Annotated in this window: 407 protein-coding genes, 7 tRNA genes, 1 other RNA gene and 16 pseudogenes (1 of these 431 running past the window's edge); 192 read left to right on the top strand and 239 right to left on the bottom strand. The window is 67.5% G+C overall.

Annotated features, from left to right (window positions below; translation table 11 throughout):
* Positions 1-180 precede the first annotated feature (180 nt).
* The gene (locus GKZ92_RS02615; RefSeq protein WP_006356919.1) at positions 181-960 is read left to right on the top strand and encodes a GntR family transcriptional regulator; all 780 of its coding nucleotides are present in this window, start codon (positions 181-183) and stop codon (positions 958-960) included.
* A 39-nt stretch (positions 961-999) separates the two neighbouring features.
* On the opposite strand, the gene GKZ92_RS02610 is transcribed toward GKZ92_RS02615, so the two are convergent.
* Positions 1,000-1,626, bottom strand: a complete 627-nt coding sequence (locus GKZ92_RS02610) for a dTDP-4-dehydrorhamnose 3,5-epimerase family protein (RefSeq protein ID WP_035755269.1) — start codon at positions 1,624-1,626, stop codon at positions 1,000-1,002.
* A 28-nt stretch (positions 1,627-1,654) separates the two neighbouring features.
* On the bottom strand, positions 1,655-2,530 hold the full coding sequence (gene rfbA / locus GKZ92_RS02605; RefSeq protein ID WP_035755271.1) for a glucose-1-phosphate thymidylyltransferase RfbA: 876 nt from the start codon (positions 2,528-2,530) through the stop codon (positions 1,655-1,657).
* Positions 2,531-2,627: 97 nt separating this feature from the next.
* Between rfbA and rfbB the strand changes: the two genes are divergently transcribed.
* Together rfbB and galE are read left to right on the top strand one after the other, a co-directional pair.
* Positions 2,628-3,632 carry a dTDP-glucose 4,6-dehydratase gene (rfbB, locus tag GKZ92_RS02600; RefSeq protein WP_035755273.1) on the top strand — a complete coding sequence of 335 codons (1,005 nt, stop codon included), beginning with the start codon at positions 2,628-2,630 and terminating at the stop codon, positions 3,630-3,632.
* Positions 3,633-3,683: 51 nt separating this feature from the next.
* Positions 3,684-4,703: a UDP-glucose 4-epimerase GalE gene (gene galE, locus GKZ92_RS02595; protein ID WP_035755276.1), complete on the top strand. Its 1,020-nt coding sequence runs from the start codon at positions 3,684-3,686 to the stop codon at positions 4,701-4,703.
* A gap of 4 nt (positions 4,704-4,707) precedes the next feature.
* Here galE and GKZ92_RS02590 read toward each other — a convergent pair whose 3' ends face one another.
* Positions 4,708-5,544 (bottom strand): hydrolase, encoded by an 837-nt coding sequence (locus GKZ92_RS02590; protein WP_035755278.1) that lies wholly within the window; start codon positions 5,542-5,544, stop codon positions 4,708-4,710.
* A 178-nt stretch (positions 5,545-5,722) separates the two neighbouring features.
* On the opposite strand from GKZ92_RS02590, the gene GKZ92_RS02585 reads away from it, so the two are divergent.
* Complete coding sequence (locus GKZ92_RS02585; RefSeq protein ID WP_006356926.1) at positions 5,723-7,327, top strand: DUF222 domain-containing protein; 1,605 nt, start codon at positions 5,723-5,725, stop codon at positions 7,325-7,327.
* A 16-nt stretch (positions 7,328-7,343) separates the two neighbouring features.
* On the opposite strand, the gene GKZ92_RS02580 is transcribed toward GKZ92_RS02585, so the two are convergent.
* The 3 genes from GKZ92_RS02580 to GKZ92_RS02570 form a co-directional block, all read right to left on the bottom strand.
* Entirely contained in the window at positions 7,344-9,476 is a 2,133-nt protein-coding gene (locus GKZ92_RS02580; RefSeq protein ID WP_035755281.1) for a DUF6541 family protein, read from the bottom strand.
* Between the two features lie 104 nt (positions 9,477-9,580).
* The gene (locus GKZ92_RS02575) at positions 9,581-10,846 is read right to left on the bottom strand and encodes an MFS transporter (protein ID WP_035755283.1); all 1,266 of its coding nucleotides are present in this window, start codon (positions 10,844-10,846) and stop codon (positions 9,581-9,583) included.
* The gene (locus GKZ92_RS02570; RefSeq protein WP_035755285.1) at positions 10,843-11,493 is read right to left on the bottom strand and encodes a GntR family transcriptional regulator; all 651 of its coding nucleotides are present in this window, start codon (positions 11,491-11,493) and stop codon (positions 10,843-10,845) included. Before GKZ92_RS02570 ends, GKZ92_RS02575 begins: the two co-directional genes overlap by 4 nt.
* A 267-nt stretch (positions 11,494-11,760) precedes the next feature.
* Between GKZ92_RS02570 and GKZ92_RS02565 the strand changes: the two genes are divergently transcribed.
* Positions 11,761-12,957 (top strand): NAD(P)-dependent malic enzyme, encoded by a 1,197-nt coding sequence (locus GKZ92_RS02565; protein WP_006356930.1) that lies wholly within the window; start codon positions 11,761-11,763, stop codon positions 12,955-12,957.
* A gap of 67 nt (positions 12,958-13,024) precedes the next feature.
* Here GKZ92_RS02565 and GKZ92_RS02560 read toward each other — a convergent pair whose 3' ends face one another.
* From GKZ92_RS02560 to GKZ92_RS02535, 6 genes are all read right to left on the bottom strand, one after another.
* A complete protein-coding gene (locus GKZ92_RS02560) occupies positions 13,025-13,693 on the bottom strand; it encodes a VOC family protein (protein WP_035755287.1) in 669 nt (222 codons plus the stop codon).
* 106 nt (positions 13,694-13,799) lie between these two features.
* Positions 13,800-14,504 carry a hypothetical protein gene (locus GKZ92_RS02555; protein ID WP_035755290.1) on the bottom strand — a complete coding sequence of 235 codons (705 nt, stop codon included), beginning with the start codon at positions 14,502-14,504 and terminating at the stop codon, positions 13,800-13,802.
* A gap of 108 nt (positions 14,505-14,612) precedes the next feature.
* Positions 14,613-15,092 (bottom strand): enoyl-CoA hydratase, encoded by a 480-nt coding sequence (locus GKZ92_RS02550; RefSeq protein ID WP_081724865.1) that lies wholly within the window; start codon positions 15,090-15,092, stop codon positions 14,613-14,615.
* A gap of 123 nt (positions 15,093-15,215) precedes the next feature.
* Positions 15,216-16,331: a hypothetical protein gene (locus GKZ92_RS02545; RefSeq protein WP_155225679.1), complete on the bottom strand. Its 1,116-nt coding sequence runs from the start codon at positions 16,329-16,331 to the stop codon at positions 15,216-15,218.
* 697 nt (positions 16,332-17,028) lie between these two features.
* Positions 17,029-18,144 carry a hypothetical protein gene (locus tag GKZ92_RS02540; protein ID WP_155225678.1) on the bottom strand — a complete coding sequence of 372 codons (1,116 nt, stop codon included), beginning with the start codon at positions 18,142-18,144 and terminating at the stop codon, positions 17,029-17,031.
* Positions 18,145-18,265: 121 nt separating this feature from the next.
* Positions 18,266-19,147: a hypothetical protein gene (locus tag GKZ92_RS02535; RefSeq protein WP_035754760.1), complete on the bottom strand. Its 882-nt coding sequence runs from the start codon at positions 19,145-19,147 to the stop codon at positions 18,266-18,268.
* 215 nt (positions 19,148-19,362) lie between these two features.
* Between GKZ92_RS02535 and GKZ92_RS02530 the strand changes: the two genes are divergently transcribed.
* The 6 genes and pseudogenes from GKZ92_RS02530 to GKZ92_RS02505 all read left to right on the top strand — a co-directional run bounded on the left by GKZ92_RS02530 (position 19,363) and on the right by GKZ92_RS02505 (position 23,212).
* Complete coding sequence (locus tag GKZ92_RS02530) at positions 19,363-19,944, top strand: hypothetical protein (RefSeq protein WP_035754758.1); 582 nt, start codon at positions 19,363-19,365, stop codon at positions 19,942-19,944.
* 36 nt (positions 19,945-19,980) lie between these two features.
* A pseudogene (locus GKZ92_RS02525) lies at positions 19,981-20,226 on the top strand (AraC family transcriptional regulator); the annotation flags it as partial.
* Between the two features lie 32 nt (positions 20,227-20,258).
* A pseudogene (locus GKZ92_RS23650) lies at positions 20,259-20,342 on the top strand (VOC family protein); the annotation flags it as partial.
* Between the two features lie 49 nt (positions 20,343-20,391).
* Complete coding sequence (locus tag GKZ92_RS02515; protein WP_075863599.1) at positions 20,392-21,243, top strand: esterase/lipase family protein; 852 nt, start codon at positions 20,392-20,394, stop codon at positions 21,241-21,243.
* Between the two features lie 173 nt (positions 21,244-21,416).
* A tRNA-Thr gene (locus GKZ92_RS02510) sits at positions 21,417-21,492 on the top strand.
* A 307-nt stretch (positions 21,493-21,799) separates the two neighbouring features.
* Complete coding sequence (locus tag GKZ92_RS02505; RefSeq protein WP_035754756.1) at positions 21,800-23,212, top strand: hypothetical protein; 1,413 nt, start codon at positions 21,800-21,802, stop codon at positions 23,210-23,212.
* Between the two features lie 19 nt (positions 23,213-23,231).
* On the opposite strand, the gene GKZ92_RS02495 is transcribed toward GKZ92_RS02505, so the two are convergent.
* The 3 genes from GKZ92_RS02495 to GKZ92_RS02485 all read right to left on the bottom strand — a co-directional run bounded on the left by GKZ92_RS02495 (position 23,232) and on the right by GKZ92_RS02485 (position 25,486).
* Positions 23,232-23,900 carry a hypothetical protein gene (locus GKZ92_RS02495; protein WP_035754754.1) on the bottom strand — a complete coding sequence of 223 codons (669 nt, stop codon included), beginning with the start codon at positions 23,898-23,900 and terminating at the stop codon, positions 23,232-23,234.
* Between the two features lie 207 nt (positions 23,901-24,107).
* On the bottom strand, positions 24,108-24,668 hold the full coding sequence (locus tag GKZ92_RS02490) for a hypothetical protein (RefSeq protein WP_035754752.1): 561 nt from the start codon (positions 24,666-24,668) through the stop codon (positions 24,108-24,110).
* A 245-nt stretch (positions 24,669-24,913) separates the two neighbouring features.
* Positions 24,914-25,486, bottom strand: coding sequence for a TetR/AcrR family transcriptional regulator (locus GKZ92_RS02485; protein WP_035754750.1), 573 nt, complete (start codon positions 25,484-25,486; stop codon positions 24,914-24,916).
* A gap of 146 nt (positions 25,487-25,632) precedes the next feature.
* Between GKZ92_RS02485 and GKZ92_RS02480 the strand changes: the two genes are divergently transcribed.
* On the top strand, positions 25,633-26,475 hold the full coding sequence (locus tag GKZ92_RS02480) for an alpha/beta fold hydrolase (RefSeq protein WP_035754784.1): 843 nt from the start codon (positions 25,633-25,635) through the stop codon (positions 26,473-26,475).
* A 72-nt stretch (positions 26,476-26,547) separates the two neighbouring features.
* Here the strand turns inward: GKZ92_RS02480 and GKZ92_RS02475 are convergent, their stop codons facing one another.
* The 9 genes from GKZ92_RS02475 to GKZ92_RS02435 all read right to left on the bottom strand — a co-directional run bounded on the left by GKZ92_RS02475 (position 26,548) and on the right by GKZ92_RS02435 (position 34,142).
* The gene (locus tag GKZ92_RS02475) at positions 26,548-26,736 is read right to left on the bottom strand and encodes a hypothetical protein (RefSeq protein ID WP_006359057.1); all 189 of its coding nucleotides are present in this window, start codon (positions 26,734-26,736) and stop codon (positions 26,548-26,550) included.
* Between the two features lie 60 nt (positions 26,737-26,796).
* Positions 26,797-27,858 (bottom strand): ABC transporter substrate-binding protein, encoded by a 1,062-nt coding sequence (locus tag GKZ92_RS02470; RefSeq protein WP_006359056.1) that lies wholly within the window; start codon positions 27,856-27,858, stop codon positions 26,797-26,799.
* Between the two features lie 51 nt (positions 27,859-27,909).
* Positions 27,910-28,743 carry an ABC transporter permease gene (locus GKZ92_RS02465; RefSeq protein ID WP_006359055.1) on the bottom strand — a complete coding sequence of 278 codons (834 nt, stop codon included), beginning with the start codon at positions 28,741-28,743 and terminating at the stop codon, positions 27,910-27,912.
* Positions 28,740-29,513, bottom strand: coding sequence for an ABC transporter permease (locus GKZ92_RS02460; RefSeq protein ID WP_035754748.1), 774 nt, complete (start codon positions 29,511-29,513; stop codon positions 28,740-28,742). The genes GKZ92_RS02465 and GKZ92_RS02460 overlap by 4 nt, the downstream gene beginning before the upstream one ends.
* Entirely contained in the window at positions 29,506-30,351 is an 846-nt protein-coding gene (locus GKZ92_RS02455) for an ABC transporter ATP-binding protein (protein WP_155224966.1), read from the bottom strand. The genes GKZ92_RS02460 and GKZ92_RS02455 overlap by 8 nt, the downstream gene beginning before the upstream one ends.
* A gap of 30 nt (positions 30,352-30,381) precedes the next feature.
* A complete protein-coding gene (locus GKZ92_RS02450; RefSeq protein WP_006358292.1) occupies positions 30,382-31,689 on the bottom strand; it encodes an ISL3 family transposase in 1,308 nt (435 codons plus the stop codon).
* A 206-nt stretch (positions 31,690-31,895) separates the two neighbouring features.
* Positions 31,896-32,423 (bottom strand): SRPBCC family protein, encoded by a 528-nt coding sequence (locus GKZ92_RS02445; RefSeq protein ID WP_127961829.1) that lies wholly within the window; start codon positions 32,421-32,423, stop codon positions 31,896-31,898.
* Positions 32,420-32,788, bottom strand: coding sequence for an ArsR/SmtB family transcription factor (locus tag GKZ92_RS02440; protein ID WP_155224965.1), 369 nt, complete (start codon positions 32,786-32,788; stop codon positions 32,420-32,422). Before GKZ92_RS02440 ends, GKZ92_RS02445 begins: the two co-directional genes overlap by 4 nt.
* A gap of 67 nt (positions 32,789-32,855) precedes the next feature.
* A complete protein-coding gene (locus tag GKZ92_RS02435; protein WP_075863593.1) occupies positions 32,856-34,142 on the bottom strand; it encodes a DNA polymerase III subunit delta' in 1,287 nt (428 codons plus the stop codon).
* Between the two features lie 172 nt (positions 34,143-34,314).
* Here GKZ92_RS02435 and GKZ92_RS02430 point away from each other — a divergent pair, with 172 nt between their 5' ends.
* Positions 34,315-35,775, top strand: coding sequence for an adenylate/guanylate cyclase domain-containing protein (locus GKZ92_RS02430; protein WP_075863648.1), 1,461 nt, complete (start codon positions 34,315-34,317; stop codon positions 35,773-35,775).
* Between the two features lie 82 nt (positions 35,776-35,857).
* Here the strand turns inward: GKZ92_RS02430 and topA are convergent, their stop codons facing one another.
* The 3 genes from topA to GKZ92_RS02415 all read right to left on the bottom strand — a co-directional run bounded on the left by topA (position 35,858) and on the right by GKZ92_RS02415 (position 40,051).
* Positions 35,858-38,920 (bottom strand): type I DNA topoisomerase, encoded by a 3,063-nt coding sequence (gene topA, locus GKZ92_RS02425; protein WP_006359050.1) that lies wholly within the window; start codon positions 38,918-38,920, stop codon positions 35,858-35,860.
* 184 nt (positions 38,921-39,104) lie between these two features.
* Positions 39,105-39,689, bottom strand: coding sequence for a hypothetical protein (locus GKZ92_RS02420; RefSeq protein ID WP_006359049.1), 585 nt, complete (start codon positions 39,687-39,689; stop codon positions 39,105-39,107).
* A 158-nt stretch (positions 39,690-39,847) separates the two neighbouring features.
* Positions 39,848-40,051: a cold-shock protein gene (locus GKZ92_RS02415; protein ID WP_006359048.1), complete on the bottom strand. Its 204-nt coding sequence runs from the start codon at positions 40,049-40,051 to the stop codon at positions 39,848-39,850.
* Between the two features lie 335 nt (positions 40,052-40,386).
* On the opposite strand from GKZ92_RS02415, the gene GKZ92_RS02410 reads away from it, so the two are divergent.
* On the top strand, positions 40,387-42,714 hold the full coding sequence (locus GKZ92_RS02410) for a DEAD/DEAH box helicase (RefSeq protein ID WP_035754739.1): 2,328 nt from the start codon (positions 40,387-40,389) through the stop codon (positions 42,712-42,714).
* Entirely contained in the window at positions 42,707-43,258 is a 552-nt protein-coding gene (locus GKZ92_RS02405; protein WP_006359046.1) for a hypothetical protein, read from the top strand. The genes GKZ92_RS02410 and GKZ92_RS02405 overlap by 8 nt, the downstream gene beginning before the upstream one ends.
* Positions 43,259-43,268: 10 nt before the next feature.
* Here the strand turns inward: GKZ92_RS02405 and GKZ92_RS02400 are convergent, their stop codons facing one another.
* From GKZ92_RS02400 to GKZ92_RS02360, 9 genes are all read right to left on the bottom strand, one after another.
* Positions 43,269-43,640, bottom strand: coding sequence for an Rv3654c family TadE-like protein (locus GKZ92_RS02400; RefSeq protein ID WP_035754737.1), 372 nt, complete (start codon positions 43,638-43,640; stop codon positions 43,269-43,271).
* A complete protein-coding gene (locus tag GKZ92_RS02395) occupies positions 43,637-44,038 on the bottom strand; it encodes a TadE family type IV pilus minor pilin (protein WP_006359043.1) in 402 nt (133 codons plus the stop codon). Before GKZ92_RS02395 ends, GKZ92_RS02400 begins: the two co-directional genes overlap by 4 nt.
* Positions 44,038-44,253, bottom strand: a complete 216-nt coding sequence (locus tag GKZ92_RS02390) for a DUF4244 domain-containing protein (protein ID WP_006359042.1) — start codon at positions 44,251-44,253, stop codon at positions 44,038-44,040. Before GKZ92_RS02390 ends, GKZ92_RS02395 begins: the two co-directional genes overlap by 1 nt.
* 124 nt (positions 44,254-44,377) lie before the next feature.
* Positions 44,378-44,752, bottom strand: a complete 375-nt coding sequence (locus GKZ92_RS02385) for a VOC family protein (RefSeq protein ID WP_035754735.1) — start codon at positions 44,750-44,752, stop codon at positions 44,378-44,380.
* Between the two features lie 54 nt (positions 44,753-44,806).
* Positions 44,807-45,421, bottom strand: a complete 615-nt coding sequence (locus tag GKZ92_RS02380) for a type II secretion system F family protein (protein ID WP_006359040.1) — start codon at positions 45,419-45,421, stop codon at positions 44,807-44,809.
* Positions 45,418-46,284: a type II secretion system F family protein gene (locus tag GKZ92_RS02375; protein WP_035754733.1), complete on the bottom strand. Its 867-nt coding sequence runs from the start codon at positions 46,282-46,284 to the stop codon at positions 45,418-45,420. The genes GKZ92_RS02380 and GKZ92_RS02375 overlap by 4 nt, the downstream gene beginning before the upstream one ends.
* Entirely contained in the window at positions 46,281-47,519 is a 1,239-nt protein-coding gene (locus GKZ92_RS02370; protein ID WP_006359038.1) for a TadA family conjugal transfer-associated ATPase, read from the bottom strand. Before GKZ92_RS02370 ends, GKZ92_RS02375 begins: the two co-directional genes overlap by 4 nt.
* A complete protein-coding gene (gene ssd / locus GKZ92_RS02365) occupies positions 47,516-48,574 on the bottom strand; it encodes a septum site-determining protein Ssd (RefSeq protein WP_035754779.1) in 1,059 nt (352 codons plus the stop codon). The genes GKZ92_RS02370 and ssd overlap by 4 nt, the downstream gene beginning before the upstream one ends.
* Positions 48,575-49,611: 1,037 nt before the next feature.
* A complete protein-coding gene (locus GKZ92_RS02360) occupies positions 49,612-50,367 on the bottom strand; it encodes a hypothetical protein (protein WP_035754777.1) in 756 nt (251 codons plus the stop codon).
* Between the two features lie 409 nt (positions 50,368-50,776).
* On the opposite strand from GKZ92_RS02360, the gene acs reads away from it, so the two are divergent.
* From acs to GKZ92_RS02345, 3 genes are all read left to right on the top strand, one after another.
* Positions 50,777-52,720: an acetate--CoA ligase gene (gene acs, locus GKZ92_RS02355; RefSeq protein WP_035754730.1), complete on the top strand. Its 1,944-nt coding sequence runs from the start codon at positions 50,777-50,779 to the stop codon at positions 52,718-52,720.
* A gap of 181 nt (positions 52,721-52,901) precedes the next feature.
* Positions 52,902-53,414, top strand: coding sequence for a phage holin family protein (locus tag GKZ92_RS02350; protein WP_006359034.1), 513 nt, complete (start codon positions 52,902-52,904; stop codon positions 53,412-53,414).
* A 3-nt stretch (positions 53,415-53,417) separates the two neighbouring features.
* Positions 53,418-54,482 (top strand): alpha/beta fold hydrolase, encoded by a 1,065-nt coding sequence (locus GKZ92_RS02345; RefSeq protein WP_006359033.1) that lies wholly within the window; start codon positions 53,418-53,420, stop codon positions 54,480-54,482.
* On the opposite strand, the gene GKZ92_RS02340 is transcribed toward GKZ92_RS02345, so the two are convergent.
* From GKZ92_RS02340 to nth, 4 genes are read right to left on the bottom strand one after another with little or no spacing between them, the layout of a single operon-like run.
* Positions 54,397-55,590 carry a MarP family serine protease gene (locus GKZ92_RS02340; RefSeq protein WP_035754728.1) on the bottom strand — a complete coding sequence of 398 codons (1,194 nt, stop codon included), beginning with the start codon at positions 55,588-55,590 and terminating at the stop codon, positions 54,397-54,399. The two genes, GKZ92_RS02345 and GKZ92_RS02340, sit on opposite strands and share 86 nt — an antisense overlap.
* Complete coding sequence (locus tag GKZ92_RS02335; protein ID WP_035754726.1) at positions 55,590-56,417, bottom strand: NUDIX hydrolase; 828 nt, start codon at positions 56,415-56,417, stop codon at positions 55,590-55,592. The genes GKZ92_RS02340 and GKZ92_RS02335 overlap by 1 nt, the downstream gene beginning before the upstream one ends.
* Positions 56,414-57,154 carry a TlpA family protein disulfide reductase gene (locus GKZ92_RS02330; protein ID WP_006359030.1) on the bottom strand — a complete coding sequence of 247 codons (741 nt, stop codon included), beginning with the start codon at positions 57,152-57,154 and terminating at the stop codon, positions 56,414-56,416. Before GKZ92_RS02330 ends, GKZ92_RS02335 begins: the two co-directional genes overlap by 4 nt.
* Positions 57,151-57,954: an endonuclease III gene (gene nth / locus GKZ92_RS02325; RefSeq protein WP_006359029.1), complete on the bottom strand. Its 804-nt coding sequence runs from the start codon at positions 57,952-57,954 to the stop codon at positions 57,151-57,153. Before nth ends, GKZ92_RS02330 begins: the two co-directional genes overlap by 4 nt.
* A 209-nt stretch (positions 57,955-58,163) precedes the next feature.
* Here nth and GKZ92_RS02320 point away from each other — a divergent pair, with 209 nt between their 5' ends.
* Complete coding sequence (locus GKZ92_RS02320) at positions 58,164-58,424, top strand: hypothetical protein (RefSeq protein ID WP_006359028.1); 261 nt, start codon at positions 58,164-58,166, stop codon at positions 58,422-58,424.
* A gap of 221 nt (positions 58,425-58,645) precedes the next feature.
* Positions 58,646-59,320 (top strand): Crp/Fnr family transcriptional regulator, encoded by a 675-nt coding sequence (locus GKZ92_RS02315; RefSeq protein ID WP_005194565.1) that lies wholly within the window; start codon positions 58,646-58,648, stop codon positions 59,318-59,320.
* Positions 59,321-59,459: 139 nt separating this feature from the next.
* Here GKZ92_RS02315 and GKZ92_RS02310 read toward each other — a convergent pair whose 3' ends face one another.
* The 7 genes from GKZ92_RS02310 to GKZ92_RS02280 all read right to left on the bottom strand — a co-directional run bounded on the left by GKZ92_RS02310 (position 59,460) and on the right by GKZ92_RS02280 (position 65,264).
* Complete coding sequence (locus GKZ92_RS02310; RefSeq protein ID WP_035754723.1) at positions 59,460-60,281, bottom strand: MBL fold metallo-hydrolase; 822 nt, start codon at positions 60,279-60,281, stop codon at positions 59,460-59,462.
* 76 nt (positions 60,282-60,357) lie between these two features.
* Complete coding sequence (locus GKZ92_RS02305; RefSeq protein WP_006359026.1) at positions 60,358-60,774, bottom strand: DUF2628 domain-containing protein; 417 nt, start codon at positions 60,772-60,774, stop codon at positions 60,358-60,360.
* 97 nt (positions 60,775-60,871) lie between these two features.
* Entirely contained in the window at positions 60,872-62,101 is a 1,230-nt protein-coding gene (locus GKZ92_RS02300) for an MFS transporter (RefSeq protein WP_230461942.1), read from the bottom strand.
* 75 nt (positions 62,102-62,176) lie between these two features.
* Positions 62,177-63,736, bottom strand: a complete 1,560-nt coding sequence (locus GKZ92_RS02295; RefSeq protein WP_006359024.1) for an MFS transporter — start codon at positions 63,734-63,736, stop codon at positions 62,177-62,179.
* A 118-nt stretch (positions 63,737-63,854) separates the two neighbouring features.
* Entirely contained in the window at positions 63,855-64,616 is a 762-nt protein-coding gene (locus tag GKZ92_RS02290; protein ID WP_035754720.1) for a TSUP family transporter, read from the bottom strand.
* A gap of 7 nt (positions 64,617-64,623) precedes the next feature.
* Entirely contained in the window at positions 64,624-65,097 is a 474-nt protein-coding gene (locus tag GKZ92_RS02285) for a RidA family protein (RefSeq protein ID WP_006359022.1), read from the bottom strand.
* Positions 65,098-65,099: 2 nt separating this feature from the next.
* Positions 65,100-65,264, bottom strand: coding sequence for a DUF4177 domain-containing protein (locus GKZ92_RS02280; protein ID WP_004022081.1), 165 nt, complete (start codon positions 65,262-65,264; stop codon positions 65,100-65,102).
* A 43-nt stretch (positions 65,265-65,307) separates the two neighbouring features.
* Here GKZ92_RS02280 and GKZ92_RS02275 point away from each other — a divergent pair, with 43 nt between their 5' ends.
* Positions 65,308-66,378, top strand: a complete 1,071-nt coding sequence (locus tag GKZ92_RS02275; RefSeq protein ID WP_006359021.1) for an ArsA family ATPase — start codon at positions 65,308-65,310, stop codon at positions 66,376-66,378.
* Positions 66,378-67,472: an ArsA family ATPase gene (locus GKZ92_RS02270; protein WP_006359020.1), complete on the top strand. Its 1,095-nt coding sequence runs from the start codon at positions 66,378-66,380 to the stop codon at positions 67,470-67,472. Before GKZ92_RS02275 ends, GKZ92_RS02270 begins: the two co-directional genes overlap by 1 nt.
* An 87-nt stretch (positions 67,473-67,559) precedes the next feature.
* Here GKZ92_RS02270 and GKZ92_RS02265 read toward each other — a convergent pair whose 3' ends face one another.
* Positions 67,560-67,871, bottom strand: coding sequence for a WhiB family transcriptional regulator (locus GKZ92_RS02265; protein ID WP_035754718.1), 312 nt, complete (start codon positions 67,869-67,871; stop codon positions 67,560-67,562).
* Between the two features lie 339 nt (positions 67,872-68,210).
* Here GKZ92_RS02265 and GKZ92_RS02260 point away from each other — a divergent pair, with 339 nt between their 5' ends.
* The 4 genes from GKZ92_RS02260 to GKZ92_RS02245 all read left to right on the top strand — a co-directional run bounded on the left by GKZ92_RS02260 (position 68,211) and on the right by GKZ92_RS02245 (position 72,672).
* The gene (locus GKZ92_RS02260) at positions 68,211-70,661 is read left to right on the top strand and encodes a penicillin-binding protein (protein ID WP_006359017.1); all 2,451 of its coding nucleotides are present in this window, start codon (positions 68,211-68,213) and stop codon (positions 70,659-70,661) included.
* An 82-nt stretch (positions 70,662-70,743) separates the two neighbouring features.
* Positions 70,744-71,739 carry a metallophosphoesterase gene (locus GKZ92_RS02255; protein WP_006359016.1) on the top strand — a complete coding sequence of 332 codons (996 nt, stop codon included), beginning with the start codon at positions 70,744-70,746 and terminating at the stop codon, positions 71,737-71,739.
* A gap of 34 nt (positions 71,740-71,773) precedes the next feature.
* Complete coding sequence (locus GKZ92_RS02250) at positions 71,774-72,469, top strand: haloacid dehalogenase type II (RefSeq protein WP_035754716.1); 696 nt, start codon at positions 71,774-71,776, stop codon at positions 72,467-72,469.
* A gap of 11 nt (positions 72,470-72,480) precedes the next feature.
* Positions 72,481-72,672 carry a hypothetical protein gene (locus GKZ92_RS02245; protein ID WP_035754773.1) on the top strand — a complete coding sequence of 64 codons (192 nt, stop codon included), beginning with the start codon at positions 72,481-72,483 and terminating at the stop codon, positions 72,670-72,672.
* A 104-nt stretch (positions 72,673-72,776) separates the two neighbouring features.
* On the opposite strand, the gene GKZ92_RS02240 is transcribed toward GKZ92_RS02245, so the two are convergent.
* Positions 72,777-72,850: transfer RNA gene (locus tag GKZ92_RS02240), tRNA-Pro, on the bottom strand.
* A 200-nt stretch (positions 72,851-73,050) separates the two neighbouring features.
* Here GKZ92_RS02240 and GKZ92_RS02235 point away from each other — a divergent pair.
* A complete protein-coding gene (locus tag GKZ92_RS02235; protein WP_035754714.1) occupies positions 73,051-73,476 on the top strand; it encodes a DUF7144 family membrane protein in 426 nt (141 codons plus the stop codon).
* A gap of 142 nt (positions 73,477-73,618) precedes the next feature.
* Positions 73,619-74,233: a lipocalin family protein gene (locus GKZ92_RS02230; protein ID WP_035754712.1), complete on the top strand. Its 615-nt coding sequence runs from the start codon at positions 73,619-73,621 to the stop codon at positions 74,231-74,233.
* Between the two features lie 31 nt (positions 74,234-74,264).
* Here the strand turns inward: GKZ92_RS02230 and GKZ92_RS02225 are convergent, their stop codons facing one another.
* On the bottom strand, positions 74,265-75,518 hold the full coding sequence (locus tag GKZ92_RS02225; protein WP_051405984.1) for a serine hydrolase domain-containing protein: 1,254 nt from the start codon (positions 75,516-75,518) through the stop codon (positions 74,265-74,267).
* Between the two features lie 187 nt (positions 75,519-75,705).
* Complete coding sequence (locus GKZ92_RS02220; protein ID WP_035754710.1) at positions 75,706-76,161, bottom strand: helix-turn-helix domain-containing protein; 456 nt, start codon at positions 76,159-76,161, stop codon at positions 75,706-75,708.
* Positions 76,162-76,356: 195 nt separating this feature from the next.
* On the opposite strand from GKZ92_RS02220, the gene GKZ92_RS02215 reads away from it, so the two are divergent.
* Positions 76,357-77,418 (top strand): acyl-CoA dehydrogenase family protein, encoded by a 1,062-nt coding sequence (locus tag GKZ92_RS02215; RefSeq protein WP_372512889.1) that lies wholly within the window; start codon positions 76,357-76,359, stop codon positions 77,416-77,418.
* Here the strand turns inward: GKZ92_RS02215 and GKZ92_RS02210 are convergent.
* The 3 genes from GKZ92_RS02210 to GKZ92_RS02200 all read right to left on the bottom strand — a co-directional run bounded on the left by GKZ92_RS02210 (position 77,415) and on the right by GKZ92_RS02200 (position 81,748).
* Complete coding sequence (locus GKZ92_RS02210; RefSeq protein ID WP_035754705.1) at positions 77,415-78,803, bottom strand: dipeptidase; 1,389 nt, start codon at positions 78,801-78,803, stop codon at positions 77,415-77,417. The two genes, GKZ92_RS02215 and GKZ92_RS02210, sit on opposite strands and share 4 nt — an antisense overlap.
* Positions 78,804-78,872: 69 nt before the next feature.
* The gene (locus GKZ92_RS02205) at positions 78,873-80,231 is read right to left on the bottom strand and encodes a DUF2252 domain-containing protein (protein WP_006359007.1); all 1,359 of its coding nucleotides are present in this window, start codon (positions 80,229-80,231) and stop codon (positions 78,873-78,875) included.
* Between the two features lie 65 nt (positions 80,232-80,296).
* Entirely contained in the window at positions 80,297-81,748 is a 1,452-nt protein-coding gene (locus GKZ92_RS02200) for a hypothetical protein (RefSeq protein ID WP_035754703.1), read from the bottom strand.
* 208 nt (positions 81,749-81,956) lie between these two features.
* Here GKZ92_RS02200 and GKZ92_RS02195 point away from each other — a divergent pair, with 208 nt between their 5' ends.
* Positions 81,957-82,484 (top strand): hypothetical protein, encoded by a 528-nt coding sequence (locus GKZ92_RS02195; RefSeq protein WP_035754768.1) that lies wholly within the window; start codon positions 81,957-81,959, stop codon positions 82,482-82,484.
* A gap of 102 nt (positions 82,485-82,586) precedes the next feature.
* Here GKZ92_RS02195 and GKZ92_RS02190 read toward each other — a convergent pair whose 3' ends face one another.
* The 4 genes from GKZ92_RS02190 to GKZ92_RS02175 form a co-directional block, all read right to left on the bottom strand.
* On the bottom strand, positions 82,587-83,060 hold the full coding sequence (locus GKZ92_RS02190; protein ID WP_006359004.1) for a Dps family protein: 474 nt from the start codon (positions 83,058-83,060) through the stop codon (positions 82,587-82,589).
* 111 nt (positions 83,061-83,171) lie between these two features.
* Positions 83,172-83,603 carry an organic hydroperoxide resistance protein gene (locus tag GKZ92_RS02185; RefSeq protein WP_035754701.1) on the bottom strand — a complete coding sequence of 144 codons (432 nt, stop codon included), beginning with the start codon at positions 83,601-83,603 and terminating at the stop codon, positions 83,172-83,174.
* 159 nt (positions 83,604-83,762) lie between these two features.
* Positions 83,763-84,437, bottom strand: a complete 675-nt coding sequence (locus GKZ92_RS02180) for a hypothetical protein (RefSeq protein ID WP_006359002.1) — start codon at positions 84,435-84,437, stop codon at positions 83,763-83,765.
* Positions 84,438-84,563: 126 nt separating this feature from the next.
* Positions 84,564-85,853 carry a lipase family protein gene (locus tag GKZ92_RS02175; protein WP_155224964.1) on the bottom strand — a complete coding sequence of 430 codons (1,290 nt, stop codon included), beginning with the start codon at positions 85,851-85,853 and terminating at the stop codon, positions 84,564-84,566.
* A 366-nt stretch (positions 85,854-86,219) separates the two neighbouring features.
* Between GKZ92_RS02175 and GKZ92_RS02170 the strand changes: the two genes are divergently transcribed.
* From GKZ92_RS02170 to GKZ92_RS02150, 5 genes are all read left to right on the top strand, one after another.
* Positions 86,220-86,762 carry an alternate-type signal peptide domain-containing protein gene (locus GKZ92_RS02170; protein ID WP_155224963.1) on the top strand — a complete coding sequence of 181 codons (543 nt, stop codon included), beginning with the start codon at positions 86,220-86,222 and terminating at the stop codon, positions 86,760-86,762.
* Positions 86,763-86,844: 82 nt separating this feature from the next.
* On the top strand, positions 86,845-87,354 hold the full coding sequence (locus GKZ92_RS02165) for a hypothetical protein (protein ID WP_155224962.1): 510 nt from the start codon (positions 86,845-86,847) through the stop codon (positions 87,352-87,354).
* 17 nt (positions 87,355-87,371) lie between these two features.
* Positions 87,372-87,956, top strand: coding sequence for a signal peptidase I (locus tag GKZ92_RS02160; protein ID WP_196222024.1), 585 nt, complete (start codon positions 87,372-87,374; stop codon positions 87,954-87,956).
* Positions 87,953-88,540, top strand: a complete 588-nt coding sequence (locus GKZ92_RS02155) for a SipW-dependent-type signal peptide-containing protein (RefSeq protein ID WP_155224960.1) — start codon at positions 87,953-87,955, stop codon at positions 88,538-88,540. The genes GKZ92_RS02160 and GKZ92_RS02155 overlap by 4 nt, the downstream gene beginning before the upstream one ends.
* A complete protein-coding gene (locus tag GKZ92_RS02150) occupies positions 88,533-89,915 on the top strand; it encodes a signal peptidase I (protein WP_155224959.1) in 1,383 nt (460 codons plus the stop codon). The genes GKZ92_RS02155 and GKZ92_RS02150 overlap by 8 nt, the downstream gene beginning before the upstream one ends.
* Positions 89,916-89,918: 3 nt before the next feature.
* On the opposite strand, the gene GKZ92_RS02145 is transcribed toward GKZ92_RS02150, so the two are convergent.
* From GKZ92_RS02145 to GKZ92_RS02135, 3 genes are all read right to left on the bottom strand, one after another.
* Positions 89,919-91,334, bottom strand: a complete 1,416-nt coding sequence (locus GKZ92_RS02145) for a hypothetical protein (RefSeq protein WP_230461886.1) — start codon at positions 91,332-91,334, stop codon at positions 89,919-89,921.
* A gap of 114 nt (positions 91,335-91,448) precedes the next feature.
* Positions 91,449-92,843, bottom strand: coding sequence for a GntP family permease (locus GKZ92_RS02140; protein ID WP_035754699.1), 1,395 nt, complete (start codon positions 92,841-92,843; stop codon positions 91,449-91,451).
* Between the two features lie 2 nt (positions 92,844-92,845).
* A complete protein-coding gene (locus GKZ92_RS02135) occupies positions 92,846-93,349 on the bottom strand; it encodes a gluconokinase (RefSeq protein ID WP_035754697.1) in 504 nt (167 codons plus the stop codon).
* A gap of 125 nt (positions 93,350-93,474) precedes the next feature.
* Here GKZ92_RS02135 and GKZ92_RS02130 point away from each other — a divergent pair, with 125 nt between their 5' ends.
* Complete coding sequence (locus tag GKZ92_RS02130; RefSeq protein WP_035754695.1) at positions 93,475-94,209, top strand: FadR/GntR family transcriptional regulator; 735 nt, start codon at positions 93,475-93,477, stop codon at positions 94,207-94,209.
* Here GKZ92_RS02130 and GKZ92_RS02125 read toward each other — a convergent pair.
* On the bottom strand, positions 94,206-95,231 hold the full coding sequence (locus GKZ92_RS02125; RefSeq protein ID WP_006358996.1) for an aspartate-semialdehyde dehydrogenase: 1,026 nt from the start codon (positions 95,229-95,231) through the stop codon (positions 94,206-94,208). The genes GKZ92_RS02130 and GKZ92_RS02125 overlap by 4 nt on opposite strands.
* A gap of 2 nt (positions 95,232-95,233) precedes the next feature.
* Positions 95,234-96,499, bottom strand: coding sequence for an aspartate kinase (locus GKZ92_RS02120; protein ID WP_006358995.1), 1,266 nt, complete (start codon positions 96,497-96,499; stop codon positions 95,234-95,236).
* A 168-nt stretch (positions 96,500-96,667) separates the two neighbouring features.
* On the opposite strand from GKZ92_RS02120, the gene GKZ92_RS02115 reads away from it, so the two are divergent.
* Positions 96,668-97,996, top strand: coding sequence for a hypothetical protein (locus GKZ92_RS02115; protein WP_006358994.1), 1,329 nt, complete (start codon positions 96,668-96,670; stop codon positions 97,994-97,996).
* Positions 97,997-98,012: 16 nt separating this feature from the next.
* Here the strand turns inward: GKZ92_RS02115 and GKZ92_RS02110 are convergent, their stop codons facing one another.
* A complete protein-coding gene (locus tag GKZ92_RS02110) occupies positions 98,013-98,687 on the bottom strand; it encodes a TetR/AcrR family transcriptional regulator (RefSeq protein ID WP_006358993.1) in 675 nt (224 codons plus the stop codon).
* 170 nt (positions 98,688-98,857) lie between these two features.
* On the opposite strand from GKZ92_RS02110, the gene GKZ92_RS02105 reads away from it, so the two are divergent.
* The gene (locus GKZ92_RS02105; RefSeq protein ID WP_006358992.1) at positions 98,858-100,435 is read left to right on the top strand and encodes an MFS transporter; all 1,578 of its coding nucleotides are present in this window, start codon (positions 98,858-98,860) and stop codon (positions 100,433-100,435) included.
* Positions 100,423-101,001: a nitroreductase family protein gene (locus GKZ92_RS02100; protein ID WP_006358991.1), complete on the top strand. Its 579-nt coding sequence runs from the start codon at positions 100,423-100,425 to the stop codon at positions 100,999-101,001. The genes GKZ92_RS02105 and GKZ92_RS02100 overlap by 13 nt, the downstream gene beginning before the upstream one ends.
* An 81-nt stretch (positions 101,002-101,082) precedes the next feature.
* Here GKZ92_RS02100 and GKZ92_RS02095 read toward each other — a convergent pair whose 3' ends face one another.
* Both GKZ92_RS02095 and GKZ92_RS02090 read right to left on the bottom strand, forming a co-directional pair.
* Entirely contained in the window at positions 101,083-102,513 is a 1,431-nt protein-coding gene (locus tag GKZ92_RS02095; RefSeq protein ID WP_155224958.1) for an MFS transporter, read from the bottom strand.
* A gap of 190 nt (positions 102,514-102,703) precedes the next feature.
* Positions 102,704-103,111: a RidA family protein gene (locus GKZ92_RS02090; RefSeq protein WP_155224957.1), complete on the bottom strand. Its 408-nt coding sequence runs from the start codon at positions 103,109-103,111 to the stop codon at positions 102,704-102,706.
* A gap of 74 nt (positions 103,112-103,185) precedes the next feature.
* Here GKZ92_RS02090 and GKZ92_RS02085 point away from each other — a divergent pair, with 74 nt between their 5' ends.
* From GKZ92_RS02085 to GKZ92_RS02070, 4 genes and pseudogenes are all read left to right on the top strand, one after another.
* Positions 103,186-103,599, top strand: a complete 414-nt coding sequence (locus GKZ92_RS02085; protein WP_006358988.1) for a winged helix-turn-helix transcriptional regulator — start codon at positions 103,186-103,188, stop codon at positions 103,597-103,599.
* Positions 103,600-103,807: 208 nt separating this feature from the next.
* A complete protein-coding gene (gene leuA / locus GKZ92_RS02080) occupies positions 103,808-105,658 on the top strand; it encodes a 2-isopropylmalate synthase (protein WP_155224956.1) in 1,851 nt (616 codons plus the stop codon).
* Between the two features lie 167 nt (positions 105,659-105,825).
* Positions 105,826-106,437, top strand: a complete 612-nt coding sequence (locus GKZ92_RS02075; RefSeq protein ID WP_035754691.1) for a TetR/AcrR family transcriptional regulator — start codon at positions 105,826-105,828, stop codon at positions 106,435-106,437.
* Between the two features lie 68 nt (positions 106,438-106,505).
* Positions 106,506-106,754: pseudogene (locus GKZ92_RS02070) on the top strand (LLM class flavin-dependent oxidoreductase); the annotation flags it as partial.
* Positions 106,755-106,799: 45 nt separating this feature from the next.
* Here the strand turns inward: GKZ92_RS02070 and GKZ92_RS02065 are convergent.
* Positions 106,800-107,189, bottom strand: a complete 390-nt coding sequence (locus GKZ92_RS02065; RefSeq protein WP_005464729.1) for a heavy metal-responsive transcriptional regulator — start codon at positions 107,187-107,189, stop codon at positions 106,800-106,802.
* A 107-nt stretch (positions 107,190-107,296) separates the two neighbouring features.
* Between GKZ92_RS02065 and merA the strand changes: the two genes are divergently transcribed.
* Together merA and GKZ92_RS02055 are read left to right on the top strand one after the other, a co-directional pair.
* Entirely contained in the window at positions 107,297-108,721 is a 1,425-nt protein-coding gene (merA, locus tag GKZ92_RS02060; protein WP_005464728.1) for a mercury(II) reductase, read from the top strand.
* A 51-nt stretch (positions 108,722-108,772) separates the two neighbouring features.
* Positions 108,773-109,075 (top strand): hypothetical protein, encoded by a 303-nt coding sequence (locus GKZ92_RS02055; RefSeq protein WP_077138298.1) that lies wholly within the window; start codon positions 108,773-108,775, stop codon positions 109,073-109,075.
* Between the two features lie 15 nt (positions 109,076-109,090).
* Here GKZ92_RS02055 and GKZ92_RS02050 read toward each other — a convergent pair whose 3' ends face one another.
* From GKZ92_RS02050 to GKZ92_RS02020, 7 genes are all read right to left on the bottom strand, one after another.
* A complete protein-coding gene (locus GKZ92_RS02050; protein WP_230198271.1) occupies positions 109,091-109,603 on the bottom strand; it encodes a hypothetical protein in 513 nt (170 codons plus the stop codon).
* Entirely contained in the window at positions 109,581-110,867 is a 1,287-nt protein-coding gene (locus GKZ92_RS02045; protein WP_083852950.1) for a relaxase/mobilization nuclease domain-containing protein, read from the bottom strand. Before GKZ92_RS02045 ends, GKZ92_RS02050 begins: the two co-directional genes overlap by 23 nt.
* Positions 110,864-111,454 carry a hypothetical protein gene (locus GKZ92_RS02040; protein WP_155224955.1) on the bottom strand — a complete coding sequence of 197 codons (591 nt, stop codon included), beginning with the start codon at positions 111,452-111,454 and terminating at the stop codon, positions 110,864-110,866. Before GKZ92_RS02040 ends, GKZ92_RS02045 begins: the two co-directional genes overlap by 4 nt.
* Positions 111,451-112,863: a Rep family protein gene (locus tag GKZ92_RS02035; protein WP_230461885.1), complete on the bottom strand. Its 1,413-nt coding sequence runs from the start codon at positions 112,861-112,863 to the stop codon at positions 111,451-111,453. The genes GKZ92_RS02040 and GKZ92_RS02035 overlap by 4 nt, the downstream gene beginning before the upstream one ends.
* A gap of 351 nt (positions 112,864-113,214) precedes the next feature.
* Positions 113,215-113,463 carry a hypothetical protein gene (locus tag GKZ92_RS02030; protein ID WP_007321353.1) on the bottom strand — a complete coding sequence of 83 codons (249 nt, stop codon included), beginning with the start codon at positions 113,461-113,463 and terminating at the stop codon, positions 113,215-113,217.
* Complete coding sequence (locus GKZ92_RS02025; protein ID WP_082264954.1) at positions 113,463-113,675, bottom strand: hypothetical protein; 213 nt, start codon at positions 113,673-113,675, stop codon at positions 113,463-113,465. The genes GKZ92_RS02030 and GKZ92_RS02025 overlap by 1 nt, the downstream gene beginning before the upstream one ends.
* 181 nt (positions 113,676-113,856) lie before the next feature.
* Entirely contained in the window at positions 113,857-115,293 is a 1,437-nt protein-coding gene (locus tag GKZ92_RS02020) for a recombinase family protein (protein ID WP_155224953.1), read from the bottom strand.
* Between the two features lie 35 nt (positions 115,294-115,328).
* On the opposite strand from GKZ92_RS02020, the pseudogene GKZ92_RS02015 reads away from it, so the two are divergent.
* The 4 genes and pseudogenes from GKZ92_RS02015 to GKZ92_RS02000 form a co-directional block, all read left to right on the top strand.
* Positions 115,329-116,108 (top strand): annotated as a pseudogene (locus GKZ92_RS02015) (LLM class flavin-dependent oxidoreductase); the annotation flags it as partial.
* Positions 116,109-116,197: 89 nt separating this feature from the next.
* The gene (locus GKZ92_RS02010) at positions 116,198-116,518 is read left to right on the top strand and encodes a putative quinol monooxygenase (RefSeq protein ID WP_006358977.1); all 321 of its coding nucleotides are present in this window, start codon (positions 116,198-116,200) and stop codon (positions 116,516-116,518) included.
* A gap of 211 nt (positions 116,519-116,729) precedes the next feature.
* On the top strand, positions 116,730-117,398 hold the full coding sequence (locus tag GKZ92_RS02005) for a TetR family transcriptional regulator (RefSeq protein WP_127961865.1): 669 nt from the start codon (positions 116,730-116,732) through the stop codon (positions 117,396-117,398).
* A gap of 36 nt (positions 117,399-117,434) precedes the next feature.
* On the top strand, positions 117,435-118,586 hold the full coding sequence (locus tag GKZ92_RS02000; RefSeq protein WP_042378292.1) for an acyl-CoA dehydrogenase family protein: 1,152 nt from the start codon (positions 117,435-117,437) through the stop codon (positions 118,584-118,586).
* A 64-nt stretch (positions 118,587-118,650) separates the two neighbouring features.
* Here the strand turns inward: GKZ92_RS02000 and GKZ92_RS01995 are convergent, their stop codons facing one another.
* Positions 118,651-119,535 carry a LysR family transcriptional regulator gene (locus tag GKZ92_RS01995; protein ID WP_042378290.1) on the bottom strand — a complete coding sequence of 295 codons (885 nt, stop codon included), beginning with the start codon at positions 119,533-119,535 and terminating at the stop codon, positions 118,651-118,653.
* Between the two features lie 101 nt (positions 119,536-119,636).
* Here GKZ92_RS01995 and trxA point away from each other — a divergent pair, with 101 nt between their 5' ends.
* Together trxA and GKZ92_RS01985 are read left to right on the top strand one after the other, a co-directional pair.
* Complete coding sequence (trxA, locus tag GKZ92_RS01990; protein ID WP_006358973.1) at positions 119,637-119,999, top strand: thioredoxin; 363 nt, start codon at positions 119,637-119,639, stop codon at positions 119,997-119,999.
* 98 nt (positions 120,000-120,097) lie between these two features.
* A complete protein-coding gene (locus tag GKZ92_RS01985) occupies positions 120,098-121,129 on the top strand; it encodes an EamA family transporter (RefSeq protein WP_035754491.1) in 1,032 nt (343 codons plus the stop codon).
* Here GKZ92_RS01985 and GKZ92_RS01980 read toward each other — a convergent pair.
* The gene (locus tag GKZ92_RS01980; RefSeq protein WP_006358971.1) at positions 121,126-122,220 is read right to left on the bottom strand and encodes an alpha/beta hydrolase; all 1,095 of its coding nucleotides are present in this window, start codon (positions 122,218-122,220) and stop codon (positions 121,126-121,128) included. The two genes, GKZ92_RS01985 and GKZ92_RS01980, sit on opposite strands and share 4 nt — an antisense overlap.
* Before the next feature lie 75 nt (positions 122,221-122,295).
* Here GKZ92_RS01980 and GKZ92_RS01975 point away from each other — a divergent pair, with 75 nt between their 5' ends.
* Positions 122,296-123,597, top strand: a complete 1,302-nt coding sequence (locus GKZ92_RS01975) for a MurT ligase domain-containing protein (RefSeq protein ID WP_155224951.1) — start codon at positions 122,296-122,298, stop codon at positions 123,595-123,597.
* Positions 123,594-124,316 carry a type 1 glutamine amidotransferase gene (locus GKZ92_RS01970; protein ID WP_042378288.1) on the top strand — a complete coding sequence of 241 codons (723 nt, stop codon included), beginning with the start codon at positions 123,594-123,596 and terminating at the stop codon, positions 124,314-124,316. Before GKZ92_RS01975 ends, GKZ92_RS01970 begins: the two co-directional genes overlap by 4 nt.
* Before the next feature lie 4 nt (positions 124,317-124,320).
* Here the strand turns inward: GKZ92_RS01970 and GKZ92_RS01965 are convergent, their stop codons facing one another.
* The 8 genes from GKZ92_RS01965 to GKZ92_RS01930 all read right to left on the bottom strand — a co-directional run bounded on the left by GKZ92_RS01965 (position 124,321) and on the right by GKZ92_RS01930 (position 130,148).
* Positions 124,321-125,061, bottom strand: coding sequence for a uracil-DNA glycosylase (locus tag GKZ92_RS01965; RefSeq protein ID WP_035754425.1), 741 nt, complete (start codon positions 125,059-125,061; stop codon positions 124,321-124,323).
* A 33-nt stretch (positions 125,062-125,094) separates the two neighbouring features.
* On the bottom strand, positions 125,095-125,655 hold the full coding sequence (locus tag GKZ92_RS01960; RefSeq protein WP_006358967.1) for a uridine kinase family protein: 561 nt from the start codon (positions 125,653-125,655) through the stop codon (positions 125,095-125,097).
* A complete protein-coding gene (locus GKZ92_RS01955; RefSeq protein WP_051405980.1) occupies positions 125,652-127,226 on the bottom strand; it encodes an alpha/beta fold hydrolase in 1,575 nt (524 codons plus the stop codon). The genes GKZ92_RS01960 and GKZ92_RS01955 overlap by 4 nt, the downstream gene beginning before the upstream one ends.
* A 97-nt stretch (positions 127,227-127,323) precedes the next feature.
* Complete coding sequence (gene recR / locus GKZ92_RS01950; RefSeq protein WP_006358965.1) at positions 127,324-127,935, bottom strand: recombination mediator RecR; 612 nt, start codon at positions 127,933-127,935, stop codon at positions 127,324-127,326.
* Between the two features lie 51 nt (positions 127,936-127,986).
* Positions 127,987-128,403, bottom strand: a complete 417-nt coding sequence (locus tag GKZ92_RS01945; RefSeq protein WP_005199059.1) for a YbaB/EbfC family nucleoid-associated protein — start codon at positions 128,401-128,403, stop codon at positions 127,987-127,989.
* Positions 128,381-128,710, bottom strand: coding sequence for a hypothetical protein (locus GKZ92_RS01940; protein WP_006358963.1), 330 nt, complete (start codon positions 128,708-128,710; stop codon positions 128,381-128,383). The genes GKZ92_RS01945 and GKZ92_RS01940 overlap by 23 nt, the downstream gene beginning before the upstream one ends.
* 65 nt (positions 128,711-128,775) lie before the next feature.
* Positions 128,776-129,642, bottom strand: coding sequence for a pseudouridine synthase (locus GKZ92_RS01935; protein WP_035754418.1), 867 nt, complete (start codon positions 129,640-129,642; stop codon positions 128,776-128,778).
* Between the two features lie 68 nt (positions 129,643-129,710).
* The gene (locus GKZ92_RS01930; protein ID WP_006358961.1) at positions 129,711-130,148 is read right to left on the bottom strand and encodes an SRPBCC family protein; all 438 of its coding nucleotides are present in this window, start codon (positions 130,146-130,148) and stop codon (positions 129,711-129,713) included.
* Between the two features lie 81 nt (positions 130,149-130,229).
* On the opposite strand from GKZ92_RS01930, the gene GKZ92_RS01925 reads away from it, so the two are divergent.
* Together GKZ92_RS01925 and GKZ92_RS01920 are read left to right on the top strand one after the other, a co-directional pair.
* On the top strand, positions 130,230-131,612 hold the full coding sequence (locus GKZ92_RS01925; protein ID WP_006358960.1) for an FAD-binding oxidoreductase: 1,383 nt from the start codon (positions 130,230-130,232) through the stop codon (positions 131,610-131,612).
* Positions 131,609-132,928, top strand: a complete 1,320-nt coding sequence (locus tag GKZ92_RS01920; RefSeq protein ID WP_006358959.1) for a class I SAM-dependent methyltransferase — start codon at positions 131,609-131,611, stop codon at positions 132,926-132,928. Before GKZ92_RS01925 ends, GKZ92_RS01920 begins: the two co-directional genes overlap by 4 nt.
* Positions 132,929-133,010: 82 nt before the next feature.
* Here GKZ92_RS01920 and GKZ92_RS01915 read toward each other — a convergent pair whose 3' ends face one another.
* From GKZ92_RS01915 to GKZ92_RS01890, 6 genes are all read right to left on the bottom strand, one after another.
* Positions 133,011-133,739: a M15 family metallopeptidase gene (locus GKZ92_RS01915; protein ID WP_035754416.1), complete on the bottom strand. Its 729-nt coding sequence runs from the start codon at positions 133,737-133,739 to the stop codon at positions 133,011-133,013.
* A gap of 32 nt (positions 133,740-133,771) precedes the next feature.
* Complete coding sequence (locus GKZ92_RS01910; protein ID WP_035754414.1) at positions 133,772-136,351, bottom strand: DNA polymerase III subunit gamma and tau; 2,580 nt, start codon at positions 136,349-136,351, stop codon at positions 133,772-133,774.
* 43 nt (positions 136,352-136,394) lie between these two features.
* The gene (locus GKZ92_RS01905) at positions 136,395-137,855 is read right to left on the bottom strand and encodes a glycosyltransferase 87 family protein (RefSeq protein ID WP_035754412.1); all 1,461 of its coding nucleotides are present in this window, start codon (positions 137,853-137,855) and stop codon (positions 136,395-136,397) included.
* Positions 137,856-137,966: 111 nt separating this feature from the next.
* On the bottom strand, positions 137,967-139,241 hold the full coding sequence (locus GKZ92_RS01900; protein ID WP_035754406.1) for an aminotransferase class I/II-fold pyridoxal phosphate-dependent enzyme: 1,275 nt from the start codon (positions 139,239-139,241) through the stop codon (positions 137,967-137,969).
* A 70-nt stretch (positions 139,242-139,311) separates the two neighbouring features.
* An RNA gene (gene ffs, locus GKZ92_RS01895) (signal recognition particle sRNA small type) lies at positions 139,312-139,406 on the bottom strand.
* Positions 139,407-139,561: 155 nt separating this feature from the next.
* Positions 139,562-139,650, bottom strand: a tRNA-Ser gene (locus GKZ92_RS01890).
* Between the two features lie 79 nt (positions 139,651-139,729).
* Between GKZ92_RS01890 and GKZ92_RS01885 the strand changes: the two genes are divergently transcribed.
* On the top strand, positions 139,730-140,578 hold the full coding sequence (locus GKZ92_RS01885; RefSeq protein ID WP_155224950.1) for an NmrA/HSCARG family protein: 849 nt from the start codon (positions 139,730-139,732) through the stop codon (positions 140,576-140,578).
* A gap of 73 nt (positions 140,579-140,651) precedes the next feature.
* Here GKZ92_RS01885 and GKZ92_RS01880 read toward each other — a convergent pair whose 3' ends face one another.
* Positions 140,652-141,734 carry a DNA polymerase domain-containing protein gene (locus GKZ92_RS01880; protein WP_155224949.1) on the bottom strand — a complete coding sequence of 361 codons (1,083 nt, stop codon included), beginning with the start codon at positions 141,732-141,734 and terminating at the stop codon, positions 140,652-140,654.
* 2 nt (positions 141,735-141,736) lie between these two features.
* Positions 141,737-142,789: an ATP-dependent DNA ligase gene (locus GKZ92_RS01875; RefSeq protein WP_155224948.1), complete on the bottom strand. Its 1,053-nt coding sequence runs from the start codon at positions 142,787-142,789 to the stop codon at positions 141,737-141,739.
* A 145-nt stretch (positions 142,790-142,934) separates the two neighbouring features.
* On the opposite strand from GKZ92_RS01875, the gene gluQRS reads away from it, so the two are divergent.
* Positions 142,935-143,852 carry a tRNA glutamyl-Q(34) synthetase GluQRS gene (gluQRS, locus tag GKZ92_RS01870; protein WP_155224947.1) on the top strand — a complete coding sequence of 306 codons (918 nt, stop codon included), beginning with the start codon at positions 142,935-142,937 and terminating at the stop codon, positions 143,850-143,852.
* Positions 143,853-143,855: 3 nt separating this feature from the next.
* Here gluQRS and GKZ92_RS01865 read toward each other — a convergent pair whose 3' ends face one another.
* From GKZ92_RS01865 to tgt, 3 genes are all read right to left on the bottom strand, one after another.
* A complete protein-coding gene (locus GKZ92_RS01865) occupies positions 143,856-144,866 on the bottom strand; it encodes a hemolysin family protein (protein ID WP_155224946.1) in 1,011 nt (336 codons plus the stop codon).
* Positions 144,859-146,280: a hemolysin family protein gene (locus GKZ92_RS01860; protein WP_155224945.1), complete on the bottom strand. Its 1,422-nt coding sequence runs from the start codon at positions 146,278-146,280 to the stop codon at positions 144,859-144,861. Before GKZ92_RS01860 ends, GKZ92_RS01865 begins: the two co-directional genes overlap by 8 nt.
* 286 nt (positions 146,281-146,566) lie before the next feature.
* Positions 146,567-147,823 (bottom strand): tRNA guanosine(34) transglycosylase Tgt, encoded by a 1,257-nt coding sequence (tgt, locus tag GKZ92_RS01855; protein WP_155224944.1) that lies wholly within the window; start codon positions 147,821-147,823, stop codon positions 146,567-146,569.
* Between the two features lie 117 nt (positions 147,824-147,940).
* Here tgt and GKZ92_RS01850 point away from each other — a divergent pair, with 117 nt between their 5' ends.
* Together GKZ92_RS01850 and GKZ92_RS01845 are read left to right on the top strand one after the other, a co-directional pair.
* On the top strand, positions 147,941-148,450 hold the full coding sequence (locus GKZ92_RS01850; protein WP_006358947.1) for a hypothetical protein: 510 nt from the start codon (positions 147,941-147,943) through the stop codon (positions 148,448-148,450).
* Between the two features lie 49 nt (positions 148,451-148,499).
* Entirely contained in the window at positions 148,500-149,297 is a 798-nt protein-coding gene (locus tag GKZ92_RS01845; protein WP_155224943.1) for a MerR family transcriptional regulator, read from the top strand.
* Positions 149,298-149,318: 21 nt separating this feature from the next.
* On the opposite strand, the gene GKZ92_RS01840 is transcribed toward GKZ92_RS01845, so the two are convergent.
* Positions 149,319-150,134, bottom strand: a complete 816-nt coding sequence (locus GKZ92_RS01840; RefSeq protein ID WP_155224942.1) for a tyrosine-protein phosphatase — start codon at positions 150,132-150,134, stop codon at positions 149,319-149,321.
* Positions 150,135-150,804: 670 nt separating this feature from the next.
* Between GKZ92_RS01840 and GKZ92_RS01835 the strand changes: the two genes are divergently transcribed.
* The 5 genes from GKZ92_RS01835 (at position 150,805) to GKZ92_RS01815 (ending at position 156,817) form a co-directional block, all read left to right on the top strand.
* Positions 150,805-151,536, top strand: a complete 732-nt coding sequence (locus GKZ92_RS01835) for an ATP-binding cassette domain-containing protein (protein ID WP_005200505.1) — start codon at positions 150,805-150,807, stop codon at positions 151,534-151,536.
* A gap of 4 nt (positions 151,537-151,540) precedes the next feature.
* Positions 151,541-153,418, top strand: coding sequence for a YhgE/Pip domain-containing protein (locus GKZ92_RS01830; protein ID WP_075863641.1), 1,878 nt, complete (start codon positions 151,541-151,543; stop codon positions 153,416-153,418).
* A 111-nt stretch (positions 153,419-153,529) separates the two neighbouring features.
* The gene (locus GKZ92_RS01825; protein ID WP_006358942.1) at positions 153,530-154,939 is read left to right on the top strand and encodes a glutamate decarboxylase; all 1,410 of its coding nucleotides are present in this window, start codon (positions 153,530-153,532) and stop codon (positions 154,937-154,939) included.
* A 92-nt stretch (positions 154,940-155,031) separates the two neighbouring features.
* The gene (locus GKZ92_RS01820; RefSeq protein ID WP_075863550.1) at positions 155,032-155,706 is read left to right on the top strand and encodes a hypothetical protein; all 675 of its coding nucleotides are present in this window, start codon (positions 155,032-155,034) and stop codon (positions 155,704-155,706) included.
* A 58-nt stretch (positions 155,707-155,764) separates the two neighbouring features.
* Positions 155,765-156,817, top strand: coding sequence for a helix-turn-helix domain-containing protein (locus tag GKZ92_RS01815; protein ID WP_075863549.1), 1,053 nt, complete (start codon positions 155,765-155,767; stop codon positions 156,815-156,817).
* 19 nt (positions 156,818-156,836) lie between these two features.
* On the opposite strand, the gene GKZ92_RS01810 is transcribed toward GKZ92_RS01815, so the two are convergent.
* Positions 156,837-158,150 carry a UDP-N-acetylmuramoyl-tripeptide--D-alanyl-D-alanine ligase gene (locus GKZ92_RS01810; RefSeq protein ID WP_075863548.1) on the bottom strand — a complete coding sequence of 438 codons (1,314 nt, stop codon included), beginning with the start codon at positions 158,148-158,150 and terminating at the stop codon, positions 156,837-156,839.
* Positions 158,151-158,281: 131 nt separating this feature from the next.
* Here GKZ92_RS01810 and GKZ92_RS01805 point away from each other — a divergent pair, with 131 nt between their 5' ends.
* The 19 genes from GKZ92_RS01805 (at position 158,282) to GKZ92_RS01715 (ending at position 179,895) form a co-directional block, all read left to right on the top strand.
* Entirely contained in the window at positions 158,282-159,358 is a 1,077-nt protein-coding gene (locus tag GKZ92_RS01805) for a D-alanine--D-alanine ligase family protein (RefSeq protein ID WP_035754385.1), read from the top strand.
* A gap of 69 nt (positions 159,359-159,427) precedes the next feature.
* Positions 159,428-159,838, top strand: coding sequence for a hypothetical protein (locus tag GKZ92_RS01800; RefSeq protein WP_035754383.1), 411 nt, complete (start codon positions 159,428-159,430; stop codon positions 159,836-159,838).
* 158 nt (positions 159,839-159,996) lie between these two features.
* On the top strand, positions 159,997-160,404 hold the full coding sequence (locus GKZ92_RS01795) for an NADH-quinone oxidoreductase subunit A (protein WP_006358936.1): 408 nt from the start codon (positions 159,997-159,999) through the stop codon (positions 160,402-160,404).
* 39 nt (positions 160,405-160,443) lie between these two features.
* Entirely contained in the window at positions 160,444-160,998 is a 555-nt protein-coding gene (locus GKZ92_RS01790; protein ID WP_035754381.1) for a NuoB/complex I 20 kDa subunit family protein, read from the top strand.
* Positions 160,995-161,684 carry an NADH-quinone oxidoreductase subunit C gene (locus GKZ92_RS01785; protein WP_006358934.1) on the top strand — a complete coding sequence of 230 codons (690 nt, stop codon included), beginning with the start codon at positions 160,995-160,997 and terminating at the stop codon, positions 161,682-161,684. Before GKZ92_RS01790 ends, GKZ92_RS01785 begins: the two co-directional genes overlap by 4 nt.
* Positions 161,684-163,045 carry an NADH dehydrogenase (quinone) subunit D gene (gene nuoD, locus GKZ92_RS01780; RefSeq protein WP_155224941.1) on the top strand — a complete coding sequence of 454 codons (1,362 nt, stop codon included), beginning with the start codon at positions 161,684-161,686 and terminating at the stop codon, positions 163,043-163,045. Before GKZ92_RS01785 ends, nuoD begins: the two co-directional genes overlap by 1 nt.
* On the top strand, positions 163,042-165,093 hold the full coding sequence (nuoF, locus tag GKZ92_RS01775; protein ID WP_155224940.1) for an NADH-quinone oxidoreductase subunit NuoF: 2,052 nt from the start codon (positions 163,042-163,044) through the stop codon (positions 165,091-165,093). The genes nuoD and nuoF overlap by 4 nt, the downstream gene beginning before the upstream one ends.
* Positions 165,090-167,501 carry an NADH-quinone oxidoreductase subunit G gene (locus tag GKZ92_RS01770; RefSeq protein WP_075863545.1) on the top strand — a complete coding sequence of 804 codons (2,412 nt, stop codon included), beginning with the start codon at positions 165,090-165,092 and terminating at the stop codon, positions 167,499-167,501. The genes nuoF and GKZ92_RS01770 overlap by 4 nt, the downstream gene beginning before the upstream one ends.
* Positions 167,498-168,829, top strand: coding sequence for an NADH-quinone oxidoreductase subunit NuoH (nuoH, locus tag GKZ92_RS01765; protein ID WP_006358930.1), 1,332 nt, complete (start codon positions 167,498-167,500; stop codon positions 168,827-168,829). Before GKZ92_RS01770 ends, nuoH begins: the two co-directional genes overlap by 4 nt.
* A complete protein-coding gene (nuoI, locus tag GKZ92_RS01760; RefSeq protein ID WP_006358929.1) occupies positions 168,822-169,391 on the top strand; it encodes an NADH-quinone oxidoreductase subunit NuoI in 570 nt (189 codons plus the stop codon). The genes nuoH and nuoI overlap by 8 nt, the downstream gene beginning before the upstream one ends.
* On the top strand, positions 169,388-170,191 hold the full coding sequence (locus GKZ92_RS01755; protein ID WP_006358928.1) for an NADH-quinone oxidoreductase subunit J: 804 nt from the start codon (positions 169,388-169,390) through the stop codon (positions 170,189-170,191). Before nuoI ends, GKZ92_RS01755 begins: the two co-directional genes overlap by 4 nt.
* Entirely contained in the window at positions 170,188-170,487 is a 300-nt protein-coding gene (gene nuoK / locus GKZ92_RS01750) for an NADH-quinone oxidoreductase subunit NuoK (protein WP_006358927.1), read from the top strand. Before GKZ92_RS01755 ends, nuoK begins: the two co-directional genes overlap by 4 nt.
* Before the next feature lie 10 nt (positions 170,488-170,497).
* Positions 170,498-172,411, top strand: a complete 1,914-nt coding sequence (gene nuoL / locus GKZ92_RS01745; RefSeq protein ID WP_006358926.1) for an NADH-quinone oxidoreductase subunit L — start codon at positions 170,498-170,500, stop codon at positions 172,409-172,411.
* Positions 172,408-174,045, top strand: a complete 1,638-nt coding sequence (locus GKZ92_RS01740; RefSeq protein ID WP_042377081.1) for an NADH-quinone oxidoreductase subunit M — start codon at positions 172,408-172,410, stop codon at positions 174,043-174,045. The genes nuoL and GKZ92_RS01740 overlap by 4 nt, the downstream gene beginning before the upstream one ends.
* Positions 174,042-175,829 carry an NADH-quinone oxidoreductase subunit NuoN gene (gene nuoN / locus GKZ92_RS01735; RefSeq protein ID WP_035754372.1) on the top strand — a complete coding sequence of 596 codons (1,788 nt, stop codon included), beginning with the start codon at positions 174,042-174,044 and terminating at the stop codon, positions 175,827-175,829. The genes GKZ92_RS01740 and nuoN overlap by 4 nt, the downstream gene beginning before the upstream one ends.
* 112 nt (positions 175,830-175,941) lie before the next feature.
* On the top strand, positions 175,942-176,823 hold the full coding sequence (locus GKZ92_RS01730) for a LysR family transcriptional regulator (protein ID WP_155224939.1): 882 nt from the start codon (positions 175,942-175,944) through the stop codon (positions 176,821-176,823).
* The gene (locus GKZ92_RS01725; RefSeq protein ID WP_155224938.1) at positions 176,820-177,749 is read left to right on the top strand and encodes a serine hydrolase; all 930 of its coding nucleotides are present in this window, start codon (positions 176,820-176,822) and stop codon (positions 177,747-177,749) included. Before GKZ92_RS01730 ends, GKZ92_RS01725 begins: the two co-directional genes overlap by 4 nt.
* Positions 177,750-177,849: 100 nt before the next feature.
* Complete coding sequence (locus tag GKZ92_RS01720; RefSeq protein ID WP_155224937.1) at positions 177,850-179,622, top strand: penicillin-binding transpeptidase domain-containing protein; 1,773 nt, start codon at positions 177,850-177,852, stop codon at positions 179,620-179,622.
* A 48-nt stretch (positions 179,623-179,670) separates the two neighbouring features.
* Positions 179,671-179,895: an amphi-Trp domain-containing protein gene (locus tag GKZ92_RS01715; RefSeq protein ID WP_143933680.1), complete on the top strand. Its 225-nt coding sequence runs from the start codon at positions 179,671-179,673 to the stop codon at positions 179,893-179,895.
* Positions 179,896-179,954: 59 nt separating this feature from the next.
* Here GKZ92_RS01715 and GKZ92_RS01710 read toward each other — a convergent pair whose 3' ends face one another.
* Both GKZ92_RS01710 and GKZ92_RS01705 read right to left on the bottom strand, forming a co-directional pair.
* The gene (locus tag GKZ92_RS01710; RefSeq protein WP_230461980.1) at positions 179,955-180,545 is read right to left on the bottom strand and encodes a DUF5995 family protein; all 591 of its coding nucleotides are present in this window, start codon (positions 180,543-180,545) and stop codon (positions 179,955-179,957) included.
* Positions 180,546-181,045: 500 nt separating this feature from the next.
* Positions 181,046-182,701, bottom strand: coding sequence for a nuclease-related domain-containing DEAD/DEAH box helicase (locus GKZ92_RS01705; protein ID WP_035754366.1), 1,656 nt, complete (start codon positions 182,699-182,701; stop codon positions 181,046-181,048).
* Between the two features lie 396 nt (positions 182,702-183,097).
* Here GKZ92_RS01705 and GKZ92_RS01700 point away from each other — a divergent pair, with 396 nt between their 5' ends.
* Together GKZ92_RS01700 and GKZ92_RS01695 are read left to right on the top strand one after the other, a co-directional pair.
* Entirely contained in the window at positions 183,098-183,616 is a 519-nt protein-coding gene (locus GKZ92_RS01700) for an OsmC family protein (RefSeq protein WP_035754364.1), read from the top strand.
* 233 nt (positions 183,617-183,849) lie between these two features.
* Positions 183,850-184,917, top strand: a complete 1,068-nt coding sequence (locus tag GKZ92_RS01695; protein ID WP_035754362.1) for an HNH endonuclease domain-containing protein — start codon at positions 183,850-183,852, stop codon at positions 184,915-184,917.
* Here the strand turns inward: GKZ92_RS01695 and GKZ92_RS01690 are convergent.
* On the bottom strand, positions 184,901-185,617 hold the full coding sequence (locus GKZ92_RS01690) for a YoaK family protein (protein ID WP_081724856.1): 717 nt from the start codon (positions 185,615-185,617) through the stop codon (positions 184,901-184,903). The two genes, GKZ92_RS01695 and GKZ92_RS01690, sit on opposite strands and share 17 nt — an antisense overlap.
* A 170-nt stretch (positions 185,618-185,787) precedes the next feature.
* Here GKZ92_RS01690 and GKZ92_RS01685 point away from each other — a divergent pair, with 170 nt between their 5' ends.
* A complete protein-coding gene (locus GKZ92_RS01685; RefSeq protein ID WP_035754358.1) occupies positions 185,788-186,510 on the top strand; it encodes a GNAT family N-acetyltransferase in 723 nt (240 codons plus the stop codon).
* A gap of 6 nt (positions 186,511-186,516) precedes the next feature.
* Here GKZ92_RS01685 and GKZ92_RS01680 read toward each other — a convergent pair whose 3' ends face one another.
* Positions 186,517-187,392, bottom strand: a complete 876-nt coding sequence (locus GKZ92_RS01680; RefSeq protein WP_006358912.1) for a hypothetical protein — start codon at positions 187,390-187,392, stop codon at positions 186,517-186,519.
* Between the two features lie 125 nt (positions 187,393-187,517).
* Between GKZ92_RS01680 and GKZ92_RS01675 the strand changes: the two genes are divergently transcribed.
* Positions 187,518-188,489: a hypothetical protein gene (locus GKZ92_RS01675; protein ID WP_042377078.1), complete on the top strand. Its 972-nt coding sequence runs from the start codon at positions 187,518-187,520 to the stop codon at positions 188,487-188,489.
* Here the strand turns inward: GKZ92_RS01675 and GKZ92_RS23645 are convergent.
* Both GKZ92_RS23645 and GKZ92_RS23640 read right to left on the bottom strand, forming a co-directional pair.
* A complete protein-coding gene (locus GKZ92_RS23645; protein ID WP_230461884.1) occupies positions 188,479-189,033 on the bottom strand; it encodes a hypothetical protein in 555 nt (184 codons plus the stop codon). The two genes, GKZ92_RS01675 and GKZ92_RS23645, sit on opposite strands and share 11 nt — an antisense overlap.
* Positions 188,916-189,398: an alcohol dehydrogenase catalytic domain-containing protein gene (locus tag GKZ92_RS23640; RefSeq protein ID WP_230461883.1), complete on the bottom strand. Its 483-nt coding sequence runs from the start codon at positions 189,396-189,398 to the stop codon at positions 188,916-188,918. Before GKZ92_RS23640 ends, GKZ92_RS23645 begins: the two co-directional genes overlap by 118 nt.
* A gap of 112 nt (positions 189,399-189,510) precedes the next feature.
* On the opposite strand from GKZ92_RS23640, the gene GKZ92_RS01665 reads away from it, so the two are divergent.
* Both GKZ92_RS01665 and GKZ92_RS01660 read left to right on the top strand, forming a co-directional pair.
* Positions 189,511-189,951, top strand: coding sequence for a winged helix-turn-helix transcriptional regulator (locus tag GKZ92_RS01665; RefSeq protein WP_006358909.1), 441 nt, complete (start codon positions 189,511-189,513; stop codon positions 189,949-189,951).
* A 79-nt stretch (positions 189,952-190,030) separates the two neighbouring features.
* Entirely contained in the window at positions 190,031-191,779 is a 1,749-nt protein-coding gene (locus GKZ92_RS01660; protein ID WP_042377077.1) for a DUF3556 domain-containing protein, read from the top strand.
* Here GKZ92_RS01660 and GKZ92_RS01655 read toward each other — a convergent pair.
* A pseudogene (locus tag GKZ92_RS01655) lies at positions 191,776-191,922 on the bottom strand (pyridine nucleotide-disulfide oxidoreductase); the annotation flags it as partial. The gene GKZ92_RS01660 and the pseudogene GKZ92_RS01655 sit on opposite strands and share 4 nt — an antisense overlap.
* A 329-nt stretch (positions 191,923-192,251) precedes the next feature.
* On the opposite strand from GKZ92_RS01655, the gene GKZ92_RS01650 reads away from it, so the two are divergent.
* Positions 192,252-192,722 carry a hypothetical protein gene (locus GKZ92_RS01650; RefSeq protein WP_155224936.1) on the top strand — a complete coding sequence of 157 codons (471 nt, stop codon included), beginning with the start codon at positions 192,252-192,254 and terminating at the stop codon, positions 192,720-192,722.
* A 97-nt stretch (positions 192,723-192,819) separates the two neighbouring features.
* Here GKZ92_RS01650 and GKZ92_RS01645 read toward each other — a convergent pair whose 3' ends face one another.
* The 5 genes from GKZ92_RS01645 to GKZ92_RS01625 form a co-directional block, all read right to left on the bottom strand.
* The gene (locus GKZ92_RS01645; RefSeq protein ID WP_035754475.1) at positions 192,820-194,106 is read right to left on the bottom strand and encodes a PucR family transcriptional regulator; all 1,287 of its coding nucleotides are present in this window, start codon (positions 194,104-194,106) and stop codon (positions 192,820-192,822) included.
* A gap of 23 nt (positions 194,107-194,129) precedes the next feature.
* Positions 194,130-195,557: a phytoene desaturase family protein gene (locus tag GKZ92_RS01640; RefSeq protein ID WP_035754348.1), complete on the bottom strand. Its 1,428-nt coding sequence runs from the start codon at positions 195,555-195,557 to the stop codon at positions 194,130-194,132.
* The gene (locus GKZ92_RS01635) at positions 195,554-197,416 is read right to left on the bottom strand and encodes a DUF3556 domain-containing protein (RefSeq protein ID WP_035754345.1); all 1,863 of its coding nucleotides are present in this window, start codon (positions 197,414-197,416) and stop codon (positions 195,554-195,556) included. The genes GKZ92_RS01640 and GKZ92_RS01635 overlap by 4 nt, the downstream gene beginning before the upstream one ends.
* Before the next feature lie 120 nt (positions 197,417-197,536).
* The gene (locus tag GKZ92_RS01630; RefSeq protein ID WP_035754343.1) at positions 197,537-199,003 is read right to left on the bottom strand and encodes a class I adenylate-forming enzyme family protein; all 1,467 of its coding nucleotides are present in this window, start codon (positions 199,001-199,003) and stop codon (positions 197,537-197,539) included.
* Between the two features lie 176 nt (positions 199,004-199,179).
* Positions 199,180-200,070 carry an alpha/beta fold hydrolase gene (locus GKZ92_RS01625; RefSeq protein ID WP_035754341.1) on the bottom strand — a complete coding sequence of 297 codons (891 nt, stop codon included), beginning with the start codon at positions 200,068-200,070 and terminating at the stop codon, positions 199,180-199,182.
* A 96-nt stretch (positions 200,071-200,166) separates the two neighbouring features.
* Between GKZ92_RS01625 and GKZ92_RS01620 the strand changes: the two genes are divergently transcribed.
* Positions 200,167-200,604, top strand: coding sequence for a MarR family winged helix-turn-helix transcriptional regulator (locus GKZ92_RS01620; RefSeq protein WP_035754339.1), 438 nt, complete (start codon positions 200,167-200,169; stop codon positions 200,602-200,604).
* Positions 200,605-200,659: 55 nt separating this feature from the next.
* Here the strand turns inward: GKZ92_RS01620 and GKZ92_RS01615 are convergent.
* The 5 genes from GKZ92_RS01615 to GKZ92_RS01595 form a co-directional block, all read right to left on the bottom strand.
* Positions 200,660-200,750: transfer RNA gene (locus GKZ92_RS01615), tRNA-Ser, on the bottom strand.
* A 77-nt stretch (positions 200,751-200,827) separates the two neighbouring features.
* Complete coding sequence (locus GKZ92_RS01610) at positions 200,828-201,037, bottom strand: CsbD family protein (protein ID WP_006358717.1); 210 nt, start codon at positions 201,035-201,037, stop codon at positions 200,828-200,830.
* Positions 201,038-201,207: 170 nt separating this feature from the next.
* Positions 201,208-201,477, bottom strand: coding sequence for a hypothetical protein (locus tag GKZ92_RS01605; RefSeq protein ID WP_006358718.1), 270 nt, complete (start codon positions 201,475-201,477; stop codon positions 201,208-201,210).
* Between the two features lie 121 nt (positions 201,478-201,598).
* A complete protein-coding gene (locus GKZ92_RS01600; protein WP_006358719.1) occupies positions 201,599-202,063 on the bottom strand; it encodes a nucleoside deaminase in 465 nt (154 codons plus the stop codon).
* A 10-nt stretch (positions 202,064-202,073) separates the two neighbouring features.
* Positions 202,074-202,616, bottom strand: a complete 543-nt coding sequence (locus GKZ92_RS01595; RefSeq protein WP_006358720.1) for a tRNA adenosine deaminase-associated protein — start codon at positions 202,614-202,616, stop codon at positions 202,074-202,076.
* Positions 202,617-202,695: 79 nt separating this feature from the next.
* On the opposite strand from GKZ92_RS01595, the gene GKZ92_RS01590 reads away from it, so the two are divergent.
* On the top strand, positions 202,696-203,670 hold the full coding sequence (locus GKZ92_RS01590; protein WP_155224935.1) for a prephenate dehydrogenase: 975 nt from the start codon (positions 202,696-202,698) through the stop codon (positions 203,668-203,670).
* Position 203,671: 1 nt separating this feature from the next.
* Here the strand turns inward: GKZ92_RS01590 and GKZ92_RS01585 are convergent, their stop codons facing one another.
* Both GKZ92_RS01585 and GKZ92_RS01580 read right to left on the bottom strand, forming a co-directional pair.
* Positions 203,672-204,322: a putative glycolipid-binding domain-containing protein gene (locus tag GKZ92_RS01585; RefSeq protein ID WP_035754335.1), complete on the bottom strand. Its 651-nt coding sequence runs from the start codon at positions 204,320-204,322 to the stop codon at positions 203,672-203,674.
* 51 nt (positions 204,323-204,373) lie between these two features.
* Positions 204,374-205,120: a hypothetical protein gene (locus tag GKZ92_RS01580; protein ID WP_035754333.1), complete on the bottom strand. Its 747-nt coding sequence runs from the start codon at positions 205,118-205,120 to the stop codon at positions 204,374-204,376.
* Positions 205,121-205,607: 487 nt separating this feature from the next.
* Between GKZ92_RS01580 and helR the strand changes: the two genes are divergently transcribed.
* On the top strand, positions 205,608-207,788 hold the full coding sequence (gene helR, locus GKZ92_RS01575) for an RNA polymerase recycling motor ATPase HelR (protein ID WP_155225676.1): 2,181 nt from the start codon (positions 205,608-205,610) through the stop codon (positions 207,786-207,788).
* Between the two features lie 61 nt (positions 207,789-207,849).
* Here helR and GKZ92_RS01570 read toward each other — a convergent pair.
* Together GKZ92_RS01570 and GKZ92_RS01565 are read right to left on the bottom strand one after the other, a co-directional pair.
* Positions 207,850-207,922 (bottom strand) — tRNA-Arg (locus GKZ92_RS01570).
* Positions 207,923-207,958: 36 nt separating this feature from the next.
* Positions 207,959-208,050: transfer RNA gene (locus GKZ92_RS01565), tRNA-Ser, on the bottom strand.
* A gap of 117 nt (positions 208,051-208,167) precedes the next feature.
* Between GKZ92_RS01565 and hisC the strand changes: the two genes are divergently transcribed.
* The gene (gene hisC, locus GKZ92_RS01560) at positions 208,168-209,235 is read left to right on the top strand and encodes a histidinol-phosphate transaminase (RefSeq protein ID WP_035754329.1); all 1,068 of its coding nucleotides are present in this window, start codon (positions 208,168-208,170) and stop codon (positions 209,233-209,235) included.
* A gap of 13 nt (positions 209,236-209,248) precedes the next feature.
* On the opposite strand, the gene GKZ92_RS01555 is transcribed toward hisC, so the two are convergent.
* Positions 209,249-210,202, bottom strand: coding sequence for an alpha/beta hydrolase (locus tag GKZ92_RS01555; RefSeq protein ID WP_230461881.1), 954 nt, complete (start codon positions 210,200-210,202; stop codon positions 209,249-209,251).
* Positions 210,203-210,443: 241 nt separating this feature from the next.
* Here GKZ92_RS01555 and GKZ92_RS01550 point away from each other — a divergent pair, with 241 nt between their 5' ends.
* The gene (locus GKZ92_RS01550; RefSeq protein WP_035754324.1) at positions 210,444-210,923 is read left to right on the top strand and encodes an acyl-CoA thioesterase; all 480 of its coding nucleotides are present in this window, start codon (positions 210,444-210,446) and stop codon (positions 210,921-210,923) included.
* Here the strand turns inward: GKZ92_RS01550 and GKZ92_RS01545 are convergent.
* A complete protein-coding gene (locus tag GKZ92_RS01545) occupies positions 210,897-212,147 on the bottom strand; it encodes a hypothetical protein (protein ID WP_006358729.1) in 1,251 nt (416 codons plus the stop codon). The genes GKZ92_RS01550 and GKZ92_RS01545 overlap by 27 nt on opposite strands.
* A gap of 149 nt (positions 212,148-212,296) precedes the next feature.
* On the opposite strand from GKZ92_RS01545, the gene GKZ92_RS01540 reads away from it, so the two are divergent.
* The 4 genes from GKZ92_RS01540 (at position 212,297) to GKZ92_RS01525 (ending at position 216,218) form a co-directional block, all read left to right on the top strand.
* Complete coding sequence (locus GKZ92_RS01540; RefSeq protein WP_035754322.1) at positions 212,297-213,394, top strand: magnesium transporter CorA family protein; 1,098 nt, start codon at positions 212,297-212,299, stop codon at positions 213,392-213,394.
* 7 nt (positions 213,395-213,401) lie between these two features.
* A complete protein-coding gene (locus GKZ92_RS01535; protein WP_035754320.1) occupies positions 213,402-214,316 on the top strand; it encodes an ABC transporter ATP-binding protein in 915 nt (304 codons plus the stop codon).
* Positions 214,313-215,113, top strand: a complete 801-nt coding sequence (locus tag GKZ92_RS01530; protein WP_035754319.1) for an ABC transporter permease subunit — start codon at positions 214,313-214,315, stop codon at positions 215,111-215,113. The genes GKZ92_RS01535 and GKZ92_RS01530 overlap by 4 nt, the downstream gene beginning before the upstream one ends.
* A gap of 121 nt (positions 215,114-215,234) precedes the next feature.
* Positions 215,235-216,218 carry an alpha/beta hydrolase gene (locus GKZ92_RS01525; RefSeq protein ID WP_035754318.1) on the top strand — a complete coding sequence of 328 codons (984 nt, stop codon included), beginning with the start codon at positions 215,235-215,237 and terminating at the stop codon, positions 216,216-216,218.
* A gap of 1 nt (position 216,219) precedes the next feature.
* On the opposite strand, the gene GKZ92_RS01520 is transcribed toward GKZ92_RS01525, so the two are convergent.
* A complete protein-coding gene (locus tag GKZ92_RS01520) occupies positions 216,220-216,894 on the bottom strand; it encodes a winged helix-turn-helix transcriptional regulator (RefSeq protein WP_006358734.1) in 675 nt (224 codons plus the stop codon).
* Positions 216,895-217,070: 176 nt separating this feature from the next.
* Between GKZ92_RS01520 and GKZ92_RS01515 the strand changes: the two genes are divergently transcribed.
* The gene (locus tag GKZ92_RS01515) at positions 217,071-217,886 is read left to right on the top strand and encodes a class I SAM-dependent methyltransferase (protein ID WP_075863537.1); all 816 of its coding nucleotides are present in this window, start codon (positions 217,071-217,073) and stop codon (positions 217,884-217,886) included.
* Between the two features lie 100 nt (positions 217,887-217,986).
* On the opposite strand, the gene GKZ92_RS01510 is transcribed toward GKZ92_RS01515, so the two are convergent.
* From GKZ92_RS01510 to GKZ92_RS01490, 5 genes are all read right to left on the bottom strand, one after another.
* Positions 217,987-219,216 carry a multidrug effflux MFS transporter gene (locus GKZ92_RS01510; protein WP_155224934.1) on the bottom strand — a complete coding sequence of 410 codons (1,230 nt, stop codon included), beginning with the start codon at positions 219,214-219,216 and terminating at the stop codon, positions 217,987-217,989.
* 13 nt (positions 219,217-219,229) lie between these two features.
* Positions 219,230-220,168 carry an exodeoxyribonuclease III gene (locus GKZ92_RS01505; RefSeq protein ID WP_155224933.1) on the bottom strand — a complete coding sequence of 313 codons (939 nt, stop codon included), beginning with the start codon at positions 220,166-220,168 and terminating at the stop codon, positions 219,230-219,232.
* Positions 220,161-220,934 (bottom strand): SGNH/GDSL hydrolase family protein, encoded by a 774-nt coding sequence (locus GKZ92_RS01500; RefSeq protein WP_035754312.1) that lies wholly within the window; start codon positions 220,932-220,934, stop codon positions 220,161-220,163. Before GKZ92_RS01500 ends, GKZ92_RS01505 begins: the two co-directional genes overlap by 8 nt.
* A gap of 74 nt (positions 220,935-221,008) precedes the next feature.
* Positions 221,009-221,096: transfer RNA gene (locus tag GKZ92_RS01495), tRNA-Ser, on the bottom strand.
* An 85-nt stretch (positions 221,097-221,181) separates the two neighbouring features.
* Positions 221,182-221,331, bottom strand: a complete 150-nt coding sequence (locus GKZ92_RS01490; RefSeq protein WP_006358739.1) for a hypothetical protein — start codon at positions 221,329-221,331, stop codon at positions 221,182-221,184.
* A 100-nt stretch (positions 221,332-221,431) separates the two neighbouring features.
* On the opposite strand from GKZ92_RS01490, the gene GKZ92_RS01485 reads away from it, so the two are divergent.
* On the top strand, positions 221,432-222,400 hold the full coding sequence (locus GKZ92_RS01485; protein ID WP_035754307.1) for an NAD(P)H-quinone oxidoreductase: 969 nt from the start codon (positions 221,432-221,434) through the stop codon (positions 222,398-222,400).
* 1 nt (position 222,401) lies between these two features.
* Here GKZ92_RS01485 and GKZ92_RS01480 read toward each other — a convergent pair whose 3' ends face one another.
* Both GKZ92_RS01480 and GKZ92_RS01475 read right to left on the bottom strand, forming a co-directional pair.
* On the bottom strand, positions 222,402-222,902 hold the full coding sequence (locus tag GKZ92_RS01480) for a MarR family winged helix-turn-helix transcriptional regulator (protein ID WP_006358741.1): 501 nt from the start codon (positions 222,900-222,902) through the stop codon (positions 222,402-222,404).
* 75 nt (positions 222,903-222,977) lie between these two features.
* Positions 222,978-224,174, bottom strand: a complete 1,197-nt coding sequence (locus GKZ92_RS01475) for a cysteine desulfurase-like protein (RefSeq protein WP_035754467.1) — start codon at positions 224,172-224,174, stop codon at positions 222,978-222,980.
* Positions 224,175-224,289: 115 nt separating this feature from the next.
* Here GKZ92_RS01475 and GKZ92_RS01470 point away from each other — a divergent pair, with 115 nt between their 5' ends.
* Genes GKZ92_RS01470 through glfT1 form a run of 4 tightly spaced genes read left to right on the top strand, consistent with a single transcriptional unit; the run spans position 224,290 to position 227,500 of the window.
* Complete coding sequence (locus tag GKZ92_RS01470; RefSeq protein ID WP_006358743.1) at positions 224,290-224,847, top strand: bacterial proteasome activator family protein; 558 nt, start codon at positions 224,290-224,292, stop codon at positions 224,845-224,847.
* A gap of 27 nt (positions 224,848-224,874) precedes the next feature.
* Positions 224,875-225,738 carry a galactan export ABC transporter permease subunit Wzm/RfbD gene (wzm, locus tag GKZ92_RS01465; protein ID WP_006358744.1) on the top strand — a complete coding sequence of 288 codons (864 nt, stop codon included), beginning with the start codon at positions 224,875-224,877 and terminating at the stop codon, positions 225,736-225,738.
* A gap of 11 nt (positions 225,739-225,749) precedes the next feature.
* Complete coding sequence (wzt, locus tag GKZ92_RS01460; protein ID WP_006358745.1) at positions 225,750-226,586, top strand: galactan export ABC transporter ATP-binding subunit Wzt/RfbE; 837 nt, start codon at positions 225,750-225,752, stop codon at positions 226,584-226,586.
* Positions 226,583-227,500 carry a galactofuranosyltransferase GlfT1 gene (gene glfT1, locus GKZ92_RS01455; RefSeq protein ID WP_075863534.1) on the top strand — a complete coding sequence of 306 codons (918 nt, stop codon included), beginning with the start codon at positions 226,583-226,585 and terminating at the stop codon, positions 227,498-227,500. Before wzt ends, glfT1 begins: the two co-directional genes overlap by 4 nt.
* Before the next feature lie 61 nt (positions 227,501-227,561).
* Here glfT1 and GKZ92_RS01450 read toward each other — a convergent pair whose 3' ends face one another.
* Both GKZ92_RS01450 and GKZ92_RS01445 read right to left on the bottom strand, forming a co-directional pair.
* The gene (locus GKZ92_RS01450; RefSeq protein WP_035754465.1) at positions 227,562-228,971 is read right to left on the bottom strand and encodes a DHA2 family efflux MFS transporter permease subunit; all 1,410 of its coding nucleotides are present in this window, start codon (positions 228,969-228,971) and stop codon (positions 227,562-227,564) included.
* On the bottom strand, positions 228,968-229,795 hold the full coding sequence (locus GKZ92_RS01445) for an acyl-CoA thioesterase (protein ID WP_155225675.1): 828 nt from the start codon (positions 229,793-229,795) through the stop codon (positions 228,968-228,970). Before GKZ92_RS01445 ends, GKZ92_RS01450 begins: the two co-directional genes overlap by 4 nt.
* Positions 229,796-229,849: 54 nt before the next feature.
* Between GKZ92_RS01445 and GKZ92_RS01440 the strand changes: the two genes are divergently transcribed.
* Together GKZ92_RS01440 and GKZ92_RS01435 are read left to right on the top strand one after the other, a co-directional pair.
* Complete coding sequence (locus GKZ92_RS01440; RefSeq protein ID WP_006358750.1) at positions 229,850-230,326, top strand: winged helix-turn-helix transcriptional regulator; 477 nt, start codon at positions 229,850-229,852, stop codon at positions 230,324-230,326.
* A gap of 93 nt (positions 230,327-230,419) precedes the next feature.
* Complete coding sequence (locus tag GKZ92_RS01435) at positions 230,420-231,298, top strand: TIGR03619 family F420-dependent LLM class oxidoreductase (protein ID WP_035754460.1); 879 nt, start codon at positions 230,420-230,422, stop codon at positions 231,296-231,298.
* 61 nt (positions 231,299-231,359) lie between these two features.
* On the opposite strand, the gene GKZ92_RS01430 is transcribed toward GKZ92_RS01435, so the two are convergent.
* The gene (locus tag GKZ92_RS01430; RefSeq protein WP_006358752.1) at positions 231,360-231,713 is read right to left on the bottom strand and encodes a nuclear transport factor 2 family protein; all 354 of its coding nucleotides are present in this window, start codon (positions 231,711-231,713) and stop codon (positions 231,360-231,362) included.
* Positions 231,714-231,831: 118 nt separating this feature from the next.
* Here GKZ92_RS01430 and GKZ92_RS01425 point away from each other — a divergent pair, with 118 nt between their 5' ends.
* The 4 genes from GKZ92_RS01425 (at position 231,832) to GKZ92_RS01410 (ending at position 238,089) form a co-directional block, all read left to right on the top strand.
* On the top strand, positions 231,832-232,614 hold the full coding sequence (locus GKZ92_RS01425; RefSeq protein ID WP_035754458.1) for a helix-turn-helix domain-containing protein: 783 nt from the start codon (positions 231,832-231,834) through the stop codon (positions 232,612-232,614).
* Positions 232,615-232,935: 321 nt separating this feature from the next.
* Positions 232,936-234,543, top strand: coding sequence for an ABC transporter substrate-binding protein (locus GKZ92_RS01420; protein ID WP_230461880.1), 1,608 nt, complete (start codon positions 232,936-232,938; stop codon positions 234,541-234,543).
* Between the two features lies 1 nt (position 234,544).
* Entirely contained in the window at positions 234,545-235,510 is a 966-nt protein-coding gene (locus tag GKZ92_RS01415; protein ID WP_035754296.1) for an ABC transporter permease, read from the top strand.
* Complete coding sequence (locus tag GKZ92_RS01410) at positions 235,507-238,089, top strand: ABC transporter ATP-binding protein/permease (protein ID WP_035754294.1); 2,583 nt, start codon at positions 235,507-235,509, stop codon at positions 238,087-238,089. The genes GKZ92_RS01415 and GKZ92_RS01410 overlap by 4 nt, the downstream gene beginning before the upstream one ends.
* Position 238,090: 1 nt before the next feature.
* Here the strand turns inward: GKZ92_RS01410 and GKZ92_RS01405 are convergent, their stop codons facing one another.
* The 3 genes from GKZ92_RS01405 to GKZ92_RS01395 are packed head-to-tail and all read right to left on the bottom strand — an operon-like array spanning position 238,091 to position 240,884.
* The gene (locus tag GKZ92_RS01405) at positions 238,091-239,494 is read right to left on the bottom strand and encodes a phytoene desaturase family protein (protein ID WP_035754291.1); all 1,404 of its coding nucleotides are present in this window, start codon (positions 239,492-239,494) and stop codon (positions 238,091-238,093) included.
* Positions 239,495-239,513: 19 nt separating this feature from the next.
* A complete protein-coding gene (locus GKZ92_RS01400) occupies positions 239,514-240,032 on the bottom strand; it encodes a GtrA family protein (RefSeq protein WP_081474330.1) in 519 nt (172 codons plus the stop codon).
* Between the two features lie 21 nt (positions 240,033-240,053).
* Complete coding sequence (locus GKZ92_RS01395; RefSeq protein WP_035754289.1) at positions 240,054-240,884, bottom strand: aldo/keto reductase; 831 nt, start codon at positions 240,882-240,884, stop codon at positions 240,054-240,056.
* 148 nt (positions 240,885-241,032) lie between these two features.
* Between GKZ92_RS01395 and GKZ92_RS01390 the strand changes: the two genes are divergently transcribed.
* The 6 genes from GKZ92_RS01390 to GKZ92_RS01365 all read left to right on the top strand — a co-directional run bounded on the left by GKZ92_RS01390 (position 241,033) and on the right by GKZ92_RS01365 (position 249,105).
* The gene (locus tag GKZ92_RS01390) at positions 241,033-242,271 is read left to right on the top strand and encodes an alpha/beta hydrolase family protein (RefSeq protein ID WP_230461879.1); all 1,239 of its coding nucleotides are present in this window, start codon (positions 241,033-241,035) and stop codon (positions 242,269-242,271) included.
* Positions 242,272-242,333: 62 nt separating this feature from the next.
* Positions 242,334-243,953: a phytoene desaturase family protein gene (locus GKZ92_RS01385; protein ID WP_035754286.1), complete on the top strand. Its 1,620-nt coding sequence runs from the start codon at positions 242,334-242,336 to the stop codon at positions 243,951-243,953.
* An 88-nt stretch (positions 243,954-244,041) separates the two neighbouring features.
* Positions 244,042-245,466, top strand: coding sequence for an FAD-binding oxidoreductase (locus GKZ92_RS01380; protein WP_035754284.1), 1,425 nt, complete (start codon positions 244,042-244,044; stop codon positions 245,464-245,466).
* 77 nt (positions 245,467-245,543) lie between these two features.
* On the top strand, positions 245,544-246,305 hold the full coding sequence (locus GKZ92_RS01375) for a decaprenylphospho-beta-D-erythro-pentofuranosid-2-ulose 2-reductase (RefSeq protein WP_035754282.1): 762 nt from the start codon (positions 245,544-245,546) through the stop codon (positions 246,303-246,305).
* A gap of 25 nt (positions 246,306-246,330) precedes the next feature.
* Entirely contained in the window at positions 246,331-248,334 is a 2,004-nt protein-coding gene (locus tag GKZ92_RS01370) for a galactan 5-O-arabinofuranosyltransferase (protein WP_442903325.1), read from the top strand.
* Between the two features lie 3 nt (positions 248,335-248,337).
* On the top strand, positions 248,338-249,105 hold the full coding sequence (locus tag GKZ92_RS01365; RefSeq protein WP_035754277.1) for an MBL fold metallo-hydrolase: 768 nt from the start codon (positions 248,338-248,340) through the stop codon (positions 249,103-249,105).
* Between the two features lies 1 nt (position 249,106).
* Here the strand turns inward: GKZ92_RS01365 and GKZ92_RS01360 are convergent, their stop codons facing one another.
* On the bottom strand, positions 249,107-249,787 hold the full coding sequence (locus GKZ92_RS01360) for a nitroreductase (RefSeq protein WP_035754275.1): 681 nt from the start codon (positions 249,785-249,787) through the stop codon (positions 249,107-249,109).
* A gap of 235 nt (positions 249,788-250,022) precedes the next feature.
* On the opposite strand from GKZ92_RS01360, the pseudogene GKZ92_RS01355 reads away from it, so the two are divergent.
* Positions 250,023-252,601: pseudogene (locus GKZ92_RS01355) on the top strand (alpha/beta fold hydrolase).
* Between the two features lie 161 nt (positions 252,602-252,762).
* The gene (locus GKZ92_RS01350) at positions 252,763-254,322 is read left to right on the top strand and encodes an HNH endonuclease signature motif containing protein (RefSeq protein ID WP_155224930.1); all 1,560 of its coding nucleotides are present in this window, start codon (positions 252,763-252,765) and stop codon (positions 254,320-254,322) included.
* Positions 254,323-254,352: 30 nt separating this feature from the next.
* On the opposite strand, the gene GKZ92_RS01345 is transcribed toward GKZ92_RS01350, so the two are convergent.
* From GKZ92_RS01345 to aroQ, 3 genes are all read right to left on the bottom strand, one after another.
* Positions 254,353-254,670: an ArsR/SmtB family transcription factor gene (locus GKZ92_RS01345; RefSeq protein ID WP_035754271.1), complete on the bottom strand. Its 318-nt coding sequence runs from the start codon at positions 254,668-254,670 to the stop codon at positions 254,353-254,355.
* On the bottom strand, positions 254,663-255,145 hold the full coding sequence (locus GKZ92_RS01340) for an ATPase (protein ID WP_042377975.1): 483 nt from the start codon (positions 255,143-255,145) through the stop codon (positions 254,663-254,665). Before GKZ92_RS01340 ends, GKZ92_RS01345 begins: the two co-directional genes overlap by 8 nt.
* Positions 255,146-255,232: 87 nt before the next feature.
* Positions 255,233-255,703 carry a type II 3-dehydroquinate dehydratase gene (gene aroQ / locus GKZ92_RS01335; RefSeq protein ID WP_006358789.1) on the bottom strand — a complete coding sequence of 157 codons (471 nt, stop codon included), beginning with the start codon at positions 255,701-255,703 and terminating at the stop codon, positions 255,233-255,235.
* Between the two features lie 68 nt (positions 255,704-255,771).
* Here aroQ and GKZ92_RS01330 point away from each other — a divergent pair, with 68 nt between their 5' ends.
* The 7 genes from GKZ92_RS01330 (at position 255,772) to GKZ92_RS01300 (ending at position 274,773) form a co-directional block, all read left to right on the top strand.
* Positions 255,772-259,119, top strand: a complete 3,348-nt coding sequence (locus GKZ92_RS01330; RefSeq protein ID WP_155224929.1) for an arabinosyltransferase domain-containing protein — start codon at positions 255,772-255,774, stop codon at positions 259,117-259,119.
* Between the two features lie 63 nt (positions 259,120-259,182).
* Entirely contained in the window at positions 259,183-262,506 is a 3,324-nt protein-coding gene (locus tag GKZ92_RS01325) for an arabinosyltransferase domain-containing protein (protein WP_373278713.1), read from the top strand.
* Complete coding sequence (locus GKZ92_RS01320; RefSeq protein WP_155224928.1) at positions 262,499-265,825, top strand: arabinosyltransferase domain-containing protein; 3,327 nt, start codon at positions 262,499-262,501, stop codon at positions 265,823-265,825. The genes GKZ92_RS01325 and GKZ92_RS01320 overlap by 8 nt, the downstream gene beginning before the upstream one ends.
* A gap of 163 nt (positions 265,826-265,988) precedes the next feature.
* The gene (locus GKZ92_RS01315; RefSeq protein WP_006358793.1) at positions 265,989-266,528 is read left to right on the top strand and encodes a Dps family protein; all 540 of its coding nucleotides are present in this window, start codon (positions 265,989-265,991) and stop codon (positions 266,526-266,528) included.
* A gap of 269 nt (positions 266,529-266,797) precedes the next feature.
* Positions 266,798-268,006, top strand: coding sequence for a DICT sensory domain-containing protein (locus GKZ92_RS01310; RefSeq protein ID WP_127961935.1), 1,209 nt, complete (start codon positions 266,798-266,800; stop codon positions 268,004-268,006).
* A 151-nt stretch (positions 268,007-268,157) separates the two neighbouring features.
* Complete coding sequence (locus GKZ92_RS01305; RefSeq protein ID WP_155225674.1) at positions 268,158-271,415, top strand: arabinosyltransferase domain-containing protein; 3,258 nt, start codon at positions 268,158-268,160, stop codon at positions 271,413-271,415.
* Positions 271,408-274,773, top strand: a complete 3,366-nt coding sequence (locus tag GKZ92_RS01300; RefSeq protein WP_155224927.1) for an arabinosyltransferase domain-containing protein — start codon at positions 271,408-271,410, stop codon at positions 274,771-274,773. Before GKZ92_RS01305 ends, GKZ92_RS01300 begins: the two co-directional genes overlap by 8 nt.
* An 81-nt stretch (positions 274,774-274,854) precedes the next feature.
* Here the strand turns inward: GKZ92_RS01300 and GKZ92_RS01295 are convergent, their stop codons facing one another.
* The 13 genes from GKZ92_RS01295 to glf all read right to left on the bottom strand — a co-directional run bounded on the left by GKZ92_RS01295 (position 274,855) and on the right by glf (position 296,980).
* On the bottom strand, positions 274,855-276,405 hold the full coding sequence (locus tag GKZ92_RS01295; RefSeq protein WP_005199222.1) for an acyl-CoA carboxylase subunit beta: 1,551 nt from the start codon (positions 276,403-276,405) through the stop codon (positions 274,855-274,857).
* A gap of 39 nt (positions 276,406-276,444) precedes the next feature.
* A complete protein-coding gene (gene pks13 / locus GKZ92_RS01290; protein ID WP_155224926.1) occupies positions 276,445-281,790 on the bottom strand; it encodes a polyketide synthase Pks13 in 5,346 nt (1,781 codons plus the stop codon).
* Positions 281,791-281,854: 64 nt separating this feature from the next.
* Complete coding sequence (gene fadD32, locus GKZ92_RS01285) at positions 281,855-283,759, bottom strand: long-chain-fatty-acid--AMP ligase FadD32 (protein ID WP_155224925.1); 1,905 nt, start codon at positions 283,757-283,759, stop codon at positions 281,855-281,857.
* Between the two features lie 258 nt (positions 283,760-284,017).
* Positions 284,018-285,028 (bottom strand): LLM class F420-dependent oxidoreductase, encoded by a 1,011-nt coding sequence (locus GKZ92_RS01280; protein ID WP_006358800.1) that lies wholly within the window; start codon positions 285,026-285,028, stop codon positions 284,018-284,020.
* A 177-nt stretch (positions 285,029-285,205) separates the two neighbouring features.
* Positions 285,206-286,213, bottom strand: coding sequence for a cutinase family protein (locus GKZ92_RS01275; protein ID WP_155224924.1), 1,008 nt, complete (start codon positions 286,211-286,213; stop codon positions 285,206-285,208).
* Between the two features lies 1 nt (position 286,214).
* Positions 286,215-286,763, bottom strand: a complete 549-nt coding sequence (locus tag GKZ92_RS01270) for a DUF732 domain-containing protein (protein ID WP_006867064.1) — start codon at positions 286,761-286,763, stop codon at positions 286,215-286,217.
* 183 nt (positions 286,764-286,946) lie between these two features.
* Positions 286,947-288,422, bottom strand: a complete 1,476-nt coding sequence (locus tag GKZ92_RS01265) for an alpha/beta hydrolase-fold protein (protein ID WP_155224923.1) — start codon at positions 288,420-288,422, stop codon at positions 286,947-286,949.
* 278 nt (positions 288,423-288,700) lie between these two features.
* Entirely contained in the window at positions 288,701-289,690 is a 990-nt protein-coding gene (locus GKZ92_RS01260) for an alpha/beta hydrolase (protein ID WP_035754246.1), read from the bottom strand.
* Between the two features lie 401 nt (positions 289,691-290,091).
* The gene (zomB, locus tag GKZ92_RS01255; protein WP_155224922.1) at positions 290,092-292,188 is read right to left on the bottom strand and encodes a flagellar motor control protein ZomB; all 2,097 of its coding nucleotides are present in this window, start codon (positions 292,186-292,188) and stop codon (positions 290,092-290,094) included.
* Positions 292,175-293,095, bottom strand: coding sequence for a decaprenyl-phosphate phosphoribosyltransferase (locus GKZ92_RS01250; RefSeq protein ID WP_006358807.1), 921 nt, complete (start codon positions 293,093-293,095; stop codon positions 292,175-292,177). Before GKZ92_RS01250 ends, zomB begins: the two co-directional genes overlap by 14 nt.
* A complete protein-coding gene (locus GKZ92_RS01245; protein WP_127961944.1) occupies positions 293,092-293,847 on the bottom strand; it encodes a phosphatase PAP2 family protein in 756 nt (251 codons plus the stop codon). The genes GKZ92_RS01250 and GKZ92_RS01245 overlap by 4 nt, the downstream gene beginning before the upstream one ends.
* Complete coding sequence (locus GKZ92_RS01240) at positions 293,828-295,771, bottom strand: glycosyltransferase (RefSeq protein WP_155224921.1); 1,944 nt, start codon at positions 295,769-295,771, stop codon at positions 293,828-293,830. Before GKZ92_RS01240 ends, GKZ92_RS01245 begins: the two co-directional genes overlap by 20 nt.
* The gene (gene glf, locus GKZ92_RS01235) at positions 295,772-296,980 is read right to left on the bottom strand and encodes a UDP-galactopyranose mutase (RefSeq protein ID WP_006358810.1); all 1,209 of its coding nucleotides are present in this window, start codon (positions 296,978-296,980) and stop codon (positions 295,772-295,774) included. It lies immediately after the preceding gene.
* Positions 296,981-297,144: 164 nt separating this feature from the next.
* Here glf and GKZ92_RS01230 point away from each other — a divergent pair, with 164 nt between their 5' ends.
* The 5 genes from GKZ92_RS01230 to GKZ92_RS01210 all read left to right on the top strand — a co-directional run bounded on the left by GKZ92_RS01230 (position 297,145) and on the right by GKZ92_RS01210 (position 300,990).
* Entirely contained in the window at positions 297,145-297,852 is a 708-nt protein-coding gene (locus GKZ92_RS01230) for a glycosyltransferase (protein WP_155224920.1), read from the top strand.
* Positions 297,849-298,811, top strand: a complete 963-nt coding sequence (locus GKZ92_RS01225; protein ID WP_155224919.1) for an acyl-CoA dehydrogenase family protein — start codon at positions 297,849-297,851, stop codon at positions 298,809-298,811. The genes GKZ92_RS01230 and GKZ92_RS01225 overlap by 4 nt, the downstream gene beginning before the upstream one ends.
* Entirely contained in the window at positions 298,808-299,590 is a 783-nt protein-coding gene (locus GKZ92_RS01220) for a PIG-L deacetylase family protein (RefSeq protein WP_155224918.1), read from the top strand. Before GKZ92_RS01225 ends, GKZ92_RS01220 begins: the two co-directional genes overlap by 4 nt.
* Positions 299,587-300,192, top strand: coding sequence for a class I SAM-dependent DNA methyltransferase (locus GKZ92_RS01215; RefSeq protein WP_155224917.1), 606 nt, complete (start codon positions 299,587-299,589; stop codon positions 300,190-300,192). The genes GKZ92_RS01220 and GKZ92_RS01215 overlap by 4 nt, the downstream gene beginning before the upstream one ends.
* A 111-nt stretch (positions 300,193-300,303) precedes the next feature.
* Positions 300,304-300,990 (top strand): GAF and ANTAR domain-containing protein, encoded by a 687-nt coding sequence (locus tag GKZ92_RS01210; protein WP_006358815.1) that lies wholly within the window; start codon positions 300,304-300,306, stop codon positions 300,988-300,990.
* On the opposite strand, the gene GKZ92_RS01205 is transcribed toward GKZ92_RS01210, so the two are convergent.
* Positions 300,987-302,474 carry a SpoIID/LytB domain-containing protein gene (locus tag GKZ92_RS01205; protein ID WP_196222042.1) on the bottom strand — a complete coding sequence of 496 codons (1,488 nt, stop codon included), beginning with the start codon at positions 302,472-302,474 and terminating at the stop codon, positions 300,987-300,989. The two genes, GKZ92_RS01210 and GKZ92_RS01205, sit on opposite strands and share 4 nt — an antisense overlap.
* Before the next feature lie 460 nt (positions 302,475-302,934).
* Between GKZ92_RS01205 and GKZ92_RS01200 the strand changes: the two genes are divergently transcribed.
* Complete coding sequence (locus GKZ92_RS01200; RefSeq protein WP_155224916.1) at positions 302,935-304,527, top strand: peptidoglycan recognition protein family protein; 1,593 nt, start codon at positions 302,935-302,937, stop codon at positions 304,525-304,527.
* Between the two features lie 7 nt (positions 304,528-304,534).
* On the opposite strand, the gene GKZ92_RS01195 is transcribed toward GKZ92_RS01200, so the two are convergent.
* The 4 genes and pseudogenes from GKZ92_RS01195 to GKZ92_RS01180 all read right to left on the bottom strand — a co-directional run bounded on the left by GKZ92_RS01195 (position 304,535) and on the right by GKZ92_RS01180 (position 307,188).
* Positions 304,535-305,368 carry a Cof-type HAD-IIB family hydrolase gene (locus tag GKZ92_RS01195; RefSeq protein WP_006358820.1) on the bottom strand — a complete coding sequence of 278 codons (834 nt, stop codon included), beginning with the start codon at positions 305,366-305,368 and terminating at the stop codon, positions 304,535-304,537.
* Positions 305,365-305,762: pseudogene (locus GKZ92_RS01190) on the bottom strand (hypothetical protein). The gene GKZ92_RS01195 and the pseudogene GKZ92_RS01190 overlap by 4 nt, the downstream one beginning before the upstream one ends.
* A gap of 17 nt (positions 305,763-305,779) precedes the next feature.
* Positions 305,780-306,538: a lysophospholipid acyltransferase family protein gene (locus tag GKZ92_RS01185; protein ID WP_006358822.1), complete on the bottom strand. Its 759-nt coding sequence runs from the start codon at positions 306,536-306,538 to the stop codon at positions 305,780-305,782.
* Between the two features lie 35 nt (positions 306,539-306,573).
* The gene (locus GKZ92_RS01180) at positions 306,574-307,188 is read right to left on the bottom strand and encodes a TetR/AcrR family transcriptional regulator (RefSeq protein ID WP_155224915.1); all 615 of its coding nucleotides are present in this window, start codon (positions 307,186-307,188) and stop codon (positions 306,574-306,576) included.
* Between the two features lie 127 nt (positions 307,189-307,315).
* On the opposite strand from GKZ92_RS01180, the gene GKZ92_RS01175 reads away from it, so the two are divergent.
* The 3 genes from GKZ92_RS01175 (at position 307,316) to GKZ92_RS01165 (ending at position 309,802) form a co-directional block, all read left to right on the top strand.
* On the top strand, positions 307,316-308,917 hold the full coding sequence (locus GKZ92_RS01175) for a Rieske 2Fe-2S domain-containing protein (RefSeq protein WP_155224914.1): 1,602 nt from the start codon (positions 307,316-307,318) through the stop codon (positions 308,915-308,917).
* A 99-nt stretch (positions 308,918-309,016) separates the two neighbouring features.
* Entirely contained in the window at positions 309,017-309,421 is a 405-nt protein-coding gene (locus GKZ92_RS01170; protein ID WP_155224913.1) for a four-helix bundle copper-binding protein, read from the top strand.
* Positions 309,422-309,589: 168 nt separating this feature from the next.
* A complete protein-coding gene (locus GKZ92_RS01165; protein WP_006358826.1) occupies positions 309,590-309,802 on the top strand; it encodes a hypothetical protein in 213 nt (70 codons plus the stop codon).
* A 25-nt stretch (positions 309,803-309,827) separates the two neighbouring features.
* Here GKZ92_RS01165 and GKZ92_RS01160 read toward each other — a convergent pair whose 3' ends face one another.
* The 8 genes and pseudogenes from GKZ92_RS01160 to GKZ92_RS01125 form a co-directional block, all read right to left on the bottom strand.
* Positions 309,828-311,075 carry a lipase family protein gene (locus GKZ92_RS01160; RefSeq protein WP_155224912.1) on the bottom strand — a complete coding sequence of 416 codons (1,248 nt, stop codon included), beginning with the start codon at positions 311,073-311,075 and terminating at the stop codon, positions 309,828-309,830.
* Between the two features lie 62 nt (positions 311,076-311,137).
* Positions 311,138-312,016, bottom strand: coding sequence for a hypothetical protein (locus tag GKZ92_RS01155; protein ID WP_155224911.1), 879 nt, complete (start codon positions 312,014-312,016; stop codon positions 311,138-311,140).
* A 34-nt stretch (positions 312,017-312,050) separates the two neighbouring features.
* Positions 312,051-312,602, bottom strand: a pseudogene (locus GKZ92_RS01150) (hypothetical protein).
* A pseudogene (locus GKZ92_RS01145) lies at positions 312,599-313,243 on the bottom strand (aldo/keto reductase). The pseudogenes GKZ92_RS01150 and GKZ92_RS01145 overlap by 4 nt, the downstream one beginning before the upstream one ends.
* Before the next feature lie 183 nt (positions 313,244-313,426).
* Positions 313,427-314,986: an HNH endonuclease signature motif containing protein gene (locus tag GKZ92_RS01140; RefSeq protein ID WP_155224910.1), complete on the bottom strand. Its 1,560-nt coding sequence runs from the start codon at positions 314,984-314,986 to the stop codon at positions 313,427-313,429.
* Positions 314,987-315,378: 392 nt separating this feature from the next.
* Positions 315,379-316,317 (bottom strand): EamA/RhaT family transporter, encoded by a 939-nt coding sequence (locus tag GKZ92_RS01135; RefSeq protein ID WP_127961953.1) that lies wholly within the window; start codon positions 316,315-316,317, stop codon positions 315,379-315,381.
* Positions 316,318-316,331: 14 nt separating this feature from the next.
* Positions 316,332-317,591, bottom strand: a complete 1,260-nt coding sequence (serS, locus tag GKZ92_RS01130) for a serine--tRNA ligase (protein WP_035754227.1) — start codon at positions 317,589-317,591, stop codon at positions 316,332-316,334.
* Positions 317,592-317,666: 75 nt separating this feature from the next.
* A complete protein-coding gene (locus GKZ92_RS01125; protein ID WP_035754226.1) occupies positions 317,667-318,083 on the bottom strand; it encodes an ankyrin repeat domain-containing protein in 417 nt (138 codons plus the stop codon).
* A gap of 96 nt (positions 318,084-318,179) precedes the next feature.
* Here GKZ92_RS01125 and GKZ92_RS01120 point away from each other — a divergent pair, with 96 nt between their 5' ends.
* From GKZ92_RS01120 to GKZ92_RS01110, 3 genes are all read left to right on the top strand, one after another.
* Positions 318,180-319,370 (top strand): septum formation family protein, encoded by a 1,191-nt coding sequence (locus GKZ92_RS01120; RefSeq protein ID WP_155224909.1) that lies wholly within the window; start codon positions 318,180-318,182, stop codon positions 319,368-319,370.
* 4 nt (positions 319,371-319,374) lie between these two features.
* A complete protein-coding gene (locus GKZ92_RS01115; protein ID WP_005199266.1) occupies positions 319,375-319,725 on the top strand; it encodes a metallopeptidase family protein in 351 nt (116 codons plus the stop codon).
* A 99-nt stretch (positions 319,726-319,824) separates the two neighbouring features.
* A complete protein-coding gene (locus tag GKZ92_RS01110; protein ID WP_127961955.1) occupies positions 319,825-320,325 on the top strand; it encodes a hemerythrin domain-containing protein in 501 nt (166 codons plus the stop codon).
* A gap of 1 nt (position 320,326) precedes the next feature.
* On the opposite strand, the gene GKZ92_RS01105 is transcribed toward GKZ92_RS01110, so the two are convergent.
* Together GKZ92_RS01105 and pheA are read right to left on the bottom strand one after the other, a co-directional pair.
* Positions 320,327-320,986, bottom strand: a complete 660-nt coding sequence (locus tag GKZ92_RS01105; RefSeq protein ID WP_006358838.1) for a histidine phosphatase family protein — start codon at positions 320,984-320,986, stop codon at positions 320,327-320,329.
* Positions 320,986-321,957, bottom strand: coding sequence for a prephenate dehydratase (gene pheA, locus GKZ92_RS01100; protein WP_040004122.1), 972 nt, complete (start codon positions 321,955-321,957; stop codon positions 320,986-320,988). The genes GKZ92_RS01105 and pheA overlap by 1 nt, the downstream gene beginning before the upstream one ends.
* A gap of 161 nt (positions 321,958-322,118) precedes the next feature.
* Here pheA and GKZ92_RS01095 point away from each other — a divergent pair, with 161 nt between their 5' ends.
* Both GKZ92_RS01095 and GKZ92_RS01090 read left to right on the top strand, forming a co-directional pair.
* A complete protein-coding gene (locus tag GKZ92_RS01095) occupies positions 322,119-322,871 on the top strand; it encodes a DUF2470 domain-containing protein (protein WP_035754214.1) in 753 nt (250 codons plus the stop codon).
* 39 nt (positions 322,872-322,910) lie between these two features.
* Positions 322,911-323,708: a CPBP family intramembrane glutamic endopeptidase gene (locus tag GKZ92_RS01090; RefSeq protein WP_006358841.1), complete on the top strand. Its 798-nt coding sequence runs from the start codon at positions 322,911-322,913 to the stop codon at positions 323,706-323,708.
* 12 nt (positions 323,709-323,720) lie between these two features.
* Here GKZ92_RS01090 and GKZ92_RS01085 read toward each other — a convergent pair whose 3' ends face one another.
* On the bottom strand, positions 323,721-325,073 hold the full coding sequence (locus GKZ92_RS01085) for an APC family permease (protein WP_006358842.1): 1,353 nt from the start codon (positions 325,071-325,073) through the stop codon (positions 323,721-323,723).
* A gap of 253 nt (positions 325,074-325,326) precedes the next feature.
* On the opposite strand from GKZ92_RS01085, the gene GKZ92_RS01080 reads away from it, so the two are divergent.
* Both GKZ92_RS01080 and GKZ92_RS01075 read left to right on the top strand, forming a co-directional pair.
* Positions 325,327-326,508, top strand: a complete 1,182-nt coding sequence (locus tag GKZ92_RS01080) for an LCP family protein (protein ID WP_230461878.1) — start codon at positions 325,327-325,329, stop codon at positions 326,506-326,508.
* 95 nt (positions 326,509-326,603) lie between these two features.
* Positions 326,604-327,140 carry a ferritin gene (locus GKZ92_RS01075; protein ID WP_006358844.1) on the top strand — a complete coding sequence of 179 codons (537 nt, stop codon included), beginning with the start codon at positions 326,604-326,606 and terminating at the stop codon, positions 327,138-327,140.
* Between the two features lie 79 nt (positions 327,141-327,219).
* Here GKZ92_RS01075 and GKZ92_RS01070 read toward each other — a convergent pair whose 3' ends face one another.
* The 5 genes from GKZ92_RS01070 to GKZ92_RS01050 form a co-directional block, all read right to left on the bottom strand.
* Complete coding sequence (locus GKZ92_RS01070) at positions 327,220-328,143, bottom strand: DUF5926 family protein (RefSeq protein WP_006358845.1); 924 nt, start codon at positions 328,141-328,143, stop codon at positions 327,220-327,222.
* 59 nt (positions 328,144-328,202) lie between these two features.
* Complete coding sequence (locus tag GKZ92_RS01065; RefSeq protein ID WP_006358846.1) at positions 328,203-329,012, bottom strand: glycerophosphodiester phosphodiesterase; 810 nt, start codon at positions 329,010-329,012, stop codon at positions 328,203-328,205.
* Positions 329,009-329,893, bottom strand: a complete 885-nt coding sequence (locus GKZ92_RS01060) for a DUF4328 domain-containing protein (protein WP_006358847.1) — start codon at positions 329,891-329,893, stop codon at positions 329,009-329,011. Before GKZ92_RS01060 ends, GKZ92_RS01065 begins: the two co-directional genes overlap by 4 nt.
* Positions 329,894-330,003: 110 nt before the next feature.
* Positions 330,004-330,366, bottom strand: coding sequence for a rhodanese-like domain-containing protein (locus GKZ92_RS01055; protein ID WP_006358848.1), 363 nt, complete (start codon positions 330,364-330,366; stop codon positions 330,004-330,006).
* Between the two features lie 390 nt (positions 330,367-330,756).
* Positions 330,757-331,620, bottom strand: coding sequence for a S49 family peptidase (locus GKZ92_RS01050; protein WP_075862649.1), 864 nt, complete (start codon positions 331,618-331,620; stop codon positions 330,757-330,759).
* Between the two features lie 100 nt (positions 331,621-331,720).
* Between GKZ92_RS01050 and GKZ92_RS01045 the strand changes: the two genes are divergently transcribed.
* Entirely contained in the window at positions 331,721-332,488 is a 768-nt protein-coding gene (locus GKZ92_RS01045; protein ID WP_035754207.1) for a VOC family protein, read from the top strand.
* 2 nt (positions 332,489-332,490) lie between these two features.
* Here GKZ92_RS01045 and GKZ92_RS01040 read toward each other — a convergent pair whose 3' ends face one another.
* Both GKZ92_RS01040 and msrA read right to left on the bottom strand, forming a co-directional pair.
* On the bottom strand, positions 332,491-333,564 hold the full coding sequence (locus GKZ92_RS01040) for a winged helix DNA-binding domain-containing protein (protein WP_006358851.1): 1,074 nt from the start codon (positions 333,562-333,564) through the stop codon (positions 332,491-332,493).
* 1 nt (position 333,565) lies between these two features.
* The gene (gene msrA, locus GKZ92_RS01035) at positions 333,566-334,279 is read right to left on the bottom strand and encodes a peptide-methionine (S)-S-oxide reductase MsrA (RefSeq protein WP_006358852.1); all 714 of its coding nucleotides are present in this window, start codon (positions 334,277-334,279) and stop codon (positions 333,566-333,568) included.
* A gap of 174 nt (positions 334,280-334,453) precedes the next feature.
* Here msrA and GKZ92_RS23535 point away from each other — a divergent pair, with 174 nt between their 5' ends.
* Together GKZ92_RS23535 and GKZ92_RS01030 are read left to right on the top strand one after the other, a co-directional pair.
* Positions 334,454-334,606: a hypothetical protein gene (locus GKZ92_RS23535; protein WP_006358853.1), complete on the top strand. Its 153-nt coding sequence runs from the start codon at positions 334,454-334,456 to the stop codon at positions 334,604-334,606.
* A 198-nt stretch (positions 334,607-334,804) separates the two neighbouring features.
* On the top strand, positions 334,805-335,434 hold the full coding sequence (locus tag GKZ92_RS01030) for a superoxide dismutase (protein ID WP_006358854.1): 630 nt from the start codon (positions 334,805-334,807) through the stop codon (positions 335,432-335,434).
* A 78-nt stretch (positions 335,435-335,512) separates the two neighbouring features.
* Here GKZ92_RS01030 and GKZ92_RS01025 read toward each other — a convergent pair whose 3' ends face one another.
* Positions 335,513-336,265 (bottom strand): energy-coupling factor transporter transmembrane component T family protein, encoded by a 753-nt coding sequence (locus tag GKZ92_RS01025; RefSeq protein ID WP_035754204.1) that lies wholly within the window; start codon positions 336,263-336,265, stop codon positions 335,513-335,515.
* Positions 336,262-338,355: an ABC transporter ATP-binding protein gene (locus GKZ92_RS01020; RefSeq protein WP_035754445.1), complete on the bottom strand. Its 2,094-nt coding sequence runs from the start codon at positions 338,353-338,355 to the stop codon at positions 336,262-336,264. The genes GKZ92_RS01025 and GKZ92_RS01020 overlap by 4 nt, the downstream gene beginning before the upstream one ends.
* 205 nt (positions 338,356-338,560) lie before the next feature.
* Here GKZ92_RS01020 and GKZ92_RS01015 point away from each other — a divergent pair.
* The 3 genes and pseudogenes from GKZ92_RS01015 to GKZ92_RS01005 all read left to right on the top strand — a co-directional run bounded on the left by GKZ92_RS01015 (position 338,561) and on the right by GKZ92_RS01005 (position 340,836).
* Positions 338,561-339,083 (top strand): annotated as a pseudogene (locus GKZ92_RS01015) (peptidase).
* 148 nt (positions 339,084-339,231) lie between these two features.
* Positions 339,232-339,954 (top strand): TMEM165/GDT1 family protein, encoded by a 723-nt coding sequence (locus GKZ92_RS01010; protein ID WP_035754202.1) that lies wholly within the window; start codon positions 339,232-339,234, stop codon positions 339,952-339,954.
* A gap of 120 nt (positions 339,955-340,074) precedes the next feature.
* Entirely contained in the window at positions 340,075-340,836 is a 762-nt protein-coding gene (locus GKZ92_RS01005; protein WP_075862650.1) for an SDR family NAD(P)-dependent oxidoreductase, read from the top strand.
* On the opposite strand, the gene GKZ92_RS01000 is transcribed toward GKZ92_RS01005, so the two are convergent.
* From GKZ92_RS01000 to GKZ92_RS00990, 3 genes are all read right to left on the bottom strand, one after another.
* Positions 340,833-342,053 (bottom strand): MAB_1171c family putative transporter, encoded by a 1,221-nt coding sequence (locus GKZ92_RS01000; RefSeq protein ID WP_075862651.1) that lies wholly within the window; start codon positions 342,051-342,053, stop codon positions 340,833-340,835. The genes GKZ92_RS01005 and GKZ92_RS01000 overlap by 4 nt on opposite strands.
* Entirely contained in the window at positions 342,044-342,556 is a 513-nt protein-coding gene (locus GKZ92_RS00995; protein WP_075862652.1) for a hypothetical protein, read from the bottom strand. The genes GKZ92_RS01000 and GKZ92_RS00995 overlap by 10 nt, the downstream gene beginning before the upstream one ends.
* Positions 342,557-342,740: 184 nt before the next feature.
* A complete protein-coding gene (locus tag GKZ92_RS00990) occupies positions 342,741-343,319 on the bottom strand; it encodes a helix-turn-helix transcriptional regulator (RefSeq protein WP_035754443.1) in 579 nt (192 codons plus the stop codon).
* Positions 343,320-343,614: 295 nt separating this feature from the next.
* Here GKZ92_RS00990 and GKZ92_RS23635 point away from each other — a divergent pair, with 295 nt between their 5' ends.
* Complete coding sequence (locus GKZ92_RS23635; protein WP_230461877.1) at positions 343,615-344,547, top strand: hypothetical protein; 933 nt, start codon at positions 343,615-343,617, stop codon at positions 344,545-344,547.
* Positions 344,548-344,582: 35 nt separating this feature from the next.
* Here GKZ92_RS23635 and GKZ92_RS00980 read toward each other — a convergent pair whose 3' ends face one another.
* Positions 344,583-346,229 (bottom strand): TM0106 family RecB-like putative nuclease, encoded by a 1,647-nt coding sequence (locus GKZ92_RS00980; protein WP_075862653.1) that lies wholly within the window; start codon positions 346,227-346,229, stop codon positions 344,583-344,585.
* A gap of 116 nt (positions 346,230-346,345) precedes the next feature.
* Between GKZ92_RS00980 and GKZ92_RS00975 the strand changes: the two genes are divergently transcribed.
* Positions 346,346-347,038, top strand: coding sequence for a DUF6474 family protein (locus GKZ92_RS00975; protein ID WP_035754198.1), 693 nt, complete (start codon positions 346,346-346,348; stop codon positions 347,036-347,038).
* Positions 347,039-347,136: 98 nt separating this feature from the next.
* Entirely contained in the window at positions 347,137-347,718 is a 582-nt protein-coding gene (locus GKZ92_RS00970; protein WP_075862655.1) for a hypothetical protein, read from the top strand.
* Between the two features lie 4 nt (positions 347,719-347,722).
* On the opposite strand, the gene GKZ92_RS00965 is transcribed toward GKZ92_RS00970, so the two are convergent.
* From GKZ92_RS00965 to lysX, 8 genes are all read right to left on the bottom strand, one after another.
* Positions 347,723-349,123, bottom strand: a complete 1,401-nt coding sequence (locus tag GKZ92_RS00965; protein WP_155224908.1) for a fatty acid desaturase family protein — start codon at positions 349,121-349,123, stop codon at positions 347,723-347,725.
* A gap of 84 nt (positions 349,124-349,207) precedes the next feature.
* Complete coding sequence (locus GKZ92_RS00960) at positions 349,208-350,305, bottom strand: ferredoxin reductase (RefSeq protein WP_155224907.1); 1,098 nt, start codon at positions 350,303-350,305, stop codon at positions 349,208-349,210.
* Positions 350,306-350,552: 247 nt separating this feature from the next.
* On the bottom strand, positions 350,553-351,401 hold the full coding sequence (locus GKZ92_RS00955) for an alpha/beta fold hydrolase (RefSeq protein ID WP_155224906.1): 849 nt from the start codon (positions 351,399-351,401) through the stop codon (positions 350,553-350,555).
* 38 nt (positions 351,402-351,439) lie between these two features.
* A complete protein-coding gene (locus GKZ92_RS00950) occupies positions 351,440-352,660 on the bottom strand; it encodes a PQQ-dependent sugar dehydrogenase (RefSeq protein WP_155224905.1) in 1,221 nt (406 codons plus the stop codon).
* Positions 352,661-352,718: 58 nt separating this feature from the next.
* A complete protein-coding gene (locus GKZ92_RS00945) occupies positions 352,719-354,272 on the bottom strand; it encodes a succinic semialdehyde dehydrogenase (RefSeq protein WP_006358871.1) in 1,554 nt (517 codons plus the stop codon).
* A gap of 50 nt (positions 354,273-354,322) precedes the next feature.
* Positions 354,323-354,811, bottom strand: a complete 489-nt coding sequence (rraA, locus tag GKZ92_RS00940) for a ribonuclease E activity regulator RraA (protein WP_127961971.1) — start codon at positions 354,809-354,811, stop codon at positions 354,323-354,325.
* A gap of 34 nt (positions 354,812-354,845) precedes the next feature.
* Positions 354,846-355,763, bottom strand: coding sequence for an alpha/beta fold hydrolase (locus GKZ92_RS00935; RefSeq protein ID WP_155224904.1), 918 nt, complete (start codon positions 355,761-355,763; stop codon positions 354,846-354,848).
* A 28-nt stretch (positions 355,764-355,791) separates the two neighbouring features.
* A complete protein-coding gene (gene lysX, locus GKZ92_RS00930; RefSeq protein ID WP_196222023.1) occupies positions 355,792-359,205 on the bottom strand; it encodes a bifunctional lysylphosphatidylglycerol synthetase/lysine--tRNA ligase LysX in 3,414 nt (1,137 codons plus the stop codon).
* Between the two features lie 142 nt (positions 359,206-359,347).
* Here lysX and GKZ92_RS00925 point away from each other — a divergent pair, with 142 nt between their 5' ends.
* The gene (locus GKZ92_RS00925; protein ID WP_127961974.1) at positions 359,348-359,566 is read left to right on the top strand and encodes an RNA-binding S4 domain-containing protein; all 219 of its coding nucleotides are present in this window, start codon (positions 359,348-359,350) and stop codon (positions 359,564-359,566) included.
* 568 nt (positions 359,567-360,134) lie between these two features.
* On the opposite strand, the gene GKZ92_RS00920 is transcribed toward GKZ92_RS00925, so the two are convergent.
* From GKZ92_RS00920 to gltB, 3 genes are all read right to left on the bottom strand, one after another.
* Positions 360,135-361,022, bottom strand: a complete 888-nt coding sequence (locus tag GKZ92_RS00920) for a cutinase family protein (protein ID WP_155224902.1) — start codon at positions 361,020-361,022, stop codon at positions 360,135-360,137.
* A 133-nt stretch (positions 361,023-361,155) separates the two neighbouring features.
* Positions 361,156-362,610 (bottom strand): glutamate synthase subunit beta, encoded by a 1,455-nt coding sequence (locus tag GKZ92_RS00915; protein ID WP_006358876.1) that lies wholly within the window; start codon positions 362,608-362,610, stop codon positions 361,156-361,158.
* A complete protein-coding gene (gltB, locus tag GKZ92_RS00910) occupies positions 362,603-367,186 on the bottom strand; it encodes a glutamate synthase large subunit (RefSeq protein ID WP_006358877.1) in 4,584 nt (1,527 codons plus the stop codon). Before gltB ends, GKZ92_RS00915 begins: the two co-directional genes overlap by 8 nt.
* 585 nt (positions 367,187-367,771) lie before the next feature.
* Between gltB and GKZ92_RS00905 the strand changes: the two genes are divergently transcribed.
* The gene (locus GKZ92_RS00905) at positions 367,772-368,833 is read left to right on the top strand and encodes an alpha/beta hydrolase fold domain-containing protein (RefSeq protein WP_155224901.1); all 1,062 of its coding nucleotides are present in this window, start codon (positions 367,772-367,774) and stop codon (positions 368,831-368,833) included.
* Positions 368,834-369,063: 230 nt separating this feature from the next.
* Here GKZ92_RS00905 and GKZ92_RS00900 read toward each other — a convergent pair whose 3' ends face one another.
* The 5 genes from GKZ92_RS00900 to GKZ92_RS00880 are packed head-to-tail and all read right to left on the bottom strand — an operon-like array spanning position 369,064 to position 374,302.
* Positions 369,064-369,726 (bottom strand): isochorismatase family protein, encoded by a 663-nt coding sequence (locus tag GKZ92_RS00900; protein WP_155224900.1) that lies wholly within the window; start codon positions 369,724-369,726, stop codon positions 369,064-369,066.
* Positions 369,723-371,297 carry a sugar ABC transporter ATP-binding protein gene (locus GKZ92_RS00895; RefSeq protein ID WP_035754188.1) on the bottom strand — a complete coding sequence of 525 codons (1,575 nt, stop codon included), beginning with the start codon at positions 371,295-371,297 and terminating at the stop codon, positions 369,723-369,725. Before GKZ92_RS00895 ends, GKZ92_RS00900 begins: the two co-directional genes overlap by 4 nt.
* Positions 371,297-372,334 (bottom strand): ABC transporter permease, encoded by a 1,038-nt coding sequence (locus tag GKZ92_RS00890; protein WP_035754187.1) that lies wholly within the window; start codon positions 372,332-372,334, stop codon positions 371,297-371,299. Before GKZ92_RS00890 ends, GKZ92_RS00895 begins: the two co-directional genes overlap by 1 nt.
* Positions 372,335-372,380: 46 nt before the next feature.
* Positions 372,381-373,508 carry a substrate-binding domain-containing protein gene (locus GKZ92_RS00885; protein WP_035754186.1) on the bottom strand — a complete coding sequence of 376 codons (1,128 nt, stop codon included), beginning with the start codon at positions 373,506-373,508 and terminating at the stop codon, positions 372,381-372,383.
* Positions 373,509-373,558: 50 nt separating this feature from the next.
* On the bottom strand, positions 373,559-374,302 hold the full coding sequence (locus tag GKZ92_RS00880; RefSeq protein ID WP_005200786.1) for a maleate cis-trans isomerase family protein: 744 nt from the start codon (positions 374,300-374,302) through the stop codon (positions 373,559-373,561).
* A gap of 580 nt (positions 374,303-374,882) precedes the next feature.
* Between GKZ92_RS00880 and GKZ92_RS00875 the strand changes: the two genes are divergently transcribed.
* Positions 374,883-375,974, top strand: coding sequence for an IS110 family transposase (locus GKZ92_RS00875; RefSeq protein WP_044505579.1), 1,092 nt, complete (start codon positions 374,883-374,885; stop codon positions 375,972-375,974).
* Positions 375,975-376,273: 299 nt separating this feature from the next.
* On the opposite strand, the pseudogene GKZ92_RS00870 reads toward GKZ92_RS00875, so the two are convergent.
* A pseudogene (locus GKZ92_RS00870) lies at positions 376,274-376,459 on the bottom strand (IS3 family transposase); the annotation flags it as partial.
* Between the two features lie 166 nt (positions 376,460-376,625).
* On the opposite strand from GKZ92_RS00870, the gene istA reads away from it, so the two are divergent.
* Positions 376,626-378,137, top strand: a complete 1,512-nt coding sequence (istA, locus tag GKZ92_RS00865) for an IS21 family transposase (protein WP_075863973.1) — start codon at positions 376,626-376,628, stop codon at positions 378,135-378,137.
* On the top strand, positions 378,134-378,919 hold the full coding sequence (gene istB, locus GKZ92_RS00860) for an IS21-like element helper ATPase IstB (protein ID WP_006361228.1): 786 nt from the start codon (positions 378,134-378,136) through the stop codon (positions 378,917-378,919). The genes istA and istB overlap by 4 nt, the downstream gene beginning before the upstream one ends.
* Before the next feature lie 66 nt (positions 378,920-378,985).
* Here the strand turns inward: istB and GKZ92_RS00855 are convergent.
* The 4 genes and pseudogenes from GKZ92_RS00855 to GKZ92_RS00840 all read right to left on the bottom strand — a co-directional run.
* Positions 378,986-379,968: pseudogene (locus GKZ92_RS00855) on the bottom strand (IS3 family transposase); the annotation flags it as partial.
* A 91-nt stretch (positions 379,969-380,059) separates the two neighbouring features.
* Positions 380,060-380,617: pseudogene (locus GKZ92_RS00850) on the bottom strand (integrase core domain-containing protein); the annotation flags it as partial.
* Between the two features lie 201 nt (positions 380,618-380,818).
* A complete protein-coding gene (locus tag GKZ92_RS00845; protein ID WP_035755735.1) occupies positions 380,819-382,051 on the bottom strand; it encodes a CaiB/BaiF CoA transferase family protein in 1,233 nt (410 codons plus the stop codon).
* A 204-nt stretch (positions 382,052-382,255) separates the two neighbouring features.
* Complete coding sequence (locus tag GKZ92_RS00840) at positions 382,256-382,951, bottom strand: GntR family transcriptional regulator (RefSeq protein WP_035755737.1); 696 nt, start codon at positions 382,949-382,951, stop codon at positions 382,256-382,258.
* Between the two features lie 183 nt (positions 382,952-383,134).
* Here GKZ92_RS00840 and GKZ92_RS00835 point away from each other — a divergent pair, with 183 nt between their 5' ends.
* The 5 genes from GKZ92_RS00835 (at position 383,135) to GKZ92_RS00815 (ending at position 386,958) form a co-directional block, all read left to right on the top strand.
* The gene (locus GKZ92_RS00835; RefSeq protein WP_051406026.1) at positions 383,135-384,085 is read left to right on the top strand and encodes a hydroxymethylglutaryl-CoA lyase; all 951 of its coding nucleotides are present in this window, start codon (positions 383,135-383,137) and stop codon (positions 384,083-384,085) included.
* 30 nt (positions 384,086-384,115) lie between these two features.
* Complete coding sequence (locus GKZ92_RS00830) at positions 384,116-384,436, top strand: DUF4286 family protein (protein ID WP_005200770.1); 321 nt, start codon at positions 384,116-384,118, stop codon at positions 384,434-384,436.
* A 57-nt stretch (positions 384,437-384,493) separates the two neighbouring features.
* Positions 384,494-385,132, top strand: a complete 639-nt coding sequence (locus tag GKZ92_RS00825) for a response regulator (RefSeq protein ID WP_005200768.1) — start codon at positions 384,494-384,496, stop codon at positions 385,130-385,132.
* Positions 385,133-385,142: 10 nt separating this feature from the next.
* Positions 385,143-386,432: a sensor histidine kinase gene (locus tag GKZ92_RS00820; protein ID WP_035755778.1), complete on the top strand. Its 1,290-nt coding sequence runs from the start codon at positions 385,143-385,145 to the stop codon at positions 386,430-386,432.
* Between the two features lie 157 nt (positions 386,433-386,589).
* The gene (locus GKZ92_RS00815; RefSeq protein WP_081724876.1) at positions 386,590-386,958 is read left to right on the top strand and encodes a hypothetical protein; all 369 of its coding nucleotides are present in this window, start codon (positions 386,590-386,592) and stop codon (positions 386,956-386,958) included.
* Between the two features lie 127 nt (positions 386,959-387,085).
* On the opposite strand, the gene GKZ92_RS00810 is transcribed toward GKZ92_RS00815, so the two are convergent.
* The 3 genes from GKZ92_RS00810 to GKZ92_RS00800 form a co-directional block, all read right to left on the bottom strand.
* Entirely contained in the window at positions 387,086-387,775 is a 690-nt protein-coding gene (locus GKZ92_RS00810; RefSeq protein WP_035755740.1) for a hypothetical protein, read from the bottom strand.
* Between the two features lie 226 nt (positions 387,776-388,001).
* Entirely contained in the window at positions 388,002-390,512 is a 2,511-nt protein-coding gene (locus GKZ92_RS00805; RefSeq protein ID WP_230461875.1) for a helix-turn-helix domain-containing protein, read from the bottom strand.
* On the bottom strand, positions 390,499-392,205 hold the full coding sequence (locus tag GKZ92_RS00800) for an Hsp70 family protein (RefSeq protein ID WP_035755746.1): 1,707 nt from the start codon (positions 392,203-392,205) through the stop codon (positions 390,499-390,501). The genes GKZ92_RS00805 and GKZ92_RS00800 overlap by 14 nt, the downstream gene beginning before the upstream one ends.
* 338 nt (positions 392,206-392,543) lie before the next feature.
* Between GKZ92_RS00800 and GKZ92_RS00795 the strand changes: the two genes are divergently transcribed.
* The 3 genes from GKZ92_RS00795 (at position 392,544) to GKZ92_RS00785 (ending at position 399,260) form a co-directional block, all read left to right on the top strand.
* Positions 392,544-395,621, top strand: a complete 3,078-nt coding sequence (locus GKZ92_RS00795) for an IniB N-terminal domain-containing protein (RefSeq protein ID WP_035755747.1) — start codon at positions 392,544-392,546, stop codon at positions 395,619-395,621.
* A 154-nt stretch (positions 395,622-395,775) separates the two neighbouring features.
* A complete protein-coding gene (locus tag GKZ92_RS00790) occupies positions 395,776-397,728 on the top strand; it encodes a dynamin family protein (RefSeq protein ID WP_035755749.1) in 1,953 nt (650 codons plus the stop codon).
* Positions 397,728-399,260 carry a dynamin family protein gene (locus tag GKZ92_RS00785; RefSeq protein ID WP_035755751.1) on the top strand — a complete coding sequence of 511 codons (1,533 nt, stop codon included), beginning with the start codon at positions 397,728-397,730 and terminating at the stop codon, positions 399,258-399,260. Before GKZ92_RS00790 ends, GKZ92_RS00785 begins: the two co-directional genes overlap by 1 nt.
* Here GKZ92_RS00785 and GKZ92_RS00780 read toward each other — a convergent pair.
* From GKZ92_RS00780 to GKZ92_RS00760, 5 genes are all read right to left on the bottom strand, one after another.
* Positions 399,229-399,771: a hypothetical protein gene (locus GKZ92_RS00780; protein ID WP_035755753.1), complete on the bottom strand. Its 543-nt coding sequence runs from the start codon at positions 399,769-399,771 to the stop codon at positions 399,229-399,231. The two genes, GKZ92_RS00785 and GKZ92_RS00780, sit on opposite strands and share 32 nt — an antisense overlap.
* 100 nt (positions 399,772-399,871) lie before the next feature.
* Positions 399,872-400,297: a DUF779 domain-containing protein gene (locus GKZ92_RS00775; protein WP_006360773.1), complete on the bottom strand. Its 426-nt coding sequence runs from the start codon at positions 400,295-400,297 to the stop codon at positions 399,872-399,874.
* 32 nt (positions 400,298-400,329) lie between these two features.
* Positions 400,330-401,853, bottom strand: a complete 1,524-nt coding sequence (exaC, locus tag GKZ92_RS00770; protein ID WP_006360774.1) for an acetaldehyde dehydrogenase ExaC — start codon at positions 401,851-401,853, stop codon at positions 400,330-400,332.
* Positions 401,854-402,046: 193 nt separating this feature from the next.
* Complete coding sequence (locus tag GKZ92_RS00765) at positions 402,047-403,354, bottom strand: GAF domain-containing protein (RefSeq protein WP_006360775.1); 1,308 nt, start codon at positions 403,352-403,354, stop codon at positions 402,047-402,049.
* A 100-nt stretch (positions 403,355-403,454) separates the two neighbouring features.
* Positions 403,455-404,288, bottom strand: coding sequence for a helix-turn-helix domain-containing protein (locus GKZ92_RS00760; RefSeq protein ID WP_035755755.1), 834 nt, complete (start codon positions 404,286-404,288; stop codon positions 403,455-403,457).
* A gap of 37 nt (positions 404,289-404,325) precedes the next feature.
* On the opposite strand from GKZ92_RS00760, the gene GKZ92_RS00755 reads away from it, so the two are divergent.
* Positions 404,326-404,889: a maleylpyruvate isomerase family mycothiol-dependent enzyme gene (locus tag GKZ92_RS00755; RefSeq protein ID WP_035755756.1), complete on the top strand. Its 564-nt coding sequence runs from the start codon at positions 404,326-404,328 to the stop codon at positions 404,887-404,889.
* Here the strand turns inward: GKZ92_RS00755 and GKZ92_RS00750 are convergent.
* The gene (locus GKZ92_RS00750; RefSeq protein WP_035755758.1) at positions 404,886-405,140 is read right to left on the bottom strand and encodes a hypothetical protein; all 255 of its coding nucleotides are present in this window, start codon (positions 405,138-405,140) and stop codon (positions 404,886-404,888) included. The genes GKZ92_RS00755 and GKZ92_RS00750 overlap by 4 nt on opposite strands.
* Positions 405,141-405,234: 94 nt before the next feature.
* Between GKZ92_RS00750 and GKZ92_RS00745 the strand changes: the two genes are divergently transcribed.
* Positions 405,235-405,642 carry a YccF domain-containing protein gene (locus GKZ92_RS00745; RefSeq protein WP_035755760.1) on the top strand — a complete coding sequence of 136 codons (408 nt, stop codon included), beginning with the start codon at positions 405,235-405,237 and terminating at the stop codon, positions 405,640-405,642.
* A gap of 177 nt (positions 405,643-405,819) precedes the next feature.
* The gene (locus GKZ92_RS00740) at positions 405,820-406,686 is read left to right on the top strand and encodes an anti-sigma factor (RefSeq protein ID WP_035755762.1); all 867 of its coding nucleotides are present in this window, start codon (positions 405,820-405,822) and stop codon (positions 406,684-406,686) included.
* A gap of 12 nt (positions 406,687-406,698) precedes the next feature.
* On the opposite strand, the gene GKZ92_RS00735 is transcribed toward GKZ92_RS00740, so the two are convergent.
* Together GKZ92_RS00735 and GKZ92_RS00730 are read right to left on the bottom strand one after the other, a co-directional pair.
* On the bottom strand, positions 406,699-408,216 hold the full coding sequence (locus GKZ92_RS00735) for an ATP-dependent DNA ligase (protein WP_035755782.1): 1,518 nt from the start codon (positions 408,214-408,216) through the stop codon (positions 406,699-406,701).
* 63 nt (positions 408,217-408,279) lie between these two features.
* Positions 408,280-409,647 carry an MFS transporter gene (locus GKZ92_RS00730; RefSeq protein WP_035755764.1) on the bottom strand — a complete coding sequence of 456 codons (1,368 nt, stop codon included), beginning with the start codon at positions 409,645-409,647 and terminating at the stop codon, positions 408,280-408,282.
* A gap of 133 nt (positions 409,648-409,780) precedes the next feature.
* Here GKZ92_RS00730 and GKZ92_RS00725 point away from each other — a divergent pair, with 133 nt between their 5' ends.
* Positions 409,781-410,383: a hypothetical protein gene (locus GKZ92_RS00725; RefSeq protein ID WP_035755766.1), complete on the top strand. Its 603-nt coding sequence runs from the start codon at positions 409,781-409,783 to the stop codon at positions 410,381-410,383.
* Between the two features lie 67 nt (positions 410,384-410,450).
* Here the strand turns inward: GKZ92_RS00725 and GKZ92_RS00720 are convergent, their stop codons facing one another.
* Entirely contained in the window at positions 410,451-411,080 is a 630-nt protein-coding gene (locus tag GKZ92_RS00720; RefSeq protein ID WP_006360786.1) for an MBL fold metallo-hydrolase, read from the bottom strand.
* The gene (locus GKZ92_RS00715; protein ID WP_155224899.1) at positions 411,080-412,168 is read right to left on the bottom strand and encodes an S-(hydroxymethyl)mycothiol dehydrogenase; all 1,089 of its coding nucleotides are present in this window, start codon (positions 412,166-412,168) and stop codon (positions 411,080-411,082) included. The genes GKZ92_RS00720 and GKZ92_RS00715 overlap by 1 nt, the downstream gene beginning before the upstream one ends.
* A 256-nt stretch (positions 412,169-412,424) precedes the next feature.
* On the opposite strand from GKZ92_RS00715, the gene GKZ92_RS00710 reads away from it, so the two are divergent.
* Complete coding sequence (locus GKZ92_RS00710; protein ID WP_035755770.1) at positions 412,425-412,700, top strand: DUF7218 family protein; 276 nt, start codon at positions 412,425-412,427, stop codon at positions 412,698-412,700.
* Between the two features lie 271 nt (positions 412,701-412,971).
* Here GKZ92_RS00710 and GKZ92_RS00705 read toward each other — a convergent pair whose 3' ends face one another.
* A complete protein-coding gene (locus GKZ92_RS00705; RefSeq protein WP_035755772.1) occupies positions 412,972-413,775 on the bottom strand; it encodes a helix-turn-helix transcriptional regulator in 804 nt (267 codons plus the stop codon).
* 95 nt (positions 413,776-413,870) lie between these two features.
* On the opposite strand from GKZ92_RS00705, the gene GKZ92_RS00700 reads away from it, so the two are divergent.
* The gene (locus GKZ92_RS00700) at positions 413,871-415,445 is read left to right on the top strand and encodes an AMP-binding protein (RefSeq protein WP_006360789.1); all 1,575 of its coding nucleotides are present in this window, start codon (positions 413,871-413,873) and stop codon (positions 415,443-415,445) included.
* 228 nt (positions 415,446-415,673) lie between these two features.
* Here the strand turns inward: GKZ92_RS00700 and GKZ92_RS00695 are convergent, their stop codons facing one another.
* Positions 415,674-416,291, bottom strand: a complete 618-nt coding sequence (locus GKZ92_RS00695) for a pyridoxamine 5'-phosphate oxidase family protein (protein WP_035755784.1) — start codon at positions 416,289-416,291, stop codon at positions 415,674-415,676.
* A 116-nt stretch (positions 416,292-416,407) separates the two neighbouring features.
* Here GKZ92_RS00695 and GKZ92_RS00690 point away from each other — a divergent pair, with 116 nt between their 5' ends.
* The gene (locus GKZ92_RS00690) at positions 416,408-417,007 is read left to right on the top strand and encodes a mycothiol transferase (protein WP_081724877.1); all 600 of its coding nucleotides are present in this window, start codon (positions 416,408-416,410) and stop codon (positions 417,005-417,007) included.
* Between the two features lies 1 nt (position 417,008).
* Here GKZ92_RS00690 and GKZ92_RS00685 read toward each other — a convergent pair whose 3' ends face one another.
* Positions 417,009-418,553, bottom strand: coding sequence for a molybdopterin-dependent oxidoreductase (locus tag GKZ92_RS00685; RefSeq protein ID WP_006360792.1), 1,545 nt, complete (start codon positions 418,551-418,553; stop codon positions 417,009-417,011).
* A 153-nt stretch (positions 418,554-418,706) separates the two neighbouring features.
* On the opposite strand from GKZ92_RS00685, the gene GKZ92_RS00680 reads away from it, so the two are divergent.
* From GKZ92_RS00680 to GKZ92_RS00650, 6 genes are all read left to right on the top strand, one after another.
* Positions 418,707-419,366 (top strand): fasciclin domain-containing protein, encoded by a 660-nt coding sequence (locus GKZ92_RS00680; protein ID WP_006360793.1) that lies wholly within the window; start codon positions 418,707-418,709, stop codon positions 419,364-419,366.
* A gap of 314 nt (positions 419,367-419,680) precedes the next feature.
* On the top strand, positions 419,681-420,343 hold the full coding sequence (locus tag GKZ92_RS00675; RefSeq protein WP_187346512.1) for a fasciclin domain-containing protein: 663 nt from the start codon (positions 419,681-419,683) through the stop codon (positions 420,341-420,343).
* Positions 420,344-420,623: 280 nt separating this feature from the next.
* On the top strand, positions 420,624-420,986 hold the full coding sequence (locus GKZ92_RS00670; RefSeq protein WP_006360795.1) for an ArsR/SmtB family transcription factor: 363 nt from the start codon (positions 420,624-420,626) through the stop codon (positions 420,984-420,986).
* On the top strand, positions 420,983-422,059 hold the full coding sequence (gene arsB / locus GKZ92_RS00665; protein ID WP_006360796.1) for an ACR3 family arsenite efflux transporter: 1,077 nt from the start codon (positions 420,983-420,985) through the stop codon (positions 422,057-422,059). Before GKZ92_RS00670 ends, arsB (GKZ92_RS00665) begins: the two co-directional genes overlap by 4 nt.
* A gap of 138 nt (positions 422,060-422,197) precedes the next feature.
* Positions 422,198-422,623 (top strand): arsenate reductase ArsC, encoded by a 426-nt coding sequence (locus tag GKZ92_RS00655; RefSeq protein WP_155224898.1) that lies wholly within the window; start codon positions 422,198-422,200, stop codon positions 422,621-422,623.
* Positions 422,620-423,030 carry an arsenate-mycothiol transferase ArsC gene (locus tag GKZ92_RS00650; protein ID WP_035755959.1) on the top strand — a complete coding sequence of 137 codons (411 nt, stop codon included), beginning with the start codon at positions 422,620-422,622 and terminating at the stop codon, positions 423,028-423,030. Before GKZ92_RS00655 ends, GKZ92_RS00650 begins: the two co-directional genes overlap by 4 nt.
* Before the next feature lie 22 nt (positions 423,031-423,052).
* Here GKZ92_RS00650 and GKZ92_RS00645 read toward each other — a convergent pair whose 3' ends face one another.
* Positions 423,053-423,538 carry an ArsI/CadI family heavy metal resistance metalloenzyme gene (locus tag GKZ92_RS00645; RefSeq protein WP_185982029.1) on the bottom strand — a complete coding sequence of 162 codons (486 nt, stop codon included), beginning with the start codon at positions 423,536-423,538 and terminating at the stop codon, positions 423,053-423,055.
* A 97-nt stretch (positions 423,539-423,635) separates the two neighbouring features.
* On the opposite strand from GKZ92_RS00645, the pseudogene GKZ92_RS00640 reads away from it, so the two are divergent.
* Positions 423,636-423,998, top strand: a pseudogene (locus GKZ92_RS00640) (Rv2640c family ArsR-like transcriptional regulator).
* Between the two features lie 131 nt (positions 423,999-424,129).
* On the opposite strand, the gene GKZ92_RS00635 reads toward GKZ92_RS00640, so the two are convergent.
* Together GKZ92_RS00635 and GKZ92_RS00630 are read right to left on the bottom strand one after the other, a co-directional pair.
* Complete coding sequence (locus tag GKZ92_RS00635) at positions 424,130-424,540, bottom strand: MerR family transcriptional regulator (protein ID WP_035755927.1); 411 nt, start codon at positions 424,538-424,540, stop codon at positions 424,130-424,132.
* A gap of 17 nt (positions 424,541-424,557) precedes the next feature.
* The gene (locus GKZ92_RS00630) at positions 424,558-426,057 is read right to left on the bottom strand and encodes a SulP family inorganic anion transporter (RefSeq protein WP_081724884.1); all 1,500 of its coding nucleotides are present in this window, start codon (positions 426,055-426,057) and stop codon (positions 424,558-424,560) included.
* Positions 426,058-426,498: 441 nt separating this feature from the next.
* On the opposite strand from GKZ92_RS00630, the gene GKZ92_RS00625 reads away from it, so the two are divergent.
* The 5 genes from GKZ92_RS00625 to GKZ92_RS00605 all read left to right on the top strand — a co-directional run bounded on the left by GKZ92_RS00625 (position 426,499) and on the right by GKZ92_RS00605 (position 433,716).
* Positions 426,499-428,028, top strand: coding sequence for a flavin-containing monooxygenase (locus GKZ92_RS00625; RefSeq protein ID WP_081724883.1), 1,530 nt, complete (start codon positions 426,499-426,501; stop codon positions 428,026-428,028).
* Positions 428,029-428,245: 217 nt separating this feature from the next.
* Positions 428,246-429,916 (top strand): DUF6777 domain-containing protein, encoded by a 1,671-nt coding sequence (locus GKZ92_RS00620; protein ID WP_155224897.1) that lies wholly within the window; start codon positions 428,246-428,248, stop codon positions 429,914-429,916.
* Positions 429,917-430,218: 302 nt separating this feature from the next.
* On the top strand, positions 430,219-431,394 hold the full coding sequence (locus GKZ92_RS00615; protein WP_035755937.1) for a TY-Chap domain-containing protein: 1,176 nt from the start codon (positions 430,219-430,221) through the stop codon (positions 431,392-431,394).
* Between the two features lie 154 nt (positions 431,395-431,548).
* Complete coding sequence (locus GKZ92_RS00610) at positions 431,549-432,343, top strand: hypothetical protein (RefSeq protein ID WP_035755941.1); 795 nt, start codon at positions 431,549-431,551, stop codon at positions 432,341-432,343.
* A 95-nt stretch (positions 432,344-432,438) separates the two neighbouring features.
* Positions 432,439-433,716, top strand: a complete 1,278-nt coding sequence (locus tag GKZ92_RS00605; protein ID WP_155224896.1) for a TY-Chap domain-containing protein — start codon at positions 432,439-432,441, stop codon at positions 433,714-433,716.
* A 3-nt stretch (positions 433,717-433,719) separates the two neighbouring features.
* Here the strand turns inward: GKZ92_RS00605 and GKZ92_RS00600 are convergent, their stop codons facing one another.
* Positions 433,720-434,262: a dihydrofolate reductase family protein gene (locus GKZ92_RS00600; RefSeq protein WP_035755947.1), complete on the bottom strand. Its 543-nt coding sequence runs from the start codon at positions 434,260-434,262 to the stop codon at positions 433,720-433,722.
* Positions 434,263-434,438: 176 nt separating this feature from the next.
* Between GKZ92_RS00600 and GKZ92_RS00595 the strand changes: the two genes are divergently transcribed.
* Entirely contained in the window at positions 434,439-435,398 is a 960-nt protein-coding gene (locus GKZ92_RS00595) for a phosphotriesterase family protein (protein WP_042378773.1), read from the top strand.
* Positions 435,399-435,402: 4 nt separating this feature from the next.
* On the opposite strand, the gene GKZ92_RS00590 is transcribed toward GKZ92_RS00595, so the two are convergent.
* Together GKZ92_RS00590 and GKZ92_RS00585 are read right to left on the bottom strand one after the other, a co-directional pair.
* Positions 435,403-436,200, bottom strand: a complete 798-nt coding sequence (locus tag GKZ92_RS00590) for an SDR family oxidoreductase (RefSeq protein WP_006357763.1) — start codon at positions 436,198-436,200, stop codon at positions 435,403-435,405.
* A 342-nt stretch (positions 436,201-436,542) separates the two neighbouring features.
* Complete coding sequence (locus GKZ92_RS00585; RefSeq protein ID WP_155224895.1) at positions 436,543-436,905, bottom strand: Rv2640c family ArsR-like transcriptional regulator; 363 nt, start codon at positions 436,903-436,905, stop codon at positions 436,543-436,545.
* 97 nt (positions 436,906-437,002) lie between these two features.
* Between GKZ92_RS00585 and GKZ92_RS00580 the strand changes: the two genes are divergently transcribed.
* Positions 437,003-437,488 carry an ArsI/CadI family heavy metal resistance metalloenzyme gene (locus tag GKZ92_RS00580; protein WP_185982029.1) on the top strand — a complete coding sequence of 162 codons (486 nt, stop codon included), beginning with the start codon at positions 437,003-437,005 and terminating at the stop codon, positions 437,486-437,488.
* 22 nt (positions 437,489-437,510) lie between these two features.
* Here the strand turns inward: GKZ92_RS00580 and GKZ92_RS00575 are convergent, their stop codons facing one another.
* The 5 genes from GKZ92_RS00575 to GKZ92_RS00555 are packed head-to-tail and all read right to left on the bottom strand — an operon-like array spanning position 437,511 to position 440,521.
* Entirely contained in the window at positions 437,511-437,921 is a 411-nt protein-coding gene (locus GKZ92_RS00575; RefSeq protein ID WP_035755959.1) for an arsenate-mycothiol transferase ArsC, read from the bottom strand.
* Positions 437,918-438,343, bottom strand: coding sequence for an arsenate reductase ArsC (locus GKZ92_RS00570; protein WP_155224894.1), 426 nt, complete (start codon positions 438,341-438,343; stop codon positions 437,918-437,920). The genes GKZ92_RS00575 and GKZ92_RS00570 overlap by 4 nt, the downstream gene beginning before the upstream one ends.
* A gap of 39 nt (positions 438,344-438,382) precedes the next feature.
* Positions 438,383-439,066: an arsenate reductase ArsC gene (locus GKZ92_RS00565; RefSeq protein WP_075864041.1), complete on the bottom strand. Its 684-nt coding sequence runs from the start codon at positions 439,064-439,066 to the stop codon at positions 438,383-438,385.
* A complete protein-coding gene (gene arsB / locus GKZ92_RS00560; RefSeq protein WP_155224893.1) occupies positions 439,059-440,162 on the bottom strand; it encodes an ACR3 family arsenite efflux transporter in 1,104 nt (367 codons plus the stop codon). The genes GKZ92_RS00565 and arsB (GKZ92_RS00560) overlap by 8 nt, the downstream gene beginning before the upstream one ends.
* A complete protein-coding gene (locus tag GKZ92_RS00555) occupies positions 440,159-440,521 on the bottom strand; it encodes an ArsR/SmtB family transcription factor (RefSeq protein WP_006360795.1) in 363 nt (120 codons plus the stop codon). The genes arsB (GKZ92_RS00560) and GKZ92_RS00555 overlap by 4 nt, the downstream gene beginning before the upstream one ends.
* Positions 440,522-440,656: 135 nt before the next feature.
* Here GKZ92_RS00555 and GKZ92_RS00550 point away from each other — a divergent pair.
* Together GKZ92_RS00550 and GKZ92_RS00545 are read left to right on the top strand one after the other, a co-directional pair.
* Positions 440,657-441,936: pseudogene (locus tag GKZ92_RS00550) on the top strand (integrase core domain-containing protein).
* A gap of 196 nt (positions 441,937-442,132) precedes the next feature.
* Positions 442,133-443,758, top strand: coding sequence for an HNH endonuclease signature motif containing protein (locus tag GKZ92_RS00545; protein ID WP_006360553.1), 1,626 nt, complete (start codon positions 442,133-442,135; stop codon positions 443,756-443,758).
* 169 nt (positions 443,759-443,927) lie between these two features.
* On the opposite strand, the gene GKZ92_RS00540 is transcribed toward GKZ92_RS00545, so the two are convergent.
* Positions 443,928-444,842 carry an alpha/beta hydrolase family protein gene (locus tag GKZ92_RS00540; RefSeq protein ID WP_155225669.1) on the bottom strand — a complete coding sequence of 305 codons (915 nt, stop codon included), beginning with the start codon at positions 444,840-444,842 and terminating at the stop codon, positions 443,928-443,930.
* Positions 444,843-445,045: 203 nt separating this feature from the next.
* On the opposite strand from GKZ92_RS00540, the gene GKZ92_RS00535 reads away from it, so the two are divergent.
* On the top strand, positions 445,046-446,194 hold the full coding sequence (locus GKZ92_RS00535) for a polysaccharide deacetylase (RefSeq protein WP_425270386.1): 1,149 nt from the start codon (positions 445,046-445,048) through the stop codon (positions 446,192-446,194).
* On the opposite strand, the pseudogene GKZ92_RS00530 reads toward GKZ92_RS00535, so the two are convergent.
* The 7 genes and pseudogenes from GKZ92_RS00530 to GKZ92_RS00500 all read right to left on the bottom strand — a co-directional run.
* Positions 446,191-446,409 (bottom strand): annotated as a pseudogene (locus tag GKZ92_RS00530) (integrase core domain-containing protein); the annotation flags it as partial. The gene GKZ92_RS00535 and the pseudogene GKZ92_RS00530 overlap by 4 nt on opposite strands.
* A 198-nt stretch (positions 446,410-446,607) precedes the next feature.
* The gene (locus tag GKZ92_RS00525) at positions 446,608-448,179 is read right to left on the bottom strand and encodes a hypothetical protein (RefSeq protein WP_155224891.1); all 1,572 of its coding nucleotides are present in this window, start codon (positions 448,177-448,179) and stop codon (positions 446,608-446,610) included.
* 98 nt (positions 448,180-448,277) lie between these two features.
* Complete coding sequence (locus GKZ92_RS00520; protein ID WP_006360558.1) at positions 448,278-449,114, bottom strand: HpcH/HpaI aldolase/citrate lyase family protein; 837 nt, start codon at positions 449,112-449,114, stop codon at positions 448,278-448,280.
* Entirely contained in the window at positions 449,111-450,274 is a 1,164-nt protein-coding gene (locus GKZ92_RS00515) for an acyl-CoA dehydrogenase family protein (RefSeq protein WP_006360559.1), read from the bottom strand. The genes GKZ92_RS00520 and GKZ92_RS00515 overlap by 4 nt, the downstream gene beginning before the upstream one ends.
* A 76-nt stretch (positions 450,275-450,350) precedes the next feature.
* Positions 450,351-451,736, bottom strand: a complete 1,386-nt coding sequence (locus GKZ92_RS00510; protein ID WP_042377886.1) for an MmgE/PrpD family protein — start codon at positions 451,734-451,736, stop codon at positions 450,351-450,353.
* Entirely contained in the window at positions 451,733-452,944 is a 1,212-nt protein-coding gene (locus GKZ92_RS00505) for a CaiB/BaiF CoA transferase family protein (RefSeq protein WP_006360561.1), read from the bottom strand. The genes GKZ92_RS00510 and GKZ92_RS00505 overlap by 4 nt, the downstream gene beginning before the upstream one ends.
* Complete coding sequence (locus tag GKZ92_RS00500; RefSeq protein ID WP_035755426.1) at positions 452,941-453,495, bottom strand: MaoC family dehydratase; 555 nt, start codon at positions 453,493-453,495, stop codon at positions 452,941-452,943. The genes GKZ92_RS00505 and GKZ92_RS00500 overlap by 4 nt, the downstream gene beginning before the upstream one ends.
* A 259-nt stretch (positions 453,496-453,754) precedes the next feature.
* Between GKZ92_RS00500 and GKZ92_RS00495 the strand changes: the two genes are divergently transcribed.
* The 4 genes from GKZ92_RS00495 (at position 453,755) to GKZ92_RS00485 (ending at position 458,963) form a co-directional block, all read left to right on the top strand.
* Positions 453,755-455,833, top strand: a complete 2,079-nt coding sequence (locus GKZ92_RS00495; RefSeq protein ID WP_035755428.1) for a hydantoinase/oxoprolinase family protein — start codon at positions 453,755-453,757, stop codon at positions 455,831-455,833.
* A 1-nt stretch (position 455,834) separates the two neighbouring features.
* Positions 455,835-457,214 (top strand): hydantoinase B/oxoprolinase family protein, encoded by a 1,380-nt coding sequence (locus GKZ92_RS00490; RefSeq protein ID WP_268902889.1) that lies wholly within the window; start codon positions 455,835-455,837, stop codon positions 457,212-457,214.
* Between the two features lies 1 nt (position 457,215).
* Positions 457,216-457,656 carry a hydantoinase B/oxoprolinase family protein gene (locus GKZ92_RS23855; RefSeq protein WP_268902898.1) on the top strand — a complete coding sequence of 147 codons (441 nt, stop codon included), beginning with the start codon at positions 457,216-457,218 and terminating at the stop codon, positions 457,654-457,656.
* 92 nt (positions 457,657-457,748) lie between these two features.
* Positions 457,749-458,963 carry an amidase gene (locus tag GKZ92_RS00485; RefSeq protein ID WP_081790155.1) on the top strand — a complete coding sequence of 405 codons (1,215 nt, stop codon included), beginning with the start codon at positions 457,749-457,751 and terminating at the stop codon, positions 458,961-458,963.
* On the opposite strand, the gene GKZ92_RS00480 is transcribed toward GKZ92_RS00485, so the two are convergent.
* The 3 genes in view from GKZ92_RS00480 to GKZ92_RS00470 are tightly spaced (at most 58 nt apart) and all read right to left on the bottom strand, a layout consistent with a single transcriptional unit that may run on beyond the window.
* Positions 458,947-459,687 (bottom strand): FadR/GntR family transcriptional regulator, encoded by a 741-nt coding sequence (locus tag GKZ92_RS00480; protein WP_006360566.1) that lies wholly within the window; start codon positions 459,685-459,687, stop codon positions 458,947-458,949. The genes GKZ92_RS00485 and GKZ92_RS00480 overlap by 17 nt on opposite strands.
* A gap of 58 nt (positions 459,688-459,745) precedes the next feature.
* Positions 459,746-460,609, bottom strand: coding sequence for a glycosyltransferase family 2 protein (locus tag GKZ92_RS00475; RefSeq protein ID WP_155224890.1), 864 nt, complete (start codon positions 460,607-460,609; stop codon positions 459,746-459,748).
* Positions 460,606-461,373, bottom strand: the final stretch of a protein-coding gene (locus tag GKZ92_RS00470) for a non-ribosomal peptide synthetase (protein ID WP_230461873.1). Its footprint extends 16,653 nt past the window's final position; the window shows 768 of its 17,421 coding nt (coding positions 16,654-17,421); the start codon falls outside the window, past its right edge; the stop codon is at positions 460,606-460,608. Before GKZ92_RS00470 ends, GKZ92_RS00475 begins: the two co-directional genes overlap by 4 nt.

The raw sequence follows: 461,373 nt of genomic DNA, 5'->3' as shown, positions 1-461,373 counted from the left end.
CGACCCATTTGGCGTGCGTGCACGAGAACGCTCAACCCGTCCACTGCGGCGCCGCTGGTCCTCATCCAAGTCCGGACATTGCGGGAGACGCACGTCCGAAACCAGCGCCACACACCCCAACGGGGACGACTTCTGATAGGACGGTACGCAGTCGACCGACGCTCTACATCAAGGAACTCCGTGACCGAATCCGAGAACTCAGACAGCGAGCCGAACAGTCCACGCGACAGGCGCGGCGGCCCGCTCCATCGCGAGCTCTCGCGAACGCTTCGGGCAGAGATCGCGGCAGGCGAATACGACATCGGCAGCAAGTTCCCGACCGAGATGGAACTGTGCGCCCGATTCGGCGTCTCGCGCCACACGGTCCGTGCCGCGATGGCAGATCTGCGACAGAGCGGACTGATCTCCCGCCAGCGGGGCGTCGGAACCACGGTGCTGTCGTACGTCTCGCAGGCACGCTACATCCTGCGGGCATCGGACGAGGACAATGCTGTGCGGCAGTACACCGAGAGCACCCGGTTCGAATTGATCGATGAGCCGGGACCGGCCGCGGTGTTCGACAGTCGTCGTCTCCTCCTCGGCGACGCGCGCGACTGGCTCAAGTGGACGGGGCTGAGACGAACCGTCGACAATCCCCTGCCCATGGGTTTCAACACCTACTACATTCCCACCAAATACGCCGTCGCGGTCCGAGACCGTGTTGCAGATGCGCAAACTGCCGTGTTCCCTCGCATCACCCGCCAGTTCGGCTTGACCCTGCAGAGTCTGGAACAGTCCATCGCGGTCACCCTGTTGGACGACCATGAAGCCGAGCATCTTCGGGCGGCAGCCGGCAGCCCGGCACTCGCGATAACGCGGCGATTCATCACCGAGGACGGGCTCATCGGGGTCTTCGAGGGAATTCACCCCGCCGACCGTTACGCCACGACCATGCGTTTCGATGTCGAGATCAGTGAGTGACCGAGCGGCATACGGCGGCTGACGACACGCGTCAGGTCACTACAGCTGATCGCCGGCGAGCCCCCGCAGGAATGCGGTTACGTCGTCGCGATCCGGAAGCAGCCCCGACTCGCGTGCCTCGGTGAGACCCGGTGCGGCAGTGTCCTTCTCGGACAGTTCGTACTCCAGCGGCGACCCGTCGCGGGCGTGCGTCGGCCACTCGATGCCGAGTTCGGGGTCGAGCGGATTGATGCCGTGTTCACCGGACGGGTTGTACCCGGTGGAGCAGAGGTAGGTGACGGTCGAGTTGTCGGCCAGCGCGCAGAACGCATGTCCGAGCCCCTCCGACAGATAAACAGCACGGCGGTCGACGTCGTCGAGCAGGACGGTGTCGTAGGTGCCGAAGGTCGGGGACCCCACGCGGATGTCGACGATGACGTCGAGGATGGCGCCCGACGCACAGGTGACGTACTTCGCCTGTCCGGGAGGCACATCGGCGAAGTGCACACCGCGCAGCACACCCGCCGCCGACACCGACAGGTTGACCTGGGCAAGGTCGAAGCGATGGCCGATCACCTCGGCGAGCAGGTCCCCTTTGAAGGCCTCGGCGAACAGGCCGCGTGCGTCACCGTGCTGGACCGGCGTGAGTTCCCACGCGCCGTCGATCGTGAGCGGTCGCACCTTCATGGATAAGCCTTTCGCGTCGGATGTGTACTCAAAACCCCTTGCCTCGCTGGAGGATTTCGAGCAGGTAGTCACCGTAGCCGGACTTGCGCAGCTTCTCCGCGCGGGACCGGAGCCCGTCGTCGTCGAGAAAGCCCCGACGCCACGCGATCTCTTCCGGCACAGCGATCTTGAGACCCTGGCGTTGTTCGACGGTACGCACGAAGTTACCGGCGTCGAGAAGGCTGTCGAAGGTTCCGGTGTCGAGCCAGGCGGTGCCACGCGGCAGGACCGTCACCGACAGTTTGCCGCGTTCGAGATAGTGGGCGTTGATGTCGGTGATCTCGTACTCACCGCGGGCGCTGGGCTCGAGACCTCGGGCGATCTCGACCACGTCGTTGTCGTAGAAGTACAGACCGGGCACGGCGAAGCTCGACTTCGGTTGTGCCGGCTTCTCTTCCAGCGAGATCGCGGTACCGTTCGCGTCGAAGTCGACCACCCCATAGGCCTCTGGATTGGACACCCAGTAGGCGAAGACCGCACCGCCGTCGACGTTCTCGAAGCCCTGCAACTGACTGCCGAGACCGGGACCGTAGAAAATGTTGTCGCCCAGCACGAGTGCCACCGACTCGTCGCCGATGTGGTCGGCGCCGAGCGTGAAGGCCTGCGCGAGTCCGTCGGGTGAGGGTTGGGTCTTGTAGGTGAGGTTGATGCCGAACTGGTCACCGTTGCCGAGCAACCCCTGGAAGGCCGGCGCGTCGTGCGGAGTGGTGATGATGAGGATGTCGCGGATACCGGCGAGCATCAGCGTCGAGAGCGGGTAATAGATCATCGGCTTGTCGTAGACCGGGACGAGCTGCTTGCTCACACCCTGCGTGATCGGGTGCAGGCGCGTGCCCGTACCACCGGCCAGAATGATCCCTCGCATGCGCTTCAGCCTAGTGCCCGACGATCCGGCTCACCGAGTGCACACCCGGCGCCTCGGTAGAGTGACGTCCACGAATACCTCTGGCGGAAGGAACGACGTGCGTGTTCTCGTGACCGGTGGTGCCGGTTTCATCGGCGCCAACTTCGTGCTGCGCACCCTGGCCACCCGCCCCGACGTCTCAATTCGGGTCCTGGACAAACTCACCTACGCCGCCAACCCCGAAACCCTCGCCCCGGTCGCCGACCGCGTCGAACTGATCGAAGGCGACATCGCCGACGCCGCCCTGGTCCACAGGTTGGTGAGCGAGGCCGATCTGGTGGTGCACTTCGCCGCCGAATCCCACAACGACAACTCCCTGGCCGACCCCTCGGCCTTCGTACACACCAACCTGGTGGGCACCTACACGCTGCTCGAAGCCGTGCGCGCCCATCAGGTGCGCTACCACCACATCAGCACCGACGAGGTCTACGGCGACCTCGACCTCGACGACCCGGCCCGCTTCACCGAGCACACGGCCTACAACCCGTCGAGCCCGTATTCCTCGACCAAAGCCGGTTCCGACCTTCTCGTTCGGGCGTGGGTGCGGTCCTTCGGCGTCGCCGCGACCATCTCCAACTGCTCGAACAACTACGGCCCGTATCAGCACATCGAGAAGTTCATCCCCCGCCAGATCACCAACGTCCTCTCCGGTGAGCGCCCCAAGCTCTACGGCGACGGCCGCAACGTCCGCGACTGGATCCACGTCGACGACCACAACGACGCGGTGTGGACCATCATCGACCAGGGCCGGATCGGCGAGACCTACTTGATCGGCGCCGACGGCGAGGTCGACAACCGCACCGTCGTCGAAACCATCCTCGAACTCCTCGACCAACCCACCGACGCGTTCGACTTCGTCACCGACCGCCCCGGCCACGACCGCCGCTACGCCATCGACTCCACCCGCCTACGCACCGAACTCGGCTGGCAACCCAACTACAACGACTTCCGCGCCGGCCTGGCCGCCACCATCGACTGGTACCGCGACAACACCGACTGGTGGCAGCCCGCCAAGGACGCCGTCGAACAGAAATACGCCGCCACCGAGCGGGTGACGGGCTGACCGCTGCCGGTCGTTTGGCGTTCTCCCAGGTCCGCCGCCTACGGTGGTTTCATGCGCGTACTCGTCAGCGGCGGCGCGGGCTACATCGGCTCGCACACCGTGATCCAGCTGGTCTCCGCCGGTCATGACGTCGTCATCGTCGACGACTTCAGCAACGCCAAGCCCACCGTGGTCGGTCGGCTCGAGGCGTTGAGCGGTCGTTCCATCCCGGTGCACGCCTTCGACCTCGCGGACGTGGACAAGACCGAACACTTCTTCGCTCACGAGGACGTCGACGCGGTCATCCATTTCGCCGGGTACAAGGCGGTCGGCGAATCGGTGGCCAAGCCGCTGGACTACTACCAGAACAACCTCGGCACCACGTTCTCGCTGTTGCGGGCGATGGAACGCCACGACGTCCACACGCTGGTGTTCTCGTCGTCGGCGACCGTCTACGGTGCGGACCCCGAGCTACCGATGACCGAGGACCTCCCGACGTCGGCCACCAATCCGTACGGCTGGACGAAGGTGATGATCGAGCAAGTGCTGCGCGACGTCGCCGCCAGTTCCGACGCCTGGCGGATCGCCGCGCTGCGCTACTTCAACCCGGTGGGCGCGCACCCGAGCGGTCAGATCGGCGAAGACCCGTCGGGCATCCCGAACAATCTGATGCCGTTCGTCGCGCAGGTCGCGGTGGGCCGGCGCGAGAAGCTGTCGGTCTTCGGCGACGACTACGACACCCCTGACGGCACCGGCGTCCGCGACTACATCCACGTCGACGACCTCGCCGCCGGACACGTCGCCGCTCTGGACCGGATCAGCACCGGCGACACCGGCATGTCGACGTGGAACCTCGGTACCGGGCAGGGTGTCTCGGTCCTCGAGGTCGTCCACGCCTTCGAGAAGGCCAGCGGCAAGCCGATCCCGTACGAGATCGCACCCCGCCGACCCGGTGACATCGCCGCGTCGTATGCCGATCCCACCCGGGCGAACGCCGATCTGAACTGGCACGCCACCAAGACAATCGACGACATGTGCGTCGACACGTGGCGATGGCAGTCCGAGAACCCGACGGGCTACCCCGACGCCTGAACCGTCACCGAGCCGCGTACGAATCGTCGGGATCGATGATCTCGTCGGTGGCCCACCCGATGTAGCGCCGGGCCGACGTCTCGACGACCTCGCGTGCGTCCTTGTCCACGACGACGCCGAATGCGTCGTACAGCCGGTCGAACGGCAGGGCCGTGACCCGGTCGACGATCTGACGAACGAGCCTGGGCGACAACGGGATCATGTTCGGATAGCTGCGCATGAACGTCACCATTCCCGGCTGCATGACACCTTTGACGGTGTCGCCGGTCAGCAGCGCTCCCCGACCGTCGGCGGCGTCCGGTAGGTGCAGCACAGCGCTGCCGGGAAAATGTCCGCCGCACTGGATGAGTCGCACTCCGCCGAGAACCTCGGCTTCGCCGGACCAGAACTCGACCACGGGGTCCGGCCGGGTCAGCCATCGACGATCGAGATCGTTGTAGAAGACCGGGACCCCGCCGAACCGATGACTGAGCGAGACACTCGCGCCGTAGAGGTGCGGGTGGCTGGCGGCGATGGCCTCGACACCGCCGTGCTCTTCCAGCCAGCCGACGAGGGACGGACCGATGAACCCCGGCGGCTCCCAGAGGATATTGCCGTTCAGGGTGGCCACCAGGAATCCTCGTTGCCCGATGCCGACCGCCGGTCGCAGCGACAGCCGGATGAGACCCGGCTCCTCTTCGGCAACATCGAGCGCGTTGTCGGCGTTCTCGTCAAGCCGGGTCCACTGCTGCCCGCTCGTCGGGATCCATTGCCGGTCGTCGTCACAGATCGGGCAGACCTCGGGTAGGTCGGCGTCGGGAGCGAACTCGTTTGCGCAGAAAACGCACATCCACGGCTGCATGGTTCGACGCTAACGCGGGCCCGGTCAACAGGTCAGTGGTTCCGCACAGATTCGGACGGCGAACCGACGAGATGTGGACAATACCAGGCGACACCGACAAAACCCTTGCGACGTATTTCTGGCGACAATCGTTGCAGCACTGGCTAATCGGGTGTACTGTCGAACATATATTCGCACGATGTTTCCGGGGGGGGTGACCGTCTTGACCGAGATCTCTCAGGCTGATGGTCCCACTTCGCGCGCAGAAGAACTTCTGAGTGAACTGCACCGGATCACCACCGAGCTGCAGACTGTTGATCTGACACAGTGTTCGGATGCCGAGCTCGTCGACGTCGCTGCCGAGACCGAACGGGCAATCGCCCGAATGACTTTCGCCGGCGACCGGCAAATCGTCGAGATCGCCGACCGCGACCTGCCCCACAAGACCGGCCACCGCAGCATCACCCAGTTCATGACCCACCGCCTGCGCGTGGCCGACCCCATGCGCCGCACCAGACAACGCCACGCGACCGCCACCCACCTCAGCCCGACCGGTGAACCACTCGAACCCGAACGCCCTGCTCTGGCAGAGGCATTGGCCGACGGCAAGGTCAGCACCTCCCACGTCCGGGCAGTACTCGATGTACTCGACCAGATCCCGCACGCCACCGACCACGACGTCAAAGTCGCCGCCGAACGACAGATGGCCGAGATCGCCGTTGACCACACCCCCGCCGACATCACCGCCCTCGGCTCGCGGCTACTGGCCCACCTCGACCCCGACGGCACACTCACCGACGACACCGACCGCAAACGTCGCCGGAATCTGTACGTGAACCGGCAACGCGCCGACGGCACCGCCAAACTCACCGCCACCCTCACCCCTGAACTCCTTGCCCGGGTCACCATGCTGCTCGCCGTCTGGGCGAAACCCGGCATGAACAACCCCGACGACCCCGACTCCCCGCGGGGGTCGATCGAGGACGCCGACCCCGACGCCGTTGCCGCTGCTGCCGAACGTGATGACCGCACCCCGGCCCAGCTCAACCACGACGCCTTCAACGCCCTCCTGAAAGCGGTGTTGGAGGACGGCATGCTCGGCAAAAGCCACCGCGGGTTGCCGATGCAGATGATCTTCAAAGCCGACCTCAACGATCTACTCCGCGAAGCCGGGTTCGCCACCACCGCCACCGGCACCCTCATCCCGATCGACGATGTCATCCGCATGGCCGCCGACGCCCAACCCTGGCTGGCCGTGTTCAAAGACGCCACCGCCGTCCCGCTCTACTTCGGCCGCGGCAAACGCCTCGCCACCCGCGAACAACGCCTCGTCTCCTTCGCCCGACCCGACGGCGAAAACTGCTCCACACCCGACTGCGACCAATCCGCCGCACACGTGGAAATGCATCACGCCCAACTCGATTGGGGACTCGGCGGACTCACCGACATCACCGACCTCACCCCCGCCTGCCCGAAACACAACCGAATGGTCGGCGACCAACCCGGCCAATACACCACCCGCATGGTCCGCGAAGGACCCGACGAAGGCCGCTGCGCCTGGCGACTCAACACCCAACCCGGCGCCCCACCCAACCCCGAACGCATCAACCGGCGACCCGACATACCCCGCCGATTCGCCGAACACCTACAACACGTGCGCACCGAAATCCACGGACCTGACAAGGCGTCCGGCGATACCCCACGCCTCCACCTGCGTGAAGTCATCGACCTCCGTCACGCCACACCCGTCGAACTCGTAGTCGCCTCAGCACTTCTCAACCACGCGTACGGGCACTCAGGATAGGAGCACTCCTCACAGCTCAGGGAGCGGGGACCGGAACCGGCGGAGCCTCCACTGGCGGCACGCCTTCAGCCGGTGCACCCTCGACAGGCGGTGGCGGCGGGTAGACCAGGTCGTTGACGCGGTAGACGACGGCCTCGCCCTGGCGGAACACCTCTGTCAGTCCAGGAGCGCCGTTCTCGCGCAGCTCCAGGAACGGGTCGCCCTGGTGGCCGTTCGCCGGATCGGGTCGGCCGCGCTGGAACTCCCAGTAACTCGTCGGGGAGTCGATCACATAGTGCACGTTCATGTCCCGGACGATCTGGTCGATCGCGGGGTCGGCGCCGATCTTCGCGACACCCCAGAAAAGGTCGCGTTGCCGCTCGGAGAACTCGTTGGCCCGATAGAACGGGAACATCGGGGTGACGCCGGTGACCGGGTACAGCCAGCCGGTGCCCTGGTCGAGGTTGTTGAGGACGAGCACGTCTCGGGCGTCGGGCTGCGAGGCGAGCCACGCGTAGGCGGCGAGGTCGTCGGGGCCGACGTACTTGCCGCCGCGTTCCTTCGAGGCGATCTGCGCATTCGGCGGGTAGCGGACCACCGCGGCACCGGCGATCAATGCGAGTAGCACCACGTATGTCGACGCGACCAGCCAACCCGCGCGAGCGTTGCCCTTGACGGACGTCTCGTCGGATTGCCCGAATCGCCGTCCGATGACGCCGATGAGCGCGATCACCGCGACGCCGATCGCGACACCCGCGGCCGCGGCCGAGAAGATGGCGACGACGAAGGTGAGGCGGTGCGGCGAGTTGTAGAAGTAGCCGCCGATGGCGCCGAGCGGGTACGACAGCAGACCGAGCGAGACCACCGAGTTGGTCGTCACGAGCGCGAAGACCAGCCAGACGGCGAGTCCCGCCCAGCATCGCAGCCAGGCCAGCACCCCGAGGCCGAGGACGGTCACGATGATCAGCGGCCAGATCGGGAAGTGGTTGAGCTCCAGCGGGATCGTGCCGTTGAACGCGCCCTGCGCCAGGCCGCGCAGCACTCCGATCCCTTCTTCCCGGAAGTCGAAGAACGGGAGTTCGTTGGTGTCGGCGACGCGGATCGTGCCGATCACCACGGGGGAGATCAAGATCATCGTGAGGACGGCGGTGACAGCCAGGGTCGCGAGATCTGCCAAACGACTCGTCGCCGGACGCCACAGACCCTCACACAGCCACCACAGGCCGACGATGACGCCGACGAGAATCAGACCGGACGGATGCGTTGCGGTCACGCCGGCCACGGCCAGGGCCGCAGGTGCCACTCGCGACCGGTCTCGGACGACGCTCAGAACCAGGACCGCTGCTACCGGAGCCAGACTCACGCCGACGGCATTGGGCACCGAGGTCAGCTGCACCTCGACGTACGGCAGCGACGGGAACAGCGCGGCGACGGCGGCGGCCGTGCCGGCGATCAACGCAGAGTTGTCGACGCCGTAGCGGTGCCGGGCGAACCAGTAGGCCAACGACGCCACACCCAGCGGGACCGTGACGGCCAGCACCGCAGGCGAATACGTGTTGTACAGCTCGACCGGGTTCGCGCCGGTCAGCGGGAACAGCAAGGCACCCAGCGCATGCCACGTGTTCGGGTAGTAGTTGAACCCCTGGGTGTCGTAGTTCATCAGCTCGCCCATGCGCATGGCCGAACCGATCCCGGTCTCGTCGATCCATCGCAGAGAACTGGCGTGCCACAACGAGTCCCACACCTGCGAGATGTTGTTCAGTCCCGCGAAGGCGGTCTTGGCCACCGGTCGGATGCAGGTGATCGCGATGATGAGTCCACCGAGCCCGAGGCCTGCAGCCGCACGCAGGATCGCGGTGCGGCCGACGCGAGGTTCGCCGGTGTCAGTGGGTACCGGCGCGAGACGACGTCCGATCCCCGTGCCGAGCAGCCGTGAGTACAGCCAGGCGCCGGCAAGGGCCAGGACCAAGCCGACAAGCGCCGAGACCGCGTTCCATTCGAAGCCGACCGCCGAGTACAGGACGGTGAGGATGGAGACCAGGGCGAACGTGATGGCCGGTCCGGCCGCGAACGCCACCGGCCAGGGCAGGTTCATCCGCCGACCCACGAAGGCGCCCGGCAGGATCAGCACCAGCGCGGACACGATCACGACCCACGCAGCCAGCACCATCACCCCGCGCCTTTCCACACTCGCTTGTCACACCCACGGTGAGACCCGGTTTCCACTCCCTTCCGGGCCCCGACCAAACACTCAGCAGGGTACCCGGCGTCGTCTCAGTGCGACTGTCCGGTGACGACGCTCTCGTCGCGCATCGGCCGCTCGCCGGACACCGGCCGGACTTCCGGGCGATGCCTGGTGTGCCCCGACGCGGCGACGGCGAGGCAGGCCAGCGCCGCGACCGCACCGAACGTGAACATCTCGGTGTAGGTGATCGACGTCCACTTCTCGGTGATCCATGCCAGGAGCGCCGGGACGGCGAAGCCCAGGTAGGTCACGCTGTAGAAGACGGCGGTCAGGCCGGCGAGGTCGTCGGGCCCGGCGATGCGCTGCACCTCCAGGAGCCCGGCGATCAGCGCCATGCCGTAGCCGCAACCCAGCAGGGTCGCGGCGATCAGGGACAGCCAGACCGTCAGCACGTGTGCCGCCAGTGCGGCGACGAGCATGCCCGCAACGAGGGTCGTGAGGGCGACAACCACGCCACGCGAGCTCCCCGGAACGTCGATGCGTCGACCCACCGATTGAATGCCGAACCCGGCGCCGAGTCCCAGGACACAGCACAGGGCGGCAAAGGCGATCGGCGCTCCGGAAGTCCGTGCCGACATCAACGCCGGGATGATCGCGTACGCCGACGCCGCGGCGCCGAAGACCCAGGGCGCGACCGGCAGGACGACGAACATGAACCGTCGATGACCGGCGGCCGGGATGCGCAGGTCGTCGATCAGACGGCCCGGCGTCGAACTGCGGAATCGCGTCTCCGGCACGACCGTCAGGAGGGCTCCCGCGCAGACCGCGATCGCGATGTTCACCAGATACGGCAGCACATGCGGCCAGGGGCCCCACTGGGCGAGCACACCGGCGACGCCTGCGCCGACACCGAAGCCGGCAGTGAGGCTCATCGCCGCGCGCCCGGCGCCGACTCCGGCCCGTGCACCGTCGCGGTCGGACAGCTCCTTGATCCAGCTTCCGCCGACCGCCATCGACAGACCGAGTGCGATGCCGCTGCAGATGCGTCCCACGGTCAGCAGGGCCGCCGACTGAGACCCTGCGGCCAACAACACCGAGCCCAGCGCCGCGAACACCGGTGCCGGCAGCATGAGCGGCCGCCGACCGAACCGGTCCGACAGCGGCCCGCCGATCAGGAGGGCGGGCACGATGCCGAGCACGTAGGCGAACAGCAGGGCGTCGACGACGACCGGCGACAGGTCGGTGATCTGCCGGTACATGACCAGCAGCGGGGTGAACTCGTTGCCGCCCCACGCGGCCGCGAAGACGGCCAGCGAGACGGCGGGCCATCCGAAGCGGTTGCGGTTGTCGGTCATGCGGGTTCCCCCGGGAGGTCGTGAACACCGGCGAGGTGCCCCGCCAGGAGGTGGTCGAAACGGTCGGCGTCGGCGGCTTCGATGGCGCCGAGGAGATCGAGGTGATCGGCGAGGATGCGCGCCGCAACCCCGGCGTCACGATGCACCGAGGCGATCGTCATGCGTCGATGCCGCTCGCCCAGCGTCGTGTAGAAGTCGGCGAGGAGCGGATTGTCGCCGGCTGCGGCGATGAGCTGGTGGAACGCGGCGTCGAGCCGGGAGAACTCGGCGACGTCGGTCGCGTCGGCGCGTCGATGGGCGGCGAGGTTGTCGCGGAGTCGCTCGGCCAGCTCGGCGACGGCGGCGGGCCGGGACGTGACCGACCGGACGGCGTGTCCCTCGAGGAGGCGGCGCGCGTCGACGACGTCACGCTTCTCGCGGTCGCCGATCGGCACCACGAGCGCTCCCCGCTTCGGGTAGAGCCGCATCCACCCTTCGGTCTCGAGACGCAGAAAAGCCTCCCGCACGGGAGTGCGGCTCACCGAGCACTTCGAGGCGATCTCGCCCTCGCTGATCAGCTCACCGCCGGCGATCTCGTTTGTGAGAATTCGCTCTTTGACCTCGGCATATACCCGCTCAGCAGCGGATTCAGCAGAGGTATGCAACATAGACACAAGTTGTACCTTACCAATAGGCGATGAGGCTGCGACCTGGGCCGACCCGCCTTCCATGACGATCCCAAGCAGTGAGACACTTAATGTGGCCGTAACGAGCGTCACCTCGCTCGCGGGCCCTGATCGCGTCCGCTGAGCCATCCGCTCTCGCGTCGATGCGGATCTCTACAGCTCGCGGGCAGCGTGGCCGGCGAGACGATGCAACCCGCGTTTCGCGGCATTCAGGAGGACCCGACCGTGACAAGCACGGAGGACACACGTATGGGCGATACCCCGATCACCGAACCGACCATTGCCGATCTGCCGATCACCGACGACGAGATCTTCTTGGCGCATGCCGGCGGCAAGCTGTCCGTCGAACTTCGCGCGCCCATCGACACCCAGCGCGACCTGTCGATCGCCTACACCCCGGGCGTCGCCCAGGTGTCACGCGCGATCGACACCGACGCCACCCTGGTGAACAAGTACACCTGGACCGACCGTCTGGTGGCCGTGGTGAGCGACGGATCGGCTGTGCTCGGCCTCGGTGACATCGGCCCGCGTGCGTCGCTGCCGGTCATGGAGGGCAAGTCCGCACTGTTCCGCAGCTTCGCCGGACTCAACTCGATCCCGATCGTTCTCGACACCAAGGATCCCGACGAGATCGTCGAGACCCTGATCCGTCTGCGTCCGAGCTTCGGCGCGGTCAACCTCGAGGACATCTCGGCACCGCGATGCTTCGAGATCGAGCGCCGCGTCATCGAGGCGCTCGACTGCCCGGTCATGCACGACGACCAGCACGGCACCGCCATCGTGGTCCTCGCCGCCCTGAAGGGCGCCGTGACCCACCTCGGCCGGGACATCACCACCCTGCGGGTCGTCATCTCCGGTGCCGGCGCCGCGGGTGTCGCCTGCGCCAACATCCTGCTCGCGGTCGGCATCACCGACGTCATCGTGCTCGACTCGAAGGGCATCGTCTCCGCCGGCCGCGACGGCCTGAACGAGTCGAAGGCCGAGCTCGCGAGCCGCACCAACCCGCGCGGCCTGACCGGCGGAGCGGTGGAGGCCCTCGACGGCGCCGACGTCTTCATCGGCGTATCGGCCGGCCTGATCCCCGAGGAGATCATCGCGTCGATGAGCGACGACTCGATCGTGTTCGCGCTGTCGAACCCCGATCCGGAGATCCACCCCGAGGCCGCCGCCAAGTACGCGGCCGTCGTCGCGACCGGTCGCAGCGACTTCCCGAATCAGATCAACAACGTGCTCGCCTTCCCGGGCGTGTTCAAGGGCGCACTCGACGCGGGTGCACGCCGGATCAGCGAGGGCATGAAGATCGCTGCAGCAGAGGCGATCTTCTCGGTGGCCGCCGACGACCTGCGGGCCGATCGCATCGTGCCCAGCCCGCTCGACGACCGGGTCGCACCGGCCGTTGCGGCGGCGGTCGCCAAGGCGGCGCAGGACGAGGGCCTCTGCTCGTAAAATTTTGTGTCACAAGCCGGTTCGATCATCTCGATCGAACCGGCTTGTTTCTTTTTCCGCAGGTGTTTCAGTCCCGTTCCTGCCAGGTGCACAAGCAGATCTCGTTGCCCTCGGGGTCGGCGAGAATCCACCACGCCGGTGCGAACTCGTCCGAGAGCAGTTGCCCACCGGCGGTGATCGCCGCTTGCAGTCGTTCGTGCACCTCGTCGTGCGGTAGGCAAAGGTCGAAGTGAATCCGGTTACGTTGCGGGCGAGCTTCATCCATCTGCTGGAACCACACCGACGGCAGCCGCCCGGTCGGGTCGGCGAGTTCGGCGAGTTCCCTGTCATTCCCGTCGGAGTAACCCAGGACTGCCTGCCAGAACGGACGGATCGCACCGATGTCCAGGGCGTCGATCGCGAGTTCGATCGCCGTCACCGGGCCCACGAGTTTCTCGAGCGCCATCTCGGCGGCGATCCCGGTGATCCGGTTGGCCAGCGCCACATCGGCTTCGGTCAGCTGATGCGCGCTGTGTGTCGTGAGAGCGAGATGCACTGACCCGTAACGCAGGTCGATGTCGGGATGATGGTTGGCTTCCTCTGCCGCGTCGACGATCCTGGTCACGAACTCGAGACCCCGCACCATCGAACCGGTGCGGTAGCCGGCCACGAGTTTGTCGGCGACGACGCGCCACGGGTCGGCGACGACCTCGGTGGCCTGCTTGGCGTTGAGCGGTGTGCGCGTGGACCCGGTCATACTGCCCCATGCTGCACCTTCGAGAACTGTTTCGAAAGGGCCCGGTTTCCCAGAGTGCGGCCTGGGTGCCGTTTTCCGGCACTCAGGCCGCACTCTGGAATCGCTGTCAGTGCCGGTTCGACGTAGCTGCCGCGAGTTTCGCGATGGACTCGACCGTTGCAGGCAGGAACCCGCGTCGAGCGCCCTGGTCGAGTGAGGTCCCGGCGCCGAGGACCGGATCGTAATCGAGGCCGATCACCGGGCCGACCGCCCCGGACACCACACCGACGAGCATGTCCGCGAGGCCCGTCTGCTGCTGTACCGGCAGCTGGGAGTCGATCACCACGACGGTGTTCTCGAGTACGCCGGCGCGGTCCCACTCCGTGAAGATCACGCGTGCCCGGTTGAGCAGGTCGGGGCGTGGGCTGATCACGAGGACGGGCGTGAGGTTCGGGACGTCGTCCTCGGCGAGTTCGGGCAGCAGCGTCAGCGGATGCGCCCCGGCGTCGATCACCGGCACTGCTCCCTGCCGCCACACCTCGACGACGGCGTCGGTGACGGCCGCCTCGTCGGGCGGCAGCCACAGGCCCGTGCCCGACGCGGTGCGCAGCAACTCTTCGTTGCCGGTCCCGCGGAGGCGGAGTTCGATGTCGCAGTCGTTGCCGGAGGCATCGACCCACCACGAGAGCAGGCCGAGACCCGACGCGGCGCGATGTTCGGCGAGAAGGGCCGACACGACAGACGTGCCGACCCCGCCGGCAGTTCCACAAACGACGACGGCCCGCTCATCCCAGATCTGCGGGTCGCCGTCGCGAGGTGTTGGAGCAGTCATCGGTCCTTATGGAACCAGAAGGTAGGCGCCGTACCCAATCGACTGAGGCGCGCCCGCCGGGCCATTCGGCGCGCGTCCACGAACAGTGAACGGCACCACGGGAAGAAGTCAGGGAACCAGCATGTAGATCGTCGCCCCATAACCGGCGGGCACCCGAACCTGACTATTAGGCGAGAAACCGCCGAACCCAAGACTGACGGGACCGGATCCCGTGGCAATCTCCCAGACCTTTTTCTCCCCTGGCCTCGGCCCAAACGTTCCGCTTACCCACTTTTCAAGGTTGTACCCGCGCACGCTGGTAAAGAAATTCCCGAAGAGTACCCGACACTTGGGATTTCGTTTCCATCCGGCACCGTCTCCGGTAAAGCCGTGCGATCGCGCCGTCACCCGCACAACTCCACGCTTCTTCGCTGGTGCATCCACCGTCACATTGATCGCACCGCGACACGAGGCATGGTCACCGAACGTTCCGAAGTCGTACCCGGTCGGCGAGACTTGTGGAACCGGTGCGGCCGAGGCCGTCCCAACACCAACCAGACCCATCGCCGCCGCAATAACCCCGGCAAGCGCCACAAGTAACTTCTTCATCGATCTCCCTTCGACTGCCCTTCACGGGCGCGTTGAACGTGTCTTCCTCGCTTGCAATTTCGTTCAGTGCGGACAACACGGTTGCGACCTGGTCGAGTAGCTTTACGCGAAACGGAGCAACTATTACCTGGACAGTTCCCCGGGCCAGAGAACTTCACTCCCCGGAATGGTCTTCTTCAGGTTGTCCGACTGCGCCCTAGTCCAGTCCCGAACGGACTTCTCAGCATGCGGACCGAACACGGCATACGGCGAGCGAGCCTGCTGACCGGACCACTTGTGGACCGAAGACCCGACCTTAACGTCCACATCTCCACGGTTGTTCACGACGTAATCGACTGCCGGAAGACCTGAACGACGAGCGTCCTCCGCCGATAGGTGGAATTCGAACTGGTTCGAGCCGTCGTTCTTCGGCAACGCGTGTCGGGGGCCGTCGTTCTTCCACGGTTCATCCGGATTAGCCCCGGGGTCGCCTGCACCGAGTGAGTACGCAAGCAGACCGCCTGCGGTGCCACCAATTGCGAATCCAAGTGCAGCTCCGGCCACGCCAACACCGACGCCTCCGATCGCAGCACCGGCTCCGGCCCCAATCGCCGCGCCCGGACCACCCAAGATGTAGTAGGGAGGCAAGGACCCGACGATCGCACCGGCGACGGCACCGACCCCGGCCCCACCAACAGCACCAACCACCGCCGACGGAATACCCAGCGCAACAGCACCAGCCGTCCCACCGGCCATCACACCGATGATCGTGGCAGCCGCACGACGACTCGCCTCGTCCTCCGGCACACCCACCGAGATCAAACCCTGAGCGATCTTCGCCTCGCCATACGCCGACCACGCATTGATCGAGTTCACATCCCTGTCGGACAGGCCCTTCGGGATGTCGGTGACGAAGTTACCCACACGGATCTTGTCCGGCGGCGGCGCAATCGGACGCACCGGCGGAGCAACCCGCGGCGCAACAGGATTGGTGATCGCCGGCGAATACGGCTGCTGGTAACTCTGCGACAACGACTGGTCATACGACTGATACGGAGCCTCGACCGGCGGACCCGGAATCGAACCCGGACCCGGAACAACAACCGGCTGCACCACCGCATCACCCGGAGCCGGAACACCCGGCGCCACATCCGACGGACTCGTACCACCCTGACCCGGCGCCGAATCCGACGGATCGGTGCCACCCTGCTCCGGAACAGCGAACGCCGCACCCGCACCAGCAGTGATCGACACCGCCACAACAGCAGACGTCACCGACAACAACGGACCACTCGGCGCCCGACGCCTACGATGCCGACCTCGACTCTGGGTCACCGCTGCGCTCCCTCTCCCAGCGAACTTCACTAGTCAACCCGGATTACGGCGCGCCCTACGGAACGAGCACGTAGGCGCCACCGTTGTATCCCTGCCGCACGCGGACGGGACTGTTTACCGAATAGGTCGTCAAACCGATAGACGCGGGACCTGATCCCGTGGCGACTTCCCAAACCTTCTTCGCGCCGCTACGAGGACCGAACGAAGCGGTGACCCACTTCTCCCGACCAAGCCCCGCGGAACCGTTGTAGAGCGTGCTAATTCGCATGCGACAGTTTGGGTTTCGCTTCCACGTTGCCCCATTGCCTGTGAACCCAAGAGAGGTAACGGTCACCCGCACGACACCGCGCTTTTGCGGCGGCGCGTCGACATCGACCCTCAAGACACCATGACAAAAGGAGTGGTCGCCGAACGTCCCGAAGGAAGTCGACGCAGGAAAGTGAGGTATAGGAGAGGCGGACGCCTGCCCCGCCCCGACCAAACTTGCAGTCGCAGCAACTGCAGACGCCGCCGCGGCCACTGCCAATCTTTTCATATCTTCTCTCCGCCTGTCTCTATGCGCTGATTCGTCTCAGGAAGCGTCCGTCAGGCTTCGTGAGGGCCGAACCAATGGCCACCCGAACTACCGTGTGCTTTCCGCCGGCCACAGAACCTCGCTACCCGGAATCGCCTTCTTCACGCTGTCTGATTGCGCCCTGGTCCAGTCTCGAACAGACTTTTCAGCCCCCGGACCTAGAACCGCGTACGGTGCTCGCGCCTCTTCACCTGACCACTTATGGGTTGAAGTCCCGAGCTTGAGATTCACGTTCCCGCGGTGGTTGACCACATAATCGACAGCAGGAAGACCAGAGCGGCGTGCTTCCTCAGGTGAAAGGTGGAACTCGAACTGGCTCGGCCCATCAGCCTCGGGCGCCGCACGCCGAGGCCCGTTCTGTTGCCAGGGTTCATCCGGATCCGCCCCCGGATCACCGGCACCGAGCGAGTACGCGAGGAGACCGCCTGCAGTGCCGCCGAGTGCGAAACCGAGAGCAGCGCCTGCCGCAGCACCGCCAACGCCACCAACTCCCGCGCCGATCAAAGCGCCAACACCAGCCCCGTACGGTGCCTCGACACCGAAAGTAGGGATACCGAGTATGAGTGCCCCTGCGACCGCGCCGACACCTGCACCACCCACGGCTCCGACAACCGCTGCCGGAATACCCAGCGCGACAGCACCAGCCGTGCCACCGGCCATCACACCGATGATCGTGGCAGCAGCACGACGACTCGCCTCGTCCTCCGGCACACCCACCGAGATCAAACCCTGAGCGATCTTCGCCTCGCCATACGCCGACCACGCATTGATCGAGTTCACATCCCTGTCGGACAGGCCCTTCGGGATGTCGGTGACGAAGTTACCCACACGGATCTTGTCCGGCGGCGGCGCAATCGGACGCACCGGCGGAGCAACCCGCGGCGCAACAGGATTGGTGATCGCCGGCGAATACGGCTGCTGGTAACTCTGCGACAACGACTGGTCATACGACTGATACGGAGCCTCGACCGGCGGACCCGGAATCGAACCCGGACCCGGAACAACAACCGGCTGCACCACCGCATCACCCGGAACCGGAGCACCCGGCGCCACATCCGACGGACTCGTACCACCCTGACCCGGCGCCGAATCCGACGGATCGGTGCCACCCTGCTCCGGAACAGCGAACGCCGCACCCGCACCCGCAGTGATCGACACCGCCACAACAGCAGACGTCACCGACAACAACGGACCACTCGGGGTCCGACGCCTACGATGCCGACCTCGGCTCTGGGTCATCTCAGGACTACCTTTCTGCGCCATCTGAATGGCTTTCTGTCTGAACTCATTCGACGGACTTGATGGACTGGATGAAGGTCTGGCCGCCTGTCGTGGACGTGCGGATGACCTGGCGATAGGTGATGGGCGCCGCGTCGGGCTGCAATTCGGTGAGCACCACCGAGTACTCGCCGGGCGCCCGTTCGGTGATCTTCAGACAGTGCCGCGTGCCGATGGGGCGCTGATCGATGTACTGCTGCATCACGTACTCGGAGGCGACTGCACCCGGGGCGGCAACGGCGCGTGCGGCTTTCGCCGAGCGCAGGACGTAGTAGGCGTGGTTGAACGCGCGGATCGCGCCCGGACCGGACTCCTGATCGCCCGTCTCGTCGTCGTTCGACACGGTGGTCCCCGAGCCGATAGGACGCTGCGCGCAGGCCGGGTGACCGACGACGCCCGACGTCGACGGCACCTCAGTCGGTGCCGTGGACGCCGTGGCGTCCGCGGTGACCCCGGGGCGGTCCGAACCGCCACCGGCGAGAGAGATCGAGACAACCACCGTGACCACGATCACAAGGATCGCGGCTGCCGCACCTGCGATTCGCGGTCTCGAACCCAAGAACCGACGCCAGCCGGGAGCCCTGCCGGACATGGTCTTTCGCTTCGCGCGGACCGACTTCTCGGCCTCGGCGAGAAAGGAATCGAGATCGGACGACGGCTTCCCCGGAATCTCGGCAACCGGGGTCTCGAACCTCGGCGCCGAGGGCTCGACGGGCAATGCTGGAGCGTCGAGAACGGCCACTGCGGTGCCGCCGACATCGCCCTGAGCTGCGTCAACGGAACGGAATCGGGCGAGGTGAGCGGCCAGATCGGCCGCCGGCGTGGTACCGGAGGACGGCCACGCGGGCACGTCGGGGAACCACAGGGACTGCGGACGCGGCAGCACCATGAGACCCCCTCCCCCGGCTGGTGATCGTCGTCGTCAGTTGTGCACGCGACGACACGACACCAAAAGGAAGACCCCCCGGGCGCCGGCACTGCCGTCGCTGATCTCGGGTCACCCTACAACAGCTCTCAGCAACATCTCAGACATCCTCCACAGGCATCACCTGCACCGGTTCTGACTGGCTGCGCAGCCGCGGCGCCCTCGCTACCGTCGAAGATGTGCTTCTCACAGCTGCAGTGGCGCGCGGGATCGCCGACGGTTCCGTCGACCTCGCCTTCCGACGTTGGGGACATCCCCGCATCCGACCCGGGTCGAGCTTCATCGCACTGACACACGTCATCGAGGTGACGTCGATGGAGCGCGTCGATCCCGCAAAGATCACCGCGAAACAGGCGCGACGGGCCGGTTACGAGACTGTCGACGACCTGCGGGCGACCCTGTGCGTCAACACCCACAACCCGACCTATCGACTCGGACTCCGATGCATCGGCGAGGACCCGCGCATCGCACTCCGCGCCGATGACGATCTCTCCGACGACGACGTCGCGGACATCCGCTCGCGGCTCGACCGGATGGACACTCGATCCCAGAACGGGCCCTGGACGCATGACATCCTCGCGCTCATCGGCCGGCGGCCCGGCGTCGTGTCCACCGACCTCGCCGCCGAACTCGGCAGGGACCGAGCCGGTTTCAAGAACGACGTCACGAAGCTGAAGAAACTGGGACTGACCGAAAGCCTCGAGGTCGGTTACGCACTCTCACCACGCGGCGTCGAGTTCCTCCGTCGCGACAACACCTAGCCACCGCCGGACATGGCGCGCGCCGGTCGCGAGGTCGTGGCGGTGGGACTGTCGAGTGTCGGATCGTTCACCACGAGCTTCACCCGCGCCTTCGGCAAGACGCCGACCGCGTACCGGGATTCGTTCCCGCCTGCCGCCACGTACGCGCACGTTCCCGCATGCGTGCTCCGCGTCTGTTCACGGCCGGGGCCGGCCAGTCGTGTCGAACGGCCGAAACCGCCGGCCGAAGAGCTCCCGAAGACAGCACCCGGGAAGAAGACCGTCACACCCGTCCGCGCGTAGCTTGATTTCCACCGGAGGGAAACGCAGCCCCGAGGACGTACGGGATCGATGCCGGCTTCCGCGACCCGTCGGGCAACAGCATCCGTCTGACGCAGATGGCGGAAATCCTGGCGTAGGGCGCGAGACCGCCTGTCGCCCTGACGGTCATGGGCGACAATGTCCCCTATGAACCGTCTCCGATCAGGCCTCGCCGCCGCGGCCGCGTTCGCCGCGGCCTGCGTGCTGCTTGCCCCGGGCACCGCGCAGGCCGCGCCCTTCGCCGTCACCACAGATGTGAACAAGGCGATCGCCGAGCACTACCTCAGTCCGGCCACCGAGTCACCCGCCGGCAGCAACCGGTTCGACTGCCGGGATCGGGAAGGACGAGACCCGATCGTTCTGCTGCACGCGACCGCGATGAACCAGAGCGCCAACTGGGCCTACCTCGCTCCGACCCTCGCCAACGCCGGGTACTGCGTCTTCAGCCTCACCTACGGCCAGGCGTCGTGGAGCGGCAACACCGGCGGTCTCGGCAACAAGGAACGGTCTGCGGCGCAGCAGGTCGCGCCGTTCATCGACAAGGTCCTCGCCGCGACCGGCGCCGCCAAGGTCGACCTCATCGGCCATAGCCAAGGCGGAGCGATCGCCCAGCTGGTGACACAGCTTCCCGGCCGCGCCACGCAGGTGGACACCATCATCGCGTTGTCGGCATCGCACCAGGGAACCTCGCGGGTCGGCTCGATCACCGACCGACTCCCGGCCCGGGCTCCCGGCCAGAGCTACTGGGGCCCCCGGCACCCGGCGATCGACTACGTCAACTTCGCGACCCGCTTCGACGAGATCTCCACCCCGTACACGAACACCCTGATGACGCCCGGCCCGAACGTCGTCAACACGCTGATCCAGGACGTGTGCCCGGCGTCGAAGATCGGTCACGTCGGCATGGCCTACTCCCCGACCGTCGCCGCGCTCGTCCGCAACGCCCTCGACCCCGCTCATCGGGTGCCGCTGGTGTGCGGCTCCGACTACCCGCTCTGAGCCCCGAGCGCTCGCCGGAATCGCCAGGTCAGATCAGGTTCGCGAGCCGCAGACAGCGCGCCTGGGCGAAGGTGGCGATTCTGGGCGGGGTCACGTCGAGGCACTCGAATGGAGCCGGTTTTTGTTGCGGGCGATGGACTCGCTAGACTCGTCTGCGCTGCCTCGCGTAGCACGCCGCCCTAGCTCAGTCGGTAGAGCAATTCACTCGTAATGAATAGGTCAGGGGTTCGATTCCCCTGGGCGGCTCCACCAGGATCGTGCGATCTCCGACCCGTACGACGTCCCTCGATCCCCCGGATTCACACCGAGCTTTCATCCGACGGCGAACCGCCTACACCAGCCTCTTAGCGACGCAAAGATAAATGCGTGTCAGGATGTCGGTGTTAATCCATTCGGATGACACATCCCGAGCCCCCCGCTCCTTAGACTCCATCCGACTGTAGGAGGTCAATTGGGGGCACGTCGGGGAGGAAAGCACCGGTCTCAACCGGCGCGAACCGCCACATCTTCTCGTAGACCATCGCGCGCGACAACCACTTCGCTGACGCTCAGCGCGTTGTCTCTCGGCACCGTCGTGCCGATCGCCGTCGCGTCGACGAACGTCACCGCCGTCGTCGAATCCCTCATCGATCGCGAGATCGTGCGGGAGGCCACGCAGCACGACAACACCAGCGACATCTTCACCGACCTGCCCGACAGCACGATCATGGTCGTCACCCCCGGGACCAATGACACCACGCTGATCCCGCGCAACCTTCCGTACGTCGGCCACCGGCAGACCCTGATCGTGAACTACCCCGAGTCCTTCGGACCCGTCATCGCCGGCCGCTCGAACACGCTCGCACCGTTCGCTCCGGGCTACGACGAGTCCAAAGAGCATGCGATGAACCAGAACCTGGCCGTGATGGCCGCGTTCGTCGACATGGGTGAGGACCGCCCGTTCGTCGTCTACACCGGTTTTTCGCAGGGCGCCGACGCGCTCGGCGACGCCGCCGAGGATCCTCGGGCCTACGACAACGACTTCCTCGTTCCGGGCAAGGACATGGTCGTCCTGGTCGCCGACCCGCGGAGCCCATGGGGCATCAAGGCCTGGCTCGACACGATGCCGTGGCTGAAACCGTTCGTGGCGGTCGCCGGGATCGACGCCAACGGCGCCCGCGACCCGGAAGCCACCGGCAAGATCAAGATCGTGTCGGTGATCGTCGTCGGCGACCCGGTCAGCAACTTCCAGTGGGTGGCGTACCGCCCCGTCACGTCGCTCGTCGTCAACGCGGCCGGGTTCCTCACCATCCACTCGGGCAACGGACCGCACACCTACGGCGACGTCGAGCGTCTGGGCGACCCGACCGAATACACCAGCGGCAACACAACATACCTCGTGTACGACGCGGCACATCCCCTGGCACTACTGGCGGCAACCGTCTACGACACACTCGGAATCGCCTACGACAAGGACGATCTCGCCCGCTGGGATGAACTCGCCGAGGCCTACTACCCGACCCAGGCACCCAATCCCGACACCGCGGCGGTGCCGGTCACGGCCGCGGATTCGGTGAAGCAGGACCAGCACGGCGACGGATATACCGTCACCGTGCCGTCCGAGGTGGCGACCGGCGCGGAGAAGCCGGAAGGTCCGCCGGACACCCGGGGAATCGTCCCGGTCGGCGCCGTACCGCCTGTTGTAGACGAGACTCCCACGGATGATCGTGCGTCCGTTGATGATCGCGACGAGCGCGAGTCTGGTACCGAAACTCCCGGCGATCGACCCGACGACTCGGACAAGCCAGATTCCCAGGAATCGGATTCGGATGCGGGTCCGGACTCCGGCGACGGCGGAGCTGGCGATTCCAACTCGTCGACCGGTGGTGACGACTCACCGAGCAGCAGTTCCAGCAACGATCGGGAAAAGTCCGACTCCGCCGAAACAAGTTCGGCCGGTGGGGATTCGGCGGACCACGAGGCCGCCTGATCCCCCACCGACCGTGGGACTAGCTGGAGCCGAACAGATTTCCCAGGCTTCCGTTGCCCGAGTCGCCGCCGCCGTTGTCACCACCGCCGTTATCGCCACCGCCGTTGTCACCGCCGCCGTTGTCGCCACCGCCGTTGTCACCACCGCCGTTGTCACCACCGCCGTTGTCACCACCGCCGTTGTCGGCCGGCTTGCCGGTGCCGGTGACCTTGTACACCTGCGCGAGGCCGTTGATCGTCAGGCCGGTGATCGGATCAGGCGTCGTGCATTCCTGGTAGATCGCGTACGACGTGTCGGACCGGTTCGAGACCCAGGTGCCGGTCGCCGACGAGTCCTTGGCGACGGACTGGCCGGACCACACGATCCTCAGCGCCCCGGCGGCCGCGTCGGCCCGGGCATTGTCGAGCACCGTGGACTCGATACCTGAGGCGATGATCGCGTTGACGGCGGCGACGCGCAGACCGAGCTGAGTCTCCTTGCTCGCGTCGTGGATGGACAGCCAGCAGGTGGCCGTCTTCGACGTCTCATTGCCCACGTTCACTGTCAGCGTGCCGTTGGTGAGCGACTGGGTGTGCGGGTACGACGACGGCAACAGCAGTGCCGCCGACGCCTCTCCGCTTCCGGTGAATGCCACCGCGGCGCCGGCCGCCATTCCGATTCCCGTCAGTGCCAAGCGTGAAAACCGCATCTGATCCCTTTCCTACGCATGATTCATTGCCCCACAACATGTGTCGTCGGGTGAGCCCGACGAATCGACGACGTCGGGGAACTGTTTGTTCTGGTTCAAGCGGGCACGACGATGTGCCCAGAGCCGCAACATGACCGGCGCGCGAGTCACCACGCCGAATCGACGGTGAGCCGACGAGCCCCGCCCGCCTCCCCAACGACCGCTGAACTATCCGAGCAGACCGCCGAACAGGCCGCCGAGGCTGCCATTGCCCGCGTCCGGCGAGTCAGGGGACTTGCCGGTTCCGGTCACCTTGTAGACCTGCGCGAGGCCGCTGAACGTCAGACCCAAAAGCGAATCGGAAGAGCAATCCTGATAGATCACGTAGGACGTGTCGGCACGCCCGGATTTCCACGTGGCCGTGGCCGAACCGTTCGACGAGATCGACTTCTTGGTCCACACCACCTTCAGCGCGTCGGCCTCGACTTCCTGGCGCGCCGCGGCGAGAAGCGTATCGCTGACCCCGCCGGCGAGGTGGGTGTTCACCTTGGCGACTGCCAGGTTGACCTGCGTCTCCTTGCTCGCCTCGTGGACGGACAAATTGCACTTCACCGACGACGACGTGTTGTTGTTCACCTTCACCGTCAGCGTTCCATCACTGAGCGACTGGGTGTGGGTGAACGAGGCCGGAATCAACAGCAGCGCGGACGCGCCTCCCGATCCGGAGAATGTCATCGCGGCTGCCGCTGCCAGCCCGAATCCCGCCGTCGCCACCTTGGTGAATCGCATTGTGCACCTTTCCCAGCCCGAGATCCGCTGTGTTCCAATGCCCCCCCGAAGCACTTCACAACGAATTGATTACGCCGGGACATTAGCAGACCAAATCGAAGATTCGGAACGATTCTGTTTCCCCAGGTCAAGATGATGGCTCAATTTTGTTCTCGCGAGATTTATTGCGAATAATGTCTCACGAATTGGTTCAGATGACCCACTAACAATGCGGTTGGTGACATTCCTTCAATCGAACGAACAATTCAGCCGAGAGCCTGGTCGATCAGGGTTTCCGCAGCACTCCGCGCGTCACCGGCCGCCTGCGCAGTGCCGGCGATCGCCGCCGTCGTCTGGGCCCCCTCCGCCAGGATCGCCAGCTGAGCAGCCAGCTGCGACGGCCCGCCGAGCTCCTCGACCAGGCCGGCCACGTAGTCCTGGAATGCGCACTTCTGCTTGCGCACCGCCTCGACCACCGACGGCAACTCCCCGCCCAGCTCCCCATAGGCATTGATGAACGCGCACCCCCGGAACTCGTCGGTACCGAACCATTCGAGCAGGAAGTCGAAGATGGCCAGCAGCTTCTCCCGCGGCGTCGACAAACCTTCCGTGCGGGCGGCGACACCCGCATTCCATTGCCGGGTTCGATCGTCGAGGACCGCGAGGATCAGGGCCTCCTTGGAGGGGAACAGCGAGTAGATCTTCTTGAGCGAGACACCTGCGGCGTCACGGACCTTGTCCATCCCGACCGCATGCACCCCATAGGCGTTGAACAGTTCATCCGCGGCCCGAATGACCCGCTCTCGCGGGTCGACCGCGGTGTTCTCCGAAGCTGCCACGACGCACCATCCTCACCCGATTTCCTGGTTACCCCTTGCGTGGGGAACGATCGTTCTCTAGTGTAGCAACCAGCTCAGAGAACCTCCGTTCTCCGCAGCTCCGATCAGACCCCCTCGGGTCGCTGCAGAAGAGAGAAGTGATTGCCATGGGTTACATCAACGTCGGCACCGAGAACACCACCGACATAGAGCTGTACTACGAGGATCACGGGACCGGTCAGCCGGTCGTGCTGATCCACGGCTACCCGCTCGACGGCGCCAGCTGGGAGTTGCAGGCTCGCGAGCTGCTCGACGCCGGCCACCGGGTCATCACCTACGACCGTCGAGGTTTCGGCAAGTCGAGCAAGGTCGGCACCGGCTACCACTACGACACCCTCGCCGCGGACCTGAACACCGTGCTCGAGACCCTCGACCTGCGCGACGTGATCCTCGTCGGATTCTCGATGGGCACCGGCGAACTCGCACGCTACGCCGGAAAGTACGGGACCGAGCGGATCGCCAAGTTCGCATTCCTCGCAGCGCTCGAGCCGTTCCTGGTGAAGACCGACGACAACCCCGACGGCGTCGACGCCGCGGTCTTCGACGGCATCGCACAGGCCGCCAAGGAAAACCGGTACGCCTGGTTCACCCAGTTCTACAAGGACTTCTACAACCTCGACGACACCCTCGGGACGCGCATCACCCAGGAGGTCGTCGACGCCAACTGGATCACCGCTGTCGGCAGCGCACCGGTCGCGGCCTACGCCGTCGTCCCGACATGGATCGAGGACTTCCGCTCCGACGTTGCCGCAGTTCGTGATTCGGGGAAGCCGACGCTGATCCTGCACGGCACCGCCGACAACATCCTGCCGATCGACGCCACCGGCCGCCGCTTCCACGAGGCCGTTCCGGAGGCCGAGTACGTCGAGATCGAGGACGCTCCTCACGGCCTCCTGTGGACGCATGCCGCCGAGGTCAACGAAGCGCTGCTGCGGTTCGTGAGGAAATGAGCGCAACGCCCGACGGCCGTCGGGCGGGACCACCCGCCCGACGGCCGCTGCGTCGTGTCTGCCGCGTCGTCTCTACTTGGTCGTCTCGTCCCCTGATTCGACGGACGCAGGTTCGACGGACGCCGACTCGTCGGACGACTCGTCGGTGTCATCCGCGAGCGGGTCGTACCCGGGGACTCCTTCGAGGACGGTCAGTTCCTGGTCGATGGCAGCCGAGACGGCCCTGGCCTCTTCCTTGATCTTGCGGATGAAGTCCGACATCGCCTGCTCCCTTGCTCATCGGCTGCACGGCCATCGACCGTGCACCAATGATAGGGCGGGTCACTTCTTCAGGTCGGGGTTCTCCTCGTAGACCTCCTTGACGAGCGACATGTCGAAGATCTGCTCGGCCTTGATGGCGAAGCCGCCCTTGCCCAGGGCTTCGATGTTCTGCGCGATCAGTTCGTCGGTCATCGTGAGCAGGCCATTGGCCTTGGTGTCCGCGGAGACGACGAGGGTGTTCTGGGCAATGGCCTCCTTGGTCTGTTCGGCTTCGTCCAGACCGAGGTCCTTGCCGTACTTGGTGACCGCGAGCCGCGCCGACCCCGCCGGGTCGGCGACCGCGTCGTACCAACCCTTGATGTCCGCCTTGAGGAACGCCTTCACCTTGTCGCGCTCGTTGTCGATGGTGTCCTGCCGGACGACCAGGGTCTCGGCGACGAGCGGCAGGTTGAAGTCGGCGAACAGGAAGTTGGCATTCGGGAAGCCGCTTTCCTCCAAGGTGATCGGCTCGTTCGTCACATAGCTGACCCAGCCGTCGACCTCACCGTTCTTCAGCGGCGTCGGGTCGTACTGGACAGTGATCTTCTGGATGTCGGCCTCGGTCATGTTGTTGGCGGTGAGCAGCGCCTGGAAGACGTTCTCGTTGGTCGCCTGGACGCCGATCTTGCGGCCTTTCATGTCCTCGGGACCGAGGATGGGCTTGTCGGCCGACGACACGATGCAGAACGGGTTGCGCTGGAACGTCGCGGCGACGGTCATCAGCTTTGCGCCCTGCAGGATCACCGGCGCGGTCAGCTGCGGCGAGGACATTCCGATCCACACCTTGTTCGACGTCAGACCGTTCTCGACGCCCGTACCCGCACCACCGCCGGTGATCAGCTCGGGCGTGCCGAGACCTTCCTCCTCGAAGTAGCCGTTCTCGATGGCGAAGTACTCACCCGCGAACTCGATGTTCTTCTGCCACGACAGCTGCACCTTCGGGTTGGTCGAGCTCGTGCCCCCGCTCGCGGTACCGCCGGAACTGCACGCCGACAACGCGCCGGTCAGACCGAGGGCACCGGCGGCTGCGCCGCCCATCATCGAATAGCGGAGAAACGACCGACGGTCGAAGGAGTTGGCCATGTGAGAATTACCTTTCGCCAGAAGCAGATGCGGTCGAGCGTGCGCCCGACCTCAGTTGTGCTGCATTCCCATCTGTGACAGGACGACAGTCTCGATGACACCCACCACGGCGTAGATGACGATCGAAGCCACGGTGATGACGAGGACCGAGGCCCACAGCTCGTCGTAGGCCGCCGCGGGCAGGGCCCGCTGGAGTGACGCACCGAGGCCTTTGTTGGTCCCCAACCACTCGGCGACGGTTGCGCCGATGAGCGCGCCCGGCACCGAAACCTTGGCCGCGCCGAACAGCGACGGCACCGCCGACGGAATCGCAGAGCGGCGCAATGCCGTCCAGCGCCCGCCGCCGTACACACTGATCACATCGGTGATCTGACGCGGCGCATTCGACAGCCCGGTCATGATCATCACGAGCGCGGGGAAGAACACGACGATCCCGCCCATCACCGCGACCACCGCGACTCCCCGACCGACGATGACGGTGATCAGCGGTGTCATCGCGACCAGCGGCACCGACCGGAGGAGCATCGCGATCGGCATGAACGTCTGTGCCGCGGAACGGGACACGACAAAGATCGCCGCCGTGGCGATCGCCGCGAGCATACCGGCGACGAACCCGATTGCCGCGTCCTGCAGGGTGATCCAGAGGTTGCCGAAGATCTCGGCGCGGGCCGCCGGCGCGTCGGCGTCGACGAACAGGTAATCGAACACGTCGACAGGCGTGCGCCCGATGATCGGCCCGATGTCGGGGAAGGCCAGGAGGAACAACCACCAGATCACCAGGATCAGCGCGAACGACAGCAGCAGGGATCCGAGGAAACGTCCTGCCGCCCACAGACCACCGGTTCCGAAGCCCCCCGCCCTGAGAGTTCTCACCTCAGTGCTCATCGTCCCGCCGCCGTTCCGTTCGACCAGGCCGTCGCATACTTGGCGATCACCGCGACCACGGCGTAGCCGAGGCCGGCAATCGCCCCGCTGATCAGGGCGATGGCCCACACCTGCGGGATGTCGCCGCTCTGCTGGGCGATGATCATCGCCGGTCCGGCACCGGTTTCGGGCATCGCGAGGAACTCGCCGAGCACGGCACCCAGAACTGCGGCCGGAGCGGCGATCTTGATGGCGGCCAGGGTGTTCGGCAGTGCGGCGACGGATCTCACCCGCCACAGTTGCGCGAAGCGGCCGCCGCCGTAGACCTTGATGAGGTCGAGACTTCCCGAGTGCGGTGCGCGCAGACCCGACAACGTCCCGATCATCGTCGTGAAGAACACCGAGATGGCGGCGAGGAAGACGATCATCGTCGTCACCTCGGCGAAGGCCACCTGGATGATCGGCGCGACAGCGATGATCGGCGTGCAGTACGACAGGATCGCGAGCTGGGTGGCCAGTCCTTCCACCGGCGGAAACAGGATCACGGTGACGGCCAGGGCGATCGCAAGCCCGTTGCCCCAGAGGAATCCGCGGAATGCGAGTTCGACTGTCAGCGAGAAGTTGTCGACGTAATAGGTGGACCCGGTCTCGCCGATCTCGGCGAGCACCGACCACGGCGTCGGGATCGTTCCGCCGAACAGGTCCAACGCACCGGCGATCCACCACACCACGATGAGTCCGACGATCCCCCCGAGACCGGCCACCCATCGGACCGATCCGAATCTAGCCACTCACGCCCTCCGAAACAGGTTCGGGCGCTACGACTTCGGCCGGTTGCGCGGTCGCCCGCTTACCGAACAGGAGGCCGGAGAGGTGGTCGTGTATCGCGTGGAACTCGGGCGTGCGCATCATCTCCGGGATGCGGGGCCGCGGCAGATCGACGGGGACCACCTCCGCCACCGTGCCCGGCCGCGGACTCATGACCGCGACCACGTCGGACAAGAAGACCGCCTCGGCGATACCGTGCGTGACCATCAGCGTGGTCGCCGGCTTCTCGGTCCAGATGCGCAGCAGTTCGACGTTGAGCCGCTGCCGGGTCATGTCGTCGAGCGCGCCGAACGGTTCGTCGAGCAGCAGTGCGGTCGGTTTAACCACCAGAGCACGGGCGATCGAAACACGTTGGCGCATACCGCCGGAGAGCATCGCGGGCTTGGACTTCTCGAAGCCCTTGAGCCCGACCAGTTCGATCAGGTCGGCGACGAGGTCGTCGTCGGCCGGCATTCCCCCGACCTGCAGCGGCAGCTTGATGTTGGATTCGACCGAGCGCCACGGCAGCAACGCCGAATCCTGGAAGGCGATGCCCAGCTCATGATTTCGCTGGAGGTCCTGGGGCGATTGCCCGTTCATCAGCGCGGTCCCCGAGGTGGCGTCCTCGAGGCCGGCGAGGATACGCAGCACCGTCGACTTGCCGCAGCCCGACGGGCCGAGCAACGACAGGAAGGAACCCTCCGACGTGCTCAACGAGACGTCGGACAACGCGGTCACCGTCGAACTCCCGCGCAACGAACGAGAGGTGAACGTCTTGGTCAGTCCAGAGATGTTGATCCCCGTACCCAGGGGTCGTGTCATGACCGGAGACGTTAAAGGGCTCTTCCTGATTCAGAGTGCGTCGAGGTGTTGTGCGAGGCCGCCGGAGTGGATGAGTGACCGCAAGATGTAGTGGTTGAGGTTGCGGAAGCCCAACGCGATCCCGCGGAGGTGTTCCAGGCGGCCGTTGATCGCTTCGACGGGTCCGTTGGAGGCGCCGGTGTCGAAGTAGGCCAAGATCTCGGCACGCCGCGCCCATAATGATCGGCCGAGTTGGGCCAACTCTGCCAGCCCGGACGGAACGCCGGTATGAATCCGTTTGAGCAGCTTGTACATCGCGATCTTGCCGTCACGCTTGTTCTCCTGGCCGTAGGCGTTGATCAGCTCTTGGTAGATCGCGTAGGTGACCGAGACGGCCACGTGCTCCTCGTGAGCCTCCAACCCGCTACGTAGCCGGGCCTTCTGCTTGTCTGTCAGCAACGCGATCCGGGTCAGCAGTGGTCGGCGGATACCGTAGAGCGGATCACCCGTGCGGCCGCGGTGCCCACACGTATCGTGTTGCACGCGTTGACGACACACTGTGAGCTTCTCGGCGGCCAGATGGACCACGTGGAACGGGTCCATCACCGCCCGCGCCTTATCCAATGCCTCGGCGGTCGCGGTGCGATACCCGGTGAATCCGTCCATGGTGACCACCCGGATCCGGTCCCGAAAGGAGTCATCGCGGGCATCGAGCCAGTCCTTCAACGCCGCTTTGGACCGGCCGCCCACCATATCCAGCAAGCGCGCCGACCCGGTCCCATCCACAATCGGTGTGAGGTCGACCAGCACGGTCACGAAACTCGAATCACCATTGCCGCGAACATGTTTCCACTTGTGCTCATCAACACCGAGAACCCTGACACCGTCGAGTCGGCCAGGCGCCGAAGCCACCGTACGCGCCGCCTGCAACGCGAGGGCATTCACGGTGTTCCAGCCCAACCCGACCGACGCGGCGACCGCAGAGACGCTCATCTTGTCCAGAATCATCCGCCGAAGAATCCACGCGATCGTGCGGCGCGTCACCGCCGCGCGCGGCGCGACGATCGCCGAGATGTCGGCGCGAAAGATGCCCTGACCACACGCGCCGTTCTCGCAGGCGTAGCGCGGCACCCTCAGATGCAACCGGGTCGGATGGCCCACGATCGGTAGATCTGCCACCTCACGATCGACATGATCACGCAACCGACCCGCCCGCTCGCACCTCGGGCAGCTACTCTTCGGGGCCAAGACCTCGCAGAACAGGTGTGTGCGATCCTCGCCGTCGAGAGCGGCATCGGTGATCGTCACCCCGAGTTCGATCGTGCGGCAAATCGTGTCGGCAATGGCGCTACGCTGCAACGAGGGTCCTGTCGGTGTGAGTGATGAGGTGTAGGGGCTTTCATCTTCACACCACAGGACCCGCCCGCATCCCCGGCTCGCCGCCGCCGAACCCGACCTACATCTTGTGCCCGGTAGAACCCGTTCTACGCACCGTCAATCAGGAAGAGCCCGTTAAAGAGGCCGTGTTGCCGCCCGATTACCGTCGCGTAAGAGTCGCGACGTGCTCAGCCGGCGAACATCTGCGCGTAAGGAGCCGACAGCGCCGGATAGTAGGCATCCCAGTCCACCGCGTCGACGCCGCTGCCGGACTCGGCCGCGACGAGCCGGTCGAGGTAGTACTCCCACCCGGGACCGACGTTCTCGGCCATCTCGGGGCGTGAGAGCCCCTGCGCGAACGTGAGTGTGGTCGTACCGTCGGCCTCGGTGAGATCCAACTCCAGTCGCCACACGTCGTCGGCCCCGCCGTCGGGGTCCGGGCTCTTCGATTCGACGACGAGCCGGTTCGGCGGCTCGCATTCCAGAATGGCCATTCGCTCCGCCTCCGCGTCCTCGCCCTCGGCGGTCATCCGGAAGTCGACGTAACCGTGTGTCGGATCCCCATCCCAGGTCCCCACCCACCGTTCAAGCCGGGTCGGTTCGGTGATGGCTGCCCACACCGCGGCGACCGGCGCGTCGAAGGTGCGCTCGAGGACCACATAGGCAACCCCGTCGCGGATCTCCTGGCGCCCGGTGGCCGTCACTTCGGCTTTCATCCTGTCTCCTTCTGTTCGCCGGTCTGGATGCTCGGGTCGGCGAACTCCCGCACGGTGCGTCGAACCTCGAGGTCGAGGGCGTCGAGATGATGCTCGCCGAACGGCTGCGTTGCTCCCGACGCCAGTCCGTCCAGCCAGTCGCGTACCGGCGCCAGTCCCCCGGACACGAGTTCGTAGTGCCGTTCACGGCCATGGTCGACGGCCGCGACGACGCCGGCCTCGCCGAGGACCCGGAGGTGGCGCGAGATCGCCGGGCGGCTGATCGGATGTTCGGCCGCGAGATCGACGACGCGTGCGGGACGCTGCGCGAGACGTTCGACGAGCGCCCGACGAGTCGGGTCGGCGATCGCCTCGAATGCATCCACCCACTACTGGTAACACATCAGTTACCAATAGTGGGTGCTTTGCGAGACTGGGGAGGCCCCGCGATTGCTAGGCGTCGACCCTGCGCTTGAGCGCCAACCCGATCCGCGCGACCATGTCGTCGACCGCGAACTTGGGTTTGACGTTCATGTCCAGCGCCTCGCGGCAGTCGAGGACGGCCTCGACGCACGACAGCAGTTGCTCGGGGCGGGCGTAGCCGGCCAGGGGTATCGAGATGTCGTCGGACTTGTCGGGATGCATCGCGGTCACCTCGGCCCCGACCCCGACGACGAGCGCGTCGCGGAAGAGTGCGGCGAGGTCGACGAGGGCGCGGTCGAGGACATCGCGTCCGACGCGCGTGGCGCGCGACTTCTGACGCTTCTCGAGCTCCTTCAGCGCGCCCGCACTCCCGCGGGGCATCCGGGCGGTGCCCTTGCCGGTGCCGCCCGCACCGAGCGCGGTCCTCATCTCCTCGGTCTCGGCTTCGTCGAGTTCGGCACTGATCGCCTTGGCCGCGGCCTCCGCCGACCGCACCAGCTCCTCGGCCGCGGCGTACGCCGTCGAATCCCGGGAAGCGGCCCGAGCCAGCGAGAGCGCCTTCTCGCGCTGGGAACGGGCGTCGGGGTCGGTGGCGAGGCGGCGGGCGCGGCCGATGTGGCCGCCGCACACCGACGCCGCCCAGCGTGCCTGCTCGGGGTCGAGGCCGTCGCGTTCGATCAGGACGCGTTCGATGGCCGCGGGTGTCGGCGACACCAGCGCGACGTGCCGGCATCGCGATCGGAGGGTCACCGAGATGTCCTCCGGGTCCACCGACGGCGCGCACAGCAGGAACACGGTGCGGGGTGGCGGCTCCTCCACGACCTTCAGCAGCGCGTTCGCGGCCTGTTCGGTGAGGCGGTCGGCGTCCTCGACGATGACGATCTGCCAGCGGCCGGTTCCGGGGCGTCGGGCGGCGGCCTGCACGATGTCGCGCATCGCACCGACCGCCAGACTCAGACCCTCGGGCACGACGTGCCGGACGTCGGCGTGGGTTTTGGCCATCACCGTCACACAGGCACGGCACTCGCCGCACCCGACGTTCGCCGACTCGGGCGACTGACACTGCAGGGCGGCGGCGAAACACGTCGCGGCCACCGAGCGACCGCTTCCGGGCGGCCCGGTGAAGAGCCAGGAATGCGTCATCGATGCGCGTGACCACCCCGCGTCGACGCCCGGGATCTCGTCGTCGGGCACGAACAGGCCTTCGCTGCTGCCGGCGTCGAGCTGCTGCGCGAGGACCCGCGCAGCACGCGCGGCGGCACGCAGATCGTCCGCGATCGCCTCTTGGCCGGTCAGCCGATCAAAGACATTGGTCACAACGACACCCTAAACCGCAGTTCGGACACGCCAACGGGGCGGAACCGTGTTTAACGATTGCAAGCAGACAGCTACCGTAGTCTCCGTGGTTGAACAGCGGTCGCGATGGTCCAAGGTCCTGCACCTTGGCCGATGGCTGATTCATACGCCGTGGCCGATCCTCGCGCTCGACATGCTCCGCGCGAACCTCGTCGGCGCGCTGTTCACCTTCGCCTTCCTCCGCTTCGGGATGCCGCTCCAGGACTCGATCAGCCTCGACGAGATCACCGCCCTGAACCAGGCGATCTTCGCGGGCTACCTGTTGATCGCGATGGTCATCGGCGGCTACGCCAGCATCCAGCTGTCGCTACCCGTCCTCGTGTGGCATCGCCGACGCACCCGGCTCGACAACGAGGCCGCCCGACGCCGCGCCCTCGCCCTGCCGACGCTGCTGACCGTCGTCAACGCCGCACTGTGGGTGGTGGGCGGTACCCTCTTCACCCTCGTCAACCTGACCGTGTCATCCAAGAACGCCTTCATCGTCGCCATCGCGAGCGCCATCGGTGCGATGGTCACCTGCGCGCTGAGCTACATGCAGGCCGAGAAGGTCATGCGGCCGATCACCGTCGCCGCGATGGCCAACAACCCCAACCACGCGATCGCCCCCAGCGTCACCACCCGCATCACCGCGTTCTGGGTGATCAGCGTCGTCGCACCGATGGTCGTGATCATCGGTCTCATCGTGCTGCACCGGCTGGGCATCTTCGAAGGCGACTCGACCGGGCTGGAACGTCCGATCCTGTGGATGGCGGTGTCGGCTCTCGCGTTCAGCGTCATCGCGATCGTCCGTGTGGTGGCCGCGATCAACGACCCGATCAAACAGCTGCGTCGCGCCCAGTCGAAGGTCAGTGACGGCGACCTCAACGTCGCGGTGAAGATCTACGACGGCAGCGACCTCGGCCTGCTTCAGGCCGGCTTCAACGACATGGTCGCCGACCTGCGCGAACGACAGGAACTACGCAACCTGTTCGGCCGCTACGTCGGCGAGGACGTCGCCCGACGCGCCATCGAGACCGGCACCGAGCTGGGCGGCGAGGAACGCTACGTCGGTGTGCTCTTCGTCGACATCGTCGGTTCGACGCGCCTGGCCGTGAACCGCCCGCCGCGCGAGATCGTCGAGCTGCTCAACGAGTTCTTCCGGGTGGTCGTGGCCGTCGTCGGACGCCACGGCGGCTTCGTCAACAAGTTCCAGGGTGATGCGGCGCTCGCGATCTTCGGCGCCCCCCTCGACCTCGACGACTTCGCCGGCCGCGCGCTGGCCTCCGCGCGTGAGCTACGGGCCGAGCTGTACCAGACCCTCGGTGACACCGACATCGGCATCGGTGTCTCCGCCGGCAAGGCGATCGCCGGGCACATCGGCGCCGAGCAGCGCCTCGAGTACACCGTCATCGGCGACCCGGTGAACGAGGCCGCGCGCCTCACCGAACTCGCGAAGGACGAGCCCACCCGCGTGCTCGGTTCGGCCCGTGCCGTGTTCCTGGCCTCGCACGAAGAGGCCGAGCACTGGGAGATCGGTGAAGGCGTCGAACTCCGCGGCCGCGGGATCGAGACCCTCCTCGCCCGCCCGCACATGGAGCCCTACCGCAGGGACTGAGCGGCCCCCGAGGTCGACTCACCAGGGCCCTTCAAGACTCGTCGCTCGCGCTCCTCGCACCTCAAGCAGCGGCTGGGGCCCGCTAATCCTCCGACGACTCCGTCGTCTTCTTCGCGGCCGTCTTCTTGGCCGCGGTCTTTTTGGCGGTCGTCTTCTTGGCGGCAGCCTTCTTCGCGGTCTTCTTGGCGGCCGTCTTCTTCGCAGCCTTCTTTGCCGGGGCCTTCTTGGCGGCCTTCTTCGCCGCCTTCTTGGCCGGGCCGCGAGCGCGACGATCGGCGAGGAGTTCCATCGCGCGCTCCGGCGTGATCGAGTCGACCTCGTCGCCCTTGCGCAGGCTCGCGTTGGTTTCGCCGTCGGTCACGTACGGACCGAAGCGGCCATCCTTGATGACCATCGGCTTGCCGCTGACCTCGTCGTCCTTGCCCAGTTCACGCAGCGGCGGCGCAGCCGCCTGCCGTCCACGACGCTTGGGCTCGGAGTAGATCTTCAGGGCCTCGTCGAGGGTGATCTCGAAGAGCTGTTCCTCACTGCCGAGGGACCGCGAATCCGAGCCCTTCTTCAGGTAAGGACCGTAGCGCCCGTTCTGCGCGGTGATCTCGTCGCCGGACTCCGGGTCGACGCCGACGACGCGCGGCAGCGACAGCAGCTTCAGAGCCTCGTCGAGGGTGACCGTCGAGATGTCCATCGACTTGAACAGCGAACCGGTGCGCGGCTTGGGACCGGCCTTCTTCGCCGCCTTCTTGGCGACCTTCTTCGCCGCCGGCTTGGTCTTGGTGGTGGTGCCGCCGCCCGGGGAATCGAGCGGGACCACATCGGCGTCGCCGGCGTCGCTGCCGCCGGTGCCGGGAGATCCGCCGTCGCGCGGCGTCGGACCCGCGGGGATGGTGATCGGGGCTTCGCCGTCGTCGTCATCGTCGTCGGCGGGCAGGATCTCGGTCACGTACGGACCGAAACGCCCTTCCTTGGCGACGATCTCGTGGCCGGTCAGCGGGTCGACGCCCAGCGAGCGACCCTCCTGCGGCGTCGAGAACAGCTTCTCCGCGATCTCCAGCGTCAGCTCGTCCGGCGTGATGTCGGCGGGCAGGTTGGCGCGCTGCAGATCGGGTTCGGCATCGGCGTCGGTCTTCTTGTTCGCGTTGAGGTCACGCTCGAGGTACGGACCGAAGCGGCCGACGCGCACATAGATCGGCCGGCCCTCTTCGTCGTCGAACAAGCGGATCGAGTTGACCTGGCGGGCGTCGATCTCCTCGAGGTTGACGCCGACGAGCTTCTTGAGTCCGCCGTACTGGGCGATCGCCGAGTGCGCCGAGCGTGCCTCGGCGTCGCCGGACCGCTCGTCGCCGAAGTAGAACTCCGACAGCCACTTCGTCCGGTTCTCGTTGCCGGTGGCGATCTGGTCGAGATCGTCTTCCAGGGTCGCGGTGAAGTCGTAGTCGACGAGACTCTCGAAGTACGCCTCGAGAAGTCCCACCACCGCGAAGGCGATCCACGACGGGACGAGGGCGTTGCCCTTCTTCACGACGTAACCGCGATCCTGGATGGTGCCGATGATCGAGGCGTAGGTCGACGGACGGCCGATGCCCAGCTCTTCGAGCACCTTGACCAGCGACGCCTCGGTGAAGCGGGCCGGCGGGTTGGTCGAGTGACCGTCGGCGGTGAGCTCGGTCGCGGTGAGCGACTGCCCCTCGGTCAGCTGCGGCAGGCGGTTCTCGGCGTCGTCGGCCTGGCCACCGGTCTGCTCGTCGACGGTTTCCACGTAGGCCGACAGGAAGCCGGGGAACGTGATGGTGCGGCCCGACGAGGCGAACGTCGCGCGCTCCCCGGACGACGCGGTGCCCGCGATCCGCAGGCTCAGCGTGGTGCCCTTGGCGTCGGCCATCTGCGAGGCGACGGTGCGCTGCCAGATGAGCTCGTACAGGCGGAACTCGTCGGCCTCGAGCTGGCCGGCGACCTGGCCGGGAGTCCGGAACGTCTCGCCCGCGGGACGGATCGCCTCGTGGGCCTCCTGGGCGTTCTTGACCTTGCGGGTGTACTGACGCGGCGTCGGGTGGACGAAGTTGTCGCCGTACAGCTCGCGTGCCTGGGCGCGGGCGGCGTTGATCGCCGACTCGCTCAGGCTCGTCGAGTCGGTACGCATGTAGGTGATGAAGCCGTTCTCATACAGCCGCTGCGCGATGCGCATGGTGCGGTCGGAGGTGAAGCGCAGCTTACGACCGGCCTCCTGCTGCAGCGTCGACGTCATGAACGGCGCATACGGGCGACGGGTGTAGGGCTTCTCCTCGACCGACGTCACCGTCATGGCGGCGCCGCGAAGGCCTGCAGCCAGGCTCTCGGCACGGTCGGCGTTGAGCACGACGACCCCGTCGGGCTTCTTCAGTTCACCGGTCGCCTCGAAGTCGCGACCGGTGGCGACACGGGCGTCGTCGACGTTGACCAGGCGGGCCTTGAACGTCGAGGGGCTGGCCTCGGCGCCGGCGTCCATGGTCGCGGCGATGTCCCAGTACTCGGCGGACACGAACGCCATGCGCTCACGTTCACGCTCGACGATGATGCGCGTCGCGACGGACTGCACGCGGCCCGCCGACAGCTTCGGCATGACCTTCTTCCACAGCACCGGAGACACCTCGTAGCCGTAGAGGCGGTCGAGGATGCGTCGGGTCTCCTGGGCATCGACCAGGTCGATGTCGAGATCACGCGGGTTCTCGGCGGCCGCGCGGATCGCGGGTTCGGTGATCTCGTGGAACACCATCCGCTTGACCGGGATCTTCGGTTTGAGCGTCTCGAGGAGATGCCAGGCGATGGCCTCCCCCTCGCGGTCACCGTCCGTGGCGAGGTAGAGCTCGTCGACGTCCTTCATCAGCGACTTCAGCTCACTGACGGTGGTCTTCTTGTCCGGCGAGACGACGTAGAGCGGCTCGAAGTTGTCGTCGACGTTCACCCCGAGGCGCGCCCAGGGCTGGCCCTTGTACTTGGCGGGGACGTCGGCGGCGCCGCGCGGCAGGTCGCGAATGTGGCCGCGGGACGACTCCACCACGTAGTTGGAGCCGAGGTAACCGGCGATCTTGCGCGCCTTTGTAGGGGACTCGACGATCACGAGTCGTCGGATTCCCCCACTAGAGCGGGATGCGGTGCTGGTCTCGGCCACCGGGGCGTCCTTCGGTTGACTGGGTGGAGAACCACCTGCATGTCTGAACAGGTGTGTTCGATGGGTTTGTACCTTATGTATAGCGCCGTTTGCACATCCGAATTCCTTGTGACGCTGTCAGATGTGACCCATACCGCGCTTTCGGTCAGCGTTTTCCCAGGTCAGAACGATCTAGAAGAGATCGCTAATGTATGTCCGCAGGTGGCCAATCCGGCACCGCCGCTGCATTCGGCGGCGGACCCACGTATTCGTGCAGACGAACGAGACGACGGTGGCCGGCGATGCGAAGTGCAGGTGAATGACCCCGCGTGCCGACCAGGGTGGGCGCGATCCCGACCCTCATCAGTGCGGTGGCGAGTGCCGCGTGGGTGTCGGGGGCGTGCGGGTCGAGACCGAGTTGGTAGCGGCCTTCGTCGGAGTGGCCGGAGGCGATCACCCAGAGCCGCAGCGCACGGTATGACGGAATCCAGCCGGTGGGCATCGCCTTGACCGCGCCTGCCGACCATGCCAGGTGAAGCGCGTCGAGTTCATGACACGCCGCGGTGCGGGCCAACGGGGTGCCCTCATCGGAGGTGGTGACCTCGGCGTCGAGACCGGAGGCCCGCATCTCCTCGACGATCTGCTCCGCGCGCCAGCGATCGCGGACGACGATCGAGACCCGCGTACCGGAGTCCGAACGGACGGCCTGACCGTGCGCCGCGAGCAGGCCCGCGAGATCGGAGTACGCGGGCTCCTCTGTCTCCGCGGAGAAGAACGACAACTGGCCCACAAGCCGAGATTAGGTGGTCCGGGTCCCCGAAACCGGTCTTTCCCGCGGCGGTTCGCGCCGCCGCTTCAGCGGCCCCCGGAAAACAAACCGCTCCCGTCTCGACTGAACGAGACGGGAGCGGTTGTCGGCAAGCTGCGTATGCAGTTGCGCAGGTGGTCTCAGACGGCGCGAACGCCGGTGGCCTGCGGGCCCTTGGTGCCCTGGCCGACCTCGAACTCCACCCGCTGGTTCTCCTCGAGGGTGCGGAAACCGGCTCCCTGGATTTCGGAGTAGTGGACGAACACGTCGTCGGAGCCCTCGTCAGGCGCGATGAAGCCGAAGCCCTTTTCCGCGTTGAACCACTTCACAGTTCCCTGTGCCATGTCTTGCAATCCTTTACATATCAACTGTCGCGACACGATGGGTCATCGCGTCGTGGCCGGTTGACCGCCATACCTCAAAGAGCCCCGCGAAGATCTGCTTCGATCCGCCAAACTAACCTCAGTACCACGGCTGCAACACGCTTGTCGCCCGCCTCGACGGGTTGCGAAAGCTGCGGCCGCACCCAGTCAATCATGTCCGGCCCACTTGCGATAGTCACATCAACCAAGATGAGCAAAAACCTCGCCAAACTTCAGCAGCACGACATCCATCGGTAACATCCCGACCTTCCCAGACCTCCCGCGCCGACACCACTTTGAAGAGTTTCCACCATAAAATGCAGTACTCCACATTCGGGACAGATCTCCTCGCAAGGTCCCTCGCAGGCACCGACCCCGACGAGTCCCCACTCACGCACCTGTCGGTAATCCCGTCGCGCCCTGCATCTTTCGCCGAGTGGCCGGAATGGGTGCCCACAGCACTCCTCGACGCGTACGCGGACAACGGAATAGAACGCGTCTGGACACACCAGGCCCGGGCCGCCGACGAAGCATTCCGCGGTAATCATGTCGCCATCTGCACGGGAACCGCATCGGGTAAATCACTGTCTTACCAGATGCCAATTCTTTCGACTCTGTTGAATGAAAAGAATTCGACAGCGTTATATCTCGCGCCGACGAAAGCGTTGGGCGCGGACCAGATCCGGGCGGTCTCCTCGATCATCGCCGGGCGGCCGGAGTTCGGGCACCTGCAGCCCTGCGCCTACGACGGCGACACCGACCCCGAGATCCGGCAGTGGGCGCGCGTGCACTCACGGTGGATATTCACCAACCCCGACATGCTGCACATCGGCATCCTCTCGCATCACGCCCGGTGGCGTCAGTTCTTCCGGCATCTTCGCTTCATCGTCGTCGACGAATGCCACCACTACCGTGGCGTCTTCGGCTCCCACACCGCACTCGTCATGCGCAGGCTCCTCCGGATCGCCCGTGCGGCCGGCGCGAATCCGACGGTGATCGGTGCCAGCGCGACGGTCGCGCAACCCGCGGAGGCATTGGGCCGCTTGATCGGTGAGCCCGCGGTCGCGGTGACCGAGGACAGCTCGCCGCGCGGTGAGCGCACCGTCGCATTGTGGGAGCCGGACTTCCTGCCGGCGGTGACCGGGGAGAACGGCGCGCCGGTCCGACGCTCCGCCGGCGCCGAATCTGCACGGTTACTCGCGGATTTCGTGGTCGAGGGTGCGCGGACACTGTGTTTCGCGCGCAGTCGGCGGGGCGTCGAACTGACGGCACTGTCGGCGCGGAACCTGTTGTCGCAGAGTGCGCCCGAACTCGAGTCGAGGATCGGGGCCTACCGTGCGGGCTATCTCGCCGATGACCGGCGCAAGCTCGAGAAGGCGATCTCCGACGGCGAGCTGCTCGGTGTCGCGACCACCAACGCACTCGAATTGGGCGTCGACATCAGCGGATTGGACGCTGTCATCGTCAGCGGCTACCCCGGGACGGTCGCGTCGTTCTGGCAGCAGGCGGGTCGGGCCGGACGCCAACGGGAGTCCGGGGACTCGCTGGTGGTCCTGGTCGCCCGCGACGACCCACTCGACACATTCCTGGTGCACCATCCCGACTCGCTCCTCGGCAAGCCGGTCGAGGCCACCGTCACCGACCCGGCCAACCCGTACATCCTCGGGCCGCATCTGTTGTGCGCCGCCGCAGAGAAGCCGCTCTCGGACACCGAGATAGACGCCTGGGATGCGCGGCCGGTGGCCGAGGACCTGGCCACGGAAGGCCTGCTGCGCAGACGGAAGTCGGGTTGGTACGTCGCCGCCGGCGTCGAACCGCACGCCGAGATCGACATCCGGGGCGGGATCGGCGGGCAGGTGTTGATCGTCGACACCACGACCTCGCAGGTCCTGGGCACCGTCGACACCGGGCGCGCGATGTCGACGGTGCACCCCGGCGCGGTGCACATCCACCAGGGCGAGACGTACCTCGTCGATGAACTAGACCTCGACGACGGCCTGGCGCTCGCACATCCCGAGGACCCCGACTGGACCACGTCGGCACGCGAGACCACCGACATCTCGATCACCTCCGTCATCGAGAGCCGTGAGTTCGGTCCGCTGACCGTGGCCTTCGTCGAGGTCGACGTGACGCATCAGGTAGTCGGTTACCTGCGGACACTGCGGACCGGTGAGGTGCTCGACGCCGTCGAACTCGACATGCCCGAGCAGACCCTGCATACCCGGGCGGTCATGTACACGCTCACACCGGAGGTGCTGGCCGAGGCCGGAATCGACGACACGAGGCTGCCCGGTTCCCTGCACGCGGCCGAGCATGCGGCGATCGGACTCCTCCCCCTCGTCGCGACGTGCGACCGATGGGACATCGGCGGCGTCTCCACCGACCTCCATCCCGACACCGGATTGCCGACCGTTTTCGTCTACGACGGGTACATGGGCGGGGCGGGTTTCGCCGAGCGCGGGCACTCTGCCTTCCTCACCTGGATCAACGCCACCCGGGACGCCGTCGCGAGCTGCGGATGCGAGAGCGGCTGCCCGTCGTGTGTGCAGAGCCCCAAGTGTGGCAACGGCAATGATCCGTTGGACAAAGATGGCGCAGTGACCGTCCTCGAACTGTTGTCTCGGCAATACTTGGCTCATGCATGACGAGGCATCCGATCGGGGGATCGGAACGAAGCGGCTGGTGTCCCGGCCCTCGCGCGCCTTCTTCCTGCTTGCCCGGCCCACCCAGGACACCGACAACCTGCCGGCCTCCATCGGCGAACGCGACGTGTTCTTCTCCGAGGAGGCGGCACTCGATGCCCTCGACCTGCACTACGGGTGGTGCGCGGCCCGGTCGGGCGGCTTCACCCCGGTGGTGACCACCGCCCAGTGGTACCTGCAAGCCGCGATGATCGGCCCGAGGATCACGCCGTCGCTCGGCGAGGTGTACCTGGCGTCGTCCGACGCGCAGTCCGGCGAAACCTGGGCTGCTGCAGGCGGGTTCCTGACCGAGGGCGAACTGATCCACTGGTCGTCGTTCGTGCGGGCGGTTCGACCGTGGATCCCGCTGAACACCGGGACCGAAGCCTTCGAACTCGCCTACCGCGGCGACACGGACGTTCACTTTCACCAATTGTGGTTCGCCCCTATGCAATCGGTACGGGTGTATCCGAAACGGATCGTCGTCGACGAGGACAGTCGCGGGTAGCTCGACACCGCTACTCGACCGGACCGGCCCGCGCGGACGCCGTGGCCGCCCGGACGCCGAAGGTGCCCAGGTCGACCGGGACCCGCACCGACACGAGCACGTCCTCACCGTCCGTTCGGCACGCGACCACCTCGACCGAAGGCCGTTGTGCCGTCGCCACTGCACGCGCAGCGGTGCAGGGTTCGGACTCCCCCGCCACGTGATCTGCGGCTGCGGCCAGCGCGGACAGGTCAGCTGCCGACTGAGCGCGGTGACGGGCGAGCACGGCCGCGCCGACGTAGATGACCATGACGAGAACTGCCGCGAGAGCGGCGATCGCGAACGCACCCAGCACCGTCGCATTGCCATGGTCATCTGCGACGAGACCGCGGACGGCCCTCACGGTTCGACGCCGGGCGCGAAGACCACCTGATCCTCGCCTCGCGGTTCCTTGGCGGCCACGGCCTGTGCCGACATCGTGAGGCCCGGCAACAACGCCACCGAGGTGCGCACCTGCGCGACGACACGTTTCCCCTGGACCGACACCAACACCACGGCCCGATCCCCCGCCATCCGCTTCGCGACCTCGCGCGCCGAATCGTCACCCGCTGCCGTCAGCCGTGCCGCCTCCCGCGCAGCGTCGGTACAACGGATCTGGGCCGTCACGCCACCGATCGCTCCGACGGCGAGCAGCACCGCGACCACGATCGCAGCGACCGCGTATGCCGCCTCGACCGTCACCATCCCCGCCTCATCCCGACCGATCTCCGCAATCCGAATCCTCAGCGCACGCAAGCACATCAGCCCACCGAGGTGTTGAGAGCCTTCCCGATGATGCCGGTCAGCGCACTCACGATGTTGTCCCCGGTGATCACCGTGTAGAGGATCGCCCCGAACGCCGCGGCCGCAATTGTGCCGATCGCGTATTCCGCCGTGGACATGCCGTCCTCGTCGGTGATCAGCCGCGTGGCGTGCGCACCTGCACGATCGATGAGACGAGAAAGGTTGTGGGTCATGGGTTCTCCTGTCGGGACGAGCGACCTTCGAGTTCTGCACTACTTGGACGCATCAAAGCCCCGCTGGGATCCATCGAGTTTTCGACTCCGCACCCCTCGAGGGGTGGGTTTGCGAGCGGACACCTCAGGCGGACGACCAGACGCCGAGCTCGTTACCGCTCGGGTCGGTGAAGTGAAACCGTCGGCCGCCCGGAAAGTCGTAGGGACCGTCGACGATCTGACCTCCCGCCGCACGCACCTTCTCGACCGTTGCGTCGAGGTCATCGGAGTACAGCAGGACCAGCGGGCCTCCCCGGGTGGGCGCCGAGTCGCCGAGCGCGAGGCCGCCCGCCTCCGGCGACCCTGCCCCTCCCGGCCCGACGATTCCCGAGTAACCGGGTCCGTAGTCGTTGAACTCCCAGCCGAACGCGCCCGAATAGAAGGTCCGCGCCGCAGCCATGTCCGTGACGGTGAGCTCGACGTAGTCGATCGCATGGTGTCGGTGTCCGGTCTCAGCCATGTCTCCAGTGTGCTCGTGGGCACCGACAGTTCGTGAGCACTTCCGCGCTCGCAGTCAAAACGCGCCGAGCACCGTCGACGCCAGACCGACCACTACCGGCACGATCCCGAGACAGATGAACGCAGGCAGGAAGCACAGCCCGAGCGGACCACTGATCGCCACTCCGGCGCGCTCGGCCGCGGCCAGCGCATCGTCATGAGCGCGGCGTCGAACATCGTCCGCCAGTTCCGCGAGTCCGCCCGCCAGTGACGAACCGGCTCGGGCCGAGCGTCTGGCCAGCGCCGCGAGGGCTTCGAGATGGTCGTCGGCCGACCTCTTCGCCTCCGATGAATCCTCGAGCAGCGCCGCCCATGCGGTGTCCGGGTCGGCACCGAGTTGCAGCAGGTCAGCGACACGCGCGAGCGGCCGGGCGAGCGACGGCGGGGCACGGCCGGCAACGACCGCCGCGGCGACACCCACCGGCAACCCGGCCCGGAGGCACACGGCGAACAGATCGAAGGCGGATGCCACGGCGAACGGATCCTCCCGCGGTGGACCCGCACCCAGCCATCTCGGCGAGCGGTCGGGGCCCGGCGGAGGGTCGACGACCCGGTACAGCCGCCAGCGCGGCGCGGGCCAGACCAGCAACCCCGCGGCCAAGGACGCCATCGCGATCGCCACCCCGGTCAACGGGCCAGCACTTTCCCGGTGATGCGTTCCGACCACGCGACTCCGGCGGCGGCCAAGACGGTTCCGACCATCAGCAGGACGCCGCCGAGACCACCGCCGAGGAGTACCTGGATCGGCCCGGCGCCGGTCGCCTGGCCCAGTGCAATACCGAGCAGGGGCAGACCGGCCAGCACCATCGCCGTCGCACGCGGCCCCGACAGGCCGGCACGTGTGCGGTCGGCGAATCCGCGGCGCGACCGCAGATCGGACCGCAACGCCGCCAGCGTGTCCACCATCGGCAGGCCGTACTGTTCGGCGGTCTGCCAGGCCACTCCGATCCGATGCCACGACGCCGCCCCCGACGCGTCCTCCGAACCCGGTGTCGGCTCCGGATCTGCGATCGCCGACCCACCGAGCGACGCTCGCGACGCCATCGCCTCGAGCCCATCGGCGATCTCCGAACAGCCACGACCACCGTCGGCCGTGCGCCGCCGGAGCTCGGCGACCGCAACCTCGCAGGCGTGCACCGGGGGCGCGCCGACCGAAAGTTCCGAGATCATCAGGGACAGCGCCAGCAGCAGGTCGTCCAACCGACGATCGAACCTCTTCTCCGCCTGTCGACGTCGTCGAATCCACATCACGAGCGCCACGACGATGCCCGCCGCAACCGCGGCCGAGAGCCCACCGAGCACCAAGGCCGCCACCGGTGCACCCGCGGCGAGAAACGCCATCCGATTCGACGATCGGGTGACGCGCGGCCTCCCCACGACGATCTGCAGGCGCTGCCAGGCCCGCGGCGGCGACCACAACAGGACACCGAACCCGAGGGCCACCAGGACCGGGGCCACCAGGACCGGGGCCATCGGCGGAATCCCGGACATCATGCCGACAGCCGGCGCGGACCAGCGGAGGTCCCGGGGTCGTCAGCGGACCGACCGCCGGGCGGTCGATGTCTGGCGAGCATCGTGTCGAAGAACGGTCGATGGTCGGTGAAACCACTGTCTCGCAACCAGATCGGCACGATGTCGACTCGCCCGTCAGGAGCACGCCGTACGACGCCGATCTCGACGAGCCCACGTGAACCGTCCGCTCGGCGCGCGACACCGAGCACCATCTGCAGGGCCGCGCCCAACTGGCTGTGCAACGCATCGCGACCCATCCCGCCCAGCGCGGCAAGGGCTTCCATCCGCGCCGGCACCTCGGAGGTCGAGTTGGCGTGCACGGTCCCGGCGCTGCCGTCGTGTCCGGTGTTGAGTGCGGTGAGCAGGTCGATCACCTCGGCGCCTCGCACCTCCCCGACGACGATCCGGTCGGGCCGCATGCGCAGCGCCTGCCGCACCAGCGCACGCACCGGAACCTCGCCCACGCCTTCGACATTCGCCGCGCGTGCCACGAGTCGAACCACTTGGGGATGGCGGGGCGCGAGCTCGAGGGCGTCCTCGACACACACGAGCCGCTCACGAGTGTTCATCTCGCCGATCAGCGCGTTCAGCAGCGTCGTTTTTCCGGAGCCCGTGCCGCCGATGACCAGGAAGGAGAAGCGGTGTCGGAGGATGTCACCGATGATCCCGACCACCTCTGCCGGGATGGCGCCGCCGGCGATCAGACTCGGCAGGTCCTTCGACGCTGCACGCAGCACCCGCAACGATATACAGGTGCCGTCGGCGGCGAGCGGCGGAATGATCGCGTGTAGTCGCACCGTGTATCCGCGCCGGCCGACGTCGGACAGCTGGCCGTCGACCCACGGTTGCGCGTCGTCGAGGCGACGTCCGGCGCTCAGCGCGAGACGTCCCGCCAGGCGCCGGACCGATGCCTCGTCGGGAAAGCGGATCGTCGCCGGCTCGAGTCCGCGTCCGCGGTCCACCCATACGTCGTCGGGACCGGCTACGAGGATGTCGGCGATGTCTGGTTCGGCGAGCAGTGCCTCCAGCTTTCCGGCGCCGGTGAGCTCCGTTTGAAGGAAACGGAGTGCCGCGAGGAGGTCGGTGTCGCCCAGGACACCGCCGGCCTCGGCACGGATCGCCTCGGCGATCACCGCCGGGCTCGGTTCCGCGGCATCTGAGGCCAGCCGAGACCGGACGCGTTCGAGCAGCTCGTCGTCAGTTCGATCGACTGTCACGCCGCTCTCCCCTGTCCTGCCACCCTCGAGTGGACGGCTTGGGCCGCACGTCCGAGCGGACTGCGGGGTCGGACGCGGAGCGGTCCACCCTCCAGCCGGACCGGAAGACGCGGGTCAGGCCGATACGCGGCGATCAAGGGGACCCCGATCGCGTCGGCGACCTGCGCGGGCCGCAGACCACCCGGTGACGGACCCCGGACCACGAGTTCGACGGAGACCTCGTCACCGATGAGCCGGCCGACCACCCGACGTGCCGCGGCGCAGCCACCGACCGACGGGGCGGAGACCAGCACGACGAGATCCGCCGAAGCGATCGCTGTACGGACGACCGGGGTGTCGGCGCGCGGAAGGTCGACCACCACAAGATCTCCGTGGGCCTGACCTGCGTCGATGACCGCGGCCACCGCGTCAGAGCCCGGCGCCCGCGTGGGGAGACGTTCCGAGGTCAACACCGCGAGACCACTCCCGGCACGTGGCAGGGCGTGGTGCAACGCCGTGCCACCGACGACGCCTCCGTCCAGCGACAGGTCCTGCCAGCGCAAGCCCGGGCGCTGCTCGATCCCGAGCAGCAGGTCGGCACCGGGCGCGACGTCGTCGAGATCGAGGAGCAGGGTGGACGATCCGTTCCCGACGCTGGTGAGAGCCACCGCCGCGGCCAGCGTCGATGCGCCGGCTCCACCATGTGCGCCGATCACCGCGAGGACACCCGCGGGCCGGCGGCGAGGTACGCGGACGTCGGTCAACGATCTGACCAGGCGATTCTCGTCAGACGGCAGCGCGGCCGCGTCGGTGGCCCCGAGGTCCATCGCCATCCGCCAGGTGTCGGCTCGCGGTTCCTCCGCACTGACGAGGATCAGACCGTCGCGACGCGGTGGATGTATCAGAGTGAGGACGGCGATCGCCGCCGGATCGGCCACCACGGCGCGGCTGGTGAGCCATTCACGGCGACAGTCGTCGGGCCGGGCGGCGACGGTGCGATATCCGGCGGCCGCCGCGCAGCGCGCGACGTCGTCATACAGATCCGGGTCGACGAGAACGAGCAGATCATCGGGCATGGCGTCGATGATGAGGCGGAGAAGGTCCCTCAGGAGCCCGCTCGCGGCCTCTGTGGACATCGTCGGCGGGCTGTGGAAAGAATCCACAGGACAATGGCCGAGCAGACTACAACTGGCAGTGAACGAATGTCCGCAAAGGCGGAGGCTGCCCCTAGATAGAAGACAACCCCGGCCAGGGGGGAGGAGGCCGGGGTTGTCGCGTTTCAGCCCCGGGGGGTCGGGCTGAAAGACGCCGGTATCAGAACCGGGTACCGACGACTATACACACGGCTTCTGATTCTTTGCAAGTACAACAATCGTTCTTCGCAAATGTCCGTTCTGATCCTCGGGAGACCGACGAGGCTTATACACAGCGCTCCAGCTAACACATTTTCTCAAGGAAACTTGCAGTTGGTGAATCTCGGACATCCGGGCCGTCCGCCGGGGTTGCGGACGACCCCGAAGGTCGAATCGTCATGACGAACCCGGAACCCATCGGGACCCCGAGACCCGCGTCGCGACACGCCGGCCACCGCACGCCGCGCGCCGGACAGCACCGTCTCGGATCGCGAATACCCTGCCCCGCAGTACTTCCCGTCGATTCCGGGAAGTCGTTCAACATTTGGACACCGATCACTTGATGTGACCGCGATCACGGTGTACAACAGTGGTACGGAAGTTCGGAGGGCCAAGCCCGATCCGGAAGAGAAGGACCGAGTCCCCGCTCCGAGCACTTCCCAGCACGGGCGGCAAGCACCCACGCGGAGCACGCCGCATAAAGGCAAAAGCGTTGTGCGCCTGCGAAATCGCGGCAGGAGAAACGACCGCCACATTAGTTGCGCCACTGCCTTCCCCCCGCCGGCGAGGAGCCCGGGGAGAATGGCCTTGAAGATGGCCGCACGTGGACGGTACGGGCGACCTGACCCGCGTTCAATCGCCGAGGCGGTGACCACAACCCACCAAGCACGCTTGGTAACTTGAGTCCGTGCTACGCGGGCGGCAACCTCGTCGGTAACGACAGGGAGGCCGCCCGCAGTGTTGTCCGGGGTCGGTTCGAACTACCCCGCCCGCGCCGCATCGGCAATCGACTTCGCCTCCGCCGCACCGGCTTCGAGCGCCTCGCAACAGAACACGAGCCAGTCCCGCAACCCGTCCGGACCACCCGAGGCGAAGGCCGCCGCCAGCGACCGATACTCACCCGCGCGCTTGAACCAGGTGACCTCCGGGACCCCCAGACAATGCGGGTCGAGTCCCGTCGCGGCGCCCACGAGCCTGGACACGGCACGCGCGACCACTCCGTTCGCAGTCGGGAAGGGCTGGAGCCCGAGAAGCTCGCCGTGCACCACCGCGGCGAGCACCGGCGCCGGCACCGACGTGGCACCGGTTATCAACTGCCCCAACAGATCGAGACGATTCGCCACATCCGTCTCGGGTCGCGGGCGGCCCAGCTCGTCGGGATTCGCGACGAGGTCGGCGGCGGCGAGCGTGTGCAAACGAGCGAGTGCCTGAGCAGGGGCGCGTCGGATCACGCCGGTGAGGGTCTCGAGCGATTCACCGTCGAGGGCCTGCGACACGCGCATCGCCCCCGCGAGAATCGGATCGTCGAAGTCCCCGTCGCGGCGTAGTTCCACGCTTCCGCCGTCGATCGCAGCCGACGACCGGCCCGCCCGCCACGACGCCTCGGTGGCCGTTTTGTCCCATCCGCGCAGGTTGGCGGGGTGCCGATGCACCGCGGACAGCGCGTCACGCGCTCGATCGGCAGCGTCGGCCACGCCGGGGAGGTCCAGCAGAGGAGCCAAAGGATCGTTGGTCACGCCCTGACGATAGTTGCGCGAACTCGTCGCGTGCTCCCCCGACCCCGGTCGGACCATACCCACGGCGCCTCGCTCCAACCCGGACATCGATGTAGTCCAACCGGTCGATGATCGAAAGGCCTCACGAACGAACCATGACGACACTTATTGTTAGTGATGGTTTCGAATATTCGCCCTCCGCCCATTCTTGCGGGCGCCTGAACAAGGCCGCGGTCATGCGTGAACAATGGGTGACGACCGCTCGTCGCGAAAGAGCCACCGCTCGTCGCGAATCGACCACGCTCATCGGAGCACCGGTACCCCGTTGCAACGTGGCGTGACTACGCTCACACCAGCGATCCGTCATCCCGTCGTGTCACCTTTACTCTGGGTTGATCCGCCGTCGAGAAGCGAAAGGCTCATTTCACTGATGTCCTCCACCACCGTCCAGGCGTTCCCGCCATCCGAAGAGTTCGCCGCGCAGGCCAACGCCAACGCCGAGATCTACGACCGTGCAGACGCGGACCGACTCGAGTTCTGGGCGGAGCAGGCGCGTCGACTCGATTGGGCCACCGACTTCACCGACACCCTCGACTGGTCGAACGCACCGTTCGCGAAGTGGTTCGTCGGAGGCAAGCTCAACGTCTCCGTGAACTGCGTGGACCGGCACGTCGCCGCGGGCAAGGGCGATCGCGTCGCCATCCACTGGGTCGGCGAACCCGGCGACACCCGCGACCTCACCTACAGCCAGCTGCTCACCGAGGTCAGCAAGGCGGCCAACTACTTCACCTCCATCGGCCTGCAGGCCGGCGACCGCGTCGCCATCTACATGCCGATGGTCCCCGAGGCCCTGATCTCGATGCTCGCCTGCGCGCGCCTCGGCCTCACCCACTCCGTCGTGTTCGCGGGCTTCTCCTCGGGCGCCCTGCGCTCCCGCGTCGACGATGCCGAGGCCAAGCTCGTCATCACCACCGACGGTCAGTACCGACGCGGCGAGCCCGCCCCCCTCAAGACCAACGTCGACGAGGCGCTGGGCACCGGCGACGACGCCGCGAAGTCGGTCGAGAAGGTCCTCGTGGTGCGTCGCACCAATCACGACCCCGACCTGAACTGGGTCGAGGGACGCGACGTCTGGTGGGAGGACACCGTCGACCAGCAGTCCGACGTCCACGAACCGGAGGCCTTCGACTCCGAGCACCCGCTGTTCCTGCTCTACACCTCCGGCACCACCGGCAAGCCCAAGGGCATCGTCCACTCTTCGGGCGGTTACCTGACCCAGGTCAGCTACACCTTCCACTACGTCTTCGACCACAAGGAAGGCCGCGACGTCTTCTGGTGTGGCGCCGACATCGGCTGGGTGACCGGCCACTCGTACCTCGTCTACGGGCCGCTCTCCAACGGCGCCACCGAGGTGGTCTACGAGGGCACCCCGAACTCCCCCAACGAGCATCGCCACTTCGAGATCATCGAGAAGTACGGCGTCACGATCTACTACATCGCCCCGACGCTGATCCGCACGTTCATGAAGTGGGGCCAGCAGATCCCCGAGGCCCACGACCTGTCGTCGGTCCGCCTGCTCGGCAGCGTCGGCGAGCCGATCAACCCCGAGGCGTGGAGGTGGTTCCGCGAGGTCATCGGCGGTGGCAAGGCACCGATCGTCGACACCTGGTGGCAGACCGAGACCGGCGCGATCATGATCTCGCCGCTTCCCGGCGTGACCGCGACCAAGCCCGGCTCGGCGATGAAGCCGCTGCCCGGCATCAGCGCGAACATCGTCGACGACCAGGGCAACCCCGTCGGCGCCGGCGAGCAGGGTTATCTCGTCCTCGATCAGCCGTGGCCGGCGATGCTGCGCGGGATCTGGGGCGATGAGGAGCGCTTCCGCGACACCTATTGGTCGCGTTTCGCCGAGCAGGGCTGGTACTTCGCCGGTGACGGCGCCCGCTACGACGAGGACCACGCCCTCTGGGTCCTCGGCCGCGTCGACGACGTGATGAACGTGTCCGGCCACCGCATCTCCACCGCCGAGGTCGAGTCGGCCCTCGTCGGGCACTCCGGTGTGGCCGAGGCCGCGGTCATCGGCGCCGCCGACGAGACCACCGGCCAGGGCATCGTCGCCTTCGTCATCCTCCGCGAGGGCGTCGAGAACACCGGCGACGAGCTGATCGCCGAGCTCCGCATGCAGGTGTCGGTGGAGATCTCCCCGATCGCCAAGCCGCGCGAGATCAACGTCGTGCCGGAGCTGCCCAAGACGCGTTCGGGCAAGATCATGCGCCGCCTGCTCAAGGATGTGGCCGAGGGTCGCGAGCTCGGCGACACCTCGACGCTCGTCGATCCGTCGGTGTTCGAGGCGATCCGCTCGAAGAAGTCCTGACGCTCGCGAGCCCGCTCCTCAGGGAGCAGGAACGACTGCGTCGATGCGCCGCCGGTGACAAGTTCACCGGCGGCGCATCGGGCTCTCGGCGGACTTTCACCGGCATCTCGCCGGGTGGGCCGCCACCTCGTGAGCCCACACATGGCAACATATGGCCATCAGCCGAACAACGGAGGATTCTGTGAGCCCCAACGAGCACGGCCTGCCCGAAGCGGGCCGGGACTCCGTCCCGTCGATCCCACTCTCGGACGCGAACGCCGGTCCCAACGGCGAGCCGAGCATCGGGAGCCTGGTCAAGGACGCCACCGCGAGCGTCTCGACCCTGTTCCGGTCCGAGGTCGCCCTCGCCAAGGCCGAGCTCGTCGGTGAGGCCAAGAAGGCCGGCGCGGGTACGGGTCTGCTGATCGTCGCCGGCGTGATGGCGCTGTACTCCAGCTTCTTCTTCTTTTTCTTCCTGGCCGAACTGCTCGACGAGTTCGTGTGGCGCTGGCTGGCGTTCCTGATCGTCTTCCTGATCCTCGTCGTGGTCACCTGCATCGCGGCGTTCGTCGGCTACATCTTCTTCAAGAAAGTCCGTGGACCGAAGAAGACGATGGAATCGGTCAACGAGTTGTCGACGGTGCTGCCCCACCGCGGCCCCGGCCATCCGCAGGCCCCGGCGCACCCGAGGATCCCTCCCGCCCGCGAGGGGTGAGTCTTGAGCGAGGCACCTGACCCGTCGAGCGTTCGTCTTCCCGGCGACTGGGAGCACCTCGACGTCCGCGCCAACGGTGTCCGGTTCCACGCGGTCGAACCGGCGGGGGTTCCCGCCGGCGACCGACCGCTCGTACTGCTGCTCCACGGCTTCGGCGAGTTCTGGTGGAGCTGGAGACACCAGCTGACCGCGCTCACCGAGGCCGGTTTCCGGGCCGTCGCGGTCGACCTCCGCGGTTACGGCGACACCGACAAACCGCCTCGCGGCTACGACGGCTGGACCCTGGCCGGTGACACCAACGGTCTCGTCCGCGCCCTCGGGCACACCAGCGCCACACTCATCGGCCACTCCGACGGCGGACTGGTCTGCTGGGCGACCGCCACCCTGCATCCCCGCGTCGTCGACCGGATCGTCGTGGTCGCGTCGCCTCACCCGCGGGCACTGCGTCGACGCGCGCTGCGTGACCGGGCTCAGCGGGAACAGTTCCTGAACCTCTTCCTGCGCAACCAGATCCCGCGCGTCGGCGAACGACAGGTCACCCGGGACGACGCGGCGTTCATCGCAGACTATTTCGCGCAGCGTTCGTCGTCGTCCTGGCGCTCCGGACCCGACTACGCGCAGACCGTCGAACTGAACCGGTCGGCGATGCTGATCCCCTACGTCGCGCACTGCAGTCTGGAGTACCGACGCTGGGCGTTCCGCTCCCAGTTCCGGCCCGACGGACTGCGTTTCATGGAGCTCATGGACCAGCGGCTACACCTGCCGGTCCTCGCCCTGCGCGGCCGCGACGACCCGTACATCCTCAGCGACGCCATCGCCGACGGCCGTCGGTGGGCGGCGCACCAGACCTACCGGCAGATCGAGGGCAGCGGGCACTTCGTGCACCAGGAGCAGCCCGCGGCGGTGACCGAGGCGATCCTCGAGTTCCTCCGGACCGAACCGGAGGCGACCAACGACGTGGCCACCGAGAAGGCGCGGCGGATCAGGCCAGCACGCACCTCTTGGTACTCACCCGCTCGCTTCGTCGCTCGGATTCGTCGAAGTCGGCGCGCACCTGACGGGCGGTGAGCACGAAGCCGGTCTCGTCGGCCACGTTCTCCGCCGCACCGAACACGACGCCGAGCACCTCGCCGTCCGAGTTGAGCAGCGGTCCACCGGAATTGCCCTGCCGGATCGATCCGCGCACGGCATAGACCTCACGCGTGACCTGACCGGACCGGTAGATGTCGTCGCCGGTGTGGTTGAACGTCGACCGGACACGTAGCGGGCTGACGTAGAACGGCCCGGCCTCGGGGAAGCCGAGCGCGATGGCGTCGTCGCCGGTCGACGCCGGCCGCGAGGCGAATCTCAGTGCGGGCGCGCGGAGGCCGGGGACGTCGAGGACGGCGATGTCGGTGTCGCTGTCGAAGAGGACGACCTTCGCGGGGAGCCGTGCCCCGGTGGAGGTCTCGACCTCGAGGCGTTCGGTGCCGGCCACCACGTGGGCGTTGGTCATCACGCGCTCGGGCGAGACGACGAAGCCGCTGCCCTCGAGGGCCTGGCGGCAGCTGGGCGCGACACCCTCGATCTTGACGACGCTCGGACGCGCCTGGCGGACCACGGGCAGGTCGGCCAGCGCCGGGTCGGGCGGGTCGACATTGGTCGACGGCGTGCTCACGAACGGGAACTTGGGAAGCCCGGAACTGTCGAGGAGCGCCTTGAAATCGCCGGGCAGATCGTTGACCCACTGCGGCGACAGCACCTCGACGCCGGTCAGGACCTTGGAGTCGCGTACCGCCCCGGCGATGGCCGGGTCGGCGGAACCGCGCAACGGGATCGCCAGCAGTCCCGCGGCCAGGAGCACGGCCACGACCTGCAGGATCGAGCCGACGCCACTGTCGATGGCCCGCAGTCCCGGCGACCGGATGCCGCCTCGCGCGGCCCGGCCCAACACCATGCCGGCCACCTCACCGATGACCACCAGCACGACGAGCACGGCAATCCCGACGAGCACCCGGACCTGCAGGTCGTCGAAACGCTCGATCAGATGCGGCGCAAGGAGCAGTCCCGCGACCGCCCCGAGCGCGACGCCGATGAACGCGAGCGCCGAGGCGACCGCACCGGACCGGTAGCCGCTGATCGCGGCGAGGAGCGCGATGCCGATGACGATGACGTCGACCCACGCGGACCCGGTCATCAGTTCGCACCGGGTCCGGCGTGGGCGTCGGGGTCGGTGGTCCCACGCGGATGGACCGCGCTGAAACCCGACTCCTGACGGTTGCCCGCACGTTCGATCATCTCGTCGAGCGGTCGGACATCGTTCTTGTCCCAGGGGCGGTCCCAGCCGGATGCATCGCTGATGGCCGCGATGAGTCCGCCGGTGAAGCCCCAGACCAGCAGACCGTCGACGAAGAAGGCCGGACCCTGATAGAGGCGGCCGCCCATCACCGAACGACGCACCTGGAAGCGGTTCTCGGGAGCGAGGAGCTCACGCAGGTTGATGCGGTCGACGCGGGCGGTCTCACCCGGATCGACGACCCTGACCTCGCTCGGCTCGCGCCAGTAGCCGATCACCGGCACGACGTCGAAGCCCGACGGCGGAACCGGGAAGGTCGGCAGGTTTGCCACGATGTGCACACCCGACGCGTCGAGACCGGTCTCCTCACGCGCCTCGCGCAGTGCGGTGCCTACCGGGAAGTCGTCGCCCGGATCAGCAGCACCTCCGGGGAAGGCGACCTGTCCGCTGTGCTGACGCAGGGTCGACGCACGTTCGGTCAGGAGCACCTCGGCGTCGGCGGGAACGCCGCCGGGATGATCGTCGGCGGCCTCCCAGGAACCGGAGAACAGAACCAGGACCGCGGCTGCGCGGCGGTCGCGCCGGAACATCTGGGCCCAACGGGTCCGGTCCCCGCCCCGATTGTTGACGCTCTCGGAGACAGCGCCGACGTCGCCGGTCATCGCATGCATCCACGGCGGGATCTCGTCGGGATGCACGAGCGGGCCGACGTGCGAGTCGTTGCTCATACGGTCACGCCCAGGTACTCCTCGACCGCGTCGGCGATCTCCTGCGGGCTGTCGAACACTCCGGGGTACACCTTGGCGATCGTGCCGTCGGGACGCAGGAAGACGGTCGACGGGAAGACCCGTGGCGCGGTGATGGCGGCGGCCACCCGGCCGTCGGGATCGAGCACGGACGGCAAGCGAACTCCGATCTCGGTGAGCAGTGTCAGCGGGAAGAACGGGTTGGTCCCGCCTTCCTTGGCATGGAGTGCCAGCACCGTGACGCGGTCGCCGGCACGAGCGGCGAACTCCTCGAAGTACGGCAACTCTGTCTTGCAGGGGCCGCACCATTGCGCCCAGACATTGACGACGAGGGGCTTTCCCGCGGTGGCAGCGCCGAGGTCGTACGGCGCGCCGGTCCCCAGACACGGTTCGACGATGCCGGCCAGCACCGAGTCCGGGTTCTCCGGCAGGCCCGTGACCGGGCAGTCGGCGAGCTCTGCGTCGGCCCGTGCCTGCGCCACGCGGGCCTCGTCGACCGGCGCGTCGAAGGGGCGTGGCCCGCTGACCGACGGCGGCGACCCGGTGGTCGGCGAAGGGGCGTCGCCGCGGGGCCAGATCGCGACGATGAGCGCGATCATCACGATGACGAAGACGAGGGTCCAGCGCGCAGCGGCCGGGAAGCGAGAGGTCGGCGGCGCGGGGGGTTCGGGGGAATCGGCGGGTTGCGGGGTCGCCGGTTCGGTGGCGTTGTCGTTCACGGGGCGGCGAGTCCCGCCAGTCGGAGCAGGTGCTCGGTCTCGGGGCCCTTGACCAGTGCGGCCGCCTCGGCCTTGTCCATCGGACCCGTGCCCACCGACGGGCAGTCCTTGGCGAGGATGCAGACCCCACACGCAGGCTTGCGGGCATGGCACACACGCCGACCGTGGAAGATCACGCGGTGGGACAGGTCGGTCCACTCCTTGCGTTCGATCAGTTCACCGACGGCGTGCTCGACCTTCACCGGGTCTTCTTCCTCGGTCCACTGCCAGCGTCGGACCAGGCGACCGAAGTGCGTGTCGACGGTGATCCCCGGGACCCCGAACGCGTTTCCGAGAACGACATTGGCCGTCTTGCGGCCGAACCCGGGCAGTGACACCAGGTCCTTCAACTTGTTCGGGACCTCACCGTCGTACCGCTCGACGAGGGCCTGGCCGAGTCCGATGATCGAGTTCGCCTTGTTCCGGTAGAAGCCGGTCGAGCGGATCATCTCCTCGAGTTCGGTGCGGTCGGCCTCGGCGTAGTCGCGGGCGGTGCGGTACTTCGCGAACAGCGCCGGGGTGGTCTGGTTGACCCGCACGTCGGTGCACTGAGCCGACAGGATGGTGGCGACCGACAGCTCGAGCGGGTTGGTGAAGTCGAGTTCGCAGTACACGTGCGGGAACGCGACCTTGAGGGTGCGGTTCATCCGGCGCGCGCGTCGGACCAGCCCGAGGTGGGTCTCCTGCTTGCGGGCCGGGGCCTGACCCACGGACGCAGCCTTACGTGCGCTCACGTGATTCAGGTTAGCGATGTCCTGCACGAACTCCGCTCACCACGGCCGTCGGTGGCCGCCCCGACCCGCACGCCCGAGCCCATCACCGCAGGTCAAGGGCGTTGCTCCGGTTCCGGTGTGAGCTACCCGGCTCAATCGGGCGAAATGAGGGACGCAACCTACGGTCAGGTAACAAGTCAGTGACGTCGCCTTGTCCGATGAGGATTCTGCGGGGTCGATTGTGTTTACTTGTCCCCATGCATGGTCTCGCAGCACTGCTGTTCCCGGCTGTACTCATGCTCTTCGCCATGGGCATGGACAAGTTGCAGGCCCGGGTCGACCGCGTGTCCGTCTCGAACGACGAGGTCGACGAATTCATCGACCGCACGGGGTCCCAGAACGCCGGCAAGCCGCCGCACGGTTCCGCGCCCGCCGAACTGCACGAGTTGCGGTTCCATCGCTTCGACCACGATCCGGCATCCGCCGAGCACGCCGCCTCGCCGCAGCGGGCCAGCTGATCCGCGAGCAGCAAGCGCACACCGTTCCCGACGCCTCTTTCTCGGTGTCGACAGCCCATCGGCGGCCGATGATCGTCGAATCGCCGCATCTAGTCCGTCAGACACACCCGTAATGCGCCGTCAGTGACCCATTCAACACCTATGCTGGTTCGCGGGGTAGCGTATCCAAGGGCGCGATCTCACACGTGGCTGTAGCAAAGATTTCGAGAAAGGTTCCCTAGGTGGAAGAAGTACTGGCGCGGGCAGGCATATTTCAAGGTGTCGAGCCTTCTGCCGTCGCGGCGCTGACCAAGCAGCTTCAGCCCGTTGACTTCCCTCGTGGACACGTCATCTTCCATGAAGGCGAGCCCGGTGACCGGCTCTACATCATCATGTCCGGCAAGGTGAAGGTCGGCCGTCGCTCCCCGGACGGTCGCGAGAACCTGCTGACGATCATGGGACCGTCGGACATGTTCGGCGAGCTCTCCATCTTCGACCCGGGCCCCCGTACCTCGTCGGCGACGACGGTGACCGAGGTCCGCGCGGTGTCGATGGACCGTGACGCCCTGCGCGCGTGGATCAAGGACCGTCCCGAGATCGCGGAGCAGTTGCTCCGCGTGCTCGCGCGTCGTCTGCGCCGCACCAACAACAACCTCGCCGACCTGATCTTCACCGACGTGCCCGGTCGCGTCGCGAAGCAGCTCCTGCAGCTCGCGCAGCGTTTCGGCACCCAGGAGGGCGGCGCCCTGCGCGTCACCCACGACCTGACCCAGGAAGAGATCGCCCAGCTGGTCGGCGCCTCGCGCGAGACCGTGAACAAGGCACTCGCCGACTTCGCCCAGCGCGGCTGGCTGCGCCTCGAGGGCAAGAGCGTCCTGATCGCCGACTCCGAGCGTCTGGCGCGCCGCGCACGCTGACCCTTCGTGACACTCGCTTCGCTCGTTCCTCAGGGAGCTAGTACGACGAGAGCCGCTCGTTCCTCAGGGACGAGCGGCTCTCGCACTTCTCGACCCATACTCGCCTACTGAGGTGCGAGCGGAGCGAGCCTAGATAGGGTCAGGCGTGCCGCAGATACTCCAGCTGCGCCTTCACCGACATCCGCGCGGCCGGCCAGAGCTTCTTGTCGACGTCGGAGTAGACCCGGCGCACCACCTTCATCGGCTTCGCCTCGTGGGGAGACACGCCCATGTCGTCGAGGGCGGCCACGATCTGGTCGATCCGCTCCTCGCGGTGGGCCTTGTAGAACCGGGCGACCGGCACGAGATCGGGATGATCGGGGCCGTGTGCGGGAAGCAGTGCCGCACCGTCACCTTCGACGATCAGCCGGTTGAGGGAGTTCAGGTAGTCGCGCAGCCCACCGTCGCTGGGGTCCAGTACGGTCGTGCCACTTCCCAGGATGGTGTCTCCGGTCAGCACCGCGCGCTGGTCGTCGTGCTCGACGAGGAAGCTCACCGAGTCGCCGGTGTGTCCGGGTGTGTGCAGCACGGTGATCCGCAGCCCCGCGATCTCGATGACCTCGCGGTCGCGTAGGGGTTCGGCGTTCCGGCAGAACTTGTCGAGACGCGCACGCACGGGCGCACCGGTGCGCTGGTGGAGACGCTTGACCCCACCGGTGTGGTCGAAATGCCGGTGGGTGATGAGGGTCAGTGCGACCCCGGGCAGTTCGGCGAGGCGTCGTGCGTGGTGCTTGTATTTCGGCGGGCCGGGGTCGACGACGACGCACTCGTCACTGCCCGGCGCCCGCAACACGTAGGTGTTGGTGCCGTCGAGTTCCATCATCCCCGAGTTGTCGCACAACAGAACCGAGGCGAAGGGCGTGACCTCCCGCAGCACCCCGTAGGCGGGGTGTGGGGGAACGGCATCGTCGGAGTCGCTCATGACTCCGAGCCTATCCATTGCCGGCGACCCGGGACACACTGCTCCGCGCATCCGACCACGGTGAGTCGATCCGCGGTCAGCTCTTACTGCGCCCCATGCCCTCGAAGACGTTCCACGACCGGTTGTCGTTCCGGACGTGCAGGTACCACGCGTAGTTCGCGGTCGTCGCGTACAGCGCACCGACACCACACGCGATGGCCAGGTCGAAGCTGCTCGGGACATTCAGGGTCAACAGCACGAAGTTGAACACGAGCGTCAGTGCGAACAGCATCAGACCCTTGCGCCACATACCCTTCACGGCGAAGTAGATCGGTCCGAAGAAGAACGCCAGTGGATTGAACGCGAGCCGCGCGCGCTGCCCGAATGACAGCCGCTTCATCGCCTCTCGGGCGGGCGGGTCGGCGGGCGGTCCGTAGGCGTCGTAGAAGGCGAACCGGCTGTGCCAGCTCGGCGGTACGGCCTGATCACGGATGGGCTGTTCGGAGAAGGTCATCTTTTCCTGTTCCTCGACCCCCGACGACCGGGGTACCTTTCACGGACTACTCATCGGCCGCCTCGTTCACGCCCTCGGCACTGCCGTCGCTCGAACTCTAGGCCATCGCCGCCTGTCGTCGCCCGCGCGCACCGTCGACGACGACGTATACCGCGGTGACGACAGCGATCGTCCCGGCACCGAGGACGAGAGTCGCGTAGCCGAAAGCTCCCACCACGACCCCGGCGAGCGCGCCCGCCCCGGCACCCGCGAGACTCATCGACGTGTCCGAGACCCCCTGTGCAGCAGCGCGTCTCGTCACGTCGACGGCATCGGTCAGCAGCGTCGACGCGGCAACCGTGGACGCCGACCATCCGATGCCCAGCACGACCAGCGCGGCGACCAGGCCGGCTTGCGAGTCGACGAAGACGAACCCGAGGACACAACTGACCACGAGCACCGCCTGGCCACCGAGTATCACCGGCACGCGTCCCGCACGGTCGGCGAGGACGCCCATGACCGGCGAGAGCGCGTACATCCCGGCGATGTGAGCGCTGATCGACAACCCCACGAGAGTCACCGACGCGCCACCGTGGTGCGTGTGGACGGGCGTCAGAGCCATCACCCCGACCATCAGCGCGTGTGCCGAGACCACCGCCGCCAACGCAGCTCGGGCGGAGGGGGATTGCACGATCGCCGAGAACCCATCCGCCAGAGACGGTCTCGACGTCGACTTCGGAGTCCCACGATTGGCCTCGATCAGCGGGTCGGGCCGCAGCCCGACGAGGAGTACTGCTGCGGCACACAAGCATCCGACGGCACCCAGCAGGAACGGACCTGCCATGTCGGCCATCCCGACCCATCCCGCGACCGTCGCCCCCAGCGGCACCAACGCGGGGCCGACGACGGCGCCGACCATCGTCATCCACACCACCAGCGACAGGTCTCGTCCGCGGGTCTCCGGTGCGGCCAGATCCGTTGCCGCGAAACGCGCCTGGAGGCTGACCGCGGTGCCCGAACCAAGTGCGATCATTCCGGCGAGCATCAGCAGGAACCGGCCCTGATCCACGCCGAAGGCCACGATCAGGGCACCCGTGGCGGCCACGAGCAGACCGGTGGTGAGCGCAGGTCGCCGCCCCCGCGCCGATGCCAGCGCGGCGAGCGGCAGACCGGCCGCCGCGGCACCGAGAGTCAGCACCGTGGCCGGCAATCCGGCCAGCGACTCGGTCCCGGACAGTTCCTCACCGAGGATAGCGCCGAGTGCCAGTGCCCCGCCCATGGACACGCCACCCAGGACCTGGACCAGGCACAGCAGGACGACGGTACGCCGCTGGATCGCGGCGTGCATCGGTTCGGCGACGGATTCACTCGGGGCGTTCACCCCCACAGCATCGACGTTCCGGCGCGACACCGCCACGTCATCTCAACCCGTGCGCCGCATGCGCAACGCGTTCAGGGTCCCGAGTGCACCCGCGGCCAGCGGGATCACCAGTGCCACCTGCAACGCCACCGGACGGACGTCGGTGTTGATCCGGATGATCTCGGCGCGGACTTCCGGTGGTTGTCCGGCGAGCAGCTCTGACAGTCGGGAGTTGCTCATGACCTGCGCGTCGTCGTCGAGCACCTGCGCGACACGTTGCTGCTCAGCAGGTTCCAGAACGGTGCTCGATTCCGACTCGGCGGTGAACCCGAACGCGAGAGACGCCAGCAGGACCGCACCCGCACAGGCCAGGCCGAAGGAGAGTCCGAACGAGCCGGCGGCGGAGTTCGTCCCGGCCGCCTCGCTCACCCGTTCTTCGCTCATCGGCCCCAGCGTGTAGTCGTTGAGTTGGGAGACGAGCAGTCCCAGCCCGGATCCGGCCACCAGGAGCGGGATGATCAGTCCCCAACCGAATTCGGCGCGGGGCACGATCGGGATCAGCACGGCGATACCCGCGGTGAGAAGCGCGAAGCCGAGGAGGACGATGGTCGACGCGGGCCGCTCGCCCGCCTTCCGGCCGGCGAGCAGCGCCACCGCGAACATGCTGAGCGACAAGGGCGCCAATGACAGGCCGGCCTGCATCGCGTCGTATTCGAGGACCATCTGCAGATAGATCGGCAGCGCGATCATGATGCCGCCCAGGGCGATCTGCTGGAGCAGTTGTTGACTCACCCCGATCCGGAACGGCTTGGAGCGGAACAGTTCCGGGTCGAGCAGGGTGGGCCGACCGGCTCGCCGCCGCCGGATCAGCCACCAGGTCAGACCCGCGAGCGCGGCGGCCCCGACCACCAGCAGTGCACCTACGGATTCCCCTCCCTCCTGCCACACCAGGATTCCGAGAACGATGCCACCCATGCCGATCACCGAGAGCAGGGCGCCGACGAGGTCGACGCCGCGCGGTCCGGTGAACTCGACATCGCGGACGAGTCCGATGCCGCACAACACGATCGCGATGATGACGACCTCGCTCAGGAACGCGAGTCGCCAGGAGAGGTAGGTCGTGACGAATCCGCCGAGCAGCGGGCCGACCGCCGCCGCGATCGCCGCAGCCGCGCCGACGAGGGCGTAGACCCGCTTCTGGTCGTCCCCGGCAAAGTTCCCGTGAACAAGGGACTGCATCGCGGGCAACAGGAGAGACGCCCCGATTCCGCCGATGATGGCCCAGAAGACGATGACGGTCGTCAGTCCCTGGGCGAACACCATCGCCATCGCGCCGACGGCGTAGCCGAGCAGACCGAGGACGTACGCGCGGCGCCGGCCGATGAGATCGCCGATCTTGCCGCCGATCAGGATGAACGCCGCTGACACCAGGGCTTCGAGCGCGATCGCCGACTGCACCCCGCTGACGGTCGTCCCCAGGTCTCGGACGACGGCCGAGATCGAGACGTTCATGACCGACGTGTCGACGACCAGCACGAACATCGCCATCGCGAGCAGGAGCGCGAGGACCCGTTGCTTTCCCGACAGCGGCGCGGCGGTACCGGGAACCGTGGCATCGGTCATTCCGCACCGCCTCGCCGGCCGGCCGGCGAAGCATCGGGTGACGCATGCGACCGACCCGATACCGAGGATAGGTCCGCGGGCGGCCCCCGGGTCGGCGTTCGGTCGTCCGGTCGGCGGATCAGTCCGTGATCAGGTCGTACCCGAGCTTCCCGACCATCACCACGACGACGGCGAGCAGGACCCACCGGACGAAGGAACTGCCGCGTCCGATGGCCATGTGCGAGCCGATCTGGGCGCCGACGATGTTGGCCGCCGCGAGCCCGAGGCCCAAGAGCCACAGCACATTCCCCTGGAGTCCGAACACCGTCAGCGCGCCGAGGTTGGTGCCGGTGTTGATCACCTTGGCCATGGCCGAACTCTCCAGGAACGACGTCCCGACCAGCGCGGTGAGGCTGATGATGAGGAAGGTCCCGGTACCGGGCCCCATGACCCCGTCGTAGAACGCGATGACGACACCGGCGAGCACCAGACCGGCGAGCGTGGACAGCCGCGAACGCGGTCCCGCAGACGCGTCACCCCCGAAACCGGGGTTCAGCGCGACGAACAACCCGACGCCGACGAGCATCACCAGCACGATCGGCGTGAAGATCTCCGTCGGCAGCGAGATCGCCACCAGCGCGCCGAGAGCCGAGAACACGAGCGCGGCGACGAACACCGGCACGAGCCTGTGCAGGTCGATGCGTACATGCCGCACGTAGCGCCACGCGGCCGACGCGGTACCGAAGACGGCGGCGAGTTTGTTGGTGCCGAGAGCCGTCGCCGTCGGCAGGCCGGGTTGCGCGATCAGCATCGCGGGGATCAACACAAGTCCCCCGCCGCCGACCACGGCGTCGACCCAGCCGGCAGCGGCGGCCGCGACGATCAGTAGCGCGACGTCCAAGGAGACGTCAGGCCACTTCGACGATCAGTTCCACCTCGACGGGTGCACCCAGCGGCAACTCGGCGACCCCGACGGCCGAACGGGCGTGCACGCCCGCGTCCCCGAAGATCTCGCCCAGCACGTCCGACGCACCGTTGATGACCTTCGGCTGCCCGGTGAAGCCCGGGGCGGACGCCACGAAGCCGACCACCTTGACGATGCGCACGACCGAGTCGATGCCGACCAGCGCGTGCACCGCGGCGAGCGCGTTCAGTGCGCAGACCCGTGCCGCGTCGGTGGCCTCATCCGGCCGGACGACGCCCTCGGCACCTTCGTGCACCTTGCCGTGTACCGAGAGTTCGCCGTCGACGATCGGGAGCTGGCCCGACGTGTAGACGAGGTTTCCGGTCCGCACGGCCGGCGTGTAGCTGGCCACCGGCGGCACCACGTCGGGCAGCGCGATGCCGAGTTCGGCGAGTCGATCTGTCCAGGTCGCAGCCATGCTCAGCCCTTCGGTCGCTTCAGGTAGGCGACGTGCTGCTCCCCGGTCGGGCCGGGCAGCACCGACACCAGTTCCCAGCCGTCGGCACCCCACTGATCGAGGATCTGTTTGGTTGCGTGCGTCAGCAGCGGCACCGTCACGTATTCCCACGCAGTCACTTCACTCATGGACTCACCCTAACTGCCGACGATCAATGGATAAGGTGTTGCGGTGGCCAATGAACAGGGCGCACGTTCCGGGGCGGGGGAAGGTCTCGATTCCGGCGTGACAGACAAGTCTTCAGTCACTGTCGACAACGAGTGGCCGGACGCGGCATCGCGCGCCCGGTTGCACTTCGTGTCGGGCAAGGGCGGAACAGGTAAGACGACGATCGCGGCGGCGCTGGCACTCGCGCTGGCCGCCGACGGCAAAAAGGTCCTCCTCGTGGAGACCGAGGGTCGGCAGGGCATCGCGCAGCTCTTCGACATCCCGCCGCTGCCGCCGACCGACACCAAGATCGCGACCGCCGAGGGCGGCGGCGAGGTGTCGGCGCTCGCCATCGACATCGAACATGCACTGCTCGAATACCTCGACATGTTCTACAACCTCGGCTTCGCGGGCCGGGCGATGAAGCGCATCGGCGCCATCGACTTCGTGACCACGGTGGCACCGGGTCTGCGCGATGTGCTGCTCACCGGCAAGATCAAAGAGCGCATCATCCACACCGACAAGCAGGGTGACCGCGTGTACGACGCGGTGGTCGTCGACGCACCGCCGACCGGCCGGATCGGCAACTTCCTCGACGTCACCCAGGCGATGGCCGACCTCGCCAAGACCGGTCCGATCCGCAATCAGAGCGAGGGCGTCGTCCGCCTGCTGCATTCGGAGGAGACCGTCGTCCATCTGGTGACGCTGCTCGAGGCGATGCCGATCCAGGAGACCATCGAGGCGATCGACGAGCTGCGCGGCAAGAACCTCAACCTCGGCAGCCTCATCATCAACCGGGTCAGTGCCCCGCACCTGCCCGCCGACGCGATCGACGAGATCGCCGAGGGCCAGATCGATGCCGGGCGCATCGAGGAGAACCTGAAGGCCGCCGGTGTGAAGCTCGCCGACGGCGATCTGTCCGGCCTGCTCACCGAGACGATCGAACACGCGACCCGCCTGCAGGCGCAGCAGATCGCGAAGGCGCAGCTCGACGAGGTTGAACTGCCGACGCTCGAAATGCCGTCCCTCGGCGACGGCGTCGATCTCGGTTCCATCTACGAGCTGGCCAACCTTCTCCAGAAAGCGGGTGCGTGATGCCACTCGATCTAAAGATGGGGGCGGTGCTGACCGACCCCGCGACCCGCGTCGTCATCTGCTGTGGCGCCGGCGGCGTCGGCAAGACCACGACCGCGGCCGCCATGGCGATGTACGCGGCCGAGCAGGGGCGCACGGTCGCGGTCCTCACCATCGACCCGGCCAAGCGGCTCGCCCAGTCGCTCGGGATGTCCGAGCTCACCAACGAGCCGCAGCCCGTGCCGATCGAGGGCAAGGGCACGCTCGACGCGATGATGCTGGACATGCGCCGCACCTTCGACGAGATGGTGCTCGAGTACTCCACTCCGGAACGCGCCGAGGCGATCATGGAGAACGCCTTCTATCAGACGGTCGCGTCGTCGTTCTCCGGCACGCAGGAGTACATGGCGATGGAGAAACTCGGCAAGTTGCTCGAGCGGGACCACTGGGACCTCATCGTCGTCGACACCCCGCCGTCCCGGAACGCACTGGACTTCCTCGACGCCCCGCAGCGCCTCGGCTCGTTCCTGTCGGGCCGTCTGATGAAGGTGCTGGTCGGCGGCGGACGCGGCGTGGGCCGCATGGTCACCGGCGCGATGAGCCTGGCGATGCGCGGCGTCTCCACCATCATCGGCGGCGACATGCTGCGCGACGTCGCGATGTTCGTGCAGTCCCTCGACTCGATGTTCGGCGGCTTCCAGGATCGGGCGCTGAAGACCTACGAACTGCTGAAGCAGCCGGGCACCCAGTTCGCTGTGGTGGCGGCGGCCGAGGCCGACGCCCTGCGTGAGGCCGCGTTCTTCGTCGACCGGCTGTCGGAGGAGACGATGCCGCTCGCGGGTCTGATCCTCAACCGGACCCACCCGAATCTCACCTCTATCCACGAGGAGGCCGCACTGGTGGCGCTCGAGTCGGTCACCGACGACCTGACTCGCGGGGTGTTGCAGATCCACGCCGATCGCGCCGCCACCGGAAAGCGCGAACTCCATCTGCTGCAGCGGTTCACGGCTGCGCATCCGCGGGTGCCGATCGTCGGGGTCCCGGCACTGCCGTTCGAGGTCGCGGATGTGACCGCCCTCCGCGCCGTGGCGGAGCAGATCACCGGACGGGGCTGAATTCCCTCATCATCGACCAACGACAATTCGGCTCGGCCGGCATCTGCCGGTCGAGCCGAATTGCCTTGGCTGAAGAGGTCTCGGTGATCAGACCGCGTCGGCGCGCTGGCGACGTCGCTGGGCTTCGAAGAACGCCGACCACGAGGTCACCTCGGGGTGCTGGCGCAGGAGAGCGCGACGCTGACGCTCGGTCAGGCCACCCCACACACCGAATTCGACGCGGTTGTCGAGGGCGTCTGCACCGCATTCGAGCTGTACCGGGCAGTGCCGACAGATGGTCGCGGCCTTGCGCTGAGCTGCTCCTCTCACGAACAGATCGTCCGGGTCTCCGCCTCGGCATCGTGCCTTGGCCACCCAGGCCAAGCGATCTTCTCCGGTAGAAACTGCCGCTGTCGCCATCCGCCACCCCTACTTGTCGTGTTCCGCATAGCCCCGAGCTCGGGACTCAACTCGCTGCTCAGACCACATTTACAACTCACTGTTAAGTGAGTCACATTCTGCACTCAATCTAGGGATCTGTGCTTGTGTGCGCAACCCCTGGAGCGCAACAAAGTGGGACCACCGTGCAAACTCATCCGATCGGAGGGTTGCGCTGACGCGCGGTCGGGGTAGCGCCGACGCGCGGTCGGGGTCGCGCCGACCCGGTGTCGGATCGTGTCCAGGCACAACGGTCCCCCACGGATCCCGAGGGCGAGGCTGGGCGATGTTCCGGCCGATCGCACGTATCCTGTCGGGGTGATGTCGAAGAAGCTGTGGTCACTGGCCTGGGCGAGCCTGCTGGCCGGCATTCTCGTCGCGGGCCTTCTCTACCCGGTGGCCAGTGGGGTCGGCGTCGTCTCCAACCGGGCGGCAGCGGCAGTCGAGAACGTCTCCTCCGAACTCCTGAACGGCACGTTGCCGGAGGTCACCACCATGACCGACGTCAACGGGAAGCCGATCGCGGTGCTGTTCGACCAGTACCGCTACCAGGTCGGATACAACGACATCTCGCCCGACATGATCCGCGCGATCATCTCCGTCGAGGACCGGCGCTTCCTTGAGCACGACGGCGTCGACTGGAAGGGCACGATCCGCGCCGCGCTGAAGAACTCGTCGTCGGGCGAGGTCCAGCAGGGCGCGTCGACGCTCGACCAGCAGTACATCAAGAACTATCAACTGCTCGTCCTGGCCCGCACCGAGGCCGATCGCCAGGCCGCGGTCGAGACGACCCCCGCACGCAAGCTGCGCGAGGTGCGCATGGCGCTCACGCTCGAGCAGACCCTCATCGACCAGGCCAAGCGCGACAAGGGCCTCGACGACGCCGCCGCCAAGCAGGAGGCGAAGAAGCAGATCGTCACCCGCTACCTGAACGTCGTCCCCTTCGGCAACAACGCCTACGGCATCGAAGCCGCCGCGCAGACCTACTTCGGCATCCCGGCAAAGGATCTCCAGGTCGAGCAGGCCGCCATGCTGGCGGGCATGGTCCAGTCCAGTTCGGCGCTCAACCCCTACAGCAACGCCGAGGGCACGCTGACCCGCCGGAACCTCGTGCTGGACACGATGATCGACAACTTCCCGGAACGACGCGCCGAGCTGGTCGCGGCCAAGGAGAAGCCGCTGGGCGTGCTGCCGCGTCCGCGAACGCCGACGCAGGGCTGCATCGCCGCCGACAGCGAAGGCTTCTTCTGCGACTACGCGTTGCAGTTCCTCGCCGAGAACGGGATGTCGCGCAACTCCGTGCTGCGGGGCGGCTACGTCATCCAGACCACCCTCGATCCCGAGGTACAACGCTCGACGGATCGCGCGGCCAAGGCCCAGGCCAGCCCCACCGCCGACGGCGTCGCCGACGTGATGAGCACGATCCGGCCCGGGGACAAGTCCCATGACGTGCTGTCGATGGCGTCGAGCCGCCGCTACGGTCTGAACCTCGCCGCCGGCGAGACGATGCAGCCGCAGCCGTTCTCCATGGTCGGCGACGGCGCGGGCTCGGTGTTCAAGATCTTCACCGTGGCCGCAGCGCTGGAGAAGGGCCTCGGCGCCGGGTCGACGATCCCGGTGCCCGGGTTCGTCGCAGTGGAGGGCATGGGAAACAGCGCGGGCGCCAACGGGTGTCCGGAGAACTCCTACTGCGTCAAGAACGCCGGGCGCTACCCGGCGGCGATGTCGGTGACCGATGCGCTCGCGCAGTCGCCGAACACCGCCTTCGTCAAGCTGCTGCAGCAGGTAGGCGTGAAGCCGGCCGTCGACATGGCCGTCCGCCTCGGCCTGCGTTCCTACACCGTGCCCGGCTCGTCGGGTTACGGCGACAAGAGCATGGCCCAGTACGTCAAGGACGGGAACTTCGGCTCGTTCACCCTGGGGCCGCTGCCCATCAACGCGCTCGAGCTCGCCAACGTGGCCGCGACGATCGCCTCCGGCGGTGTCTGGTGCCCGCCCAACCCGATCAAGTCGATCAGCCGGGTGAAGCGCGATCAGTACGGCAACCCGGTGATCGGACCCGACGGGCGGCGTGCCCTCACCTCGGTCCCCTTCAACTCGCCGGGCTGTGAACAGGTCGTCGACAAGGGACTCGCCGACACCCTCGCAATCACCATGAGCAAGGACGACGTGGGCGCGGGTACCGCTGCGGGTGCTGCGGGTTCGGCCGGCTGGACGCTGCCGATGTCGGGCAAGACCGGCACCACCGAGGCCTACCGGTCGTCGGCGTTCGTCGGGTTCACCAACCAGATCGCGGGTGCCGCCTACGTCTACAGCGACGGCCCCAACCCGCAGGGTGTGTGCACCAGCCCGCTGCGGTCCTGTTACGACGGCAACGTGTTCGGCGGTATGGAACCCGCACGCACGTGGTTCCAGGCGGTCAAGCCGGTGGCCACGAAGTTCGGTCCGGTCCGGCTGCCCCCGGTCGACCGCGAATACTGGCGCGGCAGCGATCGCGGCCGAATTCCGCAGGTCAGCGGCCTGACCGCCAGTGAGGCCACCTCGCGGCTCCAGCGAGACGGTTTCAAGGTCAACGAGCTCGAGGTCGACAGCGGCCGCCCGAAGGGCACGGTCGTCTTCACCGCGCCGTCGGATTCCGCGATGCCCGGCAGCACCGTGACGATCTACGTGAGCAACGGTCGACGGGCAGGCGGCGACAGCGGCAACGGTCCCACCGAGACCACCGTGGTGGTTCCGGGCGTCGGGCCTGTCGTCATCCAGCTGCCCGGCTGAGCGCCTCCATCTCTGAGGTGGGTCGCCCGTGCGGCCCACCGAAGGGGGTGGGCATGCGCTCGGAGGTGCGTATTCTGAACAGATGCAGCACTCCGAACTCGACTTCCGCTCACGCCTCGGTTCGGCCGGTTCCGGGGTCGGTTCGCGCGCACTCGTCGGCGCCGCGGGGCTGGCCGCCGCCGGCCTCGTCTACTCGACCGTCATCGAGCGCAACGCCTTCGCCCTGCGGCACACGACGCTGTCGGTCCTCGAGCCCGGCGCCTCTCCCCTGCGGGTCCTGCACATCAGCGACCTGCACATGATGCCGGGCCAGAGACTCAAGCAGGCGTGGATCTCCGAGCTCGAGGCGCTGGAACCCGACCTGGTGGTCAACACCGGGGACAACCTCGCGCACCCGCAGGCGGTGCCCGCGGTGATCCAGTCGCTCGGCGGTCTCCTGTCACGGCCGGGTCTGTTCGTCTTCGGCTCCAACGACTACTTCGGCCCCAAGCCGAAGAACCCGTTCAAGTACTTCCGGAAAGACCACCAGCGCACGCACGGCGAACCCCTCCCCTGGCAGGACCTGCGGGCGGCGTTCACCGAGCGCGGCTGGCTCGATGCCACGCACACCGTGCGGGAGCTCGAGGTCAGCGGCGTGCGCGTGGTCGCGGCCGGTGTCGACGATCCGCACATCGAACGGGATCGCTACGAGACCGTCGCCGGACGCCCCAACCCGCTCGCACACCTGCGCCTGGGCCTCACGCATTCACCCGAGCCCCGGGTTCTCGACCGCTTCGCCGCCGACGGCTACGACCTCGTGATGGCCGGCCACACCCACGGCGGGCAGCTGTGCCTACCGTTCTTCGGCGCGCTCGTCACGAATTGCCACATCGACCGTTCCCGGGTGAAGGGGCCGTCGAACTGGGGGTCGTCGATGAAGCTGCACGTCAGTGCCGGTCTGGGTACCTCCCCGTATGCGCCCGCACGTTTCTGCTGCCGTCCGGAGGCCAGCCTGCTGACCCTCACCCCGGTCTCGCACGGCGACGCCGACTACGACGCCGACCAGTCGCTGCCGCAGCTGGCCCGCGAAACCCTGTGACGGGCAAGCGAACACGCCGGGAGCGCGCCGACTCGTGAACTCCCTCGGGGTGAAGGTCCTTGCGTTCGACACCTTCGGGACGGTCACCGACTGGTTCACCGGGATCTCCGGTGCCGTCGCACACACCGTGCCTGACGTCGCCGCCGCCGACTTCGCCCGCGAGTGGCGTCGTCGCTACTCACCTATCCTCGCGCGCGTCGAGGCCGGAGAGCTCCCCTGGCGCCGTCTGGACGATCTACAGACCGACACCCTCCACGAGGTCGCGGCGGCCTTCGACGTGACGCTGGACGCCGATCAGAGCCGCGCGCTCGTACGTGCGTGGCGGGTCATCCCGGGTTGGCCCGACGCCGCCGAGGGGATTCGTCGACTCAAGCGGGACTTCATCGTGTGCGCGCTGAGCAACGGCACCGTGGCGTTGCTGACCGACATGGCCCGGCACGACGACTTCGCGTGGGACGTCATCGGCGGTTCCGACCTCTGGCGGCATTACAAACCCGCGCGCGAGACCTACTGCGGCCTGGCCGAACTCCTCGAGGTCGAACCGAACGAGGTGATGATGGTCGCGACGCACCAAGCCGACCTCGACGCCGCACGATCCTTCGGCCTGCGCACCGCGTTCATCGAGCGTCCGGACGAGTGGGGCGGCGAACCCAAGGACGATTCCGGGTCACCCGACAACGATTTCCACGCGTCGGATCTGCTGGACCTCGCCCGACAGCTGGGTTGCTGAGCGGCACCGACATGACCCTCGACGATCTGCGGCGCTGGGAGGACTCCGGGGCCGGCTGGCGGGTCGTCCACCGCGGCCCGGAGGGCATCACGGTGAGTCTGCTGCGCTGCGACGGCGGTGAAGAGGTCGACCGGTTCGTCAGCGACGACCCGACGATCGTCGCGCACGTCGGCGGTCGCACCTCCTCCGAGCAGGACGCCTGAGGACCCGGAAAACGAGGAAACCCCGGCCGCATCTCTGCGGACCGGGGTCTCACTGCTTGTGTCTCAACCAACACATCTTGGTGACCGACCGTGGTCGATCTCTGTCGGGGTGGCGGGATTCGAACCCACGACCTCTTCGTCCCGAACGAAGCGCGCTACCAAGCTGCGCCACACCCCGTGTGTAGCCTGCGATAGCTTATACCGGCCCCCCGCCGAGTACTAAATCGCCTGGTCAAAGATGTGCCCGAAGTGAGCAAAACGCTGTGGTATCCGGGTCGGACGTCCCATTCTTGGTTAAGGTCCACCCGCAACAACCCCCCGCGCCGTCGCTCAGGATCACTGGGCGCCGGCGTTCACCCCACACGAAAGGACGCCATCATGAGCGCCTCCCCCGATCAGCAGGCGAACTCGTCCGCCAAGCAGGGCTTCGCCCTCGGGATCTCGATCGTCGCCGCGGCCCTGCTGTTCGTCGCCGGCCTGGTCTCGGTCTTCCAGGGCATCTCGGCGATCGCCAACGACGAGCTCTTCGTCGTCGGCCGCAACTACGTCTTCGAGTTCGACCTCACCGCGTGGGGCTGGATCCACCTGATCCTCGGCATAATCGGCATCCTCATCGCCGGTGGTCTCGCGGTCGGCGCTGACTGGGCGCGCATCGCGGCCATCGTGATCGCCTCGCTGTCGATCATCGCCCAGTTCCTGTGGCTGCCCTACTACCCGGCGTGGGCGATCCTGATCATCGTCCTCGACCTCATCGTCATCTGGGCGGTCTCCACCTGGAACCCGAACAACGCCTACAACCTGTAATCTCCCGCTCAACCAGCGACGACGCCGGCCGACGAGGCCTGCAGGATGCCCACGACCCATCCGTGACCCGCTGTGGTCCGAACCCCTGGTCAACAGCCCGTTGGGGCTCGACGGAGATGATCGGGCCACGAAAGGAAACAGCATGCGCGTCACACGCACCCTCGCAGCCCTCGTGGCCGGCATCGTCGTCGGTCTCGGGTTCGTCATCGGAACCGGTTCGGCACAGGCCGCACCCCTCGCCCCGGTGGAGAAGGTCGACATCGACCGCTACCTCGGCAAGTGGTGGCAGCTCGCCACAGTTCCCTCGTTCTGGGGAGTCACCTGCGCCAAGGACACCAACGCCTTCTACACCCGGATCGACGAGAAGACCATCGGCGTCGACAACCAGTGCACCGGACCGACGGGCATGAAGGGCGGAGTGCTCGGCCGCGCCACCGTCGTCGACACGAAGTCGAACGCCCAGCTGAGTGTTCGGTTCCCGCAGACGCCGGCGAGCATCAACCCCAACGGGGCGCCGAACTACATCATCGCCCACATCGAGGACGGCGAGAACCCGAACGGCCCCTACAAGTACTCGATCGTCGGCGATCCCAGTCGCGCCTCGGGATTCCTGCTCTCCCGCGACAAGGTCGTCACCGACGCCGAACTGCGTCGCCTGACGAAGGAGATCGAGAAGGTCGGATTCAACCCGTGCACGTTCCTCGTCTCACCGACCACCGGCGGCCGCAGCGACTACTCCCCGCTCTGCACGATCTGAGGATCTGTCCCATAGGCCGTCGGCGGGCCCCTCACCGTGCTGGTGGTGTGTCCGCCGGGGTGTTGTAGATGTGCTGTAGCAGTCTCGCCATCACGGTGAACGCATTGTCGACGTCCTGTGTGACTGAGAGATTGGTCCAGACGACCATGCTGACGTCGTTCGCCTCGTCATGGACCGCCATCGTGTTGAAACCGGGGAGCTGGCCCTCGTGATAGGTGAGGCGGTTCTCCCCGAACCGGACCTCGGTGATCCCGTAGCCGTAGAACACCCGGGGATCCTCGTCGTGCTGGATCCGAATGCTGTCCCACCACAGCTGCTGGTTGGCGTCGTCGAGAAGATCTCCGCCGACGAACGCCTTGATCCAGGTCATCAGGTCGTCGGCGGTCGAGACGACGCCACCGGCCGCCCAGGCCCACGAGGGGCTCATCACCGTCACATCGTTGGGTAGCAGGGACCCGGCTCTCGCCGCCGCGGTCTCCTCGGGCGTCATCGGCTTGTCCGAGACCTGCAGCGGGCCATACTGATATCCGTGCGAGAACGGCGCCGAGAGGGTCGTGTCGGTCGCGGCGGGAAGCGAGGTACGGGTCAGGCCGAGAGGCCCGAAGAACCGGTCGGCGAACACCTGCGCGAGGGACTTGTCCTCCGCCTTCTCCACGACCAGGCCCAGCAGGACGGTGTTGGTGTTGGAGTAGTCGAACTGCGTGCCCGGCGCGAAGCCCGAGGGCTGGGAAAAGCCGAGGGCCAGGAGCTCGGACGGGGCCCACACCTTCGTCGGATCCGATCCGAAGGCAGCACGGAATCCGTCTGTGTCGAGGTAGTTGTGCAATCCACTGCGCATGCTCATCAACTGCGCGATGGTGATCTCGGAACCCTCGGGAACGCCGAGGACGGATTTGTCGATCGGGTCGTTGACGCCGATCTTCTCTTCCTGGATCAGCTGTAGAACTGCGGCGACGGTCATCGTCTTGGTGACCGATCCGATCCGGAACTGGTCGGCGGCCGCGGGCGCGATGTCATCGCCCATTGTCGTGGTGCCGGCCGAGACGGTGTAGGTGCCTGCCGGGGTCTGGATCAGCGCGAGGGCACCGGGTACCAGGAGTTCCTCGATCGTGTCGTCGAGGGTTGCGCTCATCGCTGCGACATCGACCTGTTTGAGTTCGGGATTCGATTCCGTTGCCGAGCCATCGAAGGAGCACCCGGACAGGACCAGGCCACACGTGACGATGGAGACGAGCGGTGCACGGCCGCGCGTCCGTCCCGGCGGCCGACATCGGAAGCTCTTCACGCTGTACGCCTTCCATCGGCCCGTTCCATGACGGACGTGCGATGTAGTCGTATCACGCGAGAGACGTCACCGTGCCCAATCCCGACAATTCCGGCACCAGGTAGCCGGGATGCATTGACTCACGATGGGCCCCGAATGCCGCTACGCAATTTCGGCGCAAGCACCAAAGTGCTTGCGCCGAAATCAATTAACTGGCTTCTGCGTCGGCTGCCAGTGCGGTGCGCCGGAATTCGTCGGGCGTGAGACCGAACTTGGCGCGGAAGCGGTTGCGCATCGTCGCCGTCGAGGCGAAGCCCGAAGCATGCGCCACCGCTTCGAGTTTCAGGTTCCCCGGACCCGTCAGCAGGCGACGCGCCCACTCCAGACGACGGTCGGCGATCATCTCGGCCAGCGACGTCGGGCTGCCGGCGAGGACCCGGTAGAGGTGCCGTCGACTCACGTGAAGGTGCCGTGCGACCACCTCGACACTGAAATCGGGGTCGCGGAAATTACGCTCGATGAGGTCGGTGACTGCGGCGCGTAGATACCGCTCACTGGTACGCAAGTCAGACACTCCGACACGAGAAACCTGCTCGCTAGGCGAAACACGTTCCGGCGCAATGTCCATCACTTGCCCGTCACCACCATTGGGACCTGGGCCCACCTGATTCCTTTCACGAAAGTCTCCTCCAACCCACATCAGAGGTTACCGACGGGCCGATCCCCGGTCTTGGGCCTTTGGTCCCAAATCGACAGGTCCTTGTCACGGGATTGTGCTGCGGGACGCGGACTTTCCCTATCCACTTCGCTCAGGGAGTGGGTCAGACGTCCACTTCTCCTGCGACGTAATGTGGACGCCGTGAGCAACCAGGACCCGGTTATGCGCCGGAGCACCCTGCGAGCAGCGGCGCTTCGCGTCGCCGACGACGTCCTGTTCCCGGCCGCCGCCGAGGTCGACCGGACCGGCGTCGTACCCCCATCCCATTGGCGGGCGCTCGCCGACGCCGGCCTCTACGGAATCGCCGCCCCGGTCGAGGCCGGCGGACCCGGGCTCGAGTTTGGTGAGGTCACGGAGATCCTGGAGGTACTGGTCAGCGGTTGCCTGTCAACCGCGTTCACCTGGCTCCAGCACCACGGTGTCGTCATCTCGCTGTCGCGAACCGCGAACCCGTCGCTACGTGACGAACTGCTCGAGCCGACCGTCTCCGGCCGACTGCGGGCGGGGGTCGCCTACGCCGGCGTCGTGCCGACTCCGCCCCGGATGACCGCCACCCGCACCGACGACGGCTGGATCTTCAGCGGGCATGCCCCGTTCGTCAGCGGCTGGGGTGTCGTCGACCTCCTGCAGATCTCCGCCCGCGACACGGCGACCGACGACGTCATCGCCGCGATCCTGCCCACCGCAGACCTTTCGACCGACGTCCGGGCATCCCCGGTCGAGCTGACGGCCGCGGCGGCGACGGCGACTGTGTCACTGCAGGTCGGCGGCCTCGCGGTTCCCGACGCCCGGGTAGTCAGCCGGGTCACGCTCGACGAGTTCTTCGCCAATCAGAACGTCGGCGTACGCCTCAACGGCACGCTGCCGTTCGGACTCGTCCGACGCTGCACGGCACTCCTCGACGTCGCGGGACAGGCGCCGGCCGCACGACGACTCCGCGAGCGCGCTGACGAGGCACGGGTGACCCTCGACTCGGCGATGAACGACGCCGCGGCGTTGCTGGCGGCCCGCGCCGACGCCGCCCGACTCGCCCTGGACGCGGTCGCCGCCCTGGTCGCGGCGCGCGGCGGCGAGGCACTGCGCCGCAGCAACGACGCGGAGCGCCTGTTCCGTGAGGCCTCGTTCATCCTCGTCGCGGCGAGCCGGCCCGAGCTGAAGGACCTCCTCGTCCGACGGTTCGCCGACGCACCCGACCCCCGCTAGACCTCGCCGGTAGTGGCGTCCGACTTCTGCGCCTGCGCCGTGCGCGTCGCGTAATCACGCAGGAAGAGAGCCTCGGCGAGCGCGATCCGCTCGATCTCGGTCGGGTCGACGCTCTCGTTCGGCGCGTGGATGAGGCACTGCGGCTCCTCGACGCCGAACAGCATGATCTCGGCGTCCGGGAAGGTGCTCTGCAGGACGTTGCACAGGGGGATCGACCCGCCCTGCCCCTGGATCAGCACCTCGCTGCCGTAGGCGGTCGCCAGCGCGTCGGTGAGCGCCTCGTAGGCCGGGCCGGAGGTCGAGCCGACGAACGGCGAACCCACCGCCTCGCGTTCGAAGGACACCCGCGCATTCCACGGGGTGACCGCCTTGAGGTGTTCGATGAGCGCGTCCTGGGCGTAGGTCGGGTCCATTCCCGGGGGCACGCGGAGGTTGATGCGCGCCCGTGCCCGCGGCTGGACGGCCGCGGAGGACCCGACCACCGGTGGGCAGTCGATACCGAGCACCGTCGCCGCCGGCCGCGCCCACACCATGTCCGACACCGACCCGGACCCCACGAGTTCGACGCCGTCGAGAACCGTTGCATCCGAACGGAACTGCTCGGGTGGATAGGACACGCCGGGCCACTCGGCGTCGGCTTCGAGGCCGGTGATCGTGGTGTTGCCGTGCTCGTCGCGCAGGGTGGCGAGCATCGAGATGAGGGCGGCGAGCGCATCGGGTGCGGCTCCGCCGAACATCCCGGAATGCATTGCCGATTCCAGGGTTTCGACCGACACGTCGATGTTGGCGATGCCGCGCAGCGTCGTGGTGAGGCTCGGTCTGCCGACGGCGAAGTTGCCGGAGTCGGCGATCAGGATGGCGTCGGCGCGCAACAGGTCGGGGTTCTCGACCGCGAAGTGCTCGAGTCCGCCGGTCCCCTGTTCCTCGGACCCCTCGCCGATGATCTTCACGGTGACGCCGAGGTCGCCGGCGAGCGCACGCAACGCGGTGAGGTGTACGGCGATGTTGCCCTTGCAGTCGGCGGCTCCGCGTCCGAACCAGCGACCGTCGCGCTCGGTCAGCTCCCAAACCGGGGAATCCCATTCGTCGTCACCCAGCGGAGGTTGCACGTCGTGGTGGAAGTACAGCAGGACCGTCGGCGCGCCTTCGGGGCCCGGGATCTGTCCGGTGACCGCCTTGGAACCATCACTGGTCACATGCGCGGCGACATCGTCGACGCCCAGCTCACGGAAGGCCGTCAGCAGCCAGTCGACCATCCCGTCGCATTCCTCCGGCGGGAACTGCTGCGGGTCGTGGACCGACCGGAACCGCACCATCTCCGCCAGATCCGACTTCGCGCGAGCCATCAACTCCCGCACCCGATCCCGCAATGTCGCGTCGTCCATGCACACGTCTCCCTGTCGGCTCTCACTGTCGGTTCGCCCTGCGGTCTGTGTACCACAGCCGGGCACGCGTCAGCTCTTTCCCTCCGCGGCGAGGTCGTGCACACTCAGCTCGCCACGGTTGATCGCCGCCGTCATCTGGACGTGGTCGGCGTCGTTGAGATCAGCGTAGGAGATCGAGAACTCCGCCATCGCGTCGGCGAAACCCGCTGTCTCGGACAGATACCGCGCGATGTCGAACCGCGTCGACGTGCGGGCGTGCGCCTGACCGAGTGCCATCCCGCACAGGCGCGCATAGAGTTTCATCGCATCGGGTCCGAGCGCTTCGACGACGACCGACCCCTTGCCGTCGCGGAGCTGGCGCACGTAGAAGTCACGGCGATCGCCGTTCTCGTCGAGTCCCGTCGACCAGCCGAGGAAGAGATCGCTGGCTGCCTGCAGGAGCCGCTGGCCCTCGACGACGCGCTGTCCCTGGTTGTCGAAACCCGATGACGGCACATGATCGGCAAGGACCGACCGCTGTGCCTCCTTGACCTGCAGGAAGAGCGGGTCCTCCAAATTTCTGCCCATCATCAGCACGATCCACGCGCGGGTTCCGACACTGCCCACACCGACGACCTTGAACGCAATGTCGACGAGCGAGAACTGGGCAAGCAGGGTCTGCACATGCAACGGCAGTGTCGCCCGGTAACTGTCGACGCGCTCACGGACCCGTTCCTCGACCACGGCGGCGTCCTCGTCGGTGAAGCGTTCCGTCAGGGGGACCAACAAGGGCGGTTCACTGCGGATGTGCGCGTTGCCATCCGGGTCGATCTCGCAGAGTTTGGCCAGGGCCTGCGCGCTGTTGCGGTGCCGGGCCTTGCGTAATGCCTTCTGCGTCCGCTCGGTCATCGAGGTGTCCAGGCGATCGCCCAGATCCGCGAACATGGACTCGACATCGATTCCGGCGTACCAGCACTCGAGGGTCGTCATCGAGACGCTCCGTCTGATGGTCCGGCGGTACGCCTTCGCCACCGTCTTGGCGATCTTGCGGTTGGTCGTGTCGTCGAACCCGTTGTCACGTCCCGCGATCGCGAAACTCGCGGCCAGTCGTTTCACGTCCCATTCGAAGGGACCGATGTGGGTCTCGTCGAAGTCGTTGAGGTCGAACACCATTCGACGCTCCGGACTGAAGAACAGGCCGAGGTTGCTGAGGTGGGCATCCCCGCACAGCTGGGTGATGATGCCGGTGTCGGGGGTCCGGGACAGGTCGTCGGCCATGACCGCGGCGGCGCCGCGATAGAAGGTGAACGGTGTCGCCGCCATCCGCGCGTGCCGGACGGGGATGAGTTCGGGCACGCGGTTGCGCGCCTGTGCGGCGAGGATCGTCAGCGGGTCGGCACGTTCGCCGCGCGTCGGACAGGCGGCCAGGTCGGCGGGGGTGGTGGTCACCGGGGCTCCTCCCTGTGGAGCGTGTCCCGGGCACCGGTCGGAGCCCGGAGGTGGGCCTCCCGGCGCTACTGGTACGAGACGAACCAGGGTGTCGGCGCGACCGCCATGGTCGTCGCCGGCGAGAACGTCGGCTTGTCCTCCGTGTAGAAATTCTTCCAGCCCATCCACACTCCCGCGGGGAGATCGTGTAGCAATCTGCGCCAGGTCTCCATCTTCACCGGCGGCGTCCCGTGCCCGTCGGCGTGCAGGACCACCTGCAGTTCGGGTCGATCGGTGACGATGTTCTTCCGCTGGGCGAGCATGCCGGCGTCGAACTGGTGGAGCACGAACAGCTTCTGCGGCAGTCCCCGATCGCGTACCAGCCCCGCGAGCCAATCCGACGTGCGGTTGACCTCGTCGGCCTCGACGGACCCGATCTGCGTGAGGTGCACCTGATCCGGCTTGAGACGCCACTCCGGGTCGAGCGCCAACCCGACGTGCGGCAGCGCCAGGAGGTCCGCATACCGCTGGGCTTGCGCCAGGAAGTCCATGCGTCCGGGCTGGAGGTCGAGGGTCACATAGACCCCGGCGCGGCCGGCGGCCTCGACCCAGGGCCGCAGCACTTCCGGGTCGATCATGTTCGTATACCGGGACCCCTCGCCCGGCTCCGACGACGCGACGGTCGCGATGATCTCGAACGCCGGGACCACCGGTTCGGCGCTGACCTGCTGATAGTCGGCGGCCAGTCGCCGGACGCGGTCGATCGACGCCTCGATGCCCTGCCGGCCGAGCGGACCCAACGCCGGCGCATCGGGCGAACCGTACAGCGCGACCATTCGACGGCCCGGGAACACGATCTGCCCACCGCCGGGGAGCTCCGGCGTCCGACGCGCCTGATCGACACGGGCCGCGAACGTCTCGTCGTCGCCGAAGCCGGGACCGACCGCGCGGATCGGGGTCGCCGACGACGCGCCGCTCACCGCAGCGACGGCGTCGGCACCTGCCCTGGGGTCGGGGACGGGCACCTCGACGACGCGCCCCGCAGAACGGGCGGTCAGCATCGCGTCCATCGGGATACCGCGGGCGACCATCACGATCGGCTCGTCCGCGCTCGGGCGCAGGTTGCCGCGCAGGTCCTCGAGGTCGATCGACCTGCGGTTGTCGAGCCCGTCGATCTCGCCGACGCGGACCGCCCGCTGGACACCGAGCCGCCGCAACTCCTCATCGACGCTGTGCGCGGTCTCCGGGCGCACGGTGAGCACCGGGACGTGCTTTTCACCGGCGGCCGTTGCGACGCGCTGCCGGGTTTCGGGATCGTCGAGGGCACCCGGCCCGAGGAGGATCGCCTCGTCGGATCGGGAGTAGAACTCGCGGCTGACGAGGACCGAATCCGGTTCCGCGCCGGTCAGAACGGCGGCACCCGGCCGTGGGTCGGCGAACGCCAGGACCCGGTCGGTTTCGGCCTGCCCCGCCGATGCGCTGATGAAGAGCCCAACCATCACGCAGACGATCGACGCCCCGATCATCCGAATCGTCACCAGTGCATTCCTCCCGTCCTCGGCTCCGCTCGACCAGGGGTCGGATGGGTCTCGACCAGCGTTGGCGCAGACGGTCGCCCAACGTATCAGCGGCAGCACGTCCCTACGACCTCCGGCAAGCACCCGTCCTCGGCCCACACCGTCGTGACCGGCACCGACCGGCGGGCATGTGACCTGGTTCACGAGCGGTGTCGGACCGCGTTGTAGCGTGTGTGCCGTGGACTATTGGGGTGTGATGGTCGGGTTGGGTCTTCTCGCGTCGGCGTTCGGTGCGGCTGCATTCGTGCGCTACCGCGAACGGGAGTCCACAACCCTGCAACGACAAACAGCACTGGCGCGCGAGCTGCGCGAGCTCGCAGGCGATGACGAGGTCCGACTGGCAGCGGTGGACGAGTTCTCGCTCACCATCTATCAGCGTCTCTTCTACGCATCGGTGGTGGCGCCGTGGATTCGCTCGGCGGCCTGGGCCCTGCTGGGTGCAGTCCTCGCCGCCGCGGGAGCAGTCGCGGTCGGGCCGCTGGACGGCGTGTACGCCACCGTGGTCCACATCGTCACGATCGCGGCCTCGGCGATCTTCATCCTGGCCGCACTCGTCTTCACCGGCATCGCCCTGTACCACTCGGCGTCGACCCCGCGTGTCTCCTTCCGCGATTCCTACGCCGACGACGACGCGGGCGTGTCCACGCCCGCTGCCGAGGTGGCCGACAAGAAGACCGGCGAGCCGGCGGGCGACTGACGCCTTCGTCGAAGAGCCACCGAGACAGTCGAATACAACGGACCCCGCCGGTGGCGGGGTCCGTTGCTGTGAGAGGCCCCGATTGAGGGCTCATCCGGTTGATCAGGCGGACTGCGCCTGCCACATCCAGTGCAGCTGTTCGAGTTTCGACGCGAACGAGATGAGCAGATCCTGCGTCACCGGGTCGGCTTCCTCGGTCACCTCGATGCGCTCGCGGAGACCGGCGATGACCGCCTTCAGGTTCGCCACGACGGCGTCGACGACCTCGGTGTCCTTGGTCCAGCCTTCGCCGAAGCCCTTGGTGTTGGCGGTCTTGGCCACGGTCTCGGCACGGCCGTCCGGACTGACGCCGATGGCGGTCGCGCGCTCGGCGGCGGCGTCGGTGAACTCACGGGCCACGGTGACGAGCTCGTCGAGGTCGAGATGCACCGACCGGAACTGCTTGCCGACGACGTTCCAGTGGGCCTGCTTGGCGATCAGGGTGAGGTCGATGAGGTCGACCAGGGTGTCCTGCAGGGCCTTACCGGCCACGGACTGCTGCTCGTCGGTGAGGGTGCTGGTGATGGGGGTGGTCATGATCAAGAGCGTCCTTTCTTGTCATATCTGGGGTGCTACCGCAGGGCTGTGTCGGACAGAGTTCTACGCCCCGTCGGATGGAAGAAACGACTGGTTCTGGTGGGCGACGCGTCAGACGGTGACGGTGACCTTCTGCTCGATGTTGCCGCGGGTGGCCTTGGAGTACGGGCAGAACTCATGCGCCTTGTTCGCAAGCTCCTGTGCCTTCGCCTCGTCGACGCCGGGGATCGAGACATCGATCGCCACGGTCAGTCCGAAGCCACCGTCGGCGGGGTCTTTGCCGATGCCGACAGTCACGTTGACGGTGGAGTCGTCGGGCACCGGGCTTCCTGCCGCCTTCGACGTCGCTCGGAGTGCTCCGAGGAAGCACGCCGCGTAGCCGGCCGAGAAGAGCTCCTCCGGGTTGGAACCGTCGCCGCTGCCACCCATCTCCTTCGGCGGTTGGAGGTCGAGGTCGATCTGGCCCGAGGCCGAGACCACCTCACCGTCGCGTCCTCCGCCGGATGCCTTGGACGAAATGGTGTACACGGGTTCGATTGCCATCGGAGATCCTCCTGGGTTCAGGTGGGTGGATGTTCAGCTGCGTAGAACCAACGTTCTTTCCAACCGGCCTGTACCCGTATTCATTCCGACCAAACCGCCTGGTGGCGGGCGTTACAAACCGGCCGTGGAGTGTCGGCAGCGATACGACACTCCACGGTGTCAGCGACCGCGCAGCATGCGGGTCGGCTTCATCCGGGTCGACTCCGGCAGCCAGATGTTGACCGACCGGCGCGCGGTGAGCAGGGCGGCGATCACCAGCAGTACGAACTGCACCCAGCTGATGACGACCATCGTCGACGAGATGTCGGGATAGCGGAAGAGGAGGTCGACGCCCACCGGGATGCAGAGGAGGTGGACCACCACGGCAGCGAGGAAGAAGTTGCGGCAGTGGCGGCTGTGGTGGGTCACCGCGGCCACGAGGAGGAGGTACTCGATCACCAGCACCACAACGATCATGACCAGCATGAACGGCGGGAAGAATCCGGCGAGCGTCTCGACCTGGTCCTCCGGTGCGGAGTTGGCCGGGTCGGTCACGACCCCCTCGAGGAGGCGCTGCCGCAGGTCGTCGGTGATGGTGCTCAGGTTGAAGAAGCCGTATACCGCCAGGACCAGTCCGATGACCGCCGCACCCCACCAGACGACGCGGGCGTGGAGTGCCAGGGCCGCGGGCGGGCTGCCCGGGTCGGCCGGCCGCGGCGGGTAGAGCGCCGCCTGGTCGCGGTCGCGCGACGATCGTTCCAACTCGGCGAGATCTTCGGCGTCGAGTTCTGCCTGAGTCGGGATGCGTTCGGGGTCCCGATCGTGGGGGTCCCCCGGCCCGTGCGGATCGGTCATCCTTCGATCCTGCCATCCGGGCCACCGGTACGAACAGGGCCCGCCGGAGCGATGCCGGCGGACCCTGTCTGCGGTTCGGGTGGTCCTGCGTCGAGTGGATCCGCGTCGAGTGGTTCTGCGCTTCGACTACTTCCGGAACTCGCCGAGGACGAACTCCATGCCGGGCAGGAAGGTGCCGAGCATCGGGACCACGTGGTTGACGATCGACTTGGTCAGGATCGGCGGCGTCGGGTTCGTGACGAACCGGACGTCGGCGCCCTGGGCCCGCCAGTCCGCGGCGAGCTGCGCAACCTGGCCATACGGGATCACGTCGTCGTGGAGGCCACCTTCGAGGAAGACGGGAGCGTTCGGCTTCAGCCGACCGATGCGCTGTTCGCCGACGACCTTCTGCACCACCGGCGACCGTGCGATCACCGAGGAGAGCGTCTCGCCGGTGCGGGTCCAGTTCTTCGTCTGCTGGAAACCGAAGGCGGGGATGATGTCGCCGATGCAGCTGGTCGAGATGTGCTTCAGCGCAGCCTTTCCGGAGGAGTTGGTCTCCCGCTGCACGACGTCGGCGACCAGCGGGTACCGCTGGGTGAGGCCGTTGATGGCGAAGCCGATGGCCCCGGCAATGGTGCTCCCGTCGATGGCCGGGATGACCTTCGCCAGGTCGGCTGGCGGCGCACCGGCGTAACTGGCACGGACGTTCAGTTCCGGTGCGTAGGTCGCGGCGAGTTCGGCCGCCGAAGCGGCCGCGCCACCGCCCTGCGAGTAGCCGGCGAATCCCACCGGCGCGTCGGCCGGGGCTCCCGACGCGCGCAACGCCGCCCGGGCGCCGTCGAGCATGGCGTGGCCGGTCTCCGAGCGGTTGACGTAGGTGTGGATTCCCGGGGTGCCCATGCCGATGTAGTCGGTGACGAACACCCGAACACCGTTGAGCAGCATGTAGAACATCTCCGGCGCGGTGTAGTTGACGCCGATGCTGGGCTTGGTGATGTCGATCGACATCGGCCGGCTCATCAGCTTCGACGCCGCGCACTGGTCACCCTGACCGATGGTGCCCGGGCCGACGACGACGGTCGGGCGCGGACCCTTCCCGGCCCACGGCGCGGTCGGCTCGACGACGGTGCCGGTGACCGCCGCGGGCTTTCCGTCCTGGTAGGTCGAGGTGTACATGACCTTGCGGGCCGTACCCGGCCACTGTCCGGGAGCACCTGGGATCTGCAGGAGCAGCGGGATCTGCTGACTCCGGATCACCGAGCCGGGCTCGGTGGCGAAGGATGCCGGCGGTGTGTAGAAATCGGCCGCAGTCGCGTCCGGCGCCGGACTCATCACGGCAGCCGCACAAGCAGCTGCCACCGCACCCGCAATCGTGGTCTTTCGCAGGCGTGACCTGCGGCGCCACCCCACGCTCATTCCCGACTTCAGCTTCATGGGCGAGTAACCTACCCCACAGTAAGTTGAGTCAGGTGACTGGGTCGGCAGCGGCCGGTGCCTTGTGATCAGGGATGGGTGCAGCCAGGCCGCGCGGTGGCACCTCATCGCCCGGGCCGGGTGCGACGATCGGCGAAACAAGAACTAACAACGCCTTTTTGTCATCCATTAGGGAATAACGTTACAAATCCGTTATAGAGGGATTTGAGTGTGACGTGATAGTGCGAAATTTAGCGTCGTTTACCTTCTCTGACGCACCGTTGACCAATACCATTGGCTGCAGATTCAGCCCGCATTGCGGTGATTCCGACAATCGAGCACAGGTTGCCTCTCGGAATCGATGAACCAATCGACCAGAGGTGTGACATGAACAAGAAAGCTCGTAACGGGATAATTGCCGCCGTCGCGGCCGTCCTGCTCTTACTCGGCGGCCTCGGAACTTTTGCGCTCTGGAGCGACACTGAGACCACCGACTCCGGTGACGTCCAGACCGGCACACTGGATCTGGAAGCAGTGAATGCCGGTCAGTGGCAGGATATCTCGAATCCCACCACTCCGGTCACCATTGATCCGGTCACGTTCCGGATGGTGCCGGGCGATGTTCTCCAGTACACCGCCAGCTACCTCGTGTCCGCCGACGGAGACAATCTGGCGGCGCGGATCACGACGACCAATCAGGGTCAGAATGTGATACCTGCGGCCCTGATTCCGCACGTCACAATCACGAACATCGCCACCTTCGACGGCGAGGCCATCCCCTCCAATCTGATCACCGAAGAAGACAACGGCAAGACCGTCGACGTCACGGTCACCGTCAACTTCAGCCGGGACACACCGGGTCAGGTCGGCATCAACGAGACCATCAACCTCTCTCAACTGCAGGTGACACTGCAGCAGGAACGCGCCTAGGCCTCGATTCGCCGACCTCACGCCCGAAATGAGGCGTCACCTTCTCGGTCCCGTTGCCGGGTCAGCCGTTCTCGTCGCAGTGGTGATTCTCATCGCCGCATCGGTGCGGTCGACCGGCGCCTACTGGACCGACACGGCATCCGCGGCCCCCGGTCAAGTCACCACCGGCCGACTGTCGTTGTCGACGGGGTCGGGTTCCGGTAGCACGTACACGTTCCCCGAACTCACCGGCGCGCGACTGATCCCAGGCCAGTTCAAACAGGCGCCACTCGTCATAGTGAACACCGGGACGACCCGCCTGCAGTATCGGCTCACCTCTGCCGGGCCCCAACCGTCGACGGCGTCGACGGTTGGGGTGACACTCGCCGGGGCGGTCGGCGGAACCTGCACCGCCACATCAGCGCTCGGGTCGGTCAGTGCATTCGCCACGCTGTCCGCGATCACCGGACCGACCGCGGTGACGTCGACGTTCCGAACGCTGAACCCCGGCGCTCAGGAGACCTGGTGCATCCGGAGCACGTTGAACACGGTGACCGGCACCCAGCCGGCGACCTACACCCACACCTTCGTCTTCCGAGCGGAACAGTTATGAGCGCCAACCCAACCCGTATGAGGGACACCCACACGGCCGGCCGGTCCACCGACGAATCCGAGCGCACCGGCCCCTGGTGGTGGGTCTCGACGATCGTGACGTGGATGCTCCTGATCATCACCACGGCCTTCGTCCTCGCGCTCATCGTCGTACCGTTCCTCGGTAGTGCGCAGCCGTATACCGTGCTGACCGAATCCATGCGCCCGACCTACCCGCCCGGAACCCTGGTGGTCGCCCGCGACGGGGATATGAACCGGCTGGCCACCGGAGAGGTCGTCACTTACCAACTCCGGTCGGGCGAACCGGAGGTCGTGACGCATCGGATCATCGCGTCGGGAATGAACAGCGACGGTACGCGCACCTATATCACCAAGGGGGACAACAATCCTCGGGCCGACGCCGCACCGGTCAAACCCGAACAGATCCGCGGCACCGTGTGGTATTCGATCCCCTATCTCGGATACGTCAACAACTGGCTGACCGGTGACACCCGGGTTCTGGTCGTGTCCGTTCTCGCCGGCGCCCTCGGGGTGTACGCCTTGTTCCAACTCATCGGCGCGGTGGTCGAGGTCAGGCGTGCACGTGCGAGGCCTAATCCATGACCGACGTGGTGCGCCGGGTCTCCACCGTCCTGCGGTCGACGCGGGTTCGAGCGGTGCTCGCCTGCGGCATCGTCTTCGGGCTCGGAACCGTCGGCACGATGGCCGCGTGGTCGGCCACCAACACCACCACATCGGGCACGTTCACCACGGGTTCGGTCGATCTGTGGCTCAACAACGTCAATGCGACGACAACTGCACCGCTGGCGCTGAATCTCGGAACAGGCGTTCTCCCCGGGCAATCGCGAGCGGTGATGATCAATGTCCAGAACCGCGGGCCGTCGGCGGCGATGTACACGACGACGATCCGGGGGGCCACCGAGGGCGCACGGGCAATGACCCTGTCGGTGGCCGTCGGGGGTTCGGTGAGCGGTAACACCTGCACGGCGTCACCGGTCCTGACCGGACAGGCCATCACCGCCTCGGCCACACCGATCCTCGGGAACCGCGGGGAACTGGCCGCCACCACCGGCACCGACCCCCTGTGCATGCAGCTCACGCTGCCGACCGCAGCCGCCAATACCCTGCAGAGCGCACCGGTCACCGTGGTCGTGACGTTCACCGGAACGGCGGTGGCAGGTGTCTGACCATGAGACGCCACGGAGCCGGGCGACGCGGATCGCCGACGTCGCGCTCAGTGTGTCCGCCGTGGCCGGAGTCGTCTGCATCCTGGTCGCCCTGGCGGCGTTGATCTTCGGCGTCACACCGCTCGTGTTCCGCTCCGGTTCGATGGCCCCGGCGATACCGACCGGTTCCCTGGCGGTGGCCCGCACGGTACCGGCGACGGAGATCGTGCCCGGCGACGTCGTGAGTGTGTTCGCGGACAACGGGAATCGGATCACACATCGCGTGGAATCGGTCGGTGAACCCACCGGCAACTCCGTGCCGCTCGTTCTGAAGGGCGACGCCAACGACGTCGCCGACGCGGCCCCTTACGTGGTCACCGACGTCGAACGTGTACTCCTCGACGCACCCTACCTCGGCTATCTCATCGCGTGGTCGTCGACGCCCACTGCTCTGGCAGCCGGGATCATCTTGGCTGCAACGCTTCTCGTGGTGACATTCCGGCCGCGGCGCCGCGTGCCGCGAGGCGACACGCCCGATGGTCCCGACCCGGCGAACACTCCGATCGGCCCCGCCCGACCCGACGGGCCACGGCACGCGCTCGGTGAATGGCGGACGGGCGCACCGGTTGTCGCCCTCACACTCGCGGCCGTCCTCACTTTCGCGGAACCGTCACCCGCGCGCGCCGCGTTCACCGACACGACCGCAGGTCAGGTCACCCTGACGATGGGCACGGCCCCGAGGATCGCGTCGCTCACATGCACCACTGAGGGCAACATCTTCGAGATCAATACCGCGATTCTCACGTGGCCCGTCGTGGGAGCGGACTATCGCTACCGCCTCGCCTATCGCGGGTTGACAGGAATCAACCTCGGAACATACGAGGTCCCCGCTCAGGCTTCCGGAACTCTCACGCTTCGCCTCACTCCTGCTGTGCTCACCGGGCTGCCGCCGATCCTCATCTTCAACGTCGTCGTGTACACCCTCGTCGGCACCAACTGGATCTCGGTGGATGGCTTGACCCGGCGTATCGACAAGACCGCAGCTCAGTCACGCTGCGACACCTCCGGAACCGTGACCACCGCGGGGACGGCCGCCACGGCGCGGGGCGCTCAATCGACTAGTCCGACTCCTTCGTTCGCCGGCCCCTCCGTATCCGACTCGACCACACCGGACGACCCATCCAGCTCGACTCGTGAATCCCCCCAAGTCGGGCCATCGACAAGTACGACGCCCGGTAGACCGGAAGTCACCGAATCGCCCAGCGAGCACGAACAACCATCCACGACAACCGAACCCACGACCGCGGCCCCGGCCGCCGCCGAGCCCGAACCCGATGCATCGGCGTCCAGCTCGACGTCTGCCTCCCCTCGCGGTTATGACGTGCCGGAGAGCTGACCGTCACCGACCGCCCGGAGCGATCTTGAGCATCCGCCCGACGGTCGCCTGCCACAGGGTCCCATCCGCGGTGATGGTGCCGGTGAGTTCGAGAGGTTCGTCGATCGGCGCGTGCCCGAGATGGCGGGTCTCGACGCGGCGTCCGGTCGTGAAATCCGTTGCGATGTAGTCCACGGGCCCCAACTGCTGCGGTAGCCCCGCCATCAGCGGGCCGTATCCGAGGGCATGGATCAGGCCGTCCGCGCGCGAGAGCTTGGGCAGCGTCGCGATCCGGTCGGAGTTCTCCCAGACCCGCTCGCACCCGCCGTCGTCGACGTCGATGCGGGTCATGCCGCCGACGAACGGGGCGTCCGCGGGCACCGCGGGGCCGTTGACCGCCATCGGCGGATACTGGTAACCGTACGTGCTGGGGATGACGAGCGAATTCCCCCAGGCCATCGGCGAGTTCTCCGTACCCGGCCCCGATCGGCCGAAGGCGCGGATGCGGCACACCTCGGACCCGTCGTCACTGCGGAAGACCCGAAGGTCCGGCCGGTCGGCGTTGTCGACGATCCCGACCCACCCATCCCCACCGGGTCCGAAATACGTTGGCGTGGTGCCCGATCCCCAGGTGAGCTGACCGGGTTTGCGCCCCGGACCACGGTCATATCCGCGGCGCCAGACGACCTTCGGCGCGGCTCCGGGTTCGGCGCGCATCTCGTAGAGCGCATGGGTCGTGAGGATCGACGCGCCCGATCGTCTGATGGAGAGGCCGTTGCCGAGCGCCTCCCCTGTCGGCAGTCGCGTCGATCGGACCCGCTTGTCCCCGTCCACCGTCCCCACCACCCCGCGCGTCGTTGCGAACCAGATCCGGCCGTCGAAATCCGGAGCGAGACCGGTGATCGCATCACCGGCCGGGATGTGGTCCGAGACATCGACGCGGTCATCGACGTAGACCCGCCAGCCCGATGCCGTCTTCCGGTGCGCCACACGGAGAACCGAACCGGATCCGTCGGCGACGACAACACGGTCGCGGTCGTCGAGGTAGCCGTACACGCCGCCGAGCAGGCCACCCTTCGTCAGCTGCGTCGACGCCAGCGGTTGCGCCGTGCGGGGATCGAACAGGACCACCGTCGGCGCCGCGAACGCCGGCGGCGCCACCGCGACGAACTGTGTGCACAGCGCGACCGGCATCCCGTCGCGGCCGACGAAGGTCGCCGCGCAGGCACCGCCGGGGATCGACGACGCGGCGAGTCGCGCACCGCGTCCCGGCCCTCGATGCCCGGTTGTGTCGGTGGACGCCAGGTCTCCGTGCATCAGCGAGGTGTCCGACGGGCCGAGGCCGGTTGGCGGCGAGTCAGGCTGGGCTGCTGCGGGATACGCAACGGCCACGGACGCGACCAGCGCGAGGGCGACCATCCACAGCCGGGTTCGCTTCATGGGTGGTCAAGCTACCGGGACGAACCGAAGTGCGGAAGGGTTGCGCGCGCACTGTAACCCTCGATGCCCGAGGTGCGAGGAGCGCCGGCGACGTGCACCGAAGTCCTGGTGGAGTCAGATCACCAGACCGAGCGCCAGCACGACGACCAGGCCGCTCACCGAGAGCAGGGTCTCCATCATCGACCAGGTCTTGAAGGTCTGGCCGACGGTCATGCCGAAGTACTCCTTGACCAACCAGAAGCCGGCATCGTTGACGTGCGACAGGAAGACCGAGCCGGCACCGATCGCGAGAACGACCAGCGAGACCTCACCCGAGCTCAATCCGTCGACGAGTCCGAGCATCAGCGACGACGCGGTGATCGTCGCGACGGTCGCGGAGCCGGTGGCCAGGCGGATCAGCGCGGCGAGCACCCAGGCGAGGACGAGGATCGGGACGTTCGCGCCGGTGGCCCAGTCGGCCAGGAGCGTGCCGATTCCCGTGTCGACGAGGACTTGCTTGAAACCGCCGCCGGCGGAGACGATCAGCAGGATGCCGGCGATGGCGGGCAACGCCGCACCGGTGCACTTCGAGATCGTCTCGCGGTCCATCCCCGAGCCGCGGCCGAGGGTGAACATCGCGACGACGACGGCGATGAGCAGGGCGATCAGCGGCGTACCGAGGATGTCGAGAACGCGACGCAGGAGCTGGTCCTCGTCGGAGATGAAGATCTCGGCGAGCGCCTTGCCCAGCATCAGGACGACCGGCAGCAGGACGCTGAACATGGTGACGGCGAAGGAGGGCCTCTTGGTGGTCGGACCGTCGTCGGGGTCGACGTCGAAGGTGTGTGGCGCCTCGACCGTCACCCACTTTCCGGCGACGGTGGCGAACAGCGGGCCCGAGACGATGATCGTCGGGATCGCCACGCCCACACCGAGTGCGAGGGTGAGGCCGAGGTCGGCGCCGAGGGCGTCGATCGCCACGAGCGGGCCCGGGTGCGGTGGCACGAAGCCGTGCATGGCCGAGAGGCCTGCCAGCGCGGGGATGCCGATCGGGATCAGCCCCAGGCCCGAGCGTCTGGCCACCAGATAGATCACCGGCATCAGGAGGACGAGGCCGATCTCGAAGAACATCGGCAGACCGATGATCGCGCCGACGAGCGCCATCGCCCACGGCAGCATCCGTGGGGAGGCATGGCCGACGATCGTGTCCACGATCTCGTCGGCGCCCCCGGAATCGGCGAGGAGTTTCGCGAACATCGCACCGAGAGCGATCAGGATGCCGACACCGGCTGCGGTCGAACCGAATCCGGTGGTGAACGAATCCAGCACCGTCGGGATCGACTCCCCCGCGACGATGCCGACCGTGGCACCGCCGCCGACCAGCGCGAGGAACGGGTGGACCTTGGCGACGGTGATCGCGATGACGATGACCGCGATACCGGTCAGCGCCGCGACGACGAGCTGCCAGCCCGGCGCGACCGGCTCGGGCAGATCCGCACTCGCGGCGAGGATCGTGGTGGTCGACGACATGTTCAGTTCTCCTCGCCGTCGGGGAGCGACGCGACGAGCTCGTCGACGATGGCGTCCACACTCTGGTCCACGTCGACGGTCAGGCCGCGCTCATCGGGGGTCAGGGGTTCGAGGGTCTCGAACTGGGATTTCAGCAGCGCCGTCGGCATGAAGTGCCCCGGCCGCGATGCCTGCCGGCGGGCGATGACCTCGACCGAGCCGACGAGGTGCGCGAACAGCACCGATGACTCGTGCCCGCGCAGACGGTCACGGTACTCGTGCTTGAGAGCGGAGCAGCTCATCACCCCGCCGTCACCGTGCTCGGCGAGCCAGGCGCCGATGGACTCCAGCCACGGGCGGCGGTCGTCATCGTCGAGCGGCCGACCCGCCGACATCTTGGCAATGTTCTCCTCCGAGTGGAAGTCGTCGGCGTCGGCGAACGGAACGCGAAGACGCTGCGCCAACGCGGCTCCCACTGTCGACTTCCCCGACCCGGAAACACCCATCACGACCACCGGTGATCGCATGCCAACTCCTCCACATCGCTGTGCTGCTGATCACGGAGACTGCCTCAATAGTCATACTTATGCAAGTCTCTTGAGCAATACGTACGCACATTCGCTCCTTGCGCCGCTAATGAGAAGATGAAAGCGTGAGTCAGAGCACAGGCGGGACCACGGAGCGCCACGACGAGACCCTTGCCGCCATCGGTAGGCGCATCGTCTCGGGGGCACAGCCGGCGGGCAGCGTGCTGACGCTCGACGCCATCTGCACCGAGCACGGGGTGTCGCGGACCGTGGCACGCGAGGTGATCAAGGTCCTCGAATCGATGGGACTCGTCGAGTCGCGGCGCCGGGTCGGCATCACCATCCAGCCGCGCACCAGGTGGAGCGTGTTCGACCCGCGACTGATCCGGTGGCGTCTCGACGGCGCGGACCGTGCGGAGTTTCTCGCGACCCTGTCGGAGCTACGACGCGGATTCGAGCCCGTGGCGGCCGCGCTGGCGGCGGAACGAGCGAACGAGCACCACTGCCGCATCCTCGCGGCCGCGGTGTCGGACATGTCCGTCCACGGACGGACCGGCGACCTCGAGTCGTACCTGCTGGCCGACAAGGTCTTTCACCGCACCCTGCTCGAGGCGAGCGGCAACGAGATGTTCCGGTCGCTGGCCGACGTCGTCGGCGAGGTGCTCGCCGGTCGAACCCATCACGGGATGATGCCGCCGACCCCGAACCCGGCCGCGATCGCACTGCACGACGACGTGGCGAGAGCGATACGCCTCCGCGACCCGAAGGCCGCGGAGGCGTCGATGCGAGAGATCATCACCGAGGCGGCGGCAGCCGTCTCCCCCTCGCTGCCTGGGGTGCGAGCCTCGAAGGCCGACTAGACCAGCAGCTCGGCGATCTGAATGGTGTTGAGAGCAGCGCCCTTTCGGAGGTTGTCACCCGAGACGAACAGCGCGAGGCCGCGACCGTCCGGGACACCCGGATCCTGGCGGATACGACCCACGAGCGAGTTGTCCTTGCCGGCCGCGGCGAGCGGCGTCGGCACGTCGGTGAGCTCGACTCCGGCTGCGGCACCGAGGATCTCCTGGGCACGAGCAACCGACAGCGGCTCGGCGAATTCCGCGTTGATCGACAGCGAGTGTCCGGTGAACACGGGCACACGCACGCAGGTTCCGCTGACGAGAAGCTCGGGGAGACCGAGGATCCTGCGCGACTCGTTGCGCAGCTTCTGATCCTCGTCGGTCTCGCCGGTGCCGTCGTCGACGAGCGAACCGGCAAGTGCCACAACGTTGAACGCAATGGGTGCGACGTACTTGTTCGGGGCCGGGAAGTCGACGGCCGAGCCGTCGTGGACCAGCTTCTCGGCGTCGCCGACGACGGCGCGCACCTGTCCGGCGAGTTCCTCGACGCCGGCCAGACCGCTACCGGAGACCGCCTGGTAGCTCGAGATGATCAGACGCTGCAGTCCGGCTTCGTCGTGCAGCGGCTTGAGCACCGGCATGGCTGCCATGGTGGTGCAGTTGGGGTTGGCGATGATGCCCTTGGGCGGGTTCTTCGCCAGCTCCCCGTTGACCTCCGAGACCACCAGCGGCACATCGGGATCCTTGCGCCACGCCGACGAGTTGTCGATCACGGTGACACCGGCGGCGGCGAACCGCGGCGCCTGCTCGCGGGACATCGTGGCGCCCGCGGAGAACAGGGCGATGTCGAGACCGGCGGGATCGGCGGTGGCCGCATCCTCCACCACGATCTCCCCGTCACCCCACGGCAGCTTCTTGCCCGCCGACCGCGGCGATGCGAAGAAGCGCACCTCGTCGGCCGGGAAGTTGCGCTCTTCCAGGAGGGTTCGCATGACGGCACCGACCTGACCGGTCGCGCCGACGACTCCGATACGTACACCCATGATCAGCGACCCGTTCCTGCGTAGACGACGGCTTCTTCTTCGCCACCGAGATCGAAGGCGGCGTGCAGTGCGCGCACGGCGTCGTCGAGTTCGGTGTCGCGGCACAGCACCGAGATGCGGATCTCCGAGGTGGAGATCAGCTCGATGTTCACGCCGGCCTCGCTCAAGGCCTCACAGAAGGTGGCGGTGACGCCCGGGTGCGACTTCATGCCGGCGCCGACGAGGGAGACCTTGCCGATGTGGTCGTCGTACAGCAGTTCGGTGAAGCCGATCTCCTCGCGCAGCTTGGTGAGCTTCTCGACACCAAGCGGGCCGAGCTCGCGCGGCAGGGTGAAGGTGATGTCGGTCTTGCCGGTGTCGACTTTCGAGATGTTCTGCAACACCATGTCGATGTTGATCTCGGCGTCGGCGACGGCACGGAACACCTTGGCGGCGTAGCCCGGCTTGTCGTCGAGACCCACGACGGTGATCTTGGCTTCGCTGCGATCGTGTGCGACGCCGGTGAGAATGGCTTCTTCCACGGGAATGTCCTCCATCGATCCGGTCACCACGGTGCCGGGTTTGGTCGAGTACGACGAGCGCACGTGAACGGGAACGTTGTACCGGCGGGCGTATTCCACGCACCGCAGCATCAGGACCTTCGCGCCGCAGGCCGCGAGCTCGAGCATCTCCTCGAAGGAGACCTTGTCGAGGCGGCGGGCGTCGGGGACGATGCGCGGGTCGGCGGAGTACACGCCGTCGACGTCGGTGTAGATCTCGCAGACGTCGGCCTCGAGGGCCGCTGCCAGCGCGACGGCGGTGGTGTCGGAGCCTCCGCGGCCGAGGGTGGTGATGTCCTTGGTGTCCTGCGAGACACCCTGGAACCCGGCGACCAGCACGATCTTGCCCTCGTCGAGTGCGCTGCGAACGCGTCCCGGCGTGACGTCGATGATCTTGGCCTTGCCATGTGAGCTCGTCGTGATGACGCCGGCCTGTGAGCCGGTGAACGACTGAGCATGTGCACCAAGCGAACTGATGGCCATCGCCACCAGCGCGTTGGAGATGCGCTCACCCGAGGTCAGGAGCATGTCCATCTCGCGCGCCGGGGGCGCCGGGTTGACCTGCTGGGCGAGGTCGAGCAGTTCGTCCGTTGTGTCGCCCATCGCCGAGACGACGACGACAACGTCGTTGCCCTGTTTCTTCGTCTCGACGATGCGCTCGGCAACGCGACGGATGCGTTCGGCCGTTGCGACCGAGGATCCGCCGTACTTCTGCACCACGAGGGCCACGTCGAGTTACCTCCCGCCGGCTCGTGCGCCGGTTCGATAGACGTCAGCTTGCTTCGGACAACCTTACCGGGCAGCAGGTTGCAGCTCTGACCTGGTCACCGACGTTCTGTGATCCGTCGCACACGGCACGTCGCCGGTGGTCGTCCGCGACGACCTAGGATTCCACGGGTGGCCACCCCTACCGACGTCGACGATCCGGGCCGTCGTCCCGACCCCGACCCGGGCACGGGTGGAGTCGACGGCCGGCCGATCTCTCCGGGCGGCTCGACGCCGGCCCGACGCCCCGCCGACCCGGGACCCCCGTTCGCCGACTGGGTCCGCCGGTACCGCTGGTGCCTCGACGCCCTCGTCGTCTATCTGGTCATCCGCGCGATCGGAATCCTCACGCTCGCACGGTTCGCGGACCTGCGCGACATCACGCTCAGCAAGGCGCTCACCGTGTGGGACGGGCAGTGGATGCTGGCGATCGCCACCCACGGATACGACGGGGTGCCGGCGAGCCTGACCGATGCGCGCGGAATCCACACCGCCGACACCGCATATGCCTTCTTCCCCGGGTACCCGTACCTGGTCGGGTTCCTGGCGAAGCTGCCCGGTGTGACGCCGTTCGGTGCGGCGCTGACCCTCAATCTCGTTCTCGGATGCATCGCCGCGGTCGGCGCGGCCCGGCTCGGCATGGTGTGCGCGCGGCTGATGTCCCGTCGCTCCCCCATCGGCCCCGCCCCCGAGCGCGCCACCGGACTGTTCCTGGTGGTGCTCTTCGCGGCGACCCCGATGTCGATCGTGCTCAACATGGCCTACACCGAGGCGATGTTCTGTGCCCTCGCCACGTGGGCACTCATCGGAATCCTCGAGAAACGCTGGCTGCTGGCCGGGGTGATGGCGGGCCTCTGCGGGTTCTGCCGGCCGACCGCCGCGGTCGTCATCGGCGTGGTGGTCCTCGCCGCGCTGGTGTCCCTGTGGACCGGCCGCAGCTCCACCGAGGTCACCGGCGCGGACCGTGCGCGTGCCGCCGCTGCGATCGTCCTCAGTCCGCTGGGATACCTCACCTATCTGGGCGTCGTCTGGGCCCACACCGGTTCGCCGACGGGATGGTTCCGCATCCAGACCGAGGGCTGGGACACCGAGTTCGACTGGGGTGTGGCCGCATTCAACTTCGTCAACGAGCAGCTGGTCAATTCCGCCGAGGTGGCCCCGACCGCGACGTCGTGGATCGTACTGAGCACCCTGGTGATGCTCGGTGTGGCGGTCTGGGCGCGGCTGCCCTGGCCGGTGTTGCTGTTCGGTTCGCTGCTCGTTGCCCAGATCGTGCTGTCGAGCGGCCTGATGATGAGCAGACCGCGACTCCTGTTGCCCGCCTTCGTCCTTCTCATCCCGCTCGCGATGGCTCTCGCCCGGGCGCGGCCGGTGATCGCCGGCCTCGTCGTCGTTCCGATCGTCGTCGGCAGTTCGTGGTTCGGCGCGCACATGCTGACGGTGTTCCCGCACGCGATGTGACCGCGGTTCCGGCGGCTCAGTGCGCGGAGGCCTCGAAACCCGCACAGAGATAACCGATCCCGGCGTCGAGCCGGGCGCGCGGGTCCAACAGGTGTGCGGCGTCGGGGCGTCCGGCGAGACGGGCGAGGTGTTCGGGCACCGCGGCGTCGGACCGTCCGGCGATCACGTCGGAGAGCCGGACCGACGACGCCTCGGAGTCGCCTTGGACCTGATCGTCGATCAGCTTGTCGCCGACGGCCATCAGCGCGACGCCGTGGACGAAGCTCCACACCGTCAGCGCCATGTCGGTGGCACGTTCGATGCCGACACCGAGTTCCAGGAAACCCGCGGACAGCCAGTCGAGACATTCCAGCGAGGCCTCGCCGTAACTGAGCCGAGGTGACGAATAGGCCAGCACCACCCAGGGGTGACGCCGGTACAGCTCCCAGTCGACGTCGACGGCGATCCGGACCCGCTCCTGCCACGACGGCGCGTCCTCGTAGGGGTAGGGATAGCGCTGCGTGACCTCTTCTGACATCGCCAGCAGGAGGGCCTCCTTATCGGCGACGTGCCGGTAGAGCGACATCGCCCCGACCCCGAGCTCGTCGGCGACCCGCCGCATCGAGAGACCGTTCAGTCCCCGGGCGTCGGCGATCCCGATCGCGGCGTCGACGATGACCGCCGGCGACAACTTGGTCGTGCCAGATGTCACCTGCTCGCCCCTCCTGGTCCTCCGCGGGAATAAACGGATTGCGTACAGCGTACTCACCTGGCGTACGCTTGCCCGCGTACACCGTACGCGCCCTCGCTGGACGAGCAGATGAGGACCGCTGCGACGAACCTTGTCGAAACCCCATCTGCGAAACCATCGAGGAGCACATCGTGTCCACCCGCCTCGGCCCGTCGGATCGGCAACTTCCGGGTACCGCCGACCGACGAACCTGGCTGGGACTCGCGGTGCTCACGCTGCCCGTGTTCCTGGTGTCGATGGACGTCTCCGTCCTCTATCTCGCGATCCCCTCGATCACCGACGCGCTCGCGCCGTCGGCGGCCCAGCAACTGTGGATCCTGGACATCTACGGCTTCCTGATCGCCGGCCTGCTGATCACGATGGGCAATCTCGGCGACCGCATCGGACGGCGTCGCATCCTGCTCGCCGGAGCCGCGGTGTTCGGCGCGGCGTCGATCCTCGCCGCCTTCGCACCCACGGCCGGAATCCTCATCGCCGCTCGCGCCCTGATGGGTGTCGGCGGGGCGACGCTGATGCCGTCGAGCCTGTCGCTGATCGCCAACATGTTCTCCGACGACCGGGAGCGCGGCCGCGCCATCGGCGTCTGGACGGCAGCCTTCGCCGGTGGCGCCGCGGTCGGCCCGGTCATCGGCGGCGTGCTGCTGCACCACTTCTGGTGGGGCTCGGCCTTCCTCATCAACGTGCCGGTGCTGGCCGCCCTCCTCATCCTCGGCCCCCGACTCATCCCCGAGTACAAGGCACCCTCGACCGCACGGTTCGACGTGCTCGGCGTCGTGCTGTCGATGGCCGGCATCCTGCCCGTCGTCTACGCGGTGAAGACCATCGCGAGCGACGGCGCCGACGCGGGCGTCATCGTCATCGGGCTCGCCGGCCTGGCACTGCTCGCCGGCTTCGTGGTCCAGCAACGCAACTCCGCGGCACCACTTCTCGACCTCAAGCTGTTCCGGAACGCCCACTACGTCGGCGCGATCTCGGTGGCGCTCGTCGGCATGATGGCCCTCGGCGGGATGTCCTATCTGACCGGTGTCTACCTGCAGTCGGTGATGGGGCATGACGTCCTTGCCGCGGCGGTGGCCGGACTCCCGATGGCGGTCGCGGTGGCGGTGTTCTCGATCGGCGCCTCCCGGATCGCTACGGTGGTCGGCACCCGCGCGGCGTTCCTCGGGTCGATCGTGCTGGCGGCGGCCGGCAACTTCGGTTTGCTCGCGCTGACCACGTCGTCGCCGATCTGGGTGTACCTCGTCTTCACGTTCATCGCCGGTATCGGTTACGGCATCCAGTTCAGCCTGGTGTCGGTCGTCGTCGTGGGCGCGGTCCCACCGGAGCGGTCGGGCTCGGCGTCGGGGATCTCGGAAACAAGCTTCGAACTCGGCAACGCGCTCGGACTCGCCCTGTTCGGTTCGCTTGCCACGCTGGTGTTCCGCGGACATCGCGACGGCTGGTCGTTCGGCGACACACTCGGTGAGACGCTCCATCGCGCCCTCGAGATGGGTACGCCGGGCGACGGACTCGCGACCGCGGCCCGCCAGGCCTACGTCGACGGCATGCACGCGGCGTCGCTCGCGATCGGGATCTCGATGACCGTTCTCGGCATCGGGGTGTTCTTCGCGATGCGCAAGCCGCTGACGCCCTGGACTGCCGATGCCCGGACCGTGACCGACGAACCGCAGGAGGGTTCGCCGCTACCCTCGACCAAGTGCATGAACTGATCGAAGGACGATGGAGCGCGCGGGGTTACGACCCCGCCGCCACCATCTCCGTCGCGAACCTCACGACCATCGTCGACGCCGGGCGGTGGGCACCCACCTGGGGGCGCATGCAGCCGGTCCGGTTTGTCGTCGGCCGACGCGGAGACGCCACCTTCGACGCCCTCACCGGCGTCCTGACCCGGGGGAACTCGGGCTGGGCACCGCGGGCGGCCGCGTTGGTGCTGGTGTGCACCACGGATCGTCCCGACGACCCGAAGGAACACACATACGCGGCGGTCGACGTTGGTCTCGCCGTATCGCAGATGATCCTGCAGGCCGAGGCACTCGGCTTCAACGGCCACCCGATGGCCGGCTTCGACGCCGCCGCCGCGACCGCGGCCTTCGACATCCCCGCCGACAAGCGGCCTCTCGTACTCCTGGGGATCGGCGCACTCGTCGAGGACACCGCGTCGTTGCCCGAGGACATCCGCGACCGCGACGAGCGCCCGCGGACCCGCCTGACGCTCGACGAGGTCGCGTTCGCCGGACGGTGGGGACGGCCCGCGTTCACCGCGCCCGACGCGTGAAACGTCCCCGCCGCGATCGATGATCGCGACGGGGACGTCCTTGTTCTCATGCGGCCGTGTGCCGATTCGGCGTCAGGGACTTCAGCCGACGAGCTCGGGTTCCTGTTCGGTCCGCTCGGCCTCGGCGCGCATGGCCTTGTCCTTGGTCTCCACGATCAGGATCGTGCAGACCACACTGATCGCGGACAGGCCGGCGAGCAGGACACCCACCCAGATCGCACCGGGTCCGGCGATCAGCGGGGCGGCGATCAGCGGCGGGATTGCTCCGCCGAAGATCCCGGCGAGGTTGTAGCCCATGCCGGCACCGGTGTAGCGGTAGCGCGCCTCGAACAGTTCGGGGAGCAGCGCACCCGCCGGGCCGTAGGCGATGCCGAAGATCAGCAGGGTTCCGATCAGGCCGACGACGAAGGCGAAGCCGCCGCCGATCTCGAGGATCGGGAACAGGACCAGCGCCCACGGGATGGCGATGATGCACGAGGTCAGGATGACCCGACGTCGACCGACCCGGTCGGACCACATCGCCGACGCCGCGGTCGACAGGCCGAAGACGATCGCGGCGATCATGCCCGCGCTCAGCACGAACGTGCGGGACAGGTCGAGGCTCTTGGTGCCGTAGTTCGTGAGGAAGGCCGTGCCCATGTAGAAGAGGGAGAACAGGCTCGCCAGCGCACCGCCGGCGATGAGGATCTCTTTCCACTGGTATCGGAAGGCATCCATGAAGGGCAGTGCGGGCCCGTCTGCGGCCTCGGACTGAAGTGCCTTGCGGCGCTGGACTTCCTGGAAGACCGGGGTCTCCGCGACGGCGAGCCGCACCCAGAGGCCGACTGCGACGAGAGCGAACGACAGGATGAAGGGGATACGCCAGCCGTAGTCGAGGAAGGCCGAGCTCGTCTCGCCGAGGGTCAGCGTGGCGATGAGGAACGTCAAACTCGACAGGAAGAATGCGAACGCCGGTCCGAGCTGCGGGAACATCGCGTACAGACCACGTTTTCCGGGAGGTGCGTATTCGGCCGTGAGCAGCGTCGCGCCGGCCCATTCACCGCCCACCGCGAAGCCCTGCAGGAATCGCAGTACGACAAGGGCGATGGGAGCCGCGATCCCGATGCCCGATTCGGCGATGCCGAAGACTCCGGTCTCGTACCCCGGGAGGAGTCCGATCGCCACGGTCGCGATGCCCATGATCAGCAGCGTCCACACGAGCGTCCGCTTGCGGCCGATCCGGTCACCGAAGTGCCCGAACAGCATGGCGCCGACCGGGCGTGCGAAGAACGCCACGGCGAAGGTCGCGAAGGATGCGATCGTGCCGGTCACCTCGTCAGCTGCCGGGAAGAACACCGTCGGGAACACCAGCGCGGCCGCGGTGCCGTAGATGAAGAAGTCGTAGAACTCGATGGTCGTGCCGATCGAGCTGGCGGCCGCGACGCGTCGGAGGCTGGTGGGCTTCGCGTCGGGCGGCGTCTGGGGGTCGGGCGGTAAGTCAGCGCGAGGCGGATCGGCGGGGATCGTGGTCACTGGCGTCGTCCTTCTGTGCAGGCGGCCGCGTCGCGGTTGAGCGGCTCTGTCGAAGACCGGGCGCGAAGCCCGTACACCCCTCCGGGCGCGGGAATGAGTTCGGTCACTCGTGGCTCCTGGTGAGATGCATGTCATAGCTTCACCGGGCCCGCCCCTGCACGGCACCCCCCGAAGAGGGGGCGCGGAGGGGTCAGTTCACGATGGCTGTCGCCTCGATCTCGACCAGCACCTCCGGTTCGTACAGCGCCTGCACGCCGATCAGCGTGGCCGGCGGCATCGGCGTGGGCAGTCCCACCTCGTCTGCCACGGCTCCGATCCCGGCCATGAAGTCCCCGATCTTCGCCGGTTCCCAGTCGGTCACGTACACCGTCAGACGCACGACGTCGCCGAAATCCGCGCCTGCGCCGCGCAAGCCGCGGGCGACGTTCCGCAGCGTCTGGGCGACCTGTCCGGCGAGGTCGGCCGGGATCGGCGATCCGTCACCGGTGTGAGCCACCTGTCCGGCGAGGTACACGTGTCGGGTGCCGGTTCCCACCGCAACGTGGTGGTACGGGGCGTTCGGCAGCATGCCTTCGGGCCTGGAGAGCGTGACGGACATGTGTTCCTCCTGGTCTTTGTAGGTATCGCTTGTATACTTGGTTCCGTTCGGTTACTTCAACGAAACCAGGTCTCATGCCCGATACCCCTGCAGCCGCACCGCCCTCGCCGAGAGGCGAACACGAACTGAGGATCGACGCCGCGTCCCGGGAGTTGCTGGGTCAGGTCCTGGACAAGTGGTCCCTGAGCGTGCTGAACGAACTGTGCGAGGCGCCGTCTCGGTTCAACGAACTGCGCCGCGCCATCCCGGCGGTGTCGCAGAAGTCGCTCACCAGCACGCTGCGCCGCCTCGAGCGAAACGGCATCATCGAACGCCGCATGCTCAGCACACGACCGGTCTCCGTCGAGTACCGGATCACGCCGTTGGGCAAGACCGTTCGCGAACCGATCGACGGACTCCTGGAGTGGGCGTCGACGCATCTGCCGGCCATCGACGCCGCGCGCGAGAGGTTCGACGACGAGGTCCTCGGCCCCGACGAGGACCGCTGACGCGGGCCCCGCCTGCCACCGACCGACGGACCAGGAATAGGCTTCCACCTGCACCTTTGGTCTCGATAGCACTGAGGAGTACAGTCGAGCGCATGCAGCGCGCACTCCTTCTCGGTTGCCGCGGCGGGGTCTGACACGACCGGCCCTCCGTCGCGGGGCCCAATCACGCGCCGGTCACTTTCCTTCCAGACACGGAGAATGACCACTCATGGCACCAGCAGACACCTTCACCTCCGGCGCCAGCCGAATCGTCGAGCCGAACGGCCCGATTCCCGCCGACCAGCCCGTATGGAATCCGCAGCGCAACTCCGCGATGCCGGTTCACCGCTACCGTCAGTTCGCCGACGAGGTCGAGACGATCTCGCTGCCCGACCGCACCTGGCCCGACAAGGTCATCACCAAGGCCCCCCTGTGGTGTGCGGTCGACCTGCGTGACGGCAACCAGGCACTGATCGATCCGATGAGCCCGGCGCGCAAGCGTCGCATGTTCGACCTGCTGGTCCGCATGGGCTACAAGGAGATCGAGGTCGGCTTCCCGTCGGCGAGCCAGACCGACTACGACTTCGTCCGCGAGATCATCGAGGACAACGCGATCCCCGACGACGTCACCATCCAGGTCCTGACGCAGTGTCGCGAGGAACTGATCGAGCGCACCTTCGAGGCCTGCCGCGGTGCCGCGAACGTGATCGTGCACTTCTACAACTCCACCTCGGTGCTGCAGCGCCGGGTGGTCTTCCGTGCCGACAAGCCGGCCATCGTCAAGATCGCCACCGACGCCGCCCACAAGGTGCTCGAGGTGGAGAAGAACTACCCCGACACCAACTGGCGCTACGAGTACTCGCCGGAGTCCTACACGGGCACCGAGCTGAGCTTCGCCAAGGAGGTCGTCGACGCGGTCACCGAGATCATCGCCCCCACCCCCGAGAAGCCGATGATCGTCAACCTGCCCGCGACCGTCGAGATGGCCACGCCGAACGTCTACGCGGACTCGATCGAGTGGATGCACCGCAACCTGGCCCGCCGCGACTCGATCATCCTGAGCCTGCACCCGCACAACGACCGCGGAACCGGTGTCGCCGCAGCCGAACTGGGCTTCCAGGCCGGCGCCGACCGCATCGAGGGCTGCCTCTTCGGCAACGGTGAGCGCACCGGCAACGTGTGCCTGGTGACCCTGGGCATGAACATGTTCAGCCGCGGCGTCGACCCGCAGATCAGCTTCTCCGACATCGACGAGATCCGTCGCACCGTCGAGTACTGCAACCAGCTGAACGTCCCCGAGCGCCATCCGTACGGCGGCGATCTGGTCTTCACCGCCTTCTCCGGCAGCCACCAGGACGCCATCAACAAGGGCCTCGACCAGATGAAGTACGACGCCGACGACGCCGATTCCGACGTCGACGACATCGTCTGGGCGGTCCCGTATCTGCCGATCGACCCCAAGGACGTCGGCCGCAGCTACGAAGCGGTCATCCGCGTGAACAGCCAGTCCGGCAAGGGTGGCGTCGCCTACATCATGAAGGCCGACCACGGCATGAACCTGCCGCGCCGCCTGCAGATCGAGTTCAGCCGCGAGATCCAGAAGATCACCGACGGCGAGGGCGGCGAGGTCAATCCCAAGGAGATGTGGGACGTCTTCGCCCAGAACTACCTGCACCCGGTCTGGCCGCTGGAACGCATCCGCCAGAAGGTCGACGCAGCCGAGGTCGACGGCGGCGAGGACCACATCACCGCGGTGGTGAAGATCGAGGGCAACGAGCGCGAGATCACCGGCTCGGGCAACGGTCCGCTGGCCGCCTTCGTCGACGCCCTGGGCACCGTCGGCTACGAGGTCCGGGTCCTGGACTACAGCGAGCACGCCCTGACCGCCGGCGGCGACGCCAGCGCTGCGGCGTACGTCGAGACCGAGGTCAACGGCGAGACCGTCTGGGGTGTCGGCGTGGCGTCGTCGATCACCACCGCCAGCCTGCGTGCCGTGGTCTCCGCGGTCAACCGCGCCTACCGCGTCGCCTCGACCCCCGCCGCCGAGGACGAAGCCGCACCGCGCACCTGGGCTCCGTAGAGACCCTCGCGTAGCCGAGAACCGAGTATCTGGCCGCTGGGCCGGGACCACGTCGACGGGTGATCCTCGTCGGGGGTCCCGGCCCTTTGCGCACCTCCGTGACGGCGGACCGTCGAGACGGCACAACGCCGTATCCCTCGCTTCAGGATTTTGTATACGGTTGCGACATGGTAGCCACGACAACCCGCGAGTTGTATCTGGAGACCGGCCTCGCCGTACTCGCCGATTCCGGATACAGCGCGTTGAAGCTGTCCGAGGTGTGCAATCGACTCGGGGTCACCAGCGGCTCGTTTTATCACTTCTTCAAGAACTGGTCGGACTACACCACCCAGCTGATCGACCACTGGCTCGACTCGCGCACCCAGGTGGAGGTCGCGGCCGTCCAGGCCGAACCCGATCCGCTGCGCCGGATGATCGAGCTCATCGAGTTCGCGGTGTCCCTCCCCCACGAGGCGGAGGCCGCGATCCGCACGTGGGCGGCGATGAACCCGGACGTCCGCGAGGTCCAGCAGGCCGCCGACCGGTCGCGCTACGACGTGGTCTTCGACATCGCGATGGAGTTGCTCGACGACCGGGTCGCCGCCCATCGGTATTCGAGCTGGGCCAACTTCGTCCTCACCGGATACGAACAGACCACTCTCCCCGAGGACCGTGAGGCCCTGCGGTGGGCGGCCGAGCAGTTCATCGAGTCCCTGGCGGGTGCGGCCCGGCAACGGCGTGACGGCCAGATCGTGACGACGGATGGGCGCCCCCAGGCACCGGTGGTTGCCCGCGACTGACCTGCCGGTACCGGCGCCCCATGCCCCTCGTGCGGGAACAAAACGGACCGTGGTTTCATTTACCGATCATGAAGAAGATCGGTCTCCTGTCGTTCGGTCACTGGTCGGAGTCGCCCGGATCGCAGGTCCGCACGGCCGCCGACACGTTGCTGCAGTCGATCGACCTCGCCGTGGCCGCCGAGGAACTGGGCGCCGACGGCGCGTACTTCCGGGTGCACCACTTCGCGCGCCAGTTGGCGTCGCCGTTTCCGTTGCTGTCGGCGGTCGGCGCCAAGACCAGCCGGATCGAGATCGGCACCGGCGTCATCGACATGCGCTAGCGCATGTCGGGGTTGTGGCGTTGGCGCGAACGGCTCTGCCGTTTACAGGTATCGGCAGACCTGGTCCGCGCTGCACGAGTCGGGGTCGGGCTGCGCGGCGTCGTGCCTGAGCTCGGCGATGGTGTCTCGGAGCGCTGTGAGCTGGGCGATCTGCTGCTCGATCTCGGCGAGGCGCGCGTCGAGGAGGTCGCGCACGTGCTCGCAGGGAGCAGCGCCGCCGTCGCGGATTTCGAGGATCTGGCGGATCTGGGCGAGGGTGAGGCCCGCGGCCTGGCCGCGGTGGACGAAGTCGATCCGGGCGGCCGTCTCGGGCGCGTAGTCGCGGTATCCGGACGGCGTGCGCTCGGCCGGGGGCAGCAGGCCCTGCTCCTCGTAGAACCGCAGCGTCTTCGCCGTCGTTCCCGCCCGCTCGGCGAGTTCCCCGATGCGCATCGCAGGCCCCCTGTTCTTTCGGCAGAAGTCCTCTTGACCTTCCCCTGCACTGGAAGGTCCAGTATGGCTGAGATAGACCGGAAGTCCAAGTATTGACAGGAGCTGCGATGCCCACGAAGTACGACCTCGCCATCATCGGATCGGGCGGCGGTGCGTTCGCCGCCGCGATCCGCGCGACCACGCTCGGCAAGTCGGTGGTGATGATCGAGCGCGGGACGCTCGGCGGCACCTGCGTGAACACCGGCTGCGTGCCGTCGAAGGCCCTGATCGCCGCGGCCGACGCATGGCACTCCGCGGCCGACGCCGCCGACCGGTTCCCGGGGATCGAGACGACGGCGGGGCCGGTGGACATGCCCGCCCTGATCGCCGGGAAGCAGGCGCTGGTCGAGTCGCTGCGGGGCGAGAAGTACGCCGACGTCGCCGACTCCTACGGGTGGGCCGTCCGCCGCGGGGACGCCGCGTTCGCCGGCACCCCCGACGCACCGGTCCTCCAGGTCGCCGAGGACGACGGCAGCACCGAGACGATCGAGGCCGCGCACTACCTGGTCGCGACTGGCTCTCGGCCGTGGGCCCCGCCGATCGACGGCCTGGACGAGACCGGGTACCTGACCTCGACCACGGCGATGGAGCTGACCGAACTCCCTGAGTCCCTGCTCGTGCTCGGCGGCGGCTACGTCGCCCTGGAGCAGGCGCAGCTGTTCGCCCGGCTCGGCTCCCAGGTCACCGTGCTGGCCCGGTCCCGGCTCGCGTCGAAGGAGGAGCCGGAGGTGTCCAGGACGCTGCAGGAGGTGTTCGCCGACGAGGGCATCCGGGTGGTCCGCCGCGCGCTGCCGACGCGGGTGTCCCGCGACGCCGCGACCGGGCAGGCCGTCGTCACCGCGGACGTCGCCGGCGGCCGGGAGGAGTTCCGCGCCGACCAGGTGCTCCTCGCCCTCGGACGACGACCGGCCACCGACGGGCTCGGCCTCGACGCGGTCGGGGTCAAGACCGGGGACCTCGGCGAGGTGGTCGTCTCCGACCGGATGCAGTCCTCCCACCCGCGGATCTGGGCCGCGGGCGACGTGACCGGCCACCCCGAATTCGTCTACGTCGCCGCCCAGCACGGCACCCTCGTCGCCGAGAACGCGTTCACCGACGCCGACCGGGCCGTGGACTACGCCCGGCTGCCGAGGGTCACGTTCACCGGCCCGGCGATCGGCGCGGTCGGGATGACCGAGAAGGACGTCGTCGCCGCCGGGATCCGCTGCGACTGCCGCGTCCTGCCCCTGCACCACGTGCCCCGCGCCCTGGTCAACCGCGACACCCGCGGCTTCGTCAAGATCGTCGTGGACGCCGACACGGGGAAGATCCTCGGCATCACCGCCGTCGCCAAGGACGCCGGCGAGCTCGCCGCCGCCGGGGTCCACGTGCTCGGCAAGACCGTCGCCGAGGTCGCCGACGCCTGGGCCCCCTACCTGACCATGGCCGAGGGCATCCGGATCGCCGCCAAGGCCTTCACCACCGATCCGTCGCTCCTGTCGTGCTGCGCGTGAACGCGCACGCAGACAATCGGGGGGAACGCTCAGCTGGGAGAGGAACAGACGATGAGCGGCGATAAGGGCCACGACTCGCATCGCGCGGGCGTGCTTGTCGGTGCTGGGACGGGCTTGCTCCTGTTGGCATGCTGCGCGCTTCCGCTGCTGATCTGCTGCGGCCTGCCTCTCCTCGCCGCGGGCGGAGCCCTTGCAGGTATCGGAGGTTTCCTCGGCAACCCTTGGCTCATCGGTGCCGGGATCGCAGTCGGGGTGGCCGTCACAGCGGCGATCGTCCTCCGGCGACTGCCGCGGCACCGACGTCGCTCGACCGGCGGCTGCGGCAATCGTTCGACTACTGACCGGGGTCAGTAGTTCGAGTGGCTCCAGTCATCGTCGCCAGCTCGGCCACGTCGGCATCCCGCGACCCTTCCAGGTCTCCACGAGACCAGCAACCCAGCGGACGGACGCGAAGACCCCGTAGCCGGCCGCCGCGAGGCCCACGGCGATCACGAGCCAGCGCCCGATCCCGAGCCACACGCTACCGTCCACGTCCAGCGCCCACTGAGCGCCGGTGATGAGCCCGGCGATGCCCATCCAGAGCCCGGCGATGACGACCACCACCGGCAGGAGCGCGAGGCACATCGCGGCGGCGGCCGACCACAGCTGCCGGGCCTCCAGCTTCGCGGTGGCGGCGATGATCCGCTCGGCCCGTTCGTTCGACGCGTCGAGGTTCGCGGTCATCGTGGTCGAAGCCTCTCCGGTGACCTGCTCGACGGCCTTCTGGACCCGCTCCTCGGTGTGCTTCTCGATCCGCTGCACCGCCCAGCCGACCTGTCTGACGAGCTTCTGGTTCGCCGCGGCCTGCGCCTTGAGCCCCTCAATCGCCGATGCCGTAGCCACGTGGTTCCTCTGCGCCTCCGCGACCAAGCTCTGCGACGCGGCGTTTAAGCTCTCGCCGTTGAGACTCTGCGCGAACTCGCCGAGCGTGCTCGCGATCTCGTTCTGCCTGCTCTCGATACTCGCGATCCTCGCGGACACGTCGCTGGAGGGCGAGGAGGTTGACGCCGGGGCCGTGATCCGCTCCAGCCGCCTCGTCGTCTCCTCGTCCATGACCTTCACGAACCCCGCGAGCTTCTTCTGCTGCTCGGCCAGCCGGTCGAGCCTCGCGTTCTGCGCCTCGACGGCGGCGAGGATCGAGGTCAACGCCTCCATCGTCTCCGGACTGTCGAGCTGCTGCTGCGATCCGCTCTGCGCGTTCTGCTGCTTCAGCCTGTCGAGCGCTGCGCTCATGTTCCTGCTCCTCCTGCTGCTGGTGGTAGTCGAAGAACGCCCGCGCGCCCTCCGGGGTGAAATCTGTCGAGAGCGCACTCGTGCGCTTGCGTCGCTCGGCACGCCCGGACTCGCCGCGGCGGTCCTCGATGTAGAGCGTCCACGTCTCCTTGCCGACGTTCTTCCCTCGCTTGCTGATGGCGGTGTGGAGGCGCATCCGCGGCACCCGCTCCCCGTCATCGCCGAGCTGCTGGTTCTGCTCCTCGATCACCGCTTCGAGACCGGCCTTGTCCACCGCACGGGGATCAGCCAGGGCGGCGCTCATCCGGTCGCCCATCTCGCGGTCGAGCCCGCCCTCGGCGAAGTCCTCGCGGCGCAGCTCCCAGTCCTTCGGTGCGTGCTCCAGACGCTTCACGACCGAGAGACCGTGCTCGCGCATGAGTTCGTCGTTCGCTGACTGAACGCCCCGCTGGTTCCCGGCCTTGCGGTCGTGGAACGTGCGGTAGTCGCTGAGCGCTCTTCCCGTCCGATTGCTGTGGTTGATGACCAAGATGTGGTTGTGCGGCTTCTTCCCGCGTCCGTCCACATGACTGACCACGAGGCAGTCGGAATCTGGGTGCATCTTCTTCGCGAGTTGATAGCCCAGATCGTTCACCCGCTGCACGTCCTCCGGATTCTTCGGGTCGAACTCCTCGTCGCTGAACGACTGCCTGTAGTGCAGCGCCTCGACGTCGCGCTTCGTGTTCTGGGTGAGCGCGCGGGCGCGCGCCGAGAACGCGCCGGGGCCTCCCGGCACGTCGCACGTGATCGCGACGCCGCGCTCGTCCTCCTTGCCCCGGATGTAGCGCTCGGTGTCGGCGGCGCTGGCGCTCGGACTGTAATGTGTCGTGCTCATGAGGCCGCCCGATCACCGAGCAGGGCGCGGATCTCGCGGAGCAGCTCGATCAGCTCGGGCACCTCCGCCGACAGCGACACCGGCTCACCCGCGCGAGCACGGCGGTCCAGGTCGTTGACGTTGATCGCGAGCGGGCGCACCTGGGCGGCCAGCTCCCGAGCATCAGCAGACGCCTGCACGCGCTCCTCGACCCCGAGCAGGTGCGCGGCCACGGCGGCGTCCAGCTCCTCGCTCCGAGATGCATGGAGCGCATCGCGCACGACGGTCCGCACCCACGTGCTCGGAGCCAGCCCGAGCCGCTTCGCACGAGTGCGAACCGCCCCGAGCGTGGCGTCATCGAAGCGCGTATCGAGCCGCCCGCCGCTGCCACGACGACGCTCCGCGCCGCCGTGACTCTGGCGCACAGCCTCCGCATCAGCCCGACCGGTGTTCACCCGGGAGTCGGCCTGCTGCTCCGCCTGTACGCCAGAATGGCAAGCAGTAGCCGTGTCGGACATTTCGCTGGCGCTCATGTCCTCCCCGGCTGCTTGCGAGGGGGCTCCGCCCCCTTCGATCCCCTGGAAGAGCGCATCGCGTTCGGTGCTCATGCGGCACCTCCGATCAGCGCCAGCGGCACGTCAGGGCTCCGCACCGCGAGCCCACCCAGCAGCTCAGCAACCGCGCCATCCGCATCATGTTCGGCCGAGGTCTCCGGACCGTAGGTCAGTTCCCGCGACCCGACGTTCTGGTGGTACGCGTTGCCGTACATGCCGGGCGTGTGCGCGGCGGCCGGAACGCTGCACTGGTGCCACTCGTAGGGCTCGATCTTCCCGATGTGCTGCACGAGGTAACGATTGATGTCGTCGGCACGATAGACCTTCACGACCGAGGCCAGCCGGCGGATGAACTGGTCCAGTGCCTCGTCCACGTTGCCCTTCTGGCGGGCGTAGTAGAAGAACTCGACGGGCTCGATCGTCGCCGTGATGACGATGAGGCGCGGGGCCACCTCGCCCTTGTTCTTGTAGCGGGCCTTCGCAGGCGAGGCGTTGTACGGATCGAGCAGCAGCAGCCAGTCGTTCGCATCCATCGCCGAGGCCCGCAGATCGTCCAGCAGCAGCACCTCCTCGCCCCGCCAGTCATCAAGCGGGTTCCCCGTCGCGGCCCGGTAGACCTGCCACCGCTCGCCGTGCGCGTTCGCCGCGTTGATCGCCTCGGTAATGAAGTCCGTGGCGAACCGGGTCTTGCCGATCCCGGCATCTCCATGGACGAACACGACGTGCGTCGAGAACTCACCGGCGCGCAGCTTCGCCGCCGCCCGGTATGCGCGACGCTGGCCGTAGGCCGACAGCGCGTCGTCGATCTCCCGCTGATGCCGTGAGTAGATGTCGAACAGCTCGTCCGTGAGCATGATCTGATCCCGCGTGATCTCACCCTGGAGAACGCGCTCCCGCATGTCCTCGAAGTTCTCGGCGACGATCTTCTTCTTCACGTGGGCGCGGCCCTTCTGCCACGTCTCCCGGCGCTGGGCGTCGATCCCGAGGTAGTCAGGCCCGCGCACGGTGGCGACCTCCGAAGGCGCGTACTGGTGCTTGTCCGCGTACTTCACGTGCGTCAGATACGACAGCATGTTGTCGAAGGCGTACCGCCCGCGGCCAGGCTTCTCGACGTACTGGGGCTCGACGCCGATGCCGAACGCGAGCCGATCCAGCGGCGCACTCTTCGCACGGCTGGCGAACTTGATCACGGCGTGCAGGTGCTCGGGCTTCGGTTCGACCACCAGGGCCTTCTCCGTGTCGCTCCAGACCTCGCGCTCGTCCTTGTCGTGCACGATGCCGTAGGCCTCGACGACCTCGCAGCCGGTGGCCTCGAGCCGCTGCACCACGTAGGCGAGGATCGCCTCGGCACCCTGCTGGAGCAGCGCGGCCCCGTTCGGGTCCTCGGCAGCCCAGGCCCAGTACGACGGATCGAGGTACTGCGTGAGCCCGATGCTCGTCGGGTTGTTTTCCTGCTTAGCCACGGCGACCACCCCCGCCGCGGACGGCGCGGCGGGCCTCAGAGGGAGTGCGGCGCCTAAATGACCCCCTATTGACCCCCAAATGAGACCCCAAATGATCCCGCGGGACCACGCGACGGAGCGAGGGCGGAACAGTCCGCTGACCAGGCAAGTTGTTGCAAGGCGCGGCAATCGACAAGCCCTTGCCGCGCCCGTAGGAACGAATGAGGGTCTCGTAACTCTTGGAGTGCGAAGCACGGCTACGGGCAGTCATCACGACGACGGGCAGCCCGCCTTCGGCGGGTGCTAGGCCAGGCCCTCCGGGCGGGGTCAGGTCGGTGGAAGCGGTGCTGAGGTTGCGTGCGTCGGCGTACATCAGCGACCACCGCCCCGGCCGTAGCGCTTGATGACAGCCTGGTGCGTGACGCCGAGGGCGTCGCCGATCCTGGCCCAGGTCACCCCATCGGCTCGGGCGTCGGCGACGGCGATCTCGACGGCCTCCTCCAGCACAGAGCGGAGCACGCCGAGGTCGTAAAGCTGGGCCTCGGCGTCGGCGAGGGACGGGTCGCCCTGACGCCAGCGGAAGCCGGTCAAGTGATCGAAGGCGGCGGAGTTCGCGCTCATCAGCGACCACCGCCCATCACAGAGGCAACGGCGGCGCGCTGGCGCGGGGTCAGCGGAGTGAGTGCCAGGCGCTCACCGGCTCGGCGGCCAGCGGCGCGGGCGGCGGCGATGACGGGATCGTGGCCGTCTGCCTGCGGAGAAGGAGTGGAACCCTGATCGAGGCCAGGGCGGACGAGCGCGGATGCGCGGGGAACGTCGATAACGACAGACATCGGAAGTCCTCAGACATGAGTATCTTCCGGTTCCCCGCCACGGTAATTGGGCTGTTTGACCGGCTACTCATCCGGGAGCAGAACCCCGCGCTTCTAAGTCGCGGCCCCGGTGGGATCTTCTTGTCTGCAACCATTCTCCCATGACTCGACTCACCAGTGCAATGACGAGTCGAGTCATGAGTCAGTCGCGTCTCGGCTCGATCCGCACGAGATCGGGGTCGAACTTCACGTGACCCGGCATGATGGGCTCGATGGTCACGGTCACCAGCTCGTCCACGAGCATCCGGCGACGGTCCATGTCCAACGCCTTCCACTTCGACTCGACAACCTCGCGGCGCTCCGTGGTGCCGACCGGCTCATCCACCTCCGCCAGCAGCTTCGCCGCCACCGACACCGAGCGGTCGAGCAGCTCCGCGTCGATCTCGTCGATGCGAGCCTTCACGTCGTTGATCGCCGCCGTGATCTCCAGGACCGGCTGATGGATGTCGCGCAGCAGCGGGCTCAGCTCCTTCACCCGCTCTACCAGGGCGTTCCGTTCGGTCAGCAGTTCCTCGCGATCCGGCCCGGCGGCTTCCTGCGGCATCACGAGGTCGTGCACGTCCACGGACGACAGGCGCGTGAGCACCGCCTCGGTGACCATCGCATCGACGGGCTCGCGCTGGCGGGTGAGGTGGAACTGCTCGCCACAGCGGTACGTCGGCTGCTTGCGGCTGTTCGTCCCCGAGACGAGCGTCGCGCCGCACTTCCCACAGAGGCCGATCGTGGACAGGAGGTACTTCGGCTGATTGCCCTGCCTCGCCGACCTCCGCACGTTGTCCTCCAGCTTCGCCACCGCGGCCCGCCACGTCTGCTCGCCGACGATGGGCGGGAACGCCTCGCCCTGCACAGGGTACAGCTCGCCGGTCTTGTAGTGGCGGATGAAGCCAGCGTAGAGCGAGTTCGCCAGGAGGTACCGCACGGCATCGACGGAGAACTCGGACCCGCGCGCGGTGAGATGACCGGCGTTGTTCAGGTCCTCACGGATGCGCCGGATCGACAGCGATGGCTCGCCGAGGAACGCGTCGAAGGCCCGCCGGACGGCGGCGGCCTCCTCCTCGATCACTTCGCCCTCCCGCGTCCAGCCGAACGCCTTCCAGGTGGACGCAGGTATGCCCTCGGCACGTCGGCGCTCGTTCGACCTGATCTGCCGCTCCGCCTTCCGCCGTGCCTCGAACCGGGCGAGTGCTGCGAGCATCGTCGCCCGGAACTCTCCATCCGCTGTCGAGAGATCGATCTCGCCGTCCACTGTGACGACGCGCAGGCCGAGGTCGATCAGCGTGTTGAGGTCCTTCGTGCTCCGCAGCAGTCGGTCCATGTCCACGGCGACGACCATCGAGAACCGACCTGCTCGGGCGTCGTCCAGCATCTCGGCCCAGCGGGTACCAGCTCGACGCTTCTTCGTCGCCGACACCGCGTTGTCCTCGTAGACCTCGACCACGTTCCAGTCCTTGGCCTCGGCCAGTGCCCTGATCTTCCTCAGTTGGGTATCGACCGTCCAGCGGTCGCCCTTGCGGTCCATGGAGGCGCGGACGTAGGCCGCCACCTCGTTCGTCTTCCTCAGCGCTACCAGTTCGACCATGCAACCAAGCTTACGTGGACCAGTGTTGCAACCCCGATATGCGCTACGAGAACCCGCTGTACATGGCCGAGGACGCAGGAGCCGCCGACCTCATCGCCGGCGGGCGTCTGCAACTCGGCATCAGCCGTGGATCGCCCGAGCAGGTCCTCGAGGGCTACAAGTACTTCGGCTACGTCCCGCCGGAGGGTTCCACCGACGCCGACATGGCCCGCCAGCACACCGAGGTGTTCCTCCGCGTCATCGAGGGCGGCGGCTTCGCCCGCCCCAACCCGCGGCCCATGTTCCCGAACCCGCCCGGACTGCTGCCGATCGAGCCGCAGTCACCCGGCCTCCGCGACCGCATCTGGTGGGGTGCCGGCACCCGTGCCACCGCCGAATGGACTGCGCAACAGGGCATGAACCTGATGTCGTCGACGCTGCTGACCGAGGACACCGGCGTCCCGTTCCATCAGTTGCAGGCCGAGCAGATCCACCGTTTCCGCAAGGCATGGGCCGACGCCGGCCACCCGCACGAACCGCGGGTCTCGGTGAGCCGCAGCATCTTCGCACTCGTCGACGACCGCGACCGGGCCTACTTCGGCCGCGGTGGCGACGAGTCCGATCAGGTCGGCATCATCGACAACAGCGTGGCGCGGTTCGGCCGCAGTTACGCCGACGAGCCGGACAAGCTCATCGAGCAGCTGCGCGAGGACGAGGCGATCGCCGCGGCCGACACCCTGCTGCTGACCGTGCCCAACCAGCTCGGGGTCGAGTACAACGCACACGTCATCGAGTCGATTCTGAAGTATGTGGCACCAGAACTGGGCTGGCGCTGAGTTCGACCATCGTCGATTTCGCCACGCGCACGACCGCACTCCCATAACGCCACGAGCGATCCCGTCCCCATCCCGAGGAGTACCCACCCATGTCCGAAGTGATCGTCGTCGCCACCATCTCGCCGAAGCCCGGCGAGGAGCAGGCTGTCCGCGACGCGGTGCTGGCCGCCATTCCCGAGGTGCACGGCGAGCCCGGTTGCGGCAAGTACGCACTGCACGAGGCCACCGGCGACTCGACCGACCTGGTCATGATCGAGCGCTGGGAGTCCTTCGAGGCGCTGGCCACCCACGGCGGCGCACCGGCGTTGACCGAGCTCGGTAAGAAGATCAGGCCGCTGCTGGCCGGCCCGCTGGACGTGAAGACGTTCTCCCCCGTTCCCGCAGGTGACGCCAACAAGGGCGCGATCTGACCCGCTGATCCGCTGACGCCCTCGCCCCGTTTCCGACGGGGCGGGGGCGTCGTCGTATGCCGGATCCCTCCGAGCCTGTTGATTCGCCGAACGGATGCGTGCTACACCTGTATAACGATCGTTAGATAAAGTGATGGGCGCCATGCTGGGTCCGCACCGGTTCGCGACACCACACGGAGGAAACCCATGCCCGAAGCCACGATCATCGAACGTGTCTGACTCAGCGAAAGCCGCTGCCGGAAAACGGTTCACGGTCGACACCGAGGGGTTGGACTGGCGGCGGCGCGAGCCGGTGCCGCTGCCGACGACACTCGTCGCGGCGAAGCGCGCGTTCTACGAGCGCGGGTTCCACGGAACCTCGATCCGCGACATCGCGTCGCGCGCCGGGGTGTCCCTGCCGACGCTCTACTACCACCACGACAACAAGCTCGGCATCCTCGTGGAGTTGCTCGAAGCGGCGATGACGTCGGTCCTCGCCTGGGTCGGAGCAGCGATCGAGGAAGGGCGCACGCCGAGCGAGAAGCTGTCGAACGCGATCGAGTCCATCGTTCTGCACATGACCAGCGATCTCGAGCTGGCCAGTGTCGCAAGCGAGTTCCGCCATCTCGACCCGGAGGACCCGCGCCGCGAGCCCTACATCGCGATGCGGACCGAGACCGAGAACATGCTCGCCGACGTCATCCAGGCAGGCCTGGACTCGGACGAGTTCCGATTCGACCAGGACGTCAAAGACGTCCTGCGCTATCTGTTCGGCGCCTGCCAAGCGGTCACCACCTGGTACCGCCCGTCCGGTGCTCGCACACCCGCAGAGGTCGCGGCGTCCTACGCCTCGATCGCCCTGCGGGTCGTGGGTGCGCAGGACACGAACAACAACGACTGACACAACGAGTTACGGTTTACGAAAGGGAGAAAATCCATGAAGCGCAAGATCTTCGAAGACGAGCACGAGGCCCTGCGGGAAACCGCGCGCAACTTCCTGATCCGCGAGTGCGGTCCGTACAACGAGGAGTGGACCAAGGCCGGTCAGGTCGACCGTGAGATCTTCAAGAAGGCCGGCGACGCAGGCCTCCTGGGCTTCAACATCCCGGAGGAGTACGGCGGCGGCGGCGCGATGGACGACTTCCGCTTCAACGCGGTCGTCGTCGAGGAGTTCGCCAAGTTCGACGGCGCAGCTCCCGGCCTGAGCCTCCAGAACGACGTCGTCGCACCGTACTTCGTCCACCTGGCCAACGACGAGCAGAAGAAGCGTTGGATGCCGGGCATCGCCACCGGTGAGACGATCCTCGCCGTCGCGATGACCGAGCCGGGTGCCGGTTCGGACCTCGCCGGCATCAAGACCTCGGCGAAGCTGGAGGGCGATCACTACGTCCTCAACGGCAACAAGACCTTCATCTCGTCGGGCATCAACTCCGACCTCGTCGTGGTCGTGTGCCGCACCAACCCGGACCCCACGGCCGGCCACAAGGCGTTCTCGCTGCTGGTCGTCGAGCGTGGCATGGAGGGCTTCGAGCGCGGTCGCAAGCTCGACAAGATGGGCCTCAAGGCGCAGGACACGGCCGAGCTGCACTTCAACAACGTGCGCGTCCCGGTCGAGAACCTGCTCGGCCAGGAGGGCATGGGCTTCTACCACCTCATGCAGAACCTGCCGTCCGAGCGCCTGTCGATCGGCATCGGCGCGATCGCCGGTGCACGCGCGATTTTCGAGGAGACCCTGCAGTACACCAAGGACCGCAAGGCATTCGGCCGTCCCATCGGCACGTTCCAGGCGAACCGCTTCACGCTCGCCGAGATGGCCACCGAGCTCGACATCGCGGAGGTCTACATCGACCGCTGCCTGCAGGGTGTGCTCGACGGTGAACTCGACGCCATCGACGCCTCCAAGAACAAGTGGTGGTGCACCGAGCTCGCCAAGCGCGTCATCGACAGTTGCCTGCAGCTGCACGGCGGCTACGGCTACATGAACGAGTACCGTGTGGCCCGCGCCTACACCGATGCCCGCATCCAGACGATCTTCGGTGGCACCACCGAGATCATGAAGGACATCGTCGGCAAGAGCCTGGGCGTCTGATCCAGGAGTCGAACCACAAGGCCGGTGGCTCACGCGGAATGCGTGACCCACCGGCCTTTTTCGTTCACTGACCGTGTTCGGCGCCCGCAGCCGTCAGGTGTTCGACGACCTGCTGGACCGCCGATCGGGACCGTGGCCGCGCCAACGCCTCGTACACCCGGGCCGCCCGAACCCCTTTGAGTTCCAGACGTTTCACCTCCGGATGACGGACGGCAAACCGCGGCATCAGTGCGATCCCGTGACCGCCGGCGACGAGCGCCTCGATGGTGGTGAAGTCCAGCATGCGTTGGGTGACCCGGGGCGCGACCCCGGTCACCGCCGAGATCGACTGCAGCACATCGTCGACCGGGAATCCGCCCTCGACGCTGATCCAATCGTGTTCGGCGAGCTCGGACACCGCCACCTCGTCGGCATCGGCGAGCGGACTGTCGACGGGGACGATCACGTCGACCGGTTCGCGCATCAGCTCGGCAACCCACACGCGCGACTGGTTGACCGCAGGTGTCCGCTCGTCCCGGTGCGTCACGACGACGTCGAAGTCGGCGAGAGCAGGTGCCGCATCCGGATATCCGACGTCGAGGTGGAAAGCGTGCACCTCGATCCCGGATTCGGCGGCGCGATCGAGGACGGTCGGCAGCAACAGTGTCGAACCCGACGGGAACATCGCGAGCCGTACGCGGGCCCGGCCCGACCGATATGACGCCATCTCCTCCTGGGCCCGTTCGACGGCGGCGATCACCTCGTCGGCGCGCAAGACCAGCGCGCGGCCCGCCTCGGTCAGCCGGATGCGCCGACCGTCGGGTTCGAACAGCGGGACGCCGGCCTCGTCGGCGAGGACCTTCAGTTGCTGTGACACCGCCGACGGCGTCATGTGCATCGCGTCGGCGACCGCACCGATCGACTCACGATCGGCGAACTCACGCAGCAATCGCAGTCGGCGGACCTCCATGGGCCAAAGGTACCGACAAACCGGTCGGGTCCTGCTCAGGTGCGAGGTGAGCCGAGCCGCCGACAAGGAATGTCTCCGCCCCCGAATCGGTTGTGCCGATCATGGCAACACAAGACGTGACCCTGGAAACCTTTCAACCCACCATCGAGGCCGACGGCATCGTGCTTCTCGACTTCTGGGCGAGCTGGTGCGGCCCGTGCCGCATGTTCGGCCCCGTGTTCGAGAAGGCCTCCGAGTCCCACACCGACATCTTCTTCGGCAAGATCGACACCGAGGCCGAGCAGCAGCTCGCCGGTAGCCTCGGCATCCAGTCGATTCCGACGCTGATGGCCTTCCGTGACGGCATCCTCGTGTTCAACCAGCCCGGAGCGCTCCCCGCCGCACAGCTCGAGGAGCTCATCGGCGCGGTCGAGGCTCTCGACATGGACGACGTCCGGGCGAAGGTCGCCGCAGCACAGCAGTGACCCACGATGCACGTGGGACGGATTGTTCAGATGATCTGAACAATCCTTCCGCTTAAATTCGATTGTCCTTCATCGCGCCGCCTCGGACGATGGTGGTCATGTCCACTCGTGACCGGTTGCTCGCCCTCTGCGTCGTGTTCTTGTGGGGACTGAACTTCGTCGCGATCCACTTCAGTCTCGAACACTTCCCGCCGTTCTTTCTGGCAGCGCTGCGCTTCGCCGTCATGGCGATCCCGGTCATCCTGTTCGTGCGTTTTCCCAAGGTCCGCCTCAAGTGGTTCCTCGTCTACGTGGCGGGGTTCGGGACCGTGCAGTTCATGTTCCTGTTCCTGGCGATGAGCCTGGGGATGCCGGCCGGACTGGCCTCGCTGGTGTTGCAGACGTCGGCGCCCTTCACCGTGGTTCTCGGCGTGCTGTTCCTGCGTGAACGGATGACGGTCGCACAGGTGGTGGGCCTGATCGTCGCAGTCGGCGGCATGGGCCTGATCGCCGTCGACCGCGCGACCGGCAGCGACATCGGCGTGGCCGCGCTCCTCCCGATCGGCCTCACCATCCTCGGTGGCCTCAGCTGGGCGATCGGCAACATCGGTGGCCGTCTCGCCCAGCCCGACGACTCCTTCCGCATGACCATGTGGATGGCCGTCGTCGCGACTCCGCCGCTCTACCTGGCGAGCCTGATCATCGAGGGACCGTCCGCCGGCTTCGACGCGCTGATGACGATCGGCACGGAGACCGGCCTGCGCGCCCTCGGCGGACTCGTGTACCTGGCCGCCCTGGGAACCCTCGTCGGCGCGGGCCTGTGGACTGTGCTCCTGAGCCGCAACGACGCGAGCCGGGTGTCGCCGATGTCGCTGCTGGTGCCCGTCGTGGGGATCAGCGCGTCGTTCGCCTTCCTCGGCGAGGTCCCGACCGTCGGTGAGATCGTCGGTGCGGTGATCGTCGTCGGCGGCTGCGCGGTCGGCGTGATGGCCCGGCCGCGGTCGCGCAGACGTCAGCGGGTTGCGGCCGAGGCCGCATCCACGAAGCCGCCGACCACGACTACAGCCACCACGAGCACGGCGACCACGAACACGGACTCGGCGGCCGACGTCGACCTGGCGTGCGCGGCGACTGCAGCCCGCGACCGCTAGCCGGCAATCGACCCCTGGTCAGCGCGGGGCGACTCGTCGAGGGCTCGCCGGACCTCGGCGCACATCCGGTCCACCGCCGCGCGGGCGCCGGAGCTGATCAGGGTCATGTTGATGAAGCCGTGGATCAGCGATCCCTCTCGGCGCAGCGTCACGGGTACACCCGCCTCCTCCAGCTTCTTCGCGTAGGCGAGGCCCTCGTCGCGGAGTGGGTCGAACCCGGCGACGATGACGTGTGCCGGCGGAAGGCCGCTGAGGTCGTCCGCGAGCAGCGGCGAACAACGCGGGTCCTTGCGTTGTGCGACATCCGGCACGTAGCGGTCGTTGAACCAGTGGATTCCGTCCAGGGTCAGGAAGTACCCGTTCGCGAACTCACGACGCGAGGGGGTCTCCGCGGTGGCGTCGGTGACCGGGTAGATGAGCAGCTGGAAGACCGGTGTGACCGGCTCGTCGCGGACGAGTCGGGAGACCACCGTCGCCAGGTTTCCGCCCGCGCTGTCCCCGGAGACGACGATCCGCGCGGGATCGAGACCCCACCGCGGTGCCGTGTCGACCGCGAAATGCCAGGCCGCGACGGCGTCGTCGACTCCGGCAGGGAACGGATTCTCGGGTGCGAGTCGGTACTCGACCGACAGCACGTCGAGTCCGGTGCCGTGCGCGAGCCGGCGCACGAAGGTGTCGTGGCTGATCCGGCTGCCGGTGACGAACCCGCCGCCGTGGAAGTAGACGACGAGCCCGTCCGACTCGGTCGACGAGCGGTAGCGCGTGGCCGGGATCGGACCGGCCGGACCGTCGATGACCAGGTCTTCCTCGACGGCCATCGGCGGCAGTTTCTCGGCCATCGCGGCGCCGAGCTCATCCGTACTGGCGCGCGACTGGTGGACCTCACCCGCGAACGGATTCGACCCCGGGACGTGCTCGGTGGACCAGCCGACCGCGACGAATTCCGGTGCCACCCGCTCACCATCGGAGTTGACGGGCGCACGCCGGCCGAGAACCGCCATCGCGGCGTCGGGAATCCTCGCCGCGGCGAGTAGCACGCCACGTTGGATTCGTGCGGGCAGGGACAGGCGGAGATAAGTGTCGCGGCTCACAGTCGCCGAGCCTACTTGCTGGTCGCCCGTCGGCACGAGCAACCCGGGCATCCGCCCTGTGGAACACTCGTGGCCATGCCCGACCGTCCATCGTCTGCCGGATCCGCATCTCGCCCGAGCACCCGTGTGCCCGCCCGCACCTCGGTCGCGCTGGCCGCGGCCGCAGCGGCTCGCTGGGCCTCGCGCACCGCGGGACGCGGCAAGGGTTCGATGATCGGCGGCCTCGTCGCCGCCAAGATCGATCCCGACATCATGCGGCGTCTCGCCGCCGGTAAGCGCTCCGTGATCATCACCGGTACCAACGGGAAGTCGACGACCACCCGGATGACCGCCGCGGCAATGGCCGAACTCGGCGAGGTCGCCACGCAGGCCGACGGCGCCAACATGGACGCCGGCATCATCGCGACCCTCACCCTCAGCCGCACCGCTCAGCTGTGTGCACTCGAGGTCGACGAACTGCACGTGCCGCACGTCAGTGATGCGGTGGACCCCGAGGTGCTGGTCCTGCTGAACCTGTCGCGCGACCAGCTCGACCGGGTCGGCGAGATCAACATGATCGAACGCCGGCTCCGCGAGGGCATCGCCCGCCACCCCGAGACCAAGGTCGTCGCCAACTGCGACGACGTCCTGGTGACCTCTGCGGCGTTCGACGCCCCCGACGTGGTGTGGGTGGCCGCGGGCGCCGGCTGGGTCGGCGACTCGGTGAGCTGTCCCCGCACCGGCGAACCGATCGTGCGGTCCGGCGACGGTTGGCAGTCGACCGGAGACGAGAACTTCCGTCGACCCACGCCCGACTGGTGGTTCGACGACGAGAACATCTACGGCCCCGGCGGCTTCTCCGCTCCCCTGACCCTGGCCGTCCCCGGCCGGGCCAACCGCGGTAACGCAACGCAGGCGGTGGCCGCCGCCGTCGCGATGGGCGCGGACCCGGGCAAAGCCGTCGCCGCGGTCGGGACGGTCGGCGAGGTCGCCGGTCGTTACGGCGTCCACCAGGTCGGGAACCACTCCGTCCGTACGCTTCTCGCGAAGAACCCGGCCGGCTGGCAGGAGGCCCTGTCGATGATCGACCAGGACGCCGACGGCCTGGTCATCGCGGTCAACGGACAGGTTCCCGATGGCGAGGACCTCTCCTGGCTGTGGGACGTGCGATTCGAGGCCTTCGAGACGATGCAGGTGGTCGCCGCCGGCGAGCGGGCCGCCGACCTGTCGGTGCGCCTGCTCTACGCGGGCGCCGAGCACACCACCATCCCAGACCCGATGGCGGCGATCGCCTCGTGTCCGCCGGGACGCGTCGAGGTGCTCGCCAACTACACCGCCTTCCGCGATCTGGGTATCGCCATGGAACGCGCGGCACGTGCACGAAAGGCCGAACAGTGACCGAGTCGACGCTGCGGATCGGGCTGGTCCTGCCCGACGTCATGGGCACCTACGGCGACGGCGGCAACGCCCTCGTCCTCAAGCGTCGCGCCATCATGCGCGGAATCGACGCCGAGGTCGTGCACATCACGCTCGACGACCCGGTACCGGACTCCCTCGACGTCTACACCCTCGGTGGCGCCGAGGACTACGCCCAGCGTCTGGCCACCCGACACCTGACCCGCTACCCCGGCCTGCAGCAGGCCGCGGCGGCGGGACGCCCGGTCCTCGCGATCTGCGCGGCCATCCAGGTGCTCGGCCACTGGTACGAGACCTCGGCCGGTGAACGGGTCGACGGCATCTCGCTGTTCGACCTGACCACCGCACCGCAGGAGAAGCGCAGCATCGGCGAACTGGTCACCGAACCGACGCTCGCCGCGCTCACGCAGCCGCTCACCGGCTTCGAGAACCACCGCGGCGGAACAACGTTGGGCTCCGATGCCAAGCCGCTCGGACGTGTGAAGCACGGCGTCGGCAACGGCGTCGGCGACGGCACCGAGGGCGTCGTGCAGGGCAGCGCGCTCGGCACCTACATGCACGGTCCGGCGCTGGCTCGCAACCCGGAGCTCGCCGACCACCTACTCGCGACCGCGATGGGCGTCGAATCGCTTGCGCCGCTGGACCTCCCGGAGGTCAGCCGGTTGCGCAAGGAACGCCTCGCCGCCGGCCGGCGGCGGTAGGCACTCACTCCCCCGGCACGATCCCCGCGGACTCCGCCGCGGCTTTCAGCACGTCCACGAGCATCTCGACGGTCAGCCGTCCGGTGAAGGTGTTGTGCTGACTCACGTGGTAGCACCCGAACACCTCGAGGACCGCGTCGCCGCGGGTCAGGATCGTCGACGCGCCGTGCCCGAACTTCGGCGCCGGCCGCGGCACCGTCCAGCCGAGCGCGCCGAACGTGCGCAGCGTCGACTGCCAACCGAAGGCGCCCAGCGTGATCACGGATCGCGCCGTCGGAGCGAGCAATTCGAGCTCACCGTGCAGCCAGTGCGAGCACCGGTCCCGCTCCTCGACCGTCGGCTTGTTCTGCGGCGGAGCGCAGTGCACGGGCGCGGTGATCCGGGTGTCGAACAGTTCCAGCCCGTCGTCCATCGACACCGAGTGCGGCTGACTCACCAGGCCCGCGAGATACATGGCGGAGAACAGGAAGTCACCGGACTGGTCGCCGGTGAACATCCGGCCGGTGCGATTGCCGCCGTGGGCGGCCGGCGCGAGACCCACGATCAGCAACCGCGCATCCGCCGGTCCGATGCCCGGGACCGGCCGTCCCCAGTACTCCTGGTCGGCGAACGCCCGACGCTTCTCACGGGCCACCTGTTCGCGCCACTCGACGAGCCGCGGGCATGCGCGACAGTCGATCAGCAGCGCATCGAGCTCCGCGAGGTCACGGAATCCCGGATCACGAGAGTGCCGTCGGGTGCCCATATCCGACAGTAACCGCGAGCGGCGGTGGAGCGATCAGTCCAGTACGACGCAGCGTTCGCGCGTGCGGTCGACCGCGAACCAGCCGCGTTCGAACTCCTGCCATTGCTGCAGGTGGGCGCGCGACCCCTCGCCGTCCCGTGCGACGGCCCGCTCCAGACGCTCGGCCTCGGTTCCGCCGTCGAGCCACAGGGCGTGGGTCAACCGGTCGGCGATGCGACGCCGCGCCGACGACACCCCTTCGATGATCAGCAGCGGCTGCCACTCGATCCACACCGGCGGCCCGGGCGTCGCGACACCGTCGCGCCACACCCGAGGCCGATAGCGGTAGTCCCATCGCCGGACGAAGGAATGCAGCACATCGGCTTCCAGTTCGGGCCACCAGGCGACCGGGTCGTCCCAGGAGGCGAAGTCGTCGGTGCGCACCAGCGTCACCCCGGCGCCCCGCTCACGCAGTTGCGCGACCAGTAGATCCGCGACCGTCGACTTGCCCGCTCCCGACGGTCCGTCGATGGCGACGATGCCCGAGTCGAGCTGCCCGGCGAGTTCGGCGACCCGCGCACCGATCTCGGGGGCGACGCGGTCGGCCGCCGTCACCGCACCGCCACACCCGCGGACAGACCCGGCGGGAACGTGGTCAGTGGTGCGGTGATCGGCGCCTCCGGGACACGGGTGACCGCGGTCCGCCCGGTCCGCAGGTACTCGGCGATGGCGGCGTCGAGCGGCCGGTTCGCACGGCCCAACTGACCGTGGTCTCCCCCGCCGACGGTGATCAGGTGGCTGTCCATCTGCCGCCGCATGACCAGGCTTCCGCGGTACGGCGTCTGGGGATCGCCGATGCTCTGGATCTGCAACGGCCGTACGGCGAGGCCCCGATTCCGGATCTGGATCGGGCGGGTGACCGGAGCCGCTCCCGCACAGGCCATCCCCGACCGGTAGACGAATCCCGGCGCCTCGAACGGGTCGGCGGTGACGTAGCCGGTGATGAACGCCGGGAGGCTCATCGACGGGTCGGCCGGCACCTGGTTCTCGTTGCACAGGACGATCCCCTGCATGTCCTGTGAGACCGTCGCAGCTTCGAGAACCGTGGGTGGGGGCTCGGCGAACTTCCGGGCGGTACCGGCCGTCATCATCGCGATGACCGGCCAGAGGTTCCGATCGGGCGCAAACGCCCGCGTCAGGATCAGGAGTCCCGAGTTCGCCTGCACCGAACCGGGTGTCAGCAGCGTCGCAACGAAGTTCTCGAACCGTGCACGCGCATCCGCGGTCAGGTCGGTCCCGGCGATGTACTGGTCGGCGACGGCGCGAAGCCCCGGCGGAACGTCCCCGACCCGTGCCGGTGGCGCGACCAGAGACGGCGGGACGCCCGCCTCGGCGCTGACACGGTTGCTCCACTTCCGGTACACGGCAAGCGGAGTGGCACCGAGATGGTAGATGCGATCGTTCCGGGCGATCCAGGCCATCATGGCGTGGACGCGGGCCTTGTAACCGGGGGTCTGCGTATCCAGGAGTGCGTTCCACACGACGCCGGGATCGAAGCCGGAATCGAGGACCATGCGATCCACCCGCTGGGGGAACAGCGTCGCGTAGGTCGCGAAGAGCAACGTCCCGTAGGAGATGCCGTACAGGCTGATCGCGGACTCGCCCAGCGTCCGACGGACCACCTCGATGTCGCGTGCGGTGTTCTCCGTGGTGAGGGTCGACCCGACACCCGGCGTTTGCCGTTCGCACCGATCTCGATTGAGTTTCCCTGCGGCGGTGAAGGTTTCGGGCTCCGATCCGGTGATCGGGTCACACTTGAGCGGAGTGCCCGACACCAGCCCACGCGGCTGCACCGCAACGAGATCCCACTGATCGCGCACCTCGTCCGGCACACGCAACTGGCTGAACATCGCGATCCCGTCGCCGCCGGGGCCTCCCGGGTTGCCCATCAGGACACCGCGGCGCTGCGCCCGATCGCGTGCGGGAACACGGCTCACCAACAGCTCGATCGTGGGCCCGTTCGGCTTGGCGTGATTCAGCGGGACCTCGACCGCGGCACACCGGACGCTCGCCGGCACGCCGTGCACGGCGGGACATGACGTCCATTCCAGCTCGGGCACCGCAGCCCCGGCGGGAGCCACGACCCGTGCCGTGTCCGCCAGGCCGGCGACGGCGACAGCGGCCATCCCCGCCGCGATCACCCGGACTCGTCGACGCCCCCGCTTCAGCGATATCACTCCCCGACCTTAGCCGGGCTCACGAGGTACGCCCGCGTTCGGTTCCTCAGGCGAGAATCCGGCGCCCGGACAGGGCCCGGCCGAGGGTCAGTTCGTCGGCGAACTCGAGGTCGCCGCCCATCGGCAGACCCGACGCCAGGCGCGTCACCGACAGCCCGGGGAAATCCTTGAGCATGCGCTGCAGGTAGGTGGCGGTGGCCTCGCCCTCGGTGTTGGGGTCGGTCGCGACGATCACCTCGCTGACGTCGACGCCGTCCTCCTGATTGGCGAGCCGACGCAGCAGCTCGCGGATACGGAGTTGGTCGGGCCCGATCCCCGACAACGGATCAAGGGCCCCGCCGAGCACGTGGTAGCGACCGGTGAACTCCTTGGTCCGCTCGATCGCGTGCACATCCTTGGGTTCTTCGACGACGCAGATCTTGGTGGCATCGCGTCGCGCATCCGAGCAGATCCGGCACAGCCGGTTCGCCGACACGTTTCCGCATTCGGCGCAGAACACGACGTCGTCGCGCACGCGTCCGAGCGCGGCGATCAGCCGGTCGATGTCGGACTTCTCCCCCGCGAGCAGATGGAAGGCGATCCGCTGCGCACCCTTGGGACCGAGCCCCGGCTGTTTGGCCAGTTCGTCGATCAGATCCTGGATCGGTCCTTCATACATCGCGTGCCCGGGTTCTCTGGTGTGGTGGGAAGGATCGCGCGGCGGGCGCGATCAGCCGCCGAGCCCGGGGATGCCGCCGCCGAGGCCTCCGGCCAGCGGACCCATCTTCTCGCTCGTGAGCTGCTCACGCTTCTGCGACAGGTCGGCGAGCGCGCCGAGCAGCAGATCCTGCAGGGTCTCCACATCCTCGGGGTCGACGACCTTGGGGTCGATGGACACCGCGGTCACCTCGCCGGTGCCGTTGCCGGTCACGGTGACCAGGCCGTTGCCCGCGCTCCCGACGATCTCCGCCGCGGCGATCTCGTTCTGTGCCGACAGGAGCTTCTCCTGCATCTGCTGCGCCTGGGCCAGCAGACCCGCCATCGGGTTCTCGCCGCCCTGGCCGCCGCCGAACAATGCGCTGGGATCGAATGGTTGCGTCACGCCGTCCAGGGTAGCCCCCGGGTCAGCGCAACAATCGATCGACATGCGCGGCGATGTCGTCGACGCTCACCTCGTCGACCGGGCTGATCTCGAAGGACAGCACCTCGTCGCCGAACAGATGACCGGCTCGTCGTGTGAGAGAGAACTCGAAACGGTCCTCGACCCGCCGCCACTCGACGATCCCGCCGTAGATGGGCGCACTCGCCCCGGTGGTGACGCAGTGTTCGTCGGCCCGGGGGCCGCCGGTGAGATCTCGCTGGATCTGGAAACACGCCAGCGACTCGTCGTCGATGAACACGACGGCCTCGCAGCCCAGGTCGGGGTGTCGTTCGTACGACGCGCGGATGGTCACGGTCGCCAGGGTACTTCTGCCGCCCGCCCCGAGGTCAGCCGCCGAAATCCACCAGGGGCGGCATTTCAGGACACCACCGAGCGACGGCTCACGAACCGGCGCTCCGTCCCGTCGAGCGGGTCCGTGAACTCCAGGGCGTGTGCGACGAGCCGCAGCGGGGAAGAGAAGTCCCCGTGATCGGCCCGTTCCGCGAGCTCGGGGCGTACGTCGGGATACAGCGGATCGTCGACGATGGGCACACCCAGGGACGACATGTGCAGCCGCAGCTGGTGCGTGCGTCCGGTGTGCGGCACCAGCCGGTAGACGCCGCCACGGTCGGTCTGTTCGACGAGGGTGACGTCGCTGATGGCGTTGACCGGCCCGTCGACGACGCGGGCCCGCAGGTCACCGGCGGTTTTTTCGATCCGGTCGCGCACGGTGACGGTCTCGGTGAGTCTCTCGTCGACCGGCGCCAGCGCGCGGTACTCCTTGCGCGCCAGCCGGGAGGCGAACAGGTCTTGATACGCCGCCCGGACCTCGGGCCGCAGCGTGAAGAGCAGAACACCGGCGGTGAGCCGGTCCAAGCGGTGGGCCGGCGAGATCGTGTCGCTGCCCAGTTCGCGGCGGAGTCGTACCAGCGCGGTCTGCGTCACGTGACGACCCCGCGGCATGGTGGACAGGAAATGCGGCTTGTCCACGACGACGATGTTCTCGTCGCGGTAGAGCACCGGGACGTCGAACGGGATCGGGACCTCGTCGGGCAGGTCGCGGTACAGGTAGAGCGAGACGTTCACCCGCGACGGCGCGTCGAGGTCGACGGGCTGCCCGTCGGCGTCGACGATCTCGCCGGCCGCGGCACGCGCGTGCAACTCCTCGATCCCGAGATCCGCGAGGCTCGGCGACGCCAGCAGTGCCTCGGCGACGGTGCATTCCGGCCCGGACCGCAGCACCACCCGTGTCGAGTCGACGCCGTCCCGGATCGGGAGCGGCGAAGGCCGCGCCCGCCCCCTCCTGCGCGGGGTCAGTTCTCGAGGCGCTTCTTGAGATTGCCGAGCACCTCGGCCTGAATGCGGTTGAGCCCCTTGGGCGCGAAGGTCTTCTCGAAGAAGCCGCCGATGCCACCGGCACCCTTCCAGGTGGTGGTGGTCGTGACGCGCGAACCGCTGCCCGACGGGGCGACCGTGTAGGTCGTCACCATCGTGGAGTTGGCGTCGCGCTCGGTCACGGTGTCCGGGGTCACGCTGACGGTGGCCTGGACGTCACGCTGCCGCTTCTCGGTGGCCTGCAGGATCCAGTGCACGACGGTGCCGTCGCCGTTGCCGCCGCTGATGACCTTGTAGTCGCGGTAGTGGGCCGGGAGGATCGCCGGACGCACCTCGGTGTAGTCGGCGAGGGCTCCGATGACGGCGTCCGGGGCGGCGGTGATGTCGATCGACTGCGATGCGGAAACCTGACCCACGATGGAACACTCCTCGGGACGAAACGATTGGCGGGCGAACTGATCAAGTCCTAGGCTAACCGGGTGAGCTCTGGCTTGGAGATGGGGGGACAGGCATTTGACCAGGGGGTGTCCGCCCTACTGGCCAGCTATCGTGCCATCCCCCCGAACGCGACCGTGCGCCTTGCGAAGAAGACGTCGAACCTCTTCCGTAAGCGCGCAGCCAATCCACATCCCGGACTGGACGTCTCCGGACTCGACCGGGTGATCTCGGTCGATCCCGATGCCCGCACCGCCGACGTCGCCGGGATGTGCACCTACGAGAACCTGGTCGCGGCGACCCTGCCCTACGGTCTGGCACCACTGGTGGTCCCGCAACTCAAGACGATCACCCTCGGCGGCGCGGTGACCGGCCTGGGTATCGAGAGCACGTCGTTCCGTTCCGGACTGCCGCATGAGTCGGTGTCGGAGATCGACATCCTGACCGGCGACGGCGAGATCATCACCGCGACGCCCACCAACGAGCACGCCGACCTGTTCTTCGGCTTCCCGAACTCCTATGGCACGCTGGGCTATTCGGTCCGTCTGCGCATCGAGCTCGAACCGGTGAAGCCCTACGTCGCGTTGCGGCACGTGCGATTCACCTCGATCGCCGAGCTGCAGGCGACGATGGAGACGATCGTCACCGAGAAGACCTACGACGGCGAACAGGTCGACTACCTCGACGGAGTCGTGTTCTCCGCCCACGAGTCCTACCTCACGCTCGGACGCCAGACCGACGAGGAAGGCCCGGTCAGCGACTACACCGGGATGGACATCTACTACCGGTCGGTTCAGAACAAGACCACCGACCGTCTCACCATCCACGACTACCTCTGGCGCTGGGACACCGACTGGTTCTGGTGCTCACGGGCGTTCGGGGCACAGAATCCGAAGATCCGCCGCTGGTGGCCGAAGCGCTACCTGCGCAGCAGCTTCTACTGGAAGCTGATCGGACTCGACCAGCGCTGGGACATCGGCGACCGCCTCAACGCCCGCAAGGGCCTCCCGCCGGGCGAACGGGTCGTGCAGGACATCGAGGTGCCGATCGAGCACACCACCGACTACGTCGAATGGTTCCTGGACAACATTCCGATCGAACCGATCTGGCTGTGCCCGCTGCGCCTTCGCGAACCGGCCCTGCCGGGTTCGGATCCGGTGCGCCCGTGGCCGCTCTACCCGCTCGAACCGCAACGCGCCTACGTCAACGTCGGCTTCTGGTCGGCCGTGCCGGTCACCCCGGGCGATCCCGGGCACACCAACAAGATCATCGAACGCAAGGTCGCCGAACTCGACGGCCACAAGTCGCTGTACTCGGAAAGTTTCTACGAGCCGGAAGAGTTCGACGAACTCTACGGCGGAGAGAGTTATCGGCTCCTGAAGAAGCGGTACGACCCCCGCGGCCGCCTTCTGGACCTCTATGCGAAAGCGGTGAAACGCCAATGACGACATTCAAAGACGCACCGATCGGTGCGGACTCCCATTCGGGGAAGATGTCCCTGTCGGAGATCTTCGAGACCCTCCTGGGCGGCAACCTGTCCATCCGGATCTCGGCGTACGACGGCAGCAGCGCAGGCCCGGCCGACGCCCAGTACGGCCTCAACCTGAAGACTCCGCGCGGCACCACCTACCTCGTCACGGCGCCCGGCGATCTCGGTCTGGCCCGCGCCTATATCGCCGGTGACCTCGAACTCATCGGCGCACACCCCGGCGATCCGTACCCCGCGCTGAAGGCGCTCGCGAGCGATCTGGACTTCCACCGTCCGTCGCCGCTGGCCCTGGCACAGATCGCGCGCTCGCTCGGCATCGAACACTTCAAGCCGATCGCCCCGCCGCCGCAGGAGGCCGTACCGCGCTGGCGCCGTTTCGCGGAGGGCCTGCGCCACAGCAAAGCTCGTGACGCCGAGGTCATCCACTACCACTACGACGTCTCGAACACCTTCTACGAGTGGGTCCTCGGCCCGTCGATGACCTACACGTGTGCGGTGTACCCCGACCACGACGCGTCGCTCGAGACCGCCCAGGACAACAAGTACCGCCTCATCTTCGAGAAGCTGCGCCTCAAGCCCGGTGACCGGCTCCTCGACATCGGTTGCGGCTGGGGCGGAATGGTCCGCTACGCCGCCAAGCGCGGGGTGCACGCGATCGGCGCGACGCTGTCGGCCGAGCAGGCGGAGTGGGCCCAGAAGGCCATCGTCGACGAAGGACTCTCGGACTTCGCCGAGGTGCGTCACAGCGACTACCGCGACATCACCGAATCCGGTTTCGACGCGGTCTCGTCGATCGGCCTGACCGAGCACATCGGCGTCGGCAACTACCCGGCCTACTTCGGTTTCATGCGCGACAAGCTGCGACCGGGCGGAATGCTGTTGAACCATTGCATCACCCGGCCCGACAACGCGAGCCGCAGCAAGGCGGGTTCGTTCATCGACCGCTACGTCTTCCCCGACGGGGAGCTCACCGGCTCGGGCAAGATCATCTCCAAGCTCCAGGACATCGGCGGCATGGAAGTGCTCCACGAGGAGAACTTCCGCGAGCACTACGCGATGACCCTGCGCGACTGGAACGCCAACCTCGTCGAGCACTGGGACGAGGCCGTGGCCGAGGTCGGCGAGGGCACCGCCCGCCTGTGGGGCCTGTACATGGCGGGATGCCGGATCGGCTTCGACCGCAACATCATCCAGCTCCATCACGTGCTGGCGACCAAGCTCGACGACCGCGGCGGCCATCAGGTCCCCCTGCGGCCCTGGTGGAACGCCTGAGCCTGCTCGACCAACGAGACCCCGTCGGATGCCCGGCGGGGTCTCGTCGTCGAGGTCCCGGGATTGTTCAGGCCAGGGCGGCTCAGACCAGGGGGACGTCGACGATCGGCCGGCGCACGTCCGCGCCCGGGCCGTCGAAGTGCCACCATTCGCCGGAATAGACGGTCAGTCCTCCGTCGGCCATCGCCTGGCGCAATCGCGCCCGAGCAGCCTGCGCCGGCGCCGAGACCCCCTGTGTCGCATATGCGTTCGCACGCGGGGTGAACGAGTCGAAGTCGGTGCCCATGTCGACGCGACAGAGGTTGCCGATCTTGCGCGGGGCCGGACAGCCCGGACTGCGGACCGCCAGGGTGACGTCGACCGAACGACCGGTCTCATGGCTGGTCGAGTACGGACCCGGGGCTGCGACCCACGCCGGGTCGGGGACCTTCTGGAACATCTTCTGCTGCACCGAATGCGGCCGGTAGCAATCCCAGAACACCAGCGTCTGACCCCCGGCCCGAAGTTTCTGGGCCGCGGTCCTCAGACCCGGCGCCATCGACTCGTGCACCAGACAGCGAGCATCCGGCGGATACAACTGCTCACCGACGAAGTTGTCGGTCGTCGCGTAGCGCAGATCCAGCACTGCGTCCGCGACGACGCTCTTCACGTCGACGAGGCCGACCGCGCGTGTCTGCCGGTCGACGGAGTGCCTCGGCGTCGGCGACGGCGAGTCGACGGGAGCCGCCTCGGCACATGCCATCGACAACGTCAGCGCCGCAGCCATTGCTGCCGGCGCCGTGGTCAGACGTAGGACCGATCGGATCTGCATCTCTGCGTTCTACCAGCCCTTCGTCTCGACGGTCACTCGATCGGTCGTGCCCCGAGCTCGGACTTGAGAAGTTCGAGCGCGACCTGATCGGGATCGAGACGTTGTTCGGGGGCTCCGGTGCGTGCGTCGGCGACCATCTCGGCCCGCTCCTCGTCGGGGATGTCCTCGTCCGCGCGTGGCGGCTCGGGCTCCTCCGGCTCGGCCACCGGTTCGGGCGGCGGAGGCGCAGCCGCCGACTGGTCACGAGACCGGCTCGGGCGTGAATACGACTGCCGGGGCTTGGCCTGCTGCTTCGCGGACTGTGCGCCACCGGCCGCCGACGACGCGACCGCAGTGCCCGGCGCCTGATGCACGGTGCGCACGTCGAGCGGTGTGCCGAAGACCTCGGAAAGCGCCTCCCGGATGATCGTCACCGCGTGCGGTGCCGAGAGTCGTCCGACGAGCACCTCGACCGGGTGGCCGAGCACCACCGTGGTGCCCTCGAGATCGGCGATGACCGCCGCAGACAACATCGGCTCGAGACTCTTCGACCGCTCCCGCACCGCGGCCCGGATCTCCGGATAGCGTTTGCGGATCGCGTCGGCGTCGAGCCCGCCCGAGGGAGCCGGTTCTGGTTCCGGTTCCGGTTCTGGCTCCGGTTCGGGGCGCTTCGCCCGGACCGGCATCGCGTCGGGCGGCGGGACCGAGTACTCGTCGACCGGCTCGTCCGGCAGCGGGATGTCGTCGGTGTAGGACGGCTGGGCCGGCTCGGCAGCGGGTTCCCGGGCCGGCTCCGGAGCCGGTTCGGCCACGGGTGCCCGCCAGGGCGGTTCCGGTGCCGTCGGGGTGCCGCCGTTCCGGACGCCAGGGCGTACGGGTTCCGAGACCGGGGCCGGCGCGATGTTCTCTGCCTCGGGCTCTGCCCCGGGAAGGTCGAGAGTCGGTGCCGCAGCGTCGACTTCGAGAGCCTCGGCGTCGAGGGTCTCGGTGTCGGGAGTGTCGGCGTCGGCGGCGTCGAGATCCCCGAGATCGAGCGCCTCGGGTTCCGGCAGGACGTCGGGGTCGGGAAGCGCGTCGGGATCGGGGATGGCGTCGAGCGCGGGCTGCTCGACACCCAGCTCCTCGAGCATGTCCGCGTCGTCGGTCTCGACGGCGGCAACCACGTCCACCGGCGGTGCGGCAGCGACCGGCTCCGCGGCGGGCGGCGCCGGGTCGGGCTCGGAAACCGCAGGTGCAGAGGCGGGTTCGGCCGGCGCCGGTTCGACCGCCGCGGGCTTCACCGCCGGCACAGGCGGTTCGGGCGCGGTGGGTTCCGGAGCGGGCGCGGCGACCGGGGTGTCGGCCTCGGCAACCTCGGCCGCAGTGCGGCGTGCCTCCTCGGCCGCCTTCGCCTCTTCCATCGCCTTGCGCTGCGACGGACGCACGAACTTCGGTTCCGGTTCGGGCTCAGCGGGTTTCGCGGGCACCGGGATCGACGTGGTGCCGATTCCCGACTCCAGACGCTCGAGCCGCTGCAGCAGAGCGGCGTCGTCGTTCGACACGCCGGGCAGCAGCATGCGCGCGCACATCACCTCGAGCAGGAGGCGCGGTGACGTGGTTCCGCGCATCTCGCCGAGGGCGTCGTGCACGATCTCGGCGAAGCGCGTCAACGAGGCGGGGCCGAGCGTCTCGATCTGGCTTTGCATGCGTGCGAGCTGATCACCGGGCGCCTCGACCAGGCCGCGGTCGGCGGCATCGGGAACGGCCTGCAGCAGGATCAGGTCGCGGAGCCGTTCGAGGAGATCGACCGCGAAGCGTCGTGGGTCGTGCCCCGCGTCGACGACCTTCTCGACGGCCCCGAACAGAGCCGCGCCGTCGGCCGACGCCAGCGCGTCGACGGCGGTGTCGATGAGTGCGACGTCGGTGACGCCGAGCAGTGCGAGTGCGCGCTCGTAGGCGACGCCCTGGTCGTCGGCGCCGGCGAGGAGCTGATCGAGGATCGACAGCGAGTCACGCGGCGAACCACCACCGGCACGGATGACCAGCGGGTAGACCTCGGGCGCGACGGTCACGCCCTCCCGCTCACAGATCTTCTCCAGCAGCCCGCGCATGACCGGCGGGGCGAGCAGACGGAACGGATAGTGGTGCGTACGCGAACGGATCGTCGGCAGCACCTTCTCGGGTTCGGTCGTCGCGAACACGAAGATCAGGTGCTCCGGCGGCTCCTCCACGATCTTGAGCAGCGCGTTGAAGCCGGCGTTGGTCACCATGTGCGCCTCGTCGACGATGAACACGCGATAACGCGACTCGGCCGGCGCATAGAACGCGCGGTCGCGCAGCTCGCGGGTGTCGTCGACGCCGCCATGGCTGGCTGCGTCGAGTTCGATGACGTCGAGGTTGCCGGGACCGCCGGGAGCGAGAGCCACGCACGACGTGCAGGTGCCACAGGGACGCGAGGTGGGGCCCTCGACACAGTTCAGCGACCGCGCCAGGATTCGCGCCGACGACGTCTTGCCACACCCGCGCGGACCGGAGAACAGGTACGCGTGGTTGATGCGCCCCGAGTCGAGGGCACGGCTCAACGGATCGGTGACGTGCTCCTGCCCCACGACGTCGGCGAAGGTAGCCGGGCGATAGGTGCGATACAGAGCCACGCGTCGAGAGTACCGGCGACCCGTGACATCGGATGCGCCTGCCTCACACTGCGGGCGACGCCCCCGTCTCGGGTGCTTCACCCATCGACTCACCGGCGGTTCCGACCAGGTCATCGGCCATGTCGTCGGACACGTTCACCCGCTCGGCGTCGGCTCGTGCCGACGGTTCGACGACCCGCGGACTCCCGCCCTCGGCCGGCTCGCCGGCCAGTCCGCCGTCGGCGATGACCGCTGCCGCGACCCCCGGGGCGATGACCGCAGCCGGCTCGGCCGCGGTGGTCGAACGGGAGCCGAAAACCCGCAGGGCGACGACCGTCGCGATCAGGATTCCCACGAACGCGAACAGATAGGGGCTGACGGTGAACCAGTTGAGCCAGGTGACCCGCGTCTTCACGTAGAGCCCGGTGTAGTAGCCATCGGGAACGAGCGCGGGGACGTGCGTCGGCCACGCGAACGCGAGCAACACGAGCGCCGCAACACCCACCGCCGCCAGGCCCCGCTCGAGCTGGGTTCGCCTCAGGTCGAGGGCCAGGTGGACCCCGATCACCACGATCGGCACGAACCAGACCCAGTGGTGCCCCCACGACATCGGCGACACCACGCATGCGGTCATGCCGACGATGCTGATCGCGAGCAGTTCCTGGCCCCTGCGGTGGGCATAGGTGGCGACCGCGAATCCGGCGACGAGCGCGGTCAGTGCCAGGGCTCCCCACAGGAGTGTCGACGGGTGGTCGGTGTCGAGGTGGTTGGCGAGCATTCCGCGGATCGATTGGTTGCCGCGCAGTTGCGCCGAACCGACACGTTCGGACTGGAACAGCTTGCCGGTCCAGTAGGCCCAGGAGTCACGCGGCAGGACGATGAACCCGATCGCGACGGTCATGACGAAGCCGCCGATGACACCGAAGAACGCGCGCCAGTTGCGTTGCACCGCGTAGTAACCGGCGAAGATCAGCGGCGTGAGCTTGATCCCGGCGGCGATGCCGGCGCCCACGCCCTTGGTCCTGCTGGTGTCGGGACGGGTCAGGTCGGCCAGGATGAGGAGCATCAGGAAGACGTTGATCTGGCCGTACCAGATGGTGGTGCGGACGGGCTCGAGCAGCATCGCGACCGCGACGAGCGACATCGCGATGACCCGCAGCGGCCACGTCACCGGCCGGCCGAGACTGCGGAAGCTGAGCATGACGACGAGATAGAGGGCGACCACGATGCCCGCGGTCCACAACCATCGCGCCACGTCGAAGGAGATCAACGCGAGCGGAGTGAAGAGCAACGCCGAGAACGGTGAGTACGTGTAGTCGAGGTCGCCGATCATCTTGACGTCGTAGAGGCTGGCGCCTTCGGTGACCGCTTGAGCACCCTGCCGATAGACGGCCAGGTCGATCTGGTTGTTCAGCAGACCCCAGAACTGGGCTCCCCAGGGCACGACGACATCCTGGAGGACAAGAGCGATGACCCCCACGATGGCGAAACCGGATGCGAGAAGAACCGGCCTGGGCAGATTCACGATTTACAAGAGTGGCATAAGAGTCGGCACATACCGGCTACTCATCGCCGAATGAGAGCTATCTAACGCCGATCCGGCGTTTGACAGCGGCGTGTCGGCGAGACGAGTGGCTCAGCTGCGCTCCGCCAGGAGGGTCTCGGCCGAGGCGAGGAGCACGCACGTCGCGACCCCGTCCATCGCGGCCCGCAGGTCGTCGGTGTTCGGGAAGGTCGGTGCGAGACGGATGTTCCGGTCGTGCGGATCGGTCTTGTACGGGAACGCGGAACCTGCGCCGGTCAGCGCGATTCCGGCTTCCTTCGCCAGTTCGATGGTGCGTCGGGCGGCGCCGTCGACGACGTCGAGACTGATGAAGTACCCACCCTCGGGCTCCGACCACGAGGCGACCTTCGACTCGACCAGCCGGTCTTCGAGGATGTCGAGCACCAGCTTGAACTTCGGCGCCAGGATCTCGCGGTGGCGGGCCATGTGGGCGCGCACGCCGTCGGCGTCGCCGAAGAACTTGAGGTGACGCAGCTGGTTGACCTTGTCCGGGCCGATGGTCTTGAGGCCGAGGTACTTGCTGAACCACGCGAGGTTCTCGTCCGACGACCCGAAGAACGCCACCCCGCCGCCGGCGAAGGTGATCTTCGACGTCGAGCCGAGGACGTACACACGGTTGGGATGACCGGCCTCGGCGGCCATCTCGAGGACGCGCAGCGGCGTCGGTGGGGCCTCCACGAGGGTGTGCACCGCGTAGGCGTTGTCCCAGTAGATGCGGAAGTCGGGTGCCGCGGGCATCTCGAGCAGTCCGCGGGTCACCGCCTCGGAGAAGGTGACGCCGGTCGGGTTGGAGTAGGTGGGTACCGCCCAGAGGCCCTTGATGCTCGGGTCGTTGGCGACGAGTTCGGCGCAGAGGCGCACGTCCGGACCGTCGGGGAGCATCGGCACCGGGATCATCTCGATGCCGAAGCTCTCGGTGATCGCGAAGTGCCGGTCGTATCCGGGCGACGGGCACAGGAACTTGATCTTCTGGCGGCCCCACGGCTCGTCGGAGTCGGCGGTGCCGTGCAGCAGGCCGAAGACGGTGAGATCGTGCATGAGCTCGAGGCTCGAGTTGCCGAACGCGATCAGGTTCGCGGGGTCGACGGCGAGCAGCTCGCCGAAGACCTCGCGCAGCTCGGGCAGGCCGTTGAGGCCGCCGTAGTTGCGGGTGTCGGTGCCTTTGCCGTCGCGGTACTCGTCGCCGGGGAGCGACAGCAGCGCGTTGGAGAGATCGAGCTGCTCGGGAGCGGGCTTGCCGCGGGTGAGGTCGAGCTTCAGACCCAGAGCGGCCAGCTCGTCGTAACGCTTCTTCAGATCCGCCTGGGTGTCTCGTAGTTGGTCGACACTCATCGAGTGGAAATTCAACGTTAGACCTCTCGCGCTCGACGCCGGCGCGAGTGTCCGACGACGCAGACCTGGAAATGGAAATCGGGGATATAGGGGACCCCGCGCACCCGAGAGAGCCCGTTGACCCTTGCTGCCTTCCGGCCCTGGGGGAGTTCACAGGATGCACGCCGCGCGGGATCCGTCGTCCAGTGTAGCGAGGGTTCACAGCCGGGTGACACCGGGTGGTCACCACCCCCGCGACGGCGCCGGTCCGCGCAGGCGAGGCAGGTGATCGTCTCCCGGATACGACGAAGGTCCGCGGTGCACTCCCTTGCGGGTCGTGCACCACGGACCTTCGGTGGCGGAGGATAGGGGATTCGAACCCCTGAGGGCTGTTAACCCAACCCGCGTTCCAGGCGAGCGCCATAGGCCACTAGGCGAATCCTCCAACGTCGAGATGATAGCCGCCGGGGACTCCCACACCCAAACCCGCTTGCCGGCCGCTCGGTCGGCACTAGGGTCGGGGCATGTCCGATTCCTCTCCCATCGTCGTGATCGGAGCGACCGGCGGACAGGGCGGTGCCGTCCTCGACGCGCTGCTCGACGCCGGTTTCGCGGTGCGCGCCCTCGTCCGCGACGCCGTGTCGTCGAAGGCCGCGGCGCTCGCCGACCGCGGTGTCGAACTCGCCGTCGGCGACATCGTGAGTGGCGTAGGACTCACCGATGCGTTCACCGGCGCGGCGGGAGCCTTCGCGCTGACGACGCCCTTCGAGTCCGGCGTCGACGCAGAGGTCGCCCAGGGCACCGCGCTGATCGAGTCGGCGACCGCGGCCGCGCTCCCCTACCTCGTCTTCTCGTCGGTGGCCTCCGCCGACCGCGACACCGCCGTCCCCCACTTCGACTCCAAGTTCGAGGTCGAGCGGATGCTCGCCGCCACCGACATCCCGCACACGATCGTCGGGCCGGCCTACTTCTACGACAACCTGCTCGCCGGGTCCGACGCGTTCGCCACCGGCGTCATGCCGATCGCGATGCCTGCGGACAAACCGCTGCAACAACTCTCACGCCGCGATCTCGGCCGGTTTGTCGCGACGCTGTTCCGCAACCCGGGTGCGTACACCGGCGAACGGATCGACATCGCCTCCGACCATCCGACGCCTCTGGAGATGGCGCAGATCGTCGGCGACGTACTCGGAACGACGGTCAGCGCGGAATCCTATGATCCCGAACGCATCCCGTCGCCCGACATGAGTGCGATGTTCCGCTTCCTCGGCGATCGCGGTTACGAGGTCGACATCCCCGCACTGCACCGCCGGTTCCCCGGTGTCGGTTGGCAGACCTTCGCCGAGTGGGCCGCCGAGGCGCTGCGCGGTTGACCCGCGAATCTTCCGTATGACGTCGAACCCGGAAAGCGGGCACAACGTCATGCGGATCGGATCCCAGGGAGCGTCAGTCCCCGATCCGGTTACCCTTCTCGTCCCAGTGCTCGGCGACCTTCTTGCTCGGCTGCACACGTGGCGGCTCGCCGGGCATCTTCGGGTAGCTGGGCGGATAGGGCATGTCCGCCAGCCCGTTCGCGTCGTCCTCCTGGACCATCTCGAGCAGGTTCTCGATGCCGCGGCGGTGGTCGGCGATGTCGGCCCACGGATCACCGCGATCCTCCAGCAACTTCGGGACGGTGGCCATGGTGCAGTCGTCGGGATCGACATCGGCCAGTTCGTCCCATGTCACCGGGGTCGAGACCCGGCCGGTCGCGCTGCGGCGGACGGAGTAGGGCGAGGCCATCGTGCGGTCGCGGGCATTCTGGTTGTAGTCGATGAAGATCCGTTCCCCACGTTCCTCTTTCCACCACGAGGTGGTGACCCGGTCCGGGTCGCGGCGTTCCAGTTCACGGGCGATCGCGATGACACAGCGCCGCGTGGCGATGAAATCCCACAGCGGCTCGATGGGGACGTAGACGTGAATCCCGCGCCCACCCGAGGTCTTCACGAAGCCGGTGAAGCCGAGCTCGTCGAGCAGTGGTTTCAGCCCGTCGATCGCCACGTTCCGGACGTCGTCGAAGGTCGTGCCGGGTTGCGGGTCGAGGTCGATGCGGAGCTGGTCGGGATGGTCGTTGTCCGGGTGCAGGGTCGGCCAGGTGTGGAACGTGACCGTCCCCAGGTTCGCCGCCCACACCAGATCGGCCGGCATCGTCGGGCGGATGGCGTCCCCGGTTCGTTTGGACGGGAACACGATCGGCGTGGACTGCACGTGGTCGGGCCGCTTCTTCGCGATGTGCTTCTGGTAGATCTCCTCCCCCTCGACACCGTCGGGGAAGCGTTGCAGAAACGTCGGCCGGTCGCGCGTCGCGCGCATGAGCGGCCCGTCACCGCTGTCGTCGACGCCGAGCGCGAGCGTCCGGTAGTAACCGACGAGATCCCGCTTGCGGCCGCCGTTCTCGCCGAGCTCGGGGAAGTAGATCTTGTCCGGGTTGCTGAGGCGGACGGCGACCCCGTCGACGTCGAGCTCTTCTGCGGGAGAACGTGATGCCATGGTCATTCCCCTTCGAGGACGTCGTGCAGGTCGTAGGTGAGCGGAACCTCTAGCTGGTCGTAACCGCAGCTCTCCGGGTCCCGGTCGGGGCGCCAGCGGAGGAACTTCACGGTGTGGCGGAAACGCTGGTTCTCCATCTGGTCGTAGGCGAACTCCGCGACCAGTTCGGGACGAATGGGAATCCACTCCCCCGACTTCTCCGACCGCCAGCGGGTGGGTTCACCCGGCGACGGCTTGTCCGGGTCGAGACGCATCGGCTCGAACATCTCTTGCAGTTCAACACGTTTGGCGTCGGAGAACGCACCCGCTCCCCCGACCATGTGCAGCTCGCCGTCGTCGCCGTAGAGCCCGAGCAGCATAGAGCCGATCCCCCTGCCGGACTTGTGGATTCGGTAACCGAAGATCACGCAGTCCGCGGTCCGCTTGTGTTTGATCTTCAGCATCTCGCGCTTGTTCTCCACGTAGAGGCCGTCGAGTCGCTTGGCGACGACGCCATCGAGGCCGGCGCCCTCGAAGGCGGAGAACCAATCCTCGGCGACCGAGGGGTCGCCGGTCACCCGGCTGACGTGCATTCGCCGATCCCGGCCGCCGGGTCCGACCGCGCGCAGCAACGCCTCTCGACGAACCTCGAACGGTTCGTCCTTGACCGACGTCGATTCCAGCGCGAGTGCGTCGAAGCCGATGAAGATCGCGGGTGTCTTCTCGGCGAGCATGTTGACCCTCGACTCGGCGGGATGGATGCGCTGGGCCAGCGAATCCCAGTCGAGCCGATGCGTGTTGCCGATGAGTGCGGGCACCCCGATCTCGCCGTCGAGGACGACCCTGTCCGGCAGCTCGGCCTTTGCCGCGGCCACGACCTCCGGAAAGTACCTGGCCAGGTCTTTCCCGCCGCGGGAACCGATCAGCACCTCGTCGCCGTCGCGGAAGATCAGCGCGCGGAATCCATCCCACTTCGGCTCGTACGACCAGGCGGTGTCACCGTCGGGCTGCTGCGGCACGGCGGTGACCGCCTTGGCCAGCATCGGGGCTACGGGCGGCATGACCGGAAGATCCATGGCTTCACTGTTCCTCACTTCTCCGGGCGCTGGCAACGACCCGCCCGGAACTCCGGGGTGACCGCCGGGTCTGGCGCAGAGACAGACCACCGGCGAGATCGGTTCTCATCGCGGGTCGTCGGAGCGACGCGGTAACCTCGACGCGATGTCGACACAGCACGCAGCGGGCCGGTATGCGCCGTCCCCGTCGGGCGACCTCCACGTCGGCAACCTGCGGACCGCCCTGCTGGCCTGGTTGTTCGCCCGCACGACGGGTCGGCGGTTCCTCATCCGCATGGAGGATCTCGACCGCGCGGTCGCCGGCGCCGACGCCCGGCAACTCGCCGACCTCGCCTCGCTGGGCATGGACCGGGAGACCCCCGTCGTCTATCAGACGCAACGACGGGACATCTACGGCCGGATCATCGACCGTCTCCGCAAGGGCGGCCGGACCTTCGAATGCTTCTGCACGCGTCGCGAGATCCTCGAGGCCCCGTCCGCTCCCCATGCACCGCAGGGCGCCTACCCCGGCACCTGCCGGAACCTCACCGACGCCGAGCGCGCCGAGAAGATCGCCGCCGGCCGACCGCCCGCGTTTCGCATCCGGGCCGATACCACCGAGTTCACCGTGACCGACCTGCTCCACGGCACCTTCACCGGGATGGTCGACGACTTCGTCATCCAGCGCAACGACGGCACCCCCGCCTACAACCTGGCCGTCGTCGTCGACGACGCCGCGCAGGGAGTCGATCAGGTCGTGCGCGGCGACGACCTGCTGTCGTCGGCTCCCCGCCAGGCCTACCTCGCCACGTTGCTCGGCGAGACCCCGCCGACCTACGCCCATGTGCCGATGGTGCTCAACACCGACGGCGTCCGGCTCTCCAAGCGCGACGGAGCGGTGACCCTCGCCGACCTCGCAGCAAGCGGTGTTCCGGCCGGCACCGTCCTCTCGCACATCGCTCGCTCGCTGGGCCTCGCAGGTCCCGGCGAAACCGTCGATCTCCACACGCTCGCAAGCCGTTTCGACCCCGATGCCCTCCCCCGCGAACCCTGGCTGCTGGGGCCCACGGAGTGGTCGTCCTGACGGTTACGCGGTCGTCGCCAGCAACCTCTGCAGCAGGTCGTTGAGCGTGATCAGCCCGATGGCCCGGCCGGAGTCGGTGACCAGCGCGAGGTGGGCGCGGCGTTCACGCATGGCGGCGAGCGCCTCGTAGACCGGTTGCCCGGATTCGATCCGCAGCACCGGGCGCATGAGATCGGCGGCTGTGGCACCCGGCTCCGCGCGCAGGCTGTCGCGCACGTGCACGACGCCGTGCACCGGTCCCCGGTCGGCGTCGCGCACCAGCAGCCGGAGGTGTCCCGAAATCCGTCCGGCCGTCTGGATCTCGTCGGCACTCGCGGTCGGCAGCACCGCGCCCAACGTGTCACTGGGCGTGACGACGTCGCCGAGCGTCAGCGATTCGAGTTCGAGTGCGCTGGTCAGATGCGCGTGATAGCGCTCGTCGAGTGTCCCGACCGTCGCCGAGTGCTCGACCAGGTGACGCAGCGCGTCGCTGTCCTGTCCGGTGGCCACCTGGTCCACCGGTTCGACGCCGACCCGCCGGAGGCACCAGTTCGCCAGGTGGTTGAGCTGCACGATGATCGGCCGCGTGAGCCACATGAAGGCTCGCATCGGCAGGGCCAACACGATCGCCGACCGCTCCGGGTGGGCGATCGCCCACGACTTCGGGGCCATCTCACCGACCACCAGATGCAGGAACGTCACGATGATGAGCGCCAGCACGAAGCCGACGATGTCCGCAGACCAGTACGGCAGGCCCCAGGTCTCGAACAGCGGCGTGAGCCAGTGGTGGACAGCAGGTTTCGTGATCGAACCGAGCGCGAGCGTGCAGACGGTGATGCCGAGCTGCGAGCCCGCGAGCAGCACGGACAACTCCGATGCGCTGCGCAGGGCGGCGCGGGCACTGCTACTCGTCGCGGCCTCGTCCTCCAGCCGGTGGCGTCGGGCCGCGATCAGAGCGAACTCGACGGCGACGAAGAAAGCACTCGCCGCGATGAGCGAGACGGTGATCACCCCGATGACCCACGGGTTATCCATTGTCGGCCTCCCGTCCGGCGTCCGATCCTGCTGCGTCGGTGCTCACTTCGGTTCCGAGTGTCATCGACACCAGCGCCGGCACATGCTTCTCGACCTCGAGGACATCGACGCGCACCACACGGGGTGGCGCCTCGTCGTCGTCGAGGACTGAGGCCGGATCGGGATCGATGGTGATCTCGACGGTCTCCCCGACCTCGGGCAACCCGACGAACTCGGCGATCACCAGTCCGGCGATCGTCTCGTAGTCGCCTTCGGGCAGTTCCCAACCGATCGCACGGGACACCTCGTCGACGTGGGCGTCACCGCGGACACGCCAGCCGCCGGCGGTCTTCTCGATCGCCGCGGAGGTCTCCGGGTCGTGCTCGTCGTCGATCTCGCCCACCAGTTCCTCGGCGATGTCCTCGGCGGTCACGACGCCGGCGAAGCCGCCGTACTCGTCGATGACGATGGCCATCTCCTCGTGTGCGTCAGAGAGGTTCTCCAGCACCTCCGGCAGCGGCAGGGTCGACGGGACGACGACCGCGCGGCGGCAGAGGTCACCCGCGGTGGCCGTCGGGACAGCCTGCGCGGGTTGTTTTTTCAGCGCGTACGACCACTCGAGAAGGTCGTGGAGATGGACCACGCCGAGAACTTCGTCGTCACCGGCGACCGGGTACCGGGTGTGCCCGGTACTCATCAGAGCGAGTACCTCGGAGGCGGGCAGCGACGCGTCCACCTGATCGGTGTGCGGACGCGGGATCATCGCGTGTTCGGCTGTGCGTGTGGGGAACTCGAGCACGCGGTCGAGCAGCACGGACAGGTCTTCGGGAAGCTCACCGGCGTCGCGCGACTCGGCGACGATGTGTTCGAGGTCGCGGACCGACGCGGAGTGTTCGACGTCGTGGACCGGCTCGATCCGCAGTGCGCGCAGCAACAGGTTCGACGCCTTGTCGAACAACGCGATCAGCCAGCCGAACACGGCGAGGTAGATCGCTGTCGACCGGGCGAGCCAGAGCGCGACCGGTTCCGGCCGGGCGATCGCGAGGTTCTTGGGGAAGAGTTCGCCGAAGACCATCTGCACGACGGTGGAGAACAGGATCGCGATGACCGTGCCGATCGCGACACCGACACCCACCGGGATGCCGACGTTGCTCAGCAGGTCACCGACCCCGGAACCGATCAGCGGTTCGGCGACGTAACCGACGAGCAGGCCGGTGACGGTGATGCCGAGCTGGGCACCGGACAGCATGAACGAGGTTCGCCGGGTGACGGAGAGGGCGCGCTTCGCTGCGGCGTCACCGGATTCGGCGCGGGCCTTCAGGCGGGAGCGGTCGACCGCCATGAAGCCGAATTCCTGGGCCACGAAGTAGCCGGTGACGGCGGTGATCGCGAGGACGACCAGGATTCCCAGGAAGATTCCGAGAACGGTCAGCATGTCGCCATCCGATCAGCTTCGACGCCTGGGACGTCGGGATGGATCTCGCAGTGGACTGCGTGTCCGGAACGCGGGTCAGGGCCCGGTTCGGGGCAGGGTGCGGACGGGTGTCGTCGGCGTTTTCGGCGCTTTGCGCGTCTCATCGTCTCTCTCGCTGGTACTCGATTACCCCTACAGGGTGCCGAGTGTTCGGGGGTGTACGCAACCTCGTTGCGATGGGGTCACAACGAATCACCGTTCCGCGCGGTTCCGGGACGTGACCCACCACACGGCGTCGGGGACGCGTTCAGTCCCGCGTCGAACCGTAGTAGCGCCGCAGGAACTCGTCGCGGTACTCGATGTACGTGCCGTTCTCGATCGCCTGTCGGGCCCGGTCTACCAGCGTGACGATGAACGACACGTTGTGCAGGGTCGCCAGCGTCGGGCCGAGACCCTCCTTCGCCTTGAACAGGTGATGCAGGTAGGCGCGGCTGTACTGCGAGGTGTAGTTCTCGATCTCGGGATCGAGCTGCCGGAAGTCGTTGCGGTACTTCGCATTCGTGATGTTGTATCGACCGTCGAGCGAGTAGATCGCACCGTTGCGGGCGACGCGCGTCGGCGATACGCAGTCGAAGGTGTCCACACCGTTCTCGATGGCGGTGAAGATGTCGTCGGGTTCGCTGATGCCCAGCAGGTGCTTGGGCGCGTCCTCGGGCAGTTCGTCGTTGACCCAGCCGACGATGGTGCCGAGGTTGTGCTTCTCGAGCGCGCCGCCGATGCCGTAACCGCCGAAGCCCTTGCCGCCGGCCTCGCGATCGGCCTCGCTCAGCGCGACGAGATCGCGGGACGCCTTGCGCCGCAGATCCTCGTACTGGGCACCCTGGATCACACCCCACAACGCCTGCTGGGGCCGATGTGCACGCTCGACACTCAGTCTGTTGTGCTCGGCCAGGCACCGGATTGCCCACAGCCGGGTACGCTCCAGCGAATTCTCCTGGTACGCACGGGTGTTCATCAACGTGGTGAGCTCGTCGAAGGCGAAGATGATGTCGGCACCGAGCTGGTGCTGAATCTGCATCGACACCTCGGGGGTGAAGCGATGCGACGAACCGTCGAGGTGCGACTTGAAGGTCACCCCGTCGTCGTCGACTCGCGACAGACGTTCCTTGCCCTCGGCGATGAGCGAGTCGTCGGGGCTGACCTCCATCGCGATGACCTTCTTGAAGCCGGCGCCGAGCGACATGACCTGGAATCCGCCGCTGTCGGTGTAGGTCGGGCCCGACCAGTTCATGAAGGCACCGAGCCCGCCGGCCTGATCGATGATCTCGGGGCCCGGCTGCAGGTACAGGTGGTACGCGTTCGCGAGGACGGCCTGCGCACCCAACTCGGCCACCGACTCGGGCAGAACGGTCTTCACCGTCGCCTTGGTACCCACCGGCACGAAGGCGGGGGTCTGGATCGCGCCGTGCGGGGTGCTGATCACCCCGGTGCGGCCGCGGGTGCCGGGCAGGGTGGTGCCGACGGTGTAGGCGGGGTCGGCGACTTCGGTTCCGGTACTGCTCACCGGTGCATCCTCCCAGGTCGGTGGCCTCCACCCAAACCGACGACGCCGCCGTCGGCCCCGTCTGCGCCCTCGACGACCTATCGCTCCGGCGTTCCGGCATTCGATACGGTGGGGACCATGTCGTGCAGAACGCGCCGCGCCATCGCCTCCGGGGCCAGGGTCGCCACCACCGCACTCGGCCTGTCGTTGGCCCTGTTCACACTGTCCGCGTGCGGTTCGGAACAGGATGTCACCGACACCTCCGCGAGCGGCGGGAACGGCGCTGTCGCTTCGGCGGAGCAACCCGCCGACGCCCCGTCGACCTCCGCACCCGTCGTCCCGGGTCGCAAGCCCGCGTCGGCCCGTCCCAACTCGGTCACCTCTGGTGCCGACGCGGACGAATCGACTCAGGGCGGCCCCGGCACCACCTGCGGCAGCATCCCCGGCCCCGACGGCGCGCTGCGTGTTCTGGTCCTCGCCGGCGACGTCGACTGCGACCAGGCGAAGTCGATCGCCGACGAGTACGGCCCCAAGATCGTCACCGGCACGCAGCAGTCGGTGGGCGGCTGGACCTGTGGGCCGTCGGCGCTACAGGGCGTGCTCGCCGCCTGCCAGAAGGACACGACGGTCATCGGTTTCGCTCCCTGACCCCAACTCGCTTGACCCTCACGCGACGTCAGACCCCAAGGTTGCTCATGTGAGTGAAGAGAAGCACCACCCGCTCCGCACTCCTGCGTCGGACCTGACCGTTGGCGTCGTCGCGGGGATGGTCGGAGTCAGTGTCCGCACACTGCACCACTACGACCAGATCGGTCTGGTGACGCCGTCGCGCCGCACGCCTGCGGGATACCGCGTCTACGACGACGCCGACGTCGCACGGCTCTACCGTGTCCTCACCTATCGCGAGCTGGGCTTTTCACTCGGGCGGATAGCGACCCTGCTCGACGATCCCGATGCTGACGAACTGCATCAACTCCGCGCGCAGCACGAGCTGCTCACCGACCGGATCGATCACTTGCACCGGATGGTCGCAGCGGTGGAGGAGATGATGATGTCGAAGAAGCAGGGGATCCAGCTGTCCGCGGCCGAGCAACGCGAGATCTTCGGCGACGACTGGCGCGGCGAGGAGTACGCGGCGGAGGCCGAGGAACGGTGGGGCGAGACCGCCGCGTGGCAGGAGAGCCGCAAGCGCGTCGCCCGGTTCTCGAAGGAGGACTGGCGGCAGATCAAGGCCGACGCCGATGCCCTCGAACGGCGCCTCGCCGACGCGATGCTCCGCGGACTCACACCCGGTTCCGCCGAAGCCGATGCCCTCGCCGAGGAGCACCGCGCACAGATAAGCCGGTTCTACGACTGCACCCACGAGATGCACGTCGGGCTCGCCGACATGTACGTCGCCGACCCGCGTTTCACCGCGCACTACGACGAACAGGCGCCCGGGCTCGCCGTCTATCTGCGCGAGGTCATCCGGGCCAATGCCGAGAAACGGATCTGATCGACGCCGCCCGGTGTCTGCTCACTCGTCCAGATAACGCTTCCGGAGCGCTTCCGGCACAGCGGGATCCAGTCCCAGACCGTCGCGGAAGTAGCCCTCGATGTCACCGAACTGTGCGGTCATCTCCTCGAAGGCGCCCTCGAGGTAGTTCCGCTGGACGCCGAGGATCGGTTTCAACACCTCGGGGTCGCCGCCGGCCGTCTGGAACGCGGCGAAGACCGGGTGCAGTGCCGGGATGAGCTCGTCGTTGGTGAGCAGGTAGTCCTCGAACACCTCGTCACGTCCGACACCGAGCACAGAGAGGAAGGTGGCAGCGGCCCAGCCGGTCCGGTCCTTGCCGGTCGTGCAATGGAACAGTGCCGCACCCGGCAACGCGGGCTCGGCGAGTGCGCTGAACAGCCGGTGGTAGGCCGCATGGGCGCTGGGCAGGGTCAGGATCTGTCGGTAGGTGGCCTCCATCAGCTCCGCCGCCTTACCTCCCCCGAGCGCATCGCTCACCGCGGCGACCGCGGCCGGATCGGCGACCACCTCGTTGAGACGGGCCGGGATCGCGGTCGACGAATCGGCCAGCACGTCCAAGGGGACCTCTGCGACGCCGGGCAGTGCCGGGTCCGGCGCAGCCGAACGCTCGGCAACCGTGCGGAGGTCGTAGACGGCCGTGATACCCAGCGCGTCGAACTTGGCGAGGTCGTCACCGGCCAGTCGGTGGAGCTCGGTGGACCGGAAGACCAGACCGGGTCGGACCCGGCGTCCATCGGCGGTCGTCCATCCGCCGAGGTCCCGGAGATTCGGCACGGTGGAAAGAGACAAGGCGTGGGCGTGGGTGAGGTCGGTCATGACGAGAGATTCTGACAGGCCGATCCGACGACGATTGGGTCCAGCGACCGAAATGTGGCACCGATTCACACACCGCAAACCTGGTGAGGCACTTCGGTGGCGTCGCGACGACGAGAAGTTAACGCGAACTATGGTGTTACTCCCGGGTAACGGCAATATCGTGCCGTCTTCGGAGATTGCCCTGGCCCAGCCATTCTTTCCCCCGGAAAGGGGACACCGAAACCCAGTCCGCGGGATTCCGGACACATCATGAGGATTACGGCCGTTCACCCCAAACGTGCTGTTCGCGGACGTAGCGGGCACTTCGAACCGGACCCCGGAGCCGTTACAGGTTGCCGGGGCGAATTTCGTGCCAGGTTCGCCCTCTGTGACCTGCGCGTTCGCATTGATATGCCGGATATGCCTGGGCTAAGTTCCAACGTATGTCCAGCAAAGTGACTGTTCACGGTCGCACACTCATCCGAGTCACTCGGGTATTCGACGGGACGTCCGAAGGACTGATCGAGGGCACAGACCCACTCATCGAGGGCGACGCCGCGCGAATCTTAAAGAACCTCTGAATTCACCCCCAGCCTGTCGTACTGCTCACCGGCGGTACGGCAGGCGAGTCGGTTATGCCGACACAACGACAGAAAGTTGGACGATGTGGTCTTCGGATCGGGCGGCAGCGATGCGTGATGCCCCGGAGCCTGGCGGCACCCCCTCTGACGCGACCCTGATCGAAGGCCACGGACTCTCCGTGGATGCTTCCTGGGGCCACATCTACGGCCCGGTCGACCTTCGGGTCCGCACCGGCGGGGTCACGGTCATCGCCGGGCCGGAGGGCCGAGGCCGCACCGCACTGCTCCTCACCCTCGCAGGTCGCATGAAGCCGACGAAGGGTGAGCTGGTCGCCTTCGACCGCGCCAACGACGCCCACCACCTGTTCGAGAACGCGGCCGTCGCGTGGATCGACGAGGTCGACGGGATCGAACAGACCATCCGTGTCAGCGACGTCATCACCGAGCAGATCCGGTGGTCGGCGCCTTGGTACAAGTGGGTCACGCCCGCGCGCGAGGAAGACCTCGAGCGCATCTGCCGACCCGTCTTCGGCCCCTACCCCCTTCCCGCGATGGAATCGTTCGTCGAGGAACTCCCCGAGCTGACCGCGGCTCTCTTCCGGATCGCCGTGGGCAACCTGCGCCGTCCGCCACTGCTGGTCGTCGGCGGAGTGGACAACCTGACCCGGCGCGAGAACCAGGTCCATCTCATGGACCGCCTCGTCGACCTGGGCCGCACCCAGACGGTGATCACCGCCGACATCAACGCCGTGTCCCCGGCCGGCGGCGTCCGTGACGTCATCCCCGTCGACAACCTCACAGATGGCCAGTTCGTCGGCCTCGAGCACGAAGATCGGACGTAGGAACATGTTTGCCGCATTCTCGCCGGGCAGCGACATCAAGCGCTACTACCGGGGCCGGATGCCCCGGCTGGCGCTCGTGGTCATCATGCTCATGCCGCTCCTCTACGGCGCGATGTACCTGTGGGCGTTCTGGAATCCGTTTGCCGCCGCCGACAAGATCCCCGTCGCACTCGTCAACGAGGACACCGGTGCAGTCGTCGAAGGGCAGAAACTCGACGCCGGCTCCCAGGTCGCGGCCGGACTGATCGAGTCCAAGCAGCTCGATCTGCACGAGGTCTCCGCCGCCGAGGCCGCCGACGGTGTCGCGCACGGCAAGTACTACTTCTCGATCACGCTGCCCGCCGACTTCAGCAAGGCGATCGCCTCGCCCACGAGCGACAAGCCGCGTTCGGCGCCGCTGGTGTTCACCTACAACGACGCCAACAACTACCTGGCGACGATCATCGGTCAGGACGCCGCCCAGCAGGTCGTCAACAAGGTCAGCGCACAGGTCGGCGCGCAGACGTTCGAGATCGTCCTCAACGAGGTCGGGGACCTCACGCCCAAGCTGACGGAAGCGGCCGACGGCGCGAACGAACTTGCCGCCGGTCTGAAGACCGCCGACTCGGGCGCTCAGGAGCTCGCGTCCGGTCTCGGCCAACTCGACTCCGCACTGATCAAGGCCACCGATCCCCTGCTCAACGCACTCGGCGCCGACCAGACCGGTCTGTCCTCAGCCGAGGTGAATGCGGCCGCAGATCGACTCGCCCGCAATGCCGGAGCGGCGTCGAACGAACTCACGACCGCCGCGAATCAGCAGTCGCAGGCCAGCAAGGGCCTCGACTCGGTCATCGCCCAGCTGAGTTCGTCGCCGGATCCCACGATGCGATCTCTCGCCAATGCCCTTTCCCCCGCACAACAGTTCCTGCGCACCAGCGGACTCGGACCGGACGCGAACAACCAGCTCACCCAGCTGAACAACGACGCCAACGTGCTCTCGCAGCAGCTCGGCAATCCGAACAGCCCCCTCCGCCTCGGCCTCACCCTCGTCGAGAACGGCGGCCTTCGCAACGACATCCTCGCCGCACGCGGTGCCGCCAACGAACTGAAGAGCGGCTCAGCCGAACTCAGCTCTGGCCTCGGTGAGCTGAGCGCGGGTGCCGACGAACTGGCGTCCGGTCTGGAAGAAGGGGTCAAGGCCATCCCGTCCTGGACCAACCAGGAGAAGACGGAGATCGCCAAGACGTTGGCACAGCCCGTCGCCCTGCAAGAGGACTACACACACGAGGCCCCGACCTTCGGTACCGGCTTCGCACCGTTCTTCATGTCCCTGGCACTGTTCGTCGGCGGCATCATCACCTGGATGTTGTTGACGCCGTTGCAGTCCCGCCCGATCGTCCAGGGCTTCTCGTCGCTGCGCGTCGTATTGGCCTCGTACGCACCCGCTTTCGCCATCGGCTTCATCCAGGCGACCGTCCTGTACACGGTGGTCACCTTCGCGGTCGGGCTGCGTGCCGAGTACCCGATAGCCACGTTCCTGTACCTGTTGCTCGTGGTCGCGACCTTCATGGCGATGATCCAGATGTTCAACGCGGTCTTCGACGTCGCGGTCGGACGTGTTGTGACACTGGCGTTCCTGATGATCCAGCTGGTGTCCGCGGGTGGTATCTATCCCGTGCCGACCACGGCCACGCCGTTCCAGTACATCCACTACGTAGACCCGATGACCTACACGGTGGAGGGCCTCCGACAACTCACGGTCGGCGGCATCGACTACCGACTGTGGCTCGCCATCGGTGTCCTCAGCGGAATCACCCTGGGCTGCCTGCTCATCTCGTCGTGGGCCGCCCGTCGAAACCGCCAGTACACGATGGACCGTCTGTATCCGCCGGTGGAAGTCTAGGGAGGTCGAGACAGGCAAGCCCCCGTGACTGTCGTCTACCTCGAGTAGATCGCTTCAACCGCCCCATTTCCGGTATTGAGCGCCTTAGCATCTGAACACCAGGAGGAATACATGACACCCAAATCGAACTCGCAGGCCCGCGCCACGACCAACATCGGCGACAACCTGAATCTGCGGACCGTCTTCACCCGCCCGGGCGAGGCCACCGATCTGCCCAAGTTCTCGATGGCCGACGACATGCTGCTGCCCGAGACCGCCTACCAGATCGTCCACGACGAGGCGATGCTCGACGGCAACGCGCGCCTGAACCTGGCGACCTTCGTGTCGACCTGGATGGACGACGAGGCGAAGAAGCTCTACTCCGAGACCGTCGACAAGAACATGATCGACAAGGACGAGTACCCGCAGACGGCCGCCATCGAGGACCGCTGCTGGAAGATCCTCGCCGACCTCTGGCACAACCCGAACGTCGACAACGCCATCGGCACCTCGACCATCGGTTCGTCGGAGGCCTGCATGCTCGGCGGCCTGGCCCTCAAGCGCCACTGGCAGGCCCGCCGCAAGGCCGAGGGCAAGTCCACCGAGACCCCGAACCTGGTGCTGTCCACCGCCGTTCAGGTCTGCTGGGAGAAGTTCTGCAACTACTTCGAGGTCGAGCCCCGCTGGGTGCCGATCAGCCCCGACCACATGGTCCTCGACGGCCACGAGCTCGAGAAGTACGTCGACGAGAACACCATCGGCGTCGTCGCCATCATGGGCCAGACCTACACCGGCATGTACGAGCCGGTGAAGCAGATCGCCGCCAAGCTGGACCAGATCCAGGCCGACACCGGCCTCGACGTGAAGATCCACGTCGACGGCGCGTCGGGCGCGATGATCGCTCCGTTCTGCCAGCCCGACCTGGAGTGGGACTTCCGCGTCGACCGCGTCGTCTCCATCAACACCTCGGGCCACAAGTTCGGCCTCGTCTACCCGGGTGTCGGCTGGATCGTGTGGCGCGACACCGAGGCGCTGCCGGAGAGCATGGTCTTCCACTGCAGCTACCTCGGTGGCGACATGCCCACCCTGGCTCTGAACTTCTCGCGTCCCGGCGCCCAGGTGCTGCTGCAGTACTACCAGTTCCTGCGCCTCGGCCGTGAGGGCTACCGCCAGGTCCAGCAGGGTTCGCTCGACGTCGCGCAGTGGCTGTCGTCGGAGATCGCCAAGATCGACGCCTTCGAGCTCGTCAGCAAGGGCGACACCATCCCGGTCTTCGCATGGCGCCTGAAGTCGGGCCACACCGACAACTGGAACCTCTACGACCTGTCTGATCGCCTGCGCATGAAGGGCTGGCTGGTCCCGGCCTACCCGATGGCCGACGACCTCGCCGACCTCACCGTCCAGCGCATCGTCGTCCGCGCCGGCCTGAGCCACGACCTCGCGCGTGCCCTCATCGCCGACATCCAGACCGAGGTCGACTTCCTCGATCGTCTCGAGGGCCCGATCCCGGCCGAGGGTGAGCGCTCGCACTTCCACCACTGATCGCCGAGATCGTCGCGATCCCCTGATGTGTCCCCGGCCTGGCATCCCTTCCAGGCCGGGGACGCATCGTCGCATTCACAGACAGGTAGAAAATGAGTATTGCCGCGTCAGCCCCCAGACGCAGCACGGTCTTCATCCCGACCCTGAACAAACAGTGTTGGGGCTTCATGATCGGATCCGCACTCTTCGCGTTGAGCGCGGCGCCGGGCTTCGGCAGCTCGGCTGGATCGTCGGCCGTCAATCTCTGCTGCTTCGTCGGGGCGTGGTTCTTCACCGCCGCCGGCCTGATCCAGCTGATCCTGAGCGGCCCCGTGACGACCAAGGTCGACTACGGCAGCGGCATCATGGTGCGCGCCGACTGGCTCGCGGCGTCGACCCAGTCGTTGGGAACGATCCTGTTCAACGTGAGCACCACCGCGGCACTCACCGCGCATTCGATCCCCTCCCAGAGAGAGTTCGTCTGGTCGCCGGATGCCGGCGGATCGATCCTCTTCCTCGTCAGCGGCTTCATGGCCGTTCGCGGCTACCGGCACGCACACAAGTTCTTCGACCCGGGTTCGGCCGGCTGGTGGTCGGTGCAGATCAACCTCATCGGATGCATCGCCTTCGGCGTCGCCGCGGTGGGCGCCTACGTGTCCAAGGGCGGAGTCACGGTCGACACGGCGATGGCGAACTGGGGAACCTTCATCGGAGCGATCTGCTTCTTCCTGGCGTCCCTCGTGGTCCTCCCGGCCTGGGACCGCAACTCCGCGGGTGAGTCGGCATGACCGGACCACTTACACAACCGAATCCCGGCGAGGGCGCTCGGGCACCGGGGAGCCGGGGATGACCGAGCTGTTCCGGGACGATGTCTCGTCGGACCCCCTCCCGCCGAAGGTGATCGAGACGTGGGAGCGCCGTGTCGGCGTGCACCGCAGCAACATCCATGCCGAACCGATCCGGCTCACCGGACCCGACGGAATGCGCCACTACGGGCAGCACGTCGAGGTGCGGACCGATGACCCCGGTTCGTTCGACTCGCTGATGTACGTACGTCAGCTCTCGATGATCGGCACGTTCTGCAGCCTGCACACCCCGCTCGAGGTGTCGCGGAACCCGCGCCTCATCTCCGAACAGCCCTCCGAAGACCTGGTCATCGGGGTGCACACCCTGGAGGGCAAGCACATCATCCGCCAGGGGTCACGCGATTTCGCCTACGGCCCCGGGCAACTCGCCTTCGTCAGCAATGCATCCCCCTACCTCGAGCGGACCTTCGAGATCAATGACCCTGCGGGCCTGGTGATCCCGCTCGAACTCCTCGGGAACCAGCGCCGCGTCGCCGAGCAGGCCCGCCGGCCGGTCGCCTCTCACACCCTGCTGGCGCGCGCCACCGCATCGTTCATCCTTCAGTTCGCGTCGGACACCGCGGTCGGCGTGACCGAACCCGGCCCGGACACGGAGATGGCCGCCATCGAATTGGTTCGCGCTGCACTCGGACAGCTCGACTACGACAATCGACAGATCACCGACAACGCCCTTTTCGTGCGGGAGGCGGTCTCCGACCTCATCGAGCGTCACCATCGCGATCCCTCGTTCACCCCGAACGCGATCGCCCGCTACCTGCACATCAGCCGCCGTCAGCTGTACCGGCACTTCGAGGACACCGAGGACTCGTTGGCCGCACGCATCGCCGACCGCAGACTCAAGACCGCCTGCGAGTTCCTCCGGACACGTCCGGACATGGCGGTCTCCGAGGTGGCCAGGATCTCCGGCTTCCCGTCGAGTCCCACGATGCGCAACCGCTTCCGGGCCGAACTCGGGATCGGCCCGAGCGAATACCGCGCCCGCGCGGCCGCCGAGGCCGACCCCGTGGAGAACTGGGAATCACCGACCGCGTGACACGCGGCCGGCCCGGACCTCAGCTCAGCAGGGCCTGCGCCACCCGCTCCAGTGCGGCGACGCGACTTCCTTTGACCAGTACCGCATCTCCTCCGGCGAGGTCGCCGAGTGCGGCAACCGCTTCGTCGACGCCGGAGGTGTGGCGCGCGGTGTCGCCGTAGTCGGGTTCGTCGACCGCGATGACCTCGATGCCGAGTTCGTGTGCCTCGAGTGCGATCGCGTGATGCTGGGCCGGAGAGTCCGATCCGAGTTCTGCCATGGTGCCGAGAACGGCGACGCGTCGTCCCGCGGGCAGCGCGGCGAGCGACTTCAGTGCCGCCGACATCGACGTCGGGTTCGCGTTGTAGGCGTCGTTGAGCACGATCGTGCCGTCGGCGTTCTTCGCGAGTTCCATTCGCAGACCGGACAATTCGGCGGCAGACATACCATTGGCGATGTCCTCGACGGACACTCCGAGACCGCCGCCGGCCGCCGCGGCCGCGAGCGCGTTGGGGACCTGGTGCTCACCCCGCGCACCGAGGCGCACGTCGGTCGAACCCCACGGCGTGTGCAACCGGAACGATGCTCGCAGCTCGTCGTCGACGACGATGTCCGACGCGTACACGTCGGCGTCCGGCGACAGGCCGTACCGCAGCACCCGGGCCGAGGTGCGCTCCGCCATCGCCGCGACGTACCGGTGATCGGCGTTCAGAACCGCGATCCCGTCGGCCGGAAGGGACTCGACCAGCTCACCCTTCGCGCGGGCCACCGATTCGATGTCCCCGAACAACTCGAGGTGGACACCTTCGACGCGCGTGATCACGCCGACGGTCGGGCTCGCGATGGAGCACAGCAGGTCGATGTGGCCGATCCCGCGCGCACCCATCTCGAGGACCACGGCTTCGACGTCGTCGGCCGCGCCCGCCAGGGTCAGCGGAAGGCCCAGTTCGTTGTTGAAGGACTTCTCGCTCGCCGCGGTGCGGTAGGTGGTCTGCAGGACCCCGGCCAGGAGGTCCTTGGTGGAGGTCTTGCCGACCGAGCCGGTGATGCCCACGACGCGGTCGGGAATACGGCCGCGGACCGCACGCCCGAGATCAGCGAGGGCCAGGGCGGTGTCGGGGACGCGAATGGCGGTGCCGCGAGAGACCTCCGCGCGCGAGGTGAAGTACGCCGCCGCGCCGCTCTCCAGGGCCGACGGGATGAAGTCGTGACCATCCCGCTCGGCGACGATCGGCACGAAGAGCTGACCCGGCCGGACATTGCGCGAGTCGATGCTCGCCCCGTCGATCTGCACGTCGGGACCGATCAACTCGCCGCCGACGGACGCTGCGACCTCACTCGCCAAGAAATGCACGACCTCACGCTAGCCGACGTCCGCGGACCGGCTTCCCGAGCCGTCTGCGCTGCTGGTCGAGCCGTGTCGAAACCCACAACCGGCCACGCCACCCCGAGAACTCGGTTGCCGGGGGCCGTATCGTGACATGCATGTCTTCGCGGCTCCTGCGTCTTGTGGTCCTCTATGGCGGGGTGTCCGCCGAACATGATGTGTCACGGGTCACAGCCGCGCATGTTCTCGCCGCCGCTGACCGGGCCAAATACGACCTGGTCCCCATCGGCATCGCCAAGGACGGCACCTGGCTGCGCAACGACAAGGCCATCGCCGCGATCGCCGACGGCACCCCGCTCCCGGACGTCCTGGAGGTGGCCGGCACCGTCGTCGACCCGCTGACCGAACTCCGCGGACACGCCGACCAGGCGATCACCGTCGTCCTGCCGCTGCTGCACGGTCCGCACGGCGAGGACGGCACCATCCAGGGGATGCTCGAACTGTTCAAGCTGCCCTACGTCGGCGCCGGGGTGCTCTCGTCGGCGGTGTGCATGGACAAGGCAATGGCGAAGATCGTCGCCGCGCAGGCCGGCATCCCGCAGTGCCGCTGGGTCGAGTTCCGCGACGGCGTCGACGACCCGGACACGATCGTCCCGCGGGTCGTCGAGGAGCTGGGGCTCCCGGTGTTCGTCAAGCCCGCGAACCTCGGATCGTCGGTCGGCATCACCAAGGCGCACGACGAGCGTGAGCTGGACGCCGCGATCAACCTGGCCCTGCGCTACGACAACGTGGTGATCATCGAGGAGAACGTCACCGGTCGCGAGATCGAGGTGGCCGTCCTCGGCGACACCGCCCCCGAGACGTCGGTGCCCGGCGAGATCGAACCCGGCAGCGAGTTCTACGACTACGAGGACAAGTACGTCACCGGCGCGGCGAAGCTCGTCATCCCGGCGGTCCTCCCCGACGCCGCGATCGCCGAGGTCAAGGAGCTCGCGGCCCGGACGTTCACGGCGATGCGCTGCACCGGTATGGCCCGTGTGGACTTCTTCTACGAGGCCGACGGTCGCGGCTGGCTGCTCAACGAGGTCAACACCATCCCCGGGTTCACCCCCGGTTCGATGTACCCGAAGCTGTGGGAGGCCACCGGGGTGCCCTACGCCGATCTCATCGACCAGCTCGTCGTCTTCGCGCTCGAGGTCCACCGGCGCCGCGCCGGCTTCTCGACCGAGCACTGAGCCACCCGACGACCGACGCGCGGGTCAAGTCACCCGAACCGGACGTCGAACGGCGGTAGCATCGCACGCGTGACCCACACCCAGGCTGCCCGGTCGCTGCGCGTGCTGGTCTATTCCGACGATTCGGAGACCCGGGCCCAGGTCATCGGTGCGCTCGGTACCCGGCCGTCCCAGGACATCCCCGAGCTCAGCTTCATCGAAGTCGCCACGGCTCCAATGGTCTTCGCCCAGCTCGACGCCGGCGTGGTCGATGCGGTGATCGCCGACGGCGAGGCCTCCCCGGCCGGCGGGATGGGGATCGCCAAGCAGATGAAGGACGAGCTGGACCCGAGCCCACCGGTGCTCGTGCTGCTCGGCCGCGCCGACGACCGCTGGCTCGCCGAATGGTCGCGGGCCGATGCCGTCGCCACTCTCCCGGTCGATCCGATCGCCCTCGCAGAGGCCTTCGTCGAGATGGTCGAGAAACGCCGAACTGCCTGAAACGGGTGACTCCCGCGGGACGACCACCTAGGCTTGTGGTGTAGCTCACAACCGCGTCGGGAGGTTCTGACCGAACCCCTGGCACGGGCAGGACAATCGCCGAGCCGGAATCGCCCACCAGGTGTTTCGGCCGCCCGGAGCGAGGAGGAGTCCACGCTTTGAACGCCTACGTCCCGATCATGATCCTCGGGGCAATCGGCGTGGCGTTTGCCGTTTTCAGCGTCTTCATCGGTATCGCGATCGGCCCGAAACGGTACAACCGCGCCAAACTCGAGGCGTACGAGTGTGGCATCGAGCCGGTCGGCCAGAGTCTTCTGACTCCCGCCTCCCGTCGCGGGGGCGAGGGCCCCACGTTCAGCGGCCCGATCCAGCGGGTGCCGGTCAAGTACTACCTCACCGCGATGCTGTTCATCATCTTCGACATCGAGATCGTCTTCCTCTACCCCTGGGCCGTCGCCTTCGACTCCTTCGGCTGGTTCGGCCTCGCGGCCATGCTCTTGTTCATCGTCAACGTCTCGGTCGCCTACGCCTATGAATGGCGTCGTGGCGGACTGAGCTGGGACTGAGGACTTTTCACCCGGTCACCGTCTGTAAGGAGGTCAGTCATGGGACTCGAGGAACGGCTCCCCAGCGGTTTCCTGCTGAGCACCGTCGAAGATCTCGCCGGCTTCATGCGCAAGGGTTCGCTGTGGCCGGCCACCTTCGGACTCGCCTGCTGCGCAATAGAGATGATGTCCACCACGTCGGGTCGCTACGACCTCGCCCGATTCGGCATGGAGGCCTTCCGTGCGTCTCCGCGGCAGGCCGACCTCATGATCGTCGCCGGCCGCGTCAGCCAGAAGATGGCGCCGGTGCTCCGGCAGATCTACGACCAGATGCCCGAACCCAAATGGGTTCTGGCGATGGGGGTCTGTGCATCGTCCGGCGGGATGTTCAACAACTACGCGATCGTCCAGGGCGTCGACCACGTCGTGCCCGTCGACATCTACCTCCCGGGCTGTCCTCCTCGTCCCGAGATGTTGCTGAACGCGATCCTCAAGCTGCACGAGAAGATCCAGGAGATGCCGCTCGGCGTGAATCGCGAGGAGGCCATCTGGGCAGCGGAACGCGCTGCCCTGCAGGCGACTCCGACCATCGAGATGAAGGGGCTGCTGCGATGACCGACCTGGGCATGCCCGACCCGAAACCGCCCGATCCCGAGGTCATCGGCGTCCGCCACGGACTGTTCGGCGCACCGGGCACCGGCGACACCTCCGGATACGGGGGTCTGATCGATCCGATCACCCTGCCGCCCAGCTCTTCTCGACCCTACGGCAGCTACTTCGACGAGATCGCCGATCTCCTGGAGGCCGAACTCGGCGACTCCTACGACGCCGCGGTCGAGAAAGTGGTCGTCTTCCGCGACGAGATGACCGTCCACGTCGCGCGAGAGCACCTCCCCGCCGTCGCGCTGACCCTCCGCAACGCACCCGGATTGCGCTTCGAACTGTGCCTGGGCGTCAACGGGGTCCACTATCCCGGCGACACCGACCGGGAACTGCACGCCGTCTATCCCCTCGCCTCCCTGACCCACAACCGGCGCCTGCGCCTCGAGGTGTCGGCACCCGACACCGATCCGCACATCCCGAGCCTCTGCGACATCTACCCCACCAACGACTGGCACGAGCGCGAGACCTACGACTTCTTCGGCATCGTCTTCGACGGCCACCGATCACTGACGCGTATCGAGATGCCCGACGACTGGGAAGGCCATCCGCAGCGCAAGGACTATCCGCTCGGCGGAGTGCCCATCGAGTACAAGGGAACCCGCGTCGACCCACCGGACCGGAGGAGGTCGTACAGCTGATGACCGACACAGCCACCGGATCGTCGAAACCCCGTTCCACGAGGCCACGCGAGGAGACCCCGACCCGCACCTACACCGTCTCCGGACAGGACTGGGACTCCATCGTCTCCGACGTCCGCACCCGCGCCGAACAGCAACCCGGCGACGAGCGCATCGTCGTGAACATGGGCCCCCAACACCCGTCGACGCACGGCGTGCTGCGGCTCATCCTGGAGATCGAGGGTGAGACGGTCACCGAGGCGCGCTGCGGAATCGGCTACCTGCACACCGGGATCGAGAAGAACCTCGAGTATCGCAACTGGACGCAGGGCGTCACGTTCGTGACCCGGATGGACTATCTGTCACCGTTCTTCAACGAGACCGCCTACTGCCTGGGCGTCGAGAAGCTCCTCGGGATCACCGACGACGTCCCGGAGCGGGCCACCGTCATCCGCGTCATGCTGATGGAGCTGAACCGGATCAGCAGCCACCTCGTGGCCCTGGCCACCGGCGGAATGGAGCTCGGCGCCGTCACCGCGATGTTCCTCGGTTTCCGCGAGCGAGAACTGATCCTCGACCTCTTCGAGCTCATCACCGGCCTGAGGATGAACCACGCCTACATCCGACCCGGCGGCGTCGCGCAGGATCTGCCGCCCGACGGGCCGGAACAGGTCGCCGAGGTTGTCGCCCAACTGCCCGGCCGCTTGGACGAGCTCGGAGATCTGCTGACCGACAACTACATCTGGAAGGCGCGCACCCAGAGCGTCGGTTATCTCGACCTGACGGGCTGCATGGCTCTCGGCATCACCGGACCGGTGCTGCGGTCGACCGGTTATCCGCATGATCTGCGGAAGACGCAGCCGTACTGCGGGTACGAGACCTACGACTTCGACGTCATCACCACCGACACCTGTGACTCCTACGGCCGCTACCTGATCCGCGCCAAGGAGATGCGCGAGTCGATTCGCATCGTCGAACAGTGCCTGGAGAGGCTCCGGCCCGGCCCGGTCATGGTCGCGGATCGCAAACTGGCCTGGCCGGCCGATCTGGCCCTCGGTCCCGACGGTCTCGGCAACTCCCCCGAACACATCGCCAGGATCATGGGGACGTCGATGGAGGCGCTGATCCATCACTTCAAGCTGGTCACCGAGGGCATGCGGGTGCCGGCCGGACAGTGCTACGTCGCGGTCGAGTCCCCACGCGGCGAGCTCGGCGTCCACCTGGTCAGCGACGGCGGCACCCGACCCTATCGGGTCCACTTCCGCGATCCGTCGTTCACGAATCTGCAAGCGGTGGCGGCGATGTGCGAGGGCGGCATGGTCGCCGACGTGATCACGGCCGTCGCCAGTATCGACCCGGTGATGGGAGGCGTGGACCGATGACCGATCCCGTGTTCGTGGAGCTCTCCACCTCACCGCCCACCGAGGACGCCGCGCCGGTCCCCGGCACCCCGGCGCCGACCATCACCTTCGGCGGCCCGTCGGCGTACACGGCCGAGGTCACCGAACGTCTCGCCGAGCAGGCGGCACCGGTCATCGCGCGCTACCCGCAGTCGCGGTCGGCCCTTCTCCCCCTGCTTCATCTGGTGCAGTCCGAGGACGGCTACATCACCCGCGCCGGCGTCGAATTCTGTGCGGCGCAGCTCGATCTGACCGCCGCCCAGGTCGCGTCGGTGGCCACCTTCTACTCGATGTACCGCCGCTCACCGACCGGTGAATACCTCGTCGGGGTGTGCACCAACACGCTCTGCGCCACTCTCGGCGGCGACGACATCCTCCGCGCGGTCTGCGACCACCTCGGTGTCCGGCCCGGGGACACCACCGCGGACGAACGCATCACGGTCGAACACGTCGAGTGCAATGCCGCCTGCGATTTCGCGCCGGTGGTGATGGTGAACTGGGAGTTCTTCGACAACCAGACCCCGGAGTCGACGATCGAACTCATCGAGGACCTCCGCGCCGGCGTCTCGGTCGAGCCCGCCCGCGGCACCGGGAGCGTGTGCTCCTTCCGTCGGACCGAGCTCGAGCTCGCCGGGGCCGCGCCCTCGCCGGCCGACCCCCACATCCCGACGGACCAGACGACCAGCGAACCTGCTGAACCCGAACCCCCGGACACCCCGGTGCTGTCCCGGCATTGGGACGAACCCGAGTCCTGGTCCCTGACGAACTACCTGCGCCACAACGGATACCGCGGCCTGCGCACCGCGCTCGACACCCCACCCGACGACGTCATCGAGATGGTCAAGGCTTCCGGCCTCCGGGGGCGCGGCGGCGCCGGCTTCCCGGTCGGGATGAAGTGGTCCTTCATCCCGCAGGAGAAGTCCCCCGGCGCCGAGCCCTCGATTCCGCACTACCTCGTGGTCAACGCCGACGAATCCGAGCCCGGTACCTGCAAGGACATGCCCCTCATGCTCGCGACGCCGCACACCCTCGTCGAGGGGGTCGTCATCGCCGCGTATGCGATCCGCGCGCACCACGCGTTCATCTACGTCCGCGGGGAGGTCGCCTCGGTCCTGCGCCGTCTGCGTACCGCCGTGGACGAGGCCTATGCCGCAGGCTGTCTCGGGAAAGACATCCTGGGCTCGGGCTTCGATCTCGAGCTCGTGGTGCACGCCGGCGCGGGTGCGTACATCTGCGGTGAGGAGACGGCGCTCCTCGACTCACTCGAGGGCCGTCGGGGCCAGCCGCGCCTCCGCCCGCCCTTCCCGGCGGTCGCCGGCCTCTACGCCAGCCCGACCGTGGTCAACAACGTCGAATCGATCGCGAGCGTGCCGCCGATCATCCGGAACGGCGTCGACTGGTTCCGGTCCATGGGCACCGAGAAGTCACCGGGGTTCACTCTGTACTCCCTGTCCGGCCACGTCACTCATCCAGGCCAGTACGAGGCACCTCTCGGAATCACCCTCCGGCAACTGCTCGAACGCGCCGGCGGCGTCCGCGCCGGACACGAACTCAAGTTCTGGACCCCGGGCGGGTCGTCGACGCCGCTGCTGACGCCGGATCACCTCGACGTCCCACTCGACTACGAGGGCGTCGGCGCCGCGGGATCGATGCTGGGCACCAAGGCTCTCCAGATCTTCGACGAGACGACCTGTGTCGTCGGTGCGGTGCTGCGCTGGACCGAGTTCTACGCGCACGAGTCGTGCGGCAAGTGCACGCCGTGCCGGGAGGGCACCTACTGGCTGGTGCAACTACTCCATCGGCTCGAGCACGAGGGCGGCACCGCCGCCGACCTCGACACTCTCTCCGATGTCACCAACAGCGTCGTCGGAAAGTCGTTCTGCGCGCTCGGCGACGGTGCGGGCAGTCCGATCGTGTCCTCGCTCGAGTACTTCCGCGACGAATACCTCGCCCATCTCGATCACGGTTGCCCGTTCGACCACTCGCTGTCGACCGTCCTGGGTTCCGAGCCGATGGGAGACGCCCGATGACCCTCACACACGGCAGTGATCCGGCGACCCAGGCCGACAACCTGGTCGGCATCACCATCGACGGCGTCGAGCTCCGGGTACCCAAGGGCACCTTGCTGATCCGCGCCGCCGAACAGATCGGCATCACCATCCCCCGCTTCTGCGATCACCCGCTGCTCGACCCGGTCGGCGCCTGCCGCCAGTGCCTCGTCGAGGTCGAGGGTCAGCGAAAGCCCCTGGCATCGTGCACCACCACGGCCACCGACGGAATGGTCGTCCGGACACAGCTCAGTTCGCAGATCGCCGCGGACGCGCAGCGCGGCGTGATGGAGCTGCTGCTGATCAACCATCCGCTCGACTGTCCGGTGTGCGACAAGGGCGGCGAGTGCCCGCTGCAGAACCAGGCCATGTCGGCCGGTCGCAGCGAGTCCCGGTTCGACGGCGTCAAACGCACGTTCACCAAGCCGGTCCCGCTGTCCTCGGAGGTCCTGCTCGACCGGGAGCGATGCGTACTGTGCGCCCGGTGCACGCGGTTCTCCACACAGGTCGCCGGCGATCCACTCATCGAACTGGCGGATCGCGGTGCGCTGCAACAGGTCAGCATCTACTCCGACGAACCCTTCGACTCGTACTTCTCCGGCAACACCGTCCAGATCTGCCCGGTCGGCGCGCTGACCGGCGCTCAATACCGTTTCCGTGCACGGCCCTTCGACCTCGTCTCGACGCCGAGCGTGTGCGAGCACTGCGCGAGCGGATGCGCCCAGCGCACCGATCATCGGCGAGGCAAGGTGCTCCGACGCCTCGCCGGCGACGACCCCGAGGTCAACTCCGAGTGGAACTGCGACAAGGGACGGTGGGCCTTCGCCTATGCGACCGAGGCCGACCGCCTGACGTCTCCGCTGATCCGCGACCGGCACGGCGAACTGCGGGAGGCGTCGTGGGCCGACGCCATCCGCGTTGCCGCCGCGGGACTCTCGACGGCCATCGGCAACGTCGGCGTCCTCGCCGGTGGACGCCTCACCGTGGAGGACGCCTACGCCTACGCACGGTTCGCCCGAACAGTCCTGAAGTCGGACGACATCGACTTCCGTGCCCGGGTTCACAGCACCGAAGAGGCGTCCTTCCTTGCGAGCCGGGTGGCCGGGCGCGGTCTCGACACCACCTACGACGATCTGTCCGCCGCCCCGGCGGTACTCCTCGCGGGTTTCGAACCCGAGGAGGAGTCCCCGATCGTCTTCCTGCGTCTTCGCCGGGCGGTGCGGACGAACCGGCAGCGGGTGGCCACCCTGGCCCCGTTCGCGAGCCGCGGCGCACAGAAGCTCGATGCGCGACTGTTCCCCACCACGCCGGGCGCAGAGACGGAGATCCTCGCCTCCGACGAGGTGACCGACCATCTGCGCGAAGCGGGTTCGGTGATCATTGTCGGGGAGCGACTGGCCGGGGTTCCGGGGGGACTGCGGGCGGTCGCCGACCTCGCTGATCGCACCGGCGCGCGGATCGCCTGGATCCCGCGCCGGGCCGGTGAGCGGGGCGCACTCGAGGTCGGCGCGCTCGCCGGGCTGTTGCCGGGCGGTCGGCCGATCACCGACAGCGCGGCGCGCGGCGCGGTGTCGGAGGTGTGGGGCCCCGGCATCCCGACGCTGCCCGGTCGGGACACCACCGGAATCCTCGATGCGGCCCGCTACCACGGACTCTCGCTGATCGTCGCCGGCGTCGACCTCGATGATCTCCCCGATCCCGCGGCCGCGCAGGACGCACTGGCCGCCGCACCCTTCGTCGTGAGTCTCGAACAGCGGCAGTCGACGGTGACGCCGCATGCCGACGTGGTGTTCCCGGTGGGGACGGTCGCCGAGAAGGAGGGCACGTTCGTCGACTGGGAGGGCCGTCCGCGCAGTTTCACCGCCGCGCTGACCGAGTCGGGACAGATTCCCGACCATCGGGTCCTGGACGCACTCGCACGGCGGCTGGGCGTCGAACTGCGCTGCGATGGACCGCAGACCATCCACATGGACCTGCGCCGCATCGGAGCGTGGTCGGGTGAACGCCCGGCCGTCGTCGCCCATGAGCGTCCCCAACGCGCACCGGAGTCCGGCCAGGCCGTGCTCGCCACGTGGCACATGCTGCTCGACCTGGGGCGTCTGCAGGACGGTGAGCCGCACCTCGCCGGGACCGCACGCCCGCCGGTTGCGCGCATGTCTCCGACGACCGCCGCCGAAGCCGGGGTCGCGGTCGGCGGTCGCGTGCGGATCAGCACCGCCGACGGGGAGATCGCTTTGCCCGTCGAGTATGCCGAGATGCCCGACCGCGTCGTGTGGGTCCCGCTCAACTCTCCCTGCTCGCGAGTGCACGCCGACCTCCGGGCCCGGGCGGGCGATCTCGTCGCGCTGTCGCCGGCCTCGTCGGCGGACGTCGCCGGAGGTGTTCGATGACAACTCTCGCCACCGATTTCCCCGACCTCGCCGACTTCGGCCACGACCCCATCTGGCTCATCGTCGTCAAGGCTGTCGCCGTCTTCGCGTTCCTCGTCGTCAACCCGCTGGTCGCGATCCTGCTCGAGCGCAAGATCATGGCGCGCATGCAGACCCGGATCGGACCCAACCGCGTCGGGCCTCGCGGAATTCTCCAGAGTCTCGCCGACGGTGTGAAACTCGCACTGAAGGAGGGCATCATCCCGTCCGGCGTCGACAGGGTGATCTACCTCCTCGCACCGATCATCGCGGTAGTGCCCGCGGTGATGGCGTTCGCGGTGATCCCGTTCGGGCCGATGGTGTCGGTGTTCGGCCACGAAACCCCGTTGCAGCTCACCGATCTGCCGGTCGGGGTGCTCTATGTCCTCGCCGTGACCTCGGTCGGCGTGTACGGAATCGTGCTGGCCGGTTGGTCATCCGGCTCGACCTATCCCCTTCTCGGCGGACTCCGTTCCACCGCCCAGGTGATCTCCTACGAGATCGCGATGGGACTCACGTTCGCGGCGGTGTTCCTCGATGCCGGGACGATGTCGACCTCGGGAATCGTTGCGGCGCAGGAGCATCATTGGTATTTCCTGCTGTTGCTCCCGTCGTTCGTGATCTATGCGATCTCCATGGTCGGCGAGACCAACCGCGCTCCCTTCGACCTGCCCGAGGCCGAGGGCGAGCTGGTCGGCGGCTTCCACACGGAGTACTCGTCGCTGAAGTTCGCGATGTTCATGCTCGCCGAGTACATCAACATGGTGACGGTCTCGGCCCTGGCCACCACGATGTTCCTGGGGGGTTGGCAGGCGCCGTGGCCGCTGAGTGCCTTCGACTGGGCGAACTCCGGTTGGTGGCCCGTCCTCTGGTTCACCATCAAGGTCTGGGCGTTCCTGTTCGTGTTCATCTGGCTCCGGACCAGCCTGCCGCGGTTGCGTTACGACCAGTTCATGAACCTGGGCTGGAAGGTGCTCATCCCGATCTCGCTGACGTGGGTGATGGTCGTGGCGATCATCCGCGCCTCCATCGGCGACGACGCAGGCCTCATCCGGCCGCTCGTCTCTGCGGGCGCAGGTCTCGCGGTGACGGCACTGATCGCCTACGCGATCTGGCGGATGATGCGGGTACCGGATCTGCCGGAGGCCCCGGCCGAACCGGAGAGCCCGGCCGAGTTCGATCCCATGGCCGGAGGGTTCCCCGTACCGCCCATGCCGTCGACGGATTCCAGATCCCAGCCCGTCCGTATCGATCCCGAGCCGCCCCTTCCCGCCGATCAGACGCCGAGCAGGGAGACCACCGATGCCTGATTTCCTCAAACCGGTCAGTGGATTACGCGTCACCTTCGGTGGCATGTTCCAGCCGAGCATCACCGAGCAGTATCCCGAGGAGAAGCGGCCGACCGCGCCTCGCTATCACGGTCGGCACCAACTCAACCGTCATCCCGACGGCCTGGAGAAGTGCATCGGCTGCGAGCTGTGCGCGTGGGCGTGTCCGGCCGATGCCATCTACGTCGAAGGGGCCGACAACACCCCGGACGAACGGTACTCGCCCGGTGAGCGGTACGGCCGCGTCTATCAGATCAACTATCTGCGTTGCATCGGCTGCGGACTCTGCATCGAAGCCTGTCCGACCCGTGCCCTGACGATGACCAACGACTACGAGCTCGCCGACGACAACCGAGCCGACCTCATCTACGAGAAGGACCGACTGCTGGCGCCACTGGCACCGGACGTCGAACCACCACCGCACGCCATGGCGCCCGGTTCGACCGAGGAGAACTACTACCGCGGTGAGGTCACCTCCGACGGCCGGGTGACGCCGCTCCCGACACCGACGGTTCGCGAGGGTGCCCGGGAGCCGCGACCATGACGCCCGGGCCGATGACCACGACACTGGCCGACGAGGTGATTCGCACCTCGACCGGTGAGGCCGTGCAGTTCTGGGTGCTCGGAGTGATCGCGGTGGCCGGCGCGCTCGGCGTCGTCTTCGCCACCAAGGCCGTGTACTCGGCGATCTTCCTGGCCACCACGATGATCGTCCTCGCGGTCTTCTACGTGGCACAGGGTGCGCTGTTCCTCGGCGTGGTGCAGGTGGTCGTCTACACCGGCGCGGTGATGATGCTGTTCCTCTTCGTGCTCATGCTCATCGGCGTCGACTCCTCCGACTCCCTGAAAGAGACCCTGAGAGGGCAACGAGTCGCCGCGATGATCATCGGTGTCGGGTTCGGCGTCCTGCTGATCGCCGGGATAGGCAACGCCACCATCGCGGTCACCACCGGCGCGACCGCCCCCGGCGCCCTGGCCGACGACAGCGACTACGGTATCGAGGCCATCGCCGAGCTCATCTTCGTCCGGTATCTCTGGGCGTTCGAGCTCACCGGGGCACTGCTCATCGCCGCGACCCTCGGCGCGATGGTGCTGGCCCACCGGGAGAAGTTCGGTCCACGCCTCACCCAGAAGGAGCTGTCGCAGGCGCGATTCCGCAGCGGCATCAACATCACCCCGCTCCCGAGTCCCGGTGTCTACGCCCGGCACAACGCGGTCGACGTCCCGGCACGACTGCCCGACGGCAGTCCCTCCGACCTCTCGGTGAACGCCATCCTGGCCGCCCGCACCCTGCGCCAGAAAAATCCGCAGGCTCCGGAGAACCCGGGTGGGGCTCGATCATGAATCCGGAGAACTACCTCTACCTCGCGGCACTGCTGTTCACCATCGGGGCCGCCGGAGTGCTGCTGCGACGCAACGCGATCGTCGTGTTCATGTGCATCGAACTCATGCTCAACGCCGCGAATCTCGCCTTTGTCACCTTCGCCCGGATGAACCAGTCCTTCGACGGGCAGGTGATCGCCTTCTTCACGATGGTCGTCGCCGCGGCCGAAGTGGTCGTCGGGCTCGCCATCATCATGACCATCTTCCGATCGCGCCGCTCGGCGTCGGTCGACGACGCGGATCTGCTGAAGCGGTAGAGGAGGATTGGTGAACGCCGAACTGACCGCGTCACTGCTCTGGTTGGTCCCCGCGCTCCCGCTCGCCGGTGCGGTGATCCTCCTCCTCGGTGGTCGGACCACCGACCGCTGGGGTCATCTGCTCGGTACCGCCGCGGCGATCGCATCGTTCGTGGTCGGGCTGGTGATGTTCGCCGGGATGGTGTCTCGTCCCGCCGACGACCGCGGCGTGACCGACACCCTTTTCAGCTGGGTTCCGGTGGGAGAACTACAGGTGGACTTCGGTTTCCGCCTGGACCAGTTGTCCATGTGCTTCGTCCTGCTCATCACCGGCGTCGGATCGCTGATCCACGTCTACTCGATCGGCTACATGGCCGACGACCCCGACCGTCGACGATTCTTCGGCTACCTCAACCTGTTTCTCGCAGCGATGCTCGTCCTCGTCCTCGCCGACAACTATCTCGGCCTGTACCTCGGTTGGGAGGGCGTGGGCCTCGCGTCGTACCTGCTGATCGGCTTCTGGCAGTACAAGCCGACCGCGGCGACCGCGGCCAAGAAGGCCTTCGTGGTCAACCGCGTCGGCGACATCGGGCTGGCCGTCGCACTGATGATCATGTTCGCGACCTTCGGGTCGGTGGCGTTCACCGCGGTCTTCGACGGCGCTCCCCAGGCCGGCGAAGGAACCCTCACCGCACTGGGTTTCGTGCTCCTGCTCGCCGCCTGCGGCAAGTCGGCCCAGGTACCGCTGCAGTCGTGGCTCGGTGACGCCATGGAGGGTCCGACCCCGGTGTCCGCGCTGATCCACGCGGCGACGATGGTGACCGCCGGCGTGTACCTGATCGTGCGCTCCGGCCCCATCTTCGACCTGGCACCCACCGCCCAGGTCGGGGTCGTGGTCGTCGGTGCCGTGACGCTGCTGTTCGGCGCGATCATCGGTTGCGCCAAGGACGACATCAAGAAGGCGCTCGCGGCGTCGACGATGAGCCAGATCGGATACATGGTGCTCGCCGCCGGCCTCGGCCCGGCCGGTTACGCATTCGCGATCCTGCACCTCCTCACCCACGGCTTCTTCAAGGCCGGTCTGTTCCTCGGCGCCGGATCGGTGATGCACGGGATGAACGACGAGACCGACATGCGACGGTACGGCGGACTCCGCACACTCATGCCCGTCACCTTCGTGACGTTCGGGGTCGGCTACCTCGCGATCATCGGTGTCCCACCGTTCGCGGGCTTCTACTCCAAGGACCACATCATCGAGGCCGCCTTCGGCGCGGGCGGCGCGAAGGGTCTGATCCTCGGTGGTGCAGCGCTTCTCGGCGCGGGCATCACCGCGTTCTACATGACCCGCGTGATGCTGCTGACCTTCTTCGGCGAGAAGCGCTGGCACGACGGCACCGATGCCCCCGCACCGCACCCGGACGAGTCACCCCGGGTGATGACCGGGCCGATGGTCCTGATCGCACTGGGTTCGGTGGCTTCCGGTGGCCTGCTCGCGATCGGCGGTTCGCTCGAGCGCTGGCTCGAACCGGTGGTCGGCGAACACACCGCCCACCACCTGATCCCGGTCTGGGCGATGACCGCGATCATCCTTCTGGTCGTGGCGGTCGGCGTCGCGATCGCCTACCGGCAGTACGCCACCCGGCCGGTTCCCGTCGTCGCACCCGAGGACGTGTCGGTGCTGACCGTCGCAGCACGACGCGATCTGTACGGCGACACGATCAACGAGGAACTACTGATGCGTCCCGGGCAGCGCGTCACCGCCGGCCTGGTCGCCGTGGAATCCGACGGTGTCGACGGGCTGACGAGCGGGGTCGGCGAGACCGTGACCCGCGCATCACGCCGAATACGCGGGTGGCAGAACGGTTATGTACGGTCCTACGCGCTGTCGATGTTCGCCGGGACGACCCTGATCGTCGCACTCGTGATGGCGGTGAACGTGCTGTGAACATCCCCTGGCTGACGATCCTCTGGCTGGCCCCCGCGGTGGGCGCGGCCCTGGTCCTCGCGATTCCCGCGAGCCGTCCCGCGGTGGCCCGCTGGTTCGCCTTCGCGGTCACCGTCGGTGTTCTCGTCCTGGCCGTCGGTCTCGCGGTCGGTTTCGATCCTGCCGGGCAGCGATACCAGTTCACCGAGGACGTGAGCTGGATTCCGGCCCTGGGGACCCGGTATGCGTTGGGGCTGGACGGAATCGGATTGGTCCTCATCCTGCTGACCGCAGCTCTCCTGCCGTTGCTACTGCTGGCCGGCTGGCACGACGCCGACTCCGACGGTTCCCTGGACCATTCGGGTGGACGGGCACAGAAGGGCCCGCACATCTATCTCGCGCTGTTCCTCGCGACCGAGGCGATGGTGCTGATGAGCTTCGTCGCCCTGGACATCCTGCTGTTCTACATCTTCTTCGAAGCCATGCTCATCCCGATGTACTTCCTCATCGGCGGCTTCGGCACCGGCCCCAACCGCTCCGGTGCGGCGGTGAAGTTCCTGCTGTACAACCTGTTCGGCGGTCTGCTCCTGCTCGCGGCGGTGGTCGGCCTGTATGTGGTGTCCGCACAGAACGGCGTCGGGGCCGATGGCGGCGGGACCTTCGCACTGGGAGACATCGTGGCCGCGGTGTCGAGCGGACAGATCGACGACACCACCGGTCTCGCGAAACTGTTGTTCCTCGGCTTCATGTTCGCGTTCGCGGTGAAAGCCCCGCTCTGGCCGTTGCATTCGTGGCTTCCCGATGCCGCGGTCGCCGCCACCCCGACCTCTGCGGTGCTCATGATGGCCGTCATCGACAAGGTGGGGACCTTCGCAATGCTGAGGTTCTGCCTGCAGCTGTTCCCGGATGCCAGCCAGTACTTCGCCCCGTTGATCTGCGGGCTCGCGGTCGTGAGCATCATCTACGGCGCGATCCTGGCGATCGGTCAGACCGACGTCATGCGCCTGATCGCCTACACGTCCATCTCCCACTTCGGTTTCATCATCCTCGGCATCTTCGTGTTGACCGATCAGGGACAGACCGGATCGGCGCTGTACATGGTCAACCACGGACTCTCCACGGCCGCACTGTTCCTCATCGCGGGGTTCCTGGTGTCGCAGCGGGGCAGTCGCCTGATCGCCGACTACGGCGGTGTCCAGAAGGTCGCCCCGGTCCTGGCCGGGACCTTCCTCGTCGCGGGTCTCGCGACCCTGTCGCTGCCCGGACTCGCCCCGTTCATCAGCGAGTTCCTGGTCCTCATCGGCACATTCACGCGCTACCCGATCGCGGCCGTCCTCGCGTGCTCGGCCTTGGTGCTCTCCGCCATCTACATCCTGTGGACCTACCAGCGGATGATGGGCGGACCGGCCAGGCCCGACGACGAGCGGTCGACGCCGATACGCGACCTCGCCGGCCGCGAGCTGGCCGTCGTCGTCCCGCTTCTCGCCCTGCTCATCGCCCTGGGGGTCTATCCCAAGCCGATGATCGACCTGATCGATCCGGCCGTGCAGAGCACGCTGACGACGGTCGGGGTCACCGATCCCGAACCCGCGGTGGCGGACCCCGCCCATGACCGGCCCGCCGGCTCGACCCCTGTCGCGGAGGCTCACCGATGACCACGTCTCTCGTCGCCCTGAGCACGACGCCGCTGGCCGCGATCGAAGCCCCGAGCGTCGAGTATGCGGCGCTGTCCCCCATGCTGATCGTGTTCAGTGCGGGAGTCATCGGGGTCCTCGTCGAAGCCTTTGCCCCGCGCAGGTTGAGGTACGCACTGCAACTGGCACTTTCGCTGGGCGGCCTCGTCGTCGCTCTCGCCGCGCTGGCCACCGTCACAACCGCACAGACCGCGGACGGCGCGAACGGTCAGTTCGCGATGTCGGGGGCCGTCGTGATGGACCGCCCGACACTGTATCTGCAGGGACTCCTGCTGATCATCGCGATCATCGCGGTGGGTTTCATGGCCGAACGGCGGCTCGAGCGGGTCGTCGCGCCGGTCACCATGCGTACTCTCGCCGGCGCCGAGGTCGGCGACGATCAGTCCGGCAGGACAGGTCTGAACGGCGGTGGAGTAGACGCGGACATGTTCACGCCGTCCGGTGCGTCGGTGCCCAACACCGACGCCGAGTTCGAGGCGACCCGTGCCGGGGCCGTGACGACCGAGGTGTTCCCGCTGGCCCTTCTCGCGGTCGGCGGCATGATGCTGTTCCCCGCCTGCGGCGATCTGCTCACCATGTTCATTGCGCTGGAGGTCTTCTCGCTGCCGCTCTACCTGCTGTGCGGACTGGCGCGGCGTCGTCGGCTCATCTCGCAGGAGGCGTCGCTCAAGTACTTCCTGCTGGGCGCCTTCTCGTCGGCCTTCTTCCTGTTCGGTGCGGCATTCGTCTACGGCGCGACCGGCTCGCTGAACCTGTCGACGATCGGAGCGTCGCTCACCGATGTCGCCGGTACCGGCGGCGACACCACGCTGGCGCTGATCGGGCTCGCGATGCTGGCCGTCGGGCTGTTGTTCAAAGTCGGTGCGGTTCCGTTCCATTCCTGGATTCCCGACGTCTACCAGGGCGCCCCGACCCCGGTCACCGCGTTCATGGCATCGGCGACCAAGGTCGCCGCATTCGGTGCGCTACTGCGCGTCTTCTACGTCGGTTTCGGTGCGCTGCGCGATCAATGGGAGCCGGCGCTGTGGGCAGTGGCGATAGCGTCGATGGTCATCGCGTCGGTGATGGCGGTGACCCAGAACGACATCAAGCGCATGCTCGCCTACTCGTCGATCGCGCACGCCGGTTTCATCCTGCTCGGCCTGATCGCCTTCGACGACGCCGGTCTCGGCGCAACGCTCTTCTACCTGGCGGCCTACGCGTTCACGACGCTCGGCGCCTTCGCCATGGTGGCGGTGATCCGCGAACCCGACTGTGACACGACAACTTCGGATACCAGCACTTCGGCACGCACGGCCGCGATCCACGGCACCGCGGCGACGGTCCGCAACCCGCACTTGTCCGGCCGCGAGGCCACCGACCTCACCCAGTGGTCGGGTCTCGGCCGTCGGTACCCCTTGGTCGGCGCCATGTTCGCGGTCTACCTGCTGTCCTTCGCGGGCATCCCGCTGACAAGCGGTTTCATCGCCAAATTCGACGTCTTCGCCGCAGTCGCCGGCAACGGCGGCGGAGTCCTGGTGGTCATCGGCGTCATCAGCAGCGCGATCGCCGCCTACGTCTACATCCGCATCATCGTCGCCATGTTCTTCGACGACGTCCCCACCCACGACGCACCGCACGTCGTGAAGCCGAGCATCCTCACCACCACGGGCATCGCGATCTGCACCCTGGCCACCGTCGTACTCGGCATCTTCCCGCAACCGCTGCTCGACCTCGCCGACGCGGCCGCGACGTTCCTGCGCTGACCGTCGCAGCCTCTCCCCTTTTCCGTATACCCGCCCCCGCTCGACGGGGTGGGTATACGGAAAAGGGGTGGGTTGCGAGGCCGGTCGACGCCGCCGTGCCATCCTGGAACCCGTGAATCTCGTCAGGCACCTGCGGTTCTTCGTCGCCGTCGCCGAGGAAGGCCACTTCGGGGACGCGGCTGCTCGGCTGGAGATGACGCAGCCACCGGTGTCGCAGGGGCTGAGACGCCTGGAGAAGGAGCTCGGGGTCCAGCTGATCCGACGCACCTCCCGCGGCGCCGAACTCACCGACGCGGGCCGCGACCTGCTGCCCCGCGCACGTCTTCTCATCGACGACGCAGCGCGGTTCCTCGGTGAAGCCCGACACCTTCACGACGGATCCGAGGTGCTGCGTTGGGGTGCAGTGCCTCTCGCCGGTGCCGCGGCGATTGCGGCAGTCGCACAACGTCTCGGTGACGTGTCCTCCGGCCAGGAGATGCTGAGCGCAACTGCGGTGAGTCTGGTCGAGCAGGTATCCGCGGGCACGCTCGACCTCGCGATCGTCGACGCTCCCTGTGTCACTGGCACTCTCACCACCGGTCCGATCGTCGTGTTTCGGCGCCACGTGGTCGTACCCGCAAACCATCCGGTGACCACCACGGTGCGTCCGCGGTTGCGACAACTGGCCGGACTCGACCTCTGCCACCAATCGCGCGCGGCGAATCCACCCGCACATGATCAGCTGATCGACCGCCTCCGCGAATCCGGGCTCGATCCACGCATTCTGCCCATCTCGTCGTCCGAACACCTGGTGGCCGCCGTCGCCGGCAGCGGAGCCTTCGGTCTGACCGCCGACGCGCAACGCCTTGCATCGCTGGACTCCATAAGCTGCCTGCCCATCGGGCGTGACGCAACAGCACTGCGACTCCGCGTCGTCTACCGGGAGTCTGCGCTCGGCGAGGTGGCCGACGTGGCGACGGCCGCACTGTGGAAGATCAGCAAGGCGACCGGGTGACCGTCGGCCCGGGTGAGCTGCCTGCCCACGTGAGAGATCGGATCGACCGCAACGTCGCCGAGATCCTCGCCGACGCCGGCTGTTCCGGCTGGCTTCATGCGACGACGATCGGCTCGCCCCAGATCAGCTACTCCTACGACGCCGACGCACCGGTCGTTCTGGCATCGGTCTACAAGCTCGCTGTCCTGATCTCGTTGTGCCGCAGCGCAGATCGCGGAGAGATCGACCTGACCTCGCCGGTGACCGTCGATCCCACCCGGTGGGCGCAGGGACCGACGGGCCTGGCCGCGCTGCGCGACCCGATCACCCTGAGCCGACGCGATCTCGCCACCTCGATGATGACCGTCTCCGACAACGTGGCCGCCGACGTCCTCCTCGACGAGATCGGGCTCGACCGCGTCCGAGAGGACCTCATCGGCCTCGGTGCCACGAGCACGCGCATCGTCGGAGGGGTCGCAGAACTGCACGAAAGACTCCAGCGCGAGACCGGAACGAGCACGGTGGCAGAGGCTTTCGCCGCACTCGCCGACCCGGACAGCGACACCACGGTGAGCGCCTACGACGCCGCCTATACGAGTTCGTCCACGCCCCGGGACTGCTCGACGGTCCTGACCGCCGTGTGGACCGACCGCGCGGCGTCGGCCGAGATGTGCGCGTTCATCAGGAACACCATGCGTCGTCAGGTCTTCACCTCCCGACTGGCGTCGGGCTTTCCGTTCCGACGGGTCACGGTCGCGGGCAAGACGGGCACTCTGGTCGCGATCCGCAACGAGGTCGGCGTCGTCGAGTTCCCCGGCGAGCTCCCGGTGGCCGTTGCGGTCTTCACCAGGAGTGCACGGTCGGAGCCTGCATTGCCGCAAGTCGACCGCGCGATCGGCGAGCTGGCCCGGACCGTCGTCACGGAGCTCCGCATTCCTCGGGAATGACGCCGTCCATCCGGTGTGATCTGGGCCGATACTGGTTCGCTATCGCTTGATCGCGCGTTGTGACTTTGCATCGGGGCACTCCGGTCGGTTGTCTGACCACATGCGTCGGTGGTTGGTGATCCTGAGCGTTCTCGCGGTTCTGGTCGGCACGTTGTCGGGGTGTCTCCTCACGAAGGACTCGCCTGAGGACACCCTGCGGTCGTTCGCGGAGGCACTCCAACGGGGTGACGTCGACGCGGCCGCCGGACTCACCGACAACCCGGCCGCCGCGCGCACCACCATCAAGTCGATCTTCGAGGGCATGGGCTCCACCCCGAAGCTGTCGGTCACCCCCGACCTCGTCGATGACAAGAAGGTCACCGGGACTCTCGACCACCAGTGGCAGATCCGGAACGGGAACACCGCCTATCAGACGTCGGTCGTCCTCACCGAGACCGATTCGGGCTGGCGTGTGCGGTGGCAGCCCTCCGTGATGCACCGGCAGCTCCGCGACGGACAATCCTTCTCCTACAGCGACGACCGCGCCTACCGCACCCCCGTACTCGACACCAACGCCCGCCCGCTGATGACATGGCAAGCCGTGACGCTGATCGATCTCGAACGGGCACAGCTCGCGTCGGCCGGTCAACTGGCGCGCGCGCTCCGGCCGATCGAACCGTCGATCACCACGGCAACCATCCGAAAACTGTTCGACGGCAACAAAGCCCCGAGCCAGACCGTGATCAGGTTGCGCGACAGCGATCTCGAACGTGTCCAGCGCAGCATCAGGTCGATCGCCGGCATCACGACCACCGAGCAGGGCGCGCTCCTCAGTGCCACCAAAGCTCTCCACTCCCCCGCGATGGCCGGCCTCGAGGACATCTGGCGAAGCGCGATCGACGCCACGGCCGGCTGGTCGATCCAAATCGTCGACAAGGAGGGCGCACCAACGCATCTCGTTGACTCAGCTCAACCTGGCGAGACGTCTCCGGTCCGCACCTCGCTCGATCGCGACATCCAGGCCCAGGCGCAGCGGGCCGTCGACCGGGAACGACGCCCCGCGATGATCGTCGCGATCACCCCCTCGACCGGTGGAATCGTCGCCGTCGCCCAGAACGACGCCGCGGACCGCTCCGGCGCAGTCTCCCTCACCGGGTTGTATCCGCCGGGCTCGACCTTCAAGACCATCACCACCGCCGCAGCCCTGGCATCCGGCGGGGTGCAGCCGACATCGCAGGTCCCGTGTCCGGGACGGACGACGATCGAGGGGAGGACGATCCCCAACGAGGACGAATTCGATCTCGGAACCGTCCCCCTACCAACGGCTTTCTCGCGCTCCTGCAACACCTCCATGGGTGCGCTCGCAAACAAGCTCCCCGCCGACGCGTTGACCTCGATGGCCCGCCGGTTCGGCATCGGCGCCGACTACACCGTTCCGGGCCTGACCACCGTGACCGGTTCCGTACCGAACGCCGACACCCCCGCCCTGCGCGTCGAGAACGGCATCGGCCAGGGCACGGTCACCGTCAGCCCGTTCGGCCTGGCACTGGCCGAGGCGAGTCTCGCGCGAGGTGAGACCGTCACCCCGACGCTCATCGAGGGACGAGGAACCACCGGCGACACCGAACCCCGGCCGATTCCCGACGATGTGGTGCGCGCGCTGCGAAGCATGATGCGCGACACCGTCACCCGCGGAACCGCCGCCGCGCTGCAGGACATCCCTGGCCTGGGCGGCAAGACCGGGACGGCTGAGTACGGCGACAACAAGAACCCGCACGGCTGGTTTGCCGGCATCGTCGGCGACCTCGCCTTCGCGACGCTGGTCGTCGGTGGCGGATCGTCGGCGCCCGCAGTTCAGGTCAGCGGCGAGTTCCTGCGGCCGCTGAGCAACTAGTCCGGCTTCTTCCTTGACCGATGCATCCCGATCGGTTCAGATGAACACATGAGCGACGAACTGTTCGAACACGAGACCAGGACCACGCTGACCCGCGAAGAGGCGGCGCAGCGGCTTCACGACCTCGCCGATGCGATCGCCCGGCACAACGAGGTGTCGTACGTCGAGAACAACAAGACCGTGCGTATCGACATCCCGGCGCAGGTGAAGCTGAAGGTCGAGTTCGAGCGCGGCGAGGACAAATCCGAGATCGAGATCGAGATCTCCTGGTAGTTGGATCTACAGGACCAAGACGCGGGCCGGTGACGGGTTGTCACCGGCCCGCGTCTTCGTCAGATCTGGCCGAGCTTCTCCATCACATCGAGGGCGACGTTCGACGTCTGGAACAGAGCATTGATCTCGGCCACGGTCACGCCGCGGGTTGCCGGATTCTGCAAGCCGAAACTGTTGACGAGTGCAGCGGTCCGGGTCGACTGGAAGAGGAGCGTCGTGGCCTGGCTGTCGCCGATCAGGTCGCCGACGAACCATGCGGTGAAGAGCGGCCCGAGGTCGACACCGTAGGTGCGCTTGACGTCCTTGACGATTGCCGGCGTGGCGTCGACCAGCGCACCGCCGAAGGTGTAGAAGTCCCGGGTGTGGCCGACGGTCGTGTCGATGTTCTCCAGCGCGTACGGGAAGTCGACGAGGAGATGGGCGAAGATCTGCCCGAGCAGGACCCGTCCCGGGCTGCGGTCGCACGCGGTGGTCAGAGCGAACGCCTGCGCCCAATGCGCCTGCGGCTTGCCGCCGATGACGTACTCGTGGAGGTTCCCGACGTAGAGGCGGACTACCTCCACCGCGAGATCCGAAGCCCACTCCGGGTGCTCGTAGATTCCGGACTCGATGCTGGGTCCGACGAGCTCGAGGATGTTGTCGAAGGCGATCGGGAACGTGCCGAGATAGTTGTTCGACTTGCTGAGCTCACTACGCAGGTCTCGCTGATCGTGGAGCGTGCATCGTCAAAGGTCTTGATCTCGGACGGATCGGTCAGTTCCGAGAGCCGCTGCGTCGTCTCAGGGGTCGAGGCGGGGGCACAGCGACTCGCGGGAGCAGCGTTCGCCGCCGGGGCCAGTACTCCGGCACCACCGACGAGGACAGCGACTGCTGCGAGGCCCGCACAGAGGGCGCGTCTGGCATTCATGCCGACGGAGCGTAAGGAGCTTCTCAACCGAACCAAACGGCTGTGAAGCCGGTGGACTCAAATCTTCTCGCCTTAGGTAACTAGGTCCCGGCACCCACACGCCATAAGTCCACTTATCCTCGGGACCAAAGTCCCATAGGGCGCGCGATCTCGTGCCAAATTAGGGCAAACGTCCTGGTCGGCGGCTTCTGTTTGCCTTGTCGAAGGCCGTCGTTCACCGCTGCCATCGTCTGTACGGGTCGGTTAGGCGATGCCGAGTTGTCGGGCGACCTGGGGTCCGCCGACCTCCCGCACGAACTCGGGATCACCGCAGACCACCAACTCATCACGGGCCCGCGACAATCCGACGTAGAGGCGTTCGCGAGACCGGTCCCACGCCTTCGTCTCGTTGAGCGCCAGCACCACGACGCGCCGTTCCAGCCCCTTGAACCCGAGGACGTGACCGTAGAAGACCTGCTCGCCGTCCCAGAACGACTCCCAGTACTCCTTGGTGCCCTCGGCCTGGCGCGCCTTCTGTTCGGCGTGGCGACTCCCGGTGGTCAGCAGCGCGATGTCCTCGGGACGCCATCCCTTGTCGAGCAACGGGTCGATCTGGTCGTCGGCGACGTCGACCGCCTCTGCTGCCGTGCACGGCACGAAGGTCACCGCCGGACCATCACCGCCGTGTAACTGCATTCGCTGTCCGACAAGCGGTTTGAAGGTCTGGGCGATCTGTTTGGTGTTACGCAGATTATGGTCGAGGACCAGCGGCACCAGGTCCACCGGCGGCGATCCCTGCCGGGCGAAGACACGTTGCGCCTCGTCGCTGAACACGTAGATGCCGCCGGACTCGGTGTCACGCAGGCACGCGAGCATCGGTTTCCACCAGTCGTCGGCGAAGTCCTGTGCCTCGTCGACGACGATCGAGTCGAAGCGCTTCCCCGGCGGGAGTTCCTGTGCGAGTTCGTCCATCAGTTGCGGCAACGTGTGTTCCCAGAAGTCCTGCGCCGCTTGGGTTCGTTCCTGTTCGTCGGGGCCGGTGGGCGCACCCCATTCGATGCCCAGCTCGTGGAACTCGCCGACGTACGCGGGCCGTTCCTTGTGTTTCCACGTGCCGGTGAGTCGACGGAGGAACGACGCCAGCCCGTGTGAGTAGCAGACGAGGGCAACCCTCTGCCCGTCCTTCGCAAGGCGTCGTGCCTGTTCGACGGCAAGGAATGTCTTCCCGCTGCCGGCACCGCCACGCACCTCGACGCGATTGAGCTGATGGATCGCACGGAGGATCACTGCCTGGTGGGAGGTGAGCGTGTCGGCGACGCTCTCGTTCTCCAGAGCACGGGCGACAACATCTCGTTGCGGTAAACCCCTGCCGCTCAGCGCGAGTCGAAGTCGACCGATCCCCTCGGCATCGATCCCGGGAACCTCGACGTCCTTCTTCAGCAGGACGTTCCGGATCAGGGGCATGAGCTGGTGGAGTTGGGTGCGGTCGACGACCTTCCATCGCGGGCACTCGGGAAGTGCGAAGGTGGAATCCACCTCCGAGTGCGGGAACACCACCACGTGATCCCATCGCACCCGCCCCTGCGTCCACCGGGGATCATGCTCGACGAAATCACGCAGCGAGTAGCAGCCGTCCCTGACCTGTGCGACCGGGTCGATCCGCTTCGGAGCCTGCCCGATGCGCTCCTGCCACCACGACTCGCCGTCGTGCCACACGTCGCCGCCCTTGACCTCGACACACACGACCCCGGCGCCCTCGATCGCGACGACGAAGTCGATCTCGTGATCCTTCGAGTGGTCGGTGACCCGCTGCCCTACGACGAGCAGGTCCTCGTCCAGGAGCTGCTCGTTCAGCGCGTTGAAGACGACTTCCTCGCTCGCCGCCGCGAACCGCGGGTTCTCGGGGATCACGCTCGGCATGGCGGGATCTTTCTTCCCAAGCCCCCACCAGGGGTGTCGTCCGTAGTCACTGGTCACCCTCGTGTCGTCGGTAGCCGGCCTTGCCGCAGGCTACCGCGCGGTCGCGACATGCCCGCCGCACGACCGGCAGGCAGATCTCGATTCCTTCGTTCGAACCAACTGAACGCATAGGTGGGCGCGGGTGCCCCTACGCGCCCAATCGTTCGGGGAGCGCCAGGCCGTTCGCTCCGCCGTGAAGATCGGCGAACCGAACAACTGCTGACCGGCCGGGCCGATCATCATGCTCCGGTTGCGGACCGCCGCCAAGACTTCGGCTCAGGATGACGCTGACTGGTGATCGCGGCGTCGTCGCCGGATAGCTTCGGCGAAGATCGACATTCTTCGCGAAGGAGCACCATGACCGAGACCGCCACCCGCCTCAACGACGTCGACATCGCAGTTGTCGGTCAGCTCGTCGAAGCCATCCGGGCCGACGACACCAAGGCTCAGACGACCTGGGCTGCTCACGTCCAGTGGAATGGCGCGTTCGCTTCCGAAGCCCGTGTCCGCAACTTCTCGCCGGTGGCATCCGACGAGCCGGCCGCGCTGGGCGGCGGCGACACGGCACCCAACCCGGTCGAGCAGCTCCTCGGTGCGCTCGGCAACTGCCTCGCGGTCGGTTACGCCGCCAACGCCACGGTGGCCGGCGTCGAGCTGAAGGATCTCCGCATCGACCTCAAGGGCGACATCGACCTTCGCGTCTTCCTCGGCCTCGCCGAAGGTCACGCCGGTTTCAACTCGATCACCGCGAACGTCACCATCGACTCCGACGCCCCGCGCGAGAAGCTCGACGAACTGCACGCAAAGGTTCAGGCGAGCTCTCCCGTCGGCCATACCCTCGGCAGCGCAGTGCCGGTCGAGATCGTCTTGAGCTAGTTCCCGCGGCCTCGGGCTCGGCGACCGTTCGGCCGGGACCTGAAAGACGTTCGGCGAGCGCGCTTCTGCGTGTTCGCCGACCGTTCCTTTGAGTGGCTTCCAGATCACGTTGCGATCGGTGCCGCTTTCCGCGACAAGACGCAATCTGTAATTGCAGACCCGTCGCCCAAGGTGAGCGCAACTTACACAGTCAGTCACTCCGGGGTCGCCTGCTCGTCGAATAGAATGCGACCGTGCCGCATCCCACCGACCCGCTCGCCCTCGGGCAGCAACTGGTGGCGATCATCGAGGGTGGCCGGCGCACAGCAACGTACAAGCTAGCCGTCCTGATGGCTCTGCTCGACCTAGCAGTTGAATCCGTGCCCGACAACCCGGACGCGGCTGTCGACGTCGACCTGGATGATCTGACCAGCCGAGTCATCGAGCTGTACTGGCGCCAGATGCGACCCCTAGACGGCCATCTCCTGCGACAGTCCGCCGACGGGCGAGGAGTCATCTTCGATGCAGTCTCGGATTTGCGGGCCAAGGCCACGACTCACCGGACTCAAGGCCTCGATCTCGTTGTCGCACACGAGTCAGAGCGCTACAGGGCAACGCATGCCGTCGTCAAACGGACGCTGGTGCGGTATCCGTTGAAGCTTCTTCAGAACCTCACCTCGGGCGGCGAGCAGGATCGCTTCCTGTACGACGACTCCTGGATGGGTACGGACTCGCAGGGAAGAGTGGCTGACCACGGCAACAAACTGACGCTGTTCCCCGGCGTATGCGTGACTCTCGCGCGCCTTGCACCGTTGCTGAAGCCGGCCTTCCAGCTGGCGTGGGTCGATGACGTTCGAAGGATGAACAAGAACCTCCTCGACGAGGGTCCCGATCTCGCCCACCACCTGTTCGGTGCGGATCGTGTGTCCTTGCAGCGAGCCGGTGACGCGCTCACGGACCGGTTTGGCCGTGCCTGCTTCTACTGCGACACAATGCTCTACCGCCAACGCCACGTCGACCACGTTCTGCCGTGGTCGCGGGTCGGCATCGACGGGCTCGCGAACCTCGTTGTCTCGTGCCAGGGCTGCAACTCGAGCAAGTCAGACCGGTTGCCCGCGCCCGCGCACGTCAAACGCGCACTCAACCGAGGCCGGGATACGCTCGACGGTCTCGCCGCCGAGATCAATTGGCCCAGTCAGTACGACCGAGTGCTCGCTGCCGGTCACGGACTGTACTCGACCCAACCAGCCGGAACGCCGATCTGGCAGGGACGCAACCACATAACGTCACTCGGCCGCGTCGACATCAACTGGTTCGGGTAATCCCACCGGAACCCGCGGAGGCGAGCACGTGCCCGCACACCACCACGACGGCGCTGACTCCCGCGGCCACCGCGAAGACAGACCAGAGCGCAACCTTCACCAACAGCGCACCGACCAGGGCACCCACCAGAATCGTCACGATCGCAGCCAGCCGGCGGTTCAGGATCGTGGCCCGGCTGGGCCGGGCGAACATGTCGATCGCCCAAGCGGTGATCGTCGAGGTGACGACGACGGTGGTCACGTCTGCGACACCGATGTTGCGCGCCACGGCGGCCTGCATGCCCATCGCACCCGCCGTCATCCCGATCGCGAACATCACTGCGACGTGCTCGGTCGGCTGCAGCCAGACCAGGACCGAGGTGCCGGCGACCAGCGATGCCGACACCACCAGCACCGCGGTCAACCGCGGACTCCATCCACGCCGCCCCGAACGTAGGAACAGGCTCGCGATCCCGGCGCCGACGATGAACGCAATCAGGGCGAGGGCCAGCGAGAAGACCGGCAGTCCGTCGGCACCGGCCGCACCCATACCGAGGATCAGCACGTTGCCGGTCATGTTCCCGAGGAACACGGTGTCGAAGCCGAGAAAACCGCCCGCGTCGACCACGCCGGTCGCGAACGTGAGCACGAGCATCAAGGCGAGATTGCGCGTCGCCTCACGGTCGACGCCGACATCGGGGGGCCTCTCACTCATCGCCACGCGCGGCTCCTTCGGGCCCGGACTTCCGCCGGCGACGCTACGCGGAACGTTCGTGACCAGCGCTGTTGATCGCCCGATCGTAAGGCCGAGATGGTCCATGTGTCCTGCGTAGGCCGTTTCCCGCGCGAACTCGACCCGACCCGGTCCGCACCGCCGGGTATCGTCGTCGTGTGGTCGGAAGCGTCGACGAATCCGCGCGCGGGACAAAACGTTCCGACCACACCCCGCTCGACAACCCGGCCCGGGCCGCCCTGGCCGGCCCGCATGCGCGGTTCGCCGAAGGAGTCGGCACCGCCCTGCGATACCACCCCGACGTCTGCCCGATGGCTGCCCTCCCCGACGGCCCGACCGCCCAGGACTGGGCCGACGCCGCCCGTATGGTCGGACCGGGAAATTCGCTCTTCATCCCGGTCGTCGCCGACACCCCACCCGCCGACTGGCAGTCGAAGATGCATCTGCCCGGAGTCCAGATGATCGACGCCGGGGTGCCCGCGAGGCCCGACGACGCCGCGATCCGCCTGACCGCCGACGACGTCCCGCAGATGGCCGACCTGGTCAGCCGCACCCGTCCCGGGCCGTTCCGGAAACGGACCATCGAGATGGGCACCTACCTCGGGTTCCGACGCAACGGCCGGCTGATCGCGATGGGCGGCGAACGACTCACCCTCCCGGGATACACCGAGATCAGCGCAGTGTGCACCGACCCCGATCACCGTGGTGAGGGCCTCGCGTCGCGGCTGGTTCTCGCACTCGCGCAGGGCATTCGGGACCGGGGCGAAACCCCGATCCTGCACGCGGACGCGACCAACGTGAACGCCATCCGCCTCTACGAGCAGCTGGGATTCGAGGTCCGGAAGGAGGTCCTGTTCCAGGTGGTCACCACACCCTCGTAAGAGGTCCTACGATGCGTCACTCCGCTTGAGCGACTTCGCCAGCGGGGCGATCTCATCCAGGTAGATCGAGGCGAGGACCTCGGATTCGTCGGCCAGGTTGCGGACGCGGTCGCTCTCGGCGCGGTCCCACTCCGCGTCGACGACGTGCTCGAATTCGTCTATCGCACTGACCCTGTCGAGCCAGGCCTGCTTCTCCTGGCGCTGTTGGATGCGGGCGACGATCTGCTCGTAGCCGGCGAATGCCTCCAGACGTTCGACGAGGCCGTCCAGTCGCCCGGACAGCACCCGCGACTTCTCGGCGAAGGTGGCGATAACCTCGTCGTCGACGCCGAGGTGTCCCTCGGGTTTGTCGCCGAGGATGTCGAGCTGGTCGCGCAGTCCGGCGGCGGCGGTGGCGATGGAGGTGACCTCGCCGCCGAGGTCGACGCGGACCGCATGGCGGTCGAAGAAGTCCAGCTGCCAGGCCGGTTGACGGGCCACGCTGTCGGCGACCATCGCCGTCGTCCAGACGATCTGTCCGACGCGGTCGCCTCTGAGTTTGTCGAGGTCGCCGCCACCCCAGATGTCGAGAGCGAGGGAGACGTACTCGGATGTCTCGTTCACCTCGTCCTGCAGACGGCTCTGCACGGACTGGCACGACGCCCATCGGCGGGCCTGTGCCAGCCGCATGTCGTCGGCGAGCTCGGCGAGCGGGTCGGTCGAGTTCGACGCGACGGGGTCTGACACCGAGATCGGCGAATCACCGCGCCCAGCGCGCCGACGCGCGGAGTCGGCCTTCATCTCGCTGAACATCGCCGAGAAGGCACCGATGGCCATGGACATCAGCAGGACGAGCGCCACCGCGACCACCACCACGAAGACGGCCACCGCGACGAGCATCATGCTTCCAGTGAACCACTCCGCGCTGGTCCCGTCGCCGGTTCGAACTCAGGTCTGCGCACGCCGGGGATTGTCGGACCCGACCTCTAACGTCGGCGACACACATCAGCACCAGCCGGAGGCCGCACATGTCCCCCACCGTCACCCGGAACCAGTTGGAATTCGCTTTTCCCGATGTCCACCCCGACGCCCGACTGCACATCCGCGTGCATCGCACCCTCCGCGTTCCCGACGACGAGACCACCTACGGGCTGCCGCCCGGAATCGGCTCGTTTTCCCTGATCAATGCGGGCACCGTTGCCCACCGGCCTCGCACCTGGGCCGGCTCTGACGTACTCCTCCCCATGTGGCAGGCCGAGGCCGCCTGGTTCAGCTTCAACTCACCCGAGGACTACCCGTTTCTCGTCCGGATCGCGGTCGGCGGGATCAACGCGGTCACCGGCGACGACTTCTCCGACGCCGTCGACTTCCTGGGCGAGGACTACTTCGAGGTCCCCGAGCAGCCCTGGCTCGACGGCTTCCGGGTGGACGAGAAGACCGTCCGGCAGTTCGTCGCGATGCCACTCGGCGGCGGCTACACCGCTGCGGAACAGCTCAGCGGGGCCGACGACGGAAGAGTCCGCATCCAGGTCACCCCGCTTCGCTCGTCGACTTGGAACGAACGGGTCGCCGCACGACGCGTGGCGCTGCCTCTGCCCGCTCCCGACATGATGAAATTGTGCGCAGAGGCACCCGAAGCCACCGGCGCGATGGGCATGGGCGCAGGTGGATCGATCACGCAGACCATCGCGACGCCCGTCGAACCACGCACCAACTGGGACACCGACGCCACCGGCGCGGCCGTCCTGCGGATCATCAACAGCGCGGACTGGGAGGGACTGACCGGAACGGCTCCGCACCACGCGCCTCCCACCATCGAGGAGTATCTGCAGTACGGCTATCCGTGGTTCGAGTGGTACGACGACTCGCTCGCGCGGCGCGGCGGCTCGAAGCTCACCGACCTGAAGACAGTGAAGGAGATCGGTGACTCGAAGGGCGAATCGCCTCTCCCCGACAACCCGAGCTTCGATCCGCCCGCACCGCACATCGTCACGGCGTGATCACCCACCGACCCCGACCACCCGGCTTCGCCGCGGCCTTCTGAGCGTCGGCGACCCAGTCGAGCGGAAAGGTTCCCTCGACCCGGATCGGCAGGTCACCCACCGCGGCGAGTTCCAGCAGCCGCGCGAGGCGGTCGTCCGCGTGAGAGTCGACCACGTCGACCGTGATCCCACGTTCGGCGGCCGGGGCCCGACCGGGCATCACCCCGACCAACCGACCGCCGTTCTGCACCAGCGCGAGGGCGTCTTCCTGCATCGCGGCGGCATCGGCGACCGCGAACCAGCCGCCCAGCGGCCAGTCGAGGAAGTCCGCACCGAGACCCCGCACGAAGTCCTCGTCGGCCGGTCGGGCGAGCCCGGCCACGTCCCACCCTCGACGCCGGGCCAGAACCAGGAGGTATCCACCGACCACCCCGGCCGCACCGGTCACGAGTAGTCGGTCGCCGCCGGGCCCGGGCTCGCCGAGAAGGTCGAGGATCTGCTCTGCGGCAAGGGCATTGATGGCAACGGTCGCCGCGGCGACGAGGTCCAGCGATTCCGGCACGACTGCCACCGCGTCAGCCGGGACCACGACCTCGTCGGCGTAGGCGCCCGTCGAATGGTCGAAGCCGGGCAGGACCCGGCGACCCGGGTACCCGGTGCGAGGTCGACGCCGACGCCGGACTCGAGGACCGTGCCCGCGAAGTCCATACCCAGCCCGACGGGCGTGTCGCCGCTGATCACCCCCACCGAGTGGAAGAACCCGGACGAGACCGCCAGGTCGACCGGATTGATCGACGCGGCAGCGACGGCGACGCGCACCTCACCGTCCGCGGGTTGCCGCACCGGGATGTCGACGATCTCGATCGAATCGGGTCCCGACGGCGTGGTCACGACGGCGGCGCGGAAAGTGTCTCGGTATGTGTTCATGACGTTCTCCTCCTTGTGTGTAGCCCTCCTATGAACCACCATGAGAGAGCAACTCTCTATTGGGAAGTACGCACTTCGAAGTGCGTTACGCACCGGAACGAAAGGTGCCACCATGCCGACACAGACCGCGGCGGACAGACGGGCGGAAGCTCGCGCGCAGTACGACGCATTCCTCGCGCAGTGCCCCAGCCGCCAACTCCTCGACCGCATCTCCAACAAGTGGGTCGCGCTCATCCTCGCCGCGCTCGGAAGCGATGGTCCCGCGCCGGGCAACGACTGCCCGGGCGGCCCGCGGGCGATGCGCTACTCCCAACTCGCACAACGCCTGGCCGGCGTCAGCCAGAAGATGTTGACGCAGACGCTGCGGTCGATGGAACGCGATGGACTTCTCACCCGCACGGTGACTCCCACGGTTCCGGTCACCGTCACCTACGAACTCACCGACCTCGGGCTGTCCCTGCACGGCGTCATGGCGTCGATCAAGACCTGGGCCGAAGCCCACATGGACGAAGTGCACGCGTCCCGCGACAGATACGACACCGCGCACCAGTGACCCGGCCGCTCTGCCGCTCGCACGCCGCCGAGCCCGATCCGACCCCAAGCAATCGCTTGGTTTGTTACGTTCAGCGACGATGGGATTCCTGAAGCAGACCACGCCGGACATCGATTTTCCGACCTGGAGCCAGGGCACGCGGGCGGAGAAGATCCGACCGATGGCGCGACACTGGGCCGAGGTCGGATTCGGGACCCCGGTCGCCTTGCACCTGTTCTACGTCGGAAAGATCCTCGCCTACATCCTGATCGGCTGGGCGATCGTCATCTCGACACCCGGCATCGACGGCTTCTTCGCCGTCACCGACTGGTACAACGAGCCGATCGTCTTCCAGAAGGTCGTCCTCTACACGATGCTGTTCGAGGTCGTGGGCTTCGGCTGCGGGTTCGGTCCGTTGAACAACCGCTTCTTCCCGCCCTTCGGTTCGATCCTCTACTGGTTGCGCCCCAAGACGATCCGCCAGCCCCCGTGGCCGCGCATCCCCTTGACCACGGGCGACACCCGAACCCCGGTCGACGTCGCGCTCTACGGCGCGCTGATCGTCGTCGTGCTGATCGCGCTGTTCAGCCCCGGGTCCGGCGCCGTCCCCGCTCTCGACACGACCGTCGGAGTTCTGCCGGTGTGGCAGATCTGGACGATCCTCGCACTCCTCGCCGCGATCGGGCTCCGCGACAAGACGGTCTTCCTCGCAGCGCGCGGGGAGGTGTACGGCGCACTCACGGTGACCTTCCTGTTCAGCGGCGTCGACATGATCATCGGCGCCAAGCTCATGTTCCTGTGCATCTGGCTGGGTGCGGCGACATCGAAGCTGAACAAGCACTTCCCCTTCGTGATCGCGACGATGATGTCGAACAACCCGATCTGGCGGTCGCCGAAGATCAAACGCAAGTTCTTCGAGGACTTCCCCGACGACCTGCGCCCCGGACGACGGTCACGCTGGATCGCCCACTTCTCCACGGCAATCGAGGGACTCGTCCCCATCGTGCTGTTCTTCTCGCACGGCGGGTGGGTCGGCGGGATCGCCGCCGCGATCATGCTCGTCTTCCACTTCGGCATCCTGTCGTCGATCCCGATGGGGGTCCCGCTCGAGTGGAATGTCTTCATGATGTTCGGCATCCTGGCGATCTTCGTGGGACACCCGGGCATCGGCCTCACCGATCTCGAATCACCCTGGCCGATACTGTTGTTCGCAGTGTCGGCGACGACAGTCGTCGTCGGCAATCTGATGCCGCGCAAAGTGTCCTTCCTGCCGGGCATGCGGTACTACGCCGGCAACTGGGACACGGGGCTGTGGTGCATCAAACCGTCGGCGTCGGCGAAGATCGAAGCCGGTATCGTCGCCATCGCCTCGATGCCGGCCGCTCAGCTCGAACGCTTCTACGGCAGTCCCGAAGCCGCCCAGATCCCGCTGTACATGGGATATGCGTTCCGCGCCTTCAACAGTCACGGTCGGGCACTGTTCACATTGGCGCACAAGGCGATGACCCCCACCCCGGAGGAGCAATATGTCCTCACCGACGGTGAGCGGATCTGCAGCACCGCGATGGGCTGGAACTTCGGCGACGGCCACCTCTCGAACGAGCAGCTGATCGAATCACTGCAGCGGCGTTGCCACTTCGAGCCGGGTGAGGTCCGGATCGTCCTGCTCGACGCCCAGCCGATTCATCGCCAGACCCAGGAGTACCGCCTTGTCGATCCGGCCACCGGCATCTTCGAACGCGGGTACGTCCGGGTCGCCGATCTCGTCACCCGCCAACCCTGGGACGACGAGGTCCCGACGACGGTCACGTGGCGCGCCGACGGGACCCACACCGGCGTGCACAGCTAGGTCTGCGCACCTGAGTCGACCAGGTAGCTGTCGACGAAGGTGACCGCCATCGCCACTTCGCCGACGGCGGATGCGACGCGCTTCACCGAGTACCGGCGGACGTCGCCGGCCGCGAAGAACCCGGGAACCGAGGTCTCCATGTAGCGATGCTGACCGCCAACCCGGCCGGAGGTTGCCCGGTGACGGGATCACCGGTTAGCCAATATCAGTGCTCCCCCAAACGAACGAGAACGGCGTGTCCGAGGTGCGGAGGCGCGGGTGTTGAGCCATGATCGGTGCACACGACGAGATCGCGGTCGAGCACCCGATCGTCGTTCGCGCCGGATCGGCGCCGGCTCCAGCGTGTGCAATCCGGTACGGATGTATCGTCAATTTTGTTGCTGTTCAACATTTTTCCGCCGCGTCGAGGTGCACAGCGCCCGGCCATCGGTCACACTGGGAGAACACAGTCCTTCGCCGAGAGGGGTCAGAAGTGACCAGAACCTTCGATGCATCCACCTGGGGAGCCCCGCTCAGCGCCGCCGGCGACGACATCCTCGCGGGCGAGGTCTCGTTGCGCGAGGAGTCCCTGCGGCGCAAGGTCGCCTTCTACCTCGACGCCGACGGTCTGCCCGTGAGCCAGTCCTCGTGCGAGCCGTCGGAGTGGTACTCGACGCTGGTGACCCGGATGACCTCGGTGGTCATCTCCCATGGACGCGCGGTCGTTGCCATCGATGCCGCTCTTCCCCTTCATTCGTCGATCCTCGATGTCGCGTTCCCCGGGTCCGGTTCGACGGGATCGATGCTCGACATCACCGTCGTCGATCTGTCCCGGCACCGCCGCACCCTTCATGCCGCGATCCCGTCGCACCTGGTGGTGACCGGCACCATCGCCGTCGCACTGTCTCCGGTCGCTGCGGCACGGAAGACCACCGCGCAGAGTCACCGGCCCGCGATCGGCTGACCTAGGCAGTTGAAGTGCGAGCCGCGACGCGGACCGCGGCAGCTCGGCGATCCGGTCAAGGGCGCCGCGTTCATCCACCGGATCGTGTCGTCGGACGTCAGCGGTCGAGCACCGTCGGGCCGAGGAACTCGCAGACCTTGAGGGCCAGGGCGAGGTCGAGGCGGTCGCGGTCGCGCGGCACCTCGGCCAGCGCCTTCCCGACGCGGTACTTCACCGTGTTGCGGTGCAGGTTCAGCCGTTCGGCGGTGTGGAGGTGACTTTCCTTCGTGGCGAAGTACACCGACAGCGTCTCGCGCAGCATCGCCGCGTTCGGGGTGTCCTCGGCGAGTCCGCCCAGCACCTCGTGGACCCAGGCACGCGTCGAATCCAGTTCGCGGGCAAGTAATGACACGACGGCGACACCCCGGTCGCCGAAGCCGACGACCTGTCCGGCCGAACTCCCCGGCGTCGTGGCGACCGAATAGGCGGCGCGGGCCTGCTCGTGTGTGCGCCGGAAACCACGCGCACCCGACGCCGGGAGGCCCCAGGCGACCCTGACCCCCGGCGGCACCGTTGCCTGCGCAACGCTGTCGTCGTCGCCGCGAACTGCCAAGGGAATCCAGGCCCAGACGGTCGACCGGTCGATCGCGGTGACGATCGGGTCCCCTCCGCCACCGATCTGTACGGCCAGGTCTCGCGCCGCGCGGGTGAGCGCGCCCAGCTCGCGCGGATCGTCGTCGGCCGACCACACGATCAGCGCGAGATGCCGCCGTTCCAGGCGGTATCCGGTCTCGCTCTCGAAGTCGCGGTCGTCGGCGTCGAGGCTGTCGAGGAACGTGTGGATGGCGGCCGACTGCACGTTGCCCTCGACGCCGAGCCACCGGCGGCGCTCGTCCTCGTAGGCCTCGAACACGTAGAGCGTTATCCAGTCGATGTAGCCGAAGACGACATCTGAGATGTGCCGGATGAGCGCCATGGAGGCCTCGGCATCGAGGTCGAGTTCCTCGACCAGCCGGTAACAGCGGTGCATCATGCTGTTCTGTCCCATGTGGTACGCCCGGACGAGTGAGTTCGACGGCACGTCGCGCTGCGCCAGCCTGAGCGCATATTCCACTGCGGCAGTTGCCGGTTGGAGATGCTCGATGGGGATGTCGTTGGCCAGGACATGGATGATCGTCGACACGTTGCCGTGAACGCTGGCCGCGAGCAGTTCGATCAGCTTGGGGTCGGTGTCGAGTTGGTCGATGCCGCGGGTCATCATCGAGCTCAGCTCGGCGACGAGCTCGGACTCGCCCTCCCGCAACATCTTCGCGACCAGCGCGGCGTGTTCGAGCAGTTCGGAGCCGGCCGCGGCGGGCACCCCGGCCAGCCGGTCGCGGGCTGCGTCGCCCGCGGCCGTCGACATCGAGCGAAACGCACCCGAACCGGTCACCGGGCCGAACCCACCCGGGCGTGACGCAACGCCGACTCCGCGGCGTGGTACCCGCACAACCCGTGCACACCGGCTCCCGGCGGACTGGACTGAGAGCAGATGTACACGCCCGGGACGCCTGTCGAGTACGGATCGACCGCAAGGCGGGGACGCAGGACCATCTGCAGCCCGTTGTTGGCGCCGCCGATGATGTCACCGGCCGCGAAGTTGGCGTTGCCCTGGTGCAGAGCCTCGGTTCCCAGGCTCGTCGTGGCGACGATGCGGTCGCGGAAACCGGGGGCGAATCTCTCGATCTGCGCCACGATCTGTTCGGTGGCGTCGCCGTCGAAACCCCGCGGGACGTGGGCGTAGGCGTAGATCGGATTGATGTCACCCGCACTCCGACTGGGATCGGCGACGTACTGCTGACCGAGCAGGACGAAGGGCCGAGCCGGCATGACCCCCGCCGCGCGTTGCTTCTCCGTGTACGCGACCTCGTCGAAGTCGCCGCCGAGGTGCACGGTTCCGGCCCGAACACAGTCCGGATTGGTCCACGGGATGTCACCGTCGATGGCGAAATCGACTTTGAAGGCCGACGACCCGACGCGGTACCGCCGGTAGGAGCGACGGATTCGTGCGGGCATGGCGTCGCCGTAGATCGAAAGCACCTGCGCCGGAGACAGATCCAGCAGGACGAGGTCGGCGGTGGGGATGTCCGCACGGGAACTGACACGGACTCCGGTCTCGATCTTGCCGCCGGCGTCGAGCAGCGCCGCTGACACCGCCGCGATGATGGCGCCGGAACCGCCCTCGGCGACGGGCCATCCGTATCGATGCCCGCTCGCGGCGATCATCAGACCGAGAGAAGCCGTCAGCGGCCGGTCGAGGCGGGAGAACAGGTGCGCGGCGATCCCGCCGTAGAGCGCACGCGCCCGTCCGGTTCGGAACCACCGCGCGAGCACGGTCGCCGGCAGCACCGCACGAGGACCGAACGCCGCCAGACGGATCGGGTGTCCGGGGACGTTGACGATCGGCCGCAGCAGGTCCTCACCCAGGTCGTCGAAATGTTCGGCGAGGTCGCCGAACATGGACCGCCAGCGGACTCCGTCGTCGCCCAGACCGGCGGCGGTCTCGGCGATCGACTGGTACAGCAGCGCGGCGTCGCCGGAGTCCAGCGGGTGGGCGCAGTCGATCTCCGGCCACTTCCACACGAGCCCGTACTTCTCGAGTCCGACCTCGGCCCAGAACGGCGACCCCACCCCGAGCGGATGGAACGCCGAGCAGTGGTCGTGGATGACGCCCGGGACGGTCAGTTCGCCGGATCGTGCGCCACCCCCGACCGTGTCGGCGGCTTCCAGTACCTGCACCTGCACGCCGTTGCGGGCCAGGTGCAGGGCGGCGGCGAGCCCGTTGGGCCCGCCGCCGACCACGACAGCAGTGGTCACTGCTGCACCTGATCTGTCGCCTGCACGGGCGACGTGCCGCTGTCGTTGCGGCGCATCCGCGGTTCACGCACCACTTCAGGATCGGTGACCGCGCGACGAGCGTCAACGTCGAGAGTCCACTCGACGTCGAACGGGATCGGCCCGTTCGGGAGCCACGGCTGCTCGTTGATCGCGTCGACGACCCGGTAGGTGCCGGTCTCGATGACACCCAGCGCGGCGTCGATCACCTTGTAGGCCTGCGTGCCCTTGTGGATCGGCTGCGACTCGATCCACGCGACGGTGAACTCACCCGGCGCGAAGTTGCAGCGTCGCTGCAGGGCGGCGATCAGCTTCTCGTCGTGGAGGTGTCCGTCACCGAAGTTGAAGGCCACCAGTGAGTTACAGGAGAACTCGGCCTCGCGCAGGGTGTAGGTGTCGATGTCGGAGCCGAGATGGCGCATCATCAGCGAGTACAGCGCGCGGCCCTGGCTGTGCAGCGACCGCCACGCCAGCAGCTGGTGCATCACCACGTCGGCGACCTCCGGCGGGTACGACTCGAGCAGCTGCGTGCGGGTGTTCTTGGCCGGTCGCACAACATACTTGTCGAGCTTCTCCTCGGCGCCCGGCGCGAACGCCCAGGTCGCCGACGCCCAGTTGCCGGCGTACTGACGCATCGACGGCAGGAAGGAGACGAGGTCGGGCCGCAGGTTGCCCAGGATCGGGAAGAAGCAGAGCGCCGCGACGATCAACACCATGCCCCACGGGGTCGAGGTGTCGGTGAGGGCGTAGCCGTCCCAGGCCGGGAACCCGAGGAACAGGAACACCGACGCGTAGGCGAACAGCATGTTCCATTCGAGCGGAACGGCCAGCGGGAACGTCGACAGGATGAACAGGTGGAAGCACACCATGAGCACGACCGCGGCCACGGTGAGCGTCTTGTTGGTGGAGAAGAGCAGCACCAGGGGCGTGACGATCTCGACGATGGTGCCCAGCACGTGCCCGACGCCGCCGGCCAGCTTCGACGGCCGCATGTCGCCGGGGAAGTTGCGGTAGTGCGCACGCTTGACCGTCTTGCTCGGCAACCACGGGGTGTTCGACAGCATCGGCGGGATCACCATCGAGAAGTGATGCCCCATCTTGGAGATTCCGGCACCGACCCAGACGGTCACGATCAGCAGCTTCAGCGCGAGGATCATGTCCACGAACGGCAGGATTCCGAAAAAGATGATCGCGGGCAGGTACTGCTCGGATCGTCCCGCGAGGAAGATGACCTTGTCCCGCAGACCCATGACGACGAGCAGAGCGATCAGCGGGTACATCAGCGTCGGGTTCACCAGGCCCTGGTTGTCGGCCATCGCGGCGTCCAGCGAGTCCGACGTGACACCCGGAAGAGCGATCGCGACAACGAGATTCGTGAGGATCAGGGCGTACACCGCGACGTCGAAGGGGGTGCGGGAGTCACCCTTGGTGAAGGGCACCTTGCCGGGCCACGGTGGGAGCCGGATCGTCTTGGGGCGCAACCAGTACAGGATGCCGCCGGTCATCGGCTTGAAGTGGCCGGCCAGCGGACCCCACGAGCCGCCGATGCCGAGGATCTCCACCAGCACCGTCCACAGGATCGCCTTCTGGTAGACGATGGGTTGGTTCCACCACTCGGTGACGTGGAGCGGGTTGAGTCCGGACGTCAGGGTCGCGAGCGTGATCCCCACGCCGACGTAGAAGACGAAGACCTTCACCAGATAGATGATGTGCACCATCTTCGGTGTGCCGAATCCGTAATCGGCCCAATGGGCGCCGAGTGTGCGGATTCGGTCGAAGAACGGTCTCTGGAGGAATGTCTCCGGGTCCACTTGGGGGAAATCGGGTTGGGTGAGTCCCATTGCTGTGCACTCCTTTTCCGGTGGAATATCACTGGATTCGGGCGTCGCGGGGGTCCGTGGCGCGTGGGGTGTCGACTCGGCAGCCGGGACGGCTGCGAGGTGGTGGATCGTGTGGGGTCGTCAGATGGGCGCGGGGCTGCGCACCTCGTTGCGCAGGGTTGGCTTGTCGATCTTGCCGACGGGGTTGCGCGGCAGTGCGTCGATGACGTGGATCACGCTGGGCTGCTTGACCTTCGCGAGTCGGTCGGCGATGTGGTCGGCGAGTTCCTCGGCCGACGGGTTCCGCTCCGGGTAGGCGACCACGAAAGCGACCGGCAGCTCGCCGTAGAGCTCGTCGGGGGCGCCGACGACGGCGCATTCGAGGACGTCGGGGTGGGTGGCGAGCGCGTTCTCGATCTCCTTCGGGTAGATGTTCTCGCCGCCACGGATGATCATGTCCTTGATCCGGTCGACGAGGGTCAGGTAGCCGTCGGAGTCGAGACGGCCGACGTCACCGGTGTGCAGCCGGCCGTCGACGATGGTCGAGGCGGTGGCATCGGGACGATTCAGGTAGCCGCGCATCACGTTCGGTCCGCTGATGACGACCTCGCCGATCTCACCGGTCGGCACCTCGGCGCCCGTGGCGTCGACGACGGCGATGTGCTGGCCGGGCAGCGCAGGCCCGACCGTGCCGAGTTTGCGCACACCGTCGACCGGGTTGCAGGCCGACGCACACGTCCCCTCGGTCAGGCCGTAGCCCTCGACGATCGGGAGGCCGAAGGCCTGCTCGACCCGGTCGAGCAGTTCCTTGGAGATCGGGGCCGCCCCGCAGACCGCGAATCGCAGTGAAGCGACCGCGTCCGGGGTCAGACCGGGCTGCGAGACGAGGAGCGCGTAGATGGTCGGGACTGCGGAGAAGTACGTCGGCTTCAGTCGCGCGACGTCGTCGAAGAATCGGCTCGGCGAGAACTTGCCGGTAATGCTCAACTGCCCGCCGACCAGCATCGGCGCCAGGAAGCTCACGCAGATGGCGTTGACGTGGAACAGCGGCAGCACGAGTAGTGCGTGGTCCCGATCGGTGAGCGAGAAGTGCTGGGCCATCGCCGAACCCATGTGATGCAGGTTTCCGTGGCAGAGGCGCACGCCTTTGGGACGGCCGGTCGAGCCGGATGTGTAGATGAGCAGTGCGTCGTCGTCGAAGCTCGGCGTGGCCGGGGCGCGCCAGCGCTGGGGCGGCGACGTGGCGAGGTCGTCGACGGGGAGGAAGTCACGATCGGGATCGGTGCCACCCGCGGTGAGCCCGACGACGAGGCGTGCGCCCGAGTCCGCGAGCTGGTACTCGGCCTCATCGGGCGTGAAGGCGGGATTGACCGGCGTAGCGACCGCGCCCAGCCGCCAGGCGGCCATCAGCGTGATCAGCAGTTCGACGCGGTTCGGCAGGAAGGTCGCCACCACATCGCCCCGGCCGACACCTCGACCGGCGAACTGCTCGGCCGCGGCGTCGACGCGCTCGGCGAAGCCCACGTAGTCGAGTGCGGTCGCGTCGTCGCGAACACACGGTGCGTCGCCACGCTCGGTCAGGTCCCAGGCGAAGTAGGAACTGGTCACGGGTAGGCCTCCAAGGCAGATCACGTTTGTCCTCCGGTATGTGATTCAGAACACTAAGCAACCGCAAAGTGATCTGAAACGGCCCGGGAGGCCAGACTTGGCAGAGGCGTTTGTCCTCGGAGCACAAAAGCCTCTGCCGGGATCGCGACGCAGCATCCCCGCTGCCGACGTGGGGGTCAGCCGTCCACGTCGGCGAGGAAGTCGGCGACCGCTGTCGCGAGCCGATCCGGGGCCTCGAGCGCGACGTGGTGGCCCACCTCGTCGAACTCCATTGCGGACAGCGGCCCGCCGGAGATCTGCGCGAGCGTCTGGGCGGTGAACGCCCCTCCGGAGGATCCGACCGCGAGCATCGGCACGGCGAGCGGCACGGCAGCCCTGGCCCGGAACTCCTCCCCTTCGGCGAGCATGGACCGGTACAGACCCGCTGCCCCGCGCCAACCGCCGTCTCGGGCGAAAACCCGGACGAACTCGTCGAGATCCTCCTCGCCAACCGCCCCCTCGACAGTGGTCATCGTCGGAAAAGCCCACTCGCCGAGCACTTCCCGCTCGCGGCCGGCGATGAGCAGGTCGGGTATCCCCGGCGCGGCCAACGCACCGATGTGCCACGAACCACCCTGGGTGACATCCCCGAATCCCTCGAGTCCGAATCCGGCCAGCCCCATCTCCACGCCGACAAGGCTCCGCACGAGTTCGGGATGCCCCGAGACGAACCGATAGACCGCACCGCCCGAGATATCCTGCGCGAGAACATGTACGGGGCCGGCCGCGAGGTGTCTCACGAACTGGTGGATGTCCTCGGCGGCCATGGAACTGGTGAAGTCGTCGCCGGCGACAGCCGAATCGCCGAAACCGCGGAGGTCGAGGGCGAACACCCGATGGGTCCCCGCCAACAGCGGGATCAGCTTGTGGAACGCCCACCACGACTCGGGGAACCCGTGGACCAGGACGATCGGCGAGCCCTCCCGCCCCGCCGAGACGTAGTGCAGCACCGTTCCGTTCACCGCTGCATCGTGATGCTCGACGCCGGGGATCGTGGCCCGGACCGGGATCTGCGTGCCCATGATCATGATCGACTCCTTAGATTGACAACTAGGTTGTCAACACACGGTAGGAGTATGACAACTAGGTTGTCAACATCTCGGGGCGCGCAGTAATCTCCCGGCGTGGACGTTTCTCATGGCGCACAGTTCGCCCGCATGCTGGTCGAGACCTTCGACGCGATGACGCGCGAGGTCACCGAGAAACTGACCGAGGCCGGGCATGCGGGCCTCACGGTTTCCAATGAGCTCGCCATGGAGGCCATCGAGGAGGGGGCGGGCAACGCCGCTTCCCTCGCCCGGCACCTCGGCGTCTCCCGCCAGGCGGCCGCCAAGACCATCAGCACGCTCGAGGGACTGGGCTACGTGGAACGAGCGGCAGACACCGACGATGCGCGCCGCAAGAGTCTGCAGATCACCGCGCACGGTCGCGAGGCGATCGCGATCGGGAGTGCTGCGTTCGAGCAGATCCGTGTCCGATGGGAGGCGGCTGTCGGCGCGCACCGGGCCGCCGAGACCGAAGACGGCCTGCGCGCACTTCGGGACGACGTCGCCGGCAACTGAACGGCTCCCGGAGAAATGAAATGACCCCCTACCTGAATAGATAGGGGGTCATTCCTGGCGGTGGCGGAGGGATTTGAACCCTCGGTACGGGGTTACCGCACACAGCATTTCGAGTGCTGCACCTTCGGCCGCTCGGACACGCCACCGCGAAAGACTGTACCGCAGCAGGGCGTTGAGTCTTAAATCAGCTGGTCAGAGCCATAAAACCGGGTGCAGCGGACAATCAGTGGCCGGTGAGCTTGTCCTTGACGTCGTCGATCTTGCCCTTGACGGCGTCGGCGGCCTCGGTGATCTTCTGCTTGCCCTGGGCGTGGGCCTGATCGCCCTTGCCCTCGTTCTTCAGACTCTGATCGTCGGTGAGGCTGCCGGCGGCTTCCTTGCCACGGCCCTTCAACTCTTCGGCCTTGTTCTTGGCGTCGTCAGTGGTTCCCATGAAGCCTCCTCGGTGAGGTTCGGCGCGGCCTGGTGCCGGCCGAGGTGGAAGAACTCGGCGACCGTCACGCGCCGGTGGCTCGACGCGGGCGTCGCTCGAAGGAGCTGACTCCTGGTTCCCACCGTGCCACAGACATTCCCCGGCCTGCAGAACCGCAGGTCAGAGGATGATCAGCGGTTGTTGAACTTCTGGGCGACCTCGGTGATCTTGTCTTTGGCCGTGGTCACGGCCTCCTGGACCTTCTCGTTTTCGGCGAGTTCGCTCAGCTTGTCCTTGGCGGTGCCGAGCGCATCCTGGACCTGCTTGCTCTCGACGAACTCGTCGATCTTGTCGCGGGCGGTGCCCAGTGCTTCCTGCACCTTGCCGCTCTCGGCCAGTTCGTTGATCTTGGACTTGGCGGTGTCGAAGGCTGCGGTGACCTTGTCGGCCGGGTCGGACATGGCTTCTCCTCGAGGATCTGGTCGGTACCAGTCCAATCTGCCAGAGCAGCACAGCGCCGACCATCGGTCGCGACCCTGAGATCCCACCGATCTTTTTGTCGCCGGCCCCTGACAGCCGCCCTCAGCGCTCGCGCTTCGTCGCGAAGAAGTCGACCATCAGCGCCCGGCACTCGTCCTCGAGTACCCCGCCCTTCACCTGGGGGCGGTGGGTGAGTCGCGGGTCCCGCACGACGTCCCACAGGGACCCGACCGCCCCGGTCTTGGGCTCCCATGCCCCGAACACGAGTGCGTCGACGCGCGAGAGCGTGATGGCACCGGCGCACATCGTGCACGGTTCGACGGTCACCGCGATCGTGCAGCCGGGGAGTCGCCAGCCGTCACCGAACGCCTGGGCGGCGGCGCGCAGGGCGAGAACCTCGGCATGAGCGGTCGGGTCACCGTCTGCTTCCCGGCGGTTGGCCGCGCGCGCGAGTTCGACGCCCTCGGGGTCGAAGACCACGGCACCGATCGGGACGTCGTCGGTACCCGACAAGGATGCGGCGTCGAGCGCCGCGCGGACCATGTTCTCCCAGGCGGGGGCGCTCATCAGGAGCCGGTCAGTGTCCGAGCGAGTCGAGAACCTTGCCCAGTTCGTCGGCGAAGCCGAGTCGGGCGGCGATCATGCCGAGCTGTTCGTCGGCGTAGAGGTCGGTGTCGCCGACGATGATGCTCATGACCGCGTCGGGCAGGCCCAGGTCGGCGAGGACCGCCAGGTCTCCCTCTTCCCACGGGTCGACGGTGTCGAGCTCGTCCGGGTCGATGTCGGGGACGTCGAGGTTCAAGGCGTCGAGGACATCGGCCGCGACGTCGTAGTCGATCGCCGCAGTGGCGTCGGAGAGCAGTAGACGAGCACCCGTCGGCGCGGGACGAATGACGATGAAGAACTCGTCGTCGACGTCGAGCAGTCCGAAGACCGCACCGGCGGAACGGAGCTCGCGGAGTTGCCTCTCGGCGTCCTCGAGATCGGAGAGCGCCGACGGCTTGAGCGCAGAGACCTTCCATCCGCTCTCGTCACGGACCACCGCGACGGCGAAACCGTCGATGTCGTCGTCCACGTCCTGCGCGTTCGACCCCGACTTCCCAAATCCGGCACCGGCCATGGGAGAAACCGTAGCCGCTATCACCGGCAGTCCCAAGTCCCGGGACGAGCAGCGATCAAGGTATGGGAACGTTGTCGGCGTGACTGCTGACTCGTCGTCCTCGCGTTCTGTGCCCACGACGCCGGTGTGCGTGCTGGGTCTGGGTCTGATCGGCGGCTCGCTGCTGCGCGTCCTGCACGACGCCGGCCACGAGACGTTCGGCTACAACCGCTCGTCGGCGACCGTCGAGGCAGCGACCGCCGACGGGTACCAGGCGTCGACAGATCTCGTCGCCACCCTGCGCCGGGCGGCCGAGACGGGTGCCGTCGTGGTGCTGGCGACGCCGGTCACGACCATCGAGCCGATCCTCTCGGCCATCGCCGAACATGCGCCCGGCGCGTTGCTGACCGACGTGATCAGCGTCAAGCAGGAAGTGGAGAAGGTGATCGCGCGGGCGCATCCCGGTGCGCGGTACGTCGGCGGCCATCCGATGGCCGGGACGAGCCGGTCGGGCTGGTCGGCAACCGATCCGACGCTGTTCCAGGGGGCGATGTGGGCGGTCACCACGACCGATCACACCGACGCCGACGACTGGCTGGCCGTCGCGTCGATCGCCCGGCTGGCGGGTTCGCGGGTCGTGCCGGTGGCGCCCGACGCCCATGACCGTGCCGTTGCCGCGATCTCGCACATGCCGCATCTGACGGCGGCCGCGACCGCGGCTGTGGGTGCCGGCGAGAGCGACCTGGCCCTGCGTCTGGCCGCCGGCAGTTTCCGCGACGGCACCCGGGTAGCCGGTACCGCGCCCGCGCTGCAGCGGGCGATGATCGAGGCCAACAGCATCGCCGTCCTGAATGTGCTCAGCGAGACCATCGACCGGCTCATCGCCGCGCGCGACGAGCTGCGCGACCACGGGACCGCGGAGATCCTGGTCGACGACGGGCATCGCGCACGCGTCGCATACGAGCGACTGCACGATGGCGAGCCGGAGCCGATCAGCGGGGTGACCATCGGTGAGCCGGGCTGGCAGGAGGAACTCCGCCGCCAGGCGCACCAGGGCAGGGTCTGGGTGGGTTAGGCTAGACCCGTCGGGCGAGTCCCGGGTAGTCGGTGACGAACCCGTTGTCATCGAGCGTGAGGGTCGTGGTGGCCAGTGGCGACACGAGGTCGATGCCCTTCGCGGTGGCGGTGTAGGACATCGTGGCCGCCTTGACCTCGCCGCTCGGCAGGTACATGTACACGACCGGGACGTCGACGGCCCCGTCTGCCTCGGTCAATGCCTTGCGGCGCAGCGGAAGCGCGTTGAACATCGGCGAGAGGGCGAGGTCGACGTCTTCGGCACCGTCGAAGTCCGACCGGATGATCTCGCCGTCGGGGCGCCGGATGAGCCAGGTGCCCTCGTTGTCGCGGGTGATGCCGAACTGGGTCTCCCCCGCCTCGCAGATGAGGTGCACAGTGAGGCGTTTGGTGACGCCGGACTCCGTGGTCTGCAATTCGTACGACGCCGAGAAGGCCTCATGGTCGTCGGTCTTGGCGGCGATGATCCGGCCGTAGGCCTTCATGCGCGCGCCGGAGACGACCAGGCGCACCTGTTCGAGTCGATCGGTGTCCTCACCACGCCACGTCAGCACTGTCTTGAACTCGTCCGTGGTGGCGGAGGACTGCCCGCTCTCGGGGGCTGTCTGCGGGGAACTCACACGTCTACGGTAGCGAGCCGACGGACCGATCACACATCGGACGTGCTGGTCACTCCACCAAGTGGACGACCGTGGAGACGCCGGTCAGGCGATACAGGAGGCGGTGCGTCGGGCCGACGACGCCGTCACGGTGTCCTCCACGACCACCTCGCCGTCGACGGTGATCGAGCACTTGGCGCCGCTCCCCGTCCCGGCGATCACGAGCAGACGCAACGGATTGTCGCTGCCGGTGAACTCGACACTCCACGGATTCGACGGCGCGAACTCCGACCGCAGGCCCATCGAGTCGACGTAGAGGATGGTCGCCTGGCCGTCGATGGCGACCTCGTAGGTCACCGGCTTGTCCTGCGGGTTGACGCGCTCATCGGGTCCGCCGGGCGCCGACCGGCCGGGACCGTCGGGGGTCAGCCGCGGCGGCTCGAACGTGCGGGGAAGCGGGACCGTGTCGATCGTGGTGGGCGGGTCGGCGAGCGGCGGCTCGGTGGGCTCGTTCCGGAATATGCCGCTGAACCCGACGATCGCCACCGCCACCAGCACGACGAGTCCGAGACAGACGATGAGCGACGTCGTGGACACCTTCGGGATGCGGGACTCGTCGTCCGCCCCGGCTGTCGACTCGGCGGCGGCCCGAGCCTCTTCGCGTTCGGCCTGCTCGGCGATCCGGAGTTCGGTATTCGTCGGCTGGCCAGGCGTGAACAGGGCGGTGCCGTCCGGGGCGTAGCCGAGCGGCGGGTACAGCTGCGGCGACGCGGATGTCTGCGTATACGGATCGTTGCCGTGATCCCGCGGGTCGCGGGCGTCGCGGTTCGGCCCGCCGTACGGCTGTCCCATCGTCGGCCTCCGGTCGAAGTGTCGTCTGTCTTCGACCTTACGGCGGGTCGCGATGGTAGTGACCCCGCGCGGTCCGGAAATACAGGTCGCTTGGGGTTCGATCCGACGCGGATCCGGTTGACCAAATGAAATCGGCTGCTTCTCGAAATGACTTCCCACGCGCGGACAGCCGGCCTCTGGGGGTCGAGGCGTCCTCGACCGATGCCGCGCTGCCGCCCCTACCCCCAGTATCTGGGGGCGGCAGCCCCCTGACAGGCCCCGCCGAAATAGTTCACCGAGTGAACTGATGCCACCTTCACACAACTGGAAACAGCGTGCAACAGATGGGCGCCGGCGCGTCGTCATCCGTGACCCGCTCAGTGTCCGAAAGTTTTTCCCTCTTCACCATAAGCGCTGGACGGGGCCTTGCCGCAAGACCCCCTACCGGGTGCAGAATCGCCTTCCCACCTGCCGGAAGTCCTACCCGCATCGCACCATCGGAGCCGCCTTGTCCGTGCCGTCCGCCCCGCTCGCCCATGAACCCAGCACTGTCTTCGACCTGCCGCCCAGGCTGTCCGTCAAGGCTGACCCCGCTCTCATCGCCGACGACGAGCGACACTTCGCCTCGATCGCCACGAGCCTCGCCGAGAGCATCGCCGACGCGAACTCCCGGATCGCGGCGCTTCGCCGATCCGATGGCGGCGGCGGACGTCGAGCCCTGGATCGGGATCTGGAGATTCACGAGACCCTGTCCCGCGTGCGAGCTCTGAAACGCTTCGACCTCGAGGCTTGCCTGGGGCGCATCGTCGGCGCCGACGGTGAGGTGCTCTACATCGGCCGGCTCGGTCTCACCGATGCCGCCGGCCAAACCCTTCTCGTCGACTGGCGTACACCCGTGGCGGCACCTTTCTTCGCCGCGACCCTGCGTGATCCCGCAGGACTGGTCAGTCGACGCCGCTACCGCTGGACGCAAGGGCGGATCACCGACTACTGGGATGAGGTCTTCGTCGACGACCCGGCTGCCCTTGATCGTCACGCAGCTCTCGACGACCAGTCGGCGTTCATCGCCGACCTGGGCGCCGTCCGTTCGCCGCGGATGCGGGACGTGCTGGGCACTATCGCCGCCGATCAGGACGCGATCATCCGTGCCGGCTCCCACGGCGCGCTGGTCGTCGACGGCGGCCCCGGGACGGGCAAGACGGTGGTGGCCCTCCATCGGGCGGCCTATCTCGTCTACGCCGACCCTCGACTCGCCGGTAACCGCGGAGGGCTCCTCATCGTCGGTCCGCATCGCCCGTACCTCGCCTACGTCGCCGATGTGCTGCCGAGCCTCGGCGAGGAGAGCGTCCAGACGTGCACGCTCTCCGATCTCGTCGTCGAAGGGGATTCGGCGACAACGGAATCCGACGATCGCGTGGCACGACTGAAGTCGTCGGCGCGGATGGTCGGGGCTGTCGAGCCGGCGGTGGAGTTCTACGAGCAACCACCGACGACGCCGCTTGTCGTCGAAACGCCCTGGGCCGAAGTCACTCTCACTGCATCGGATTGGACCGAGGCGTTCGATGTGCCCGAGCCCGGCACGCCGCACAACGACGGCCGGGACGAGGTGTGGGAGGAACTCGTCTCGATCATCGCCTCGAAGCACGACGACGATGTTCCCTTCGGCGCACTGCGGCGTGCGCTCGCCACCGACCACGAACTCACGTCGGCGTTCAATCGCGCGTGGCCGGTTCTGCAACCGGCGGACATCGTCGGCGATCTGTGGTCGGTGCCCGCCTATCTGCGCCGGTGTGCGCCGTGGCTGACACCTGACGAGGTGCGTGCCCTACAGCGCGACATCCCCGACGCCTGGACCGACGCCGACCTCCCGCTGCTCGACGCTGCGCGACGCAGGGTCGGGGACCCCGAAGCCGCCCTGCGCAGACGCCACCGTCGGGCGACCGTCGCGGCCGAGCACGATCGCATGAACCAGGTGGTCGACGACCTGATCGCAGCCGGGGTGCACGACGACGGCGAGGGCCTCATGACCATGCTCCGCGGGGAGGATCTGCGCAACGCGCTCGACGACGGCGTCGTGGCCGACACCGGCACCGCGGACCCGCTGGCCGGACCATTCGCGCACATCGTCGTCGACGAGGCGCAGGAGCTGACCGACGCGCAGTGGCAGATGCTCCTCGACCGCTGCCCGTCGAAGAGCTTCACGGTGGTCGGCGACCGTGCACAAGCCCGTCACGGATTCACCGAGTCGTGGTCGGAGAGGTTGCGGCGGGTCGGGTTCGGCGACGTCGCCCTGGCGGGGCTGACCATCAACTACCGCACGCCCGAGGAGATCATGGGCGCCGCGGAACCGGTCATCCGCGCCACGCTGCCCGACGCCAACGTCCCGACCTCGGTACGCCGCACCGGCTTGCCCGTCCGTTACGGACGACGATCCGAGCTCGCGGGGGTCGTCGACGAATGGTTGTCCGCGCATGACGAAGGACTGGTCTGCGTCATCGGCGACCCGGGCTTCGCCGAGAACGAGCGGGTCCGGTCGTTGACCCCGACCCTCGCCAAGGGGCTCGAGTTCGATCTCGTGGTGCTCGTCGATCCGGAGTCGTTCGGCGAGGGGATCGAAGGTGCCGTGGATCGGTATGTGGCGATGACGCGGGCGACGAACGAATTGGTGGTGCTCACCACAGACACGTAGATCACGTTCGTCGCCGACGAATGAACCCGCCACCGGGAGCCGGTGGCGGGTTCATTTTCTGTGCGCCCGTAGGGATTCGAACCCCAAACCTTCTGATCCGTAGTCAGATGCTCTATCCGTTGAGCTACGGGCGCGTATTATTCAGTTGTACCGCCGTCGGCCGACTGCGGTGGCGGAGGCGAGAGGATTTGAACCTCCGGTCCCGTTTTAGCGAGACAACTCATTAGCAGTGAGTCCCATTCGGCCGCTCTGGCACGCCTCCTTGGCGGAGTCCTTTCGAACTGCCGGACGAAAGATTACACACCCGCTGCGTCCACAAGCAAACCGTTTGGTCAGAGCCGGTTTTTGCCCCTCTGGCGGGTCGGCCTACATTGGTCTGGTGAGCCTGCGAATCCGCCCCGATCTGGACACCCTTCCCGTCTACGTTCCGGGCAAGACGTTTCCCGGGGCCGTGAAGCTCGCGAGCAACGAGGTCACCGAGGGTCCGCTGCCGAGCGTCGTCGACGCCATCGCCGCCGCCGCGGCCGGAGTCAACCGCTACCCGGACAACGGGATCGTCGAACTCACCGCAGCGCTCGCCAAGAAACTCGGCGTCACCGAGGACGAGGTCCAGGTCGGCTGCGGATCGGTGATCCTCTGCCAGAACCTGATCACCATCACCAGCGGCCCCGGCGACGAGGTGGTCTTCGGCTGGCGCTCGTTCGAGACCTACCCGCTGGCCACCCGGGTCGCGGGCGCGACGCCGGTTCAGGTGCCGCTCACCGGCGACCTGACCCACGACCTCGACGCGATGGCCGCCGCCGTCACCGACCGGACCCGGTTGATGTTCGTGTGCAACCCGAACAACCCGACGGGCACTGTCGTCGAAGCGGCCGACCTCCGAGCCTTCCTGCAGAAGGTGCCGTCGGACATCCTGGTCGTGCTCGACGAGGCGTACTTCGAGTACCTGCGACTGCCGGAGAGCCAGGCCTACGACGCACTCGAACTGCGTCGTGAGTTTCCCAATCTCGTGATCCTGCGCACTTTCTCGAAGGCGTACGGCCTCGCCGGTCTCCGCGTCGGCTACGCGATCTCCGACCCCGAGGTCATCACCGCGCTCGGCAAGGTCCACGTGCCGTTCTCGGTGAGCAGCGTCGCGCAGGCGGCCGCGATCGCGAGCCTCGAGGCCGCGGACGAGCTCGTCGCCCGGACCGACGCCGTGGTCGCCGAACGTACCCGCGTGACCGATCGGCTGCGGGCCGCCGGCTACCGGGTGCCCGACTCGCAGGCCAACTTCGTCTGGCTCGATCTGGGCGAGGCCGCGATGGACTTCGCCCGGGCCGGCGTCGACGCCGGTGTGGTGATCCGTCCGTTCGACGGTGACGGCGTGCGCGTGACGGTCACCAATGCCGTCGAAGGTGACGTCTTCCTGGCGTTCGCCGAGAACTGGGGCGGAGCACGGGCCTAGCTGGCGGACCCGGCTAGAGACCGCGCGCGAGGGTCGGCCACGCAACCGCGAGGTCGCGTTCCCAGTAACCCCAGGTGTGGGTGCCGATGAGGCGGAAGCCATTGGTGTACGGGATGCGGGCGGCTCGCAGGGTCACCGCGAACTCGAGCGAGCAGCGGTAGGCACCCAGCTCCAAGGCCGACGACGAGGCCGTCACGACGTCCCGGGTGCCCTCCTCGGGTTCGATCCGACGCTGCAGATCGAGCGGGCCGATCGCACCCGACCCGGCGGAGAGGAAGATGTTCTTCCCGCGGAGTGTGTCCAGATGGTGGCTCGGGTCGTGGGCGCGCCATCCGGCGGAGCCGAACGGTCCCCACATGTTGGTCGCGTCGCCGCCGTCACGACCGACCGTCGAGCGCACATACGCCTCGTTGAACGGCCCCGACACCGGCGGACAGCCGCTGAGCGATGCGACGCCCGTGTACATCGCCGGGTTCCGTACGGTGAGCGCGAACGCCGCCTGCCCGCCCATGGACAGACCGATGATCGCGTTGCGCCCGTTGCCGTTGAACCGCTTGTCGACGAGCGGGGGCAGCTCCTTGGTCAGGAATGTCTCCCACATCGGCTTGCCGAGCTTCGCGTCGCGCTTCTTCCAGTCGGTGTAGAAGGTGCCCGACGCCCCGGCGGGAAGTACTACGTTGACGTTCTTGTCGGCGAAGAACCGGCCGGCGCGACCCTTGGTGATCCAGTCGCTGACGTCCTTGTAGTTGCCGGCACCGTCGAGCATGTACACCGTCGATCGCGGACCCGTCGCCCCCGGCGGGGTCAGGACGGACACGCGGATGCGGTCCTTCATGGCCGGGGAGTACACCCATACATCGGTGCGCAGGGCACTCATCTTCACGGTCTTGGCGATACGTGCGACGGGTTTCGGCTCGGTCGTCCGCGGTGCCGCGTGGGCCACCACCGGGGTCAATGCAGCCGTCATCAGCACACTGGCAAGGCCCGCGATCAAGCGCCTCGAAATCACGTCAAACTCCCTACCCGGCAAAACCCCGACCGCACCGGAAGTCACCGTTCGCCATGTAACTGCACCGCACCGGACAACCGGACACGTGGCGGACATCTAGACTGTCAGACTACCTGCTGGTCGGCAGGGCGAGACGCCGCGGAAGTGGCCGATCCGATACCAATCGCCACACAATCTCTGTCCCCGAGCGAAAGTCACGATGAACGCAGCGAAGGCCGGTCTCGAGGACGTCGGGCTCGACGACTCCGCGTACCCGTTCGTCGCGGAGGTCGGGATCCGGTGGTCGGACATGGATGCCTTCGGGCACGTCAACCACGCCCGCATGGTCACCCTCATGGAGGAGGCGCGCATCGCCTGGCTCCTGAGCGCCGGCGAGGAGTACGCCCCGCTGATCACCAGCGCGATGATCGTCCACGTCGACATCCGGTACCAGGCCCAACTCAGACACGACGACTCGCCACTGCGAATCGGCATGTGGATCAAGAACTTCCGGTCGGTCGACTTCACCATCGGCTACGAGATCCGCGGTGCACATGCCGACCCGGTGAGCCGCCCGGCGTGTGTGGCGAGCACCCAGATGGCCGTCGTCGACGTGGAGAAACACACTCTCCGGCGTCTCAGCCCCGGCGAGAAGGACTACCTCAAGGCCTGGTCACGACGGCTCGTAGCGAGCCGGTAGCTCCCGCGGTACGGCCGGCGAGATCCGGGCGATGTTGCCCTGCAACACATCCCGATAGATCCGAAGCTGCTCTTCGCCGCTGCGCACCTGCTCGGTGAGACGCATGGTGTTGTCGACCGAGATCTCCCGATCTCCCGAACGCGCGATCAGCGCGTCGATGCGGTCGTCCAACGTCATCGCCTTGTTGTATTCGGCGAGCACCTGGAGTTCGACGGCGGCCGACTCGACGACGTGCGCGACCTCGCCGAGTGCCTGGACGCGATCGATGAGTTCACTCCACACCGGGCGGAGCGTCGTCTCTCGCTGGTCTATCTGGGCCGCGAAGGTGCGGTCGAATCCGCCGTTGCGCTTCGCGCGGTCGAGGTCGATGCGAACAGCTCGCAGGCCGATCACGTCGGCGGCGATCTCGGCCAGCTCGGCGTGGAGGTTGACCTGGGTGCGCTGCACTTCGAAGTGGTCCGAACGCCACGCGGGGTTGCCGACGATGCGGTCGTAATAGTGGCCCGCGATGAACAGCAGTGTCTCGTAACCGTCGACGAAGGTCGCCGATCGCGGGGCGCCGGCCTGTGCCGCGTCGCGGCTGGTGGTCAGGAGCTGATCGGCCCACTGCCCGGCCTGCGGGTTGCCCGACTTCGCGGCGACCTGTCCGACGACGCCGGCGATGCGGTCGATGGCCGCCGTGCCCGCGCGTCGGACATAGCCCGAGGAGTTGACGTTGGGGGTCGGCGTGCACAGCAGGCCGGAGAAGAGCCGCTCGCGTTCCTCGATCTCGAGGTAGATGTTCTCGCGACGCTCGCGACGGATCGCGCGCGTTCCCGAGGCGAGGACGCCCTTGGCGGTCACGATGTGCTTCCGGGCGTCGTCGCGGCGACGTTGGAGACCGTTCAGCCGGTTGCGCATGACGGCGCCGACGACGCTCGGGACGACCGGGTTGGACAGCTGGTGTTCGAGCTGGACGATCGCGCGCTGCAGGCGGCGCAGGTCGCCGAACCCGGCGGGGACCGTCGGCATCGGGCGGCCGGTGGAGATCCTGCGCACCACGATCGCGCGGCCCCCGGGAGTCAGGTAACCGGCCGCGACGAGCAGCGCGGCAGTGTCGGACAGTTCGCGACGCTCACCCGGCAGTGCCGACCGGTCGCACCACTCGCGGATCTGCTCGCTGCTGCGCGCAGGCATCCGCCCCGACCCTCTCGAGCCCTGCCCTTCCGAGCCCTTGTCGACCATGCCACTGCCGCCTTACCTGGGAGAATCGATGCGCCCCCCGTTTCCGCAAACACCGATTTCGATGCTACCCGCGGTTTCCGACACGCCGGGGTGACCGCGATCTCCTCACCCGGCCTCGCCCGAGGCGTTCGTGCTGTCACGATGTGGGCATGACCGATTCCGCCGAGGCCGGTACCGAACGGCACGCGAACGAGCGGGTACGCGGCCAGCTCTGGCGCGACGGCGAAGCCGTGGACGGCTTCGACATCGACGCGATCTCGGACTGCCTCGACACCGACGATCCCGACACCCTCATCTGGGCCGACCTCGAATGCCCCACCCACGAGACCCTGTCGAGGGTCGCCGCCGAGCTCGACCTCGATCCCTTCGCGGTCGAGGACACCGTCGCGGCGGCCGAACGCGTGAAGACGGTCATGTACTCCGGCCACACGTTCGTCATGGTCTACGCGATCGCCCTGCACGACGGCGCCGCCGGTGAGACCACGTCCGACGACGTCGCGGAGAACGCGTCGGGGACCGACTTCCGGGCGTCGTCGGACGGGCGCGCCCGCATGTTCGACCTGCACCGGATCTCGATCTTCGTCAAACGGAACGTTCTGATCACTGTGCGCCCGACCCCGGACTTCGACATGGACGAGGTGGTCCGGCGCTGGTCGGAGAGCGGCGCGACGCAACACGGCATGGGCGCGCTCGTCCACGGCCTGCTCGACGTCGTGGTCGACGGACATTTCGACGCGGTCCAGCGACTCGACGACGAGATCGAGGACCTCGAGGCACTGCTCTTCGACGAACGGGTCCCGGGCCGGGAACTCCAGCGCCGCACCTACGATCTGCGCAAGGACCTGGTCGTGCTGCGGCGGGTGGTCCTGCCGATGCGTGAGGTGATCGCCGGCATCCAGCGGCGCCGTCTCGAGAACCACGCGCCGCCCGAACTCGATCCCCACTTCTCGGATCTGTACGACCACGCCCTCCGCGCGTCCGAGTGGACGGAGTCGTTGCGGGACATGATCACGACCGTCTTCGAGACGAACCTGACGCTCGCCGACGCGCGGCTGAACACGGTGATGAAGAAGCTGACGGCCTGGGCCGCGATCATCGCGATTCCGACGGCCATCACCGGTTTCTACGGACAGAATGTGCCGTATCCGGGGTATCTCGCCACCTCCGGCTTCATCATGAGCATCTCTCTGATAGTTGTAATCGTGCTCGGCCTCTACATCACCTTCCGACGCCGCGATTGGTTGTGACCCGACGTTGAACTCCCCCGCCATCACGATCGATGGATTGACCAAGCGCTTCGGTGCGGTCACCGCGGTCGACGACTTGTCCTTCACGGTCGCGCCGGGGCGCGTGACGGGTTTCCTCGGACCGAATGGTTCGGGCAAGACGACCACCCTGCGAATGCTGCTGGGGCTCGTCGAGCCGACGGCGGGACGAGCACTCATCGGTGACCGCCCGTACCTGCAGATCCGGCGACCGGCGCAGGAGGTCGGGGCTGCACTCGAGGCGTCGAGCTTCCATCCGGGCCGCACCGGTCTCGGACATCTGACGACGCTGGCCCCGCAGGTCGGGGTCTCGAAGGCGCGTTGTCGCGAGATGCTGGACTTCGTCGGGCTCACCGCGGCCGCGGACCGGCGGGTCGGCGGCTACTCGATGGGCATGCGCCAGCGACTCGGGCTGGCCACCGCACTTCTCGGCGACCCGGGGGTCATCCTGCTCGACGAACCGGCTAACGGTCTCGATCCCCAGGGCATCGTCTGGTTGCGCGGACTCCTTCGATCGCTGGCCCACGAGGGGCGCACGGTGCTCTTGTCGAGTCACGTTCTGGCAGAGGTACGCAGCACCGTCGACGACGTGGTGGTCATCAGCAACGGTCGACTCGTCCGCGCGTCCACACTGACCGAGTTCGAGGACCTCGCGGTTCACGCGGTCGGGGTCCGCACGCCGAGCCCCGCGTCGTTTGTGGCCCTGGCGCGCGAACGCCACTGGCGAATCGAGGACGCCCCCGGGGGGTTCCGCATCCACGGCGTCGACACCGCGACCGTCGGCTCCGCGGCATTCGGCGCCGGGATCGAGTTGCACGAACTCACCGACGCCGGAGCCGATCTCGAGACCGTCTTCCTGCAACTGACCGGTTCGGCCACGCCGTCGATGGGAGCTGTGCGATGAAGGCGGCGCTGGTCGCGGAATACCGCAAGTTCGTCTCCACCAGGATGTGGTGGGTGCTGCTCATCGCGATGGTCGGATACCTGGCGTTCATCGGTGCCGTCCTTGCCTTTTCGATGACCGCTGACGATGCGATGAATCAGCCGGTGCTGCTCTCGGGTGGCGACCTCGCGCGGTCGATCTACGCACTGACCTCACCGATCGGATATGTCTTCGCGCTGGTGATCGGCAGCTTGGCGGTGACCGGCGAGTTCCGGCACAAGACCATCACCGCCAGCCTCCTGGTGGAACCGCGACGCGGAATCCTGTTGGTGGCCAAGTTGATCGCGGGTATTCCGATCGGCGCGCTGTACGGCATCCTCGGCACGCTCGCGGTGGTGGCGACCGCCGCGCCGGTCCTCGCGCTCCTCGGGGACGGCGCCTTCCTCGGCGACACGTCGACCATCGAGGTCATCGTCCTGTCGATGCTCGTGATGGTGTTGTGGACGGCGCTGGGCGTCGCCTTCGGGGCGGTGGTCTCAAATCAGGTCGCCTCGATCGTCATCCTGCTGGCGTTCACCCAGCTCGTCGAACCGATCGCCCGGATCGCGCTGGCCTCCTTCGACGCCACCACGTCGGTGTCGAAGTTCCTGCCCGGGTCGGCGGCCGACGCCCTGGTCGGCACGAGCTTCTACGCCAGCATGGGTGAGGGCGCCGGGGATCTGCTCCCGCAGTGGGCCGGTGCTCTCGTGATGCTGGTGTACATCGCCGCGTTCGCGGTGATCGGGCGGTACACCACGCTGCGACGCGACATCGCTTAGCTCCCGCATCAACGGGGCGTGTGCCGAGCCCGTCGTTGCAATCCGGTCACAACACCTGTCCCATCCGTCACATCTGCCCCATACTCGACGGGTTACTCGACCCACGACGAGGGGATGCCGCATGCGACGACACCGAACGCTGACCGGGGCACTGGTGGCGGTCGGGGTGTCACTCGTCGCGCTGACACTCACCCCGGGAGTCCCGTCCGCCGTCGCCGACCAGGACACCGCCCGCATCGTCTCGACCACCGCCTTCGACGGACGCGAGCGCCTCAGGATCTGGTCGCCGTCGATGGGTCGCGAGATCACCGTCGACGTCCAGCATCCGGCCGGGGACACCAAGCGACCGACGCTGTACATGCTCGACGGCGCCGAAGCACACGACGAGGAGTCCGGCTGGTACGCGATGACGAACCTGCAGCAGCTGGGCGCGGGCGAGAAGCTCAACGTCGTGACGCCGGTCGGCGATCCGCACAGCTACTACACCGATTGGCGCGCAGTCGATCCCGGCGTCGGCAAGAAGTACATGTACGAGACGTTCCTGACCGAGGAACTGCCCCCGCTTATCGACGAGGAGTTCGGCGGCAACGGTCGCAACGCCATCGCCGGGGCGTCTATGGGCGGGGTCGCGGCCCTGACCCTCGCCACCCGACGCCCCGCGCTGTACCGCGGGGTGGCCGGGTACAGCGACTGCGCCAACATCTCGAGCCCCCAGAACCAGCTGCTCACCCGATGGGACGTGAGCCGCGGCGGCGGCAACGCGAACAACATGTGGGGCCCGATGGGCGACCCAGAGTGGAGCGCCCACGATCCCTACGTGAACGCGGAGGAGCTGCGCGGCAAGACCATCTACATGTCGTCGGGAAACGGCCTCCCCGGGAAGTACAACAACCTGCTCTCCGACCCGATCGACGAGACCTTCCAGGGCATGATCGGCGAGTTCGGCAGCTGGACCTGCACCGGACAGATGAGCAACCGCTTGAAGCAACTCGGCATCCCCTACACCTCCAACCTGCGACCCAGCGGCACCCACAAGTGGGGCTACTGGAAGGACGAACTGGCTGTGTCCTGGCCGATCCTGATGCGCTCGATCGGACTGCGCTGATTCACGCGGGACGCGGGATGGCCGCCGAGAGGCTCTGCCCGATCCACGACGGGATCTCGCGGGCGATCTCCGCCGGGGCGTGGACCTCGGCTCGATCGGCGCTGAGCGCGTACCGCCAGTCGATGTCGCCGCGCCAGATCTCGGTCAGGGTTCTCAAATCGGTCACGATGGTGGCGTCGACCTCGTAACCGGGATCGAAATCGCACACCTGCGCGTCGTCGCCCGACACGACGAGCCACCAGGTGCCCGACCTACCGATGACATCGCGAAACCTGAACTGCACCATGGTCCGTCGCCGTGGCCATCGTTCGACGGCGATGGTGCGGCGCATGTCCCACATCAGCAGGTGAGGGTCGAGGTCGGCGTCTCCGAGTTCTCCGACCCAGCGAATCCCCCACTGGCTCAACGCCTCCACCACAGTGGTCAGCTCCTGGCCCATGTCGGTCAGTGAGTACACCGAACGACCACCGATGTCCGAACGCCGAATGACCCCGGCTCGTTCCAAACTGCGCAGCCGCTTGGTGAGCAGCGCCGGCGACATCTTCGGTACGCCGCGTCGTAGTTCGTTGAAATGACGGCTGCCCAAGAGCATTTCGCGGACGATCAGGATCGTCCAGCGTTCATCCAGGAGCTCCATGGCCTTGGCGACCGGGCAGAACTGTCCATACGACGTCATCGCATCCTCCCTTGCGTCGTTGAATCCCAGTACACACCCGCGGCACGTCGATGACCAGTACAGAATGTGAACCGGAACCGGTACAGATGTTGGTCTAGAGGGAAGTCGTCCCGACGGCGGAAGCTCGTGGTGTCCGCAAACGAACCCCGACACGACCACGACGAGGAGTCCCCATCATGACCACCACCCAGCCCACCCCGTTCGACGCCGAGATCAAGGCCAAGCACCGCAAGCTCTGGGCAGCGGGCGACTATCCCGCCGTCGCCGATCTGATCGCCCCGCTGGGCCGTCGACTCGTCGACGCGCTGTACATCCGGTCCGGCGACAAGGTTCTCGACGTCGCCGCCGGCGCCGGCAACGTCGCGGTGCCGGCAGCTCGGGCCGGTGGGCACGTCGTCGCCACCGACCTCACCCCCGAGCTGCTGGAGACCGGCGAGGCGCGGCACAAGGATCTCGGCATCACCTGGCGCACCGCCGATGCCGAGGACCTCCCGTTCGACGATGACGACTTCGACATCGCAACCTCCTGCGTCGGCGTCATGTTCGCACCCAACCACCAGCGGTGCGCCGACGAACTCGTCCGCGTCGTCCATACCGGCGGCAGGATCGGCCTGATCAACTGGACGCCAACGGGTTTCATCGGCGAACTGTTCAGCGTCATGAAGCCGTATGCACCGCCGCCACCTCCCGGAGCACAGCCCGGACCGCTGTGGGGCAGCACCGACCATGTGCGATCGCTGTTCGACGGCCGCGTGACCGATCACCGGTTCACCACCACGACGGTGGAGATCGACAAGTTCCCCGACGGCGCCGCCTTCCGGGACTTCTTCAAGGCCCACTACGGCCCGACGATCGTGACCTTCCGCAACATCGCCGACGACCCGACGCGCGTCGCCGAACTCGACACCGCCATCGCCGAGCTCGCCGACCGGCACATCACCGACGGCCGCATGGAGTGGGAGTACCTGCAGGCTGTGCTCACCGTCGTGTGAGCCCCGTCCCCGCCGCGTGGCACAATCGCGACTTCCCCTCAGATGCGCCACTTCCGGCTGGCGCTTCTGGCCGGAACCAGCGATTGTGCCCGGGCGCGGGTCACGCGTGCGCGAACGCCGCCTCCGATTCCGGGTTGCGCGCGACGTAGCGCCGGCCGATAACGAAGCAGACCGCGGTGAGGATCGACGAGACGATCATGATGCAGGCCATCGGTACGGCGGTGTCGTCGCCGGCGAGGCCGCCCAGCGGGGACAACGCGCCACCCACGAGGAACATGATCCCGCCGAGCATGGCACTGCCGGCGCCCGCGGCGTCGTGGGTGTGCTCCATGGCCAGGGCGGCCGCGTTGCCGAAGATGAAGCCGATGGCCGTGGCGAGGACAAACAGCGGGACAACCAGCAGGACCGGCACCGACGACACCGCCGCGCCGAGCACCCCGCACGCGGCGAGGATCAACACGGGAAGACTGCGCTTGATGGTCGTCGCGGGATGGACCTGCCGACGCGCCAGCCTCGACGAGATCAGTCCTCCACCCATCATCCCCAGCGCGTTGACCGCAAAGGCGCAGCCGTACACCAGCTCCGACGTTCCGATGACGTTCTGGTACACGAATGACGAGCTCGAGATGTAGGCCATCAGCGCGCCGAACGCGAAGGCCTGCGTCAGTACGTAGGCCATGAACGCCGGGCGCTTCAGCCGACCGAGTAGGTCCCCGAACCGAAGTCGCGGTGCACGACGCTCCTGCGGCAGGGTCTCCGGCACCGAGGTCACCGCACCGATCAGCTGCAATACGGCCGTAGCCAGGATCACCGCGAGGATGCCGCGCCACGGAACATGTCCTGCGAGAACACCTCCCACGAGCGGTGCGATGACCGGTGCGAGACTCTGGATACTCATCATCAGCGTCATCGACCGGGCGCCGGCGAATCCGCGGAGGAGATCGGCGATGACGGCGCGGGCGATGACCATGCCGGACGCCGCCGCGAGCGCCTGCACGAACCGGGCGCCGATCAGCACCTCGATGTTCGGTGCCGCGACCACCACCACACCGGCGATGACTGCGCCGGCAGAGCCGATGATCAGCGGGAGACGCCGACCGAACCGGTCCGAGATCGGACCCCAGATGACCTGGCCGACACCCACACCGATCAGGAACGCGGTCAGCGTCAACTGCACGTGCGTGGCGTCCGTGTGCAGAGCGTCCTGGACGTCGATGAACGAGGGCAGGTACAGATCGGTCGCGATCGGTGCGGTCGCCGACAGGAGCGCCAGAGTGAACAGGAGGCGCGCACCCAGGCCGTCGCGGGTGGTCGGAGCAGAGCTTGTCACCGGCGGGAGATTATCAGCCCACCTGAGTACCTGCGGGTCGCGGACCGTCTGACGACCCCTTCTCCCCGTCGTTGACCTCGGCGTATTCGACGACGAGGGGCGCGTGGTCGGAGAGCCGGACATCCGGCGTCGGTTCCTTGTCGACCTCGACCCACCGCGCCCGACGCGCGAGCCCGGGTGTCGCGAGATGGTGGTCGATGCGCCACCCGACGTCCTTGACGAAGGACTCCCCCGCCCAGCTCCACCAGGTGAGCGGGCCCGGCCGGTCGCCGTGCAACGCACGCACCACGTCGACGAGCCGGCGCGACCCGGTGATCTCACCGAACCACTCTCGTTCCTCGGGCAGGAAGCCCTCCATCTTGCGGGCCGCACGCCAGTTGGTGACGTCGTGTTCGAGGTGGGCGACGTTGAGGTCGCCGAGAAGAAGGAACTCCCGCCCGGCGCGGCGTGCCGCGAGCCGGCTGCGCTGCAGTTCGCGGGCGAACGCCGCCAAGAACCGTTGTTTGCGTGCATGTTTGGCGCCGCCATCGGGCTTCTCCCGCATCGAACCGGGCCGCTGCAACTCCGCGGGCAGACCGCCCTTGGGTAGGTAGATGTTCGCGACGGTGAGGGGCCGGTCGGCCAGATCGACCTCGACATACCGCCCTTCGAGCGCGAAAGCGTTCAGCCCGCGCGCCTTCGGTGGATGCGTCAGCCAGGTACGCACTGCGGCGGGCGCGGTGCGGGTCAGGATCGCCACGCCGTTTCGTCCCGGGATCGTGCCGACGTCGACTGCCGCGGTGTAACCGGCGAACTCACCGACATCGTCGATGCCGCACCGCAACTCCTGCAGGCCCACGACATCGGGATCGCGCTGTGCCAGCCAGACGTCGAAGCCGCGCCGACGCGCCGCCCGAATCCCGTTGACGTTGAACGACGCAACGGTGAATCCGGCTCCCTCAACCTCAGACATCCCGAACGACGATCGAGGTGAGTGACGGCCGCTTGGGATCGCGGCCGTCGCCGAGGGAGACCCCGCGGAGCTTGCGTATGAGCCACGGCGTGAAGAACTCGACCGCCCACCGGGTGTCGCGAACGAGGGCGGCCACCGGATGCGAAACCGGTGCGGGTGGCAGCGGATTGCCCCAGTCGTCGGTCGCGTCGGGGAGACCGAGGGCATGCGCGGCAGCGTCGGCAAACCTCTCATGCCCGAACGGCGAGGCGTGCAGTCGGTCCGACGACCACGATCGCGGGTCCGTCAACACCGGTGCGGCGTGGAGGTCGACGAGGATAAAACCGTAGGTCGCGGCGAACTCGCGATTCATCGCGTTCAGCTCCAGCAACCGGTGCTCTTTTCGGGCGGCAAACGGGATGGTGCGGACGATGTTCGGGAAGGTCGAGACGATCACCGTGACATCCGAATCGGCGAGTCGCCGATAGATCGCATCGAGGTCGGCGCGCACCTGGGTGAGGTCAGAGCGGCCGATCACGTCGTTCATACCGAGCGGTGCGGCGACGAGATCCGGTTCGAGAGCGAGCGCCGGTTCGAGCTGATCCTCGAGAACCTGCCGCGTCCGCTTCCCACGGATCGCCAGATTGGCGTACTGCAGATCCGGGTTGAGTACCGCCATCCGCTCGGCGAGGCGATCGGCCCACCCGCGGAATTCGTACTCCGGGTGCGGGTCTCCCAGACCCTCCGTCTGACTGTCACCGATGGCGACGAACCTCGAGAACTGCACGGCGAAGATCTTAGGACGCCGCGTGCCGTGTCGTGCCTCACGTACAGATTCGCGAAGGCGCCACACGGCGATCCTGGCGGAAGCGGAGGGATTTGAACCCCCGGTGGTTTTACCCACGCTCGCTTTCAAGGCGAGTGCATTCGGCCGCTCTGCCACGCTTCCCTGACCAGCAAGAGTACGTCAAACACGGACATCGGCCGTCAGCACCCCATTGCGCCGCGCTGATCTGGTGGTAGGCGGCTCCGAGTCAGTCCTCCTCGGCTTCGCGCTCCCGCCGCGCCGCTTCGATCACCTCGGGTGGAGCCGGCTTCCGCAGCCAGGCCTGCATGCGCAGCAACCCGCCTGCGATCGTGCCGATGGCAACCACGGTGATGATGATCCAGAACAGAGTGGACATGAGCCCATTGTCCGCCCACCGAAGCCGAGTGAACACCGGTTCGGCCCGGGACGTCGCGGGACACCGTGGTTCTGGTGCCCCATGTGGAACCATCGACAGGGTGAAAGCCATCGTCGTCGAATCCGAGAACCTGTCCGTGCAGGACGTGCCCGACCCGTCGCCGGCTGCCGGTGAGGTGGTGATCGACGTGGTCGCGGCCGGTGTCAACCGTGCCGACATCCTCCAGCGAGCCGGGAACTACCCGCCGCCGCCCGGTGCCTCGGAGACGCTCGGTCTCGAGGTGTCCGGCCGGATCTCCGCGCTCGGTGACCAGGTGTCCGGTTGGGCGGTGGGCGACGAGGTGTGCGCACTCCTGGCCGGCGGCGGCTACGCGGAGAAGGTCGCGGTTCCCGCCGAGCAGGTCATGCAGGTCCCGCGTGGCGTCGACCTGGTGTCGGCGGCCGCGCTCCCCGAGGTCGCGTGCACCGTGTCGTCGAACGTCTTCGACACCGCGCACCTGAGCACGGGCGAGCTGCTTCTCATCCACGGCGGATCGAGCGGCATCGGCACCCATGCGACACAACTCGCGCATGCGATGGGCGCCCGGGTCGCGGTCACCGCCCGCACCCAGGCCAAGCTCGACCGGTGCCGCGAATATGGCGCCGAGATCCTGATCGACTACACGCGAGACGATTTCGCCCAGATCCTCAAGGACAACGGCGGCGCCGACGTGATCCTCGACATCATCGGCGCGAAGTACCTGTCGTCGAACATCAAGGCGTTGAGCACCGACGGACGTCTGGTGATCATCGGGATGCAGGGCGGCACGAAAGCCGAACTCCCGATCGGCCTGCTGCTGGCCAAGCGGCTGTCGGTGATGGGCACGACGCTGCGCGCCCGTCCCGTTCACGGGCCGGGCGGCAAGGCCGAGGTGGTCGCGGCGACCATGGCCCGCACGTGGCCGTTGATCGAAGCCGGGAAGGTCGAGCCGGTCGTCGACCGCACTTTCCCCCTGGCCGACGCCGCCGCGGCGCACGACCACCTCAACAGCGGTGACGCCATCGGAAAGGTCCTGCTGACGGTGGAGTAGGTCAGCGAGCGGGGGCCGACTCCTCGTCGGCGGCGGCGACCGCCTCCTTGATCTTGCGGAACGCGATCCCGAGACAGGCGAACTCATCCGGGCTCATCGCGTCGACGACGAACCTCCGGATGACCCGGTCGCGGAGATGGACGTGGGTGGCAAGAGTCTCGCGGCCCTGATCGGTGAGGTGAACAAGTCGATGGCGCCCGTCCGCCTTCGACTCGAGTCGTTCGACGTCGCCGACCTCGCTGAGTCGCGCGATCATGCGCGACACGGTGCTGACGCGCATGTGCACGGTGTCGGCCACCTCGCTGACACCCAGCTTCGGCGATTGCGAGATCGCCTCGAGGATGCGCAGGTCCGACAGCGACAGGCCGCGCCTTACGAACTCGTCGTTGACGCGCGCGAACAACGCCCATCCACCGTCGACGAGGTAGAACCAACTCTCGGCCTCGGCAGAGGTGAGTGACCGCGGAGGACCTGATGCTCGATCATCCTTGTTTCCCGACACAACAGGACAACATACATTGTTGTTAATTCGGGACGCGCAATAGTGAATACCGTGCGGGGTTGCGCTGTCCTCTGTTCAGGCGAGTGAACCCAGGGTCCGGACCAGGTGGTCCACCTCGTACGGCGTCGAATACGGTGCGAGACCCACGGTGACGGCACCCCCGAACTCGGGTGCGCCCATCCGCACCAGCGCTCGGTGAGGGACGTCGGCAAGCGCACACACCCCGTTGTCGGCGAGGCGACGCACCACCTTGTCGGCGCTCACCCCGTCAACGGTGAAGCTCACCAGCGGCACCCGGTTCTCCTCGGTGCCGACCACATTGACGTGATTGAGCTGGGTCAGCGTCGTGACCAGGTAATAGGTCAGCCGCTGCAGGTACTCGTAGACGCCGTCGAGGGACGTGATCAGACGGCGCCGGCGTTTTCCGATGCCATCCTCGTCCAGTCCCGCGATGTGTTCGACCGAGGCCACCAGTCCGGCGAGCATCGACCCCTGGTGGGGTTCCGGTTCGAGTCGTGCCGGCCCCTTGGCGCCCGGGTCCATCGACATCAGTCGTAACCGGTCGATGACCTGGGGTTCGCGAAACACCATCGCCGACATCCGCGGGCCGCCCCAGCGTTCGGCGGAGACCACCAGGACGTCGGCCCCGAGCTCGTGGATGTCCAGCGACAGGTACGGCGCGGCATTGGTGGCGTCGACGACGAACAGCGCGCCCGCCTCGCGGACCAGCGGCGTGATCTCGCCGATGTCGGTGATGGCACCCGTCGTCGACGAGGCGAGGGTCACGGCGACGACCTCGGTCTCCGGAGTGATGAGATCACCGAACTGCCAGGCGGGCAGCGCACCGCTCTCGACGTCGACCTCGGCCCACCTGATCCGACCGGCATACCGCTCGGCCGCGCGGACCCACGGAACGATGTTCGGCTCGTCGTCCTGCCGGGTCACCACCACATCGCCGCGCAGGAACGCGTGCGGGGAGAGCGCCTCGGCCAGGCAGGCCAGCAGCGAGTAGCGCGACGGACCGAGGACCACGCCCGCGGCGTCGCCGCCCACGAGATCGGCGATCGCGCGTCGAGCGCTGTCGGTGACATCCGCGGAGGCGCGGGCCGACGGGTACACGCCACCGGGAGCCGCCGCCAGATGACGGAAGCTGGTGGTCACCGCCGTGGCGACCGAATCCGGAACCTGCATACCCGCCTGAGGGTCGAGGTGAATCCAGCCGTCGCCGAGCGATGGAATCAATCCACGCACATAGGCGACGTCGAAAGCCATGGCACGAGGATAGACGCCCTTACTCGCGCCGTTCACCGCCTCTGGTGAGTGCCGGTACCCGAACGATCCGCGCCCGGCGAGGTCTCGGTCGATCTGGATGGGCACAATGGGAGCCATGGCAATCGATGGCACTCCAGGACCCGGTTCGACGCCCGGCAGCCCCTTCGGCGCCGGCGACTCCGAGAACGTGATCGTGGTGGGCGCAGGCGTGGACGGCCCGAAATCCGGCGACGAGTCGTCGGAGTCGACGAGCGTCGCCGACATGGTCGAGCAGCCCGCCAAGGTCATGCGGATCGGCACGATGATCAAGCAGCTGCTCGAGGAGGTGCGGGCCGCACCTCTCGACGAAGCCTCGCGCAACCGGTTACGCGAGATCCACGAGTCGTCGATCCGCGAACTCGAAGAGGGCCTCGCGCCCGAGCTGCGCGAAGAGCTCGAGCGCCTCGCACTGCCGTTCTCCGACGATCAGACTCCGTCCGACGCCGAGCTGCGGATCGCGCAGGCCCAGCTCGTCGGCTGGCTGGAAGGCCTCTTCCACGGAATCCAGACGGCACTGTTCGCCCAGCAGATGGCGGCCCGCGCCCAGCTCGAACAGATGCGTCAGGGTGCACTGCCCCCGGGCATGCCCGGACCCGGCGGTGGCCCTGGCCACAGCACCGGCCAGTACCTCTGAGTCCCGGCGCGGGTACGCTGACTCCTCGTGTCAGCGGTAGTAGACGACGACGCGATACCCGCGCGTCCCGAGAGTTCTGAGTCACGCACCTTCGCGCGTGCGGTCAAGGACCTCCGCGACGGTCTCGCCAGCCGCGAGCTGTGGTTCCATCTGGGTTGGCAGGACATCAGGCAGCGGTATCGCCGGTCGGTGCTGGGCCCGCTCTGGATCACCATCGCCACCGGCGTCACCGCGACCGCGATGGGCCTGCTGTACGGCGAACTGTTCGGCATGGACATCAAGGTGTTCCTGCCGTACGTCGCGCTGGGCTTCATCTTCTGGAACTTCATCCAGACCTCGATCCTCGACGGCGCGGAGGTGTTCGCGAAGAACGAAGGCCTGATCAAACAGCTCCCGGCCCCGGTCAGCGTCCACGTCTACCGGGTCGTGTGGCGGTCGCTGATCATCTTCGCGCACAACGTGGTGATCATCGTGATCATCTTCGCGATCTTCACACCGCCGCTGAACTGGACCGTGTTCCTCATCGTCCCGGCCATCGGCCTGTACGTGCTGAACGCGGTGTGGGTGACGATCGTCTTCGGCATCCTGTCCACCCGCTTCCGCGACATCGGTCAGCTCCTGACCACCGCGGTGCAGCTGGTGTTCTTCATGACGCCGATCATCTGGACGACGTCGAGCCTGAGCAGCGCGACCGGCGAGACGTCGTCGCGGCTGAAGCTGGTCGAGCTGAACCCGATGTTCCATTACCTCGAGATCGCGCGCGGACCGCTGCTCGGCGAACCGGTGGAGTTCTACCACTGGGCCGTCGTCCTCGGATGCACCGCCGTCGGCTGGGTTCTGGGCATGCTGGTGATGCGCAACTACCGCGCCCGCGTGGCGTACTGGGTGTAGGGACTCAACTGATGGCCAGAAACAACAACCTCGAGGACAACCGGGTCCGCGTCGACACGTGGGATGCCTGCGTCGACTTCCCGATCTTCGACGCCAAGACGCGTTCGCTGAAGAAGTCCGTCATCGGCGCCGCCGGCGGTGTCATCGGATCCAACGCGTCGAACGTGGTGGTCGTCGAGGCTCTCAAGAACATCAACCTGCACCTCAAACACGGCGACCGCATCGGTCTCGTCGGCCACAACGGCGCCGGCAAGTCGACGCTGCTGCGCCTGCTGTCGGGTATCTACGAACCGACCCGCGGCGCCTGCCGGGTGCATGGTCGCGTCGCCCCGGTCTTCGATCTCGGCGTCGGCATGGACCCCGAGATCTCGGGCTACGAGAACATCATCATCCGCGGCATGTTCCTGGGCATGACCCGCAAGGAGATGCTGAAGAAGATCGACGACATCGCAGAGTTCACCGAACTCGGCGACTACCTGCAGATGCCGCTGCGCACCTACTCCACCGGTATGCGCGTCCGCATCGCACTCGGCGTCGTGACGTCGATCGACCCGGAGATCCTCATCCTCGACGAGGGCATCGGCGCGGTCGATGCCGACTTCATGAAGAAGGCGCGCGGTCGTCTGCAGGCGCTCGTCGAGCGTTCCGGAATCCTGGTCTTCGCCAGCCACTCCAACGAGTTCCTCGCCCAGCTCTGCGATCGCGCGCTGTGGATCGACAAGGGTGAGGTCCGCATGGAGGGCGGCATCGAAGAGGTCGTCGAGGCCTATGAGGGCCCGGGCGCCGCAGCCCACGTCCGCAAGGTGATCGCCCAGGTCCAGGCCGATTCGCAGAAGGCTTCCGAGTGAGCGGTTCCCGGCCGAAGAAGGTGATCGCGGTGGTGGTGACCCACCGTCGCGTCGAACTGCTCGCCGAATCCCTCGCGGTGGTGTCCGGCCAGGACAGGCCCGTCGACCACCTTGTCGTCGTCGACAACGCCGACGAGCCCGAGGTCGCCGAACTCGTTGCCGCTCAGCCCGTTCCCACCACGTACCTGGGGTCGCAGCGCAACCTCGGTGGCGCCGGCGGGTTCGCGCTGGGCATGCTGCACGCACTCGCGCTCGGCGCCGACTGGGTCTGGTGCGCCGACGACGACGGCCGGCCCGACGGATCGTCGGTGCTCTCCACACTGCTCGACTGCGCGAAGCGTCACGACCTCGACGAGGTGTCGCCGGTGGTCGCCAACCTCGACGACCCGGATACCCTTGCCTTCCCGCTGCGACGCGGGCTCGTGTGGCGCCGCAAGCGTTCTGAGCTCTTCGCCGACGGTGAGGCCCAGTCTGACGATCTCCTGCCCGGTATCGCGTCGCTGTTCAACGGCGCGCTGTTCTCGGCGAAATGCCTCGAGCAGGTCGGCGTCCCCGATCTCCGGTTGTTCTTCCGCGGCGACGAGGTCGAGGTGCACCGCCGTCTGGTTCGCTCCGGGGTGAAGTTCGGTACCTGCCTGCGAGCCGGCTACCTGCATCCGGACGGTTCCGCGGAGTTCCGCCCGATCCTGGGTGGCCGCATGCACACCCAGTACCCGGACAACGACACCAAGCGCTATTTCACCTACCGCAACCGCGGCTACCTCATGAGCCAGCCCGGTATGCGCAAGCTGCTCCCCCAGGAGTACGCCCGCTTCGGCTGGTTCTTCCTTGTGCAGCAACGTGACCCGAAGGCGTTCGCCGAGTGGGTACGACTGCGCGGATTGGGTCGTCGGGAGCGGTTCACAAGGCCCTGAGTCGGCGCGAATTGTTGCGGCAGTCGGTCCCGTATTCCGGTACCAACTGCCGCAACTTTTTTCAGAGCCCGGCGCGCGGGGTCATGCCGAGCGCGGCGACACCACCGACCACCCCGATTCCGGCGAGCACCCACCACGCCGAGACGAACCCGTCGTGCACGTCGTCGTAGAGAACCGCGGTGCCGACGATCGCGACGAACACGCTGACACCCAACGACATTCCGATCTGGCGGTTCATGCTGACCACCGCACTGCCGGTCGCCGCCTGATGGGCGGGTAGGTCGGCCGTCGCGGAGGACAGGATCGACGGCAGCGCGAATCCGACACCGGCACCGCCGATGAGCCAGCCGGGCAGCATCTCGGTGGCGAAGTCCGGGGTCGCGTCGACCGACAGCGCGACCATCCCGATCCCGACCGCGAACAGGACACAGCCCGCGGCCACGATGACGCCCACCGGAATCCTCGCATTGAGGCGATCGGCGACCGCCGCGAAGATCGGGACCATCAGCGGTCCGGTGGACACCGCCAACCCGGTCGTGATCGCCGAGAACCCCCAGACCTGTTGTAACCACAGGATGTTGGCGAGCAGCGCGCCGGCGAACGGAATCGAGACGAGCAGGATGGCCACGTTGGCGTAGGAGAAGGCCCGAACCCGCAACAACGCGGGGTCGATGACCGGTTCGGCGTGGCGTCGGGAACTCAGCACGAACCCGGCGAACGCCACCAGCGCAACGAGCCATGCACCGATGATGCGGGAATCCGACCAGCCCCATTCACTCCCCTGCACCAGACCCAAGGTCAGCCCACCCACGGCCACCACGAGCAGACCGGCGCCGAGAGCATCGGGAAACGCAGTCACAGAATCGTTTCGGGAGCGGACGAGAACGAGCGCACCCGCGATGAGAGCGGCGATGCCCACCGGGATGTTCACCAGGAACACCCACCGCCACGACGCCTCCACCAACACGCCTCCCACAGCGGGACCGAAAGCGGCGGCGAGCGCACCGGTGGCCGCCCAGATCTTCACACCGCGCGCACGACGCTCCGGCGGCAATGTCGACACCACCAGCCCGAGGCTTGCCGGCGTCAGGATCGCCGCACCGACGGCCTGCAGCGCACGGAATGCGACGAGCCACCAAACACCCTGTGCTGCAGCGCAGGCTGCACTGGCGACGGTGAACAGTGCGAGACCCAGAAGGAACCCACCTTTACGGCCATAGCGATCGACGATCCGGCCCGCCGGGACGAGGAGCGCCGCATAGAGAAGCGCGTACGCGTTGAGGATCCACGACATCGCGGACAGGCTCGCGCCGTCGAAGTCGGCACTGATGTCGTCGAACGCGACGTTGACGATGAACACGTCCAGGCTGGCCATGAACGCGGCGCCGGACAGGATGAGCAGCGTGAGCCCGGGACGGGCGAGAACCGGTGACGCTGCGGCGGAGTCGGTTTCGGTACGCGTGGAGGTCATGGGGCCGACCACCCCACGACGCGGCGGCTCTGGCGCGCGGAAGCGAGGAGCCGCCCGTTGCGGTCACGGAGGGTGGTGTCGTCGACGGACCAGCCGCCCGACGTGGAGATGTTGCGGGTGTGCACGAGGACCGGCGCCGGTTCGGGATCGTCGAGCGCTGCGGTGATGTGCATCGAGAAGGCGACGGTGGGGATGGCCAGGGGTGCGGTCAGTGTGGGGAAGACCGCGGGCGGCAGACAATCGGCGAGCAGGCCGAGGTAGGCCGCGTCGAGCGCCATGGGGGCACGCGTCGAGATCCACGCACGCATCCACGGGTCGTCGGCGCCGGTCAGCGGCAGCGGGCCATCGACCGGGCGAAGGTCGAGGTGACCGCCCATGGGGACGATCTCCGGCGGGATGTCGAACTGCGCGAGCCCTTCCGGACCCGGCACGGCCGCCGTGAAGTCGACGATGTCATCGGCAGCGGCGTCGCCGACCCGCCCCGCCGTCACCGAGGCGATCGCGATCTCGGCGGTTCCCTGCGTGACGGCCACGTCGACGATCCGCGTGTGCCGGCCGACCTCACGGACCGACGGCGTCAGGATGAGTTCGCCGCCGGCCGGTTTGCCGACGAACCGCAGGTCCACCGCGCGGACCGACGCCCCCGGCACCGCATCGGCTGAGACGTGTACGGCGAGCGCGACGATCGCCCCGCCGAACGGGCCCGACCAGCCCCACCAACTCTCGTCGATGGTTGCCGCCCACCTCCCCGAACCGACCGGCAACGCCCCGAATTCTCCCGCCAGACCACCGGCAGCGTTCCACTGCCTGCTGAGTTGTTTCATGCAACTCATGCAAGCAGGTTGAGTTGCTTCACGCAACCCACTATCGTCGAGGGCATGCGCCGCGCCTCTTTCACCGACATGAACTGCTCGGTCGCCCAGAGCCTGGAGATCGTCGGCGAGTGGTGGACCCTGCTCATCGTTCGCGATGCCCTGTTCGGCGTGACTCGGTTCGACGAGTTCTCGACGCGGCTCGGTATCGCCCGCAACGTCCTGACCCAGCGTCTCGACACCCTCGTCGAGCACGGCGTGATGACCAAGGAGCCCTACCAGGACAACCCGGTCCGCTACGACTACCGCCTCACCGACAAGGGGCGTGACCTGTGGACCGTCGTCACCGCGCTACGGCAATGGGGCGACAAGTGGACCACCGACGACGGCGCGCCGGTGGAGTCGACGCACACCTGCGGCGACACGATGACCGTCGAGCCGCACTGCTCGGTCTGCGGCGAGCACGTCGAACTCGCCGACCTCCGCGTTCGCCCGGGGCCGGGCGCGCGGGAGAACAACCCGCTTTCCGGGTTGCATCGATAGCTCCCAGCTGCGTCGATGGCGGACTCTTCCCGAGCAAACTAGAACGTGTTCTACTGTGGGGAGAGTTCCGTCTGGACGTCCTTGAGGAGCATGATGCGGTTCACTTTCGCCGAGGCCATGACCGACCCGTCGTACTACGCGCCGCTCGCGCAGGCCGCGGAGAAGGCAGGGTACGCCGGCTTCACCATCCCCGACTCGCTCGCCTATCCCGAGGAATCGGACGCCAAATACCCGTACACCCCCGACGGCAATCGCGAGTTTCTCGACGGCAAGGCGTTCATCGAGACCTTCATCCAGGCCGCGGCACTGGGCGCGGTCACCTCGACTATCCGCTTCACCCCGTTCGTGTTGAAACTTCCCGTCCGTCCGCCGGCCCTGGTCGCCAAGCAGGCCAGTTCGGTCGCCTTCCTCACCGGTAACCGCCTCGCCCTCGGCGTCGGCACGAGCCCGTGGCCCGAGGACTACGACTTCATGGGTGTCGACTTCCGCCGCCGCGGCAAGCGGATGGACGAGTGTATGGACATCATCCGCGGCCTCACCACGGGCGAGTACTTCGAGTTCCACGGCGAGTTCTACGACATCCCGAAGATCAAGATGACGCCCGCGCCCACCGAGCCCATCCCGCTGCTCGTGGGCGGCCACGCGGACGCCGCACTCAAACGAGCGGTGATCCGTGGCGACGGCTGGATGCACGGCGGCGGCCCGCCCGAAGAGCTCGACGCACTCCTCGAGCGCATCAACGAGATCCGCAAGGCGGAGGGCAAGATCGACGATCCGTTCGAGATTCACGTGATCTCGATGGACGCCTACACGGTCGATGGATGTAAGCGCTTGGAGGACAAGGGGATCACCGATGTGATCGTCGGGTTCCGCCTGCCCTACGTGATGGGTGAGGACACCGAACCGCTGCAGACCAAGATCGACCATCTGAACTGGTACGCCGACAACGTGATTGCGAAGGTCAACGACTGATTCGGTTGTGCAGCGGTCTCCGTGACAGTCCCCGACGTTGCGGCCGGCCCTCGACCAGCTGTCAGGCAGGCACCTTGTCGAGGAAGCCGCGAACGTCACGGATGCGCTGGTCCGCGTCGACCACCACCACGTCGAAACCGACGACGACCGGCTCCTCGCCGTCCGGGCCCAGACCCCATTGGAAACGAACCTGCTGATGGTGGGCATCGACCTCGCCCACGGAGGTGAACACGAAGCCCGGGAACTGGGCATGCACGGCCTGGATGGTCATTCCGACGGCTTCGCGGCCCTGCACCTCGGCAAGCGGGTCGACGTACGCGCAATCCTCGGACCAGTGATCGGCGAGAAGTTCGGCGCGTGCCGCCTCGTCGGTGGCGTTCCAGGTGTCGAGGTAACGGGTGACAATTTCTTTCATGGTGTCTTCCTTGTCTTTTCTCGAATGAGCTGCACCCGAAGTCTCACCGCTGGTCGACCGGCGGTCGATTACCCGCGAGGTCATGGTCGTCCTGATCCGGACTGCCTACGCTCGGGGCATGACTTCGACGGCGACAACTCCATCGGTCGGCAATGAATTGCGCCGCTGGCGCGAGCTGCGATCCCTCAGCCAGCTCGCCCTCGCCACGCAGGCGGAGGTGAGCACCCGGCATCTGAGCTTCGTCGAGAACGGACGGTCCCGGCCGACACCGGAGATGATTGTCCGTCTGGCAGAGGTGATGCGGGTACCCATGGGCGAGCAGAATCGACTTCTGCTCGCCGGAGGCTACGCTCCTCGCTATCCGCACCGTGCCACCGACGACGAGGCGCTCGCGCCGGTGATGGCCGGACTGCGGCGCTTGTTGGACGCCCACGCGCCGTACCCCGCTTTGCTCCTCGATGACCATTGGGACGTCGTCGATGCCAACGAGCCCGTCGATGCGCTGGTCACCGGTTGTGATCCCGGTCTGATCGAGCCGCCGCTGAACGTGATCCGGCTCTGCTTGCACCCGCGAGGACTCGCGCCGCGCATCCGCAACCTGCCCGCTTGGCGAACACACCTGATTCACCAACTCGAGCAGCGCATCGCCCACACCGGCGGTGACCCCGACCTGGTCTCACTCCTGGAGGACGTCACCGCCTACCCCTCCGACGGAACTCCACCCGCCCGATCGCTGGTCGACCCTGTCATCCCGATGGAGATCGAGGTAGGCGACGATGTACTCCGGCTCTTCAGCGTGACCAGCCAGATCGAGAGTGCATCAGACGTCACCCTCCGTGGGCTCCATCTCGAGACTTTCGTACCCGCGGACGACACCACGCGGCAGCTGCTGAGTCGGTGACAGGAAACTGAGCGGCCTCCGCACGCGCTGAGCACCCGGCCCAAGCCAGGCCGGCGAGTCTCGCCTCGCATCCGCGGAAAGACGGCGAGGCCCATGCTGTCCGACATCATGCGACTTCGCGATCACCTCCGAGGTCATGATTGTCCTTCTGAGAGTGCCGCTTTCGGATCAGGCGACTGGTGTCGCCCAGCAACTGCGCTTCGATGCTGCCACTGGGGGGCACCGGTCGGCGCTGTTGCACGGCACCTCCCCCTGGGGCAGACTGCAGACACGGACAATGCAGACCCCAGGTGTGAGCAATCACCGGGTGGGAGGACAGCGATGACCGATTCACCCGGTGGGTCGGCCTCGTGGTCGACGCAGGGTGCCGGTCGGGTGAACGGTTCGTCTCGCCTGAACAGGCGTACCTTCTTCAAGGCCGCGGGGGTCACCGGTACCGCGCTTCTCGGCGCCTCGGCACTCGCCGCATGCGGCGGGTCGTCCGTCTCGCCGAATACCTTGCGGGTCGCCATAGCAGGCGAACCCGATCAGCTCGATCCGCAGAAATCCAGCTCGTACTTCACCTTCGAGGTACTCGAGAACGTCTTCGACACCCTCGTCGAACCCGACGAGAACCTGCAGATGCAACCATCTCTCGCCGAGAGCTGGGAGGTGAGCCCCGACGCCAGGCAGTGGACTTTCCTCCTGCGCCCGGGGGTCACGTTCCACAACGGCGATCCGCTGACCGCAGCCGACGTCGAGTACTCCTTCCGCCGCATCCTCGACGAAGAACTCTCGAACGCCTGGAAACTCGAGGCCATCGAGACGATCACCGCACTCGACGACCGACGCGTGCAGTTCACGGTCCGGGAACCCACCCCGAACCTGCTGACCAACATCGGCGGCTTCAAAGGACTCGCGATCGTCAACCGCCGCAACGTCGAATCAGGCGCGATCGCGACGAAACCCGTGGGTACGGGCCCGTTCTCGTTCGTGTCCCGGTCCCCCGGCGCGTCGATCGTGCTGAAATCCAACCCCGACTACTGGGGTGGCCCACCCGCGATCGACGGCGTGAACTACAGCTTCATCTCGCAAGGTACGACGGCCGTCTCGGCACTCCGATCCGGTGAGATCGACTGGACGGACGCGATTCCCGCGCAGCAGCTGAGCATCCTGTCGCGCGACGACACGCTCGAGGTCGGCACGGTGGTCGCGAACGACTACTGGTACATCACGATGAACTTCGACGCCAAGCCGTTCGAGGACACCCGCGTCCGCCAGGCCGTCGCCTACGCCATCGACCGACCATCGATCGCGCAGGTCGTCGGATACGGCACCGCCACACCCAACGAACTCGCGATCCCCTCGACCAGCCCCTGGTTTGCCCCCTACGACCGCTACACCGCGGGCCTCGACCGCGCCCAAGCCGTCGACAAGGCGAAAGACCTGTTGCGCCAGGCCGGTATCCGGTCGATGGACATGCGGCTCATGGTGACCACCGAGTACCCCGAGACCGTGACCGCGGCGCAGGTCATCGCGTCGAACCTGTCCGACGTCGGCATCGCCGTCAAGATCGAGCAACTCGACTTCGGCGCGTGGCTCGACCGGCAGGCCGCCGGCGACTTCGACGCCCTGCTGCTCGGCTGGCTCGGCAACATCGACCCCGACGACTTCTACTACGCCCAGCATCATTCGGCGGGAACGTCGAACGCGCAGCAGTACTCGAACCCGCAGGTGGACGCCTTACTCGACCGGGGACGCACCGAACTCGACGTCGAAACCCGCAAGGGCATCTACGCCGACGCGGCCGGCCGGATCGCCGACGACGTGAGTTACCTGTACCTCTACAACCCGTCTGCCACGCAGGCGTTTTCGAAGGAGCTCCACGGATACACGGTCCGGTCCGACAAAGCCGTCCGGTTCCGGTCCGCCCGGCTGGAGAGGAGTTGATGTGACCGCGCTGCATTCCCCGCTGGTGCGATTCATCCTCATCCGGCTCGCCTACACCGTCGCCGTCTTGCTGGGGGTGATCGTCGCGGTGTTCTTCCTGATCCAGATCGTGCCCGGCGACCCGGTGCGCATCGCACTCGGCACGCGCTACACGCCGGAATCGTATGAGGCGCTTCGCAGTGCATCCGGCCTGGATCAGCCGCTCGCCAACCAACTGTTCGCCTACGTCGGCAATGCCTTCACCGGCGGTCTCGGGGTGAGCTTTCGCAACAGCGAACCCGTCACGACCATGCTGTTCGACCGGTTGCCCGCCACCATCACGCTCGCCCTCGCCGCCATCGTGGTGGCACTGCTCATCGCGATCCCGCTGGGGTCGTGGGCGGCTCTCCGCGAAGGCCGACTGGCCGACAACGTCATTCGCGTCATCAGCCAGTTCGGCATCTCGGTCCCGGACTTCTGGATGGGCATCCTGCTGATCGGTCTCTTCTCGACCGCGCTCGGCTGGCTGCCGTCGGCGGGATACCAGCCGTTCGCCGACGGGCCGCTCGGTTGGTTCGAGCATCTCGTCCTGCCCGCGGTGACGGTCGGGGTCGTGACGGGCGCGATCATGACGCGGTACGTCCGATCGTCGGTGCTCGAGGTCGTGAACACGCCGTTCGTCACCACCGCCGAGTCAAAGGGTCTGAGCAACAGACGGATCCTTCTCGACCACGTGGGTCGCAACGCGCTGGTGCCCGTCCTCACCATCTCCGGTATCCAGTTCGCCGGGCTCCTCGGTGGCGTCATCGTCGTCGAGGTCGTGTTCGCCTGGCCGGGCCTGGGACTGCTGGTCTACGACTCGGTCGCGGCCCGCGACTACCCGGTGCTGCAGGGAGCCATCCTGCTGATCGCGGTGATCTTCCTGCTCGTGAACCTCGTCGTGGACATCCTCTACGCCGTCATCGATCCGAGGATCCGGTTGTCATGACACCCACCGCACCCGACCCTCCCGCCGCCACAGATTCGGCCTGGCGCCTGCTGCTCCGCAATCGCGCATCGGTCGCGGGCCTGGTCATCATCGCGGTCGTCGTCGTCGCCGCGATCTTCGGTCCGCTGATCGCCCCGTACGGCGCCAACGCGATCGACGTGCCGAACGCGCTGCAGGCACCGAGTTGGTCGCATCTGTTCGGCACCGACGACCTCGGTCGCGACGTCTTTTCCCGGGTCGTGCTCGCGGCGTCGGTGAGCTTGCGGGTCGCGGTGATCGCCGTGGCGATCTCCCTCACGGTCGGCGTGATCCTCGGGATGGTCGCGGGTTTCGCCGGCGGGGTGCTCGACACGGCGCTCATGCGCATCGTCGACGTGGTGTTCTCGTTCCCCGTGCTCCTCCTGGCACTGGCGATCGTCGCGGTCCTGGGGCCCGGGGTCACATCGGCGATGATCGCCATCGGCGTCGTCTACATCCCGATCTTCGCTCGGGTCGCCCGCGCGGACACGTTGCGGGTGCGGCAGACCCAGTACGTGCAGTCGGCCCGGACGATGGGGGTGCGTACGTCCCGCATCCTGTTCAGCCATGTGCTGCCGAACATCTCGGGGCCGGTCATCGTGCAGACCTCGATCTCTCTCGCGTTCGCCATCCTGTCGGAGGCCGCACTGTCCTTCCTGGGCCTCGGTGTCCAGCCGCCCGATCCGTCATGGGGCCGCATGCTTTTCGATGCGCAGGGTTTCATCACCACCGCATGGTGGATGGGCGTCTTCCCCGGTCTCGCGATCCTGTTCACCGTGTTCGCGTTCAACCTGGTCGGCGACGGGGTGCGCGACGTGCTCGACCCACGGCAGCGCACGCTGCTGCGCAACCGGGGATACGACCGCACGTCCGTCACCGTCGCGACGGCGACGCCGAAGCCGGCACGCGCAGTCGCCGAGGATTCGGTGCTGGACGTGGAAGACCTCATCGTCGGGGTCGGACCGCGGGAGATCGTGCACGGCATCAGCTTCACGGTCGCACGCGGCGAGACTCTCGGCATCGTCGGCGAGAGCGGTTCGGGAAAGTCGTTGAGCGTGCTCGCCGCAACGGGTCTGTTCGACGCCCCGAGCGCCTACGTGCGCGGATCGGCTCGACTCGGCACCACCGAGATCGTCGGCGCCACCCCGTCGACGCTGCGTGCCCTTCACGGAATACGAGTGGGCTTCGTCTTCCAGGACCCGTCGTCGAGCCTCAATCCGCTTCTCACCGTCGAGCAGCAGCTCACCGAGGGACCACGCCGGCACCTCGGCCTCGGTCGCGCCGAGGCACATGACCGCGCACTCCAGTTGCTGCGCGACGTCAATCTGCCCGACCCCGAAAGCCGTTTGCGCGCATACCCGCACCAACTGTCGGGCGGCCAGCGCCAGCGCGTGATGATCGCGATCGCCCTTGCCTGCGACCCCGACCTGCTCATCGCCGACGAGGCGACCACGGCCCTCGACGTGACCACCCAGGCGCAGATCATCGATCTCGTCGCCGACCTCCAGCGCAAACGCGGCATGGCGGTGGTGTGGATCAGCCACGACCTCGGGGTGATCGGTCGGATCGCCGACCGTGTCATGGTCATGCGTTCGGGTCGCATCGTCCAAAGCCGCGACGTGGCAGCACTCTTCGACGACCCGCGGGACGAGTACAGCAAGAAGCTCCTCGACTCGCGGCCGTTGCTGAGCAAGGTCGAGGAACGCGACGCCGACCGGGGGCTGACGAAGGAAGTCGCCGAGAAACCCGTCCTGCAGGTGAGCGGGCTCGGCGTCGAGTACGTGGTGCGCGGACCGACGGGCCGGAGCATTGTGCACGCGATCGACGGGGTGGACCTCGAGGTGGCGCGCGGTCGGACTCTCGGCATCGTCGGCGAATCGGGTTCGGGGAAGTCCACGGTCGCAGGCGTTGTCACCGGCCTGATCGAGTCCGGTCAGGGGACGACGGTGACCGGAAGCGTGACGGTGTCGGTCGACGGACGCGAGGTCGAGGCGGTGGGCGTCCGGGGCGCGGACGAAGCACTTCTCCGGCGCCGGGTCGCAATGGTCTTCCAGGATCCGACCGCGCCGCTGGACCCGCGGATGACGGTCGCCGCGTCGATCGCCGAACCGCTCCGCGCCCACGGCCTGGCTTCGGGCCGCAACGAGATGCGGAGCCGTGCGGAGCAACTTCTGAACGACGTCAGCCTCGACTCCTCGTTCCTCGGCCGGTACCCGCACGAGATGTCCGGCGGCCAGCGTCAACGCGTCTGCATCGCGCGAGCTCTGGCGTCCGAGCCGGAGATCCTCATCCTCGACGAGTCGACCGCGTCGCTCGACGTCTCGGTGCAGGCGGGGGTTCTCGAACTGCTACGCGGCCTGCAGCGCGAGAAGGATCTGACCTTCCTGTTCATCGCGCACGACCTCGCCGTCGTGGAACAGATCAGCGACACCGTCGCGGTGATGCAGAAGGGCAAGGTCGTCGAGACCGGCCCGGCATCGCAGATCATGCACGACCCCGAAACCGACTACACACGAAGTCTTCTCGCCGCCGTCCCGCCGGAGGTTCCGCAGCGCGCGTGATCTACCCGCGCAACGCCGCCTCCGCGGCGCGGTATCCGCACATGCCGTGCACTCCCCCGCCCGGAGGAGTCGAGGACGAACACAGGTACACGCCGTCCACGCCGGTGGCGTACGGGTTGGGGGACAACCGGGGCCGGGCGACGAGGTGCCACAGATCATTCCGTCCGCCGCCGATGTCGCCGCCGACGTAGTTCGGGTTCTCGACCTCGAGCTCGGCTGGACCGATGCTCCGGGAGGCGCGGATGCGCGAGGAGAATCCCGGTGCGAAGCGCTCGATCTGCGCGGTGACCGCCTCGGTCGCGTCGCCGGTGTACCCGCGCGGCACATGGGCGTAGGCCCACAACGGTTTCCGATCACCCTTCGCCCGGGAGGGGTCGGCAAGCCACTGCTGGCCGATGAGGACGAACGGATCGTCGGGCATCCGGCCGTCGAGGACCGTGTTCTCCGCTCTCACCACCTGTTCCATGGTGCCGCCGAGATGGATGACGCCGGCACGGTCGCATCCCGGGGCGGTCCACCCGACCTCGCCCTCGACGACATAGTCCACCTTGAACGCCCCCGGTCCGCCCCGATGCCCACGATAGCTCCGGGCGGTACGCGACGGCTGTTCGGTGCCGAGGATGCGTTGCGCCGCTGTGGGGTCGGTGTCGAGCAGGACGATGTCGGCATCGAGGTCGGCGCGGCTGGTCACGGTGGTGCCGGTCTCGATCCGGCCGCCGAGATCGGCCAGCTTCGCGGCGAGCGCCCGGGTGATCGCGGCAGAGCCGCCCTCGGCCACCGGCCAGCCCTCGACGTGGCCGGCCGCGGTGAGCATCACGCCGCCCGCAGCGGTCCCGATCCGGTTCAGCCGCACGAACGGATGCGCGGCGATACCGATGAACAACGCGCGTGCCTGCGGGGTGGAGAAGGCTCGGGCCAGCAGGGTCGCCGGGAGTCCCGAACGGACTGCGAAGCCGGCGAAATCCAGCGGATGCCGCGGGATTCGCAGCATGGGACCGAGCGCGTCGTCGGCGATGGTGGAGAAGCGTTTCGCCACGGGCCCGAAGATCGCGCGCCACCGTCGACCGTCGGCGCCGAGCCCGGCGGCGGTCTTCTCGACCGACTGGTAGAACAGGCCGGCGGTGCCGTCGTCGAGGGGATGCGCGGCGTCGATCTCCGGCCGGAGGAAGCGCAAGCCGTACTGCTCGAGCCCGAGGGTTCGCAGATATGGAGACGCCGCACCGAGCGGGTGGAAGGCCGAACAGATGTCGTGCACGATGCCGGGCTCGAGCAGCTCCGCGCTGCGTGTGCCGCCACCGATCTCGTCGGCGGCCTCCAGCACGGTCACCTCCAGACCCGCCTGGGCGAGCCGGACCGCGCCCGCGAGTCCGTTGGGTCCTGCTCCGACTACGACGGCTCTTCGCATGCCGCCACGGTAGCCGCGATCAGCGGATCTTGAAGATGACCGCCCGCTGGACCACGAAGTTGATCACCGTCGCGGTGCCCTGCGCGATGACGAAGGCGATCGCCGAGTAGAGGGCCGTCTTGTCCCACAGCGACGACAACCAGCTGTACAGACCGACGTTGACCGCGAAGGTGACCAGGTAGAGGAGCACGACCGCGGTGAAGCGGGCGGCGCTCGGCTCGGCGCGGAACGTCCAGCGCCGGTTGATCAGGTACGCGACGGTGGTGCCGAGGATGAAGCCGAATGCCTTGGCGACCCAGTCCGGGGTCCCGACGATGTACTGCAGGAACAGCGTCAGCCCGAAGTCGAGAACCGCCGACCCGGCGCCGGTGACGACGAAGCGGATCAGCTGCGTCTTCAGGTCGACATCGGTCGACGCCTCTTCGTCGTCGAAGGGCAGTTCGATCGGCATCGGCGCATGCCGCGTCGTGAAGTCCTCGTGGTGATCGTGAGGGACGTCACCTGCGGGTTCGTCGTTGCCGGAGTCGGGTCGAGACACGCTGACACCCTAGCGGACGAGCTAGAACTCCTCGTCGACGTCCGAGTCCCGGGCGGCGCGTTCGCCGCGGTCCAGCGAGGCGAGGTCGGCGAGGTCCGCGTCGTCGAGGGCGAAATCGAAGAGGTCCGCGTTCTCGAGCTGACGGCCCGCGTGCGACGACTTCGGCACGACGCTGATGCCGTGCTGCACCGCCCACCGCAGCGCGATCTGAGTCGGCGACTTGCCGTACTTGCGGGCGATCCGCAGGATTGCCGGGTCGCCCAGGACACCTTCCTTACGGCCGGTCGGATGCCACGCCTGTGCGTGAATCCCCTTCTCCGCCATGAATTCACGGAGCTCGGTCCGTGGCAGTGCCGGTGAGCACTGGATCTGGTTGAGCACCGGCCAGCGCCCCGTCTCGTCGAACAGCGCCTGGAGCTGATGAGGTTTGAAGTTCGAGACACCGGGCGTGCGGACGTAACCCTCGTCGGCCAGGGTGAGCAGCGCCTTCCACGACTCGACCGTGCGTCCGAGACTCGGGCACGGCCAATGGATCAGATAGACGTCGATGTAGCCGACACCGAGCCGACGCGCGCTTTCCTTGGCGGCGTTGATCGCCTCGTCGAAACCCTGGTCACCGCCGCTGAGCTTGGTCTGGACGATGACCTCGTCACGAGCGATGCCCGAACCGTGCGCGCCCATGCCGACACTGAGCTCGTTGCTGTAGCGGGGAGCGGTGTCGAGGAGTCGGTATCCAGCCTTGAGTGCGGCGCTGACCGCGCCGATGCACGGCCGGCCGAGCATGTTGTAGGTGCCGAGTCCCACGAGAGGAATCGACCGACCGTTGCTGAGCTCGACCGAGGGGATGTCCACCCGACAAGGATAGGTCGGCCGCGACCCCCGTTCGCTCCGCCGAGACCAAACTGGAAACCGAGGGGGGCACGGAAACCGCTCCGGTACGGCACGAATACTCACCGTCCTGAGGTGTACGCGGCACATGAGTACCTTTACTGTTCTGAACATGTCTGCCCTCACGTCCAGATCACCGGTGTCGCGCACCACGCGAACACTCGTCTCCGTCATCACCGGCCTCGGCATGGTCCTGCTCGCGTTCGGATCGACCGCCCCGGCACACGCGGATGACGCGGTTTCCGTCGGCATCCCGAACTGGTCGGGCCTGGACGTCACCGAGTACTCGGGCCCCATCCCGGCCAAGGCGGGCACCCTCATCTCCCGGGTCCCGCTCGCCGCGGAGCTCAACCTCCCCGCGGCCGGTGACGCCTACCGCATCCAGTACTCGTCGCTGAACCAGCACGGCAAGATGGCGACGGGCACCGGCGCGGTCTTCCTGCCCAAGGGCAAGGCACCCGCCGGTGGCTGGCCGATCATCTCCTGGGCGCACGGCACCGTCGGCATGAACGACGACTGCACGCCGTCGGCGTTCCCGCGCAGCGAGCGCGACCAGAAGTACCTGGGCCACTGGCTCCAGCAGGGTTACGCCGTCGTCGCCGCCGACTATGTCGGTCTCGGCACCCCGGGCCTGATGGCCTACCTGAACGGCGTCACCGCGGCGCACGCGATCGTCGACATCGTCGTCGCGTCGCATCAGATGGATCTGCCGTTCGCCAAGCGCTGGGCCATCATCGGACAGTCACAGGGTGCGGCCGCCGCACTGAACGGCGCCCGCTACGCCACCGAGTTCAGCCGTGGCTCGGGTCTGGACTACCGCGGCGTCGTCGCCACCGGCATCCCGGCCAACCTCGAGTACCTGTACCAGAACCTGGGACCGGCCGTCCCGCCGGTGAACCTGCCCGGCGGCCTGAACGCCTACACCGCCTACATCCTGGCCGGGTTCAACGACACCCGTCCCGACATGAACATCACCAAGGTCATGACGCCCAAGGGCATCGCACGCCTGGCCGAGGGTCGCACCACCTGCTACCCGATCCTCAAGCAGGCACTCGCCGGTGACGACGTGCGGACCTGGTTCCGCGCACCGCTCATGTCGATCCCGGGTCTGAGCCCGGCACTGCACGAGTACATGGCGACTCCGTACAAGGGTTACGACCGCCCGATCTTCCTCGGACAGGGCCTGCGTGACGTCGATGTGCCGGCACCGTCGGCGCTGTCGCTCTACGCACAGATGAAGGCCAACAACCAGCCCGTCGAGCTGTTCGTCTACCCCGAGGACGACCACTCCAGCGCGGTTCTGGCCTCGATGAAGGACTCGACCCCGTTCGTGGCCCGCATCCTGCGCTGACCCGAAATCACCGCTGCGGTGTCCATCGATCTGAGACCCTTTGAACGATGGGCACAGGACCGATGGGCACCGCAGTTGCTTTCTATGACGACGTCATCATCGGCGCTGGGCACAACGGTCTGACCGCCGCCGCCTATCTCGCGCGCGCCGGTCGTCGGGTCCTCGTCCTGGACAAGGCCGATCATGTCGGCGGGGCGACCGTCTCGGCGATGCCCTTCCCCGGTCTCGCGGCCCAACTGTCGCGGTTCTCGTATCTGGTCTCGCTGATGCCGCGCGAGATCATCACCGACCTCGACCTCGACATCTCGCTGATCCGACGCCGCTACTCCTCGTACACGCCGCTCCCGTCGGACCCGACGCGCGGCATCCTCATCGACACCCAGGACGACGACGCGACCGCGGAATCGTTCCGGCGGGTGTTGCGCGCCGACCGCGTCGGCGCCGACGCCGTGGGATTCTCCAACGCCGGTTTCGTGGCGTGGCAGTCCTTCTACCGCCGTGTCGGGACCATCGCGCAGCGCGTCTTCCCCACCCTGATCGAACCGCTGCGCACCGCCGCCGACATGCACGAACTCGCCGTCGGCACCGACACCTCCGACGCCGAGCTGTGGGAGGCGCTCACCACCCTGCCGCTCGGCACCCTGCTCGGCCAGTACTTCGACGACGACCTGCTGCGCGGCATCGCCGCCACCGACGGCCTGATCGGCACGTTCGCCGATCTCGACGACCCGTCGCTGCGGCAGAACATCTGCTTCCTCTACCACGTGATCGGCGGTGGGACCGGCGACTGGGACGTCCCGGTCGGGGGCATGGGTGCGGTCTCGGGTGCGCTGTACCAGGCCGCGACGTCGGCGGGCGCCGAGATCCGCACCGGGGTCGCGGTGTCGGGCGTCGATCCGGCTGACGGGACCGTCGAGTTCACCGATTCGGGCGGCACGCCGCACAACGCACGCGGCTCGATGCTCTACGCCGCCTACGCACCGCAGGTCCTCAACACACTGCTCGACGATCCGATCGTCTGCGAGGCCCATCCCCGCGGCTCGCAGCTGAAGATCAACCTCCTCCTCGACCGTCTCCCCCGCCTCCGCGACGAGTCAGTGACACCCGAGGCCGCGTTCGCCGGCACCTTCCACATCAACGAGACCGCGAGTCAGCTCCACGACGCCTGGCGGCAGGCCACCCGGGGCGAGGTCCCTGAGCTGCCGCCTTGCGAGATCTACTGCCACACCCTCTCCGACCGGTCCATCCTCGGACCCGAACTCGACGGCAAGCACACGCTCACGCTGTTCGGTCTGCATATGCCACCGGACGTGTTCGACGAACCGGGCGCCGTCGAGCACGCGGTGGGCGCGACCTTCGCCTCGCTCAACATGCTGCTCGCCGAGCCGATCCAGAACGTCATCGCCCACGACCTCGACGGCCGCCCGTGCATCGAGACGAAGACCCCGCAGGACCTCGAGGACATGCTCGGGCTGCCCGGCGGCAATATCTTCCATCAGTCGCTGCGGTGGCCGTGGGCGGAAACGGCGTCGGAGGTCGGCACCTGGGGCGTCGAGACCCGCCATCCGCGGTTGCTGCTGTGCGGCGCCGGCGCACGACGCGGCGGGGGTGTGAGCGGCATCCCCGGCCGGAACGCGGCGGCCGCCGTGCTGGGACGGGCCGAACTCGGCGTGCTGCGGTAGCCCGACGCCACAGCCTCGCGAAAGTGCGACACCTGTCGCACGTCGTCTCTCATCGGCGGCCCACCGCGGCCGAGTACTCTCTTCAGCGATGTCTACTGAAGAGTTGCTGCCGATCACGACCCGCAAGCTGGTGGGTTGGTCTCGCACCACCCCGATCGAGGGCCACGTCCTGTCCACGCCGTATCCCGAGGTCATCGCCGAGGCGGTCGCCCGCGTCGCCGACGACAACGCGGACAAGCCGGACTACCTCAAGCGCGGTGTCATCGCCCGCGGGCTCGGCCGTTCCTACAACGAGTCGGGCCAGAACAGCGGCGGTCTCACGATCGACATGACCCCGCTGACCAGGATCTACGCCATCGATGAGGAGACCGCGACGGTCGACCTCGACGCCGGCGTCTCCCTCGACACCCTCATGCAGGCCGCGCTCCCGTACGGCCTCTGGGTGCCCGTGCTCCCGGGCACCCGTCAGGTCACCGTGGGTGGTGCGATCGCGCACGACATCCACGGCAAGAACCACCACAGCCAGGGCAGCTTCGGCAACCACGTCGTCGAGATGCAGCTCCTCGTGGCCGACGGTCGCATCCTGACGCTCACCCCGGACGGCTCCGGCGACGACCCGAGCGGCGAACTGTTCTGGGCGACGGTCGGCGGCATCGGCCTCACCGGCATCGTGCTGCGCGCGAAGATCCAGATGAAGCGCACCGAGAGTGCCTACTTCATCGCCGACACCGCGCGCACCGGGTCGCTGCAGGAGACTCTCGACCTGCACCTGCAGGACGGTTTCGAGGACGGGTACGAGTACGCCTCGGGCTGGTTCGACACCATCAGCGCACCCCCGAAGCTCGGCCGCGGCACCTTCTCGCGCGGCAACCTCGCGCGCGTCGACGAGCTGCCGGAAAAGTACCGCGACAACCCGTTGTCGTTCAACAACAAGCCGCTCGTGCGGTTCCCCGACGTCTTCCCCCGCGGGCTGGCGAACAAGCTCAGTTTCGCCGCGGTCGGCGAGGCGTATTACCGGATCGGCCCGCCCAGCGAGGGCAAGGTCAAGAATCTGGCGCAGTTCTATCACATGCTCGACGTGTTCGGTGACTGGAACAACGCCTACGGTCGCGGCGGCGGATTCTGCCAGTACCAGTTCATCGTGCCCACCGGCAACGAGGCCGAGTTCACCAACCTCATCGAACACATCCAGGCGTCGGGACACGTCAGCTTCCTCAACGTGATCAAGCTCTTCGGCGAGGGCAACAAGGCGCCGCTCAGCTTCCCGTTCAAGGGCTGGAACGTCTGCCTGGACTTCCCGGTCAAGGCCGGACTCGCCGAGTTCCTCAACGATCTCGATCGCCGCGTGATGAGCATGGGCGGACGCCTCTACACCGCGAAGGACTCGCGGACGTCGGCGGCGGCCTTCCACTCGATGTACCCGCGCATCGACGAGTGGATCGCCACGCGTCGGCGGATCGACCCCAACCGCGTGTTCATGTCCGACATGGGCCGCCGACTCGAACTCGCCTGACCCACAACCGGTTCCGACCTCCATACCACCTCTGCGGCCCGACCGGCCGCAGACCACCGAAAGCGAGAAGACCGAAGATGATGAACGCCGTCGGCGTCCCACAGTCCATCCTGGTCCTGGGCGGGAGCTCGGAGATCGGGCTCGCCATCACCGCCGAGTACCTGAGCAAGGGACCGGCGCGGGTCATCCTCGCCGCCCTGCCGGGCGATCCGGCCGTCGAGGCGGCAGTGGAGAAGGCCAAGGAGGCCGGCGCCACCGAGGTCAGCGTCATCGACTTCGACGCCCGCGCCACCGACACCCACCGCGACGTGATCGACAAGGCCTTCGCCGACGGTGACGTCGACGTCGCCATCGTCGCCTTCGGCATCCAGGGTGACGACGAGCAGGCGTGGCAGGACCACGGCCTCGCGGTCGCCGAAGCCCAGATCAACTACACCGCAGCGGTTTCCGTCGGCGTCCTGCTCGGCGAGAAGATGCGCGCCCAAGGCCACGGCCAGATCATCGCGATGAGCTCGGTCGCCGGTGAGCGCGTGCGTCGCAGCAACTTCGTCTACGGCTCCACCAAGGCCGGCCTCGACGGCTTCTACCTCGGACTCGGTGAGGCGTTGCGTCCCTACGGCCCTCGCGTCCTCGTGATCCGTCCGGGTCAGGTCCGCACGCGACTGTCGGCGCACGTCAAGGAGGCGCCGCTGACCGTCGAGAAGGAAGACGTGGGACGCCTCGCGGTGGCCGCGGCCACCAAGGGCAAGGAGATCGTCTGGGTCCCCGGACCTTTCCGCTACATCATGATGGTCCTGCGCCACATCCCGCGCCCGATCTTCCGCAAGCTGCCCGTCTAGCAGCCCCCGACTGCGATTGCGAGCGATGACGACTTCTGTGAGCGCTGACCGCCAGGACCCCACGACCGCGCCTCAGGAAACGGACTCCGGTCCCACCACGGCATCACGCCTGGGCCGGACGGCGCTGCTCCTGCTGACGGCTGTGGTGGTCGGTGCGGTGGTGTCGATCGTCGGCCTCAAGGCGATCGAGACCGTCAACTGGCCGGCCTTCAACTCGTCGAACGTGACCCGGTCGCTGACGACCGCCGGCCAGGTCCTCGCGATCGCGGTGCTCGTCGTCGTCGCATTGCTGTACCGCTACGGCAAGGGACGGGTGTTCATCCCGTTCCTGTCGGCGGCGGCCATGTCGGCGTTCGTGACGGTCACCATCGGGATGCCCTTGGGGGCGACGCGTCTCTACCTCTTCGGCCTGTCCGTCGACCAGGAGTTCCGCACCGAGTACCTGACGCGGATGACGTCGAGTCCGCACCTGGCGGACATGACCTATCCGGATCTGCCGCCGTATTACCCGGCCGGGTGGTTCTGGTGGGGCGGCCGGTTCGCGAATCTGCTCGGCCAGCCCGGGTGGGAGGCGTACAAGCCGTGGGCCATCGTGTCGATGGCAGTGGCCTCGGCGGTCGGCATCATCCTGTTCAACCGCATGTTCGGTGCGGATCGTGGTGTGGCACTGGGACTCGCGGTGACCACGATGGCCCTGCTGTACGCCTCACCCGAGCCGTACGCCGCGATCCTCGTGATCATCGGTGTACCGATGATGATCGTCCTCACCTACGCGCTGAGGGGTCGCACGCGTGCCGCCGATGGTCCGGCCGGACCACTGCGGGGTGCGACCAGTTGGCCTGCGGTGGTCGGTGCTGGTGTCTTCCTCGGCATCTCGGCCGCGACCTACACGCTCTACACCGGCCTGTTCGCACTCACCGCGATCCTGCTTGCCTGCTACTTCCTCGCCCAGGGCTGGATCGCGGCGACCAACAAGGCGACACCGACCCGGACCGTCAAGGCGCACCGCCGCGAGATCATGGTCGCCGTCGCCGGCCGACTCGTCTCGGTGGGCGTCATCGCCGGAGGAATCGCCCTGCTGGTCTGGGCGCCTTATCTGCTGAAGCGGCTGTCCAGCGCCCCGGCCAGCGGCGGAACCGCCGAGCACTACCTCCCGGAGCGCGGTGCGGTGTTCCCGCTGCCGATGTTCGGGGTCAACCTCGTCGGCGCGATCACCATGATCGGCCTGCTGTGGATTCTCCTGCGTTTCCGGACACGAACCGTCGCGGTTGCCATGGGCGCCACCGTGATCACGGTGTACCTCTTCTGTCTCCTGTCGATGCTCATGACCGCGATGGGCACCACCCTGCTGTCCTTCCGGCTCGAGCCGATCCTGGTGTGTGCGCTCGCCGCGGCCGGCGTCTTCGGTGTCGTCGACATCGGCCGCTGGGCCGTGGGCAGGTTCGGTGACGTACGCGTCGTCGTCGGCGCGGTGGCCGTGCTCGCCGCAATCGCAGCGGCACAGAGCATCCCCGGTCATCTCGGTACGGAGATCACCACCGCCTACACCGACACCGACGGTTACGGCAAGCGCGCCGATGCACGTCCGGCCGGCACCGAGTCGTACTTCGCCGAGATCGACAAACTGATCGGGGAGCAGACCGGCCGGCCGCCGACCGACAACGTCGTCCTCACCGCCGATTTCGGGTTCCTGTCGATCTATCCGTACTGGGGTTTCCAGGGACTGACCTCGCACTACGCCAACCCGCTGGCCGAGTTCGACAAGCGCGCCGCGGCCATCGCACGGTGGGCGAAGTCGGAGGACGCCGATCAGCTGGTCGGACATCTCGACGAGTCGCCGTGGAAGGCGCCGAACGTCTTCCTGTTCCGATACAGCTCGGACGGGTACTCGCTCCGCCTCGCCGAGGACGTCTACCCGAACGACCCGAACGTGAAGCGTTACACCGTCACCTTCGATCCTTCGGTCTTCGATGACCCGCGGTTCGAGGTCACCGAGGTGGGCCCGTTCGTCCTCGTCGTCCGGAAGTGAGCGATGCGTCCCTCCTTCCGCACCGCCCGGCCGATGGAGATCACGCGCCTCGACGCTGACTCGGCGACAACGTATTTCGTCCACACCGACGTCGTGAACTGGGTGCTGCTGGAGCAGAACGGCGAGCTCACCCTCATCGACGGCGGTTACCCCGGACAGGCCGGGCAGGTGATCGAATCGATCAATCGGATCGGTCGCCGCCCTGAGGACATCCGTGGCGCGCTGCTGACACACGCGCACGTCGACCATCTCGGCGGACTCGCGAAACTGCAGGCGCGGTACGGATTCCCGGTCTACATGGATCCCGTCGAGGTCGACCACGCCCTGCGGCACCATCTCCAGCAGGCGAACGCACTCGATCTCGCACCACTCGTCGGCACCCGACGCCTGTGGTCCTGGCTCGCGAAGACCACACCTCTCGGGGTGCTGAGTCGAGCCGGACTGTCTGCCGCAGAGTCTTTTCCGGGGAAACTCGACCTGCCGGGGTCACCGGTGCCGGTGGCCAGCCACGGCCACACCGACGGCCACAGCTCCTACCTGGTCGGCGACGGACGCGCCCTGGTCTCCGGCGATGCGCTGGTCAGCGGCCATGAGGTGTCGGCGATCGTCGGGCCACAGTGCATTCCGTCCCTCTTCCAGCACGACGAGGCCACGGCGCGTCGGAGCGTCGAACGGTTCACCGAACTCGACGCCGAGCTGCTGCTGGCCGGACACGGACCGCTGTATCGAGGCAGCGTCGCCGACGCGGCCCACCGAGCGCTGGCGCTCTGAACTAGTCTCCGAACCCCACGAACGTGGTGGCTTCCTCGACCGTCTTGCGTTCGGAGATCACGGCATTGGCGGGGAACGTCTCATCCGGCCAGCCCAGCGCGATGCTCTTCATGATCACCTGGTCATCCGGGATTCCGGCATGTTCCCGAACGACGGGTGACTGCATGATGCCCTGGCTGTTGATCACCGCACCGAGACCCCGGGACCAGGCGGCGTTCACCAACGCGGTGGAGACCGCACCGCAGTCGAAGGGTGTGTCGTCGCTGCCGTCGAGGATGCGGTCGTAAGTCACGATCACGCAGACCGGGGCGTCGAACTGGCGGAATCCCCGTAGGACCCAGTCCTGCCGCATCTCCATGTCCTCGCGAGCGATGCCCATCGCGGTGAACAGCTGCTTGGCCACGCCGACCTGGCGATCACGATGGACACCGGTGAACTTCTCCGCCCCGGTCCGGAACTCACGAGAGTGCGGTACACCGGCCAGGTTGCGCTCGGTGTTGCCCGCACGGATGCGATCGAGTGGTTCACCGGTGATCACGTAGAAGTTCCAGGGCTGGGTGTTCATCGAGGACGGAGCACGCATGGCGAGCGCGAGGATCTCCTCGATCAGTTCTCGGGGCACGGGCTCCGGTGTGAAACCGCGGATGCTGCGCCGGCCCAGGATCACGTCGTCGAACTGCATCGTTCCCTCTCGTCTAGCGATCCGGGCCTACGGATCTGTCCCCCAACACTACTGTTACCCGCGCCACGTTCTCGCCGTTCAACGGTGCCGATGCGCCGAACAAAGGGTAGCTTTACCTGAGTACTTCCGGGGCCGGAGGAGGGGCCGCGTCCCGCACGGAATCGCATCGTCCGGGCCGAGAACCGCGGCCCGCTCGCAACCGTGGTCATCCCCGCCACCTGGGGAGTTCGAGGACATGACCGGCGAGAATCATCTGGAAGGCCTTGCGTCCGTCACAGCCGGATCATCCGAGTCGGCGGAGACGACCGTCGCCGCCCGATGGCGAGCCATCGCCCGCAGCCGTGGCGACTCGGCCGCGATCCGCACTCCGGAGCAGTCGATCACTTTCGCGGAGGCGGCCACGCGGGTGGACGACCTCGCCCGCGCAATCCTCCACACCACCCCGACGGGCAGCCCGGTCGCCGTCGAGATCGAATCCGACATCGACTCGGTGATCTCCATGCTCGCGGTCTGGTGCGCCGGGCGCCCGCTCGTCCTGGTCGATCCGTTCCTGCCCGAGGACCGCCGCACGAACATCTTGGAACTGTCCGGGGCACATCTCCTCACCCCGGCGACCGCCGGGAATCACGAGCCACTCGAGACGCATGTCATCGAACCCGCCCCCGATGATCCCGCGATTCTGCTGTTCACCTCCGGATCCACCGGCACCCCCAAGGGCGTGGTGCTCGCCCAGCGGACACCCGTCAACCACGCGCGTGACGGCCGCCGGTTCATGGAACTCGGCCCCGATGATCGCGCGGCGGTGCTGCTGCCGCTGAGCTTCGGCGGCGGGCTCGACGCGCTCGCGATGAGCCTGCTGAACGGCGCGACGATGCTGCTGTGGGATGTACGGCGCCGCACCACCACCGGGCTGCGCGACTGGCTGTCCGCCGAAGGCGCCACCACCGCGCACTGCACGCCGTCACTGCTCCGTTCGTGGCTGGGCGAGCTGGACGCCGAGGACGCCGTCGACTCGCTGCGCCTGCTGTCGACCTGCGGCGAGCCCGCGCATCACACGGACGTCGGACTCGCGCGGAGCACGGTCCTTGCCTGGGGCGTTTTCTGTTGCTGGGCAGGCGCATCCGAGGTCGGCAACCTCGCCTTCAATCTCTTTCCCCCGGATCGCGAGGTCACCGACGGTGCGATACCGGTCGGAATCCCCGCCTCGGACAAGTCGGTCCGCATCGTCGACGAGGACGGTCAGGATCTACCGCCGGGGTGCACCGGCGAGGTCGTCGTCGAATCCGCGAACATCGCCTCCGGGTACCACGCGAATCCGGAGCTGACCGCAGCCCGCTTCTCCTCGCTGCCCGGCGGCCGTAGGCGTTATCGCACCGGAGATCTCGGCCGTCTCGACGAGAACGGTGAGCTCGCACTCCTCGGTCGCGGCGACGACGCCATCAAGGTGCGCGGCTATCTCGTCGAACCGCTCGAGGTCGAGTCCGCTCTGCGCTCGCTGCCCTGGGCCACCGACGCCGTCGTCACCGCCGACCGGGAGGAAGGTCGCCTCACCGCTCATGTGGCCGTCGACCCGCAGAAGTGGTCGCCGTCGCCCGCCGAGATCCGCCACGAACTCGGAAAGACACTGACCCCGTGGATGATCCCGCGCGACATCGTCGTGGTGTCGGAGATCCCGCGCAACGAGCGCGGCAAGGTCGACCGTGGTGCGCTGCCGCCTCCCCCACCGCGCCCGTCTCCCGAACGGCCGCGCGGGCTCACCGAGATGGCGTTGCACCGCTTCTGGAGCGAGATCCTCGGCCTCGAACCTCAGTCCTTCGGGCGCCACGACGACTTCGTGGAACTCGGCGGTGACTCCCTCGCCGCAGCCAAGATGCTCTCCGAGGTCCAGCACCACCTCCAGTTGGAGGTGAACACCGCCATGCTCGCCGAGGCACCGACGATCGCGCAGTTCGCGCAGCGGATCGAGGAGGCCGCGAAGGAGCGCTCCAAGAACGCCACCGGTGCCACGCTGATCCCGTTGCGGAAGGGCGCCGGCGACCCGTTCTTCCTCATCGCCGGGGCGGGCAGTCTCGCGACGAGCCTGACGCCGGTCGTCCGTGCACTCTCCGGCGACCGACCGGTGTACGCCATCCAGTCCCGTGGCGTCGAAAAGCGCGGCCGTGCAGATCATTCTGTGCGCGCCGCGGCACGTCGGGCGATCGCCGACATCCGGTCGGTGCAGCCCCACGGCCCGTATCAGATCGGCGGTTACTCGCTGGGCGGGTTCATCGCCGTCGAGGTCGCCGCGCGCCTCACCCGGGCCGGCGAGACCTGCCATCCGGTCGCCGTGCTCGATTCGGTCATCGACCCGATTCTGGCACAACGCCTTTCCGGGAGCGTACCGAACGTCGTGCAGCGCATCGGCAACTCGCTGCGCTCGCTGACGATGACGAGCGAGACACTGCCGGACCGCACCGGAACCGACGAGAGAAGCCCACCGGCTCACCAGTCCAGCGCGTCGTGCAGGAAATCGCCCTCAAGGCACTTGTTCTCACCGCGGGACTCGTCCCGTTGTCGACGCCGGTGCAGTGGGTCGTCTTCTTCCGCCTCGGCACCAAGATGATCCGACGGCACCGGCCCAGCCCCTACTCGGGTCCGATCACGGTCATCAGGGCACGCACCAACACCGACGATCCCACCCTCTGGGGCCACTTCACGTCGGGGAAGGTCGAGTTCCTCGACATCGACGGCGACCACATCTCGATGATCCGCGCTCCGCACGCCACCGAGACCGCGAGGGCGATAGAGGAGATCCTGGAGCGCGCGGCAGGTTAGAACTTGTCTGCCAGACTTCATTCCGATCAAACAGTCTGCCCCACAACGTGTTTATTTCCCGACCTTGTGGAGGAGGATCCGCGTTTGTCGGTGGGTTGATCTAGATTGGGTGGTAACAGATTCAGCCATCCAGGTTGGGCTGTAGACGTTGTGGGGGCAGCGTGAGCAAGTGGATCGATCTTCCGGGCGGGTTCCTCGCCGGGGTCGATGCTGCCCACCCCGAATCATCCGACACCGCAACCCATATGGCGCGGCTGGGGGCGATCCGTCACGGCGAATCCTATCTGGCGTGGTGCCGGTATGAGTCGATCGTCACCGTCTACGACCAGCTCGTGGTCAACACTCAGGGCGGGTTCTTCATCGACCGCTACACCGAGATGGTGACCCGGGTCTGCCGTGAGGGCGCCATCACCCGCTACCAGGCTGATCAGTGGGTGGGTGAAGCGCTCGCCCTGCGTGACCGGTTACCGAAAGTGCTGACCACCCTGCGCGATGGCATCCTGTCGCGGCAGTTGATCCAGACGGTCATCTCCCGCACCGACCTCATTTCCGATGACGCGGTCATCGCGGACCTCGATACCGAGATCGAACGCATCGTGCGTAATCGCAAGGGCGCGTGGACCCCGCCGAAGCTGCGTGACATGGTCGATCGCCTCGTCTTTCGTCACGATCCTGACGCGGTACGGGAACGGCGCAAGGAGGCCCTTGACAAGCGCGGTATGTGGACCGAGAACTTCACCGACGGGACCGGTGAGATCACCGGCGTGATGGCCGCGGAGAACATTCGCATCGCCGCGAGAGCGGTGAAAGCGTTGGCCGACACCGTGTGTGCGCACGACGGCCGCAACCGTAACCAGCGCAACTCCGATGCCATGTTCGCGCTGTTGACCGGCACCATCTTCGATTGCCAATGCCAGCGAGAGGACTGTGACGCCGAGATCCCCGACCCCGCCGAGGTGGTCCGGTCGGTGAGCACCGAGGTCGTCATCCACGTGGTCACCGACGCCGCCGCTCTCGCCGGGGCACCCGGTATCGGTTGGGTCGACGGCCACGGGATCGTCTCCGACGAGCATGTGCGTGATCTCGCCGAACGGGTCGACGCGACCATCACACCCGTCACCCCGGTGCGCACACCACCGGCCCGCATCGTCGTCGAGGACGTCCCGTCGAACGACGTCGTGATCGTCTATCCCGGTGCGCAAGCCGCCGACCCGTACCGGCCCACCACCGCGTGTGCTGACTTCGTGCGGGTGCGTGATGGATATTGCACCGAACCCGGCTGCGCCCAGTCCGCTTTCGGTAGCGATCTGGACCACGTCGCCGAGTACGACCACACAAATCCCGCCCAGGGTGGGGCCACATCGAGTGAGAACCTCAATGCCAAGTGCCGGTTCGGGCACCTGCACAAGACGTTCGGCGACTGGATCGACGTCCAGTACCGCGACGACGACGGCCACCTGGTCACCGAGTACCGCACCCCGGAAGGCGTCGTCATCCCTGGTGACGCCGAGAACCTCGAGGACTCCTTCCCCAACCTGCGTCGTATCCGCTACGAACAGCCACCCCAGGCCCCACCGTCCCCACGGGTCATCACGGGGGACGACACCCCGCCCAGCAGCAACCGGCTCGCGCACAAGCACGCACGCCGGCGGGCCGAACGTGCCCGCAACCAGCGAGAACGTGAACGACGTGAACAGGCCGACGGTCCACCGCCGTTCTGAGAGGTCTCTCCACGAGCAACCTCTCGCGGATCAGTCGCGTTCGGCGGCCTTCTTGATACCCGCCAGTCGCCGATCCCATCCGCGCGCGACCGTGTCCAGATGTCGTGCGAGGCGCGAGAGCTCCGAACCGGCTGCCTCGTAACGTATTTCGCGGCCGGCACGGGTCGCTGTGACCAGGCCCGCATCGGTCAGTATCTTGAGATGTTTGGCGATCGCCTGACGGCTGATCGGCAACTCGGTGGCGAGGGTCGACGCCGACGCCGGTTCGGTTCCCAATCTGACGAGGATCTGCCAGCGACTCTCGTCGGCGAGAGCGCCGAAGATCTCGACCGGAGCAACCTCAGGCATCGGATCTGCTCGTCAGGTGGGTGCGTGCCAGTTCGAGCTCGAGCTTCCACCCTTCGGCGTTGCCGTCGAACCGGGCGCGTCGCTCCGCCTCCGAACCGGACAGCGAGGCGAATCCCGACTCGACGACCTTGAGGATCACCCCGGACTCGGAGTCGGCGATCCAGAACTCGACGAGCGTCGACTCCGAGTCGGGATCGGATGCGTCGGCGAGCCAACGGAAGGCGGCGTAGCGCGGCTCGTCGAGTTTCACGGTGCGAAAGACGAAGGCGCCGTGGACCGGATCGTGCACCGTCGACAGATCTCCGTCGCGGTCGATCCGGTGCTCGGTGATCACGCTGTCGTTGATGTACCAGCCGGGTTCGCTGACGAGCTGCCACACGCGCTCGGCGGTCGCCTCGATGAGGATCTCGCGTTCGATGCGATCGAGGTCGTCATAGATTGCCGTAGTTGTCGTTTCGGGATCGGTCGCACTCATGACGCCTCCTGGGTCACTTCGAATGATGCAACCCAATGGTTGCACCATTACCGGCAACTTGCAACCCCTGGGTTGCAGCAATCGGGCTCAGTCCACGATCTCCGCGAGTCGTCGGATCGCGAACTCGTAACCGCGGATGCCGTAACCCGCGATGACTCCGGCCGCGAGTGGTGAGACATAGGAGTGGTGCCGGAACGCCTCGCGCTTGTGCACATTGCTGATGTGCACCTCGAAGATCGGCACGCCGGGCACCACCAGGGCGTCGGCGAGGGCCACCGACGTGTGGGTCCACCCGCCGGGGTTGATGACGATGCCGCTGATCTTCCCGACCGACTCGTGAATCCAGTCGATCATCTGTCCCTCGTGATTGGTCTGCGCCGCACGCAGGCCGAAACCGAGTTCCGACGCGGTCCGCTCGGCGAGGTCGACGACATCGTCGAGCGTCTCGGAGCCGTAGATCGCCGGCTCACGGGTACCCAGGGTGTTCAGGTTCGGCCCGTTGAGCAGCAGGATCGGCAGCGGTTGCGCACCGGCCGTATCGGACGTGGAGTCGGACATGGGTTCACCATAGTCTCAGCCGCCTCGCCGACCGGGGCGAGACACCTCAGCGGCTACCATCTCTCTTTGTGCCAGCGCAGACCGTCCGACGAGCGAGGATCGTCGCCATCGTCACCGGCCTGCTCGGCTTTCTGCTCGCGCTCGCCACCCCGCTGATGCCGGTCGAGCAGAAGACCGCGGAGATCAACTGGCCCCAGAACGGACAGATCGGTTCCGTCGCCTCCCCGCTCATCGGCTACACCCCCGTCGACCTTGACGTCACCATCCCGTGCGCCGCGGTCGACGACCTGCCTCCCGGTGGTTCGGTGCTGCTGTCGACCACACCGAAGCAGGCGGAGAAGTCCGCCGAACGCGGCCTGTTCATCCGCAAGACGGGCGCCGCCGACGCCCCCGCCGACCGCCAGGGCGTCGAGGTGGTCATCCGCAACGTCCCGCTGATCTCCGCGAGCCTCCAGGACATGCGCACGCAGGACTGCCGCGAGATCGTCGTCCACGCCGATTCCGACGCGGTGACCGCCGAGTTCGTCGGCATGACCAACGACGCCGGCGACCCGCTCGAGGGCACCACCGAGGACAAAGAGGCCTTCAAGAACTCGCCTGACCAGCGACCGCAGGTCACCGGCCTCTTCACCGACCTGTCCGGACCCGCGGCCGCCATCGAGGGTCTCGACGCGCACGTCACGGTCGACTCCCGGTACAACACGGCCCCGACGATCTCGAAGTGGCTCGTCGTCATCGTCGGTGTCGCCTCGACGTTGCTCTCGCTGGCCGCACTCGCCGCTCTCGACGCGACCGACGGCCGCCGTCATCGACGCATCTTCCCGGCCCGCTGGTGGCGCCTCAACGCGCGCGACTATGTGGTGATCGGTGCGCTGATCCTCTGGCACATGATCGGCCCGAACACCTCCGACGACGGTTACCTGCTGACGATGTCGCGGGTCGCGCAGGACAGCGACTACACCGCCAACTACTTCCGCTGGTACGGCGCGCCGGAAGCGCCGTTCGGCTGGTACTACCAGGTCTTCGGACTGCTCAGCCATGTCTCGGTGGCCAGTCCGTGGATGCGGCTACCCGCGCTCGCCTGCGGGATCCTGGTGTGGCTCATCGTGAGTCACGAGGTGATCCCGCGGCTCGGCCGCGCCGCGATCGCCCGCCCGTATGTCGCGTGGACCGCGGCCTTCACCTTCCTCGCCTGCTGGTTCCCGTTCAACAACGGCCTGCGTCCCGAGCCGATCATCTGCCTCGGCGCCCTGCTCACCTGGTGTTCGGTGGAGCGCGCCATCGCGACCGGCCGACTGTTACCCGCCGCGGTGGCCTGCCTGGTCGGTGCCTTCAGCATCGCCGCCGGCCCCACCGGCCTGCTCGCAGTCGCGGCACTGATCGCCGGCGCACGTCCGATGATCATGGCGCTGATCAAACGTGCCCGGGTGATCACCGGTGACTCGACCTCGCCCCGCGCGCTGCGATGGTCGTTCGTCGCGCTGATCGCACCGATCCTGGCCGCCGGCAGCTTCGTCGTCTTCGTGGTGTTCTCGAACCTGACCCTGCGCACGTTCTCCGAGGCGTCGAGCATGAAGACCGCGCTCGGACCGTCGATGAACTGGTACAACGAGCTCGGTCGCTATTCGGCGCTGTTCGCCTTCTCCGCCGACGGCTCGATCGCTCGACGCTTCGCGGTCCTCGCGATGATCCTCGGTCTCGTGGTGTCCGCAGCGGTCCTGATCCGCAAGAACCGCATCCCCGGAACGGCCATCGGACCCACCAGGCGCATCGTCGCGATCACCTTCGCCTCGCTGGTGTTCCTCATGTTCACGCCGACCAAGTGGACCCACCACTTCGGCGTCTTCGCCGGTATCGCCGCCGCACTGGCAGCCATCGCCGCGATCGCCGCGAGCCAGCAGTCGATGCACTCACGACGCAACCGCACCCTGTTCTGCGCGCTCGTCCTGTTCATCGGCGGTCTGGCGTTCACCGCGCCGAACTCCTATTACTACTACTCCTCCTGGGGTATGCCCTGGGGCATCCAGCAGGTGACGATCGGCGGCGTGATGCTGGGCAGCGTCCTGCTGTACGCGTCGCTCGCGCTGCTGCTCGTCGCACTGTGGTTCCACTTCCGCGAACCGTTCACCGGCACCGATCCGCATCCCGCGGAACCCGTCGACACCTCCGACCGGCGGTGGTATCGGCGACTGTTCGCCTCGGTGGCGGCCGCCCCCCTCGCCTACCTCGCGATGGCGGTCGTCGTCTTCCAGATCATCACCGCGATCTTCGCCGGCATCCACCAGAGCTCGTCCTTCTCGGTACCGCGGTCCAACCTGGCCGCGGTCGCCGGAAAGCCGTGCGCGATGGCCGACAAGGTGTGGGTCGAGGCGGACCCGAACCGCGACATGCTGCGCCCGGTCGACTCCTCGCTCACCAATCCGCTCGCCGGGCCGCCGCCCGCCCCCGGCGCGTCGGCCACCACGTCCGGCTTCTCACCGAACGGGGTTCCGCTGGACCTGGCGTCGACCGCCAGCGAGGGCTCGCTTGGCGTGCTGTCCGGCAACGTCTGGGCCGACCCCAAGATCCTGAACTCCAACCCCGGCGGCACCGGCGGCGGCGAACTGCCCGAACCCGGCGTCAACGGCAGCACCGCGGCCCTGCCGTTCTTCCTCGACCCCGCGACGACGCCCGTGATGGGCAGCTACTCCAAGCTCGACCAGGTTCCGGCGCGCCTCACCTCCGGCTGGTACGCGCTCCCGAAGGACTGGCGTGACCGTCCGCTGCTGACGATGTCGGTGGCCGGTGAGTACGACAACCCGAACGTGATGCTCGAATACACCGCCGACCCGATCGGACCGGACACCGGGGACGCCGACCTGACCGCCGCCGGTGAGACCGAACTCATCGACCCCGGACCGCGCCCGGCCTGGCGCAACCTGCGGTACAACACCGATGAGCTGCCCGCCGACACCACTGCGGTCCGCATCGTGGCCACCGACGACAATCTCAACGAGGACCGCTTCATCGTGCTGACCCCGCCACGGGTTCCGCAGATGGACACCCTGCAGGACGTCGTCGGCAGCACCGACCCGGTACACGTCGACTGGACGTCGGGGCTCGGCTTCCCGTGCCAGCGACCGTTCACCCACGACGCGGGTATCGCCGAGATCCCGAAGTGGCGCATCAAGCCGGGAGCCGATCTCGCCGCAGCGGTGTCGGCGTGGCAGAACAGCTTCGGCGGTGGACCGCTCGGCTGGATCGAGGTCTCCCAGCAGGCGACCGCGCTGCCGACGTACCTGATGGCCGACATCGGTCGCGACTGGGGCGCGCTGGAGCGCTACGAGCCGTACGGCGGCGTGGACACCCTCGCCGACATCGACACTGGCACCCAGACCCGCAGCGGCCTCTGGAGCCCGGCGCCGATCCGACACTGAGGAGCGGCGCAGCTCAGGGTGGGCGCTAGGTGGGCGGGTGCCGGTCGCATACGATCAAGCACCGTGCCTGTGACAGCCCCGACGTCCCGTGTTTCCGCACGTACCGCCCGTCTGATCGCGATCGTCGCGGGTGTTCTCGGCGTCGTGCTGTGCGCTCTCACCCCGCTCCTGCCGGTGAAGGCCACCGACGCCGACATCACCTGGCCCGCAGGTCAGGAGCTCGCGGCGGAGACGTCATCGGTGATGGCGCCGCTCATCGCGCAGACCCCGCAGACACTCGACGCCCGCATCCCGTGTTCGACGCTTACCGGCGCTCGCAACGGCATCGTCCTCTCGACCATGCCGGTGAGCGCGCCGAAGTCGAAGGGCTCGTCGCTGTGGGTGACGAAGTCCGATCAGGCCGTCACCGTCACCTTCCGCAACAGCGTCGCGGCCACCGCGGCCCGCGCCGAACTCGACCGTTGCCGCGAGCTGCACATCTTCTCCGCCCCGAGCGGACCCGGCGCCCGGTTCGTCGGCCTCGGTGAATCGACGGTCCTGCCGCCGGAGAAGCGACCGCAGGTCGCCGGCATCTTCAGCGAGCTGAGTGCCGAGCAGGCCCGCGCCGCGGCCGACGCCGGGATGTCGGTCTCGATCGACATCGACAACCGGTACGAGTCCTCGCCGACGGTCCTGAAGATCATCGTGATGGTCCTCGCCGTGATCTCGGTGATCGTGGCCCTGGTCGCCCTGGCCCTTCTCGACCGCATCCAGGGCTACCACCGGCGGATCGGGGCCCGCACCCACGCCTGGTGGCACTCACTGAAGCCGCGCGCCGCCGACCTGGTCGTGACGACGATCCTGCTGATCTGGCTGTTCCTGGGTGCCGGGTCGCCCGACGACGGTTACGTCCTCAACATGGGCCGCACCGCCGACGGGTTCGGTTACCTGGCCAACTACTACCGCTACTACGGCATCCCCGAGGCGCCGTTCGACTGGTACTACAGCTTCCTCTCGATGTGGTCGTCGATTTCGCCGTCGATCCTGTGGATGCACATCCCGGCACTCGTCGCCGGCCTCGTGTCGTGGTTCGTGCTCAGCCGGGTGCTGCTGCCGCGTCTCGGCCCGGCGGTGCGTCGCAGCTCGTGGTCGACCTGGGCTGCCGCCCTAACCTTCACGGCGTTCTGGCTGCCGTTCTGCAGCGGCCTGCGCAGCGAGGGCATCATCGTCCTCGGCTCCCTGTTGACCTGGTGGGCAGCCGAATACGCCATCTCCACCCGACGCCTGCTGCCGGCGGCGCTGGCCGCGGCGCTCGCCGGGTTCACCCTCGCGCTCGCCCCGCACGGCGTCGTGGGTGTCGCGATCCTGCTCGTCGCCGCCCGCGCGTTGCTGCACATCCTGCTCCGACGACGCAGCGAGCTCGGCGGTTCGACGTGGACGTCGACCGCGGCGCTCGTCGCGCCGATCGTCGCCGCCGGGATGGTCGTACTGGTGATCGTGTTCCGGGACCAGACGCTCGCGACTGTGCTCGAGGCCATCAAGCTCCGCTACACCGTCGGCCCGGTGATCTCCTGGCACCAGGAGTTCTTGCGGTACTACTTCATCTCGGTCGTCACCGACGACGGCTCGCTGACCCGGCGGGTGCCACTGCTGCTGCTTCTCGCCGGTCTGTTCGTCGTGGTCGCGGTGATGCTGCGGCGCACCAGGATTCGCGGTGTCGACCCCGGCCCGGTGTGGCGTCTCGTCGGCGCCGTCGGCGTGACCCTGCTGCTGTTCGTGTTCACCCCGACCAAGTGGACGATCCAGTTCGGCGTGCTCGCCGGTCTCGCGGCGGCGATCGCCGCGGCCGCGACCCTCGCCGTCGCCCAGTCCGCAGCACGATCGGCACGCAACCTCACCGTCTTCGTGTCGGGTCTGCTGTTCGCGATGGCCGCGGCGATGGCCGGTTACAACTCCTGGCCGTTCGCCTACGAGTACGGCATCTCCTGGTTCGACCGGGCGCCCGTCATCGCCGGCTACGGGGCGTCGACGCTGTTCCTGATCCTCGCCGTCCTCGCCGCCGCCCTGGCGGTGTGGCAACATCTGCGACTCGACTACGTCACCAATCGCGGACTCGCTCACAGCGACACCGGCCCCGGCGAGACCCGCGCGGATCGTCGCCGCCTGTTCCTCGCGTCCTCGCCGATCGCGGTGATCGCCGGACTCCTCGTCGTCGTCGAGATGCTGCTGTTCGTCAAGGCCGCCGTCACCCGGTATCCGGCACCGACGGTGCTCACCGAGAACCTGAACACCCTGCGCGGCAACCCGTGCGGCCTCGCCGACGAGGTGCTCGTCGAAGTCGACCCGAACACCGGCATGCTCACCCCCGCCGGCGGTGCGTCGGCGACCGAGGCACTGCGCGGCGAGAACCCGGTGGGCTTCTCCCCCAACGGCATCCCCGGCGACCTGCAGCCCGAACCGGGAAGCCAGCGCCCGGGCCAGATGAACGTGTCGGCGAGCATGGCACGCCCGTTCGCCATCACCGGCGGACTCGGCTCCGGGACCACCGGCGGCCGCGGACCCGAAACCGTCAACGGGTCGAACGCCAAGCTCCCCTACGGACTCGACCCGGCCACCACGCCCGTGCTCGGCAGCTACGGATACAACGGCGAGGCGCGCCTGACGACGGGCTGGTACGACCTGCCCGCCGACCGTGCCGCGTCGCCGCTGCTCGTGTTCAGCACCGCGGGCGCCGTCTCGACCATCGACACCTTCGGGGTACGCAACTTCGGGCAGAAGATGGTCGTGCAGTTCGGCCGTCCCGGCCCCGACGGCTCGTTCCAGCAGGTCGGCCCGGACATCCTGCCCATCGACCCCGGACCGGTGATCCTCAACCGCCCGTGGCGCAACATGCGGGTGCCGATGGCGGCCGCACCGCCGGCCGCGACCGTGATGCGACTGTCGTTGCAGGACAACAACCTCGGCGACAAGCAGTTCATCGGGATCACCCCGCCGCGCGCGCCGCAGCTGCAGACCCTGCAGGAGGTCGTCGGGACGACGGCGCCGACCCTGATCGACTTCGGGGTGGCCTCGCACTTCCCGTGCCAGCAGCCGATGGGTGTCTCGCACGGCGTCGCCCAGGTCCCGCAGTGGCGGATCCTGGGTGACTACCCGCTGACCAACTCGCAGTCCAAGACCTGGCAGGCCGGGGTCGACGGCGGCCTGCTGGCCATCTCGGAGACGACGACCTCGGCCCAGGCCGTGTCGACCTACCTCAAGGACGACTGGGTCCGCGAATGGGGCGCCCTGGAGAAGCTGACGCCACTGGTACCCGACGCACCGAACGCACAGATCGACACCGCACAGACGACGCAATGGGGCTGGTCACGCGCCGGCTCGATCAGGGTGGAGCCCGAATCCGATGAGTGAACCCAACCCCACGAGCACGGCCCCGCAGGCCGACGAGCGGCCCGGACGCGACTATCGCACCGCGAAGATCGTCGCGGTCGTCACCGGCCTGCTGGGTTTCCTGCTCGCGATCGTCACGCCGATCCTGCCGGTGAACCAGACCACCGCCGAACTCGAATGGCCACAGGGCGATTCGGTCTCGGATGTGGCCGCACCACTGGTGGCCTTCGTCCCGATCGACATGGACATGTCCGTGCCGTGTTCGCTGGCCGCCCGCCTGCCCGCGCAAGGCGGTGTCCTCCTCTCGACGACGCCGGAGGGTGGACAGGACGACTCCGCTCGCGGCCTCTTCGTCCGCGCCACCGCCGACACGCTGACGATGATCGACCGCAACGTGGTGCTCCTCGACACCGACCGTGCGGCGGCGCAGGCCAACCCGAACTGCCGGATCGTGATGCACGCCGACGGTGAGGGCGTCGACGGCCGCTTCGAGGGCCTGCCCGCCCCGGACGCCGCCGATGGTGGTCTCAACGAGTTCGCCATCCCCGACCACGAGATGCGACCGCAGATCGTCGGCATCTACAGCGATCTGCCCGCCGACGTGTCCCGCGACGGGTTGTCGCTGCGCGCCACCATCGACACGCGCTACGTCACCTCGCCGACGCCGGTGAAGCTCGCGGCGATCGTGATCGGCATCGTGATGACGATCCTCTCGCTCATCGCTCTCGGTGTTCTCGACAGCCGGGACGGGCGGGCGCACAAGCGTTTCCTGCCGACCGGTTGGTGGACCATCCGCCGGCCGGACGTCGCGGTGTTCGCGATCCTGGCCTTCTGGTGGTTCGCCGGCGCCAACACCTCCGACGACGGCTACAACTTCACCGTCGGCCGCATCACCAGCGAGGCCGGATACGCGGACAACTACTTCCGCTACTTCGGTGTCCCGCAGGATCCCTTCGGCTGGCATTTCCAGGTCATCTCGGCGATGTCGCACATCAGCGTCGCCGCGCCGTTCATGCGCCTGCCCGCCTTCCTGCTCGGCCTTCTCGGCTGGTGGCTCATCAGCCGCGAGGTGATCCCTCGTCTGGGCCGCACCGTCCGCAACAGCACGCCCGCGGTCTGGTCGGCGGCGTTCGTCTTCCTCGCAATCTGGTTGCCGTTCAACAACGGACTGCGCCCGGAACCCGCGGAGGCCGTGGGCGCGCTGCTCACCTGGTGCTGCGTGGAACGGGCGATCGCGACGCGGCGCCTGCTGCCGTACGCGATCGCGGTGGTGACCGCGGCCTTCACCCTCGCCCTCGCCCCCGGCGGGTTGATGGCGGTCGCCGCGCTGCTCGCGGGCATCCGGCCGATCGTCAAGACGCTCGTGTCCCGGCGTCGCCGCGACGGGCTGCTGCCGATGCTCGCGCCGATCTTGGCCGCCGGTACCGCGGTGCTCTTCCAGATCTTCTTCGACCAGCCCCTGGCCCCGCTGATCGCGGGCAACAAGGTCGCCTCCGACGTGGGGCCGACCCTGGAGTGGTGGCAGGAACCGATCCGGTACTACTACCTGATCCTGCCGACCGCCGACGGCACCCTCGCGCGTCGTTTCGGCGTGCTGGCGATGATCCTCTGCCTGTTCGTCGTGCTCCTGCGCCTGCTCCGTCGCGAGCATCCCAACGGCGTTGCACGGGCCCCGATCTGGCGACTGATCGCGGTCACGCTCGGCACCATGTTCCTCATCGCGTTCACCCCGACCAAGTGGACCCACCACTTCGGCGTCTACGCCGGTATCGCCGCCGGTATCGCCGCCGCGGCGGGCGCGATGATGGCGCCGGCCGTCCTCCGGTCGCGTCGCAACCGCACCTTCTTCGCGGCCGCCGTCCTCGCGATCACCGGGATCTCCTTCGCCGGCACCAACGGCTGGTGGTTCGTCGGCAGCTACGGCGTGCCGTGGTGGGACCGCCCGCCGGCCGTCGGCGGGATCAACGTCGCGTGGTTCATCCTCCTCGCTGCGGTGGTCACCGCCCTGGCCGGTCTGTGGTTCCACTTCCGCGACGACTTCGTCGACGAGCAGACCCGGACCCTCGGTGGCGACCGGTGGTACTCGAAGCTCAAGTTCTCACCGCTGCCGGTGATCTCCGGCCTGATGGTGCTGTTCATGGTCGCCTCGTTCCTGAAGGGCGCCTACGAGCAACGGGACTCCTGGTCCTGGATGAAGTCCAATGCCCGTGCCCTGACCGGCAACTCGTGCGGTCTGGCCAATGATGTCCTCGTCGAGGCCGATCCGACCGCCGGCCTGCTCTCTCCGGCGGCAGTCAACGGACGTCCGGCACCCGCTGTCGCACAGGCACTCTCGGGTTCGGACTCGACCGGCTTCACGCCCAACGGCGTCCCCGACAAGCTGTCGGTGGACGCCACCGAGAGCGACACCTCGTCCACCACGACCGCCCAGAACACCGCGCAGACCGGCGCCGGTGCGGACGAGCCCGCCGACTCGTCGTCGGCGCAGGGTGGCACCGAGGGCGGACAGGGTGCGCGCGGGATCAACGGGTCGACGGTCCGTCTGCCGTTCGGGCTGAACCCAGCTGCGACACCGGTTCTCGGCAGCTACGGCTCGCCGTCGGGCTCCGCCTCCCTGACGACGGACTGGTACCAGCTTCCCGAACGTTCCGACGACGCCCCGCTGCTCACCATGGCGGTCGCCGGGTCGGTCGAGGCCGTCGACGGAATCGGCGTCGTCCACGCCGGCCAGAAGGTGATCGCGCAGTTCGGTCGTGTCGGCGCCGACGGCCGGGTGGTGCCGACGGGACAGATGTTCCCCATCGACATCGGTGAGGTCCCGACCTGGCGCAACCTGCGGTTCCCGCTGGCCGATTCGCCGGCACAGTCGACCGTGGTGCGCATCCTGGTCGAGGACACCGCAGCGGCGTCGTCGGAGTGGGTGGCCATCACCCCGCCGCGCGTCAGCAGGCTGGCGACCCTGGACGATGTCGTCGGCCGGACCGACCCGGTCTTCATCGACTGGCTGCCCGGTCTGGTCTTCCCGTGCCAGCAGCCGATGAAGGTCCGGCACGGTGTACTCGAGGTGCCGAAGTGGCGGATCATGCCCGACGCCGAGGCCACCCGGAAGAACAGCCAGACCTGGATGTCGGGCACCGCGGGCGGACCGTTGGGCATCACCGAGGCGATGCTGCGTCCGACGCTGCTACCGACGTACCTGCGCAACAACTGGGGCCGCGACTGGGGCGGCCTGCAGCGGTTCACCGAGATCATCCCGGCCCCGCCTGCCGAGATCGAACTCGGGGAGGCACGACGGTCGGGGCTGTACGACCCCGCCCCGATGCGTTCCAGCGGGTACTGAGGCTCTGACCTGGTCCGACGAGGGTGTCGCGGTGCTACCCGCAACACCCTCGTCGAAACCAGGCGACCTCCGTTCGTTACCGCACCGTGACCTCCAATCTCGGTTGCGTCACTCATCCCGCGCGACCCTCGATCCCGCCGTGACCGCGGCCTAGCGTCGTGTCATGAGTAAATTCACGGCACCAGGACTCAGCACGGAATCGGCCGATGAGGTGGCCGGGATTCTGCAGGAGCGCCTCAGCGCACTGAACGACCTGCATCTCACCCTCAAGCACATCCACTGGAACGTGGTCGGCGCGAACTTCATCGGGGTACACGAGATGATCGACCCGCAGGTCGAACTCGTCCGCGGCTACGCCGACACCGTCGCGGAGCGCATCGCGACCCTGGGTTCGTCGCCCAAGGGCACGGCCAAGGCGATCGAGACCGACCGCTCGTGGAGCGATTACTCCATCGGTCGCGACACTGCACAGGCACACCTCGGAGCCCTCGACCTCGTCTACGAGGGCTTCATCACCTCGCACCGGGACGCGATCGAGAAGATCGGTGAGATCGACCCGATCACCGAGGACGTCCTGATCGGGCAGACCGCTGAACTCGAGAAGTTCCAGTGGTTCGTCCGCGCCCATCTCGAGAGCTACACGGGCGAGCTGAGTCACGCCGGCGCCAGCAGCGAGAAGGAAGCCGCCGATGCCGCACGCTGACCGCTAGACCGGGTGCGGGGCCATCGCCCGGTCCCGCACCGAAACCGCGGTCGCGACCGCCCCCACCACCAGCTCGCGGCCGCGGTTTCCCCCCTCTTGACCCGAACACGTTGCGAGAGTTGATCTCTCGATGTGGTACGGGTGTTGTCGCACGTCCAACCGTCGACGCACTGTTACTCTGGGCACAGGCTTAGGCCGTGAACAGGATGTGAAGACAATTGCGTCCGCCGGATCGATCGGGGCGCCCTCGCTCTGACGGGGAGGTACGTGTGGCTGAAACACGATCATTCACGCTGTTCGACGATCTGGAGCTCCACATGCAGTTCGCGCCGGTGTGCCGGCTGTCGGACGGAGCGTTGGCTGCCGTCGAACTACAGCTCCGTGGACCCGCCGGAACCCGCCTCGCCACCGCCGCCGCCCTCAAGCGGGCCGCACGGCTCGTCGAAGAGCACCCGGTGCTGGACGAGCGTAAGCGGAAGATGGCCGCCAGCCCGCGCGCGCAGTCGCTGGCCAAAATCCTTCCGCTCCTGGTCAACCTCGATCTGGAACTGATCGACAATCTCGACGAGGAGACCACTCACACGCTCGAGCGCCACGTCATGGTGATCCTGCCCGACTCCGTCGAACGCAGTCCCCAGCGCACGCTGGCCCGGGTCGCGCAGGCCCGCGCCGCGGGCAAGATCATCTGTGTCGACGGCCTGGTCCGCAGCGAACACGCCGCCACCCTGCTGTCGCTCGTCGAACCGGACATCATCGTGACCGGTGCCGAGCTCCTCGCCAAGCAGGCCACCGCCGATGCCGCACAGCTCGCCCACGCCCTTGCCGCGCACACCGAACGCAGTCATGCCGTGGTGATCGCCGAGGGCGTCGACGACGAGTCGTCCCGGGTGACCGCCCAGACGATGGGCGCGGCCTTCGGTATCGGCGATCTGTACCCGCCGGTGTCCGACCCGTCGACTCTGGCGACGCGGACCATCGTCCCGCTGCCCGACATGCCGGTGTGGACGACCCCGGACTCGGAGAAGTCGACCCCGTATCGCATCGCATCGACCTCCATCGAGCCGCGCATGGGCAACAAGCGCCTGCTCATCGAGATGAGCAAGGCCTTGGAACACCAGGCCGCGATCGGGGGCGCCGCCATCGTGCTGGGCACCTTCCAGTTCGCCGAGCACTTCACTCCCCGCACCGCCAAGCGGTGGCGGGAGATGTCGACCCAGACCGGCCTGGCCGGCGTCTACGGCGTCGGGCTCCCCGATGTGCGGGACGGCAACGTGCACCGGGCGCCCCTCGATCCCGAGGACGACCTGATCAACGAGTGGAACGTCGCGGTCCTCGGCCCGCACTTCGCCGCACTGCTCTCCGCGCGCGACCAGCACGACGCCGGCCCCGACCTGGAGCGCACCTTCGAGTTCGTCCAGACCTATGACCGGATGACCGTCACGCAGGCCGTTCACTCGATCCTGGCCAGGTTCGCCTGAGTTCCCGACGGGAGCCTCGATTTGGGATTGTCACAGCATCGCTGACTACGATGCGCCTGTGCCGAAGTCGCCTGGAGTGTCCGAATCAGACGAGCCCACCGTCGGCGCCGACACCCCCGTAGCGCAGTCTTCCGATCGTTCCTCGCGGCCCGTGGCGATCGTGGCCGCGGTGGCCGGACTGGTCGCCCTCGCCGCCGGTGTGCTGACCCCGTTCCTGCCGGTCACCACGTCGACGGCGTCGATCACGTGGCCGCAGAGCCAAGAGCTGGGCGCGGAGTCGGCGTCGGTCACCGCACCGCTGGTCGCGCAGACCGCACGCGATGTGCAGATCACCATCCCGTGCCGGGTGCTGGCGGCCACGCCGGGCGATGCGACCACGACGGTGCTGTCGTCGATGCCGGCGAGCGCCACGAAGGCGAGTGAGAACGGTCTCTTCGTGGTGGCCGACGCCGCGAATGTGACGGTGTCGGTCCGCAACAAGGCCCTGGCCTCGGTACCGCGTTCCGCTCTGGCGGGGTGCGACGACCTACGCATCTTCTCCGACGCCACCACGACCGGCGCCCAGTTCGTCGGCGTGCCCCCGGGTGCGGCGAGCGCCGGTGGCGGCGATGTGGGCCTGGCCGAGCCGTCGTCGAATCCGCAGATCGCGGGTGTGTTCACCGGCCTGACCACCGAGCAGGTCCGGGCGTCGGGCATCGACGTGCGGATCGAGATCGACGACCGCTTCGACTCCTCGCCGTCGGTGATCAAGTGGCTGGTCATGATCATCGGCGTCGTCGCGGCGATCGTCGCGCTGATCGCGGTGGGCCGACTCGACCGCATCCACGGCTACCACCGCCGGGTGGGCGGCAGGCTCCGCTGGGGAAAGGTGCTGCGGCCGACGCCGACCGACATCGGCGTCACCCTGACGCTCGTCGTGTGGCACTTCCTGGGTGCCGGGTCGCCGGATGACGGCTACATCCTCAACATGGGCCGCAACGCCGCGGACGCGGGCTACCTGGCCGACTACTACCGCTTCTACGGCATCCCCGAGGCGCCGTTCGACTGGTACTACAACTTCCTCGCCTACTGGTCGACGATCTCGACCACCGGCCTGTGGATGCGTCTGCCCTCGTTGATCGCCGGCCTTGCCGCCTGGTTCATCCTCAGCCGGGTGCTGCTGCCGCGTCTCGGCGGCGCCGTCCGCCGGTCCCAGTGGGCGATGCTGACCGGTGCAGCGGTGTTCCTGGCGTTCTGGCTGCCGATGTGTTCGGGTCTGCGCAGTGAGGGCATCATCGTGCTCGGCACGCTCCTCACCTGGTGGGCGGTCGAGGTCACGGTCTCGACGCGCCGGATGCTCCCCGCAGCACTCGCCGCGCTCACCGCGCTGCTGACGCTCGCACTGGCCCCGCACGGCCTGGTCGCGCTGGCTCTGCTGATCGCCAGCGCCCGGCCGTTGCTGCGCATCCTTGTCCGCCGCCGTCGTGAAGACGGTCTGCTGCCGCTCCTCGCACCTGTCCTCGGTGCGGGTGCGCTCGTCGTCATCGTCGTCTTCCGCGACCAGACGCTGGCGACGGTCTTCGAGGCGATCCGCATCCGCTACTCGGTCGGACCGACGCTGGCCTGGTACCAGGAGCTGCTGCGCTACTACTTCCTGGCCGTGAACCACACCGACGGTGCACTCGCACGACGCATCCCGGTGCTGCTGTTCGCCGTGTCGATGTTCCTCGTACTCGCGATCATGTTGCGTCGCAAGCGGATCGACGGAGTCGACCCCGGGGCCGTGTGGCGCGTCCTGGGCGCATCGTTGCTGACGATCCTGCTGCTGTCGTTCACGCCGACCAAGTGGACGATCCAGTTCGGCATCTTCGCCGGCCTCGGCGCGGCGCTGGCCGCCGTCGCCTGTGTCGCGATCGGCCAGGCGGCGAGCCGAACGCTGCGCAACCTGTCGATCCTGATCGCCGGCCTGCTCGTGGCGTGTGCCGCCGCCGCGGCCGGCAAGAACGCGTGGCCGTGGCCGTACAACTTCGGCATCGCCTGGTTCGACAAGGCACCGGTCATCGCCGGGATGCAGGTGTCCACGGTGCTGCTCGCGCTGGCCGTCGTCGCGCTAGTGTTCGCCGTCTGGCAGCACCTGCGCATGGACTACGTCGACGAGACCGGCCTGGCCCACGATCAGGGCGCCGCTCCGGCCGGTTGGCGCATCGGTGTCGCCTCGGCACCGATCGCGGTGATCGCCGTCCTCATCGTCGTCTGCGAGCTCGCGGTCTTCGCCAAGGCCGCGGTCAGCCGGTCCGACACGTTCACCGTGCTGTCGGCCAACCTCGACTCCCTGCGCGGCAACACGTGCGCCATGGCCGACGCGGTGCTCGTCGAGCCGGACCCCAACAAGGGCACACTCGCCCCCGCTGACGGCGGATCGGCGTCGAAGACCCTGGAGGGCGACTCGCACGGCTTCAGCCCCAACGGCGTGAAGCCCGACCTGACACCGCAGGCCGGTGCCCAGAAGCCCGGCGCGATGAACACCTCCGCGGACCTCTCCAAGACCTTCATCGTCTACGGCTCCAACCCCGGCACCGCGGGCGGCGTGGGCCCGCGCGGGGTCAACGGCAGCACCGCCGCACTCCCGTACGGCCTCGACCCGGCCACCACGCCGGTCATGGGCAGCCACGAGACCAGTGACGGACAGGCCACGCTGACCACCGGGTGGTATCGCCTCCCGGATCGCGACGCCTCGCCGCTGATCGTCGTCACCGCCGCGGGTGCCGTGTTCACCTACGACCGCGACGGTGTCCCGATCTTCGGGCAGACGCTGCAGGTCGAGTTCGGCCGCGAGGTCGACGGCGAGTTCGTCGAGGTCGGCGCACCCGCGGTCCCGATCGACGCCGAGCGGTCGAACCGGCCGTGGCGCAATCTCCGCATCCCGATGGACCGCGTGCCCGCCGATGCCACGGTGATGCGCCTCGTCGCCAAGGACAACAACCTCGACGCCGACCAGTGGCTCGCGATCACGCCGCCGCGTGCTCCGGTCCTGGAGACCCTGCAGCAGGTGGTCGGTTCGACCGATCCGGTTCTCATCGACTTCGCCGCCGGCGCCTGGTTCCCGTGCCAGCGGCCGATGACCGCCCACGAGGGCGTCTTCGACGTCCCCGACTGGCGAATCCTGCCGGAATCCTGGATCGCCAACTCGCAATCCAAGACCTGGATGGCCGCCGAGGACGGCGGCCTGCTGACGACCGTCGAGGCACTGACCCGGCCGTCGACGGTGGCGACGTATCTCGACAACGACTGGTATCGCGAGTGGGGCAACCTGCAGCGACTCAACCCGCTGGTGCCGCAGGCGCGGCCGGCGGACGTGACAACCGGGTCGGCGACCACATGGGGATGGTCACGACCCGGCCCGATCAGGGTGGTGCCCGAAGATGACTGACCGCGTTGACGCTCCCATCGAAGCGGAGCACGACGACTCGCCGCCGGCGAAACGGGAGCAGAGTTTCTCCGAACGCGATGCGGGCAAGGCGCGCATCGTCGCCATGGCGGCGGGCGCGCTCGGCATCCTGCTGGCGCTGCTGAGCCCGTTCCTGCCGGTCGACTACACGAAGTCCGAACTCGTCTGGCCGCAGCAGGGTTCGGTCGCCAACGTCGCCGCACCGAACGTGTCGTTCGTGCCGGTGTCGATGGAGGTCTCCGTCCCGTGTGCGCTGGGTGCGTCGCTCCCGCGCACCGGCGGCGTCCTGCTGTCCACGGTGCCCGAGGGCGGTGCGGAGGCCGGGAAGGTCGGCCTGTTCATCCGGGCCACCGCCGACTCCCTGCAGGTCGTCCAGCGAAACGTGGTGCTGCTCAACACTCCTCGCACGGCCGCCCAGAACGCCCCGGACTGCCGCATCGTCGTCGACGCGGACACCGACGGCAGCCGCGGCTCGATCCAGGGCGTGCCCGAGACCGCGGGTGCGATCCACGAGTTCGATCTCCAGGACCCGAACGCGCGTCCGCAGATCATCGGCGTCTACTCGGGACTGCCGTCGACCGTGTCCACCGAGGGACTGTCCTTCCGGTCGACCATCGACACCCGATTCGTCTCCACCCCCACGAGTCTCAAGTTCTGGCTGCTGGTGCTGGGCGTGGCGGCGACCATTCTGTCGCTGGCCGCCCTGGCGGTTCTCGACGCCCGTGACGCCCGCGGGCACCACAAGATCTTCCCGGCCGGCTGGTGGCGGGTCCGCCCGGTCGACGGATTCGTCGCACTCGTCTTGGGAATCTGGCTGTTCGTCGGCGGCAACACCGCCGACGACGGATATCAGGTGACGGTGGGCCGGATCGCCCGCGAGGCCGGCTATCTCGACAACTACTACCGCTACTTCGGCGTGCCGCAGGATCCGTTCGGCTGGCACTACCAGTACCTGTCGGTGTGGATGGACGTCAGCACGGCCACCCCGTGGCTCCGCCTGCTGCCGTTCATCTTCGCGATGACGTCGTGGTGGCTGATCTCCCGTGCCGCGATCCCCCGCCTGGGTCGTGCGGTCCGCGAGTCGACGCCCGCGATCTGGGCCGCCGCCCTGGTCTTCCTCGCCGTGTGGATGCCGTACAACAACGGTCTGCGCGTCGAACCGCTGATCGCACTCGGAACCCTGTTCACGTGGGTCTGCGTCGAACGGGCCATCGCCACCGGGCGGTTCTTCCCGCTGACGGTCGCCATCATCTCGGCGGCGTTCACGCTGACCATCCACCCCACCGGGGTCATCGCGGCGATCGCGCTCATCGCCGGTATCCGGCCGCTGCTCAAGCGGTTCATGGTGCGCCGCAAGCGCGATGGCGTCCTTCCGCTGCTGCTGCCGATCCTGGCCGCGGGTCTGGCGGTGATGTTCGAGATCTTCGCCGACCAGCCGCTCGCCCCGATCCTGGAAGCGGTGTCGGTCAACGGTCAGGTCGGTCCCACCAACAAGTGGTGGGAAGAACCGATGCGCTACTACATGCTGATGAACCCGACCGCGGACGGCGGCATCTCCCGACGCTTCGGTGTCCTGATCGTGTTCACGTGCTTCGTCCTCGTGGTGATCATGCTGCTCAACCGGCGGCGTCTGCCCGGCATCGCGACGGCACCGACGTGGCGTCTGCTGGCCATGGTCGCGGGTTCGGTTGTGCTGATGGCGTTCCTGCCCACCAAGTGGACCCACCAGATGGGTGTGTACGCGGCGATCGGCGGTGCGCTCGCCGCGGTGGCGACCGCGTGTGCGGACCGGACGATCATGCGGCGCCGCCGGAATCGCACGCTGTTCGCGGCCGCCTGCGCCTACGTCCTCGCCCTGGCGTTCTCCGGACGCAACCAGTGGTGGTACGTCGGCAGCTACGGAATCCCTTGGCGCGACGCCGTTCCCGATGTCAAGGGCATCCCGCTGTGGACCGGCATCCTCGCCGTTGCGGTCGCACTGACACTGCTGGGCCTCTGGCAGCACTTCCGCGACGACTACGTCGACGAGGCGGTCCGTGCGGGCTCGTCGACGTCGCTGTTCTCACGCCTGCGGAGTCCGTCGATCATCATCGTGTCGGCGATCATGCTGGTGTTCACCCTGGTCTCGTTCGCGAAAGCAGACTGGACGCAGCGCAATTCGTGGTCGTGGCTCAGCTCGAACGTGAACGCGCTCAAGGGCGAACCGTGCGCGCTCGCCGACGCCGTGCTCGTGGAGAGCGACCCGACCGCCGGACTCCTCGCCCCGGCACGCGTTGCCGGACAGAACAATCCGTCGCCGGGTGCGGCCCTCGCGGGCGTGGGCATGGTGGGCTTCGATCCCAACGGCGTCGCGTCGGATCTCTCTGAGGACACCGAGGAGGAGTCCGACGACTCCGCGGGCACCTCGACCGCCGAGGTCGATCGCACGCAGACCGATCCGACCGAGGACGGCAGCAGCTCTGACGACACCACCACGTCGTCGACCGACACCAGCGGCGGTCGTACCGCGCAGGCGGGCGTCAACGGCTCGACGGTGAAGCTGCCGTTCGGACTGTCACCGTCCAAGACCCCGGTGTTGGGCACCTACAACTCCCCCACCGGGACCGGGAACCTCACCTCCGACTGGTACCAGCTGCCCGAGGGGCGTTCCGACGCCCAGCCGCTGGTGACCATGTCCGTGGCCGGTTATGTCGAGTACATCGACGATCTCGCGGTCGTCCGGCCGGGCCAGAAGGTGCGGTTGCAGTTCGGCCGCGTCGCACCGGACGGCACGGTGGCCCCCGCCGGTCAGATGATGCCGCTCGACATCGGTGGCGCACCCGAGTGGCGCAACCTGCGTTTCCCGCTGGATCAGGCACCTCCGGGCGCCTCCGTGGTCCGCGTGCTCGCCGAGGACACCTCTCCGCTGCGCGATCAGTGGCTCGCGGTCACCCCGCCGCGGGTGTCGTCGATGGAGACGCTCAACAAGCTCGTGGGCAGCGAGGATCCCGTCCTCATCGACTGGGAGGCCGGACTCGCGTTCCCGTGCCAGCGACCCGCTCAGGTCAAGTACGGCGTCCTCGAGACGCCGGTCTGGCGGATCTCCCCCGACCGCGAGGGCGAGCGGGTGAACTCGCAGCGCTGGATGGCCGGCGACGCCGGTGGTCCGTTGGGCATCATCGAGAACGAGGTGCGCGGCCGCGTCTACCCGTCGTACCTGCGCAACGACTGGGCGAAGGACTGGGGCTCGCTCCAGGGCCTCACCCCGATCCTGCCGCAGACCGACGCGGAGCTGATCATCACCACCGAGACCCACAACGGCCTCTGGACACCGGGGCCGATGCGGGCGATCGGCAACTGACACCCTCCGCAAACCCTCCCTTTTTCCGTAAACCCGCCACCTCGTGAAGGGGTGGGCCTACGGAAAAGGGGTGGGTTTGCGCTAGATCGGCATCAGGAAGTGCTTGCGCGGGGTCTTGAGGACCTGCTTGTCGCGCAACTGCGCCAACGCCTTCCGGAGCTGCAGGCGGGTCTCGGCGGGCTCGATGACCGCGTCGACGTAGCCGCGTTCGGCCGCGAGGTAGGGCGTGGCCATCATCGTGTTGTAGAAGTCGATGAAGTCACGACGAACCTTGTCGGCCTCAGCAGCCGAGAGCCCTTCGGTCTGACGACGAGTCAGCACGGCGGCGGCCGATTCGGCACCCATGACGGCAATCTTGGCTGTTGGCCAGGCGAAGTTGATGTCGGCACCGAGGTGCTTGGAACCCATCACCGCATAGGCGCCGCCGTAGGCCTTGCGCAGCACCACGGTGACCTTGGGGACGTCGGCCTCCACGTAGGCGTAGAGGAAGCGACCCGACCGGCGGATGGTGCCCTTCTGCTCCTCGGCGAGGCCGGGGAGGATGCCCGGCGTGTCCACGAGGAACACCAGCGGGATGTTGTAGGCGTTGCAGATCCGGACGAAACGCGTCGCCTTCTCCGACGAATCTGTGTCCAGCACACCGGACATGACGCTCGGCTGGTTCGCGACGACGCCCACCGACCGGCCGTCCACACGTGCGTAACCCGTGATGATGTTGGGCGCGAACAGTTCTCCCACCTCGTGGAAGGCACCGTCGTCGAACAGCCGGATGATGATGTCCTTCATGTCGTAGCCGGCGTTGTCGTTGTCCGGCATGAAGTCGTTGAGCGACAGATCCGACTCGGTGATCTCGGGTTCGAGTCCCGGGTTGATCACCGGCGGTTCCTCGTACGCGCTCGACGGCATGTACTGCAGGTACTCGCGGACCCAGTCGAACGCGGCCTTCTCGTCGGGCGCGATGTGGTGGATGTTGCCCCAGCGCGCCTGATTGTGGGCGCTGCCCAGATCCTCGGCGGAGATCTCCTCGCCGTTGACCTGCTTGAGCACGTCCGGGCCGGTGACGAACATGTACGACTTGTCCTCGACGGCGACGAGGATGTCGGTGTTGGCCGGCGTATAGACGGCACCGCCCGCACACTTGCCGAGGATGACCGAGATCTGCGGTGCGAGACCGGAGAGCAGATCGTTGCGTCGGCCCATTTCTGCGTACCAGGCCAGCGAGGTGACGGCGTCCTGGATGCGGGCGCCCGCCGAGTCGTTGATGCCGACCATCGGGCAGCCGATCTTGCCCGCCCACTCCATCAGCGATGCGACCTTGCGGCCGAACATCTCGCCGACGGTGCCGCCGAAGACGGTCTGGTCGTGCGAGAACGCGGCGACGGGGCGTCCGTGGACGAGGCCGTGGCCGGTGACCACACCGTCGCCGTACCCGCTCTCCGCGGCGCCCGGCATCTTGGCGAGCGCGCCGATCTCGACGAACGTCCCGGGGTCGAACAGCATGGCCAGGCGTTCGCGAGGGGAGCAGATCCCCTTCGCCGCACGCTTGGCGACTGCCTTCTCCCCTCCGGGTTCGCGAGCGGCCTCCAGCTTTTGCCGGAGGTCGGCGAGCTTGCCTGCGGTGGTGTCAGTCACGGTCCTTCACTTTCTACGCGACCACGATGTCTCGTGAGGCTACCTCTTACCAAGCCGTCCGAGACGCGTGGCCAGATCGGCGCCGATCTTGGCGATGTAGGGCTCGTCGACGATCGACAGGTGGTCGCCACCGATGTGGATGATCTCCAGGTCGTCGACGACCTCGCCCCACCGGCCGTCCTCGTCGATCTCGGCCCACTGCGGTTCGAGCTCGATCGCCCCGGCATGCATCTTGTCCGCGCGGTACAGCACGACCTTGCCGTCGTACGGTTCCGGCGCGATGTTGCTGAGCACGCGGTTCTCGATGAACGAGGTCCGCTGGTGTTCGATGATGCCGCCCGGGATCTTGGTGCCCGACATCGACATCATCTCCATGATGATCGCGAACTGACCCTCGTCGTCGGCCTCGACGAGCCTCTCCATCGGGATCGGCACCTCGGGGTCGAGGTCGTAGTTGCGGATCGCGAAGTCCTTCCACCGTTCCAGGCGGGCGCGCTTGGTCTCGGGGGTCTCGGTCATGTCCTCGCGAGGACGCACGACGTCGATCAGGCCGACGAAGGCGACCTCCTCGCCGGCTTCGCGGAGAACCTGGGCGACGCCGTAGGCGAGGGCACCGCCGAACGACCAGCCCACCAGCACGTACGGCCCGTTCGGCTGCAGTTCGCGCAGACGCGGGATGTACTCGCGGACACGGTCTTCGATCGTTCCCTCGACGCCGCGGTCGAAACCGATGACCGGCTGGTCGTCGGGCAGCCGCTTGAGCAGCGCCTCGTAGGCCGAGGTGTTGCCGCCGGCCGGGTGGAACAGCAGGATCGGGGCCGGGTCGCCCGCAGCGGGGTCGTAGACCTTCTTGCCCTCGGGAACCAGACGCAGGTAGCGCAGGAATCCGTCGGTCGACGCCCCGGCATCGAGGTGCTCGCGAACGTAGTTCGACATCTCCTCGATGGTCTCCGAGTCGAGGATGTCCTCGACGTCGATGTCGCCACCGGTGCGCTCGTTGAGGCGGTCGGTGAGCTGCTGGGCCGTCTCCTCCGACAGGACCGGCAGCTTGTTGAAGATGCCGCCCGCGGACTTCTTGGTCACGACCGCGTAGGTGCCGAAGGTCAGGCGCTCGGCCGCATCACGCGGCGGGACATCCGAACCCGCGGCCTCGGCGACCGCCTTCTGCGAGGTGATGTCGGTGGCCGGCTTGGCGGCCGCGACCGGTTCCGGATCGGTGCCCGGGGAGGTCGCGACGGCGTCCTCCACCTCCACGACATCCCGGGCCACCTCTTGCTTGGGCTCCGGGGACTCCTCGACGGCCGGCACGCCCGGGGTCGCGCCCTGGGCGTTCTGCTCGTCGATGTAGGCGTTGAGCGCTGCCGTGTCGAGTTCGCCTCCGCTGGCGGCGTTCTCGGCGAGATCGTCGAGCTGGTCGCGGTGGGTGACCGCGAACTCGACGAACTTCTGAACGTCGGCCAGGTTCGCCTGGCGCATCGCCTGCAGCTGTAGCTGCGGGATGTCGAACTCGTACTCGACGCGGTTCTTGATCCGCACGGCCATCAGCGAATCCAGGCCCAGCTCGATGAGCGGGATCTCGCGCGGCAGGTCCTCGGGGTCGTAACCCATCGACTCGCCGACGATGATCGCGAGGCGATCGCCCACGGTCTCACCGGATTCCGGATTCCACTTGTTGCCGATGTCGTCGACGATCTCGTCCTCGACGACGACCTTGTCGTCGGCGAACGCCGCGGCACCGGACTCGGGGGCCGCAGCGGGCGCGGACGCCGTCGCGGCGGTCTCGTCGAGGTCGCCGGTCACAGCGGCCTCGAAGAGCAGGCGGAAATTCTTGTCCGCCTTGACGTGCAGGCTCACCGACGCGCCACCCGGATGCGGGCTCAACGTGGTGGTGATGGTGCCGGTCGCCGGGACCTCACCGTGCGACACCGCCGCACCCACCGAGGCGTTCTTCAGCACCTGAGCGGCGGCGGCGTGCACCAAAGCGCGCGGGTCGGTGACGGCTGCGGCATTGACCTCCCAGGCGTGACGGCCGTCGGGCAGCGCGACATGCGATCCGGGGACCGAACCGGCCGAGCCGCCCGAGGACAGCTTCGCCTTGAGCCAGAACTCCTTGCGCTCGAAGCGGGTTCGCGGAACGGCCGCATAGCCACCCGCGCCGAACAGCGACGCGACGTCGACCGGGTGGCCGTGCACGTACAGCTTCATCAGCGCGTTGACCAGACCGAAGCTCTCGTCTTCCTTGCGACGCAGCGTCTCGATGAGCTCGGCGTCGTGCAGGCCGGCCGAGAAGGTGACGGCCGCAACGGAGATCAGGACCGCCGGGTTGGGCGACAGCTCCAGGAAGGTGCGGTGACCGTTCTCCACGGACTTCGAGATGGCCTGGCTGAACCACACACTGTGGCGCAGACCCTTCAGGAAGTAGTCGATGGTGTGGACCGGCTCGTGGCCCGCGCGGTAGAACACCTCGCGGTCGACCGAGCTGTAGAACCCGGTGGTGAGCCGCCGCGGCTCGATGCCGGTGAGCTCGTAGGCGAGTTCGCCGAGGATCGGGTCCATCTGCGAGGTGTGACTCGCCCCCTTGGTCGCCAGCTTGCGGCCGAGTTTGCCCTCGGCCTCGGCCCGCTCGACGATCGCGTCGACCTGCGACTCCGGCCCGCCGATGACGGTGTGGGTCGGTGCCGCGTAGACACAGATCTCGAGGTCGGGGTAGTCGACGAGGACGTCGTTGATGTCCTCGGCGCTGTACTCGACCAGCGCCATCAGACGGATGTCGTCGCCCTGCAGCATCGACTCGCCTTCGCCCATCAGCCGCGAACGCTGGCAGATGACGCGGGTCGCGTCCTCCAGCGACAGGCCGCCGCTGATGTAGGAGGCCGACGCCTCGCCCATCGAATGCGGCACCAGCACACCGGGTTCCGCACCGTGGTGGCGCAGCGTGTCGGCGAGCGCGACCTGGATGGTGTAGATGCCGACCTGGCTGGTCTCGATGCCGTAGGTCTGCTCGTCGTCGAGGAACATGTCGGCGATCGAGTAACCCAGCTCGTTCTGGATGTGCGCGTCCACGCGGTCGACGTACTTCGCGAATATCGGGTTCTCGGTGTAGAGCTGCTTGGCCATCTTGCGGTGCTGCGAACCGAAGCCCGACAGCAGCCACACGGCCGACGCCGCATCCGGCGAATCCGAGGAGTACACCAGGGGATTGCCCTTGCCGTCGGCGATCGCCCGGACACCGGTGATGGCGTCGTCATGGGTGCGGGCCATCACGACGGCACGTGAACGGCCGTGGTTGCGGTGCGCGAGCGCGCGGCCGATGTCGGCGAGCGGGGTGGCCCGGCCCTCGTCGGACTCGAGCCACTCGAGCAGGTCGGCGGCGGTCTTGCGGCGGCGCGACGGCAGGAAGCCGGAGATCACCAGCGGGACGACCGAACCCTCGACGGCACACGGCGCGAAACCCTCGGCCGGGTCGGCCGCGGTCTCGGCGAGCGCCGGCTCGACATTCGCGGCCTGCGCGGCCAGAACGGCCCGCTCGGCCTCGGTCAGGTACTCGTCCTCGTCATCGTCGAGATCCGGCTCGCCCGGAAGGGATTCCGTGGCCGGGAGCTCTGCTGCCGAGGCATCGACCGGAACCGTCTCCGGCTTCAGGTCGCTCGGCAGGACCTCGCGGACCACGACGTGCGCGTTGGTGCCGCCGAAGCCGAAGCCGGAGATACCGGCGACGGCGTGACCCGAGTAGCGGGGCCACTCGGTGGCCTCCGGGATCACCTTGAGGTTGGTCGCGTCGAACTGGATGTACGGGTTGGGACCGCTGTAGTTGCGCGACGCCGGGATGATCCCGTTCTTCAGCGCGAGGACGACCTTGGCGATCGCACCCGCACCGGCAGCGGACTCCATGTGTCCATAGTTGGTCTTCACCGAACCGAGCAGCATCGGCTTGTCGGCGGTGCGGCCGCGACCGACGACGCGGCCGAGGGCGTCGGCCTCGATCGGGTCGCCGAGGATGGTGCCGGTGCCGTGGGCCTCGACGTAGTCGACGGTGCGCGGGTCGATCGCCGCGTCGGTGTACGCCGAACGCAGCACCTCGACCTGGGCCTCGGGGTTCGGGGCCGGCAGGCCGTTCGAACGTCCGTCGGAGTTGACGGCCGAGCCGGCGATGACCGCGAGGACCTCGTCGCCGTCGCGGCGGGCGTCGGCCATGCGCTTCAGCACCACGAGACCGCCGCCCTCGGCGCGGATCATGCCGTCGGCGTCGGCGGAGAAGGCCTTGATGTGGCCGTCCTTGGCCTGCGCGCCGATGCGGTCGAAACCGAGGGTCGCGGCGGGCGTGATCAGCATGTTGACGCCGCCGGCGAGGGCGACGTCGGATTCGCCGGTGCGCAGGCTGCGAACCGCCTGGTGAATCGCCACCAGCGACGACGAACACGCGGTGTCGATGGCGATCGACGGTCCGCGGAAGTCGTAGAAGTAGGAGACGCGGTTGGCGACGATGGCCGTCGAGGTACCGGTCAGCGCGTAGGCCGCGGTGTCCTCGGCGCCCTCGCCGAGTCCGAGGGTCGCGAGCAGCTGGTAGTCGTTGGTCGACGTACCGATGAACACACCGACCGGTGCGCCCTTGAGGTCGCTCGGCGGGATGTGGGCGTGCTCGAGCGCTTCCCAGGTGAGTTCCAGGGCGAGCCGCTGCTGCGGGTCGACCATCTCGACCTCGCGCGGGCTCATCTGGAAGAAGTCGGCGTCGAACGAGCGCACATCGTCGAGGTAGCCGCCCTTGATGTTCGAGGACTCCAGGATCTCGGCGAACCGCGGATCGGAGGTGAACTCGGTCCATCGGCCCTCGGGCAGATCGGAGATGCCGTCGACGCCGCCGACGAGCGCCTCCCACGTCGACTCCGGGGTGGTGCCGGACTTGGGGAAGCGGGTCGACAGGCCGACGATCGCGATGTCGTCGTCGGCGCTGCGCTCACGCCGCCAGAAGGTGTCGGCGGTGTCGTCGAGACCTTCGTCGGGGTCGCCGTCGATGATGCGCTGTGCCAGGGACGAGATCGTCGGGTGGTTGTAGACCACGGTCGCGGTCAGGATGACCCCGGTCTTGTCCTCGACGTCGGCGGCGAGCGCCACCGCGTCGCGCGAGGAGAGTCCGAGTTCTTCCATCGGGCGGTCGACGTCGATCTGGGCGACCGGCACGGCCGTCGCCTGCGACACCCATTCGCGCAGCCAGTCCCGCAGCTCGTCGACGGTGAGGTCACCGGCGGTCTCGCCTGGTGTGGCCTCACCGTTCGACGTCGCGTTGGTCGCGTCGGCGGTTGCTCCGTCTACCGAACCGGGGGTCTCGAGGGACGAGTCGTCGGGCAGATCGGTGCCGCGTGACTCGTCGGTATTCAGTTCAGACATCGCTTCCAGACTACTGCTCTCGTCGGCACCCGAAACCGGGTGCCGGGTGACTGTTGTGGACGCGCTATTCCGCCGCGTCCGGGAACGCCGTCTGCTTGTAGCCGCCGCGCAGGCTGCCGTCGATGTAGGCGGTACGAGTGGCCCGGCGCGCGATCTTGCCCGACGAGGTGCGCGGGATCGAACCGGCGGGAACCAGCAGGACGTCGCGGGCCATGACGCCGTGGCGCTGCGCGACGGCGGCACGCACGGTGTCGGCGACCTCCTGCGGGTCGGCCTTGCGGCCCGGGCCGCGCTCGGCCACGATGACCAGCTGCTCGGAAGCGTCGTCGGGATCGGGGGTCAGACCGCTGCCGGCGAACTCGAAGACCACGGCGGGCAGCTGGTTCGCCGGCACCGAGAAGGCGGCGACGAAGCCCGGACGCAGCGCGGTGCTGGCCTCCTGGGCGCTGTACTCGAGGTCCTGCGGGTAGTGGTTGCGTCCGTCGACGATCACCAGGTCCTTGACGCGACCGGTGATGTAGAGCTCACCGTCGAGCCAGACGCCGTAGTCGCCGGTCCGCATCCACAGGCCGTCGGCCGGGGCGCCCTCGGAGTGGCTGCCCTCCGACAGCGGGGCGACGAGCTTGTTGTGGAAGGTCTCCTCGGTCTCGGCCGGCTTGTTCCAGTAGCCGGCGCCGATGTTGAGACCGTGCAGCCAGATCTCGCCGACGTGACCGTCGGGCCGCTCGGAGGCCGTCTCCGGGTCGACGATGACCGCCCACTGGCTCACCGCGACCTGGCCGCAGGACACCTGGGCCACCGAGTTCGGCGTGCCCTCCTCGACGACGGTCAGCTTGCCGGCGTTGAGATCGTCGCGGTCGACGTAGATGACCTTGGCCTCGTTCTCACGCTGGGTCGCGGAGACGAACAGGGTGGCCTCGGCCATGCCGTAGCAGGGCTTGATGGCCGTCTTCGGCAGGCCGTAGGGCGCGAAGGCCTCGTTGAACTTCTTCATCGAGCTGACCGTGACCGGCTCCGAGCCGTTGATCAGGCCGATGACGTTCGACAGGTCGAGTTCCTCGCCCTCCTTGGGCAGGCCGCGCGCGGCGGCGTGCTCGAAGGCGAAGTTCGGGGCCGCGGCGTAGGTCTCCGCGCCGTCGGCGGCCGCGGCGAGTTCCTTGATCCAGCGGCCGGGTCGGCGGACGAACGCCTGCGGGCTCATGATCGTGATGTACCGACCGCCGAGCGCCGGCAGGATCACGGTCAGCAGGCCCATGTCGTGGAACATCGGCAGCCACGTGACGCCGCGCGCGTTGCGGTCGATCTGGATGGTGTCGGAGATCTGCAGGACGTTCGCGGCGACCGCCTGGTAGGTGATCTCCACGCCCGCGGGGACGCGGGTCGAACCGGACGTGTACTGCAGGTACGCGACGGTGTCCTTGTTGTGGTCCTTGCCCGCGACCGGGGCGACCCAGCTCGAACCCACCGAATCGGGGACCGCGTCGACGGCGATGACGCGCGGGCGCTCCTTGGCCGGCAGCGGCGCGAAGAAGTCGCGGACCGCCTCGGCGGACTTGGTGGAGGTGAGGATCGCCGTCGGCTTGCAGTCGTCGAGGACGGCATGCAGTCGATCGGTGTGGCCGGGCTCGTCGGGCGAGAACAGCGGCACCGCGACGTTGCTGGCGTACAGCGCGGAGAAGAAGCCGATCACGTACTCGAGCGACTGCGGTGCGAGAATCGCAACACGATCACCGGGCTTGGTCACCTGCTGCAGGCGTGCGGCGACAGCGCGCAGGCGCTTGCCGAACTGCGCCCAGGTCAGGTCCTGGGCTTCGCCGTCGCGCTCGCGGCTGTAGTCGATGAACCGGTAAGCCAGCGTGTCGGCCTGCTCACGCACGTTCTGTTCGACGTAGTCGACAAGCGTCGCTTCCTCGGTGAAGGAGATGTTTCCCGTCTCATCGAGAAAGTCTTCGAGTTCAGTCTTCAGCATTCATTACTCCTGTGGCCCCCTCGTGGACTCCCCCACGCGAGTGCAGTTCCCGGTGACGTCCTTCGGCGACAACACCCGGCGCTTCTGCCATCCACGTCCTGTGCCGACCGCGGGATACGGTAGCGCACGTCCAGTTACACAACGAAAAACTTGTGATCGTCAAGTTCAGCTTCGAAAGAGCGTACGTCGGTTCATCGACGTACACCCTCGGGTCAACACCCACCACCTCGTCGTTCACACGCGAGACAGACGGTCATCCTACTCCCCCTTCAACTGGGCCAGAACGGGCGCAAAGGCGTCCATCTGGGTCGGGAAGACCCCGACGTAGGACATGGTCGTCCGGCGACGGACCTCGCGGATCTGATCCGCGATCTCCTCGAAACTGCCGATCGCGATGTACGGCGAGGACAACACGTCGTCGACGGTGAACTCGGTGTCGTGCGCGATGTTCGGCGGGTAGCCCTGCTCGAGGGCCTTCAGCGCCATCTCGGCGGTTGCCACACGATCGTCGGTGATCACGATGACGGCGATCGTCCAGTTCAGCTCGATGTCGTCGAACCGGTCACCCGCGGCCTGGCGGATGCGGTCGACACGTTCGGCCGTCTTCTCGATGGTCATGTCCGACAGCTTCATCTTGCCGTCGGGCGTGGTGCCCGGGGCGACGGAGATGATGTCGGCGTGCTTGGCGGCGAGCGCCAGCATCTTCGGTCCGCCACCGCCGACCGCGATCGGCGGTCGCGGTCCCTGGCGGGGTCGCGGGCTGCCCTCGAGGCCGTTGATCTTGTAGAACTCGCCGTCGAAGTCGACGGTCTCGCCGCGCATCAGACCGTCGAGGATGGTCAGCGCCTCGTCGAGCCGGCGGATGCGGACGCCAGGGGACTCGAACTCGATCCCCGCCTTGTCGAACTCTTCCTTCATCCAGCCTGCGCCGATGCCGAGCTCGAGTCGCCCCTTGCTCAGCACGTCGATCGTGGTGGCCTCCTTGGCCAGCAGCGCCGGGTGGCGCCAGCCGTTGGCCAGTACCGACGTGGCCAGGCGGATCGTGCTGGTGGCCTGGGTCAGCGCACCGAGCGCGGCCAGCGGACCGACCTGGTTGCCCAGGTGATCGGGCACCGCGAAGGTGTCGTAGCCGTATTCCTCGGCGGTCTGGGCCAGCTTGACGAACTTGCGGGCGCCACCTTCGTCCTTGTTGCCCTCGCCACCCGCACCGAAGCGGAACTTGCGCAGACCGGAGGAGCTGCCACCCGCATCATTCGGGGGTTGCGTCATCGCTGTCCTCTCCTCGTGTCCGGCCGTCGGGGACGCCGTACGGCATCCTGTGTCGATCGCCCGGACGAAGCCCGGGCCAGCCCAACACGTTAATGCAGCGTGACGGCCCCGCAAAACGAATCGGTGGTGTCGGCGACAGGGTTACACCGAGTTCGTCGACCGCTGGACGCCGAGGGGTCACTCGTGCGCGGGACGCGGGGCCTCGTCGATGAGGTCCTCGGCCCACGAGTACATCCACTGGGTCGCGGTGCGACCGTCGGCCTCCCAGTACTTGGTGGTGGCATACATCGCGTGGATCGGGTTGCTCGCGGCGTTGGCCAGCTTCGACACGGCGGCGAGCGGATTGAGGACCGTCGGCGAATCGCAGATGAGATCGCCTGGCGCACAGATGGACTGCACGCGGTCCTCGAGGTCGCCGAATCCCCCGTTGCGCGGGCCGGTCATGGTGATGCCGGGGACGATGTTGCCCATGCCGCCGAGAGCGATCTCCGCCCCGACGCCGTCGGGGCTCGGGTCCACGTCGTTCTGCTTGCCGGGCTGGCGACGCCCGTCGGCGATGAGCCCGACCCCGAGAACGAGATCCTGGTCACCGTCTTCGAGAACACCCCGGCCGTTGCCGATGTTGCTGGCGAGATCACCCGCGATCACCGCCCCCTGGCTGAAGCCCATCAGCACGTAGCTGGTGAGCGGGCAGCGCTTGTTGGTGTTGATGATCTTGCCGGCGGCCCGCTTGTACCCCTGGGTGCGTGAGACGTTGTAGTCGGCCTGACGGTCGGCGAGGTTCGTCGGATTCCGGAACTGTGCGGTGTAGGGCACCGTGTAGATCTCGGTCCGCGACGAGTCGAAGTCCTTCGACAACGCGCGTGAGACCCGCAACATCAGCGAGTTCGGGTTCGCCGAGGGCGAGTACGGATCGTCGGTCGCACTCGACTCCCAGGTGCCCGGGATCACCACGGTCAGCACGTCGGGACAGTCCGCGGGTTGCGCCTCGGGGCGCTCCTTCGACGGCGTCGACGGGACCTGCGGCCCGATCGGCGGGACCGGCCCGGGCTTCAGCCACACCAGGATGAGCAGCACGATGAGCACGATCGCGATGACCGCGAGCGCTAGGAGGAACAGGGAGAACTTCCCCAGCCGCCGGGCGGGGCTCTTCCGAGCGCGGCCCGCGGTGCGTCTGGCCATCACGTCAGCAGTAGTGCTGTTCTGCTGCGCGAATCACCTTGTCGGCCTTGGTGTTCGCCTCTTCGACGGTCTTGGTGCCCGGCCCGACCGACGCGGTGACGAAGGCCTTCACCATGCCCGGGTCGGTGCCCTTCTGCTTGGCGCCGCACACGTACTTCGCCATGGTGAGCGAGACGGAGTGGTCGCTGTCGCCCATGAAGGTGACGTTGTCCGCCTTCAGCGCCGCGAGGTAGGCCTTGGCCTTGGCGTCGAGCGGGGCACCGCTGGGCCCGGGGAAGTTGTCCGGGACCTTGGTGCTCGGGTTGGGCTCGGTCTCGGGCAGCTTCGAGGTGGTTCCCGACGGCGCGTCCGAGACCTTGGCTGTCGGCTCGGCCGAGGCCGAACCCGACGCGGGCGTGGACGATCCCGCGGCCGAGTACAGCGACGTGGTGGTGACCGGGTTGTTGGTGATCGGCGCACTGGCCGTCGAATCGTCGGAGCACGCCGAGACCGAACCGAGCGCGAGTGCGAGTCCCGCCAGGGGCAGCACCAGCCGAGCACACTTCGTTGTCATCGCCACTTCCTGTCGAACCTCTATCCCGCCGGACGCGGCGCAGTCGGACACTGCACCGCACGCCCCGTCAGGCTACCGTCCCCGCATACCCCGACGATCCCGCCCACCGGCGCGACCTGCACGAACACCTCGATTCCTCAGCGAAGTCTCAGCGCCCGCACACGTGCGGTCGAGGTTGGGGCCTCACTTGAGGACCTTCGTGCCGTCCTTGGCCGTCCAGGTGATCCGGCCGTGCTCGAAGTGGTTGACCCGGCCCCTGCCGTCGCGGGTCGGCTCCTCGTTGCTCACCGGCTTGCCGAGACGCCCACCCGGGCCTCCGGCTGCCACGTAGGCACCGCCGATGGCACCGGTCACGATCTTCGGACCCTTCGGGCCGGTGAAGATGCGGCCGTTCGCGAAGTCCTGGGCCTTGCCGCCGGGGACGCCGTACGCCGGGGTCAGGCAACCCCCCAGGTCGCCCTTGTTGGCGTCCCAGAGCTTGCGGAAGGCGCCGTCCACACGGCAGGCGACCGCGTCCCGTGAAAGCCCGAGGGCCGCGGCGGCCTGCGGCCACGCCTGCATCATCTCGAACTCCCAGTACGGCCAGGTGTGCGTTCCGGACGGGCGGTAGACCGCCTGACCCGGGATCCCCTTGCGGTTCAGCTGGACCGCGAACTGCTGGGATGTGACGCGGCTGAGCATCTCCAGGCCCACGCCCGAGTAGTTGGTCGCGAGCAGCGGGATGTCGGAGGGCTTGTCGTGCTCGCCGACCATGCCGTTGCCGGAGGAGACGTAGAGGCTCGTGCCCTGCAGCTTGTCGGCCAGGACGTACGGGTCGTGTTCCTTCCAGGCCGGGTCGGTGGGCGGACCGAACATCTTCATCGAGTCGTAGCCGCCGCCATCACGGACGGCGAACTGGATGGCCTGGGGCATACCGAACGAGCTGAACTGCAGGATGCCGGAGAACGACGCGGCGAACTTGTAGAAGCCGGGGTTGCGCGCGGCCAGCATCATCGCGGCCGAGCCACCCATCGACAGACCTTCGACGCCGCGGACGTCCGTGGAGCGCCAGTCGTTCTCCAGGATGGGCGGCAGTTCCCGCATCAGGAACGTCTCCCACTTGTAGTTCTTGCCGCGGTCGGGTTCCTTCCAGTCGGTGTAGAAGCTCGACTCACCACCGATCGGCAGGATGACGTTGACGTTCTTGTCCTTGTAGAAGTCGACGATCTTGGTGTTGAGAACCCACCCGCTCTGATCGTCCTGCGCACGCAGACCGTCGAGCATCGTCAGCTGCGGGAACTTCTCCTTGGGCTTGGCATGCCAGTCGCGCGCCAAGAGGATCTGCACCTGGATGTTGGTGTTCATCGACGGCGAGTACACCCACAGGGCGACTCGGCGATCGGTGTACCAGTAGGTGTTTGTCACCTTGCCCGGCGGAACCGCCGCCGGTGCGGCTGCCGGCGCCGCCGATGACGGGGGCGCAGCCGGAGATGCCGGTGCCGGGGACGCCGGTGCCGGGGCAGCCGGCGAGGCCGGGGCAGGTGCCGGCGCGGGTTCGGCGCCCGCAAGGCCCTGACCCACGACAAGTGTCATCACGGCCATCATCGCCACCACGGCGGCCATCACCGCTCGCCAGGCCACTCGGGCACCGACCGGTCGGGTACCACTGATTCGCCGCATCACTCTCCAGAACTCCTTCGACCCAGTACAACGGCGTCCGCACGTTCTGACCGATTCCCCGTCAGTCACAACTGCATCATCAATACCAAACGCCTCAGGAGTTTCTTACACGCAATCCGACCCCGGTGTCCGAACGCCACGCTGTGACTCGTGGGATTTATGTGACAGTTGATACCAAGAGGGGCCGGTGGCAGTTCGTCCCGGGAACACGACGACGCCCCGCCCGGGAATCCCGGACGGGGCGCCGTGAAGGCCGTGTCAGGCCGGTCTGTTGCCGATCAGCGGAAGAATCCGCGGTTCTTGGCGTTCCAGACCATGTCCTGCCAGTAGCCCCAAGCGTGCGTGCCATTGGCGTAGTACGTCATGAGCGGCACGCCCTGGACGAACGCGGCTGCCTCGAAGGCCTTCGACTGCGTGAACGCCAGCAGCTCCAGCGTCGAACCCTTGAACAGGTCGTCGAACACGTTCGGCAGTGCGTTGTACCGGCCGAAGAGACCGTTGCCCGAGCCCACGAAGAGCTTCATGCCGCGCATGTTGCCGATGTTCCAGAAGGGATCGTTCTGGAACCAGCGGATGCTCCACGGCGGGCCCCACATGGCGTCGATGTTCCACGGCTTGGGATCGACGTCGAACATCGCCAGGCGCAGTGCGGTGCGCATACCCGGAGCGCTGAGGAAGTTGTAGCCCGACAGCGAGCCGGCACGGTCGAAGTGCTGGCGGTTCTGCGCGCCGATGACGAGGGCCGCGTTACCGCCCATCGACAGGCCCATGATCGCGTAGCGGTTCGACGGCCCGACGCGGAAACCGCGCTTGTCGAGGGCGCCGACCAGCGACCTGGTGATGGCGCAGTTCCAGCGGTACCGGTACTTCTGGCCGTTGAAGTTACTGGGTGCATCCCAGTCGGTGTAGAAGCTGGCCGGTCCACCGATGGGCTCGACGACGTTGACGCCGGATTTCACCATCTCCTGGACGTTGGTGTTGATCTCCCAGCCGCTGTAGTCGTACTGGGCGCGCATGCCGTCGAGCAGGATGACGGTCTTGTAGTTGCCCGGTCGCTTCCAGGCGCGGACCTTCACATCGGGCATTCCGCAGCCGTTGATGAAGAATTCCTGCTTGCCGACCTGCGTTCCGCCGATACGGGCGGTGGCCTGTCCGGCGACCACGCCGGTGAGACCCACAACTGTCAGCACGGCTACGAGTGCGGCGACCAGCCGGTTACCCATCCGGCCGCGCGCAGGCTTGTTCGCCTGAGTGGCAGCTTCACGCATGTACAGAATCTCCCTCTTCGGCCGATCGGATCGGGGAGGTCTCGCCTCCCGCAGAACCCGACCGGTTCTTGTGCGTCTCACATCTCTCGTCGCCCGGCGCTGTGCGCGGCGCGACGATGGTTCCGAGCCGATCTCGCATGCGATTCGCCGTCGGCGAGCCTATTCGATGCCCCCGAGCGTGACAAACCTTGTGATAGCGATCACAACCCCCGCCACCGAGCGTGCCCCGGCACTTGCCACGACACCTCGGTCACGACCGGATTATCGACCTCTGACGCCGGGACGTTACCGATCCGAGATGTTCCGGGGCAAGTCCTCAGGGCAGAGTACGGGTTCTCTGCGGGTTTGTTTGGGTTCGTATGTGAGAGTCGCGCGCACCCGCGTGACCCTCGGATGTCCGACTAGTCCGGATTCACGGGCGGCGGCATCTCGAGTCCGCACCGGGCGATCTCGTACTCCGGCTCGCGCTGGATGCGGTAACTGTTGAACGTGAACGCCTGCTTCAGATTGTGCTTGAAGCGGGTGAGCGACCACGGGCCCTCGAAGGACGCGAACCGATCCTTGGTCTCGGGGCACTGCAGCGCCACCTGCGCCTGCCGGACGAGGTCCTCGTCGAGGTAGCCCGGCAGAACCGGCTTGCGCGGATAGGCCCCGGCCTCGGCGACGACCCATTCGCTCGGCAGGATCTTGTCGTGTCCGATGCGGCCGTCCTCGAGCCGCTCGGTGTGTGCGGCGAGCGGATACGCCAGACCCATCTGGTCGATGACGCGCACGTCGAGCGGCGCGTTCATGCTCGTCATGCCGAGATTGAGGAAGTAGACCGTCACCTGACGCTCGGCACCCTTGGGCATCACCGCGGGCAGCTGCGCGACGTACCACTCGTCGTAGTTGAACGACGGCAGGATGACGCCGCCGTCCTCGCGATATTTGTCGATCTTCTCGACCATCGCGCTCATCCGCGGGTAGGCGAGGTAGTCCTCGGCGGTCACCGGGTTCTCGTTGCCCATGTTGGTCACATAGAAACGACGCTCGTCGACGATGCCGCTGCGTCCGATGTCGATCCCGGCGTTGGGCAGCACGTTCGCGTGGGTGCTGATCCCCCACACGAGAACCGTGATCCACAGGCAGGCCATGGCGACCGCACCGGCCAGTCCGACGCGGGTCCGGCGACGTTCGGCCGGCGACACCTCGACGGGCTCGGGCTCGTCGTCGATGACGGATTCCTGCGCGGCACGGCGTCGGCCGAAGGCGGCACCGAGGTGCGCGGGAATCGTCAGCGGCACGACCATGAGCGGCAGCAGCGTGACGAACAAGGGCACGAGCAGCACGCGGCCGTGCATGAAATCGCCACCCTGACGCATCCAGTAGACGATCAGGATGAGGCCGGCCACGACGACCACGGACACCACGGCGGTCGACGACTGGAGTCGGGCCGAGAGCACGCCCAGACGCGAGCGGTCGGGGTCGGCGGTGGTCGGGTCCGCGGTGCTCGTGGCGGCATCGGCGCGCAGACGTGCACCGACGACGAGGATCACGCCGGCGACGACGGCCATCACGACCGGCAGCAGGAGCACGTACGGACCGAACAGATTGGTCAGATAGGCGAAACCCTGCTCCCACTTGGCACCGCTGGCGTCCTTGGCGACCGCCGGGTTGGGGACGAGCAGGGCGTAGTAGCCCATCCGGAAGATCTGGTAGCCCACCGGCAGGGCACCGGCGACGACGGCCACGCCGAGTCGCATCTTCCAGCCGAGCGGCGCGAAGAAGACGAGCAGGAGCACCAGTCCGCCGAACACGGTGAGTTCGGGCCGGACCAGCGGAGCGAGACCCGCGGTGAACGCGAGCGCGAGCGTTGCCGCCGACGCCCGGCGGGTCGTCTGTGGACCGCGTCGGGCCCAGGCGACCAGCTGACACCACAGGACGGCGGCCCAGAAGATGCAGAGCCCGTTCTCCAGACCGCTCGTCGCGAAGTCGCGGGCCGGCGGGATGGCGATGTAGATGATGGCACCGAACGGGAGCAGCAGCGTCCAACCGTCACCGGTGATCCCGCCGAGGCGGTTGCCGTAGAGACGTGCGCTGCCGTACATCGCGATCGGGATGGCTGCGACCGAACACACCAGGGCCACCCATAGGGCGACGTACTCGAGCTGGCCGTCGGTGACCCACGCCCAGAACCACAGCAGGTAGGTCCAGGCGGTCGAGGTGTTGGCCTCGACGCGTTCGCCCGCGTTGAACACCGGTCCGTTGCCCGCGAAGAGGTTCCGCAGCGTGCGCAGCACGATCAGACCGTCGTCGGCGATCCACCGCCGCTGCCAGGCCCCGATCGCGAAGAACGTGCTGACGGCGACTGCGCCGATCAGGAAACTGACCGCGGCGAGACGTCGGCGCGCCTTGTCGATGACGGGCGTGCCAGACGCCCGGGTGCCTTCTACCTCGGGTTCGTCGACGGAATCGATACCGACACCGTCGGTGGACTGCAGACCGTCAATTGACTGCATAGACCGCGACACCCACGCATACTAACCAGGCCACGGCCAGCAGCTGCAGTACACGGTCGCCGAGGGCGATCTCCTCGGGTTCGCCCGCCGCACCGCCGTCGACGTCGACCGCATAGCGAAGGATCGCGACCGTGAACGGCACCATCGAGATCGCGTACGCGACGTTGGTGTCATGGTCGGAGCCCTTGTCGAAGGCCCAGAGTCCGTAGAAGACGACGACGCCGGTGGCCGACAACGTCCACACGAAACGCAGGTAGGTGGTCGTGTAGTACTCGAGCGCCTTGCGGATCTTGGCGCCGGTGCGCTCGGCGAGCTGCAGCTCGGCGTACCGCTTGCCGGCCGCCATGAACAGCGAGCCGAAGGCCATGACGAGCAGGAACCACTGCGACAGCACGATCTCGGCGGCGACACCGCCGGCGATCGCGCGCAGCAGGAATCCCGACGACACGATGCAGATGTCGATGACGGCCTGGTTCTTGAGGCCGAAGCAGTAACCGAGCTGGATGACCAGGTAGATCGCGATGACCACCGCGGTCTGCCAGTTCGCCAGGAAGGAGATGCCGATCGACGCGGCCAGCAGCACCGCTGCGAGGCCGTAGGCCAGCGGCACCGGGACCACGCCGGCGGCGATCGGACGGAACCGCTTGGTCGGGTGATTACGGTCGGACTCGACGTCCATCGCGTCGTTGACCAGGTAGATGCTCGACGCGGCTAGGCAGAACGCGACGAAGGCGATGCCCGCGGAGGCCAGCACCGAGGCGTCGGTGATGTTGCCCGCGGCCAGCGGCGCGGCGAGCACCAGGACGTTCTTCACCCATTGCCGCGGGCGGATCGCCTTGATCAGCCCGGCGGTCAGGTTCTTCGGGGGCCCGGCGACCTTCCCGTGCTCGATCGGCTCCTCGCTCATGCACTCTCCCTGTGTCGTGTCACCCGTGCGATGACGGGGGACGCGGCGAGTCGCAGCGGCCCGCCGGGCACCGCGGCCGTGAGGCCGAGCCGGGTCAGGACGCGCGCCGCGCGACGGGCACGTCCTGAAGCCGGAGCATTCCGGGTGGGTTCGAGCAGCACCTTATCGCCCGCGATGACCGCCGCTGCGCTCGCGGCACCGATCGCGGCACCCGCGGTGACGTCTGTCGGATAGTGAACGCCGAGTACGAGACGCGACAGGAGCATCGGCGGCACCAACGCGGCGGGCAACACCCTGGCGTCCCAGCCGGCCGCCCGGCCGATGAGGATCGCCGCTGCCGTGGTCGAGGTGGCGTGCGACGACGGGAAGCTCAGCTTGCTCGGCGTGGACACCCCGATGTCGATGGCCGGGTGGGCCGGCCGGGGCCGGCGCACGATGCGCTTGATGATCACCGAGGCCGCGTGTGCGCCGAAGGCACCCACACCGGCTTCGATCCACAACTGCTGCGATCGCACATCGCCACGGGCACGCGCCAGCGTCCAGCCGGCGCCCGAGATGGCCAGCCAGCCCAGGGCGTGCTCGCCGAAGTGCGACAGACCGCGCGCCGCCGACCGCACACCCGGGCGGGAACCGATGCCCGTCTGGATGGCGACGAGGACCTTCTCCTCACCCGCGAGGGGCCTGGGGGCGTCGTCGGCCGGGAGCTTTGTCGACTCAGCCTGCACGTCGGGACTACTCGATTCCGAAGACACCCGCCCAGCTCTCCTTACTGGTCAACTCACGATGTGCGGCGCGGTACTGCTGCTTCATGTCGCCAAACTTGTCCTGAAGTTCTTTGATCAGAGCGAAATGCTCTCGCGCGAGCGCGATCATCTTCTCGCGATCACGCTGCCGGTACACCACTCCCCGACCGTCGGCCGTGGTGACGGTGACACCGTCGACGCGGCCGAGGGAGAACCAGCGCGCCTCGATCGGCGGGTAGTTCGCCTGCGGGACCTCGTGATGCCGCGGGTCGGCGGGGCGCGCGTTGTTGACGACGGCAGCGGCCAGCGCCTTGACCTTACTGATCGGGTTCAGCGGGATCGAGGTACCCAGATGCGTTGCCTCACCGGAGGTTCGGGGCAGCTCGGTGGCCGACGGCAGCACGACGGCGTCCGGGAACTCCTTGCGCATCGCCGCGACCTTGGGCAGCGCGGTCGGCAGCAGGCTGCGGATGTGCTCGGGCCCGGCGAGGAAGTCGCGGATCGCCTCGTTCTGGATGGCGACCGTCGAATACTCGAGGCACAGAAGGTGTTTCGCGGTCGCCTTGGTCATCGAGCGGATGATGCCCTTGATCGGACCGTCATGGTGGATGGACGCGACGACGAGCCGGTTGCGCAGGTGGAAGTACGCCTGCCAGTCGATGGCGTCGTCCTTGTCGCTCCACGCCATGTGCCAGATCGCGATGCCCGGGATGGTGGCCGTCGGGTACCCGGCCTTGGCCGCACGCAGCGCGAATTCCCAGTCGTCCCACTTGATGAACAGCGGCATCGGCAGGCCGATGGTCTCGGCGCATTCGCGGGGGATCATGCACATCCACCAGCCGTTGCCCTCGACATCGATCCGGCGGTGCAGGTTCTTCGAGTTCTCACGATCCCGCAGCGGGTATTCGGAGAAGTTGTGGTCGTATTCGACGAACGGCGCAGCGGTCCACATGAAGGTGTCGCGGCGGATGACCTCGCCCATGCAGTGCAGGTGACTGCGGTCCTGCAGGTTGAGCATCTGCCCGCCGACGAGCATGGGGGACTTGGCGAATCGCGACATGGCGAGCGCGCGCAGGATCGAGTCGGGCTCGATGGCGATGTCGTCGTCCATGTAGAGGATGTACGGCGAATCGGTGAGTCGCAGCGCCTCGTACATGATGCGCGCGTAGCCGCCCGAGCCGCCGAGGTTGCCCTGGTCGAAGATGTGGAGCCGGTCCCCGAGAGCCGCGGCGGCCTCGGCGTACCCCGGCTCGTCGACGACCTTCTTGGTGCCCTGGTCGGGCATCATGACCGCGTCGATGACCTCGTCGACCATCGGGTCGGAGGTCAACGCGGCCAACGCGTTCACCGCGTCGGTGGGCCGGTTGAAGGTCGGGATGCCGACGGTGACGCGCTTGGTGTCGGCGTCGGAGGTCGGCGCGTCGATCGGCGAATACCAACCGGCGGAGACGATCTCGGTGTCGGTGTCAGTGGTGATGTCGAACCAGATCCAGCCACCGTCCTCGAACGGGCCGAGGTCGAGTTCGAATTCGACCACACCGCGGCCGTGTTCGTCGGTGGCGATCAGGTCGCCGCCGATGCCGATGCGCGAGCCGTCGATCTTGGAGCGATACAGGTCGACTCGAGCGGTGCCGACCACCTCGATGCGCAGCACGACCGAGTCCAGGATGCTCCAGCGGCGCCAGTAGGCGGCCGCGAAGCCGTTGAAGTAGGTCTCGAAGCTGACCTCCGATTCGCCGCCGAGCAGCACCGAGGTCCGGCTCGGCGCATGCGCCCGCCGGTTGTTGGAGTCCGACTCGAGCAGGTACAGCGACCGCACGTCGAGCGGCTCACCCGCGCGCGGGAAGATGACGCGCTGCAGAAGGGATTTCGCCTTCGACGGCCCGATGCCCGCATCGGGGATCTCGGCCTGGTTCACGGGGGTCACCGTCATCTATTCGGCTCCTGCGGGGTCGGACACCAGCGGCGCACCGTCACGCAGATGCGGCGCCAGGGTGTTGTCGAACATGGTGAGCGCGCTGGCGATCGCCATGTGCATGTCGAGGTACTGGTAGGTGCCGAGACGACCACCGAACAACACGTTCGCACTGGCGGTCTCGGTCCGGGCGAGTTCACGGTAGGCCGAGAGCTTGGCCCGGTCGTCGGCGGTGTTGATCGGGTAGTACGGCTCGTCGTCGTCGTTGGCGAAGCGGCTGAACTCGCGCATGATGACGGTCTTGTCCGCGGGGTAGGAGTCCCGCTCCGGATGGAAGTGACGGAACTCGTGAATCCGCGTGTACGGCACGTCGGCGTCGTTGTAGTTCATCACCGGGGTGCCCTGGAAATCGCCGGTGTCGAGTACCTCGGTCTCGAAATCGAGTGTGCGCCAGCCGAGTCGGCCGGCCGAGTACTCGAAGTAGCGGTCCAGCGGGCCGGTGTAGACGACCGGTGCGTCCGGGTTCTGCTCCCGCAGCTCGTCGCGGACGGCGAACCAGTCGGTCGACAGGCGGACCTCGATGCGCTCGTCGGCGGCCATGTTCTCCAGCCAGGCGGTGTAACCGTCGACCGGCAGGCCCTCGTACTTGTCGTTGAAGTACCGGTTGTCGAAGGTGTACCGGACCGGGAGCCGGGTGATGTTGCCCGCGGGCAGCTCGGTGGGATCGGTCTGCCACTGCTTGGCGGTGTAGTGCTTGATGAACGCCTCGTAGAGCGGCCGCCCGATGAGGCTGATCGCCTTCTCTTCGAGGTTCTTGGCATCGGCGGTGTCGATCTCGCCGGCCTGCTCGGCGATCAGCTTGCGCGCCTCGTCGGGCGAGAAATAGCGACCGAAGAACTGGCTGATGAGGCCGAGACCCATCGGGAACTGGTAGGCCTGCCCGTTGTGCAGCGCGAAGACGCGGTGCTGGTAGTTCGTGAAGTCGGTGAACTGGTTCACGTACTCCCACACCCGGTCGTTGGAGGTGTGGAACAGGTGGGCGCCGTACTTGTGGACCTCGATACCGGTCGTCGGCTCGGCCTCGGAGTAGGCGTTGCCACCGAGATGGTTGCGCCGTTCGATCACGAGGACCCGCTTGCCCAGCTGGGTGGCCGCCCGCTCGGCGACGGTGAGACCGAAGAATCCGGAGCCGACGACGATCAGGTCAAAGCTGCTAGTGGTTGCCACGGGTCCTCAGGGTAACGGACCCTTCCTGATGATTCTCCGAGCCACGGTGGTCGCCGGGTAATGTTCGATCGTCGGTCTGCAGCCATCGGGCCGGTTCCTCTGCTTCTCGAGTAGTTCGGGGCACCGTGACGTCATCGCCTGAGTTGTCGGCACCCGTGGCTGCAATGCCACCTCCCGCGGTGGCGTCCGCCATCACGGACATCGTGGTCGTCGTGCCCGCCCACAACGAGCAGGTCCTACTCCCCTCCTGTCTCGCCGCACTCGACGCCGCGGTCGCGGGACTTCGGCAATCGGTGCAGGTGATCGTGGTGCTCGACTCCTGCGACGACGACTCCGCCGGTGCGGTACCCGACCACGTGACGACACTGCACGTGACCGCCAGGTGTGTCGGTGCCGCGCGGCGGGCGGGCTTCGCCGCGGCATCACCGACACCGGCCGACACCACCTGGTTCGCGACGACCGATGCCGACTCGGCGGTGCCGCCCGACTGGCTGCTCACCCACGTGGAGGCGGCGGACTCCGGTGCGGACGCTTTCGTGGGGATAGTCACTCCGGACGGCTTCGACGGATGGCCGCGGGGAATCGGGTCGATGTTCGACGCCCGCTACGACGCCCGACCCGGTCACCGTCACGTGCACGGGGCAAATCTGGGCGTACGAGCGACCGCGTATGCCGCAGCGGGCGGATTCCGGGAGCTCGACGCGCACGAGGACGTCGACCTCGTCCGGCGGCTCGAGGATTCCGCCGTGCCGATCGTGTGGGGCGCCGATGCCCCGGTTCGTACGTCGACGCGACGGATCGGCCGGACCGTCGATGGTTTCGCCTCTTATCTTCGTGAACTCACCGATCAAGCTCCCGAGGCGTCCCGATGAGCACCGAAGCCGCCCGCGGGATCGTCGACTCCGCCGGGTTCGGCCTGCCGCGGCCCGGCACCGGTGGGACGCTCGGGCGCTTCGCTGCGCTCACCCGCCTCTGCTCCGACGACATCAGCACCGGGCGGCTCGTCGAGGCGCACGCCGACGCCGACGCCATTCTCGGCGAGATCGTCGGCGGCGGGGTCCGTCCGGGCGAGTTCTGGGGTGTCTGGGCTGCTCAGCCGCCTGGGACGGGGGTCGACGCCCGGTCGGTCGCGGACGGATTCGAGCTCGACGGCGTCAAGGAGTGGTGCTCGGGCGCGGGGGCGTGCACCCATGCGCTCGTCACGGCCGCGACGGCCGACGGCAATCGCCTGTTCGCAGTCGACCTGCGGCACCCCGGCGTGTCCACCGACTTCTCGTCCTGGCACGCCGCCGGCATGCGCGCCACCGACACCGGGACCGTCACCTTCGACTCGGTGCCCGCTACGGCAGTCGGTCGGGTCGGGGCGTATCTCGCCCGTCCCGGCTTCTGGCACGGCGGGATGGGAGTCGCGGCGTGCTGGTTCGGCGGAGCTCGGCGCGTCGCCCGACCGCTGTACCGCGCGGTGAGCCGTTCCGACGACCCTCTCCTGCGGATGCACGCGGGTGCGGTGGATGCACAGCTCGCGACCGGGTGGGCCGCGATCGAAGCCGCTGCCCGGCACATCGACGCCGATCCCACCGCTCCGTCGCAGCGCGAGGCATTCGCCCTGCGGTGGTCGATCGAACAGATCGCCACCGCCGTCATCGACCGGGTCGGTCGTGCGCTCGGCCCCGGGCCGCTGGTCGCCGATCCCGATCACGCGCAGGCGGTCGCCGACCTCACCGTCTACATCCGGCAGTCACACGCCGACGCCGACCTCGCGGTTCTCGGGTCTCTCGTCGACGAGAACATCCCGGGCCCCCTCGCGGACTCGTCGGAGGAGGATTCATGACCTCGGATGCCGGCAGCATGTCGGAACGTTTCGCCGCGACCCCGGTGGCAGAGACGGGAACCCCGGAGGCGGAGTGGCAACGCTGGTTCGCCACCCGGGGGCGGTGGCCGGGCGTCGACCTGTCGGTGGAGCGTCTCGTCGTGCTGTCCGCGCATCCCGACGACGAGGTGCTCGGGGTCGGGGCACTGATCTCCACAGCCGCGCGCCGCGGGATCGAGGTGGTGACGGTGTGCCTGTCCGACGGAGCGGCGTCGCACCCGGGCTCGCCGACACTCACACCGGAACAGCTCGCCGGCCGACGGCGCACCGAACTCGATTCGGCGACAGCACTATTGGGCCTATCCCCATCGCGATGGTGCGGCCTCCCCGACGGCACCCTCGCCGAACACGAGGAGGAGGTCGAGGCGATCGTGTCCCGGGTGCTCGCCGAGAAACCGGACGTCGCCACCGGCCTGCTGGCCGTGTGGGCGCACGACGGCCACCCCGACCACGAGACGGTGGGCCGCTGCGCCCGACGGGTCGGCGACCGGTTCGGTGTGCCGTTGTGGATGTACCCGATCTGGATGTGGCACTGGGCAACTCCCGACGACCCGGCCGTCCCGTGGCATCGGGTGCAGACCTTCGACCTCGACGACGAGGCACTCGAGCGCAAACGTGCGGCGGTCGAGGCCTTCGTCACCCAGGTCGATGCACTGTCGGACGCACCCGAGGACGCCGTCGTCCTCGGTCCGCGCATCCTGGCCAGATTGCTCCGCCATCGGGAGTTCGTGTTCGTATGAGACTGCCGGACAGCTACTTTCACGACATGTACGCGGGGAACGACGATCCGTGGGGATTCACCTCGCGGTGGTACGAACAGCGCAAGTGCGCACTCACGCTCGCCGCACTGACCAAGCCGCGTTACCGATCGGCCTTCGAACCCGGATGCTCGATCGGTGTGCTCAGCGGGGGGCTGGCCACGCGGTGCGATCGGCTGATGTGCACGGACGTGAGCCCGCGCGCCGTCGACCTCGCCCGCCAGCGGCTCACCGGGCACCCGCACGTCGATGTCCGGGTCGGCGACATCGTGGCCGACTGGCCGTCGAAGCGCTTCGACCTCATCGTTCTCAGCGAGGTGCTGTACTACCTGGACAGGACCGCCCTCGCCGAACTGATCGCCCGGTTACCCGCGGCCCTCGCTCCGGGTGGGGAGGTCGTCGCCGTCCACTGGCGCTGGCCCGTCGACGAATATCCCCAGTCGGGTGACGACGTCCACGCCGCTCTGGCCGAGTCTCCGATGGTGGCCTCGACGTCGTACTCCGACACCGATTTCCGACTCGATGTTCTCCATTTGTCACCTGAACGGTCGGTTGCGCAACGAGAGGGACTCGTCAGTTCCTAGGGGTTATACGATCCGGCATAATAGATCCTCGACAAACGAGTGTTTCGTTTCCTGCGCTCAGCTGTCGGTCCGGCTGAGACGCGTGGAACGCGGTCTCTCGAGGAGGCAGGAGTGACCGAGGTGACGGATTTCTCGGCGCAGATGACGCGCATCGCCGGCGAGATGCGCAAACAGAGCGACGACACCGAGACTGCGGTGCGGGCGATGACCAAGTATGCGGTCGACGCCATCCCGGGCGCGGAGTACGCATCGGTGACCCTCGTGACCAACGGCGTCGTCGAGACCCCGGTGATCATCGGCGACCTGGGCGGCGAGGCCGACGAACTGCAGCGTGAGCTCGGCGAGGGGCCGTGCATCCGTGCCGCGGTCAACGACGTGACCGTGTGGATCGACGACATGCTGGTCGACGAACGCTGGCCGCGGTTCGCCGCGGAGGCCGCCGACATCGGCATCCGCTCGATGGCATGCTTCTTCCTCTACATCGACGGCGACGACTTCGGCGCGCTGAACCTGCACAGCACCCGTCCCCACGCATTCCCATCCGAGGCGCGCCTGCTGGGCGAATTGTTCGCCGCACATGCCGCGACCGCGTTCGGCGCCATCCAGGAGAAGCAGCAGCTCCGGGCGGCGCTCAGCTCGCGCGACATCATCGGTCAGGCCAAGGGCATGATCATGGAGCGCTACAAGCTCGACGCCAACGGCGCGTTCGCGCTGCTCGCCCGTCTGTCACAGGACACCAACACCAAGCTGGTCGATGTCGCGGCGCAGATCGTCGTAGCCGGGCCGGAGAGCTCCTAGCCGAGCCCGTCGTCCTTGGGGAACCCCAGCGCCGGGATGCCGCCGCGTTCCTGGAACTGCTCGAGACTCTTGCCGACCAGCACGCGCGGTCCCGTGGCAGGGGTGAAGAACATCATCCCCTTCTCGTAGACCTGCGTGACGCCCGCGGCGTCCGGGGTCAGCGACGGGAGCCCCATCGCCTCTCCGAGGGGGCCGGAGAGCCCGCCTAGGTCGGCGAACTTGCCGTCCATGGCCGACGCGGCGATCTCCAGGAACTTCGCGCCGCCGGGAATGATCTGGTCGACGAACTGCCCGAAGCTACCGAAGTCGAGTCCCAGTGAGGGCCCGGACGGTCCGGTGGGCGGCTTGACGATGCGCGGCGCCGGCTGGCCCTGCACGGTGAACCACGACGACTTCAGCTTCAGTTTGGTGCGTGCCTCTTCGCCAGAGACCTCGGAGGTTCCGCCGGAACCCACGGCACGGACCTTGACAGCGCGGCCGTGTTCGGCTCCGAGGCCGTTGGCCTCGACCACTTCGAAGCTCCGGAGAGCACCCACACCGAAGGCCGAGCCGATGGTGCCGGCCGAGACGGTCACGGTCCAGTTGTGATTGGGCGAGACCGTGTCACCCTCGTCGGGTACGGCCGGGAAGCGGCCGCCGGCCGAGAAGCCACCCGTCGAGGCGGAGAACTCGGTGAACGCGGGCTGGCCGTTCTGCAGCAGGATCTGGCCTGCGGTCGCGTCGGCCGCCACATTGGTCCGACGATCCTCGCCGGAGACGCCGCCGTACACCTGGGAGTTCTGGGTGTCGTCGATCTTCTTGCCGCCGGCGATCGCGGCGAGTGCATAGGTACGGGCGGCGACGGCTTGCGCCTGCAGTGCCGCCGCGCCGCCGGAGTCGGCCCAGGCGGGCAGGCTCTCACGCGGGATGACGCCCTTGACGTAATCGTCGATGTGGATGCGGTTGACCACGCGTCCACCTTCGAGGCCCAATGCGCCTCGGTAGGCCTTCTCGGAACCACAGAACTTGAGGAACTCGGCCGCGGGCCGGTTCGGCGCCATGCTCAGCGGTTCGACGAACGTGGCCGGGACGGAGCGGAGCACGTTACCGCCGCAGCCGCTGCGAATGGCGGCCGTGCCCCCGGACAGGCTGACCGCCTGTCCGGGAGCCACCGTCTGACCTCCGACGCGCATTCCGGCGTCCGCATGCACATTCACCGAGCTCTGACCCGTGAGGGCCACAATGATCTCGGGCCTGTCCACCTTCCCCGCGGTGGTTCCACCGTAGAAGTGACGCAGGATCTGCTGTGCCGACCAGCCCTTACGGGCGTAGCCGTACGCACCCCATTGCCCCATTCCGCGGCCGTGGCCATGACCGTGCCCGATCAGCGTCACCGTCGACCCGACCGAAAGCTCGACCCCGGGGGTCGATTCCGTCGAACTCGCGGCAACGAGTCCTCCGGCCAGCAGTGCGGGCGCGAGCCCGGCCGCGGCCCAGGTCAGCAACTTTCCGCGAGTCCGTGCGGGCCGGGAGCCGGTCGCCGGCCTCCCCGGCAGGAGCCGTCTGGGTCGGGCTTCGTTCACTGCAGAACACATCCTTCGGTCGCGACGACACCAGCCTCAGAAGTTCCAGCAAGCTGCAACTTTCACTCAATCGTGGCCGATGTGACGATTGGGACTTAAGTGACATTAGTGAACCTCATTCGCGTTCACCAAGTCGAGCAGATCACAACCGGATCACGAGTTGTCTCCCGGATCGTGACCTCATGAATATCACCAGTAACACAGGCCTCATAAGTAACAAGAGAGTCACGAGTGGTCAGACGTCGGCGTGTGTCATGTCCACGAAGCGCCGATCCGCATCACGATGGCGGCCGACACCGAGCACGCCTCGACGCCCGCCCGGCGCGCGAGGCTGCACACATCGCATCGATGACCGGATCCCCCCTCCGGCGAGGAGACCCCAGTGCGTTACCCCCGACCGAAGCATTCGATCGCTCTCGCGGCCATCGCCGCGGCGGTCGTCGCGAGTCCGTTCGCGGTGATCGCGAGCACCTCAGGCCCGCAGGCCGGCGACACCCGGCTCGTCGACAACAAGCAGAAGATCTCCAACACCGAGATCGAACAGGTACCGCTGCGTGAGCTGCCCGCCGCCATCCTCGATGTCGCGTCCTCGGGCCTCGCCGCCGCCGGCGTCACGCTGCCGGAGATCGATCCCGATGCGTTCCCCCTCCCCGATCTGACGGTCCCGCTGCCGAAGGGGATCGTGCCGAGCGCTTCCCGCGATTCGAGCACCACCGAGTCGAGCACCACCGAGTCGAGCTCCCCGGAGACCACTTCCGCCGAGGCGCCCGTGCCGACAACCGAATCGGATCCGGCTTCCGCACCGACGAGCACCACTCCCCCTCCCGTGACGACGATGCGTGACGGGCGCGAGGTGGGTGCCGCGGTGACGCACATCGTGCGCGAGGACCCCATCAAGATGGTCGCCTTCACCTGGGACCGCCCCGTCGACGTCGACCTGAAGCTGCGCGCGAAACAGCCCGACGGGAAGTGGAGTCCGTGGACGGTCTTGGAGCAGATCTCGAAGGGCGGCGCCCCGAGTGCCGAGAAGCCGGCGGGCACCGAACCGGTGTGGGTCGGCGATGCACGTGAGGTGCAGGTCGCCGCGTCGAAGGACGGTCTGGCGATCCCGGCCGCCGAGACCCAGGGCGGCGACCTCGCGCAGCTGGCCGTCGGCTCCGCGAGCGAGATCGTGACGAAGCTGGCCGAGACGGCTCTCAACACCCTCAAGGCGACCCTGATCAGCCCCGAGGGGCTGCTGTCGCTGGGCTCGTCGCTGCTGTCCCCGCTGACCGGCGGACCGCAGGTGGTCGCACGCCAGCAGTGGGGTGCGGACGAAGCGATCCGCTGCTCGCAGCCGGTGTACTCGCCGCAACTCAAGGGCGCGATCGTGCATCACACCGCGGGCAGCAACGACTACACACCGCAACAGTCGGTCGAGATCGTGCGGGGCATCTACGCTTACCACGCGCAGAGCCTGAACTGGTGCGACATCGGCTACAACGTGCTCGTCGACAAGTACGGGCAGATCTTCGAAGGCGCGTTCGGCGGACTCGACCGCAACGTGGAGGGCACCCACACCGGCGGATTCAACAAGGACACGGTCGGCCTGTCGTTCATCGGCAACCTGGAAGAGGTGCCGCCCACCGCGGCGGCAGTGGCCGCGGCCGGACGGTTCCTGCGCTGGCGGCTCGGCAAGGCCGGTCTGAACCCTGCGGGCACCGCGAACCTCAGGTCAGAGGGTTTCGCGGGCACCAAGTTCGCGGCCGGGACTCAATCCAACCTGCCGATGATCTCCGGCCACCGCGACTACAACAGCACCAGCTGCCCCGGCGTGCACGGCTACTCGGCGCTGGAGCAGGTCCGGGCGCTGGCAGGTGGCGCTGCGCCGGCCCCGGAGGCGACGCCCGAAGCGACACCGGAAGGAGCACCTCCCGCCGAGCCGGGAGCACCCGCACCGGCACCGGCACCGGAAGCTGCCCCACCCGCCGCCTGAGCGGGCGTCAGCCGAACCAGCGCTCGAGAACTTTCGCGACGCCGTCGTCGTTGTTGCCGACGGTGATCTCGTCGGCGGCGTCGAGCGCGGCCTGATGACCGTGTCCCATGGCCACGCCGTGGGATGCCCACGTGAGCATCTCGACGTCGTTGGGCATGTCGCCGAAGGCGATCAGGCCGTCGCCGGGGAGACCGGTGGCCTCACAGAGACGCGCGAGTCCGGACGCCTTGTGCGTACCCGGCACCGACAGTTCGACGAGCCCGTTGTCGGTGGAGAACGTCACCTGGGCGAGGTCGCCGACGAACGGCTGCAGCCGCGCGGCCATCTCGCCGCTCGGCATGTCCGGTTTGCGCACGAGTAGCTTCACCGCCGGTTCGCTGAACACCTCGTCGTCGCCGACCTCGACGTGATCCGGGTTCAGCCAGGCGTGTTCGTAACCGGCGCTCGCGACGAACGGCGGCGTCGCCGCGTCGTGCGCCGACCGGCCGGCACGCTCGGCGGCGATGCCACACCCCGGGATCTCCTGGTAGGCGATCTCACCCAACTTCACGAGGGCGTCGGGTTCGAGATTGGCCGACCACAGGACCTGGTCGTGCTCGGCGTCGTAGATGATGGCGCCGTTGGCGCACACCGCGTACCGGACGAAGGCATCGGTGTCGGCGAACTGGTCGGTGATCTCGGCGATCCACCGGGGCGGGCGACCGGTCGCGAGCACGAACTCGACGCCCGCCGCACGGGCCGCCGACAACGCGGCCACGGTTCGCGACGACACCCGGTTGTCGTCGTCGATCAGTGTCCCGTCCACGTCGCTGGCGATGAGGGTGGGTGGACCGAATGTCATCTGTTTCCTCTGTCTCGGGCCTGGTAGGCCTCACGTTGTTTCTCGGCCGCCTTGCGGGCGCGGGCCTCGGCTTTGCGGAGCGCTTCGTCGGCCTCGATGACCGCGGCCTCCGGTGGTGTCGGGGCCGATCCGCCGAGCCGTGCCGGTACCCAGAACTCGCCCGCCGGGTGCGGGCCGTAGGCGTCCTGGACCTCGTGGAGCATGGAATCCACGCGGCCGGGATGAAGTCGACGTAGCCCGTGTGGTTGATGCACAGCACCGCGCCGCCGACCTCCGGGATGTTCTGGACCCCGGTGAAGTGCAGGTCGAGCGCCTGGGCGCGGACGAGCGTGTTCGCGATGATCTCCAGGGTCCGGTAGACCGGCTCCCGTCCTCGACGCGGCCCGCTGCTCATTCCTCCAAGGTTAACGGTCAGCGGTTGTCACGCTGAGCGCGCTTGGCGGCGCGTTCGGCCTGCTCCTCGGCGTCCATGCGGTTCGCCTCCTCGAGCGTCGGTGCCGACCCGCCGAGGCGTGCGGGAACCCAGAACTCACCCTTGGGGTGCTCGCCGTAGGCGTCCTGCAGTTCGAGCAACTTCGCGCTCATGACCTCGTGCAGCTTCGCGGTGAGGGCGTCGGGATCGCCGGTGGGCTCGAGCGCTTCGCAGACCCCGATCGAGATCGGGTAGCCGGTGCGGCCGAGCTGCTTCGGATGTCCCTTGGTCCACACGCGCTGGGCACCCCAGATCACGGTCGGGATGATCGGCGCACCGGACTCGATCGCCATGCGTGCCGCACCCGACTTGAACGCCTTCAGCTCGAAGCTGCGGCTGATCGTCGCCTCCGGGTAGACGCCGACGAGCTCGCCGCGCTTGAGGTACTCGACCGCGGCCCGGTAGCTGTCCGCACCGGCGGTACGGTCGACGGGGATGTGCTTGAGCGAGCGCATGATCGGGCCGGAGATCTTGTTGTCGAAGACCTCTTTCTTCGCCATGAACCGCACCTTGCGACGTCCCTGCAGATGGGCGGGGATGCCGGCGTAGGTGAAGTCGAGGTAGCCGGTGTGGTTGATCGCGACGACGCCGGGGCCCTCGGCCGGTACATGCTCGACGCCCGACACCTTGAACTTGAGACCTTCGGCCAGCCACAGCAGGCGGGCGGCGGTGATCACGGTGTCGTAGACGGGTTCCATGCCGGAAAGCTTAACCAGTGATCGGACGCGGCAGGTCAGGCCTGGTCGGCACCGATGCGGGTGACGGCGAACACGAGGTCGACGGCGGCGTCGGAGAGCTGTTCGGGCGTGAGGGCGAGTCGGCCGTCGATGTGGTCGAGGTAGAGCGCCACGAGTGCCCCGGTGAGCGCCGAGGAGATCACCGCGACGCGTTCGGGGGCGAGTGAGTTCTCGTCGGTGACCATGGCCAGGACGGCCTGGACGAATCCGGGCACGGTGGCGGCACGATGGGCGCGGAGGACGTCGTCGGCGAGCGGTTCGCGCAACAGGATGCGAGCCCGCCCCGGCTCGTCCTGGAAGAACTCGCGAAAGCCCTCGAGCAGCGCACGGACGTTTCCCCGCCGGTCGGCGGGGAGCTCGATGACGGCGATCCGAGCGAGGAGTTGTTCGGTGACGCGGTCGTACACCGCGGTGACCAGCTCCTCGGTCGAGGAGAAGCTCTCGTAGAAGTAGCGGGGGCTGAGGCCGGCCTCGCGCACGACGGCCCGCATCGTCACCGCAGCGGTACCGCCGGTGCCCAGCAGGGTCTCGGCGACGGCGAGCATCTGCTCGCGCCGGTCGGTGGACCGGTCCTCGAGCGTCTGCCCGCGCCACAGCTTGGGAGAACTCATGTGTTCATCGTCGCATCTGCGGGCGGCGGGACTCATGGCCCACGCGGGCGGTCCGCGCGGCTCGATACATTGGTGGACTGTAGTGCTTTGACGCGCAGCCCCGCGCACACCAGGAAAGGCCCCCTTCGTGCAGATCACCAGCATCGGTCACGCCGGTTTCCACATCCAGACCAACGCCGGATCGATCCTCTGCGACCCCTGGGTCAACCCCACCTACTTCGCCTCGTGGGTGCCGTTCCCGGACAATTCCGAGCTCGACTGGAAGACGCTCGGCGACTGCGACTACCTCTACGTCTCGCACCTCCACCGTGACCACTTCGACGAGAAGAACCTTCGCGAGAACGTCAACAAGGACGCGACGGTCCTGCTCCCCGACTACCCGGTGCCGGACCTGCGTGGGGAACTCGAGAAGCTCGGCTTCACCAAGTTCGTCGAGACCACCGACTCGGTGAAGACGACGGTGACCAACGACAAGGGTTCGCTCGACGTCATGATCATCGCGCTGCGCGCGCCGGCCGACGGGCCGATCGGCGACAGCGGCCTGGTCGTCTCCGACGGCGAGACCGTCTGCTTCAACATGAACGACGCCCGCCCGATCGACCTCGACGTCATCGACGCCGCGTTCGGTCACGTCGACGTGCACCTGCTGCAGTACTCAGGCGCCATCTGGTACCCGATGGTCTACGACATCCCGCGGAAGTCGAAGGCCAACTTCGCATCTCAGAAGCGTCAGCGCGGAATGGACCGCGCGCGCTCGTACATCGAGCAGGTCGGTGCGACCTGGGTCGTGCCGTCGGCCGGTCCGCCGATGTTCCTCGACGAAGATCTTTTCCACCTCAACGACTTCGGTTCCGCCGACACCGCGGACGACACCTCGATCTTCCCCGATCAGGAGACCTTCCTGGAGCAGATGCGCATCCACGGCACCGACGACGGCGAGAAGCATCGCGGCCTGATGATGGTCTCCGGATCGGTCGCCGACTTCACCGGTTCGACGCTGAACGAGGTCAGCCACCCGTACGCGCCGGGCGACGTGTTCGGCGAGAACAAGCGCGCCTACCTCGAGCGGATGAAGGAGAAGTTCGCGCCGGTGATCGCCGCGGACAAGGCCACCTGGGCGCCCGCCGAGGGGGAACCGCTGATCGGCGCCCTCCGCGAACTCTTCGAACCGATCATGGCCCAGTCGGATCTGATCTGCGACGGCATCGGTTACCCCGTCGGCCTGGTGATGACCCCGGGCGGCGGTCCGGCGAACGACGCCACCGAGACCGTCGTACTCGACTTCCCCAACCGCATCGTGCGTGAGCCGAAGGAGGGAGAAGGCAAGTACCGCTACGGTTTCCGAATCGCCACCGAACTCGTGCGCACGGTTCTCCGGGACAACGAGCCGGACTGGGTGAACACCATCTTCCTGTCCACACGTTTCACCACGTGGCGCATCGGCGGATACAACGAGTTCCTCTACACCTTCTTCAAGTGCCTGACCGACGAGCGCATCGCCTACGCCGACGGCTGGTTCGCCGAGGCACACGACGATTCGGCGTCGATCACCAAGGACGGCTGGGAGATCCAGCGCCGCTGCCCGCACCTGAAGGCCGATCTCGGCAAGTTCGGTGTCATCGAGGGCGAGAAGCTGACCTGCAATCTCCACGGCTGGCAGTGGGACCTGACCTCGGGCCGCTGCCTGACGTCGAAGGGCCACGAGCTGCGCGCGAGCAAGCTCGACTGACGCGATGACGGCGTCCGAACGGACCTACGCCGGAAGGCCGGTCAGCGACCAGGAACTCGGGCGGTTTCAGCCCTGAAATTGGGGGGTATTCCACCCCACATGACAACTGTGACCGAGATACTCGAGGCACATCCGGTCCGCGACGACATCGACGACGCCGTGCTCGCGGCCTGCATCCAGGCGTGCGCCGAATGTACGCAGGCCTGCACCTCCTGCGCGGACGCATGTCTCGGCGAGAGCGGCGTCGAGCACCTCGTCGAGTGCATCCGCGCCGACCTCGACTGCGCCGACCTGTGTTCCATCACCGAACGAGTGTTGCTCCGACGCACCGAGGCCAGCATCGCGTTGGTGCGGGAGACCTTGGAAGCGTGCGCCATCGCGTGTGGAGCCTGCGCTGACGAGTGCGCAAAACACGCCGACATGCATCAGCACTGCCGGATCTGCGCGGACGTCTGCCGACGCTGCGAGGAGGCCTGCCGCCGGCTTCTCGAGGTGCTCGGCTGAGCACGACTCAAACCCGAGACGCCCATCGTTATCGAGGCGTTGTCGGGCGGGCACGATCCGACGTCGATGGTTGCGGCCGGACGGGCCTGGGTAGGCAGATGACTACGGTCGAGAGAGGCGCCACATCAGAGGCGCCCTGGTCGAACCCGACAGTGAGGAGAGAAGATCATGGCTCAGTACCGCGTCGTGGATTCCGACGAAAAGGTCATCGAGGAGAAGGATTTCGACGACGCCACCAGTGCTTACGACTGGTTCAAGACCGTCGCCGCGCCCGACGACAGCCTCGGGACCGTCATGCAGGTCCACGACAACGGCGAATGGAAGAACTTCGAGGTGTCCGACGGCGGCACCAACAAGCACCCCTCAGCCGACGCAGACTGACGTCCGAGGCCGGCGGGCGGTTGCTTCAGCAGCCTCCCGTCGGTCGTCCGGCGAACCGATTGTCCAGAAATGCAAGAGCCTCGACACTCCAGGGGATGAACGCCGCCGTATGTGACTGGCCGCGGTACTCGGTGAACGTCGTGGGCACTCCGCGACGACAAAAACTCCCGGCCAGGCGCGCGACGTCACCGGTGATCATCACGCCGTCGCCGACGCCGTCGGAGTTCCCGACTCCCAACATCATCGGCGCCCGCGGGGTACCGAGCGTCCCCATGATGTTGGCCGAAAGTGCCCGGCGTGCACCGGGAACGTCGAGGATGCCACCGACCCCGGGCTTCAGGAGCTGACGGTCGGTGAGCCCCGGGTATGCGTCGGCGAATTGTTCTATGCACTGCCCGGCCACCTGACGCAGGATGCGCGTGCCCTTCGGGGACAGGTAGTCGGCCAGGTTCAGGCCGTAGGTCTCGTCGTAGACCGCCATCAGCGCCGGGATGACTCCGGTCCAGTCCTTCTTGCCGTTGACGTAGCCCAGGTTGTGGATGGGATCGACGACCACTCCGCCGGCGGCTGCCCCGACGATGTTCAGCTCCGGCGCGTACTTCGGCGCCAGTTCCGCACCGAAGCCCGTCGGCACCGATCCGCCGGAGTAGCCGAACAGTCCGATCGGAGTGCGTGCCGGAGCACGAAGCTGACGCAGGGTCGCCCGGAGACCGTCGAGCGCGGCGTAGCCGGATTCCCGCGCAATCGTCCAGCGCAGGCCACGCCCTTCGTAGTCGGGCACCGACACCGTGTACCCGGCGGCCATCAGGCCGGTGACCAGGCTGATGTCGATCGGCCGCTCGGACATGTTGCCGCCGCGCAGCGTGTACGACGGGTCGCACTGAGAGCCCAGCGCGTCGTAGAACGAGTGGTAGGACACCAGACGACGCGGTGCCCCCGGTCCCACACCCGGCGGTGAGATCACGGTGGTGACCGTCGACGTCGGGTTGCCGAAGTTGTTGGTGCTGCGGTAGAGGATCTGTGTCGCAGATATCGGCACATTCGTTGCGCGCCAACCGAGTTGAACCTGTCGTGTCCGCAGTACCGCACCCGGCACCCGGTTCTCGTAGCCGCGGGGCGGGACATAGAAGGGGTCCTGCGACGGCAGCTGGCTCGGCGCCGCGACCGGGTTCGGCAGCGGCGCGGCGGTGACCGGTTGAGCCACCAGGCACAGGGAGACCCCCATGCCGATCACGGAGGTCAGCGTCACCAGGAACCGCAATGTCAGGCGCATGAGCAGTAATGATGCCGGTGTTGTCGGATTTTGGACGGCTTACACGGTATAGACGGCACAGTTCAGCCGACCGGCGTGCTCTCCCCCGCGCGTTCGACCTCTTCGATGACCGGCGACATCGCGACGACCACCGCGCCGATGACGGCGGCGATGAACGCGATCACCGCGACCGGTCCCCAGCCTTCCCGGACGGTGTCGCCGAGGACCACAATCCCGATAACGCCGGGCACCACGGTCTCGCCGACCACCAGCGACGCCGACGCCGCACTCACCGCGCCCTTCTGCAGGGCCACCGTGAACATGTAGAACCCACCCGGTCCGGCCAGGATGATCGCGTACAGGGCGGGGTCGGTGAAGAGTTCACCGAGATCGAAGGGGTCCAGGCCGTCGAGGATTCGGACCGCCACGGCGAGAACGCCGAACAGCACACCGCCGGACAAACCTGCCAGCACCGCGACCCGGCTCTGCATCCGCGGCAGGATCGCTGCTCCGAGACCGAGGATGATCACCGCCGCGATGAGAACGGCCCAGTGCAGCCACCACTCGTGTTTGCGTCCCTCGTCGCCCGCGGCGAACCCGAGCAGCACCAACGCCACCACGACGACGCCGATCGCGATCCAATCACGCTGGGACAGCTTTGCTTTCAGCACGATGGTCGCCAGCACCACCGTCACGACCAGATTGGCGCTGACGATGGGCTGCGCGAGGAACAGCGGGATCATCCGCGCCGCCACGAGGTTGCCGAGAAACCCGATGCCGTCCAACGCCATTCCCGCGATGAACGCCACCGTCAGCATGGCCGCGATGGTCGACCGCAACGACGGCGCCTCACCGGGCCCGGCACCCGTGTCGGCGACGCTCTGCGCGCCTCGTGCCTGCAGCACCGAGGCCGTACCGTAGGCGAGCGCCGCGAAGACGGCCGCGAGGATTCCGATCAGCATCGGATCAGTATCCCCGCTTCGGCCCGAAAATCGGTCAGAGACCGGGACCTTCGGCACGCAAGTTGTCCACCTCGTCCATTGCGGCACGCAATTTGCCCAGCCACTCCTCGGTGTGCGCGCCGACCAGCTTGACCGACCAGGCCAACGCGTCGGCCCTCGACCGGGCGACCCCGGCATCGACGAGGGTGTCGAGAACGCGCCGTTCCGGCTACCGGAGCCGCGTCATGACCGGTACCGCAAGGTGGGTGAAGAGGATTCGCTCGTCGCCGACGGCGACACCCCATGACACCTTTCGGGCGTAGCGGGCCTGCGCCTCGTCGGCGATCGACATCCGTTCCGCGCGGGTGTCCTCGCGGAACCTCGACGCCCGCCCCTGCGCTGCGGCCCGTGCGTCGGCGTCGTCGCTGGTCTCGGGCGGCTCCAGGGTTCCGATCACCGTGATCTCGTCGCGGTCGACGGTGACCTCTACGGGTCCGGTGAACCAGGCGTCGGGCAGTCGGCCGGCGAACCACGCGGCGGCATCCCCGGCGTCGGGCAGTTCGGCTTGCTGCCAACCACCACGACGACCACGCGCTACCGCTGTCAGCGACCGATGGTGTCGAGTTCGGCCAGGTCATCGGCGGTCAGCGCGAGGCCGGCGCCCGCGATGTTCTCGCGGAGGTGTGCCGCCGACGACGTCCCGGGGATGAGCAGGATGTTCGGTGAACGCTGAAGCAGCCAGGCCAGTGCGACGGACATGGGTGTGGCGCCCAGGCGGCCGGCGACCCGGGACAGCGCTTCGGACTGCAGCGGCGAGAAGCCGCCGAGCGGAAAGAACGGCACGTACGCGATGCCGTCGGCGGCGAGTTCGTCGATAAGGGCGTCGTCGGCGCGATGGGCGAGGTTGTACATGTTCTGGACGCAGACGATCGGGGCGACGGAACGTGCCTCGGCGTCCCGGGTGGCGCCGACCTTCGTCGCGATGAACAGCGACTCGGGATATGGGTGGAGCGTCTCGCGGATCAGTTCGTTGGTGACGCGAGGTCCATAGGCGTCGCTGGTGTCGATGTGGGTGATGCCCAGTTAGATGACGTCGCGGAGCACGGCCCGGGCCGCGACGGGGTCGGCGGGCGGACCCATCACCCAAGGACCGTCGAGTTACATTGCGCCGTAACCGAATCTGGTGACTGTTGTGTCACCCAGGGTCCAGGTGCCGCCGGGAAGAGGGAGGGATGAGTTCACGATCATGTCTTTCGTTCGGAGTGGTGGCTCAGTTCTTGAAGAAGCTGAGGGGCCAGCGGTGGTGGAACAACGGTCGTGCCGGTGAGGGCGTTGGTCGACGACCGCTCAAGCGTCGCTCGCGGCGAGGGCTCGTAGCCTCCGTCAAGTGACTGCATTACGATTCCTCCACCGACTCAGGCCGGTGGGACTTCAGAAGGGCGGAGGTCCGTCCATCTGCTGACGCCTCTCACGTTCCCGCTGGTTGCGGGCACGTTCGGCCCGCCGGCGTGCGTGTTTGTGCGCGAGCCGGTTGCTGGTGGGCGGGGTGTCGTCCCCGGTGATGACCCGTGGTGTCGGTGGGGCCTGGGGTGGCTGTTCGTAGCGGATACGACGCAGGTTGGGGAAGGAGTCCTCGAGGTTCTCGGCGTCACCGGGAATGACGAACCCTTCGGACGTGCGGTATTCGGTGACCAGGTGGCCGTCGTCGTCGCGGTACTGGACGTCTATCCAGTCGCCGAACGTCTTGTGTAGATGCCCGAACCGGCACTTGGCGTTCAAGTTCTCACTCGCCGTCGCCCCACCCTGGGCGGGGTTGGTGTGGTCGTACTCGGTCACGTGGTCCAGATCGGAGTCGAAAGCCGAACACCCGCAGCCCGGTTCGGTGCAGTACCCATCACGCACCCGCACGAAATCGGCACACGCAGCGGTGGGCCGGTACGGGTCGGCGGCTTGCGCACCGGGGTAGACGATCACGACGTCTTTCGACGGGACGTCCTCGACAACAACGCGGGCCGGGGGTGTGCGCACCGGGGTGACGGGTGTGATGGTCGCGTCGACCCGTTCGGCGAGATCACGCACATGCTCGTCGGAGACGATCCCGTGGCCGTCGACCCAACCGATCCCTGGTGCCCCGGCGAGAGTGGCGGCGTCGGTGACGACGTGGATGACGACCTCGGTGCTCACCGACCGAACGACCTCGGCGGGGTCGGGGATCTCGGCGTCACAGTCCTCTCGCTGGCATTGGCAGTCGAAGATGGTGCCGGTCAGCAATGCGAACATGGCATCGGAGTTGCGCTGGTTACGGTTGCGGCCGTCGTGCGCACACACGGTGTCGGCCAACGCTTTCACCGCTTTCGCGGCGATGCGAATGTTCTCGGCCGCCATCACGCCGGTGATCTCACCGGTGCCGTCGGTGAAGTTCTCGGTCCACATACCGCGCTTGTCCAACGCTTCACGACGCCGCTCCCGCACTGCATCAGGATCGTGACGGAAGACGAGGCGGTCGACCATGTCACGCAGCTTCGGTGTGGTCCAGGCGCCCTTCCTGGTGCGCAGGATGGTTTCGATCTCGGTATCGAGGTCCGCGATGGCCGCGGCGTCGGAGATGAGGTCGGTGCGGGAGATGACCGTCTGGATCAACTGCCGCGACAGGATGCCGTCGCGCAGGGTGGTCAGCACCTTCGGTAGCCGGTCACGCAGGGCGAGCGCTTCACCCACCCACTGATCGGCCTGGTAGCGGGTGATGGCGGCTTCACGGCAGACCCGGGTCACCATCTCGGTGTAGCGGTCGATGAAGAACCCGCCCTGAGTGTTGACCACGAGCTGGTCGTAGACGGTGACGATCGACTCATACCGGCACCACGCCAGATAAGCCTCACCATGGCGGATCGAACCGAACCGTTCCATATGGGTTGCGGTGTCAGACAATTCGGGGTGGGCAGGATCGACCCCGGCGAGGAACCCGCCCGGAAGATCGATCCACTTGCTCACGCTGCCCCCACAACGTCTACAGCCCAACCTGGATGGCTGAATCTGTTACCAACCAATCTAGATCAACCCACCGACAAACGCGGATCCTCCTCCACAAGGTCCCGGTAACCAACACGTTGTGCGCCAGTCGGTTCCATCGACCTCAGTCGGTACCTGCCAGCCGTCGAGCGCATCACGAAGCGCTGCCCGCGAGGTGACTCCGAGTTTGGGAACACCCGATACAGATGCGACGAGACGGTGCGTGGCGTCGATCCGCCCGGTGCGCACTGCGGCCTCACTCGGTGGTCTTCGCGGCCCTGCTGCTCTCCGCCGGCCTGGCTCAGTGACCGGGTGGGACACCGACTGCTGTTCATCGTCGGAATCGGCTAGCGAAACCTGCCGGGTGCCGCGAGCTAGTGGGGTCGGCCCAGCTCCCGCGGCGGATGCCCGTACCCGCGAGGCGCATTTGTGGCGTCGGCCGTCTCGACGGCGGTGACGGCACCCGACGACGCGAGCACCACTCCCCCGCCGACGGCGGCGACGAAGGCGACGATCGCGGCCGGTCCCCAGCCCGCGCGCGTGACGTCACCGAGGAAGGCGATGCCCACCGCGCCCGGGAGAACCGTCTGCCCGACGACGAGTGCTGCCGCGGCACCGTTCACCGATCCGGTCTGGAGTGCCACGGTGAACAGGTAGAAGCCGCCGATCCCGCTGAGCAGCAACGCATACAGAGCCGGGTCGGTGAACAGCACGGTGAGGTCGAGGGGGTCCAGGCCGTCGAGGATGCGGGACGCCACCGCCATCACACCGAACACGGCGCCGGCGATGAGACCGGTGACAGTGGCGATGTGAGTCTTCAAGCGCCGCATCACGATCAGGCCGAGCAAGATCAGCGCGGGACCGGCGACCAGGACGGCCCACCGCATCCACGCAGTGTGGTCCACGCCCTCGCGACCGGCCGACACCGCCAGCAGGATCAGCGACGCCACGACCACCGCACCGGCGATCCAATCACGCATCGTGAGGCCGACTTTCAGCACGACCATGGCGAGGAGCGCCGTGGCGACCAACCGGGCCGAGATGATGGTCTGCGACAGGAACAGCGGGATCAGACGGGCCGACGCGATCGTCGCGATGAACCCGATGATGTCGAACACGAACCCGACCAGGAACGGCACCGTCAGCATCGTCAGCGCGGTGGACTTCAACGACGGGTGGGCCGCCGCGGATCGTCGACGCTCCTCACGGATGGCGGCGCGCTGCGAGACCTGCTCGGCGCCCAGCGCCTGGAGAACGGCCGCGGCGGCAAACGCCAGCGCACCGATCACCGCGATGACGATCCCGCTGGTCATGACCCAGGCTCAGATCAACGAGGCGTGAGGACGTCGGTGCCGACGAACTTCGCAAGCTCGGGCGGCAGTTTCACCGAACCGTCGGGCTGCTGGTGGTTCTCGAGGATGGCCACCAGCCAGCGGGTGGTCGCGAGTGTGCCGTTGAGCGTCGCCGCGGTCTGCGGCTTCCCGTTCTCGTCGCGGTAGCGGATCGAGAGACGGCGGGCCTGGAACGTCGTGCAGTTCGACGTCGACGTGAGCTCGCGGTAGGCGTTCTGGGTGGGAACCCAAGCCTCGCAGTCGAACTTGCGCGACGCCGACGAACCGAGGTCGCCACCCGCGACGTCGATGACACGGTAGGGCACGTCGATCGCGGCCAGCATGTCCTTCTCCCAGCCCAGCAGACGCTGGTGCTCGGCCTCGGCGTCCTCGGGCCTGCAGTAGATGAAGCCCTCGACCTTGTCGAACTGGTGCACGCGGATGATGCCGCGGGTGTCCTTGCCGTAGCTGCCGGCCTCCCGGCGGAAGCAGGTCGACCAGCCGGCGTACCGCTTCGGGCCGTCGGACAGGTCCAGGATCTCGTCCATGTGGTAGCCGGCGAGCGGCACCTCCGAGGTGCCGACCAGGTACAGGTCGTCGTCCTTGTCGAGGTGGTAAACCTCGTCGGCGTGGGCGCCGAGGAAGCCGGTGCCCTCCATGACCTCCGGACGCACCAGGACGGGCGGGACCATCAGCGTGAAGCCGTTGGCGGCAGCCTTCTGCGCGGCCATGTTGAGCAGGCCGAGCTGCAGGAAGGCGCCCTGCCCGGTGAGGAAGTAGAACCGCGAACCCGACACCTTGGCGCCGCGCTCCATGTCGAGCAGACCGAGCGACTCGCCCAGTTCGAGATGATCCTTCGGGTTCTCGATGTCGCGGGGCTCTCCGACGTGCTCGAGGACGATGTAGTCGTCCTCGCCACCCGCGGGGGCCTCCGGCGCGACGATGTTGGAGATCGCGCGGTGGGCCTTCGCGGCGGCCTCATCGGCCTCGGACTGACGCGCGACGGCGGCCTTGACCTGCTCGGCGAGCTCCTTGCCCTTGGCGAGCAGCGCCTGCTTCTCGTCGCCCTGCGCCTTGCCGACCTGTTTTCCGAGAGCCTTCTGCTCGGAGCGCAACGTGTCGGCGTCGACGATGGCCGCACGACGGGCCGCATCGGCATCGAGCAGGGCATCCACCAGGCCGGGGTCCTCGCCGCGAGTGCGCTGCGAAGTACGGACCAGATCCGGGTCGTCACGAACAATCTTCAGGTCGATCACGCCTTCAAACCCTACTTGAGCGCGCGATGCGAACCCGATCACGCCACCGAAGTGAAACCCGGGCCCGCCCGCAGGTCAGCTCCAGAGCGCCCGGAGATCGTCGCGGCCGAACATCGCGGCGGCGTCGGCGGCCGACGGGGTGCCTCCGTGCGGATCGGCCCCGGCGTCGACGAGCAGCCGGACCACGTCGTCGAATCCCTTGAACACCGCGCCGGCCAGCGGGGTCTGTCCGCGGTCGTTGGCGAGGTCGGGATCGGCGCCGCGGGACAGCAGCACCGAGACCGCCGACGCGCGGCCGTGATAGGCGGCGAGCATCAGCAGCGAGTCGCCGGACTGGTTGCGCAGGTTCACCGGCACCCCGGCATCGACGTAGCCGCTCAGCGTGGCGGCGTCGCCGGAGCGGGCCATCTCGAACAGGCGCGTGGCCAGTTCGACCACCTCGGCGTCCGGGGTCGCGTCCGGACCGGGCACGGGAGAGGAATCGGCGGGCATTCCCGCGAGTGTAGGCAGCTCTCGCCGCAGTGGCTGGTGCCCGCATCGACTGATGCGGGTGTGCCCAGCCGGATCGACCAGGCATGATGGATCCCGATGAACGAGCCCGACCCTGATCGCGACAAGCCCGACCACGACGCGCACGACGCCATCGACGACGATTTCACCGCCGTCGACCCGGTCGAACCGCACGACGAGCCGGTCAATGCCGCCGGCCGGCCCCCACGAAACGCCACGCGCAATCCCGTCTTCGTCGTCCTGGCCGCGATCGTCGTCGGCGCACTCGTCGCCGGCGGTATCGCCTTGGCGATGGGCGTCTTCGACGACGCCGGCAGCGTCGGCGGCAGCAAGGTCGGCGAGGGCGAACGACTCGTCCAGAACGCCTTCACCCAGTCCGTCGCCGGCGACTGCCTGGACTGGCCCGAGGGGAACCCCGGGCAGCCGACCGCAGTCGAATGCGCGCAGAAGCACCGCTTCGAGGTGGCCGGCGGCATCGACACCTCGCTCATCCCCGGCGTCGAGTTCGGTGAGGACGCGCTGTGGCCCGGGCCCGAGCGTTTCGCCGCCATCCGCGACGAGCAGTGTCCGGTGATCGTCGACCAGTACCTCGACGGTCGCCTCGATCCGCAGGGCCGCTTCTCGGTCGGCATGATGTACCCGTCGCAGGCCCAGTGGGACAAGGGCGCCCGGCAGCTGCGCTGCGGGGTCCAGGAAGACGGGGCCAACGGTCAGCCCGTGCAGTTCTCCGGCCGCGTCGCCGACCAGAACCAGTCGTATGTGTGGCCCGAGGGAACGTGCATCGGCATCGACCCCGAGAACCGCAACCCCACCGGATTTCCGGTCAACTGCGCCGAGCCGCACGCCTTCCAGACCACCGGCATCGTCGACCTCGCGGTCCGCTTCGGCGACCGGATGTCGAACAAGCCGTGGCCCGCGACCGGCGCCCAGAACAACTACCTCGGCTCGATCTGCCCGAAGCAGGCCGAACGATTCGCCGGCGGCGCGGCCGCTCTCGACAAGACGACACTGAACGTGCAGTGGTCGGTTCTCAGCGAGCCGAGCTGGCTCGCCGGCAGCCGAAAGGTGGTCTGCTACCTCGGGCTGCCCGACAAGCGCGGCGGATTCGCCACCCTCGTCGGCGACGCCAAGGACGGGGCACTGCTGATCAACGGCAAGGCGCCCGTCCCGCCGCCCGCTGCTCCGCCCGGTCGCGCTCTCCCGACGCCGGTGCCGCTCCCGCCGGGAATCGCACCGAACCCCGACCAGGCCCCCGCCCCGGCGGGCTGACCCCATGGCCGTCCCGATGTCCGACGACGAGTTCGACGGGCTGGTCTCCGACGCACTGGACACCATCCCGTCGGAACTCACCGGCGCGATGAACAACGTGGTCATCCTCGTCGAGCCGTACAACCCCGAGGAGCCCGACATCCTCGGGCTGTACCAGGGCGTGGCGCTGACCCTGCGCGACCACGACTACGGCGGATTCCTACCGGACACGATCACGATCTACCGGGACCCGATCCTGGCGATGTGCAATTCGCGCGACGAGGTGGTGCACGAGGTCGCGGTCACCGTCATGCACGAGATCGCCCACCACTTCGGGATCGACGACGCCTGGCTGCACGCCAACGGCTGGGGCTAGGAACCCCGCCGGGACCCCGGCTCAGGTGAGATGTTTCAGCGCGGGCGTATTGCGGAATACCGAGATTCCGATGTCCAGCCCACATCCAGGAGTTCCGCCATGTCCACCGACGCCATCGTCATCCTGAAGGACGACCACAAAGAGATCCGCAAACTCTTCCGCGACTTCAAGTCCCAGGGCCCGAACGCCACCAAGACCAAGGGCAAGATCGTCGACAAGATCATCGAGGCCCTCACCGTGCACACCTACATCGAGAACGAGTGCATGTACCCCGAGATCCGTAAGCGCGTACCCGATCTCGAGGACGACATCCTCGAGTCCTACGAGGAACACCACGTTGCCGACGTCCTCGTCGTCGAGCTCGCCGCGTTGAAGCCGGACTCCGAGCGGTTCGACGCCAAGACGACCGTGCTGATCGAGAACGTCGAGCACCACATCGAGGAAGAAGAGGACGAGTGGTTCCCGAAGGTGCGGGAGGCCCTCGGCCGCAAGGATCTCCAGGAGATCGGCGAAGAGATGCTCCGGCTCAAGGAGAAGGCACCGCGTCGCCCGTCGCAGCCGTCGGCGTTGAAGAAGACGGTCGACGCGATCATCAAGTGAACTAGCCCATGGGGTCGTCGACCAGCGGCTCGTCGACCCGATCGAACGGTGCGGTCTCGGCGCCCCAGCGGTGGCAGACCCAGATGCCGTCGGCGTACTCGAGTTCGATCGAGCCGGTGTTGCCGAGGTGCGTCGCCGCGGCGAAGCGGGAGTCGATGCCGGCCAGGCGCGCCGCGATGAGTCGGATCGCCGCACCGTGGCTGACCAGGAACACATCACGTGGTTCGGTTCCGGTCAGATACGAGCGTGCGAGGTCGTCGACGGTCGGGATGTAGCGGTCGTAGACCATCGCGAGCGACTCGCCGCCGGGGATGCGCACATCGAGGTCACCGGCGTGCCACTTCTCCATGACGTCGTGGAAGACGTGGTGGGCCTCGCGGTCGCTGCGGTCCTCGAGCTCGCCGGCCTGGACCTCGTGCACGCCGTCGACGGCCTCGGTGTGGACGTCCCACACCGAGCCGATCAGTTCGGCGGTCTGCCGGGCGCGCCGGGCCTCCGAGCTGAACAAGACCGCCTCGCGCTCGGGTCGGTTCTCCAGCCCGAACCGGGCGCCTTGTCGCGCACCGAAATCGGTGAGTGCCGCGCCGGGGAGGGCGGTGTCGAGTCGGCGCATGACGTTCGCGGTGGTCTCGCCGTGCCGGACGAGATGCAGGCGCGCCATCACACCTCTCCCTGTCGCAGCGAGTCGATCCAGGCCAGCGACTCGGCGTGGTCGGGAGGTGCCGATCCCGTGGTCCGTACCGCGGGCCACGAACCGACGTAGACGACCCGTTCACACCGGCGATGCAGTGCCGCAAGGGCTTCCGCGACCGCTGCGTCGTCGATGTGGCCGACGGCGTCGAGGAAGAACCGGTAGCGACCGGCGATGGCCCGCCCCTCCGCCTCGTCGCGCTGCGGCCGGGATTCGATGCGAGTGAGATCGATTCCCCGCGAGGCGAATTCGTTCATCGCGTGCATCAGGCTACCGGGCTCGTTGGACAGGTCGAGGATGACCGACGTGCGGTCCGTGCCGGTCCGTCGCGTCGGGACCGCGGGGCGTCCGAGGACGAGGAACCGCGTGGTGGCCTCCTTCGCGTCGCAGACACCGTCGGCGATCACGGTCAGATCCGACAACCCCGCCGCGAGACCGGTCGTCACCGCGGCGTCGGCCTTGCCGGACGCGACGTCGAGCGCCGCAGCAGCATTCGATCCGGACGTGACGAACTCCGCGTTCGGGAAGAGCTTGGCCACGGATTGACGGACCTGCGCAGCCGCCACCGGGTAGGCCGCGATGGTGCGGACGTCCTCCGGGGCGAGCGGGCCGGTCGCGGCGATCGCGAACGCGATGTCGAGGACGGTCTCGGCGAACACCTGCACGCGCCCGTCGGTACCGGACCGCGCCGGTGGTACGAGGGCGTCCATCGTCGCCGGCACCGACCCCTCGAGCGAACTCTCGATGGGCACACAGCCGTAGTCGGCCTCCCCGCTGCGGACCATCGCGATGGTGGCAGCCGGGCTCGAGGCGTCGACCTTGGTGACGTCACTCGAGAGGTCGAGACCCCCGAGTGCGGGGTCATGGGCGGCGAGGGCCGCGTCGAGTGCCATCTCGGTGAAGGTTCCGGGCGGGCCGAAGTAGGCGATCACAGGCACCACACGAGCCTAGTGGACGCCGGTGATCACTCCGTTCAGGCCGCAATCCCCGGGAGCCGACGGTCCGAGGACCCGTTGACGACCACGCCAACCGTATTTAGGTTAGGGTTACCTTTTAACAGCCGCCGAGCACCGCAGCCGCCCGCGCCGACCGGAGAGACAACATGACGCGTACGACGACCGACCGACCCACGGATGCCGAGATGATCCAGACGGCCTGCCGTCGAGTCGGCTCCGCCATCCTCGCCATCGAGGGCGCCGACACCACGCCGATCGGCGTCGTCCACCTCTTCGAATCCCAGGCCTTCGTCCTCGTACCCACCGACGGCGACGCCGTGGCTGCCGTCGACGGCGCCGAGGGCACACCCGCGATGCTCGAGGTCACCGACTGGGCGCCCATCGACCTGCGCGAACGGGTCCGGTCGGTGATCTGGCTCAACGGGACGCTCCACGAGGTGCCCCGTGACCTCGAGCGCGACCTGGCCATCGAGATCGCCGGCGAGCACCCCGACGACGGCCTGCTCGACATCGGCCACGGCGCGTCGATGCTCCGCCTCCAGGTCGACTCCGCGGTGCTGGCATCCAGTTCCGGTGCGACGTCGGTGTCGGCCGCCGAACTGGCCGACGCCACCCCCGACCCGTTCTGGGAGTGCGAGGCCGGCTGGCTCGAGCACCTCGACGCCGACCACGCCGACCTCGTCGGCCAGTTGGCCCGCAAGCTGCCCACGGACCTGCGCCAGGGCCGTGTACGCCCCCTCGGCCTCGACCGGTTCGGCATACGCTTCCGCATCGAGGGCGCCGACGGCGACTCCGACGTCCGGCTGCCCTTCCCCCGCCCGGTCTCGGACGTCTTCGAGCTGTCCCGGGCACTGCGCAACCTCGCCGGTTGCCCGTTCATGAACTCGATGCGCGACTGACCCGCATCGCCGGCTGCGAGGGGTTCTAGGCTGACCGGCATGCCTCTGCGCGAGTACCTGCGGCCGTCGCCCCACGGCATCCCGGTCGTCACCGACCGTGTCGAGCGTCGCGGTCTGATCGCCGAGCTCGTCATCGTCGGAATACTGACCTTTGCGTTCTCCGCGGCCTCGGCCGCGCTCGCACTCCTCGAAGCCCAACTCGCCGGCGGCATCGGCGGGACCACTGTCGCCCTCAACCCCAGCCGCTCCGACCTCGCCCTCATCGACGCCGCGCGCCAGATGATGAGCATCCTCAGGCTGTTCGCCATCGCCGCGCTCGGCGTGTACCTGCTGTGGCGGAGCGGGCTCGGACTGTCGCGCGTCGGCCTCGGCCGGTGGACCCCGCGACGCGACGTGCCCGCGGGACTCGTCCTCGCGGCCGTCATCGGCCTCCCCGGACTCGCACTGGTCGCGGTCGCCCGCGTCTTCGGACTCAACGCGAGCCTCGTCCCCAGCCAGGCGGACACCTGGTGGGAATGGCCGGTGCTGATCCTCATCGCGATCGGCAACGCGGCCGCCGAGGAGATCGTGGTGGTCGCCTACTTCATCACCCGGCTCCGCCAGCTCGGGGTCTCGGACGTCAAGTCGCTCGCCGCGAGTGCCGTGCTCCGCGGTGGCTACCACCTGTATCAAGGCTTCGGCGCCGGTCTCGGCAACGTGGTGATGGGCGTCGTCTACGGCCGGTTCTACCAGGTCACCGGCCGGGCCTGGCCGCTCGTCATCGCCCACGGCGTCATCGACGTCGTCGCCTTCATCGGCTACGCGCTGCTACGCGATCACCTCTCCTGGGTCGGCTGACACCCGGACCGGTCACCCGCGGTCCTCGGCGTGCTTGCCCGATCCGGTGGCACGGGCCAGCCCGAAGAGTGCCAGCCCGACGAGCATCAGGAGGCCGGCGCGCAGCCAGGTCTCCGCGTTCTGCTGGGTCAGCAGGACGATGCACGTCACGATCGCCAGCACCGGCACGATCGTCCACGCCCGGAAGTGGTCGGTGTCGGCGCGTTCGCGCCGCAGCACCAGGACCGCGACGTTGGTGCTGAGGAAGACGAACAGCAACAGCAGCACCACGGTCTCGGCCAGCGCCGCCACCGAGCCGGTCGCCGAGAGCACCATCGCGATGGCGGTCGTGGCGATGATCGACGCCCACGGCGTACGTCGACCGGGTAGGACCTTCGCCAGCGGGGTGGGCAGCAGACCATCGCGGGCCATTCCGAAGGTCAACCGTGAGGCCATGATCATCGTGAGCAGCGCGCCGTTGGCGACGGCGATGAGGGCGATCAGCGAGAACAGTTGGTCCGGGGCACCGACGTCGGCGATCGTGACCACCTCGAGCAGCGGACCCGACGAGCCGGCGAGCTCATCCGGCGACACCACGGTCGAGACCGCGAGGCCCACGAGTACGTAGACGACACCGGCGGTGATCAGCGAGCCGAACAGCGCCTTCGGGTAGACCCGACGCACGTCGCGGACCTCCTCGGCCACGTTGGCCGACGTCTCGAATCCCACAAACGAGTAGTAGGCGAGCAACGCGCCGCTCAGAACCGCGAGTGCGGGCGTCGTCGAACTGTCGAACTCGAACACACGATGCGGTTCGCCGTCTCCCCGACCGAGGACGATGCCCGCCAGGACGACGACCAGCACCAGACCCGACACCTCGATGACCGTCATCACGACGTTCGCCCGCACCGACTCGCTGATGCCACGTGCGTTCAGTGCCGCGATCGCGACCAGAAAGACGAGGGCGGTGACGGTGGTGGGCGCGTTCACGAACGTCTTGAAGTAGTCACCCGCGAACGCCAACGCCAGGCCGGCGGCGCTCGTGACACCAGCGGCCAGCATGCAGAACCCGACCAGGAACGAGACCAGCGACGACCGGTAGGCCTGCCGCGCGAAGACCGCGGCACCACCGGCCTGCGGATACTTGGTGACCAGCTCGGCATACGACCCCGCGGTCAACAGCGCCATGACGAGAGCCACCACGAGCGGTACCCAGATCGCACCGCCCACCTCGCCGGCGATCTCGCCCACGAGCGCATAGATCCCGGCGCCCAGCACGTCGCCGAGGATGAACAGGAACAGCATCTTGCCGGAGATCGCGCGCCGGAGCGGAGTGCGATCGTCACCGGTCTCGGTGTCTGGCCGGGCGGCCACGTCGTCGGTCATGGCGAGCCGGATACCCCGTCGCGGGCCGATCGAGTCCTGTGATCTGCGTCGAATCCGTGCCGGGCACCCGTGGATGCGTACATTGGTTGGGATGAACGAGCAGGACCCGCCGATCATTCGGCGCGGTCGTCCGGGGCCACAGGTACCGTCCGGGCGGCCGGCAGGAGGCATACCGCCACGCCAGGGGCCTCCTCCCGGTGGACCCCACCGACCCCATCCGCAGGGTCCCGCTCCCGCCGCACACCCCCAGGCGATGCCTCGAATCCCCGCGCAGGGTCCGCCGCCGCGTCGGGCGCCCGGCCCTGCCCCGGCAGCCGGCCCGATTCCGGGGAGGGGTGCCGCCCCGGGCCAGTACGCCCCCACCCAGAAACCCGAACCGATCCCGGCCGGTGAGCGTCGAGGTGACCGCGCCCGATCGTTGGCACGTCCGCCCGCTCCGCCGGTCGGCACCCCGCCCGCTGCGAAGCCGACACGCCCCCGGCGTCGTCGGCGGCGCACCCTGCGGGTCGGCAGGATCCTGCTGATCCTGCTGCTCGTGTTCGTACTCGGCAGCGCCGGACTGCTCTTCTACTACGACTCGCGACTCGACCGCATCGACGCGCTACCCGCCTACGCCGGACGGCCGTCGGACACCCCCGGAACCAACTGGCTCATCGTCGGCACCGACTCCCGCTCCGATCTGTCCGACGCACAGCGCACCAACCTGTCGACCGGTGACGCCGACGGCTCCCGCACCGACACGATCATGCTGGTCCACAATCCGCCGGGGAGCGGGAAGGCGACGGTCGTCAGCATCCCCCGCGATCTCTTCGTCGAGATCCCCGGCCACGGAAGCCTGAAAGTCAACGCGTCGTACAACATCGGCGGTCCGGCACTGCTGGTGCAGACCGTCGAGAACCTGACCGGCATCCACATCGACCACTACGCCGAGATCGGCTTCGGCGGTTTCGACACCCTCGTCGACGCCGTCGGCGGTGTCGACATGTGCATCGATCAACCGCTCAACGACCCCAAGGCCGGACTCAAACTGGCCAAGGGCTGCCACCACCTGAACGGCCGCCAGGCACTCGGTCTCGTCCGTACCCGAGCCTTCCCGCGCGCCGACCTCGAACGCGTCATCAACCAGCGGAAATTCCTCGCCGCCCTGGTCTCCCGCGCGACGAGCCCGGCCGTCCTGCTCAACCCGTTCCGGTTGTTCGGCTTCATCGGCGGCGCGATCGACTCCCTCACCGTCGACGAACGCGACCACATCTGGAACCTGGCCTCGCTGATGTTCGCCCTCCGGGACCCAGTGACAACCACCACACCCACGGGTGAGAGCGTCTACACCGATGACGGCCTGGCACTGCCGGTCACAGAGACGACCGAGCAGTTCTTCGGTCTCTTACGTGCAGGTCAGCCCATCCCCGACGAGCTGCTCGTCGACGCCGGGTGACCGGGGTGGCCAGGTTGCCCAAAGACAGGTCAGACTTGCCTTACTTAGCCTGAACTTGCTGGTAGAAGGCGCTTTTCGGCACCTACGATGAGCGAATGACCGAATTCACGAAGTTCCACCAGCTGCTGCACGACCAGATCGGCAACGAGTTCTACGCCTCGCAGCAGTACATCGCGGTCGCCACCTACTTCGACAACCACGACATGCCGCAGTTGGCCAAGCTCTTCTACCGGCAGGCCGTCGAAGAGCGCAATCACGCGATGATCATCGTGCAGTACTTCCTCGACCGCGACATGGAGGTCGAGATCCCCGGGGTCTCCGCCCCGAACAACAAGTTCGAGGACTACAAGGCGCCCATCGAGTTGGCGCTCGAGCAGGAGAAGACGGTCACCCAGCAGATCGTCGACCTGGCCAAGTCGGCCCGTGACACCGGCGACTACCTCGGTGAGCAGTTCGTGCAGTGGTTCCTCAAGGAGCAGGTCGAGGAGGTCGCCACCATGACGACGCTGCAGACCATCGCCGACCGCTGCAAGGGCAACCTGTTCGACCTCGAGAACTTCGTCGAACGCGAGTTCAACGGCCCCGAGACCGACGACCCGACCGCACCTCCCGTCGCCGGCGGCAACATCTAGCCTCCGACCAGCAGACGATCTCGGCGGCGCGACTTCACCGAAGTCGCGCCGCCGAAACGGTTTTCGAGGGTTTCCTCGTCTAACGCAGAGTGACCTGGCGGCCGCGGATGCCGTCGCGCGAACTGCGCTCGGCGATGGTCAGCTCCGAGGAGTCGGCAAGCGCCTCGCCCAGCCACTGGTCGAGCTGATTGAGACCCGCCTGCCACTCCTCGTGGTGCATCTCGCTGTCGAGGTCGAACACCGGGACCAGCAGCCCGTGGGTGCGGAACGACCCCGCGAAGCGCGAGCCCTCACCCATCGTCAGACGCCCGGCCGCATGCAGGCGGGCCATCGCGGCCATGAGGTCGTCCTCGGGCTCGGGACGAATCCACCGCAGATGTGCCCGCTCGCCGGCATCGACCCACCACGGGGCGCCGGAACCGCTGTCGACGACGAGGCGCGCGGTCGGCAGCACGGAATCGTTGGCGCGCTCGAACATCGGGGCGATCTCGGCAGGAACCTCGGTGCCCTCCGGGAACCACCACGAGAAGTCCTGGTGCACGGTGATGTCCAGGACCGCGTCGGCCTTCAGCACCTCGTCGAGCGAGGGGGATTCGTCGGCGGCTTCCAGATCGAACTCGCTACCGGCGTCTGCGTGGGCTGCCCAGGCGATCGCGGCCGCCAGTTCGACGGGGAGCGCCATTCGGTCGGGCTCTGTCTGCAACCCGACCAAACCCTCTGTCGCGCCACCGGATTCACGTGCGAGTGCAGGCCCGGCACCCGGCAGGATCGTCACGATGGAGACGTCGTTGCGCGTGTCGGCAGGCTCCGTCAGCTCGAGACGTGCGGTCGCCGATGCGACGAAGGTCCGCAGTGCGACGAAGTCGCACTCGGAGGCCAGCCCCGCGAAGGGGCGCGGCGGCGGTGCCATCGACGCCGCCTGCCGAGCCTTACGAGCGGCGACCCGCTCGGCGCGATTGCTTCCCGGGCGGGGTCCACTGCCCCGCTTGCTCTTCTTGCCCATCGGTCCACTCTCTCACGAGCCGCTCACCGCGCCGAGAAGCCCGGGCAGGAGAAGGCCGCTCAGTCGACGGTGACCAGCCAGTCGCGGACCCTGGCCGGGTGGTTGGTGGCCAGCCAGCGCACTCCGAGGTCGGCGCAGAGCTGGACGTCCACCAGTTCGTCGACGGTCCAGCAGTATGTCACGCGTCCGGCCGCGGCGGCGCGGTCGACGAGATCCGGGTACTGCCGCAGGGTCATCACCGAGGGACCGATCCCCGTGGCCCCGACGGCGGTCGCCGCACTGCCACCGAGTACTCGGGCGGTGTCGCCCAGCAAAATGGTCGGGAGCATCGGGGCATGGCGACGGATGCGCCAGACGCCGGCGGAGGAGAACGAGATGACCACGGCGCGACTGTGATCGGCCGACGGCGGGGTGGCCACGCCGAACTCGTGGAGGATCTCGAGGAGCTTCTGCTCGACGAGACTGCCGAACCGAACGGGATGTTTGGTCTCGATGAACAACCGGACCGGGCGGCGCCAGTCCAGGGTGAGCGTGAGCAGCTCCCGAAGCGTCAGGATCGACGCGGGGTCGCCCGCGGAATGCCAACTCCCGAAATCGAGTTCGCGGAGCTGGGCCAGCGTCATCTCGCTGACGATGCCGGAACCGTCCGACGTGCGGTCGACGGTCCGGTCGTGCACACAGACGAGCTCGTGATCGGCGGTGAGCCGAACATCGCACTCGAGTCCGTCCGCGCCCTGCGCGAGTGCGAGCTCGTATGCGGCCAGGGTGTGTTCCGGACGGTCCCCGGAGGCGCCGCGGTGCGCGACCACCGCGGGCTTACCCGAACGCGACACCTTCTCGGCCGCACCCACGTTCACACCTGAGTTCATCCGACCGCCACCCACCTTCTCTTCGGGACCGGGACCGCCGTGGCGGCGTCGAACAGCACCGGCACACGGCGCGCCGTCCAGAAGGCGAAGGCGGCCGACACGGCCGCGCTGATGATCACCATGGCGAGCGCGTTGGCCCCGGTCTGCACCGAGTCCGAACCCAACGCGACGACTCGGGCGACCAGCGCCAGTACGGCGGTGACGGTGACGACCACCCACGCGACCCACAGCCGGCGGACCCGGCGGCCGACACGTTCGGCGTCGAGGGACGGATCGTGGGCCACGCGCAGGGCCACGACCTCGCCCAGCACGAGCGGCGCACCGACCAGGTTCACCAGTGGGACCCCCACCAGGACCCCGACCCACAGCGGACGCCTCGGGTCGAGGAGTCGGGCTTCCTCATAGGCACCGGCCCGCAGGTCCATCACCCAGCGGATGAACGCGAGGGTCGCCCACACATAGGCCAGGAGAGCAGCGACCCCCACGAACACGATCATCCAGTCGGAGACCACGATCAACGGGTTCGGGAGCGGCTGCGTGCGGTTGACGGCCAACAGGATATAGCGCAACAGGTGGATGACCGCCGACGCCGCGAGTGCCGTCCCGGCCACGACGAGCGCGAACAGCAGGCGTGCCCGCGAGGCGTCGATCCGATCGTGCGTCGCGTCAGCGGTCACCGGCTCGTCGCGCAGACCCCAGGTCGGGATGTAGACGTAGCGGGGGATGAGACGCGGACCGCGCGGGCCCGACGGTCCGCGGCGGCTGGGGATGGCCTCGGGAGGACGCCGCGCGACCCACCGCACGTTACGGCCCCGGTACAGCCGGCCGGTCGGCGCCGTACGGGGCGGCGCGTGGGTCGCCGGGCGCGCGGGTGCCGCCATCGCACGAGAGACGTCGTCGACGACGCTCAGCGGGCCACCACAGCGAGGACAGTGCTCGCGCCCGGGACGGTGCGGCGCCTGGATGCGGCACCGCGGACAGAGGTCGATCATCAGTGGGCGTCGCCCCCGCCGTCCCTGACGCCGAACTCGACGGGCTTGCCGTGCTCCTGCCAGGCGAGCATCCCGCCGCGCACACAGATGCCGTCGTATCCCACCTGCGCGAGGTATTGCAGCACCCGCATCGAGCGACCGCTCGAATGACACACCACATAGAGGTCGGCGTCGGGGTCGAGTTCGCCGAACCGACCCGGTATCTCGGCCATCGGGATGTGGAGAGCGCCGCGGATGTGTCCGTTCGCCCATTCGTCGTCCTCACGGACGTCGAGCATCACCGCGTCGGCCGTCTGCGTGAAGTCGTCCGGCAAATCGGTCACCGGCACCTGCGTGATGTCGCCCATGGTCACGATTTCCATGGTGGCACAGTCCAGGCGCAGCGCGTGTCACGTCATCTCCCGAGCCAGTTCTCAGCAGTGCGGTGAAGATCACCTTCGATGTCGTACAGACCGCCCGAAGCGGCCTATGCTGACCATCATAGTTTTATCCACATGCCTCGAATGGACAGCTGTCCATAATCCGCACCTCACCGTCAACCTGGGGATGAGGCTGTGGAAACTGTGGAAAAACCCTGGCCAAAGGCCCTCCCTATGTGACTGGCATCACTCGTTTGGGCCAATGTGCGCGTAGGAAATTCACGAAACTGCAGGCGTCGACCGGTGGTGCATTTTCTTACAGTGCACACACCTGTGGATAACGTGGGGACAAACCCTTGGGGAAACCCCCCGAACCGGGTCTGGTATTACCCCTCAGTCACGGTGTAAAAACCCCGTCCGCACCGCGGGCGCGCGGTCGATCGCAGCCATCACGCCCGTCGTGACGCTCTCGGCCAGCCCGGAGACGGACATCTGGTTGCCCACCAGACGCGCCAGCAGCGGCTTGGGTGCCTCGATGACGGTGATCTCCGCATCGGGGTACCGCTCGGCCACCACCGAACGCATGACGCCGATGCCGTCGACGAGACCGAGTTCGGCGGCCCGGTGCCCGACCCAGACGTCTCCGTTGAAGAGTTCCTCGTCGGACGCCGTCAGCTTCTTGCCCCGACGCTGCCGCACCCATGCGATGAACGCCTCGTGCAGCTGCCCCTGGAGGCCCTTCAGCCATTCGACGTCCTCGGCCACCTCCGGCGAGAAGGTGTCGAGCCGGGCCTTGTTCTCCCCCGTCGCGTAGAGACGACGCTGCACGCCGAACCGGTCGAGAAGTGCCGAGAAGCCGAATCCCGAGGACACCACTCCGATGGAGCCGACGATCGACGTGTGAGCGGCGTAGATCTCGTCCGCCGCGCAGGCGACCCAGTAGCCGCCGGACGCCGCGACGTCCTCGCAGAAGGCCAGGACCGGCACGCCCTTCTCCGCGGACAGCTGACGGATGCGCTCGGCGATGTACTCCGACTGCGCCGGCGAACCGCCGGGCGAATTGATCACGACGACGACGGCCTTGAGCCGTTCGGTGGCGAACGCCGGCTTGAGTACCGGCTCGACCGTGTCGGTGGTCAGCCCGTGTTTGCCCATCCCGGCCGCGCCGATCGGACCGTCGAGTCGAACCACCGCGACGTGCTCGGCACGCGACTTCGCGAACTTCTTGCCCACCGCCGCCAGCGGTCCTGCAGTCATCTGCCCGAGTCTAGTGGCGGTTCACCGGTTCCGGTTTCGGGCTGGGCTGCCCACGCATTCTGCAGCGCACCGGGTGCACTCGCGCCGTAGACTCTCCCGCGTGCAGGTCAGGTGGCTCAGCGCATTCCTCGATTTCCCCGCCGACGAGTTCGGCAGCGAGGTGACCTTCTGGCGTGCGATCGCGGGCAGCACCGTGTCGCCGCCGCGCGGCGAACACCGCGAGTTCGCCTCCCTCGAACCGTTCAACGGCGACCCTCACCTCCGAGTGCAACGGGTCGACGACGGTCCGGGCGGGGTCCACCTCGACATCCACACCGACGACCCTCTGGCCGCGGCCGACGAAGCGGTGGGACTCGGGGCGACGCTGAACCACGACGCCGGCACCCACGTCGTCCTCCGTTCGCCCGCCGGTTTCGTGTTCTGCCTGGTGCCGTGGGCGGGAGAGTCAAAACGGTCCCGGCCGATCCGGTGGCCAGGTGACGCCATCAGCATCATCGACCAGTTGTGCATCGACATACCCGCAGCCGACTTCGACGCCGAGGTCGAGTTCTGGACGGCGCTGACCGGCTGGCCGCCCAAGCCACCCGAATCCCGACCCGAACTCGTGGCACTGCGCCGCGACCCCGCGATCACCACCGGAATCCTGTTGCAGCGCAGGCAATCCGATCCGGACACGCCTGGACCCGAAGGCTCGTCGACGGCAACCGGGCACCTCGACCTCGCGACCAACTCGGTCCCCGACGAGGTGGCACGCCACGAGGGATGGGGCGCTCGCGCGATCGAGCACCACCCGCACTGGACGACGATGGTCGACCCGATGGGACGCCCGTACTGCATCACCTCGCGCAATCCGCGGACGGGCGACTGAGCTCAGGGAGCAGAGAGGAACGCGCGCAGTCTCTCGACCTCGGCGTCGATCTCCCGTTCCTCGGTTTTCGTGACCTCCCGCAGCATCTCGATCCGTATCCCGCCGTCGCCGTCGAGATGCCATGTGCCGACGAGGAATCCGTCGGCGAAGACGAACCCCGGCGAGCGGCCGTTGGGTGTCACGGTCCGCCGGAACAACTCCGGGTCGGCGACGCGGACACGGTCGGCCGAGACGCCGATGACATGGTCGAACGGCGCCACGAGTCGGGCCGGGGCGGGAGTGTCAGGATCGGCGAAGCCGAGTCCGTCGAGATCGTAGAGGGTCTCGCCGTGCGGACCGGTCAGCCGGACGAGTTCCCAGTCGGCCTCCATCTTCTCCACGAGTGACCTCAGGCCGGTCATGCCCGCCCACGTCTGGATGGCCTTGACGGTGGCGGGCCCGAAACCGCGGAGGTACAGGCGGATCAGGTCCGCCCGCGCGTCCTCGCCCTCGACCGCCGGTGCACCCGGACCGGCCCATTCGTCGAACAACCGGTAGGTGGGCGCCCCGCGGCCCCGCCAGAGTCCGCGCGGCGGTACCTGCACGAGTGGGAGTCCACAACGGGCGATCCCGGTGAGGGTGGACGGGTTCTCCGCCGGATGCCGATGCGCCAGTTGCGTTCCCAGGTCCGTGCCGGAGAGTTCACGGCCGGTCAGGAGTTCGGCGGCATCGGCGATCACCCGCGACGGATCGGCCTCCACCAGCCTCGGGACGTGCGCCTCGGCGATCTCGCGCCGGAGGATCGGCTCGGCGAGCGGCCGTATCCACCGGGCATCCTCGGCGTCGATGAGGAACACCGTGGAGCGCAGCAACGCGATCCGCACGACCTCGCGCTCGGTGAGCAACTCGTCGAGTTCGGCCGGATCGAATCCCTCGACGCGGGACCACAATCCGAAGAACGCGGCACGCGGGTCCTGGGATTGCATGCCGACGCATCGGTCCAGCACCTCGATCGCGTCCTCGTCGACGCGTTCCAGCAGGTGCTGGCGGGACAGCAGGGTGCGGTTCCACTGCCGCAGTGTGATCGGCTCGGACACCTCAGGCGGGGTAGCCGATTCCGGTCGCCGCGTGGCAGCGATAACCGTGCGGGTTCTTCGCCAGGTACTGCTGGTGGTGATCCTCCGCGTAATAGAAGTGTCCGTCGCCCGCGGCGGCGAGAGGCTTGATCTCGGTGGCGATGGGGCCGAGACCGGCGGCATCGAGCGCGGTCTGGAACTTCGCCGCCGACTCCACGACGATCGCGGCGTCGTCGTCGGAGAGGGTGTAGACCGCCGACCGGTACTGGGTCCCGATGTCGTTACCCTGACGCATCTCCTGGGTCGGATCGTGCGACTCCCAGAAGATCTTGAGGATTCCCTCGAGGTCGATGACCGTCGGGTCGAAGACGACGAGCGTCGACTCGGTGTGGCCGGTGCGCGCGGTGCAGGTCTCCTCGTAGGTCGGGTTGGGCGTGTGACCACCCGCGTAACCGACCGCGGTCGTGTGCACGCCCGGGACCTGCCAGAAGATCTCCTCGATCCCCCAGAAGCAGCCACCCGCCAGGATCACCGCGGACAGACCGTCGTCGAAGGAGCCGATACCGCCGTTGCCGAAGGAGCCGTCGGCCTCCGGCCGCCCACGCATGGGGGTCTCCAGGACCAGATGGACTCCGGGGACCGTGATCTCGGTGTCGCGTCCGGGTAGTGCGGAGTCGGCCGCGATGAGTTCCTGCTTGTGCGAACTGGCGGCGAAGAGCTGGTCTAGCCAAGACATGCGCCAAGTCTACGCGCGCCGCCGGCCGTGTCCTGCTTCCCGAGTTGAGTCAGCCGTCCCAGTCTGTTTATGATGGCGGTCACATCCCGGCATGTGACACCTGTCACGTACAGCCGAAGGCCCTCGGGCCGCCGACGCCGGAATGCCGAGCCGATCCGCTGATGAAAGGCGACAATGGCGACGCACGCGACCGGAGACTATCGAGGTTCCCTCCGGACTCCGCGCGGCGCACCGCGCGCCAACTACGACGTGGCGAGAAGCTGCCGCACCATCGCGATGAGCATCGTCGCACTGCTGGCCGTCATCGTTGCGCTCGCACTGATCTGAGCCGATCCCGGCATCTCGCCCGCGTGGACCGGCGTGAACGCCCGCCCGTGATCTTCAACCGCACTTGATATTTCTTCGGGCCTGTTTGTTGCAATCACCCATGGTGTGGGGAAGGCTGGAACCATCCGCGTGGCGCCGACACAATCGGCGGACCCACGTGTGAACAGGGAATACGAAAGCACCTCAGAGAGGAACATCGTGGCTGAATACACCTTGCCGGATCTGGATTACGACTACGCGGCACTGGAGCCGCACATCTCCGGCAGGATCATGGAGCTCCACCACAGCAAGCACCACGCGACCTATGTCAAGGGCGCCAACGACACCCTGGAGAAGCTGGCCGCGGCCCGCGAGGACGAGAGCATCGCCGGAAAGGTCTACGGACTGTCGGCCACCCTGTCCTTCCACCTGGGCGGCCACACCAACCACTCGATCTTCTGGAAGAACCTGTCGCCCAACGGCGGCGGCGAGCCCGAGGGTGACCTCGCGGCTGCGATCACCGAGCAGTTCGGTGGCTTCGACAAGTTCAAGGCCCACTTCACCGCCGCCGCCACCACCCTGCAGGGTTCGGGCTGGGCGATCCTGGGCTACGACACCATCGGTGGCAAGCTGGTCATCCTGCAGCTGACCGACCAGAGCGGCAACATCCCCGCCGCCATCATCCCGGTCGTCATGCTGGACATGTGGGAGCACGCCTTCTACCTCGACTACCAGAACGTCAAGCCGGACTACGTCAAGGCTTGGTGGAACGTGGTCAACTGGGCCGACGCCGGTGAGCGTTACGGTCGCGCGAAGACCCAGGGCAACGGCCTCATCGTGCCTGCCTGATCCTCCCTTCGCCAGATACCAACGGCGCCGGTCACCTTCGGGTGGCCGGCGCCGTTCCTGTTCCGCGGGAGCGGGAGATCAGAGGATCAGCGTCACGGCGACGGCCACACCGCAGGCGATAGCGATCACGATGAGCGCCAACAGATCTGCGCGGCCCGGGCGGGCCGGATGAGCCGTGAGCCGACCGGTACCGCCGCGGGCGGTGATCGCCTCGGCCATCTCCGCGCTACGGCGCAGCGCCGACGACATGGCGGCCGTGATGAGATCCATGATCCCCATCTCCGCCGACGGATGATCACTGCGCCCCTTTGCCGTCGGCCGCAGCTTGTGCGCGGCGCGCAGCATGCGCAACTCCTCGATCAGCAGCGGAAGACCCCTCAGGCACAACGCGATTGCGACGGCCCACTCGTCGACGGGTAGACGCAGCCGCCGGAGGGGTCGCATCAACCGGGCGATCGCCGGTGCGACGTCGGCCATCGGGGTGGTCCAGATGACAAGGATCGAACTCGCCACGAGGACGAGCGCGAGGGTCACCGCCCGGAGGAACACCAGCCCACCGTGCACGCCGGCGAACGAGACGTTGAAGGCGACGCCGACACCGATCAGTCCCCAGAACCACCACGGCGGACGGGGGATGGCGCCCAACGGGATCCCGGCGATCAGGGCGGTGAGGATGACGATCGCGGCCACCATCCCCAGTGCCGGCCACGACGGCAGCACCCAGGTCATGATGCCGAGGATCAGCACGATCACCAGCTTGGTTCCCGCCCACAACCGGTGGACGAAGGAATCGCCGGGGACCTGCCGCAACGGAACCGTGCGCATGGTCATGGGGCACCTCCGTCCCAGCCGGACGGCTGATCGGCGTTCTGATGTGTGTCGGGCAGCAACCGCCCGTCGACGAGCCGGACCCGCCGGGTACACACCGAGTCCAGCGATTCGAAGTCGTGCGAGATGATCACGATGGTCATGCCCTCGGCACGCAGACGCGCGAGGAGCGCGACGATCTCCTCCCGAGCCAAGGGGTCGAGACCCGCGAGGGGCTCGTCGAGCACCAGCATGTCGGGGTTGCGGGCGATGAGCCCGGCGAGCACGACGCGACGCATCTGCCCACCCGACAGTGAATCGACCTTGGTGGCCGCCATCTGCCGGGGCAAGCCGACGAGTTCGAGGACGCGGGCGACCTCGGCGGTCCCGACCTTCTCGCCACCGGCCGCCATGATCTCGTCGGCGACGGTGACCTTCTGCAATTGCAGGCGGGCGTGCTGGAAGCCCAGCCCGACCGCGCCGACATGCTCGGTGACCGGCTCCCCGGCGTCGTAACCGGCTGCCGGAGTCGACTTCACGGAGGTGTCGAGCAGGTGGCACGTTCCGGTGCGCGGCGACAGGAGGCCCGCCATGATCCAGGCGAGGGTCGTCTTGCCCGACCCGTTGCCGCCGACGATGAGCAACCCCTCCCCGCGGTACACGGTCAAGGTGACGTCGGTGAGCGCGACGACCTCCCAGGGCGAGCCGGGCAGATGCGCATATCCCACATGGTCGAGCACCAGCAGCGGCCCGCCGATGTGCGGGCCCGGCGCCGCGAGGGACGTCGACGGCCCGGTCGGAGGAGCGTGGTCGAGGTCGGCGTGCGGGTCCGGCATCCAGTGCGGCGGATGAGGGACCACGCGACCGGCCTCGAGATGGATGACGCGATCGGCGGCCGCGGCCTCGCTGCCGCGGTGGGTGATCAGCACGACCGCGATCCCGCGTCGGGCCGGTAGCGACGCCAGCAGGTGCAGGAGCTGCCCGCGGCCCTCCGGGTCGACCATCGAGGTGACCTCGTCGGCGATGAGCAGCTGCGGATCGCGGGCGAGTGCCGCCGCGATCGCCAGGCGCTGCTGCTGCCCGCCGGACAGGTCGGTGGTCTCGCGGTCGCCGAGACCGGTCAGCCCGACCTCGGCAAGGAGAGCCTCCACGTCGACGTCGGCATCCGGCGGCAGACCCCAGACCACGTCGTCGGCGACGCGGGAACCGAGCATCTGGATCTCCGGCCGTTGCAGGACGAGCGCGGTCCCGCCGTGGACGCCCAGCCCGGCGAGACCCGGGCGGTGCACGACACCGGTGGTCGGGGCGCGACCGGCCAGGATCTTCGCGAGCGTCGACTTGCCCGAACCGTTGGCGCCGACGACGGCGACGAACTCGCCGGGGTCGATGCGCAGGTCGATGTCGTGGAGGACCGGTCTCGCGTCCGGGCTGTAGGCGAAGCCGACACGTTCGGCGACGATCGGCAGCGGCGCGACGTCGGTTGCCGTCGATGCCGGACCGTCGGAGGTGAGCGTGTCCTCGCTGGGGACGTCGCGAAGTCGCGCGATGACGCCACCGAGAATCCACCAGGCGGCGAGCAGCGAGATCGCGGTGCCGACGGTCCCGGAGATCCAGATCCACGCCCACCAATGACTGGCGATGCTCCGGCTCATCGAGTCGAGGGCGTTGCCCACGACATCGGTGGGTCCCCACCCGCGCAACCACTTGGCGACACCGTGGAGGGAGTTGGTCATCGCCTCGATGGTCAGCTCACGCAAGGGCACCAAAATAAGGAGGATCAGGACCGAGACCCCGCCGAGGAGCGGCGAGGCCACCAGCGTGGCCAGTCCGAGCGTCCCGAGCCCGCGGCGACGTCGCTTGAGGTCGCCGACGATTCCGCCGATCAGCGCCGAGCCGAGCACGGTGGCCATCGCGCCCGTACCCGCCATCGCGAACGCGACCGCTGTCGTCGCCACGGTGGCGGTGAGCAGTGCACGCGGCCGAGTGCGGGCTGCGATGAGGGCGAGAGGAACCGGTGCGAGCAGCCCGGCCGCCTGCGCCAGCGGGATGACCGAGGCGATGACCACCGCGGCGACGGTCAGGCCACCGAAGATCGCGACGGACGCGAACTCCATCGGACGCAGCGGGTGCGAGTTCTTCACCGGTCCAGTGTGCCTGGGCACCGGAGCCGTCGGTCGATCGCATGTAAACGAACCGTCACAAGACGGTGGTTCGGGTTGTCCGTTTCGTCCCCGCGGTGGATTCTTTTCACACGGGTGATCTTCGGCGGTCCTGGGTCTCAATGACCAGGTCTCCCACCCGGATTGGAGGTAGGACACGATGCAGTCGATTCCGATCGGACTCACCCCGTTCCAGCATGAGGGCACGCTGAACGGAATCCTCATCTCGGGCCGCTGGCCGGAATCCACACTCGAGTGGACACAGACCCTCGTCGGGTCGGTGCGGATCGCATGCCGGCCCGGCTTCCTCCCGACGACGACGATCTTCGGCGTCGTCGAGCAGCGTCCGCCGCACGGCGGTGAGGACACCGTCGGGATGATGGTCGCGATCGGGAACGTCGTCGACGACAGCTTCGTCGAGGCCGGCAGGTTCCTGAACAATCCCCCGGCGCTCGTCATTGCTGCACCCGCCGTCGCAGACCCGTCCGTCGTTGCCGGAGTGTTCCGAGGTCGCCTCGGGTTGTGTGCTGCTGCCCGGGCTCCCCGAACTCGGACTCGAGCACCGGGCCGGGTGGGCCGAGGCGGAGGCCGACGGGACCGTGGTGAACCTCCGCAACGAGGTGGGCATCGACCCCAATGCCGACCCGGACACCGCCGTGCTCGCCATGCTCCTCGCAGCTTAGGGCGCCGAGGCCTCGCGAAGGCCCAGAGGCGGTTGCCCGCACGCGGCAATCCGGGTGGCCGAACTTTAGTTTTTGTGCCCCCGACCTGCATGGATACGGGCTACTGACGAGTTGCATTCGCCAGTTAGGGCTCACTAACCTGGCGTCTGTGATTGCTGCCCTGCTCCTCAGTTTCGGCGTGATCTTCGTCGCCGAACTGGGCGACAAGTCACAACTGATGGCGATGACCTACGCCCTGCGGTACCGCTGGTGGGTCGTCCTCCTCGCCATCACCGTCGCCACCACTGCGGTACACGCCGTCTCGGTGTTCTTCGGTCATTTCCTCGGGATGTCGCTGCCGACCGATCTGATGTCGGTCCTGGCCGGCCTCGCCATGCTCGTCTTCGGCCTGTGGACGATCTACGGAGATCGCCTCGACGACGAGGAGCAGAACCGCGCGACGCGAGTCGGCGCCTCGGTGTTCCTCGCCGTGATGTCGGCCTTCTTCCTCGCCGAGCTCGGCGACAAGACCATGCTGGCCACCATCACACTTGCCACCGACCACGACTGGCTCGGCGTGTGGATCGGTTCCACCGTGGGCATGGTCGCCGCCGACGCCCTGGCGATCGGCGTGGGTGTCCTGCTCGGGAAGCACCTTCCCGAGCGTGTCATCGCGATCGGTGCGGCCGTTCTGTTCTTCGGTTTCGCGGTGTGGCTCACCGTGACCGGCCTGACCGGGGCGTCGACCCCGATGATCGCCGCGACGGTCACCGCGATCGTCGTCATCATCGGAGTGGGGACGTTCCTCATCCACCGCGACCGTCGTCTCCGCGCCGACTCCGATACCGAAGCAGCCGTTCCCGAGCGTTCGCTCGGTGGACACGAGGGCTGAACGCGGGCGCCACGCAGCAGCTGACTATCGTGAACGTGCACCCCGCGCCGGTGCACGTCGTCCACTTCACCGGGACACGGGTCCGGCGGCAATCGGTACCGCGAAAGGACTACTACACCCATGGACGTTTCAGGCGCTTCCGTTCTGGTCACCGGCGGGGCATCGGGCCTCGGCGCAGCCACCGCCCGTCGCTTCGCCGCCGCAGGCGCGCAGGTCTTCGGCCTCGACCTGCAGGCCTCGATCGACAAGGCGGCACCCACCGACGGCGTCACCCTGATCGCCGCCGACGTCACCGACGAAGCGCAGGTCCAGGGCGCCATCGACACCATCGCCGAGTCGGGCGCACCGCTGCGTGTCGCCGTCAACTGCGCCGGCGTCGGATGGGCCGCACGCATTCTCGGCAAGAACGGCCCGCACGAACTGGACCTGTTCCGCAAGATCATCGACATCAACCTGGTCGGCACCTTCAACGTCATGCGACTGGCCGCCAACCGCATGTCGGAGGAGTCGACCATCGACGGTGACGGCCAGCGCGGCGTCATCATCAACACCGCCTCGGTGGCGGCCTTCGAGGGCCAGATCGGTCAGATCGCCTACGCCGCGTCGAAGGGCGGCGTCCACGCGATGACGATCTCGGCTGCTCGCGACCTCGCCCGGATCGGCGTGCGCGTCTGCACCATCGCCCCGGGCACCATCAGCACCCCGATGCTCGCTGGTGTCACCCCCGAGTTCCAGAAGACCCTCGCCGAGGCGATCCCGTTCCCGCAGCGTCTCGGCGAGCCCGACGAATACGCACAGCTCGCGGAGTTCATCGTCGAGCACAACTACCTCAACGGCGAGACCATCCGCATGGACGGCGCGATCCGGATGGCTCCGCGCTAGAGCCCCGAATCCCGGCCCTCGGCTGAGCGACCGACGTGCGACACCTCGGCGCCGTCGGTCCGCAGCAGCTCCGCGGACAACCTGATCAGCGGTGCGGCATCCGCTTCCAGACCCTCGCCGTCGGCGGGGGCGAGGTCGCGGACCGCGCCGCTGATCGCGTTTCCGGACCCGTTCGCCGCCGCGTCCATCTCCGAGACCGCGGTGCGCAACAACCGGGCCTGCACGTCCACCTGGGCATACTCGAAGACCGGCGGCAGATGGGGACTGATCTGGGTCAGCGCGTCACGTGTCTCCACCACGCGCCGATGGAGCAGTGGCGTCGGGGACAGCTGCCCCGTGTGGGGCAGCACCACCTCCGGTACCGCGCCGGTCACCAGACGCCACAACGGCAGAAGTTCGGTGTCGAGTCGACGACGACGCCGGTTCGCCACGAGGGTCTGCACCTTGGAGTAGACCATCGGATAGCTGATGCCCAGCAGGAACGACACGACACCGATGACCGCCAGGACCCGGTTGGTGGTCACGAGCCACGGGGACCTCGCGACATTCGTCGCACTGACCGCCACGAACACGATCTGCGCGATCGCCCCGAGCGCCAGGAATCCGAGCCCGGCCATGAGCAGCCCCAACGACACGCGCAGGTACCCGTCCGCCGTCGAGTAGAACTTCCGGACACTGTTGACGCAAGCCAGGAAGCCGTAGGCGAGGTAACCGCTCGCGATCAGCATGAACAGTGCGAAGCCCCAGTTCTGGACCGTCCATTCGCTGATCGTCGCGGTGCGGATCTCGGCCGGGATCACCAGCATGGTGATCTGGAGACCGATGAGCGACGCGACGAGCGGGAGCGCCTCCCATCCGGCGCGTCGTTCGCGGGACACCCGGTCGGGGAAGAAGAACACCACGACCAGCGCGGCCACCCCGATCGCGAGGAGTGCGTAGAACGCCACCCTCGACAGTCCTTCGAATCCCCTGGTGTCGAGCTCGGACGCCACTGCCTCGTTGACCACGACGAAGGCGACGGTCAGCGACGCGACCGCGACCATCATCGCCAGCGGCTGGAGTCCCCAGCCGGCCCGGCGGATCTGGTCCAGTCGCCAGCAGAGCGCGATCGCGAAGATCACGCCCGCCAGCGCGTTGACGATGCCGATCCCTGCCTCGACACCCTGAGCGAGGACGAGGACCGTGGCGGCGTCGCCGGCCGGCCCGGTCACAGCCATCCGCGGTGCCCACCCAGCAGACGCTGGAGGCCCCGGAGCTCGTCGTGCGCGGCAGTACTTCCGACGCCGGTATTGGCATCCTCGGCCCAGGTGAGGATCATCGACGCCAGCATCTCGGCCTCCCACTCACGGCCGTCGGAGTAGCAGGTCCGACGCAGCGCCGCGTCGGACGAGTCCTGTGTGAGTGCGGCCAGCCCTTCGACGGATACCTCGGCCAGCATCTGGTGGCCGGCGATGAGATGCCCGAACTCGTGGATGACGATCTGGTCGCGATGCAACGGCGAGGTGTTCGCCTGATAGAAGAAGTAGTCCGCGTCGGCAGCCGCCAACCAGATCCCATTGGGCGCACCACTGGGCAACGGATGGGCGAGCAACCGGATCGGACGACCCCGTCGCTCGCCGTACCGGTCACACAGCTGAGTGACGTCCAGCGGGAGATCGAGATCGAGTCCACGCAACGCGGTGCGGCACAGCACACGCAGAGCACGCTCGGATCGACGCATGCGCACAATCGAACCATGACCCCGCAAGGGCAGGCGATCGGTGTCCACCGACCCGAGGAACGGACGGCCACGAGGCGGTCACCGGTTCGGACTTGTCTGGGCCGACACCCCACGGCCCATTTTCTCTGTCCGACGCCCGTCGACCCGTGCGACGCGGTTGTCGACCGTCAGGCCGAGAACCAGGTCATTCCTCGTTCGGCTCCCCGACCACACGCAGGCGCGAATCAGCCGACGGCTTCTTCTCGTCGCTGAGTCCTGCTGCGATGACGTCCGGTGGATCCTTCGGCAGCCCCTGCTGCTCTCGCAGCACCTTGATCAGTTCGTTCACCACGGTGACCGAATCGCTCGAGAGTCCCGCCAGGCGGAATGCGGCCAGCTGTACGTTGGTGTCCGCCTGCAACCGCATCAGATCGATCTCGTCGCGGGTGCGCTGCGCGGCCCGATCCTCGAGGAAGTAGTGTACGTCGACCCCGAATGCGGCCGCGATTCCCTCGACGGTGCGGAACGACGGGGACTTCGCCTTCCCCGACCGCAACTGGCTCAGATACGACTCACCCAGACGGAACCCTCGCTCCGTCGACCGCGCCGCAATCGCCTTGGCACTGTATGCCCTCCCGTTCGGACCGGGTACGGTCCGAAAAAGCTCCTCGAGTCGCCGGGCGAACAACCCCGGATCGAGTGCATCCGATTCCTTCGTTCTCGAACGATCGGGGTCGGTGCGTCCGGTGTCGCCCATAGGCTTCTCCGCCCCTCCTGAAGTCATGACCATCTTCTCCGAAATGCAAAACTTGAATTTGCAAACATTAAAGCCCGCTGTACTCGGCCGTTGCAATGACCGGTACGGTCAGAACGTACCGGACCGTCGCACACCATGCGTATCACCTGTGGTGATGATGTAACGAACGTTAGTGTGGCGTTCTTCACATTTCGGGGGGTAACGCGTTGTCGGACTGCTTACGACACATGATCTGGGAGCTTCACTGCAACGCCCGTTGGGCCGTGAGGTCACGTCCCGACCCCTTGGATCTCACCGACAACTGTACGCCCGGAGCCGATCGATGACCCATCGCATTCCGGCGCCGCGGGGTGACCGGCGGCGTCGATCCGTGGCAGCTTTCTGTGCCGTCCTGGCGATGATCGCGTTCCTCACTCTCACTCCCGGAATCGCCTCGACGGCCCCGATCAGTTCCGGCGACCCCGGACCGGGTCACAGCGGATCGGGCGGATCAGGCGCATACAGCGCCGACGACTCCGACGGCGACTCCAGCGACGGCGACGGCGACGGGGTCCTGCCACCGACCGGGACCGGCAACCCGGGGAGCTCCTGGCACCACGGGCACGGACACGGACACGGACACCACGGTCATGGCACCCCGTCGGGCACCGGCACCGGAACGCCGTCCGGGAGCTCGACGCCGGAATCCTCCCCGTCGGAGAGCTCGGAGAGCTCGGAGACTCCGGCGACGTCGGAGACCTCGGCAACCGGGTCGTCGACGAAGTCCTCGACGACCGGGGTCGTGGTCCCACTCCCGCCGGTGAACGTAGAGCCGAACGTGCCGTCGGCTCCGCTGCCCCCGACCGTCGCCACCCCACCTGGCGACGGAGAGGGAACCCCTCCCGCACCTGCCGCGGTCCCCACTGTTGCCGCCCCCAGCGGTCCCCCCGCCGCAGCGGCACCGCCCGGAGCACCCGCAGCCGGGGCGCCTGCAGGCGCGGAAGCCGACGCTCCCCGAGCCGGCGAGACCTCGAATATCGAGACACCGGAACCCGATTCGGACGAGTCGGACGAGTCGGCAGCCCTGGTGTCGAGCCCGCAGGGACCGTCGGATGGCCCGGCGCAGGCTCTGCCCGATTCGTCCCCCGATACGGTCCTGACCGGGGTCAAGAAGTTCCTGGTCGGCGTGGCCCCCGGTGGCCTGATGCTGCTGGGCGCGGTCGCCCTGTTCGGCAGCGGATCGTTCCTGGAGTCGCTGCGCACCCTGCGTTTCTGACGGCTCCCCTGAGCCACCCCCACCGTCTCGGCAGGTCAGTAGTCGGTCCGGGCCAGCAGATCGCGTTCGTGGGGAATGTCCTCGACGGCACTCCCGGAGATCCACTCCCGCAACGCCTTTGTGGCCCGCACGTCGTCCTCGTTGTATTCCAGCAACCGCTTGCGCTGACCGAGATCGGGGCGTCCACCGCCCAGCGCGACCGCGGCGCTGTACCACTCCATCGACGCCTCGCCGCTCGCGTCCTCGTCGCGCCACGCGAACCCGGCGACGGGCGCGACCCGTTTCAGTCCCTTGCCGCGGGGGCAGATGAAGTTCTCGCCGACGGCCTCGTAGATGTCGACCCACTCGTCGGAGGCGATGAACGCCTCCACCTCGCGGCGCGTCGGGATACCGGGTTCGCCGGCGAACCGGTCGGCCGAGCCCAGCAGCCACCGGTTCTCCGCCTGTTGTGAGTAGCAGTACGCCGCGAAGGTCTTCCCGCTCTGCCGGGCGGCGAGCCGTTCGGCGGTCAGCCAGGCCCAGAACTCGGCGAACGACCTCGCCTCGTCGCGCGTGGGCAGCGGGTCCCAGGTGACGAACGGCCGGTACACCACGGGCTCGTCGGGTGCGGTGGTGTCGGTGCGCAGTGTGCCCCACAGGTAGGCACCGTGTTCGCCGAAGCTCTCCATGTCGACGTCGACCTCGACGTCGGCGCGGTACACCCGCGGGGTGTCGAGGCGCCGGACGAGCTCGGTTCCGGTGAGCCAGGCGATCGCGCCGATCACCGCATCGTCGAATCGTGCACTGCCCGGCCAGTTCTCGGGCGGATCCCCGCGGTGTGCGGCGAGCTGGTCGATCGTGGTGATGCCCGCCTCGATGAGTGCCGTGCCCTGGTTTCCGGTGGCGACGAGCGACACGTCGCGGACGGCCTCCAGTTCCGGACCGCACTTGACCCACCACGGACACGACCGGCATTCGGCGACGCGTCGTGGTTCGGTCGGCACCTGCTGCGCCGCGATCGCCCGACGGCGGTCCAGGACCTCGTTGTAGTCGTCGAGCATCGCACCGGTGTCGTGCACGACGATGCAGTCGGCGTCGACTCCGATCACGCCGCCGCGCAGACCCCCGCTCTCCGATGACGGAGTGCGACCGATCTCGACCAGCATCGCGGTGAGCTGGGCGAGGCGTAGTGCGTCGCGCCGGTTGGGCCGGGCGGTGCGATACGGATCGGGGCTGGGCGCCCAGCCCCAGAGCGGGCTGGTGACCAGGGTCGGCGGGCGGCTCGGATCCGGGGCGGTCTTCGCGGGCTGGGTGACCCGGTGATTGACGACGATGACCGGGACGTATCCGTCCCCCACCCTCACCAGGAGTTCGGCGTGGCCCCGCCGCCCGTGCTCGACGTCGGTGGGCAGCGCAGCATTCCAGATCCACGCGGCACCCGCGTCGCAGGCCTTCATGGTGGCGGCAACCCGGTCCACGGCCCGGGACTGCGGGTCGACGGCGACGAACGCGCCCGGCTGATCGCTGTGGATGCCGCGGAGCAGATCACGGACCGCGGCCCGATGGTCGGCCGCGGCCTCCTTGCGTCGCTGGACGCCGGGCGGGTCCGGTTCGGTACCGGGACGCCCCTCGTGACCGAAGTCGAGGGCGACCCGGTGCTCGCAACCCGCCAGATCGCGCGGCGACAACACCACAGAGGCCACGCCATCCCTTTCTCGGCTCGAGCAGTCGGACGCGTGGCCCCGGCGGGCCACGTGTCATGCTTGTACTTGTTACCACGCCCGCAGCGGTCCACTCGGCAGCAGCGAAAGGTCATTCGATGGGTTTGTTCTCCTCCGACGGTAGGTCTCGCGCTCAGCGCCGCGCAGAGGCCAAGGCTCTCAAGACGAAAGCCAAGCTCGAGGCGAAGTTCGACGCCAAGCACCGGCGGAAGGAACAGAAGGCTCGTCGCAAGACCGAGCACAAGTACCTCCAGAAGGATCTGAAGGCGGAGCGCAAGACCGCCAAGCAGTTGGCGAAGGCCCAGGAGAAGGTCGTCAAGGCCGAGACCAAGAGGGCCAGTGCCGAGGCGAAGGCAGCCGCCGACGCCAAGGTGTTCAGCCCGGCCAGCGTCAAGCGCTACCTCACGGTCGCTCGCCTCGTGGCGCCCATCGCCGTCCCGATCGCCTACCGCGCGGCGGTCGCGGGTCGCGCACAGCTCTCGGCGCTGCAGGCCAGTCGTGCGGGTGTGTCGCCAGAAGTGTTGCGCCAGTTCAGCGGCCACGGTGCCGCCCTGTCCGCCCGGATCGCGACCACGCGCACCACCCTGGACAAGGTCGTCGCGCAGGACACCAGCGCCGACGCCAAGGACTTCGTCACGGCGATGACCCAGCGTCTGGACAACCTGGACATCGCGGTCGGCGCGGCCGAGACCATGTCGGCCGGGCAGCGCCGGACGGCCCACCAGGCGATCGACGACGAGCTCGTCGCCATCGACGCCGACATCCTCGCGCGCCTCGGCGTTCGCTCCTGAACCTCTAAGATGGGTTCCACGCGTCGCGTCGGGGATCTCCCCTGCGCGCACACCCCGGAGACACACGCAAGGCCGGGACACACGCAAGGGAGCGCCGTATGACCGAGCAGGAGCCGAACGTCACGCCGTCCGACGACGGTGCGAACAACGACGAACCTCCCCAGGAGTCGGCGGCGGCCGATCCCGGACCGGCTCAACCGGATGCGACGCCGGCCCCCGAGCAGGCGACCCCACCGAAACCTGCGCCGAAGAAGGCCCCGGCCAAGAAAGCACCCACCAAGAAGGCCGCGAAGAAAGCACCCACCAAGAAGGCCGCGAAGAAAGCACCCACCAAGAAGGCCGCGAAGAAAGCACCCGCGAAGAAGGCCGCCCAGAAGAAGGCGCCGGAGAAGAAGGCACCCCCAAAGTCGGTACCTCCCGTCACCGAGGTGCCCGTCGCCGAAACCCCGGCCGCCCCGGAGACCCCGATGCCGGCTCCCGCCCCCGCCCCCGCGCCGACACCGGCGCATCCGCCGGTTGACGTCGTCGCCGAATCCGATGCTGCGCGAGCCACTTTCGCCCAGCTGCGATCAGGTGCACCCACCGAGCCGCCGACGACCAACCTCCCCCCCGCTTACGCGGGGCTGGCGGCGGTCGTGGCGATGCTGGTGTTCGTGGTGCTGCGGCGCGTCCTGCGCTGAGGGGCTACCGCGGCGGCGGTGAGACCTCGACGCCGCCCGACTCGTGCTCGGGTCCGGCGTTCGGGTGTTCGGCGGGGAGCCGTCCGCGGAAGCGTGCGGCTTCGCTCGGACCCGGTTCCTCGCCCCGCGAGTGCGGCGGCCGGTGGTACGGTCCCGGCTTCGGGCGCGCCTTGCCGCCGGGGAACGCCAGGCGCGCGATGGTGCGGTGGACCTGGCCCCACTGTTGTCCGAAAGGTCCTGTGTTGTAAGGCAATCCGTAGCGTTCGCAGATGTCCTTCACCTTGGGTGCGACCTCTGCGTACCGGGTGCTCGGCATATCGGGATACAGGTGGTGCTCCACCTGGTAGCCGAGGTTGCCGCTGATGATGTGGAACAGCGGGCTGCCCTCGATGTTCGCCGCACCGACGAGCTGACGGACGTACCAGCCGCCGCGGGTCTCGTTCTCGACCTCTTCCTGGCTGAATGTGTAGGTCTGGTCCGGGAAATGGCCACAGAAGATGATGGCGTGCGCCCAGACGTTCCGGATGATGTTGGCGGTGAAGTTCGCGGTCAGGGTCCGCAGGAAGGTGCTCTCCGCACCGGGCAGCACCTGGTCGGCGAACTTCGCAGCGGCACGACCTCGCCGGCCACCGCGGCGTCGGATCGCATTGCCGATCCGCGAGGTCGACGGCTGCCGGATGGCACCGCCCGTCGCGGCCTGGCTCAGCAGGAATGCACCCGCACTGATCGCCGGCCAGCCGATGTAGTCCTTCACGACCTGGCGACGCATCTTGACCGCGATGCCCTTGAGGTCCTTGGTGAGCTCCGACATCGGCTTCTCACCGCGCCGGATCGCCTCCAGGTCGAGGTCGTGCAGCGCGACACCCCACTCGAAGAAGGCGGTCAGCAGGACGTTGTAGAACGGCTGGAGCAGATAGACCGGGTGCCACTTCTGGTTCGGGTCGATGCGCATGATCTCGTAGCCGAGATCCTTGTCCTTGCCGCGAATGTTGGTGTAGGTGTGGTGGATGTAGTTGTGGGAGTGCTTCCAGGCCTCCGCGGTGGAGGCGGTGTCCCAGTCCCACACCGACGAGTGGATGTAGGGATCGTTCATCCAGTCCCACTGCCCGTGCATCACGTTGTGGCCGATCTCCATGTTCTCCAGGATCTTGGCCATACCGAGGCACGCCGTTCCGGCGACCCAGGCTCCCCGCGAACGCGAGTTGAGCAACACGATGCGCCCCAGCGTGGCGAGCTGACGCTGGGTGGCGATGACGGTCTTGATGTAACGCCGGTCGCGGTCGCCGAGGTCGCCGTAGACCTCGTCGTGGATGGCGTCGAACTCCTCGGCGAGCTTGTCGATCGTCTCCTGATCGAGGTGCGCCAACGGGCTGGTCACGCGCTGTCCGGAATCGGTGGTTGTCATGTTTGTTCCTCCCGGTCAATCCTGACCTTCGGTCTACGGTGTAGATCCTGACCTTCGGTCTACGGAGTGGGGTCTGACGTCCGGTCAGAGGTCGACGTCGACGTCTCCCTCGGCGGTGTTCACGCAGATGCGGATGCTCGTTCCCTCTGGCGAACTCACCTCGCCGGTACGCAGGTCCCGGATGCTCCCCTGCTTGAGAACCCCGGTGCAGGTGTGGCAGATACCGATCCGGCAGCCGAACTTCAGCTCCATGCCGTTCTCCTCACCTGCGACGAGGATCGGTTGGCCCGGCTCACAGGTCACCTCGGTGTCACTGCGAGTGAACCGGACGGTGCCCCCCTCACCCTCTCCGGCATTCCCGCCGATGATCGGCTGGAAACGTTCGAGATGGATTCGGTCGCCGACACCCTCGGACTCGAAATGCTCGACGAGGCTGTCGAGGAGCTCACGGGGTCCGGAACACATGGCCTGCCGTTCACGCCAGTCCGGACAGAGTTCGTCGAGGTCGGCAGCCTTGATGCGACCGTCCCTGCCCGTGATGCGCAACGTCAGATCGAAGCCGTCGTGCCGATCGTCCATCGACTCGAGATCGGACCGGAACATCACCTGCTCGTCGCTGTGCGCCGAGTGGATGGCGACCACGTCGTCGATCCGATCGCGATGGTCGAGGTCGCGGAGCATGCTCATGATCGGGGTGATCCCGCTGCCCGCGCTGATGAACAGCATCTTCTCCGGCAACGGATCGGGGAGCGTGAAGACGCCCTCGATCTCGCCGAGCCGCACGATCTCCCCCGGGCGTATGCGGTGGACGAGGTAGGGCGAGACCTTTCCCTCCTCGACCAGCTTCGGCGTCACACTGATCAGGCCGTCGCGTGGATGCGGATCTGAGGTCAACGAGTAAGCGCGCCAATGGAACACGCCGTCGATGACCACCCCGAGACGGACATACTGCCCCGGTTGGTGACCCGGCCACTCGTAGCCCGGCTTGATCCACACCGTTGCCGCATCCACGCCCTCCGGCCGTACCTCGACGACCCGCCCGCGCAGCTCCCGAGTCGTCCAGAGCGGATTGATCAGCTCCAGGTAGTCGTCGGGGTGCAGGGGATTGAACAGGTGCCGGATCGCGCCGAGGAAACCTCGGCGCAGCGGGGAGACCTTGGGTGTTGCGCCGCGTTCAGCCACGGAACAGCCTTTGTCGCAATTCGATTCGTGTCACGACACCTCGCAATGGGTCGTCGGTTGTCTCTTCGTTCCCACGAGCTGCTTCATGGGTACCCTCCGAGCGATCTGGGTCCGACCCTACGACCTCAGGCGTCGCAGGGTGGGTCACTCGATCAGATCGGTTCACAACGGCCGAATTACCACCGGCCGGAGGATTCAAACCCAGGTCGAGGCATCAATCCGGCCACGTTCTGGCGACAACTGGGACCTATCGGACAATCGCCGACTCGATGCGCCTCAGGATCGCCGCCGCCACCTCGTCGGGCCGGGATTCCGGGAGCCAGTGGTCGGCACCCGGCAGGACGACGAAGTCGTAGGGAGCGTCGACCCACCCCGAGGACAGTTGCGCGCCGACCCTGCCCAGGGCGATGTCGCGGTCGCCCCACAGATATGACGTGGGCACTTTCACCTGCGCAGGCGTCGACCTCTTGTCGGGGATGGCCATCGCGCGGTACCAGCCGAGCGCTCCGGGCAGTGCCCCGTACTCGGCGATGTCGGGAACCACGCGGGAGGCGAACGGTTCCGGGAACCCCATCCGCACACCGAAATCCGGTCGCGTGGTCATCAACCGCCCGAGTAGCTTCTCCGGCAGCGCCGGGATCTGGAACGCCAGCATGTACCAGGACCGGAGGATCTGACCGCGGGGCATCGCCTGCAGGAACGCACCGGGATGCGGGACCGACAGCGCGGTCAGCGTTCGCACCCGATCGGGGTGGTGGGCCGCGAGTGTCCACGCCACCGCCGCACCCCAGTCGTGTCCGACGACGTGCGCATCCTCGACACCCGCGGCGTCGAACAGCGCTAGCACGTCCGCCACCAACTCTCCCTGGACGTACTCTCGGCGCCGGGTGGGTCGCGCCCCGGGTGAGTAACCGCGCTGATCCGGAGCGATCGTGCGGAAACCCCTGGCGTGCAGACGCGGGGCGACGAGATCCCACGAGCGCGCTCGTTGCGGGAAGCCGTGCAGCAGGACGATCGGTTCGCCGTCGAGCGGACCGGCGTCGAGCACGTCGAAGGTGTACGCGCCGCGCCGGAACGTGGTCAGCCTGTCGGTCATCGCCGCACTCTCACACCCAGCGCGTCATCGCACACGCCTCAGTCCTCCCAGCGCACCCGCAGGATGCGGTCGGAACCGTCACCGTCACTCGTCGTCAGCACCAGGGACCCGTCGGGTGCCACGGCGGCACTCCGCAGACGGCCGTGCTTCTGCTCGAGGGCCTCGGTCTTCGACACGACGCGGCGTCCGTCGTCGGACAGCTTCAGGAAGACGAGCCGCTTCCCTTTCAGCGCGGTGAGGACGAGTCCACCGCTGTACGGGCCCCAGCCCGTGGCGGGAAGGAAGGCGATACCCGGCGTCGCGATCGTCGAGTCACCCGACGACCACACCGGCCCGATCGCGCCCGGGACGCGACCGGTGTCGGTCATGGGCACGGACTCGTCGTAGATCAGCGGGGTGCGGTCCGGCTTGTAGCCGTAGTTGCCGCCGGCGACGATCAGGTTCAGCTCGTCGTCCCGGGTCGTCCCCTGCTCGACCGCGTAGACGCGGCCACTGCCCGGGGCCACCGCGACACCTTGGACGTTGCGGTGGCCGAGGCTGTATACCGGGCTGCGCGGGTCCGGATTGCCCGGTGCCGGGGTGCCATCGCGCGTGATGTGCAGAACCTTGCCGCCCAGCGACTTCCGGGCTTGGGCGAACGACGGGGTGCCGGTGTCACCGGTGCCGACCCAGATGCTGTCGGGGGTGACGGCGAGTCCACAGCCGGCACGACTTCCCGAGGAGTTCACCGGGATGTTGCCGAGGATCGTCCGCTCGCGCGCCATCTTCGTCCAGTCCGCGCTGACCCGCCATGACACCACCTTGGTGGTCTGACCGGTCTGCGGCGCCGGGATGGGCGCACCAGCCAGCGGCTCCGGCACGGTGAAAGCGCCCGGCACGGTGTATTCGGCCTGACACGAGTACACCCGTCGGTTCTCGGAGAAGCGGGGGTCGATGGCGAGTCCCATCAGCCCGGCCTCGTGGAACGCGAAGATGTTCGACAGATCGGCCGTGACGTTGACGCGCGTCCCACCAGGGCGCACCGCTACGAACCTCCCCGCGCGCTCCCCGGTGAGCACCGTGCCGTCCGGTGCGACGACGACGCCCCACGGGATGGTCAGCCCACCCGCGACGGTCGTCACCTTGAGCGGCGCCTGGGCGTGAGCCGCCGGGGCCCCGACGACCATCCCGGCGATCGTCGCCGCTGAGACCATGACCGCCGCGAGCCCGCGCGCCGGCGATCGACTGTGCTTCCTGCGTTCACGACGTGTCGGGGTCACAGAAGTCACGGTAGCCACGACGCGGTGCCGGGTTGGGGCGAAACGGTGAGATCGAGATCTAACGGCCGGGCAGGTACTTCAGCGCGCGCACCGCGGTCGGCGTGATGGCCCGGTAGATGTTCTTGGGGACCAGCGGGGCGCGGTCGATGCCGATAAAGCGCTGCTCGGCGATCGTCTGTGCCTCGGTGTACTTGAGCAGACCCTCTTCGCCGTGGCGTCGGCCCACACCGGAGATCCCCATGCCACCCATCGGCGCGGCGGTCGACGCCCAGGCGGCGGCGTACCCCTCGTTGATGTTGACAGTGCCGGCCCGCAGCCGTTCGGCGACGGCCTGGGCCTCGGCGCTGCTCCCCGCGAAAACGCTTGCGTTGAGCCCGTACTCGGTGTCGTTGGCGAGCTTGATGGCCTCGTCCGTGGAGTCGACCGGGTAGATCGAGACGACCGGCCCGAAGGTCTCGTTGCCGTAGCAGACCATGTCGTCGGTGACATCCGTCAGAACCGTCGGCTCGAAGAAGAACGGGCCGAGATCGGGACGCCGCTTGCCGCCGGCGAGGACCTTGGCACCCTTCGCGACCGCGTCCTGGACGTGCGCCTCGGCGGTGTCGATCTGCGCGGCCGACGCCAGCGAACCCATGTCGGCGGTGAAATCGTAGGTGCCCGAGAGCTTCATCATCGAGACATAAGCCGCGAAACGCTCGGCGAACTCGTCGGCGATCCGCTTGTCGACGTAGATCCGCTCGATCGAGATACACAGCTGACCGGAGTTGGAGAACGCGGCGCGCGCGGCGCCTTGCACGGCGTTGGCGATGTCGGCGTTCGCGGTGACGACCATCGGGTTCTTGCCGCCGAGCTCGGCCGAGAAGCCGATCAGCCGACGACCCGCCTGCTCGGCGAGGGTGGCGCCGGTGGCCGACGACCCGGTGAACATCACGTAGTCGGTCGAGGCCATGATCGCCTGGCCCACGACGCCGCCCGGTCCCGGGACCACGGCGTACAGCTCCCGCGGAAGACCCGCCTCGTAGAGCAGTTCCGCCAGCGCCAGAGCGCAGTACGGGGTCTGGCTGTCGGGTTTGATGACCACACCGTTGCCGGCGACGAGCGCCGCGACCGCGTCGGACACGGCCAGCGTCAGCGGGTAATTCCACGGACTGATGACACCGATGACGCCCTTGGGCAGATGCCGCACCCGGACGCTGGTGGCGCCGGGCAGCATGCCCTTGACCTTGCGGTCGGCGAGCAGCTTGGGTCCGGTGGTCGCGTAGTGGCGCGCGGTGATCGCGACGTCGATCACTTCCTCCTGCGCGTAGATCCGGGCCTTGCCGGTCTCGGCCTGCGCTATGTCCATCAACGACTCGGAGTTGCGGAAGACGAGGTCGGAGAACTTGTCGATGACCTGGGCGCGTTCGGCCGGGGTCCGGGCCGCCCACCCCTGCTGGGCCTGCCGGGCGCGGGCGACCGCGGTCTCTAGGTCCTCTGCCGTCGCGACCGGGATGGTGGCCATCTCGGAGCCGCTGAACGCTTCCAGCACCGGGCGCGTGGGACGACTCGCGGCGTCGTCGATCGCGACGAGGGCTCCGAGACGGGTGAAGTAATCGGCGGTGGGCTTCGGCATTTCGGGGCTCCTCAGCAGCGTTGCGATGGATGGTCGAAGACGGGGGGCGATCAGCTCTCGGGACTGACGAGCACGATGCCGTCGTCGTCGGAGTAGACGATGTCGCCAGGGTTGAAGGTCTCGCCACCGATCGTCAGCGGGACGTCACGGTCGCCGGCGCCGGTCTTGGTGGACTTGCGGGGGTTGGTGCCCAGCGCCTTGACGCCGATCGTCATCCCGCCGATGGTCTTGGCGTCGCGGATGGCGCCGTTGACGATGATCCCCACCCAGCCGTTGGACCGGCCGAGTTCGGCGATGATGTCGCCGACCAGCGCGGTGTGCACCGACGCGTCGCCGTCGATGACCAGTACGCCGCCGGGGTTGGACTCGCTCAGGATGGACTTCAGCAGGGCGTTGTCCTGGAAGCACTTGACCGTGGTGACGCGCCCGACGAACTCGCGATTGCCGCCGTACTGCGTGAACTGGGTGTCGCAACTACGGACGTCGGCCCCGATCTCGTCGACGAGATCAGCCGTCGGGGTGAAGGTCAGCTCGCTCATGCCGACCAGTTTAGGTGTTACCGCAAGTTCTGGGTTACTCGCGGGTAGGTTCGGGCGAGCGTTCACCGCCGAGGCCGTCGATGATCTCCGCGACCTCGTCCGGCCGCTCGGAGACCAGGAAGTGCTTGGCCCGCGTCAGGACGACGGTCTCGTCGGCGCCCAGGATGTCCGAGTAGCGCCGTTGCTTCCACTCCCAGAACGTCCGCCATCCGCGCAGCGTCGACGATGCGACCACGACGACGACCGGTACGCGGGGCATCGGAGCGGTTCGACGAAGACCGCGCAGGGTCTTGTCCATCGCACCGAAGGCCGCGTTCTCGACGAGCATGGCCAGCAGGAACGGTGGTTGCCCGAATACGCGGGCTCCCCAACTTCGTTGTTGCTCACCGCGACCCTCGGGAGGCGCGGGCACGACCCGCTTCCACACCTGCAGACTCGGCCAGCGCTGGATGCCGACGCGGCTCGTCAGCGCACGCGCCACCCCGACCAGCCGGTGCGCGTTCCCCACCCGGAACGACAACGGCACGAGGCGCCACGGCACGAGCACATACGAGCCGTCGAGCACGACCACGCCGGCCGTCCGGCCGGGATACTGCCGGGCGAATGCCTCCACGTACAGCGACGCCAGCGAATGCCCGACCACCACAACGGGTTCGGTCACACCACGGGCGTCGAGCACCGCCGCCATCCGGTCGACCTCGCCGAGCAGGGTCGGGAGGTGCTGCCGCTCAACCGGACTCGACAACCCGTAACCCGGCCGGTCGTAGCGGATCACCCGCCACGACGTCGAGAGCCGGGCCACCAGCGGGTCGAGGTCGAACCAGTTGCTACCCAGCGCCGCCATCAGCAACAGCGGCGGACCCGACCCCTCGTCGAGCACATGCAACCGATGTTCACCGACGGTGACGAACGTGCCCGGCGCTGCGGGCACGTCACCGTCGGTGCGCGTCATCGGGTTCACCCGACCAGTGTGCCTGTGCTCACGCGTCCTGCGGTTTGGCCAGCGGGAACGCCAGCGATTCGCGGATCGACTGGCCGGTGATGAGCATGACCACGCGGTCGACGCCGACGCCCAGACCACCTGTCGGCGGCATCGCGTACTCGAGCGCCTGCAGGAAGTCCTCGTCGAGCTCCATCGCCTCCGGGTCGCCGTCGGCGGCCAGGACGGACTGCTCGGTGAGACGCTTGCGCTGCTCCACCGGGTCGGTCAGCTCGGTGTACGCAGTGCCGAGCTCCACTCCCCACGCCACCAGATCCCAGCGCTCGGCGACGCCGGGCTTGCTGCGGTGTGCGCGGGTCAGCGGCGACGTCGACGTCGGGAAGTCGGTGTAGAACGTCGGGAACGTCGTGCGGTCCTCGCCGAGGTGTTCGTAGAGTTCGAGCACGACCTGTCCGGCGTCCCAGTCCGGGCGGTAGTTGATCTCGAGGCGATCGCACACCGCCCGGAGCTGCTCGACCGACGTCTCCGGCGTGATCTCCTCGCCCGCCCCCTCGGACACCACCTCGTGGACGGTCTTCACCGGCCACTCGCCCGAGATGTCCACGCGCTCTTCGTTTCCGTCGGCGTCGGTGCGGATGATCACCGGTTCGCCGTAGGCCGCCGTCGCCGCGTGCTGGATCAGCTCGCGGGTGAGGTCCAGCATCTTGAGGTAGTCGCTGTGCGCCTCATAGGCTTCCAGGCTCGTGAACTCAGGGTTGTGGCTGAAGTCGACGCCCTCGTTGCGGAAGTTGCGTCCGATCTCGAAGACCTTCTCCACGCCGCCGACACACAGGCGCTTGAGGTAGAGCTCCGGCGCGATCCGGAGATAGAGGTCGAGGTTGTAGGCGTTGATGTGCGTCTGGAACGGTGTCGCGTTGGCGCCGCCGTGGATCTGCTGCAGGATCGGCGTCTCGACCTCGAGGAAACCGCGCGCGGCGAGGAAGTCGCGCAACGACTTCACCACCAGACTGCGGATCGCGAGGTTCTTCCGGCTCTCCTCGTTGATCGCGAGATCGACGTAGCGCTGGCGCACGCGGGCCTCGGGATCGGTGAGGCCCGCCCACTTGTCCGGCAGTGGTCGCAGGCACTTGCCGTTGATCCGCCAGGCGTCGATCAGGATCGACAATTCGCCCTTGCGACTGGTGCCGACGACACCGCGCACCTGGATCAGGTCACCGAGGTCGACGTCGGTACCGAAGTCGGGAGTGCCCGGGATGACCCGCGACTCCTCGACGAGGATCTGCACCTCGCCCGACCAGTCGTGCATGTCGGCGAACACCACCTTGCCGAAGTCACGTAGACGCGTGACGCGGCCGGCGACGGTGACGACGGTGCCCTCGGGTTCCGTCCGCGCCTGCGCGATGGTGTGCGTCGGCTGGTCGGCGGGCGGATAGGGATCGAAACCACGCTCGACGAGCCGGTCCATCTTGTCGAGTCGGACCCGCACCTGCTCGGGACGGTGCACGACGGCACCCTCGGGAGTTGCTGCCTCGGCTTCCAGTTCGGCGATCAGCGCAGGCGCGTCGACGCCGGCCGGAATCGACGGCTGGCCTTCGGAATAGTGCTTGGCCCGCCCGAACCTGGGCAGGGTGATGAACCCTTCGGTGACGATCGCGGCGAGTCCGACGCGCGGCAGGATGCGGTTGTCCTCGAAGCACAGATACCGCGACTGCCAGTCCGGTAGGTACTTGGCGTTCGACTTGTACAGCGACTCCATCTGGAAGAACCGCGAGCCGAACATCAGTACGGAGTAGCCGGCGCGCATGACCGGGCCCGCACCGATCTGCGGGCCCTGCTCGAAGAACGCGCGGAAGGCCGCGAAGTTGAGCGAGACCTCGGTGATGCCGAACTGTTCGGAGTTGCGGCACAATTCGGCCACCATCGTCTCGACGACGCCGTTCGGTCCCTGCCGATCGCGTCGCATCAGGTCCAGGGAGGCGCCGCGGCGACCCCAGGGAACGAACGAGAGCATGCCGACGACCTGCTCGTCCGGGGTGCCCTCGCCGACCACGCCCTCGACCAGCAAGCAGTCGTCGTCGGCGCGATCGCCGATGCGCGACAACGCCATCGCGAAACCGCGCTCCTCGTCGGTGTCGCGCCAGTCGTCGGCGCGGGCGACGACCTTCTCCATCTCGGCATCGCCGATGTCGCCGTGGCGTCGGATCCGGACGGTCACACCGGCGCGCCGCGTGCGGGTGACGGCCTGGCGCACGGCCTTCATCGCCGGCCCGCTCAGGCTGAACTCACGGGTGTGCAGGATGGCTTCGTCACCGATGTTCAGCGAGATGAAGCCGGCGGCGTCGTAGGCCGCGGCGCCGCGTGAACTCGACCCGATGGAAGCCGGATGCCACCCGTATTTCTCACAGAGGGTGAGGAACTCCGTGATGGCGTCGGGCCACGACTCCGGATCGCCGATCGGGTCACCGCCGGCCATTCCGACGCCGACCTCGACCCGGTAGGTGATCGCCGCCCGGCCGTCGGGCGAGAACACGACCGCCTTGTCCCGACGGGTGGAGAAGTAGGCCAGCGAATCGTCGTCGTTGAAGCGGGTGATGAGCGCACGGATGAGCGCTTCGTCCTCCGCGGTCATCAACCAGCGCAGTCGTTGCGACCGGAACAGTACGACCGCCGCGGCGATCAGCGCGAGCGCACCGAACAGACCCAGCAGGCCGTTCACGAAGATCGGGGCGTGGCGACCGTCGAAGGACGCCTCCTGGTCGATCGCGCCGAAGGCGACCACACGGTTGAACGCGTACGGAAGGCGATCGCCGCGCGTCAGCGTGTGAGGGAAGGCCCAGACCAGCGCCCAGCCGAGCAATGTCGCGATGCCGAGACCGACGACCAGCGTGGCGATCGCCGCGGGAATCGCACCCCGGCGCACCCTGGTGTGGAACTGCCGGTAGGTCGCCACGAGGAAGACCAACGCGGCGAGGTCGATGACCAGGCCGATGTAGAGGTTCGTCCGATCCCACGACGTCACGTCGAGGTCGTCCTCGAGCGCCGGGATCAGATAGAGCACGTTGCCCACCATGAAGAGCACCAGATAGATCACGCTGATCCACCAGGCGATCCGCTTGCGTGCCGACAACGCGATCGCGATCAGCGCCAAGACGAAAGCCCACGCAAAACTCGTGTCGGGCAGCGTGATGACGTAGTCGTCGACGTAACGCCGAGGGTCGTGAATCAGACGACGAAAGGCCGGGAACAGGCTGGACAGCAACGCGATCGTCGCCAGGACACCGACGACGGTGCCCGCGATGTGCGGGGCGTTGCGGCCGAATCCGGTAGGGCGCCTGATCTTGTCGAGGAGGACGAGGGAGCGCCGGTCAGCCGCGGTGGGGGTCCGCCGGGGTGCCTCGGGATGTTCGTCGGGGCTGGACGGGTCGACCGGCGCAAGGGGGGTGTCGGTGGCCATGCGTCGACGGTAGTCGTCCGCACGGGTGCGACTCGGCACTCCACGCTGATTGGATCCTGCGGCGGCACATATCTGCATCGAGAAGCCGGTGCGGTCGTGCCGGTGTGGCCGACTCCGCCGTCACGGGGCATGATCTCAGACTGTGTACGACGTGACGATCCGCGACGACTCCATCCGCCTCGGCCAGTTCTTGAAACTGGCCAACCTCATCGAATCCGGCGCCGAGGCCAAGGAGGTCATCGCCGACGGTCTGGTGACCGTCAACGGTGAGGTCGAGATCAGGCGTGGTCGTCAGCTCACGCTCGGCGACGTGGTCGAGGTGGGCGGGATGAGCGTGCGGGTCGCCCGCGACGAGGTTTGAGAATCCCCCGGACACCGAAACCCCGGTGTGTGATCCCCCCGGATCAGGAACGAAGGCCGAGACGCCTGAGTTCGGCCGGCGTGATGAGGCGTTCTGCTTCGGCGGGGAACGTCGATGAGTCGATTCGACGGCCACCGAGTCGCCCCCCGGTGAGCGAATTCAGCAATGAGCCCCGGCGGGGCGGGTGAAATGTGTCAGCCAACTTCATGACCAATCACTTCCTGGTGCATTCACATTCGTTACAACGGACTCTGACTTTGATCTACTGTAGCGACAGTACCCATCGCTGTCTCCGGGGTAATTCGTGGTTTGCACCACTCACCCCGAGCCCCGTCAACACGTGAGATTCCACGTCCCCGGTGTCCCGGAATCGTGACTGTCGCACCTGCCGACTTAATCGATCATGGCACGCCGAGCGTTACGATCCGGGTAGCGACGCGGCATCTACCAGCACCAATGCTACGCAGCGAACGCGGCGGCGTATGCCATCCACTCGGACCAATTCATCCTGGGGTTCTATCGCTCGAACCCGCAGCGCATGCGCGGTTCAAGCTGAGGAACGACCGGCTCAGGCCAGTCCGGCGAGGAAACGGTTGGCCCAGGTGACCGCGCTGACACCGGGCCTGACCTGGAAGTCGCCGTAGGTGCCGTGCGATCCCGACTGCAAGAACTTGTTGAACGAGATGATCTGGTCGCGCGCACGCTTGTTGCCGAGTTCCTGGACGATCGCGCCGGGCCCACCGAGGGTGAGCAGCTCACGAACGATCACCGCCGCCTCGGCCTGGTACTGGAGGATCTGGCTCGGCGTCGGGTCGCTGGTCTCGGCCAGGTATCCGGCGATGCGGGTGATGTAGAAGTCCCGCGGGGTGTTGCAGTACATGTCCGACGGTTCGCAGAGGGTGAACGCCCGCGGGAGGACCCAGCCCATGCCGTCGATGCGGGGTCCGCCGCTGCCCTCACCGCGCAGGGCCGGACCGACGACGTTGTCCTTGCGGGATCGTCGGGGATCGGAGATCAGGACGACGCCGGCAACCTGACCCGGGCGGATCAAGGCGCGCCCGGTGCCGATCTCCGACGCGAGGTCACCCGCGGCGTCGGCGCCCTGGCTGTACCCGACGAGAGCGATCCGGGTGCCCGGGCACCGCGCCAGCATCTGCAGGGCGAGGCCGCGGGTGTTGGCGACGGCCTGGGCCTTCGACTTCCCGTAGATCGCCTTCTCCCACGGGAACGCGGTCGCGTCGTAACCGACGTACGGGACCTTGGTCTCCGGCCCCAGCCCGGAGGTGACCGCACCCAGGACACCCGGGCTCACGCCGTTGGACCAGGTTCCCGGAACGGCGAGGACGTAGATCTTCGGGCAACCGGCCGGTGCCGCGTCCGCACGCGGCGTGCTCAACCCGAACCCTCCCAATACGGCACACAGCAGAGTGCACATGATGGCGAGGATTCGACGCATGGGCTGCCCCTTCGACGGATGGATCGCGATAGGCCGAGTGTATGGCCACACCCCCCGGGTGTGTAGCCGAGAAAACGAAACTCCCGCCCACCTTCTCGGTGGGCGGGAGTTCTCGTTCGTGGTGGCCGGCAGGTCAGCGCTGCGCGACCTGGGTCGGCACGATCGGGGCCGGCAGATCCGACGCACCGGTGAGGTACTCGTCGGCGGCCGCGGCAGCCGAACGACCCTCGGCGATCGCCCAGACGATCAGCGACTGGCCACGGCCGGCGTCACCGGCGACGAACACGCCCGGCTGGCCGACAGCAGCGAAGCTGTTGTCGCGCTTGACGTTGCCGCGGGCGTCGTACTCGACACCCATCTTGTCGAGGAGATCCTCGCGCTCCGGGCCGACGAAGCCCATCGCCAGCAGGACCAGATCGGCCTCGAGCTCGAAGTCCGAGCCCTCGACCTTCTCGAAGCGTCCGTCACGCATGACCACCTCGTGGGCGCGGAGCCCGGTGACCTTGCCGTTCTCGCCGATGAACTCCTCGGTGTTGACCGAGAAGACGCGCTCGCCGCCCTCTTCGTGGGCCGACGACACGCGGTACATCAGCGGGTAGGTCGGCCACGGGGTCGACTCGGCGCGTTCGATCGGCGGCTTCGGCATGATCTCGAACTGGTGGACGATCTCGGCGCCCTGGCGCAGCGAGGTACCCAGGCAGTCGGCGCCGGTGTCGCCACCGCCGATGATGATGACCTTCTTGCCCTTGGCCGTGATCTGACCCTCGATGGTGTCGCCGAGCTGAACCCGGTTGGCCTGCGGCAGGAACTCCATTGCCTGGTGGATGCCGTCGAGCTCGCGGCCCGGGATCGGCAGGTCGCGGCCGATGGTCGAACCGTTGGCGAGGATGACCGCGTCGAAGTCGGCCCGCAGCTGCTCGACGGTGACGTCGACACCCACGTTGACGCCGGTGCGGAAGACGGTGCCCTCGGCCTCCATCTGCGCCAGTCGGCGGTCGATGTGGCGCTTCTCCATCTTGAACTCGGGGATGCCGTAGCGCAGCAGGCCGCCGATGCGGTCGGCCCGCTCGAACAGCGTCACGTCGTGTCCGGCACGCGTGAGCTGCTGTGCGGCAGCGAGTCCGGCGGGACCCGAACCGACGACGGCCACCGACTTGCCGGTCTTCTTCGACGGCAGGACCGGGGTGACCCAGCCGTTGTCGAAGGCGTTGTCGATGATCTCGACCTCGACCTGCTTGATGGTCACCGGCGGCTGGTTGATGCCGAGCACGCACGACGCCTCACAGGGTGCCGGGCACAGGCGACCGGTGAACTCCGGGAAGTTGTTGGTCGCGTGCAGACGCTCGATACCGTCGCGCCACTGGTCCTTGTAGACCAGGTCGTTCCATTCGGGGATCAGGTTGCCGAGCGGGCAGCCGTTGTGGCAGAACGGGATACCGCAGTCCATGCAACGGCTCGCCTGCGTCTTCAGGTGATCCTTGTCGAAGTCGGTGTAGACCTCATTCCAGTCGAGCAGTCGCAGCTCGACCGGACGACGGTCGGGCAGCTCCCGCTCGGGGTGCTTGAGGAATCCTCTGGGGTCAGCCACGTGCGGCCTCCATGATCGCTTCGTTCACGTCTCGCCCGGTCTTCTCCGCTTCGGAGATGGCCAACAGCACGCGCTTGTAGTCCCGCGGCATGACCTTGGCGAACTTGGTCTGGGCAGTGTCCCAATCGGCGAGCAGCGCTGCGGCGACCGGGGATTCGGTCTCGGCACGGTGTTCGTCGATGATGGCGGCGAGGAACTCGATGTCCTCGTCCTCGAGGGGCTCGAGGTCGACGAGCTCGGTGTTGAGGTTGTCGGCCAGCTTGGCGTCCGGGTCGTAGACGAACGCCATACCGCCCGACATGCCCGCCGCGAAGTTGCGCCCGGTCTCGCCGAGCACCACGACGCGTCCACCGGTCATGTACTCACAACCGTGGTCGCCCACACCCTCGACGACCGCCGTCGCACCCGAGTTACGGACGCAGAAGCGTTCGCCGACGATGCCGCGCAGGAAGATCTTGCCCGCGGTGGCACCGAAGCCGATCACGTTGCCGGCGATGATGTTGTCCTCGGCGACGAAGTCGGCCGGCGCGTTGCGCGCCGGACGGACCACCAGGCGACCGCCCGAGAGGCCCTTGCCGACGAAGTCGTTGGCGTCGCCCTCGAGGCGCAGGGTGATGCCCTTGGGGACGAATGCACCGAAGCTGTTGCCCGCCGATCCGGTGAAGTCGACGATGATCGTGCCGTCCGGCAGACCTTGTGCGCCATAGGTCTTGGTGACCTCGTGACCCAGCATGGTGCCGACGGTGCGATTCACGTTGGTGATCTTCGACGTGAACGACACCCGGGTGCCGTGGTCGATCGCGTCGCGGCTCTGTGCGATGAGCTGCTGGTCGAGCGCCTTCTCGAGCGCATGGTCCTGCACGCCCGAGCAGTACAGGTCCTGGTTCATGAACGGCGATTCCGGCATGGTCAGGATCGACGTCAGGTCGAGCTTGCCTGCCTTCTCCGACTTCCAGTGCGCCAGCGCCTTGGTGGTGTCGAGAGCCTCGACGTGACCCACGGCCTCCTGGAGCGTACGGAAACCGAGGCGTGCCAGCAGTTCCCGGACCTCTTCGGCGATGAACAGGAAGAAGTTCTCGACGAACTCCGGCTTGCCGGCGAAACGCTCACGCAGAAGCGGGTTCTGGGTGGCGATGCCCACCGGACAGGTGTCGAGGTGGCAGACGCGCATCATGACGCAGCCCGAGACGACGAGCGGCGCGGTCGCGAAACCGAACTCCTCACCACCGAGCAGGGCGGCGATCACGACGTCACGGCCGGTCTTCATCTGACCGTCGACCTGGACCACGATGCGATCGCGAAGACCGTTGAGCAGCAGCGTCTGCTGGGTCTCGGCGAGGCCGATCTCCCACGGCGCACCGGCGTGCTTGAGCGACGTCAGCGGCGACGCACCGGTACCACCGTCGTGACCCGAGATGAGCACGACGTCAGCGTGTGCCTTCGACACACCGGCGGCGACGGTGCCCACGCCGACCTCGCTGACGAGCTTCACGTGGATGCGCGCCTTGGGGTTCGCGTTCTTCAGGTCGTGGATCAGCTGGGCGAGATCCTCGATCGAGTAGATGTCGTGGTGCGGCGGCGGCGAGATGAGGCCGACGCCCGGCGTCGAACCGCGGACCTCGGCGACCCACGGGTACACCTTGTGCGGCGGGAGCTGGCCGCCCTCACCGGGCTTGGCGCCCTGCGCCATCTTGATCTGGATGTCGGTGCAGTTCGACAGGTAGTGCGAGGTGACACCGAAACGTCCCGACGCGACCTGCTTGATCGCGCTGCGCCGCCAGTCGCCGTTCTCGTCGTGGTGGAAACGACGCGGATCCTCGCCGCCCTCACCGGAGTTCGAGCGACCACCGAGACGGTTCATGGCGATGGCCAGCGTCTCGTGGGCCTCGGCGGAGATCGAACCGAAGCTCATCGCGCCGGTGGAGAACCGCTTGACGATCTCGCTGGCCGGCTCGACCTTCTCGATCGGGATCGGGTCGCGGTCACCGAAGTTGAAGTCGAAGAGGCCGCGCAGCGTACCGAGACGGGTCGACTGGTCGTCGACCAACTTCGTGTACTCCTTGAACACCCCGTACTGACCGGTGCGCGTGGAGTGCTGAAGCTTGAACACCGTGTCCGGGTTGAACAGGTGGTACTCACCCTCACGGCGCCACTGGTATTCACCGCCGACCTCCAGCTCGCGGTGTGCGCGCTCCGAGGGCCGGTCGCTGAAGGCCAGTGCATGCCGGGTGGCGACGTCGGCGGCGATCTCGTCGAGACCGATGCCGCCGAGCTGGCTGATCAGGCCGGTGAAGAACTCGTCGACGGTCGCCTGGGAGAGGCCGATGACCTGGAAGAGCTGTGCACCGGTGTACGAGGCGATGGTCGAGATGCCCATCTTGCTCATCACCTTGAGCACACCCTTGCTGGCGGCCTTGATGTAGTTCTTGCGTGCGGTGGCGAAGTCGATGTCGCCGAGCACGCCGCGCTCGACCATGTCCTCGATCGACTCGAAGGCCATGTACGGATTGACCGCACCGGCACCGAAGCCGACGAGTGCGGCGATGTGGTGGACCTCGCGGGCATCGCCGGACTCCACCACCAGGCCCACCCGGGTGCGCTTGCGCTCCCGGACCAGGTGATGGTGCACCGCCGCGGTCAGCAGCAGCGACGGGATCGGCGCGTTGGTCTCGTCCGACTCACGGTCGGAGAGCACCACGATGGTCACACCGTCGTCGATCGCGGCACTCACCTCGGCGCGAATCCGGTCCAGCGCGGCGCGCAAACCGGCGCCACCCTCGGCGACCGGGTACAGCCCGTGGATCTGCTTGCTGCGCAGGTCCGGGTAGCGGCCGTCCTCCTCGATCCGGACCAGCTTCGCCAGCGTGTCGTTGTCGATGGTCGGTTCGGGGATCTCGATCTTGCGGCAGGTGTTCGGACCGGGATGCAGGAGATCACCCTCGGAACCGATCGTGTCGCCGAGACCGGTCACCACCTCTTCGCGGATGGCGTCCAGCGGCGGGTTGGTGACCTGCGCGAAGAGCTGCTGGAAGTAGTCGAAGAGCATGCGCGGACGCTTGGACAGCACCGCGATCGGGGTGTCGGTGCCCATCGAACCGAGCGCCTCGGCCCCCGTCCTGGCCATCGGCGCGACGAGGAGGTTCAGCTCCTCGCTGGTGTAGCCGAAGACCTGCTGGCGCAACGCAACCCGCTCGTGAGCCATGTGCTCATGCGGCAGTGCCCGCACGTCGTTGACGTCGACGAGGTGCTCGTCGAGCCACTCCTGGTACGGGTGCTCGGCGGCCAGTTCGTCCTTGATCTCCTCGTCGTCGACGATGCGGCCGGCGGCGGTGTCCACGAGGAACATGCGGCCCGGCTGCAGACGCATCTTCTGCACGACGTCGGCGTGGTCGATGTCGAGGACACCGACCTCGGAGGCCATCACGACGAGATCGTCCTTGGTCACCCAGATACGGCTGGGGCGCAGGCCGTTTCGGTCGAGCACCGCTCCGACGACGGTGCCGTCGGTGAAGCACACCGACGCCGGGCCGTCCCACGGCTCCATCATCGTGGCGTGATAGCGGTAGAACGCCCGGTGCGCCGGTTTCATCGACTCGTGACGTTCCCAGGCCTCCGGGATCATCATCAGGACGGCGTGCGGCAGGCTGCGGCCGCCGAGGTGCAGGAGTTCGAGCACTTCGTCGAAACGTGCGGTGTCCGATGCGCCGGGGGTGCAGACCGGGAAGATCTTCGACGCCGCGTCGGCACCGAAGGCCTCGGTGTCGATGAGCGCCTCGCGGGCACGCATCCAGTTCTCGTTGCCCGTCACGGTGTTGATCTCGCCGTTGTGGGCGACGCGGCGGAACGGATGCGCGAGCGGCCACGACGGGAAGGTGTTGGTGGAGAAGCGCGAGTGGACGAGGCCCAGCGAGCTCTCGACGCGCGAGTCCTGCAAGTCGACGTAGAACTCCCGCAGCTGCGGCGTCGTGAGCATGCCCTTGTAGACGAAGGTGCGTCCCGACAGGGACGGGAAGTAGACGGTCTCGCGGCCGGGGCCGTCGGCGCCCGCGCCCTTGTTGCCGAGCTCGTACTGGACGCGCTTGCGCACGACGTACGCGCGACGCTCGAGTTCCATGCCCTCGGCGCCGCCGATGAAGACCTGGCGGAAGGTGGGCATCGCGTCCCGGGCGAGCGCACCGAGCGAATTCTCGTTGGTGGGCACCTCGCGCCAGCCGAGCAGGGTCAGGCCCTCGGACTCGATGACCTTCTCGACGCCCGCGCAGGCGAGCCGAGCGTCTTCGGAGCCCTGCGGGAGGAATGCGATACCGGTCGCGTAGCTGCCCTCGGCGGGAAGCTCGAAGTCGACCGTCTCCCGCAGGAAGCGGTCGGGAACCTGGATCATGATCCCGGCACCGTCACCGGTGTTCGGTTCGGCACCCGCGGCACCGCGGTGCTCGAGGTTGACCAGGGCCATGATCGCCTTGTCGACGATGTCGCGACTGCGTCGTCCGTGCATGTCCACGACGAACGCCACGCCGCACGAATCGTGCTCGTTGCGTGGGTCGTAGAGACCGACCGGTCCCGGAGCCTGCTTCATATTCGCCTCACTTTGCGTGCGAAGGGTGCACGCACTAACCGTCGTCAATGTTTGGGGGCCACCCCGCCTGTATCACCGGCTCCGTTGCCGGCCTTCTCGCCTCGGACGTCACTGTCCGTCGCCGTGCGGACCTCGCTGTCCCCAACAGCGTCGTCGTCTGCCGCCCTCAAGGGGCTGACCTGGGGCAGAGCCGACAATCACATGGCGGTGGCCCCGTCAGCGCCGTTGCTGACGGATTCTCCCGGGCCGCGTCGTCGGGGCCCGAACACCCTGCTCATCTCGGCTTTACGCGCAGCACTACAAAGGGCGCCCGCGGCTGCCGTATGAGCATTGTGTGTCATTTTTCCACGTGGGGTGCCCACTATCGAAATCCGGCTACCACAACGACCCCGCTCCTGCACGTCAGAGGAGAAATCGGGCGTGTACGGACATCACCGCGACGTCCCTGCGAAGTGAGCTGTCGGCCTTCTGTAGGTAACGACACGGATCCATCGCGGCGGCCACTCGATCGCGGCGGGGTCGCGGTCCGGTGTCACCGCAGACGATCGCCGCGCATCGGACATCCGGTACCGATACCGTCGGGTGATGAGCGTCACTTCCATCACGGGCGGTGCCCCGACCCCGCCCGCGGACGACGAGAACCCCTTCGGCCGGCTCGGCGTGGACCCGCACGGCTCGCGCCGGTCGCGTGCAGTCAACGCCTACCTCGCACGGGTGACCTGGCCGATGATGCTCGCCGCACGTCGCAGCCACCCCCGGGTGACGGCGCAGATGATCCAGCGGACCCGCCCCGGGTTGGACCGCACCATCGAACGGCTCAGTCCGCCGCCGTCGGGCACGATGGTCGGGCCGATCCGGGAGACGTTCCGCGGTGGCCAGATCCGCGGCGAATGGGTGACGGGCCGACGCGCCGCGGTTCCGCAGCCGGGCACCCGGGTCATCTACTACCTCCACGGCAGCGGATATGTGGTGTGCTCGCCGCGCACGCACCGCGGGCTCGTCGCGCGGTTGGGCAACCTGACGGAACTGTCGGCGTTCAGCCTCGACTACCGGCTCGGTCCCGAACATCCCTGGCCCTGTGCGGGAAACGACGCTATCCGGGGATACCGATGGCTTCTCGCGCAGGGGTATCGCGCCGAGGACATCGTGATCGCCGGCGACTCGGCCGGCGGGCACCTCGCCCTCGACGTCCTCGCCGTCAACCACGCGACCCGCACCCCGCAGCCCGGATCGATGGTGCTCTTCTCCCCGCTCTACGACCCGACTTTCGATCTGGCCGTGGACAATCAACGCAGCGGCGTCCACGACCCGATCATCAACGCGATCACCGCGCGCAAGATCCTCCGTCTCTACACGCGGACCGCGGACCCCGACCATCCGCGCATGCGCATCCGTCTGACCCCGGAGATGACGCTGCCCAAGACCCTCATCCAGTACGGGGCCCTCGAGGTCATGGGCGCCGATGCCCGGGCCACCCACGCCGAGATCGTCGGTGCCGGTGGAGTTTCGGTGATCCAGGCATGGCCAGACCAGGGGCACGTCTTCCAGCTGATGCCGAGGTTGTCCTCAGAAGCGCGCCTGGCCGTGGAGACCGCGGCCCGGTTCATCACCGTCACGGCACCCACGCGCAGCGACACCGCGAGCTGAGGCGCCACACCCGGCAAAGACACACGGCCGGTGACGACATTGGGAGATCGTCACCGGCCGTGCCGTGTCTATCCGAACGGGGACCCATGGGGACCGCCTCCACCACCGGGGATGGCGGGTACGGTGTGGAGGAATCCTCAACCCGTCGGCGTGATGGACACGCCCGGCGACGCCGTCTCGCTACGCGGGGGGCAGCGCGCGCGACGACGCCGTCCGGGGCGCCTGGATGGTCAGTCCGCGAACGCCATTCGCGCGCACGCCGTGTCGAGATCGACGACGTCGGCGTACTTGGCGTCGAGATCGAACAGATTCGCGTCGTGCACCGCGGGGTTGCGGTCCCCGCAGGCGTCGGCGACGACCTTCGGGATGAATCCGTGCTGCATGGCATCGGTGGCACTCGCACGCACGCATCCCGAGGTCGAGACGCCGGCGACGAACACCGAGTCGACTCCGTTGGCGATCAGTGTTGCCGCGACCGACGTGCCGAAGAACGCCGACGCATACTGCTTGACCACGACGACCTCACCCGCTTGCGGGCGCAGCGGCGCGACGAACTCACCCAGGCCGTCCGGATGCCCGGCCTCGAGGACACCCAGCGCGGGCACCTTCCGGACGAAGACACCGCCGTCGGCGAGACCGGGCGTGTACTCCACCCGGGTGTGGACGACCAGGGTCCCCGCGCGGCGAGTCGCCTCGAGGAGCATGGCGCATCGGTCGACGACTTCCGGATCGGGAAGGCAGAACGGCGATCCCGGCCGGAAGTACGCCTCGATCATGTCGATCATCAGCAGCGCGGGCCGGGAACCCCAGCCCAGTGCGCCACCGAATCCCGCCTTCGCGTAGTCGGCGGCGATGCCGTCCGCATCGGTGACCGTGTTCCCGGGATCGTTCACGCAACGACCTCCACATTCTGTTCGCACGCCTCCAGCAAGGCCTCCTCGCTGAGCTCGGACCGCGGCAGTTCCGCCACGACCTCTCCATGATGCAGGACGAGAACACGGTGGCAGATCGCCGCGAGTTGTTCGTGATCACCGGAGAACACCAGGACCGACGCACCGTCGGCGGCAAGGTCGGCGACCCGGTCCAGCAGCTGACGTGACGCGCCGGCGTCGACGCCCTGGGTGGGTTCGTCGAGCAGGAGCACGGTCGGGTCGAGATGCAACCACTTGGACAGCACGATCTTCTGCTGGTTGCCACCGCTGAACTGACGGATCGGCCAATGCGGTTGCGCCGGAACCGCACCGGACTCTTCGACGAGGTCGACCGCCGTCGACCGCTCCTTGCGCCAGTTGGTCGCGACGCCGAACCTGGTGAACGAGCCCAGGCTCGGCAGCGTGACGTTCTCGGCGGCGGATGCGTCGAGCCAGACACCGTCGCGATGACGGTTGCCCGGCACCAACGCCAGACCGGCGGCGATGGCGGCCCGGGGTCGGTTCGGTTCGACGGCGGTGCCGTCGACGGTGACCGTGCCACCGGTACGCGGCAGCTTGCCGGCCAGGACCAGCGGCAGTTCTTCGTGACCCATGCCGGCCAGGCCGGTGAAACCGACGATCTCACCCTTCTCGACGGTGACCGAGAGATCCTTCACCACACCGCCACTCACGTTCTCCAGCACGAGCTGTGCGGGCGTGGTGCCCGAGCGCTCCGGCGGATCCGGGTAGTAGTCGGTCAGTCGCCGGCCGAGGATGTCGGCGACCAGGTCCGAGCGGGTCAGTCCCGCGGTGGACCGGGTGAGAACCCGCTTACCGTCACGCAATACGGTGACGGAGTCGCAGTCGTCGAGCACCTCGCTGAGCCGGTGGCTGACGAAGATGACGCTCGAACCCAGATCGGCGACACTGCGCATCATGGAGGTGACCTGTGCGGCCTCGCTGTGCGACAGCGACGCCGTCGGCTCGTCGAGGATGAACAGGTGACCTTCGTGACCGTCACCGAGTGCACGGACCGCGCGGACCAGACCGACGAGCGCACGCTGCGCCGGGCTGAGGTCGGCGACCAACGTGTTCAGCGGCAGTTCGATGCCGAGACGTTCGGCGATCTCGCGGCAGGCCTTGGCCTCCTGGCGATCGCGCACCCAGCCGAAGCCGCGGGTGCCGTAACCGGTTGCGACGCCGATGTTCTCGAGAACCGTCATCTCCGGGGCGAGACCCAGGTCCTGATGGATGACGGCGATGCCGTGCTCGGCCGGGTTGCGCACCGGCAGGTCGAGCTCGCGGCCGAACAGACTCACCCGACCGCTGTCCGGCCGGTAGTAACCGGCCAGGCACTTGATCATCGTCGACTTGCCGCTGCCGTTCTGCCCGCACAGCGCGTGGACCTCGCCGCGCTTGACCTCCCAGTCGAGCGGGTGCAGTGCGTAGTTGCCGTCGAACTGCTTCGAGAGACCCTCGATCTGCAGGGCGGGACCCGCGGTACCGCCCCCTCCCCGGCCCGGGAGGGTGGCGGCCGCCGACTCCGGCGTCATCACGCGGCTCCGCGACGCTTGCCGACGAGCTTGGCGAGGGCGACGGCGATCATCAGTGCCAGACCGTTGAACAGCGGGCTGACCCACGATGCCGCACCGCCCAACTGGAGACCGGTGATGCCGACGACCAAGAGGTAGACCGCAACGAGGGTGCCGATCGCGTTGAAGCGGCCGACGGTGATCGCGGTGGCACCGAGGAACGTCGCAGCGAACGGGGCCAGGAGGTACTGGCTGCCGATACCGGGATCGATCGCGCCGAGGTTGCCGACCAGGATGATGCCGATCAGCGCGCCGGCCACACCCGAGACCACGTAGGTGATGGTGCGGATGCGTGCCACCGAGATACCCGCCAGCAGAGCGGCATCGCGGTTGCCACCGATGAACAGCATGTAGCGGCCCATCGGGGTGCGCTGGTACACGAACCACAGCACCGCCACGAGCAGCCAGCCGTACCAGGTGGTCATCGGCAGGCCCAGCAGCTTGGCCCGCGACAGCTCGACGTAGAAGTCCGGGACACCGGTGACGATCTTGGAACCCGTGATGGCGTACCCGATGCCCGAAAGGGCCGTGAACATGCCGAGTGTCGTGATGAACGAGTCCACCCCGACCTTGACGACCAGGAGGGCGTTGATCAGGCCGACGATGAGCCCGACCGCCAGCGCAGCCGGGATCACCGCGGCCGGCGAGTACCCGTTGGTCGACATGACCGCGACCACACACGCACTGGTGACCATGACGCCGGGGATGGCGAGGTCGAAGTCATCGGTCCGCAGCGCCAGGGTCGCGGCCAATGCGAGGAGCAGGATGATCGCCTGCGAGTTGACCATCGCCGAGACGATGCCCGTCGACCGGAACTCGGGCAGGAAGACGGCGCACAGCGCGAACGCCAGCACGAGAAGGCCGACCAGCGCATAACGTTCCACGAACGACGTGGCCGGGCGGGCTTTCGTGGAGCTGGCCACCGACTCGGTCGGTGACTTCTGGATCGCCGGTGGGCGAGAGGTGGGCGCCGCGACGGTGCCGAGGTCATTGCTCATGATGTCTCCGTGTGTGAGCCGCGGGCATGGTCAGCCCGCGTGCCGATCAGTTCTTGGACCAGGCCTCTTTGAAGGCGTTCTGGAAGTCCTTGTAGTTGGGGTTCACGTCCGCGTTCGAGTCGCCGACGTTGGTCTCGTCGACCAGTCGGGTGGGGATGACGATGCCCGAGGGCTGGGCGCCGGTGACCGAGCGAATCGCGTTGTCGACCATCACCCAACCGAGCCACGCCTCCGGCGGAGCCGCCATGGTGACGTCCTGGCCCTTGCCCGAGCGGATCGAGTCGAGGCTGGTGGCGATGCCGTCCCGGCCGAGGATCTTGGCGTCCGGATTGGTCATGGCCACGGTCGGCTCGACGAAGGTGACGCCTGAGTCCCAGTTGGTCATCACGTAGGTGGTGTCCGGGTTGCGCTTCATCGCCGTCTCGACCTTCTGCGGCAGATCGGTCGCGGCGTTGGCCAGGTCGATCTCCTGGATGTCCAGCGAGCAGTCGTCCGGGCAGTTCTCGCGGTAGACCTTCTCGGCTCCGTCGGCCATGTTCTTGTAGATCTCGATCGCGGTCGGCTGCGCGAAGAACGTCGACGCCGAGCAGTTCGAGTCGACCAGCGTCCATGCGGCGAGCGAGGAGCCGTCGGCGGTGTAGTTCGCGCTCACGTTCGCGAAGACGCCGTTGGCCAGCGGGGCGGAGGCGTCACCCGACAGTGCGTTGATGACCGGGAGGCCTGCGCGGGCAGCGTCGTTCAGCGAACCGGACAGCATCGCCGGTTCGATGCCCAGGAGGACGATCGCGTCGGCCTTCTGCGCGATGGCCTGCGCCATGCCCTCGTTGAACTTGTTCGTCTGTCCCTGGCCGTCGTACACGGTGGCCTTGACGCCGGCTGCGGCCGCGGCCTCGTTGAAGCCCTCGGCGGCGGCGGAGGTGAACTGGTTGGTGACAACCATGATCATCCAGATGTTCTTGCCCTTGGCGGCGGCGAGATCGAGCGGGGCCTCCGGCACGATCAGCGGGGTGGCCTCGCGGGCCTTGTCGACGATGGCACCGGCGGCCTGGGTGCAGGCATTGCTGATCTTCTCACCGGAGGCGCTCGAGCCGTTGTCGGCCGTTGCGCTGGTACAGCCTGCGAGCAGGGCGCCGGCGGCGACCGTCGTGAGCATCCAGGATGCTGTCTTCTTCATCGGTTCTCCTCGAAAAGTGTTGTGCAGAGAGTGGTTCGGGACTGCCGGGCTCAGTGCTCGCGCAGCAGGGTGCCGAACCCGTGGATCTGGTCGGTGACGCCGTTGGAACGCAGCGCATGCCACCAGGTGGCCGCGTTGATGGCGATGACGGGCTTGCCGAGCCAGCGTTCGGCTTCGTCGGCGAGGCCGACCATGGAGAGGTTGGTGCCGACCTGAACGATGGCATCGACGTCGGGCCCGTTGACCTCCAGGATCGCCTGGCGCAGTTCGTCTTCGCTGACCCGGGCGATGTCCACCGCGGACGGGCAACGCAGTCCCTTGAGGTTGACCACGTCGTAACCGGCCTCGGAGAGGAACAGGCGCACGTTCTCGTCGGCGATCGGCTGGTAGGGCGTGACCACGCCGAGACGCTTGGCGCCGAAGAGATCGAGTCCGCGGCGGACTGCGTCGGCGCCGGTGGCGACCTTCAGGCCGGAGAAGCTCTCGAGCTGTTCGGTGAACTGCCGGTTGCCTTCCACACCGCCCCAGAAGGTCTCCGCCGACATCCCCATCACGAGGTAGTCGGGGTCGCAGGTCAGCACGCGCTCGCATGCGGCGTTGATCTCGCCGCGGATCTGTTCGAGAAGACCTTCGAAATCCTCGTTGCTGCTCAGCGTTTGGTCGCGGATGTGGATGCGGCCGACGTGAGGCGTCACGCCGGGCACCGTCATCCGGTAGTAGTCCGGCTCGACGACCGTGTTCGTCGAGGGGGCGAGGACGCCAAAGACGTTGCGGTAACCAAGAACGTCAACCATGAATCTCCTTCGGGGGAAAACTGCACACAATCCGGGGTTCGTGGGGTCTTTTGTGTACATGGGGGTCGTGGCAGATCACTGCTTCGCGTCAAACCATATGGCAGGACCACAGGCCAAGAGTAGCCCGGATCGCGCCGGTTAACAGGGTATTTACCAACCGATTGGTCCCGGATCCGGCGGCGGAGTGCTCCAAAACGCTGTTTAGCAGCATTAAAGGAAGTTGGACAGTTGTATACATGTCCACTGCGCAGGAGGCCGCGGCCGGTCATACTGAGCAGGCAGCCCGACCACGAAGACCAGGCTGCGCCCGGAGCCGGCCGAACACCCGGTGGGGCAAGCAGACAGAGGAGTAGCCATGGCCAGTCAACGAACCGTCCTCACGCTGGACGACGCCGAGGCCGTGATCGCGGCGGCGCGCGCGAAGGCAGCCGAGATCTCGGTGCCGATGGCGCTAGACGGTATGGGTGACTCCCCGATGGTGTGTTGGGGGGTTGCGGGCCGGAGCCTCACGCACAAAGACTCGTGGGTTACCGAGCAGGAGGCGCCTGCCCGGCCTATCCGACATTTGTGGGAGGCCCCGGTGTTTACAGAGCGTACGAGTGTAGGACTCGATGTGCACGCACGATCGATCGTCGCGGCTGCTCTTGACGGCCAAACAAGTGAGCTTCATCAGGCGCGGCTGACGCCGTCGTTTGAGCACGTCAGATCATGGCTGGCGACGTTGCCAGGCCCTGTCGCGGTGGCCTATGAAGCCGGTCCGACCGGCTTCGGGCTGTACCGGGACCTGACCGCGGCAGGGATCCGCTGCGAGGTGGTTGCGCCGAGCAAGCTGCAGCGTCCGGTCGGTGACCGGGTCAAGACCGATGTGCGCGACTCGATTCACCTGGCGAGGTTGCTGCGGCTTGGCGAGACCACTTCGGTGTGCATCCCGACTGTCGCCCAGGAAGCCGCGCGTGATCTGGTCAGGGCCCGCGAGGACTGTCGGGGTGATTTGATGCGGGCACGTCATCGGTTATCGAAGCTGTTGCTGCGTCACGGCCTGGTCTATGACGGTGGGACGGCCTGGACCGGCGCGCATGACCGGTGGTTGCGAACAGTCGCAGCGTCGGCGTTGACCGGGGCGGCCACACGGGTGGCCTTCGATGCCGATTACGAACACGTATTGACGATGAAAGCTCGACGTGACCGTTTGGACGTGGCGATCGTAGCGATGGCCGGTGATAGTGAGTTCACCCCGATCGTGCGGCGGATGTCGTGCCTGCGTGGAGTGAGCACGCTGACCGCGTTCGCGTTGACCGTGGAGATCGGTGATTGGGATCGGTTCACCGGCAACAGCATTGGCTCATTCGTCGGGTTGGTTCCCAGCGAATATTCTTCAGGAATGTCGCGGGTGCAGGGGGCGATCACCAAGACCGGCAACACCCATGCCCGCCGATTGCTCGTCGAAGCAGCCTGGCACCATCGGGCGCGCTATCACGTCGGTGCGGTGATGCGGGAACGCTGGGAACAGGCTCCCGCAGCGGCTCGGGTGCGTGGCGATGAAGGTAACCGTCGCCTCCATCAGCGGTGGGTGAACTTCCTTGACCGCCGGAAACGCCCCGTCATTGCCAACGTCGCCATCGCGCGTGAGTTGGCCGGCTGGTGCTGGTCGTTGGCCGTGATGGACTGCTGACAGCAATTGGCCTGCTTTATGAGCCGATCGGTGGTGACAGCGCGTGGATCGACCCGCGATACAACTATGAGCAAACCCGGTCATGGGTTGACGCTCGACCCTAGACACGCGGTCGCGATCCAGCCGAAACCCCTTCCTGCGGTACCCAATCCGCGAATATCAGTCTGACCGCGCGTCGTGATACGACACGCTCACCACACAGATCGCTCATGAAGCACAGAGGTACCGCCGGGATAGCTTCCCGGCGGTACCTCGCCCTGCGAACTTGGGCCTGGTGCACGGATAGGTGACAGGGTTAGTCACGCGGCCTGAGGGGCCTCGTGGTTGATGATGGTCTCGAATTCAATGGGGGTCAATCTGCCGAGGCGGTCCTGTCGTCTGCGGCGGTGGTAGGTCCGTTCGATCCAGTGCACGATGGCGGCCCGGAGCTCGTCTCTGGTGGCCCAGGATCGACGGTCGAGGACGTTGTTCTGTAGCAGCGAGAAGATGTCCATGGCCATGAGAAAGTCCCCACTGGTGGCCAGGTCGAGGTCCCCGCTGGTGGCCAGATAAAAGTCCCCACCCTGTGTTCGTCGTGTCGACCCGGAACTGAGGGCCCAGGCGATGACGGTGAAGGTGCCAACCGATCACCATCACCGCCTGGGAGTTCCATTGAAGTCTGCGAAGGACCGTATGGACATCATTTCTGCTTACCGAGAACTCGGAAGCTATCGCGCCGCAGCCGAGGTGTGCGGCACCACCCACAAGACCGTCAAACGTGTGGTCGACCGGTTCGAGGCCGACGATCAACCACCCGATCGCAAGGAACGGGCCCGCAACTACGACACCGTCGCCGAGCTGGTCGCCGAGAGAGTCGAGCGGTCACACGGCCGGATCACCGCCAAACGTCTGCTACCAGTAGCGCGAGCGGCGGGCTATGCAGGCTCGGCCCGCAACTTCCGTCGTCTCGTCGCCCAGGAGAAAACACAGTGGCGCCGTGATCACCATCGTGGGCGTCGCCCGGCAGTGTGGGCTCCGGGTGACTACCTGGTCATCGATTGGGCCGTGATCGGCGGCCTGCACATGTTCTGCGCGGTGTTGGCGTTCTCACGCTGGCGGTTCGTTCGGTTCGCCACCAATGAAACATCCACCACCACACTCGGATTCATCGCTGAAGCCTTTGAGGAGATCGGTGGAGTACCCAACAAGGTACTCGCTGATCGGATGGGCTGCCTCAAAGGTGGAGTCGTCGCCAACGTCGTCGTACCCACCCCCTCGTATGTGCGGTTTGCCACCCACTACGGGTTCGCCCCGGATTTCTGTCACGGCGCCGATCCGGAATCGAAAGGGATCGTGGAGAACCTCTGCGGGTACGCGCAGTCAGATCTGGCGCAACCGTTGTGGACCGAAGCCAAGATCGCCGCTGGTCGTGACGACGTGCAGCTGGATGTGCACGCAGCGAACCGGGCCGCGCGGGACTGGTGTGTCGAGGTCAACACCCGCCGCCACAGCGACACACTGTGCGTGCCTGCTGAGCAACTCGATGTGGAACGAGAAGTGCTGTCGACGTTGCCATCTCTGCGGGCCCAAGTCGGCCCACCGCCGGTCACCCGAAAGGTCGATCGCCTCTCATGTATCCGGTACGCCTCGGCCCGCTACTCGGTACCCAACCGGCTCATCGGCACCACCGTGACCCTCATCCAGGACGGTGAACGGCTCCTGATCGCCGAACCCGCCTCAGGCGAGGTGATCGCCGAACATCTGCTGGCCGCACCCGGAGAGGTCGTCCTCAACGATGACCACTACGGCGGGCCACGCACACCGCCCAGTCGTGCACCACGACCCAAAACCGCAGCAGAGAAGCAGTTCTGCGCTCTCGGTGAGGTTGCTGAGCAGTTCCTGGTCGGTGCCGCCGCGATCGGTAACACCCGCCTAAGCGGTGAACTCGACGACATCCTCGGGCTCGTCACCTCCCACGGCCACGAACAGGTGCTCACCGCCCTGACCAGGGCGGTGGCATTCCGACGGTTCAAGGCCGCCGATGTGCGTTCGATCCTCGATGCCGGAGCCGGCACCCCCAACCCGCGACCGGCCGGCACAGCACTGCTCGGGCACCTGCCTACCGCGCCCACCCGCTCGCTGGATGCCTACAAGCTCGGCGCCGGCGACAAGGAGGTGTCATGACCACCACAACATCGACATCAGTTGCACCAACAGTGCCGCCACTACCGGCCGACCTCGACCAAGCGCTACGCCGATTGAAGCTCGCCTCGATCCGCCGCACCGCACCCGAGGTACTGCTCACCGCGAAAACCCAGCGATGGACACCCGAAGAAGTGCTGCGGACCCTGGTCGAAGCCGAGATCGCCGCTCGTGATGCCTCCAACATCCGCAACCGACTCAAAGCTGCCGGGTTCCCGGTCACCAAAACCCTGGAATCGTTCGACGTGGCCGCATCCTCCATCCCGGCCAACACCTTCGAATACCTATCCTCACTGGAATGGGTTCGAGCCCAACACAATCTGGCCTTGATCGGCCCAGCCGGGACTGGCAAGAGTCACACCCTGATCGGGCTGGGGATCGCCGCAGTACACGCCGGACACAAAGTGCGGTACTTCACCGCCGCCGACCTCGTGGAGACCCTGTATCGCGGACTGGCCGACAACACCGTCGGCAAAACCATCGACACCCTGCTACGCCAAGATCTGCTCATCCTCGACGAGATCGGATTCGCACCACTCGACGACACCGGCACCCAACTACTGTTCCGGCTCGTCGCCGGCGCCTACGAACGCCGCTCTCTCGCGATCGCCAGCCACTGGCCCTTCGAACAATGGGGACGATTCCTGCCCGAACACACCACCGCCGCCAGCATCCTCGACCGGCTCCTACACCACGCCACCATCGTCATCACCGACGGCGACTCCTACCGCATGACACACCGAACGGAGGTACCACCCACCTAGAACATCCCGCACAGGGTGGGGACTTTTACCTGGCCACCAGCGGGGACATCAAACTGGCCGTTGACAGAAGAAGCTCTCCATCGCCGCGTTGTCACCACACGCACCGACCCTGCCCATCGACCCGAGCATGCCGTGCCGGGTGATGGCCTTCTGCATCTTCTTCGAACGAAATTGAGACCCTCTATCGCTGTGCAGAACGCAGCCGGCCACGTCCCCTCGCCTGGCGACAGCGCTGTTCAGGGCGGCCACGGCCAGGCGGGACTTCATTCTCGAGTCGATCGAGTACCCGACGATCCGGCCCGAGTAGACGTCCTTGATCGCGCACAGGTACAGCTTGCCCTCGGCCGTCCAGTGCTCGGTGATGTCGGTCAGCCACAGCTCGTTGGGGCCGGGCGCGGTGAAGTCTCTCTTGACGAGATCGTCGTGTACAGGCGGGCCGGCCTTGCGGTGCTTGCCGCGGCCTCTCTTGCTGATGGTGCTGGTCCAGCCGCCGGCGGAGCAGATCCGCCACGCCGTCCGCCGGCACATCTTCTCGCCTGCGGCTTCGGCCTCGTCGGCGAGGTAGCGGTAGCCGAACTCCGGGTCTTCGCGGTGGGCGTCGAACAGGGCGTTGGCCCGGTACGCCTCGGCGAGCTCGGCGTCGGTGATCGGGTTCTTGCGCCACCGGTAGTAGGGCTGGCGAGCGATCTTGAGTACCCGACACGCCACCGTGACGGGGATGCCGTCAGCGGCCAGCTCACTCACGAGCGGGTACCACCTTTTCCCGGCAGATTCGCTTGGGACAGGTACGCCGCCGCCCGGCGTAAGACCTCGTTCTCCTGTTCAAGCAGGCGCACACGCCGCTTGGCCTCGCGCAGCTCACGCGATTCGGCCGACGTGGTGCCGGGCTTGATCCCGGCCTCCACGTCGGCCTTGCGGATCCACTTGTTCAGGGTCATCGGGTGGATACCGAAGTCGGCAGCGATCTGTTCGAGAGTCACACCGTCTTCACGGTTCTGGGCGACGCGGACAACGTCGTCGCGGAACTCCTGGGGATAGGGCTTGGGCACAGCTGGCATCCTTCCAGGCCGCCCGGCAGGGCAAGCCAGATCAGATGTCACCTACTCGTGCACCAGCCCCCTTGACAAACTTCTCTACATATCAGTTGTAAGACCCGGGCAGGTTGTGAACGTGTAAGCGTTCGATCGGGGTGAGTCCGCCGATGTCGGTGTGGGCTCGGTGGTGATTGTAGTGGTGTAGCCAGTCGTCGTAGGTGGCTGCGCGGGCGGTCTCTGAGGTGTAGAACTCGGCGTAGGCCCATTCCGAGGCCAGGGTGCGGTTGAATCGTTCGACCTTGCCGTTGGTTTGCGGACGGTAGGGACGGGTCTTCTTGTGCTTGATCTCGGCGCCGAGGGATTCTGCGAAAACCTTTGAGCGGTAACAGGCGCCGTTGTCGGTCATCACTCGTCTCACAGTGATCCCATGTTGGCTGAAGAAGGCGTTGGCGCGGTCCCAGAACTGCGCGGCGGTCTCTTTGCGTTCGTCGGTGAGGATCTCGGAGTATGCCAGCCGGGAATGGTCATCGACGGCGTGGTGCAGATACGCGTACCCCGGGCGGTGTTTCTTGTTGTGCCGGTTGCCGATCGTGCGCCCGAGTTTGCGGTGGCCGCCGCCTTCGGGGATGCGGCCGAGTTTCTTGATGTCGATGTGGATCAGGTTCTCGTTGCGGATCAGGGCCGCGAGCGACTCGGGGCTCAGCTCGGCGGCGGTGCTCTGCTTCCATGCAGACATTGGTCGTTCCTTTCGAGCGCTCTATTGCATACTTTCGTCCGCAGACAGGTCCGGGAACGGCGCAGATTCTTAGCATTGCATACAACTGCCGGTCCGTGGTTGCGTCCGCGTTACGTCTGTCCCGGATTGTCAGATGACGCCCGACGTCCGGAGTTCGTCGATGTCGGAAGGGGTCCGGGAGAGGGCGTCGCCGAGGACCTCGGCGGTGTGCTCGCCGAGTTCCGGTCCCAGCCAGCGGATCGTGCCCGGCGTCGACGACAGCTTCGGGGCCACGTTCTGGACCGGGAAGTCGCCGAAGACCTTGTGCTGCAACGTGACGATGCCCTCACGTGCGGCGAAGTGCGGATCGGCGAGCATGTCCTTGGCCTGGTAGATCCGACCGGCCGGAACACCTTTCTCCTCGAGCAGGGCCAGGAGATCCTCGGACTGTTGGCGGCGGGTCCAGTCGGCGATTCGGTCGTCGAGTTCGAGCTGGTTCGCCCCGCGTTCGGCGTGGTTGTGGTAACGCGGATCGTCGGCGAGTTCGGGCTCCCCCATCGCCTCGGCGAGACGGCGGAACACCGTGTCCTGGTTCGCCGCGATCAGGATGCTGCTGTCGTCGGCGGTGGGATAGACGTTGCTGGGCGCGACGTTGGGCAAGATCGAACCGGTGCGCTCACGCTGGTAACCGGTCAGCTGGTACTCCGGCACGGTCGATTCCATCAGGGACAGCACTGCCTCGTAGATGGCCGAGTCGACAATCTGACCACGGCCGGTCCGGCGCACGCCGTGCAGAGCGGTCAGTGCACCGATGGTCGCGAAGACGGCAGCGAGCGAGTCACCGATCGAGATGCCGGTCCGGCTCGGGAGGCTGTCGGGATCGCCGGTGATGTAACGCAATCCGCCCATCGCCTCGCCGATCGAACCGTAGCCTGCGCGAGGCGCATACGGTCCCGTCTGACCGTATCCGGTGACCCGCACCATGATCAGCTTCGGGTTGAGTGCGCTCAGCTCCTCGTAGCTCAGACCCCACCGCTCCAGCGTGCCCGGACGGAAGTTCTCGATGAGGATGTCGGCGGTCGCGATCAGGTCCCGGGCGATCTGCTGGCCCTCCGGAGTCCGCAGGTTGCAGGTCACCGACTTCTTGTTGCGACCGACGACCGGCCACCAGAGTGACTGCCCCTGAGCGCTTTTGCGGCCCCACTGACGCATCGGATCCCCCTTGCCCGGGTCCTCCAGCTTGATGACCTCGGCACCGAAATCGGCGAGCAGCTGGCCGCAGAACGGCCCGGCCAGCAGCTGGCCCATCTCCACGACGCGCAGATCGGACAGCGGACCGACCTGGTCGTGCTCGGGGGCGATTTCGACGGTTTCGTTGCTCATCTCGTACTTTCTGTTCGTTGGGAGCCCGAGGCGACCGGGCCGGATGGGTGCGTGCGTCATCGCCGCCTCGCGCAGGGAGCTACGCAGGCGTCGTTGTATGCAGGCGAGGTCGCGGGCCGTCACCGGGCCCGCGGATCAAGCGGTATGTGCTCTGTCGAAGTCGTGGGGTTCGGAAGTGGTTCGGGTGCTGGGATCGCGGGACGATCAGGCGAGGATCGCGCCGATTCCGTCGCGCGTGTTGTCCGCGCCGATGGTCGGGTTGCTCATCGCGCCGAGCATCGCGGTCCGTGCGTTGTGGAGGTGACAGCGCATGACCGCCTCGACCCAGTCCGAGTTTCCGGCGCGGACCGCGGCGACGATCTCGAAATGGTGAGAAAGGCTGCGAGACAAGCTGTCTTCGGTGAAGTGTTGGTAGTTCCGAGTCGCCAGCGAGATGTGCCGGACCGACGTCAGAGTCGCCTCGAGCTGAAGGCTCTCCGCCTTCTCGATCAGCGTCGCGTGGAACTTCCGGTTGAGGCGGGCGATTTCGCTGAAGTCACGGTCACCACCGGGACGACCGTGCTCGTACATACGGACGGCGAGCTCCTCGAGTTCGTCGATCTCGGCGTCGTCGAGCCGGCCCACCGCCTTGCCCGTAGCCACCGGTTCGAGGAGGAGACGGAGATCGAAGATCTCGTTCAGCCTTGCCGCCGACCAGGTGGCCACGCGAGCACCCTTGTTCGGGGACATCTCGACCAGGCCCTCGACGGCCAGCCGCGACAGTGCTTCCCGCACCGGCGTACGACTGACCTCGAGGATCTCGGCCAGTTCGACCTCGGCGAGCCGATCACCCGGTCCCCATCGACCTTCGAGGATCTTCGCGCGGAGGAGATCCGTGGCGCGCTGTGATACCTGAGACACTCTTACCTCCTAGATTGCATACATCGTAGCCCGACAGCAGTCCTCCTACAACCGAAATCTCGTGGATTACTGGACCTTCTTACGTAATGGACATATGACGCCGGTCCACTTGCATACATTCTGTGGCTGGGGGAACATCCGGGCATGCCAAACAACACGGCGTTCGAGCAGTCGGACACAGTCATGCCCCACACCCCGTCCTCCGTAACCCCCTCATCGGCCGTCCCCGAGTCGGTCACCATCGTGGAGGTGTCGCCCCGCGACGGCCTGCAGAACGAGGCGACGCTCCTGCCGACCGAGACCAAACTCGAACTCATCGATCATCTGGTGGCGTCGGGTCTCCGTCGAATCGAGGCGACGAGTTTCGTCCACCCCAAGCGGGTCCCGCAGATGGCCGACGCCGAGGCGGTCTCCGCCGCCCTGCCGCGCGGCGAGGTCTCCTGGATCGGATTGGTTCTCAACGAGCGCGGACTTGATCGCGCCATCGCAGCCGGTCTCGACGAGGTCAACATCGTGGTCGTCGCCTCCGACACCTTCAGCCGGCGCAACCAGGGAACCAGCACCGACGAGGGCGTCGACCTGTGGAATCGGCTCGCGAAGCGAGCATCGGATGCCGGTCTGAAGACCACCGTGACCATCGCCGCCGCCTTCGGCTGCCCGTTCGAAGGTGAGGTCCCCACCGAACGGGTTGCCGACCTCATCCGACGGTGCAGCGATGCGCAGCCCGACGAGATCGCCCTCGCCGACACGATCGGTGTCGGGGTGCCGGCGCAGGTCGTTGCACTCGCCGACGCCGCCCGCCGGGAGGCTCCCGGGATACCGCTGCGATGGCACTTCCACAACACACGGAACACCGGCTACGCCAACGCCCTCACCGCGTTGCAGCTCGGGGCGTCGGCTCTCGACGCGAGTCTAGGCGGCATCGGCGGTTGCCCGTTCGCTCCGGCCGCGACGGGCAACATCGCCACCGAGGACCTCTGGTATCTCCTCGACCGCAGCGGATGCGCCACCGGCGTCGACCCCGCCGTGCTCCTCTCCGGCGCTCGCCGGCTCGGCGAGATGCTCGGGACGACGGTGCCGGGCCAGCTGTCCCGCGCGGGCCTGTTCCCCCCGGTCGAACTCCCGCCCGCCTGATCCGGCCCGATCCGAGAAAGAGGAATGACAATGGCACGAGGCCTCTACATCGCCTTCACTCATCCGCGCGACGACTCCGTCGAGGACGAGTTCAACGAGTGGTACACCACGCATCACCTTCCGGAAATTCTTGCGACGGAGGGTGTCACGAGCGCGGTGCGATACAAGTCGGCCGATCCCGAGGCCAGCCACCGGTACATGGCGGCCTACACGCTCGACGGTGATCTCCCCGAGATCGTCGCCCGGATCCACGCCGACGCGGGCAACCGGACGCCGACCACCGCCTCACGTACCGACCCGGGCTCGGAGTTCCGCCTGTTCGAGTTCGTCGAGGAGCAGCACGCCGAGTAGGGCCCGGAAACCCGCGTAAACGGGTGAAACGCGTTGTATGCACCGTATTCTGGGGCGATGGAAACCCTCGTGACCGCGGTCGTCGTCGACGATCACCCGTTCTTCCGGGACGGGGTGTCGCGAGGTCTCACGCAGAGCGGCCGGGTGCGGGTGGTCGGCGAGGCGGCAGACGGCGTCACCGGCCTCGAACTCATCCGGCGCGAGAATCCCGACGTCGCCGTCGTCGACCACCAGATGCCCGGCATGACGGGTGTGGAACTGGCGCATGCGGTCAGCCGCGACAAACTGCCGACACGCGTGCTGTTGCTGTCGGCGGTCACCGACGGCCCCATCGTGTTCCGGGCGCTACAGGAAGGCGCCGCCGGCTATCTGTCGAAGGATGCCGACCGCGACGAGATCGTCGGTGCGGTGACCCGGGTCGCGAAGGGCGAGACGGTGGTGCCCCCGGCGCTCGCAGCCGGTCTCGCCGGCGAGATCCGGGCCCAGACACAGCGTGAGGCGCCGGCACTCAGCGAACGAGAACGCCAGGTACTCGCCGGTTTCGCACGCGGACAATCGATTCCGCAGTTGGCCGCCGAGTTGTACATCGGGGCCGCGACGGTGAAGACCCATACCCAGCGTCTCTACGAGAAGCTCGGGGTGTCCGACCGTGCCGCCGCGGTGGCCGAGGCGATGCGTCGTGGCCTTCTCGAGTAGCCGACGGGTGATGCGGAACTCCGACATCGAGATCGCCGGACTGACCGTCTATCTCGGGTTCGGCGAGTTCGCCGACGAGCCGCGCATCCACCTCATCCTCGTCGACCACGCGGTCCGGGGAATCCGCATCCAGGTGCTCCTGCGACTGTTCCTGGCACTCTTCGTGCTCCTGACGGTCTGCCTGGATCCGCCCGACCATGCGGCCGTGTTCAGCGTCGTCACCGCCGTTCTCTATGCGGCATGGTGCGTCGCCGGGGCCGTCGTGGCCCGAAGCCGCGAGTCGTGGATGGTCCGCTACTCGTGGATCGCGCTGCCGATCGACCTCCTCCTGCTGACGATCCTGGCCGTCATCGCCGGCATGTCCAACGAGGTCAGCTGGACCACCGACGCGTTGATCGCCGGCTTCGCGCTGGTCCCGATGATCGCGGCCATCTCACTGCAGCCGCGCCTCTGCGCGATGGTGGTGACGGCGACCGTGGTGGTCTATGCGGTCGCCAACATCCTCGCCCGGAACTCGAACAGCGAACCGTGGTCGATCATCGTGTTGCGCATCCTCGTCGTCGCGGCTCTCGCGGTCGGGGCGGTCCTGTTGTCCCAGCTGCAACGATCACGGGTGACGACCATCGGATCGCTTGCCGCCGAACGCGCCCGGCTCCTCGACGCGACGATGGAGATCGAGGAGCGCGAACGGCGCGACCTCGCCGACAACCTCCACGACGGCGCACTCCAGTATGTGCTCGCCGCGCGGCAGGAGCTTGCGACACTGCGGGGTTCGGCCGATTCCGTGACCCTGGACCGGGTCGACGGCGCCCTGCGCGACTCGGCTCGCTTGCTCCGCTCGACGCTGAGCGAACTGCACCCAGCGGTCCTCGAACAGGCCGGACTCGCCGTCGCCCTGACCGATCTGGCGTCGTCGTACGGCGGCCGCGCCGGCGCGCCGTCGATCTCCGTGGACACCGCCGCCTGGCCCAGCGAGCTGCGCACCACCGCCGACTCGCTGCTGTTCGCCGCGGCGCGCGAGCTCCTCACGAATGTGGTCAAGCATGCGGACGCCGACACCGCGGAGGTCACGGCCGAGTTCGACGACGGGGTCGCACGGCTGGTGGTCGTCGACGACGGTGTCGGACTCCCCGACGAGGTCGCGATCGAGGAACTGATGCGCCGCCGGCAGGCGGCCGGCCACATCGGCCTGGCGTCGCGGCGGGTACGTATCGAGGGGGTTGGCGGAGTGTTCTCCCTGCAGAACCGGCCCAGCGGCGGGACCGCCGTCGTGGTCGAGGTGCCCGCGCGCGAGGTCTGAGGGTCCGTGTCCACCGATCGGTGGATGCGGCAATCCACCGGTGGATCACCCGGTCGGCGGAATCCGGGCGGGGTGTTTTCCGAGGAAAGTCATTGGTGTCACCGGGACAGCCCGGAACAACCACACAGAAACCCTCACCAGAGACTCGGAGAACACCATGAAGATCGCGTCCCGCATCGCAGCCGGAACCCTCGGACTCGCCGCAGCCGCCGGCATCGCGCTCGGCGCCTCCGGAGCGGCCCACGCCGGCACCATGCCGATCACCCGCCCGGGAGAGCCGACGGTCGCGATGACGATCACCAACCACACCGACAAGCCCGAGTACCTGATCGGCGGCAACGCCGACGGCGGGCAGTGGGTCAACGCACCGAAGCAGGTCCTCTACCCCGGTGCCTCCGAAACCATCACGGCCGTCGCACCGTTCAACAACCACCTCGACGTGAACGCGTTGTACCGCATCGGCATCTTCGGCCCCACCGCCGACACCGGCTTCCCGCAAGCCAACGTCGGATTCGACCAGTGGTGAGTGGAGGACGCCTGCTGATCACTGGAAACACCGCAGGCCCCGCGACCGAAACGGTCGCGGGGCCTGCGGCGGTTTCGACGAGCTCGGCAAACGAAGGGACACCGGTGGATGAGCTCGGCTCAGCGCATCACGGGAAGAGATTCTCCAGCGAGCCGAAGCCACCTCCGACATCCGTGGCCGTGAAGTTCGTGGTGCAACCGTTGAACGTGACGTTGTCGACGTTCACGGTCCCGGCCTTGTTCGTGGGTTGGCTCGAGATGCCGTAGTGGTCGACGACGGTCTTGTCGCCGGCAGCGGCGACGAGCTCATCCAGGGTTGCGGTCTGGGCCATCGGGATACCGGGGAGGTCACGCGTCGCCCACCACTGGTCGGACTCGGTGGCGTCGGCCTTGGTCTTGCCGTCCGGGGCGGACCACACCAGGGTCGCGAATCCGTCGCCGGATCCGGTCTCTGCGCCGGTCACGCGGATCTGCCAGTTCGCCTGGCCTTCGGACTTGTGGAATGTCAACGGTTTCTTCGCCACGTCAGCGAGCGGCACCCGACCGGCCGCGTGGTAGGAAGCCTGTCGCGGCGTGGCGTCGGTGGTCACGAACTGCAGTGATCCGTCATCGTCGTTGACGTCGACCTCGGAATGCTTTCCGGCCTGGCCTTTCTCATCGGCGAAATCATTTCCCCAGCCGGCTGGGTTACCCGGCGTCGAGACCTTTGCGCAATTGTTTTCGTCCACCGGCGCGGCATTTGCCACGGCAGGTGTGATGAGTCCCGCGACTCCGAGAGCTGCACCGACGGTGGTTGCACGAATGAGATTACGTTTCATGGGTTTTCCCGACCTCCATCTGTTTTTCGATTCACGGACTTCGGCGAACGTAACAAACGAAAAAGAGGGCGACCACCCCCTTTGAGGAACACATCACACGATTGAAATTGGTGAATAGCCGATCGAACAATGTCGATTCTCGACAACCCGGACAGAGCGCCCGATCCTCACTTTGTTCTGGCATGGGTATAAAATTGCGCTCTTTTGTGGGTATGAATTCGCGAAATCAACTGTATCCGGCGGCCCGTAATGCCGCCATCAATTCCGAGCGCGACCCGGCATCCAATCGACGTCGAATACGGGACACGTGGTGCTCCACGGTCTTCGCCGAGATGAACAGGCGGGCACCGATCTCGCGGTATGTGAATCCCTGCAGGAGTTCTCGTGCGACCTCGGCCTCGCGCTCGGTCAGCAGGCCGTCGACCGGTCGGGGTCGCCGCCGATCCGCGTCGACCGACCGGGCCGTCTCCAGCAGGCCCGCCGACGTGCCCGGGTCGCCGGTGCGTAACGCCGCGATCCCCGCCAGACGGCTTGCTTCCCAATCCAGTCCACGCAACCGAAGGGCGGCCACCGCGTCCGCCACCTGGGCGTCATCGGTGGTCCCCGCCGGCTCGAAGGTGAGCGCAGTCCACGCGCGGGCGGCCGTCACGAGGCCCGACGTCCTCGCGTTGCGCCCGGCGACTCCCTCGAGCAATCGTCGACGCTCGGTTGCGAGCCCGGTATCGCGGGCGCTCACCGCTGCCTGGACTCCGGCGAAATGCCACGGTGCCGCCCAGGACACCGGATTCTCCAGCGTTTCGAGTAACCGGTCGGCCGCGGTGATGTGCCGATCGATCGACGCCGTGTCGTCCAAGCGTGCAGCGACCTGCCAGAACTCGGCGAGGGGTCGCAGGAGATAGAGATCGATCTCGGTCGCGGCCGACAGTGCCGGCGCTTCCGGCCACAGTGCAGCGAGTGCCGGGGTGTCGCCGTTGCGGTGCGCGAGGCCGAGGCGGACGGCGTGCGTCCGCAGGCGGTCGACCGCACCGGCCGGCTCGTCGGCCGGCAGCAGGCGAGTGACCGCGTCGAGGTCTCCACTGGCCAGCGCGATCTCGGCATCGAGCAGGGCCCCGGCCGCGCAGTCACCCGCAGCTTTCCGAAGCGCGCGGGCCGCGTTGAGGTCACCGCTGTTCAGCGCCAGTGCGGTCGCGGCGTGCAGGGTTCGCGCCACCGCCGGGTCCCACCGGCTCGGCATGGTGGCAGTGAGCCCCCGGACCACGAGATCGACCGTGTCACCAGCCGCGCCGTCACCGTCTGTCTGGTTGTCGGAGACCGACGCGAGCAGACCCCGGACCGCCCGTGACCGTACCGCTCGAGCACCCACCGGCGGGCGCCCCGCATCAGCGGCGGCGACCGCCGCGGCACCTGTCCGGTCGCCGACCGCCACCAGTGCCGTCACCGCGGAAAGGGATTCGGCCGCAATGTTCTCCGGGCCGAGCCAACGGTAGAGGTCAGCCGCGTGAGACCCGAGACCCCGGTGGGCCGCGACGAGAGCCGCAATCCCCACCCAGTGCTCGATCCCGTCATCCGTGGGACGAGCCGACTCCAGCCGGAGGTCCGCGACCTCGCCCGCGCCGTCGACATCACCGGAGGCCAAGGCGCGCTGGGCCATCAGGAGACGGACGTCGTCACGGCCCGGTTCCAGACGGTCGGCGGCCCGGAGCAGGACCACCGCGCGCGCCGCGGTGGCATCGGCTGCACCGGCGAGCAAGGTGTCGACCAGACGGGGATCCTCGATCCCCGATTCCGCAGCGTGCAACGCGTCGTCGGCGGTCAGTTCACTGGCACGCAGACGCACCGCTATCGACGTCCGGCGGAGCTGATCGAGTCGCCGGTTCCCGACGACCGCGCGAAGCGGATCGCCGGCGGCCGAGACGAAGACGTCCGCTCCGAGCAACAGACCGCTCCCCCGCGCCCGGTCGAGTGCCTCAACCGCTGCCTCGAACGGGACGCCGAGCGTCTCGGCGAGGCTCTCCGGGTCCAGCGGCGCCCGCAGCGACGCGAGGGCCAGGACGGACAGTGTCGTCGGGTCGAGGCCTCGGAGCAGACGATGGTGACGGTCGCGTGCCACACGCTCGACGACCACCAGTTCGTCCACGCTCTCGCCGGGCACCGCAGCCGCCACTTCCTCCCGGATGGAGAGCAACGCAGAGATGACGACGTTGCGTGCACCGCCACAGCGTCGTCGGATCAGCGACGCGGTGGCCGGCGTGAGCGTGAGACCGGCCCGAGCCGCATGAACGAGGACGTCCGCCGTGTTCATCGTGCCGAGTTCGAGGACCGCGCCGTAGCGGCGAGCGACGTCGAGCACCGTGCGAAGAGCCGGGTCGGTTTCCCGTGGTTCGGTTGTGGCGATCAGTCCGATGGTTCCGGCGTCGATCATCGTCGCCGTCCGCGCGACGAGGTCACCCGGCCAGTTGTGGAGGTCGTGGGCCAGCACCACCGTCGGACCGGCCGTGTCACCTCCGGCCGGCATGCCGACGCTGACCGGGACGTCGAGTTCGCGCAACCGCTCGTGCACGACGTCCAGCAGACCGCTGCGTCCGCTTCCCGGGATGCCGACGACGACCGCACAGATCGGGAGCCCCGTGCGCGCACGGTCGAGGACGTCGTCGACCCACGTCGACAACGAGTCCCGGCGATCACCGATCGTCGGGGTGGGCGACGCGGTCACCCGCCCCGCGTCAGCAGACGACACGGGTGACGCCACACAGGACCTGACCGGTGCCGTCGAGAATCTTGCCGGGCACCTGCAGGACACCGCCCGAGGTGCCCCCGCCACCGCCCCCGGTGCTCGGCTGCTCGGGGACATCGGGGCTTGGTTGCTGATCGGGGACGGGCGCGGGAACGGTATCCACCGGCGCCGGCGCGGGAGGCGGGGCCGCCGGTGCGGGGGCCTGCCCGCCGGTCGCGGGTGCCTGTCCTCCGCGGGGCGCGCTGGTGGTCCCCGGCGCCGAGGTACCCGCCGGGACGGGAGCCGTCGATTGCCGCCGGGCGGGAGTTCCGGTGCCGGTGCCCGCGGCACGCGTACCGGCGTCGGCGGCACGGGTGCCGGTCGCAGCGTCGGCCACGGTCGGCGCGGGTTGGCCGGGCTTTCCCGGAGTTGCGTCGACCGGCGTCGTCACCGCACCGGCGGGAGGCGGCGTCGCCTCGCCGGTGGACCCGACCAGACCCGTCCCCACCGACAGTCCGGTGGCCGAGACCAGCACCAACGCCGCGGCACCTGCCGTGATCAGGATTCCCCGCCGGCGCCGGGACAAACGGGGGGCCGGAGTGGTCACCGTGGTGCTGGGCGCCGGCACGATCTCACGCATCGGGCGTTCCCCCGGCAACGGTGCGAGCGCCTGTCCCGGGATCTCGGTGGTCGGCTCGGGCGCGGCGGACGCATGTGCGCCGAGGGCGGCGATTCCGAGCAGCGCACCACCGGCCGCGGACGCCGATCCGGGTTGGGGATCGAGGAGCACCGGCACGCGCAGGGTTGCCGACAGCATCTCGGTGACGAGCGGGATGGACGCGCCCCCACCGGCGAGAACGATCGCGGTGACGGGGACCGGGTGACCTCCCGCCTGGTCGACGCCCGCACTCGCGAGTGCCTCCCGGATCAGCGCCACCGACTCGGCGATCGGCCCCCGCACCAGGTCCTCGACGTCATCGCGGACGAGTCGGGCGACGGTGGTCGTCTCCCCGACGCGGACGTCGACGACCGCGTCGGTGTCGACCGAGAGGGCTTCCTTGGCGCGCCGGCACTCGGAGCGGAGTCGGGTCAGGTCGTCGAGCACCGACGAGGCACGGCCGGGAGCCGGCTCGGCGTCGACGCCGGTGACCCGCAACGTATGTGCCAGCAGGAGCCGGTCGAACTCGTTGCCGCTGACCGAGTCGAGCCGGAGCGGTCGGCTCACCACGCGGGGTTCGTCACCGATGGCGAGCACGGTGACGGTCAGCGCGGAAGCGCCGAGGTCATAGCCGATCACCAGACCCTCACCGAGGGCACCTTCGCTGTGTTCGACGGCGGCCAGTGTCGCCCGCGACTCCGACACCCAGCTGATCTCGCCCGTCGGCACGTCGTCCCGTGCGCGGAGGGCAGCGTGGGCTTCGTCGACCGCTAGCGACGTCCACGTGTCGGGGTGCACGACGGTCAGGTGTTCGACGGGGTCGGTGAGGTCGAGTCGAGTGAGCAGCGCGGCGACCGCCTCGGCGTGGATCTGCGCGGCGGGTCGGCTCTGGCCACGGTCGTCCAGTACCGGCACCGGATCGCCGACACGGTCGAGGAAGTCGCCGGAACCCACCAGGCCGACGGTCTCGACCGAGAGCGAGTTCTCCCACGAATGTTCCGAGGCCACGACCGCGACGCTGTTCGCGCTCCCGACCTTCACACCGATCGTGATGCCCATGTCGGTCAGCTCCTGTTCCCACCCGCGGGGGTGGTCGATGGCGGATCACCGGCCACTCGCGCAGCGTGGGTGTTCGTCTCATGGTTCGTGCCGCGACCGATGCGGGCGCTGCACTTCACTGAGTGTGTCGCGGGCCATTACCCGACCGTTAGCGTTTCGGCCGGGATTAGGGGAAAACTCCCCCGCCCCCTACCTGTGCCGCCCCCGGGATCGGTCCCCTGTTCACCGGGACCGCGACAGGACTAGGGATTTGCCCCGATGCCCCGGAGCGCGCCGCTGCCTAGCGTCGAACTCGACACGGGATCGAACTGCGATCTCTCCGACGAAGGAACGACGCCATGCCGACCAATGCGGTACTCGACTTCATCCTCGGTCTGCTCCGCGACGAGGAAGCATTCAACAGCTATTGCGGTAATCCCCAGGCGGCGATCGACCGCGCCGGGCTCACCGGGATCACGCCCGCCCACATCTCGGCGGCAGCCCCACTCGTCGCCGACTCCGGACTGGCCGCCGGCGGCGCTGCCGGTGGTGGCCTCGGCGCCCTCGTCGGCGGCGGTTCGGTCGGCGGGGCCGTCGGCGGGGCAGTCGGAGGGGCAGTCGGAGGCGGAATCGGATTCGGGCTCGGGGGACTGGGCCTCGGTGACATCAATCTCGGCGGGGGCGGCATCGGCCTCGGTGGCGTGAACTTCGGCGGCGTGAACCTCGGCGGGATCGGCCTGAGCGACTTCGACTTCGGCGGACTCCTCGGCGGTATCGGGCTCGGGGGCGTCGACCTGTCCGGCCTCTCCCTCGCCGACCTGGACCTCGGCGGTATCGCCTTCGGTGACCTGGACCTGGCCGGTCAGCTGGCCGTCGCCCTCGGCGCGGCCCTGTCCGCCGGGCTGGGCGCCGGAGGTGCCGTGGCCGCACAGTTCGGCGCCACCCTGGGCGCCGCCCTGGACACCGTGGTCGCCGGCGGCCTCGAACTGAGTGCGGGTGCCGGACCGGTGATCGCCGGTGCGCTGGCCGGCGCGATCGACGCCGAAGGTGCACTGATCGGTCAGCTCGGGGCATCACTCGACGCCCTCCTCGCCGCGGGCGCCGGACTCGGAGGCGGACTCGCCGCCCAGTTGTCGTCGGCGCTCGGTGCGGGCGGCGAACTCGCCGGCGAGTTCGGCGCGACCCTCGGCGGACTGCTCGGCGCCACCCTCGGTGCCGGCGGTGCGCTCGGCGCCGATCTCGCCACCGCGCTCGCCGCCGGACTCGGTGCGGGCGGCGCCATCTCCGCGGTCCTCTCCGGCGCGCTCGGCCTCGGTGCCGACCTCTCGGCCGACCTCACCGCCGCCCTCACCTCGACGCTCGGCGTCGCCGGCGACCTGTCCGCGACGCTGTCCGGGCTACTCGACGCGCAGGCCGTCGCCGACCTGTCCGGTGAGCTCGGTGCGACCCTCACCGGTGCCCTTGGCTCGACCCTGGCGGCGGGCGGTTCGGCCGCCGCGTCGGTCGGCACCGCTCTGGGCGTTGCTCTGACCTCCACCGCTGCCGCGGCCGGCGGACTGGCGCTGACCGGTGCGGCGGGTGCGAACGCGGTTCTCGGCGGTGCGCTGACCGCCGCTCTCGGAGTGGGCGGGGGTGCCCAGGCGGGTCTTGCGGCGACCCTGGAATCGGTGCTGGCCGCCGGTGGTCTGGTCGACCTCGACGCGGTCCTCGCCGCGGGTGGCGACCTGGGCGCGACCGTCGGCGGCGCGCTCGCCGCGGGCCTCGAAGCCGGCGGCGACGCGGCGGGTGCCCTGGGCGCCGCACTCGGCGGCACCCTGGCCGGCGCGCTGGACGGCGGCCTCGCGGCCGATCTGACTGCCGGGCTCGGTGGTGCACTCGAGACCGGACTGGGTCTCGGGACAGGACTGGGCGCCGGTCTCGGCAGCGTCTTCGAGGGCTCCGTCGGGGGCGCCCTCGAAGGCGGGCTGAACGTGGTCGGCGGTCTGGGTGGCGAGTTGGGTGGCGCACTCGGCGGGCTGCTGTCGGCCGGCGTCGGTCTGGACACCGCGCTGAGCACCGTGCTCAGCGGCGTCCTGGGAGCAGCTGCCGGTGCCGATCTCGGGGCCGCGCTGGGCGGGGCTCTCGAACTCGGCGGCGTGCTCGGCACCGACCTGACCGGCCTCCTCGACGCAGGCCTGACCACCGACCTGGCCGCCCAGTTGGGGGCCGCGCTCGGCGGCGGCGGCGACCTCGCTGCACAACTAGGTGCCGCGCTCGGCGGTGTACTCGGTGCGACCGCGGGTGTCGACGGCATCCTCGACGCCGCGGCGGGTGCCGGTCTCGGTGTCGGCGAGCTACTGGCCGGTGACCTCGGTGGGGCGCTCGGCGTCGACGGCGCCCTCATCACCCAACTCGGTGGAGCACTGGACGCCGCGCTCGGGGCGGGCGCCGATCTGGGCCTGGTCACCGAGACAGCCGGCGACCTCACCGCCACGCTGGGGACCGTCCTCGGAGCCGGCGGCGATGTGGGAGCCGACCTCGGCGCCTCACTCGGTGCCGTTCTCGGTACCGCGCTGACCGGCGACCTCGGCGGTGACCTCGCCGGACAGCTGGCCGGCGGAGCCGACCTGGGCGGTGCCCTCACCAGCACGCTGAGCAACGCGCTCGACGTCGATCTGGCGGCCACGAACGGTCTGGTCACGACCCTGGAGTCGACACTGCAGGGCGGTCTCAACGGGGCGTTGACGGGTGAGCTCGGTGCGGTGCTCAACCCGAGTCTCGTGATCTCGCCGGAGGACGGCATCAACGTCGGCGGCCCGATCCTGACCGGCGACCTCACCGGCGGTGCCGTCGGTGATCTGACCGGAGGCCTCGAGACGGGGCTCGGCGGCGGACTCGCCGGACTCGGGACGACGCTGGAGTCGGGGCTCGGTTCGACTCTCGGCGGCGATCTGGGCCTCGGCGGAGGCCTGGGCCTCGACAGCTCGCTCCCCGCGGATGTCACCGGCGACCTGACGACCGCCGTCTCCGGTGCGGCCGGCGGCGCGGCGACCGTCGGCGGTGACGCGACCGCGGCGGTCGGGTCGAGCCTGGGCGGCACCCTCGGCGCGACGACCGATGCGATCGGCAACCTGGGCGCCGACCTGCCGGGTGACCTCTCCGGCAGCCTGACCGGTGGACTCACCGGCGGCGGCGAGGCCGGTGGCGGCGTCGACCTCGGCGGTGTCGGCGGCGGCGATGTGGACCTCGGCGGCACCACCTCCACCGACGCCGGACTCCATGGCGCCCTCGACTCGACGGTCGGTGGCGCCCTCGACACGACGAGCGGCCTCACCGGAGATCTCACCGGAGGGCTGACGGGTGGTTTGACCGGCGACCTCACCGGTGGGCTGGGAGCCGACTCGGGTGTCGGTACCACCGCATCCGGAGACGTCGACGCCGGACCCGACGCCGGCTGACCCCGGACCCGACGGCTTCGCCCCGGCATCGCCCGACGCCAGTTGATCACTGGACGCGGACGGTGCCGGGGCCGACCTCGTCTCCGCGGTGCGCACCGGACACCCTCCCCAATGCCGACCGCGTGCGCCGACTCAGAACTACCGTGAGGACACCATGACAAGTTCCCCCGCCGAGATCCCGCCCGCCAGACGAACGGACGAGGTCGCGCATGTCCCTGCGGCCGGCACCCAGGCAACACCGTCGACCATCGGCGATCTGCTGGCCACCATGTCGGAGGTGGCCCGCGAGGTCGGGCGAACCGACCTCGTCACCCGCCTCGACGGCGCCCGGACCCGCATCTCCGACCCTCGCCTGCGAATTGTCGTGGTGGGACAGCTCAAACAGGGCAAGAGCCACTTCGTCAACGCCCTGCTGAACCTCGACGTGTGCTCGGTGGGAGACGACGAGACGACCGCGGTGCCGACCGTGATCTCGCACGCGCCCCAGCCGACCGCCCACCTCGTCGTCGACGGTCCGGCCGCCGACAGTCGCATCCCGGTCCCGATGGAGGCGATCGGTGCCGTCACCCCCGATTCGCCTCTCGCCGGTGGCCGCGAGGTGCTGCGGCTGGAGATCGGTGCGCCGGGCCCGCTGCTGGCGGACGGGCTCGTCCTCGTCGACACCCCCGGGGTCGGTGGTCACGGACACCCCTACGCCGCAGCCACACTGGGCATGGTGGCGGCCGCCGACGCAGTGCTGGTGCTGTCGGACGCCAGCCAGGAGTTCACGGCGCCGGAGATGTCCTTCCTCCAGCAGGTGATCGGGCTGTGCCCGACCGTCGCCTGTCTGCTCACGAAGACCGACCTGTATCCGCACTGGCGGGCCGTCGCCGACGCCGATCGCTCGCATCTCCAGGCCGCCGGGATGGACATTCCCCTGCTTCCGGTGTCGTCGGTGCTACGTTCGCACGCGCTGCGCCTGGGCGACGAACAACTGAACGCCGAAGCCGGATTCCTCGACCTCTACCGGTACCTTCGCGATCACGTGGTGGCGACCGCCCAGCAGGCGACCCGCGGAGCGGTCGCCACCGACCTCCGGGTGGTCAGTGAGCATCTCGCCCTCACCCTCGGCAGCGAGCTGGCAGCGCTCCGCGATCCGGACACCGCCACCAAAGCCGTCCGGGCGCTGCACGAGGCCAAGGCCGACGCCGAGGCGATGCGCCGCCAATCCGCGCAGTGGCAACAGACTCTGGCCGACGGGGTCGCCGACCTCGCCGCCGACATCGACCACGATCTCCGCGATCGGCTCCGCGCGGTCACTCGCGAGGCCGAACGCGCCATCGACGAGGGCGATCCGGGCGTCGACTGGGAGCAACTCGCCGAGTGGCTGACCGAGCAGACGGCGACGGTCATCGGCGACAACTTCGTCTGGGCTCACGAACGGTCGGTCTGGCTGGCCGAGCGGGTCGCCGACCATTTCGCGGCCGCCGGCCAGACTTCCCTCCCCGACTTCGATGCCGCCGATCTGACCGGTGTGCTCGACTCGGTGGCAGAACTCGCCGAACTCGACAGCGGCAAGGTCGGTGTCACCCAGAAACTGCTGATCGGCATGCGGGGGTCCTACGGCGGCGTGCTGATGTTCGGGCTCATCTCGACGATGGTCGGCATGGCCCTGATCAACCCGGTGTCGGTAGGTGCCGGACTCCTGTTGGGCACCAAGGCATACCGCGACGACAAGCAGGCGAAGATACTAGAACGCCGAGCCAAGGCGAAGGTGGCGGTACGGGCGTTCACCGACGACGTCAGCTTCCAGGTGGGCAAGGAATCGCGGGACCGGTTGCGGGTGATCCAGCGCGTGCTGCGCGACCACTTCAGCTCGGTCGCCGAGCAGACCGCTCGCTCCATCTCCGAATCCCTCAGTGCCGCACAGTCGGCGGCCACCTCAACCGAGTCCGAACGGACCCGGCGGGCCGCCGAGCTCGAGTCCCGGCTGGCAGCGGTTGCCGCCCTGCGCAAGGCCGCCGATCATTTCGACCCCGCTTCCCTCGACCCCGCGCCCCTCGACCCGGCTCACACCGAACCGGCGCCAGCGAAGGTCGGTCGTCACGCGGCCGGACAGTCCCGCTGATGGCCGGGATCGATCGTGCACGTTTGCTACTCGACGCCGCGCGTGGCGTCCTGGCCGACGATCCGCGTGCGCAGGGCGAACTCGATCTCTGTGAGCACCGGATGTATCAACCGGTGCGGGTCGCGCTGGCTGGGTCCTTGAAGGCCGGCAAGTCGACCCTGCTCAATGCGCTTGTCGGACAGGACATCGCCCCGACCGATGCGACCGAGTGCACCCGGGTCGTGACCTGGTACCGCAGCGGCCGGTCGCCGTCGGTGACCGCACACGTCGACGACGGTCGCGCGGTCCCGATCCCGGTGACCCGGGTCGACGGACGCCTGGGCTTCGACTTCGGGCACCTCACCGCTGATCGCGTAGACCATCTCGACGTCGAATGGCCCTCCCGCGCACTGCAATCCACCACGATCGTGGACACACCGGGCACCGCGTCGCTGTCGACGGAACTGTCCGACTCCACAATTCGCCTCCTCGCACCCCGGGCGGACGAGCACCGGGGTCAATCGGGGGTCGACGCGGTCGTCTACCTGCTTCGGTCTCTCACCGCCACGGACACGGCCATGCTGCGACGCATCGGCACCGCCATCGGCGGTTCGTCGGGCCCGCTGGGGGTGATCGGCGTCGTGTCGCGTGCCGACGAGCTGGGCGCCGGCCGGATGGACGCGATGATCTCCGCCCAACAGATCGCCGGGCGCTTCGCCGGTGAACTCGAGCGGACCGGACTCTGCCAGGCGGTGGTCCCCGTCGCGGGGCTGCTCGCCCTGGCGGCCCGCACGCTGCGCGAGGTCGAGTTCCGCGCGCTGGCACAGCTGGCCTCGACGCCGGGACCGGAGCTCGAGTCGGCGTTGCTGACGGTGGATCGTTTCGCGCGGCCCGACATCTTGCCCCACATCCCCGCCGCCCTCCGACGCTCACTCGCCGAGCGGTTCGGCGTCTTCGGCATCCGACTGGCGGTCACGCTCGTCCGTTTCGGCGCGACGTCGTCGACCGCGCTGGCCGCGGAACTCCTCGAACGCAGCGGTCTGCCGGAGTTGAGTGCCATCATCGACACCCAGTTCGCCCAGCGTGCCGACGAACTCAAATCCCATTCGGCACTGGTCACCCTCGATCACCTGCTGGCGGCGTGCGCGTCGACGCGGGCGGCGGAGCTACGGGCCTCGGTCCGACGAGAGCTCGCCGACGTGCACGGTTTCCGCGAACTGCGTGTCCTCACCACCATCCGCGGCGGTGGTCTCGACCTGCCCCCGGATCAGATCGCCGACCTCTCCCGCCTGATCGGCGGCTCGGGAATCGATCCTGCGACACGTCTGGGTCTCCCCGCCGAGACCGATGCGCCGACTGTTCGTTCGACGGCGATCGAGGCCGCTCGCACCTGGCGGTCTCTCGCCGACCACCCACTGATCGCACCGGACGTCGCGTCCGCCTGCCAGGTGGCCGTCCGCAGCGCGGAGGGCATCGTCGCACGACTGGACGAGCCACAGGAAGTTGCCGGCACGACGGGTTTCAGCGCAGGGTTGCACTCACCGCGCGGGTGAAGGTGACTCCGGTGGCGATCAGCGCGATCGCCGCCGCGGCCACCGGCAACCACAGCACCGGCGCGGGCAGGCCGGCGTCGGCGAGCCCGGGCGTCGACGGATCGACGGTGAGGCGGAATCCCACCGCGCCCACGGTCGCGACCAGGGCACCGACCGTCAGCATCATGCGCCCTGCGCGACGACCGGCCCACAGACGCACCGCTCCCGCCACGCCCAGCACCACGACCACGAGTGCGAGACCTGCACCGATGAGCAGGGAGATGTCCACGGCGCGTCCGGCGTCGGTGCCGCTGTCGGGGTGTTCGCGGATCAGGTCGGCGGCCAGGACCGAGCGGAGGTCGTCGAGCGACGCCACGATCAGCAGGACCGTCACCAGGGTCAGCGCGACGGTGACGATCCACCCCAGGACGACCCAGCGGATGGGGCCGGCGCGTTCGGTGGTTCGCTGGGGCCGCATGGGGGTGACGGCGACGCGGGGTCGCGGTGGTGGGGCATCGCCGGGCATCGACATCCTTCGATCGTATGCGCTCGAAATGGTCTGCCCGGCAAACCGAGAATGCGTCGTGAGTATCGGTTTCCGATACTCACGACGCATTCTGTGGACTGGCCGGTCAGGGTCCGGCGGTTGCGCCCGTCAAGGGTGGCGACGCGGCGAGCAGTTGGTTCTCCTCCTCGGTGAAAGCTCGCGCCCGCGAGAGGAATCGAACGCCCTCGGGCGCTTCCAGACTGAACCCGGCACCGCGCCCCTTCACGACGTCGAGGATGAGCTGCGTGTGCTTCCACAGCTCGAACTGGTCACCGTTGATCCAGACCCGCACTGCCGGAATGGGTTCGGGGAGTTCGATCTCGCCGACCAGCACGTCGCGCTGGCCGACCCGGTACTCCCCCACCGGATAACACATCGGGGCCGAGCCGTCACAGCATCCACCGGACTGGTGGATCATGAGTCCGCCGTGCAACTCCGACAACTTGGTCAGGAGCTGCACGGCGGCGTCTGTGGCGACCACCCGATCAGGAGCAATCTGTTCGGTGGTCATTCTCAATCACCTTCTGTGGGTTGGTGAGTGGCTCAGAAGAAGCCCTTCGCGTTCTGAGCGTAACCGACCAGGAGGTTCTTGGTCTGCTGGTAGTGCTCGAGCATCATCAGGTGGTTCTCGCGACCGATGCCGGACTGCTTGTAGCCGCCGAAGGCAGCGTGTGCCGGGTAGTCGTGGTAGGTGTTGGTCCACACACGACCGGCCTGGATCTCGCGGCCCGCACGGTAGGCGGTCGCACCGTCGCGGCTCCACACGCCGGCACCGAGGCCGTACAGGGTGTCGTTGGCGATGTGCATGGCGTCGGAGAAGTCCTTGAAGGTGGTGACCGCGAGGACCGGGCCGAAGATCTCCTCCTGGAAGATGCGCATCTTGTTGTTGCCCTGGAAGACCGTCGGCTTGATGTAGAAGCCGCCGGACAGGTCGCCACCGAGATCCGCGACCTCGCCGCCGGTGAGCACCTGGGCGCCCTCGTCGCGACCGATGGCCAGGTACGACGAGATCTTCTCGAACTGGTCGTTCGATGCCTGTGCACCCATCATGGTGTCGGTGTCGAGCGGGTTGCCCTGCTTGATCTTCGAGACGCGGTCGACGGCCTTGGCGATGAACTCGTCGTAGATGTCCTGCTGGATCAGCGCGCGGCTCGGGCAGGTGCACACCTCGCCCTGGTTGAGCGCGAACATCGAGAAGCCTTCCAACGCACGGTCGAGGAAGCCGTCGTCGGATGCCATGACGTCGTTGAAGAAGATGTTGGGGCTCTTGCCACCGAGCTCGAGGGTGACCGGGATCAGGTTCTCCGACGCGTACTGCATGATCAGGCGTCCGGTGGTGGTCTCACCGGTGAAGGCGATCTTGCGGATGCGGTTGCTCGAAGCGAGGGGCTTGCCGGCCTCGACGCCGAATCCGTTGACCACGTTGAGAACACCGGCGGGCAGCAGGTCGCTGATGAGGCTCACCAGGTAGAGGATCGACGCCGGGGTCTGCTCGGCGGGCTTGAGCACCACCGCGTTGCCGGCGGCGAGAGCCGGGGCGAGCTTCCAGACGGCCATGAGGATCGGGAAGTTCCACGGGATGATCTGGCCGACGACGCCGAGCGGCTCGTGGAAGTGGTACGCCACGGTGTCTTCGTCGATCTCCGAGATCCCGCCCTGCTGGGCGCGCAGCGCACCGGCGAAGTAGCGGAAGTGATCGATGGCGAGCGGGATGTCGGCGGCGAGCGTCTCACGGACGGCCTTGCCGTTGTCCCAGGTCTCGGCGACCGCGAGCTTCTCGAGGTTCTCCTCCATGCGGTCGGCGATGCGGAGCAGTGCGAGGGAGCGCTCGGCGACGGGGGTCTTGCCCCACGCCGGGGCGGCCTTGTGGGCGGCGTCGAGGGCGAGGTCGATGTCCTCGGCGGTCGAGCGGGCGACCTCACAGAACGTCTTGCCGTCCACCGGCGACGGGTTCTCGAAGTACTGGCCCTTCACCGGCGGGGTCCACTGGCCGCCGATCCAGTTGTCGTAGCGCGACTCGTAGCTCATCACCGAGCCATCGGCACCGGGCTTTGCGAAGACGGTCATGGTCACTCCTTGCGTGTCGGCCTCTTCTCGAGGGCGCTGGACTCTGTCACGTAGGACACCCCTGGACGTCCGATGTGATCTGTTCCACACAGTAGGTGTGAGCTCGTTGCACGAGGGTTGCAACGTTCGCAATGCGCCCTGACCAGCCCTGTTGCCGGCTGCGACTCCCCACCGGCTGAGCTCCGTCGAAGCCTCAGACCCCGTAACGCTTGTCGAGCAACCTGATGCGGCCGCCGACGACGGCGCGGTCGGGGTGCCCGACCGGCAGACGGTGTTCGAGGCGACGCCACGCAACGAGGTCGTCGCGCCCGTGGACCGACGACGTCCACTTGCGCAGCGCGGCGACGTCGCCACCGGCGATGAGGCGTGACCGGAGGTCCTCACGCAGTTCCTCGAAGATCTCCGCGATGCCCGGCGCCGTCGACTCGACCAGCAATCCACCGCGGCCGAGGTCGTCGACCACCGACGCCAGGTCGGTTCCGCTCTCGATGCGGGACCGGATGTCGGAGATGTCGGAGGAGATGTCGAGAGTGAGGCGGTAGGGCCGGCTCGCGACGACGTCGGCGCCGAGATCGCGTCGTAGCCGGGAGATCTCGGCGCGCACGCTCACCGGATCGAGCCCCTCCTCGGCGAGCTTCAGGGCCAGCTGCTCGGTGTTGAGTCCCTCCGGAAAGGCCTGCAGCAGAACGAGGATCTCCGCGTGCCGCGGCGACACGGTGCGTGCACTGGTCGCGTCGGCGGTGCGGCGCCAGCGATGCGGACCGTCCCCGAGGACGGTGAGGTGGGCGGCGCTCGACCGCGCGACACCCGTGTGGAAGGTCGCCGGGTCGGCGAGGTCCACGGCGCTCGACTGCAGTTCCCGCTCCACCGCGGCGACCACCGACCGGACCGCCGCGAGCGCGAACGGGGCCGCGACCTCGCGTCCGCCGGTCACGTCGATCACGCCGATGACGTGCCCGGTGAACGGATCGTGCACCGGCGCCGCGGCGCAACTCCATTCCTGGACCGGACCGGCGAAGTGTTCGGGACCGACGATCTGGACACCGCGGTCGACGGCCAGGGCGAGACCGGGCGCGTTGGTGCCGACCGCTTCCTCGCTCCAGACCGAGCCCTCGACGAAGTTGATGTTGCCGGCCTTGTCCCGCGCGGCGGAGTCCCCCTCGACCCACAGCAGCCGTCCGACCTGGTCGGTCAGCGCGACGACGACTCCGGTGTCGGCGATCGCGTCGACCATGAGTGACTGGACCAGGGGTCGGACCGCGGTGATCGGGTGGGTCGCGCGGTACTCGGCGAACTCGTCGGCGGTCATCGTCGACACTGCTTCGCCGGTCGGCAACCCGTCGGCCGGACTGCCGTCGCTGGGATCGATGCCTCGGCTCAGTGAGCGAGCCCAGGAGTCACGGACGATGGAGCGGACCGCGTCCGTCGGGGGCGTGACACCGGAGAGGAATTCCTCATACGCACGGCGGATGCGTGTCGCCACCGCAGCCGCGTCAGTCATGCGCCCTCCGTCACTCGCCATATGCCGACGATTCTGCCTGGCAAACTGTGATCCCGGCAACAATCCGGGTTCACCAGCGTGTAGAGACTACTCGCCCTGGTCAAGCGAACCGCGAGGAGAACTCCCGAGGGGTCATCCCGGTGACGGCCTTGAAGTCGCGGACGAAGTGGGCCTCGTCGGCGTAGGAGAGTTCGGCGGCGAGATCGGCCAGGGTCTCGTCGGGTTCGCGAAGGCGTTCGGCCGCTTCCTGGAGGCGTCGGCGCTGGATGAGCCATTTCGGGGTGAGGCCGAGCCGGCGGCGGGTGAGTCGTTGCAGGCTGCGCTCGGTGACGTGGAACCGCTCGCAGATCTGCGCGACCGCGACCACCGTCGAATCGTTCTCGACCCAGTCGACGATCGCGTTGATCAGGCGACCGTCCTCGTCCATCGGGAGATACCCCCGCAGCCAGTTCTCGACGATGTCCGTCGCGGCACGCTGGGTGTCCTCGTCTTCCGGTGCACGTTCCATCACCGCGCGTACCGACCGTGCGAGGTTCGCGCCGGGCTCGCCGAAGACCACCGACAGTTCGTCGGATCGGTCGGTCCACCGGGCGACGTCTCCCACGAGCAGACCACCGGCCCCCGGGGTGAACATCACGCCGACCGCCCATCCGTCACCGGTGAGGACAGTCTCCGACAGGCCGGTGACCACCCCGTAGAAGCGGGCGTAAGTGTTGCTGATGACGAGCAGACACACCGGGTACTGCAGCACCCGTTGGGGTGCCTCCGCCCCGGGCGATACCGACCAGACCGGCACCCAGAACCGACGGACCATCTCGCCGAGATCTGGGTTCGGCCCCCACCGACCGATGCGGTGGCTCGCATCCGCGGGGTCGACGAGATGTGCGCGTTCGACGTCGTCGAGTCGCATCGATCCCGACTTGTCGGGTTTCATCAATCACCGTCCCCTGCAGTGGCGTTTGACTGTCATCATGACCACCACCACTGACAATGCACCACTGCGCGACCACTACAACTCCTATGCCATCGGTTTCGGCGACGTCATCGCGACCGTGCCCGCCGACGCCTGGTCCAACCCCTCGCCGTGTGACGGCTGGACGGCCCGCGACGTCGTGGGGCACGTCGTCGACACCCAGCGGGACTTCTTCGCCGGACACGGCGTCGACCTCGGCCCCGCCCCGTCGCTCGACGACCCCGTGGCGGCCTGGCGCACCCATCGGGACGCCGTCGCCACGCGTCTCGCCGATCCGTCCATCGCCGACCGCGCCTTCGACGGCCACTTCGGTCCGACCACCATCGGCGAGACCCTGATCCGCTTCTACGGTTTCGACATGATCGCCCATCGATGGGACGTCGCCGCCGCAGCCGGCCTCGGCCATCGCTTCACCGACGACCAACTCGCCGAGATGGAGACCGCGGCAGACGGTTTCGGGGACGCCCTCTACTCCGAAGGGGTCTGCGAGCGCGTCGACATCCCGGCCGGCGCCGACCGTCAGACCGCGCTGCTCGCCCGGCTGGGGAGGCGCGCCTTCTAGGGAATCCAGCCGTTGTGCCGCGGGTGCCGCACCCGCAGGTGGCTGTAGACATAGGTGCTCAGCAGCAGCGCGACACCGGCGCCGATCGCCGGCCACAGGAAGGCGTTGTCGAACGAATCGCGGACGGCCACGACGGCCCACCCGATGACGAACAGGATGAGGGAGATGGTCGCCAGGATGCGGATGACGAGGACCAGCGTGGCGACCAACGCCCACACCGCTTCCCGCGTCCGCCCCGACTGACCTCGCATGGGACCAATCGTAAGGTGGCCGTCCGGACGCCCGCACGTCGGTGCTGGTCACGCTTTCGTCCCCACCGCGCTCCGACACGTGGACAATGGACGGATGAAGACCATCCTGAACGTGATCTGGCTGCTGCTGTGCGGACTGTGGATGGCGATCGGCTACGTCGTCGCCGGCATCATCTGCTGCATCCTGATCATCACCATCCCGTTCGGCATCGCGTCGTTCCGGATGGCCAACTACGCACTCTGGCCGTTCGGCCGCACCGTCGTCCGCAAACCGACCGCCGGGGCGGCGTCGATGATCGGCAACGTCATCTGGATACTCGTCGCCGGCATCTGGCTGGCGATCGGCCACATCGCCACCGGACTCGCCCTCTGCATCACCATCATCGGCATTCCGCTGGGTATCGCGAGCTTCAAGATGGTGCCGGTTTCGCTGCTCCCGCTCGGCGCCGAGATCGTCCCCACCGGCCAGCAGATGCCCGGCGGGGTCCCCGCACGTATGTGAGACGACCGACCCATCCGATTCCGTCGTCGAGTCCGAAGAAGGGGCATGAGCCTCACGCCCGGACCCGTTCGAGCGGCGGCGCTCTGCGTCCGCACATGCGGGCGAATATCTGCCGCCCATCGGTAGGACAGCAGCAGAAGGTGAACGCGGTACGACGCCGAGGGAAGGAGGTGTGCGATGACTGATCATCTCGATCCCGAATCAGCAGAATTGCTCGAACTCGCACCGGTGGTCGGGCTGAACGCACTGACCTCCGACGAGCTGCGCGACATCGAGGCACGGGTGGCCGCCGCTCCCGCGGACTTCCGCGAGTTGTTCGACAAGCAGGTCCGGGCCACGCGTGAGGCCATGGCCGCGGTCAGCGCCGCCACCGCGACACCTCCGCCGCCGGCGCTCCGTGAGCGGGTACTCGCCGCTGCGCGCGCCGAGGCGGGGCTCGACGAGCCGTCGGTACGCGACGCCACACCGGTCTCCGGGGTTCCGGCGATGCCGCCCGTCGGGGATCTCGAGGCCGAAGCTTCCGTTCCCCCACCGTCGGAGGAGATCGAACCACCCGCGGACTTCGACGCCCATCGACCCCGCCGCTCACGTCGATTCACCTATCTGACCGCAGCGGCCGTCGTCGCCATCGCGGCTGGCGCGCTCGGCTGGGCGATCGGATTGTCCAGCACCGAGCAACCGGCCGCTCCCGCACCAGTCGCTCTGCCGGCCGAGCAGGTGTTCTCTGCTGACGACCTACGCTCGACGAGCGCACCGGTCGCCACCGGGAGCGCCACCGTCTACGTGGCCGCGTCGGCCGATAGCGCTGTGCTGGTGATGAATTCGGTGCCGCCACCGGAACCCGGCACCGTGTACCAGATGTGGCTCGTCGGGCCCGGCGGCACGCGTTCGGCCGGCACCATGACCGACAAGGACGTCGAACCGGTCACCACCGCCGTGCTGTCCGGGATCAACACCGCCGACGCACTGGCGTTCACCGTCGAACCGCCCGGTGGCTCGGCGCATCCGACCAGCGCTCCGGTCGCGCAGCTGTCGTTGAGCTGATGCACGGAGAGGCTATTTGAGCAACGCGCGAATCGTCTCGATGCTGTCGGCGAGGTCGGGGGTCTTGTCGGGCCGGTAGCGCACGACCCGCGCGAATCGGAGCGCCACGCCGCCGGCATACCGCGAGCTCCGTTGCGCACCATCGAGTTCGATCTCGACGACGACCTGCGGACGAAGGTAGACCGTGTGGGCGTCGCGATGCGTCGCATGCTTCGGGAACTCCTCGGTCTGCCACCGGAGGATGTCGTCGGTGAGACCCTTGAACGTCTTGCCCACCATGATGAACTCGCCGGTCTCGGGGTCGCGGGCACCCAGGTGCAGGTTCGACAGCCAACCGGTCCGCCGGCCCGATCCCCACTCGGCACCGAGCACGACGAGATCGAAGGTGTGCGTGGGTTTGACCTTCTGCCAGGCCTTTCCGCGGCGTCCGGCGACGTAGAGCCCGTCGAGGGATTTGACCATCACGCCTTCGTGGCCGTCGGCCATCGCGGTGTCGAAGTGGCGTTTGGCCTCGTCGGCGGTCGGGCGGGTCACCGCGGGGATGCGAAGTTGCGGTGCGATCGAATCGATGGCGGCGAGACGCTCGGACAGCGGGCGGTCGATGAGGTCGACGCCGTCGAGGTGGAGGCAGTCGAAGAAGAACGGCTTGAGCAGACGCTCCGGTTCGCCGGCGGCGGTCGGCCCGGAACCGAAGCGGCTCATCGTGTCCTGGAACGACCGCGGGCGTCCGTCGTCGCTGAGCATGAGGGTCTCGCCGTCGAGGATGACCGAGTCGCAGGGCAGTCCGGCGATCACCTCGACGAGGTCGGGCACGTTCCCGGTGACGTCGCGGAGCGTGCGGGTGTACACCGAGATGTCGGTGCCCTTGCGGTGAACCTGGATTCGCGCACCGTCGAGTTTGTAGTCGACGACGAGGTCGGGACCGAGGAGTTCCAGGGCGGCGTCGAGGTTGTCGGCGGGCGTCGCGAGCATCGGTTCGACGGCGCGGCCCACCTCGAGTCCCACGCCGGCCAACGCCTCGGCGCCGAAACGTGCAAGGGCCGCGGTCTCCGGGAGCGATCCGGTGAGCATGTGGACGCGACGCACCGCGGTCAGCGATTCCCCGGTGACCTTGGCGATCGCATCGGTCATGACCCCGGCCAGCGCACCCTGGCGCAGTTCGCCGGTGAGCAGGGCGATGAGGAACTTCTGCTCGGGTTCGGTGGCGGCGGCGAACATCGCGGCGAGGATCTCGGCGCGGCGGGTCGTCGAACCGGGTCCGCTCGCGGCGGCGAGTTCACCGAAAGCGGCGTCGACCTCGGCGACCTCGAGCGACGGTTCTCCGGCCGGTTCGGACGCCAGTTTCGACAGCGACCGCCAGCCCACACCCAACCTGCCCTGCGGGATTTCACCCGACAGCCAGGCGACCACGATCGGCAGCTCGGCGTCGGCGGCAGTGGCCAGCAGGCCGGCGAGCACCTCGGTCTTGCGGGTGCGTGAGCGATCGCGTGCGACGTCAGACGACGTCTGCACCACGTCGATCAGCTTCATCCCTCCGAAGGTACCCGCCGGGTCCGACACCGCCGGGTACCTCGCGGTACCCGGCCCGGAAGGTCAGACCTCGCTCAGGTCGACCGTCTTGGTCTCCCGGACGCTGAGCAGTGCGATCAGCGTCGTGCACGCGGCGACGGCGAGGTAGACACCGACCCAACCCACACCGAAGTCGGCGACGATCCACGTCGCGATGAACGGCGCGACCGCGGCACCGATGATCGACGAGACGTTGTAGGAGATACCCGAACCCGTGTAGCGCACGTTGGTCGGGAACAGCTCCGGCAGGATCGCGCTCATCGGCCCGAAGGTGAGACCCATCAGGGTCATGCCGAGGATGAGGAAGAACAGCATCCGCCCGTTGTTCATCGACGACGGATCGAGGATCAGTGCGAAGAACAGACCGAAGACGATGATCATCACCGTGATCACGAGGAGGAACGCCCGACGGCCGTACTTGTCGGCAAGCCGTCCGGAGACCATCACGAATCCGGCGAAGAAGAGCACCGCGATGATCTGCAACTGCAGGAAGTCGGCGTAGCTGAACGACAGTTTCACGCCCGACGCGTCGGTCACCTTGCCGGTGCCGTACGAGACGATCCACGTCGTCACGATGTAGAAGAGCGTGTATGTCGCGACCATGATGAAGGTGCCGGCGATCAGCTGACGCCAGCTGGTCCTGACGACCTCGGCGAGCGGGGTCTTGACCTTCTTGCCCTCCTCGACGGCCTTGGCGAACACCGGCGTCTCGGTGAGCTTGAGACGCACGTACAGACCGATGACGACCATGATCGCACTGGCCAGGAACGGGATTCGCCATCCCCATGTCATGAACGCATGGTCGGCGGGCGAGGTCTTCGCGTCGAAGTCGAGGCCGAAGATCAGCAGCAGGAACATCCCGTTGGCGAAGAAGAAGCCGATCGGTGCACCCAGCTGCGGCCACATCGCCGCCCAGGCGCGTTTGCCCTTCTCCGCGGTCTCGGTCGCGAGAAGTGCTGCGCCGGACCATTCGCCGCCGAGTCCGAGACCCTGGCAGAAGCGCAGCAGCGCGAGCAGCGCCGGCGCGAGATAGCCCACCTGGTCGAAGGTCGGCAGGAGTCCGATCACGAAGGTGGCTATACCCATCGTGAGCAATGAGCCGACCAGTGTCGCCTTGCGTCCGATGCGGTCTCCGAAGTGGCCGAACAGGACCGAGCCGATCGGGCGTGCGACGAAGGCGAGTCCGAACGTCGCGAACGACGACAGCAGGGCGGCCGTGTCGTCGCCCTTCGGGAAGAACAGCACCGGGAACACCAGCACCGCGGCGGTGGCGTAGATGTAGAAGTCGAAGAACTCGACGCTTGTCCCGACCATCGAGGCGATGACTATTCGGCGCCGGGGTACCGGAGGCTGTTCGGGGTGGTCGAGATTGCGGACCGCGGACTCGCTCATTCGTGGCAGGTTACGCCTGAGGACTGCATCACATGACGAGGTAACCCCGCGATCTCTCGGCCCCTGGCGGCCGCAGATTGGGCGGCGGGCTTTGTGGGTACCCGTCCAAGGCCATGAATCGAGGAGGCCCCCCATGGATACCGCAGTATGGATCATCATCGCCGTCGTCGTCGTGATAGTCCTGCTCGCTCTTCTGTTGCTGTTCCTGCGTAAGCGTCAGGACGTCCGCCGGACGAAGGCACAGCAGATCCGCGAGAACGCGACCGACCAGGTGTCGGAGATGCGTCAGCGCGAGGCGATCGCCGAGGAGTCCGACGCGCGGGCACGCAAGGCCCAGGCCGAGGCCGACGCCAAGGCCGCCGAGGCAAAACGGCTTAACGAGCAGGCGAAAGCCCACGGCACGCAGGCGGCGGAGAAGCGGGACGAGGTCGAGAGCACCCTCGCCCGCGCCGACCAGCTCGATCCGGATGTCCGCGGCGATCGCGGCGATCGCGGACCGGTCGGGGACGACCGCCGGCACGACCCCGCCGGCCGGGAGACCCACATCCCCGGTACGCACGGTCACGGTCCGCAAGGCCCCGGAACACACGCTCCTGGGACCCCCGGTCCCGGCAATTCAGGTCCCGGAACCCCCGGTGCCGGCGGCCACAATCCCGACACTCATTCCGGCAGGCACGAATCGGGCGAGCACCTGCCCGGTGGCGGGCAACCGGGGCAGCCTCGGCAACAGCCGTGAGGTGACATGAAAGAACCCGGCGTGGGTGCCTGATCGGCAACCCTCGCCGGGTTCTTTGTTGCTCGGATCAGCTGCCGCGCTTGATCCATTCCTCTAGATGAGGTGCCTCGGCGGCGACGGTCGTGCCGTCGCCGTGACCAGTGTAGACCTTGGTCTCGGGATCGAGGGTGAAGATCTTCTCGGTGATCGAGGCGATGATCGTCGGGAAGCTCGAGTACGAGCGTCCCGTCGCGCCCGGGCCGCCCTGGAACAGGGTGTCACCGGAGAACAGCACACCCGCTTCGGGCAGGTGGATCACCGACGAGCCCGGCGAGTGGCCGGGCGTGTTGATGATCGTGAGCTCGGTGCCGGCGATGCTGATCTTCTGCCCGTCCTCGAGATCCTGGTGCGACACGTCGGGATGGGTGTCGTTCCAGAGCATGTCGTCTCCGGGGTGCAGGAGGATCGGCGCACCCGTGGCCTCGGACAGTTCCGGCGCGACGGTGACGTGGTCGTTGTGACCGTGGGTGAGCACGATCGCCTTCACCGTGCGGTCGCCGACGCCTTCGAGGATCGGTGCCGCCGAGTGCGCGGCGTCGATGATGATGACCTCGTCGTCGTTGCCGACGAGCCACACGTTGTTGTCGACGTCCCAGGTGCCGCCGTCGAGGCTGAAGGTGCCCGAGGTGACGACGTTGTCGATGCGCAGCCCGGCCATCAGAGTTCCACCACCGAACGCAGGACCTTGCCGGCCTCCATCGCCGAAAACGCGGCCTCGACGTCGTCGATGCCGATCCGTTCGGTGACGAACTTGTCGAGCGGCAGACGTCCCTGCTCGTACAGGTCGATGAGCATCGGGAAGTCACGCTCGGGCAGGCAGTCGCCGTACCACGAGGACTTCAGAGCGCCACCGCGCGAGAAGAAGTCGACGAGCGGCATCTCCAGGGTCATCTCCGGCGTCGGCACACCGACGAGGACGACGACGCCGGCGAGATCACGCGCGTAGAAGGCCTGCTTGTAGGTCTCCGGCCGGCCGACCGCGTCGATGACGACGTCGGCACCGTTGCCGTCGGTGAGGTCCCCGACCGCGGTGACCACGTCGTCGACCTTGCTGCCGTCGATGGTGTGGGTCGCGCCGAGCTCCTTGGCCCATTCGAGCTTGCCCGGGTCGCGGTCGATCGCGATGATCTTGGTCGCGCCGGCCAGCTTGGCGCCGGCGATCGCGGCATCACCCACACCGCCGCAACCGATCACGGCGACCGAGTCGCCGCGGCCGACGTTGCCGGTGTTCATGGCGGCACCGATGCCGGCCATCACGCCGCAACCGAGAAGACCGGCAACGGCCGGATCGGTGTCGGGATTGACCTTGGTGCACTGCAATTCGTGGATGAGGGTCTTCTCGGCGAAGGCGCCGATGCCCAGCGCCGGGGTCAGTTCGGTGCCGTCGGCGAGGGTCATCGGGACGCTCGCGTTGAAGGTGTCGAAGCAGTACCACGGACGGCCGCGCTTACATGCGCGGCACTCGCCACACACGGCGCGCCAGTTCAGGACGACGAAATCGCCGACCTCGACGTGGGTGACATCCGAGCCGACCGACTCGACGACGCCGGCCGCCTCGTGGCCCAGGAGGAAGGGGTACTCGTCGTTGATGCCGCCCTCGCGGTAGGCGAGGTCGGTGTGGCAGACACCGCAGGCCTTGATCGCCACGACGACATCACGCGCACCCGGGTCCGGGATCACGATGTCGACGACCTCCGTCGGCGACTTCTTGCTGCGCGAGATGACTCCCTTGACTGTCTGAGACATGCGTTCTGTTTCCTTCCGAAACTGCGTTGTCAGCGTTCGTATTCGTCTGTGTTCCCGGCCGTGGCGACAGGATTCGCCCTTACCGGACACATCGTCACAACCTTATCCGTACCCGCCATTACCGTCCACTCGTGTTCAACACCGTTAACTGCCGGTGTCCATATCGGGGTGCGAACTCCCCGGCTCAGGTTTGGTTGTACCCGCGACCGGGCACGCCCGTGGGAGAACCGATCGCGTCGACCACGAGGAGGCAGACATGGCGGAGAAGAAGCGCGACCCGGGACCGTCGGTCAAGGACGACGAGCTCTACGAGAAGCTGCGCGACGAGGGCAACTCGAAGGAAAAGTCCGCACGTATCGCCAATGCCGCGGCCAACAGCTCCCGGTCGGACGTGGGCCGCAGCGGCGGCACATCCGGTTCCTACGAGGACTGGACCGTCGACGAGCTCAAGGACCGCGCGAAGGAACTCGACATCAGCGGATACTCCGGCCTGAAGAAGGACGAGCTGATCGAGAAGCTACGCAGCCACTGACACGACGCAGACAGCACCGAAGCCGCCGTCCCTTGTGGGGTCGGCGGCTTCGGCGTGTTGAAGGACGATGCCGGTCAATGCGCCTCTCGGCGAGTGGCCGCTCGAAGCGGCAAAAGGGTTGAGGCCCGGGGCTTGAATCCGTCACCGTCGAGCTCTTCAACTGCGACCGTCCCGGATCTATTCCGGGCCCTCCGACGTGACCTCCGCCACCGGCGGTCCGTAGAAGAAATACGCGCTATGACCCCGGTTTTTCTACGGATTCCGGGCCGGGTCAGGGCAGCAGACCGGCGCGCCGGGCGGCGACCACGGCCTCGAGCCGCGACGACGCGTCGAGCTTGCGCATCGCATCCTTCATGTAGCTCTTGACCGTGTGCACGGTCAGGCCGAGGGCCTCGGCGATCCGCGCATTCGAGTAGCCGAGCGCGGCGAGCGACAGCACGTCCTGTTCGCGTCCGGTCAGCTCGACCACGGCCGAGTCGGCGGCGGCCTCGGCCAGCAGGAAATCGGTGACGGCGGCGAGTTGTTCGGCGAGACGGGCGTCGTCGACGGTGTCGACCAGCGAGCGCAGCCGCGCGTAGGCGGCGGTCATCCGGTCGCGCAGCTCGTCCTCGCTCTGGGCTCCGTGCTCCAGCCGGGCCCGCGAGGCCACGATCTCCTGCTCGACGGCGCGCGCCTCGGCGGCCAGGACGTCGAGCATGCGGCCACCGATCGGATCGGGGGTGTGCAGCGCGCCGTAGATGACCGCGACCGGCGTCCGGTTGACGATGATCGGCGCGGCCATCATCGCGCGGAGTCCCTCACGTTCGATGAGCGTGTTGTAGCGGTGGGTGATGTGCGGGGTGCGTAGGTAGTCCTCGACCACCATCGGCCGGTTCAGCGAGACGACCTTGCCGCCCAGCCCGTGCCCGACGTCGACCGAGAGTCCGGCCAGCGCACCTGCATGGTTGCCGGCGAAATGCTGGAGGCGCAGGCTCGTCGAATTGTTGACGACGCCGGCGAAGGCCAGGGGCACTCCGCTCGATTTGCGCACCCGTCGCAACGCGTCGGTGACGATCCCGCTCAACGGCTCGGGCATCTCACCTCTCTATCCCCCTCTTCGGAGGGTGGCAGGGACTACATACAGCGCATCACACTGTGACTCAGCTTACTCAGTCAAGAGCGAGGTTCACGATGACACAGGCCACCATGACCCCCACCCACATGGTCGACCGCTGGTTGGCAATCTACGGGGCGCCCGATGCCAACGCGGCGGCACTCCTCGTCGACGACCACGATCCCGACGCGGTCGCGTTCACCGTGATCGAGGTCGAGGCCTCCGCGGACGCCGACTCGGCCCCCGCGCCGATCACCACCGACGTGACCTACGGCGACCTCGCCGAGCGGTCCAAGCGCTTCGCATCGGCGCTGGCCGATCTCGGCGTCGGCCGTGGCGACACCGTCGGCGTCCTCATGGGCAAGCGCGAAGAGCTGGTCGTGTCACTGCTGGCCATCGCCCGCCTCGGCGCCGTCTACATCCCGCTGTTCACCGCCTTCGCCACCCCTGCCATCGAGATGCGCCTGACGTCCGGCAAGGCGAAGGTCGTGATCACCGAACCGAGCCAGGCGTCGAAGCTCGAGGGCATCGACGGGATTCGAGCGATCGTCGCCGGAGAAGAATTCGAGCAGCTGGTTTCCTCGAACGAGCCGATCGCCGAGTCGGTGGCCGTCGGTGGCGACGGCGCGCTGATCCTGCTCTTCACCAGCGGTACCACCGGTGCGCCCAAGGGTGTGCCGGTGCCGGTCAAGGCACTCGCCTCGTTCGTCGCCTACATGCACTACGGCCTCGACGTCCGTGACGACGACGTCTTCTGGAACGCCGCCGACCCGGGTTGGGCCTACGGCCTCTACTACGGCGTCCTCGGCCCGCTGGCCACCGGACACCGCAACCTGCTGCTCCACGCCGGCTTCAGCCCCGAGCTCACCGCGCAGATCCTCGGCGGTCTCGGAGTCACGAACTTCGCCGCGGCACCGACGGTCTACCGCACCCTGAGCAAGGATCCGCGGATCACCGGCTTCGCGCTGCGACGCGCGTCGTCGGCCGGCGAGCCCCTGACCCCCGACGTCATCGGCTGGGCCCAGCAGGCACTCGGCACCGAGGTCCGCGATCACTACGGCCAGACCGAGCACGGCATGTTCATCAACAACCACTGGCACTCCGACGTCTACGAGACGCTCGTCCCCGGCTCGATGGGCAAGCCGATGCCCGGTTTCGCCGCCGGCATCGTCGACGGCCAGATCGCGATCGACGTCCCCGCCAGCCCGCTCATGTGGTTCAGCGGTTACCTCGACGCCCCGGACAAGACCGCCGCCCGGTTCACCGAGGACCGCCGCTGGTACCTCACCGGCGACACCGGCCGCGCCGACGAGGAAGGCCGCTACTTCTTCTCCGCGCGCGACGACGACGTGATCATCATGGCCGGCTACCGCATCGGCCCCTTCGATGTGGAGAGCGTACTGATCACGCACCCGTCGGTGATCGACGTCGCGGTGGTCGGGCGACCCGACGAACTGCGCGGCGAGGTCATCGAGGCGTTCGTCGTCCTCGCTCCCGGCATCGAGGGCACCGAGGCCCTGGAGAAGGAGCTGCAGCAGCTGGTGAAGACCGAGTTCGCCGCGCACGCGTACCCGCGCACCGTGCACTTCGTCGACGCTCTCCCCAAGACCCCCAGCGGCAAGATCCAGCGGTTCCTGCTGCGCAAGGGATAGAGCCGACCGCGTCCCGGCGATCCCGGGACGCGGTCTTCCACGCGCGCGACCCAGCGGGTGCCCCCCTTCCGCTGGGCCGCGTCACCATCGAGCATCGCGGCCGGCTACCGCAATCCGGTCGGCCCGGTGACCTCGATCTCGGTTCGCAATGTCGCGAACCTTCGGCCGGCGGGTCATTCGCCCCCGGATGACCCGTCGGCCGGCTCCCACGACGTGCGACGGTCGACGCTACCCGGCCGGAGGTTCTGCCAACGCCAGAACCGAATCCGGGGGAGTCGCACCGGAATACGTGATCGGCGCGTCGTAGACCGTTCTCATCGGTACGACGCCGGTCCAGTCCGCGGACTCGACACCAGGTCCGCCCGTCCGCGCCTTCGCGATCCACTGGCCGTCGACGATCGGCAGCCGCAGTGCGACCGTGGCAGCGAGTTCTTTGCGCGTCGTCTTCCGGACTTCGGCGACACGGCCCGGAATGAGCTTGTCCGACAACACCTCCAGCACCGACTTCGCGTCGTCGACCGGCTCGAGAACACCCCGCACGACTGCCGACCGATAGTTGGCGGAGTGGTCGAAGAGGGTGTCCGCGATGACGAGTCCGTCCATCACGAACACCGTGAACGCAACGGGCGCACCGGTCGCGACGTGCCGCAGCGCGCCGGCCCCGGTCGATCCGTGCAGCAGGATGTCGTCCCCGTCGCGGGCGAACAGCATCGGCACCGACCACGGCAGCCCGTCGACGACCGTGCTGAGGGTTCCGACCTTCGCCTGGTCGAGGAGTTCGTCGAGTGCGGCGCGGTCGGTGGCACGGGCGGGCTTCCGGGTGAGCGCGTCGAGCGGAGATGTCATGGCGCCCATCGTCGGGCACGGTCGCCGCCGGCTCAACCGATATAGCCGCCATATCCCTCTGTAACGAGGACCGAAGCTGTCCGCAATGGGTCGTAACGTGGTTCTCACCAGCACGAATGATCATCAACGACGAACCGGAGAACACCATGGGCACCTACACCACCGCAGAACTCAGCGTCGACGTCACCGGCGAGAAGCTCGAACTCCTCACGCTACTGCAGGACCAGCGCAACCTGCTCAAGATCTCCGCCCGCAATCTCTCCGACGAGCAGGCTCGCAAGCAGTCCACGGTCAGCACACTGACCATCGGCGCTCTGATCAAGCACCTCGCCAACGGGGAGGAGAACGCCGCCACGATCATCACCGAACGCGACGAGAACGCCGAATTCGACATGAGCCGCGCGGCAACCGAGTACGAGTTGGTCGAGGGGGAGACCCTCGCCGGCTGGCTCGAGGCCTACGACCGCAACGCCGCTCGATTCGACCGCGTGATCGCCGACGCCGAGAGCCTCGACGAGGTCATCCCCCAGCCCACCGCGCCCTGGGCGCCCGAGCGCGAGTGGTCCACGATCCGCACCATGATCCTGCACCTGCTCCGCGAGACCTCTCACCACTGCGGACACGCCGACATCATCCGCGAAGCCCTCGACGGGCAGACCACCATGGGCGCCATCTCCGAGGGTCAGGACTGGGCCGACGCCGAGTGGATGCAGTAGCTCACTCGATGGTCACCGCCCGACTGTGCCAACCGGTGGCGCCCTCCGGGATGGGCGGCACCCGCTCCTCCGGCTGCGTCGCGCCGGTGGCGTCGGTCGCGCGGCAGTACAACGTGTGCCGCCCGGGCGTGGCGTCCCAGGTCCATGTCCACTGCCGCCAGGTGTCGGTCGAGTACTCGGTGGCGAGCTCGGCCGGGTTCCACGGTCCGTCGTCGACGCGGACTTCCACCGAACGGATTCCCCGATGCTGCGCCCACGCGGTGCCCGCGACGACCACCGGCCCCGCGGGCGTCGTCGACAGCGGCGCGGGCCGATCGATCCGCGACGCCGTCTTGATCGGTCCGCGCACGCCCCAGCCCCGCTGGGTCCAATAGGCCTCGGCACGATCGAAGCGGGTGATCTCCCAGTCGACGACCCACTTGCACGCCGACACATAACCGTAGAGACCGGGGATCAACTGCCGCACGGGGTATCCGTGCTCGATGGGTAGCGGTTCTCCGTTCATCCCGACGGCGAGCAGCGCATCGCGGCCGTCCCGGATCGCCTCGAGCGGGCTTCCCGACGTCCATCCGTCGACGCTGGTGGCCAGCAGCATGTCGGCTTCGGCGTGTACCCCGACCTCGGCGAGGATGTCGCGCATCGAGTATCCCAGCCAGCGAGCGTTCCCGGCGAGGTCGCCGCCCACCTCGTTGGACACACATGTGAGCGTGATGATCCGCTCGATAGCGGGCATCGACTGCAGATCGTCCCACCTCAGCGTCATCTCGCGGTCCACCATCCCGTGAATCCGCAACCGCCAATCCGCGGTGGTCAGCTGCGGGACCTGGAGCGCGGTGTCGATCCGGTAGAACTCGCGGTTGCCGGTCACGAACGGTGTCACCCCATCGATCCGCAACTCGGTACCCGGCGGAACCGGTCTGCTCGCCGAAATCGCGCGCGGCAGCCGAAGCCGCACGCGTTCGGCGAGAGCGCCACCGGTGTCCGCGGCACGCCGGGCCAGGCCGGCGCACACCGCGCCCGTCACGACAACGATCCCGACCGCACCGACGAACTGGCGGCGAGACCACCCCTCTGAACGGGACGCGTCCTCTTCGGACTCGTCTCCGACGGCACTCCCGCGCCCCAGCACCACCAGCACACCCACGGCCACCAGGCCGGCGGCGACCGGCGGCGCGGCGTAGGACACCTCCACCGTGGGTCGGGTCAACGCGGCAACCACGCCGACGGCCGCGAAGGCCAGGACGATCAGTACCCCGACGGGCGGGCGCTTGACTTGCAACACCCCGGCAGCCACGGCGATCAGCAGGATCGCCAACGCCATGCCTGCCAGCAACGCTGGCTTGTCGGCGGTTCCGAACCGGTCTATCGCGAACTCGCGGGCAAATGCAGGCGCATGGTCGACGAGGAACGCCGCGACCGCGCGATACGGTGACGCGAATTGCGAGATACCGATCGCGACGAGTTCGCCGACGGCCAGGCCTCCTGCCACGGCGACAACCCCGGACACCGCTGCCCGCACCGTCGACTCTCGAAACACTTGCACCATTGTCAGCTCCGTTTCCTCCGAGGGGAGTTCGCGCGACGACAGCGGTCGGATTGGATCAATCCGGCACCGGACCAATCCGCGACGACTCGAGCCGCGAATGACACCTGAGTTCGGCCGGACGGTCGGACAACGACCTACTAGATTGGATGGACCATGGCCATCAAACAAATTCAGCGCCTCGTGGTCGCGGCGTCCGGGCTGGTGCTGGCCGTCGGCGTCATCGCCGGGTGTTCCAGCGACGACACCGACTCGGCCAGCAGCGCTTCCACCACCACTGCCATGTCGGAGATGACCAGCCAGTCCGCCGACACCGCGAGCGGACCGGTCGGCCCCGGCTGCGCGGACTACGCTTCGGCCAATCCGTCTGGCGCGGGCTCGGTTTCCGGGATGGCAATGGACCCGGTCGCCACTGCGGCATCGAACAACCCCGAACTTAAGACACTGACGCAGGCGTTGTCCGGGCAGCTGAATCCGGATGTGAACCTGGTCGACACACTCAACAACGGTGAGTACACGGTCTTCGCACCCACCGACGCGGCTTTCGCCAAGCTGCCGGCCGAAACCGTCGAGCAGCTCAAGACCGACTCGGATCTGTTGACCAAGATCCTTACCTACCACGTGGTTTCGGGCCAGGCCACGCCGGACAAGATCGTCGGTGAGCACAAGACCCTCGAGGGTCAGACCGTGACCGTGACCGGATCGCCGGACATGCTCAAGGTCAACGACTCGAGCGTGGTCTGTGGTGGAGTCGCCACCGCCAACGCGCAGGTCTACATGATCGACACGGTCCTTACGCCGCCTGCTGCAGAGTAGTTTTCGGAGCACATCGGCTCGCGGGCAACGGGTTACGCACCCCGAACCTCGAACCGCTGCCAAGATAGAATCTGCCGGTTCCCTGGATGAGGACGCCCCTCCTCCAGGGAACCGTCATGTGTGCGTTCAGCACTCGACCATCCGGCTACGGCCAGACCTCCATGGCACCAAGCCCCGAGTCCCAGGGCGGTCTGCGGCGTGGACGCCAGAAATGACGGGCAATCTGACCCATCCAGTTCTCACACGGTGCCGAATGCACCTGTGAGGCTGCCATTCAATGCAGCCGAAACCCTCTCGGAGAGATTGGATCAACGATGATCAAGCGTGTTCCCCGTATCGCAGGAGCGGTGACCGGACTGGTCCTCGCCGTCGGCGTGATCGCCGGCTGTTCGAGTGACGATTCCGACTCGTCGAGCGAAACCACCAGCGCAGCAACCGGTATGAGCTCGATGACCACGAGCGCAGCCGCCGCTGACCCGGCTGCGAACCTCGTCGGCCCGGGTTGCGCGGCCTACGCCGAAGCCAATCCGTCCGGCCCCGCGTCGATCGCCGGAATGGCCACCGTCCCGGTTGCCACCGCCGCGTCGAACAACCCCGAGCTCACCACGCTGACCGCCGCTCTGTCCGGCCAGCTGAACCCCGACGTCAACCTCGTCGAGACGCTGAACAACGGTGAGTACACCGTCTTCGCCCCGACCGACGATGCGTTCGCCAAGCTGCCGCCGGAGACCGTCGAGCAGCTCAAGACCGACAAAGACCTGCTGACCAGCATCCTGACCTACCACGTCGTCGAGGGCCAGGCGACCCCCGACAAGGCTCTCGGCGAGCACACCACCCTCGAGGGCAAGAAGCTCACTGTGAGCGGCGAGGGCGACAACCTCAAGGTCAACGACGCGGGCATCGTGTGCGGTGGCGTCACCACCTCGAACGCCCAGGTCTACCTGATCGACGCCGTGCTGACCCCGCCGGCCTCGTAAGACCCACGACAGCAACAACATCGGTGGGCTGACACGCCCCGGACGCGGATGAGTCGGGACTCCGCGGACACCGATGACCAGCCGATACACCGGCCGGCCGGGCAACCCGGCAGTGTGAGACCACGCGCCGATTCCCTGAACGACGACGCTCGTTCAGGGAATCGGCGTGCGTGCGTCAGAAGCTGCGACCCCGATCAGAACTCCGGTCGTTCTGGGCATGCGCGCCCGCCTCGGTCGCGGGCGTCTTGTCGCCTGAATCGACGTATGTCAATATTGACGCGTGTCGAATAAGAATCTCCTGCTGTCACCGGGCCGCGGCCTGAGTGGTGACGAGACCGGGGCTGTCACCCCATTGTTGAAGGCGCTTGCGGATCCGGTTCGGCTGCGGTTGCTGTCCGAGGTCGCCGCGCATCCGGGCGGCGAGGCGTGCGTGTGCGACATCTCTGGACCGTTCGAACTGTCACAGCCGACGATCTCGCATCACCTGAAGGTGCTGCGCCAGGCAGGTCTGGTGACCAGCGAGCGCCGCGCGACCTGGGTGTACTACCGGGTGAACACCGAAGCGCTGCAGCAACTGTCGGACCTGCTGCGGGATCTCGCCGCGGTCGTGGGGGAAACGCGCTCGTGTGAGGCGGACCAGTGACCGCCACCGACACCGCAGTCGCGGGCAAGTTGTCGACGCTGGACCGGTTTCTGCCGGTGTGGATCGGCGCCGCGATGGTCGCCGGACTGCTGCTCGGTCGAGTCGTCCCCGGCCTGGGTGACACTTTGGCGGCGGTCGAGCTCGACGGCATCTCGCTGCCGATCGCCCTCGGATTGCTGATCATGATGTATCCGGTGCTGGCCAAGGTGCGCTACGACCGACTCGACTCGGTCACCGGTGATCGTCGCCTGTTACTCGGGTCGTTGGCGTTGAACTGGATAATCGGACCGGCGTTGATGTTCGCGCTGGCCTGGCTCCTGCTCCCGGATCTGCCGGAGTATCGGACCGGACTGATCATCGTGGGTCTGGCCCGATGCATCGCGATGGTCATCATCTGGAACGACCTGGCGTGCGGTGACCGCGAGGCCGCTGCTGTTCTCGTCGCCCTGAACTCGGTGTTCCAAGTGGTCATGTTCGCCGTGTTGGGTTGGTTCTACCTCTCGGTGTTGCCCGGCTGGCTGGGCCTGGAGCAGACCACCATCGACACCTCGCCGTGGCAGATCGCGAAGTCGGTGCTGATCTTCCTGGGTATACCTCTGGTCGCCGGCTTCCTCACCCGCCGCATCGGCGAGCGAACCAAAGGCCGCGACTGGTACGAGTCCTCGTTCCTGCCGCGTCTTGGGCCGTGGGCCCTTTACGGGTTGCTGTTCACCATCGTCATACTGTTCGCGTTGCAGGGGGAGCAGATCACGTCGCAGCCGTGGGACGTCGTGCGGATCGCTCTGCCGCTGCTGATCTACTTCGCGGTGATGTGGGGCGGCGGATTCGTCCTCGGCGCCGCGATGGGGCTGGGGTACGAGCGAACCACCACGCTGGCGTTCACCGCCGCCGGCAACAACTTCGAGCTCGCCATCGCCGTCGCGATCGCGACCTATGGTGCGACCTCCGGTCAGGCTCTTGCCGGAGTCATCGGCCCACTCATCGAGGTCCCCGTCCTCGTCGCGCTGGTCTACGTGTCCCTGGCGTTGCGGAAGCGCTTCTCCTCCCCTGCCGCTGTCAGCCCCGATGCTTGACCCGAGGGCCGACCACTCAACGAGATTCGTGCGATCCGCGACCATCTCGATACCCGAGTTCGCGAGCTCGCGGCCGAGCTCGCGGCCGAACGCGTATGACTTCCGACCTTCTCTCACAGCTGAAAGGGCTTGTGTTCCATGTCTTCCTCTCGACCTAGCGTGCTGTTCGTGTGCGTCCACAATGCCGGCCGATCGCAGATGGCCGCGGGGTTCCTGACCGCTCTCGGCCGGGACAGCGTCGAGGTCCGCTCCGCCGGATCCGCACCTGCCGACTCGATCAACCCCGCCGCTGTCGAGGCGATGGCTGAAGTCGGTATCGACATCTCGGCACAGTCACCGAAGATCCTCACCCCCGACACCGTCGAATCCTCCGACGTCGTGATCACCATGGGCTGTGGCGATGCGTGCCCGGTGTTCCCCGGCGTCAGCTACCGCGATTGGGCCCTCGACGACCCGGCCGGTCAAGGCATTGATGCGGTCCGCCCGATCCGCGATCAGATCCGCGCACTGGTCGCGGACCTGCTCGACGAACTGGTCCCCGCTAACCAGCAGGTCGGCCGATGAGCACACCACAGCAGGTGTTGTTCGTGTGCGTGAGCAACCGCGGCAAATCCGTGATGGCCGAATATCTCACGCCCACGGTCACCGACCGGATCGCAGCGTCCTCCGCCGGCACCAACGCCAAGATCGGCGGTCAGGTCAACGAACTGTCCGCCCAGGTGCTCGCCGAAGTCGGCGCTGATGTCGCCGGACACGAGCCGCGGCAACTGACCGACGAACTGATGCGCGCCGCTGATCTTGTCGTGGTGGTCGGCACCGCCGGGGTCACCCCACCCGACGGCGTCGCCCTCGAGGTGTGGAAGACCGACGAACCCTCGACGCGAGGCATCGACGGCGTCGAGCGGATGCGCCTGATCCGCGACGACATCACCGCCCGGATTCGCGTTCTCGCCGACCGCATCACGGGGTAGGCGAGAACGCGAACCGAGGCTGTCAGCAGCAGGCTGTGCGCGCCTCGGCCTGGTCGGCGGCGCTGCCACCGCAGCACACCGAACCCTGCTCGGCATCCTCGGTGGCGTTCTGTTCCAGCAGTTTCGGGCTGGTCCCGAACGTCTCGGAGTCCGCGAGCACGGTGTAGACCTCCCACTTCTCCTTCGCCGGTCCGGTCACCCACACCTTGTCCTGCGTCGCGAAACAGCAGGTGGAGTTGATCTCCTCCTGGGTGAACAGGCCCTCCCCGGACAACCGGGCGATCTCGGCGTGCACCTTCTCGCTCGACTCGACCTCGACGCCGAGATGGTTGATCGTGCCGCCCTGGCCGGGATTCTCCAGCAGCACCAGCTTCAGGGGCGGCTCGACGATCGCGAAGTTGGCGTATCCCGGCTTGCGTTTGGCCGGGGTGGTGTTGAACAGCTTGGAGTAGAACTCGATCGCGGTATCGAGATCATCGACATTGAGCGCGAGCTGCATACGGGACATGACCATCACCTTCACCTGTGAGACATATATCGAACTACTGACACCTGCAGGGTGCCACCTTTTCGACATATGTCAAGTCCCGGGGTATGGTCGGGTCATGCCCAAGACCTTGCCGATGGTCGACATCAGTGCCCCTATTTGCTGCGCACCGGTGTCGGCGGCCCCGCTCGATGACGACACCGCGCTGGAGATCGCGTTGCGGCTCAAGGCGCTTGCCGATCCGGTCAGGATCAAGCTCGTCTCGATCCTGCTCGCCGATACCGGTGACGGGATCTGAACCTGTGACCTCGCGACCGCGGTCGGCCTCACCGAAGCAACCACAAGCCACCATCTGGGGCAGCTGCGCAAGGCCGGGATGGTCACCCCCGACCGACGAGGGATGAACGTCTACTACCGAGCGCAACCGGACTCGCTGGAAGCACTGCGCAATGTCCTCAGCGCCACCACGGGATGCTGCTGAATCGGCCCGGGTGACGATCCTTCAGGCGGCCGTCGGCGCTCTGAGCGCGGCGCCGGTGCCGGCGACCATTCTCGGGTTGTCGCGGATCGCGATGCTGTTTCCGCCGAGCGTCCAGATCGATGGATCGCGAGTCAGATCCGCTGGTTGGCGCTGATCTGGTCAGCGAGTTGTGCGGTCAGTTCGCGGGCGTACTCGAGTTGGCGCTCGAGCTTGCCGCAGGCGTCCTCGGTGCGGCTGCGGAACTCGGTGATGATGATCAGTGCCGCATGACGCTCGTGGTCGTGGGCGTCCGGGAGCGCGAGTGTGTCTTGAGCCGCCAGTAGGGCGCGCATGTCGTCGAGCGTGAAGCCGAGGGGCTTCATCCGGCGGATGACCAGGAGCCGGTCGATGTCGGCGCGGGTGTAGAGGCGGAAGCCCCCGGCGGAGCGTGCCGAGGGGGCGACCAGGCCGACATCGTCGTAGTGGCGGATGGTCTTGACCGATAGTTCGGTGGCAGCGGCGACTTCGCCGATCTGGAAGTGCTCGGTCTCGTTGGCGGTCACTGGTGGCCCTTTCGTGGTCAGTGGGTGCCGGAGAGGTGTCCGCTGAGCCGTTGATGACGCTCGGCACTGCTGTCATTGAGTCCGATGATGGTGACGGCCTTGCCCTTTGCCTGGTACTTGGTCGTGATGGCGTCAAGGGTAGCGACCGTGGAGGCGTCCCAGATGTGTGAGCCGCTCATGTCGATGATCACGTTCTTCGGATCGCCGAAGTAGTCGAACTGATAGATCAGATCGTTGCTCGACGCGAAGAACAGTTCACCCTGCACGGCGTACACCCGTGTGTCGGGGTCGGGGTCGGCGACGTCGACGACTTCGGTGAAGTGGGCGACCCGCCGAGCGAAGAGCACCATGGCAGTGAGGACACCGACGATGACGCCATAGGCGAGGTTGTGGGTGGCTACGGTGACGACGACGGTGACAAGCATGACCGCAGTCTCGCTTTTTGGCATGCGCCGCAACGTATTCGGGTTGAGGCTGTGCCAATCCATGGTGCCGACTGACACCATGATCATGACGGCGACGAGGGCGGCCATGGGGATGAGGGCGACAATGTCACCGAGGCCGACGACCAGGATGAGCAGGAACACCCCCGCGAGGAATGTCGAGATCCGCGTGCGCGCACCGGAGTCTTTGACGTTGATCATGGTTTGCCCGATCATCGCGCAGCCACCCATCCCGCCGAAGAAGCCACTGACGACGTTCGCGATTCCCTGACCGGCGGCTTCGCGGGTCTTGTTGGAGTGGGTGTCGGTGAGATCGTCGACCAACTTCGCGGTCATCAACGATTCGAGCAGTCCGACCAGTGCCATGGTGAACGCATAGGGGGCGATGACCGTCAGGGTGTCCCAGGTCAGCGGGACGTCGGGGAAGAACAGGGTGGGCAGGCTGTCGGGCAGTTCTCCTTCATCGCCGACGTCGGGCACCGAGAATCCAACGGCCAGAGTGGCGGCAGTGAGCAGCACGATGGCCACGAGCGGGGCGGGGATCACCGTGGTGAGCTTCGGCAGGAACACGATGATGGCGATACCGGTGGCGACCAGAGGATAGACCAACCACGGCACGCCCAGCAGGTGCGGGAGCTGTGCGGTGAAGATGAGGATGGCCAGTGCGTTGACGAACCCGACCATGACGCTGCGGGGTATGAACCGCATCAATTTGGCGACACCGAGACCGCCGAGGACCAATTGAAAGACGCCGGCGAGAATCACCGCGGCGATGAGATAGTCCAGTCCGTGGCTTTTGACCAGTGGCGCAACAACGAGCGCAACAGCGCCGGTCGCAGCAGAGATCATCGCCGGCCGACCCCCCACGATCGCGATCGTCACCGCCATCGTGAACGACGCGAACAAGCCGACTCGCGGATCCACCCCGGCGATGATCGAAAACGAGATCGCCTCGGGGATCAACGCGAGCGCGACCACGAGCCCGGCCAGGATCTCGGTACGCAAGCGCCCGGGCGAACGCAATGTCGACCACACCGGCTGTTGTTGAGCAGGAGAGAGAACTTCAGTTGCCATCGACATATCGCTTTCAGGGGACGTCGGGCGCGCGCCAGGGCACGGAACCGCGAACACGGATGTTGGAACTCCGGCGCCGCGCTGCGCCGTGAATCAAAGACTCTGTCGCGCAGGCTCTCCCGATCATGGGCGGCGATCGATACCGCATGGAGCGGCGCAACATGCAGAACCCTACCCTTGCGGGAGGGTAGAGATGCAAGTCGGGCGCGGCGGATGTGTGTGAGACAAGCAAAATCAGCCGGGCCGCCGTCGACGGTGGCGATCATCCCGCACCGCGGTTCGCGGACCGGCAGTAAGTGGCCTTCTACTTGGCGTGGCATCCCCTGGCGTGAGGTGTCGGCCCGGGGCCTATCGTCGTGACTGACGGTGTGATTCCGTTCACATCCGACGACAAGTGTTGCATGATTGCAGCAGCCGAGGCACCCCACCGAGGAGGTCCCTGTGACCGAGATCGACGCCACCGATGCCATCCGATCAGCAAACGATCCCGAGCCCAGCTCGTCATCGGAAACCGAGTCCCGACTGCTGGATGTCATCATCATCGGAGCCGGCCTGTCCGGCATCGATTGCGCTTATCGCCTGCGCGAGCAGAACCCGGACGCCGACTATCTGATCCTCGAACGACGCGCCCGCGTGGGCGGCACCTGGGACCTGTTCCGGTATCCGGGTGTCCGCTCGGACAGCGACATCTATTCGCTGAGTTATCCTTTCGAGCCGTGGCGCAAGCCGGGTGCGCTGGCCGAGGGCGCCGACATCCGGAAGTACATCGAGCACACCGCGCACAAGTACGGCATCGCCGACCAGATCCGCTTCGAGCGGCACGTGCTGACCGCGGACTGGGATTCCTCGACCGACACCTGGACACTCGGCGTGGAAGTCGGCGAGGGTGCGGACGAACGCACCGAGACCTACCGCTGCCGGTTCCTGCTCTTCGCGACCGGCTACTACGACTACGACCAGCCCTACACGCCCCGGTTCGCCGGAGCCGAGGACTTCACCGGGCAGATCATCCACCCCCAGCACTGGCCGGAGGACCTCGACTATCGCGGCAAGCGCGTCGTCGTCATCGGCAGCGGTGCAACGGCGGTGAGCCTCATCCCCAACCTCGCCGCCGACGCCGCACACGTGACGATGCTGCAGCGCTCACCGTCGTACATCTTCTCGTCGAAGCAGAAGGCCTACCTGGCACCGGCCCTCAAGAAGTTGCTGCCGCCGGCCGCCGCCCACCGTGCGATCCGCCTCCGCTATGCGACGCAGACCGCGGCGATCGTGCACCTCACCCACCGCTTCCCGAAGCTCGGGCGAAAGCTGATCCGCGCCAACGTCGCCGCGAACCTGCCCGACGACTATCCGGTCGACGTGCACTTCAACCCGTCGTACAACCCGTGGGATCAGCGCATGTGCCTGGTTCCAGACGCCGACCTGTTCAACGGCATCACCGAGGGGTCGATCGAGATGGTCACCGACCACATCGACCGCTTCGACGAGACCGGTGTGCGTCTGACATCGGGTCGGCATCTCGACGCCGACATCATCGTCACCGCGACCGGCCTGCAGCTGCTCGGATTCGGCGGGACCCGTCTGCGCGTCGACGGCGACGAGGTGAAGCCGCACGACCGCTTCGTCTTCAAGAGCCACCTGCTCGAGGACGTGCCCAACCTCGCGTGGTCGGTGGGTTACACGAATGCGTCGTGGACGCTGCGTGCCGACATGACCGCGCGGTCCGTCGCGGCCCTGGTGAAGTACATGCGCGAGAACGGCTACACCCACGCCTACCCGCACCTCGGGTCCGAACCGATGACGGCGCAACCGCTGTGGGATCTCAAGGCCGGCTACGTCGAACGGTCACCCGATGCGCTGCCGAAGTCGGGCACCCACGGGCACTGGAAGGTGCGCCACAACTACTATCGGGACGCGCTCGATCACCGCATCAGCAAGATCGACGACTCGATGGTGTTCGGGCGGATCTGAGGACGGCTCCCCGGCCCGAACCGGTTTGTCGGGACCGTCGGCGGCCGCGTTACGCCGTGTGGTCCAAACGGTCGAGATTTGGCGGCAGATGTCCGATCTCTGCTGGTCAGGCCTTGCCCGGCGTGTGACGGGGCGCTGATACTCGAACTCGGCGAGCGCCTCCGCCCGCCACGACCGCGCCAGTGTCGCCGGCGCGTCGGCAAGAGGAGTTCGCCCGATGACCTACCCGCCCGGTCCCCCGACCCACCCCTCGACGCCCTTCGGTGCGCTACCTCCTCGGCCCCGGAACCGGCAGGCCCTCACCCTCGTTCTCGGCGCGATCGTCGTCGTCCTGGCCCTGGTGCTCGCGGCGGGGATCGTCTTCGTCGTGAAGGCCCGCAAGGGGGACATCTACGTACCCGGCCTCACCCTGGCCGCGGTCAACGATCCCGGCATCGACCCGTTCACCGATCCCGTCCTCGTCGCCGGAGCGGGGAACCTGCCCGCGAACGTCGCCCTGACAGCGAGGGCCGGGGCACCGGACATGGGTGGCCGCGCGGTCAACGGCACCGAGGCAGGCCTGTACGCGACCGGCGACACCATGGCCTGCGACACCGCGGCACTCAGCAACCGCCTGATGGCCGATCCGGCGAAGGCCGCCGCCTGGGCGAGCGTCTTCGGGATCAGCACGGCCTCCATCCCGCACTACCTCAACACCCTCACCCCGGTGGTCCTCACGGCCGACACCTGGGTCACGAACCACACCTACACGACGGGTCGGGCCGAACCGTTCCAGTCGGTGCTGCAGCGTGGCACGTCGGTCTATGTCGACGCCGCCGGAGTCCCGCGCGCGATGTGCTCGTGCGGCAATCCACTCGCGCCGCCGGCCTCCGCACCCCTCGGCGGGTACCGGCTCGAGGGTCAGCCGTGGCCCGGCTATCAGAGCCGCGAGGTCACCCGCATCGCCTACAACAACCAGAACGTCACCGCGGTCAACCGGACGACGACGATCGTTCCGGGCGCCCCCACGCCCGTCGCGAACGCCAACGGAGGGTCTGTCCTGCAGCTGCTGAACTTCCTCACCGGCGAGGTCCTGCCGCAAACGCTGGGCGGTCTGCTCGACCTGTCCGGACTGCCGCCGCTCTCCGAACCACTGCCCTCGCCGGCCTCGCTGAACACCCCCTTCACGGCGGGCACCGACGAGGACGCCGAGCGCAACGGCCTGCTCGAGGCCGGTAACCCGGTCGCCGCCCCGGCCGTCGAGGAGCGTGCCGCCGAGGACAACGGCCTACCGGTCGGCGCACCCGCCTCGGACTCGCCGGCCGACTCTCCATCGGGCGAGCCGGGGTCCGGCGTCCCGGGCTCGGCGGAGGTCCCGGCCTCCGGTGCGCCCGAGAGTCCGGCGTCCGAGAATCCCGCCGCCCAGAGTCCCCCGGCGGCCGCGGCCGTCCCGACCTCGTTCAGCGGCGCCGGTGACCTGATCGGGAGCTTCGTCTTCGACGACGCGGGCCTGGCGGTCAGCTGCTCGGTCCCGGCCGGCGCGCCGTCGGGCACCATCACGCTGACGTGCAGCGACGGCGTGCCGCGCACGGTTGGTGCGACCGCACTGCAGCGGGCCGCCGTCCTCGGTGCGACCGACGCGACGGGCGTCTGGACCCTGACCCTGTCGTCCCGGTCCGTCGTGGTCCGCTCCGCCTCCTGGACCGTCGCGCAACCGGAGATCCCCCGGTCGGCTCCGCCCGCGGAGACGTCGACCGAGACGTACGAGGCACCGCCGCCGGCGGAGACCCCCACCGAGACGCCGACCACCACCGAGCCGACCACCAGCGAGTACGTACCGCCACCGGAGGAGCCCACCCAGGCTCCCGAGTCGCCGGCGGAGGCGCCTTATTCGTCACCGGCCGCGTGACCTGGTTCCGCCTCTGACCTGGTACGATGCTCCCGGTCCCGGGAGAACGGTGTGCGTGGTCAGCCGGGTGCCCCAGAGCGGGGTACGGTTCGAGCAATCGTTCAGCTACAGGTCTGATCAACCGACCAACAATGTCGCCCCGGTCACCTAACCTGAACCCCAAGACGGGTTCGCGGTCGTTCATGTCTGAGTCGGCTCATCCGGGCTGTCCGTTGACGAACCGACACCGCAGCAACCCGAAGCACGCTTTACACCCCTGCACTGGGCGCTCCCGATCTCAGCGCACGAGAAAGGAAGTCGACATGACGCCCGACTTCACCGTGGACTCGAACATCGATGACGCCTGGCGCACATTCCAGTTGCACGTAGGTGACCGTCTGGCCAACCTCACCCCCGGCTCGACGCTCACGATCCAGCAGGACCCCCTGATCCCCGAAGGGCCCCACGGCAAACTCCGATTCACCCTCACCGGGTCGAACCGCCTGCGGTGCACCATCGCCGACACCGATCTGCACCCTACCGAGGAGTACTTCCTCGAGCATCTCGAGATACTCGCAGACCTCGGCTGGCGTCGGCTGCGCAACGGCACCCACATCTACGAGGTGGGCCGCCGACGCGTCGACGAGGTCGCCCACACCACGGTGGCCACGCTGCGTCGGGTCTGGGAGGTCGTGCACCCGGCCTTCCTCGACCACAGCCCGGCAGCGCGCCCCGAACCGCAGATCGAGGTCGCCGTTCAGCCCTTCGACGACGACCACCTCCGGGCGCTGCTCGTCGGATCGCTCGAGGACCTGACCGGTTGCCGGATCCAGACCGACGCCGACGGTGACATCGCCCTGCCGACCAAACCGGTGTCGTCGTGGCTGAGTCCCCGGTCGGACGCCCCCCGGCTCGAGTTCTTCGCCCGCCTGGCCGGCGACATCCCCGACCGCAGGCGCGCCGCCGACATCGTGGCGGCCCAGCCGACGATGGGTTCGGCGGTCCGTGTCCACCTCCTGCAGGACGAGGTCTTCGCGACCCTGACCCTCGAATGCGCGGTCTTCCACCCCCACAATCTGGGCTCCGCGCTCGCCGAGTGGTTCAGCTTCCTCGCCGACTGCGCACCCAAGGTCATCGAGCAGATCACGCAGAGCGCGGCACCCGCCCGACCCGAAACCGACGAACGCCTTCCGGATGCGCTGCAGACGTTGCTGGAACTCGATCCCGACGGAGGAAATCTGTCCGCCCACGAGGTCGCCAAGATCTGCCGCTACAACCAGGCCGACATCCTCTCGTTCATCCACACGTGCGAGGAGCAGTACCTCACCTGGCGGCGTTCGGCGGCCGACGCGGTCGCATCCGCCGACTCGACCGAAGCCGACGCGTGCCGGCACGAGGCCGACGCCTGGCGGGCCACGACCCACAATCTGCGCGCCGCTCTCCGGGTCGTCGTGCTGTCCGACGACGACGTCCCCGACCGTCGTCCGACGGCCAAGTAGCCGCGAACCGGACACGGCTCTCGCACGCGTTGGTATTCCGGTAGTCCACCCGGAGGATTACGGTCCCGTACACGAGCGCCATGGTGGTGTGTGCGCTATATCGGTAGTGGGTCTCCCGCGGGCGGCCCCGCCGGGCATTCCATCGGAGCAACGCATGAGCCTCACCACCGACCGCAGCACGTTGACGTTCGCCTTTCCCGAACTGGGACCCGACGCCCGCCTGCATGTCGTCTTCCCGCGGACCATGCGCGCCATCGATACCCACGACCGCGCCGGACTGACCGCTGACATCGCGTTGCCACTCGCGCAGGGCTCACCGACCGGTGACGCCGACGCCGTCATCCCGATGTGGCAGTCGGAGGCGACCTGGATCGACTTCTCCTCTCCGCATCAGCATCCATTCCTGGTGATGGTCGGCGTGGACGGGATCAACGCGATCAGTGGCGAGCCGTTCACCGGGACACCCGACTTCGCCACCGACGACTACATCGAGGTGCCGACGCAGCAGACCTTGGCGTCGTACCGAACGGCCACGGGTGATCACCGGCAGTTCGTCGCCCCGTCGATCAACACCGGGGCGAGACCGGATGCCGGCGGAACACTGGTGCAGCTGACGGTCATCCCGATGCGGACCGACGCCTGGGCACGGCGACGCCGCCACACCTCCGCGAGTGCGTGCGTCCTCTGCGACATCTCCCGGGCCGAGCAGGCGCGCGCACAACCGCGGATCGCGGCGCCTCGGGTCATCGGCCCGCTGGAGTCCGCCGACACCTGGGATCCGACGCGCACGGGGTCGACGGCCGTCCGGATCGTCAACTCGGTGATGTGGGGGTCGCTCACCGGCGGCTCCCCGCGCCACTCTCCGCTGACGTGTGCGGACTACATCGACCGCCGACTTCCCTGGCACACGAGCTTCGGGGAGACGACCCGGCATTCGACTCCCCTGTAGATCTCACCCGGGTGTCAGGAAGGCGTCGTAGTATTCGGGTTCCGCAGGTTCGCCGGCGGCCGCCCAGCACGAGGACCCAGCCCTGAGGAGTGCGAATGTCCCCCGATTTCGATGCCGTCGTCGAGGCGGCATGGCGGGACTTCACCGAGACCCTCGCAGGCCGGGTTCCGCAACTGGTTCCCGGGCAGTCGTTGACCGTCGTGGAGGCCGCGGCGGGTGGCTGGCGCAGGCGGATGACATTCGCCGTCGCCGACCAGGACCGGTTGCGCTGCACCATTTCCGCGGGCGATCTGACGTGGACCGACAAAGACCGCTGGATGCGGCAGGCCACCTACATCGTCGACCGCGGCTGGTGCCGCGTGGAGGGCCGCCGCGCCTTCTGTTACGAGGTGGACGACGACCGTTTCGGCGACCTCGCCCGCGCCGCCGTACGAGCTCTGCGCGAGGTGTGGGGAGTCATCCACCCGTCATTCGTCAGCATCGGCGACCCGTCGTACGCGCGGCACCATCTGGCGTCGGGATCGGCCGACATCGAGAACACCGACGACGCCTCCGGCGCCGACCGGCACGGACGCGAGTTCGGGACCCACGCGCTCGACCCCGAGACCACCAACGCCGACACCATCCGCTTCGCCTCGCTGGCCCGTCCGCTCGATGCACCCGCCGAGAGTGGGGTCGTACCGCAGTCCAAGGACCATCTCGTCGAACTGGTCCGCGCGGCGATGGCCGCGGCCGGCCGGCCGGTGGTGATCAGCCCACGCAAGGCGATCTTCGTGCGGTCGTCGGGTACCTCGTTGCTGCGGCCGACACGGGATGCGCGTGCGCTGGAGATCGTCACGATCCTCAGTTCCGCAGTACCGCCGCCATCGGTGCTGGGGATGCTGATCTCCGAGTTCTCGCCGCGCTGGCCGGAGATCGCGGTGGTCGTCCGCAACGGTCTCGTCTACGCGCAGCGTCGCCTCGATGTGGCGGTGTTCAGTCCCGCCAACCTCGACGCCGCGCTGCGGCGGTGGGACGAGTTCGCCGCCACCGCCCGCGCCGAGATGATCACCCGACTCGAAGGCGACAAGAAGTCCACGCACCGGTGTCGTGGTGAGCGTCTCCCCGGAGCGTTGCTGGCACTTCTGCGCGTCAACCAGAAACCGGGCAGCAAGCTGTCGCCCAGTACTGTGCTCATCGCCTGCCGCCGCGACCCCGAACGCGTGCACGAGTTCTTCGACATCTGCGCCGCGGAGATGCGCGAGTGGATGGACAACTTGGCGTCTGCCCGCAAGGCCGAACTCGGCGAGGAGGAGATCGCCTTCTGCGAGGCGGAGCACCGCGCCTACGCGGAGGTGGCGCAGTTGCTCCTCAGCGCGATGGAGCTGACCTGACCGTCAGGCGGTCGATGCGTACGACATGTGTACGACGCCGTTGTCGAAGGACTCCGTCCCCACCAGGGTGAGCGGCAGGTCGGCGAGACCGTCGAAGAGGCGCGCGCCGCTACCGAGGACCACCGGGTAGACGAGTAGGTGCAACTCGTCGATCAGCCTGTCGCGCAGCAGGGCTCGGACCAGCGTGCCGCTGCCGCTGATGTACAGGTGGTGGGATTCCTTGAGTTCTCGGATCCGCTCGGGGTCGTAGCCACCGATGGCCTCGGAATTCTGCCAGCCCGTCGCCTCGTCGAGCGTCGAGGAGACTACGTACTTGGTGGTGTCGTTGAAGAACGGGGCGCCCGGGTCGTCGTCGACGGTCCGTTTCGACCAGGCCGGACCGAACATCTCGAAGGTGTTGCGGCCCAGCAGGATTCCGTCACATTCGCCGGTGATACGGCCCAGGACCTCGCCCATCCGGTCGGTGAACCCGTACGGCATCGTGAAGGCGGGGTTCTCGTAACTACCGTCGAGGGTGACGAACTCGTGGACGTGGATCTTTCCCATCGGGATGCTCCTGTGCTCGCGGTCTGCGTTGGTGTCACGATGTCAGACCCGAGGTCCCGCCGGAACTCATCGGTGGCGATGGCCGGGCCCGCCGAAACGACCTCCGGGCCGGAGGAGGGTCGATTAGGGTTCGGCGCAGCGGGTCCGCAACGAGGCGACCCCCGGAGGAGGTTCTCGTGGCCACCGTCCACACCGCAGCAGGACCGATCGATTCCGCCGATCTCGGCAAAGTGCTTGTGCACGAGCATGTCTTCATCGTCGGCGAGGAGTTCCGGCAGAACTACCAGGACGACTGGGACGAGGACGCGAAGGTCGCCGAGGCCGTCCATGACCTGGCCGAGCTGAAGGAGCTGGGGATCGACACGATCCTCGATCCCACGGTCCTCGGACTCGGCCGGTACATCCCGCGCATCCAACGGATCGCCGAGCAGATCGACCTCAACATCGTCGTCGCGACGGGGCTCTACACGTACAACGACATCCCGTTCCAGTTCCACTACGCCGGCCCCGGGTTGCTGTTCGATGTTCCCGAACCGCTGGTCGATCTGTTCACCAAGGACCTCACCGAAGGCATCGCCGACACGGGGGTCCGCGCCGCATTCCTCAAGTGCGCCATAGAGGAACAGGGGCTGACGCCCGGCGTCGAGCGCGTGATGCGAGCCGTCGGCCAGACCAGCGCGCAGACCGGTGCGCCCATCACCGTGCACACCAACCCGCACACCCAGTCGGGTCTGGTGGCGCAGAAGGTGCTGGCCGAAGAGGGTGCCGATCTCACCAAGGTGGTCATCGGCCATTCCGGCGACAGCGTCGACCTCGACTACCTGATGAAGATCGCCGACGCCGGCTCGATCCTGGGCATGGACCGATTCGGTCTCGACCTGCTGCTGCCGTTCGAGGACCGGGTGAACACGGTCGCCGAACTGTGCAAACGCGGCTACGCCGACCGCATGGCACTCGCCCACGACGCGTCGTGCTTCATCGACTGGTTCGACCACGAGGCGAAGAAGCAGGCGCTGCCCAAGTGGAACTATCGCCACATCAGCGACGACGTCCTGCCCGCGCTCCGCGAGCGCGGCGTCAGTGACGACGACATCACGACGATGCTCGTCGACGTCCCGCGCCGCTACTTCGAGTAGCTGCTCAGGCCAGGGATCGCTGGTAGCGCCGCATTCCGCGCAGCCAACGGTCGTAGTCGGCACCCTTCTGGCGGTACATGTCCAGCACCTCGGCGTGCGGCAGGATCAGGAACCGTTCGTCGGCAACGGCTTCCAGCACGATCGCGGCCACCGCACCCGGGGTCAGGACCTCACCGGCGGTCTCGACGGCCCTCTGCATCAGCTTCTGATCCGCGGTCGCCGAATCGTCGTCGGGCCGCAGCAGCTTGGTGTCGACGCCCATCGGGCACAAACAGCTGACGCGGACACCGTCGTCGCCGTGGGTGATGTTGAGCCACTCGGCGAAACCGACCGCGGCATGCTTGGTGACCGAGTACGGCGCGTTGCCGATCTGGGTCAGCAGGCCCGCGGCCGACGCCGTGCTGACGAAGTACCCGCCGCCCCGCTCGACCCACTCCGGCACCAGACGACGCGCCGCCCGGATGTGGCTGCGCAGGTTGACGTCGAGCGCCAGATCCCACATCGCCTCGTCGGTGTCCAGGCCGCCACCACGTCCGATACCGGCGTTCGCGAAGTACAGGTCGACGGGCCCGTAGGTCGACTCGGCGAGGCGGACCGCGGCGTCGATGTGGTCGTCGCTGGAGGCATCGCCGGCGATCGCGACCGCGGCCTCCCCGAGTGCGCCGGCGACGCTTTCCGCCGATGCCGCATCGAGGTCGGTGACCACGACCTTCGCGTCCGCCTCGACCAGTGCGTGCGCGAGCGCACCACCGATCCCGCCCCCGCCGCCGGTGACGATGGCAACCCTGCCTGCGACGTCCATGGGAATCTCCTTCGATCGGTGAGTCTGGGTCAAGACCTACCAGACGTGCCAGCCGTCTCCGACGGACGACCCGTGCCGAAGGGCTCGCGTCCCGGTCTGGCCACGGACTACCGGGGCGCTTTCCGTGAGCTCGATGCCATCCGCCGACGTGCGGTCCGGTTATCTCCCAGGACATCGGTGACAGTTCTGCATCAAGACATCGGTGACAGTGTTGGGGGTCTTGGTGGTGACACTTCTTCATGAAATGCCCGCGAGGCGTCACTCTGCGTGAGCCTCGCGTGTCGCGGTGCCGACGAGGGGGGCCTGACGCAGTTGCTCGACGGATCGCGCGCTCGGTGACGGTCAGCAGCATCCCGTGGTGGCGCTGAGGACGTTGCGCAGTGCTTCCAGCGAGTCCGGTTGCGCTCGGTAGTAGACGTTCATCCCTCGTCGGTCGGGGGTGACCATGCCGGCTTTGCGGAGCTGCCCTAGGTGGTGGCTTGTGGTTGCTTCGGTGAGGCCGACCGCGGTCGCGAGGTCGCAGGTGCAGATTCCGTCACCGGTATCGGCGAGCAGGATCGAGATGAGCTTGATCCTGACCGGATCGGCAAGCGCCTTGAGCCGCAACGCGATCTCCAGCGCGGTGTCGTCATCGAGCGGGGCCGCCGACACCGGTGCGCAGCAAATAGGGGCACTGATGTCGACCATCGGCAAGGTCTTGGGCATGACCCGACCATACCCCGGGACTTGACATATGTCGAAAAGGTGGCACCCTGCAGGTGTCAGTAGTTCGATATATGTCTCACAGGTGAAGGTGATGGTCATGTCCCGTATGCAGCTCGCGCTCAATGTCGATGATCTCGATACCGCGATCGAGTTCTACTCCAAGCTGTTCAACACCACCCCGGCCAAACGCAAGCCGGGATACGCCAACTTCGCGATCGTCGAGCCGCCCCTGAAGCTGGTGCTGCTGGAGAATCCCGGCCAGGGCGGCACGATCAACCATCTCGGCGTCGAGGTCGAGTCGAGCGAGAAGGTGCACGCCGAGATCGCCCGGTTGTCCGGGGAGGGCCTGTTCACCCAGGAGGAGATCAACTCCACCTGCTGTTTCGCGACGCAGGACAAGGTGTGGGTGACCGGACCGGCGAAGGAGAAGTGGGAGGTCTACACCGTGCTCGCGGACTCCGAGACGTTCGGGACCAGCCCGAAACTGCTGGAACAGAACGCCACCGAGGATGCCGAGCAGGGTTCGGTGTGCTGCGGTGGCAGCGCCGCCGACCAGGCCGAGGCGCGCACAGCCTGCTGCTGACAGCCTCGGTTCGCGTTCTCGCCTACCCCGTGATGCGGTCGGCGAGAACGCGAATCCGGGCGGTGATGTCGTCGCGGATCAGGCGCATCCGCTCGACGCCGTCGATGCCTCGCGTCGAGGGTTCGTCGGTCTTCCACACCTCGAGGGCGACGCCGTCGGGTGGGGTGACCCCGGCGGTGCCGACCACCACGACAAGATCAGCGGCGCGCATCAGTTCGTCGGTCAGTTGCCGCGGCTCGTGTCCGGCGACATCAGCGCCGACTTCGGCGAGCACCTGGGCGGACAGTTCGTTGACCTGACCGCCGATCTTGGCGTTGGTGCCGGCGGAGGACGCTGCGATCCGGTCGGTGACCGTGGGCGTGAGATATTCGGCCATCACGGATTTGCCGCGGTTGCTCACGCACACGAACAACACCTGCTGTGGTGTGCTCATCGGCCGACCTGCTGGTTAGCGGGGACCAGTTCGTCGAGCAGGTCCGCGACCAGTGCGCGGATCTGATCGCGGATCGGGCGGACCGCATCAATGCCTTGACCGGCCGGGTCGTCGAGGGCCCAATCGCGGTAGCTGACGCCGGGGAACACCGGGCACGCATCGCCACAGCCCATGGTGATCACGACGTCGGAGGATTCGACGGTGTCGGGGGTGAGGATCTTCGGTGACTGTGCCGAGATGTCGATACCGACTTCAGCCATCGCCTCGACAGCGGCGGGGTTGATCGAGTCGGCAGGTGCGGATCCGGCGGAGCGGACCTCGACGCTGTCCCGGCCGAGAGCGGTCAGGAAACCGGCGGCCATCTGCGATCGGCCGGCATTGTGGACGCACACGAACAGCACGCTGGGTCGAGAGGAAGGCATGAGACAGTCCCTTTCAGCTGTGGAGGAATGCTCGGAAAGTCACACATGGTTGGCCGTGAGCTCGGCAAGGAGCTCACGAACCCGGGCGTCAAGGTCATCGCGGATCGCGCGAACCTCGCCAAGTGGACGGCCTTCGGGATCGGAGACCGTCCAATCGAGATACCGCTTGCCGGGATAGATCGGGCACGCGTCGCCGCAGCCCATGGCTACGACCACGTCGGCGGCGGCGACTACATCGTCGGTGAGCGGTTTGGGGTACTGCGTGCCCAAGTCGACGCCGATCTCGGTCATTGCTTCGACGACGGTCGGGTTGATCGAGTGCGCGGGGGCTGACCCGGCGGAGCGCACGTGTACCCGACCTGTGGCGTGGTGGGTCAACAATCCGGCGGCCATCTGCGAGCGGCCGGCGTTCTGCACGCAGACGAACAGAACTTCGGGCACATCCTTGGGCGCCGATCCATCGACCTGGGCCAGGGCGCGTAATCGATCAGCCGCGAACCGGCCCGCCAAGGTCGTCAGATGCGCATGTACCCGGGAGGTGCGCCGTAACGCGGTGTAGGACTCGAAAACACAGCGTTCCACCGTCTGCCGAGACACCACCCCCTCGTACTTGGCGGCCAAGTCAGCTGCGGTACGGGCGAGCACGGTATGCGGCATCAGCAGCTCGGGCTGCGCGCGGTGTTCGCCGCGACTCAGCTGTTCGTCCAACACATTCTCAGACATCGCGAACAGGCTCCTTCGATACATCTGGGCTGGAGGCGGTCGTCGGACTGGTGAAGCGTTTCCGCAACGCCAGAGACACGTAGACCAGCGCGACGAGGACGGGGACCTCGATGAGTGGGCCGATGACTCCGGCCAGGGCCTGACCGGAGGTCGCACCATAGGTGGCGATCGCGACGGCGATGGCGAGCTCGAAGTTGTTGCCGGCGGCGGTGAACGCCATTGTGGTGGTCCGTGCGTACCCCAGCCCCATCGCGGCGCCGAGGACGAATCCGCCGCCCCACATCACCGCGAAGTAGATCAGCAGCGGCAGAGCGATCCGCACGACGTCCCACGGCTGCGACGTGATCTGCTCCCCCTGCAACGCGAACAGTATGACGATGGTGAACAGCAGGCCGTAAAGGGCCCACGGCCCAAGACGCGGCAGGAACGAGGATTCGTACCAGTCGCGGCCTTTGGTTCGCTCGCCGATGCGGCGGGTGAGGAAGCCGGCGACCAGAGGTATACCCAGGAAGATCAGCACCGACTTCGCGATCTGCCACGGCGAGGTGTCGATGGTGGTCTGCTCCAGGCCCAGCCAGCCGGGCAACACCGAGAGGTAGAACCAACCCAACACGGCGAACATGATCACTTGGAACACCGAGTTCAGGGCGACGAGAACAGCAGCGGCCTCGCGGTCACCGCACGCCAGGTCGTTCCAGATGATGACCATCGCGATGCATCGGGCCAGACCCACGATGATCAGTCCGGTCCGATACTCCGGCAGATCCGGGAGCAGGAGCCAGGCCAGCGCGAACATCAACGCCGGTCCGATTATCCAGTTCAACGCCAACGACCCGAGTAACAGGCGACGATCACCGGTGACCGAGTCGAGTCGGTCGTAGCGCACCTTGGCCAGCACCGGATACATCATGATCAGCAATCCGAGGGCGATCGGCAGCGAGATGCCGTCGAGCTCGACCGCCGCCAAAGTGTCACCCAGGCCGGGGACGACTCGGCCGAGCAGCAGTCCGGCGACCATCGCGGCGCCGATCCACACCGGCAGAAACCGGTCCAGCGTCGACAACTTGCCCGCGACTGCGGTGTCGGTGGCGGTCACTGGTCCGCCTCACACGAGCGGGTTTCCCCCACGACCGCGGCGAGATCCCGCAGCAGGTCCGACAGTTGCTGCAGCGCTTCGGTGTTCACCCGGTAGTACACCCAGGTCGCGCGGCGCTCGCTGGTCACCAGACCTGCCTGGCGCAGCACCTTCAGGTGATGCGAGATCGTCGGCTGTGACAGTTCGAACGGTCCAGAGATGTCGCACACGCACGCCTCGCCGCCCGGATGCGCGGCGACCTCGGACAGCAACCGCAGCCGAACCGGATCCGCAAGCGCCTTCAACAATGGGGTGACAGCCCCGGTCTCGTCACCACTCAGACCGCGGCCCGGTGACAGCAGGAGATTCTTATTCGACACGCGTCAATATTGACACACGTCGATGCAAGCGGCAAGGCGTCGATTCCGTTTAGCGGGTACGACACGCCCGATGGGCTCCAGCCAAGCCGGCACCCTGGCCTTCGGTTCACACTGCAAGCACTCGACGCTCAGGCGGTGGTAGTTAACGAACCTATCGATCCTGTCGTGCGGCTGGCGATCTCGCAGTGGCATGATGATGCACCCCGCGGAGCGGTCTCGACATTCTGCGCCGAACAATGGATTTCGCGGAAGCCGTTCTACGAGTTGCGTAAACGAGCACGAGCGGATGGGCCGTCGGCGGTCCTGGAACCCCGTACCCGCCGCCCGAAGTCGAGCCCGTCAGCGCTCAATGACGAGGTCAAAGCGCAGGCGGTGGCCGTGCGCGCCGCTCTGGAAGCCTCAGGTCTGGATCACGGGCCGATCAGCGTGCACGACAAGATGCAGTCGATGGGGTTGACTCAGGTGCCCTCAACGGCCTCGCTGGCCCGGATCTTCCGCGAAGCCGGTGTCGCTCGCCGTGAGCCAAAAGAAGAAGCCCCGCTCGGCGTGGCGGAGGTTCGTCTACCCGGCGCCGAATGCGTGCTGGCAACTCGATGGCACCGAGTACGTCCTGACCGGTGGACGCAGGTGCGTCATCCTGCAGCTCATCGACGATCACTCTCGCTACGCCGTGGGCTCACATGTGGCCGCAGGCGAAACGGCTGAGGCTGCGATCGCCGTGTTCGACAAGGCAGTGACCGCCCACGGAGTACCTCAACGACTCCTCACCGACAATGGGCCCGCGCTCAACCCCTCGCGGCGCGGCCGTCTCGGTCAGCTCGTCGAGCACGTCCGCGTGCTCGGGGTGGAAACGATCACCGGCAAGCCCTACAAGCCGACCACGCAGGGAAAGAACGAGCGATTCCATCAGTCGTTGTTCCGGTATCTGGACAAGCAGCCATTGGCTGACACCCTGGCCGAGCTGCAGGCCCAGGTTGATGCGTTCGATCACATCTACAACACCCAACGGCCTCACCAGGGCCTGCCAGGGCGCGTCACACCACTGGCCGCGTGGCAAGCCACACCGAAAGCCCATGCGCCACACCCGATAGCCGGTGGGTCACTGTTCGATCGGCCTAAATCGCGCCCGCGGCCCGCGCCGCGCCCAACCGCCGATCTACCCGAGGGCGTCCTGGTCAGGACTGTCAGCACTTCCGGCACCATCAGCGTGGACTCAGTCACCTACACGGTCGATGTGGACCACGCCTTCGACCAGGTCCTCGTCGTCGCCGACGACAGCGCTATCGTCATCGCGAACACCGATGGAGAGGTCGTAGTCGAACACCTTCGACCCCGCTCCCGGAGTTAGCTACGTCGGCAACCGACAACCCCGCGGCCCACGCCCCACGAAGACCAGACCGTCACCGAAGTCCTGACACATCAACTGTCACCGAAGTCCTGACACAGAACTGTCACCGAAGACCCGATACATCACAGCCGAATTGCGGTCCACTACACCATCCCACCGACAAGATTCCGTCTGCGAAGTCGTGCCAGTCTTGTTGCACGCCAACGGAATAGCGCGTACAGTCGAACGTGTATTCGACAATCGATCCGCGGGGGGTGATCGTCATGACCGATATCGCATCGACCGGTGCGGTCGACGAGTTCCCTGCCGGGATGCCCGAGTTGCTCGACGAACTCGACGCGCTCGTCGACAAGCTGCAGACCACCGGTTTCACCCGCCTGTCCGATACCGAGGTCGACGACGCCGGCATCCGTATAGAACAAGCCATCGCCCGACTCACCTACACCGGCAACCAGCAGATCGTCGAAGCCGACCAGCGCGACCTACCTCGTAAAGCCGGGTACCGCAGCGTCATCGACTACATGAAACACCGGCTGCGCATGGCCTACCCCGGCAGACGCCTCAAACAAACCCGCGCCACCGCCACCTACCCCGACGCCACCACCGGCCAACCCCTCGAACCCGTCCACCCCACCCTCGCGAAAGAGTTCGCCGACGGTCGGGTCGGGTCCGGGCACGTGCATGCGGTGATGGACGTGCTCGACCAGATCCCCCACGCGGTCGACCACGACATCAAGGTCGCCGCCGAACGCACCATGGCCGAACAAGCCGTCAACCTCACCCCCGACCAGATCACCGACGCCGGCGCCCGACTCCTGGGCTACCTCGATCCCGACGGCACCCTCGCCGACGACACCGACCGTCAACGGCGCCGCAACCTGTACCTCAACCGGCAACGCGCCGATGGCACCGCCAAGATGGCCGGCACCCTGACGCCTGAACTGCTGGCACGGGTGTCGATGTTCCTGGCCGTGTGGGCCAAACCGGGGATGAACAACCCCGACGATCCCGAGTCCCCGCACGGCTCGATCGAGGACGCCGATCCCGAAGCCGTCGCGGCCGCGGCCGAACGTGATGACCGCAGCCCCGCCCAGCTCAACCACGACGCCCTCAACGCACTCCTCAAAGCCGTGTTCGAGGACGGCATGCTCGGGAAGAGTCATCGCGGGTTGCCTATGCAGGTGATCGTCAAGGCCGACCTCAACGACCTCGTCCGCGAAGCCGGTTACGCCGTCACCGCCACCGGCACCCAGATTCCCATCCCCGACCTGATCAACCTCGCCGCCGACGCCCAACCCTGGCTGGCGGTGTTCAAAGACGCCACCGCCGTCCCGCTCTACTTCGGCCGCGGCAAACGCCTCGCCACCCGCGAACAGCGCTTGGTGTCCTTCGCCCGGCCCGATGGTGAAAGCTGCTCCAACCCCGACTGCTGTGTACCCGCCGCCCACGTGGAAATGCATCATGCCCACATCGGTTGGGTCGATGGCGGATTCACCGACATCACCAACCTCACCCCCGCCTGCACCCGCCACCACCACATGGTCGGAAACCAGCCCGGACAATTCACCACCCGCATAGTTCGCGACGGCCCCGACGAAGGCCGCGCCACCTGGCAACTCAACACCGCACCCGGCGCACCACCCAACCCCGAACGCATCAACCGAAGACCCGACATACCCCGCCGATTCGCCGACCACCTCAAACAGGTACGCGACGAGATCCACGGACCCGAACCGGAGTCCGGCGATACCCCACGCCTCCAGATGCGCCAGATCATCGACCTACGCAACGCCACTCCTGCCGAACTCGTCGTCGCCTCAGCGCTTCTCGACCACGCGTACGGAGGCTCAGGACGGGAAGGTCACCGGCCCTTCGAGGTTCGTCGCTAACGCTCCTCACACCTCAGGGAGCGGGAACGCACGCACGCCACCACTCCCAAACACCCCCAAGGGAGCGAGGAACGTGGGCGCAGACACTCCCACACACACCTCAGGGAGCGAGAAACCCACGCACGCTATCGCTCCCGCACACAACCCGGGGAGCTGGAACGGGCGCTGGTCAGTTTGTCACCTCGTCCACATCGTCGAGGTCCGCAGACGACGCGCCGGTGATGATGTCGAGAACCTTCGGGTACTCGGGCGCGGTAGAGGTCACCACCGAGCCGTGGTTGCCGCCCGGGAGCAGCACCGCGGTGGCCTCGCCTCCCTGCTTCACCACGGCTTCGACGTAGCGACTCGAGTTGGCCGACGAGACCATGCGGTCGCCGGTGTTGTGCACGGCGACAACCGGCGTCGAGGGATCGATGTTCTGGATCGGATCGACCATTGCGTAGCGCTTCGGCACCTGACGCGGTGTGCCACCGAGGGCGGTCACGATGCGATCGTCGCCATGCGTTGCGGCATAGACCATGTCGAGCGGTCCGGCGAGCGAGACGATGCGTGTCGGCCGGAACACCGGCCTCGCACCGACCTCGTCGTCGTCCAGCTTGTGCCGAGTGCCGCCCCACACGGCGAGCTGCGCGCCCGCACTGTGTCCGACGACGAGCTCATCGTCGGTGGTGATCTGTGGGAACTGCTTGTCCACCACCGAGACGTGGTCGAGCGCACTCGCGACATCCCGGAAGGTCGTCGGCCAGCCGCCACCCGAACCCACCCGTCGGTATTCGACGTTGTAGACCGCCATCCCGCGATCCGCGAGATCCCGCGCGAGCGGCTCGAAGATGTCCGCGCCCAGCGCACTCTGCCACGCACCACCGTGGATCAGGACGACGAGCGGGATCGAATCGACCCGCTGCTCCCCCTCCGGCAGGTACAACTCGGCCCAGTTCTGTTCGCTGTCGGCCTCGCCGGGCGTCGGGTACTCGAACCGGTGAACGGTGACCTCGTCGAGGTACTCCACCGCTGCGGTGGAGGTCGCCGTCTGGGTCTTGACCGGACCCGACGCCGACGGATCGTCGGCAGTGCACGCCGTCAGTCCGAGACCGGCGGCGAGTGCGACGCCCAGAAGTCGAAGTGGGACAGGCGACCAGCCGGATCGCCGGGAATCACGAAGGGTCAACGAAGGCAACAATTCTGTGCCTGCCTTTCCGGCCACGAGGCCATTCCACATTCTGCCGCATAAGGTAAAGCGAAAGTAATGACGGGGGTATCCAATTGGCGATCGGGCGCGGAACGCGGATGATCTCGGCGCCGATCGTCGTGGTTCTGACCGTTCTACTCGCCGGGTGCGCCACCTCGGCGAAGTCGGCTGTGCCCGAGACGATTCCAAATATCAGTACCACACTCTCGCCGGCTCCGCCGTCACCGCCCACACGAGTGGCGTCGAACGTCCCGATGAAGCGACTGGCACCGGGTGAGAAACCGCCCCAATTCATCCTGTTCTCCTTCGACGGCGTCGGGGTGTCGAAGAACTGGGACCTGTTCCTGCGCACCGCCGCCGAATCGGACGCGAGATTCACCGCGCTCATGACCGGGCTCTATTTCCTCACCGACGCCAAGAAGCGGCAGTACCGTGGTCCGGGATACAAACCCGGCGAGGCGGCGATCGGATTCGGCGGATCGAAGAAGGAGGTGATCGAGGAGATCACCTACCTCAACCGCACCTGGTACGACGGCCACGAGATGGGCACCCACTTCGTGGGCCATTTCTGCGCGGGCACAGAGAATCCCGGTAAGTCGTGGACCAGTGCCGAGTGGCGTCACGAGTTGGCTCAGTTCTTCCGGCTCATGACGCAGTGGCGTGAACTCAACGGAATCCGCACCGGACCCGACCTCGCCTTCGGACCCGAAGCGGTGAAAGGCGCTCGGACACAGTGCCTCGAGGGTTCGATGAAAGCGCTCTTCCCTGCGCTGCGCGATTACGACATGCTGTGGGACTCGTCGATGCCGGCGTCGCGACCGGGTGTCTACTGGCCGTCGAAGATCAACGGCGTCTGGGAGTTCCCTGTCCCCTACGTCTGGTCGCCGGCGCTGAAGCAACGCCAGACAGCGCTCGACTACAACTTCTGGTACAGCGTCAACAAGGCGACGGATCGGCCCGCCGATCGTGCGCGGATCGCGCGGGTCGTCACCAGCACCTACGACTACATGTTGCGCCGGGCCTATGAGGGAAACCGCGCGCCGCTGGTGATCGCCAACCATCTGAACACCTGGAACGCCAACGCCTTCAACCCGGCGACCGCCGCCTTCATGCGTCGCGCGTGCACCAAGCCGGAGGTCATCTGCGCCACCCACCAGGACGTCATCGCCTGGATGGAGCTGCAGGACCCCGCGGTCCTGAAGAAGTGGCGGTCGATGGCCCCGGTCGCCGTCGACGCGCATCACTAGCTGTACTGACCCGCCAGGTTGGGTACGCGGTCGGCGGGTGAGTTGCCTCGGAGTGCGGTGTGGCCGCGTTCGTGGTTGTAGTTGTGAAGGAATTCGGGGAAGGCTGCGACGCGTTCGGTTTCGCTGAGGTAGGGGCGAGCGTGGGCCCATTCCTCCTGGAGGGTCCGGTTGAATCGTTCGACCTTGCCGTTGGTTTGCGGCCGGTACGGTCGGGTCCATTTGTTACCGGGAGTGGTCGTCGACGGCGTGATGCAGGATACGCGTACCCCCGGTTCGGGCGGCCAGCATCTTTGCGGGTTCGCCCAGGCTCGCGGTGCGCTGGAGTTGCGGGTGCCCTGGGCGCGGCCGTGTACGCGATGTCGGCCACCGTCGGGGATTCTCCCTATGTCACGTCGACTCGCCGGACGGCGGAATCACCTGACCGTCAGGGGCACCGGCGTCGTGGACCCACCGGCGCGCACCGTTGCGGTCAGCGGGGTCCAGCCCGTCCAGAGATCCACCGGCACATCGAGCGTCGCGCCCGGCCGGAGGGTGACCGGAGTCCGGGTGACCGCACTCCGGTCGGCGATGGTGTCGCTGCGTTCGACCGCGACCTGGAACTTCTGCGAACGTCCCTCGGTCCGCACGGTCACGCCGACCGGTGAGGTGGCCCCTACCGACACCGACGAGCCCGGGCCGACGGCGAGCTGCGAGGTGTCGACCGAGACCGACCGCAACGAGTCCTCGGTGGCGACCTCGAACACGGCTGTCGTCGGTGCCGACGAACTCACCCGAACCGCGTGACGAACCGGATCGACATCGAGCGCCGATGTCGCACCCGCCGGGACCTCGAGGTCGCCGACCGCCACCGCTCCACCCGCGCTCAGCACGGTCGTGTTGATGTCGGCGGTACGCCCGGCCTCGACACCGTCCACGACGATGCGGAAACGCTTGCCCGCTGGCACGGTGAATCGTGCGGAATTGTCATTGTTGAACAGAATCCGCTGCTCGACACCGGGAATCGGCTTGCCGGACGGATCGGTGACCCGGACGTCCCAGTCCACGTCACCGACACCCTGCGCCGTGCCGTTGGTGTCACTGACCAGCACGACGGTGTCGTCGGTGCGCAGGTCGGGATCCTGGTGACGCTTCAGAACCTGGGCCAGCGGGACCAGCATCATCCTGTTCTTCGGCGAGCCCTGGTACAGCATCGTCGGCTCGGACGGGTTCGTCGCCGTCGAGTAGTACCAGGAGTCGGCGGCGGGATCGACGACCACCATCTTCTCCCGGCCCGGGAAATTGTTGTCATAGACGACGATTCCGTGCTTGCCGCCACCGAGGTCACGGAGCGCGATCGGTGTGATCGCATGCCCGGCGGAATGTTCCTCGTCCGTATAGATGGCGAGGATGTAGTTGTCGTTGCGCGACCATGCGGTACGGAGCTTCGACAGCGCCTGTGGCACCGAGACCTCACGTTCGGCGAGGTCCGTGGGAGGGAAGCCCTGGGTGATGAACATCCGGGCGATCAGTTCGTCCAGCGGCCCCGACGCCGGCATGCTGTAGACGCTCTGTCCTGGCAGCGCCAGCGGGAACTGGCTCAGCCGCTTCGTGTTGTACAGGCCTGCCAGCGCCGCCATGCCGTAGCAATGACCGCCGGTCATCGACGCGTTGAATTCCGCCTGCACGAGTTCGGCGACGGTGGTCGGTGAGCAGATGCCGAGCACGATGCGGGCGCATACCTCGTCACCGAACACCGCGCGCATTCCCTCGGTCGTGAGTCCGCGCCGGTGCAGGGCGTCGTTGGGCCCCCAGTTCTCGAAGGAGAAGCCGTCGCGTTTCACATCGAACCCGGAGTGGGCGACGACCTTTCCGGCCTGAGGATTCACGACCGGTGCGGCGTCCGCTGTGTCGGCGCCTACGGTCAGGAACGCAGCGGCTGCGGCAACCGCCAGGCCGGCAGCGGAAACACGGAATGACGCGCGAAGGCGAGACCGGGTACTGAGCATGGCAAAACAGTAGCGGACAAATCAGGCATCCTGAGCAGGTCCTGAGAAGAATCCGCATTCTTGCCGGCAGTCTGTCACGGGAATGTCGTTCGCGGGGATCAGCCCCGGCGAGTCAGCGTCCGACGCGCGATGCGGGCGACCGCCTCGTCGATGAGCCGGCCGGCACTGTCGGTCGCGGCTCCCTGCCCGGCGGCATCGAATGCCGCCAGCACGTCGACCGCTGTGTCCACCTCGGACGCGGTCGGTGCGAGACCGGCACGGGCGGGCCGGATCTGGCGCGGGTGGATGCACGCACGACCGAAGAAGCCCAGCCCGGTCAGGCGCCGGGTCTCGGTCTCGAACGACTCCGGATCGTCGATGACCGGCGACGCGGCCGCGAGTGGTGGCCGGATCCGTGCCGCCGCCGACGCGGCCACGACTTGGGAACGTGCCCAGAGCAACTCGTCGCCGACGACCGGCGTCACGCCGAGGTCCGCAGCCAGGTCCACCTCGCCGATCTGCACGAACTCGACGCGGGGGCCGGCGGCGATCGCCGGCGCATTCACCAGACCCGCACCGGTCTCGATCAGCGGTGAGACCGGCGTCCGCGGACGGCCCTCCGCAGCCTCGAGGTCGGTGAGCATCCGGTCCACGCGATCCAGCGTCGCGCGATCATCGCATTTGGGCAGCCAGATGCCGTCGGCCCCACACCGGACCGCCATGGTCAGGTCGTCGAGGAGTTCGGCGCCGGGATTCACCCGTACCCACGTGGGCACCCCGGCCCGGTCGCGCTTCTCCAGCCAGGTCCCCACCGCGATGCGCGCGGAGTCCTTGGCCGCGACCGGTACCGCGTCCTCGAGGTCGAGGACCACGGCGTCGGTACCGGACGTGGTCGCCTTGCCGAACCGTTCGGGCCGGTCGCCCGGTACGTACAGGTAGACGAGCGGCGAACTCATCCGACGGTGACGGTTCCGTTGACCAGCGCCTTGGCGATGACGGTCCGCATGATGTCGTTGGTCCCCTCGCCGATCGACATCAACGGCGCATCGCGGTAGTAGCGCTCGACGTTGAACTCGGTCGAGTAGCCGTAGCCGCCGTGGATACGCATCGCCTCGAGGCTGGCGGTGATCGCGGTCTCCGACGCGAAGTACTTCGCCATTCCGGCCTCCCCGTCGACACGTGCACCCGAATCCGCCTTGGCAGCAGCCCAATACGTCATGAGACGCGCCGCCTGCAGCTGGGTGGCGATGTCGGCGAGCTTGAGCTGGATCGCCTGGAAGTCGGAGATCGGCTTCCCGAAGGCGGTGCGCTCGCGTGAATAGTTGAGCGCCGCGTCGTACGACGCCTGCGCGATGCCGACGCTGCGGCCGGCGATGTTGAGGCGGCCGATCTCCAACCCGGACAGCGCCTGCTGCATACCGCGGCCCTCGACCCCGCCGAGCAGTGTCGACGCCGGTACCCGCACCTCGTCGAGGAAGATCTCGCACGATTCGGTGCCCTTGTAACCGAGCTTGCCGAGGTCTCGCTGCACTTCGAATCCGGGCGTCGTGGTGTCGACGAGCAGGATGCTCATGCCCTTGTGCGCCGGCGAAGCCGACGGATCCGTCTTGACCAGGACGGGGAGCACATTCGCGTGGCGTGCGTTGGTGATCCACGTCTTGGTGCCGCGGATGACGTAGTCATCGCCGTCGCGGGTGGCGGTGGTCTTGATGCCCTGCAGGTCGGTGCCTGCACCCGGTTCGGTCAGTCCGATGCCGGTACGGCATTCACCGGTCGCCAGCCGGGGCAACCACTGTTGCTTCTGCTCCTCGGTGCCGTGCCGCGCGATCATCCAGCACGCCAGGTTGTGACTGCCCAGGATGCCGGCGATACCCATCCAGCCGCGGGCGATCTCCTCGTAGACGAGGGTGAAGGACACCATGTCGAGTTCGAGTCCGCCGTACTCCTCCGGCGTGGTGATCCCGAACAGACCCATGTCCCGCAGCCGCGCGACGATCTCCGTGGGATAGCGGCCCTCGCGTTCCCATTCGTTGGCGACCGGGATGATCTCCTTGTCGACCAGCTGACGGAGCGCCGACCGGAAGTCGCGCTGTTCCTCGGTGAAGCTGAAATCCATTGTGTGATCCTTGATCTGAGAGGTGATCGGAGATGTTAGACCCGGGCCCGGCCGCGGACCGGCAGGTGAAGGTGGGTCAGCTCGCGGAGAGGATGTCGGCCGCGAGCGCCGGGATCTGCCCCACGGACGGTGCGTCGCACAGACCGAGAACGGTCTGGACGAGTGCCTCGGAGGCCTCTCCCCCGCCGGCGTTGCCCCGGAACTTCTCGGCGACCGCGGCATCGTCCATCGGACGGCCGGAAGTGCCTCGGCTGCAGGGAACCTCGCCGACGAGCCGGGTGGCGTCGTCGAGGGTGATGACCGCCCGGCCGGCGGCGTCGGCGGCCGGGCGGGCATCGGGTGCGGGGACGACGTCGACGAGTGCGGCGGTGGCGGCCACCTCGGGTCGGACGATCGAGGCCTCGGCGTAGGTGTCGACGGTGACCGCTCCGTCGTGGACGAGTGCGGCGACGCTCCACGGCAGGTCGAACTTCGCGTCGTAGATGCTGCGGGGACTGCGTGTACCGGTGCCCGGCCCGCACACGATGTCCACGCTGTCGGGATGGACGTCGACGCTGATGGCGGCGATACGCGACGCCGACACCTCGGTGCCCGATCGCGCGGCCTCGGCCAGAGCCTGCGCGACCGCATCGAGCGAGGCATGCATGAGTTGACAGCTCGGGTACGGCTTGATACCGATACCAGCGCTCTCCCAACGAGTTCCGAGATCGGCGACGATCCCGTCGGGATCCACGTCGCGGTCGGCGAGCGCGCGGTACAGCCCGCGCCGGCCCTCCAGCACCGATTCGGGTCCGCTGGCCCCGGCCAGCGCCAGGCGCGCGGCGAGGACACCGTTGAAGCCCGCGTTCCCCGGATGCAGGACCTTGGTGTTGGCCCCGGTGTCGAGGAACTCGAGCAAGCCGCCCGACGACGACGCCGCGATGCCGATCGCATCGGTCAGACGATCGGCGTCGGCGCCGTACAGCAGGCCGGCGGCGACGGCACCGGCGAGCGGGCCGACGACGGCGGTCGCATGGAGGCCGCGTGCGTGGAAGCCGTGTGGTGCCGCCGCGCCCAGTCGACAGGCGATCTCCAGCCCGGCCACCAGCGCGGTCACCGTCTGCGCGCCGGTCGCCCCGACTTCCTCGGCGACGGCCAGGACAGCCGGCGCCACGACCGTCGTCGGATGCACGAGTGCACCGGCATGCGTGTCGTCGAAGTCCAGGGCATGCATCAGCACCCCGTTGGCGAAGGCTGCCGCGGGCGCCGAGATGGCGTCGGAGTCACCGAGCGGATGTGCCTGCGCCGGGCCGCCGAGCCCGCGGGCCACGGACAGTCCGGGTCCGCCCTGGTCGAGCCGGCGGGCTCCGATGGCATTGCCGATGCCGTCGAGCAGGTGTCGCAGCGCGGCCCGCCGGGTGGCCTCGGGAATGTCATCGATGTCGAGGGCCGCGGCCCAGCTCGCGAGGCGGCGGGCGGTCATGGCGTGGCCTGTGCGATCGATCCGAACGCGCCGGCGTCGACCAGCCCGCGGACATCCTCTGCGCTGTAGCCGAGCAGTTCCATCACCTCGTCGAAGTTCTCGTTGCGACGCGGTGCCCGACGATACTCCGCGGGCTCGTTGCCGAAGCGCACCGGTGAGGTGACCTGACGTACCTCACCCCACACCTCGTGTTCGGTGGTGGCGATGAGCCCGCGCGCCAGGGTGTGTTCCTCGGTCAGCGCCTGTTCGACGTCGTTGATGGGCCCCGTCGGCACACCCGCCTCGGTCAGCAACGACACCCAGTGATCGACCGTCGCCTCGGCGAATCGCTTCTCGAGCAACGGCAGCAGTTCGTCCTTGTGCTCACCACGGGCGGTGAAGTCGGTGAACCGCGGGTCCTCGAGAAGTTCCGGCAGCCCGATCGTCTCGGCCAACCGCACCCAGAACTTCTCCTTGGCGCAACCGACGACGAACCAGCCGTCGGAGGCTTCAAAGGCCTGGAACGGCACCAGAGACGGATGTGCCGAGTTCTTGGTGCGTCCCGGCCGGTATCCGGCGTTGAGGTGCCAGGCGGCCGGGTAGGTGAGCATCGAGATCGCGGTGTCGTAGAGCGAGACGTCGCAGTCGCCGCCGACACCGTCGCGACGGGCGGCGTGCAGGCCGGACATCAGACTGAGTGCCGCGACGTACCCGCCGCAGAAGTCGACAAGGGACAGACCGGATTTGGTGGGCGGTCCGTCGGGGTCACCCGTCAGGTCCATCCATCCGGCCAGGCCCTGCAAGATGTAGTCGTAGCCGGGCTGCTTCGCGCGCGGACCGGTCATGCCGAACCCCGTCAGGCTGCAGCACACGATGGCCGGGTTGAGGTGCTTGAGGTCGTCGTAGGTGATCTTGATCTTCGCCGGCACATCGCCGCGCAGATTCGAGTACACCGCATCGCTGGTGCGCACCAGATCTTCGAACACCCTGCGCCCGCCTGGGGTTCCGAGGTCCAGCGACAGGCTGCGCTTGTTGCGGTTGAAGGTCTCGAAGAACAGCGAGTCCTCGCCCTTGTTGTAGGGCGGAACGTATCGCCCGACGTCGCCACCGGAGGTCGGCTCCTCGATCTTGAGCACGTCGGCCCCGAGGTCGGCGAGGTGGACGCTGCCGAAGGGACCGGCGCCGTACTGTTCGACGGCGATGATCCGGACGTCCTCGAGCGGCCTCATGACCGCGCGTCCTCGGTCTGGGCGACGACCTCGGTCAGCGAGGGCGCCTTGACCTCGGGGAAGTAGTTCTGTCCGATACCGCTCTCGCGGGTGGCGACCATGACCGAGCGGTTCCAGGCGACCACGACCTCGCCGTCCTGATTGATCCCGCGGGTGACCATCGACACGATGCCCGCGTAGGGACGAGACTTGGACCGGCGCAGGTCGGTGCAGATGCTCTCGGCGTAGATCGTGTCGCCGACGTACACCGGATGCTGGAGTTTGACGTCGGTGAACTGGAGGTTGGCGACGGCGTTCTGACTCATGTCGATCACCGACAGTCCGAGCACCAGGGCGATGGTCAGCCCCGAGTTCACGATCACCTTGCCGTCGGTGATGGGATTCGTCCGGGCGAGATGTTCGTTGAAGTGGTTCTGGTTGGTGTTCATCGTCAGGCACGTGATCCACGCGTTGTCGGTCTCGGTGATCGTGCGGCCCATCGGGTGCTGATAGACGTCGCCCACGACGTAGTCCTCGAAGAAGCGTCCGAGAGTGGCGGGATGGGTGGTCAATGGTCCTCCTACAAGGGTGCGGCGTCGTCGTCGAAAAGCACACGCCGTGACGCGGCCCACCATAAACATCAGATCTTTAGCTCGTCAAGACACGCCTTTCCCACGCTCCTGCATGAATTCTGGTCCATGGGTTGCCTAAACATCCGATGTATTGCATGATCCTTCCGAGCGCAGCTATGGCTCAGATCACTTCCGTCACCGGATGGGGCGCACCGATCCGAGGTCGGGGTGACGGTACGAAAAGAGGAAGCGAGTTTCGATGAAGCGAATCGGCGTGGATGTGGGCGGTACGTTCACCGACCTGGTCCTGTGGGACGACGACGGGACGGTGACGGTGCACAAGACGCCGTCGACGAACCACGATCCCTCGATCGGCACGATGGACGGGATCGAGGTGCTCGCCGAACGTGCGGGCATCGACGTCGCGGACATCGAGATGTTCTTCCACGGGACCACCGTGGCCACCAACATCGTGCTCGAGCACAACGGCAGCGACGTCGGCATGATCACCACCGACGGGTTCCGCGACCTCCTGCACATCGCGCGCAAGAAGCGCCCCCTGAACTACTCCAACTACCAGGATCTGCCGTGGCAGAAGTGGCAGCTGGTCCCGCGGCGCAACCGGCGGACCGTCGCCGAGCGGATCGACGCCGCCGGCAACGTGCTGACCCCGCTCGACGAGGACGCCGTCCGCCGCGAAGTCGCTCTTCTCCGCGAGCGCGGGGTCGAGGCGATCGCCGTGGCCTTCCTGCACGCCTACCGCAATCCGGCCCACGAGCAGCGGGTCCGCGAGATCATCGCCGAGGAGTACCCCGGCGTCTTCGTGTCGCTCTCCAGCGACGTCGCCAGCCAGTACCGCGAGTACGAGCGCTTCTCGACCACCGCCCTCAACGCCTTCGTCGGACCCAAGACCTCCCGGTACATCGAGAACCTGGCCGGCAAGGCCAAGGCCGCACAGGTCGGCGAGGACGTCCACCTGATGACCTCGGCCGGCGGTCTCGTCACGTCGCGCAGCGCCAGCGAGGTCCCCGTCTCGCTGCTGACCAGCGGTGTCGTCGCCGGACTTCTCGGCGGATGCTTCATCGGCAAGGCGTCGGGCTACCCGAGTGTCATCACCCTCGACGTGGGCGGCACCTCGGCCGACATCGGCGTCGCACCCGACGGCAAGCTGCGCATGAAGCATCTGCTCGACACCCGCATCGGCGACTACCACGCGATGGTCCCGATGGCCGAGGTCGACACCATCGGCGCCGGAGGCGGATCGATCGCCAGCATCGACGAGGGCGGCATGTTCCGCGTCGGACCGCGCAGCGCGGGCGCCATGCCCGGACCCGCCTGCTACAACCGCGGCGGCACCGAACCCACCTCCACCGACGCCATGGTGGTCATGGGTTGGCTGGGTGCCGACAGCTTCCTGTCGGGAACCATGGAGGTCAAGCCGGAGCTGGCGACCGAGGCGGTCAAGACCCACATCGCCGACAAACTCGGCGCCGATCTCGAGCACGCCGCGATGGGCATCTTCCAGATCCTGGCCCACTCGATGACCGAGGCCATCTCCCTGCACTCGGTGCGCAAGGGGTATGACCCACGTGAGTTCTCGCTGGTCGCCGAGGGTGGCGCCGGCCCGCTGTACGCGTGGCAGATCGCCGAGCACCTGGGCATCCCACGCGTCATCGTCCCCGGACATCCCGGCATCACCTCGGCGGTCGGCCTGCTGACCACCGACGTCCGGTACGAGGTCCCCACCACGGTCTGGACCTCCTCGGCCGAGCCCGATCTCGACCTGCTGAGCCGCGAGATGGACCGGCTCTCCGAGCAGGCCGTCGCCCAGCTCCGCGCCGACGGCATCGCCGAGGAGGACATCACCCTCGAGCGCAGCGTCGACTGCCGTTATGTCGGACAGGGTTACGAGCTTCGTGTGCCGGCACCCGACGGCGAGATCACCGCCGAATGGGTCGAGCAGACCGCGGCCACGTTCCACGAAGTGCACGGGCGTACCTATTCGCAGCGGTTCGACGACAAGCCGGTACAGCTGGTCAACATCCGCGTGACCGGTGTCGGCGCGGTCGAGCACATTCGCATCGCCGAGATCGAGGCGGGCGGCGCCGACGCGTCGGGCGCCATCAAGTCGACCACCCAGGCGTTGTTCTGGAAGAACGACTCCGCCGACCCCGAATGGGTCGAGACCCCCGTCTACGACCGCGCATTGTTCAAGGCCGGCAACACCTTCGAGGGCCCGGCCATCGTCCAGCAGTTCGACTCGACGACCATCGTCGGCATCGGACAGAAGGCCACGGTCGACGCCGTGGGCCACATCATCATCGAGAGGAGCGCCTGAGATGGCGAAGACCCTGATGCCCACCGACGGCGTTTCCCTTGCCGCCGAGGCCAATCGGACCTGGAACACCGTCGAGGTCGATCCGATCACCCTGCGCGTCATCGGCGGTGCGTTGAACTCGATGGCCAAGGAGATGGCCCAGGTCCTCTACCGCATGGCCTACTCGAGCCTGATCCGCGAGTCCGAGGACCTCGGCGCCGGCATCTTCGACGTCAACGGTCGCGAACTGTGCGAGTCGGATTCGACTCCGATGCACTGTGGTTCGATCCCGGCCTACATCCGCGGCGTCAACCGCAAGCTCGCCGGGACGTACAAGCCCGGTGACGTGATCCTGCACAACCACCCCTATCACGGTGCGGCCCACTCCCCCGACTACGGCGTGATCATCCCGATCTTCTGGGAGGGTGAGCACATCGGCTTCGCCGGGTGTACCGGTCACGTCTCCGACATCGGCGGCAACTTCCCCGGCCTGTGCATGGACGTCGTCGACGTCTGGGCCGAGGGCAAGCTGATGGACTCCATGAAGATCTACGACGGCGGCGTCCGCAACGACATGCTGATCCAGCACATCCTGGACAACGTGCGCACTCCGGAGCAGAACCGCGGCGATCTCGAGGCTCTCATCGCGTGCTCCCGCATCGGCGAGAAGCGGTTCGTCGAACTGCTCGAGAAGTACGGCCTCGACGTGGTGATGAGTGCCGCCGACCGGTGGATGGACTACTCGGAGGAGATGCTGCGCAGCCGCATCCGGGCGATCCCCAACGGCAGCTACGAAGCACCGATCGGGTACCTCGACGACGACGGCAAGAACCGCGGTGTCCCGCTGAAGGTCGCGGTGCGCGTGCAGGTCGAGGACGAGGATGTCCTGATCGACCTCACCGGTTCCAACGACCAGGTGCCGACGGCGTTCAACGTGCCGTTCGAGGGTTCGGTGCTGCCCGTCGCGGTGAGCGCGATCCGCACCATCCTCCTCGACGAGCACCTCACCGAGGAGTTCGTCCCGCAGAACGACGGCTGCTTCCGTCCGGTGCGTGCCTACGCACCCGAGGGCACCATCTTCAACCCGGACTTCCCGGCGTCGTGTTTCGCACGTTTCTCCCAGGTCAACCGCATCTTCGACTCGATCAACCTGGCGCTCGCGCCGGTGCTGCCCGAGCGGGCTATCGCCGGCTCGTCGGCCGCACTGTGCGCCATCGCGTACTCGGGTCTGGCGGAGGACGGCGAGTCGTACTGGGTCTACATCGAGATCAACGAGGGTTCCTACGGCGCGCGTAACGGCAAGGACGGCATGGACGCCGTCGACGCCCTGATGGCCAACACGCGTAACAACCCGATCGAGGAGCTCGAGCTCAACCACGCGATGGCGCGCCGAGCGTTATGAGCTGCGTGACGAGTCGCCGGCCCCCGGCCAGTGGCGCGGCGGCATCGGCAGCGTGCGCACCTGGTACATGGAGACCGACACCTTCCTCGGCTCCGAGGCCGACAACCGCAGCGATCCGCCTGCGGGTGCGCTCGGCGGCGGCGACGGCGCGTCGGGATCGTTCGTCCGCAACCCCGGCACACCCGAGGAAGAGGTGCTCTTCTCCAAGGTGACCCAGGAGGTCATCCGCGAGGGCGAGCGTCTGGAGATCCGGATGCCGTCGGGTGGCGGTTTCGGTGACCCGTTCCTGCGCGACCCGTTCGCCGTGCTGTCCGACGTGTGGGACGAGTACCTCAGCGCGGAGGAGGCCCGACAGGACTACGGTGTCGTGGTGGACACCGACACCTGGACCATCGACGAGGCCGCCACCGAGGCGCTGCGCTCGGCTCGGGTGGCGTCCTGACCGGTGACTTCGGAGGGGCCGGTGACTCTGTCGCCGGCCCCTCCGGCACGTCCGGAACGCGCTCCGACGACGTGGTTTCCGTCGCCGAGCGCTTGAACACCGTCATCTCCTGGGTTCCCGACGAGTTGGGCTCCGATCCGGCGGCGTCGTCGGGTCCGCTGGCCGGGGTGCGCATCGGCGTCAAGGACAACATCGAGGTCGGCGGGGTCCGCTCCACCTGTGGTTCGGAGTTCTTCGCCGACCGCGTGGCAGCCGACGACGCCACGTGTGTCAGTGCGCTCAAAAGCGCCGGGGCGGTGATCACCTCGACGTTGAACATGGCCGAGTTCGCGGTCGGGGTGACCAGTCAGAACTCCGCCTCGGGCGGATCGGTCAATCCCTGGGACGCCCGCCGTGTGCCCGGTGGCTCGAGCGGCGGTTCGGGTGTCGCCGTGGCCGCGGGTGTCGTCGACGTCGCACTCGGCACGGACACCGGCGGTTCGATCCGGTTGCCCGCCGCGTGCTGCGGGGTCACCGGTCTTCGACCGTCCACCGGAGTCCTGGACATGTCCGGGATCTTCCCGGTGAGTGCGGATTTCGACACCGTCGGACCGCTCGCACGTACGGCCCGACAGGTACGTGAGACGTTCGCGGTCCTCGCCGGGTCGGATGTGACCGGTGCGGACACCGACTCGCTGAGAGTTGCGGTTCCCCATCCGTTCGTGACCGACGATATCGACCCGGCCATCGTCGACGCGATCACCGAGACCGTCGAACTCATCCGGCGACTCGGTCACCGGATCGTGGAATGCCCCGTGCCGCACAGTGAATCGGCTCAGGATGTGGTCTACACGCTGATCTATTCGGACCTGGCGCGTATGCACGCCGAACGGCTGCGCGACGAGCCGACCCGGTTCCAGGCGGCGACCCGCGAGCGAATCTCCCTCGGGCTGACCATCTCCGACGAACAACGGGCAGCTGCTGTACGCCAGCGGGACATGTTCCGGTCGGCGATGAGCGAGATGTTCAGCGACGTGGACGTCGTACTCACCCCGGCGATGCCGGTGGATGTGCCGCAGATCGGCGTCGGGGAGGCGGTCGTCGCACAGGCCCGCCGGATGGGACAGCTGACGTATCCGTGGTCGTTGCACGACGGTCCGACACTGGCACTGCCGGTCGGCGTGCATCCGTCCGGTATGCCCATCGGCGCACAGTTGACGGCGGCGCGTCTGCGCGAGGGGACTGTTCTCGCGCTGGCCGAGCAGGTGCAGGAGCACAGCGACTGGCATCTCCGGCTCCCGCCCGTGCGCGTCAGTTCTGACGTCTGAGCAGGTCCATCTGCTTGTAGACGTCGCCGAGGTGGTCGAGATGCCGGCGCATGAGCGTCATCGCCGTCATCGAGTCCCGGCGCTCGACCGCCTCGAGGATCGCACGGTGGTCTTCGTCGACGCACCGCCAGAACCCTTCCGGCGCGACGTCGCGGCTGAAGCGGGTGCCGATGACGCGGAACACCGGGACGGTGATCAGGTCGAGGAGAGGGTTGTCCGCCGCCCGCAGCAGGATGCGGTGAAACTCCTGGTTGTTGGCGTAGACCTCCGGACCGACACCCTCCGACAGGTCGAAGATGGTGGCGCGCAGCTCTTCCAGATGGGCGTCTGAGTGACGATAGGCGGCGACTCCGGCGGCGGGCACCTCGGTGAGCTGCCGGACCTCCATGAGCTGATCGACGGTCACCCCTTCGGCTGCGGCGAGCAGCGTGACTCCCGCTTCGAGGTTCGCACTCAACTGACCGATGTCGGGTGTCGCGACAAACGTTCCCCCGGTCACCCCACGGGTCGTGTTGACGAGGTTCTCGCTGGCGAGCGTCCTGATGGCCTCCCGGACCGTGCTCTGACCGACGCCGAACTCGGCGCGGAGTTCGGCGTCCGGGGGCAGACGAGTACCGGGAGTCAGCTCACCGGCGAGGATCCGTACCCGAAGCGCGTCGGCCACGATCTCGTACGCCGGGCGTCGTCCGGACTTGTTGCTCCCGGACTGATTCGCTTCTGTCACAACATGATCCGATCTTCATGGGTTTGTCCCAAACTACCAGATCAGAGTGAGCGGACGCCTACAGATAGACGACCCGATACTTCAGGCTTCCCTTGATGCGCCCGACGAGGTTCCCGGTCACCCAGATCCAGGCTCCGCGACGTCGGCGAGACCACCCCCAGGGCCACAGCGGACAGGTCGCGAGGACGACGCCGGCGTGGATCGGGAACCACCACCACTGCCGGCCGGGCACCCCGTACTGCTTCGCCACCCGCGCCTCTTCGCTGGCGTAGTCGATGACCTGAGCCCAGGATTCCCGCATCCCCGTGCGGTAGCGGTAGGCGACCATCGCCTCGGGCGCGTATCCGAAGGTGTACCCGGCCGTCTGAACCCGCCAGCAGAACTCGACGTCACCCCCGGCGGTCGGATAGTCCTCGTCCCAACCGCCGACGGCGTCGAATACCTCACGTCGCACCCCGAGGTTGCAGCCGAAGCTCATCGGCAGATGCCGGCCCAGGACCACCGGTTCCTCCGGGTTCGGAAGGGCTCGCCAGGCGGCCACCACCGGGTCGTTGAGGGTGTCGCGTTCGAGCGGCCCGCCGATCAGGTCGGCGTCGCGGGCGGTGTTGACCATGGCGCGCAGCCACGTCGGGTGCACGGCGTCGTCCTGATCGCAGTAGGCGATGAAGTCGCCTCGTGCGCCCCGGGTTCCGACGTTGCGGGCGTGCGAGGTGCCCGCGATGTCGGAGGAGTCGACCCACCGCAGGTTCAATCGTTCCTTCAGCGGATGGGTGTCGAGGTGCCTGCGGAGCTGCGCACTGCCCTCGTTGTCGCTGACGATGACCTCGAAGTCGCCGGTGTGGTCCTGCGCGGCCAGGGCGTCGAGCTGAACGTCGAGGTCGGGCAGCCCCCGGTAGTAGGCGATCACGACCGACGCCGTCATGACCGTCCGCCCTTCAGCTCGGCGACGGTGGGTGCACCGTCCGGGTCGGCGGCCACGGTCTCGAGGATGACTCGCATCCGGTCGGCGATGCGCTGCGCGGTCGCCGCATCGAACAGGGCGACCGGGTACAGCAGGGTTCCGGTGAGTCCGGCCGGACCGGCGAAGTCCCGGACTTCGAGCCAGGTGAACTCCAACTCGTGCTTGGCCACGGTGTTCGGGATCGGCTCCCGGCTGATTCGCACTCCCCCCAGATCGATCTCGTTCATCCCGGCGTCGTCGGCGCCCACCTGCTGCAGGATCAGGGTCGCCGGGAACAGCGGGTGTCCCGACGACCCGGCGGGGTCACGTTCGAGCCCGAGCGCCGCCGCGAGTTCGGGCGTCGAGATGTCCGGGTGCGCCAGACCGTCCAGCAGCTGCTGGTGGACGTCGCGGGTCAGGTCGCCGAAGGCGCGGGCGTCGGCGACGTCGAGTCGCATCGGCAGGTCCTCGGCGAAGTTGCCGATGACTCCGTCGAGCGCGACATGGGACCGGTTGGCGTTCGCGGTGCCGACCCGCACGTCGGGGTCGCCGGCCAGGTCGGCCAGGATCACCGCGAACGCCGCCTGGAGTACGGCGAACAGGCTCGACGACTGTGTCCGCGCGTACTGTTCGAGCGCGGTGTGCACGGCGGCGTCGATCCCGAATTCGACCGTGGCACCGGCGGATTCCCACCGTTCCGGCCGGGGTCGGTCGGTGTGGAGCGCCGGTCCGGTACCGGGATCACG

The organism is Gordonia sp. 135 (assembly GCF_009720185.1).
Classification (GTDB): domain Bacteria; phylum Actinomycetota; class Actinomycetes; order Mycobacteriales; family Mycobacteriaceae; genus Gordonia; species Gordonia alkanivorans.
The sequence above is the reverse complement of the archived record's forward strand: the minus strand, read 5'-3'. Positions and strand labels throughout refer to the sequence as shown.

Coding starts and splice junctions, on each gene's coding strand:
- GKZ92_RS00835 (WP_051406026.1), top strand. CDS start 383,135: ATGCCCCACACCCCGTCCTCCGTAACCCCCTCATCGGCCGTCCCCGAG.
- GKZ92_RS00690 (WP_081724877.1), top strand. CDS start 416,408: ATGATCATCAACGACGAACCGGAGAACACCATGGGCACCTACACCACC.
- GKZ92_RS00585 (WP_155224895.1), bottom strand. CDS start 436,905: ATGCCCAAGACCTTGCCGATGGTCGACATCAGTGCCCCTATTTGCTGC.
- GKZ92_RS00785 (WP_035755751.1), top strand. CDS start 397,728: ATGGCCGGGATCGATCGTGCACGTTTGCTACTCGACGCCGCGCGTGGC.
- GKZ92_RS02230 (WP_035754712.1), top strand. CDS start 73,619: ATGCGCGTCACACGCACCCTCGCAGCCCTCGTGGCCGGCATCGTCGTC.
- GKZ92_RS02430 (WP_075863648.1), top strand. CDS start 34,315: ATGCTCCGCGCGAACCTCGTCGGCGCGCTGTTCACCTTCGCCTTCCTC.
- GKZ92_RS02025 (WP_082264954.1), bottom strand. CDS start 113,675: ATGTCTGTCGTTATCGACGTTCCCCGCGCATCCGCGCTCGTCCGCCCT.
- GKZ92_RS01880 (WP_155224949.1), bottom strand. CDS start 141,734: ATGGCATCACGTTCTCCCGCAGAAGAGCTCGACGTCGACGGGGTCGCC.
- GKZ92_RS02055 (WP_077138298.1), top strand. CDS start 108,773: ATGAGCGGCGATAAGGGCCACGACTCGCATCGCGCGGGCGTGCTTGTC.
- GKZ92_RS02610 (WP_035755269.1), bottom strand. CDS start 1,626: ATGAAGGTGCGACCGCTCACGATCGACGGCGCGTGGGAACTCACGCCG.
- GKZ92_RS01540 (WP_035754322.1), top strand. CDS start 212,297: ATGACCGATTCCGCCGAGGCCGGTACCGAACGGCACGCGAACGAGCGG.
- GKZ92_RS00830 (WP_005200770.1), top strand. CDS start 384,116: ATGGCACGAGGCCTCTACATCGCCTTCACTCATCCGCGCGACGACTCC.
- GKZ92_RS02075 (WP_035754691.1), top strand. CDS start 105,826: ATGGTAGCCACGACAACCCGCGAGTTGTATCTGGAGACCGGCCTCGCC.
- GKZ92_RS01520 (WP_006358734.1), bottom strand. CDS start 216,894: ATGACGTCGTATGGACAGTTCTGCCCGGTCGCCAAGGCCATGGAGCTC.
- GKZ92_RS01645 (WP_035754475.1), bottom strand. CDS start 194,106: ATGTCGACGGCCGCGGGCGACGCAGCCCGCGACCGGCTGGCCGGGGTG.
- GKZ92_RS02560 (WP_035755287.1), bottom strand. CDS start 13,693: ATGACCGGGTCCACGCGCACACCGCTCAACGCCAAGCAGGCCACCGAG.
- merA (WP_005464728.1), top strand. CDS start 107,297: ATGCCCACGAAGTACGACCTCGCCATCATCGGATCGGGCGGCGGTGCG.
- istB (WP_006361228.1), top strand. CDS start 378,134: ATGACCACCACAACATCGACATCAGTTGCACCAACAGTGCCGCCACTA.
- lysX (WP_196222023.1), bottom strand. CDS start 359,205: ATGGCCACCGACACCCCCCTTGCGCCGGTCGACCCGTCCAGCCCCGAC.
- GKZ92_RS02445 (WP_127961829.1), bottom strand. CDS start 32,423: ATGAAAGCCGAAGTGACGGCCACCGGGCGCCAGGAGATCCGCGACGGG.
- GKZ92_RS01595 (WP_006358720.1), bottom strand. CDS start 202,616: ATGGCCGGTGCCGGATTTGGGAAGTCGGGGTCGAACGCGCAGGACGTG.
- GKZ92_RS00760 (WP_035755755.1), bottom strand. CDS start 404,288: ATGAAACCCGACAAGTCGGGATCGATGCGACTCGACGACGTCGAACGC.
- GKZ92_RS00695 (WP_035755784.1), bottom strand. CDS start 416,291: ATGACATCTCCGCTCGACGCGCTCACCCGGAAGCCCGCCCGTGCCACC.
- GKZ92_RS00905 (WP_155224901.1), top strand. CDS start 367,772: ATGAGCGTCACTTCCATCACGGGCGGTGCCCCGACCCCGCCCGCGGAC.
- GKZ92_RS00510 (WP_042377886.1), bottom strand. CDS start 451,736: ATGACCGCCCGCCGCCTCGCGAGCTGGGCCGCGGCCCTCGACATCGAT.
- GKZ92_RS00895 (WP_035754188.1), bottom strand. CDS start 371,297: ATGACGCCGGAGTCGGCGGCCGCCACCCTCCCGGGCCGGGGAGGGGGC.
- GKZ92_RS00495 (WP_035755428.1), top strand. CDS start 453,755: ATGAAGCGAATCGGCGTGGATGTGGGCGGTACGTTCACCGACCTGGTC.
- GKZ92_RS00880 (WP_005200786.1), bottom strand. CDS start 374,302: ATGGTTGACGTTCTTGGTTACCGCAACGTCTTTGGCGTCCTCGCCCCC.
- GKZ92_RS01120 (WP_155224909.1), top strand. CDS start 318,180: ATGAACGAGCCCGACCCTGATCGCGACAAGCCCGACCACGACGCGCAC.
- GKZ92_RS01075 (WP_006358844.1), top strand. CDS start 326,604: ATGACCGAATTCACGAAGTTCCACCAGCTGCTGCACGACCAGATCGGC.
- GKZ92_RS01715 (WP_143933680.1), top strand. CDS start 179,671: ATGAGCGACGAACTGTTCGAACACGAGACCAGGACCACGCTGACCCGC.
- GKZ92_RS01675 (WP_042377078.1), top strand. CDS start 187,518: ATGTCCCCCACCGTCACCCGGAACCAGTTGGAATTCGCTTTTCCCGAT.
- GKZ92_RS00515 (WP_006360559.1), bottom strand. CDS start 450,274: ATGGATTTCAGCTTCACCGAGGAACAGCGCGACTTCCGGTCGGCGCTC.
- GKZ92_RS00475 (WP_155224890.1), bottom strand. CDS start 460,609: ATGACGGCGTCGGTCGTGATCGCCTACTACCGGGGGCTGCCCGACCTC.
- GKZ92_RS01115 (WP_005199266.1), top strand. CDS start 319,375: ATGGCCGTCCCGATGTCCGACGACGAGTTCGACGGGCTGGTCTCCGAC.
- zomB (WP_155224922.1), bottom strand. CDS start 292,188: ATGCAGTCAATTGACGGTCTGCAGTCCACCGACGGTGTCGGTATCGAT.
- GKZ92_RS01405 (WP_035754291.1), bottom strand. CDS start 239,494: ATGCGAAGAGCCGTCGTAGTCGGAGCAGGACCCAACGGACTCGCGGGC.
- GKZ92_RS01885 (WP_155224950.1), top strand. CDS start 139,730: ATGTCCGATTCCTCTCCCATCGTCGTGATCGGAGCGACCGGCGGACAG.
- GKZ92_RS00820 (WP_035755778.1), top strand. CDS start 385,143: ATGCGGAACTCCGACATCGAGATCGCCGGACTGACCGTCTATCTCGGG.
- GKZ92_RS00750 (WP_035755758.1), bottom strand. CDS start 405,140: ATGCGAGGTCAGTCGGGGCGGACGCGGGAAGCGGTGTGGGCGTTGGTC.
- GKZ92_RS00795 (WP_035755747.1), top strand. CDS start 392,544: ATGCCGACCAATGCGGTACTCGACTTCATCCTCGGTCTGCTCCGCGAC.
- GKZ92_RS02245 (WP_035754773.1), top strand. CDS start 72,481: ATGACCCTCGACGATCTGCGGCGCTGGGAGGACTCCGGGGCCGGCTGG.
- GKZ92_RS02410 (WP_035754739.1), top strand. CDS start 40,387: ATGCAGTACTCCACATTCGGGACAGATCTCCTCGCAAGGTCCCTCGCA.
- GKZ92_RS01835 (WP_005200505.1), top strand. CDS start 150,805: ATGCGTGATGCCCCGGAGCCTGGCGGCACCCCCTCTGACGCGACCCTG.
- GKZ92_RS01365 (WP_035754277.1), top strand. CDS start 248,338: ATGCGTCCCTCCTTCCGCACCGCCCGGCCGATGGAGATCACGCGCCTC.
- GKZ92_RS00705 (WP_035755772.1), bottom strand. CDS start 413,775: ATGCCCGAGCCGTTGAGCGGGATCGTCACCGACGCGTTGCGACGGGTG.
- GKZ92_RS02190 (WP_006359004.1), bottom strand. CDS start 83,060: ATGACCACCCCCATCACCAGCACCCTCACCGACGAGCAGCAGTCCGTG.
- ssd (WP_035754779.1), bottom strand. CDS start 48,574: ATGCCCGATGATCTGCTCGTTCTCGTCGACCCGGATCTGTATGACGAC.
- GKZ92_RS23635 (WP_230461877.1), top strand. CDS start 343,615: ATGACCCATCGCATTCCGGCGCCGCGGGGTGACCGGCGGCGTCGATCC.
- GKZ92_RS01830 (WP_075863641.1), top strand. CDS start 151,541: ATGTTTGCCGCATTCTCGCCGGGCAGCGACATCAAGCGCTACTACCGG.
- GKZ92_RS01515 (WP_075863537.1), top strand. CDS start 217,071: ATGACCACCACCCAGCCCACCCCGTTCGACGCCGAGATCAAGGCCAAG.
- GKZ92_RS00720 (WP_006360786.1), bottom strand. CDS start 411,080: ATGGCCGGGCTGCGCATCGACAACGTCGTCACCTCGGGCACCTTCAGC.
- GKZ92_RS01975 (WP_155224951.1), top strand. CDS start 122,296: ATGCCCGACCGTCCATCGTCTGCCGGATCCGCATCTCGCCCGAGCACC.
- GKZ92_RS01770 (WP_075863545.1), top strand. CDS start 165,090: ATGACCCTCACACACGGCAGTGATCCGGCGACCCAGGCCGACAACCTG.
- GKZ92_RS02555 (WP_035755290.1), bottom strand. CDS start 14,504: ATGACTGCTCCAACACCTCGCGACGGCGACCCGCAGATCTGGGATGAG.
- GKZ92_RS00965 (WP_155224908.1), bottom strand. CDS start 349,123: ATGACAACCACCGATTCCGGACAGCGCGTGACCAGCCCGTTGGCGCAC.
- GKZ92_RS01095 (WP_035754214.1), top strand. CDS start 322,119: ATGACGCGTACGACGACCGACCGACCCACGGATGCCGAGATGATCCAG.
- GKZ92_RS01955 (WP_051405980.1), bottom strand. CDS start 127,226: ATGGCCGCTGTCGCCGTCGCCGGCCTGGCGGACACGGCACGGGTCGTG.
- GKZ92_RS02470 (WP_006359056.1), bottom strand. CDS start 27,858: ATGGCCAACTCCTTCGACCGTCGGTCGTTTCTCCGCTATTCGATGATG.
- GKZ92_RS01420 (WP_230461880.1), top strand. CDS start 232,936: ATGACCGATTCACCCGGTGGGTCGGCCTCGTGGTCGACGCAGGGTGCC.
- GKZ92_RS02045 (WP_083852950.1), bottom strand. CDS start 110,867: ATGAGCACGACACATTACAGTCCGAGCGCCAGCGCCGCCGACACCGAG.
- GKZ92_RS01125 (WP_035754226.1), bottom strand. CDS start 318,083: ATGCCCGCCGATTCCTCTCCCGTGCCCGGTCCGGACGCGACCCCGGAC.
- GKZ92_RS01005 (WP_075862650.1), top strand. CDS start 340,075: ATGGACGTTTCAGGCGCTTCCGTTCTGGTCACCGGCGGGGCATCGGGC.
- GKZ92_RS00630 (WP_081724884.1), bottom strand. CDS start 426,057: ATGGCAACTGAAGTTCTCTCTCCTGCTCAACAACAGCCGGTGTGGTCG.
- nuoN (WP_035754372.1), top strand. CDS start 174,042: ATGACCACGTCTCTCGTCGCCCTGAGCACGACGCCGCTGGCCGCGATC.
- GKZ92_RS01315 (WP_006358793.1), top strand. CDS start 265,989: ATGAGTAAATTCACGGCACCAGGACTCAGCACGGAATCGGCCGATGAG.
- GKZ92_RS01525 (WP_035754318.1), top strand. CDS start 215,235: ATGCGACGACACCGAACGCTGACCGGGGCACTGGTGGCGGTCGGGGTG.
- GKZ92_RS02020 (WP_155224953.1), bottom strand. CDS start 115,293: ATGGTCGAACTGGTAGCGCTGAGGAAGACGAACGAGGTGGCGGCCTAC.
- leuA (WP_155224956.1), top strand. CDS start 103,808: ATGGCACCAGCAGACACCTTCACCTCCGGCGCCAGCCGAATCGTCGAG.
- GKZ92_RS02300 (WP_230461942.1), bottom strand. CDS start 62,101: ATGCACGCCGCGATCCAGCGGCGTACCGTCGTCCTGCTGTGCCTGGTC.
- GKZ92_RS01875 (WP_155224948.1), bottom strand. CDS start 142,789: ATGGATCTTCCGGTCATGCCGCCCGTAGCCCCGATGCTGGCCAAGGCG.
- GKZ92_RS02255 (WP_006359016.1), top strand. CDS start 70,744: ATGCAGCACTCCGAACTCGACTTCCGCTCACGCCTCGGTTCGGCCGGT.
- GKZ92_RS00575 (WP_035755959.1), bottom strand. CDS start 437,921: ATGAGCACACCACAGCAGGTGTTGTTCGTGTGCGTGAGCAACCGCGGC.
- GKZ92_RS01915 (WP_035754416.1), bottom strand. CDS start 133,739: ATGCAGATCCGATCGGTCCTACGTCTGACCACGGCGCCGGCAGCAATG.
- GKZ92_RS23640 (WP_230461883.1), bottom strand. CDS start 189,398: ATGAACACATACCGAGACACTTTCCGCGCCGCCGTCGTGACCACGCCG.
- GKZ92_RS00825 (WP_005200768.1), top strand. CDS start 384,494: ATGGAAACCCTCGTGACCGCGGTCGTCGTCGACGATCACCCGTTCTTC.
- GKZ92_RS01660 (WP_042377077.1), top strand. CDS start 190,031: ATGGGATTCCTGAAGCAGACCACGCCGGACATCGATTTTCCGACCTGG.
- GKZ92_RS02185 (WP_035754701.1), bottom strand. CDS start 83,603: ATGGCAATCGAACCCGTGTACACCATTTCGTCCAAGGCATCCGGCGGA.
- GKZ92_RS02155 (WP_155224960.1), top strand. CDS start 87,953: ATGACCGACGTGGTGCGCCGGGTCTCCACCGTCCTGCGGTCGACGCGG.
- GKZ92_RS02415 (WP_006359048.1), bottom strand. CDS start 40,051: ATGGCACAGGGAACTGTGAAGTGGTTCAACGCGGAAAAGGGCTTCGGC.
- GKZ92_RS01605 (WP_006358718.1), bottom strand. CDS start 201,477: ATGTCCGACCCGGCCGACAAGGTCACCGCAGCCTTCGACACCGCCAAG.
- GKZ92_RS00745 (WP_035755760.1), top strand. CDS start 405,235: ATGAAGACCATCCTGAACGTGATCTGGCTGCTGCTGTGCGGACTGTGG.
- GKZ92_RS02235 (WP_035754714.1), top strand. CDS start 73,051: ATGAGCGCCTCCCCCGATCAGCAGGCGAACTCGTCCGCCAAGCAGGGC.
- nuoH (WP_006358930.1), top strand. CDS start 167,498: ATGACAACTCTCGCCACCGATTTCCCCGACCTCGCCGACTTCGGCCAC.
- GKZ92_RS02135 (WP_035754697.1), bottom strand. CDS start 93,349: ATGCGATCACCGGTGGTCGTGATGGGTGTTTCCGGGTCGGGGAAGTCG.
- GKZ92_RS01170 (WP_155224913.1), top strand. CDS start 309,017: ATGACAACTGTGACCGAGATACTCGAGGCACATCCGGTCCGCGACGAC.
- GKZ92_RS01450 (WP_035754465.1), bottom strand. CDS start 228,971: ATGACCTCCACGCGTACCGAAACCGACTCCGCCGCAGCGTCACCGGTT.
- GKZ92_RS02340 (WP_035754728.1), bottom strand. CDS start 55,590: ATGACCGGGTCCGCGTGGGTCGACGTCATCGTCATCGGCATCGCGCTC.
- GKZ92_RS00955 (WP_155224906.1), bottom strand. CDS start 351,401: ATGACCGACAGGCTGACCACGTTCCGGCGCGGCGCGTACACCTTCGAC.
- GKZ92_RS01180 (WP_155224915.1), bottom strand. CDS start 307,188: ATGAGTTCTCCCAAGCTGTGGCGCGGGCAGACGCTCGAGGACCGGTCC.
- GKZ92_RS01215 (WP_155224917.1), top strand. CDS start 299,587: ATGAGACTGCCGGACAGCTACTTTCACGACATGTACGCGGGGAACGAC.
- GKZ92_RS01785 (WP_006358934.1), top strand. CDS start 160,995: ATGACCGACCTGGGCATGCCCGACCCGAAACCGCCCGATCCCGAGGTC.
- GKZ92_RS01635 (WP_035754345.1), bottom strand. CDS start 197,416: ATGGGACTCACCCAACCCGATTTCCCCCAAGTGGACCCGGAGACATTC.
- GKZ92_RS00780 (WP_035755753.1), bottom strand. CDS start 399,771: ATGTCGATGCCCGGCGATGCCCCACCACCGCGACCCCGCGTCGCCGTC.
- recR (WP_006358965.1), bottom strand. CDS start 127,935: ATGTATGAAGGACCGATCCAGGATCTGATCGACGAACTGGCCAAACAG.
- GKZ92_RS02405 (WP_006359046.1), top strand. CDS start 42,707: ATGCATGACGAGGCATCCGATCGGGGGATCGGAACGAAGCGGCTGGTG.
- GKZ92_RS01820 (WP_075863550.1), top strand. CDS start 155,032: ATGAGTATTGCCGCGTCAGCCCCCAGACGCAGCACGGTCTTCATCCCG.
- GKZ92_RS02550 (WP_081724865.1), bottom strand. CDS start 15,092: ATGAAGAAGTTACTTGTGGCGCTTGCCGGGGTTATTGCGGCGGCGATG.
- GKZ92_RS02260 (WP_006359017.1), top strand. CDS start 68,211: ATGTCGAAGAAGCTGTGGTCACTGGCCTGGGCGAGCCTGCTGGCCGGC.
- rfbA (WP_035755271.1), bottom strand. CDS start 2,530: ATGCGAGGGATCATTCTGGCCGGTGGTACGGGCACGCGCCTGCACCCG.
- msrA (WP_006358852.1), bottom strand. CDS start 334,279: ATGTCTTGGCTAGACCAGCTCTTCGCCGCCAGTTCGCACAAGCAGGAA.
- GKZ92_RS02570 (WP_035755285.1), bottom strand. CDS start 11,493: ATGTTGCATACCTCTGCTGAATCCGCTGCTGAGCGGGTATATGCCGAG.
- GKZ92_RS00570 (WP_155224894.1), bottom strand. CDS start 438,343: ATGCCTTCCTCTCGACCCAGCGTGCTGTTCGTGTGCGTCCACAATGCC.
- GKZ92_RS02475 (WP_006359057.1), bottom strand. CDS start 26,736: ATGTCGGACTTCATCCGCAAGATCAAGGAAGAGGCCAGGGCCGTCTCG.
- GKZ92_RS01600 (WP_006358719.1), bottom strand. CDS start 202,063: ATGAGCGCCCCCGCCTGGGAGAACATGGTCCGCGCGGCGCTCGACGCC.
- GKZ92_RS01435 (WP_035754460.1), top strand. CDS start 230,420: ATGCGGTTCACTTTCGCCGAGGCCATGACCGACCCGTCGTACTACGCG.
- GKZ92_RS01815 (WP_075863549.1), top strand. CDS start 155,765: ATGACCGAGCTGTTCCGGGACGATGTCTCGTCGGACCCCCTCCCGCCG.
- GKZ92_RS02125 (WP_006358996.1), bottom strand. CDS start 95,231: ATGGGTGTACGTATCGGAGTCGTCGGCGCGACCGGTCAGGTCGGTGCC.
- GKZ92_RS01445 (WP_155225675.1), bottom strand. CDS start 229,795: ATGAAACAACTCAGCAGGCAGTGGAACGCTGCCGGTGGTCTGGCGGGA.
- GKZ92_RS01490 (WP_006358739.1), bottom strand. CDS start 221,331: ATGTCCACTCTGTTCTGGATCATCATCACCGTGGTTGCCATCGGCACG.
- GKZ92_RS02590 (WP_035755278.1), bottom strand. CDS start 5,544: ATGCAGCCGTGGATGTGCGTTTTCTGCGCAAACGAGTTCGCTCCCGAC.
- GKZ92_RS00765 (WP_006360775.1), bottom strand. CDS start 403,354: ATGACTGACGCGGCTGCGGTGGCGACACGCATCCGCCGTGCGTATGAG.
- GKZ92_RS00810 (WP_035755740.1), bottom strand. CDS start 387,775: ATGAAACGTAATCTCATTCGTGCAACCACCGTCGGTGCAGCTCTCGGA.
- GKZ92_RS02285 (WP_006359022.1), bottom strand. CDS start 65,097: ATGGCTGCGACCTGGACAGATCGACTCGCCGAACTCGGCATCGCGCTG.
- GKZ92_RS01280 (WP_006358800.1), bottom strand. CDS start 285,028: ATGACGCAACCCCCGAATGATGCGGGTGGCAGCTCCTCCGGTCTGCGC.
- GKZ92_RS02465 (WP_006359055.1), bottom strand. CDS start 28,743: ATGAGCACTGAGGTGAGAACTCTCAGGGCGGGGGGCTTCGGAACCGGT.
- GKZ92_RS00935 (WP_155224904.1), bottom strand. CDS start 355,763: ATGACGCGCACCGACGGTGACGTGCCCGCAGCGCCGGGCACGTTCGTC.
- GKZ92_RS01610 (WP_006358717.1), bottom strand. CDS start 201,037: ATGGGAACCACTGACGACGCCAAGAACAAGGCCGAAGAGTTGAAGGGC.
- GKZ92_RS01385 (WP_035754286.1), top strand. CDS start 242,334: ATGGGCACCGCAGTTGCTTTCTATGACGACGTCATCATCGGCGCTGGG.
- GKZ92_RS00565 (WP_075864041.1), bottom strand. CDS start 439,066: ATGTCTGAGAATGTGTTGGACGAACAGCTGAGTCGCGGCGAACACCGC.
- GKZ92_RS00520 (WP_006360558.1), bottom strand. CDS start 449,114: ATGAGTTCGCCGCTCGTCTACCTGTACGTACCGGGCGACCGGCCCGAA.
- GKZ92_RS01925 (WP_006358960.1), top strand. CDS start 130,230: ATGGGGGGACAGGCATTTGACCAGGGGGTGTCCGCCCTACTGGCCAGC.
- GKZ92_RS01470 (WP_006358743.1), top strand. CDS start 224,290: ATGGCAATCGATGGCACTCCAGGACCCGGTTCGACGCCCGGCAGCCCC.
- GKZ92_RS01370 (WP_442903325.1), top strand. CDS start 246,331: ATGACGACTTCTGTGAGCGCTGACCGCCAGGACCCCACGACCGCGCCT.
- GKZ92_RS00675 (WP_187346512.1), top strand. CDS start 419,681: ATGATCAAGCGTGTTCCCCGTATCGCAGGAGCGGTGACCGGACTGGTC.
- GKZ92_RS01060 (WP_006358847.1), bottom strand. CDS start 329,893: ATGGCGGCACCCGCGCGCCCGGCGACCCACGCGCCGCCCCGTACGGCG.
- GKZ92_RS00730 (WP_035755764.1), bottom strand. CDS start 409,647: ATGAGCGAGTCCGCGGTCCGCAATCTCGACCACCCCGAACAGCCTCCG.
- GKZ92_RS00975 (WP_035754198.1), top strand. CDS start 346,346: ATGGGTTTGTTCTCCTCCGACGGTAGGTCTCGCGCTCAGCGCCGCGCA.
- GKZ92_RS00590 (WP_006357763.1), bottom strand. CDS start 436,200: ATGGACGTCGCAGGCAGGGTTGCCATCGTCACCGGCGGCGGGGGCGGG.
- GKZ92_RS00650 (WP_035755959.1), top strand. CDS start 422,620: ATGAGCACACCACAGCAGGTGTTGTTCGTGTGCGTGAGCAACCGCGGC.
- GKZ92_RS01425 (WP_035754458.1), top strand. CDS start 231,832: ATGACTTCGACGGCGACAACTCCATCGGTCGGCAATGAATTGCGCCGC.
- GKZ92_RS01720 (WP_155224937.1), top strand. CDS start 177,850: ATGCGTCGGTGGTTGGTGATCCTGAGCGTTCTCGCGGTTCTGGTCGGC.
- GKZ92_RS01135 (WP_127961953.1), bottom strand. CDS start 316,317: ATGACCAGCGGGATCGTCATCGCGGTGATCGGTGCGCTGGCGTTTGCC.
- GKZ92_RS00525 (WP_155224891.1), bottom strand. CDS start 448,179: ATGCTCAGTACCCGGTCTCGCCTTCGCGCGTCATTCCGTGTTTCCGCT.
- GKZ92_RS02280 (WP_004022081.1), bottom strand. CDS start 65,264: ATGAGTGAAGTGACTGCGTGGGAATACGTGACGGTGCCGCTGCTGACG.
- fadD32 (WP_155224925.1), bottom strand. CDS start 283,759: ATGCTGAAGACTGAACTCGAAGACTTTCTCGATGAGACGGGAAACATC.
- GKZ92_RS02160 (WP_196222024.1), top strand. CDS start 87,372: ATGAGGGACACCCACACGGCCGGCCGGTCCACCGACGAATCCGAGCGC.
- GKZ92_RS00800 (WP_035755746.1), bottom strand. CDS start 392,205: ATGGGCATCACGATCGGTGTGAAGGTCGGGAGCGCGAACAGCGTCGCG.
- galE (WP_035755276.1), top strand. CDS start 3,684: ATGCGCGTACTCGTCAGCGGCGGCGCGGGCTACATCGGCTCGCACACC.
- nuoF (WP_155224940.1), top strand. CDS start 163,042: ATGACCGATCCCGTGTTCGTGGAGCTCTCCACCTCACCGCCCACCGAG.
- GKZ92_RS00845 (WP_035755735.1), bottom strand. CDS start 382,051: ATGAGCAACGAAACCGTCGAAATCGCCCCCGAGCACGACCAGGTCGGT.
- GKZ92_RS23535 (WP_006358853.1), top strand. CDS start 334,454: ATGGCGACGCACGCGACCGGAGACTATCGAGGTTCCCTCCGGACTCCG.
- GKZ92_RS01995 (WP_042378290.1), bottom strand. CDS start 119,535: ATGGAGGTCCGCCGACTGCGATTGCTGCGTGAGTTCGCCGATCGTGAG.
- GKZ92_RS00655 (WP_155224898.1), top strand. CDS start 422,198: ATGTCTTCCTCTCGACCTAGCGTGCTGTTCGTGTGCGTCCACAATGCC.
- GKZ92_RS02085 (WP_006358988.1), top strand. CDS start 103,186: ATGCCCGATACCCCTGCAGCCGCACCGCCCTCGCCGAGAGGCGAACAC.
- nuoD (WP_155224941.1), top strand. CDS start 161,684: ATGACCGACACAGCCACCGGATCGTCGAAACCCCGTTCCACGAGGCCA.
- GKZ92_RS01320 (WP_155224928.1), top strand. CDS start 262,499: ATGAGTGAACCCAACCCCACGAGCACGGCCCCGCAGGCCGACGAGCGG.
- GKZ92_RS00920 (WP_155224902.1), bottom strand. CDS start 361,022: ATGCGTCGAATCCTCGCCATCATGTGCACTCTGCTGTGTGCCGTATTG.
- GKZ92_RS01665 (WP_006358909.1), top strand. CDS start 189,511: ATGCCGACACAGACCGCGGCGGACAGACGGGCGGAAGCTCGCGCGCAG.
- GKZ92_RS01070 (WP_006358845.1), bottom strand. CDS start 328,143: ATGGGCAAGAAGAGCAAGCGGGGCAGTGGACCCCGCCCGGGAAGCAAT.
- GKZ92_RS02040 (WP_155224955.1), bottom strand. CDS start 111,454: ATGAGCACCGAACGCGATGCGCTCTTCCAGGGGATCGAAGGGGGCGGA.
- GKZ92_RS02170 (WP_155224963.1), top strand. CDS start 86,220: ATGAACAAGAAAGCTCGTAACGGGATAATTGCCGCCGTCGCGGCCGTC.
- GKZ92_RS00685 (WP_006360792.1), bottom strand. CDS start 418,553: ATGGTGCAAGTGTTTCGAGAGTCGACGGTGCGGGCAGCGGTGTCCGGG.
- GKZ92_RS01825 (WP_006358942.1), top strand. CDS start 153,530: ATGACACCCAAATCGAACTCGCAGGCCCGCGCCACGACCAACATCGGC.
- GKZ92_RS00885 (WP_035754186.1), bottom strand. CDS start 373,508: ATGAAGAAGACAGCATCCTGGATGCTCACGACGGTCGCCGCCGGCGCC.
- GKZ92_RS01090 (WP_006358841.1), top strand. CDS start 322,911: ATGCCTCTGCGCGAGTACCTGCGGCCGTCGCCCCACGGCATCCCGGTC.
- GKZ92_RS02090 (WP_155224957.1), bottom strand. CDS start 103,111: ATGTCCGTCACGCTCTCCAGGCCCGAAGGCATGCTGCCGAACGCCCCG.
- GKZ92_RS00775 (WP_006360773.1), bottom strand. CDS start 400,297: ATGACCACCGAACAGATTGCTCCTGATCGGGTGGTCGCCACAGACGCC.
- GKZ92_RS01265 (WP_155224923.1), bottom strand. CDS start 288,422: ATGCGGCGAATCAGTGGTACCCGACCGGTCGGTGCCCGAGTGGCCTGG.
- GKZ92_RS00535 (WP_425270386.1), top strand. CDS start 445,046: ATGATCTCGGCGCCGATCGTCGTGGTTCTGACCGTTCTACTCGCCGGG.
- GKZ92_RS01360 (WP_035754275.1), bottom strand. CDS start 249,787: ATGCAGTTCGACGACGTGATCCTGGGCCGGCGCAGCATCCGCGGTTTC.
- GKZ92_RS01505 (WP_155224933.1), bottom strand. CDS start 220,168: ATGTCTGAGGTTGAGGGAGCCGGATTCACCGTTGCGTCGTTCAACGTC.
- GKZ92_RS00580 (WP_185982029.1), top strand. CDS start 437,003: ATGTCCCGTATGCAGCTCGCGCTCAATGTCGATGATCTCGATACCGCG.
- GKZ92_RS00990 (WP_035754443.1), bottom strand. CDS start 343,319: ATGACTTCAGGAGGGGCGGAGAAGCCTATGGGCGACACCGGACGCACC.
- GKZ92_RS02385 (WP_035754735.1), bottom strand. CDS start 44,752: ATGGCTGAGACCGGACACCGACACCATGCGATCGACTACGTCGAGCTC.
- GKZ92_RS01555 (WP_230461881.1), bottom strand. CDS start 210,202: ATGACGGCTGCATTGACCCCGGTGGTGGCCCACGCGGCACCGCGGACG.
- GKZ92_RS01080 (WP_230461878.1), top strand. CDS start 325,327: ATGCCTCGAATCCCCGCGCAGGGTCCGCCGCCGCGTCGGGCGCCCGGC.
- GKZ92_RS00790 (WP_035755749.1), top strand. CDS start 395,776: ATGACAAGTTCCCCCGCCGAGATCCCGCCCGCCAGACGAACGGACGAG.
- GKZ92_RS02030 (WP_007321353.1), bottom strand. CDS start 113,463: ATGAGCGCGAACTCCGCCGCCTTCGATCACTTGACCGGCTTCCGCTGG.
- gltB (WP_006358877.1), bottom strand. CDS start 367,186: ATGAAGCAGGCTCCGGGACCGGTCGGTCTCTACGACCCACGCAACGAG.
- GKZ92_RS00700 (WP_006360789.1), top strand. CDS start 413,871: ATGACACAGGCCACCATGACCCCCACCCACATGGTCGACCGCTGGTTG.
- GKZ92_RS02455 (WP_155224966.1), bottom strand. CDS start 30,351: ATGACACGACCCCTGGGTACGGGGATCAACATCTCTGGACTGACCAAG.
- GKZ92_RS01805 (WP_035754385.1), top strand. CDS start 158,282: ATGTCTTCGCGGCTCCTGCGTCTTGTGGTCCTCTATGGCGGGGTGTCC.
- GKZ92_RS01945 (WP_005199059.1), bottom strand. CDS start 128,403: ATGTCGATCGATTGTTGCGCTGACCCGGGGGCTACCCTGGACGGCGTG.
- GKZ92_RS01430 (WP_006358752.1), bottom strand. CDS start 231,713: ATGAAAGAAATTGTCACCCGTTACCTCGACACCTGGAACGCCACCGAC.
- GKZ92_RS01185 (WP_006358822.1), bottom strand. CDS start 306,538: ATGGAACCCGTCTACGACACCGTGATCACCGCCGCCCGCCTGCTGTGG.
- GKZ92_RS00995 (WP_075862652.1), bottom strand. CDS start 342,556: ATGCGTCGATCCGAGCGTGCTCTGCGTGTGCTGTGCCGCACCGCGTTG.
- GKZ92_RS02320 (WP_006359028.1), top strand. CDS start 58,164: ATGCATGGTCTCGCAGCACTGCTGTTCCCGGCTGTACTCATGCTCTTC.
- GKZ92_RS01160 (WP_155224912.1), bottom strand. CDS start 311,075: ATGCGCCTGACATTGCGGTTCCTGGTGACGCTGACCTCCGTGATCGGC.
- GKZ92_RS02575 (WP_035755283.1), bottom strand. CDS start 10,846: ATGACCGACAACCGCAACCGCTTCGGATGGCCCGCCGTCTCGCTGGCC.
- GKZ92_RS01000 (WP_075862651.1), bottom strand. CDS start 342,053: ATGGCTGTGACCGGGCCGGCCGGCGACGCCGCCACGGTCCTCGTCCTC.
- GKZ92_RS01580 (WP_035754333.1), bottom strand. CDS start 205,120: ATGGGACAGCCGTACGGCGGGCCGAACCGCGACGCCCGCGACCCGCGG.
- GKZ92_RS02180 (WP_006359002.1), bottom strand. CDS start 84,437: ATGACCGATCCGCACGGGCCGGGGGACCCCCACGATCGGGACCCCGAA.
- GKZ92_RS01375 (WP_035754282.1), top strand. CDS start 245,544: ATGATGAACGCCGTCGGCGTCCCACAGTCCATCCTGGTCCTGGGCGGG.
- GKZ92_RS01410 (WP_035754294.1), top strand. CDS start 235,507: ATGACACCCACCGCACCCGACCCTCCCGCCGCCACAGATTCGGCCTGG.
- GKZ92_RS01700 (WP_035754364.1), top strand. CDS start 183,098: ATGACCGAGACCGCCACCCGCCTCAACGACGTCGACATCGCAGTTGTC.
- GKZ92_RS02210 (WP_035754705.1), bottom strand. CDS start 78,803: ATGGACGACGCGACATTGCGGGATCGGGTGCGGGAGTTGATGGCTCGC.
- GKZ92_RS01260 (WP_035754246.1), bottom strand. CDS start 289,690: ATGCGTGAAGCTGCCACTCAGGCGAACAAGCCTGCGCGCGGCCGGATG.
- GKZ92_RS00615 (WP_035755937.1), top strand. CDS start 430,219: ATGACGCCCGACTTCACCGTGGACTCGAACATCGATGACGCCTGGCGC.
- GKZ92_RS01985 (WP_035754491.1), top strand. CDS start 120,098: ATGTCCACTCGTGACCGGTTGCTCGCCCTCTGCGTCGTGTTCTTGTGG.
- GKZ92_RS02305 (WP_006359026.1), bottom strand. CDS start 60,774: ATGACCTTCTCCGAACAGCCCATCCGTGATCAGGCCGTACCGCCGAGC.
- GKZ92_RS02515 (WP_075863599.1), top strand. CDS start 20,392: ATGAACCGTCTCCGATCAGGCCTCGCCGCCGCGGCCGCGTTCGCCGCG.
- GKZ92_RS00740 (WP_035755762.1), top strand. CDS start 405,820: ATGACTGATCATCTCGATCCCGAATCAGCAGAATTGCTCGAACTCGCA.
- GKZ92_RS00725 (WP_035755766.1), top strand. CDS start 409,781: ATGGATACCGCAGTATGGATCATCATCGCCGTCGTCGTCGTGATAGTC.
- GKZ92_RS01065 (WP_006358846.1), bottom strand. CDS start 329,012: ATGAACTCAGGTGTGAACGTGGGTGCGGCCGAGAAGGTGTCGCGTTCG.
- GKZ92_RS01225 (WP_155224919.1), top strand. CDS start 297,849: ATGAGCACCGAAGCCGCCCGCGGGATCGTCGACTCCGCCGGGTTCGGC.
- GKZ92_RS02065 (WP_005464729.1), bottom strand. CDS start 107,189: ATGCGCATCGGGGAACTCGCCGAGCGGGCGGGAACGACGGCGAAGACG.
- aroQ (WP_006358789.1), bottom strand. CDS start 255,703: ATGTCCGACTCCACGTCCGATACGGCCGGTGCGCAACCGCTGCCGATC.
- GKZ92_RS01155 (WP_155224911.1), bottom strand. CDS start 312,016: ATGCTGATCGGAATCCTCGCGGCCGTCTTCGCGGCGCTCGCCTACGGT.
- trxA (WP_006358973.1), top strand. CDS start 119,637: ATGGCAACACAAGACGTGACCCTGGAAACCTTTCAACCCACCATCGAG.
- GKZ92_RS00815 (WP_081724876.1), top strand. CDS start 386,590: ATGAAGATCGCGTCCCGCATCGCAGCCGGAACCCTCGGACTCGCCGCA.
- GKZ92_RS02000 (WP_042378292.1), top strand. CDS start 117,435: ATGAAGCGCAAGATCTTCGAAGACGAGCACGAGGCCCTGCGGGAAACC.
- GKZ92_RS01240 (WP_155224921.1), bottom strand. CDS start 295,771: ATGACGGTGACCCCCGTGAACCAGGCCGAGATCCCCGATGCGGGCATC.
- GKZ92_RS00735 (WP_035755782.1), bottom strand. CDS start 408,216: ATGAAGCTGATCGACGTGGTGCAGACGTCGTCTGACGTCGCACGCGAT.
- GKZ92_RS02010 (WP_006358977.1), top strand. CDS start 116,198: ATGTCCGAAGTGATCGTCGTCGCCACCATCTCGCCGAAGCCCGGCGAG.
- GKZ92_RS01340 (WP_042377975.1), bottom strand. CDS start 255,145: ATGAGTGCGACCGATCCCGAAACGACAACTACGGCAATCTATGACGAC.
- GKZ92_RS00600 (WP_035755947.1), bottom strand. CDS start 434,262: ATGGGAAAGATCCACGTCCACGAGTTCGTCACCCTCGACGGTAGTTAC.
- GKZ92_RS01755 (WP_006358928.1), top strand. CDS start 169,388: ATGACGCCCGGGCCGATGACCACGACACTGGCCGACGAGGTGATTCGC.
- GKZ92_RS01705 (WP_035754366.1), bottom strand. CDS start 182,701: ATGCCGAGCGTGATCCCCGAGAACCCGCGGTTCGCGGCGGCGAGCGAG.
- GKZ92_RS00545 (WP_006360553.1), top strand. CDS start 442,133: ATGACCGATATCGCATCGACCGGTGCGGTCGACGAGTTCCCTGCCGGG.
- GKZ92_RS01440 (WP_006358750.1), top strand. CDS start 229,850: ATGCGCCGCGCCTCTTTCACCGACATGAACTGCTCGGTCGCCCAGAGC.
- GKZ92_RS02565 (WP_006356930.1), top strand. CDS start 11,761: ATGGGCGATACCCCGATCACCGAACCGACCATTGCCGATCTGCCGATC.
- GKZ92_RS01110 (WP_127961955.1), top strand. CDS start 319,825: ATGTCCACCGACGCCATCGTCATCCTGAAGGACGACCACAAAGAGATC.
- GKZ92_RS02585 (WP_006356926.1), top strand. CDS start 5,723: ATGTTTCCGGGGGGGGTGACCGTCTTGACCGAGATCTCTCAGGCTGAT.
- GKZ92_RS01920 (WP_006358959.1), top strand. CDS start 131,609: ATGACGACATTCAAAGACGCACCGATCGGTGCGGACTCCCATTCGGGG.
- GKZ92_RS01250 (WP_006358807.1), bottom strand. CDS start 293,095: ATGAGCGAGGAGCCGATCGAGCACGGGAAGGTCGCCGGGCCCCCGAAG.
- GKZ92_RS02265 (WP_035754718.1), bottom strand. CDS start 67,871: ATGGCGACAGCGGCAGTTTCTACCGGAGAAGATCGCTTGGCCTGGGTG.
- GKZ92_RS01530 (WP_035754319.1), top strand. CDS start 214,313: ATGAAGGCGGCGCTGGTCGCGGAATACCGCAAGTTCGTCTCCACCAGG.
- GKZ92_RS01475 (WP_035754467.1), bottom strand. CDS start 224,174: ATGGCTTTCGACGTCGCCTATGTGCGTGGATTGATTCCATCGCTCGGC.
- gluQRS (WP_155224947.1), top strand. CDS start 142,935: ATGTCGACACAGCACGCAGCGGGCCGGTATGCGCCGTCCCCGTCGGGC.
- GKZ92_RS01965 (WP_035754425.1), bottom strand. CDS start 125,061: ATGGGCACCCGACGGCACTCTCGTGATCCGGGATTCCGTGACCTCGCG.
- wzt (WP_006358745.1), top strand. CDS start 225,750: ATGGCCAGAAACAACAACCTCGAGGACAACCGGGTCCGCGTCGACACG.
- GKZ92_RS02375 (WP_035754733.1), bottom strand. CDS start 46,284: ATGATGTCCGGGATTCCGCCGATGGCCCCGGTCCTGGTGGCCCCGGTC.
- GKZ92_RS00605 (WP_155224896.1), top strand. CDS start 432,439: ATGTCCCCCGATTTCGATGCCGTCGTCGAGGCGGCATGGCGGGACTTC.
- GKZ92_RS02335 (WP_035754726.1), bottom strand. CDS start 56,417: ATGAGCAACGACTCGCACGTCGGCCCGCTCGTGCATCCCGACGAGATC.
- GKZ92_RS02580 (WP_035755281.1), bottom strand. CDS start 9,476: ATGGTGCTGGCTGCGTGGGTCGTGATCGTGTCCGCGCTGGTGCTGATC.
- GKZ92_RS01085 (WP_006358842.1), bottom strand. CDS start 325,073: ATGACCGACGACGTGGCCGCCCGGCCAGACACCGAGACCGGTGACGAT.
- GKZ92_RS01055 (WP_006358848.1), bottom strand. CDS start 330,366: ATGGAAATCGTGACCATGGGCGACATCACGCAGGTGCCGGTGACCGAT.
- GKZ92_RS00715 (WP_155224899.1), bottom strand. CDS start 412,168: ATGTCTCAGACAGTCAAGGGAGTCATCTCGCGCAGCAAGAAGTCGCCG.
- GKZ92_RS01380 (WP_035754284.1), top strand. CDS start 244,042: ATGTCTACTGAAGAGTTGCTGCCGATCACGACCCGCAAGCTGGTGGGT.
- GKZ92_RS00970 (WP_075862655.1), top strand. CDS start 347,137: ATGACCGAGCAGGAGCCGAACGTCACGCCGTCCGACGACGGTGCGAAC.
- GKZ92_RS02480 (WP_035754784.1), top strand. CDS start 25,633: ATGGGTTACATCAACGTCGGCACCGAGAACACCACCGACATAGAGCTG.
- GKZ92_RS02395 (WP_006359043.1), bottom strand. CDS start 44,038: ATGTGCTTGCGTGCGCTGAGGATTCGGATTGCGGAGATCGGTCGGGAT.
- GKZ92_RS00680 (WP_006360793.1), top strand. CDS start 418,707: ATGGCCATCAAACAAATTCAGCGCCTCGTGGTCGCGGCGTCCGGGCTG.
- GKZ92_RS02145 (WP_230461886.1), bottom strand. CDS start 91,334: ATGAAGCGAACCCGGCTGTGGATGGTCGCCCTCGCGCTGGTCGCGTCC.
- acs (WP_035754730.1), top strand. CDS start 50,777: ATGTCCTCCACCACCGTCCAGGCGTTCCCGCCATCCGAAGAGTTCGCC.
- GKZ92_RS01230 (WP_155224920.1), top strand. CDS start 297,145: ATGCCACCTCCCGCGGTGGCGTCCGCCATCACGGACATCGTGGTCGTC.
- GKZ92_RS00755 (WP_035755756.1), top strand. CDS start 404,326: ATGACCACCACCACTGACAATGCACCACTGCGCGACCACTACAACTCC.
- GKZ92_RS01025 (WP_035754204.1), bottom strand. CDS start 336,265: ATGACCATGCGCACGGTTCCGTTGCGGCAGGTCCCCGGCGATTCCTTC.
- GKZ92_RS00610 (WP_035755941.1), top strand. CDS start 431,549: ATGAGCCTCACCACCGACCGCAGCACGTTGACGTTCGCCTTTCCCGAA.
- GKZ92_RS02270 (WP_006359020.1), top strand. CDS start 66,378: ATGCCACTCGATCTAAAGATGGGGGCGGTGCTGACCGACCCCGCGACC.
- GKZ92_RS01390 (WP_230461879.1), top strand. CDS start 241,033: ATGTCTGCCCTCACGTCCAGATCACCGGTGTCGCGCACCACGCGAACA.
- GKZ92_RS00505 (WP_006360561.1), bottom strand. CDS start 452,944: ATGAGGCCGCTCGAGGACGTCCGGATCATCGCCGTCGAACAGTACGGC.
- GKZ92_RS01300 (WP_155224927.1), top strand. CDS start 271,408: ATGACTGACCGCGTTGACGCTCCCATCGAAGCGGAGCACGACGACTCG.
- GKZ92_RS00620 (WP_155224897.1), top strand. CDS start 428,246: ATGACCTACCCGCCCGGTCCCCCGACCCACCCCTCGACGCCCTTCGGT.
- nuoK (WP_006358927.1), top strand. CDS start 170,188: ATGAATCCGGAGAACTACCTCTACCTCGCGGCACTGCTGTTCACCATC.
- GKZ92_RS01680 (WP_006358912.1), bottom strand. CDS start 187,392: ATGATGCTCGTCGCGGTGGCCGTCTTCGTGGTGGTGGTCGCGGTGGCG.
- GKZ92_RS01860 (WP_155224945.1), bottom strand. CDS start 146,280: ATGCTGACCGTTCTCGGAATCTTCCTGGGAATCCTGGTCGTCCTCGCG.
- GKZ92_RS02495 (WP_035754754.1), bottom strand. CDS start 23,900: ATGCGGTTTTCACGCTTGGCACTGACGGGAATCGGAATGGCGGCCGGC.
- GKZ92_RS01840 (WP_155224942.1), bottom strand. CDS start 150,134: ATGACCGACCTCACCCACGCCCACGCCTTGTCTCTTTCCACCGTGCCG.
- nuoI (WP_006358929.1), top strand. CDS start 168,822: ATGCCTGATTTCCTCAAACCGGTCAGTGGATTACGCGTCACCTTCGGT.
- GKZ92_RS00710 (WP_035755770.1), top strand. CDS start 412,425: ATGGCGGAGAAGAAGCGCGACCCGGGACCGTCGGTCAAGGACGACGAG.
- GKZ92_RS01545 (WP_006358729.1), bottom strand. CDS start 212,147: ATGGTCGACAAGGGCTCGGAAGGGCAGGGCTCGAGAGGGTCGGGGCGG.
- GKZ92_RS01050 (WP_075862649.1), bottom strand. CDS start 331,620: ATGACTGCAGGACCGCTGGCGGCGGTGGGCAAGAAGTTCGCGAAGTCG.
- GKZ92_RS01850 (WP_006358947.1), top strand. CDS start 147,941: ATGTCGTGCAGAACGCGCCGCGCCATCGCCTCCGGGGCCAGGGTCGCC.
- GKZ92_RS01345 (WP_035754271.1), bottom strand. CDS start 254,670: ATGCCTGAGGTTGCTCCGGTCGAGATCTTCGGCGCTCTCGCCGACGAG.
- GKZ92_RS00890 (WP_035754187.1), bottom strand. CDS start 372,334: ATGAGCAATGACCTCGGCACCGTCGCGGCGCCCACCTCTCGCCCACCG.
- GKZ92_RS01020 (WP_035754445.1), bottom strand. CDS start 338,355: ATGGAGTTCGCGTCCGTCGCGATCTTCGGTGGCCTGACCGTCGCCGCG.
- GKZ92_RS02175 (WP_155224964.1), bottom strand. CDS start 85,853: ATGAAGCTGAAGTCGGGAATGAGCGTGGGGTGGCGCCGCAGGTCACGC.
- GKZ92_RS02535 (WP_035754760.1), bottom strand. CDS start 19,147: ATGGTGCTGCCGCGTCCGCAGTCCCTGTGGTTCCCCGACGTGCCCGCG.
- GKZ92_RS01165 (WP_006358826.1), top strand. CDS start 309,590: ATGGCTCAGTACCGCGTCGTGGATTCCGACGAAAAGGTCATCGAGGAG.
- GKZ92_RS01865 (WP_155224946.1), bottom strand. CDS start 144,866: ATGGATAACCCGTGGGTCATCGGGGTGATCACCGTCTCGCTCATCGCG.
- GKZ92_RS01550 (WP_035754324.1), top strand. CDS start 210,444: ATGAACGCAGCGAAGGCCGGTCTCGAGGACGTCGGGCTCGACGACTCC.
- GKZ92_RS01220 (WP_155224918.1), top strand. CDS start 298,808: ATGACCTCGGATGCCGGCAGCATGTCGGAACGTTTCGCCGCGACCCCG.
- GKZ92_RS01625 (WP_035754341.1), bottom strand. CDS start 200,070: ATGATCATGGGCACGCAGATCCCGGTCCGGGCCACGATCCCCGGCGTC.
- GKZ92_RS00490 (WP_268902889.1), top strand. CDS start 455,835: ATGGCGAAGACCCTGATGCCCACCGACGGCGTTTCCCTTGCCGCCGAG.
- GKZ92_RS01270 (WP_006867064.1), bottom strand. CDS start 286,763: ATGACAACGAAGTGTGCTCGGCTGGTGCTGCCCCTGGCGGGACTCGCA.
- GKZ92_RS02310 (WP_035754723.1), bottom strand. CDS start 60,281: ATGAGCGACTCCGACGATGCCGTTCCCCCACACCCCGCCTACGGGGTG.
- rraA (WP_127961971.1), bottom strand. CDS start 354,811: ATGAGCGAGCTGACCTTCACCCCGACGGCTGATCTCGTCGACGAGATC.
- GKZ92_RS00945 (WP_006358871.1), bottom strand. CDS start 354,272: ATGCCGAAGCCCACCGCCGATTACTTCACCCGTCTCGGAGCCCTCGTC.
- pks13 (WP_155224926.1), bottom strand. CDS start 281,790: ATGTCTGAACTGAATACCGACGAGTCACGCGGCACCGATCTGCCCGAC.
- GKZ92_RS02390 (WP_006359042.1), bottom strand. CDS start 44,253: ATGACCCACAACCTTTCTCGTCTCATCGATCGTGCAGGTGCGCACGCC.
- GKZ92_RS02295 (WP_006359024.1), bottom strand. CDS start 63,736: ATGACCGATGCCACGGTTCCCGGTACCGCCGCGCCGCTGTCGGGAAAG.
- GKZ92_RS01195 (WP_006358820.1), bottom strand. CDS start 305,368: ATGACATTCGGTCCACCCACCCTCATCGCCAGCGACGTGGACGGGACA.
- GKZ92_RS02490 (WP_035754752.1), bottom strand. CDS start 24,668: ATGCGATTCACCAAGGTGGCGACGGCGGGATTCGGGCTGGCAGCGGCA.
- exaC (WP_006360774.1), bottom strand. CDS start 401,853: ATGACCGTCTTCGCAAAGCCCGGTGCCGATGGCTCGGTGATGAGCTAC.
- GKZ92_RS01790 (WP_035754381.1), top strand. CDS start 160,444: ATGGGACTCGAGGAACGGCTCCCCAGCGGTTTCCTGCTGAGCACCGTC.
- GKZ92_RS01105 (WP_006358838.1), bottom strand. CDS start 320,986: ATGGCGCGCCTGCATCTCGTCCGGCACGGCGAGACCACCGCGAACGTC.
- GKZ92_RS00645 (WP_185982029.1), bottom strand. CDS start 423,538: ATGTCCCGTATGCAGCTCGCGCTCAATGTCGATGATCTCGATACCGCG.
- GKZ92_RS02140 (WP_035754699.1), bottom strand. CDS start 92,843: ATGTCGTCGACCACCACGATCCTCGCCGCGAGTGCGGATCTGCCCGAG.